This is a genomic window from Paenibacillus sp. EB106-06-01-XG199, assembly GCF_058791575.1.
Map to the genome: position 1 here is coordinate 1 of NZ_JBYTDQ010000002.1, position 461,373 is coordinate 461,373.

Below are 461,373 nucleotides of genomic sequence, written 5' to 3' on the forward strand. Positions count from 1 at the left end.
CAGGTATTTTCGCAGCGTAGCATCGCCCCTTTTAGAAAGCACAATCTGTCCCTTTCGTTTCCCTGAAGTACTTTCGGCTAGGTTTAAGCCTGCCTTTCGCAATAGCTGAACAATACTTGTATATCCTTTTCAATTCTCTCTAGTATCTCTACCATCCGTTCGAACTCTTGTAATAGCCATTGTAAATCCTGTTTCGCTTCATTTAGAGCAGTCGTTTCGCCTATACTGTTCTTAGCTTGAGCGATGAGCTGCGCAGCCTTCTGCATGCCAGTCGAGCCACCAGCTCGTTTCATATGCTCTCTCCATCTCGTGATCACCTCTGATACGGAAAGAGACTCTAAATCCTGCGGAGAAGGGAATTCTTTAAGCGTAGCTATGGAACGTTTGCATGCCCAGTTTTTAAACACCGAGAAATACTCGGGGAACCGAATGTCTAACCAGCGAATGATCCGGTTCTGTAGCCGTACACTATTCGTCACCCAATATTCCCGGTCACTCATAATTGTTCGTAACTTCTGAAAGACGATAGCCTGTAGCGAGTATTCATAGTAGTAGCCTCGACTGATCACATCAGCAATGACAAGCGCATCCTTCGGATCACTTTTGGAGGGAGAATTATCGCGGTTCTCCGCTTGTGCAACATGAGTTTCCTTCGCGATATCTATACCCACAACAAGGTGAGATGTGGAAATTCGTTCAATGCGTTGATTTTAACCGTCTGATTGTTTAAACTTCATAATAAGAGCGCCTCCTTGATGGTGTTGGGTTATAAACCCGTCGACAAACCCATCATACCGAGGCGCTCCTTTTTTGACAAAGACCAAATCTTAGGCCTTACAGGAATGTTTAGTTCAATCAAAAGCAGCCTTTCCTTTTGGACTGAACTGCCGAGTTGGTTTTTTTCAACTATCGTTTCCGGTTAGTGCAAAGATTCTTAAAACACGAGCGCTCGTACAACTAAACAAGCCTTTGAAGTTTGACATTACATTCTGACGTTGTTGCAGTGACGTACTCTATATAATTCACAGAGCCATTATAGTTCAAATAAGTTTCATAACGCATACGGATGGCGGGTAAAGTAATCAAATCCAGAACATTTCCCTTTGGAACCCACCTGCACTCGCTGGTTTCATCAGAAGTAGCTAACTCTCCACCCACAGCTATGCACACAAAATCAAACATGACCTTCGTAGGAACATTAGTCACACCGTCATACCACTTATGGACCGCTGTATTCGAAACAACACTAATTAAATGGCTAACAGTGGCATCTATTCCACTTTCCTCTTTGATTTCACGAAGCACGCCATCAATCAGGTTTTCTCCAACTTCAGTTATTCCACCAGGATACACCCAACCATCGTTATGGGCTTTTACTAATAGGATATTACCATTTCCATCTTCTACAATTCCGCCTGCCGATACAATATGTGTCGGAAACGCCATTTCACGACCTCCCAATACGATAAGTTGTAGTTGTAAATTATTCCACATAGATCCTGTACTTTCCTGCTTCCGTGAATGTATATGCTTTAAGGTACTTACGAAACCGATTGAACTAAACTGCCCGCTACTACAAATAATAACGACTGCCGAAGCAACCGCTATTAAACTATAGTTTTCATTCAGTTTTGTATAAATGATCCATGAACTTATCGTGTAATTGTATTCCATCTCGTAAAGACTGCTTAGTCTCTTGATCGATCAAATCTACTTCAAAGTTCAACCCACCATAACCATCAATCATTTCCATAATGCGATAAATCACTTGCTCAACGAGCTCATTCTGAATTACAGCAAGTGCTTTTAGATCTTCTTCGGAGTTCAGCTTATTTCGAAGAAATTGATATGCCTCATCGGAATCGGTCCATCGAATGTTTGATTGAGGGTGGAAGCTTGCAACTGATAAATCAACATTAGTATCTTTAATTCCTTTTAAGTTTTCGAAAAGTAATCTCTGCTTCTCAGTCAACATATCATAGAACCCCTCCGTCAATATCTAATCTTTGTTCTATTATACACCTGTGTATTATTCAACCATCCTGCCGTTAGTTCAATCAAAGGCAGCCGTTCCTTTTGGATGGCTGCCGAGTTGGTTTGGTTGTTTTTAACTATCGTTTCCCGTTAGCCATACATGCAGCGCAAACGACGCACCACAGATGATGAAAATATATGTATCTGTTATACTGCTACTATGGCTGGGAGATGAAGGTGGATAAGCTATGGTGCCTACGACCTAATTTGAGCTTAATGAAAACAAGGGAGCAGCTCTGCCATGGCAAACTACTCCTTGTTTGATTCAACTATCCTTCATCTTTCACTCAATGATTCACTTTGTTTCTAACGAATCAGATTGTTCACTACGGAGGACTTCATTTATTTGACACCATTCAAAATTTAGGAATAGCTTCCTTTTGTGCATTTGAAATAAAAAGGGAGTATATTGTATTTTTGTCGAATTTGCAGTAATAAACATATGAGAAGTATTGAATACAAACAAGTGTTTCCTGTCACGTCAATATATATAAAGTGAGGAGCATAGACCATGATAATCAAACCAAGAACACGCGGCTTCATATGCACAACTGCACATCCAGAGGGATGCGCCAGCCAAGTTCAACAGCAAATACAAGCGATAACAAAACGGCCGAAGATCCAGGGCCCCCGTAATGTTCTGGTAATTGGAGCCTCAACCGGATATGGTCTTGCTTCCCGCATTACATCTGCTTTCGGTGCGGGCGCAAGCACAGTGGGCGTGTATCGGCAGAGCAGTCCCAACGGAAAACGGACTGCATCCGCTGGCTGGTATAATTCAGCGGCGTTTGAACGGCTTGCCGAAGAAGCTGGCCTGCAGTCATACAGTGTCGCCGGTGACGCTTTCACGCAAGAAACCAAAGAGCGAACTATTGAGCTGATCCGCCAGAAGCTGGGACAGGTCGATCTTGTGGTCTACAGTGTTTCTACTGGACGACGGAGTGATCCGCAGACCGGTGAGGTGTATCAATCTGCGCTGAAGCCCATCGGGCGCACCTACACTAATAAAACGGTAGACTTCCATACCGGTGAAGTAAGCACCATATCTATTGAGCCTGCCACAGAAGAGGAAATCCGCGGCACGGTCAAAGTGATGGGCGGTGAAGATTGGCTGCTGTGGATTAATGCTCTCCGGGAAGCGGGTGTGCTGGCAGACGATGCGACAACGATAGCCTACTCCTATATCGGGCCGGAGCTTACGGATGCAGTCTACCGCTCCGGAACCATCGGCCGGGCTAAGGATCATCTGGAAGCCACCGCCAGAGAGCTTAACGGGCAGATGAAGGTTCATGGCGGTCGCGCATTCGTCGTAGTTAGTAAAGGGCTGGTGACCCAATCGAGTTCCGCCTTGCCGGTTGTTCCTTTATACATCTCAGTCCTGTACAAAGTCATGAAGGAACTGGAGCTGTACGAAGGTTGTATTGAACAGACATACCGACTGTTTGCAGATCGTCTCTATACAGGTGGAGAAGTTCCGCTGGATGAGGAAGGACGTATTCGTATTGATGACTGGGAAATGTCGCCTGCCGTTCAAGCTGAGGTAACCCGCCTCTGGAAACTTTTGTCCACAGAGCATATGAATGAACTTACCGACCTGGAAGGCTACCGCAGAGAGTTCTTCCAGTTGTTTGGCTTTGAGAATGCAGATATCAACTATGAAGCAGACACGAACCCGGAAGTTGCTATACCAAACTTATTCCAATAAGTCTGACAAGTAAGTTAACCAAGTGTTTCCTTCCTCAGATAGCTAGATAGAAAGAAGCGCTGTTCCGGGCCAGGAGCTTTCCATAATAGGCGATAGGTCCTGCGCGAGATCCTCTTTGTACCAGTCCGACTATAGCGTAATATCAGGGTGTTCCAATGCCGTTGCCTTTATTGATTTAACTCCCATTTTTGTTTCATTTGTAGGAGGGTCGATATGCCGATCAAGAAAAAGATCACCCTTAAACAGCTTGCCGATGAGCTGGGATTAACCGTTCATACTGTTTCTAAGGCACTTCGCGGGCTGCCCGGGATGTCGGAGCATACCCGAAATGAGGTTCGTCTGCTGGCCGACAAGCTCGGCTATCATACCAAAGAACAGGAACGCAGCCAGTTGTTCGAAAATACACCACTATATGCGGGTGCGGGACGCCGCTTTATCTTCTTGATTGCAGCGGACCAGGGACTGAAGTCGGAGCTGCACCGCATTCTGCTGGAGAGTGTACAGCAGCGTCTGGCTGAAGCCGGTCATGCGGTTGAAGTTGTTTTTGTGCCAGATGATCTTTGGCAGCCGGGAAGGTTCAAATCCTGGAGAGACAGGAACAACCTGAAGTATGCAGATGGAATATTTATCAGCCCGGTTATCCCTGAAGCTGTGGAAGCCCGACTGATCGGATTGCCCATGCCGCGCATTCTGCCCCCACTGCCTTTGTGTGTGCTTCACAGGACGCTCTGACCCGTACCTATCTGGCCTGTCAAATCACAGGCCATACCATTCCAGGCGACTTCTCCCTGATTGGACTGGAGCCTGAAGCAGTATTGCCTGGCATCCTGCCCGATATCGCCCGGCCCACATTGCCTGTGACGGAAACCGGGTATCGCGCAGTGGACCGGATGTTGTGGCGGATCGCTAACCCGGCCCTCCCCTACGAGCAGATTATGCTTCAGGGCGGTCTTCATGGAGGGACCACCGTCCGCAAAGTTCTCCCTTTCACTTGACGGTAATCCTACTGCAAAAGATTACCCCCGTCCGGGAACAAGGTGCTGCCTGTTGTGAAGGGGTTCGTCATCAGGTAAAGTACTGTATGCGCAATCTCCCCATCATAGCCAACACGTCCCAGTAGCAGACAGTTTCTCGTATTCTTTAAGATGTTCTCCCCGCGCACTGCCCTCCTGTCCATCTCTCCAGATCGTGCCGGGTGAGATCATATTAACACGAGCGGGGGGCTAACTCCACTGCAAGCGCTTTGCCTAAGCTCTCGATTGCACCGTTGCACGCGGCGTAAGAAGCCCCTCCATCCAGCGGCACCCTGTCCAAACAGCTCCGCGAGCTGGAAGAGGCCATGTTAATTGAACGGAAAGTGTTCCCCAGTATCCCCGCAAAGGTTGAATACAGCCTCTCCGCTCACGGTAAAACGCTGAGTACCCTTTTGGACAGCATGTGCGGCTGGGGGCGTTCTTTTGAGGACGGCGAAGCCGTTTCCACTTGTTCAATGACAGTGTTTCATTGAAAAGAGGTCAGCCAGAATACTGGCCGACCTCTTTGTGTTGTTACAGGGAATGTGTAATTCAATAAAAGCCGTCCGCTATTATCTGCCGATGCGTGCGAATGGAGAAATCAATAAATCAATGTCGCTCCACTCTTTAGGGGAGTTGGACTCTGAAACCCCTGGCGTATCGGAAGTCGCTGGATCATTAGGAAGGGTATCCATTGGCGAGAACTCGCCTTGGTGCAGCATTACACCAATACCTGCATTCTCAATATCCGGATTTCCGAGTGCGCTAAGCGGGATTTTCGCTTCATAGAATGTGTCACGATTTGGATCGTGGCCAAGCGCCATGAAGTTTATAAGCTTGCTTGAATCATTAACATCATCAGCATCTTTCACGCCCCACAGGGATGTATAACCTTTGCCTTTAGCAAATTTAACGGTAATACCTGCTGCTGCGCCTGTCTTATAGTTCACTCCAGCATCGTCAACAGGGAACAAACCGTTTACGGCTCTGGAAATGTAACCGGAGTGGAACATATTCGAAGCGATGTTGAACTGATAATCAGGAAGATCCAGTCCGCCCCAGAGCGGCTTATTTCCATTCTTCTTCCACATATCATTTGTTGCACCAGCACCAGGAATTGTATCAATGGCAATCGTCTGCGGCATATCCATGGAGCGGATCGGTGTACCGCCTGCAGAACCAGCATTGGCAGGATCAACGATGTCTGTAACATCTACATACTGCCAAGCCAGATACACGAACTCACTATCCCATGCAGCCCACAGATGGCTAAGATCCATTGGCGTTTCATGTAGAGACCAGTTGCTGCCGAGTGTACGCGGGTCGTCACCGGCCATGTCGATGGCAATCAGCATGTCATCTGTCCATTCACCACTGTTCACTCCATCAATTGTGATCGGAGTGGATACGCGTTTACCGAATGAAGGATTAGTGGAATATGGCTTGTCACCACCAGGAATAACGATCGTTCCTTTCAATGTTACCACTGTAAGTTCAGCGCTTGCTGCTGAGAAGTTATTTGCAGCATCGAAAGCTTTTACCGTGTAGGTATACGATGTTTCTTCAGCCAAACCTGTGTCCGTGAAAGCAGGAGTTGTTGAAGTTCCTACTTTTACTGCATCACGATAGATGTCGTAACCTGCTACAGCCACATTATCTGTTGAAGCTGCCCAGGACAGGCTCACTGTTGAAGTTGTCTTACCGGTCGATATAAGACTGGCTGGGACACTTGGCGCCTCTGTATCGGTTCCGGCTGAAGTTTCAACGGTTACTTCGTTGCTGGCAGCTGAAAGGTTGCCTGCAGCGTCGAAAGCTTTAACTGTGTACTTATACGAAGTTTCTTTAGTTAATCCTGTGTCGGAATAGCTTGGAACTGTTGAAGTACCCACTTTAGCTCCATTACGATATATTTCATAACCCTCTACACCAACGTTATCCGTCGAAGCTGTCCACTGAAGGGCAACACTGGTAGTAGTTGCTGTACCTGTTACATTACTTGGCGCCGAAGGTGCGATGCTATCACCCGCACCCGATACTTGAATGGTTACTTCATTGCTGTTCGCAGAGAAATTATTTGCAGCATCACGAGCGCGGACTTGGTACTTGTAAGTTGTAACATCCGTTACCGTGCTGTCGATGAATGTTGTTGCCTTCACCGTAAATGTCTCCGTGCTTATACCAGCCTTACGGGTTATTTGGTAATCTGCTACCCCGACATTGTCAGTTGAGGCCCCCCAAGTCAAGGTGATCGTCTTAGGCGTTCCACTGCTTAGATTGCCAGCCAGGTTAGACGGGACAGAAGGGGCAATCGTATCAGCTCCCACCGGTTTTTCCCCAAGCTTCACTTGTCCTGGAGCATTGTTGTTGCCAGGAACGTAAATATTGTCGCCTGCGTTGAAGAAGTAGTTCTTCTGACCATTGCTGTCCCAAACATTGCTTCCGTTATTGAAGCAAGCTTCCAGACGACTAGCGGTTCCAATATCAACAGTTATTTTTTTGTAACCGGGATTCAACGAATCATTCTCCATCTTCACGCCAGGAGCAGACGTCCAAGTGCCACCCTCGGCGCGATAATGAATGTTTACATTCGTCCAGCCCTCTTTGTAGTACACGGTAACTTTATTGCCCGGATTTGCAGTTCCCGGTTTACCGGCAGTCACTTTACCTGCGTCATAGGTATTGTCGCCTATGTCGAAGAAATAGTTCTTCTGATTGTTGTTATCCCATTGACCGCTGCCATTGTTGAATGCTACCTCTGCGCGTGTTGCCGGTGAGGTTCCCAGGTCAATCGTGTGCACTGCATATCCCTGAATTTCAGAATCCTCCATCTTCACGCCCGGACTGGCTGTCCAGTTGCCACCTTCAGCGCGGTAGTGAATGTAAGGATTTGTGTATCCCTTTTTGTAGTAAACAGTAACGGTGTTGTCCGTACCTTGTTCAGGCGGATTGGTCTTAACGCTGAGCTCGTTACTCGGATTGGAGGTTCCGCCGGATTGGCTTCTGGCAATAACTTTAAAGGAATACGTTGTTTCTGCAGTCAAGCCTGTATCCTTATAAGTTGCAGTTGTCGACGAACCAACCTTCACATTGTTGCGGTATATGTCGTATCCGGCAATTCCGGAGCTGTCGGTAGATGCATTCCAAGTCAATGTTACTGTCTTGTCTGTCTTTACAGACACAGCCAGGTTCGATGGAGCCGTCGGTTTAGTCACGACACGCGGATCATTATCGGACCAAGCGCTTCCGTCATACCAGCCTGTTGCTGTTCTGGTGAATCCAGCTTGGTTCTGAGCTGGCACTTGTTTGCCTGTGCTGTCTTTAAAGATAATTGTAGCTTGTTCAGCCGTGTCGAAGCTGTAGACATACCAGTCTCCGCCAGCGCTTGTCATAGCTAGAGCTGTAGCCCAGGTTGGGTCATTGTCCTTAGGTGCTGTGTCGTAGTAGTAGATGGAAGGTGTTCCCCATCCAGCCGGTTTCTTGAGATAAACCTCCAGCTTGGCGTTAGGATCGCCCTTCGTAAAATCGTAAGACGCCGTACCTTCGCCATTTTCATTCGTAGCGTACATCTTCAGTGTTTTCGTGTCATTAATGGCCATGCCTGCGCCAATTGTGATTGTTGTTCCATTGGTAAATGCAGTTCCGTTAATCGGATCACTGCCATCCAGCGTGTACTTGCCGCTGTCCGTATTTTTGATCGAAAGCGTTACAGAGGTAGTTTCGGTTTTAAATTTACCGCCTGCTGGTGAAGCCGTCAGAACCGGGAACCTTTTGTTTACGCCAACATTTTCAATCAGAATAACGCCGTTGGCTCCAGCGGTAAATTTAGCCTTGCCTCCGCTTACAATCCCTTCGTTTTGCGTGTAAGTATCGCGTACAGTAGTGCCATCCGGGAAGATGCCGGATACATTCACATCCACAGTTCCGGAGACTCCTGTAGCAACTACTACTTTATCCAGGATATCATCCTTCTCATAGATGCGTGAGAATGTATACGGACTGTCCGCAATTTTCTTATGAGTTCCTGCGCCTACAGCAATGTGATTGTTTCTGAATTGTCCTATCTTCTGCCAGTGTGACAGAACACCTTGGTGAATACCGCTCCAGTTCATAGATGAACGCGCACCCTGATCCGGGTCAGAGCCGGTAGCTCCGAACGGTCTTGCCGTCTCATCTCCATAGAATGTTTGCACTCCGCCCGGAAGAAGCAGCAGCGCGGTGCCTGCTTGAATCAGGTTTCCACGGTTGTACAACCCTTTATCGTGGGAAGAAAGGTAGCTGAGCATATTGTAGTTAGGCAGATCTCCGTTTAATTCACTTGCATACCGGGAGAAGAGCCCTTCCAGGTCGCTCATATTTGCGCTTTGGAAGGAGAAGTTGATTAAGGAATCAAATCCGTTATCGAAATAAGTGCCGGTTCTTCCGAGGCCATGACCCCACACTTCCCCGGTCATCCAGAAGTTATCTGTCCAGTCTGCTCCCGGTTTCGTTGGGTTGTTCTGCCTCCATTTCGCAAGGGAACTGCTTGCGCTTGTCTTGAGCTCTTTCCATCTATCAGCTTGAACATGCTTTGCAGTATCGATACGGAAACCATCCACTCCGAATTCTTCGACCCATGAAGACAGCCATTTGATCATGTAATCCTTAGGGGCGACGTTCAGGTCTTTGCGGTATTGCTTGGCAGCCGGAACGATCCAGTTGTCGTAACCGCTTGTTTCTTTGTTGAACTTCGTCTTCAGTAGCGGCGGCAAACCGGTACCACTAGTGGATTCGGTCTTGATATCAGGCAGGAACCCTACGCACAGCGTCTGATCGTTACCGCTGCATTGATCGTATCCCGCAATAGTGTTGGCACGAATCCAGCTACTTCCCCACCAGGAAGCCCATGCACTGGAATTATTTGTGTTCATAATGTTATTGTGCGTGTGCCAGTTCTGGCCTTGGCTTTTATCCGGAATCCAGTTGCCGGCGAGTCCGCCGCGGTCACCGTATCCGTATTCCGCCATATCCACAAGTGTCGGATAAGCGACATGGTTCATCACCACGTCAAGGACAACACGAATTCCCTTGGTGTGGGCAAGGTCAACGAACTCGCGCATTTCATCAATGGTACCGAAGCTCTTGTCCATCGCAGTGAAATCAAGTCCATAGTAGCCATGGTAGCCATAGTGAGCAAAGTCACCGTCTTTACCGCCTACCCAGCCGTGCATTTGTTCCCAAGGAGCTGTAATCCAAATTGCATTTGTACCCAGATCGGTGAAGTAACCTTCTTCCAGCTTTTTGGTCAAACCTTTAATATCTCCGCCGTGGAATGTACCCACATCCGAGCCCCAGGTATCTGTCTTAGGTCTGCCATAAGCGTTGTCATTGCTGGTATTACCGTTGTTGAAACGGTCTGTCATAACGAAGTAAACGTTTGCATTATCCCAGCTGAATGGGCTTACTTCTTGCTGCTGCCCGCCGTTGCCGATTTTAACGGCAGCAGGAGCACTGAATGCTGATCTCTGTCCAATCGTATCTACAGCTCTGACTGTGTAGGAATACGTTTTGTCATTTGCTACAGTGTTGTCTGAATATGCTGTTCCCGTGGCTTCGCCTTTCAGCATACCGTCACGGAAAATTTCATATTTCACAATACCCTTGTCATCCGTAGAAGGACTCCATATCAGGTTGACTGATATTGTGCCTGATGCGGTTCCCTTCACATTCATTGGCACAGTTGGAAGCTGATCTTGCGTTCCGCCGCCAACGGTAACAGCAGCCGCAGGGCTGAATCCTGATTTCTGACCGACTGTATCTACTGCCTTGACTGTATAGGAATAGGTCTTGTTAGCTGCTACTGTTGAATCGTTGTAAGTAGTGCTGGCGGACTCACCGATGAGAGCGCTGTCACGATAAACCTCGTATTTAGCAATTCCCTTGTCGTCAGTAGAAGCTGTCCAACTCAGATTTACAGAGGTAGTGCCTACTGCTGTTCCTTGTACATTTGTTGGTACTGTAGGGGCTTGATCGGTTGGAGTTGCCACATCTGGTACCCATACCGATACAGAACCGTCTTTAACCTTGAATGTACCATTGCCGCTAGAGCCGATAGTTACTTTATCAGAGAAGTTGCCTGTGATATCTTTCCATTGTTCACCGGCGTGGCTTGTTCCCACATACATAGTTTTCGATCCGCCGGCACGGTCTGTCATGACTGTTGCCAAGCCCGAGTTTGGTTTGGAAGCCAAACCTTCACGAGTCCAGCCGATCATGTCATCACTATCAAGATAGTCGTTTTGTTTACCGTAAGCGTAATCCTTGCGTGCTTTGAGAAGCGGATCAAGCTTGCTCTTCAGCGATTTAATTTTCCCTGTTCCAGGACCAGCAGTGTTGCTGCTTCTGGTTCCATAGTAGTCACCATAGAATACTGAGGGATAACCTTCCTGTCGTGTCAGAGTGTACGCATAAGCTAGCGGTTTAAACCAATCAAGAACCTGTGCGCCATGAGAATCTGAACGGTCAGGCTGCGTATCATGATTCTCAATGAAAGTAACGGATTTACCCGAATTTGTTCCCGTCAATGTTCCGCTGGCCAGGTTGCGCATGCTATAACCTCCGTTGGAACTGGAGGCTGCCGCAAAGTTGTTGCGGAGCGGGAAATCAAATAAGGACATGTTTTGATTCACTTTACCCAGGTAGGAGTTCAATTCAGCTGTACCACCGATAAATTCACCGACAGTGAACAACTCTTTGCCTGTTTTGGTACGGGCATTTTCTACAAATTCCTTCATGAAGCCGTATTTGATATGTTTAACAGCATCTAGTCTGTAACCATCCAGACCCATTTCGTTGACATACCATACGCCCCATTTTTTTATTTCATCTGCAACTGCAGTGTTGTCATAGTCAATGTCGGTACCCATCAGGTAGTCATAGTTACCGTTCTCGGTGCTAACCTCCCAATCCCATGCTTTGCCTGGAAAGCGGTAAATTTTATCGTAGTCCCCTGAACCGTCAAAGTGCGTCCAATTCCATTTGAAATTGGAATAGGCATTGTTGCGGCCATCAAAATTGTATTTTGTCCAAACGTTTGTATTGAACTCGCCGATCGTCTGGTTGCGGTTGTTCCCATGTACTTGCGTCACTTTAATATTCTCGCTTTGATCGCCGCCCATCAAATGATTGACAACGATATCGCCGTAGACTTGAACATTGTTGTTGTGAAGCGATTCGATCGCCGATTTCAGTTCAGCTTTCGTACCATATTTGGTACGTACGGTTCCTTTCTGGTTGAATTCACCCAGATCGTAGAAATCGTAAACGCCATAACCAACATCGTCTGTTCCCACATGGCCTTTATAAGCAGGCGGTATCCAGATTGCCGTGATCCCCACATCGCTCAGATTAGCCGCTTCAGCAGCAAGATGGTTCCAATGTCCACCATCCTTAGGTGTATTCCATTCGAAAAACTGCATCATCGTGTTATTAACCGGCGCGCTGCTGGTTGTTGCAGACGCTTCTATGGACGGTGCTGTCGGGGTCAATGTGGCCGCTGTTGCTTGGCCCGCTGGCAATACTGCAACGCTCCCCAGCATTGAGCAGAGCAGCATCATGCTTAGTAAAACTTTGCAACTCTTTTTCACCATTAGTTTTTTTCTCCTCCTGTACCCTTTGATATGAAACGAGTACGTGATCCGTAAACCAGCAAGCGATCTGCTGCTAAAAATCTGGTTTTTTTCGGACTGCAATCGTTTGCATCCAAGTCCATCTTACCAACTTATGTTAAAGTCTAGTTAAAGTAATGAAATAAGTTTTTAAGCAAAGTCTTTGATTATTCGATAAGCGGTGTTTTAATACTACGCATCCATGGATTCCATCAAAAGTGAAACCGATCCGTTAAATTTATAGCCGGCACCTCTGACAGTATGAATATATAGCGGTTTACTCGGTTTTTTTTCGATTTTTTGCCGCAAGTTATAAATATGAACCATGACGGTTCGTATGTCCCCATGCTTAATGTCTTTCCAAATTAGATCATATAAGGTTTCGGTGTGAAATACGCGATTCGGGTTCTTTGCCAGAACAACAAGGAGTCGGAATTCTTTAGAAGATAAAGAGACTTCCTTGCCATAGACAATTACTGAGTGGGTAGTAGGATCGATCTGCAGGCCTGGAAAAACTATTAAATGACGTTGATTAACAGGGAAAGCCCGTTTATACCTGCGGAGGTGTGCTCTGATCCGGGCGAGCAATACTTCAAAGCTGGAGGGTTTGGCAATAAACTCATCTGCCCCCCGGTTCAAGGCTTCAATCCTAAGATAATCTTCAGTATGATGACTTGTAAAAAGTACTGGTTTATCGCTGAATTTGCGCAATTCCGTGCATAAGTTCAAGCCCCCCGCGCCTGGCATTGACAGGTCAAGAATAATTAAATCAGGATCGTGAGAATGAATGATGCTTACCAATGCTTGTCCGCCGTGAGGATATCCAACAGCATCATATCCATGCTCTAGTAAGGATTGAACCAATATTTTGCGAGGTTCAGTATCATCATCAATGATTATGATTTTTTCCCGCATTCATTTTTCTCCTTTCATAAGATGTGTAAGCGCTTTCCTGATGATGTTAAAGAGACAGCCCTACTTCATTTACAGGGTGGTCGTTTGTTGGCCTATTCCTAATTTAATCAGTAGTAAAAACAATCTCAACCTCTTGTAGATATTAACATTACAAGGTGAACTTTAGAGCGTGTACAAAATCCTGTTATTTTCATACAAAAATATCATATGCTGTGGTATATCGCAACTATATAGACCACAATCTAATCGCCAAATGGGTTACAAGAATGATCAGCAGCGCATCCAGAAAACGAGCCAGGCCATTGAGGGATTTGTGATGTGCCAGTGCATTGCAATGAGACTCTCCAACTGGTGGCCTTGCAATTCTCAGGCCGCACCTCAGGGCTGTTTTTCCGCTACCTGCGAACGCCCTCCCATGCCGTGGTCTCCGAAGCCAGCGTTGCCGCTTATTTACGCAAGTCTATTTTTCGCCTGTTTGCTCATGGTTTCTTAGCTCTGTAGAACTTTTGACTGTCCAGTAAGATTATAAGGCGTTTTTTTCATTCGAATAGGCAGAGAGAAGATCCTGGAGAAATTGTATAAAGGCTTCTGTATCGGTCTTCCTCTCTTACTGGTGATGCATCGTGGTCCATCTCAGCACAACTCATCTATTATATTTACATAATGAAAGCACCTCACAGGGTAAGCCTGATAGAGTTGTTGAACTTATGCAGGTATACCCGTGTTCAACATAAAACCTCCTTAAATTTTGATAGCTGGCAACTAAGGAAATATGTATTTCTTGACAATCGTTGTTAAATAATTCATTTTCTGAATGCTCTAATAATAATCCTCCGTAATTTTCACCTCTGTAGGATGGGAGGATAGCCAGTCTATCAACAATTCCAATCTCTCCATCCCGCCGGGTGCCTATGGTCCCTATTGGTTCATCATTCACAAATAAAATTTTAACCGTTGAATTGTTAATTCTGGTTATTGCCATCCTTTCCGTTTCGAACGCAGCATGATTGGGATATTCTGTTTCTGATACCAGAAGTAATTCGGTTCGTCTTTTAAATGATTCAGTAATAATCTTTGATACGGCTATGCCATCTTTGACGGTGGCTTTTCTTATCTCTGGTTGCTTCATGGATCTTCACCTCAATAGTGGATATTAGGAAGCTATATAGATTGAAACTTTTGCCCTTTTGTGTAGTTATTAAGTTCATTCTAATATTTACATTAGTAACTTATATTAATTAGTGATATAATTTCAGCATGAAACCTAAAAACCATCCTAATGACCTTAATGTCGCCGATTTAACCCTGGTGCTCGAAAATTTGACTAGGATCCTGATTCGGTTGCCGTCCATTGAAAAACTAAGCTTCACAACATTATCTGTCCTGCACACCTTGTCGCGCAAAAGCCCCATGCGGCTGACTGAGCTGACAGCCACTGAGCAGGTTACGCAGTCGGCAATCACACAGCTCGTAACCCGGCTTGAACGGGACGGACTCGTTGAGCGCCGCCCGGATCCGAATGATGGCCGGGTCGTTCAAGTGCACATAACCGGACTTGGCGCAAATGTGATCGATTCACGTCGCTTGGACCGCATGGCACAGCTCTCAACGTTCACCCAAGGACTCAGCCTGGAGGAACAACAGGCCATTACATCCGCAATCCCCGCATTGCAGCATCTGGCCGAACTGGGGAACGAATAGTCCCATAGAGGGATATTTCCTTTCTTCGAAATTAAAATAGTCATGCAGCAGTTAGCAAATATATTTCATACGTATAGGGAGGAACACTAATGACAAAAGCTCCATTTGCGCTTGAACCCACTCCGATCCACGTTTCGGATGAATTGCTTGCTGATCTTCAAACCCGTCTGAAGTCTACGAGATGGCCTTTAGACGCCGGTAATGATGACTGGTTTTACGGGGTAAACAGGAACTATCTTGAGGGACTCGTTGATTACTGGATTCACGAGTTTGACTGGCGCAAAGCCGAGAAAGCGATAAACCTCTATGAACATTATAAAGTAGACATTGAGGGAGTTTCTGTGCACTTTATGCGTAAACCAGGCGTAGGACCAGACCCTACACCCTTAATTTTGTCTCATGGCTGGCCCTGGACATTCTGGCACTGGTCCAAGGTCATTGATCAGCTTGCGGATCCTGGCGCCTTCGGAGGCGATCCAGCCGAAGCCTTTGACGTAATCGTCCCCTCACTTCCCGGTTTCGGATTTTCGGCGCCACTGCCGGACAACCCGGATATGAACTTTTGGAAAATTGCCGATCTCTGGCATACACTCATGACAGATATCCTCGGCTATACTAAATACGCTGCAGGAGGATGCGATGTAGGCGCTCTCGTAACAGGTCAACTGGGACATAAATATCCAGATGAGCTCTATGCGATACACATTGGGTCAGCGCTGAAACTTAACTTCTTCAACGGGGAGCGCGCTTGGGATTTCGCAGGAGGCCGACCTATACCCGGCAATATCCCTGAAGACATCCGAAAGGGGATTCTAAATCTGGATCGCCGTTTCGCCTCGCATCTCGCCGTACATGTCCTTGATCCCGCCACTCTTGCCTTTGGACTAAGCGATTCGCCCGCAGGCATGCTCGCATGGATCTTGGAACGCTGGGCAAGATGGAGTGATAATAAAGGTAACGTTGAGAATGTTTTTTCCAAGGACGACATCCTTACACACGCAACAATCTACTGGGTTAACAACGCCATCGAAACCTCAATACGCGTCTACGCCAACGCCAACCGCTATCCGTGGACGCCTGCTCATGATCGCTGGCCTGTCATTGAGGCACCAACCGGTATTAGCTTCGTGGGCTACGAAAATCCGCCAGGGATCACAACCGAAAACCGCGTACAGAACTTCCTGGACAGCGATCGCGCTCCCTGGTATAACCATGTCAATATCACAGCCCATGCAGAAGGTGGACATTTTATCCCCTGGGAAATCCCGGACAAATGGACTGAGGACTTGCGCCGGACTTTCCGTGGACGCTAGCTTCCCCATTTTCCGCGAACCTTCTCCGCCTCTTGGACCATTCTATTGATCAATTCGGCGACGGTTGGGATATCATGGATCATGCCGGTCACTTGACCTGCCCAACCAAACCCCTCTTCTTCACAATCCTCATAAATCCAGCGTTTGTTGGCTTCACCGCTAATATATTTTTTTAGTGCTTCATAGGTGGGGGTTACACGCTCGATTTCGAGAATTTTCTCCGTGTAGGCACTTCGCAATACCCTGGCCGGTGAATGGATGGAACGTTTGATCACTGTTGTATCCGCCTCGGAACTCTCAATCAAGGCTTTTTTGTAAGAGGCAGAGGCGTCCACACATTCCTGAGTGGCGATAAAGCGTGTCCCCATCTCAATACCTTCAGCACCAAGTGCATGGGCAGCCATCCAGCCCCGGCCATCCCCAATTCCGCCTGAGGCAACAACTGGAATTTGAACAGCATCGACCACTTGCGGGACAAGTACCAGCGTTCCAACATCATCACGCCCTAAGTGCCCGCCGCCTTCCTGCCCGACAACAATCACCGCCGATGCGCCCAGCTGTTCCGCTTTTTGTGCTTGTCTTCGTGAGGAAACGAGCACCAGTGTTTTAATAGCCGTGGGCTGCATCATCTCTAGTATCGGCGTAGGATCTCCACCAGTGATCGTCACAGCGTGGACCTGCTCATCAATAGCGGTCTGGACCCGATCCCTATAATTAATATTGTGGTTGCCAATAGCAAAATTGACACCAAAGGGCTGGTTCGTCAGGGTGCGCGCACGCTCAATTTCCGAGCGCAAGGCATCTGCATCCGGGAGACTCATAGCGGTAATTTGGCCTAATCCCCCTGCATTTGAAACCGCAGCCGCAAGATCTGCATAGGCAAGATAGGCAAGTCCCCCTTGAATAATAGGATACTTTATTTGTAATAATTCAGTTACCCGTGTAGCCCATTTCATCGTTATCTCTCCTTCTATCCACTTAAAATCCCCATATTTTCAACAGCAGCAGGATCACGGTCATTAGAATTACTGCTCCCCCTGTTTGATAATCGACACGCTGAAATGTCAATTGCTTATAGGAAGTTCTCCCTTTCCCATTCCCATAAGCACGCGCATCAATGGCGTGAGTCAATTGTTCGGCACGTTGAATCACCGTTAGAAGCAAAGGCACGAGAATCGGAATATAGGCAAATATACGTTTTGGCAGCTTTAAGGCTGAAATATCATAATCTCTGGCCTTCTGGGCCAGGAGAATCCGATCAAGCTCTTGCATAATCGTCGGGATAAACCGGATCGCAATCACAATCATTAGGGAAAACTGCTCCACCGGCACATTGAGTTTGGATAAAGGGGCCAGTAATTTCTCCAGCCCATGAGTTAAAGTCAGCGGTTTTGTAGTTAACGTTAAAATAGAAGCCAGCAAGATGATTAAGACAATACGCCAAACGAAACGTAACCCGTTCAGCAGACCCTCTTCTGTCATCTCTATAACAGACCAGGACCAAATGATATTCCCCTTCGTGGATAAGGCATTATAGAGAAAAGTAAACATCAAAATAAACAAGACCGGCTTCAAGCCTCTCCAAAAGACCAGTAACGGGATTTTGGATAACCATAAAATGCCGGCCAAGAAAAGGGTTGCGACAACGTAGCTGACGAACGTGTCCAGCATTAGGAAGCTCAGCATGATGATAATCATGCTTACAAGCTTTGTCCGCGGGTCCAGACGGTGAAATATGGAATGGGTCTCCAAATATTGTCCCATTAACAGGGTATTAGACATTTAGAGTCTCCTTGCCTGCCAGATGGGCAGCACTTTTGCGAAAATATCCTGCTCTCTGCAGCTCGCCACTTCAATTATCTCACCGGACATTTCCTCAACTATCTTTAACAGTTGCACAGGCTCCGGCAGGGATAAACCGAGTTGCTCCAGCAATTCTGCTTGTTCCAGAAATAAAGTGCCGGTCTCATAATGCCCCATGAGTTGCCCCTCGTGAAATACCATGACTTCATCCGAGTATTCGGCAACATCGTTCATTTGATGAGATACGAAGAGAACGGTGCGATTACCCTGCTGCTGCCATTTACTCAGCAGCTGAAGTAATGCGGCATGGCTTACTGGATCGAGACCTGCTGTAGGTTCATCCAGAATAAGCAGCTTCGGATCCATCATCAATACGGAAGCGATAGCCACACGGCGCTTTTGCCCCCCGCTTAGCTGAAACGGAACCAATGGCAGGATATCTTCTGTCAGACCTACTTGCGAAAGAATGACTTCTATCGACTTCTTTATCTGCTGAGGCGTATCCCCACGTTGCTTAGGAGCAAAGGCAAGCTCCTTGTACACCGTCGATTCAAATAATTGATGCTCGGGATATTGAAATACGTAGCCTATATCAGGCAGGACTTTTAGTTGTCCTTTACGGTCCTTGGGAATGGGATGATCATTAATCCAATACTCTCCGGCAATGTCCGGAATCAGCCCCTTCAGCACTTTAACAAAGGTAGACTTGCCGGCGCCTGTATGGCCAATGACAGAGATCCACTTGCCGCCTTGAATCGTGCAGCTGACATTTTGCAGAGCTACCCGACCGGCATAACTTACGCTTAGATTGTTTAGCTGGTAGACCATTGTGAGCGGATCATCTCCTTCCAATCTACCATTAGCGGCATGTCTGGATGCAGCATTCGATATACTCGGACCGCAAAAGGAAGTTCTAATTGGTAGTCTTCAACGGGCACCGTTTCAAAAAAGCAAACCGGATCTCCATCAAATACAAGCTGCCCCTTATCCATAAGTAAAACACGCCCCGCAGCCAGCACTTCCTCCATGTGATGGGTGATGTGGATAATGGTCATGCCTTGGCGGTGCAGCTCCTGCATGATCGAAAGCACTTGCTCCCTCCCCTGCGGATCAAGCATAGAGGTAGCTTCGTCAAAAATAATAATCCGGGGCTGCATAGCCAGGATGGCGGCAATAGCTACCCGTTGCTTTTGACCGCCTGAGAGCTGATGGGGCATCGACTCCAAATAATCCTCCATTTGCACAGCCTGTAGGGCTTGATCTAACCGGCTGCGTATTTCTTTCCTTGGCACACGAATATTTTCCAATCCAAATATCACTTCATCCATAACCGTTGTAGTAATGAATTGGTCCTCCGGATTCTGGAACACAAACCCTATTTGCTCATGGATCATCCTAAGGTCCGCGGGTCTGGAGGTGTTTAGATTCTGAAAGGTTACATCCCCTTGTTGTGGAAGCAGCAATCCATCCATTAGCTTGGCAATTGTAGACTTACCGCAGCCATTCGCCCCGACAATTGCCACGAACTCCCCCGTCTCAATCGTAAAGCTTAAATCCTCTAAGACGGGCTGCCCTTTTTTATAATAAAAATGAACGTGATCGAATGTCAGCATTTAATGACTACCCTTCTGCTGCCGCCATGTTGTGAAAAATGCCTCTATGCCGGTTTCGGTAAAGGCAGGCTCCGGCTTTTGCCACTTCGTTATCTTCGAACCATTTACACCAAAGATTTCACCTGTTAACTCAATATCTGGCTGTGCCAGCAATGCGGCTGCGAAGCGGGCAATATCGTCTGTTTCCCCCACCCGCCAGAACTCCGGGAACGGCTCATTGCGGCTGGCGTACTTTTCCTTCATATGCTGGATGACAGGCCGGGTCATATCTGTTAAGGCAGCAGGCGCAATCGCATTTACTCTAATACCGTTGCGCTTTAGTTCGGCTGCGAGCGTCCACATCATACCTAGCATTCCAGCTTTGGCTGCACTGTAATTCACCTGCTTGATCGAACCTGTTAAACCGGCAGTGGAGGTCATCAGAAGAATGTCTCCGCCATGATTTTGCATATGAGGCAGTGCCCGGCGAATGCTATAAAAAGCTCCATTCAGATGCACATCCAGCACCGAATTCCATTCTTCATCCGTCATATGCAGACATTGCTGGTCATGCAAATTACCGGCGTTATGTATCAATACATCTATACGGCCATACTCAGCGATGACAGCATCCACCATCGCAGTGACCTCAAGCGGATCTGCGACATTGGCACAAATGCCCCGCGCCTCGCCGCCTGTCCGGTGAATCTCCTGCACAACCTCGTCGATTAGCGCCTGCTTTGTCCCGTTAACTATTACTTTATAACCGGATTCGCCAAGCTGTAAGGCGATGCTGTGCCCAATCCCTCTGGTGGCTCCTGTAATTACGGCTACTTTATCCATCACTTCATCTCTTTCACTGAAAAGGTACCTGAAGCAATCACATCACCAGATTCTAATGTGACCTTCACTTCGATATGACCGTCGCGAGGCTCAAAGTGAAACACCACATCCGTATCTACTACAAGCGGCTTTTGAAATTTCATGCTATACGTTGTAATCCACTGTGCTGGATGATCGGTTAAATATAACGATTGTGCCAGCCCCATGATATACATACCATGTGCTATAGGCCGCTTATAGCCAGCCTTAACAGCAGCTTCGGCATTCAGATGAATGGCAGCCGTATCATTAGAGACAGCCGCGTATTGCCGGACAGACCCGGCAGTTACACGTTTCTTAATCTTAATCACCTGCCCGGATTAATAGGGTATCTGCCGTCCCTATGAGATTACCGCCACATGTATAAACAAGCGTGTGGTAATAAAAGGTCATCCATTCCTGCCTAACTTTTTTCTTATCCATCCTCGTTAAGAATAATTCACAATCCAGGATCATCCCTGCGGTAATTGGTTCCTGGTAAGTGAATTGCTGTGTGCCGTGAATTAAGGGGGCATCCGTCTTCAACCAGGGAATATCGAAGAACTGCCAGAAAATAATCGGCATTGTGGCAGGTGCGATCAGATCACCTTTTATCATTTGCAAGGGAGCACCGATACTTTGTGCAAAGTCAGAAATCCACTCCGCAGTGATATGAACCTGATGCCGGACTTTGTTCATTGGACCGCCTCCACCAGCGTGGCCAGACCTATCCCGCCACCAATGCCTAGTGTTGCCAGCCCCCGTTTATAAGGTTTATATAACATCTCGGAGCATAACCGTGTGATTAAGATACCGCCTGAAGCACCGTAAGGATGGCCAATGGCAAGTGCTCCGCCTCCACGATTCACCTTTTCCTGCGGAATCTGAAGCTCCTGTAGTGAGGCTAATACTTGTGAGGCAAAAGCTTCGTTAAACTCTACAATATCCAAATCGGCAACACTCAGGTGCTGGCGGTAAAGCACCTTCTGAACAGCTGGAACAGGCCCCATGCCTAAAAAATTGGGATCAACACCTGCCGCTTGGGCATCGACGATACGCAAAATAGGCTTTAGCTGAAGCTCCCGGCATTTCTCACGGGACATCATCAGAACCAGAGCCGCTCCATCATTCAGAGGACATGCATTGCCAGCCGTTACCGTACCCTGTTCCAGAAAGATTGGCGGCAGCTGCTGCAGCTTTTCCAGGCTAGTATTGGCTCTGGGGCATTCATCTAGGGTAACCCATCCGCCATTCGCTTGTACAGGAACGATCTCTTTCAGAAATCGGCCGGTTTGCTGCGAATGAATGGCTTTTTGATGGCTTTTCAAAGCATAACGGTCCTGTTCTTCACGGGAAATCGCGTATTTACGGGCGACATTCTCGGCTGCAATGCCCATATCCGGGTCGCCGTAGGCGCTTGGAGTGAAACGGGCCCGTGTATATAGCTGTGGTGCGCCCGTTAGCGTTTGCGGTTTGGCCATTTTCCATGGGGCACGGCTCGTACTCTCAACTCCACCGGCCAAATAAATCTCACCAGCACCACTTTGAATCAGCCTTGCCGCAAGATTGACTGCCTCCAGACCAGAACCACACTGCCGGTCAACTGTGACACCCGGGACCGTCACTGGCAGTCCTGCTTCCAGAGCAGAAAGCCGTGCGATGTTGCCGCCTGGACCTACTACATTGCCAATGATGACATCATCAATTAATTCCTTCGGCACATTCGTTTCTGCGACAATATGCTGAATAAGCGGTGCTAATAATGCTTCCGGTTCAAGAGCACTTAACACTCCGCCGATCCTGCCAATGGGCGTCCGTTTAGCGATCACAATTACAGCCTCTATCATAACAACCATCTTTTCGCGTAGTCTTTCATTGCCTGCCGGGCAATTTTTCCGCTACTTGTATAAATGAACTGCTCTACCGTGATAAGCTGTTTGGGGGCCTTGTAGTTCGCAATTTGCCGGCAGCAGTAATTCTTGATTTGTTCTACAGATAAACGCGTTTGTCCGCTCCACTTCACTATTGCTGTCACCTGTTCACCCCAATAGGCATCCTGTATTCCCAGTACCATCACTTCTTGAATTTCCGGCATCTGCTGCAGCACAGACTCTACTTCTTCCGGGAAAACATTAAGACCACCGGAAACCATCATGTTTTTTGAGCGGCCAGCCAAATACAAATATCCATCCTGATCCATATACATAAAATCTCCGATGATTAGCCATCCGTCACGAAAAACCGCTGAAGTCTCTTCCGGCAAATGATAATACCCTGTGAACATCATCTCACTCCGAATATAAAGCTGCCCGATGCTCCCTGGGGTTACCTCCTGCAGATGTTCATCACGAATGGATATCTGTACACCGGAAAAGGGTTTGCCTACTGAATCCGGCTTATTGTCGGCATGAACATCCAGGTAGCTGATATAACTAGCTTCAGATGAGCCATAAAATTCATATAGCTTCGCTGCGCCGAATATCTCCCTGCAGCTATTCTTAGACATCTCTGACCATTTCCCGCCTGAGCTGATCAAAGCCTGGATTTGTGTCTGACCAAATTTATCCTTCTGTTGGAGCAGTGCTTCAATCATCGTCGGCACGACGAACAAAATAACATCGGGATTCAGTTTACACAACTGTAGAACCTTGCCGGCATTGAACTCTTTTATGATATGAAAGGTTGCACCGCTGTATAGACTCTGCATTACCGCAAATAAAGACAAGGAATGAACAAAGGGGCCAGGAGCTAACATATGCTCTATGCGGTTTAGCCGGAAAGCCTCTTTGGTCGCCTCGAAGCTCTGTATCCACGACAAGTGGGTGCGCATATACCCCTTAGGTGTACCTGTTGTGCCTGAAGTAAAGCCGATAAACAATAATTCATTCGATTCATCCATTTCAGCTTCCGGCTTGAGAGTGAGCAACCAGCTGTCATAAGAACTTGAACCTGTATCCTGATCAGAAAAAGTTAGAAGTTGAATTGCCGTGTCCTGTATGTCTAGAATCTTTGCCGAATGGGTCTCTGCAAAAATCATTTTCGGCTGACATTGCTGTAGAACAGCGTTCACTTGATTTATGCTCCATTTAGGATCCAAAGGGATAGGAACACACCCGGCATAAATAGCTCCTAAAAACACCTCTACAAATTCAATGCGGTTCGCAGATAAAATGGCAATCTTATCATGGTGAAGGCCATTTTGCCGTATACCCTGTGCAATTGTAGTCATACGCCGTACTAATGACCAATAAGTACGGCTCTCATCACCATCGGTTAAGGCGATATGGTCGGGCTGCTGCTCTGCATAACGCAGTAAGGGTTCAATCAGATTCATCGTTCATCACTTCTCTTCAATTGGACTGACGGCTTTTAATTGTAGCGCTATAATAGCAGCTATGACCGCTTTAATACAATCCCCCGGCAAAAATGCGGTTGCTCCCACAAGTCCGGCCCAAATAGAGGTATGTGTAATCAAAGCCATAACCGGCCCACCGATCAAACTAACAAGCACCACACCAAAAACTAAGTTAATGACGATAACTTTCCATGTTTTGACATTGGACCAGACTTTTTCTGTCGCATATCCGATACAAAATGCTGCTACGGGCCAGCTTAGAATATAACCGGCTGACGGCCCGACTAATGCAGATAAACCTCCACGTCCGCCGGATAATAAAGGTAAACCCAGAGCGACTAACACGATAAATAAAATCAGGCTAAGACTTCCTGTCTTCTTACCTAAAAAACCTCCCGCCAGCATGACACCAAGTGTTTGTGCGGTAATAGGCACCGGGATGAACCCTAGTGGAATCGGTGGAATCATTCCTAATACCCCTATTAGTGCAGCAAATAATGCGGCAAATACCATCTCTTTTGTCTTCAACTTGCGACCTCCGTTAGTGTGATGAAAATATTAATCCCTATGAGATTTGTCATCTATATTTAGCTAAATCATAGTTTGATATGTTAGGATTGTAAACCTTATTCATATAATTTTTGGCTGGTATGTGAATCGAATAATACAATAACAACGGATCATCCGCATTATTCTGTTTTTCCAAAGCAAACACGAGATGAGGCATACCGATAAACAAATCAATTAACCAGGAAATGACGGTACATATCCGATGACTCCCGATAAAATCCATGCTGTCCCTATGCCCACCGCTACAAAACGCTAAAACTAACACTAAGCGAAAGTCATACAAAATAAGCCGGAAATCCTATACGATAAGGAAATCCGGCTTATTTTGTACAGCGCTATGGAAGATCACCTTTTAGTGTATTCGTGGCGAAGCTTTTACCAAGCCTATAATAGACTTTTATTCTTCAATACTATTTGATAAGACGAGCATTTACCCAATCGGCATGGTCACTATTTATACCATCTCCACCATCAGTTACAATAAGCTTTAGCTCATTCTTTCCAGAAAGATTAACGTTTACCTCATTTGGCTCTGTATTATTATGCATTACACCACTAAAGAATACAACTTGATTGTCTACAACAACTTTGAACTCCACAGAACCTACAGAACCTACTTCACCATCTACCCCAACTAGTGCGGCAAAGGACGTGTACTTCCCATCTAGTTTGTAGACAATTTCACTGTTAGCATGTGTGCTCAACCCTTTTGTATAGGTCTTGTTATTTAACTTAAGTGTATTTCCATCAAGACTACGATCTTTTTGAATCGTTCCCCAATCTGTTGTGGCAGAAAACCAATCAATATCGCTGAGATACGTTGTAACAGGTTGTGGTGTTATTGGATCGTTTTCAAAAATTTTAATTTCACTTGCAGATGCAAAACTTTGTTCCACCACCTTGAGGAACTTCAAGTCGAACATATTTAGCAAGAGTAGGTGTGAAAGTTACTGTCTTTTCTGTGTTGTCCTTTGCCCAAGTGCCTGTTGCAAGCTCAGTGAATGTCCCCCCATCAAGACTAGTTAGGATTCTATAATTTGTAATAATTCCATTTTCTCCGGTTTGTCGCGGCAGATAGGTTAGTTTGGAAAATGTTGATGGATTTGCGTACTTTGCTGTAATACTGTAAGGGAATTGATTGGGTTTATTCCATTCACTGTGCCAGATACTATTTGTATTTCCATCAAATGCATTTATTGCGACATCATAATCACTTGAAGTCTCTTGGCTATTTGTTGCTATCTCAATGATACCTCTTACCTTATCCATTCCATCAGTCGGTTTAATGATGTTATACTCTGACCCAAACCAAATCGGTGCAGTTAGAAGAGGTAAATTCAATGATTTAATTTTGTTTCGTGTTTCATCTGTTGCAGACAGACCCCATTTGTCAAAGAAAGGCGTCAAGTCATAGTGCGCTACTTTTGAAGTGCTTAGAATAAAAGCCTGTTTTTTCTGAACATCTGTTGTTGGCAGTTCAGCTTCTGCCATCTCACGATATAATCGATGTAAGTCTGGGTAGAAGTTATCCCCAAAAGCAAGATTAAGTTGCCACAACATTTCTAATTTTGAATTAGAGTCTTTAAAATTCTTGGTTGGCTGCTCTACAAACGAGAAAGCGGTTAAGTACTCACCCTGCGACCTTGCAGGCTCAGTAGGTTTAAGAACCTTCTTAGCAGCCAGAGAATATAGATTTACTGTCACTTCAGACATCTCATCCCATGTCCAAGGTCCTTGTTGTCTCAAATGACCTGCCTCATGATACTGCCCCCAACCCATTCTTGTAAGGTTTAAAGCATCCGCATTGGCTCCAGTATTTGTAGGCATAATCGCTCCATCCCAGGTTGCATATGCATACGCTCCTCCTGTGTATGTTGGTGATTCAATGATGCCAATCAAATGCTTATCTAACCAATGTCTAGGATCAGAATCAGAATTCGATAGTCCAGAAATTTTATCCTGTGCTGCAATAAACTTATCATAAGTCTGTAAAACAGGATCTGGGTCTTGATTCAAGATATGGTCTTTAGCAGAAGCATATGTGAAGACTAAGAGAGCCTTTTCTGATTGAAGAACAACAGAAGGTGCATCAGGATAAGCACTCATCATTGCCTGCCAATCCTCTTTGGTATTCTTACCTAATACAAAAAATGGAACAGGGCTTCCCCCACTCACTACATTTACATTAATACTACCTTCATTGTTGCTGTTATCAAAAGACAACAAACCGCCATTTGGTGAGGAAATTGTGTTTGCACCTGTTTTTAATGGATACCTAATCGCCTACTCTTTATCATGTTGATGCATCCCAATAATCGCTGTAATTGGTTTGTCACCTGAGACCTCAATCTCAATTTGTTCATTGGCTTTTGCATATAGACCAGTTGGCTGAAATAATTTTCGTGCATCTGCATACCCCGCCGCTCTACGCTCCCGCTTGCCTTCTGCCCATATATCTCCAAGGGCTTTCACTTCAAAATTTCGCTGAACAACAAGATTACTTTGCTGTGTAATGGCTACCTCTGAAGATTGAGCTAGTACCTCAGATGGTGAGTCAGCTACTACAACCGCTGTTGCTGTTACCACCATTAGAGATAAAATCTGAAGTGACTTCCTAAGTTTTTTCATCAAATCCTCCTAAAAAATTAATTTCACACTGATAAGACATCCTTGCATTACTTTTTTTACCATATACTAAATAACACCATTTATCTCTATTACTCCAAATCCATCTTTATTCTTCTTTTTATAACACGGATTGTAATATATGGAGTGCCGCAGTTACCTGTAAATAAAAAAATGGCTCATGATTGATCACTTCCATCCCTGCACTGCCGGTAGTCCGATGCCGGAGAGGAGAAAACATATCTGGCCTGGTTACGTAAAATTCCCGGTCCCCATAATGAACGGAATAACAGCTGCTGTAGTATGTAGGACGACAAAAAACCGGCAACCCGTATGGGTGCCGGTAATACTTGATCCTATTCCGTTCCGGGCAGGTTCAGCCGCAGTTCAGCGGTTCCTGTTAACCATATAATTTAATAAATGTTTCAGAAAAGCAATATTCCGCGGCAGCTCGCACAATGCTTCCGAGGCCAGACAGTAGTGTTCCCACAGCTCTTTCCGGGCATTCTCCAGCCCAAGAATGGATACGAAAGTTGAAGTGTTGTTTCCGGTATCCTGTCCAACGGGTTTGCCGAGCAATAGCTGGTCTCCCTCCTGGTCGAGCAAATCATCTTTTATCTGAAAAGCGATCCCCGCATGATAAGCAAATTTCTTCAGCGCCGCAATTTCCGCCTCCTTCACCTGGGCCAGCATAGCCGGCATGACCAGCGCCGCCTCGAAGGCAATCCCGGTTTTGTAAAAGCAGATCTCATTCAGTCGCTCCAGAGTTAACTCTTCGCCTTTAGAATGCAGATCCATCGCCTGCCCCATGCACATATCCCCCGTCTTTTGTGCTGAATACTGCATGAGCGCAAGCACGGTTTTCGGATCGAAATGACGGAGAGATGCTTGTTCCTCCGTGGCCTTCTGGATCAGAAACAATCCGGTTAATTCGGCAGTCGCAGCATCATGTACCTGATGCAAGGTTTCACGCCCTCTGCGGGTTGACGCATTATCCTGGGATGGCAGATCATCGAAGATTAAGGAAGCGGTATGCATATATTCCAAGGATCTCAGCAGCGGCACAATCTCCGCTGGCTCCAGTCCATATTCTCTTACGCCCATAACCCACGTTAAGACTGGGCGTATTCGTTTCCCATCACCTTCGAGACTGTAATTAGCAGCATCTATAAGCAGTTCCTTCATCGGTTGCATTCGCTCAGGCTTTGGGATTAGGAGCTGGCTGTTGATCACTCCGCGCACCGTTTTGATCGTATCGTGAAACTCCTCCTTTTCCTTCCGGTTGTTACGCAATGTGTTAAGCAACTGGTCCCGAAGCAGTTTGTCGAAGAAATCGACATCCACTGCTTTATGAACCATCCGGTTTACCAGTCGTTTGAACTCCGGGCTGCCAGACGCAAATATCTCCATGATTTCGTTGTATTTATCCCTGCCTAAACGTTCTTTAGAGCGTTTCAGACCGTTAATGACCCGGTCCAGAATTACCTCGCAAGTTTTGGGATCAGAATGAAACACGTTATGGAGCAGATGGGAAATGACCGTCCAGTACATTTCAAAGGGATTGATCAAATCGTTGCGCTGCTCGCGGTATTTTAAATAATAGGTATAAGGGGTAACCGCGCCACCCAGCATATCGTCGGACATATCGGCAAAATCATCCGCCAGCTGATTGTATAAGCCATAATAGAAGGTTCGATGATCAAAACCGTCATCTAGAGGCGCACTGATTACAGAGCGGACAATCAAGCGGGAGGAAGATGATTTTAGGATTACAGGAATATAAAGTTCCTCATTGGTATAACCATCATGAGACAGATTCTTTGCCCGGTCTATTTCCTGAGAGTGAAAAAACACATAGGAACGCTCAAAAAACGATTTCTGCGTCTCCATCCGCTGATGGTTCTTAATGTACTCAAAGGCTTCCCGCAGCTCCGAATGCACATACTCCATCAGCGGAATCTTTTCCCCATCCCACTCTCCAAGCTCCGGGACAATCCCGCTGAGAAGCGCTTGACGGATCAACCGGGAATATTGTTCTTTCTCAGAAGTGGTTAAGACCGCAGAATCTAAAAGATCGTCAATGAAAGGATAGGTAAGGCCATAGGAATACCCCAGCCGGATGGCTTCATCAAGTCTTAAGACACGTTCTGCAGGGGCAAGGTTATCTTCCATCTCTTCCATCACATGCATGACAACCCCGATAATAATCTTAATCAGCTTACGTTGGGCTTGCTCGGGATTCATTTCCACCGGCAGATTGGCGGAGACAGTTTTGAGTTTAGTAATCACCCAGATCGTGGCTGTTTCTACCCCTTCTTTCTGGGCCCAGCGGTACAGCTTTGCCAGATTCAGCATGTCCGGCTGTGTTTGCCCGCCTGCTGCGCCTGAGGGGATCAACTGATCTTTGATATCAGCAACCATCCGTTGAATCCTGTTTTGAGTGTCTGGAGAATCCAGCGCTTTGCCCAGATCCCTCATGTAGATATAGGAAATGCTTCGGTCGAGATAATCATTTAATTTTCCCGTGTAGTTCAGCCATTGAATATACCGGTGGTAATCGGCAGACCCGGGGTTCCTTTGGTTTCGCGAAAAAAAGGACAGCCATGAATGATGATGAATATGGCTCTTCTTCCACAAATGAAAGTCTGCAGTTAAGGCAGGCGCATAACTCCTATTCTTGACCTGTGTAAATAGTGATGCAAAATATTGAGCAGCTTTCTGCTCAGCCAGCTTATACGCTGTATCGGCATGCAGTGTAAATTCATTCATAAGATGGATTACCTCAACTTCTTTTAGTTTGGACCTTTAACATTCAATCCCTGCAGCTTCGCCGGATCATAGTTATATCATATACGTGAAAGAACTCATTGGGTTACGAGTTAGGAGTTATTTCGGGAGAGCCGAGAAAGTCTGCAGTGACCGGTCCTGAGAAATTCAGGTAATGGATTACAGATGAATGATTTTTGTAGCAATATTGTTGCAAAATTCACTGTCATGCTCGACAAAAAGAATAGTTGGTGTGTATTCCAGCAGCAGCTCTTCAATCTGCATCCGGGAAATAATATCAATAAAATTAAGCGGCTCATCCCAAATATGCAAATGGACCTTCTCACTTAGGCTTTTCGCAATAAGCACTTTCTTCTTTTGCCCGCCGCTAAACGCAGATATATCCTTTTCAAACTGTACTCTGGAGAAATCAAGTTTTCTTAAAATCGACTTAAACAGGCTTTCATCAATCCCGTTGCTTCTGGCGTAGTCCGTTAAATTGCCCTGTAAATGCGAGGTGTCCTGTGATACGTATGATATTGTAAGCTGACTGTCCTTCCTGAGTGTGCCTGTGTAGTCTAGCTCCTTGCCGCAAATCAGCTTGATAATGCTTGATTTACCGGAGCCATTTATACCGGAAAGCGCAATTCGCTCCCCCTGCTCAATCGAAAAGCTGATATCTGCGCAGACGATCTTCTCCCCGTATTGAATCGAGACATGTTCAAGCTCAACCAGCTCGTTTTTATGATAATCAAGCTGTGAAATCTCCAGGGTGTCGGAGTTTTCAATATTTTTCAGCAGTTTAGATTTTTCAACAATGGCTGATTGCTGTCTTTGCTCAATGGCTTTAGAGCGTTTCATCATTTTAGCAGCCTTGTGGCCAACATAACCTTTATCCAACTTGGAACCGGAATTCCGTGTTCCATTTTTGCTTTTCTCCACCTCATGCGACCAGTTGCCCGTTCGTTTAGAAGAATCCGACAAGCGCTTGATGTCTCTTCTTAGTTTTTCATTCTCTGCCAGTTCAAAATGATCTTGCCGCCTTTTATTCTCCCACCAAGCGGAGAAATTCCCCTTTTGAATTTCTATGTTGGTTTTATTGATTGACAGGATGTGGTCTACACAATGATCCAGAAAGGATCTGTCGTGGGAGACCAGGATAAAGCCGCTCTTGGTATTCAGATAAGCACTGACCAGTTTTCTTGCATTCAGATCCAGATGATTGGTAGGCTCATCAATGAGCAGAAAGCTGTTTTCCTTAATAAATAATGCAGCAAGCAGCACCTTCGTCTGCTCACCGTTGGACAAGGAATCAAAGGGCCGGTATAGCACATCCTCGGACACTTTTAGTAAAGAAAGCTCCCGCATCAGCTTCCAGTGAATATAATCCGGGTAGATATCGCTGATTACGTCAAGGGTATTATTCCCCTTATTCTCGACAGGGAACGGGAAATAGTCGAAATCGACCTTAGCCGAAATCGTTCCGCTATATTCATATTTACCAAGCAACAAGCTTAGGAAGGTCGTTTTCCCTCTTCCGTTTCTTCCTGTAAATCCTAATTTCCAATCGGTATCAATTTGAAAACTTACGTTCTCAAATATATTATCGTAGCTGCCTTCATAGGCAAACGTCAGGTTCGCAACATTGATTAATGACATATATATTCCTCCTGTATATAAAAAAATAAGAGCTACAAGAAAGTTACTTTCTTGTAGCTCAAATAAATACAGCAAATCCAGCCCCAAAGCGGAGTTAGACAAGGATATTCGTCTGAGTGAAAAGAAATGCGTAACTTTCTTGCGTATAAAGAATAAAACACATGCGAAATAAAATCGCAGCTGTCGTTTTATTGTTTAAAAGATTCGCAAGAAAATTTCTACATTATCCTTTTCAACTCCAGTCATTAAAGTAACAGAATTTTACCATACCTTTTTTTTATTTTCAACCCAAGCATGGTTTTGATCAGCAAATCTACGTATGATTTTCTCCGCTGGCTTTTGTTTTTCGTTTGCGCAGACCCTTGACGGAGGCTAGGGTAGTCCCTTCTTGGATAGGGATCAGATGACTTTTCGATACACCGATCTGCTGGGATGTATAAATACCGGTATGTCCTGAGAATAAAAAACTGACTACACAAGCGATAAACATATAAACCGCCCCGGTGGAACCAAATAGTTCAATCCCCATAATGAAACAGGCAATTGGTGTATTGGTGGCTCCGCAGAATACCGCAATAAAGCCAAGTGAGGCCAGGAAAGGAGCATATAAATGAAGCACACCAGCCAGGCTGTTTCCGAGTGTCGCCCCTATAGCGAATAAAGGAGTAACTTCACCGCCCTGGTAGCCTGTGCCTAAAGTAAGTGCAGTGAAAATGAGCTTCCACAGGAACGCAAAAGGCGGCATTTCTGTCTCAAAGGACCCGCTGATGAGTGGAATACCAAGTCCCAAGTAATCCCTGGAACCTATGACATAAACTAAGGCAATAATAATGAGCCCGCCTACCGCACTCTTTAGCATCGGGTTTTTAAAGATGTAGGTGAACGTTCGCTTTAAAAAGTGGGTCAGCTCGCTAAACAACATACTGACTAAACCAAACACTATTGCAGCAGCGATAACTTTTAACAGGACGACTACATCCAGATCTGGAAAAACATCCACCTGATAATGGGTATGATGCACCTTCCATAAGCGGGTAGTCACCAGATCGCCCACAAAACTGGCTGTGAAACAGGGCAGCAGCGCTTTATGGCTGATGAGTCCAATCGCAATCACCTCCAGCCCAAAAATGGTCCCGGCCAAAGGAGTCCCGAAGATTGAGCCGAAACCACCACTTATCCCGCACATCAGCAATATTTTCCGGTCCAGGGCATTGATCTTAATAAGTCTCCCGAATCCTTCGGCCAAGCTGCCCCCCATTTGTACCGCAGTTCCTTCACGCCCGGCTGAACCACCGAAGAGATGAGTGATAAGCGTGCCAAACAGCACCAAAGGAGCCATCCGCAACGGAATCGTTTCATTACCCTCCCGGATTTGCTCCAAAATCAGATTATTTCCCTTGGCACTGTTTTTGCCGTAGCGCATGTATAGAAAGCTTACCAGTGCACCTCCCGCCGGAAGCAGAAAGAGCAGCCATCCATGATTCAGCCGAACCTCAGTAACATAATCTAGACTCTTGAGGAAAAAAGCCGAGGCCGTTCCGGACAATACGCCTATTGTGCCGCCCAGGACAATCCATTTCAGAAAAGTGCTCCACAGCGCCAGATGGCTGCTTCTTTCCGTAAGCGTCGCCCATTTTGCATACATGTTCTTCATTTGCTGTATTCCCCGCTTTTCCGTAATGTATCAGCCCTGATCAGCTCTGCGGTAGTAGCTTACACCCAAACTTCGTGGTGAGGTGCGGGAGAGAAAGCCGCTGATGCTCGAAGTCACAAGCACTTCATCGCATCCCACTTTATTAATCAACGCTTCCCTTAAATATTCGGCTGGCTGCTCTGCCATCGTCTGTGAGATAAGCACAAGCTTCTGGTCAATCTCGTCTTTGTTGTCAAGTGCATTGTACAGCATCTTATCCAGCGCTTTTGTAACGCCGCCTTGTGGCTCATTCATGGAGAAATGCATTCGCCCCGACCTGACCGTTGCCGGACTTTTTAAATTCAAAGGACTTTTTATCCGATTATGCAATCCGTAAACATTCCCACCCTGATTTATAAAGTTAAGCTTATCAAGCAGCATTTCTTCCTCCAGGTTTGTCCGCGAGTGGTGCAGCTCTTTGGTTATAGTTGCGGGATGTCTTCTCTTCCTCGCCGCTGCGACTGCCCGCAGAACCATCATTGCCGTCCCTGAGGAAATGCTTGAGGAATCAATGACAGTAACTCTTCCTTCAGGGAATTGTTGGGCAGCTGCCACTGCATTCTTGTAGGTTGGGGATAACCCCGAGGCCATGCTGATGAATAACACATTGTCTCCGGCAGCAATACAAGGAGCAAAGAGAGTACTTAGGTCATGAGGTGTTGGAGCGGCAATACCGGGAATCGTCCCCTTCTCTCTTACGTAGGTGTATATCTCCTCAGTTGTTATATCGACCGTATGCCGAAATATCAGCTCATTGCTAAAAACAACATATACAGGAGCTATGCCAATCTCATATTGTTCAATTACGGTGGGCGGCAGATCTGAAAGACTATCTGTAAATATCTTTACTTTTGTCATTTGGCAGTCTCCTTAATACACTAGAATCATAGGATTCTAATGGCATTCCAACAGCTTTCTTCGACCCCTTCCAGCAGATCGGGGGTTTCGGTTAACACTCCAGACTTAATCAGTTTGAACAGCATCACGAACGCACCATATACAATGGCAATCAGCGCATCTGTGTTGAACTCTTTGATGACCCCTACTTTTTTACCATTCTCCAAAACTTGGCGAAACGTTCCAAGCAGCTCATCAAACACCTGCTTGCTTCGGTCGTCCAGATAATAAGCGCTATTATGGGATTCGATAAAGAGCAGCGCATTCACATTATTATCGGCAAACTTCACTAAACGCTGAAAAATATAATGAAACTGCTCCCGAATATCTGGCGTGGAATGAATGGCCTCATATTTTAACGTGTCCGAGAACACTTGCACGCAATGTTGAAACAATCCGTTAACAAGCGATTCTTTATTGGCAAAATAGCGATATATCGTACCTGCCCCTACCTTCGCACTTTCAGCAATCATCGGAACGGTTGTGCCGTCATATCCTCTCTCGGCAAACAGCACCAAGGCCGCTTTCATGATATCTTCCCGTTTGTTAGTAGCCAGTGTAATCACCCTTACCTTAGACTGGAATGGTTCCGGATTAAACCGGTATAGATTAGAGCGGAATGAATATTCATTCTCCTATTATAAGACTTTAAAATAAGAATGTAAAAGGAACCGATCTACAGGATCGGTTCCTTCTGTGTTCCTCACTCTACTATTGATCAGCCACAACCAGCATATCCATATGCCGGGCATGACGGAGCAGATAGTGGACGAAGCTTTTTTTGATGAGCGTCCGCCAGAGCGGCTTCCGTACCTGCCCGATGATCAGCTGTGTCGTCTTCACTTCATTGATCCTGATTAATAAATGCTCGTGCAGGTTCTTACGGCTTTCTGCCATAGTCACCTCTAAATTCCCTCCAAGCTGTTCTGTTAGACGACGCAGCGTCTCCAGCCGTTTCTGCTCCTCGGGAGTTTCTTTCGAACTGCAGTGCACATAATGAACATACCACTCGGCTTTCAAGCGATGCGCGATGCGGAATCCGCGGCGAATCAGCCGCTCTGCCCTCGCTCCCAGATCCACACAGACGAAGATCACCTCTTTCCTGCTCCATGGGCCCCGCAAGGAATTGTCCCGGTCCCAGGCCTCCAGCCGTTCGTCTACATCATCCGCAATTTCGCGGAGCGCCAGTTCACGCAGTGCAATGAGATTGCCGATCTTGAAAAACGATTCCAGCGCCTGGTTTACTTTCTCTGAGGCGTATATCTTCCCTTCCCGCATCCGCTCCTGCAGCATTTGTGGCGTTACATCGATCAGTTCGACCTCACTGGCCATTTTAAGAATCGCATCCGGCACGGTCTCCCTGACGCGTACGCCGGTTAATTGGGCTACCGCGTCGTTCAAGCTTTCCAGATGCTGCACATTTATAGTTGTTATGACGGAAATGCCGTTTTCGAGCAGACGGATCACATCTTCATACCGCTTTCTGGTTACACTTCCGGGCACGTTGGTGTGTGCCAGTTCATCCACCAGGACGACCTCCGGGCGGCGGGCAATAATTGCGTCCGTGTCCATTTCTTCCAAATGCGTACTTTGATATAGAATTTTGGCCCGGGGTATCATTATTAATTCGCCTATCTGCTCCTGGGTTTCCTTCCTGCCATGGGTTTCCAGCAGCCCGATGACAACATCGATGCCTCTGCTTTGAAGTATATTTCCCTCCTGAAGCATCTTGTAGGTTTTGCCGACTCCGGGAGCTGCACCGATATATACCTTAAAGGTGCCACGGCGGATCACTTCAATCTTCTTCTCCATCTCTTGACTGGTCAACCGGTGGAAAGGCTCCTTCTTTCCTTGCGGATTACGTTTGATCGGCAGAATCCGTTCTCCTTCCTGCTCGGCCCGGTCGGCCATCAGAAACACATCAATATTGCGTGTCTGGCGCAGCACACGGTCAGCAATCGAGCCCTGCCACCGCTCCTGCCACCGGCTTTTTTGAGAGTGGCCCATAACGATCCGGGTCACATTGTTTTTAATGGCATAACGCACCAGTTCGGAAGGAAGCTGGCGTTGAAGGGTGAGAGGAAGCTCTTCAAACCTGGCACCCACCCGCTCTACCAGCTTTACAATCGAACGCTTAAAGGTCTGCTGGTCCTTCGTCAGCGGCCGGTTAGGAATAGCAAATGTCACCACAATCAGATCACCGCCGAGCCGCTTGGCGATTTGCTGGCCTCTTCTCACATAAAGCGACCCGTTCCAATGGTACTGAGCGGATACCAGTATCCGCTCCATCGCGCCGGAAGGACCAATGAGCCCATGTTCTTCGCGATGTTTCTCTAGAGAATCGTTGACACCTTCGGCCACCAGACGCAGAGACAGCTCACGAAGCACGCCGAGATTGCCGGGCCGGGATAGTGCAGGATGCGTCTCATGGCCTAAAACACCTTCCTCGATCCGCTTCAGAATGGTTTCTGGTGAGACATCAATCAAGCGGACCTCATCCGCCAGCTCCAGAGTATGCAGCGGTACGGTTTCATCTGCACGGATTCCCGTCATTTGAAAGATGGTCTCACCCACTCCGGCCAATTCATACACATTGATGGTCGTAATCACGCTGATGCCGTTGTCCATCAAATAACGGATATCTTCCAGCCGCGTCTGAAAACGGGCTTCTTTGCGGTTCCGGTGCGCCAAGCCATCTACAAGCAGTACCTCGGGATTGCGCTCCAGCAGAGTCTCCAAAGGAAGATCCTTCTGCTCCTTGCCGTCCTTCAGCCAATGAATGCTGGGGACACGCTCCAGATCGGCAAGCTGCTGCATGGTTTCTGCTCTCTGCATCGTTGATACGGCACTGATTACAACATCAATGCCCTGCTTTTTCAATAACTTGCCTTCCTCCAGCATATGATAGGTTTTGCCTGATCCGCTGACGGAGCCGATGATAATCTTCAGCCTGCCCCGGTGCAAACGGTAAATGGAATACAGAATTTCTTCCGGGGTTTTGCGTTTGTAGGGTGCCACTCGTTAACCTCCAATCCTTAAGCGGAAACTACCCCTGTCCGCTGGAAGCGCAGGCAGGGGTGAGCCGGTTCTAATTCGCCGGTGTTTCCATTAAAGCGAGATTCAGCTTCAGCACATTGACACGTTCCTCACCAAACACCCCAAGATCGCGGCCTTCAGTATATTTTGCCACCAATGCTTCTAGCTTATCTGCTGAAATACCGGTCAGATTGCTGATTCTGGGGATCTGTACCGTAGCCGCAGCGGGTGATATATGCGGATCCAGGCCGGAACCGGAGTTCGTGACCAAATCTATAGGCAGCTCACTAACCGGAACGTCAGGGTTATTCGCTTTCCACTCAGCTATAGAATCGCTGGTGCGCTCAAGCAAAACCGGATTGGACGGTCCATAGTTATTCGATCCCGAGGCTTCAGCCTTGTACTCAATACTGGATACACGGCCCTGGAATAACGCCGGATTCTTAAAGTTCTGGCCAATCAGCTCAGACCCAATCACTTGGCCTTCTCCATTCTTTAGCAGGCTCCCGTTCGCCTGGGAAGGCATAAGAACCTGGGCAAGCGCGGTAGAAGCCAGCGGATAGATGATCCCGCATAATACAATGAACACTAGGCTAAGTCTTATCACACTAAATATATAAGAACCTTTAGATACAGGCTTTTGCTCTATTGCGCTTGAATTGACGATTTGCATTATTTATTCATCCTTTCTTCTAGCTAAGTGCAATGATCTTAAATCCATATGCTTACAACCAGGTCAATCAACTTAATGCCGACGAAGGGAACCAGGATCCCGCCAAGCCCATAGATGAAAATATTCCGGCTCAGCAGCTTGGTGGAGCTCATCGGCTTATACGATACGCCTCTCATCGCCAGAGGGATAAGCAATGGAATGATAATTGCATTAAAGATCAATGCCGAGATAATCGCGGAGCTTGGAGAACCTAGTCCCATTACGTTCAGCACTTCCATCTCTGGAATGGCCAGCGTAAACATGGCCGGAATAATCGCAAAATACTTGGCGATATCATTCGCGATACTGAAGGTTGTTAATGCTCCGCGTGTCATCAGCAGCTGCTTGCCGATCGCCACAACCTCAATGATCTTGGACGGGTCGGAGTCCAGATCAACCATATTGGCCGCTTCCTTCGCTGCTGTGGTTCCGCTGTTCATCGCAAGTCCCACGTCCGCCTGTGCCAATGCAGGCGCATCATTCGTGCCGTCCCCTGTCATCGCCACCAGCTTGCCTTCACTTTGTTCCTTGCGGATGACCTCGATCTTATTCTCCGGTGTACTTTCGGCAATGAATCCGTCGACTCCGGCCTCGAAGGCGATAGTAGCGGCAGTCAGCGGATTGTCCCCTGTGCACATTATCGTCTTGATGCCCATTTTGCGCAGTTCATCAAATCGTTCCTTCATCCCCGGCTTAACCGTGTCTTTCAAATAGATGAGTCCGTATATCCGGTTATCAACTGCAACAGCCAGCGGTGTTCCTCCTTTGCCGGCAATGGCATTCGTTTGCTGATCCAAATCATCTGGAATCTGCCCTCCTTGGGAGGACACCCAGCGTTTAATGGAATCTACAGCCCCTTTGCGGACCATCCGGCCGTCCTGCAGATCCATGCCGCTCATCCTCGTTTCGGCGCGGAATTCTATAAATTCGCCTCCAGCCATAAGGCTGCTGTCATAACTGTATCCTTGTTTCTTGGCCAGCTCAATGACGGAGCGTCCTTCCGGTGTCTCATCTTTCAGCGAGCTGACAGCTGCCCACCCGGCCAGATCCTCTACCGTCTCATTACCCACAGGAACAAATTCACTGGCCATGCGGTTGCCAAAGGTAATCGTGCCGGTCTTATCAAGAATCATCGTGTTAATGTCTCCGGCAGCTTCGACCGCTTTACCAGACATGGCAAGCACGTTGAACTGGGTAACCCGATCCATGCCCGCAATCCCGATTGCCGACAATAATCCCCCGATGGTAGTGGGGATCAGACAGACCAGCAGCGCAATCAAGACCGGAATTTCCAGGTTTACTTCCAGATAAGCGGCAATCGGCTGCAGGGTGACTACCACGATCAGGAAGATAATCGTCAAGCTGATCAATAGCGTGTTCAGCGCAATTTCATTCGGTGTTTTCTGCCGTTTGGCTCCTTCCACCAGTGAGATCATCCGGTCAAGGAAAGACTCGCCGGGTTCACTTGTAATCTGTACCTTGATCTGATCACTTACGACTCTCGTGCCGCCTGTCACGGAGCCAAAATCTCCGCCGGCTTCTTTAATAACGGGAGCCGATTCACCTGTTATAGCCGATTCATCCACAGATGCCAGCCCTTCAATGACCTCGCCGTCGCCGGGAATAAGTTCTCCTTGACTGACAACAACGACATCGCCTTTTCGCAGTTCGGAGGAAGCAACTATCTTAATGACGCCTCCTACCAGTCTATTCGCGGAAATATCCTGCTTGGTCTTCTTCAGTGTATCCGCCTGTGCTTTCCCGCGGCCTTCCGCCAGCGCTTCCGCAAAATTGGCAAACAATACGGTAACCAGCAGTATGAAGAAGACCGCTATATTGAAGCCTCTAGCCTCCTCTGCGTCGAAATAACCAGGGGCGAGAATCATCAGCAGAACAATAATCGTTCCAATTTCAACAACAAACATGACCGGATTCTTCATTAGCGTCATCGGATTCAGCTTGATAAAGCTGTCCTTGACTGCACTTCGTATAATAGGCCCACTCAGCAGCTTCTTTTTTTGTACAGTACTCATCTCTATTTCTCCCTCTTTCCTACCGTAGAGTCAAATGTTCAGCAATCGGCCCCAGAACCACGACCGGCAGAAATGTCAGCGCACCAATGATCAGCACCGTACCGATCAAGATGCCGGTAAACAGACCGTTGTCTGTACGGAATGTGCCGATTGTCTCCGGTACAGGCTGCTTGCGGATCAGGGAACCTGCAACGGCGAGCATTGCAATGATTGAGATATAGCGTCCTAGCAGCATTACAATACCAGTCATCACATTCCAGAATGTGCTGTTGTCCGCAAGTCCTTCGAAACCTGAACCGTTGTTGGCAGCAGAGGAAGTGTATTCATATAGTACTTGCGTCAACCCGTGGTACCCGCTATTACTAATAGCGCCTTGCCCCAGATCTGTCAGGAATGAGGCTGCTGTCGGTGCCAGAATGATCAGCGGATGAATCAGTATCGCCACCGCGATCAGCTTCATCTCCCTCGCTTCAATCTTTCGGCCGAGGAATTCCGGCGTCCTCCCCACCATCAGCCCGCACAGGAAGACCGCAAGCACGGCGTACATCAGCATATTGATAAGGCCAACGCCTTTGCCACCGAAGACGTTATTTAGCATCATTAACGCAAGCGGCGTAATACTTCCCAGCGGGGTTTGAGTATCATGCATATTGTTGACGCTACCTGTCGTCGCTGCGGTTGTTACTGCCGTAAACAAGGCGGATTGCGGTACACCGAAGCGGACTTCTTTTCCCTCCATGCTGCCTTGAGAAGTTTCAATGCCCAGGTCTGCCATTGCCGGATTACCTTTGATCTCCGCAGCATAATTGAGCGACAACAGCAATACAAACAAAGTCATCATGGCCGCAAAGATGCCCCAGCCCTGCCGTTTATTCTTAGCGAACAGTCCGTACATATAAGGCAAGGATGCGGGCAGCATCCACATGGACAGGATTTCAATCACATTGGTAAGCGGTGACGGATTCTCAAATGGATGTGAGGAATTCGCCCCGAAGAATCCTCCGCCATTCGTTCCCAGATGCTTGATGGATTCCAGTGAGGCAACCGGCCCGATCGCAATCTGTTGAGCAGCACCCTCCAGCGTAGTTACCTCCAGTGTAGGTTTCAATGTCTGCGGAACATGCAGTGCAACTAAAGCCATTGTTACAAGCAGTGCAAGCGGCAGGAACACCCGAATAATCGCCTTGGTGAAGTCTTCGAAGAAATTCCCCAGTGAATTTTTACCGGTAATCCCTCTCACAAAAGCTGCTGCTACGGAAAAACCGCTGGCTGCCGATGTGAACATCATCATGGTGATAACCGCCATCTGCGAGAAATAGGAAAGACCTGTCTCCCCACTGTAATGCTGCAGATTAGTGTTAGTCATAAAGCTGATTACCGTGTTAAACGTAAGGGTCTGCTCCAGCTCGGTAATTCCATTTGGATTTACAGGCAGTCCGCCCTGCAGGCGGAGAACCAGATAACCGAACACAACCAGCACAATGTTGGTTGAAAGAAAGCTGAGTGCATAGGTCTTCCAGGACATCCCTTCACGGTTTTTCAGGCCGCTTACCTTGTATATGCCTCGCTCGATTCCCCCAAAGATCCGGTCCAACCGGTTTGGTTCATTTGAGAACACATGATATAAATAAGTTCCTACCGGTTTAACCAGTAGCAGCAGTATGGCAATGACTACGACGATTTGTATAATACCCACGAATGCCCCTCCTCCATTTAATGAGCTTCAGCTCAATGCTCTATATGTCTTGCTGTTTTTTTACCGCACTGCCTAAAATTTCTCCGGATGAATCAGGGCATAGACCAAATAGAGAAACAACAGCAGCGTTGCGATCAGGACCACTGTCATTGCTCTTTCCCCCCTTTATCGTCGATAACGTGCCCACACCACTGTGCAAATGCGTAGAACATACCGAAAAACACAGCGAGTGCCACCACCATATACATGTCCATCATATCCTTCGCACTCCTCTCCAACATTCTCTCATCTCTGCTTTTAACTACTGATTCAGCGTAACATCTATGCCATTAGTTCAGGGTTAGGGTTTGCATGAGAGAATAAAGATTACATTAAGATTGTCAGAATTCATCATCTTCATAGTCGCCTGCCCTCTTTAAATCAATGTAGTCGTAAATCTTCTTAATGGTATAAAGCACCACGATCATGATTGCGATCAACCCGGCATTTTTCAAAAATTCATCCATCCTAAGGATCCTTTCCCGAATGTCATATTTAGCTACCGGTTAAGAATAGCACTCACGGCATTAATTCAGGGTCAGGGTTTGTATGAGCGGATAAAGATTGCATTAAGTTGGTCGTATAGACGGCGAGTTCTTCCTTTTTTGGAACGAAAAAAGCCGCCTTCCCCCAAGACGGTTAATTCCGTACTACAGTATCCAGTTAGTCTGTACATTCTTCCATGTACGAAAGTCACCTTACTTAATATATAATTTTTGTTACTAATTTACTATTTACATTAAGCCTAGTTAAAGTTATTGTATTTACAGGAATTGATTTCCATTCAGCAATTTACATTTTGGTTTCGAAGTGTTAAAGGAGGGATGATAGAACAATACCGCGTACAAATGTATGTCTTCCCTGTCGGCTCAGAATCAGATGTGAAAAATTGAAATTAGAGGAGCGAGAACTGTGAAAGCAATGAAAAAACTTTTTGCTGGATTGATGATGTTTACTCTGATTTTTGGTGTATCCTTTACCGGATCGGCATTTGCCAGCGGTAATGAGGTTAAGCTTATTGACTCAGATGTCGGCGTTATTTATAAACCTGGATATGTCGGATTCAGCGGCAATATTGAAGTTGCTAATCTGGGACCCGTGAAGAATGTGACTGTCCACTACACGACAGATAACACAAATTGGTATGATACGAGTGCATCTTATGTTGGGGCGACGGATGTAGACCATGAGAAATGGCATTTTGGCATTTCCAGAACTGATTCTTCAACAGATCATTTAGAGTTGAAGAATCTGGACTTCATTAAATTCGCAATCAAATACGAAGTGAATAACCAGACCTATTGGGATAACAACGGGGGAGCGAATTATTACAATCAAGTGAATCATAACGTACCCCTTAGATCCGTGATTTTGGGAGCCCCCAATGTGCTTAACGCCAATAGTACGTTGAGCAATGGTGAATTCAGCGGAAATATCTATGTGAAGAATCTGAATCCGGCGAAATCAGTAAAAATACTGTACACAACGGACGACTGGGCGACGACTCATGAGGCCTACGCCGTTTATACGGGCTCTTTGAATAATTTCAATAGTGTTGAAAACTGGAATTACAGTATCAATGTTCCAAGTGCTACAAATGTTAAATATTCGATTGAGTATACAACTGGCGGTCAAACGTATTGGGATAATAACTATGGCCATAATTACGAGGTATTCTAATTTATTTTAGTATCATTCAAAAGCAGGATCACAGGCGGTTTTTTATCCGCTCGTGATCCTTTTCTCTGTGGGGACCAAGTATCTCCACTATTTATAACGCTGTTTGGTGGATTGAACTTATAATTCTTCTATTTTGGGATTGGTCGTGACTACAGAGAATGTTTGGACTTCCGGCCGCTGTTACTCCTACAGTTCCAAAATCCTCACAAAGTGAATAAAAAAAATGCCCGTCAGCCGAAGCCGTTGGGCAGATAAATAATATTTTATTAGTGAAAAACTGTAAGCGATCCATCTATTGGGCTATCCATATCATTTAAAATACCAAAGTAATATGTCTTATTTTGATTGAGATTATAGAACATTGCATTTGCAGTTACGCCAACAGTCCCCTTATAGGTTGCAGCAACATTACCAGTTGTAAGTTCATAAGCAACAATTCTATATTTTCCAGTTGCCCCATGATTCACCGGGGTAGTAGTAACATTGATATATATTATTGTCTCACTATTAACAGGAAAATAATTATTCGTAAATTCATCGTCCTCTACATAAGAGAAAGAGCCTGCATAAGAGTTATTTGCCAAGTTCCAAAAGTCAGTTGGAGCATTACTTCCTCTTGCAGCAACGTTTTTCTCTGTCAGAACTTGCACAGGCTCTGCGGATAGAGGGACAGTGATATTAGGGACATCAGTAACTTGAGCAGTAGAATTAGTCTCAGTCTGTGTTGTATTCAAATCATCTACGAAATTGCTACTTGGAACAACCTGAGCAATTCTGGCAGGTGCATCCGAAGCATTTGGTGTAGAACTTGCCGCCGATACAGAAACAGAGATGGAAGTTAGCATAAATGCTGTAGCTAAAACGGTAAACACTTTTTTATTTTTCACCACTCAACCTCCTTTCTATATTATTGTAACATTACCATTTTAACACATAATTATAATAACAAAATAATAGATACACCCTATTAGTGTACTGAATTCTAAGCATTAACTCAGGTCACTTTGTATCGTCGCCAACCTGCAGCATACGGTAACCTACTCCGATATGGGTTTGAATGTACTTTGGCTGAGAAGGTTGCTTCTCTATTTTCTTTCTCAAAGTTGCCATAAATACGCGCAAGGCAGGGATGTCATAGGTATGACTGCCCCAGATTTCATGCAGGATGTAATTATGGGTTAATACTTTTCCCACATTTTTGGCCAGCAGGCAGATTAGCTTGTATTCAATGGGAGTGAGATGGATTTCTTCTTCGTCCAACAATACTATGCCTGCCGAATAATCGATTCTGAGACTTCCGTTAGTAAAAATAGATGCATCCTTCAGCAGCTTGTCACTATCGTAGCGGATACGCCGCAGGCTGACCCTGAGCCTTGCCAGCAGTTCTTCCACGCTGAAGGGTTTGGTCAGATAATCGTCTGCGCCTGCATCCAGCGCGTCGATTTTGTCCCGGTCTTCACTGCGGGCGCTGACCACAATAATCGGGATATTCGACCATGCCCGAACCTTCTTAATAATATCTACGCCATCCATATCGGGAAGTCCAAGGTCCAGTATCATAATATCTGGCTGCTTGGAGACCGCCTCCAGAATCGAGGCCTGGCCTGTTTCAGCTGTATGGTACTTATAGCCCTGCGTTTCCAGTGTTGTAGTAATCAATTTGCGGATGGGCTTGTCATCCTCGACGACAAGAATTAAAGGCTTATTCATGAACAACCACCTCCACGGCCTGCAGGGTAAAGCGGAATACTGTACCTTGCGGAACATTATCTTTCACACTTATTGTGCCTCCATGAGCAGTGACAATAGATTTACACAATGAAAGCCCGAGTCCCAGTCCGCGGCGGCCATCTCCGCGGATATTATCCGCCGTATAGAACATGTCAAACAGCTTGGCCTTCGCTTCTTCCGGAATACCGGGACCATCATCGGAAATCTCTACACTGACCATTTCTTTATCGCGTCTCGCCGAGACTGTAATATGCGACCCGGTCCCGGTATATTTAATTGCGTTGTCGACAATATTGATCAGGACCTGAATAATCAGCCGGGAATCCATTTTAGCCATAAGCAGCTCTTCATCAAGTACGGTGCTGATCATATGATCTATGCTGCTCCGATGAATATGAAGCAAAGCTTCCGCAATAACCTCCTCCAGAAGCTCTCCCTGCATATTCAGATTTAATGACCCATTATCAATCCGGGTGATGGACAGCAGGTTCTCCACCAGATTAATAAGCCACATGGAATCATCATAAATATCGGTGTACAGCCCCTTCTTCTGTTCCTCGCTCAACACCTTGGAATTCCCGATGAGGATTCCTGCATTGCCGGATATACTGGTCAGGGGGGTACGCAAATCGTGGGAGATTCCCCGCAGCAGGTTCGCCCGCAGCTGTTCCTGCTGGATTTGGATCGAGATTTCTTTTTGTTTTTCATTTAGCATTTCTTTTTCCAGCGCCAGCGCACATTCTCCCAGCATGGCAATCATCAGACTTTTCTCAAAAACCTCAAGTGGGTCTTCCTTATCCATGGCAATGGCTGCCACTGCAAATACGCAATCGCCGCCCCGCACCGCATGATACAGGCAACTGGCGGCCGAAAAGGTATCTGTGGTAGCCCCGGCCCGTTTGTTATTCTTATAGACCCAGTCCGCAACCGCTTGTTCATTTCCGCCCGAAAACTCCAGAGGGTCCACAGCTGACTCTTCCTTTAAAAAAACGAGCGGCTCAGATAAGCTGTCTTGCTGCACCGGATAAAAAATAATCGTTCTGTCCAGCAGCTTCACCATTTGCTGTGCCGTCTCATGAATGATTGCCGTGGTGTCTTTGGCCTGCTGCAGTTTACGGCTTGTCTCCAGAAGCACCTCTGTCCGGTAAGCCTTTTGCGCAGATTGCCGGGCCTGCTCTTTTACCCGCATAGTCAGAGTGCTCGTGATAAAGGAAGCCGACAGCATCACCAGGAAGGTAACCGGATAACCCGAACCATACGCCTGTAAAGAAAAATAAGGTTTGGTAAAAAAGTAATTAAACACAAGCACACTGACAACCGAAGACACAGCGCTGTACAGCCGGCCTCCGGTAACCATCGCATTGAGCAGCACACCCAGAATATAGACCGTGATAATATTGGCTTCCCTGAAACCGAGATAATTAAACCACAGTCCGATTAAGGTGCAGACAACCAGAATTCCAGTTGTCTTGGCTGTATCAGCCAGCGACAGCTCGGGATAGCTCACATATTGCGGAAATCTTTTATAGAACGTAGGCTGGGTGTCCGGAATAATATAAATGTCGATATTGGGTGCAGATGCGGTCAGCTTATCAGCCAAATTCGCTTTTGCAAACCACTTCTTTTTGTTATGGGAGCGCCCCACCACGATCTTCGAAACCCGGCTTGCTTTGGCATACTCCGCAATCTGTCCAGGAATATCTTCTCCGTAGACTGTGGCAATTTGTGCGCCAAGCTGCTCTGCGAGCCGAAAGTTTGCCCTAAGTTCCGCCTTGTTTTTTTGGGTTAGCTTTTGCGTCTTCGGTGTCTCCACGAACAATGCGGTGAATTCCCCGTGAAAAGCCTCCGCCATTCTCGCCGCCGTGCGGATTACCTTTTTATTGGTAGCCGCCGAAGAAAGGCAAACTAGGACATGGTCTTTGGCATAATATTCGTTGGTTTTTACCTGAGTACCGATGTGTGAAGCGATTCTGTTCAATTGATTTGCCGTGTACCGCAGTGCAATCTCACGCAAGGCAGTCAGTTTTTCTTTGTTATACAAATGGGCATTTGCCCTTTGTGCTTCTTCATCCGGATAGATGTTTCCCTTGTTCAGGCGGTCGATCAAATCATCGGGTTCAATATCAACCAGTTCAACCTGATCGGCACTATCGAATACACTATCAGGAATACGCTCATCTACAGAAATACCGGTTATTGAAGCAACTACATCCTGCAGGCTTTCAATATGCTGCACATTAATGGTCGTATAGACATGGATTCCAGCGCGTAGCAGCTCGCCTATATCCTGATATCTTTTCTTATGCCTTCTGCCAGCCGCATTGATATGGGCCAGATCATCCAACAGGATAAGATCAGGTCTTCTCCGGATCGCACGGTCCAGATCAAACTCCTTTGTAAGCGTTCCGTTATGGGTGACTTCCAGTAGCGGCATAAGCTCCAGACCCTTGAGCAGAATCAGTGTCTCCGGCCTGTGATGAGACTCAATATAGCCTGCAGCAACATCAATTCCGGCTTTTTGTTCCTCATGGGCGGCACTCAGCATGGCACAAGTCTTGCCGACACCTGCCGCGTAACCGAAGAATATTTTCAGTCTTCCAAGTCTTTTCTCTTCCGGCATATCAGGAATTTGTTCAAATACGGAAGCTGAGCCGGTGCGGTTTGTTGCCATTTGGCTACCCCTTTTACAATATCTTCGCTTTTAGCGCTAGTATATCATGAGCAAAATCTGCATAGTGTTACAACTTTGGCTGTGGTATTAAGATTGTATTAAGATAAAATGGGCTGACCCCCGAGGATTAGATCAACCTGCTCTTTGGCACCTTTCCAGGTGGTAAGCAGCGGAAACGCATATTGCTCCCGGGCCTTCAGGTTCCAAGGATGTGGAATGCAGAGTACTTTCCTTCCCTCCTGCAGTGCTGGCACCAAATTATGTACCCCGTCATCAATGAGCAGATCGTAGTTAATCAGCGACTTCCGCTTACAAGGAAAGAAGTTCTCGATTGGAATAAAGGGCATATGCTTCTGAAGCCAGTTCCACTTCTCTACGACAGTCTTCGGCTGTGCAGCCGTAACGATAATTACATCATAAGCGTTATGCAGCTTCTCCATTTCCCCGACGACATGTTCGTCGAACAGTTCAAGCTCCTCATACAGACCAGGTCGCCCGTAGAAAATTTCCTGAGTACAATCCGGATGACGCAGATGATCGGTATCCCAATCAAGCATATCTTCATAACGCAGCAGATGCGTAGGAAAATCATTGTTGTTATGGTATATCGCCCGCTTGACCAGATGACAAATCGTATCATCCATATCCACGGCAATAATTGGCTTTCTCATATATGTACCCCCATAGGTTGTTTCTAGTTTTTAGTATTGCTTTATTTATATTCGCTTATATTGCTGTTTTAGTCGAGAGCAACTTTATCGCAAGAAAAAATTCAAGGCAGGAAATATAAAAAGCCAAGCGCCTCTAGTAAGGGGTGCTTGACTTCTTTGTTTGGAGCGGCTCATTTGTGAACTATTAGTTCCCTGGATATGCAGTGGTTAGGAATTCATTTACTTCCTCTGCGATCTTCTTGGAATACGTCCAATGCAGATAATGATGTCCTTCCAATACGACGAGCTTGTTTGAAGCTACATTCTTCAGCTGGGTTTCGTAAAAGGTAATGTTGGATTTGCCTTCTTCATTCACTTTGTCAGGCTTGGTAGTAAAAATCATTACAGGTACGTTTGAAGGGAATGACAGGTTCTTTGTTTTTTTGATATTGTTGTTAATTTCGTTTGTTTCATTTACTACATTCTTATTATAGGCATTCCATGCAGTGAGGATCTTGGTCAGCTTTAAATTCTCTTCAGAATAAGTTCCATCAGCAGAAATAGGCAGAATACTCTTGGGATTGACATAAGATGCCAATCTTGCTAACCCGGTTGGTGCCGCCAAGCTCATATATTTTGGCATCGCGGGCGCAGACTCTTTGAAATACTCTATCGCCTGCGGCAAGGCTGGATCAATGCCTATAACTGCCTTTACCTCAGACGGATATTTATTGACATAATACATGCTATAAATTCCGGATATAGAGTGGGACATTAGAACATAAGGACCTTTTACATTAGCCTTTTGCAAAGCGGTCCGCCATTCCTCGACGATGTTTTCCACCGTTCGTTGCTTTGAAGTCTGCTCACTCCAGCCAGATCCGAAAGGCTCCAGGACGACCACTTTGTTGTTTTGAGCTAACGCATTCATCAAAGGTTCGAAATCCAAGACAGGTGCTGCCGTTCCCAGTCCGCTTAATAGAACAATGGTGTTTCCCGTCTCACCTTTGCTGTACACATGCATTTTCTTGCCGGAGACTTCCAAGAGTTGGCCCCATGCAGGGTATTTCTTTTGTTCGTATTTGGTCACAAGCATATTGGCAACCACACCGAGAATCAAGACTACTAATAATAGCAGTCCAATACTTCTAACAATTCTCCAAAATTTAAACTTCTTTTTCTCTTCCATTGGTTTCACTGCTCCCTGTAACAAGTCTTTGAATGTAAACGGATAATTGTCTCTCCCCTACTCTTCTATTGTAAAAGACATAGTTTAAAAGCCGGGTTGGTGAAAGGTTAAATTCCGTTTAAATTAAAATACCATTTACAGGAAACAGCGCCTATTTTTGCGATGAGAACTCTACAGTTTGCGTGTCCATAATCGGATTCCAATACCGCTCAATAGTTAAGGTTAGCGGTTGCGGGTATTCAGCGGCTTCCTTTCCAAAATTATAGAGGTATTGATCTACGGCCGTACTCTCCTTGTTCGAAGAACTTCTACTGATTTGGCCGTTCTCACCAGCCGTTTTGTGAGATTGACCATTAGCATCGGTAAAGGTATCCGACAGCCGCATACTAATGATACTGTTCAATGGGAATTTCTTAAACGTTTGCTGGAACAGGATCTTTCCAGCTTCCGCCCCCTCTTCAAATTCAATAATGGAAAGGTCTGTGTTCGGAGCTTCGATCATCTGCTTTTTGCTTAGATCGACTTTAATTTTCATTTGATCTTTATCCAGAGCGGCAATTCCGAAGGTCTTCAATGTGGCAGCGTCCGGCTGGCCGTCCTGGGTGTTCTTAAAGTAAAGCGTGGACTTGGAGCGGTCCGAATAGACCTCGGAATTATCTGCTGTAATTATCCCGGGGTAGTACGATTTCACCGTCTTTCCTGCGCTTTTAACAATCAGTACAGGCTCAATCAGGCTGAAGACTTGTTTATCATTATTCTTCTCAAATTCCAAATCCACATAGGTGTTCAGCGGAGTATAGAGCACCTGATTCACTTTAATGGTCTGACCATCAACAATCAGATTGCTTTCGGGATGTAGCGTTCGTGTCTGTTCCTTGAACATGTCCGGATCAAGCTCGAAAGGAATTGACAGGTTAGTCTGGAGTCCCTTGCCTGAAGTTTGGTACAGCATCACATTCCATGTCACTTCCTTAGGATAGTCAACCGTGGGTGACAGGTTATTCGTATAGATGAAATAGGAGGTTTGGCCCGCGTTGATTTGACTACTATGAGCAGTTATCTCTAAACTCGCTCCGATAGACGCTGCTTCAAAAGCTCCAAAATCCAATGAGAAATCAGCATGAGATACCGTTTGGTCCGTATTGTTGTGTACACTATACAGAATAAACAGCTTGCGTGTGTCCGCGACGGCGCCCATCACTTCGACCCGCAGGCCGTTTTTTTCCACGCTCTGGTAGACAGGCTTTATAAGATTCCGGTCTAGTATGCTTTGAAAAGACCTATCTCTCATGGAGGCTCTGCTAAACTTCGCGGAATCAGTCCATGATTTAGTGGTAGCCGTGTAGCTCGGCGGAGATTGTTCGGCAACTTCCGTTCCTGGAGCATCATTGATACTAAAAAGAAACAGTGCTGCTGCAGCGGCTGCGATTACTACACCCATTCCGTAGAAATAGCTACGCCGCTTTTCGCGTTTTTTCCCCTGCATGATTCCTCCTCGCATTGCATTATAGAGTTTCATTTCCTCAAGGGATTCAGCCTTATGCTTTACTTCATCCACATTCTGGCGCAGAACGCGTTCTTCTTTGTCAATCATGTTCTTTCACCTCCCGTATCTCTACAGATATTCCCGCAGTTGCTTAAGTCCCTCGCGAAGCCAGGTTTTAACCGTACCCTCCGGTTTTTGCAGCACACTGGCAATTTGGGCAGTGGTCATGTCCTGGTAGTATTTTAGAATCACCACATGCCGGTATTTCGGCTTCAACCGGTCCATCGCCCGTTCCAGGTCAATCCGTTCATTGCTTTTCATTTCCTGCGCCGCTGCTTCTATCAGCGTCTCCGCCGGAAACACACGTTTTTTGCGCCGGAGTTCATCCATGCAGCAGTTGATGGTAATTCGTATCACCCAGGATGTAAAGGCTTGCTCGTCTTTGAGCTTTTTGCGCTTGATCCATGCCCGGCAAGACGCTTCCTGCACCACTTCCAGCGCGTCAGCTTCAGTTCTCAGGTAGCTGAACGCGATCGAGTACAGCTTGCGGTGCTCCACATACAGCCGTTGAAAAAAAGCTTCTTCATCCATCTGTGCAACATCCACCATTCTGACCTCTTTCATAGTATTTTCTACCATCGCCACTCCCCCTCTCTTTCTTTAGTGCTGGCATGTAGAAGAGGCCCTCTGAAAGAGTTCATGTAAGTAAGACGCCGTTCAACGGGAAAACGATTGATTTATTTTTATAAGGTGCAGCATACACGCAACAAACCGCGCTCATATGTTATACCGCAGATCAACCTTCCTTTAATGTTCTCAAAAGGGTATAATTAACTAATAATGAAGCAAGGAGCTGATTTATATGTTTGATGGCAATAGCTCTCCTCCGCCCCGTACAACAGACCATTTAGGCCATAAAGCCAACTTTGATGTAAACGAACAGAAGCTTCACTCCCGGGGCGTTCCCAGTCTGTGGGATGAAATATCCAGCTGGCTGATCATCGCCGGAATCATCGCTGTAATATATCTGCTGTTCAAAATATTTTAGCTCAATAAAATGACCGTATCCTGGCAAAATCGCCTGGGCACGGTCATTTTTCATTTATGCGTTGCATCGGGAGCAACTCCCTGAAACCCAAGCTTTACAAGTTTCTCAATATAGGCATCGTCAAGTGTTTCACCGGTTAATAATAATCTGTAGAAAATAGGCCCGTAAATGAGATCCGTACATATCCCGATATCGAGTTCTGCATGTAGCTCCCCCCGCTTGACGCCTTGCTCCAACAACTGTCTGGCCTCCAGCCTGCGCGGCTTAAAATACCGTGTGCGGTACGCCTCTGCCAGACCCTCATCGAGTTGTCCTTCACCGATAATCTCGGTAATCATTTTGCCTTCCCGGCTAATCAGGAAACGTGCCAGATTCGTGGCGTGGATAAGAATGTCCTTGTACACCGAACCTGTATCAGGCAACGGAAGCCTTTCTGTAGTCGCCGAAAGGAAGCCATCCATTACAACTGCTGCTTTATTGGGCCACCACTTATAGATCGTAGCTTTACTAACCCCGGCACGCTCTGCAATTTTCTCAACGGTTACTGCCGCAAAACCATGCTCAAGAAGCAGTTCATAAGACGATTTCAGGATCGAACTCTGAGTCTCCATGTTACGTGGACGCCCTCGTTTGGTATTCATACTATCAGTCCCTTCGCAAAATAACTTCACAATCCCACAATTATAAATACTATACGTTCATTATACTTAATTGCCAATAAAAAAGAAAATCAAAATCGTCTATTTACAAAACGATACGTTCAGTATATTATTTGATTATAAATTAATGAACTGAACGTTCAGTATATTATTTAAACCAAACTTTTAATGAACGAGGAGGATTACAATGCAAAATGAACAAGAAGTTAAGGATCAGCCTATTCCGGGATGGATTACCTTTCTGCTCGCGGCCTCATGTGGTATCATCGTTGCCAATCTTTATTACGCACAAACGTTAGTGGGTCCGATCAGTGCTGCAACAGGGCTGTCCTCAGCAGCAGCAGGATTAATAGTTACCATTACTCAAATCGGTTATGTTCTGGGTCTGCTGTTCATTGTACCGCTTAGTGATATTATCGAAAACCGGCGTCTTGCCGTGGTTTCGCTGATCGTCGTCATAATTGCTCTAGTGGCCGCGACTTTCGTCCATCATGCAGCCCTGTTCCTGACGGCTTCCTTTTTTATTGGATTAGGTTCTGTTGTCGCTCAAATTCTGGTCCCTTATGCTACTTATTTGGCTTCTGAAGAACAACGTGGACGTGTGGTGGGCAATGTGATGAGCGGACTTCTGCTCGGCATTATGTTCTCCCGTCCATTAGCCAGCTTTACTGCAAGCTTCTGGGGATGGCGGTCTGTATTTGCAATCTCCGCGGTTCTGATTGCTGTACTGTCGGTCTTGCTGTCGCGGATTCTTCCGAAACGTATGCCCTCGCGGGCAATGAACTATGGAGAGTTAACCCTGTCGCTGGTTACTTTATTCAAGCAAACGCCGGTATTGCGGCGCCGCGCCTTTTATCAAGCTTCTCTTTTTGGAGCCTTCAGCCTTTTCTGGACGGCAGTCCCTTTACATTTGGCAGATGAGTTCGGATTGTCCCAGCAAGGAATTGCATGGTTTGCTTTAGCCGGTGTGGGAGGAGCCGTAGCCGCTCCAATCGCCGGACGTCTGGCGGACAAAGGCTGGACCCGCCGTTTAACCGGACTGGCGATGGTTTTGGCTACACTCTCCTTTCTGTTGGCTTTTCTGCTTCAAGGCCATTCTAGAGCAGTCCTTCTCCTGCTTGTACTCGCCGCTATTGCCCTGGATATGGCTGTGTCGGGAAATCTCGTGCTTGGACAGCGTGCAATTTATTCACTCGGGAATGAGGCCAGAGGCCGGCTAAATGGTCTGTTCATGTCCATATTCTTTATGGGCGGGGCTATTGGATCCTCCTTGGGAGGCTGGTCCTATGCTCATGGCGGCTGGAGCTTCACCTCGCTGATCGGAACGGTCTTGCCGCTGCTGGCGTTGCTTTACTTTTTTACGGAGAAAAAAAGCGGAGTGAACAACATTTAACCCTTTGGTGAGACGCGGATGATATTTAGTGCTTTTTTGAAACGGTTCATAGTGGTAAAAAAGGCGTCCCCTCTGCAGAAACTCGGCTGAAGGGGCGCCTTCATTTGCAAATAATCCCCCAATTTTCCGGGGAGTTACATTATAATAAGGCTATACAGGCTTGTTTACATAAATGAACATTATTGGAGTGTGGTAATGATGAAGCTGAAATTTAATTTATTTCCTGGCGGGATGTCCAAAGCACTCACCATGAGTTATGATGACGGGCAAAAACACGATATTCGTCTGGCCGGATTATTTGATCAATATGGGATCAGAGGAACCTTTCATCTCAACAGCGCAATGCTGAACGCTCCCGGATTTCTTACGAATGATGATGTACGGGCCATAGCCCGCAATCATGAAATATCGGCGCATTCTGTAACCCACCCGCATTTGGACCGACTGCCATTACCCATGGTGGTAGAGGAGCTATTGGAAGACCGCAGACGGCTGGAGCAGCTTGTAGACTATCCGATTCGGGGAATGTCTTATCCCTATGGTTCGTATTCGGCAGCTATCATCCCTCCGCTACAAACAGCAGGTATTGAATACAGCCGTACTGTTGTTTCCACCAGGCAGTTTGATGTCCCTCTTGATTTTATGGAATGGCATCCTACTTGTCATCACAAGGACGAGCTTGAGGGGATTTGGGAGCGCTTTACTACCGAAGGACCTTCGCAGAAGTTCAGGCTCTGCTATGTTTGGGGGCACAGCTTTGAGTTCGAGCGTCAGAACAACTGGGAACTGATCGAAGCCTTTTGCCGGAAAGCCGGCGGTCACTCCGATGTATGGTATGCAACAAATGTCGAAATCATGGATTATATTCAAGCTGTCCGTTCCTTGAAGTTTAGTGTCGACCGCAAGATCATCCGCAATCTTTCCTCCGTGGACATTTGGCTATCCATTAATGACAAGCCCGTTTGCATTAAAGGCGGCGGTACCTATATCTCAAAGTAATTCAGTGTACAAGCTGCCGGTTCTCCCGGCATCTTGTTGCGGCTGCTTAACTTCAATCTACATGGGTTTTGCCTGCGGATAATCAGTCAGCCCCTTCATTACAAACTCCGCCATGTAATCCATAATCTGCGGAAAATGCTGAATCCCGATTTCATCTTTATGGGTGTCTATAATAATAATTCCTGTGAAAAAAGCCATGATCAGCTCAACATCCAGGTCATTTCTTATCTTTCCTTCAGCTTGCCAGCGTCTGAACAGTTCTGCAAAACTGTCATATAAGAAATCAACCTGATCGACGCCGTTCTCTTCACGGTATTGCTGCTCAATCTTGACGAAAACGTCTTTGTTAAACCATTCTTTAAGGATCGGGTTTGAATTCATTCCATTAATGTTTAATTCTATTAATTTTTTGATCAGCGCCAGAGGTTCCTCGTTTAAGTCGATGGATTTCATAATGCTTTTTTTCAGCTTCACATTTTCTTCCAGGAATATCTCCAGAAACAGCTTCTCTTTAGAAGAGAAGTAATTATAAAATGTGCCTACTGCAATCCCGGCCGCTTTTGTAATGTCGGAGACATTGGTTTGTTTAAAACCTTTCGTACTGAAGATTGCTTTACCATTGTTAAAAATCTCTGTTCTCTTATCCTCCACTCTATTGCCCTCCGATAGATAGATATATAGTTACTGTTATTTGCTATGAGCGTTTAGCCATTCTTTTTCCCATTCCATCGAAAATGCGACCAGCCATTTTTTTGACAAGCCCTAAGGAAACCGGGTAATAGTACCCCGATTCAAACCAGCCGTTTTCCTTGTAATACCGGTAATCCTTAGACTTATCGTCGAGCATTAGCTGAATGCTGGTACGGGACATACGGAATGTCATCAGCCTGAAAAAAGAAGGAACTGGTGGTGCTGGACGCATAAGGTTCTTGTAAAATCTCGCAGAAGCTTTATTGATTTCCCGGGTTATTTTATTCTGCGCAGCTTCACTTCGGGGCTCAAGCGTCGTCAGGACACAGCCTTTGGAGACCCGAAATCCGAAGTTCCCCCCCATACTGCTAAGATACTTGACGATAGCGTTGCCTCCAAAGATTCCCTGATTAACAATCGCCGTAAAGGTCTTCCCGAAAAAACGCGGTCTATGGAAAGTAAAAGCAAGCCGGTCCAGCAGGTTCTTCATTGGTGCGGATACATGAAATGCGTAATTGGGAGTGGCAAAAATAACTCCGTCTGATTGGATCATCTTTTCCATCAGAATGTCACGATCATCATGCAATGGGCAATATTCCTCCCCTTTATCAAAACATACCTTACAACCCCGGCAATATTCAAGCTGATAATCTTTCAGAAATACGATTTCGAACTCAATATTACCATAAGCTTTGAGATTACGCTCAAATTCACATACTGCCTTGTAAGTCGAATGCTTCTGATGATTTCCGATAAATGCAGTAACTTTTTTCATTGAAGCCCCTCCAGTATCTTCTGTGTTTAAGTCGAATTTCCTAGTGAATTAGCAAATGAATGAATTTATATTTATTCATTCATATCATAACATGAATATTCTACTCTGTCAGGATTGATATCCAGGTTTATACAAAAAGGCCTGCCCGAGATATTCCTTCATGGAATCATTCTCAGGCAGGAGCTTTTAGTTAATCTTATTGAATGGTCAACTTAAACCCATTTTGGATGAAGTATAACGCTGGATAAGCGATATTACTTGTCGTCAGGTTCTTAAACGTTGCAGAACCATTGCCGGTATAAGTGTAGATCGCCGCACCCATATGAGGCCCCGCGAACCGCGAGCTGGTAATCCCGTCAAGTCCAGTACCGTTAATATTGATATTGTTAAACACAATATTCTCAAATCCGCTTCCGTAGCCGAACTGAACTGCATCCCGCTGAGTGTTGATGATATCAATATTGGTGAATGTTACGTTCTTGATCGGATCATTGGAAGCCTCCAGATCTATCGCTCCGCGTTCTCCATCGTACAAGTCTTTACTGGTTCCGCTGTTGATTATGGTTGTATCCGTGAATACAATGCCGGTGTTGTTCTGGAAATGATATCCCGGGAACACCGTGTTCATTCGGATTCCGGAACCTCCAACGGTGTCAATGATGTAGTTGTGATCCGCCTTATGCCCGCTTCCGCCAAAGAAGGCGATAGCCGCTGCACGCCAGTTATTCTCGATTGTATTGTAGGAGAAGACATTGTTTACACCGGCAGGTGCACCATTGGTATTGCTGGTCCACACCGCAAGACCGTCATCTCCGTTATTCCGCACGCTGCTGTTACGTACGGTGGAGTTGCTTGTTCCTTGGGCGAAGTTGATTCCGTCGGCGAGGTTGTTGCGGATGCGGCTGTTCTCGACCACCAGCCCGCTGGCATAGATTGCCGGAGTATGCCCATAGTCCCCTACCCACATGCCGCATTCAAAATGCTCTACCCAGACGTCATGGATGATGGAATTGGTTCCGAAATTGTCCATGAAACCCTTGTAAATCGCATTTTGCCCATATCTGGAACGCAGATTCGAATTAAGATACACATTGCTGAAATCAAGCTTGCCTGTTATTCGGAGCGAAATGCCTCCACCCGCCGCATTTGGATTGGTAAACTGGAGATTTGTATGCCAGTAACCCGCTCCAGTAATTGTTATGTTGCTGATCATTTTACTGATTGAGCCAATCTGCCACATGCTGCTGAGGTTGAAGGTTCCTGCCGGAATGTAAAGTGTTTTCCCGCCTGCAACTGCTGCAGTAACGGCAGAATTGAAAGCAGCAAGATCATCCTTATTGTCATTCGCCATTGCCCCGTAATCCGTTACAGAAACTGCACCTGCCGGACGTGAGACAGCCGCCGGAACGGGCTCAATTTCAATGAAATCCACACCATATTCTAGGCTGTCCCCGTTATTCTTCTGAATGCGTATCGTATCTCCCGGTTGCAGCGCTGTGTCCATTTTCCAATGCACTTCATCAAACCTGAACAGCGGGCGTCCTGCACTAGGAGCATCTCCCGGCATATCGCCCGAGAAATACTGCCAGCTGTAATAGGAGCTCAGTGGAATAGTCTTGGCCTTGACTCCATTTACATATACATCCAGCGAACCGTTAAGTCCCATACCATCTGCCGAATCTGGCATGGTGAATCTCATGGTTACACCCGCACCGCCTTCACCCGGTCTTACTGTCCACTGGGCATAAGAACCGTTCGAGGGCAGTGCCACATAACGCTGGCCGGAAGCCTCCGAAGCAATCAATGCCTGATTGAACGTAGGTGCACTCTTCAGGGCTGCAGCTCCACCTCGGGCAGCGTCATCGGTGTCGTACCGTGTGTAGGGTACACTTGCCCCACGAAGAGAATATACAACCAGATTTGTTGTATTTACATTGTTAGCCTGCTTTGCCGTCACTTCGTTGGCGTCTGCGGCAACGGTAGTAGTTACGGTATAGTTGCCATTAAGCGCTGCCCAAGTCCCCGGAATTGCAACATGAACAGATGCTCCGGCAGCAAGGGTACCACTGTAGGAGCCGTTAAAGGTTTGAATGGTTGAACCTGCAGAATTCTTAAGCACTACAGTGACTCCATGAGCACCATTTGCTGAACCCATGGTTCCCTGATTTTTCAGATTCACAGTAAAGTTGACAGCTTTATTGGCAACCGGGTTGCTTGGTGTCCACGATACTCTACCCACCAGATCTGAGCTAGTCACAGGAGCGACAACAAGCGATGCTGGGTTCGTATAGCTGTTGTTGGTGTCGTTCTGCTCAATAATAAGGTTGCTCTTATCAACTTTGGCGTTTAAGGCGTAGGATGCAGCGGCTTTTGTTCCGATATTCAGCGAAACGTTCGCCGACCCGCCTGCCGCTAATACGCCTACCGGGGAAGTTCCGGCAAGTTCACTGTTCAGGTAAAAATTCACCGTTGAGGCTGCGGAACTTGCATTGCCGTTGTTCTTAACCGTTGCATTTAACGTGATCGCACTGCCCTCAACAGGGGCGGCAGGTGTCCAAGATATGCCGCTAATCAGGAGATCCGGGTTCGGTGCAGGTGTACCGAACACTTGAAATTCAGCAATCTGTCCGGCGGGTGCGCCGGAATTTGCTGTGATGTTAAGCTGTATGCGTTTGACCGTTGCGTTCACCGGAATAGTGACCGTATTGCCGGAGGACGGATTAAACGTATACGATTGTACGGATACCAGACTGCCGAAAGCCGTCGTGTCCTGGTTATGGCCGAGCACTTGAATGGTTTGTGTGCGCTTACCCCATCCAGTGGACGGATTAAGCTTGAGCACGACCGATGTAACGTTGTAATTTGCGCCGAGATCAAGCGTTAATGTACTTGGCTTGCCGCTGCCTTCCCAGTATGTGCTCGTATTATTATCGTTTGCATTAGCAGCCACGTACGATTGTGTGCTTGAGGATGCGCTGATTGGTTTGCCGGTGGCAATGTTGCTGCCCGGAGAAGTCGTTGGAGTTGCTGTCGGGTTGACTGTTGGTGTCGGTGTAACCGTTGGTGAAGCTGTTGGTGTAATTGTTGCTGTAGGAGTCGCTGTTGGTGTCGGTGTTGGCGTAATACTGCCGGTACCATAAATTTCGAATTCAGAGAGTTGTGCAGCTGGCCAGCCGGTATTGGCTGTTACGTTCAGACGGACGTAACGTGTACTGACAGCGGTAAAATGAATGGTAACTGAATTGCCTGCCACCGCCGGATTAAATACGTACTCCTTTGAACCGACAATATCTGTAAACGTGGTGCCGTTCGTGCTGCCTTGGATGGCCAGCGTTTGCGTACGGGTTTCCCAGCCTGCAGGAACTTTGAGTACCATTTGATCCATGCTCGTACTTGCTCCAAGATCGACACTAATCCATTGGGGGAATGCACTGTTTGTGCTTTCCCAGTAGGTTTCCTGCTTGCTGTCTTTGATGTAGTCCGGGCTGTACGTTTGAGATTGTCCACTCGACGTTACGTGCTTTCCCAGCGTCAGGTTCGTTCCGCCAGCCGCAGATACGGGTGCGAAAGGCCCAACGGCCAGGAACCAGCTTGAGATCAGCAGAATGACTACAAGTGAGCCTGCAAGATACTTGCTGCGCATGATACTCCTCCTCCAAAATGTGTAGGTGCCTGATCGTAGCTGTAGCCGATGCTCCTCCTTTCTATGCAATACACCTTCATTATAGAGATTACGCAGAATAACTTATGAGAGGTATTTCTACGGAAAAGATGGCCGATACCATGAATAATCCAGTGCCGATCGTTATCATTGAAGATGAATTATTAAAGCGGGACGCACACCGTAACAAGCTAGATTGACACGTCCATAACTGCGAATACTGCTGCGAGGGCCAATAAAAAACGCGCGCGAAGAATTGCCAAGCTGAGTTCTCAGCCACCACCAGGAGCAGCCCAATTCTTCACCCTCCTCGGTGATATAGTCATTTTTCACTTTTTTATTATACACGTACAAGTGGCATCCATCGTTCTTTTTTATTCTGGCAAATTCTGTTGCTATTGCCCGCCGTTTCGCACTTAAAGAGACTTCATCAAGTTTATAGGTCAGTTCTTTCACCTCCAGAACACTGGGCAAAAAAACCTTGTCCTCCGTGTCTGCACTACCCTCTCCATTGTCAGCGCAATGTGTAGTCTTGATGAATCTCTTCTCGGAGTCATTGAACGCGGCATTATAAAACTCATCGTTCAGCCACCTTCGCAACTCAGAGTCACGCCATGTAATATCGGCATACTCCCCATGATATCGCCTGCAATCCAAAATGTACTCGCTCAAAATGAATAGCTCACTACCCGAATTTTGCAGCACCCGCCACTTAATCGGTGTTCTGTCCCCGCCGCCAACAGTCTGCGGATAAGTGCCGAAAGTAAAGATTTCGCCGGGCTTTGCGCTCAAGTGCAGCGTGAAAGCAAAATTTTCTTCTTCCATTTTAGATTTCCTCCTTTCGTTTCTAATGTAATCGTACAACATTTATGCAAGTGCTAAGCTAAAGCTGGTATACCCTCGATTAGTCGTAATATCAATTTAAAGAAGTTTAGCGCTGTACTTTAATGTTTTCCTCTAAGTTTTGTCTGCAGTTAAGACGTTTGCAGAGAGCGTAAGTGCAAAGATCAAAAAGCATAATTAAGCGAAAAAAACAGCGTCAGGCTCTCACTGTGGAGTAAGAGCCTGACGCTGCCGAGTCTGAACGGCAGCAATTACGGCATTTACGAAGGATACCCGTAAGTAAATAGGTAGCTGCCCGATCCCATTTCTATTTGCACACCAGTTTCTGCAGGCAATGTGCTGTAGATGCCTTCAGCCTGCTCCACCGGAATGCGGCTCTCAAGCAATCCCTGCAGCATTGCTCCCGGAAGTATAACTACCGCACTTGTATTTGCGGGGACCGTAATCTGAACTTCCATGCCGCCATCCTCCAGCCGCCGCCATGACGAAGCCAATGTGCCATACATGGTTTCTAGACTGGCTCTAGCGAAATCCATGCCTTGGCCCGGTCTCGGACGGATGTGAACCTTCTTAAATCCCGGCTCAGCTTCGTCCGGCCCCATTCCGGCAACATAACGGTACAGCCATTCTCCGATTGCTCCGTATGCATAGTGATTAAAGGAGTTCATGTCTGCACTCCAGAAGCTGCCGTCCTCCCGGATCCCGTCCCAATGCTCCCAGATCGTAGTTGCCCCTTTAGTCACTTGATAGAGCCAGGATGGATAATCCTTCTGAAAGAGCAGCTTGTAAGCAAGGGCGTTATGCCCGTTGTCACTAAGCACAGGATTCAAATAAGGTGTGCCGACAAAGCCTGTCGTCAGATGATCTCCGGCTTCGGAGAGCAGCTCTGCCAGTTTCAGGATCGCCTGCTCCTTCGCTACCCCATCTATAAGATCAAAGCGCAGCGCCAACACCTGAGCCGTTTGGGTGGGGACGGATAACTGGCCGTCTGGATTCACATATTCTTCATGGAAGGCTTCAAGTATTCTACGATGTAATTCGCGGTACTCATCTGCATCCTTTGTATTTCCCAGTGCGGCAGCTGCTTTAATTGTCAGTGAAACCGAATAGGCATAAAATGCGGTAGCTACGTAATTGGGATCTGTGGCTCCAACATAGCTGTCCGGCTTTGAATCCAGCGCCAGCCAGTCCCCGAAATGAAATCCGGTATTCCACAAATAAGGATTGTCTCCCTGGGCGCGAATATATCCCACCCAGCTTTTCATACTCTCATACTGTTCTGCTAGAAGCCGCTTGTCGCCGTACATTTCATAGATTGTCCAGGGACAGACTGCAGCTGCATCACCCCAAGCTGCCGACGAGTTGCTTGTCTCTCCCCAGCCGTCAGAGAAAGCTTCTGTCAGGTTGGGAACATAAAACGGAATACCTCCTTCAGGGGTCTGATCCGCCTTCAAATCCCGCAGCCATTTGGTGAAGAACGGCGCAGTGTTCATCAGATACGAAGCTGTACGGACAAACATCTGCGCATCACCGGTCCAGCCGAGCCGTTCATCCCGCTGCGGGCAGTCGGTTGGCACATCCAGAAAGTTCCCCTTCTGCCCCCAAAGAATATTGTGATGCAGCTGGTTCACCAATGGATCCGAACACTGGAAGTCCCCGGTACGCTCCATGTCTGAATGCACCACCACACCTGTGAAATCCTCAAGCTGAACGGTTTCCGGGAAGCCTGTAAGCTTCACATAACGAAACCCCTGGAAGGTGAAATGAGGCTCATAGCTCTCTATTTCACCACCCTTCAGCGTATAGCGGATGAGCTGCGTCGCACTACGGATGTTTTCCCGGTAGAAGTTGCCGTCCCGGTCCAATATTTCAGCATGCTGAAGTTCAACAGTCTCCCCGGCCTTCCCCTGTACCGAAAATTTAAGCCAACCGACCATGTTCTGCCCCATGTCCAGAACTTTATCACCTTGGGGAGTTGTCAGCAGTGCAATAGGCTGCAGATTCTCATTCCGGGTTACAGGAACATTTTCCTGTGCCACAATAATATCTTTGGTATGCCCGATGACAGCAACGGGATGCCATCCTGCTTCCGATGTACTCATGAGATTACGCTCAAGCCGCGCATCGTAAGTCTCACCCATATAGATATCCGACATGCGGATCGCGCTTTCTGCCGCCTCCCAGCCTTGCCCGGTATGGATGCGCTGCGTACTGCCATCCGTATATTTTATATGAAGTTCCAGTAAAAGCGCTGTTGTTGATCCATAGATTTTTTCCTCCTTTTTCCATCCCAAATGTCCCTTGTACCAGCCATTCCCCAGCAGCGCGCCTAGCATATTTGTCCCCCCGGACAGGAGATTGGTTACGTCATACGTTTGATACTGTAAGCGTTTGCCGTAACTCGTCCAACCGGGAGTGAAATAGTGATCTCCGACACGCCGGCCGTTCAACTGCAGCTCGTACAGACCCAGTGCGGTAACATAAATTCTTGCGCTTGCAACCATCCCTTTAAGCTCAACGAATGTACGAAGCTGCGGGCAAACCTCGGAATCTTCAGTGAAATACTCGGTTGGAGCACTGATCCACTCTCCCTCCCATGGCTCACCCATCAACCCGGTTTCAAAAAATGCAGTCTCCGACCAGCCGGAGCACACACCGCCTTGATCCCATGCCCTAATTTGGTAATAGTAACGTGTGCGCGCTTCCGGCTTCACCTGTTCCATCTCGACATGAATGGACTGCGATGACTCCACTCTGCCGGAATCCCAGCGCATTTCACGGTAGCCGTTATCCATAGCAACCTGAATCTGGTAAGCAGCCTGTTTGCAATCTCTGCGATCCGTTACCAGCTGCCAGCTGATTCGCGCTGCAGCGAGATCGATGCCGAGCGGGTTTTGTTTGTACTCACAGCGAAGTTTTTCTATTGCGAACATATCGGTGTGATCCTCCCTCTATAGCTATAATTTAATCATTGCTCTATAATTATAGCTTCGGCACCGCTTTCATTACCCGGCAATACGGTCAATATATCCCTGAAATCATGCCATTTTTTATGGGAGGAGATTACATGCAACGATCGGCACAATTGTTCAAAAGCGAGAGTTTTCTGCAGAATAATCTGCACTTGCTGGTCAACCGCTACGCGGAAAACTTCTTCGCTCCTTATCACTCCCACGACTTTATTGAATATTGCTACGTCGCTGAAGGGCGGGGTTTTCATCACATGGATCAAGCTGTTATTCCGGTCCGCAAAGGCATGCTGTTCGTGATTCCTGTGGGCGTGTCCCACGTATTTCGCCCGGCCACATCTCATCCAGAACAAGACCGTTTGATAGTCTATAACTGTCTTTTTGATGATTATATGGTGGACCGTTTGTCCGTCCTGCTGCAAGAAAAATCACCAATTATAGAACATCTGCAGTCACTCGGCAGCAGCGGATCAGCTTATTTTTCCGTCTCGGATTGGGACGGCTCGATAGAGATACTAATGCTGAATCTACACCGCGAAATGTCTGTGCCTGGCATCGGCTCCGTAACTATGCTGCAAACACTGCTAAGCCAGCTGATAGTCACTGTATACAGGCAACTATATGCGGATCAAGACAGGTCCACAATCGAGGCTTCCGATTTCGCCCAGGTCATTCTATTTATGGAGCAGAAGCTTTCCGAGGGAATCACTCTTGCCCATCTGGCCCAAATATCCCGCTGGAGCAGCCGGCATCTCCAACGTATGTTCCTCAAGCATACCGGCCAGTCCTTTGGCTCCTATCTGCAGCATCTGCGGATTCAAAAAAGCTGCGAACGGCTGCGCACCTCTGATCTCAAAATCAGCATGATTGCCGAGTCGGTAGGATACCGGGATATCGACACTTTTAACTCCGTATTCAAAAAAATTGTCGGTGAGCCGCCAATGGCGTATCGAAAGCGGCATCGAACGTAACCTTTGTTCTGCCAAGTGGAAACGGCTTCGCCGTCCTCAAATAAATTATGTTTTAAAAAAACCGCCCAAAAGGGCGGCTTCAACATTCTTTTATTCTAAGGCGTAGCTTCAAACCGCTTCCCCGCCAAAACCTGCTGCTGTATGCCCTAAGGAATCATGGGTGCTCTGAGCACGAAAGGACCGAGTTGCACTTATTTGGAGCTTTTAGCCTGTTACAGTAGGACAACGGACTCCAGCGCAGTTATTTCTTTCAGCTGGCCGTTTTTAGATCTAATGCAGAGCAGATAAGGCCGCCTGGGTCCGCAAAAGAGAATAAACAGGGGCTTTACTCTCCATAACGTCTCCTGAGTCCTCTACGAGAACGAACCCGCCGTGGGCTTTTAGGGACCCTACTTTCAATACTAAATCCCTGCTTCCCCAGAGCTCTTCCAGTTTGAAGACATCCTCTAGTCACTCGGGCTTTCTGCTGAAACATTGTACCGCCGCATCACCGGATGCGTATTCAGAGGCAATGGCTCTGCAAATTTGACATCCTTAAAGATCTGATCGCTTTGCGACTGCCACCGGGTTCTCTCTTCTGATAGTGGTATGGTAGCGTCTGTAATGATCTTGTCCTCCGCATCACGCTGAGTAATCTTTAATGTATGCCCAGTCCGGTTAATCTCCAGCATGGTATTGGACTCAACCTCTATTCTCGCGATCTCAAAAGGCAAAATATCAATAATTACAGTCAGCCCAATTCCATTAAAGCTGTATTGATAGGTTTGTCCGGAAGCTTCCGCGGAATAGGTCGCATTAATACTGCCGTCACCTACTTTGACCTGATAGTGCAAATCTTTGATCTCTTCAGGGATTCTGGGTGCAAGCGTAAGCGTACGGCGGATCATATCCGGCTGGATGCCAAGAAAATATTGGTACCAGACCCGCAGCTGCTCCGCATTGGACCAGGCCTGCAAATAAGCTCCAGTTAGCTTCGCCCAGTCCTCACCCTCCTGAGGGTAAGCATCCAGATTCTCACTCAGTCCTCCGACCACACCGAGATTCAGCGCTTGCCAGTTCATATTTCGGAACAGCTTGTATGCCGTTTCTGGCTGGCCTGCTTCAATCATCCGCTGCATGGCGATGCCGTTTAACCATGTCCATACCGCGCCGTTGTGATAAGCTTCATCTTTGTGATAAAGCTCCGTTAGGTGAAAGGGATGGAACAACGGATGCTGACGGTCGAGTGAGGCAACTCCCCAAGGATAAGCCAGTTCCTCCCATGCGGTGCGGATAACTTTGCTCTTAAATTCACTGTCTTCGAGCATATCCAGAGCAAACAGCTGGTTCGGACGCAAGGAGAATTCCGCTTCGCCCTCCGCAGTCAAACGGTCTGCCAGATAAGGATGTGCCTGATCACGGAAATCCAGCTCGAAATTGCCCTTTAAATTCTCAGCAATCGCATCCCATTTGGCTGCATTTTCTTGATCGTTCATAACCTCCGCAAAATATACGCCCGCCCGAAGCTGATTGTACCAAAGCGCTTGTATATCATTGGCCCGGGTATCCCTTGGCGAATAAGAATTCAACTCCGCATCACGGGCATCCATCCACGTTTCATTGTCTTTATGTGTAAGATATCCTTTGTCATCCACCCAGTTGCGAATCGACCCTTCTATACTGTTCTGCACCGCCGGGTATAGCTGTGTGATGATTGCAGTGTCACCGGAGTATTTCACATAATCCTGCAGCTGGATAATAAAACGTGGTGTACCATCAGTGGTATGGTAATCAATGTTCTGGGGAGCGAGAATATTCGGCACTCTGCCGAAAGTTCTGGACGACTCCTCCGTATCCTGAAATTCTGCAAAAGATAACAGGATGTGCTTGGCTGTCTCAAATTGTCCGTTTACGAGCGCTGCACCCGGAAGAGCAATAAATTGATCGCGCCCCCAGTACTCATTGAACCAGGGCAGACCAGCATAGATCCCCTCTCCCTGCTGCCTTGTCACCAATTGATCCATCGTGAGATTCAGCCAATTCAGCGCAAGGGTGAGCGACTCCGGGCTGGAATCTACATATACATTATGGTTCAAAAAGTCTTCCATCCGCTTCACACGATCCGCTTTCCAGCGGGCAGCATGTTTCTGGGCATCCTGAATCAAGGCAGTTGCCTCAGCGGCTGATTTGCCAACCGCAATGTAAAAGCCGTCTGAGTTGCCAGAGCTGGTTATAATCCCGTTGTCTATAGACAGCGGCTGGATATTTTTGGAGCTTACAGCAATAATCCAGTCTCCCTCCATGGAGGCAAACAGAGCAATCTGATGATTAAGGCTTATAAATTCAACATCTTCACCGTTTAAAACAATACCGGCAGCCTGCCCGGAGCCGCCTTCCAGACTTACTTCTATTACATTTTTATAATCAAACATCCAGAGCTCTTCGGTCCGTTCCCCGTGTTTGCGAAGCATCTTATAGGGATACACCCAGACATCCGACTTTCGATTATCTAGCTTTTGCTTATCTATAAATAGAGAATATCCGCCGAAAATTCTGTTCTTGGCCACATTGAATCCTTCAAAATGGGCATGCTCCGGATGATTCGTCAGGTGCGATTGAGTGAAGTAAAAGGCCGCTTCCTTATTGGTAAAAGAAATGCCGCGATTGGCGTCTTGTGGAACAAACATTGTCATCGATTCTAGAATAGCTGGTTTGCCCTCTGCATTCATTAACTTTAACCTCCACAATTATTACGTTTTACTTTATTGAACCAGCAACCGGAAGGAGTAAGGTTCCATGCTGATTTCATCTGACAGGCGAACGGATTCTCCGGCAAAAATGTCCTGAAGCACCTGATCCTTCAGATCAACGGGAAGGTTGAGGCTTGCCGCGACCGGTGAATTATGAATCAGCACATACAGAGTGCTGCCTTGTGATTCTTTTGAATAAATCAAGCTTCCGGTCTCATCATCAATGGACAGCCAGGAGATATCAGTTTCCTTGAACACGTTGTATTGCTTTCTTAATTCAATCAACCGGCGAATGGTCTGATAGAGATCCTGGTTTTGCTTCGCAGTATCCCACGGCATACATTGCCGGTTGTGGTGTTCATCCCCGCCCAGACCCACTTCGCCACCATAATAAATGCTTGGGGAACCACCGTACGTAAGCTGGAAGACATAGGCTAGCTTCACCAGTTCTGCATTGTCCCCGCAGATGTGGAGAACTCGTGCGGTATCATGGCTGTCCAGCAGGTTGAACATATTTTGCATCACAGGTTTGGGATAGCTGACGAGCAGCCCGTTAATCGCATATACAAAATCTGCTGCTGTAAACCGTTCCTGATTCTGAAGATGGACCCCGAAGAAACGGGTAACTGCTGCCGTGAACTCATAGTTCATAACCGAATCGAACTGGTCGCCCTGTAGCCAAGGGTTGGAGTAAAACCAGTTTTCTCCGAGAATATAGATCTCTTTGTTAATGCCTTTGATTTTTTTGCGGAATTCCCGCCAGAAATCATGGGGCACTTCATTGGCAACATCCAGCCGCCAGCCGTCTATATTATATCGCTCAGTCCAATACACAGCTACACTCAGCAGGTACTCTCTTGCTTTTGCATTTTCTGTATTCCATTTTGGCATATTTTCGGCAAATCCAAAAGTCCGGTAGTTCAGATGTGCTCCCAAATCATCGTCATCCGCCGTAGCCGCCATAGAATTTGATACCACAGGTTTGCCCGGGTCCATGATATAAAAGTAATCAAAGTAAGGCGAGTCTTGTCCATTCTTCAATACATCCTGCCAGAAGGGATGCTCCTGCCCGCAGTGGTTGAACACGGCATCCAGCATCACTTTAATGCCCCGTTTGTGCGCCTCCTCCACCAGTCGTCCAAAACTCTCATTGTCGCCAAACTGGGGGTCGATCCGGAAATAATCCTTGGTGTCGTATTTATGCGAGCTAGGTGACTCAAAGATAGGCGTAAAGTAAATCCCATCACAACCAAGACCCCGGATATAATCCAGCTTCTCTGTCACGCCCTGCAGATCCCCGCCAAATTTCTTCTCAGGGCCGTCCAGTTCATCGCTGCCCCAAGCGAGCAGATTGTCCTGTTCCCCGGCAGCTCCCCGGTTGAACCGGTCCGGGAAAATCTGATACCACACGGTATCCCTTACCCAAGCGGGTGCCCTATAAAGATCATCTTCTAGAATATAGGGATAGTTGAAATAATTCGTATGGTCGGCAGGCGGCGCCGAGTCTTCCTGCAGCGGGATGAAGCTATGGGATCCTGCAAAACACAGCTCCTGCCCGTCATCCAATATAAAGCCATAGCGGATTCTGCTCCATTTGAACCCCGGCACCTCTGCAAACCAGCAATCATGCAGACGGGTAACATATTCCTTCTTCATCTCCACAGGCTGTATGGTTTTTACTGCAAACTCCCATACATGTGAACCTTTGCTTACAGGCTTCCAGTTGTACGGGTCAATAGGAAGAAGCTTAACGGCTTGAATATCATCTCGTTTGGTCTTAATACGGATATGAAGGGTCTCCTGATTAACCGCATAGGAAAATGCCCCCTTCGGTTCGTGGATAAATGCTGCCAGTTCCATAATAATCGCTCCTTATAAATAAAATTAAAGGTCAACTTATACGTTTAAGTTAATTCATTATAAGATTCTAATGAGCAGGCTGTCAATTGATGTGCGGAATCCAGCCGATACAGAATAAAAGCAGCAATAATCGCCAGGGCAACGCCGGCAGCTCCAAACCATGTAACGGAGGACAAAGCAACTTGATTGATGGCTACACCGCCCAGCCCCGCTCCGGCAGCCATCGCGAGCTGCATCATGGACTGATTCAGACCTAGCATAACCCCAGAGGCTTCAGGCTCAATCGTTGTTAAATAATATTGCTGTGTCGGTCCTGACGACCAGGCAGCAAATGACCATAATACCAATACAGCCAATACTCCGGCCAAAGAGTCCTTAACTACAGCTAACAAGAGCAGCATTACGATATGAAGCGCCATTCCGCTGAATAAGGTACGGTGTACTCCCCAGCGGTCTGTACTGTAGCCGCCTACCTTTGAGCCAATCATACTGGCGATCCCAAAAGCCAGCAAAGCCCCGCTGATGTAGCCGCTGCTTATACCCGATACTTTGAGCAGGAACGGCGACAGATACGTATAAGCGATAGAATAACCGCCAAGCCAGAAGAAAGAAATGGACAATCCGAGTGCTACTTTTGGCTTTTTCAACAGTGCTAATTGGTTACGCAACGGTACAGGTGAATCTCCTTTAATATTCGGTATGGTGAACGAGAGAATGATCATTGCCAAGATGCCCAGCAGAGCAATTCCGCCAAACACAAACTTCCAGCCCAGGAGTTCCGCGGTCATCCGCCCCAGAGGGACTCCGATAATAAGCGATGCCGTAAATCCCATGACGACCGTTGCGATCGAGCTGGCCTGTTTGCCTTCAGGAGCGATTTTGGCAGCAATATTTAATGCCGTAACCACGACTACTCCGGCTCCAAGCGCCATCAGGATGCGTGCAGCCACGAATAGTCCATACCCAGGCAGCACGAAAGCAAGAATGTTGGATACAACAAATACACCGAGTGCAGAGACGATTAATTTGCGGCGGTCCATGCTTGCCGTCAAAGCCATTAGAACAGGTGTGCAGAGCGCATATACCAGTGAGAAAATCGTAATCAGTTGACCTGCAGACGCTATCGATACACCAAACGAAAGTGAAACCTTATCTAAAATCCCGGATAAAATATATTCCGAGGTTCCAACCAAAAAACTGATTATGGCGAGTGTGTATATCTTCCAGTTCGTAGACATATGTAATGTTCAGCTCCTAAGTTGTAATTGTATATAAAGATATATCGCGAATTGTAGATATGAATAATCATAAAAATTCTACATATTACGAAATATCGAATTGTTCACTTAAAACAAAACCGAATTCTTAGATCAAGAACTCAGTTTGTGCCTTACATTTCTTGCTTCATGTATTCAGCCATATTGAGAATCGCTTCTTCATCCCTTTGGTAATACGTAAATTTGCCAATACGTTTGGTTGTAATAAGCCCTGCTCTCTGCAGTATCGAAAGATACTGGGAGGCCGTTGATTGAGTCATATTCAGCTTATCGGTAATTTGACTGACACATACCCCGGTTTCCGTCATATCAATCCCTTCATGGGGTGTAAAATGAATATTAGGTTCCTTGAGCCATTGTAAGATCTGAATCCGCGATTCATTGGACAATGCTTTAAATACATCAATAGGTTTCATGAAATTTATTATATCGATATTTTGCGATATGTCAATTCTCAGTTTTCGAAATCCGGGAGAGCGGTATCCGCATTTCAAAGATTCCATCATGGATGAAGTGGGCAGCGTCTTGCTGAACATATACGACAATCCGTCCATCCAGCAGATACCAGCCTGTACTTGTGGTTTCGATTCCCGGAAACTGAAGTGGTGCGAAAGGGCCTGCTTCCCCGGAAGCAATCTTCAGGTTAATATACTGATTAATCTGTGTCTGGTAATTCGGATTATTCCCGGCAACCTGCTGTAGTGACAGCTCCTCTCCTGTTGCGAGATCGAAAGTCCAGCTGTACCGGATGTTTTTGTCCTGCTTGGATTCGCCCATATATTGATAAGTATCCGCGTACAGACTGAGCAGGCCCTTTTCATTGTAAGCGATCGTCCATTCCACTTGGAGCCCGTAGGGTAAGATATGCGCGTAGTCTATAATTTTGTCCTTGTTGGGATATGCTGCCCAAGCTTGTACAAGCTCTTGTTCGGCCTGTGTTTTCCAGCCTTCTGCCTTGTTCTGGAGGAAGTGATTGATCTTATCAATACCCTCTTTGTGCGCAGAACCGGAAAGAACGGGATAACGGATAGAAAATGAATAAGGCTCTGTAGTTACCGCCAGCTCACCGGAAGCGGAAATCGTCAGCTCATTTTCCGGACGTGAATCGAGGAGATAGCTGTTTTTGCCCTTCAGCACAATATCATAACCTGACATTGTAGCCAGCTGGCGGAGCGGCACATACGTGGAACCCTCTCTGACAAACGGTGTTTTGGCTGAAGAAGTTAGGCCGTTGACACTATAAGAACTATTGTAAAGAGTAAGTTTGATCACGCGCCGCGGTTTGCTGAGCGTTAGATCACCTGTCCCGGCCTGATCTTCCACCGTATATCCCATGGCCCGGGCAATCGGCATCAGCTGGACCAACAGGGTTCCATCCGCACTGTACGCCAGTGCTTTCAGCTGTTTACCCTCAATGTTGAACGTTGTGAGAACCGGTGCATAAGGTGAGACGGTAGCGGCAACCTGAGGTTTGATTGCAGAACCTGAATTTGCCTTAGCTGCTTCCACGCCACTCATTCGGGAAACTGCTCCGACATCGGCAGATACCCGGGCAGGTGTGGCAAGACACATACTCAATAACACGCATACAGCGGTAAGTCTGAAAGTGCGGACTTGCTGCTGTGAATTCTGAATAGGCAGTGACATGGTAAACCCTCCGTTTCCATTACTTACCTATAGACGAAAAATTGCTTGTTTTGTTTCGGTAACTGACCGGAAAGAGGATTTCAATTGTTGAAATCTTCCTCTGTCAGATCCATATTTACGTTTATGCCCATTCGGCTGCCGTCGGCTGCGGCAAAAATCAATTGGGAAGGCGCGAAATACGAAGCATCACCTGCGGCATATACACCGGAGACAGAAGCTTGTCCCTTGTCATCTGTCCGAATCCCTCCAAGCTCCGTTATTTCACAGCCTAATTGCTCTCCTAACGTTGAGCTTTGCACAAGTTTCGGAGCTACAAAGCCGCCAGTTCTGGCCACAATAGTTCCATCTGCAAAACGAATGTGCTCAAGCCGGCCGTTCTGGCCGTGGAAAGCCGCAACCGGTTGTTCAATCACGACGATTCCTTTAGATTCAAGCTGCATTTTTTGCTCCTCGGTCAAGGACGCCTGGCCATGTGTACACACAAGCAAATCCTTGCTCCAATTGAGGAGCAGTTTAGCCATATGGAATACGGTCGGATATTCAGAGACAATGGCCAATGGTTGATCCCTCAGCTCCCATCCGTCACAATAAGGGCAGTTAAACAGGCTTTTACCGTATAAAGGACTTAAGCCTTCGATCTCCGGAAAGATCTCCTTTAGACCCGTAGCCAGGATCAGCCTCCGGGCTTGAACACGGACTCCTCCCAAATCCTCTATCTCAAATCCACCTTGCGCTTGAGAGACCGAGACCACTTCGAACGGCAAATGGTCTACAGACGGATAACGCTGCAGTTCCTCATGCGCCACGCGCCTGAACTCAGCCGGTGTTACTCCATCCCTTGTAATAAAACCGTGAGACGCATGTGTAACAGCATTTCTAGGCCGGTTGTTGTCGATCAGAGCCACACTTCTTCTTGCTCTACCAAGCACTAGGGCTGCATTCAGCCCGGCAGGTCCCCCACCAATAATCGCGCAATCGTAAATCATAAATCTCATCCTCCTTAATGGTTATTAAAGACTTATTATATCTATAATATCTTTATATTTGCGACTGTCAAGTTGAAACTTGATAATCCTATTTAATGAAAATATAATGAATTAGATAAGCACCAAACTAATAAACCTATGGAGGACCTATGAACCTCAACATTCATGAACGGCTGGATCCCGTCTTTGAGACCTTGGGATTGCTCTACGTCAGTTACCATGTGGAGACTTACAAGAAAGGGACGATTGAAGACCTGAACAAATTCGGGCTGGACGGAGAAGCCTTCTACAGCAAACATTTGAAAATAGTAGACAAGTACATACATACCTTTCTTAAATATCGTGTGCTTGATAAGGATGCGGACTTTTTTTTCGGGGATGAAAATGACTCCTTCTTCTCTGTTCTCCATCTGCTGCTCAGTGAAAATAAGGCTTGGCTAAACTCACTTGCAGAAGTGCCGGATGAGGTGCTCCATGAAGAAATATGGAAGACCCTGCTCGGCATGGAAGTCATGCAAAATTACCAACTCCAGAAAAACTCACCATCCGGAATTCTATCTTTGGCTGATATTATCACCTTCCTGAGCGACAGTCCTCTTGAAGAAGGGATGAAATGGAAGATGTTGAGGCTGCTGCAGCAGCCGCGTACACAAATCCTGGCGCTTGCCCGGATCATCAACAATAACTTGTCTGCATTTGAGCAGGTGAGCCGGGAACTGGAGAAGCCGCTGAATAAGCTGATTTCCAAGTATGTTCAATCCGTGCAAAGGCAGGACGATGTACAATTTATTAAACTGGTGGAGATGTTCAGCGATGCACCCTCTGTCCATCCATCCTTAATTGTTCCGCTTGGACAGGTGATGTTCGCCAAGCATTGCTACTATGGCCTGTTCGTCGATCTGCTTCCGGTAGCCAGCAAGGGCCATGCCGATTCTAAAGATTTTCTGCTGCTTCGGATGAAGGCACTCGGGGATAACAGCAAACTGCAAATCCTGGGGTCGCTCAAGGTCAGTCCGAAATACAATCTGGAAATTGCAGATCAGATGGGCTTATCAGCTGCCACCATGTCTCATCATATGAATGTGCTGCTGGCCTGCGGTATGGTCGGAATTGAGAAAAAAAACGGCAAGGTGTATTATCACCTGGACTCAGAAAACTTGCGGCAATTAATTGCTGACCTGGAGCATTTTCTGCTTTAGCATTGACAGACTTCCCGAGAGGTTTTAGCGGGAAGTTTTTTTGCACACGAATAAGATTACCATCTAATGTGTTTGACTTGTTTATTATATATATGATACTGTCATCTTATCAATTTAATGATAATCTAATTCTAGGAGTTGGCTATTTGATGAAACATTCCATCCGCCAAAACAAAATGCTGCTCGCGGTTACCCTGTTGTTCAGCATCATTACCTCGGCAGCAGGCGTACTGGTTGCGATCATTCTGCAAAAGGTAATCAATGCCGCCATGCAGGGTGACATGCTGCTTTTCAAAAGGATTCTGTTCCTGTCGGTTGCTTATTTGCTGCTGCTAAGCTTGTTCGGTTTCATATATGCCATTTGCAGCAAAGCCTTGATCCGCAATCTGACCCTTTCACTGAGGGAGCGGGTATTCCGTGGAGTATTCCGCAGAAATGCAGAAGAATTCACTTCGTCCAATACGGCTGATTATTTGTCGGCACTCACCAATGACATCAAACTGCTGGAGGATAACTATATCCAACCCCTGCTGCTTACCCTGCAGAATGTTGTGGTTTTTGCAGCCTCCCTCATTGCACTCCTCTACCTGAGCCCGCTGGTTACCTTGATTCTGGTGGTATGCATGATTCTGATGTTTGCCGTCCCTTCTCTCTTCGGCAAAGCTCTGCAGGACAAACAAAGCGCCGTATCTGCCCGGATGTCCATTTTCACCACTAGCGTTAAGGATTTATTATCGGGTTATGAAGTGATCAAATCCTATGCCATGGGCAAACACACGGAGCAGAAATTTCAACAGGAGAACAGCGCGGCCGCAAACACCCGTTTTGCCGCTGACCGGCTGTTTGCCGCCAATGAGAGCCTCTCCGAAACGCTGGCCATTCTCACCCAGTTTTCAGTAGTCTTTATTGCCGCTTATCTGATTATTTCCGGAGACTTCTCAGCGGGGAGCCTGGTTGCCCTTGTCCAGCTGAGCGGCGGTTTTGTAGGACCTGTACTGGTCGTGATGCAGAATCTGCCCAAAATTCAAGGTGTCAAACCTGTAGTGCAACGGATCAATGATCTGGCAAGCGAAGAGGCACAGCCGAAGTCAGGTTTGCTCGAACCTGTGTTCAACGAGAATCTGGAGATCAGCCGCTTACACTTTGCCTATCAGCAAGGAAATCAGGTGCTTTCGGACATCAATCTTTCCCTGCAAAAAGGAAAAAAATATGCACTGGTTGGGCGAAGCGGCTGCGGTAAATCTACACTTGTTAAACTGCTTAGCGGGTATTATGACAGGTATGAAGGCTCCATCACCCTGGATGGTATCAACCTCAAACAGCTTAACCCAGAGCGGCTGCAGCAAATGACAGCGACCATCCATCAGAATGTCTATATGTTCGATACAGACATTAAGCAGAATATTTGCTTGCATGAGGAATTCTCCGAGGAAGTTATGGAAACTGCCCTTCATACCAGCGGAGTCCATAAGTTTGTGGAGAAGATGCCCAGTGGACTGCTGACCAACGTTGGTGAGAACGGCTCACAGCTCTCCGGCGGCCAGCGGCAGCGGATTGCCGTTGCCCGGGCGCTGATCCGCAGCAAACCGATCCTGATTCTGGATGAGGGAACTTCCGCAATTGATATGCAGACCGCTTATGAAATCGAAAGCAGACTGCTCACGCTTAAAGAGCTGACCTTAATTACGATAACCCATAATATGAATGAGGAATTGTTGGGATTGTATGATGAAATTATCTATATGGAGAACGGACGAATCGCCGAGGTTGGCAGCTTCCAGGAGCTTCGAGCACGCGGTGGCGGATTTGCAGCCTTTTGCTCAATGCATAAGGAGGATGTTGTGGAGGCGCTTCAAGCATAATCATATGAGATCATAGAAACAGCCAGCTCTCCATAAACCGGAGACTGGCTCTTTTCCTGTTGAGAAATGCAGTTAATTTTAATGGTAGCTATGCCATGCGTATCCAAACTGCTCTTGTCCAAGCCAGTTGAAACCCGGCCCGTTCCATATTGTTCTGGCTTGTAGAACCAAAACCCGCCTGAGCCGTTATGAGCTGACAACCTGCCAAGTGGGCTTCATGCATCCTTTTGTGCAATAATGCAGTCTGGATCCCCCTGTTTCTGTATTCCGGAATTGTTGCGGCGAGTGTGCAGGAGGCGATATCGCCGTTTATATGCATCGCAGCCACTCCTGCCGGAAGCCCTCCCAATAACCTGCGAAAAGCTTCCACCCCGGCCTATTCAGCAATCCTATGTTATTATTCACGAAATGAAACTTATCGGACAACGCCATGCCGGAAGCCAGGCAATGGATTTCTGCATAAGTGTCAAAAGAATTTACGTTATCAATTTCGACAATTGTTATCTTGGATGGAAGTTCAGACGGCGTTTGACGCGGCAGTCCATACAGTACAGCATGAAAACCACTCTGGTAAAGTCCATGATCGGCTAACCCTTTAAAAAGCTTGGAGCTACAGTGAACAGGATCCACATCGATCTGGAAAGCTCTGTCTTTGGCAGCATAAAATCGGATGATCTCCCCCAGCTTGTCCACGTCCTGATCAGAGATCCCCTTAACGGAATTAAACAGGCTCCATGGCATGGTCCTGATATAGAAACCAGTGGTGTGGCCGAAACGGACAATCTCAACACCCTCCGGGTTACCTTCGCGTTCGCGGATGGAGTTAATTCTTGAGGTTAGATAGGCAATTTCTGACTGCTGGATTTGTTCAGCAAGACCTTGGTTCAAGACTGGCAGCTTCATGAAAGATCACTTCCTATGATGGATTTGAGTTTCGCTTCAGTATTTCAATTACTCCCCGTTTTGCATCTACTTGTACTTCATCACCATTCTGGAGAAGACTTGTCGCAGCCTCTACCTGAACAATCGCCGGAATGCCCATCTCCCGGGCAAAAATAGCTCCGTGCGATAAGAAACCGCCCACTTCAGTTACGATAGCTGCACAGGCCAAGATCGCATAAGTCAGATTGGGCGTCAGGATTGGAGCTACGATGACCGCATTCTCCGGAATCTGGTTGTAGCTTTCCCGGTCTAGCGGATTCATTAATTTAAAGACCTTTCCACTTCTGCATCCTTGCGCCACAGCTACCCCCTGCAGTTTTTGGTCTTCGGACACCTTGCGCGCATTTCCGGGCTTCAGAAGTAATGGAGGGTTAATTGCTACTGCGGCGGCAAAGCTTTTTTCCCGTTGAAGGAGTTCCGATTCTTCCACACTTTGGCGGGAACCAGAGATCAGTTCATATATTTCATCGGGATAGAGGAAAAATATAGACTCCCTGCTTTCTATTTTGCCGCAGTCTACTAATCGCTGAGCGATTTCGAGCAAGATTCTTCTAATAGAGGATGCACCTTTCTGGAGCAAATAATCGTCATCTTCTTTCTCGTCATGCTCCATCCGTTGCCCAATCCTGGCAGCAGCCTCTTCCCAGCTCTCCGGACCTTTCTCCTCACGAGATACCTTACGGGTATGGAGTTCAGCAGTGATTCTGGACAACAACGTTTCCGGACTCTCGGCCAGGGTCTTCAGGTGCAGTCCCAAGGGATGCGGAAGCTCGTAGCCGTACTGGGAAATGAAAGCAGCGAATTGGTCTGCCCATGGATGAGGTTCACTGCTACTAACCTTGTTGCACAGTTCTCCAAAGTCAGGATATTTCCGCGCAGAGTTTACCAACTGGTTAAGCTGCAACGTTTTTTGATACGTGATCGTGTTCACTTCTCCAATCAGCGAGGACAATAAAAGCGGTACGTCTGCATTCTCTCCAGCATAGCGGCTGACGAGCTGTTCCAGCTCCTTCCCAATGATGCGTCGTGCCATGAACCAGTCCCGGTTCAAATACTCTCTCACATAAGACCGGTTGATCTCTACCCGAACAGCTGTCTTCTCCCATAAGTCCTCAAGTGAGGCTTGCGTAATATTTTCGTTCAGCTGTTGATCGAAGATCGGCTCGTATCTGTTTCTAAGCGCCTGCCATGTAAGCAGCATGCTTGTCCCGTCGTCCGGTTGTGAAGGCGCAGCGGCACCAACGTTCTTTTTCATACTGATGTAAGGGTAATGCTGAACGAACCGTATATCCCAATAAGGCATTTGAAAATAATTGCCCGGATCCAACTTCTTTACTAACGGAGTAACGGGTTCCGTGCACTGATCAAGAAGAAACCAGTCCTCTTCAAGGAAGGAGTCAGGGATATGTGCAAAATCGTAGTCCCACGAATCGGTATGGACTCCGGTTGTTACAGGACGAACCTGAAGCCAGTAAAGCGATTTGTTCTTGATGCAAAACTCCATATCCACCTGCTGCCGCATTAGCTCTTTTGCTTTCATAATCCATGGTTCCATATGCAGCAGGAGCTGTTCAAACAGTGGGCTGGAATCGCTCCATCTGCCTTCCCGGTAATGGACCATTGGATTGGCGTCCCCGCCCACTAGTGCTTCTCCTCTTCCTTCTACAAGTTCAATGATTATTTCGGATTCTCCCGTAAGCGGGTTGCAGGAAAACAGAACACCAGAATAATCCGGTTCAATAAATGTCTGAATGATCACAGGAATTGACCCCTCATGCACTTCAGCAACTGCAGCCGGCAGCTGAGAGGAATGTTGAATAATTACGGTCTTGTATTGACCAGCCATGGACTTCGTTCCGCCGTCTTCATCGATTGCCGTGGATCGGACGGCCCAGCCGTCAGCGGAAGGAAGCATTCTCTCCAGACGCTCAGACAGTCGATTCAACTTCTGCTGCAGTTCAGCTTCCGAACATGCGAAATAAGTTTGGGAAAGCACTACACCATCGGGCACGCTGAATTGTTCGTTTATTAGCTTGGACAAATTCAAGGCTTTGTTGCCAACTTCCGCTACTTTTAAACCCAGAGATTTCAATGATAACTCCAAGTCGCAATCCTCCTTTTATTAAACTTAATTATACATGAAACTTCCGCGCATCCCCCCGTCTTTTTGCCTGTGGTTGATGACCGATGACTTACATACGATATCCTATGTGCTGAAGGCTGCGGAATGATCCATTCCCGTAAGACAGGCAATAAGCGTGTAAAGCTATACTTCCACTATTAGAACGAGGTGACCTGCTGATGCTGTCCAAGAAAGCCGCGACCACCAAAAAACCAATTACCATTGCAAGCAAATGGTCCAAAACAAAAATGCTGCTTAATCATTCACGGCTCCGCCAATTCGTGCCCGATAGCCGGATCTATTCGTATGAAGCCCTGCAGTCCATGCTTAACAAGCATAAGATGGTATATGTAAAGCCTGTCAAAGGAACCGGAGGAAATGGTGTAATCAAAGTAATAAAGTATAGTGAACATAAATATGCCTATCACGTAGGCGAGACTCCCCGTTATTTTAAAACTTACGGCGCTCTGTTCACTTCGCTCGGCAGCAGTAAATTAAAGCGTGAATATTTGGTTCAGCAAGGAATAAATCTGCTTACTTATCAAAATCGTATCTTTGATGTGCGCATTATGACGCAAATGAACAGCACGAACCATTGGGAATGTACCGGATATATCGGGCGAATGGCACATCCCAAGAAAATCGTTACGAATTTCCACAATAGCGGAAAACCGCTTCCTCTGGAAACGCTGCTTAGCCCTTACCTGCAAGGAGACAAGAAAAAAGACTATATCAAAGGATTAAAAGCTTTAGGAGATCAGGTGGCAAAAGAATTCCATAAAAACCATAGCGGATTTAAGGAAATAGGCCTGGATATTGGATTGGATTCTGCTTTGAAGCCATGGATTATTGAGGTAAATACCCGGCCGGATGCTTATATCTTTAATCAATTGAAGGATAAAACGATGTTCCGCAGAGTGATCTACCTTAAAAAGTGGCATAAATTATTGAATTCTGGCAAGAAAGTTGTCAAATAAGGTGAACACTACCGGGTATAAAAAAGGTTGAACTTGAGCGCCCTCTTTGGCTCTGTTCAACCTTTTTTTGGATTGCAAAAAATGATAGGATATACTGGTTAAGGTGTGAAATGAATCGGGATTTGAGGAGAGCAGATGGATGAATAAACTGGTGTTTTTTCTGGGACCGGCAGGTGCGGGCAAAACGACGCTGGCCAAAGCTGTAGCCTCGCGCCGCAAAGCCGCCTTCTTCGATATGGACATTCTGCTGCGGCCGGCGGCAGACGCCATTATGACCATGCATGGACTGGACCCGACAGACAGAGATTCGGCAGAATATAAAAGACTTTGCCGCGACCTCGGTTACCGCATTACGATGGACGCCGCGCTTGATAATATCGGCCTGAATAGCGATGTATTCGTGGTTGGACCCTTTACTAAGGAAGCCGCCGACCCAGACTGGATTAGCAATGAGCTGTCCCGGATCGGTCTTACGTTGCCCGAGGTTGAGGTCAAGGTTGTCCTGGTCGGACTGGCCAACGAGGATTTGTACCGGGAACGTATTCAAGGCAGGCACTCGTCTTTGGATGACTGGAAATTTCAGCATTGGCAGGAATTCCGCTCTTCGCTTGGCAGCCGCACTGTCGCGTGGCCGCTGCCCGCGTCGAATGTCGCAATGATCGACAACTCAAATCCGGAGATCGAAGATACAGTAAGGACAGTTGAGCATTTTATTTATGCAGCACAATGAGCAGACGAAAGGCAGCCGTGGGCTGCCTTTTTTTGTAATGTAGTATTCATGAAAGGTCCGCTTATATCCCCCCTGTATTCACCTTTAATCCAAACCATGCAATCGTTTAAAATCCTCAGGCTTCATCCCTGTCATCCGTTTAAACACTGCACAAAAGTAGCTGGCATTCTCAAAACCGACATCCCGGGCAATTTCGTAGATTTTTTTACCGCGAACGTTAAACATTAATTGCTTGCTCCGGTTAATCCGCTGTTTATTAATGTACGTTACCGGCCGCTCATGAACCGTGTGCTGAAACAGCCGGCACAAATACTGCGGCGATACCGCTGCTACTTCTGCCAGTTCTTTTAACTGCAGCGGCCGGTGCAGATGGAGTTCTATATGCCGCAGGACGGGCTTAATCCGTTCCATTTCATCTTCCTCATTGGAAGAAGGCAGCAGCTTGCGTTTCAGATCCAGCAGCAATGCGTACAGCAGCTTGGAGCATTCCAGATCATCTTCAAGCGGATGTTCATTAGACAAAAGAAGCATCTCCCGCAAAGGCTCCAAAAGTGCTTCGTCCCTTAATCTCCCGGGTCCAGACTCGCGTATTCCCGCGTACATCAGCATCTGGGCAGCTTCTCTGCCGCTAAATGAAATCCACGCCAGCTTCCATTCTCTGCTAACCGGAGTATAGAAATGCGGAATTTCAGGATATAGAAAAAACACATCCCCGGGGCCTACGATGTAACTTTTGTCATTAATATTTAGTTCACCTTTGCCTTCAAGCACCTGATGCATCTGATAATCCGGAAAACCAGCCGGACGCAAAGTTTCGGCCTGATGCTCCCAATATCCGATGGTTGTGGCATATAAGGGCAGCAGCATCGTCTCATCAGTCTGGCAAAAAATCATTTTGCTTTTCACGAGGATTCTCCGTTCCTAATTGTTGCTTCTATATTAGCCTTCATTTCTAGCGAAAGAAAGCCCAATTTAGTTTCATATTGTGTTATTTGATAAGAATATCATTATATATACCTTGAGCCTTTCTCATTCTATAATATGAATATAACAATATAAGGAGATGTTAAAGTGCGTAAGAAGCTAGTCTATCAGCCACCTGCCAACAGATATCCCGAATGGAATAACAATCCGGAGATTTTTCAATTGAACCGAATGGAAGCGCATGCTTCGATGATGTCTTTCCCGACTGCTGAGCAAGCACTCCAAGGAAATAAACAATCCTCCTCCCGTTATCAATCGTTGAACGGCACTTGGAAATTCGCCTTTGCCGAAACTCCTGAGAAACGCAGCAAGGATTTCTATAAATCAGATTATGACAACAGCAGTTGGGCGGATATTCCTGTTCCTTCCCATTGGCAATTTCAGGGCTATGATTACCCTCAATATACCAATGTGCGGTATCCTTGGGCAGAGTCAGAACCGGATTTGAAGCCCCCTTTTGCCCCTACTTTATATAATCCTGTAGGTTCCTATGTACGTACATTTGATGTACCGCAAGCTTGGGACGGCCAGCCTGTATTCCTCAGCTTCCAAGGTGTGGAGTCTGCTTTTTATGTATGGGTGAACGGAGAACTGGTCGGCTATGGTGAAGATACCTTTACCCCGTCGGACTTCGATATTACAGCTTATCTGCAAGCAGGAGAGAATAAGCTGGCCGTTGAGGTGTACCGCTGGTGTGATGCGAGCTGGCTGGAAGATCAGGATTTCTGGCGGCTTAGCGGCATTTTCCGCGACGTTTATTTGTATACCGCACCTCCCGTACGTGTTGCCGACTTTTGGGCCCGGACCGATCTGGACAACGAGTTTCTGCATGCGGAACTGAACGTGGACATCAAAGTGGAAGATTACTTTAGCCGCAAAGCTGGAGAATACTCGCTGCAAATGCAGCTTTATGACAACAATGGCCAAGGGGTCTGGGCTGCTCCGGTTGCTGCTGCAGTATCTTTTCAGGAAGGAGATTTGCAGCAGCTTAAACTGTCGGCACCTGTAGCTCAGCCTCATAAATGGAGTGCGGAGAAACCATATCTTTACACCCTGGTGATCTCGCTAGTGGATGGTCAGGAGGCCGTTCAAGAGGCGGTCAGCACAAAGGTTGGCTTCCGCTCCTTCGAGATTAGAGACGGCTTAATGAAGATTAACGGGAAACGGATCGTACTGAAAGGCACTAACCGGCATGAGTTCTCTTGTGACACTGGGCGCGCATTGTCTGTAGAGGATATGATCCGCGATATTCATCTGATGAAATCCCATAACATTAATGCGGTACGGACCTCTCATTATCCCAATCAGTCAGTTTGGTATGAGTTGTGTGACGAATACGGTCTCTATGTAATCGACGAAACCAATCTGGAGACACACGGCAGCTGGCAATATGGACAACAAGAGCTGCATGAGGGGAATGTTCCCGCGAGCAAGCCGGAATGGCGCGCCAATGTCATCGACCGCTGTAATTCCATGATGCAACGGGACAAAAATCATCCATCCGTTATCATCTGGTCACTCGGTAATGAGTCCTTTGGCGGCGATAATTTTATTGCCATGCATGACTATCTGCGGGCAGCCGATCCTACCCGTCCTGTTCATTATGAAGGTATTTTTCATTACAGACCTTCGGAAGCGGCGAGCGATATCGAGTCTACGATGTACATTAAGCCTGCCGGCGTTGAACAATATGCGACAAACAATCCGCAGAAGCCTTATATCCTCTGTGAATACAGCCATGCTATGGGCAATTCCTGCGGCGGACTGCATCTCTACACCGATATGTTCGACAAATATGATGTGTTCCAAGGCGCATTCATCTGGGACTGGGTGGATCAGGCCATCCGTACTACAACTCCAGAGGGGATTGAATATCTGGCGTACGGCGGCGATTTCGGTGAATCCCCACATGACGGGAACTTTAGCGGCAACGGCCTGCTGTTTGCGGACCGGACTGTAACTCCTAAGCTGCTTGAGGTCAAAAAATGCTATCAGAATATAAAAGTCACCGCCCAGGATCTTCAGAAAGGTCTTTATCAAATCCGCAATAACTTCTTATTTACGGATATCGAAGAATATGATTTACATTGGAAGATTGAATTGGAAGGCGTAACTTCGCAAGAGGGCTCTCTGCGGATTGCCGCTGCACCGGGGGAGACTGTCGATTGTATCATTCCGTATGAGCTTAGTTCCATAACCAATGATAAAGAAGCAGTGCTGACCTTGTCCTTCATTCAACCTGCTGCAGCAGCATGGGCAGGTGCCAACCATGAGGTTGCATGGGAACAGTTCATTCTAGTTCCAAGAGTTGCAGGAAGTCTTCCCGCTCCAGCAGGAGATCCCCTTCACATCACTGAGCAAGAGGAAGCATTGATCATTGCAGGAGCTGACTTTTCATTTTCTTTCAATACGGCAACCGGAGATTTGTTCTCTTATCAAGTCTTGGGCAAAGAACGCCTAATTGAGCCTGCAAGACCGAATTTCTGGAGAGCCGTCACCGATAATGATCTTGGCAACCATCTGCAGGAACGTTCCGCAGTCTGGAGAAAGGCTTCCTATGAACGTAGCCTTGTTCAATTTACTACCCGGACTCAAGAGAATCTTTGTTTCGTATCGGCAACCTACTTGCTGCCCACAAATCCAGTGTCCACTCTACTGGTCACCTATGAAATCCGTCCTGACGGATCTGTGGAGATTTCGCAGGAACTGAACCCGGGCAGCAGCTCGCTGCCGGAAATCCCAGAGTTCGGAATGCTGTTTGTGCTGGATGGAAGCCTGGACACTGTGTCATGGTACGGACGCGGACCACATGAGAACTATTGGGACCGGCAAACTGGAGCCCGTCTGGGACGCTTTAGCGGCAAAGTCAGTGAACAGTTCACTCCTTACCTCAAGCCGCAGGAATGCGGGAACAAGACAGGTGTCAGATATGCTTCAGTTACAGAAGGCAGCGGTGGATCAGGGATCCATATCGAAAATGCAACCTCGCTGGAAATCAACGTACTCCCTTGGAAACCAGAAGAACTGGAAGCCAGCGATCACGTCTATAAATTGCCGGCTTCGGATAAAACCGTGCTGAGGGTCAATTACAGGCAAATGGGTGTCGGCGGGGACGACAGCTGGGGTGCACCGACGCATGAACAGTTCACTCTGCCTGCAAACCGGCCGTACAGCTTCCGCTTCACGCTCGCTCGAATTTAATCTACTGTTGCACCAACAAACGAGATATCCGCTTAGCGGAATCTCGTTTGTTGGTTTAGGAAAAACGTAAAAACCACCTTCTCTTGCAGCCGTTTGTGAACACATGGGCGGAATCCCCATACTATGGGGATATAAGTATTCAGGGGAGGTTAGATTGTATGTATTCTTATGGGGGCTTTGGCCCCTCCGCAAATAGAACGTCTTACGCATGGCCCAATATGGCTCCTGCAAATGCAGGACAGGTGATCAGCCTGACCAAAGCTCAGATTGAATTCAAAAACCATATGCGCTTATTATGGGAGCAGCATGTGGCTTGGACACGAATGGCTATCACTAGCCTTGTTTTCGGATTGCCCGATACCGATGTGGTACTGGCGCGCCTTCTGCAGAATCCGACGGATATGGGGAACGCGCTTAAGCCCTTTTACGGGGAGAGTATAGCTAATGCTTATGCCAATCTTATCAAGGAACACTTGTTAATCGCCGCTGATCTTGTCAAGGCTGCGAAAGCAGGTGATACTAACGCAGTTGCCGCCGCAGAGAAAAAATGGGTTGCCAATGCGGATCAAATTGTTGAATTCCTTGCCCGTATTAATCCATATTTTCCAAAAGAGGCGTTCAGGCAAATGTTCTATTCGCACCTGGCTTTGGTTAAAGCAGAAGCAGTATCGATGTTGAACAAGGACTACAAGATGAGTGTCCAGCTGTATGACCGTATCGAGCGTGAAGCGTTGATGATGGCGGATATGATAAGCAATGCTATACTCATCCAATTCCCGCAGATGGTATAAACCGGATTATAGCTTTTTAAGCCTAACAAAAGCCCTCAATGCTCGCTTCAAAGCGGAAACCAGAGGGCTTCTTGGTTATACAGACTCTTGCATATTATACTGAAAAAGAGTCCGATACAGCACGTTGCGGCTCCATAATTCGCTGTGGCTTCCACGGTCCGCAATACATCCGTCTTCAAGCAGAATAATCTGGTCTGCCCGTATCACAGAGGAAAGGCGGTGTGCGACGATAATCATCGTCCGCTCGCCAGATAGATTATCAAGCGTGCGGTTAATCTCGGTCTCGGATTCATGGTCCAGCATAGAGGTCGCTTCATCCAATAGGATGATCTCTGCTTTCGATAGTAGAACTCGTGCCATAGCCAACCGCTGCTTCTGTCCGCCGGAGAGCTGGACACCTTTTTCACCGATAACCGTGTCATAATTCTGCGGCAGCTTCGTGATGAATTCGTCCATATTTGCCAGACGGCAGGCAGTCCGTATCTCTTCTACTGTTGCCTTCGGCCGGGCAAGCCTTACATTGTCCTGTATCGACATATTGAATATGGCCGGGTCCTGCATCACTACGCCAAGGGTCCGGTGCAGCACCGTTTCATCCACATCACGAAGCTCTTTGCCTGAGATTTGGATGTTCCCCTGCTCAGGTTCGTACATCCCTAACAATAGCTTCACAATAGTACTTTTCCCCGAACCGCTTCTGCCTACGATTGCTACTTTTGCTCCGGCTTCGATATCAAAGGATACCTCTCGCAGAACCATCTTCGTCATATCACTGTATTTGAAAGATACATTGTTGAAGCTTAGGATATCCGATTTAGCTTGATTAGCTTCCTTTGAACTGGTTGTGCTGGTTCTACTGCGCTTGACAGGCGCTTCTTCCAGAATAGCCTGCACTTTCTCCAGACCCGGCAGTTCGGCAGTAAATTTCATATCAAGATCATTGATGATGCCGAGCTGCGTGAACATTTGCTCATAATACTTCATGAACACTAACAGGCTTCCGATCGTCATCTCGCCGTGCAGGATGAGCAGCCCTCCGATGAAATACAGGTTCATCCGCGTAATGAAAAAATCCTTGAAGGCTTGAAGCGCGCGGTTTCCGAACCAATACATATGCTGCTGGAAAAATGATTTACTGATGGCATGCCAATACTCGGTAAATTTCAGCGACATCCGCTTCTCCATATGATTGGCTTTGATCTCACGCCAGCCCTGAATGGCGGTCTGCAGCCAGCCTTCATACTGCCCATAGATATTCCGGTTGGTTTCAGCAGCTTTCCGGGCACCTTTGCCAAGTTTCCTGGTGATCCAGAAGGAGACCGGAACCATCAGCAGACCGAATAAAGCAAGCTTCCAGCTGAACCAGATCATCAGCCCTGCACCGGCCAGTATCATTGCACAGCTATAAGCGTATTCCAGCGCCTGAACCTTGAACAAACGATTTACGGACTCTACATCCTGATCCATTCGGGCTTTCAGATCTCCCGTATTCATCTGTTCATATTTCCTGAACGGCAAACGCATATAACTGCTCCATACCTCAAGACGTACGGCGAAGGTCAGCCTGTTGGAAAGCTTGTTCCCGATTGCCGTTTGTCTCCCAAGAACAACTGTTTCCGCAATATAAATTGCGGCGTAGCCCCCGCAGACATACCATAGCTTACTAAGGTGCTGGCCGACCATTACCTCATCCACGAGCAGCTTGAACAACAATGGCGTGATCATCCCCAGAGCAAGCAGCAGCACCTTAAAGACGATAAGGGACAGCCATTCCTTACGTTGGTCCACCCATTGAGCTTTAAACGCAAGGACCCACTGCAACCTGATTCTGATATTATGAAAAGACTTGTTCATCCGCTGTCCCCGCCCCGCTTTCCGAATATTGCTCATAAAAAAGCTGACGATACACGGCACTCTCCGCAAGCAGCTTGCGGTGATGATCGAAGCCGACGATGTGTCCATGATCGAGGACCGCCACCTTATCTGCGGTGATAATTGTTGAAAGCCGATGCGCAATAATTATCGTAGTTGTGTGTTCACCAAGATTTCCCCAGCTGGATTTGATGACCTTCTCCGCTTCCCCGTCCAGTGCAGAAGTGGCCTCGTCAAAAACAAAGATGGGCTGCTGCTTCAGAAACGTCCGGGCGAGTGCAATCCGCTGTTTTTGTCCTCCGGACATGAAGATACCTGAACTTCCCCCTATGGTTGTATGCAGTCCCTGCGGAAGCTCACGCACATATTCGGCAATAAATGCTTGCTCACAAGCATCCCATAATTCATTGTCAGTCCGGAATGAGCTTCCCCATAGCAGATTCTCCCGAACGGTCCCTTCAAAGAGAAAGGGCTCTTGAAAAGAAACGCTGACAGCCTTGCGCAGCGATTTCAAATCACAGTCAAGAATGGAGGTGCCGTCAATGAGGATGTCTCCCCCGGAAGGCTTGTATAATCCGAGCAGCAGTGAAATAAGCGTGCTTTTGCCCCCGCCGCTTTTTCCTACAATGGCTACCGTTTGCCCGCCTTCTATCCGCAGATTCACATTTTGCAGCACAGGTGTTTCCGGGCGGTAACCAAACAAAACATCCTTAAATTCAATCAAGCCCTTCGTTACCACAATCTTCGGTCCGCCCGGATTCTGATCCTCTTCCTCCTCTTGCAGCAGCTGGAACACGCGCTCAATCGAAACCTTGTTCTGCTGGATCCGGCTGTTGGCTCCGCTCATATTTTTCAGCAGCCCGCTGCCCTTGGAGAAATATTCAATAATGGCAATAAATGCGCCAATCGTTAAGTGGCCGTTTACGATCATGAAGCTGGCAGTTATGTATAAGGTCAGATCAGAGCCCAGGGTGATTAGACTGACGGCTCGTTCCGAAATGAAATCGATCCGGCTGGATTGATTCTTGAGACGCATATATTTAATTAAATGACTCACAAAAACTCGCGTGCTGTATTTCCCGGCACCAAGCAGCCGCACATCGCGCAGCCCCGCCAGCATCTCGACACACCAGCTCATGAACTGGCCGTACTGTTCACGCTGATTGGTGAGCCGGGATTTCATTGCCCGGCTGAAGCTCATGATGGTAAACACAACGACCGGAATTACAACAAGCATCAATAAACCCAAATACACATTGGCAACCATTACAAAAGCAATTGCCGTCACCATCCGGATGCTGTTGGCCGTCAGGTAAAAAATATTCCAATGAATCAGATTCATGACTTCGTCAGCATCGCGGTTGATGACTGCCATAAGTTCACCGGATTTACTCCGGGTGAAAAAGGCAGGCCGCAACGACATCAGCTTGTCATACAGCTTCTTCCGGATATCGAATGAAAATCTAGTAACCAGATACGACCACACACTGTTTAGAACGGTATGCAGCAGCTGCTCGGACAAAAAGATCATCCCATAACCGATGACAATAAAGATTAAGAATTGAAGATTCCGGTGATAGAAAACCTCATCCACCAGCAATCCAAAGATAAAGGGATATAACATACCGATTACGGAGGTTACCAGGATACAAATAAACAGATTGATAAAACTCCATTTATAAATGCGGATAATCGGCCAGAGAGTCTGCAGCTGGCTGCGCATCGAACGGTTCATTCCACCGCTCCTTTCTTAAACAGCTTGGCGAATACAGTTTTTTGGCCCTGGGGAAGCTCAACATAAACGGGCGGTTCAGCAGACTCCGTATCGGACTCCTTCTTGGCCCGTGTCCAATCTGAAGCAGTCACTTCAATATCAAGCCTGTCTGCATCTGTTGATGAATCAATATTTAGAACGGTTCCTTCGTAACGATCTCCACTTTCCTTTATGTACCAGGTAATCTTGTCTTGCATATGCAGCTGAGTATAATTATTGTTCCCCTGCACAGTAATTAACGTTGACTCCCCCTTCTCCACATGAGCACCAGTAACCGCCCAATAGCTCTGGATACGAATGCTGTTCATCAGAAGATACATCCCCATAGCCAATCCGACAATAATGAAGAGTGCCGCAATTGGCGTTTTGATAAACGTGAATGTATAGAGCTTCCATAGCCGTTTATGCATAATCCACCTTCCAATTTAATTGATATAATGAGAAAATTGTGGCCTAAATCCATATATTAGTGTAATGCTTGACAATCATTTTTGATAGTTATAATTCTGTGAGAGCCTTGTGGACTCGGTAGATTTGGTTGCTTCAACCTAAAAATCCCCGTTCTATCGCCCTTGAGCAATAAAATGGGGATCTTCATATTCGTAGGACACAAGCTCGCAACGCTGGCTTAAGCTATTCCTCGATCACTGCTGGAGCCCGGAAAAACCGGGACAACACGCCGCTTGAAGGAGAACCCAGGAAGCTTGCTATAAATACAAGTCCTGTAGCAAAGGCCATAGAGCCTGAAATCGAGGTGTCCAGCCACACTGCAATATAGTAACCGGCGACTGCAGAGAGGACGCCAAAACCGGCGCTGAGCATCAGCATGACTGAAAGACGGTCTGTCCACAGATAAGCAGACGCAGCCGGAGTAATCAGCATGGCCACGACCATAATTGCGCCGACGGCATCAAATGAGGCCACCGTTGTTACCGATACAAGCGTCATGAATAGATAGTGCATCAATACGACCGGAAGTCCAAGACTGGCCGCAAGCGCCGGGTCAAACGATGTAATCTTCCATTCTTTATACAATGCAAGAATAACAGCAAGCACAATAATGAGTACGATGAACAGCATTAGGGTTGCTTGAGGAACGGCACCTATCCAAGGCAGCTCCACTGTATTCCACGGAACAAATGTAATTTCACCCATCAATGCGTGTTTTACATCCAGATGCGCATTCCCTACCTTTGTTGCAATCAGAACTACACCGACTGCGAACAATGTGGTGAAGACTACACCAATGGAGGCATCCTGGGCTACGCCGCGGGAGTGCAGGAATTGGACCAGCATGGCTGTCAGCAATCCGGCGACGATGGAGCCGATCAGCATATGACCGCCGCTCAGCTGCTTGGTGATCAGGAAGGCAACGACGATCCCCAGCAGCACACTATGGCTGATGGCATCCGCCATCATCGCCATTCGTCTTAGAATGAGGAATGTTCCAATAATTCCGCAGGTTAGGCCGACAAGTGAAGCTGTAAGCAAGATCCAGGCTGTGTAGCTCATACCGCTTTCCCCTCCTCAGGCGTATGCAGATGTGCTGATTCCGCCGATTTTTTCTTTTGCGCCTGCAAGTGAAGAAGCTTCGCCAGCCAGCCCTTCTGAAAGCCAAAGACAAGCGACACAAGGAACAGAGAAGACGAGACCAGTACGATAAAGGGACCTGTCGGCCACCCTTTTCCCAGTGTGCTGACCCATGTTCCCGCGGCCCCGGCACCCCCGCCGAATACAGCGGAAATGATAAGCATCCGCTTGAAGGACTGTGTCCAGTACCGCGCACTTACCGGGGGAATAATCAGGAGAGCCGACATCAGGATGACGCCAACCGCCTGAATCCCGATGACAATAACGAGAATCAGCATGCTCATATACATCCCGTTCATCACCCGCCCGGACAAGCCCAGCCCCTTGGCAAAATCCGCATCGAACAGAAACAGCTTCCACTCCTTGAAACCGATCCATATGAACGCGATCACAATAAATGCCAGCACCAGCATGATCTTAACATCTTTACCGGTCATGGAAGCTGCCTGGCCAAATATGAAGGAATCCAGACCGCTCTGGCCTCCGCCTGCCGTCCGGTTCACAATGGACAACAGCATGATTCCAAGTCCGAAAAAGATCGACAGCACAATTCCCATCGCCGTATCCTCTTTGATTTTGGTGGATGATTGAATCCACTGGATAAAGAGAAACCCGAGCACTGCGCTTAGTGCGGCTCCGGCGATCATTGCCGGAACGCTTTTGACCCCTACGATCGTAAAAGCAATCACAATTCCCGGCAAAGCCGCATGGGAAAGGGCGTCGCTCATCAGGCTTTGGCGTTTCCAGTACGCCAGACAACCAATCAAACCAGAGGCGATCCCAAGAATCAAAGTACTAAATAATACCCAGAGTGTGTTGGGCGAGATGCCGGTTATATCCATTAGGTGCCTCCGATCCAGCGAAGCGAACCTCCATAGGCACGGTACACTTGCTCTTGGGTAAATGCTTCACGGGTACTTCCGTGAGCCACAATTGTACGGTTCAACAGCAGCACATGGTCGAAATACTCCTCTACCGTATGTAGATCATGATGTACGACCATCACAGTTTTCCCCCGCTCCTTCAATAGCTGAAGTGTCGTCATAATCGCCTTCTCTGTCGCAGCATCTACCCCGGCCAAGGGCTCATCCAGAAAATAAAGGTCAGAATCCTGTACCAGCGCCCTGGCCAGAAACACCCGCTGCTGCTGCCCGCCGGACAGCTGACTGATCTGGCGGTGAGCGTAATCAGCCATTCCCATCTGGTCCAAGGCGTGTAATGCCTGCTGCCGGTGACTGGCTTTGGGCCATTTCAACCACCCGACTTTGCCATACAGCCCCATCATGACTACATCCAGCGCATCCGTCGGAAAATCCCAATCCACGGAGCCCCGCTGCGGCACATAACCGATGCGGGATTTCACCTTAGAGAAGGCGGAGCCGTAAAAAGATACGGTGCCCGACAGCTTCGGATGCAGGCCCAGCATCACTTTGAGCAGGGTCGATTTCCCGGCACCGTTCGGGCCGATGATCGCAGTAAGCGTACCTGGCTGCACCTTGAAGGAAACATCGTGCAGTACTTTATTTTGCCGGTAAGAGGCGTTTAAGCCTTCTACTAGAACATCGCTCATCTTATTTCCCTCCCCCGCTGAGTGCAGTATAGATCGTTTCCACATTATGTTTATACATTCCCAGATAAGTACCTTCAGCGGTATCCGCATTGCCCATGGCATCGGAGAATAACTCGCCGCCGAGCTTGACCTCCAGTCCCTTGCTCTTAGCTCCTTCAATCACGGCCTCTATGGATTTCGGGTTAATACTGCTTTCTACGAATACTGCAGGGATTTTGTTCTGAATCAGCAAGTCAATGGTATCGTTAATGTCAGAGACGCCAAATTCATCCTCTGTACTCAGTCCCTGCAAGCCTATTACCTCAATACCATTAGCCCGGCCAAAATAGCTGAATGCATCATGCGCGGTAACGAGTGTCCGCTGGGCTTCGGGAATCTGCGCCAATTTTGCTTTGGAATCCGTGTTCAGCGCATCGAGCTCTGCGAAGTATTTCGCTTTATTGCTCTCAAAGTATTCCGCATGCTCCGGGGCCAGCTTCTTGAGCTCCTCTGCTGCATTGCCAAGTGCCTGCTTCCAGAGGTCAATATCAAACCACACATGGGGGTCCGTGTCTCCCAGTTCATTTTTGAGCAGCTGGTCTTCCGGGATACTCTCAGATATCGCAACAGTCGGCCTCGTTTTGCCGATCTCTTGGAACACCTCATGCATTTGGCCCTCCAGATGCAAGCCACTGTACAGGACCAGATCCGCACCGCCCAGCTTGGCTACATCTCCTTGAGTGGCATTATACAGATGGGGATCCACACCTGGTCCCATAAGACTCTGTACCTGTACTTTATCTCCGCCAATAATCGTTATAGGCTCTGCAATCTGTGAAATGGTCGTAACCACAGCAATGGTGTCTTTGCCTGTCCCTTCTGCTGCGTTCCCGCTCTCCTTCTCATTACAGGCCGTGATTACAAGTACCAAGGACAGCAATGCACCCACACCTAATTTTCTCGTTCTCTCCACCCACAGGTTCCTCATTTGTTTCTCCTCCTGGTTCATAGAATAGTTAAGATTCAATAATGTGCATTAAGGAAAATATGTTTCCCTGATGAAACTTATTTATATATATAAAAATAAAGGTATTTGTTTCTACTGTCAAACTAATTTTTACTAGGGAAAGATTTATGTAATAATAATCCACCCTGTACTCATGCGCTGCGTTACCTGAACACAACAAAAAACAGCGGCTGCCAGGGACGAGATATTGTCCTGGACTGCCACTGTTTTATTGTGATATCCTGTCCCGTCTGCTTAATCTTAGCCAGACCCTTACCCTTTTGTAATACGGTTAGCTTTAACATGTTTTAGTTGGGCCACAATAATAACGCTGATGATGACCAGCAGGAACCACGAGCTGATTTTACTGAAGCTAACCACTTGCCAGGCTTGGTACTGGTCAGGATATTTCCAGGCATTAAAGAATGTAGCTATATTTTCGGCTAACCAGATAAAAAAACCTACGATGAAAAAAGCCAGTGTCAAGGGCATTCGATATGTAACAGTCCGTACCCGGTAGATGATCCAAGTTTTCCAAAAAACAATGAGCACAAGCGCCGTTAGCCACCAGCGAAAATCAGGAATGAAATGGTGTGTGAAAAAGTTCAGATAGATCGCTCCTCCCAGTAATCCCGCAGAAGTAAGCCCCGGCCAGCCGGTCATGTCCATCTTCAGTCTACGCCATACCTGGCACATAAAACTTGCAACACTTGCATACATAAAACCGCTATAGAGCGGTACACCGAATACCTTCGTAAGCCCGGGCTCCGGGTATGACCAAGATCCCATACTCACCTTATATATTTCCAGCAACAGTCCAATACAGTGAAATATACAGATCACTTTAATCTCATCCCATGTTTCTAATCCACTGCGGTACATGAGGTACTGCACAGTAAGCAGTATGAAAAGAATGGCATCATAACGGTAAACGAAAGGCACATCTATTAAACCGGAAAGAGCTAAGGTCCCAAAGATCGCAATCGGAAAAATGCAGCTCATCGCCTGATGGTAGCCAAAATGCAGAAGTTGTGTTATTGGTTTCAATGATGTTATCTCCTCGCCGGGCAGCTTTTAGCCTTTCTTTATTAATGACCGTTTTGAATTTAACATATAATTTATCGTTTTACAATATATTTTGATTGTTTTATGATAGAACAAGCTTTCTTGAAGCTATTATATATTCTTACTTCATCCATATTTCCTTGTAGTTGATTTTGCCCCAGGCATTCATCTCGATCCCGTACAGCGACTTCTCATGCCCGACTGTCTGCACACTATGATACATAAAAAGCACACTGAACTGCCGCTTCAGCTCCGCCTCGATCCCCCGCAAAATCTGCATTCTCTGCTCCGGCTCGGCAGTTTCCAGAGCATCCCGGATTCGTCCATCGACTTTTGCCAACGTGGCAGCATCTAAATGGTTGCGGATATAACCGTTAGGAGACCGGTACATCTCAATTAATGCAATCGGGGGCTGTCCGCCCAGCACTTCGCCAACGAAGATCATATCTGCCTGCACGAGCACCCCCGCTTGCGACAGTTCCAGAATAGGCAGCACATTTATTTCCACCTTAACGCCCAGCTTGCCGCACTCCTGCCGGATCCAGCGCACATCCTCTTCATTGCTGAAGTACTCATAGGTGTATAGCTGCAAGACTTCACCGGCATAAGTAGAGGATCGCAGCAGTTCTTTGGCTGCATCCAAATCAGAGCCATTCCCATATGCGGAGTCATTCCACCCGGGATCAAAGCCTGAAGAAGTCACGGCTCTTCTCCCCTGCAGCTCCCGAATCATTTGCTTCCGGTCCAGCGCAAGATGAATAGCCTCCCGTAACCGCCTGTCCTGCACTACTCCGTCTTTAGACAAATTGAACGTTAGCAATGTACTGCCCAGCTCATATTGGTTCAATGTCCGGTCAGAATCCCCCTTGCTAAGCGCTTCAAAATACAGCAGCTGTGTTTGATCTGAAGACCTCTCCCTGCTACGCAGCTGTTCTTCGTAATTAGGCCATACCCACATTTCAATCCGGTCCAAGAAAGGCCGTCCATTAAAATAACGTTCATTGGCCTCCAGCACCAGGATAGATTCATTATTCTCAGTCATTTGAAAAGGCCCAGTGCCCACAGGCAGCCTGGCGAAGTTATGTCTCGCAGCTATCTGCTCCAAATCATTCGGGATGATCGAAAACCTTTCGGTGGCTATAAAATGCGCAAACAGCGCATTCGGCTCAGCCAGCTGGAAACAAACACTATACGTACCCCTCATCTCCACCTGCAGCACACTTTGTGCCAGGAAATCGCCGGTACTCCAGTTCCTGATACGCTCGAAGGTAAACCGCACATCCTCCGCTGTCAGCCTTTTACCATGATGGAACATCACGCCCTTGCGCAAATAAAAGGTCCAGCGGCTTTTCGTTTCGTCACACTCCCAGTGATGGGCAAGTCCAGGCTTCAAGGTCTGCTGCTGCGGATCGTATTCCACCAATGTATCAAACAACTGGCGGATCATATGTGCTTCCGTTCTCCGGACAACTGTCAGCGGATCAAGATCAGGCACGGGCCTGTAAAAGGGAAACCGCAGCACATCCTCATCACTCCGCTGTTTATGCATGCCAAACTGGTCACCAAGCCAGCTGTGGAACTGCGTATGCAGAGATTCGTCACTACTGGCCTGCAGACATTCGAAGGCTTCACGAATCCGGCCTTGCTGCGCCCGTCTGCGCGCTTTTTCAAGTATCAGCTCTTCTTTGTCCCGGAGAAGTACAAGCTGTGAAGTATTCCCCCTGCCCAGTCCCGATTTCCAGTCAATATAACCATGCTCCTTCAGCTTCTGGACGAGAAATTGCGTATTGCGGCGCGTGCAGTCAAAGATAACCGAAAGCTCATCCATCGACACGGGAAACCAGGTCTTATCCGGCTTTAACTCATATTGTTTATGCAGCGTTAAGTAATGATCTTCAATATCCATCATCGTCACTCCTCTAAAAGGCGAAATCAATAAATTCACTTTTCTATTTTACTGCCACTTTTGTAAAAGTATAATTTGAGTCATTCCATCCGTAAAGAGGAGCGTGTATGAACTAATGTCATCCAACATAACGCAAGCACAGCCGGAGATATCCATTTGGCGCAGTCCGGCTTTTATGATTTTACTTGGGACAGGTGCGATCATGGCGCTGGGGAACAAGATCTATGAGCTTGCCCTACCGCTCATTTTGTATGATCTCACGAAGTCCTCCGTGGTTATGTCGACGATGAGGGGCATTGAATTCCTGCCGAATTTGCTGCTCGCGATGTTCATTGGCGTCCTGGTAGACAGGGTAAATAAGAAAAGGTGGTCTTTAACGGCTATTCTGCTGCAGATCGTAATTCTTGCGGGGTTGTACGCGGCTATCGAACTGGGGATTCATTCTCTTTGGCTGTTGTACATTGCGGGTTTTCTGCTGATGACCTTTGGGTATGCCTATTCCAACGCCCGGGTTGCCATGGTGAAGCAGTCGCTTCCCAAGTCCATGCTCACCCCGGCAAATGCCTCCTACAATTTCGTGACGACCTTTGTCGGGATCGCCGGACCCGTATTAAGCGGCTTATTGCTCATCCTACCCAATCTCCATGTATCTCTGCTGATTACGGCGGTTGCTTTCACCATGGCCTTCATTACACTTTCCTGTATTCGAACCCATGAAGAGACCGCATCGCCTTCTTCGAAGCGAGACGGCTTCTGGAAAGAGCTGTATGCAGGCTGGATTGAATTACGCACCAACCGGTTATTATGGACGATGACGATCGCCGTTATATTTCTGAACAGCACTTCCGGGATGGTGGATACGACAATTATTTTTTTCGCAAAGGATGAACTGAAGCTCGGGAATGCGCTACTTGGCCTCGTTTTCTCGGCCGCTGGAATCGGAGGACTGGCAGGAAGCCTGCTGATCGGTAAATTGCGGGGGTATTTCACAGTTGGTCAGCTGATTACGTTATCCAGTTTATGCGTCGGGTTGACGAGTACCATCTTTTATTGGTCGCATTCTGCTTATGTACTTGCCTTCGGTCTGTTTCTATACGGTTTGTTTGAGACGATAAGCACGGTAAGCATCTGGACGTTCCGCCAGGAGACAACCCCTTATCAGCTAATTGGCCGGGTCAGCGGAATTACGGGATCAATCTTCAAGCTGGGGATGCCCTTCGCCATTATAGCGTCGGGCTGGATCTCTGAGCTTTCGGGTCCACGCACGGTGTTCCTGATTACGACAGGCATAAATATGCTTATATTCGCAGGTTGTCTGTTTAGCCCATTATGGAAACATCGCGGGGCGGTAAAGGGATAAATCAGCATCATTTCACGCAAAAAACAATTTCAGTACCTGTCTCTTTGTTCTTGAATGGTCCGATGTATTCCTTAAATTTTAGTTCCACACCCGAAATATTGTCGGGTAATGGCGGGGAGATCACATAATTATAAGCGGCACGCCCCGTTGAGCTACCGCCATCTGACATTCGGCAGTCATAAGCTTCACCCAACTCAAGCTCAAAATGTTTGTGGTGCTTATAGGAATGTCTGATCAGATCATCTACAGTAACATCCCAATCTATATTGAAGGTAATTACGCTGGCATTGCTATATTGCCGCATGGAAGTGAGTGTGTAGAAATACTCACCCTGCTCAATAGACTGAAGCACGGGAATATGTTGTCTGAATCCGGAAGGCTCAATCAACGGTTTAAAATGCTCTTCACTTAACAAGGATCCGAATATCGCTTTTAAAAAATCCTCGTAGAGTTCGAAGTCCGCCGCCCATTTAGAAATTTGCTCTAAGGGCGGAAACCCCGGATTATTGCCGGAGATATCTTTCCGCTGCTTGATTAGCTCACAGATTTTCTCGTCAATATCCATGATCCGTGTATCATAATGTTCAGTTGGACGTTCAAAGGGCATCCGTTTCATCGTTAGCCTCCTTTTTTTATAGAACAAACACTGACACCGATTCAAAATACAGCAGCCGTTTCTCATCCTCATAAATATCGGGAGGAAGCGACAAATACTCTTCAGTAAGCAGATCCGCTTCGCTAAGGGCATCGGACCGCCATAACGTCAGACCCAGCTGCGGAAAAGTATAGGTGCATCCGGTTTCCGCAGGATTCCGTTCATAGGGAGATAATTGATCCACAATAACTGCCAGCTTCTCAGCCATGGTAGCAAATAGATCAATCCCGGCAAAACTGCAGGTCCACTCTTCCCCAGGATTGGCGATTTCGATGAATACCGCCGATCCGGCGTCGTTATATTCTACTTTATAAAATAACGGAAATTCCGCTGCGGCTTTCGCGATCTCCGCCTCGGTCATTCCAAGTTGCAGCGGGCCAATGGATTGCCCTGGCAGTACAGGGATTAGCCGGGAACCGGACTCCATTGAACCTGCACTCTGCGTGTAAGGAAGTACTGTATGCTCTGCTTGCTCAGCATCACTAATTAGCGGTATAACAGATTCCTGTGGCTCTGGAGCAGACAAACTGTATTTGTCCATCAGGCGAAGTTTATCCTTGCTGCTTATCTCTACCTCGCAGGTTTGATTGCTTTGTTCCAGCGTTATGTATTCTGCGGCTTCTCTGAAGCTCCTTAGGTAACCTGACCCTACCGCTGCGCATAATGCCGCACCCACTGCCGATTCTTCCTGTGAGTCACTCAGACTAAAAGGAATCCTGAACGCCGACCGTACTTTGTCACATAATACTGTGTTGGCACGCAGTGCATTACCGGAGCCAACTATATAATCGAAGGTTTTGCCGGTTTTCATTCCAAGAGCTGTGTAGAATGCATGCAGCTCGTCAACCATCCCCTCCAGAAAGGCATGGGCAAGATTGCCGGGTGCGAAATTGTCCAGAGAAATACCTTCTATGCTGCCGCGTGTCTCAGGCTTCGTTCGGGTTCCGAGAAACTGCGAGTGTACCGTAAGCCCCTGGCTACCCGCCGGATTATCCTGCAACAGCCGATCCATTATACTGTAAACCTCTTCCGCTGGTTCTCCGGAATAAGCTTCGATGATTTGCCGGAAAAAATGCTCCAAAAGAGCGTAGGATTTGCCTCCGCTGAGTGCAGCACCTACCATGAGCACACCACCGCCGGGATAAGGCCGCATTTCCATTCCGTCTACTTGCTCCATACCCTCCGGCAGCAGCACCGACAACTGGCTGCCTGTTCCAATGTTCAGCAGCAGCGATCGGTCGGGAGCCGGAACACTTCCCAGAAAGCTTGCCTGATTATCTCCGAGCGAGGTGTATACAGGAATGCCGTGAGATGTGAGTCCTACTACCGTTCCTGAGGGTACAACCTGAGGCAGCATCTTCGGGTCAATTCCTGCCTCAGCAAGGGCTGTCCGGTCAAAATCATTTAGAAGGAAGCTGTAGCAGCCAATCGCAGCAGCTTGTGTTGCGTCGATTCTTGGCACATTGCAACCTGTTAACCTTAATGCCACATAATCGGCAATCGTACAGAAGCTGGAGGCAGCATTCGGAACAAGATCATGCAGCAGGTTATAATAGTGTGTTGCCAGCCCGTAGCCTGGAGCGACCGGGTAGCCGGTCGATTCACTCAGCTTCTGCGCATAGGAAAGCGAAGCAACGCAAGGAAGACCCCCTCTGCCATCTTGCCAAGTATAAAGCGGACTGACATGTTGCCCTTTTCTATTTATATACAGGATACCATGCATTTGTCCGGTCAGGCCTATCCCGCACACCTCCGGTTCCCAAGATATCAGCTGCTCCAGAATCTCTTCCACTTGCAGGAGAATTTTTTCAGGGTCCTGCAGCCTTTCCCATTCTGCCGTGCCCGTAGGGGGATTTCCTCCCTCATCCGAAATGGTATGAAGCACAGTTCTTTGCTCCAGATCATACACCAATCCAGAAATTGATGTCGTTCCAATATCCAGCCCGATATACTTCACAATCGCTCTCTTCCTTCCCTGTAAACTACCATAATTATTTCCAGAATAACTTGAATCTCCACCACTTAGCTGACGCTTGAAGGGGTGGATTCTTGCGAACAGAGGAGCAGCCTCCTTTTATGGGCAAGCGATCCCTGCGTTCCCGCAGTTCTACGTTTTATTTTTATAGGTAATTGCTATACCGCTACCTCTTTGATATTATGAGCCGCATTTTCATCCCGATCATGGTGTGTTCCGCAAGCTACACATGTCCATTCTCGAATCGAGAGGTTCTTCACTTCGGGATGGATCATGCCGCATACGTGGCACTGCTGACTGGTCGGCTCGAAGGTGTCGGCAACCCGGAGGGTTCGTCCATACCAGGATGCTTTATACGTCAGTTGACGCACCCATTCGCCCCAGGACGCATCAGCGATGGACTTGGAGAGTTTGGGATTTTGAATCATATTCGCCACACGCAGATGTTCGATACTGATCGTTTGGCACTCACGGATCAGCTTCGTTGTCATCTTGTGGAGAAAATCGTTCCGGGAATTTGCAATGTGTTCGTGAATACGAGCAATGTGTTGCTTGGCTTTCTTCCAGTTGGAGCCCCCTGGTGTGCGTCTCGCCAAACGCCGCTGCCACAGCGCAAGCTTTTTCTCGTATTGACGGTAAAACCTGGGGTTGGCAAAATGCTCGCCGCTTGAGCTCACAGCGTATTCCTTAAGCCCCAAGTCAATGCCGATATGTGCTCTGCTTGTGGGAGTGGGGTCTTTTCGACCTCGCAAACCAGGGAGACAAAATACTTATCGCTGGCGTTTTGCCGTACCGTAGCGGACAGTATACGACCCTCCAGCTTCCGGGAGTTGGCGAAACGCATCCAGCCGAGCTTGGGAAGCTTCAACCGGTTGCCTTCAATGGCGATATTTCCGTTCGTGAATTTCGTGGTGTAGCTTTGTACTGGATGCTTCCGGCTTTTGAAGCGAGGCGCTTGATTTTGCTTTTTGAAAAAGCGGTCAAAGCTATCTGCCACATGCCGAACGGCGGACTGTAAAGCAATACTATCGACTTCTTTGAGCCAGCCATATTGTGTTTTTAGGACGGGGAGCTGTGTCGCACAGGTCTGATAGGACAACCCTTTGCCTGTCCCGGCATAGGTTTGGTTCCACTCTTCCAGGAAATGATTGAACACAAAGCGGCAGCAGCCAAACATTCGACGAATGAGTTGCTGTTGCTCGGTATTTGGGTAGATGCGGTATTTATACGCTTGATGAACGATCATGTGCGACACCCCCTTTTGTAGTATTTTCTTACAGTATAGCACATATGTTCGCTGAATAGTTGAAAACCGCCGATTCATCTCCGCCTATAGAGGTCGGAGTCTTTTCGGCTTTTGAAGATAAACCTAAGGAAGTGATCCACAGGTACAGCACAGTGATTCTGCATAAACTGGATACCTTTAAAAGATACTAGCGGTTGGAAGATATTCGCGACACTGGAGGAATTCAGATGAGACTTCAGGACAAAGTAGCTGTGGTTACGGGTGCAGCTTCAGGAATGGGTAAGGCAATCGCCATTCTTTATGCAAAAGAAGGTGCAAAGGTCGTGGTTTCAGACATTCACGAAGAAACTGCCCAAGGAACTGTGGACGAAATCAAGTCAGCCGGAGGCCAGGCTATTGCAGTAAAGGCGAATGTAGCGTCCGAAGCAGATCTTCAGAATTTGATAGATACTACAGTGAATACCTATGGCACATTGGATATTCTGGTGAACAATGCCGGAATTATGGATAATTTCGAACCGGCCGGAGATATTGAAGATGACAAATGGGACCGTGTCTTCGCTATCAATACGAACTCCGTGATGCTCTCAACGCGCAAAGCTCTCCCCTTCTTTCTTGAGAAACAAAAAGGGGTAATCATCAACGTCGCCTCGGCCGGCGGATTAAACGGTGCCCGGGCCGGTGCTACCTATACTGCTTCTAAACATGCCGTTGTTGGTTTCACCAAGAATACAGGCTTCATGTATGCCCAGCAGGGAATCCGCTGCAATGCCATTGCACCGGGCGCAGTTGAGACTAATATTGGCTCTACAATGACAAACATTAATCAATTTGGCATGGGGCGTACCCAGCCGGGACTGGCCCTGAACCCGCGGGTCGGCAAACCGGAAGAAATTGCTCAAGTGGCACTGTTTCTTGCTTCCGATGAATCCAGTTTCGTGAACGGAACCGTCATCGTAGCAGATGGCGGCTGGACGGCTTATTAAACATCGCGAATGAACATGCCAAAAACCCACCTATGCTGAAATGCTGAGATAGGTGGGTTTTTGGCATACAGATGATATTTTACTCCATCTCACTTAGCATCCGCTCGAAGGTTTAGATTTAGGAAAAGATCTTTTCACAATTCATTCAAGGAGTATTCTCTTTCTACTTTACAGATTCTTGTGATGTAATTTTTGTACCAATCCGTTTTTCCTTTTTCCTGTGCCAATCCATGTGCTTCGTTTGCTTTCCAATTTTTAATGGCATCCAAGGATTCCCAGTAAGAGATCGTTACCCCGAAACCAAGCGAATCCCGGACACTTTCCGCACCCAAAAAACCTGGTTGTTTGGACACCAATGTTACCATATTCTCTGCCATGCTATCGTATCCATGATCTCCTTCGGTACGTTGACTTGAGAAGATAACCGCATAATACGGCGGTTGTGGTGTTTTAGCAAAATTACTCATTATTTTCATCTCCTTCTCTTTACGCTACTTAAGTAGGCCGTCTATCATGCTTCCAGCCTTTTCCTGTTGTTTTGCCTACGGATGCCATCAGAACAGAGAGATGACTGCTCCCGTCGATACCCAGATATTCATTCATGTTTTTGTCAAACCAGTGGCCTATGGTGGCTACCCCCAACCCCAACCCGTTCCCGACAGTATGAAGATTCTGTGAGACATGGCCTGCATCCCACCATATGTACCGATATGCCCGTTCGTTGTACTTGTCTTCCGTGCGTCCAACCATAGCGGTCCAAACAAAGTTAACGGCAGCCCGGCGGGTCATCTCCTGCTCCTCCGTAAACAGATAGGCAACCTGCGCTACATCCTCCAGTTTTAACCCTTCCAAGGTCCAGCGCTCTACATCCAGGTGATACAGTCCTTTTTCCAACCCTACCACGTTATTCACCAGCAAATAAGTTTCAATCGGATAAAGTGCTCCTGCGGAAGGCGTTGTCCGAAGTTGATACCCCTCCATATTTGCAGTAATTCCCTGTGTTCCCCAGAGCAATAGGTTTAATTCGTTCAATGAAAGTGGCACGTTGGTGAAATTACGCTTGGTACGGCGGTTGTTCAGCAGTTCCCACAGGGCTGGAGCGTCCGGAAAATCCGGATTTCCCAATGGGATATGCACAATAGCGTCTTCATACCGCAAATACGTAGGCGGAGCTTTAGAAAAGTCGTACTTCGCCGCCCAACCTTTTTCCAAATCGCCGACAGCGTAAGAGGTTGCCTGGATAAAATCATTACAGATGCTTTTCCACTCAGGATGCATGAATATTCCTCCCTTTTTACAGTTAATTCACTGCTCACAAGGTAGATTATACGACGCAGTATACCATTAGTGAAATTATGCTTTATTATATATTTAATAAGTATTTACTAATGTCAAAGGAGAAAACATGACACTTACGCAGCTACAAGTTCTAATTGCAGTATCGGAGCACAAAAATTTTACCAGAGCGGCTGATGCCTTGGGGTTTACGCAGTCGGCGGTATCGCAAATGATCAATAGTCTGGAAAAGGAATTGGGAATCTTGTTGTTTCACCGCAACCGGCGCGGCATCTCCACGAGCTACATCGGTGAACGGATGATTCAGCATGCCCGGGAAATTTTGCGTATTACATCATGTATGAGAGAGGAATCCTCTGCTTCCCTGGGATTGGAAGCGGGAACGCTTCGCATCGGCGTCATTCCCAGCGTATCCGCTAAGGTGCTTCCCGGTATAATCGGTTCGTTCCGGGAGCTGTTTCCTCAGATTGATATTGTCTTGTTTGAGGGGAGTTACGAAGAGATTCACAGCTGGATCTCCGGCTCCGTAGTAGATGTCGGCTTTACCACCACGCCTGACAAAGAGCTACAGACGTTTCCGTTGCTTCAGGATCAAATGAAGGTGTTTGTTTCAAACGATAGTCCGCTGAAAGACGAACCGTTTCTCACTTTCGATCAACTGAGGGGCAAATGCTTTATTATGGTTAAAGACTACGGCATCCAAAAACTGTTACAGGAGCATGGCAATGTACCGAATGTCACCTTCGAGGTGAGGGATCCGGCCACAATCCTCTCCATGGTGCAGGAAAGGGTCGGGGTCACTATCCTGCCCGAACTGTATATGCCCGAGGTATTGCCAAAAGTGACGGCTGTTCCCCTTCGACCAGCTATAATACGCGAGGTCGTACTTGCCGTACGTGACTTTCAGTACGTTTCTCCGGTGACCGCAGAGTTTATTGTACACAGTCAAAATTATATGAAGAAACTGGAAACAACTGGACTCTGAGAGATCAAGTCCTTCCTGGCATCATAAGGAACACACTTTTTACAGAAATTTCAGGAGTACATCACCGGCAAAGGGACCCGTTCTTGTCCGAAGGGAAGGATAATAACCGGGCCCCTTACAATGAAAAACCGCGCAGAGCGCGGATTCTCAAAGGATTATGTTCTTGTCTTGTCTTCTGACAAATTTATTGCCGGCCATCCCTAACTCTGATATTGCTTCCGAATAAAGAGGAATCACTTGTCAGCTTATAGGATGGATAATGTTCGTCGGCCTCCAGCCGCATCACCTCATCAAATAATGATTCCTGCTGGCGGTCGCAGAGAAAGACGAACGGTTGCTGCTGGAAGACGATATCCGTAATATTAGGTTCATTTACGATCAACAAGACCAAAACACCGTTGCAGCCGCAATCTTCCGTGTCATAGAACAATTTGAAGGATCCGGGTTTATCATTAAGACTTTCTCCAAGACGTCCGGAAGTTAAGGGATCCAGTTGAATTTGCATATCCTCCACTCTCCTTTAGAGCAGGTTGCTCCTAAATAGATTATGGAATAAGTATAGATTTTATATTCAACCAAGGCCTGTGACTGCACTCACTTTTATCCAATTTGCGAACGTGCGGCATTCTCCAGAGCCAGCAGCTGTTCCCTTATTTTCACTGCTTCACCGATGATAATAAGTGCCGGATTGCTGATCTTCATAACCGCGGCCAGCTTGTCGATGTTGCCAAGCGTACCGGTCACCCTCCGCTCACGGTCTGTAGTCCCATTCTCGATCAGCGCTACAGGAGTTGCAGCATCCTTCCCATGCTTCAGCAGCTGTTCGCAGATCCCGCTCAAATGGCTTACCCCCATGTAAATGACAAGGGTATCCACGCTGTGAGCAAGCGCATCCCAGCGGACAGGAGCAGCATGATCGTGACAGCGGCTGCCGGTTACGATGGCAAATGAAGCGGCGAGGCCGCGATGAGTCAAAGGAATTCCAGCGGAAGCCGCTGCACCGATGGCCGAAGTAATGCCGGGAATGACCTCGTAGGGAATTCCCGCAGCAGCAGAGGCAAGCGCTTCTTCCCCGCCCCGTCCGAAGACGAAGGGATCACCGCCCTTTAAGCGGACAACATGGCTGCCGGCGGAAGCATGTTTAATCATCAGCCTTTCAATGCCTTCCTGGGGCATAGAATGCTGGCCCGGCGCTTTACCGCAATAGATGCGCAGTGCCTCCTTCCTGCCATAAGCGAGCAATTCTTCATTCACCAGCCGGTCATAGAGAATAACATCCGCAGTCTGAATGCGCCGCAGCGCTTTGACTGTAATCAGCTCCGGGTCCCCCGGTCCTGCTCCAACAATACTTATGCTTCCCTGTTTCATAGGCTTTTCTCCAATGCTGCCGTGCTTGAGATAACAGCATCTCTCCATCCGGACGGCTGCTCCGCTGTGGAAGAAGCTCCGGACTTAAAGCTTTTTTGCGAAAGATAGAACAGCAGGCCCGTAAACAGCCCCCCGCCGAGAAAATTCCCGAGCAGAACGGGGATACCGTTCCAGAGCCACCAGTCTCCAAAGCTGACTTTTGCCCCTAGCAGCATTCCAGCAGGAATCACGAACATATTGACCACCGTATGCTCAAAGCCTTGACCGAAGAACGTTAGGATCGGCAGCCACATCGCCAGTATTTTTCCGGCTGTGGATTTAGAGGTCATTGCCATCACTGCCCCGAGCGTAACCATCCAGTTGCAGAGCATCGCCTTGATTAAGGCGAGCGTCATCCCCTCTGCCCCCATACTCTTATAAGCAGTTGTTTTGCCTTCACTTGTTGTGATTAACGTCTGAATTAGCGGATTTGACATATCGGTCCCCATTTTTGTAATAGTGAGGCCATATAAGGCTGCATATACTGCACAGCCAATTAAGTGCCCGATAATTACCCAGAAGAAATTGTTCAGCATCCGGCCGGGAGACGTCTTTTTCTCCAGCACCGCCAGCGGAATCAAAGCAAAGCTGCCGGTAACGAGCTCCAGTCCAAGCAGTATAATCATTACAAAGCCGACAGGGAATAAAAGTGCTCCGATCATAGGTATCTTAGTTTGAGCTGTTGCTGTAAAAGCTAAGGTAGTCGCACACGCCAGTATCGCTCCCCCGAGGCTGCCGCGTACAATAAGCTGCGTGATGCTCAGCTCCGCTTTGGCCTTGCCGGCTTCGATCATTGCGGATAACACTTCACTAGGCTTCACGTAATCCATGACTATTCCCCCTGTAATCACTAGTTGTACTAGATAGTCAGATAGATGTGCCCGCTGCTGTGATCTACCTCTACCTCATAGGTTGTCACATGACCGGAATCGGGTGCCTGCACAGCACCGCTATGGAGGTCAATCCGCCAGTCGTGGAGCGGACAATGCACCTTTGAACCGCAGACCATACCTTCTGATAAGACGCCGCCTTTGTGCGGGCATTTATTCTCAACGGCCAGCACCTCACCCCCAGTAAGACGGAATAAGGCTATTTCCTTGTCTCCCACCTTGAACTTGCGTGAGCCTCTGATGTCGATATCCGTCAAATTGCCAACAAGCATTTTGGTCATAGTCATAGCAGTGGCCTCCTTATACCGTCTCGGGTTGTGAGAGTTCTTCGAAATTCTTGCGCAGCTCCGGCTCATTAACAATTTGTTTCCACGGATCGGTGGTGAGACTGAGTGTCTTCTGAATTCTTTCCTGGAGCGCCAGCCGTTCTTCCTTAAGCTCTAAGGCCTGCTTAATGCTGTCCAGACCTACACGTTCGACCCACTGGGCTGTCCGTTCGTTCCAGCCGGCATTCTCCCGGTAATATTGCAGAAATGCACTGGCCCACTCCAGCACTTCATCATCGGTCTTCACTACGCAGAGGAGATCCGTTGCCCGTACATGCACACCGCCGTTGCCCCCGATATGCAGCTCCCAGCCGCCATCAATGGCGACAACGCCGAAATCCTTAATCGTCGCTTCCGCACAGTTTCGCGGACAGCCGGAGACTGCAAGCTTCACTTTGCCCGGCGTATTCAGCCGTTCGAAAGCTTTCTCTAAGCGAATGCCCATACCAAGGGCATCTTGCGTACCGAACCGGCAGTAGGTGGAGCCGACACAGGTTTTAACCGTCCGGAGTGTCTTGCCGTAGGCATGCCCGGAAGCCATATCCAGCTCTTCCCACATCTTCGGCAGATCCTCCTTCTTGACGCCGAGCAAATCAAGTCTTTGCCCGCCGGTGAACTTCACCAGTGGAACCTCGAACTTCGCGGCAACCTCTGCGATCTTGATCAGCTCAGCCGGTGAGGTCACGCCTCCATAAATTCGCGGTACCACCGAGTACGTGCCATCTTTCTGGATATTGGCATGGTAGCGTTCATTCGTGTACCGGGACTCCTTCTCATCCACATATTCTTCAGGCCAGAGCATCCCCAGATAGTAATTCAATGAAGGACGGCATTTGGCACAGCCCTCTTCATTATTCCAATCCAGTACATTGATGACTTCCTTGACTGTCTTCAGTTCCATCCGCTTGATCTCGGCGACAATTTCGTCGCGTCCAAGTGTAGTGCAGCCGCAGATGCCTTCCTTGACCGTGACCACATCATCACCGGCATAGAGCTGCAGCAGTCCCTCTACCAGCGGTTTGCAGCCGCCGCAAGAGGCGGAAGCTTTCGTGCAGGCTTTGATCTGGCCTACGCTGGTGCAGCCCCCGGATTGAATAGCCTCGGCTATCGCCCCTTTGGACACACCGTTGCAGCCGCAGATGATCTCGTCATCAGCCATGCCCTCCAGCCGGTTTCCTTTGGGCGAGGCAAGTGCATCGCCGGAAATCCCAAGCAGCAGTTCTTTTTCCTTCCCCTTAATATTCTCGCCTTTCTTAATCATGGAGAATAGCTGTGCCCCGTCATTTGTATCGCCGAACAATACGGCACCGATCAGCTTGTCGTCCTGAATGACCAGCTTTTTGTAGACTCCGTCAATCTCATCCTGATAGCGTAAAGCTCTAGACCCCGGCTGCTCCGTGAACTGCCCTGCGGAGAATACATCGACCCCGGATACTTTCAGCTTGGTCGAGGTAATGGAGCCTGTGTAGCCTTCGGTCGGCACACCCGCCAGTCTCTTGGCGAGCACAGCCCCCTGCTCATATAACGGAGCTACCAGTCCGTAAGCAATACCCCGGTGCTCTGCACATTCTCCGACCGCATAGATTCCGGGAATATTGGTCTCCAGATAATCATTCACAATGATGCCGCGGTTAATCTTAATAGAGCTCTTGCGTGCCAGCTCAATATTCGGCTTGATGCCGACTGCCATCACGATCAGATCGGTTTCAGCCACTTCACCGTCTGTGAACAGCAGACCTTTAACTCTTTTTTTACCGAGAATCGCCTCTGACTGCTTCTTCAGCAGGAACTTCATGCCCTGTTCTTCCAGCTCTTTGCGGAGCATCACCGAAGCCGCTTCATCCAGTTGGCGTTCCATAATATAATCATGGATGTGTACAACCGAAACCTCCATCCCCAGGTGCAGCAGTCCTCTTGCCGCCTCCAGACCAAGCAGTCCTCCGCCGATGACCAGCGCTTTTTTATACTTCTGCGAGGTTTCCTGCATAATCCGGGTGTCCTTAATATCGCGGAATGCGATGACCCCTTCCTTCTCTGCTCCGGGCAGCGGCAACATGAACGGGTTAGAGCCGGTGGCAAGAATCAGTTCATCATAACGGGCTTCTATCCCTTTATCCGTATATACTTTACGCTCCACAGTATCTATGGAAGTGACAGTGTGGCCCGTATACAGCGTAATATTAAAACTGCGGTACCATTCAAGGTCATTGATAATAATCTCATCCATGCTGGCTCCGCCTGCGAGGACAGAAGATAACATAATCCGGTTATAGTTCGGATGCGGCTCGGAACCAAAAATCGTAATCTCGTAAGCCTCAGGAGCCAATTTGAGCAAATGTTCGATCGCCCGTACCCCCGCCATCCCGTTACCGACCAGTATCAGTTTTTTGCGTATTGCTGACATATGTCTCTCTCCTCTCCATGTAGACAACAGAAATAACCCGCTTCACTCCGGCCGGAAACTTACGTTTCCAGGTAACAGATGTGAGAGCAGGCGCCATTGCCGCTTCGACCGAATACATCGTTGTATTCGTAGATTTGATGAATTTGTTAAAATGACTATACTACATGAATTCGTAATACGTCAACAATTATGACATATAAATTTTTATATATTTAATTTATCGACAACAACGCTCAATGTGTGTTATATAATATAACATTATAACTTATATTGTACGTTCAATAGCAGATCAATGACGTCGATCATTACGATGTAAAAGGAGCGTCAAACTATGCATTCCCTGCTCGTCATTCATAATGGTACAACAGAGAACGATACAGAAGCGCTCTCGTCCCGGAGCCCGGACGTCATTCTTCGCTCCTGCGGTTATGTGGTCGAGGTAGCTGATACTCTGGAACAGGCCTTGGCCCTGATCAGCGATGCCGATGCCTCCATTCTTCATTTGCCTATCACCGAAATCAATGAATGGAGCACCCCGCTGATCCAGCACAAAATTGCACCAATAGTCTGGTGGTGCACCTCCCTGACCGCGACATTATCTGTCTCGGCCTGTGAAGACAATATCAGGGTCGACGGGATATTATCCCCCTTCATGCACCCGCAGGAAATTCACTGGATTCTTCATTTCAGCGCCAAGCAGTGCTTCGAACGCCATCAATGGCTAAAGGAGCGGGAGCAGCTGCTGTCCCGGATCGAAGAGCGCAAATGGATTGATATGGCTAAAGGCATCCTCTCCAAGGCGAAGAACATCAGTGAATCCGAAGCCTATGACCTTCTTCGCAAGCAGGCGATGAATGAACGCAAGCGTATAGTTGATGTCGCCACGTCGATAGTTAAAGTATATCAGCTGCTGCAGGATCAAACTTAAGGAGAATCCCATATGATCAATATTCTAAAAGAAGTTGCCAGAGGCAAACGGGGTGCCCGGGATTTAAGCTATGATGAAGCTTATTATGCTGCGGAATCCATTCTGGGCCAGACGGCCTCTCCCGTGCAGATTGGCGCCTTTCTAATTGCGGAGCGTATCAAGCTGGAAAGCATCGAGGAGCTGGAAGCCTTCGTAACGGTCTGCCGCAAGGTTGCCCTCCGGGAGCCGGTTCAGCAGGGCATGGATTGTGCCGGGCCTTATGACGGGAGAACGAATTCTTTTGTCGCCACCTTTCCTACCGCCTTCTTGCTGTCTGCTGCGGGAGTGCCGGTCACACTGCATGGTTCCCCTTCCTTGCCGCCAAAGTGGGGGGTTACGCTACAGGACATCATTCAAGCCTCCGGTATCGAGATTGCCAGGCTGTCCCGGACAGACGCGATCGAAGCTGCACAAGAAAGCGGCGTCCTCTTCGCTAAGGCTGAGCAGTGGTGTCCTCCGCTTGGGGCCATCCGCAGCCTCCGGGAAGACATTGGCATGAGAACGATCCTGAATACAGCCGAGAAATTGATCGACTATTCTTGTTCTCCTTACATCGTATTCGGGATCTATCATAATACTGTATTCGACCGGATTTCCAGACTTATCGTGAAGCTCGGCTATCAAAAGGGATTGGTTGTTCAAGGGGTGGAAGGCTCTGAGGATCTCTATATCGACCGGCCGAACCGCATATACTCCATTGCGAACGGCATAGCGCAGCTGGATATCATTGATCCTGATGCGCTGGGACTTGAAACCGTAGTGCCTGAAATGGACTGGACTCCCCAGCGGCAGCTGCTTACAGCTGAAGCTGTGCTTCAGGGAGGCGGGCATATGGCCTTTTACAATCAGACGCTGTTGAACGGCGCAGCCCGGCTTCACGTGGCCGGAAAGGTCAATTCCATAGAAGAAGGCGTGTATACTTGCAAGCATTTACTGGACAATGGAGACGCCTGGACTGTCTACAGCAAGTGGAAAAACGCACTGCTCGGCAGTAAAGCACTCCACTAGAGCTGTAACAAAAAAAGCGCGCAACCGTAACAATACGGTGCACGCTTTTTGCTGCAAAAAAGACCTAAGACTAAGAATAACTGCTATTAATCGGTATGCAATGCTTGCCGCTGCTTGCGGGATTCGGCAGACTTTTGCGGCTCGCGGCCCCCTCCTAATTTGAAGACCAGAATCCCGCCTACAATCACCAGAACCCCTATGAGCTGATTCAATGTGAACGGAACCTTGGCCAGACCAAGCCAGCCCAGTGAATCCCACAACAGGGCGAAGCCAAGCTGAGACGTCAGTACAATCGAAATCGCATAAGTCGCTCCAAGCAGCCTTGTGGCCTGCACCAGACAGATGACAACACCGACCCCGATCATTCCGCTGATCCAATACCAGGGCTGCATATGCTGAAGAGTAAACATATTTTTGCCTTCAACGATGAGTCCCATTACCAGTGAAGCAATAAAGCCCATCCCTAGTACCAATGTTGTTGTGGACCATGATCCAGTATGTTCATTTACTTTGCTGTTGAATATGTTCTGCAGGCTCACAAGCGCCCCGGCAAACATGGCCAGTAGTAGTCCCAGTATCATTATCTATTACTCCCTTTTCGTCTTCTTTATGTTCATCAGTATGGTGTAGTTGCCTCGTAAATATTACGCTGTGCCAGCCTGCTAAGCCCTTCCCGGTCCTTCACCAGAATGTAGCCTTTGCTGCGCTCGGTCAGCCCCTGCTGGCAGAACTTCTGGATTACCCTGTTCAAATGCCTGTAGCTGGTGCTAATAAAATTCGCCGTATCCACCAGATTAATCGTGCTTAACTGCCCTGTAAATTGAGGATCGGATTCATCATAGGTGATGGATAAAAGATAACTCGCCAGCCGTACCTCAACGGGGTGCATCAGGTTCAAACTGAGGAAATCGGATTTTCTGTAGAATTTCCGAGTAATGATCTCCAGCAAAAATTGCAGCAAGGGCGGATGATTCCGCCCGTATTTTTTCAGCCATCTGTACGGTATGCAAATCATATGAACCTGCGATACGGCTTCAACCGTGTTCAGCAATTCTGTTCCCTGAATGTATTCAACATCCCCGATTAGCTCAAGCGGTGTCTTGAAGCAGATAATCAGCGTCCTGCCCTCGGCCGTCGTCGTATAAATCTTGAGTTTGCCTTTAACCAGCACGTACAGCGACTCGGAAGGATCTCCTTTGAAGCAAATCGTTTCCCCCTGCGTAAAGCTGTACAACGACAGATGCGCCTTCAGCGGTTCAATGAAAATATGCTCAAGCTGATGTTTCTGCAAATAGGTCTGCAGCAGACCTTGATCTTGAATTTCCTTCATGGCCGGCTTCCCTCCAAGGCTAGAACTTAAGAATGACTACACCTAAGATCATCATGCCGATTCCAATAAATTGCGGCAGCCGCATCTTCTGCTTCACCACGCCGAACCATCCGTTGCTATCTATCAGAAATGTAAGGAACAGTTGTGCGATCAGCAGTGCCGATATGGTAAAGGTAACACCGATATTCTGAATTGCGGTCACTTCGCTGAAAATAACAAAAGCGGCGAAGGCACCTCCTGTTAAATACAAAGGTTTGACCAGCTTGAAGCCTTGTTTCTTTCCGTCTCGAACGAACAGCAGGATGATAAAGGCCATAATAAAGCCCGTTAATTGGGTAATGGTCGCTGCCTGCCACGTGCCTATATCCTGGCTGATGCGGGCGTTGGCTACCCCTTGCAGCGTAATGCAGGCCCCGGCCAAGAATGCAAAAATAATTCCTCTCATTGCTTCTCTCTCCTCTATGTGATCTCTGCTTTAATTAAATGACATCTGGCGTTATCCGTGAAGGACATATGTCCTAAGTGGAAGAAAGAGTTGATTTGGAGAAACAGGCCAATAATTCGAAGGCCCGTTTCAAGCCATGGCATTGGCTGAAACGGGCCTGAAGAAAAATATTAGGAGAGTAGCTTCATTTCTTGTAATTGATCAAAAATGATCTGGCTGACAGCGGAAACACGTTCCCTGTCTTTATAGCTAAGCCATGCCAATTCTGCTATTTCCGCTGCCGGAGCAAGCTGCCCTGTGTAAGCTGCGGTGAGACAGGTCATCTGGACAAGCACGCCTTCCTCTTTGCCATGGGCTGCTGCTTCATAAGTGCCAAAAGACTGGATGCTGTCCGGCTCAATCCGGACCGTTAATTCCTCTTCGATCTCCCGGATTAATGTCTCATTGTCGGTTTCACCCGGTTCCCGTTTCCCGCCGGGAAAATAATAGGTATCCTTTCCGTGGGAACGGGCAGCCAATACTTTACCTCCCACGATGTGAATCCAAGCGATCTTGTCTATCGTTACTGTCATGTAAATCCCCCTCAAAATCTTGGCCTATGTTCTTTTAATTAAAAGCGGAATTTCTTGCTACGGAAAGGACATATGTCCTTGTTGCAATCCGGCCAGAGGGTTCTTACCATTGACGCTTCACATGCATATATTCCTCCGCTTCATCCCAAGGAACGGAGAAAGCTTGCCCTTTCGCGCAAAAAATCGAAATGGAGGTGTAAGCCGGATCGGCATTTTTATTGTATTGTTTACTTAGGATAACGGTTTCCGGTTCATGGCAATCCTGATAACCGGCAACCCTTAGCGACAATGAGCCTTTGCCTTGCGTCATTGAGGCCAGTCTGACGGAATAGTTCATAAAGGTGTCGACAGGCACCGTACCCGTGACGACTGCCACTTGATCCGTCATCTCGGGTGCAACAAAGCTCCCGCTAGCCTGCTGGATATCCGCCATTACTTTGCCTACATGATCGATATTTATCCTGATCTTGAGCGCATACACCGGCTCCAGCAAAATATTCTCCGCCTGCTCCAGTCCTTGACGCAAAGCCCGAAATGCGGCTTCCCGGAAATCCCCGCCGTGGGTGTGCTTATTATGCGCTCTTCCACTTAGCAAGGTGATACGCAGATCCGTCAGCGGTGAGCCGGTAAGCAGGCCGCGATGCCCGCTTTCCAGTAAATATTGCTCAATCTGGTGCTGGTAGCCGGCAGCTAAATCGTCGGGGTGGCACTCATTCTGAACAGAGATACCGCTGCCGCGAGCGCCGGGCTCAAGCTTCAGATGCACCTCGGCGTAATGGCCGAGCGGTTCAAAATGGCCACAGCCGTAGACTGTGTTATGGATTGTCTCCATGTACAGAATCTCCGGATCGCCAAATGTCACCGGGATACTGAAGCGTTCGCGCATAATCTGCTCCAGAATTTCCAACTGAATTTGCCCCATCACCTGAATATGCAGTTCCTGCAATTCCTCATCCCAGCTCACATTCAGCGACGGGTCTTCCGCACCCAGCTGCTGGAAGGCATTATGCACTTCCTTAAAGTGCACGGGCGGTTCAAACCGCACCTTTGATTTCAATGTCGGGACAAGCTCGCTGCTGAGGTGATCCTGCAACAACCCCACACCTTCTCCAGGCTTAGCGGATGTTAACCCCGTGACCGCAAACAGCTCACCTGCAGCGCCCCATTCCGCCGCTGTTGTCTTAGCCCCGTAAATTTTGCGGATACTGGTAATCCGTTCCTCTATCCGTTCCTGGGCAGGACCGTAAGCCAGTTCCTCTCTTGATTTAAGCACGCCTTGCAGTGCTTTGATGTAGGTGATCCGTGTTCCCTTTTCATCATGGCGGATCTTATATACTCTTCCTGAAAAAGGCTGCTGGTAATCATATTCAGTATGTACCAAAGCATCCAGGTTGCGGAGAAAGCTGTCGATGCCCTCATCCAGCAAGGCAGAACCAGACATACACGGAAAGATATTGCCGCGCTTGACTAAAGCGATGAGCGCTTCGTGCCAGGAAGAATCACTTTGGCCTCCGTCCAGATAAGCCTCGAACAGCCGCTCATCGCGTTCAGCCATGAACGCCTTCAGTTCTTCGTCTACTCCGGTTTCCTGGATTTCCGGCAGCATGAAGGCATCCCGGCTGAGCTGTTGGCGGATTTCATTTAATACACGCTGCGGGTCAGCGCCCGCCCGGTCGGTTTTATTGATGAAGAAAAAGGCCGGAATTCCATGCCGGCGCAGCAGCTGCCATAAGGTCTCTGTGTGTCCTTCCACACCTTCAACAGCACTTACAATGACTACCGCGTAGTCGAGAATCTGCAGCGCGCGCTCCATCTCCGGCGAGAAATCGACATGCCCGGGCGTGTCCAGCAGAAAGTAGCGCGAATCTCCGATGTTAAATTCCGCCTGGTCGGCAAATACCGTGATTCCACGCGTTTTTTCAATCTCATGTGTATCTAAAAACGTATCTTTATGATCCACTCGGCCCCGGTTGCGGATTGCCTCCGTATGATAGAGCAGCTGCTCGGCGAAGGTCGTTTTCCCGGCATCGACATGGGCGAGCAAACCGATGGTTGTGTTCCTTGTCATAGAGTCGGCTTATACACCCCCACGGATGTGCGGAGCAACCTCGTTGCTGTAAAACTGGCTTAACCGCTGCATCTCTTCTGCCGTAAAGGAAGGAACTTCTCGTGACGCGAGGTTATCAGCTACCTGCGCTTCATTCTTAAATCCTGGAATGATGCAGCTGACGGCAGGATGATCCAGAATCCAGCGCATCGCTGCTCTTGCCATGTTCCCCCGGCCTTCGCTGATCCAATCCAGCTTGCGGGCCAGCTCTACACCTTTGACAAAAGGCAGACCGGCAAAAGTCTCGCCCACATTAAACTGCTCACCGTTGGCATTGAAGCTGCGGTGATCGTCAGGCTGGAAGGTGCTGTCCTCCTTGAACTTCCCTGTGAGCAGACCGCTGGCAAGCGGCAGCCGCACCAGGATTCCCGCACCTTGCGCTTCGGCACGCGGCAGCAGTTCCAGAGCCGGCTGCTGACGGAACAGATTGAAGATGACCTGAAGCGCTTGCACGCCAGGATACTCGAGACATAGAAGTCCCTCTTCAATCGTTTCCACGCTGACTCCGTAATGGCGGATTTTACCCTCAGCTTTTAATTGATCCAGAACGGCAAATACACTACCGTCACGCAAAATCTCAATTGGCGGACAATGGATCTGATACAGATCAATGGCTTCACGCTGTAGGCGGCGCAGGCTTTGTTCCGCGTATTCGCTTACTCTCCGTGCTGAATAATTCTCAGGATCATGAATGTCACCGGCACGGCAAAATTTCGTGGCAATATGTATTTGATCTTCTTTGCCTTTGGTGGCTTTGGCAAGCAGCTCTTCGGCATGTCCGGAACCGTAGACATCAGCGGTGTCGAAGAAATTCACACCTTGCTCAATAGCCAGCGCCAGTCCCTTCAACCCGTCCTCATCCCGGCTTGTTCCCCAGTCGCCGCCAATGGCCCAAGTGCCAAAGCTGACTTCGCTGATCGATAGCCCTGTATTTCCAAGCTTACGGTAATTCATATGATATCCTCCCGGAATATTAGATTGTTAACGTCACTTGCACAGCAAACCATCCATTTCTATTATGAACGGTTCGCTGTGCAAGACACAAGTAGCACCTTACTCCCTCACAAAAGAAAAAACCGGGTAGTGCTCAACAGGGGCAAATCCCAGTTTGGACGCTAGTCTGTGAGAAGGGTGGTTGTCATGCGTGGTTTCCCAAAGCGGAGCCATCCCTCTTGTCAGATAAAAGTCGATTAAAGCAGTTGCAGCTTGTTCTGCATAGCCATTGTTCCGCTCAGCTGCTTCGAAAGTATCCACGTCAATAAAATATTCACGTCCGGCTGTGAACCCGTTATTTTTGCAGATCGAAAGGGTACGTTCTCCAAACTTTACCGCCGCACCGCAGGTTGTCTGCTGAGCAAACTTTGTATGTACATAAGGCAAGTGATGATAAGCATCAGGCAAAACAGGATACTCAGAGAGTTCGATCCGCAGGTTACTGGTTATATCCGGTTTCGTGTATTGTTGTCTCCGATTAAATTGCTCAGGATGGAACACATACACTGACTCGAGATGTTTATCCACGTTCCATTTGTTCAATTTGTCCATTCCGCCCAGAAACAACTTCTCCCACTCCCTGGAATCATCCGTATAAATTTCAAACCAGCTGCGGTTCTGAGCTTTGCAATCGGGAAGTACCACATCCTGCAAAAACAGCTTCATTGCCTCTTTATTCTGCTCCGGGTTGATGTCACCTGCGGCATACATCCATCTGCCGGTCGCCCACACTATTGCAAGGGTCGGTCTCTCCGTTACATCTGCAAATACCCGCCCCGGATAATTCCCCCGCAGCACAGATAACGCCGGAATATGCTGCTTTTTCTGGTTAAACAAAGATTCGAGTATTTCATACTCTTTATAGTTCAGCTCTTTCATCCCAGTTCTCCTGAAGTCCGACATTTAGTATCTAAGTACCAGTACGAAGCACATACCCCGTCCGCTTGCCTCAACGAAAATATCGCCACCCATTTTTTGCAATAGCTGCTTGCAGATAAATAAGCCTAGGCCGTTTCCTTGCTTATCCCCGGCATTCGAGCCGCGCCAGAAGCTTGTGAATATGTAGGGTAGCTCGTTAGCCATTATGGGAACACCTGAATTCTCAATCCGGATAAGCTGGCGGAAATCCTCTTCCTCAAACGTGATCCCTATACGGGTACCATCGCCATATTTAATCGCATTCTCTATAATGTTGTCCAGCACTTCCAGCAATTTATCCGGGTCGCCCAACAGAAGCTTATTCTGATAGCCCCCTATTTCCAGGCGAATCTTCAATAAATCAAGCCGTTCTTTATGGTTATGTACTGCCCTCTGGAGCCAATCACGGATGTAAAACTCAGAGCTCTGAATCTCTACTTCCTGCAGTGATGATACTGAGGTCGTAATAATGCTGGCTATTAAATGTTCAATCTGCTCCGCTTTCTGCCCGATCAACCGGGCGCAATCCCGCTGTTTAGCTTCGCTCTCATACAGTCCATCGCTAAGGGCGCTGGAATACAGTTTGATCGCAGCTACTGGTGTTTTGAGCTCATGCGAAAGCGAAGCAACAAGCGTTTGCCTGTCTTTTTCAAGGCGATGATTGGTTTGTCTCTGGGTATCCAGCGTTTGTCTAAGCAGATCGAGTCCCCAGATGAACTTTCCAAAGAAGCGGCTCTTACTCTCCTTCATTCCAGGATTCAGATGCCCCTTGGCCAGCTCATAGGGCAGTTTCTCGATCTTGTGAAACGGCCGGATAATCTGGGCTCTCACATAGAGGAGCAGACCGGTAACCGCAGCCAATATCAGGAGCAGTATGACAATGAGTACAACATTCCCCCGGATGTAGCTGCTGCCATCTTCATAAGAGAAACGCAGGAATCCGGACAATCTCTCATCAAGATAGATAGGCTTCACAATATATTCTTCACTGTCCTTAACCCCCGATCCGTCAAAAAAACGCTGAATCGCAAGCGGCTCCGCATCCTTGTCCATCCAGCTCATACTGCGGATATAGGAATAGTCCGAAGCGTTGAACATAAGCGGAAACGCTGGCCCTTCCTGCTGACTTGCCTGATGCAAGATACGGTTCACTTCAATCCGGTATGCCTTGCTGTGTTCCGTACGGAGAGGAGACAGCGCATAGCCTGCGAAGGCGGCAATTCCCGCGAGTCCGGACAGAACGACCCATAGAATCAAACGGTTAAACCGCTTCATACTTATAGCCTACCCCCCAAACGGTAATAATCCGTTTCGGCTCTTTGGGTTTCTGCTCAATTTTGTCGCGCAATTTATTGATATGTACGGTCAGGGTCGACGGCTCACTGAAGCTGTCCGCTCCCCATACCTGTTGAAACAGCCAGTCTTTCCGCAAGGCTTTCCCTTTATTGTTCATCAGAAGCACTAGCAATTCGTATTCTTTAGAGGTCATCGGCAGAGGTTGTTCGCCCCTGAAGACTGTCATGGATGTCCGGTTGATCACAATTTCACCATCGGCCAGCAACTGCTTGTCGTCCTTCATATCATAACTGCGGCGCAGGTGCGCTCTTACCTTGGCAATTAATAACTGGACGGTGAAGGGTTTCTCCAGATAATCATCCGCCCCGAGGTCCAGTCCAATAATCTTATTGTCGTCACCATGCCGGGCGCTCATAATCAGGATGGGCAGATTATGCTGCTCTCTGACCATTCTGCATATGGCAAACCCGTCAAGCTCCGGCAGCATTACATCGAGCAGCAGCAGCCTCACCGTATGCCCAGCAAGATAAGCCAGCCCTTCCTCGCCGCTTGCTGTCACTATTACCGAATACCCTTCACCCTGCAAAAAATCCTTAATAATGTCCGCCAGTTCTTTATTATCCTCGATGATCAGAATCTCCGCCACCGGCATCGCCTCCCTGCTGTTCTTCCGCTTGGCCAGCTCAATCGAGAGCGATTTACCAGCCCATGCCCATAAGCCATTCATTCAGCTTGCGTTCCCGTTCTCTTAATCTCTGGTCTTCGGAATAAGAGCCCAGACGAAGCTCCCCCTGTATATTACCATCTACCATGTACAATACTTTATCGGTCTGTGCCGCCACCTTCACATCATGCGTGACGATCATGATTGTGGTTCCCTCCCGGTTGATCCTGCACAGCTCCTCCATCACTTCCTTGGCTGCCTTCGAATTCAAAGCCCCGGTAGGCTCATCGGCGAACAGCATCTTCGGCTCGTTAATCAGCGCCCGGCAGATGCAGGCCCGCTGCAGCTGGCCACCTGATACTTCAGTAATATCATGGCTGGCAGTTTCTATAATGCCCAGTTGCTTCATCAGCTTATCGGCATAAAGATTCACATCACTCCGGCTTCGTGTTTCCTGTCTGTTCTTAAGCGCCTGATAGCCTGATAGAATGATATTATCATAAATAGACAAGTTGCTCAGCATATGCATTTGTTGAAAGATAAATCCCATTTTATGCAGCCTCAGCTCAGCCATTCTCTTCTCGCTCAACTGTGAAAGACTCTGCCCGTCGAATAGAACCTCCCCTGCGGTCAAACGGTCCATCCCGCTCGCTGTATAGAGCAGCGTTGATTTTCCAGAGCCGGACGGGCCCATCACCGAAACAAAATCACCTTCGTGCAGCGTTAAGTCAATATTTCTCAGTACGTTATTCTGTCCTTTGTTCACGATATAGGTTTTGCATAAATTTTTAACTTCCAATACAGCAGCCATATGATTTTCCTCCAGTTATAGATTTCGTATGAATCTGTTATTGTTTATTCCTGGTTCATGTTCCAAACCTGTATTTTCCTAATCTGTCCACAGCTGCTATACACGGCAAGCACCACTACAACCAGAATCAGCAGAGGATATAACCCATAGACCTGCAAGGGCACAATGTTGAAGTTTATTTCAGTCAGCCCAAACATACTAAAGATGAGGCCAATCAGCACTTCACCCAAATGATTAGCCAGCAGAACACCCAGAATAACAGAACCTAACATCAGGATAAGAATGCGCAGCACCTGCCATACACGAATCTCTCCGTTCGTGAACCCAAGGCTTTTCATCAACGCAATTCCTTGCACTTCCTTAGTAATCAGCAGCCTCACAAAGAGACTGGTAATAAAGAATGTAATAAGACACACAACGACAGTAAGCAACGTATTAATATTTTTCAGCTGTCCCATGAAACCGCCCGTAGTTACGCTAAGCAAATCTGAAGCGCTCATGATTTCAAGTCCGCTGAACTGCTGCTTCACCTCATGGATCACCGCTGCTTTTTGATCTTCCGGAAGCTTTATATTACCTGCATACTGATAGGCTGCCACTTGCAAAGGTGTGAAATCATCCGCCAGCCGCACCATATATCCTTCATTTGTAATTGTCTGAAATATGCCGGTAATCAGAAACGTATTTCGGATGCCGTCAATCTCCATCTCTATGTTCTCACCGAGACCCTTCTGGAAGTTCTTGGACATAATACTGGTTATGGCAATTTCATTTTTCAGCTTCGGTGCAACGCCTTTTAGGTACGGACTATCTGTGGATGGCTCCGTTTTAGTTCCGCTGATCCGCCGGTTGCTCAGACCATCATCAGAAATATACTTGGTGTTTATCGTATAATCAGCGCTCAGCGATACGGGAATCCCTTTGTCACGGAAGTCCGCGGTTAGCTGAGCCAGCTCTGATTGAACCTCTGTTACGGGTTTCTCTATGATTTCACTTTTCGTATAAAAGTCTGCTACGGTAGTACCGAAATAACCAATAAACTTTGGCGTTACGATGGTATTCGTGAGGTTAATCGGGATGATGATGATTGCTGTACTTAATATGAAGGTAAGAATCAAGGCAGTGTAGCTCTTCAACCGGTTCAGTACGTCACTGAGGGCAAGGAACATGGCTGTAGGCAAGGCTTTGCTTTTGTGCAGATATATCTTCCGGGAAGCATTGAACCGTTCTCCAGTATGGCCCTGCCGGATCGCATCAATCGGTGACGCCTTATTGATCTTGCGCATGCACATGGAGCAGAACAGAAGTGTTACGGCAACAATAACAACTGCACTAGCTATAGAAACCAGCATTCCGGCGATGCCGCCAGGCACGATGATATATTGCGATATTTTTCGGGACATCAGTTCTGTCAGCGGAAGGCTGATGCAGAACCCTGCAGTACCACCGGCAACAGCCAGCCCTGAATACTTCGCCAGATAAAGTCCCCTGATTCCCGAGCTTTTGAAGCCGATCGCCTTCATCACCCCGATCTCCTTATAATCATCCTGCAAGGTGGAGATAATCGTAAACCGCAAAGTCAAAAAGGCAATGAAGATTAAAAACACACTGATTACAAATAACATGGCGGAAATAATCTGATCTGTCAGAAAAGAGGTTTTCACCAGCGCTTTTTCAATTTCGAAATTTATCGGCAAATCCTCCTTCGAAAAATCCGCTGACAGCATGGCGGAGTTCGTTCCAGGTACAGCTGTAAAGCTCCACTGTCTGGACAATGATTCTCCCGGAAGCACTTTTTGGATATCTGCGAAATCTTCAGCCGCTATCATCATGCGCTTGAGACTTAGCAGATCCGAACCCATAAATGCATCCTTGAAGAACACGGTAACTGTAAAGGTCTTGGTTATGCCCTTTAGCTCAATAGCAACCTTATCCCCCAGTTTTAAACCGGTTGCATTCTGTATACTCATGGGCAAGGCAATTTCCCCTTTCTGCAGGGTAAATCGCTCATCATCAGCTCCGAACACCAGGTTTACCTCAGCGGGTACCTTGGACAGCACCAGACCAATATTCCCGGCTATGCTTTTTCGGCCTTCCGGCATTCTGATTTCCTTGGACAACAGTCCAATCTGCAGATCAGAGTAAGATTTGCTGATGTTCTTGTCGCTTTTGGCCCAAACCTCAATGTCATGATTGTATTCCGGACTGTTGGCCAGCGTAATGTTGAAATCCGCTACCTTGCTGTGTTCGATAAAACTGTTAATCGCCGTTGATGTGGAATACATCAGGCTGCTGCTGCTTGCCACCAGAGTGGAGGCTAAGGTGATAAGCACGAAGAGTACGATATTCATTGCTTTTTTGCGCTTCAGGTCCTTCTTGAGTATGGTTAGAAACACGATTTGAACCCCTTTCTTACAAGCTCTATTGCGATTATAAAGGAGCAGTTATTAAATAATCCTTAAGTGGCTGGGAAAATATTAATTGCAAAACAAGCAACCCCCAACGCCAATAAACCGTATTCGCTTTTTAGCGATACGGCCATTTTTTATTAAGAAGTTTATTTTTGAGAAATACTTCTGTCAGTGATTCAAAGTACGGCTTCGTGAATTCTATGGCATCAGGGGATCTCGTCTAGACAAATTCTTTTTTGGCAAATTCATAAAAGGCAAGTGCATTCTCCCATCCCGGAAAACCGGCCTGCGCCATCTTATCACTGCCCCCGCCTTTACCCTGGAATTCTCCCAGGCTGGCTTTGAAGAAGGCTCCACAGGCATTTTCAGAGCTGCCGCTGTGGGCCAGCACCACCTTGTTCTCCGCAGCCGACAGCAGCAAGACCGGAAGCTCCGTCTGTGCAGTCAGCTTAAGGGCCAGGCTTTGCAAATCCTTGAAAGATCTTTGCTCGAAGATCTCTGAGATCACATGACTGTCCGGTTCCAGGGCTGACAACAGCTCCCGGGCGGTGAAGCTGTCATTCTGGTCCTTCAATGCCGTGAGTTCCAGCTGCAGATCCTTATGCTCCTGCTCCCACTTCTCAATACGGTCAATGATTTCATCCTTGCCCGTATTGTATTTGGCGGACAGTACGCTGAGAATTTGCAGACTCTCATTAAATTCCTCCAGTGCGCGGGTTCCGCATTTGAAAGTAATTCGGATATTGCCCTTCTGCTTCTCTGCTTTCAACAGCTTGATCATACCGATGGCTCCTGTAGAAGAGACATGCGTCCCTCCGCAGGCGTTATATTCTACACCATCGATTTCGACTATCCGGATGTTCTCTATCACTTTGGGCTGCTTCACAAGAGGCAGACGCGCCAATTCTGCTTCATTTACGAAATAGCTTGTAATGCTGTGATTCAGGTATATGTGCCGGTTGACCTCCCGTTCCACAAGCGCCAGCTGAGCGGGAGCCAGCTCCGGCAGTTCAATGTCGATCGAGGCATATTCACTGCCAAGGTGAAAGCTTAATGTCATGGCCTGGCAGAGATCGAGGAATACGGCTGAGAGCAGGTGCTGGCCACTGTGCTGCTGCATATGGTCGAACCGCTTGTCCCAATCAATCCGGCAGCTGAGCTGGTTGTTTGCAGGCAAACGTTCTACCTTGTGCAGTACTTCATCGTCCTCCAGAATAACATCAAGGACTGGAAGTTCATCGATAAACCCCGTATCACAGGGCTGCCCTCCACCGTTAGGATAAAAGGCCGTCTCTTCCAAAATTAAATACAAGCCCTCTTCTTTCTCAACCACACGGCTGATTTTGGTTTGCCATTCCTTTAAAAAGGCAGATTCGTAGTAAAGCTTATTAGTCATAACTGTGTACCACTCCATTTCCGTTTGTATCGAAGAACCGTTCCATTACGATGTATTCTTTGACCGAACTTGCGGTGAAAATCAGCTAAATTTGCGGAATTGCCCCTCTTCTCCGCCATTTCTTCTTGTTAATGCATCGTATCCCAGATTTGCTTGCTGATCAAGATGACCGTCACCGCAATAAATAACGGACGGATATATGCGGCACCCTTGCGGATGGCAATTCTGGACCCGACAATGGCCCCGATCACCATCGGGATTCCCATAATCAGTCCGTAGGAATAACTGACCGACCCTAATGCTACAAAGGTCAATAAGCTTGAAATATTGCTGGCGAAATTGAGCACTTTAGCATTTCCTGCGGCTGTCACGAACTCGAACCCCATCATCAGGAAGGCAAAGATCAGAAAGGAACCGGTTCCCGGACCAAAAAATCCGTCATAGAAACCGATAAGCAGAGCGACTGCAATACCGATTAGACTTGATTTTTTGCTGCTGCCGGCGAATGTGGATACATCTCCCCAAGCTTTTTTGAACAAAGTATAAATTGTGATCACGACCAGCATGACAATAACCAGCGGCTTCAGAAACTCCGAGGGCACCTGCCTGACTGTAAGTGAACCTGCCACTGCACCAATAATGGAAAAAGGAATAAGTACTTTGACCAGTTGAAAATTGATCTTCCCCGAACGCATAAAGGAGGCGGTACTTGTGAAGGAGCACAACGTCCCGGCTAATTTGTTGCTCCCGAGCAGTAAGGGTAATGAGATACCCGCAGATAGCAGTGCCGGAATTGCAATCAGCCCGCCGCCTCCAACTACAGAATCAATCAGTCCGGCCAGAAATCCGCAAATGACCAGAATAGCTATCATACTTATGCTTGCATGCTCCATACTGCGCAAATCCTCCTGCTATGTATTTCAGAGACTGCCCTCCAAACAAACTCCAGCATACACAATTTTGGATGAGTGCACCATAGATTTATTTCCCTGTTTAAGTCTGCTACCTACTGAGACAACCGGCTTATTTTCTTATCTCCGCATCCCTTACCAGAACTCAGATGAACTTCTTCGACCCATCCGTTTCCTTGAAAATACTAAATTTATCGAATAGTGCTCCTTGATGATCGATCGCGCGAATTTCCAATTGTTGCGGTGTTACGGCTACTTGCAGAAAATGCGGCACTGCCAGCGATTGTGATGTGAACCATTCCCGCTTGGGCAGCAGCCATTCTGGCATTGCACCGGCTCCCCCAGCTACGACATATACGATCCCGTCCTTGAAATCCAGCTTGCCGGAGCGCAGCGGATAGCTTCGTTCATACACAATCGTATGGGAACTGAGTACAAGATCCACACTATGCTGCTCCAGCAATGGACAAAGCGCCCGCAGTGCTTCAACCTGATACCCGCCGGACACATAAGGAGAATAGTGAAAGTAGACAATTTTCCATTTGGCAGAAGTATCTTGCAGATCTTGAACCAGAAAGTCATATTGCGCATTTCCTGCCTGAAATTTGCCCGAGCTGTCAGGATAAGTATCATTATTTATGAAATCTGTGCTGTCCAGTGCAATAAAATGAGCGTCTCCATAATCGAAGGAATAATAATTCTTTGGGGCGGCAAAAGCAAAAAAGTCATAATACCATGAGCCTCCGTTCTCATGATTGCCTAAGCAGCTAAAGCTGGGAGTGTCTTGCAGCAGCTCTTTTCCGGGACTAAAAAAATACTGATTCCAATCGGCATAATTTGTTCCATCGTTAACGATATCACCGATAAACAGGCTGAAGTCCGGACGATATCTTTTCATCTGGGCAAAAATGCTGTTGTTGATCTCTCCGCCTGTGATATCAAAACCGCTGTAACCGCCAGTTTCACTGGTTACCGTAAATGAAAAAGGCTCACCCGGCAACATAGCTGTCTTAAAGGGAAATGGCCCTGCTTCTGCCGCCTCCTGCTCATTCTGAGAATACACCTTGTAGAAATAAATCGTTCCAGGCTCCAGTCCGCTGACCGTAAGCATATGGATTTGGGTAAATCCTGAATTTTCAGCGCTGGTAAGGATCTGTTCCGGCTGCTTGTAGTTTCCTTGATAACCGCTATGTATACGTTCTGCCCTCATCACTTCCACTCTGGATGTAGATAGCTTAGAGGTCTCCCACATAAAGGTCATCGACTCTTCGGTCGGCCACTGCAAATAAGGCCCTTTAATCATAGTCAGCATAATTTACTCCTCTCTCATTGCTGGTTCCACCCATGCTCCGAGAACCATACTCCCTGCCTGTATTGGTCCAGCGCCTGACCGGCAACAGGCAGAAGATTAGCTGGCAGGCGGTCTAATGGAAACCAGCGAAGATCATCACATTTGTGGGGTTCAGCGTTGCTTATTTCACCTGACCACTGCTTGGCGATAAAGAAAAAATCAACCCGTTCGTCATGGGAAGTTTTAATATGCATTACTCCTGTCATTTCTAAATCCCCGGGAGCAATTAGAGCGCCGCATTCTTCCTGAACCTCACGAATTGCGGCGGTCATTACCCCTTCACCACGTTCCAGACGTCCCGCCGGGAGCGCGTAATATCCATCATCATGTCCCGTATTAAAGCGCCTGAGGAGCAGCAGCTGCTGGTTTCTAATCATAAAGACATGCACAACACTTAAGAGGCGGAATTCAGACATTCTGAGGTGCACCTTCTCTCTTTAGTTATATTATAGGAACGTACGTTTGTTAAAAGCCATGTGAAAAATATAGCATAAAAAATCCCACTTATCTACTTCATCTATAACTTAGATACGGCTTGCCCGTTGATAAGGGCAGTGTTCTTAGCCTCTAGGTAGTTCTTTAGTTCAACTTTATTTAGAATTAAAAACTCCTTCACAGCAGCAGCCGTGAAGGAGTCTAAGCATTCCATCTATACAAGCGAGTGAGTTATTTAGCAGCTTTGGCTGCGTTCAGAATAGCCGTTAAGTAGCCCTTGGTATCCACCAGCGTAGCCCCGCTGACAGCATCCACCATTTCTTCTTTGCTCTTCTTAGCGAGCGTAGCTTCAAGCGATTTAATCGTCTTGCCGGTCGCAAATTTCTCAACAGCAGCTAAGTTTTTGTCATAAGCAACTGTGGATTTGGCTTCTTCTTTCATATGATCACTGTAATATTTGTTATTGGCCTTCTTGGAGGCCAGAACCATTGCAGGATCTTTATAATTTTGTCCGAAATCGGCATCGGAGTTAGGGACTCCCTTGGCCACCTCTGTGCTAAGGAATTGATAATCATCCAGCGAGGCAGCCACGATTACACCGTTTTGAACAACGGCAACAGCTACTGTGAAGCATTTCGTGCCATGTGCTGCCGCTTCTACCCGGCCTACCTTGAGCGGTGCACTGGCGGCTGAAGATACATCATTCAGCAGGTTGCTGTTGCCTACTCCTACAACTGCCAATGAAATACCGGCTACGAGCAATAACTTTGTTACCTTTTTCACAACCATTCCCCCAGTCATGTTATAAAAACGCTTACAATCTATATTTATCAATTTTTGTCCAGCAAGTCAGTTACAAATGTTACTAATATAATGTAAATAGATGGAATGGTGTGCGTCTTTTACCGAAGCCCGGAAGGCAGTAAGATTATGTATCATGGTCGTAAACTTATACTAAAAATAAGCCGCCTTTGCTATGATGGAGGTATGAATACCAGGAAAGGAGAATATTTTTCATCTATGCAAATTGAAAATCTAATTACAGCAATATCGAGAGAAGCGTTGAGGGGTTGGCTGCAAGTGTATGAGAATTTTATGGCATTTCCAGCTCTTTATCAACGAGTACGGATCGACACGATACAAAGCAATATTAAGCAGCCTGATTTATTTGAGAGTAGATTAGACAAATTTATAATAAACACTAAAGAAAATAAAATGTACGGTCAATGGCATGATAATGGACGCCTTCTGGATTATTAAGATGTGCTAGATCAAATGGTGTATAAATGACAAAAAAAGCGGCAGGATATCTTCTGCCACTTTTCTTGGTGCTACTCAAGTGGAAGGATCACTTATACGTGTTTTGTTCATTTTTCTTATAAGTCGTCCTATCATCCCGGAGCGACTCTTTGCGGTTGTCGAGTTTTTTCTGTTCCCTTTGCTGGGCTTCCTGGCTGTTGACGGGTGCATTCTCCAGTTCTTCCACCGTATTGATCAGGTTTTTATCCGGCGTTGTTTCATGCGGCACATTGTTGCCTCCTTTAAGTTGGATACTTATTAGTGTTCCAGCTTATTTTGGCATTTCCACAGCCAGATTATTCTTTCCAGCATTGAGTCCCTAAAGGCATAATTGCTGTCTCATAAAAAAACGGCCAATGCAGATAAAACATCTGCTGGCCGTCTTCGGATGAAATCAGTGCTGCTATTCTTCGGAATCTACATTATGATATACCTGCTGTACATCATCCAGTTCTTCCAGAGCATCAATCAGCTTCTCAAATTGAGCCTCGGCATCTTCGGCAAGCGCGACATAATTCTGTGGAAGCATGGTTAGTTCTGCCACGGTGAAATCGGTTATACCTGCATTGCGGAACACTTCCTGTACCGCATGGAACTGGTCAGGCGCGGCATAGACAATGACAGCCTCGTCCTCTTCCAGTACATCGCGAACGTCCAGGTCCGCTTCGATCAGCATTTCCATCACTTCATCGGCAGATTTGCCTTCCAGACCGATAACGGCTGTTTGATCGAACATATACGTTACCGAACCACTTACACCCATGTTGCCGCCATTCTTACTGAACGCGGAACGCACCAGGGGAGCTGTACGGTTAACGTTATTCGTGAGCGCATCAATAATGATCATTGAGCCGCTTGGTCCGAAGCCTTCATAACGAAGTTCAACATAATTCTCATCACCGCTGCCTTTAGCTTTTTCCAAAGCACGGTCGATAATGGCTTTCGGCACATTGTACGTTTTGGCTCGTTCCAGAACAACCTTCAACGCCCGGTTTGATTCCGGATCAGGTTCGCCCTTCTTCGCGGCTACATAAATTTCTACCCCAAACTTGGCGTAGACCTTACTTGTATTGGCATCCTTCGATGCTTTCTTTTCTTTAATATTATTCCATTTACGACCCATATAGTTTCCGCTCACTTTCCAACATTAATTATAAACAGTCGACTTCTATTATACCTCTGATCGAACGATCACGTAAAGGGCAGCCCATTTGCTAGAAAAAGTCTAACAAAGCCAGTATTTGTTCCGCTCCCAGCCCTTGAATTAACACGGGAATCCGCGGTCCCTCCTGTTGATTGAGAGTGAATTGATAGAGATTTTAAACAAACGTTTTTGATTGTATTTCATTATTTTTTTGTCCTTATCGTGACAAATTGCGTAAATTTCCGTCATCAGCTCTTGTTCATTCTCCCCTCTGCGGCGCAGCGCTTGAAGGATGGCCGGATTGTAGCGGCTCGACTGATACTACGACTCAATACTGTATGAAGCTCGGATACGTATGTTACGATAGCATTAAGGAGGCTGATGAGATGAAAGAGAGCTGGGAACGGACAGAGCAACCTGTTTCACTGGAGCTTAAGCACATTAAGGAGATTGTCGGGCCTGTATTCTCCGGGAAACGAGTAACTTATGCTGAAGCAATGTCTACTGGATTTCGAAATTCCAACTATAAGATCACTGTGGAGGGAATGGCTGACCCCTTTGTGCTTCGCCTGTACAGAGAGGATGGGAGGATCGCTTACAAAGAACTGGCCATTGCCGGACTTATAAGTCCGACTGTCCCTGTAGCGAATTTCATTCATGTTGATACGAGCTGCACCATTTTTAATCAGCCGTGGGCTGTGCAGGAATGGAAACAAGGAATTCACTTACGTGATGTATTAAAAACCGGAACAGCTGTTGCATCAGCTGCTGCTTCAACCGGCAGAGTTCTAAACGGCATACATAACTACACATTCCCGGAGTTTGGTTTCTTCGGCAAAGACCTGCGGATCTCCGAGCCGTTCAATACTGATGCCGAAGGTTTTCTCGCCTTCGTTGAGGACAGCCTCTTCCATAAACCTTGCGGGAGCTGGCTTGGTAATGAGCTGACACAAGCAGTTTGGTCCTTCTGCCAGTCAAATCTTGCAGCCTTGAAGGAAAGCCGGAGCCATGCCAGCCCCGTCCTCGTCCATTCTGATTTTAACGGATTGAACATTCTGATGCAGCGGGATGCTGCAGACTGCTCAGTGTCAGCTGTACTGGATTGGGAGTTCGCTTTTTCCTGGAACAGATACGTTGATATTGGCAACATCCTGCGTTATGAAGCGGCTGATTCTGTCTTTGAGAAGCATTTTATTGCAGCCTATCAGGAGCACGGTACGGTTCTGGATAAGAACTGGCGGCTTCTCTCCAAGCTGGAGGATCTCATTGCCCTATGTGAACTATTGAATCATTCTTCAAGAGAAACTCCCAACCGGATAAAGGATCTTCAGCAGTTGGTTGCGAACACTGTCCTACTCTTCCGCTGATGTATTTTATCCTGAACAACCTTCCTACAGCATGATTGCGGCACCAATGTAAACAGAAGCAACGCCACAAGTGTTTCTACGATCTTGAAACTGAACGCGGCGATCGGGTTGTAATCTTTGCCACCACCACAACTCCAGGCTTTATAGATCAATTTTCATTTGTTGTCACCACTTCTTTCGAAGCTGCCAGATTCCCGTCTCCTTGCTAACTAACGAATCAGCAATGAGAGACCGCTCCTAATTTCAGGAGCGGTCTCTCAGGGGGTAACTTGTATTCTATTCAGATCCAGACTTCATTAGCGGTTTCAATAACCAGTCGCAGCTTATCCCACTGCTCTTCCTCGGTCAGCATATTGCCTTCCTCCGTGGAAGCAAATCCGCATTGCGGACTCAGACACAGCTGCTCAATATTTACATATTGGGCGGCTTCTTCAATTCGGAGCTTAAGCTGCTCTTTACTCTCAAGGCCTCCATGTTTGGTAGTCACCAACCCCAGTACTACAAATTGTTCACGGATAAACCGTAGCGGGGCGAAATCACCGGATCGTTCATTATCGTATTCAAGGAAAAAGGCATCGACCTCTGCCTGAGCGAACAACACTTCGGCAATCGGCTCATATCCCCCAGCGGCGAACCAGGTGGAGCGGAAGTTGCCCCGGCATACATGCAGGGCAATCGTCATATCCGCCGGACGTAGAGAAATGCTCTCGTTAATCAGCCGCACATAGTCCTGCGCCAGCTGGTCCGGGTCAATTCCCCGGCTGCGCAGATGCGCCCGGTGTTTGCCGCTACATAGAGTTCCCCAAGTCGTATCGTCCAGCTGCAGATAGCGGCAGCCTGCATCATAGAAAGCCTGAATCGCTGCCCGGTACACTGCAATAATATCTGCGTACAGCATTTCACGCTCCGGATAAATTTCATTCCCGTTATAATCCTGCACGAAATGAAACAAGGCAGGCGAAGGAATCGTCATTTTTACCGGCGTATCTCCGGCTAACTGCTGCGTCTTGATAAATTGCCCGATCATAGGATGATCCGTAAAGGCGATTTTACCGGCAATCTTGAAGCTCTCCGCCCGCTGGGCAGTTTCTTTCGAGCTGCCGCCTTGGTTCAGGCTGATTTTCTGTGTGCCGTGGATACCGAAGAAGAAATCAAGATGCCACCAGGAACGCCGGAATTCACCATCTGTGACCGCCTTAAGTCCCAGCACCTTTTGCTGTTCCAGCAGCTTGGAAATCTCTTGGTTCTCTATCTCATAAAGCTGCTCTGCCGTGATTTCACCCTGTTCAAACAGATTACGGCCGGTCTTAATCTCATCTGTTCGCAGGAAGCTGCCGACGATGTCGTAACGAAAGGGAGGAGCATTTCTTTTGGAGCCGATAACTGGACTGATCATACGTCCCTCCTGCTGTTATAGTAAGGATTGATTGAAGTCGAAATATTGTTCAGACACCAGATCATTCAGAATTTCAATGAACCCGGACATGATTTCGCTTGGCTTGCGGTCCTTGTGGGCAATCCAGCCAACCGTGAACACCTCATTGCTGTCAAAAGGAACCGTTACGAGCCCTTCGCCGTTCAGCTCAGAGGCCATAATGCCCGTGCCTATCGTATAGGAGTCACTCCCCAGCAACAAGTGGGTCAACGTGGCCCGGTCGGTCACTTTAACATTTTTCTGAATCTGCGTGAAGCTCAGCATCTCTTCGGAAAAATGCAGCGAATTGTTATCCCCTTGCTCAAAGGTAATATAGGGGAACGGAAGAATCTCGTCCTGTGTAACCCGTTCCTTGGCGGTAAGTGCGTGGCCCGTTCTGACATAAACATGCGGGTTCGTATTAAACAGCGGGGTGAATTTCAGGTTCCCGTCACTGAACAGCTTGTTCATCACTTTATAGTTGCTCTCGTTGATATACAGAATACCGAGATCGCTGCGCAATGTGCGGACATCTTCGATAATTTCATAGGTCTGCGTTTCTCTCAGGCTGAAATTATATTCCGCCACATTGCGCTCGTTCATCAACCTGACAAACGCATCGACGACAAAAGCATAATGCTGGGTCGATACGGAAAAATAAATCGGGCTGCGTTTCTTGCCGGTATACCGGTTCTCCATAAACTCGGTTTGTTCAATGATCTGCCGGGCATAGCCCAGAAATTCCATCCCTTCAGCAGAGATGCTGATCCCTCTGTTGTTTCGTTCAAATATAGTAATTCCCAGTTCGCTCTCCAGTTCCTTAATGGCGTTGGAGAGACTGGGCTGCGACACAAAAAGCCTTTTGGCCGCTTCATTCATCGAGCCGCTGTTGGCAATTTCAATTGCGTAGCGGAGCTGCTGCAATGTCAACCCTGTTCCCCCTCCGGTCCTTAAGCGATAATTCAGCATCACAGAAGATATCGTAGCATAGAACCTTCTAACGTTCCACGTCTGTTCTGTCTTGCGTACCGGCAGTTAATGTGTCCGCTTCTTTCCAGCATCAATTTTGGCAGGGTCCAGGCCTTCCCAGATGTTCGTAATATCCGCCTGCTCCGGGTGTTCAAACACCAGAAAAGCCGTAGGCAAATAACGTTCTCCGTGTTGCGAAGAAGGTTTGTTAACGATCTCGTTGTCCTTAACAAGTACAGTGGATGAACCTCCGTCCAGATTGGCAGCGATCACCGCTCCGTGCTTCAGCATGATTTGCTGCACATCATATAGATTGGCGCCGATGCTGTATCCGGGCTGTCGTCCGTCGATCACCACAAATAGAAGGGCACCGTCATCACGTTGACCCATCGCCGTTCTTGGGGCAATCCCCCAGCCTTCGGCCGCATTCTTAATAAGGCCCTTGCCATTGACGATCAATCTCGGTTGAAAGGACACTGCCTCCTGTACACCAAGATCACTGAGCTCATTCAGCGAATAATTGCCGGCGATCATTTTGCCATGCTTATCGAGGCCGACGATTTGTGTTGATTTTTTTCCGCCCAAGCCATTGTAAAACAATTTCCCTTGCGAAATCACGAGACCTATCGGCTTAAATCCGTTGCCTTTCCAGTTCGGGTCAGCGAAGCCGCCACCGTTCACACCGGCAATCGCTCCGGTTCGTGACACCATACTGGACACTTTCTCGCCCGACCCAATTTTGCCGGGAACACCCAGCCGTACCTTGGTCGGATCATTAACGGTCATGACATAACCGGAATACCCCGTGCCGGACACTTCCTCAATCTCGACCAGAGGTTTCTCTACCTCTACCGGCGGCTGAACAATGGTATGGGTGTCCTTCTCATCTCCCATATGCACAAAGCGTTCATTGTACTCCTTAACCCGGTCTTTCAGTTCTTCTTCACCAATGATATATTTCGCCATATAGCGGTGCTGAGTCGTAATTAGCGTATCTGCGATCAAGTAGCGAAGATTATGCGCGGAAGGCGCAAAATACAGCCAGCTCCCGCCGGCGATTAGTAATAGGATCAAGATTAAAAAAAGTCTGGAGAGTGTGCGTAAAAAGCTTTTTTTCTTGCGCTTGCGGACCGGTTTTTTCTTCTTCTTGCTTACAGCATTGCGCTGTGGTAATGATGATACGCTCACTTCGTAAAGCCTCCCTAATACTTCTATTAATGGTAATAAGCATGAAACCACATATTTTCATCATAGACGATAATGAAAGATTAAAAGTTTCATTTTTTTCAATTATGCTGCTGAAGGTTAGGAAACAGATGTACTATAATGAGGATAATTGTCGTTTGGAGGGGGAGTTTCAATGATTTTTAAAAATTTTGAGATTAGAAAGTTTCGGCTTTCAGATATTGAACAAATTGTTACATTGTTCTACGAGACGGTTCATTCTGTAAATAAAAAGTATTATTCTCAGCTGCAGCTTGATGCCTGGGCAGATAGCGCTGACCGGGAAACCCGGCAGAATGCCTGGAAAGAATCGTTGAGCAGCCACATATCTTATATAGTCCAGTTCAATGACAGCATCATCGGTTTTGCGGATATGTCACCTGAGGGATATCTGGACAGAGTATTTACGCATAAAGACTTTCAGGGACAAGGCATTGCTTCGGAATTGTTAAAAGCACTTGAATCCGAGGCCAGAAGCTTGAGACTGCTCCAGGTAACTGTCGATGCAAGCCTCACGGCAAAGCCTTTTTTCGAACATCACTGCTACAGGTCCGTTCAGATGCAGGCGGTGGAGCGGAAAGGTGTTATCCTGCATAATTTCAAGATGATCAAAGAGTTAGACTAACAAAGTAATATTAAATTTCACATAAAAAAACAATGCCCGTTGACCTTATAGGGTCAATCAGGCATTGGATATGGCCTCTTCCGCCATCATTTCATCCGTGTCTTTCCTTGCGGCTGCCGCTGCTTGAACTGCCGTCTCCGTGATTCGTCAACGCGGAACTTAAATAGCCCGGTTGCCACAAGCTGCTCTGCAACTGATTTGTAGTTCTGCGACGCCGACGATGACTGCGGTTATACCAGCGGCTGCCATAACCGTATAGTGCGATATTTCTGTTCCGCCATACTATCGCAAGGCTAAACAACAGGATAAACACAAGAAACAGACCGCTGACTATTATACCTTTGGATAGAGAACCAGACTGGTTTTCCACCACCATTGCTTTGTCAGCCGGTAATGCAGCCGTACTGGAAACGGCAATAGTCTCTGAACTTGATACTATGGAACTCTGGGGAATATCTGCTCTGGCCAACAAGAATTTGTGCAAAGCATTGACTGTTGCTACCGAACCACCCGCGTAATTTTTTCGGGCAAATTCAGGTTCAAGCACCGTATCCAGAATATTTTGCATCGCCTCATTGGTCAGCATACCGTCGATGTCCTTACCTTGCAGTATATGGTAATTGTCCCCGCCGATGTCCAGCACCAGCATTACATCCTTGGATCCCGCACCAATGGAGGCGAATTTCGAATACGTATATTCCTGCAGGTTTTTGTCTGCGGAATTTTTAACCGTAACCACATAAATGCCGCTTCCGGTCGTTGTCTTGAAACGGTTGCTGGATTGGTTGAGATAAAGCTTGCTGACCTTTTTGAGAACTCCGGCATTATCGGACACATAGGTTTTGGAACCGACCTGCTCCTTCCAGACTCCGCCCAGCTTTTGGATCAGTGACCCGTAAGTTTTGCGTGCCCCGAAGCTGTACTCCTTCCTGGCAAAGTCCGGCGCAAGCGACTGGGAAAGAATTTGCGATAAAACAGCGTCATTAAGCTCGTCCTCCATGCCTCTGCCCCTAACCGCCCAGTACTCGTTATCTTTGATCGAGAAGAGCAGCAGCACACCCTTGTTGTTGTCAGCTGAGCCTACTTCCCAGGCGTTGAACAGCGAGGTTGCATACTCCTCTATCGCAGCTCCATTTGTAGAGTCCACTGTCACCAGCACAACCTGTGAACCGCTCTGCTGATGCAAACGAATTCCATAGTTGACGATGTAATTTTCGGTTTTCACATCAATCACACCAGCGAAATCATTTACGTAAAAAGAGTCCGTGTGCTCAGGCACGGCAGTTTGGGCCAAGCTAAAAGCGGGCAGCAGCATACTCAGCAGCAGTACAATTAAAGCTATAATAAACGTCTTTTGTCTCATCCGAATTTCCATAACCTTCATCTCTCCTTCCATACGAAAATAGTATATTCAAAACATAGCCTGATAGAACAAAAAGAGACTCAGCGTGATGCCGGGTCTCTTACTTTATTTCTATAGTTGCCGTTAGATAGCGCGATTGACTTATGATAGGGTCAGAACAAGGAAGCAGGGATCAGCTTTCGGCCACCCTTAATGAGCGTGGATTCCAGCATTTCTCCTTTATCTCCCCCAAAATACAGCTGCCAGTACACGCCGAAACGGATGCTGACATCATTCTTCACCAGCTCGGGCGGCGTAACGATCAGCCACTGGAATTTGAGTGCTTTGGATATTTCAAATACCGGATCAAGTACGTTGTTCGAAACCATCTCACCAAATGGATTATCGTACAGGAAAACCGTCCAGCCCTTGTTCTCACGGTTGACCCGCTTATGGGTCATGATCATCATAGCAACCAGCAGCTGCACAGACTGGCGTTGCCCGCCGCTGCCAACAGCCTCATCCAGTGCTCCGCGGTTAATAACTTCCCAGTCGGAGTAGTGGTACTCTTCGGGAGCCGCATACAGGAAATAGTTCTCGGTCACCGGCTTGTAGACCTGAAGCACCGGGAAACGGTTCTGCATCGCGGCATATACGATCTTTCCGTCATTGATCATCTCTTTGACAGCGGCTGCCGGCACCTGCTCAATCTTGGCATATTTCTCCAACAGCCCGCTAATGCAGCGGTTGAAATAATCACTGACCAGCGGCTCGATATCATCGCTCGTCTTCGGCACCGTAATGTTCTTGTAATTCAGGCGGACCAATGGAAAAGCATGGCCATTCTCATTAAGAATGATCATCCGGCGTTCCATACGCTTCAGGATATCGACAATCTGCACGACACGTTTGGCGGCGCGGCCAACCCACAGCTTGCGGGACAGCTCCATCCCTTCCTTGTCGCTGCGGATGCTCTCAATCTGATCGCGCGAGCTTTGGAGCATGGAATCAAGCACCTGACGGGCTATCGAGAAGTCATCCCAATGTACGGTGTTGAGCCGTTCCTGGATTTTGGTCTCCAGCTCAGCATTCCAGCCGCTTTTCGCCAATTTGCTGTTTAAAGACGTCTTCTCTTCCTTCACCTTACGGGAGATTTCCGACCGCTCGCTGCGGCTTTCCTTGCTGCGCAGCAGCCAGTCAGATACCAGCGGCTCACAATTATCTTTTACCTGCTGCTGCAGTTCTTCAGGAACATCCCGCAGTTGGACCCGACCCTCAACATGGGTATCCATGATTTTGCTTTGGCTTACCAATGTTTGAATCCATTGATCCATAACGCTCAAGGCTTGTTTGCAGCTGTTCAGCAGCTGTTCATTCTCCCGGAAACGCCTGCTGATTTCTTCTTCCTTTTGATCCAGCGGATCATGCCATATTTCTACAGCACGTTCATGTTTTTCCTTAATCGCTTTTTCGGATTTCCGGAGATCCTTCTGCAGATTCTCAAGAATGGTCTGGGCGCGGATAAACGAATCGTGGACAAGCTGGTAGTCCTCATCCAGATATACGGTCTCGTTCTTCTGTCTCGCTCTGGCCGTCAAAATCACCTCGGCTGTATCCGTTGGAAGAGGAGCATTCCGCCAATCCTGATCCACCTGGACCACTGCAGCTTCGATCTCCGCCAGCTGTTCACCGGCCCGTTTGATATTCCCCGCTCTCGTACGGATCTCCAGTTCATTCTGGGTTAAGGACTGCTGGAGGCTTTCCACCGTGCTGAGCAGCTGCATTAGCGTATCTTGAGCAGCAGGATCAAGTATGGGCTCTTCTTCCAGAGCAGGAGCAGCCGGATATTCGCCGGGGAAGGCAATTTCGGGAAACCAGTTCTGCAGCCTTGGAAAAAGCGCATAGCGGGTATCTCCAATCCACTTCTCCCGCTCCTGCGCGGTACTGCCCAGCTCGGCCTTTACCTGAACCAGCCCCTGATCCTTGCTGGCGATTTCTTTGCTCAATTCTTTTTTGCGTTCTACCGCTTTTTGCTTATCCTTATAATCCTGTTCCTGCTTCTTTGTCCGTTCATCCCACTGGCGCAGCGCCTGTGCTCTTTCTTCATGCTCGGTCCGATCGGCTTCAGATTGTACCAGCTCTCTCTGAATAACCGCAAGGCTGTCTTCATTCCTGCTGATCTCCGTGTTTAAATCTCCGAGCTTTAGATTCAGCTCATTCTGCAGTAATTCAAGTGTATTCAGTTTGGCTTTCAGGGCCAAGGTATGTTCACTCTGGAACAAGCGCTCGAATTCCTGCCGCGCCGATTTCAGCTTGGACAGATAGGCTTCCGCATCCTTAAGCTCCTCCTCCTGTTGCTTAAGACTGGAGGATATTCCGCGTTTCCATTCCTGGAAATGATCCGGCTGCAGAACCATCTGCGGGCCTTGATTGGCTAGCAGCAGGAAAGGACCGGATGCGGCTTCCGCCATCTCTTCCCGGATGAAAACCGGCACCGCTGACTTGAGCAGGACTTCTTTCAGCGTATCCGGCTGGAGCTTGGCAGCTTCGCGCTGCGTCACAATAATTCCGTAAGGAAGAAGCGGATGCCGTTCCATTTCCTCTTCACGGCTCAGGTAAGGCAGGTCATTCAGGTAGGAGCTGCCGATCATGGAACTGATTTTGAGTGAATCCAGTGTGTCCTTCACTCTCAGGATATCCGCATTCGGCAGCCAGAAGGACTCCTGCTGCAGCTCTACATCGATCAGCTGGTTGTAATAATCCCTTCTCAGCCGTTTCGCCTGCTGCTCAGCTTCATCCAGCCTGCGGATGAACCGCTCCTGAATGGCCGGTTTTGCTTCAAATAGCGGCGTAACTCCCAGTTGGTGATGCTCTTCATACATTTCCAGCAGCACGACCAGCTGTGACCAGAGCTGAGACTCCCTGTTCATCTGTGACTCCAGCAGATTCTGAAGCTCTTCGCTTTGGCTCTGCCCGGCATTCAGCTTCACCTTCAGCTCAGTCTGCGTTTGGTGCAGATTGAGCTTACGCTCTTCAGCAGTTTTGCGCTGCTCGTTAAAGCCGCTGATATTGTCTGCGATAGTCTTAGCTGCTATTAACGTGCGCTGCAGCGCAGCTCCTGGCGCCCCGGCTGCTTCATGCCCATGGCGTGAGGCAAAAACGCCCAATTCCTCGGTGTATTGGCGGATAGCCCCTGTAAGTTCATTGATCCGGTTATCCAGACCGCCCAGTTCCAGCAGCAAGCTTTCTCTTTCTTTGCGTAAGCCATTTTCTTCAGCTGTCAGAGAATGCTGGCGGGTTACGAACGACGAGAGCTGTCCCTGCCAGAGCTGAAAAACTTTGTCCCACTGCAGCCGCAGCTCCTCCTTCGCTCCCTGAATAACCTCTTGGCGTTCCTTCATTTCCAGCGAGCCTTCGATAGCTTCAATTTCCTTCTGCCATTGCTCGATCTGGCGGAGCTGCGCGCTGCGTTTGGCCAGATAATAAGCTACTTCAAGCTTTTTCTCTTTCAGCTTCGACTCATCCAGCCGCAACTTGGCCCGTGTCTGGTTGTCTGAAATCCTCGTGAATTCATCCTGCTTAAGATCCTGTTCTTCTTTGCTGCGCAGATATTTCAGATTATCGCCCTCAAAACGCAGCTGGCGCGCCTCCTGGTGATGCTGAACCAATGCATCGGCAGTTTTGCTGCGTTCCGCCTCTGCGTTCTTAAGCTCCTCGTGAATGACCGTGGACATCTGCCGGCCCAGCAGTTCAGTCTCTCTGAAGCTCCGCTCGGCTTCCGTTCCCTGTTCGACCAGCTCATACAGCGGTGCAGCCAGCGTAGTGAATTCGGCAAAAGCCTTTTCCCTCTGCTCCAGCATCGGAAGTCTCTGGGCAATGGTTGCGGTATCGATAAACATCCGCTGAAGCGACCCATCCTCTTCTTTGACACCCTCGTTCAGACTGGAGCCAATCTCCGGAATAATCAGCTTCTCGAACAGATTGTGGTTGGTAAAGGCCTCATTTTTTTGAAAATAGCCCTTGATCCCGCCCTCTTCACCATTGATCCGTTTCATGTTACGCCATTCACCGATATGAATATCGCGTTCAGCAAGGAAGCTGTAGTACTTCTTCAGATCGGAGCTGTGGCTGCCGAAGGCAACAATTTCATTCCGCCGTTCCCGTACAAATTGCTGAATCGTCTCAAAACTTACAGGACCGCCTTCCGCATGATCATACAGCGGCAGCGTTGAAAGGGTCAGCTCAGCCTGCTCTTCATAATCCATCAGCGCGTAGAGCAGATAGTCAACCTTAATCTCCAGCTGATCTATCGAGCTGTGGGCAGTCATGGCAATTCCGGTCGTCATATATTCGTTACGCTCACTGTTGTCCAGCCGCCACTCAATCGCTACGTGGAAGGTATAGGGCTTGAGCTGTTTTTTATGATTATGGAAAAAAGCCTCGACCTGGTTCTCGTTGTCTTTCCCCCAAGCCGCCTTAGGCAGGAGCAGTTGGAAGATGGACTGCAGCAGCACTCCTTTCCCGCCGCCGTTCATTAGGGTAATCAGGGTATTGGCCGGGCCTTCCTCATTGCAAAGATCAAGAATCATATCATCATACTTCTTAAGCATCTTCTCGTATTTCAGTCCGGCGATACGGATTCGTTCAATGCGCGGCATAACCTTCCCCCTCCTTCTCCGTCAAGGTCCGGCCGATCAGAGCTTTCAATTCCTTGTAACGGTCTACATCGTGGTACAGATACCGCATTCTTTCATATAACTCTTCCCGGGGGAAAATCCGCTTCTCGTTCTCGGAAATAAACACCAGATGTTCCTCCTCCAGCAGCTTCATCCCTTCATGAATCAGTCCAATCCGTGAACCGGAGCCTCTCGACAGAGAATCGCCTTCCTCCTGGCTTTTGGTCTGCATATAAAGGCTTGCCCATACTTTATGCATTGCCTGAATATCCAGACGCCACTGCTTGCTGAAGCTGCCTTCCTCATCCAGCTCGATCCATGCTTGTAGAAGCGAGGACACCTGATCGGAGATTTGGATATAGGACATGCTGTCCTGACCGGGCTTAAAGTGCTGCTCATCCTGATCCATTTCGGCCAGAAAAACCAGGATAATGACGTTGATAATATGTAAATGGGTTTTACGTTCAATCCGTGAGTATTTATTCCGCAGCTGTGTGAAGTTAGACGCAAACCCCGATCCCAGCGGATTGACCAGCAGGTGAAGGCGGTGACCGGAATTCATAATCCGGCAGCCTCCCTCTTTGGCCATATACTGCAAGGCGTCATAGGCCCCCGTATCCTGCAGGCATTCCACTGCGGCCGGATCATCCAGGGATATGACTTTCCGCCGAAGCAGATCAAAAAACAGCCGCGAAGCCTGCTGCAATTGTTCCAATGAATAGCTCATGCTGTATTCTCTCACCTCTCTACTATAGTAATGGTATAAGGGCTCATTTCCAGACCGGGCCAACTCACGCTTGTCCCCTGATCCGGTTCAAGTATGGTTGTCCGCAGCACTTTACCCCGCAGCATCTCCAGCTCGGGACAATCCGTAAGCAGCCGCTGAATCAGCTTCTGGCACTCGTCACTTCCGCCCGGGTTGTCTTCGTTATACTCCTGTATGATGACCTCGGTATGAAAGAATTGTACCCACAGGTCAATGGCATCCGGGAGCCGCGCCCATCGGGACTGTTCCTCAGGAGAGAAAGCATCCGCTTTGAACGTAAAACGTCCTTTGCCGGCAAGCTCGGTAAAAATCGGTTTCCACAGCTCCGCAACCTCAGTCCAAGGTATAGACTTAGGCGTATAAGCTGCAAGCTGCTCCTCCCCTTCTTCATCGGGCTCATCCAGATATTCTTCGGGCAGAAAACCGACATCCTGTTCTTCCCAAGCCCAGGCGAGGGGGTAGATAAAGTCCTGGCTCGGTGTGAACAGTCCGCTAATCAAGGTTTCCAGACTGTCCCCGCTCGGCAGGCCTTCAGCTTTCACCCATTCCTCCCATACATTCGTGCGGAAATTAAAACCGGCTGCTCCCCAGAACAGCTCTGGAAAGTTCAGTCTTAAATTGGTTTCGGCTTCAAAAATGCTAAGCACAACCTCCGCGAGCTCGTCATGTACTTTTCTTGACAGCTCCACCCGTTCGGATAACAGGCGCAGCTCGTTAAAGTCGATAACATCCTTCTCGTCATTCGCCAACCGGGCCAGGGAACGGTGGATATTATCAAAATGCTTGCGTTCTTCATCAAACTGCTGGTGAATTTCCTCCAGCCGCTGATGCCGCATAACCCCGTATTCGCTGAACATATGCTTCGGGTTGCGCCGCAGCGCATTGCGGTATTCCTGCTGTTGCTGGGTCATCTTCCGAACCCGCGAGATCAGTTCACCCACATCCTGCATCGCCCGGGTGACGCGTCCATGCTTAATATGCATTTGGATCTCCAGCAGTTTAATGCTAATCTGGAACTCTTCTATAATCTCATGGCTCATGAAGATAAGCTCCATCGCATATTCGGAAAGGCGGTAAACTGTCTTGCCGCTCTCTTCCCAACTGGTGCGGGTCGCATCCTCGTCTACCGTAAAGTATTTGTACTTTTGCAGAGTCATCTGCCGGGTTGAATCTTCATAATAATAGGCTTCGAAATCCCCGCCGCCCCCGCTCCACAACAGCCCGTCTACCAGCCGTTCCACAGATTCGATGGTGCCAAACCTGGCAATATTAAACCGCTCCAATGAGCTCCAGGCCAGCTCAATAATATCCTCTTTGGCTCTTCTTTCATTGGATTCCAGCTCGAGATAATAGACCTGCAGCAACACACTCAGCGCAATCATTTCCTTATAAGGCTGCAGCTCTCCAAGATTCATGCCCGCCCCCAGCGTCCACAGGGGGTTAAGGCGTTTGTTCCGTTCACCAAAATCAGACCAGTTCATCCTTGCGCCAACCTCGCCATCACTTCGTAGTTTAGGAGCATTTTTGCATAGCCCTCACAAAATAACATAAACCCATATCTGCCCCATGAAGGGAGAAATATGGGCTGGGTACCACTGATAACTTACGTTTATTGGGGAATATATGTTTCTATTATACCAATGAATTGAGGATAGTTCTACGAATATTTAACATTCAGCAGGTAATGCAGATTCTCTTTGACCGCAGGCCATTCCTCGTCAATAATGCTATAGAGTACGTTATCAAGAACGGTGCCCTCCGACGTAATTCTGTGCTTGCGCAGAACGCCTTCTTTTACAGCGCCAATACGTTCAATGGCTTTCTGTGATCTCAGATTGTATCCGACTATCGTAAAATTGACCCGGATCAGCCCCAGTTCTTCGAAGCAGTAATGCAGCAAAAGTGACTTGGATTCGGTATTGACTGGCGTTCTCCAATACTCCGGTGAAATCCACGTACAGCCAATCTCCGCATTGCGGTGAATCCGGTCCAGATGCATAATCCGCGAGGTGCCGACGACTTTTCCAGAAGCTTGTTCAATCATGACATAAGGAAGGTCGGCCCCATTCTCCTTATTGCGCAGCGCAGTTTCTATTAGTTGTTCCACTTGTTGGATTGTTGTTATTTTCCGCCAGGTGTATTCCCAGATTTGCGGATTGTGCAGGAGCTTGAGCAGCTCCGCCCTATGATCGGCTTCCATAGGAATAAGCTTGATAAACTTGCCGTTTAGTTGTTTGATGTTGTTTGTAATCACAAAGGACGCCTCCAGTATTGTCTATTCATCAAGCCCGAGATTATTATAAAATACCCGAAACATCCTTGTCTGCCTATTTACGTAAAATGACTGCCCCGTCTATGAAAACGGAGCAGTCACTGGAGTTACATTATAATGTAGAAACACCTATTGCCGGGCGGCAATCTCGCTAACGATACGCTGAATGATCTCCTGAATACTTACAGTGCCGAGATCGCCTACTGCGCGTTGTCTTACCGAGACAGTAGCGGAATTCTGCTCATTTTCTCCAAGGACGAGCATGTATGGCACCTTTTCCAGCTGAGCTTCGCGGATCTTCAGGCCCAGCTTCTCCTTGCGGTGATCAAGCTCAACCCGGATTCCTGCCGCTTCCAGCGCTTGCTTCACCTCATAAGCGTAATCGGCAAAATGCTCGGACACGGGCAGCAATTTGGCCTGCACAGGGGCCAGCCATACCGGAAATGCCCCGCTGTAATGCTCAATGAGAATACCCATGAACCGGTCAATCGAGCCGTAGACCGCACGGTGAATAACGACAGGCCGGTGCTTCTGGCCATCTTCTCCGATATAAGACAGGTCGAACTTCTCCGGCATCTGGAAATCCAGCTGGATAGTTCCGCATTGCCAGCTTCTCTTGAGCGCGTCCAGAATGTGAAAGTCGATCTTCGGCCCGTAAAAAGCTCCGTCTCCCGCATTCACCCGATAAGGGATGCCGCGTTTCTCCAGCACCTTTTGCAGCGCCGACTCGGCCTGATCCCACAGTGACTCGGCTCCCATATAATCTGCCGGCCGTGTGGACAGCTCTACCTTGTACTCAAAGCCGAATACTTTATAGATATGGTCAATCAAGGCGAGTACCCGGCCGATCTCTTCCTCAATTTGTTCTGGCAGAACGAACAAGTGGGCATCATCCTGACAAAAGGTACGGACCCTCATCATTCCGTTCAGCGCGCCGGAGAATTCATGGCGGTGAACCTGGCCGTATTCCGCAATGCGGATCGGCAGCTCCCGGTAGGAATGCAGGCTGTTTTTATAAATCAGCATATGACCCGGGCAGTTCATCGGCTTAAGCGCGAACTTGTTCTCATCTACATCTGTAAAGTACATTTCATCTTTGAAATGATCATAATGTCCGGATTGCTCCCACAGCCGGTTGTTCATCATCAGCGGTGTACGGACTTCACTGTACTCCCTTTCCCGCTGAAGCCCCCGGGAGAATTCCTCCAATGTAGTACGGACGATCATGCCCTTCGGCAGATAGAATGGCATTCCCGGCGCTTCCTCGGAGAACATAAACAGCTCCAGTTCCTTGCCCAGCTTGCGGTGATCGCGTTTCTTCGCTTCCTCCAGCATATACAGATGCTCTTCCAGCTGCGCTTTCTTCGGGAAAGAAGTCCCGTAAATCCGCTGCAGCATCTTATTACTGGAATCTCCCCGCCAATATGCACCTGCTACACTCAGCAGCTTGAAGGCTTTGATCGCACCTGTCGAGGCCAGATGCGGCCCCCGGCACAGATCCGAAAATTCGCCTTGATCATAAATGCTGATTACTGCCTCCTCCGGCAGATCCCGGATCAGTTCCAGCTTCAGCGGCTCTTCAAACGCCTCAAAAGTCTTCAGCGCCTCGCTGCGGCTGATCTCCCGGCGGACTATGGGCAGGTTCTCTTTGATAATGTTGCCCATTTCCGCCTCTATCGCAGCCAGATCGTCTATAGACAAAGGCTTCTCGATGTCCACATCATAATAGAATCCGTCTTCGATGACCGGGCCAATGCCCAGCTTGACGTTCTTATCACCGTATATACGTTTAATGGCTTGAGCCAACAGATGCGCTGTGCTATGTCTGTGGATCATCAGGCCATCTTCACTGTCCAGCACTACGATTTCAACGAGGCTGTCCTGTGTAATCGGTTGATGAAAGTCAACAAGTCTGCCGTCAAGTTTACCGGCTACTGCATTTTTCTTCAGTGTAGGACTTATGGATTCTGCGACTTGTGCAATCGTGGTGTTACGCGAATACCTCCTAATTGTTCCATCCGGCAGTGTTGCTTTGATCTCCATGATTCAGCCTCCATTTCTTCAAGTTTTTTTGTATGTTTGAACGCAAAAAAACGCATCTCATCCCAGAAAGGGACGAGTGCGTTTAGCTCGTGGTTCCACCCTAATTTGATCTGCGCGATAGCAACCCCCTGCTGTTCGGCGGAAGTAAAGCGGCAAGATCCTTATTGGTATCCGATATCGGGGATAAGACGGTGACATTTACAGCCTTCCTAACAGCAGGAGGGGTTCAGTGCCACGGCTGCAAAGGGGTAAATTCCGGCCGGTTCTGTAAGAAGCTCTCACCTTGCACTTCTCTCTCTGGTCAGTCCGTGAAGGAACTCATGTCTTTGGTCATTGCCTTGGTTATGGTGTTTATGGTGTTTATGGTGTTGCTGGTTACATATTACTCAATCAAACACGGAAAAGTCAATACACAGGTGAAAAATAGTTTTTTTGTCCTTGTAAGCTAACCAAACGGGTAAAAGACGCTTTGAGCGACAGATTAACGTCTGCTGCCCCTTGTATTGAGCTAGAGATGTGAGATAATCTCACCAACCTCTTTTACTTGATGTGCGATATAATCGGCCCCTGCGTTCACAAGCTCCTCCTCCGAACCATAGCCAAAGGTTACCCCAAGCGAGGCCACACCGCAGCCTTTTGCCCCAATAATATCATGCTCCCGGTCTCCAATCATCAGTGCCTGGTCCGCGGCAATCTCGCTTTGATCCAGCACATACCGGATTACCTCCTGCTTCTTGGAACGTGTGCCATCCAAATTGCTGCCAACAGTGTGCATAAAGTAGCCATCCAAGCCGTAATGCCGGAGGATTTCCTCAGCAAATACTGTTGGTTTGGAGGTGGCTACATAAAGCTTGTATCCTTTCAGCCGGAGCTCTTCCAGCAATTGCGGAATACCGGAAATCACACTGTTTTCAAACATCCCCAATGTACGGTAACGCTCCCGGTAAAATTCAACAGCCTTTAAGGCATTATCCGCGGTAAAACCCTGGATCTGGATAAAAGAATCATATAACGGCGGCCCTATATAAGGAATAAGCAAATCGAGATGCTCTACCTCTATTTCGAACTTGTTCAGCGCGTACTCCACGCTTTTGGTAATCCCCTCTTTGGGGTCGGTTAACGTACCGTCCAAATCAAATAAAATACTCTTCAGTTCTCCCATTGACGTACGCCTTGCTCCCTCCAAATTCAATTTCTGCAGACTCATTCCCCTCATCCGTTGCAGCTTTTTCAATCATACCTGCCTTTCCCCATACTTTCCACATACTTATCTTTTAACATTACAGGTGAAGTGATTTTAATTCCTGGAGGACTTAACATGAATATGACGCATTACATGTCCCTGCTTGCGGACAACCAGCCTTGGAACTTAATTCTTTTCATGGCGATTCCGGTCATTTTTGCAGAGACGATCACCGTTACAGAATTTATCATCCTGTTTACCAAGAAGCTGAACGGACCGCTCAGAGCGTTTAACCGGATCTGCAGCATTCTTGCCGGACTTTATTTTACCGGCGTTTTTCTCTATTTATTCCCTACCGCGTTTGTCCCGCTCACCGTAAATGGCGAGTGGCATACTTGGGTGGACGTAGTAGCGGTAGGCTTCTATCTGAGCGGCGTGTTCTTCCTGCTGCCGCTGGCCTTGCTTGACCTCGGCCTGATAGGACGCAAATATCCGGAAGAGAGCAAGCTGAAGCTGCATTTCATGCTGATCAGCGGCTTCCTGGTGGTGGCGCATATCGCCATGATCTTTGGCATGATCAACCCGGAAATTATGGGCAGCATGGCCGGGATGAATCATTAATCAATCTTCGAAGGGGCCTCTCCGATATTGGATTGGCCCCTATTTAAGATCACACAGTATAAGTAAGTGCTGCTCAAGCATTTGCTCAAGGCGCTCATCGGACAACCGCCCGGGCTGCATCAGCTGATGCATGGCCAACCCGTCAATCAGCGCATACAATTTCTCCGCTTCCAGATCAATATCGAGCTCCGGCTTCGCCGCCTTCTGTTCCACTAATGTTGTAATGACAAACCTGGAAACCTTGTACACCTCTTCCTGCATCCGGTCGTTCAGTTTCGATAACTCCGGATAGATCAACACCTTGGCATTAAAAGAAAACCAAACCTCGCTTTCCATAATTCTCTCTTCATCCAGCGGAATCAGTTGCAGCAGCAGACGTTTCATATCCTGCAGCAAGTTGCCCTCCGGCTGGAATCCCTCCACCCGCTGTTCAATTCTCGCAAGAAAAAGATTCATGCAAAATGCGAACAATTCCGCTTGGGTAGAGAAATAATGACGCATCGACCCTACCGATAAACCGGATTCCTTTGCGATATTACGGACAGTGGCTTGTTCAAGACCCGAGTTATGTATAATTCTCAGAGCGGCGTCGGCAAGCCGTTTTCTTTGTTTCTCATGATCAACTTTTTTTGGCATATCTCTATTATACCTGCTTATCTTTTTATAATACAATGTGCTATAATGTTTTATATAATACGATTGTATTAAATAAAACATCGAAAGAGGAGCATTATTTTATGACTATTCAACCACAACAACCGGAGAAACGATCCAAAAAAAAGATCTGGAGAAAAGTAACTTTCACCCTGCTCACCTGCATAATTTTACTGCTCGGGTCGGGATTTGCTTATGAATGGCTGGCATCCAAAAATGCAGAACAGAAATACCAGCCTCCCGGCAAGCTGGTTGATGCAGGCGGATACAAGCTGCACATTAACAAATTAGGACAGGGCTCCCCAACCATTATTCTTGAATCCGGAAGCGGTGAAACCAGTTTGTCCTGGAGGGATATTCCTGAGAAGCTGTCCGAATTCGCAACTGTTGTGAGCTACGACCGAGCCGGATATGCTTGGAGTGAGAAGGCACCTACAGCACGCACGGGAGAAAATATCGTTCGTGAGCTGCATACGGCATTAGAACGGGAGGGAATCGACGGGCCTTACCTGCTAGTTGGGCATTCTTTGGGTGGGATGTATGCCCGGCTATTTGCTGATACTTACCGGGATGAGGTTGCTGGAATGGTACTGATTGATGCCAGACCGGAAGATGACGAGCGCGAGACCAAACCTATTCTGACTGCGGAAAAATTCGCAGGCAATCCCCCGGCATCAGTCTTGCAAGTCTTGAAATTATCAGGCGCTATGCGTATATTCCAGGATGTGTTACTGGATGGCCTGGTTGCAAAAGAAGATAGAGGGCAGTTCATAAATGTCATTTCAAAGCCTAGTTACTTCAAAGCTAAAGAACAAGAAGGAAATCTGGCACATACCACAGAGGACGCTATTCGGGGCCAGAACCTCGGGTCTCTTCCGGTAAGAATCCTGTCACGAGGAATTCCTCAGGATTATGCAGGCTTTGGCTTCTCCGAAGCTGCCGGTAAAAAGCTGGAAGATATCTGGCAAAAAGGTCAGCGCAAAATGTTGGACCTTTCCACAGACAGCAAGCAGACTGTCGCAACCCATAGCGGACATATGATTATTCACGACGAACCTGATCTCGTCATTCAGACGATCCGCAGCTTGCTGACACAACTACAGTCACCATCCCCTCAATAATTCACATTATGCTCACGTGCCCGGACCCGGTCTTGTTTATGGACCGGGTTCGGGTCCGTGACCATATAATGAGACGGCCATGAAATCCGGCTATTTATAAAAAACAACCCTACACCGTGTTCCGGCTTCGGCCCTGCTGGTAATCTCAATCTCGCCCCCGAGCAATTCCACCAATTTGTTCACAATGGACAACCCCAGACCGGTGCCTCCGTACTGCCGTGAACGTGATTTCTCTACTCTGTAGAACCGGTCAAAGATATACGGAAGCTCCTCCTCAGGAATGCCAATCCCAGTGTCCTCGACGATAAATATAGCTGAGTCTACGCGAAAATCCAGCTGGACGCTGACCTCTCCTGCATCGGTATAACGGATAGCGTTTTCCAGCAGATTCATTACGATTTGCTCCATCCGTTTGCCATCCCCTTGCAAACCGAACGGTTCACCGGTACAGCTGGAATTTAGCTGCAACCCTTTTTCTTTAGCAGTCAATTCGACTTTGCGGACCGCCTGATCGACGAGCAGCGCCAAATCGACCTCCTCCAGATTCAGCGGTATTTTCCCTTCTTCCATTTTGGCCAATTCGAACAAATCGTCTACCAGATGTTGAATCCGGTGCGCCTCTTGGTCGATGATGTCCAAGTAGAGTGTTTTTTCTTCTTCCGTCTCATACAGGCCTCCCTTGACCACCTTGGCATACCCCTGCAGATAGGTGATCGGCGTCCGCAGCTCATGGGAAATATTAGCGAGAAACTCCTGACGTGTATCCCTGTAGTGCTGCAGATCCATAGCCAAATCGTTGATGGCACCAGCAAGAAAGCCAATCTCATCGTTGCTGCTGATCGTGAGCCGCGTTTCCAGTTCACCAGCCGCAATCTTGCGCGTAGCCTTCTGCATTTGGACAAGCGGTCGCGATAATATGCGGGCGATAAACCAAGTGATGGCTAAAGCAAGCACAAAGGCGCCCAGACCAGACAGCAGCAGTATATCTCTCACCGTAGACAGGGAATGTTCCATATTCTCCGTGGAAGACATCACATAAAGTGCCGAGGTAATAATGTCAACGCTTGAGATGGGTTGTCCAGTAACAAAATAACGGTAGCCGGACGGGTCTTTGTACAAGAAACTTACCCTTTGTCCGGTGAAAATAGCTTGCATATCCTGAGCCCGGATAAAGGAGCGATCTGTAGAATCGTGAAAACCGGAGTGCAGCATCACGTTGCCATCCAAAGAGATGTTAAAGATACTGACATTGGAAAACTCTGCAAAGGACATCATCATTTGACCGTTCGTGGTATCTTTGGATTCGGCCATCGCTGTGAAATGGGAGGCCAGTTCCTCAGCTTCCGTCTGCATTTCCTGGTAATAAAAGCTTGTAAACATCCGGTCTATCACTATCCCGAGTGAGAGCAGAACAATCAGAAACACCGACATAATCACGACACCCAGCTTAAAGCCGATGATGTTGTTTTTCATTCGACATTACCGGGAATCTGGAATTTATAGCCGAGCCCCCAGACGGTTTGCACCGGAACATAGGAAAGACCTGCCTTCAGCAGCTTCTCGCGGATATTCTTAACATGCGTATCAATAACCCGCGTCTCGCCGCCGTAGTCATTGCCCCAGAGCTGTTCCACCAATTCTTCCCGGGTAAACACGCGTTGCCCGCTGCGCGCCAGCAAATACAGCAGATCAAATTCCTTCTGTGTAAAGAGGATTCTCTCACCTTGAACCTGTACTTCTCGTGCCTGCGGATAAATCCTTAACTCCGGGTGCTCCAGCGCCTGCTCCTGTGACGCGGAAACCCGGAACATATTCGAACGCCGCAGGAGAGAATGGATTCGCGCAAGCAATTCTTCCGGTTCAAACGGTTTGGTTAAATAGTCATCCGCACCGATGCCCAGGCCATGTACTTTATCTTTCGTTTCAGACCGTGCGGTAAGCATCAGAATGGGCGTCTGACTGCTCTCCCTTACCGCCTGGCAGACCTGCCAGCCATCCATGTCAGGCATCATTACATCCAGCAGGATCAGGTCGAAGTTATGTTTCTCTATCATGGTCAGGGCTTCGTGCCCGGTGGAGGCTTCCTTAGTAGAAAAACCCTCCTGCAGCAAATAAATGCGCAGCAAATTACGCATGTTCCATTCATCGTCAACGATGAGAACCTGTGCTTTGGACAAGCTGTTCACCCTTTTCGTGGCCAAGTTTCTTTATTCTTTTTTCAATTATACCTAAAAACAAAGAACAAGCCGACCACGGATGTCCCGCAGCCAGCCAGCTTGCTTTAATGCCCCGAATGGGGATTGTCTCCAGAGGCGGAGGTTATTTCGAGCATGTCATCTATTTCGCTCTGTGTACTGCTGGTTATTGTGCCGGTATCGCCGGTTAGCCAGGCATGATTATAGGGACCTTCTGCCGGTGAATCCTTGAACTTGGGCTGAAGCTCCATCATATAATTCATGACCGAATCCGGTAGTCCGTCTTGTTCCGTAAAGATTAACGGTGCATGTTTTCCCAAATGGGAGAATGGCGCAGCGGAGATGGCCAGCATGGTGGAATCCTTCGTCAATAAGGATAGGTTATGGCCCGGAGTCGTGATACCCCAGCCGAAGCCGCTTACCTCATCCTTGAATTTGGCAAAAGCAATCGCATTCGCATAAGGATCATCACCAGAGATGCGGGTTACCGTACCATATGCTCCCAGCTGCTCCTCTACTTTTCCCGAGACAACAGAAGCTGGGCCTAGAAGGTAAATGGCAGCATTGCCTCCGCGCTTTTTGAGCGCCTCTGCCGTGGAGGCCGGGATATCATCCTTCGCTACGTATAACAAAGGCTCAGGCATATGCGCAATCCAGTTGACTGCAGGCAGCGTATATTCGGGGCTGTTCATTGAGCCGATAATTACACTCTGCGGCAGTTCGCCGGATACTTTGGCATAATAAGCATCAATCGCCTGAGCTACAGCAGCAGGATCTTCGCCTTCTATCTTGTCCACCTTTAAATCCAGTGCCTTAAGCTGCTCTTCCACACCGTCCGCGACGGATCCTACCAGAACGACCTGGATGCCCGCATTGCTCTCGGCACCCAGCGGATTCAGCCTCTTAAGCTCTTCTAAGGTAACCTCCGGAATGCCGTCTTTACTCAAGAACAAGACCGGTCCGTTGCTCGGATGGTGGATTAAGTCAGTACTCACTGCAGCAATTTGCCAGTTATCCGCATGGGTTAGGACTACGCTTGCAGGACGGTTGGCCTTGGTTTCTGCCGTCCATAAAGACCGGGACACCAGTACTGCTGCCTGAACCGGGTCCGAGGTATTGATCCGGGTCGTGTTTTTGGTCGCAATCCAGGGCATAGAAATTGCAGCAGAAGAATTCTGTTCACTTTGCGGAGCTGCTGATTCCTTATCCGATTGACAGGCGGTCAGCACCGTACCAAGCAGCAAGGTCACAGCGCTTAATTGTATGATTTTCTTCATGTGTATCCCTCCATTCATAGCTATCACGGATACTTAGAAGTTTACCCATCAAATGTGTAGAAAGAATGTGGAATTCCAACAATTTAAGAATGAGTATTAAGTAGGAATTGGAGCAGCCTGAAAGTGAATGCAAGTGGAAACGGATTCGCCGTCCTCAAAAGGACGGTATCCGTTTCAGCGAGAATTAGAAGGATAATTTATAGCGTGAAGCATATAAGTTCTTATAATTAAAAAAGCTGAACGGAAAGTGCTCCGTCCAGCTGATCCTGATCAGTCTTCTTCTGTACTTACCAGTGCTTCGCGATAAAAGTATCCCGGCCGGACTGTTCCCGGTCTTCCTTATAATGCTTCGGGTTCTTCTTGTGATAATCCTGATGATAGTCTTCTGCCGGGTAAAAGACCGGTGCGGGCAGGATCTCCGTAACGACAGGTCCCTCGAAACGCCCGCTGGCCGCTACCTGCTCTTTGGAAGCCAAAGCTGCCAGTCTTTGCTCTTCATTATAATAAAATACCGCAGTCCGGTACTGCGTTCCCCGGTCCTGGAATTGTCCTCCGTCATCAGTCGGGTCAATCTGCGGCCAGAACAACTCAAGCAGCTTCTCGTACGGGAAAAGTGCCGGATCAAAACTGATCTGCACTACCTCATAGTGTCCTGTAGTGCCTGTCTTGACCTGTTCATAGCTTGGATTCTCGACTGAACCCCCGGCGTAGCCTGATACAATTCCGTGTATACCGGGCAATTCCTCAAAGGGTGTAACCATGCACCAGAAGCAGCCTCCTGCAAACATTGCCTGTTCCATACCTGTAATCCCTCTCCCTATCTATAAAGCTCTACATACTATAACGTATGTTAAGAAGATAAGGTTAAATCTGCATAAAGTCAATTTGAGGGAGCGGTCTGCCAAGAATAAGTCTTTTTTTCAATCTCGGAGGAGCTATAAATGCCTGCGATCAATTCCAGTGTTTTGAGTCCTTCTGATCCGTCAATCCAGAATGGTTTTCCTTCGCGGACATGGTCATAAAAGTCATGAATCAGTCTTTGATGCCCCGTTCCCCAATACGACTTGCCTTGTATACCTGACACCCCCGGCTCACTGAGCAGCGTTTCCCGTCCGTCCTTCCACAGATACAGGCAATCCCTCCGCAGCAGCAGCGTCCCCTGTTCGAATACTATTTCCAGCTCGACGGGTGAGTTAACCAGGTAGGCATTGCTGCCGTAAAAAAGTCCCCTGACCTTATTCCTGAAGTTGATGCAGGCATGTGCCGTATCCTCCACTTCAATAACTCCGTCCAATACATCCGTACTAACGCTTCCCTGCACCGATGAGATGTCACCGCCGAACCATTGCAGTAAATCCAGCGTGTGGATCGTCTGATTGATCAGCACCCCACCGCCCTCTGAGGTCCATTTCCCTCTCCAGTTGCTCTCCTTGTAGTACTCAGGTGATCTATGCCAGGTGACAATCCCCTTCATACATACAAGCGGTCCCAGCACACCGGATTCAATGGTCTCCTTAATCTTGATAGAGGGTTCATTGTAGCGGTTCTGAAATACGATGCCGAGCTGGCCTTTGCTGTGCTCCGCAGCTTTCAGCATGCGCTGGGCAGAAGGCAGGTCAACCGCCACCGGTTTTTCTGTTAAGACATGTTTGCCTGCCTGCAGCAAATCGACCGCCATCTGCGCATGCAGATTATGCGGTGTGCAGAGGTGGACGATATCAATATCAGCTCTGTTCAAAAGCTCCTTATAATCTGTCAGCGCGCCGCAGCCATATTCTTCTCCAAATGCTGCCGCTTTGGCCCCATCAATATCTACGGCCGCCAGCAGTTGTCCCCCTGATTGTGCCGCGATCGCCTTGGCATGCAAGGGAGCTATTGCTCCGCAGCCGATTATGGCTGCTCCAAGTATTGTCATCTTGTGCACCTTCCAATCTTATTTCCGTTCCTATCAAGCCTTTATGAGTGTCTCGGGCGTAAGATTTACCGCTTGGGCCTGAGCTTTCAGGCATAGCTCCGCTGCTTTGAAGACATGCTGCTGTGTCATCGCAAATTCTGTCCGTTGCAAGCAATCCAGTATCAGCTCGCCAAAGAACGGAAAGCCGATTTTGCCGGCAACATGCTCATAATGCTCTCCTTGACGGTCTGCCCAATAGACATGATCCGTTGTGTTGGAGCGGGCAATATCGCTGTATTTGCGCAGCTCGATATACCCTTCCGTTCCCATAATGATCGTTCGGCCGTCACCCCAGGTGCCCAGTCCGTCCGGTGTGAACCAGTCGACACGGAAATATTGCGTCGCTCCGTTGTCGCCGACAAGTGTTGCATCGCCGAAATCCTCCAGCTCAGGGTAAGCAGGATTGTTGTAGTTGGCAACCTTGCTGTGCAGTACCTTGGCATCGCGGCAATCCGCATAATACAGGAATTGTTCAATCTGGTGACTGCCGATGTCGCAGAGGATACCGCCATATTTGTCCCGCTGGAAGAACCAATCCGGACGGCTTGATGCGCTCAAGCGGTGAGGGCCCATTCCGATGATCTGAAGCACACGGCCGATCACTCCCTGCCGAATCAGCTGTCCGGCATACACCGCACTCTCCACATGCAATCTTTCGCTGAAATAAGTCATATACTTCTGCCGCGTGAATGCAGTCTGAGTCCGTGCTGCTTCCAGCTGTTCCATTGCGGTAAATGGCGTTTTGTCAGTGAAATAATCCTTCCCGTGTGCCATCACCTTGAGTCCGAGCGCCCCTCTCTCGGAAGGAACCGCGGCCGCTGCAATGAGCCGGACCTCGGGATCCTCAAGAATTTCTTCGGCGGTGCGTGCGGCTTGAACACCAGGATAAGTGCTGACAAAGGTTTTTACCTTCTCCGGATCGGGATCAAAGACCCATTTCAACCGGGCGCCTGCTTCGACCAGACCATTACACATCCCATAGATATGACCGTGATCCAGCGCCATCGCAGCGATCATAAATTCACCCGGTTTTACAACCGGTCTAGCTTCATGAGTAGGTGCATACATCATTCCATCTTTTCTGCTCATCTTCAACCCTCCCGGTCACAGCTTCGAAATCAGGTATTTGAGGCTGATTTCCAGACTCTCGAAAGGATCGCGGCGGCAGACATCCTGCTCAACAACAAACCATTCCACACCTGTTTCACGGCCGGCCTCAATAATAGCTTCATAATTCATGTTTCCTTCACCGATCTCAGCAAAAACCTGTCCCCTGGAGATGATAGCCATATCCTTTAGATGCATGACCTGCATCCGGCCCTTTACCTTGTGAACCCAGTCCACAGGATTGGCTCCCCCGGCCTGAACCCAATACATATCCAGTTCAAAGCCGAACACCTCGGGATCGGATTCCTGCAGCAGCACTTCCATACCCGTAACCCCGTCAACCCGTTCGAACTCAAAATCATGATTATGATAAACGAATTGCAGGCCATGCTCCTCCTTCAGGGTCCGCGCAATCCCGGAGGCAAGTTTGGCAAATGTCCGATAGCCCTCCTGGCTGCTCTGATATTCTCCCGGCAGTCCGCCAAGGCCGATGTATTTGCAATTCCACAGCTTATGTTCTGCAGCCAATGCGTCCAGGTCATTCACCAGCCGGTTCCACGGCACATGGGTCGCGCAGATGGTCAGCCCAGCTTCATCCGCGTATTGTTTGACCAGCTGCGGATCAATCGGACCAATTCCGGAAATCTGCACAGCTTGATAACCCATCACTTTCAGCTTCTGGAAAGCTGCCCTTAAATCCTCTGCGGTCTTGGTAAAATCACGTAGCGTGTACATTTGTGCGGCTATTGTTGAACGTTGCATGTGAGCAATTCACCCCTTATTAAGTTTGTCTATCCTATAATTACATTAATGAGTGCCTTTTACGTCAAACGCCCGCTGCTCTGCGGCTTCCTTCCGGAAGGTAGAGCTCTCCACCCGTTCCATGAGCTTCTCATGAAACAAATCACTATCAATTGGAAGATCGACCCAATTGTCAGTCCAAGCGGACAAGTACATTGCATTCGAAAGTGTCAGGCCGTGAATCCCCTCTTCCCCGGGAGCAAGCAGCGGTTCGTCATGCAGAATGGCATTGGTGAAGTTGCGCAAGATTCCCTTGTGCTGTTCTCCTCCGCCCTCTGGAACCGGAATCTCACATTTCCAGCATTCGGGTCTTCCGAAGCCTTCGGCAAATTCGGCATTAAACTTCGGTTCTGGGATGCGCAGACGCCAGAAGGTCAACTTGCCGTTCTCCACGACGATTTTTCCGTTATCCCCATTGATTTCAAAGCGGTTGGTTCCCGGCGCCTCCCCGGTAGTGGTGATGAACAGGCCTGTTGCTCCGTTCTCATACTCGACATAAGCGGTTACATCATCTTCTACCTCAATATTGCGGTACTTGCCAAACTGGCAGAATGCACGCACACGCTTCGGCATCATTCCGGTTGTCCATTGCCAAAGATCCAGCTGATGCGGGTCCTGGTTCAGCAGCACACCGCCGCCTTCTCCAGCCCATGTAGCCCGCCAGCCCCCGGAGTTGTAATAGCTCTGCGAACGATACCAGTCAGTAATGATCCAGTTGGTGCGGCGAATCTCACCCAGCTCACCGGACTGAATCAGCTCTCTCAGCTTTTGATAGAGCGGGTTGGTCCGCTGGTTGTACATAATGCCGAATTTGCGGTCACTTTGCACAGCGGCTTCGTTCATCTCCTGCACGGCTTTCGTATATACACCGGCGGGTTTTTCAATTAATACATGATAGCCGTGCTTCAGCGCCTCGATCGCAAGCGGCGGATGATCATAATGCGGAGTGGAGATTAATATGGCATCAATACTTTTGGAGGCAAATAATTGAGCAGGTGTGCTGAACCTGAGCACCGTATCAGGCAAGTGCTCTGCTGCCCACTCCAGGCGTTCGGGGCTTGTATCACAGACAGCCGCCAGCTCAGCTCCTTTTACTTGATGAATCAGATCGAGCGCATGGACCCGGCCCATATTTCCAACTCCAATAATTCCATAACGAACCTTCTTCATCCTATGAATCACTCCTATGTGAGTTATGATATGAGAATAACCCTATTTCCAGACAGTGAACATGACCGGAATTAAGGTTTTTTTGTACATAATTAAGATGTTTTAGTTAAATGAAAGCGGTATACTGGATTTATTACACATTAAAGGAGTTATATGATGAATCAATCCGGCAACCTTACAGGAGCGTTACTGCAGAATCTGACCGTCACCGTTACCCATGCCCACTTAAGCAGCAGATACCCCGGATGGAACCGCTTGAATGAGACGCCATCCTTTAACAGGCTTTATTTCATTGATGGCGGCGAGGGTAAGGTGATCCTGAACGGGCAAGCCCATTATCCGCGCCCCGGCCAATTGATGATCATGCCGGCAGGCTCGACGCAAACTACAGAAACCTCCCCTGACAATCCCTATAAGCGGTATTTTTGTCATTTTGATGCCCATATCGGAGAATGGCCCTTGTTTCATACAGGCAACAAGCTGTACATATGCGATGTTGCGGAGCCGGATGCCATTCGAGAGATTTTCACAGAGATGATAACACGGTTTCCGGAAGAGAACCTGCTCTCCACCATGCGGAATCAAGCCGCACTACTTCATCTGCTGGCACTCTGCCTGGAGGACGGCGGATATTCCGATTTCATGGGTGAGCTGGCTCATACCAATGGTCAAAGACAGCTAGCGAACGTCCTGCAATACATTGAACAGCGCCTAACGCAGCCTATGGAGGTAGAGGAGCTGGCCGAGCTGGTTCATCTGCATCCGAACTATTTCATCCCCTATTTCAAGAAATACATGGGGGTTCCGCCCATGCATTATGTGCAGCTCAAGCGGATGGAGCTGGCCAAACGACAGCTTTCTTACTCCACTTCCAGCATTTCCGATATCGCTGCGCAGGTGGGTATGGAGCTGGCCCATTTCTCGAAATATTTCAAGAAATCTACCGGAGTATCTCCCTCTGCTTACCGGAACAGCACTAGGTAGAGGGGAGAACCGGACTATGCGAGTCCAAGGACATGAACCAGCAGAAATCCAAGTCCCGAGAGCAGTAACGAGCCGATTAAGCCAGCCAGCAGCGGCTTTTGACCCATTAGGGCAAAGGTCTTGATATCCACACCAAGCCCGAGTCCCGCCATCGCCATGGCCAACAGCATATAAGCCAGGATAATCAGATCAGCCGCCCATTGCTCAGGGATGATTCCCAGCGTATTTACGCCGCTCATCAGCAAAAAACCGCCGATAAACCAGGGAACCGGAAGTTTCCTCCACTGAATTTTGGAATGTGCAGGCTGTACAGCCGCCATTTGCCCCCTAAATTCCCTCTCTGTTTTACGCTGTCTATAGGCTTCCCAGACTCCGATAGCCAGTGCTACCGGAACAAGCATCGCTACCCGGGTCAGCTTCACGATCACCGCAAGGTCTGCTGCCTTTTCACCGATGGGAGCGGCAGCGGCGATCACATGCGCTACTTCATGAAGAGTGGCTCCGGCAAATATCCCATATCCTTCTGGACTAAGGGACAACACCGGGTAAATCAACGTATACACCAGCGTAAATATCGTCCCCAGCACAGCTACAATTGCCGCACTTATTGCGGTCTCATTGTCCGAGGCCTTAAGCTCAGGAGAGATTGCCGCGACGGCTGCCGCTCCGCATATGGCAGTTCCGCAAGCGGTCAGCAGTCCAAGTGTCCTATCAATTTTCATCCATTTGCAGAGTCCATAAACGGTGAATAAAGTAAATACAATGTTAATCACGGCAATCGCCAACACCTTGGGACCGGCCTGCACAAGTTGAAACAGGTTCAATCTCATCCCGAGCAGGATGATCCCTGCTCTGAGCAATCTCTTGCTGGAAAAGCTGATGCCCGGCACAGCCTGCTGCGGAACACCTGCTGCTGTGCGAAGCAGAACTCCTAACAGAATGGCAATTACCAGCTGGCCCATGATGCCCAGGTAAGGCAGCAGCGCCAAATATTTGGCCGCTATGGCCAGCAGTCCTGTAAGCAGGATTCCTAGAAAAAATCCGCTGTATTTATCGTTCAAGCGCTGAAGCTGATGTGCATGATTCATCTCAAACCACTCCCTGTTTGTGTTCAATTACGTTGCTAACTTGTAATCTCACTATAAGGGCAGCCAGCAGGGAAGTGAAATACGTCTTTGCTATTTCTATCATTACAAAAACTTATGATTGATGATAATAAATATGTTAAAATGGATAACAAACGGCCATACGTAAAGAATTCCAAGGCTAATAATGAGGTATAATTATGATCGTAGATGCATTGCGTGTATTTGCAACCGTAGCTGAGCAGCGCCATTTCTCCCGTGCAGGGGAGCTGTTGAACCTCTCCCAGCCCGGTGTGAGTCTGCATATCCGCAACCTGGAAAATGAACTGGGAACCAAGCTGCTTCACCGTTCCCCGAAGGAAGTCCGGCTGACAGAAGCAGGAGCTATTCTCTATAAACATGTGAAGCAGATCCTCTCGCATTATGAAGAAGCAGGCAGGGAAATCCAACTGCTGCGCGATGAAGTCACGGGGAGTATTCATATCGGGGCCAGCTTTACGATTGGAGAGTACATCCTGCCTGGCAGAATTGCCGGGTTCGCCAATCAATACCCGCAGGTGAATCTGCAGGTCACGATTCACAATACCGAGGAGATTATTGCCGCCATTAAATCGAACATCCTTGATATCGGGTTCATTGAAGGCGAAACGTCGGACCATGAGCTGTCCGTGATTCCCTATATGAAGGATGAAATGATCATTGTAGCTCCATGTAGCCATCCCCTCTCGGCCGCAAATGCCGTAGATAAAGACATGCTCCAGAATCAGGTATGGGTGCTGCGGGAGCCTGGCTCCGGCACCCGTGCCTTCAGCGATCATTTTCTGCAGCATGCCCAAATTTCCCATAAGCGGTCTTATATATTCAACAGCAGCCAGGGGATTAAGGAAGCCGTTTCTGCTGGATTAGGAATCGCCATGCTCTCGAGATGGATTGTGCGCAAAGAGCTCGCCCGGGGCGAAATCAGCGAGCTGCGGATCAGGCATCAGCTGCTGGAGAGAAATTTCTCAATCATCAGCCGCAAAGAAAACGCTGCTACCATGGCCATAACCGTCTTTATCGAGAAGCTGCTTGCACCGGTTAATCCAGACCGTAAACCGCCAGTCTAATTCTCATAGAAACTTAAGACTCAACCAGTACTCCATCCTCCAGATGCAGCACGCGGTCACACCATTCCAGCATCCGTTCATCGTGGGTTACCATGACTGCCGCTTTCCCCTCACTCTTCACTTCATCAGCAATCATCCGCACCACTTCCTTGCCGCGCTCATAATCAAGGCTTGCAGTAGGCTCATCTGCGAACAGAATCGCCGGCTTGTTCATCCAGGCCCTGGCAATCGCCACCCGCTGCTTCTCTCCGCCGGACAGCTGCTCGGGATAGTGGTTGCGGCGCTCCCAAATGCCTAACCGTTTGAGTAAATACGCAGCCCGCACTTTGGCCTCTTTGGTGCTGAGCTTTGCCAACTTGGCTACATAGAGCAGCTGTTCCTCAACCTTTAAATAAGGCAACAGCTGTGCGCTTTGAAACATAAAGCCGATTTTTTGCAGCCGCAGCTCGGTTAGTTCGCTCTTGCCCTTATTGCCCAGGGGCTCCCCGTCGATAAGGATTTCCCCGCTTGTTGGTGTCAGCAATGCACCGGCCGCCGAGAGAAAGGTGCTTTTTCCGGAGCCCGAAGGACCCAGAACCGCTACAAATTCACCATCATTGACCGTCAGATCAAGATTCTTCAAGACCGACATCGTGCTGTCTCCGTCCCCATACGTTTTGGTCACTTGCTTCATGATTAATTTGGCACTCATGCTCCAGCCCTCCCTATCGCTTCCAATGCATCTACCTTAGCAACTCTTGCTACAGAAATAAGTGATCCCAGCAGAGACATGCCGATAAACAACACGCTGGTTAAAATAATCGTCGAGCTCTCCAACTGAAACGGCATCGAGTCCGGCAGCCCCTTATTTATACCAAAGGTCAGCAGCAGGCTTATTACCAGACTGGCCACGGACAGTATCATTACCTGCCCTACCACACTCCAGGCAAGATAGGACATTTTGGTGCCCATGGCCTTCAGGATACCGAACTGGCTAGTCTTCTGAATCGTGATCACATAGAAGAACACGGCAAGTACAACGCCTGCGATGACAAACAGGAATACAATCATCATCATGAGAGAATTCTGCTCTGCCGAATATCCGGGTACGCTAGAGATCGCCTGTTTTTGCGTGATGACCTCCACATTGTCCAGTTTGGCAGTAATTTCATCAGCTTGTGCAGAAGATGCGCTGAGTGCTACCACATTGTAAGGCATAGACTGTGAATCAGCCTTCTCCTGCCGTGCCCCTTGCTTCATTTCCTGCCAGTCCAGATTATTGATATAGACAACCGGGGTATGACTGTACGAACTATCGTCCACAATTCCGGATACTTTCCAGGACATCCCTGAAGCCTGATCAACGATGGTGCTTCCTAGGGTAATTCCCGACTGCGCAAGCTGGGAGTCCACAACTGCGCTGCCCCCGGCTTCATTCGATATCCCGGTTCCCTGCACCACCTTAGGAGCAAGCATACCATTCATATCTACGGCAAAAAAAGTAATGTCCGCCTTCGCTTCCCCATTGTCCGATGTAACCGTGCTCGTCTGGACCGCAAGCGGTGTTGCTTTATCTTCGCCCACAACTGAACGTGCCGCAATTAGCTCGGCATCACTTAATTGAGAACGTCTGAAGGCATGATCGGCGTCGCCCTGGACGACAAAATAGTTAGCCGGCATATTCTCCACTGCTGAAATATTGGCATAGGCAAGTCCTCTGGCCAGCCCGGTAACGAACAGGACAAGAAAGGAGACCAGCAGCATGATGACCATGATAAGGCTGTAACGTGCTTTGGAATGCCTCATTTCCCTTAAAGCTAAAAACATAAAACCACTCCCTCTGCTCTGTATAAACACAGTGTAGAGGATGAAAATGAACGGAGTATGAATAAACAATTACAGAAGCGGCAGTTTCACGGTGAAGGCAGTGCCTGTACCGACCGTGCTTGATGCTTCAATCGTGCCGCCGTGCGTTTCGATGATTTTCTTCGCGATAGACAGTCCAAGCCCGCTGCTGTTGCTGTCACGGGTACGCGCCTTGTCCACTTTGTAGAAACGGTCGAAAATCATCGGCAGCTCTGCGGCTGATATTCCTTCCCCGGTATCCGCCACTGTAACTTTACAGCTGCCCCCGGTGGCTTCCGCGGATAGGGTGATGGTTCCACCTGAGGGTGTATATTTGATCGCGTTGGACAGCAGGTTCATCCACACCTGATAGAGCAGATTCGTATCCCCCTGAAGTGTTATATCCTCCAAATGCAGACGAACCGCCAGCTCCTTCTCCGTAAGTCTCCACTCCATAATCTGCACGACCTGGCGCAGCTGCGCACGAAGATCGAAGCTCTTCTTCTGCAGTGCATTCTCGTCATAATCCAGAGAAGACAGGGTGAGCAGCTGTTTGCTGAGCATCGAGAGGCGGCGGCTCTCCCCGTCAATAATGGAGAGGTACTCCAGTCGCTGGTTCTCCGGCAATGCAGAATCTTTAAGCGCATGGGCAAAGCCCTGAATGGAGGTCAGCGGCGATTCGATCTCATGCGAGACATTGGCGACAAACTCCTGACGCGCCCGGTTCGTCCGCTCCAGCTCCTGGCTCATGATCATAAAATGGGAGGCCAGCTGGCCGATTTCATCCCGCCGCCGGGTATTGAGCCGGATGTCGTACCTTCCTTTGGAAATCCTTTTCGTAGCGGCAGTCAGCCTCGTAATCGGTTTAACCACATGCAGCACGGTAACGAGGACAAACCACAGGCTGAACAGAATACTAACCCCAAGCAACACGGCAAAAAAGATCCGCAGCTCCCCAAACTGCACCTCGGCATCCGGACGCATAAACAGGGCATAGGTCTGGCCGTTGATATGCACCGGCAATCCTATCGAGTTGCTGAGCTGATTATCAAAAAAACCGGTTACAAACGCCTGGCTCGGAAACTCCGCCACTCCATGGTAGACCTCTCCGGCAAGCACGTTTTGCAGCACATCCTCGCCTAGATCATTTTTGCGGAAAGGCAAGCCATAAAACCTCTCGTCGCCCTGACCATTGGACAAGTATAATTTATACCCCAGGGATGCCGTACTTAGCAGATATTCTCCGACCGCATCGGGATGGTCCTGGACAAACTGCTGCAAACCTATCGCCATTTTCGTGAGTTTGGCATCGTTCTGTGGTTTGATCTTGACCTGATAATAGAAGTTGGATGCGAAAAACCCCATAAAACTGCTTATCAATATAATTGAGCAAAACAGCACACTCATCCGTACATAAAGCGACTTCATGCGTTCACCATCTCCACTTTATAACCGATTCCGCGCACCGTGCGGATCACAAAATCCTCTTGATAGTCAGCAAACCGCTGGCGCAGACGTTTGATATGCACATCCACCGTCCGTTCGTCGCCCTCGTAATCCGCTCCCCATACCAGCTCAATCAGCTCGCTGCGCGAGAACAGACGCCCCGGATACTGCGCTAGCTGCGCCAGCAGCTCAAATTCCTTCACTGGCAGCAGCAGCACATCGTTCCCGCTACTGATTTCATAATTTTTGCGGTCGATCACGAGCGAGTTGAGGCGGATCTTGTCATCGGAGGCTATCGAATAGCGGCGGAACAGCGCTTTGATGCGGAATAGCAGCTCCTCTGGCTCAAACGGCTTGGTCACATAATCATCTGTCCCCCGCAAATAGCCCTGCTCCTTATCGCTGAGCTGCTGCCGCGCCGTCAGGAGAATAATCGGAATGTCGTACGTTTCGCGTATGTATTGGCACAGCTCCAGCCCGTCCATCTGCGGCATCATTACATCCACGACGGCAAGATCCACCGTGCTCTCCTTCATCAGCCCTACTGCTTCCCGGCCATCGCCTGCTTCAACGACCAGATACCCTTCCCGGGTCAATACATGCCGCAGCAGTGTACGGATATTTAGATCATCATCGGCAACCAATATTTTTTTCATCTGAACACCTCTCCCATATCCCTTCTTAGCTGTCACCATAGTAGCAACATTGCTCCGTTAAGACAACCGGGAGTCCGGCAAGCTGGCTTTCATTATGTTCTAAATTACTGAAAATCGTCACACCGCATGTTAATATTAAGGCACTATTAAAACTTTAGGGGCTACATGAATATTTAGCTTGATCATAAGAGGAGGGCTTTTCTTGCATCCAATAACAGCAATGGAAATCACAGCCTCAATTATTTTTGTCATTGTTATATTTGTTATAGCATTGCTTTTACCAGATAAGATTAGGAAGATCAGTTTAATTACTGCAGGTTCGATAACTGTACTATTGCTTGTGTTTTTTGCAGTTCGTCCCTATTGGCTTGATTATCAGGTATCAAAAAAAACAGAACAACTTAACCAATATTTAGAGGTGAAATACCCTAGTGAAGTGTGGGAAATTAGCCGGCAAGCAGGAAGACAATACAACCCTTATCACCTGGAGGTTCGCTTCAGCAACGAAAAAGACTGGATATATATCTATTCCGTAGTAGATGCAGACAATATCCACCAGAGTGTATGGGGAGTTCCAGGAGCCATGGCTCCCAGTGACGGGAAGCATTATGAGATATATCCATTGGAAAAATAATATAGACTAAACAAAAGGCACTAGACTGTCCTCCAGCGAAGTGATGCTCCGCCCCATTAATTGCTCCAGGTCATTCGAGGTCGAGACAGTATCAATCTTCTTCAGAAAAGAATAAATCCAGTGCTGAACGCTGGCATCCTCCCGATGTGTTACCGGCTTGCCTGCCAGCGATGTCAGCGTTGCTGCGAGATCATTGAAGCTCCACGTATGTGGTGCAGCCAGCTCATAAATCCGATTGCTGTGCCCGGAGCCGGCAAGAACAGCGGCTGTAGCCAGGGCCAAATCATCGCGTGAAACGGAGTTGAACCGAAAGTCCCCCGGATGTGTAATCAGCTCACCGCTGCGGATAGCTTCTTTTAAACCAAGCACATTCACGAAATCAATATATAATGCATTGCGGAGAAAGGTGTACTCTAGCCCGGAATCCAGAATCACCCGCTCTGTAAGCGTATGGACATTGCCGGAAGCAACATTACCCCGTTGCTGCGGGAAGGCAAAGCCGGTATAGAGGATATGCGAAACTCCTGCTTTGACTGCTGCTTCAATAACCCGTTTGTGCTGGGCAAGGCGAATGCCGTCATCCGTGTGTGAGCTTGAAATTAGCAGCAGTTGGGATATATCATGGAATGCAGCTTCCAGCCCTTCAGGGACATCATAATCGGCATAACGTATTTCTATTCCTTGACGTTGTATTTCTATAACTTTGTCCGGATGGCGGCCACCTGCAACAATCAGCTCCCGTGGCATTCGTTGCAGCAGATTTTCAATAATCAGGCGTCCTAATTGGCCAGTTGCTCCCGTTATCATAGTCTTCATCGGTTTGCACCCTCTCTATGGTTCATGGAATTTGGTTAAGCTATTAACTATATAAGCAAAAAAAGCTGTTACTTACTTCTCCTATCGGATTGAATGTTAAGATGAGAGTTTCACCGGTGCTTTATACCTCCAAATTTATATAGAGCGGTTCAGTTTGTGCAGCAATGACATCAACTCCAGCAGTTCCTCTTCATCCAGCCGCTTCATGACTTCGGCAACCGCCTGACGGTTCTCCGGAAGATGCTCCTTCAGCAGTGCACGTCCGCTACCTGTGATAGAAATGACCGATTTCCGGCCGTCCGTAGCATGGCTTGCCCGGCTGATCAATCCGTCCTTCTCCAGCGGCAAAAGCAGCAGGCTGATATTGGCTTTGGTCACGCCGATTTTCTCGGCAAGCACCGAAGGCAGTATAATTCCGCCATGCTTGGCGATTTCCACCAGAACACGGATACGCGCTCCGTTCAAACCCTGATTCTGCCAGTATTTCTCGGATACCGCTACGACATTTGAAGTTACTTCAACCAATGTGAAGAATGCCTCCGTATATAGCGGCTGCTCTATTACATATCTTTGTAGATCGTCCATAAATTCCGCTCAGCTCCATATAGTTAATAACTTAACTACTTCAATCTACGTGAATTTACCGCATCTGTCAATCCTATAACAGTTCTAATAGCTGCTGATTCCGATAACTATTTTGATTTTGCTTCTGCTCTTCCTTGCTTTTTTGCAGCCTTCTTTAAGATCGGCAACGAATACAGTCTTCCCTATCCATATCCTCAGGTACAGCGAATGGAAATGGATCGGCCGGATAATCCCCTGCTGCTCCGTCTCCGTTCCATCCTCAAATTCTGTTTCCGTTCTGACTATCCACCGGTTGCCGATTCCAAATTCTATGTATTTCAAGACTAACACTCCTTGGATATGATTAACCCCCGCAGCTAATCCATTGAAGCCACAGGGGTTATTCTATATATGTTGAGCTTTAGCTTTACCGTCCCGCATTAAAATCATGTACAGCTTAAATGAGCACTGTCTGTGAAGACAGCGGTTCCTCACTGTACTGTTTGCTGCCCTCCAGTAAAACTTCCAGCTTGATCAGCTCGGAGCGGCTGGCCAGACGGATCGGCGGCCCCCAGGTGCCATAGCCGGAGGAGACGATTACATGCATTTTCTCCTTAAGCAGATAGCCCCAATCCAGCTCAAAGAGGCGTTTGGTAATCCAGTGATTAGGCGCAATCTGTCCGCGGTGTGTATGTCCGGATAAGAGGATATCCACCCCTGCCTTTGCAGCAAGATCAAAACCGGTAGGCTGATGGTCCATCATGATTACAGGACGGGAGAGATCCAGACCTTCCAGCAACGAAGAGACACTAAGTCTGCCGCCAGCCTCCATAGCTTCCGCGGTTTTATCTTTCCGGCCGACAATATAGACGCCCGCAGTTTCCACGACTTCGTCCTGCAGAACTTTGATACCTATGCTATCCATCAGCTCAGTATACTCTTTGATCGAGCCGCCGTAATATTCATGATTTCCCAATACGGCATATACGCCATGACGGGCTTTAAGCAGCTTTAACTGTTCACTCATTCCATTGCGGATAAACGGCTCGATACTGTCATCCAGCACATCTCCAGCCAGCAGAATGATATCCGGCTTCATGTTGTTGATCTCGGAGACCATTTTGCGCAAATGACGGTTGCCTACAATATTCCCCAGATGCAAATCCGAAGCAACGGCTACCGTAAGGGGTGTACTTGTTCCAATGGATTTTTCAATTTTGATCGGATGAGTGCGTACAATAGTGCTCCAGGCATTCCGTGAACCCCAGATGAGGAAGATGGCCAGCAACAGAACCAGCGTCGCTCCTGCTTCATAAGTAAATGCCGAACGGTTAACCCCCATCAGTCCCAGCACCCAGTAGAGCAGATCTGTCAACGGCAGCACAATTACTGCAAACTCCATGCAGGCCAAATAATAGGACCCGATCACTTTGAAGAATCTGGCTGCCGGTTTCACAGCCTTTGGCCATGGCACCATTCCGATCATATAGGCAAAAGCAATAACCATAAACACCGTCCAGTAGGCACCTGCTGGAATACCCGGCAGCCAATTCTCCAGCAGAACCCAGAGATGAAGACCGATGTAGAAATTAACCAATCCCAATACTAGCAGCACTCCAGCTCCGGAAAACAGCATGCGCAGTATTTTCATTCAACCACTCCTTTAGCGTACAGCTCATATCTATACGTTCTAACTCAAATCATATCATAAAGTATTAGCCGAGTATAAACTGTGCCGGAGCATTGTAATAAATGAGAGGGTCTGCCTCCTGACATCAACTGCTCTCATTGCCAAAATGCCGCACAGAAGTTATTGCAATTTCTCAACATATGATCAATACTTATCTCAGCATTTACAGGTAAATTTGTTCCGAAATCATCAGGGCTCGGCTGGGGGTTAAATCCCAATCACCCGCTGTCCTGGATGGCAACTTTTGGTCTGCTTGTACTGGTAATCTATTTAACGATTACATAGTAGAACGGGTAAACTCCTCGCGAAGATTCGTCAGGATTTCCCCCAGCCAGTTGGTGCCGCGCCAGGTAGTTCTTCTTCGTATCCTCGGATCCTCTTCCGTTAAACCCACACCCCAGATCCGGTCCGTCGGACTGGCCTCTACCAGCGTGGTTCCTTTAGTATCCAGCAGCGCTTGCAGCAGGTCCTCGTTCTGAATAAACTTCTCCCAGTTTCCTTGATAGACAATCTCTTTGCAGTGTTGTTCCCAAATGGTTTTGTCGAAACCTCTCACCTGACGCCCCAATGCCTTCTGCTCTCGGGGAGTTGTGGCCCGCAAGATTCTCAATCCCAGCTCTTCATCCTTAAATAATTGTGCCTTACTGTACATCATGTACTGCTCAGTGCTATTAAAGTGAAGCTCTCCCACCGTGAAACGGCAGGGATACCATTGTGAGAATGGTGAGCCGCTGCGGTAAAAATAGGTGAATTTCTCCATCTTGCTCTCTCCTCATCTCATTGATTGGAACCCCGGTTCATGTTATATCGGTACAGCTTAGAGGGCCGGTGTCCGGCATCTCTGGTGAAATCCTCAGTTTCCATCACACGGTCAGCAATCTTCCGGCGGAAGGCGGCGGCCAGCAGCTCTTTGCCCAGAATGATCTCATAGACACGCTGAAGCTCCGACAAAGTGAACAGGGGCGGCATCAGATTAAAAATAATATCCGTATATTCAACCTTGCCGCGCAGGCGTTCGATCGCATATTGAACCATCATCAAATGGTCAAAAGCTAAGCCTTCACTCTCCACGATCTCACGTTGGATTTTGCTGACATGGCCTTGAACGGATTCGGTAATTTTGACCACTCCTGATAAAGTCGCCTTATCACTTTGCAGAGTGATCTTGATAAATTGGTCCAGCTCATATCCTTGTTCCAGCTCTCTCCGGCTGACTTGGAGGATCTCATGTGCTAGCTCGAACCAGGCAGCATCCGCCGCATCATCCCCCGCCTGCACATTCAGCGCAGTCCGATCAACCAAAGCCATATAGGAACAGCTGATGACCCGCATCCGCGGATCGCGCTGCACCTCGCCCCAGGTATACAGCTGTTCCATATAGATATTGTCTATATTCGTTTCTGTGAACAATTCCCGGCGTGCTGCTTCATCCAGGCTTTCATCTATACCGACAAAACCGCCAGGCAACGCCCATTTTCCCAAATAAGGATGTTCGCCCCGTTGAATCAGCAGCAGCTGCAGTGATTTCTCAGAAAGCTTCCGGTAATTATCCTGTTCCCGTTCCATCACGGTAAAAATCAGCATGTCGACCGTCACGGATGGACGTTCATACATTCCGGCATCATATGTTTTTAGGAATTGTTCCTCGGTTATACCGTTGCGGTCAGTGACCGGTTGTTTTGACATCGCCAAACTCCTTTGCAGCTGCGGATTTAATTATTATCTTTTTGTTAATATCATAATGTTATTATATACATATACAAGACGTATTAGTCAAGCATTAGAGAGTTGATGCAGAAAATTGCAATACGCTAGAATGAGGATCCTGCCCGTAGGCTATATTGCAAAAAAAGCCTGACTGCACAGGCTTTCGCCGGGCATATCAGACTTTGGTATCCATTCTATATTTACAGCGGCTCTATATGTACAAGCACATTGGAAACCTGGTGGCGGTCCTTCAATTGGTCTTCAATTTCTTCCGTAATATCATGACTCTGCACCACGTTCAGCTTCGAGTTCACCAACACTGTTGTATCCACCAGCACATTGTTGCCATGAATACGTGCTTTAATATCTTTTATAGACTCTACGCCATCGATTTGGGCAACGGTTTGCTTCATCAGCTCCAGTTCGCTTGCGTCAAAGCCGTCCGTTAAATCATGGCTAGCCTTGCGGAAAATATCCCAGGCTGTCTTGCAGATCAGAAGCCCGACAATCGTCGCAGTCAGCGGATCCAGCCAGGGAATTCCAAACTGAGAACCGATAATCCCTATAAAAGCGCCTATGCTTACGAGCGCATCCGAACGGTTATCCTGAGCTACCGCTTGCATGGCATTGCTTTTGAGTTCACGGGCAAGCTTGATATTGTACGCGTAAACGGCCAGCATCACCAACGCACAACCCGCAGCCGTCCAGGCAGCGATAAGATCTGGCGTTTCCAGCACCGGTTGGGCAAATTTGTTAACACCCTGATACAGAACCTGCAACCCTACAGCAATCATAATGAATGAAGCAATCAATGCGGCTACCGTCTCCGCTCTGAAATGCCCGTAGCTGTGATTGGAATCAGGAGGTCTCCGGGAAATCTTAAGACCTGTCAGGATGGCGAGTGACGCAATGATGTCCGTACTATTGTTCAATCCGTCTGCAAGCAGAGCTTGGGAACCCGAGACACTTGCGATGAACAATTTGACGGCGGATAAAAGAATGTAGGCAAATAAACTGAGCCAGGCCCCTTTTTCACTTTGTTTAATGTCGCTGTAGTTTTCCAAAAAAAAGAACCTCCAAACAATAGTATTGTTCTATACTACACGCTGACATCCGGGTGGGTCTAGAGAAACAGTGTTGCCGGGCGGCGCATTAGTTAACCCTGCCAAATATAGTTGGGAAGCAGGAAGTGTTTTGCAATGCGCAACATTGTTTGCCCTAGTTCAACATCTGACAGTGATTGGTGTCGGGAACCGGATTTATTCTCTTATACAGAAAGGCTTTGCGGGCTCTCACACCTCACAGGGTAAACACAAAAAAGGACCTGTCCTATAAGACAGATCCCTTTTCTGCTAAACTATGGTAGAGCTGCTACTCTTACAATAAGCATTTATTCTGCCGGCGGAGTAAATGAACGCGCCGCAAACTCGGCGTCCAGCATGTAGAAAGCGTTACTATCGGATTCAATCCGTTTTAGCTTGGCGATAATATTGCTGAACAACGCCTCTTCCTCCACCTGCTCATCAATGAACCACTTGAGGAAGTAGATGGTCGCGTGCTCACGTGCATCCAGTGCCAGGTCGGCCAGATGGTAGAATTTCCGTGTATTCTGCTGTTCATGGGCATAGGCATGCTCAAAGGCATCCAGCATGGATGTATATTCGTTCTTCGGCTCCGGTAAGGCAGCTAGCGTAGCGCGATAGTCGCGGTCATTAAGGAATTTGTAAATTTTCATGGCATGAAACCGCTCTTCTTCGGCCTGTACCAGAAAAAAGTTGGCGAAACCGTCCAGACTTTCACCTGAACAATAAGCAGCCATCGCCAGGTAAACGTGAGCAGAATAAAATTCAAAATTCATCTGCTCATTCAATGTATTCATTAATTCTTCCTTCATGGGTCCCTCACCTCGTCCTTTAGAGTAATTTGCTTGAAACAAGCTTTATGTAAATTCTCCTCCATCTTATCATCCATGCCAGTGAATCGGCAAACGAAAGGAAGATTAATTGCGAATGAAAATGATTTGGCTGAAATACCGGCACTTCACCCCGCGAGACTGGAGCAGACTCTTTCCTGTGACTGCCGTACTTACCGTCTTGCTTGCCATCAGCGGATGCGCAGGAAGCGCCAATATGCAGACAGGAAATATTTCTCCCACGGACTACATAACCGCAGCACCTTCCGCAACAGCGGCTGCAACAGCAACAGCGACACCAATGCAATTAGCGGCCAGCGGCAGCGATACAATTGATGGCAAATTGGCAAATATGACACTGGAGGAGAAAATCGGGCAAATGCTCCTGGTCGGCATTGACGGCACCGAGCTAGATACCCAGGCAAAAAGGATGATTGCCGAAGACAAGGTCGGCGGAATTATCCTGTATAAAGACAACATCAGTAACCTGAAGGGCATGGTCAGCCTGATCAATGACCTGAAGAAGAGCAACGCGGAGAATCCGGTTCCGCTGTTCATGAGCGTAGATCAGGAGGGCGGCAAGGTCAGCCGCATGCCTGATGAATATGCCGCAATTCCGTCAAACGGGAGCGTTGGCGCAGCCAACAATTCCAGTGCTGCCGGAACGATGGGCAAGCTGCTCGCCAGAGAGCTGCTGTCAGCCGGGTTTAATATGGATTTTGCCCCTGTGCTGGATATAAACAGCAATCCCGATAATCCTGTAATCGGCGACCGTTCCTTCGGAAACACTGCGGACCTCGTCAGCAGATTAGGAATTGCTGAGATGAAAGGAATCGCCAGTGAAGGCGTTGTGCCGGTTGTTAAACATTTCCCCGGGCATGGCGACACATCCGTCGACTCCCATCTGGAACTGCCGGTCGTGAACAAAACTGCTGCGGAGCTGGCCAAACTGGAATGGCAGCCGTTCGAGGCAGCCATTCAGGAGAATGCGGATGCGGTAATGGTTGCGCACATTCTTTTTCCAGAGCTTGATGCTGATAAGCCTGCTTCTTTGTCCAGGGCCATTATCGGAGACTTGCTGCGTGAAGAGATGGGCTTTCAGGGAGTGGTTATTACCGATGACCTCACCATGGGCGCCATCACCGGGCACTACACGCTGGCTGCCGCAGCTGTCGATACCGTACAGGCGGGCAGTGATATCCTTCTTGTCGCCCATGAATACGGGAATGAGCAAGCGGTTCGGAAAGCGCTGCTGGACAGTGTTAAAAGCGGCATCCTCGAGGAGTCACGAATTGATGAGAGTGTCTACCGCATTCTTGCACTGAAGGATAAATACCGTCTGACCGACCAGCGGACAGCCGTACCCGATCTGATGAAGCTCAACCAGAATATCACAAGCTGGCGAAGTTCGCTTAACAAGTAACAAAAAGGCTGTTGAGACACTCTCAACAGCCTTCAACAAGCTAAACGGGCAGCCTGTTGTTATATCAACAGACTGCCCGTTATTTGTACTACTGAATTACTACTTTATCCCCGGGCTTTAGACCAGAAAGAACTTCCGTCTTGTCCGTAGTTTCCAATCCGACCTTGATTTCCTGCCGTACATACTGTTCGTTTCCTTTATCCAGCATTACATATGCCAGATCTCCTTCATGCATAACAGCGATGCTGGAGACTACCGTGGCTTTCTCTTTACGCAACGTCTCAATTTCACCGCTAAGGCTGAGGCCGCCGATTAAATGTTCATCCGGCTGGAGAGAAATAACCACCTCAAATTGCGGCAACTGGCTTGCTGCTGAGTTCTGCCCGCTGGTTGTAGTGGCGAATTTCGATACCTCTGTCACTTCACCTTTAAGCGTAAGATTCTTCATTGCAGTCATCTTGACTTTAACCTTCATGCCCTTCTTGATGCGGAAGATGTCCTGTTCCCCGACCTGTGCAATAAATTCAAGCTTGCTGAGATCAACAATCTTGCCGATGTACTGATTGTCCGTCACCATCTGCGGCCGTTCTTTACTGCTGTCATACAGGAAAATGCCAGTTGCAGGCGCATGATAGACCGCCGATTGGAGCTTATTCCTTTTGTCCGCCAGCTCCCGCTCTTGAATGCCTGCGTTGACCTTATTCAATTCCTCATTCATGCGGGCCGTTTCCTGGGCTGCCAGCGCTTTGAGCCGCTCTGCTTCAGTTCCGATTGGAGCTGCAGTTTCCGCGTCCTGTTGGCTGACGAATGAATTCAGTTCCCCCTCCAGCTGCGCTTTGCGAATGGCAGCCTCTGTGGTGGCAATTTCGTTTTGCAATGTGCTTTGGTCCAGAGTGAACAGTACATCTCCCTTTTTCACCTGGCCGGCGTTCTCCACCTTCCACGCTGTAACCTTTGAAGCGTAAGGAGCGTAGACCAGAGTCTCCTCTTGATACTGTGATTTCCCCTTCACCTGAACAGTACTCGTTATGGTCTCCTGAGTAACCGGAAAGCTGATCGCTTGCGTAGGCTCCATCACCATCTGAGGTTCTTCTTTTTTGATCACTTTGGTGAACAGTAAATATCCCCCTACACCCACGATGGCCGCAATAATGACCCATTTCAGAGTCTTTTTAATTATCCTCTTCATTGTTCGGCGTCCTTTCAATTTAAAAATAGCTAGTCCCGCTTAATAGCAGTAAGCGCATCTGTTCTTGAAGCGCTAATCGCCGGATAGATCCCCGACAGCACACCTGTCATAATCGCAAATACAAGTCCGATAGGAAGGTTCGTTTCCGGAATAATGAAATGTATACCATCACCTGCTGTACCCACAAGCCTGTTGAGACCGTATACGATCAAGTAAGAAAAGAGGACACCCAATAGTCCGCCCAAAAGCCCGAGCAGTGCAGCTTCCGTGATAAACATATTGCGGATCTGCCCCATATTCGCGCCCAGCACCTTCATAATCCCTATCTGCCGTCTACGCTGATGGGTGGACATGGTCATGGCAACAATAATGGAAATGGAAGCAATGACTAGAATAAAAACACCTATTCCAAGCGCTGCCATTTTGATTGTATCAAATTGCTCTTTAAGCATATCCATCTGATACAGATTGTTGCTGGTCGTTAAAGACAGCTTCTGAATCATTTGTTCTACCTGCTTTATGTTGTCAACGTCGTCCACCTTAACCGTCACTGAGTTGTAGCTGCCTTCCTCAGGCACATTAATGACCGACATATTGTCAAAAGCAAGCTCTTTCCCGAGTTGAACCGCAGTATCCTGAGAGATATACATAATCTTGTCATAGGAAGCACGTTCATCGCTAGTCCCCGTCGGATTAGCCAGGATGCCCCCTACTTGCAGCGGTGAGCTGAGCTTAATGGCTCCTGACGCGCTGCTATAGTCCTGCGCCTGTATCTGTAGCTGCTGCCTATACATTTCTGAAGGGAGCAGGCTCATACTGGTGTATTGAGCATTTAATTCCTGGTTAAAAGGATCTGCCGAAAGACGCTCATAGAGCTTCATACGGGTTTCATTGTCAATCAGGCCAAGTGTTGCCCCATAATTCAGCACAGTCATACCCGGGAGATTTGAGCCTCCTCCCTGTTTGAAGGTATGGCCGTACTTATTCAGCATCTCTAAGTCTGTTGCAATGACTCTGGCATCGCCTATTTTGTTGTCGACCGTGACAATCTGCATGTAGCCGACATCTTGAAACGGCGCGGCTGCGACTACATGATCCAGACCGCGGATAATCTCAAGCTTCTGCTCCGTCAGCTTACCTGGATTCAGGTTCTCGTTTGTTTCGGCAGGAGCCTTACTGCTGTCTCCGCCGCCATGCGAGGGGATACCGCCGCCTGGAGAGACCATAATTTCATCCATTTTAAAACTGCGATTGACCTCCTCGGTCATATAGTTCTGTGCGGATTGTCCAACACTAAGCGCAACAATGATTGCTGCACAACCGATGGAAAGTCCGGTCATACACAGCCCGGTAACCACCTTGCGCCGTTTGACCTGATCCCAGGCCATACGGGTTATATCTCTGATCTTCACTGCGTCTCCTCCTCTTGAGGTTCCGCTTCTGCTGCCTTTTGCTCTTCGGTAATTAAATAACCGTCCCGCAGGGAAAAGATGCGCTGCATTTGCTCTGCTACCTCATGTTCATGCGTGACAACAATAAAAGTAGTGTTCATCGTCCGGTTGAGCTTGAGCAGGATGTCGATGATTTCTTCCTCAGTCTTGGAGTCCAGATTCCCTGTCGGCTCATCCGCGAAGATGACCGATGGCTCCGTAATCAGCGAGCGGGCAATACTTACCCGCTGCTGCTGGCCACCGGACAGCTGGGAAGGAAATAAATCAGCTTTGTCCGGAATGCCGACCTGCTCCAGCAGCGCAAGCGCCTTTTGCTTACGGATGGATGGCGAGACGGACTGGAACACAAGCGGCAGCTCCACATTCTCGCGCACGGTAAGACTGGTGATAAGCTCATAGGCTTGAAAGATAAATCCGATATGCTTGCGGCGAAACACGGAAAGCTTGTTTTCTCCCATCTTAACAATATCATGATCAGCAATGAAGATATGGCCTTCGGTCGGTTTCATCAGGCCGGCCATCAGGTTTAGCATTGTAGATTTCCCGGAACCGGAACTGCCCAGCAGGGCAACCATTTCACCCTGCTTTACATTGAAGCTGATATCGTGAAGCACGGGGGTCCATTCGTTGCCGGTCTTAAAAGAGTGCTTGATATTTTCTACTCGCAACATAGAAGCTGCTCCTTCTTCCATTGTTATTTAGCGTTGGTATCTTTCGTATTAGTTATCAGCTGGCGGTCGATGAACAGGTTGAAAACCTGGCCCCCAAGCTCCTGCCGCTCGCCTTGGAATTCATCAAACAAAGTTAATTTGTAAGTGCCGCCCTTGAGCTTCGTGTACAGATTTTTACTGAAGGACATCGAGAAGGTATTGCTATTTCCTTCTGTCAGATCCGTGCCAATAGTCAGCACTTTATCCTGTGATACGCCATAGGGATCAGTCATTCTAAGCACAAGCTTATGCTCCAAATCGCCACTGTCGATACTGTTGTCCCGGGTCAGATCATAGGTCATTACGATGTTGATGGTGTCGTTTAGTTCCAAAAGTCTGCCTTCTGAGTTGATGACCGATAAATTATAGGGGAAGAAAGTGATCTTCGTTAAATTGCTTGCCGGCGCAGTGGTTTTAGGTGTGAGCAGCAGGGCGCTTGCATTAATAAAGCCGGTAGCCTCTTGTCCGCTCTCACTTAATTTGTTTCCTGTCACCCCGGAGCCTAATACCAGTGAGATGTCCTCGGCACTTACCGCCTTCGGCAGCTTCGCCCAGAATGAAACCAGCTGCATACCCCCAGGTGTTGCAGCATTGTCGGGTTGATTAGGTTTCGCATCAAAGAACTGCCCGTCCTTCGTTCTGTAATACGCCTGCAGACGGGCCATCTTGCTTTGTCTTTTCTCCTGGCTGCTTATGAGCAGTTCCGTGTACACAATTTTGGAGTTGGTCCCCTCGTAAACCGTCGTACGGCTCTCCTGAACATTGGCATTTTTACCTTTGCCGCTGATTTTGTAGGTGCCTCCGCGGTCAATATTATCTATTGCATTCAGTGAATTACTCATGCTGAGGTCCAGGAACGGCACCTTCTCGGTATTCACGGTACTGAATAAATTGATTCGTACATTTTCGAATTCCTCTGTATACGGAACCTTGGACAAGACTACAATCTCAGCGGACTTGCCCGGAGCCAGTGTTGCCGCCTCTTTATCGATCAGCAGATCCGTGGTCGCCGCTAAATCGTTGGTACCCAGCTTAATCGCTCCCGTAAGTTCGGGAAGCGTAAGGGTTACGGACTGGGTGTTGGTGATGTTCAGCTTGGCCATGACGATATCATCATCCTTCCAAGGATAACGTTGTAAAGACGTCAGGTTGTAAGAGAAGGAGCCAAATTGATTCGTGCGATTATAGACCTCCCCCTTTTGTACATCAGCACGAAGCGCATAAGGAATGGTAAAGTAGGCTACCGGAAAAATTAGTTTGGGAGACGCCGCCGCTACCGTCCCAGGTGTACCAGCGGGTTCGCCAGTGGTTGGGCCGGTGGTTGGGCCGGCCGTTTCTGTGGCACTGACAGCTTCAATCATCTGCAGCTGCAGCCCGGCTTGTTCGACCTCAAGGGGGACCTGCACCGTAAGCGGAACAACCTTTGTTTCCAACGGTTTTAGTGTGAGCCCGCTGAGTGCCTTGGCGTTCACCGGAAATGCTGTACCTTTGGTCGACTTCACGGCAAGCTCGTAACTCGGCAGGGTCACCGCCTTGTTGCCGGCGTTCTTCAGACGTAACTGAAAGGACCATACTCCGTGGGCGTCTTCTGAATAAACCGAAGCATTCACCAGCTGCATTTCCACGGTATTGCTGTTAATACCGACTTTTTTGACAGCACTTGGATTCACAACAAAATTAGGAGTAGACGCAACTGGAAGCTTGAAAGACATTTTGGGAAGCTCAAGCTTCAGGGTCTCATCCTTTTGTGTAAACTGCAGCTTCATGTTGTTGGTATTCAGGGCTGCGGGAATTTCCGCCAAATAGTAAATGCTCTTTTTCTCCTGCGGCTGAATCTTGTAACCTGCCTGTGCGCTGTTCACTGTCAGCTCGAAAGAGGTGCCGCTTGCCGTTTGGAGATATGGCGTGTATCCGGCTTCATTCAGAACCTTACTGCCCTTATTGGTAATGCTCAGTCCTACCTTGGCGTACACTTTTCCGCTAAATTTATAGAGCTGCAGGGAATCCGCACTTGCTGTAACTGGAATGTCATTCATAGTGGTGCTCAGGATCTTGCCGCGTTCAGCGGCTGTGGAATAGCCCGCCGGAATCGCCAGAGAACCCGCATTCTTTAGATACCCCTTGGCTTTGGCGTCCCATACGTACATGGCAATCTTCATTCCCTGCAGCGAAGTCGTTTGACCGACATTGACATAGTAGGTCACGCGCAGGCTGTCCTTGGCTCCGACCTTTTTCTTAAGCGCATCAGCAGTTACTGGATTAGCGGGAATGGCTGAACCTCCCGGAGTGACTACACGCGGAAAATAATGCGTCATATTGGCACTAGAACTGCCGTTGTTAGAGAGCTTAAGCGTATAGGCCAGAATATTGCCGCCGGTTTGCGGCCAAATATTAACATCCTCCAATGCGGCAGTGACTCCTTGGCCTAATTGAATCGGATTGACTTTGACGGTTGCTGTTGTTGCTGCTGCTGGTGTTGTGCCTGCTGCTTCCGAAGAAGGAGCCGCTATCCCTCCGGCCACTTGACCGAGAACGATGGTGCTTAAGAGCAGAGCAACGTATGTATTTTTATGCTTTCTCACTTTCTTTCCCCTCCCAAGTCTATTAACTAGAATTATTATAGTTGTTGGCTGGAAGGTAAATGTAACCAAGTTGTAACTCTATGATGCGAATTTGTAACCTTTTTGTGCCAATGTTGCAAAAAAACAGCGCAACATGCGCTGTTTTCAGAACGGTGACCGTTAATATACCCTAATCGTTTGCGTCACTAAGAGCCGAAAGTCCGGCGGTACTGGCTCGGAGGCATACCTTCTGCCAGCTTGAACATTTTGATGAAGTAGCTGGATTGATGAAATCCGGTCTGATCTGCAATCTGCGCAACAGACAAATCGGAAGACACCAGCAGCAGCTTAGCCCTGGCCAGACGGCAGTCACTCAAATAACGGTTCGGTGTCTTACCCATGATGGACCGGAAGAGCCGCAAAAAGTGATAGCTGCTGTAACCCGCAAGCCTAGACATGCTCTCCAGTGTCCAGGGACGCTGGCAATCCTTATGAATCATGTCGGCTGTACGCCTAATGGAATGTCGGATCTCCAGGGGCACCGATCCATGAAGCGGCTCGGAATTTTGCAACAGTGTAACCAGAATTTCATAAAGTAAAGCCGAGAAACGAGGTTCACTCCGGGTTTCATGGACTGCGCTAAGCTCGAACAGCTCATCAAAAATAGACTCCAGCCCGGCATCTGGATCGAATGTAAAGAAATAACCCCGCGACTGATCTGCTTCCTCCAGTAGCGGCAAGGAAATGGCTGTATTGAAGTGAACCCAGCGCACTTCCCAGGGTCTGCGGGGATCAGAGCCATATTGCTGATATGCCCCTCTAGGGAACAGAAAGCCGCTTCCCCTTCCCATGGGAATCCGTTCTCCCTCCTGAAAAACATAACCCGTCCCTTCAAATACCAGATGGAGATTGTAGCTGTTCAGTACTCCCTCGCTTCTCCGTTCCGCATGCTGCGGAAAATGATTGTAATGCCCGAGAAATTCCGGATAGCATACATAGTGGGCGTAAGCCGGGGCGGGCAAGACCCATTGCTTTTTCATTTCGTCCCCCCTCTATTCTATACTTGGAAAGCAAACACGCAATATAGTCATATAATAGCAATATTATGTTATATCAGTTTTCATGTACCTGATAATACAATGGATTTGTAGAATATTCAAAGCATAATTTTACACTTGGAGGAACCTATGAAGAAACCAGTAGCAGCAGATCGGTTCGAGCTGGGCGTATGTTATTACCCCGAGCATTGGCCGGAAGAGATGTGGGAAGATGATTACCGCCGGATGGTGGAAACAGGCTTCACGATTGTCCGTATGGGTGAATTCGCCTGGTCCATTTTTGAACCGGAAGAAGGCGTGTATCAGTTTGAACTGTTCGACCGCGCCATTGATCTGGCTTACCGCCATGGACTCAAGGTGGTGTTGGGTACACCGACGGCTACGCCTCCTGCCTGGCTTACCGAACGATACCCGGAAGTACTTAATGTGACTTATGAAGGTGTTACGCTCCAGCATGGCATGCGCCGGCATTACAATTACAGCAGCCCCAAATACCGCGAGTTATGCGCCCGGATTGTAGCTCAGCTTGCAGCACATTATGGCAATCACCCTGGAGTAACCGGCTGGCAGATCGACAACGAGCTGAACTGCGAGATCAGTGAATTCTATTCCGAAAGTGATCACAAGTCTTTCCGGAAGTGGCTGCAAGATAAATATGGCTCCTTGGAAAAACTGAATGAGGCTTGGGGTTCAGTCTTCTGGAATCAGAGCTACACTAACTGGTCTCAGGTCTTTTTACCACGCCCTACCCCGGTCCCAAGACAGCCTAATCCGCATCAGGCGCTGGACGAGAAGCGGTTTATCTCTGATAATACGATTTCGTTTGCCAAGAATCAGGCCGACATTATCCGTGCAGCTGCGCCGGATCAATGGGTTACGACGAACGGGTTATTCGGCCATTTGGACAGTCATCAAATGAGTAATGAGCTGCTGGACTTTTTTAGCTATGATTCATACCCTCAGTTCTCCAGCATTCATACTGATCCTGCTGAACGAAATCCTCTGGGTGACCGGAGCTGGAGCCTGTCCCTCAGTGTTGTGCGTTCCATCAGCCCCAACTTCTGCATCATGGAACAACAATCCGGTCCAGGCGGCTGGGTGAACCGCATGGACATGCCCTCACCTAAACCGGGGCAGATGCGGCTTTGGACATACCAATCCATCGCCCATGGCGCAGATATGGTGCTGTACTTCCGCTGGAGAACGGCAACCATGGGCAATGAGATCTATTGGCATGGCCTCAATGATTACCATAATCAGCCCAACCGGAGAGTCCGGGAAGCGGCGCGCATCGGCCAGGAGCTGGCGGCATCCGGCAAAGAGATCATCGGGACACATGCTGAGGCCACAGTAGCCATTCTGCGGGATTATGACAATGAATGGGACGGTGAATATGATGTCTGGCACGGTCCTTTCATGTGGCAGAGCAACAAGGAATGGTTCAAAGCTCTGCAGCGGCAGCATATTCCCAGTGATATAATCTACTTGGGCCGCACTACAACCGTAGAGGAACTAGCCCGTTATCAAGTGCTGGTCTACCCGCATCCGGCCATCATGACAGATGAAACAGCGGCATTGTTGGATGAATATGTGCAGCAAGGCGGGAAACTGATCTTCGGTTGCCGGACCGGATACAAGGATAAGCGCGGACATTGCTATATGCGGCCTTTTCCCGGGGCGGCAAGACAGCTCTGCGGGGTAACAGTGGAAGAATTCACTGTTGTTAAAGGTACACGGCGTCCCACCTTTATCAGTTGGACTGAAGAACCTGAAGCACTGACGGGAGCCGACGCTTTTAACGATATCCTTCACGTGGAAGAAGACAGCGTGGAAGTCATGGCGACGTACGCTTCCGATTATTATAAAGGAAAACCGGCCGTTACCCGAAATCTCCGCGGTAAAGGTGAGGTGTGGTATTACGGAGCTGTATTCAATGAAGAAGCTGCGACAAGAATCATTGGTGCTCTAAATCTACGTTCACCGGCTGAACATTGGCTGGAGCTGCCAAGTGAGGTCGAGCTGCAAATTCGTCAAGGCGAATCCGCCAGCCTCACCTTCCTGCTGAACTACAGCGAAGAGCCTGCAGTGATCTCACTCAAAGAACAGAGAACAGATTTACTGACAGGAGAAAACATTTCGGGAACCTACAGTATGGAAGGGTTCGGTGTGCTGGTGCTCAAATAAGAGGATTAATTCAAGTAGAAAGTCCCGCTGCAGATAGTTTTGCAGCGGGACTTTTTCGTGAAGTTAGTGCACAGATTACATTACTTGAAGCAAACAGATGATCTCTCCATCAATCACTTCTTCGCTGACTTTCTTGTTCCCCAATGCCTCATGTATGCCTCAAGCCGATTCATTATCAGATATTACAGAAAAAATACCCTTGCAAACCACCGTTAATTGTTAGATATTAATATAATCTGTTTTTATTTCATCTTGATGATTCCATTGATAAAAAGGAGGAGCAACCATGAAACTGGAGCCTGTACAGGCGTCAGAAACTATTGACGTACAGGGCAAGGAGGAAAGCTTCCTGCAGGGAGTTAAGGATTGTATCCCCACTTTGCTCGGATATTTAAGTATCGGCTTTGCCGCCGGGGTTGTCGAGAAAACGGCCGGTCTTTCCATCGCTGAAATAGCTATGATTTCCATCATTCTCTACGCCGGTTCCGCCCAATTCATCGCGGCGGGAATGATAGCCGCAGGAAGCACGGGGGCCAGCATCATCATTACGATCCTGCTTGTGAATCTGCGCCACCTGCTGTTAAGTGCTGCGTTGTCCCCTTATTTCCGCCACCTCACACCCATGAGAAACCTGCTGATAGGCGCACTCTTAACCGATGAAACCTTTGGTGTCGCCATTCAGGAGAGTGCGAGAAAAAAACACATCAGCGAGAAATGGATGCATGGACTTAATGTCACCGCCTACCTGAATTGGTTGTTCGCGAACCTCGCAGGTGCTGTTCTGGGACAGTGGATCTCAAGCCCGGAGCAGTGGGGACTGGATTTCGCGCTTCCGGCTATGTTCATCGGACTACTGGTACTGACCATACTTAGTAGAAACAAATATGCACTGGATCTTATTGTAGGAGCTATTGCCGTAGTGGTTACGGTCGGTGTCTCCATCCTGTGGTCGCCTAATTTCGGTGTGATCGCTGCAGCTCTAATTGCACCTACGATAGGGTTGGTAATGCAAAAATGGAAATAAGACTGGATATCTTCTTGATTATCTTCGGAGCCGCATTGGTTACGTTCATTCCGCGGGTACTTCCGATGATGCTGCTAAGCCGGATCACCATTCCCGAATGGGGGATGCGCTGGTTGAGTTATGTACCCATTGCGATTATGTCAGCGCTCGTCGCCCAGGAGCTGTTCATTAAGGAAGGCAAATTCACTTCACTGTCATCGAATGTGGAACTGATCGCCGCCTTGCCCACCTTCTGGGTGGCCATAAAGACGCGCAGTTTGCTGGGAACCGTGCTTACCGGGGTTCTCTCACTCATGCTTCTGCGCTTGTTACTGTAACTCCTCGTGATTGCTGTTATCAGGCAAGTTAGCTGTTTTTTCCCCAGATTCTCCCTGTATGGCTGCCGATGTTCATGATCGCCTGCTGCGCTTCGGGCAGCAGGGCGGCCATGAATTGAAATACACTCCACATGTTCTTCCATACTTCCAGTGTAACCTCTACTCCAGCAGCACGTGCGCGATCGGCCAAACGTTCCGCATCACTGAGCAGCACTTCTTGATCGCCAACCTGAATGTACAGATGGGGCAAACCGTGCAGATTGAGCCGTAACGGAGAGAGTATCGCTGGCTTCTCCCCGGAAGAACCTCCTAAGTAATCCTCCAGAATTCTCTGATTGCCCTCCCGGCTCCCCGTAGGATCTGAATCAGCCAAACTATCATAAGAATATCCGTCCAAATGTACGAGATCACTATGCGGCGAGAGCAGAAACGCCCCTGCAGGCAGCTTCTCCCCTGCATCCCGCACACTGATCATTGTCATCAAAGCCAGAGTGGCCCCTACCGAATCGCCGCCAAGGATAATGTCATCCGGCGAATATCCCTCCGCCAGCATCCAGCGGTATGCATTGAGGCAATCTTCATTTGCGGCCGGATAACGATGCTCCGGGGCAAGCCGATATTCCACTGTAAGTACAGGAACACTGCAGGCTGCAGATAATCTTGCTGCCAGATCACGATAGATCTCACAGTTCCCGGAGATAAACCCTCCTCCGTGAAAATATAGGATTGCTCGTTTTCTTCCTTCCGCTTCAATGCAAGGAGCGATGACCCATTCAGCAGCGAACTGCTGGATCGTTACTCTCTTCACTTGAACATCACCCGGAAGCGCCGGCAATTGCTTGGCAGCTTCGGCCATTTCAGAACGAATTTGCTCTGCCGGCTTTCCTAAACTGCTTCCTGTTTGTTTTAAGAAGCTTTTCATAGCTTGAAGCTGTTCGATCGGTGTCTGCATCCTATTCATTCCTCCTACAAGGTTTTGTCTGGATTGTAAACCCTGTAGTATGGTACGCAGTCAAGAGGCAATCTGTATTCTAGGTTCTTTATGGCTCCATCTTAAGAATATGCAAGGTTTCCTGCACCCCCGGATGTCTCTCGGCAGATTCGAGGTTGCTCTTCAGATCGCCTAACAGCGCCTTCGTCTTTTCCCGCTTTGATATTTCGAGGTCAATGCTAATGACTTTCTGCTCAATAACTGCGATAAAATCAGCGATCCCGATACTTCCGTCTGCCGACTTCACCAGTGCCTTCTTGATCTCTCTCAGCGTAAACCCGCAAGACTTGGCATTCTGGATAAAGACGATTCGATTCAATGTCTCTTGCGTATATTGCCGGTAACCGGATGCCGTCCGCTGTGGTGCCGGAAGCAACCCGTGCTTCTCATAATATCTAAGCGTTTCAATATTCACGTTAGCCTCTTTTGCCAGCTCCCCGCGCAAATATCGGGCCATCCTCTCCACTCCTCTCCGTATCCAACTATATAGACTGAACTTATAATTCTTCTATTTTGGGAATGACCGTGACTACAGAGAATGTTTGGACTTCCGGCCGCTGTTAGGTTTGGATTTCCTGAAATAACCGCGAATCGCGGTAGAAATCCAAACCTAAAGGCGGACGCTGTCGCTCCTGCAGTTCCAAAATTCCCCTCCGCCACTTTTCCCTACATGTAATTCTCAAGTTCAATCTATATATGAGATTTATTTCAGCCGGTCCTTCAAAGCTGAAACTTCAGCTGCCTGCGGCTCCTCCTCTCCGTATCTCGCCTGATTGTAAAGCCTAAGCAAACCTTCAGGAACTGCCGGGGTATTACTGTCTCCATTACGGCGGCGGTTCTTCCCACCAGTCCATTCCTCCACATCCGCTCCCGTCTCTTGTGGAGTAAGAAATCCTTTTACTTCATATCCTTCGTTCCGATTGCCGTTAAGCCAATGGCGATACATCCAGCGTACCCGCTCACGGCCTCCATCCATTCCTTCCCAGCGGTCACTGTGTCTACGCAGCTTCAACCGGCTGCTCCAGTAATCCCGAATGCCTTGCACAGTCTTTCCCCAGGCGAAGATGCTCTCTTCTTCATCCTGAAAGGCATGATGCTCCTGCGGCGTTTCTCTCCGCAGCATGGACAGCAGGGCATCCAGTGCTCTGCGCAGCACTCCGCCTGTATTTCTGTAAAGCCAACGCAAGCCATAATAAAGCAAAGCTAGAATTGCCGCCGCTCCAATGGCATAAAACAAGACTTCGAAGATCATTGCCAGCAAACCCGGTTCATGAGTCTCGGCCGGAGGCAGCTCTAGTGGCTGCGCCGGAGGAGCAGCTTCAGGCTGAATCGGCTCCTCTGTTCCGTTAAACAAGGCGATGATCCAGTTCAAAAACATCCGGACTGTATTCCATAGAAGCATGCCTACAGCTTTGCCCCCGCCTGCCGCAAGCAAGCCGGCCACGACAATAAACAGCAGGACAAACATCCGGTTATGCCGTCTTATCCCTGCAGGCAGGCGCGCAGATTCACCGGCAAAAGAGCTGTAGCGAAGAAAGCTGGTATTCGTATCCAACAGTACTAATACCAGACACAGACTTCCACACCAGGTTAACAAGGACAGGTTGGACTCAAGTACAGGAATCCGGGTATTGATGATTGTAGCTGTAAAATAAACGGCAATTCCGGCAATGTACATTCCATTCCGGTTATTCCGGGAAGCGGCAGTCATCCCCAGATAAGCAAACAACACGCTGCAAGCAATAAAAGGAAGTGCAAAAATGGACAATTCACCGAATAAAAATCCTGACGCCACCCCCAGTAGAAGAGCGGAAAGCAGCTGCTTCCACTTCCGGTTGCATAAATGCCGCAGCAGCACCCCGGCCAGCGCCAGGAGAGGCAGAATGTACATCCATGGAAGGACAGCCTGCCCGGACTGCTGGTAGCTTTGAAGCAGAACCCATACCGGAAGAAATAGAAGCCATTCTATGAGACAGGCCAGCCATAAAGTCATAGACACTTTCATTCGGGGACCTCTAGCAGTGTTCATGCACACTCTCTCCCCTCATTCGGAATGTCGAGCCATTCCACTCCATTTCCCAGCAGTCTTAACTGCTCAGCTGCCAGCTCAAGCTCTGGGCCCCGGTGACAGGTAATAATCAGATAATCATTATCTTTATGCCCTTCTTCAGCTACTAACTCCAGTAGTCTTGACATAGGCAGCGTCCTGTCCAGGTTCAGCCGGGCCAAGAGCCCCAGTACATCCTCAAGTTGGCCCATCGGGTCTGCAGTCACCGGCTCCCGCTCACCTCCACCGTCCATTCTCCCGTTGCTAAGCAGCCCGGTGTCGATCCCGTGCCCTACTGCATATTCTGCTATCGTCGCTGCATAACGGATTCCCAGCTCAATCCGTTCCTTATCTGTAACGGTTCTCCACATGGAGTCACTGATCTCAACATTCAGACAGAGGAACAGCCGGGAATCGGCGGTGTAATCTTTTTGATGCACCTGCATATGCCCGGTTCTGGCCGTTGCCTTCCAGTTAATAGATGCAAGCGAATCCCCTTGACTGTACTCTCGGGTTCCGGCCGTCAGAAAAGGATCTTCAATAATCCATCTTTTGACCGGCAGTTCTCCCAGCCAGCTGTGTATCGGCAGAGGTAGCTCATAAAGGTCTATAATCTCCGGATAAACCAGCAGTTCCAATTGCAGGGAAAACGCCTTGCTGTTCCGGCTCATGCCAAAGAGGTCTCCGGTGGTCATCGTGACGCTTTCCAGCTTGAACAAGCCTCTTTGCTGACAACGGACTTGATGGCGACGTTTGATATGGCGGTAAGACCTCAGAAAAAACATACTTACGTGGTTCTGATAAATCTCCCCGCTGCTGACACCGAGATTCTCCTGGCTGCCGAACTCCAGACCCCGGGCTATGCTGGACTCCAGCCGCAGCCAGGGCAATGGGAGCAGCTTATTGTTGGCTATCTCCTCAACCATCTCCACCTGCTCTCCTTCATAAGCGGTTTTGGCCGAGAAATAGCGGGTGTAGCTGACTTTCTTCAGCGCATGCCGCTGATAGACAGCAGAAATCAACAGCAGCAGCAGGAGCGTGCTGAGGATGAACCAGGGCAGTGCCATTTCTTACTCCACCCTTCCGCCGCTTGTAGCCGGGAGCGGCTCTGCCGGCACCTCCACTTCGCGCAGCTTCTGGAGCACCAGCTCTACCGCTTGCCCCTCCCGGGACCCCGGGCCGCGCTGCAGCACCAGCCGGTGGGCAAGGACGGGAACTGCCACTGCCTTGATATCATCCGGAATCACATAATTCCTGCCTTGAATCATTGCATACCCCTGGGAAGCACGCAGCAAGGCGAAGCCAGCCCGCGGGCTGGCTCCCAGCTTGACCCCCGGTGCAGTGCGGGTCGCTTCGACGATCCGGATCATATAAGCCAGCAAATCGTCACTGACATTCACTGCAGCCGTAAGCTGCTGAATCTCTTGAATCTGCCGGGCGGTTGCTACCGCAGTCGTGTGATCAAGCGGATTGTTCTGGCGGAACCGCTGTAGAATATGAACCCCTTGCTCAAAGGTTGGATAGCCGGTCATGATCCGCATCAGAAATCGGTCAAGCTGCGCTTCAGGCAGCGGGAAAGTCCCCTGACTGTCAACCGGATTCTGTGTTGCAATGACGAGGAACGGCGCTTCCAGCTCATGGGTCACACCATCGATCGTAATCTGCCGCTCCTCCATGCATTCCAGCAGGCTGGACTGGGTCCGCGGCGTGGCCCGGTTGATCTCATCAGCCAAGAGAATGCCGGCGAATACCGGGCCCGGACGGAATTGAAACTCACCGGTCTTCTGATTATAGTAATTGATTCCGCTTAAGTCAGAGGGCAATAAGTCCGGAGTGAACTGAATCCGCTTAAACGTGCAGTCCAGCGAGCGGGCCAGTGTTTTGGCGAGCAGTGTTTTACCTGTGCCGGGAACATCCTCCAGCAGCACATGTCCATTGGCGAGCAATGCTGTCAGCAGAAGGTTCACACCTTCCTCTTTGCCGACAATAACTTTAGCCAGATTGACTCTTATCGATTCTATTAATTGAGTTGCTTCTTGAAGATTCATAAATCAGGCACCATCCCATCGCTTTAGTGGTATGTATTAATTCCTAATCATACCAGAAAGCGCCTCCAATTTATAATAGATAAGTCTCCTGCGGTTATGTGGACGCCGTACTTATCTTGGAGCGGATGAAAGCAACAATGAAGTAATACACGGGGATGCATTCCACAATCAGCCAAATAATCACAGTGCCAAAGGCATTGTAATTCTTGTTGAATTGAGTGACATTGAGCGAATACAGATAGGCAATTGTGATCGAACCGATCGTCAGGAAAGGGATCATCACTTTTTTTGCTTTCTGCTTGGTCAAGTACAAAGCACATTTATGCGCTACATATATCAAAAAAGCGCTGTGTATAAACATCGAAGCAGACCAAAGCCCGATGAGCAGCGGGTCCGAATTGCCCTTTAAATCATCATGTGAAGTACTGCGGATCAATTGCAAATAAGGAAATTGAAGCTCCTTGCCAAAATGCGGGCCAAAATTCAGTATGGTCATCACCCAGATAATGAGTACGGTCAACATCACCGCAATTCCCGCAGCAATCAACCGTTTCAGCATTTTGTTGCTGATTTGGATATCCGGGGCAATAAACAATAACACCACCCATTCTCCGTACCAGGACGTTGTCATAATTGAATCCTTGAAGGCAACGCCTGGATCAGGGTAATGAAACAAAGCAGGAAGCATCGAGAAATCAGCGTTGGACAGAAACAAATAATAGCTAAAAGCGGTGGATAAAAGAAAGATCAGAAATATCCCGTCGGTCATGTAGGCCATCGTCGAAAAACCTAGGTATGCCGTATACATAATCACCAGCCCAATTACAATCTGAATAAACAGCGGTGGTGTCCCGCGCAAATAATTTGCACCGAAGAACAATACGAAATTCTCAATATCAAAGGAGACATAATAAACACACCAGATCAGCAGCAGAAGAACCATTACCCCATGCAGCCATTTGCCCATAATCTCCTTGCCAAAATCGACCCACACCTCTCCGGGTTTAAGCATCCCCACCTGAACCGTACAAAAAAGCGGAATGATTCCGAGCCCACAGCCTGCAATAATCGGAATCCAGCCCTGGAAGCCTGAGGTTGAGAGTAAACCCGGAATCAAAAACATCGAGCTCTGTGAGCCTAGAAAGACAACTGTAAAGCGGAACATCTGCCATTTGGATGTAGTCATAACGTCTCCTTGGAAATTCATTTATCTCTCCGAACCAAAATCTTCGATTGTGAAGTCAGCCGTTACCTTAATCTCAGCATTAGCGTAATAATCAGTCCAGCGTTCACGGAGCTTATTCCACGCCTTCGGATATTTCCATTCCACCACCATTCCAAGCTGTAGAACGTCAACCTGTGCCTCTTGAACAGACCGGACCGAATTCGAAATTTCTTTTACAATCCACTCCTGCAGTTTTCTTTTTATTAAGGGACTAAGATCATTAGCACTACGCCCCTCGGAGTCTTCAAGAAAAGTAATACTTGCTCTCCCTTTCACCTTTATTTGAAAGACAGGGCCTTCGCTTGTCATTTTCACAGTTCTTGAGGCGGAGTTGCTTTGGAATATAGCACTGGCGGAACCCTTACCTTCTTCATCCCAGGTTATCGTATATTCAGGCAGCTCCAATCTTCCGGCCAGACGTCCCGCCCCCCATGCCAAAGCCCTGCTCTGCTTTACATCCAGAATCCCCTTCATTTTAGCGTCCTGGAACAGCATAACCCCTTGCACCCCTGCCCAATACTCCGTTTTCCCTTGCTCGCTTGATTCTTCTTTCTTACCGAATGACAGATAACTCATCGCATACCCCATATCTGAGGCTTCAGCTAACAGGCAATCCTTAACGCTTGTACTGAACAGGATATTCTCATTCGCAATATTCATCAGCACCTGGTCGGGATTCTGTTCGAACACAGGAGTTAACTTAAAAATATCTTTGGCTTTCCCGGGAGCAGCCATGATATATGTGTCCAGGGGAAATTCAGGTTTTCTTTCGAACCATTCCAGCACCTTCCCGATTCCCTGCTGGGCATATTCCTTTCCCAACACGACAATTTTGATATGGGAGATCTCCAAATGGCGTGAAAGATCTTTTTGAATCATGATAGTCGCATCCTGAATGGTACGCGCGGTCTTTGAGACCAAAGTGTAGGCTTTGCCGTCTCCGGTTCCGCTCCCTGCTTGCGTACCTGACATCAGCCTATTGGGTAGAGGTGAGCTGATGGATACCTCAACTGTTCCGGGTTCTTTGCCAACATCAATATATAATCCATAAATAAAAGTCAATTCATCGAGCTCCACCTTAGACCAGCAGCCGGTCAGATTCAGCAGCATTAGGATAATGACGGCTTGCTTTATAAGTTTCATTGCCGCTTCTGTCTCCTTTGATTCTTCCTGTCTGTAAAGGAGGTGCTGCGCTTATTCATGAACGGGGTTGGAACACGAAGCAGTGTATCCTTCCAATCCTGTAATACAAGTGGAGCGACCGGCTGCAAATAAGGAGTTCCAAAGGATTTAAGGTTGGCCAAATGGCCGTAAATCATAAAAGCAGCCACAAATACGCCCAATAACCCCATCGTTCCACCCAGGATCAGGAGCACAAAACGCAGTAATCTGAAAGTCAAACCCAGCTCCAAATGGGGAATGATATAAGAAGCAATCCCGGTAATGGAAACGACAATAACCATCGGTGCAGAAACAATACCCGCTTGAACCGCAGCCTGCCCAATTACGATACCGCCAATGATGGATACCGTCTGCCCTACTGGCTTAGGAATCCGGGTTCCTGCTTCTCTAAGTGCTTCAAAGGTCAGCTCCATGATCAGCGCTTCGGTCAAGGCAGAGAAAGGGATGTTTTCTCTTGCCGCGGCAATGGTTATCAAAAGATCAGAAGGAATGATCTGCGAATGAAAGGTTGTAATCGCAACATACAACGCAGGCAGCAGCATGGATATAATAGAAAAAAAGAAGCGGACCAGCCGGATCCAGCTGCCAGCATAAAAGCTTTGGTAATAATCCTCGGAGGATTGCAGCAGTGAGAACAAAGTTACCGGTGTCAGCAGAGCGGATGGAGTCCCATCCTGCAGCAGTCCCACCCGCCCTTCCATTAAAGAGGCTGCCACTGAGTCAGGGCGTTCTGTATACTGGAACACGGGAAAAGGCGAGAAGCTCCCCTGTTTCATATGCTCTGCCAAATAACTGATGCCAAGTACACCGTCGATCGACATTTTGCGTAACGTATCTTCTATTGAAGCCAGAAGCTCAGGCTTATACAGGCCTTCGATATACACCACATACACATCGGTTTTTGTATATTTGCCGATAGAGAAATGTTTGGTCTTTAGATCGGCATGTTTAATCTTGTGGCGCAGCAGCGATAAATTGGTGTCAATATCTTCGATGAAGGCCTCCTGGGGGCCGATGACAACCAGCTCGTTCTGTGATTCCGATACGGAACGTTTCTGATAGTGGGCAATCTCGAAATAATATAAATAGGGCAGCCCTTCGATACAGAGGACCGGATTGCCGCTGACTATCAGCTCTACCGCCCGATCGGAGTCAAATACCTTAATATAAGGAATGGCAAAAGCAGATCCCCGGTCGAGCCGTTCCAGAAAATTCGGCCAATCCGGTTCGGAATTCGCTTCGGATTTGAGCGGTGATGACACAAACTCCTGCAGGCTCAGTGTATCTACAATGGACGGAATATAGACCAGCATGCAGGTATGACCATATACGATAATAGACTGGTATACGGCATCGCTGCATCCTGTAAGCTGCTCTTTTATATTCTCCAGTATGCTGGCTGTCATCTCGCTTCACCTCCTCTGATCTTTAGAGAATCATACTTAGTTTTCCAATAGTTCATGAAGTTATGCATCTATTCCCTTTCCGCTCGCAGCACAAAGAGCCTGCTCACCAGCAGGCTCTTAAGGTTAATGCATCATGGGTAAAGATTCAGTTCAATCCCCCGATTACCGGATGCGGGATATACGGTTCTTCCAGTCTGCGGACTTCTTCCGGGGTCAGACGAAGGGACACCGCTGCTGCAGCATCCTCCAGGTGCGCCATCTTGGTGGCTCCGACAATCGGAGCGGCCACAGGTTTCTTCTGGAGCACCCAAGCCAAGGCCACCTGAGCACGCGGGACAGCCCGTTCCTCGGCGATTTCCTTCACCCGAAGTGCGACAATCCGGTCCGCCTCTTCCATTTGTGAATAAAGCTGCTTGGCGAATTCATCGCGCTCGGAGCGGGGGCTCGATTCTTCCCAGTCCCTTGTAAGGCGGCCGCGGGCCAACGGACTCCAGGGAATCACGCCGATGCCTTCCGCTTCACAAAGCGGCAGCATTTCCCGTTCCTCCTCACGGTACAGCAAATTCACATAATTCTGCATGCTGACAAAACGGGTCCAGCCATGCTGCTCTGCAACGTGCAGCGCCTTGAGAAACTGCCAGGCATACATGGAGGAAGCTCCGATATACCGGGCTTTCCCCGCCTTCACAACATCATGCAGGGCCTCCATCGTCTCTTCGATAGGCGTCTGGTTATCCCAGCGGTGGATTTGATACAAGTCCACATAATCCGTTCCCAGCCGCTTAAGACTGTGGTCAATTTCACTAAGTATCGCTTTGCGTGACAACCCCCCGCCATTGGGTCCCGGCCGCATTCTGCCGTGCACCTTGGTGGCAATGACCACTTCATCGCGGGAGGCAAAATCCTTCAGCGCCCGCCCAAGTATCTCCTCACTGGTTCCGTCCGAATATACATTGGCTGTATCAAAGAAATTAATGCCCAGCTCCAGCGCCTTTTGGATAAACGGACGACTCTCCTGCTCATTCAGTGTCCAGGCATGCGACCCGCGTTCAGGAATGCCATAACTCATGCAGCCGAGGCAAACCCGCGAGACATCCAGACCGGTAGATCCCAGTTTCACATATTCCAAGATCAACAACTTCCTCTCTATACCAAATGTAATAATAGCCATTCCAATATAGTATAGCGCCGTTAACCGAGAAATAAAAACGCTCTTCCACCCAGTCCGGTTTACCCTCCCTACTATAACGATTACTGCAGCGTAGCTCCGATATTCGTGCCGCTTGGTGTGCCCGAGCCAATGAGATCACTGCCGCTGGCCAGTTTCAGGAAGTTGCCGAGTGTGAAGGAACCATCCGCATTTCTGACGACTGAAGGAGTCAAGCTGGCGAAATCGGCACTGCTCGCGGCCAGTCCCTTGGCATTCGTGCTGGCATTGCTCTTCCACCAGACATTGGTGCTGAGAACATCTGTACCGCTGGTTTTGTCACTGGAGCCGCCGGCAAAGCTCAGATTATTGGTAAACTGGTGTGTCCCTGTATCAAAAGCAAAATTGCTTTGCCCATTGCTCCAAGAGGTATTGCCTGTAAGCTGAATGGAGCCCGGATTGCTATTGTAGGTGAAACCATGTTTTTTATTCTGGAAGGCGATGCTGTTCTGCACAATATGATTCACAGAAATCTTCTCCCCGCCCAGCTTGAATCCGTTACCGTCACTGTTTGCCGTGCTGCTTCCATCTGAGGTTTGGCCATTTTTGTAGGCAATGCTGTTCTTGATCGTAACTACGCCAATCGGGCCTGTTTCCGATTTGGTATATAAATCCCAGCCGTCATCTGTATTCCATGCGGCAATACACTTGTCAAAAACGTTGCCCGGTCCAATCGTCAGCTTGGCGGCAAAACCATCAGCATCCTCCCCGTTGTCCGGGTCGAAATTGTCGTGGGAGTATACTCCGATGATCTGGTTATAGCTGGGCCAGTCGCTCATATTGGAGAGTGAGGAGGAATAGCGGCTAATCTGCAGCCCTGAATCCCGGTTATGGTGCGTTTCTACATTCTCAATGATATTATAATTGCCGCCAATGAAGATCCCGTTATCTCCGGCACCTTTGATCTCAAGCCCCTTTACCTTCCAATAATGGCCATAAATCTGCAGTCCGCGTTCAGTAGACCCAAAGGATTCGGCGAAGAAATCAAGCACTGGTTTTTCGTTTCCGTAAGCCACAATATTTTTGCGCAAACTGGTGCTTCCGCTGTTCTCCCGTTCAATTGTCACTGGAGCGGAAAAAGTATAGGTTCCCCCGCGCAGATAGATAGTCTCTCCCGGGGCTACTCTGGTAATAGCTGAAGCCAGGGTCGTAGGACTGCCGATGGTTCCGGCATTTCCGGCCGCTCCATTCGGTGAGACATACAGTGAACCCGTTGCCGGAGTGGGTGCCGTTGTTGGCGCCACGGTTGGTGTTGGTGTAACGGTTGGTGTTGGTGTAACGGTTGCTGTTGCTGTGGGTACAACTGTCGGAGTAGCCGATGGTGCTGGAGTAGGACTGGCCGTAGCCGTCGGTGCCACGGTTGCAGTTGCGGTAGGTGAAGGAGTTGGTGTCGTGGAATCCATAGTAGAAACAACTACATTGTCGAACTTGGCTGCTGTTTTATAAGCGACCAGTCCGATACCGCCGGAAGTCAAGTTGTTATCGTGTGCATTCAGTTGCAAGACATTATTCACATAAAAGTTGATCGTGCTTTCGCTTAGCTCTAGCTTAACCGTGTACACTGTACCGGCAGTGACAGGAAAGTCCGTTTTAGTGGCAAGTGTAGTGCTGGAGCCGCCGACCTTCTTTCGGATTTCCAGCGTACCTCCATTGCTGTTGGATAGCGAAGCCGCATAATAATTATTGCCATCTGTATAACGGCCGCAGAGATAAGTGCGGTTTGTGCCGTTAAAGTTGTCAATTTTAACATCTGCCTGCACGCTGTAGTCAGTCCAGCTACTGTTTCCCGCCGAGGAGCGCCCTTCCGTATTGCCCGATTGATAATAGACATGAGAGCTTCCTTCCTGCACCACTGTCCATGAGCCTGACGTATGGGTCCAGCTGCCGGCATTGCCGGATTCAAAATCATCACTGAAGATGCTTGCCGCTTGAACAGATGGAATACTTCCACCCACCCCTGCGAGAACCAGCATAGCCGAAAGCGCAATCACTGCAGAGAATGCAAATCGTTTTTTTATTTTCACGTTAACATTTACCTCCAATAGGGTATATTCTTTCAGTACCTGTTGCGGTATTTACGAATTCATCCCTGTTTCCGCTTCTTCAAATCAGCACAGTATCTATCCCGGCATCGCATCACCCCTGATTATTACAGTTATGTGATATATTGAACACCGGGATAATCATCCACGGTGTATATTGCTGAGCATATGAAAAGCCAACAAAAAACATTCGTTTTTGTTGGCCTGCTCGTCTTTTAGGGCTATATGGACTTAAACTATTCAGCTTTGGATATAGGGTTTCAAACTTTGCAGAAGTGTCTGCAGCTTGCCGGAGCACTCTTCGTACATCTGTTTGGCTTCCTTATTGTTGGTGGAAAGGCTGAACAGTTCCAGATCGGCTTCACATTTCTTCAGCAGTGCGTATAGCTGGGGTTTATCCTGCGGCTTGGGCACCTGTACCTTGTCCGCATATAGATCCACGGTAAGTTCGCCATAGGAATCCACCTGGCCGAGGTATACATTTTCAGCGGTTAAACCCTGCTTTTCAAGCTGGCCCTGCAGCCAGCCACGGGACAGATTCAACGTGTCCAAAGGTTCATCCAAGATCTTGCCGTCCATAATGACGGCTTGTGATTCCTTTTCAGGAGCCACTTTAATGCCCATATCTTTTGGTGTCAGCGCCTGATTCTCCCGGGTAAGCAGGACGTTAATTGCTCCATCCGATTCCATGATCGCAAATTCAACATCTGCCAATTTGAAGACATCCTTCTTCCGTAGCTCCTCCAGCAATTCGTCAGTTGTTAAACGCTCTTTTTTCATATTTCCTTCCAGAATTTTGCCGTCTTTGATTAGCACAGTTGACTTGAAGTCAATGAAATCCCTGGCCTTCTTGCTCTTGATTTGCAGAAACTCGATACCAAGGGAGAATGCCACCCAGACGATCAGCGCAATTAATCCCAAATGCCATGTTTTATCGGTATCGAGGGATATGTAAGCCGCCAAGCTACCAACTGTAATTCCAGTGATATATTCGAAAAAAGACAGCTGCGAAACTTGTCTCTTCCCCAGCAGCTTTGTCAAAAAGAAGAGCACAACCACCGCGAAAATTGTCCGCCAAATCACCTCAAGCCATTCCGGCATGATTACTACCTCCTAAGTTTAGAATCACCGCACGCTCATTATTTGTTAAAAGGCGCAGACCTAACCAAGAAATAATTTCTTATTTAATCCAAAAGACCAATGCTTTAAATTACTATTTTTTTCCTGTATTTCTGCACCTTAACCTGTGGATACTATGACTCGTTCAGTTTGCTAACTACCTAAGAGGAGGCAATATCTAATGACTGTATCTTCACAAGTGAAGACTTGCCTGTCATCGCTGAAAAGCGCGCAAGCGAGTCTGGAGCAATTCGCGATGGAGACTCAAAACGAGCAGGCTAAAACTTTGTTCACAAGTGCGGCGGAACAGACGCAGCAAATTGTGCAGCAGGTTGAAGGACGAGTAACCGAATTGGAACAAGAGGAGCCTCAATACAAAGGCTTCTAGGATGTAATCTTTACTCAATAAACAAAAAGCAGCCGTATTTGCAGACATGTCTGCGGATACGGCTGCTTTATTTCCTTGAACACTTGTGCGACAACAGCAGGCGTGTTCAGCGTTCGCACAACTTTGCCACCTGCTTCTACCCAAGCTGCATTTGCTACGCAGAACGGTTCATGACCTCAGCAATTTCAAGCTTGCGGCCGGTCTTGGCACTCTCAAGGGCGCCGAATACCATCGCCATGCTGTAGCGGTTATCTCTGCAGTCTGTTTCAGCAGGACGCTGCTCGGAGAGCGAAAGGAACATCTCTTCCAGACAGCCATGATGGAAGGTCTCATCCATCGAAACGGCCTGTGCTTCTACCTGCTCATAGTCACGGATGAACTTGCCGGACTGGTCACCACCTGCGATTACTTCAGCATAAGGCATGCCTGCACCATCCCAGAGAATAACCCCTTTCTCCCCCTGAATCCGCCACGACGCTTCCCAAGAGGTGGGTGCACCTTCCGCACACCAGGACCCTTGGTAGCAAAATACAGAGCCATCCGACATTTCGAAGATGCAAATAGCGGCAGCTTGGCCTTCATACCAGGAGCCGGGTGGATTAAATTCCTGGCAGTACACTGTAACCGGATCAGCTCCGCTGATGAAACGGGCCTGATCGAAGGTGTGGATGGCCATGTCCAGCAGGAGCGGACTGCTCATCACCTCGCGGAAACCGCCGAAATGGGGTGCGAGAAAGAAACTCGCTCCGATATAACCCGGCCGGCCGACCGTACCTGCTTCGATTAGCCCGCGCAGCGAGCGGATGCGCGGATCGTACCTGCGGTTCTGCATGACAGCATGTGTTCGTCCGGTACGTTCCGACAACGCGACAATCTCATTACACTCCTCTATCGTTTCAGCCAAGGGCTTCTCGCTGAACACGTCACATTCCAGTTCAAGTGATGTACTTGCGATAGAATAATGACTGGACGGAACTGTGACGTCAAACACAAGGTTGGCACCCGTTTCTATAATGGCCTGCCGTATCTCCGTAAAGGCCGGAGTGGAAAGCCCATATTTCCCGGCCATAGCCTGTGCCGACTCCAGCCGGATATCTACTAGGGCAACGATTTCGACCTCCGGGCGTTTCAACGCATAGCTGATCCATTCATTGGCCATTCCTCCGCAACCGGCAATCGCTACACGGTATTTTGCTCTCATTGGTAGTTCCCTGCTTTCTGTATTAGACCGGATTGGGTACAAAGCTACCGCCGCGGCAGTGTTTCAAATAGTTCAGAGCATGAACTTGTCCGGTCATCTCCAGCTCATCACGATATACCGGGTCATGCCAGCCTTCAATGTCGATGGTACCTTTGTAACCGGCTTGGCGCAATATCGTGATCACATCAGCCCAGTTCGTGTCTCCAAAACCCGGGGTCCGGTGCCATACATAAGGCTTCGGACCATGAATGCCGTATTCCTTGACAATGTCCCAGGCGATTGTAGCATCCTTCCCATGGACATGGAATATTTTATCCGTCCACTTGCGCAGCTGCGGGAGCGGATCAATCAGGGCGACCATCTGGTGGCAGGGCTCCCACTCCAAACCGAGGTTATCTGCCGGAACCGCGTTGAACATCTTTTCCCAGGCTGTAGGATTATGCGCAATATTCCAGTCTCCGGAGTCCCAATTGCCGCCCATCGAGCAGTTCTCAAATGCTATTCGAACCCCCCGGTCAGCCGCTCTCTTGGAAAGTTCCCCGAAGACCTGCGTGAATTTAGGTATTGATTCATCTATTGACTGCCCTGTCAGACGTCCTGTGAACCCGGATACCATACCGGTGCCGAACAGATGGGCATGATCAATCAAACGTTCCCAGCTGGCCAGGGTATCCGCATTATCGCCGGAACCGGTTAGCGGGTTGCCGAATATGCCGACTGAGGAGATGACAAAATCATGCTCAGCAGCCAGTTCCCGCACACGCGCCGCGGTTTCTGTCAGATTCGTCTCTCCGGTGGTCTGCCAAAAGGTAAGACTGAAGGATTCAAATCCGTGTCTAATAATTTGTGGAATTACTCTTACAGCATCTCCCCCACCAACCAGTGTTCCAATTCTCATAGTATCTTCCATCTTGTGTACCACTCCAATATTGGTTTATATTAAGTTCAGCAAATCAAGTATATAGCTCATTTGGTGTGAATTCTCGTCTTATCTTGTGTTAATATAGCTCAATATTGGGGGAGTTGAAAGAAGTCATGACTTATCCGAAGGAGCTTAAGGAATACCCGCAGCTCGAAGAGAAAACCTATCCGTTCCGCCTTTTTTTTAATGAGTGCCGGGAGGCTATAGTGGAACAGAATATCCTTTTCTTGCATTGGCATGAGCATTTCGAAATCATTGTGATGCAGGAAGGCCATGCGATCTTTCATGTGGACAGCAAACCTTATGAAGCCGGGCCGGGTGATGTGATTATTGTGCCTTCAGGCGGTTTGCATGTCGGTTACAGTTTATACAGCGGAGATATTTCTTACGTATCCATCGTGTTCCATGCTTCACTGTTCAAAGACAGAAACCAGGACTCCCAGCATGAGCAATTCGTAGCACCCTATTTGAATAACCGGTTTCAGTTTCCGGTCAAACCCGCCGATCTGAACCCGGCTTGCTCCTGTTATTATCCCCTGCTGCAAGCCATCATTGCCGAGGTGCGCAGTAAAGGCCCTGCTTTTCAACTGGTCGTGAAGAACCAATTGCATTTGTTCTTTACCCTGCTGTCCCGCAGCTTTCCGCCGCAGCAATTGTCAGAGAGGCATCAGAGCGAGCGCAATTCCATTAACCGCGAACGTTTCAAACCGCTACTGGAGTATCTGGAAGCTCATTTTGAAGAGAAGATCTCGATTGAATGGGCTGCAAAGTTTGTCAATCTGAATCCTTATCACTTCTGCAAAACCTTCAAAAAGCTGACCGGACGCACCTTTATCGACTATGTGAACTTAAGCCGGATCCATGAAGCTGAACGTCTGCTGCTGGATTCGGATTTGAGTGTGACAGAAATTGCCGGGAGAGTGGGCTGCGACAACCCCAATTATTTCACCAAACTCTACAAGCAATACAAAGGGATTACTCCTTCCGGGGCGCGCAAATAGTTCTCTCCTCCATCTATAATGATGTTTTATTGATAATTACATTTCGGATATTTCCACCCAGCGTCTCTGTTCAATAGAACGTTCAACAGCTTCCAGAACAGCCTGACATTTTACTCCGTCATGGAAGTTTGGCTCCGGCTGGCGTCCTTCCGCAATGGCGGTGGAGAGCTCCAGCATCTCGTGGATAAACGTATGCTCGAACCCGATGGTATGGCCCGGCGGCCACCAGGCTTCGGCATAATCATGGGCCGGATCGGTGGCAAGCACACGCCGGAAGCCCTGTACATCCTCGTCGTCCGAGGTTAAGTACACCTCCAGCTCATTCATCCGTTCGAAATCGAATTTCACGCTGCCCAGACTGCCGTTAATCTCAAAGGAATTGGTCGAGCGGTGACCCGCAGCAAAACGGGTAGCTTCAAAGCTGCCCAAAGCACCACTTACAAACCGGGCCAGAAACAGTGTCGCATCGTCAACGGTCACTTCTCCTTTGGGGGCATCTTTGCTTGCCTTCGCACTTAGGCCGGTCATCTCAGCGGCTAGCGGACGCTCTTTGATAAAGGTCTCGCTCATTCCGATTACTTCCTGCATATCGCCGACCAGGAAATGGGCAAGATCAATTAAGTGTGCTCCAAGATCGCCATGCGAGCCGGAACCGGCAATCTCCTTCTGCAGTCTCCACACCAGCGGGAAATCCGGATCTATAATCCAGTCCTGCAGAAACCAGGCACGGAAATGATAGATCTTCCCGAGTCTTCCGCTCTCTATCAGCCGCTTCGCCAGCCTGACTGCCGGTGAGAACCGGTAATTGAAGCCCACCATATGAATGATGCCCGCATCCGTCGCAGCCTCCAGCATTTCACGGGAATCCGCAAGATTCAGCGCCAGCGGCTTTTCGCAGAAAATATGCTTGCCTGCTTTGGCTGCCGCCAGAGCAATTTCCTTATGGGCATTGCTGGGCGCGTTGATATCAATGAGATCAATATCCTCGCGGGAGATGAGCTCTTTCCAGTCGGTCACACTATCAGACCAGCCGAGCTGTAAAGCTGCTTCTTGCACCGCAGCGGTATTCCTCCCGCATATCATAGACATCTCAGGTCTCAGTGTCTGCGGAAAAAACATGGGAAGGCTGCGGTAGGCGTTGCTGTGGGCTTTGCCCATAAACTTGTAGCCAATCATTCCGATGCGAAGCTGTTTCATCTTATTCCTCCTTAGGTTCACTTTTCTTTGATGAAGCACGAACGACGAATTCCGTGGCAAATGACTTTGTAACCGCTTAATGTACACGCGTACATTCTTTCATGCCGTTTCACATTCGTCAACCTGAAATTCCTTTCGCCCTTTAATACTTCCCCCAAATCAGTTCGCCGCTTCGGGCATCAATGTATCTCAATTTACGGTTGACGAATCCAGAAGAAGGCTCAGACCGTGAAATAGTAACAAGTTCGTAAATCAGCCGGTATACCGGCCGCTCCGCATTAGAATCCTTAATCCATCTAAGCTTGACATCTATATAACGCTTATAGATTTCTAAGGCTACCTCGGGTGTTAGAAGCGGGGCAAGTCTGTGCTCATCCAACGGTTGGAGCATCCCGCGTTGGCGTGCTGTCTTCCATCACCAAACGGTAATGCTGGGGAATTGCGACAATGTTCATTGCTTGCGTGCGCAGTCTATCAAAGTTTGCTTCCATTTCAACCTCCAGCCAATTGAGTTACTCCGGATAATCTTTCAGCCAAACCTGTACATGCTTCAAAAAACGCCGGGTTGCCGGTGATGCATACTTCATAGAATGAACGGCAATACCAAGCGAACGAAAACTGCGCTCCTCCAGCTCCAGCATAGCTACATTATGATTCTGGCGCGAGATGACCATTTCAGGGAGAACACTGATGCCGAGACCATTTTCCACCATTGCAATGATGGCATAATCATCTCCGGCCGTGAATTTGATATTCGGCTGGATTCCCGCCCGCTCAAATACACGTCTGGCATCATAATCCGATCCGGCCTTCTGGATAATGAAATCCTCATAGGCCATTTGCGCAAGCGGCATATATGGTGCTTTGCTCAAGGGATGTTCTTGGGAGAGAATGGCCAGCATCCGGTCCTGTTTCAGGGGAAACACCTCATATTTATCCCGGGTGGGGAGTGAAATAAAACCGCAGTCGACGACTCCAGCCTCAATCCACTGCTCAATCTCCAGATAGCCGCCCTCCATCAGCTTGAATTCAATATACGGGTATTCCTTGCGGAACTCTTTAATCATCCCCGGCAGCCAATGCACAGACACACTGGTAAACGTGCCAATCGTAATCGTCCCCGTTTCCAGCCCGTGAATGTCGGCAACCTGCTGCTTCAACTGCTCATTCCATTTCAGAATTTCACGGATAGGCTGCACTACCTGCTCACCGTTGACCGTTAATTTGACCCCCGAGCGGTTTCTTACCAGCAGCGAAAAGCCGAATTCCATCTCTAGACTGCTGATGGTATGACTGATCCCGGACTGGGTAAAGCCCAGAACATCAGCAGCTTTAGTCAGGCTGCCCAGCTCCACAACCTTCAGAAACACCTCATATTTAGTGATGCTCAAGGACTCCGTCCCCCTTCTTAACTTTCATGAATTTTTCTCATGCTTCCTATGATAAACATTCAGTTACCTTATGTAATAAGCCATATTATACTATAATCACTTGACGTAAAGAAGGATGATGACGAGATGAAGCCGCTTAAGGCTGAGCTAATGCTCATTGTAGTAACGATGTTCTGGGGTTCCTCCTACATCTTCATGAAGATGGGACTGGATACACTGGGGGAGTTTAATCTGATTGCACTGCGTTTCGGCCTTGCTTTTGTGCTGGCGGCCATTTTGTTTCACAAGCGTCTACGCAGAATAGACCTTAGAACCCTGAAATATGGAGCACTGCTCGGATTCCTGCTGCTGGTCGTATTCACCTGCATCACCTTCGGACTGAAGACGACTACTACCTCCAATGCCGGATTTCTGGTCGCTTTGACCGTTATTTTTGTTCCACTGATTGATGTACTTGTTTTCAGAAAAAGAGTCGCTCCCCCGCAGATCTTTGGCGCTGTGCTGGCCATTTCGGGGATCGGGCTCCTGACCTTAAATTCCTCGCTGCATGTGCAGCCGGGTGACCTGCTGTGCATCCTGTCAGCAGTATTTTATGCTGTACAGATCCTGGTCACAGGCAAAGCGGTAAAAACCTGCGACTCCTTGAATATCGGCATTTTGCAGTTAGGTTTTGCCGGTGGGTACGCCCTTGTGCTGTCTGCTGTCTTCGAGACACCGTCATTGCCGTCTTCCATGCCAGGCTGGATTGCCATTCTTGCGCTTGGCATTCTCTGCAGCGCCTGCGGCTTTATCTTACAGCCGGTAGCCCAGAAGTACACTACCCCGACACGTACCGGCCTGATCTTCTCCCTCGAGCCTGTGTTTGCTGCCTTTTTCGGCTTCTGGTTTGCCGGGGAACAGCTGTCCATGCAAGGTTACACCGGGGCAGCGCTAGTGCTGCTGGGGATCGTCGCCTCCGAACTGCTGGGAAAAATGCCGCTGAACGCCAGCATGAACCGAATGCCGGGAAAACGCAGGGCGGATTTGTGAAACAGTCATGGCTATGGAGGCTTTGCGTAGCATGCTTGTTATTCTACATTAAAGGTAAAGTACTGTTTCGGAAAAGGCTCTTTAATCAGCGTAAAATGCCACCACTCTTTGCTGTACGGCTTAAACCCATGCTTCACCATAGCATCTTTCAAAAGCTTGCGGTTGGCATGCTGCTCGGCGCTGACCAGTGAAGTATTATAATAGGAGATCTCGCCGAAAAAATCATACGGGCTGCCCATATCGACCAGGGCACCCGTTTTTTTGACGGCGAGAGACAGATCAACCGTGCTGCCTCTGGAATGTCCCGACTTTTTGGCGATAAAACCAAGCTTGAAGAGATTTTGTTTGTCCAGCTTCGGATAATACTGCAGCTTCATCTTAATGTCTCCGGCATCCTGCGACCAGCGGACAAAATGATTAACTGCTTTTTGCGGGCGGTAAGCGTCATATATTCTAAGAATGTATCCTTTTCGCTCCAAATCGTCACTAACCTTCTTCAATGCCGTCGCCGCCGTTTTCGAGAAGATCGCCAGAGGAGCTTTGTACCCGTCAATCCGTGTACCGGTAAAATTATTACCGCTATAATAACGAATTTCATATTGTGCGGTTGGAATGATCTCATCCAGATAAACAAAACCATTGGGCAGGTTCTTCTTCTGGGTGCTAACTTGCTGTGCTGATGCGCCTGCCTTCTGTCCGGGTTCACCTGCCGCTGTTGCAGAGCTTTCGGTGTTGCCTGAGGTCATCCCCAAGATCAGCAAGAGCATGATCACCGTCAGCCTTTTGCCTGTCCTATGCTGCTTCATAATTAAGATAGAGCTCCTTCCTTCCCCTAGTTCGGGTCCAAGTACGTATTGATAAACTTTTGAACATCAGGAGTAAACTCATTGTTATTGCGGTCGAGCAGTGCAAGCAGCTCCTCTATGGTTCTGAGAAGTTCGCTGTCTCCGCTGCCGGTCAGAATTGCAGCTTCATAAGCTTGCCGGAGTTCAGAGTTAATAATAACCGGCCCCCCCTCCTCGATATAATCATACGCAGGTGAATTGCCGGAGCCAATGAACAGATTTACTTTTTTACTCCACAGTGCAAGTTTGACCGCTTCAAGCCTGTCAGAGAGCGGATACCTGCTAACGAATTCTTCCATTACAAGTGTCCTCGCCAAAAGCTCATTCCAGCTAATTATGATTGCAGCCTCCTTGAAACTAGGCCTGTTCGATTCTGCTGCCATCATATCTAAATATGTTCCTATGTCAGTCTTTATATAAGGCTTAAATGCCTTATAGCTTTCATAATTCATTGCCGGATAGTACATGCCTTCACTGGTTCTGATTATATACCCGTTATCTCGTCCTTCAATTAGTACTGCACGTATCTTGGGATCTTTAATGTTGTTTAGCAAGGAGGCATAGGTAAGTCCATTTTTCCGAACTGCTGCGTCAATCGCCTGCCGAACGGCCTCCGCTTCTAACTTCCCCCTATATTTTGGCAATTCTGCTTTCTGCGCATTTTCTAACTGCAAAGTCATTTGGGTAGCATACCAAAGCCCGGCTTCGTCAATATGATTGATGAGATAGCTGCGCGCCTTAGCGAGTGTGGAAGACTGCTGTACATACGTCTGGAATTGTTTGTAAACGGCTGCGGATTGCTGTGTACCAGCGGCGTAAGCAGGCTGAGCTACGAATGCTGAGTATCCTGCCGCCGCACCCAGAAGAATGGATAAGCTGAGCAGGATCTTTCTATTCCAATGTGAACCGAATTGGCTCTTCTGTGTCATAATGCCCCCCGTATAGTACGTGATTCATGTTCAGCAGGAGTGATATCCTTGCGCCGGTAGATGCCCATAAGCAGTCCAAGCGCCGCATATTCAATGAGAACATGGCCGCCATAGCTCATGAACGGAAATGGAATGCTGGTCAGAATTATTTTGCCGCTTAGCACCAGCAGACCGTAGAACAGTCCCATAGCAAGTATGAGTGATAGAGCAATAATAACACTCTTGCCATAATCATCTTTCACTGCCTGAATTGAAGAGAAGAGCTTGATTAAAAACCAAAGAGTTATACCCAGCAGCACCAGCCCGCCGCCCCAGCCGAAGCAGTATACCAGATAAGCAGGAAGCATATCTGAATATGCATAGGACAGCCTCTCGAATTCAGCACCGAAGCCATGTCCGCTCCAGCCTGCTGATGCAATTACCTCATTCAGGGTCTGATAGACAAAACCACTGGACTCCGGATTGATATTGTAATTGATTGCACCCAGAATCCGGTCTCTCATCTGTTGATTATTCCACGCATACCGGAGGCCCGCCGCTAGAAAAAAACCACCGATCAACGTCGAACGCAACCAGGCCCCGGAAAGCCAAGTATACAATATCAGAGAACAGGCCAAATACAGCAACAACACTGGTATGGGGCCAGCAATGATGTAGGCCGCCGCCGGTCCAAGGAGAATAACTAACTCCGGGAGCAAATTCCGCTTAGTTCCCAGCTTGCCATCCGCTTTAAATTTTGAGAAGATGCCTGCCAGCGCAACCAGCACAATATATGGACTATAGGAGACCAGGTTGAGCACGATTCCCCCAAAAACCAAAAAATAAGTCCGGCTCCCGTTCACATAGAGGCCCCATTTCAAACTTGCGATTATCCCTGCTATTGAAAAGATGTACAGCAGCCAGGACAGCTTTTGAAGCCTGCGGAAATTGATGAAATAGCAGGCAGTCATTAAAGCAATCCCGATCAACATAAAGCTAAATTGCTTCGGCAGAAAGCTTGCAGGAACTCTCGGGTTGTTCATAAAGCTTGCTTCCAATGAGCTCATCCCCAGCAATCCAATCACAGAGAACAACAGCAAAGCTCCCAGCAAACCCCATGGAGTTTTTGGTTTATGAATATGATGAAGATCCTTTCCCACAGCTTTTGGATCACCCATTTGCGCAATCGCCAAAACTTCTGCTTCTGCTTGGGATGCACCAAGACTTTCCTGCTCAAGCATCAGATCCTCCAAATGACCGCTAAGCTCGCTGCGGATCTCGGCATGCATTTTCTTGGCTTTGACTTCACCGCATACGTTGTCCAAATACTGCTCCAGCCCACTTTTCGACTCCACTATGCTCCACCCTCCCCAAGTACAGTATCCACCGCTTTTTTAAATAAGCGCCACTCGGACTGTTTCTCCTTCAGCTCCTCCGCGCCTTCCTTCAATATCCGGTAATATTTGCGCTTCCGCCCCTCAACCTCCACCCAGTAAGACTCTACCCAGCGCTCACTTTCCATCGCATGGAGAATGGGATACAGTGTGCCTTCTTTTAAAGAAAACACACCTTCCGAACGTTGCTCCAGCTCCCTGATCAGTTCATATCCGTACTGCGGCTTGTCCAGCAGCAGCGTTAGTATCAATGTCCCTGTGCTGCCCTTCAGCATTTCTTTGCTGACTTTCATTTTGTTAACACTCCCTTCAGGATTCAAATAGACCAAAGTCTGACACCGTTTCTCAATACATCGTTATTCTATGTATACTATACTTTATTTTACAAATAACGTCCAGCATATGGAAAAAGCACACCCGCGCTGCGGATGTGCTTCTAAAACTGCAAATGTTCTTATTAGTGCATCATGCCTTGTGCTTTGTGCTGTACAATGACACGTTTCAGGAAGAAGGCGACAACCAGTCCAACAATAGCCATAATCATTCCGAAGATAAAGGCGTTCTGAACCCCATGTGTAAATGCCGGAACAATATTGATAGGATCGGCTGGATTAGTTACGGTCTTCATGAAGCTCTTCGAGCCAGCGGTCATGATGCTGACTGCCAAGGCAGTACCGATTGCACCGGCTACCTGCTGAAGTGTATTCATAATGGCAGTTCCATCGGGATAATATTGCAGCGGCAGCTGGTTAATCCCGTTCGTCTGGGCAGGCATCATAATCATCGAAATCCCGATCATCAGCGCACTATGAAGCACGATAACGAACACAACGGTGGATGTTGGAGTGATACTGGAGAAGAACCACAGGGATACCGCTACAAGGACCAACCCTGGAATCACGAGCCACTTAGGTCCATATTTATCGAACAAGCGTCCCATGATCGGCGACATCAGACCATTAATAATTCCGCCAGGAAGCAGGAGCAGGCCGGCTTTAAAGGCAGTATAACCTTGGCCTTGCTGCAGATACATCGGAAGAATCAGCATGGATGAAAGGATAACCATCATACAGATGAAGACCATAAGCACGCCGACTGTAAACATAGGATATTTGAATGCACGCAGATTAATCATCGGCTGCTTCATCGTTAATTGGCGAACAGCGAACAGCACGAGTGCTACTACACCGATAGCGATGGCAATAATAACTTTCGGGCTTCCCCAGCCCGCTTCTTCACCGGCACTGCTGAATCCGTAGACAATGCCTCCAAAACCTAACGAAGACAGCAGAATGGAAAGTGCATCAATTTTCGGCTTCGTCACTTCAGAAACGTTCTGCATAAACAGAATTCCGAAGATCAGTGCAGCAACCAGGAACGGCAGCGACAGCCAGAAAATCCAGTGCCAGCTTAAGCTCTCAATCAATAGTCCGGCAATGGTTGGGCCGATTGCTGGAGCAACCATGATCACGAGTCCTATCAATCCCATCGCGCCCCCTCTTTTCTCGGCAGGGATGATGAGCAGAATCGTATTGAACATCAGCGGCAGGAGCAGTGCAGTTCCCATCGCTTGAACGACGCGTGCCGTAAGCAGAAACTCAAAACTTGGCGAAATGGCAGCCAGGAAGGTTCCCAGAATTGAGAAGCTTACTGCAGCGATAAACAACTGTCTTGTTGTGAACCATTGCAGCAGCAGGCCTGAAATCGGAACGAGAATTCCGAGTGTCAGCAAGTAAGCTGTTGTCAGCCATTGAGCCGTTGTAGGTGTGATATTCAGAACCTGCATTAAATCCGTCAACGCCACGTTCAACGCAGTCTCACTGAACATGCCGATAAATCCGGCGAGCAATAAGGACACGAGGATCGGAATTGTCTTGAACTTTCTTTCTGGGGTTTGCTTCTTTCCTTGCATCGTTGCTTCCACTCTTGTATCCTCCTGAAAATGTATAGTTTTCTCTCTATATGCTTTCTTGTCAATCCAGTATGGCTGGTATAGCTCTAGCAGCAGCAAGCAGCGGCTGTGTATTGCGGTGTGTCAACGTCTGGTGCAGTGCACCTTCAAACAATGAGATCACAACGGAAGCTTTATCGGCTGCCATTTGTTGATCTTTACCCTCAGCAAGCAGCCGTTGCATGACGACGTCCTGCCAGTCGTTAAATACGGCTTGGCATGCCGTCCGCAGCTCCTCGCTGACGCAGGAGGTTTCTACAGATAGCCAGAAGCTGAACGGAACAACACCTTTAAAGGTTGAGCTCTCAGCAGCAGCAGCCATTTCCAGAATAAAATCTTGAATCGCGATTGCCGCACTTTTGCCATTCTCCACATAATGACGCAGCTGCTTAGCAACGATCTCACTGGTCCGGTTAATGCAGGTCAAGGCCAGCTCCTCTTTGCCATGGGGAAAATAATAATATAGCGATCCCTTCGGCGATTCGCTGTCTTTAATGATCTGACTTAGCCCGGTGGCATGATAGCCTTGGGTGAAAAACAACCTTGAAGCGGTGTTCACAATCGCCTCTCGTGCATTGTGCTTGTTCGACAAGCTCTACACTTCCTTTTACTTTTATAACAATCGGTCTACATAATAAAACCACGGAAGAGGCCTAAATGTCAACGCGAAATTATTTTAAAATTAAACTTTACGGTGCCTCCACTCTCTCATGTTGATAAATATCTTTTTAATAACAAGACTGCTTTAGCCCGGTCATTGGTACCGATCTTGGAATAAATGTCACTTAAATAGTTCTTTACCGTTCCTTGAGTCAAAAATAATTTTCCGGCAATTTCCTTTGAGTTATACCCTTCAATAAGCAGCCTTGCAAGGTCAAGTTCTTTTTGCGTTAGCTCAAGTTCCTTACCTGCTTTTTCAAACCCCCTGTTCTTATTGCGGATCGTGAGAGCAAGCTTTTTTGCCACTTTACCAGTAAGCAGCACATTTCCGGAAAGCGCTTCATCGATGGATTGAACAAGCTTTTCTCCATCAATGTCTTTAAGCAAATAACCGGAAGCTCCATTGCATAAAGCCTCTATAATATACTCATCATCGTCGAAGGTCGTTAAGATGAGTATGATCACATGCGGGTGAAGCTCCTTAATGGCTTCGGTTGCCTTTACGCCTCCCATACCCGGCATACGGATGTCCATCAGGATGACATCCGGAACAACCGAGTGAAGCCGTTCAAGCGCTTCTTCGCCGGTTTGAGCCGTCCCAACGATCTCTATCTCCGATCTTATCGAAAGCAAAGTTTCCAGACCTTCAAGCATAATTTTATGATCATCCACAAGCATGACGCTGATTTTGCGATCGCTATCCATTAACCGTCCCCCCTTGCAACAGGCATCCGGACATGGAGTGCAAATCCCTTCATAGGCTCACTTTGCACAGTTAATTGACCTCCAATGGCCTCAATTCTTTCTTCCATCGTTTTCAGACCAAACCCATATATGAATGAATCGCTGCCGATTCCATTGTCCTTTACCCTAATATGAATCGTATCTTGCTGCTCAAGGACAGAGATCTCCATTGCACTTGCTTTGCCATGTTTTAGCGCATTGGTGATCGATTCCTTTATGAAGTTGATCATAACATACTTCTGAATAGAGATTAGATGGGTGACCTCCTCGTAATGCAAAATAAATTGAACGCCCGTCTGCTTCTCCGTATCGGTCATGATCTTCTGTATTCCTTCCTTAAGCCCCAAGTCGCCAATAGTCCCTTCCTTTGCTTTTAATGTTTTGACAACCTGACGGATATTACCGAGCCCTTGCTTCAGCTGCTCGCGTGCGATGAGGATCTTCCGAAGAGATTCCTCCGGTTTTCTATCGAAGAGCAGTTGGGCTCCCTCAAGGGCGACGATCGCTGTAGTTAACGTGTGTCCCACCGTATCATGAACCTCTTCCGCAATCCTCGTTCTCTCTTTTAATGCGGCCACCTCTTCTCTCGTTTTAGCTTCCTGGATCAACGATTCGTTTAATCGAAGGTTCATATCCCTTTGATTGAGCAGCAGCTTGGTGCTCCAGATTGGTATTACCAAAAACGAATAGCTCAATATATGGAACATATTCCGCCATAAATCTTCTCCGCCTGGTGACCACAAAAAAATGTAGGCTAAATATCCGCCATAGGCAAACGGAAAAGCGTACCACGACTTGTAGTTCAAGAGAAGATCCGCAATAAAGAGAACAAATACGATACTCTCGATTTCTGTTCTGCTTCCCAGGAATAGAAGAAAGAGGAGAACGATTTCGACAATCGGGGATATGGCTACAATGGGATGATACTCGGGATGATTTAACACTCGTTTCGAGTGTCTTAAGAAATAAAGCGCGATCAGGATCGTAACCACCGCAAAGCCTTTATATAGAGATAAAACAAAGTAAAGCAATAGCAGGACCACGTAAGAGCATGCCAGTCCATAGAAAAATAATCTCGATACTTTCGTATTGCTTAGGGTATGAACTGTTGAAATATTCATGAAACCACACATCCTTTAGAAATCGCTCACTTCACAGCATGATTCCTAGAATGGCCGCAATAACGCCTACAAGCACTGGTATGGCTTCCACCCCATGAATAATGACGGATGGCCAAAAGCTGCGATATCTGACATTTAAAAAGCCGAAAAAAATCGATCCGATGAGAATCATAGGGATATCTGTTATTTTATGCAGGTGGTAAAAAGCGAACAAAACGCCGTTCATGGCCCAATCCCATCTTCCAAAGGCTCCCTTCATCTGCGGCAGCAGAATGCCACGGAAGAACAACTCTTCTCCCAGTAAATAATTAAACAAACAACTGACAAGCGCAATACCGAGCAGATACCAGGCACCGACAAATTCAGGAGCCATCAGATTTTGTATCTTTGTATACTCCTGAGGAGCCATAAACGGGAAAATCCGGTTGAGCGCTTCTCCTACAAACTGGAACATACCTGAGTTTTCAAAGAAAAAAGCGTATAGGATGATTGGAAGCGTAAATGTATAAGCGACTTTGTAAACTTTAAATTTTTTCGGATGAACCGGATGATTCAGCCACAGTCTTTTTTTCAGCTTCTCCCAGCTTAAACTGCCCAGTTCTTTTTTCAAGATGATGACAGATAGTACAAACTGCCAGATCATGCCGACAATCATAAGCATCCAAAAGACAATAAGCGGATGAAAACTGACGATTGGCACCAGAAACGGCATCAGTCCGAATCGAATAAAGAACATTGGCAACGTGACTAAAGCCCATAAACCCAATATTTTTCCAACACTATACTGCTTGATTTCTATTTCGTTATTCAACCTTCCCGCTCCTTCTTGACTAATTTATTTCCCGTAGTAAATATATTTAAGAAGACCGTCATATGATAAGTGACGATCGTCATAAACCATCCGAAAGAAGGAAGTTCTCCCCACAATTGGACGGTGCTTTCGTCGTTCAGTTATTAGCAAAAAAAAACCTCAATCCCGAAGGAAAGAGGGTCTTAAAATGATGTGCTTACTGTGCGATTTTAACTGTAATGCATCTACTATAGATGTTTTCCCAGAACTCGTAACACCGTTTAAAAATACGATTCTACCTTTGCTCATCCTGTTTATACCCCTTATTAGTTGCAATGTACTTACTTACGCCTCTTAGGGCTAGTCCTTCTCAATAACTTCCCTATATAATAAACAACTATTCCAAGTAGCATCAAAACAGTGACTTCTATCATTCTCCACATTGGACTATATGCATTTCCAAATGCGATTTCACGTTGTAGATAATCAAGCGATTTGTACTTATCTACAATATCTGGAACAGAGTTCATTGTAAGATACACCCCTTGAATAAATTGAATAGCATAATAAACAAATACAAATATTAGTCCTACAATTAGTGCTCGAAATAATGGTTTTTTCATAGTGACCTCCTTGTTATCAGTACCTCTTTTCACCCATTTGTAGCATGCATTATTTATGTCGACTTTCCATATAATCTCAATTTCCAATCTCTCTTTATTTCCATTTTAAATTAAAACAGCCTTTTTCAAGAATATACTCTTGATTGGAATTTTTTAAAACTACATCAAATTTTTGATGATACGGGTGCATAAATAAATCATATTGAATTCTACGCTCTTCATGCGATTTTCTTAAATAATTAATATCTGTTCCTCTTTCAGAAACATCACGTATACTCCTTCTCATCAACTCGGTTTCTCCATCCGTATATAAGTAAACTTTCAGGTCATACAAATTTGGGTCTGTAAAGGCTACACTCATGCCTTCCACTATATTTATTTTGTTGTGTGAAGATATTAACGTACTCTTTGTATAATTCGTGCCTATCGTATAAAAATCTAAACCATCTCTTAACATATGAATGTCTCTCTCTAAAGCGAATATATTATGAGCAGCAGGGTGACAAGCAGTCATTTTTTCATGATGATGTTCATTGTTATATTCATAGTCGATAAAAGTGTATTTCCTAAGCTGAGAGCTGATAATATAGGGGTCAGTATTAATATAATTCACATCATCATGTTCCAGAAGCTTTAAAAAATTATGGGCAAACGTTGTCTTTCCAGATGCACCATGACCCGAAATCCCAATGATGACTCTTTTAACCTCACCGTTAATCAAATTGGCTATCTTATGTAATACCTGATCCATATTTACCCCCATTTTATTCTATTAATTGATGTTCATTATTTTTTAATTATAAGGCAGTTTCCATACAAAAGTAGGTAATTTGCACAAAAAAAGCGCAGAGTTGTTGGTTTCAACACTACGCTTTTTTGGGTTATGCGGTCATCTTTTTTTCAACTTTCCGAGCTAGTTTTAATGCACCCTGATCGATATATTTCATATAATAATGCGACATAATGCGACGAATTGAATCTCCACCACTTAGCTGACGCTTGGAGGGGTGGATGGGTTCGTCCATACCAGGATGCTTTATACGTCAGCTGACGCATCCATTCGCCCCAGGACGCATCTGCGATGGACTTGGAGAGTTTGGGATTTTGAATCATTTTCGCCACACGCAGATGTTCGATGCTGATCGTTTGGCACTCACGGATCAGCTTCGTTGTCATCTTGTGGAGAAAATCGTTCCGGGAATTTGCAGTGTGTTCGTGAATACGGGCAATGTGTTGCTTGGCTTTCTTCCAGTTGGAGCCCCCTGGTGTGCGTCTCGTCAAACGCCGCTGCCACAGCGCAAGCTTTTTCTCGTATTGACGGTAAAACCTGGGGTTGGCAAAATGCTCCCCGCTTGAGCACACAGCGTATTCCTTAAGCCCCAAGTCAATGCCGATATGTGCATCTGCTTGACAAAATACTTATCGCTGGCGTTTTGCCGTACCGTAGCGGACAGTATGCGACCCTCCAGCTTCCGGGAGTTGGCGAAACGCATCCAGCCGAGCTTAGGAAGCTTCAATCGGTTGCCTTCAATGGCGATATTTCCGTTCGTGAATTTCGTGGTGTAGCTTTGTACTGGATGCTTCCGGCTTTTGAAGCGAGGCGCTTGATTTTGCTTTTTGAAAAAGCGGTCAAAGCTATCTGCCACATGCCGAACGGCAGACTGTAAAGCAATGCTATCGACTTCTTTGAGCCAGTCATATTGTGTTTTTAGGACGGGGAGCTGTGTCGCACAGGTCTGATAGGACAAGCCTTTGCCTGTCTCGGCATAGGTTTGGTTCCACTCTTCCAGGAAATGATTGAATACAAAGCGGCAACAGCCAAACATTCGACGAATGAGTTGCTGTTGCTCGGTATTCGGGTAGATGCGGTATTTATAGGCTTGATGAACGATCATGTGCGACACCCCCTTTTGTAGTATTTTCTCACAATATAGCACATATGTTCGCTGAATAGTTGAAAACCGCCGATTCATCTCCGCCTAGAGGTCGGAGTCTTTTCGGCTTTTGAAGATAAAACTATTATAACATGCGACGCTGCGCGCTTAAATGCACACCGTGAACCATATTTTATAATACCAATTGTTCCATGCATCAATTATGGTTAAATTTCCTGATTCCCTTTCCATCAAAGTGTTATATGCCCTCTTGTCTTTTTGAGTTATCGTTTCCCGATAGTTCAATGACTAATTACTTAGTAAAAGTTTCATACCCTCATGGCTAGCAACAAATCCAAGTCGTTCATAGAACCGATGGGCATCTTTACGTTTTTTATCAGTTGTCAGTTGAATTATCCCGCAACCCATTGCTCTAGCCTCATTAATAGCATAACGAAATAAGGACTCTCCAACTCCTGTTCCACGATAATCACTGTCAATACGAACACCTTCAATTTGACCGCGTGTCGTTCCTAATCTTGCAATCCCCGGAATAATTGTAAGCTGAAGACAACCAATAACTTCGTTGTTATCCAAAGCAACGATTATGGAGTTACCAATCTGCTGTTCAATCTTTGCAAAAGCATCACTGTATGCTTTGGGCAGTGGGTGTTCAAAACGCTCACGGGTAGCCCCCAATTCATCATCTGCTAATAAACGGACAATTGCAGGAAGATGGTTTACATTTGCAGTTTTGAATTCCATAAGGACCTCCAATATCTCACTGTTAAATTACTATATTACAATGGTATACCTTATTCAACAATCCCCCCAACGTTGCAGCTTCTTTCACTGTAGCCCCCGTCAGATGAGCAACTATTCCGCTCCCCCCTTAGAAGCTATTACATCTATGTTTGCTTCTAAAGGGAGGTTTTAATCTACTAACCTGCGTAAGCTTTCGTTCCCTGTTAACGGAAAAGTTATTATTAACTTTCTTTTTATAGACTATAAAGATTTTAACTTTAGTGAATAGTTGTTTCGAGAGTTCTGTCCAGATCATGTGATGCTTCTATTATGGCTGGCTCCAAATTACTCAGCCATTCGGAATACTCTAGACATGTTACCATGGATGGATCCTTCCTTAGCTTCTTACATCGCTTCAAATTCTCTTTCCATCCGCCACTAAGATGTAATAGCCCCCAATCTGCTGCCTGGCTTTTAGACAGGATGACACCTTCCTGCCACCAAGCTATAAATTTGGAAGCTAACAGGAGCCAGTCAACGGAATGTAGGCTATTTCCCTTGCCAAACTTCCGCATGCACTTGGCATATTCTTTAAAAAAGCTAATGAACTCTTCCTTCGAGTACGATGGCACATTGTCTAGATGGGACTTACCATACAACAAGATACTCTGCTCCTTGATCGTGTACAGGGTGAACAGGTCTAATTGATTTTCCGTCCAGACGGATTCACGCTTTGTTCCCCACCACAAGCCGCTGCCCTTTTCCCCACTCAGCATACTAATCGTAAGAAAGGCACCCTCAAGCATATCGGTGTAGAGGTTGGGGACCTGTCTATCGACGGATCTTCTAAGAAGGGATGATCTGTAAATGGATCTTTGTTTGTTTAAAAGTTCGATTTCATTTTGGCTAAGGTCCTCACCAATTACAACGAGAAAATCCAAATCCCCGTATCCCGGGGATAAATCATTGTGAATGGCCGAACCGTAAAGGTAAATGCTTCGCAACTTTCTATTAAGAATGGCTCGGATATCATCGACAAATATGGACAAGGTTCGCTCAAGTGTTTCGTCTTCAAAAGATTGGATCAACATTAAGATCGCTCCATTTTGAATTTCTATTTTTAGTTTTTGCCAATACTATAATACCACCATATTGGAACCCTATCTTCTGTTCTATAGTTAGCAAAGGCTGCCGTATGGATCCGCGGCAGCCTGTTCTTGGAATTATGATGGTATAATTTCTACGTTAGTTCAACAATCAATTTATCCACGTGTTCCTAAGCCACCGAATGAATACCTCAGGTTCGTTTGGGTCAATATCCCGTCGTCTTTTATAGTCCGACTTTTAATCAAATCATCAATGAGCCGATCGGTTACATCGCTGCTCGTTGTTCACTGAACTATCGTTCGCGGCTAGCTCAACCGGTCATACCCATAGATACCTTTATTGCTACTTCAGCCATCTCTTATAGTTTAACAGTAGCTAATCCTTTATGTTTAGAAATGGTTTCAGGTTTTTGTGTAATTCTATATAAAACTCTATTTTCTTCTGACACCCGGAACACGAATAATGCCCTTCCGGCTTCCTGCAGGGAAGCGAAAGGGCTGAAAAGTTTACTTTCTGTTATTTGGATCTTTGTACTCGTTTTTTTTGAAACGTTGTCTGCTTAATCGGCCTTCTCCGCAGCGTCATAGATAAGGCAGCGCAGGGACTGATTCGGATAGCGGAATTCCGCTGTATAGCTGCTTCCGTCTTCCAACAACAGTTTCACTGCCACCATCCCGCGTTTGTTGTTAACCTCGGTATCGGTCAGATAAGCTTTGACAATGTTTCTTGTTTCCCCCTGCTTGTCCGTAAGAATCTGGGTGGCTTTCTGAATCCAGCTGGCATCCTTTTGAATGGCACTGGCGGCGGCTTTGTCGATGGGAGTTCTTTTCAGCGCCACATTAATTGCAGTCGTATCCAGCACGACCCCGGTTTTCGCATCAATTATAACGTGATATTGCCAAAATTCCTTGCCTTGCCCTCGCAGGGTTTGCCACTTATAAGGAGACCAATGAACGCTCCAGGTTGGATGTTTGTCCAGTCTTAGTTCATCTAGAATAACTGTCGTTTGCAGCTTGGAAATATCGGCATCAAACAGCTTGCGCACACTTTCAGCCGCCAGCGCCTGCGCTTCAGCCTTGCTGAATTCCTGCGGCAGGGGGGGCGCCGTCACAGTTCGTTTGGACGAGATGTAATTGACCCGATAGGCCCAGTCAATCAGCTGCAGCAGCTCTTCATCGGTCAAACTCCGCTCCGGGTATGTGTATGTATTGGTCTCCAAATCCAGATACATTTCTGCCTGCCCCGGCTTTAACGGCAGCTGCTGTTTGGGGCGGAGCCCATCATACACATACTGGTCATCCAGAACCAGTCTGCGTTTCCCTTCTGATTCGGTCATTTCCCGGCCTGAAGTATGAGGATCGCCCGGCTTGTCTATGAAGTCATAGATCTGCTGGATTTGCGCCTCAGTCATCTGCTTAAGCAGGTCTTCTTTCACAGTGGACACCGGCGCCGGTGCCTCCACTTTCAGCACAGGGACGGTGCTTCCGGTTAAAGCCAGCTGGGCACTACCCTGAATTTCCGGACTGTTCTTGGCGACGACTGCGGAGTTCACAAAGCTTGGGACGAGAGTCGCACTAACTGCGAGCACGGCTGCTGAGAATAGGATAACAGCTAACGTAGCGGACACTTTGTTCTTGCTCAATTGTATTACCTCCATTGGGATCAAAGATGTTAAATCTGTCTATACCTTAATCCCAAGATGTTATGGAGTAGGAGGACAGTTGTTATGGAGTTGTAAAAAGATGCGGATGCTTGTCCCTTCACCAAGAACAGACTGCAGCTCAACTCTGGCTTGATGCGCCTCGGCAATTTGGCGGCACAAGGAGAGCCCGAGACCGGCATTGCCATAGGTCCGTGAACGTGCCGGGTCTGCCCGATAGAACGGCTCGAAGGCACGCTTGCTCTGTTCCGCCGTCATCCCGCTTCCGCTGTCACGCACTTCCAGCACAGCTTCCCCGTTCTGATTATAGGCTAGCAAGCGGATCTGGCAGCCTGGCTTTGAAGCATGCATGGCATTTTCGATCAAATTCACCAGAAAGGATGCCAGCAGATCCGCATCTCCCCACACGGTGGGGATGGAGCTGTCAATCTGTAACAGTATTCCGTTCTCTGTTAATTTTTGCTGTTCCGTCTGCACTACCGCCTCGAACAGTCCGGAAACATCCACCTCTGACTGCACCAGAGGCTGGTGCCGGAGGACTGACAAATCAAGCAGCTTAAAGGCAAGGTTCTTCAGCCTGACCGTTTCACTCCAAATATAGCGGCCGGCCTTTATCTGTTCTTCCTGGCCAATGTTCGCCGAAGTGAGAAATTCAGCGAATCCCTGCATACTGGTCAGCGGTGTACGCAGTTCATGGGCAAGATTATCGACCATCCGCTGTTTATCCTCGGCCATGTCGGAGAGATCAGTCATCCGCTGCTCCACCACCGAAGCCATCCGGTTGAAATTGAAGGCCAGTTCCCCGAATTCATCTCTGCTATGCAGCTCCACACGGTTTGAATAATCACCTTCGGCAATCGTCTTGGTCGTCTCCGACAGCTGCTTGAGCGGCTTGGTCAGTTGGCGGATAAGGAGATAGAGCAGCAGCGCCAGCACCGGACCTACAATCCAGTTAATCATTACAAAGAAGCGGTTCAGCTCCTGCTGCTGGGCATACAGCCCGCTGATGTCGCGCTTATAGGCAAGCTCCAAATGCTGGTAAGGAGCAGGCAGCGGCATGGATAACCGGATGGTATGTTCATCCTGCATACCGTCCTTTCTGCCCGTATTCGGGTAGATTAGCCGTCCGTTCTCCCGCAGCTCCAAGCCAATTCCTTGTGTACGGTAGTGTTCACCATATGACTCAGCCACACTGAGCAGCAAGACAGGGGTGAGGGTGATGCCCCGTGCCAGGATAGAATCAAGATTCTCGTATATATTATTGGCAATCAGCAGTTGCTCGCTGGCCGCCCGCTTGGTCTCGCTGGCCATGTTCAGCTGCCAGCTTTTTTTCATCACCATAATTACACTTACATCGAGGGCTGCTATGAAGAGCACGAGGACGGAGAGGAGAATCTTATGCCAGAACCGCATGGCTAGACCTGAACTTCCAGGCGGTAGCCCAGCTTGAATACGGTTTTGATTCGTTCTTCCCAGCCTAGTTTTTTGCGCAGCTGACGGATATGGACATCCACGGTGCGGGTGTCGCCGGCAAAATCATAACCCCAGGCCAATTCAAGCAGTTTTTCCCTCGAGAGGGCTATATTCCGGTTGCGGATCAATACTTCGAGCAGCTCAAATTCCCGGGTGGTCAAATCCACCGGCAACTGGTCTACCCGGACCTGACGTTCCGGAAACCGGACCTCCACCTCATCGCAAATAAAAGCAGAGGCAGTTTGTTCATTCCTGCGCAGAACGACATTGATACGGGCCAGCAGCTCAAGGATTTCAAAGGGTTTAATAATATAATCATCCGCACCTAACTCGAACCCTTTGATGCGGTCTGCCAATGCATTTTTGGCCGTAATCAGAATTACCGGAATCCGCAAGTGGGCAATCTGCTGCATCACTTCAAACCCGTCCATACCGGGAAGCATCACATCAAGCAGAATAAGATCCGTTCGCTCCTGTTCTAGAATTCCTGAAACCTCTGAACCGGTATAAACTTTGGAATATGTGTGTCCGACCAGCTTAAGGTTCATGGAAATCAAATCGCTGATCGGCTGTTCATCTTCAACCACTAGTATATGGGCCATCCACTGAATATCCTCCTGATTCCTAAAATAGCGAAAATTTCTGTTCGCATAGACTTCATCCGCTAGCATCAGCTTACAAATTTAGCGCGAATTCTTTACAATCCGTATCGATAAAGCCTCAGTCGACCAGCACAATATAGATCATATTCAACCCTTCTTTCCTGTGTTGTTAACTATTTACACTTTAACATACCAGATTTCAGAATTCTTCATGACTCTTTCGGTTTGGCGCTGGAAGTCACGTTTAAGTCTTTTTTTTGCAGAAGGTAACTGGCAGACAAAAAAAACTAAAGGATGGAAATTTTGAGATTAAAAAAGTCTTTTCTGATTGCTAGTGGCAGAGGGATCCGCTATAATTTAATAAATTCCAATGCGAAAGGTGTGAATTAGATGGGCAAAGATATCAAATCCAAAGGAATCCCCAGACCATTGGTCAAAACCAACCAGGCAGTTATCGTGATCTCCGTACTATTAACCTGGCTTACAGGACAACATTGGATACTTGCGATTCCCCTAGCCGCCGGCTTGTCCGGTTTACTGTTCGGATACAATCCCGTGATGAAGGTTGGGGTAAATTTCCTCAAGAAAGAACGCTCTGCTTATGTGCACGAAGATTGGGAGCAGCAGCAATTTAATCAAAGTATAGCCGTCTTCTGTCTTGCCGCTGGTCTGATCAGCTTCCTGGCAGGCTGGAATATTGCCGCATATAGCTTCACCGCATTGGTAGCGGTCGCAGCAACTGTCGCTATTCTTGGATTCTGCATTGGCTGCTTTATCCATTACCAGTGGAGAATGTACAACTACAGACGCAAACAGGGAAGCACTCAATAACGCTGTATAGCGTGTAATGACAGCAGCCGCAGCAGACATTGTTACCGGCAACAACAAAACAAGCAGCAATGAGACCTGGGTCTTCACTGCTGCTTGAGACTGGCATTGAATGTGCTGGCCAACTCCTGCCACAGGTTATTTCCTCTCTTCGTCGCCCGCATCATCCCAGCGATGGCGAAATTTCTCAAGCCTTGGATGAACAGTAGATGGAGTTTCGCTCAGAATAAGCCGAAGCTTCACGATCCACTCCTCAAAGGAGGAATAAGAAGCAAACAAATTAGCCATCTCTGGTGTCAGATACAGGAAATACGGCGAAGGATACACGTCGCTAATATGACGGAGCGCAGAATCGAGCGGCGTATATTTCTTCCGTTTTCCCTCCAGTGTTTCCACAGTGATAAATGAAAGTCCCTGTTCTCTTCTCCACTCATGCAAACGGTCTTCCCGCTTATAATAAGCCTGTACAGGCTCCTTCGTCATCCGCCTTACTGTTTCTTCATGCAACGGATACAGCACCAGCTTGGTGAATTTGCGCTCCGTAGCCGTCCGGGCTGCCTCAGCCAGCTCCTGATCACTTATATGCTCAAAGGAATCATAGAAAACTAGCGTTCCTTTGCGTTCGCTGGCCGGTGGTTCATAGCCATAGGGTACATGCTGGATCTCTCGTTTCATTTTCGCCCTCCTGCTTGTTCTGTCCGCTCTATATAGCATAGCATGCGCTATTTTGATCGGAATTAAATGTTTTATGATTTGGTTTTGATTAAAAAGAGCGTCAGGTCATCGTCCACACAAATTTGGCTTCCTGGAACTACGGGCATATCGTTATACATTATCCCTCTGCCGTCGGGGACAAAGCCGCGCTTGATGTACATTCTTTGTGCAGTGCCATAGTCAGCATACAACCCGAAGCCTATACCTATCGTGTCCGACTGCATAAATGCCTCTTTTTCCAGCGCCTCGATAAGCAGACTTCCTATGCCCAGCTTGCGGAGCGGGGGGATAATGTCAAAGTTCTGGATTTCAGGGATTCCGTGCTCTCTAAAGTATGGGTACTGCGGGTGAAGCACCACATGGCCCCAGCCTGCAAGCTTACTCTCAAGAAACACCAGGAGCGTCACTCTTTCTTTACTACGGTTTTCTTCCCAGCAGCTTTTGATATACTCTAGTGGTTTACTGATATCGTGATCAAATAAACCTTCATAGATCATCTCTATGTCTTCTTGGGTCATAGGACGGATCTGTACAGGTAAACTCATGGCATGTCTTCCTCCATTCAAGCAGAATGCTGCTTTTTTTCAGTGTTTGCTATTCACTCTGCTGTCCATTAATCTGTTTATAGATATGAGTATCGGGAATAGATGTATAAACAGACGAGATGGGCTGTTCCGTTTCGATCTTCACTTTCCGGCAGTGCTTGGGCAAACTTAACAGGCTCCTCAAATCGGATTACATAGTCCATTTCTGGAGCGGAAAGCGGCTGTTCGATATCATTTTCGATTTTATCAATACTCCAGTGTGATAGATTTAAGCTTCATTCCTGAACCTTCTTATACGCGTAGTATGCAGCCCCCAGCGTTCCGGCCCTGCTGCCAAGCTGAGCCTGAACAATCCTGCATTTGCCGCCCGCCAGTTTCAGTGCATGCGCATTTACCGTTTCCCGGGCGCTGCGCAGCAGCCTGTCCCCTGCCGCCGCCATTCCCCCGCCGATAATGACCACGTCCGGGTTCAGCAGATTAATGACATTGGCCAGTCCAAACCCAAGCAAAACCCCTGTCTCATGCATCACCTCGACAGCCAGGCTGTCCTCAAGATCATACGCCTCAGAGATCATCAGAGCGGTTATGGCATCATTATTACCGGTTGTCCACGTCTGAATGATGCTGGTTCTGCCTTCACCCAGCTTTTCCTTAAAAGTGTTGACCATGCCTACAGCGGACACGTACCTCCCAAGACAGCCGGAGCTTCCGCAGCGGCAAGGGCGACCGTTCCTGTACATGTTCATATGCCCGATTTCCCCGGCACTGAAGGTAGTACCGTAAAGCACCGTGTCCTGAGCGATGATTCCTGAACCTAGTCCCGTTCCTAGCGTAAGCAACACCTGATTTCTATACCCTCTGCCTGCGCCAAACTGCCATTCACCATACAGGTTGGCTCGCACATCGTTATCGATAAATACAGGAAAGCTGAAGAACTTTTTCATTTCATTTACAATATGTATGTTTTCCCAATCCGTAAAATTGGGAGAGAAGATGGACAGTCCCTCTTCCGGATCAAGCAAACCGGGGACACCCATTCCCATGCATTGGATCTGCTCCAAAGCAACTCCATGCTCCTCCGTCAGCAGATGAACCGCATTTCGGATCCGTTCGAGCACAAATGCCGGTCCTTTCGCGGCTTCAGTAGCCGTTGACAATTCCCGGATTACTGTAAAATCGGTATCAAACAGTCCTGCTTTGATATTCGTTCCACCCAAATCTACCCCAAGGATATATGATTTCATCCAGTACCTCCTCAATTCCGCCAATTTCATTTTTATGTTAGTGATGATCTTTCAACTTTTTCAAAACCCTACAAGTGCCATATCAGTGCAAGCCCATTGTCTTCGCATCGGCTTCCGCCCTGCGGATCGCCTGCACCCCGCTCTCCAGCTGGCTTTCCGTAAGATTGGAGTAGCCCAGCAGAAATACGGGCTTCTGCGGCTTGGAGCCCACGAAGTATGAAGAGGCTGGATAGATACGTACGCCATACCGAAGCGCAGCTGCCGCTATATCATTTTCATTTGCCGGTGAATCCAGCTCAACCAGCACATGCAGGCCTGCCTCTTCACCAAACGTACACACCCGCGGGCCAAACTCCTTCTTCAGACTGTGAAGCAAACAACTTCTGCGCCCGGCGTAGAGCTTATTCATTCGGGCAACATGACGGGCATATTGTCCAGACTTCAAAAATTCAGCCAGCGCTTCCTGATCCAGAGCAGGAGACATCCGGTCGGCAAGCCATTTGACCGCCAGAAATCCCGGGATCATGGATGGGGGCAGGATAATATAGCCTATGCGGAGCGCCGGAAACAGGATTTTGCTGAAGCTTCCGATGTAGGCCACCCTGCTGCCGGAATCCAGACCGGCAAGTGCTGACAGCTTCGGACCATCGTATCTGTATTCGCTGTCGTAATCATCTTCAATAATTAATGCGTCATGCGACTTTGCCCATCTCAGAAGCTGAATCCTGCGGCTTAATGACATCGTTGCCCCGAGCGGGAACTGATGGGATGGCGTGACATAAATCAGCTTTGGAACCTTGCCCTGACCTGTTTCAGCCGCTTGAAGAACACGTTTGTCGAAGTCTTCAACGGTTATGCCTTCCTCATCCACCGTTACCGGTATAATCTCAGCGCCGGAGAACCTGAATATTTCGCGTATCGTATGGTGGGTGGGATCTTCCATAATCACGCCGTCGCCTTTGCTCAAACATAACCTCGCCAAAATATCCAAAGCCTGCGTTGCCCCCGCTGTAATCACAATTTGCTCAGCAGTCACGGGAATGGAACGTGTTGAACGCAGCAGCCGGGCAATTTCCTGGCGCAAGGAAAATGAGCCTTCCGCAGGTCCATAGCCCAGTGTCTGAGGGGTGGCGCTGCGGCAGGCGTTCATGAGCGCTTTCTGCCAGCTGTCCATGGGAAAGGCATCCCAGGCAGGCACACCATGGCGGAAATCACAAAACACGGCACCAGGGCCTGCATGATCCATGATTGGATCAGGTATAAGCAAAGAGAGGTCCAGTTCATTCTTTAAGTGAACTTGAGGGTCCTCCTGCACTGTCATTTCCATGACAGGGTCATCGCCTGATGAACCGTGCTCAGACTGCAGACCCGTAACGAACGTTCCCGCACCTTTGCGCATTTCCAGGTAGCCTTCCGCTTGAAGCAGCTCATATGCCTGCAGAACCACGCTTCGTGAGAGGGATAACTGCTTAGCCAGCATTCTCGTTGGCGGCAAAGGATCGCCTCCACTTAAAGCTCCGGAATGGATAGCTGTCCGAATCTGCTCATAGATCTGCCGGTTTAAAGGTACTGCCCTATCTCTGTCCAGCGTGATCAGCAGCTCATGCTTCATCGGTCACCCCTCCACATTTTCATCATTTATCAGAAATTTAATGATATCACCTTTACTATAACTGCCGCTGTTACCGCACCCAGAACAACAAGCAGCAGCGGTATTTTACGGACTAAGACCAGTATAACAGCGGCAGCGCCGGAAGCGATACCGATCAGCGGAGCTTTAGGATCTACCTGGAAGATTCCCGGCACCGTTAAGGCACTCAGTACAGCCAGCGGCAAATGATCCAGCATCATCTTGATTTTACCGGTTTTCGGAAGGAAATCACGGGTAAGCAGCAGCGGCGTGAATCGCAGCAAAAAGGTGATCAGCGCCATGCCAACAATCACGGCAATGTTCATGCGGCCTCCTCCACAGCCCTGTTAACCCGAACTGGAATGAGAAGGCCGGCAGCCATTCCTGCCAGCATGGCGGCAAGCACAGCGGAACTCCCAAGGTAGGGCTGCAGAAGCCAGGAGAACAACGCCGAGCACAGGCAAATCACCAGATTGCGCCTGTTGCCCCGCAGCTGAGGAACAATTAATGCAATCAATAAAGCATATAGCGAGGTGTTCAGCGCGGGTAAAAAAGCGGCCGGAATATAGGCTGCAAGGGATATACCAGCCGCTGTGGACACAAGATTCGCAGCATATGGAGGAATTTGCAGGCCAAGAAGATAATGCAGCGGCAACTCCGGTGTTTGCCCGTCCGCTGCTTCCTGCCCTAAACTCTGCTTATCGCTTAGCATACTTACCGCATAGACCTCTTCTGTTAGACTGAAGCCGATCCACGCCTTCACCGCAGTACTGAGGTTTCGTCTGACCGACCCTGAAAAGGACAAACTGATCATCAGGTATCTTAAATTAATAACCAAGGTCAGCAGCAATATAAGAGGCGCCGCCGTCCCTGCCGCAAGCAGCTTGACGCCAGCAAATTGGCTTGTGCCCGCATACATCAGTGCCGACATCAGAAAAACCTCCAGACTTCCAAGACCAAGTCCCTTGCCGACCAGCCCAAAAGTAAAACAGGCAGGAATAAAACCGGCGACAATCGGCAAAGAATCCAAACACCCTTTTTTAAACTCGGCTCCAACGACACCCATGTTTGATCACTCCCTTAGCGCATTTAAACCACACAGCCAGCTTACCTGTTCGGTCTGTACCGGGAAATAACCACTTTGCATTCTATCCACCATACCAATTCTATTGAGGCAAAAAAAGGGCAGACAGGGTGTCTTTCCTCCTGTCTGCCTTGCTGATACTATTTTATAGCTGATAAGCTGCTTTAGGAGCCTGCTCCCTTATACCGTTTAACCCCGTAGTTCCAAGAAACAAGGCCAAGGCAAAGGAATACCGCACCGACTACAGGAGTCAGCAGCGCCATTCCTCGCATCTCATCCCGTTCCAGAAAGAGCGCCGCCGGATAAATACCGACGAAGGCGAACGGAATTACCCAGGTGAGCAGTACCTGAATAGCCCGGTTGTAGATTGTGACCGGATAACGGCCATAGCTCTGAATATTGTACATCAGCGGCAGAATGCCGGTCGGGGCATCGGAATAGAATGACAATGAAGTCAGCGTGGTGTAAATCCCCGTATAGATGGCTACCGCACTAAGCGTAAGGAGGATCATTGCCGGTATCGTCCACCACTCGAACGGCAGTCCGAGGTTCGCGCCGCTGATTGCCATAATAATCAGTCCAATGATCGAACCAAACAGGGCTGGCGGGTCTACATTCTCCAGAAAGATCTGAAATAGGTTATGCGCCGGCCGGGTCAGAATCCGGTCCATTTCGCCTTTGACAATATAGCGCTCACTGAAGCCCCACATGTTCACGAAGCAGCTGAAGACGCCGTACGGGACCATAAAGAAGCCGTATACGAACACCACTTCATTTTGATTCCAGCCGCCCAGGCTGTCGGTATGCATAAAGATCACAAGGATAAAAATAAAATTAGTCGCTTGAAACAGCAGATCCGAAATGACCTCCACCCAGAAATCGGCGCGGTAGGTCAACCGGGTCTTCATATAATTTTTCAAATATTCGATTAACAATCCCAGATAATACAAACCTTCCTCACCCTCCCTGCACGAACAGCCGCTGACGAGCCGCGTGGTATAGCCAGACAATTGGAATCAGCAGCACCAGGAACCAGAACACCTGGACACCGAGCACATTCCATATGCCCACACCCTGTACCCGGCCCGTAAATACGGAACCCGGAAGGTAGGTAATGGCTTGGAAGGGCAGAACCTTCAGCACACCGGACAGCCAGTCCGGGAACAAGCTGATCGGGATAATCAGGCCGGAGAACAGGTCTACAATGACCCGCTTCATGCGCATCATGCCTTCATTGTTCTCCACGAAGAAAGCGGACAGCCCTGTGATAACGTTAATCTGTGAACTGATCAGGAAGCTGAAGAAGAGCATGACCAGAAAGCCGGCCCAGGCCGAAGGCTCTGTCGGCAATTGCACCGGAAATAACAGAATGGCGATGACCATCCCCGGAATCATCAGCATCATGAAGCGGAATAACCCTTCGCCGAGTCCCTGCATCATTTTGACCAATACGTAGTTATAAGGACGAATGAACTGGATGGCGATGCTGCCGTCACGGATATCCGTGGAGATCTCCCGGTCCAGGTTGTTGAAATAAAAGGCGCGCGCCATCCACGAGACGGCCACATAGGTGGTCATCTGCGCTCCTGTAAACCCGCCAAGTGACTCCCCGTTCCCATAAATGGCCTTCCAGGTGAAATAGTTCACCCCAATATTAAGCGTATAGATTAGAATCCCTGAATAATAGTTAACACGGTAAGCGAGCATGGTTAGAAAGCGGATGCGGATAAAATCAAAATAAGCGCCCAGCAGAAGTCTGCGTCCATTTTCCGGCTGTCCTCCAGAGGAAGAGGAGCCACCCGCGGAGCTGGAAACAGCGGCGTTAAGCTTGTCCGACATGTATGACCTCTTTCTCTTCCTGCAAAGCCGCGATCATCTCTTCCGGTTTCTCCGCCGATCCGGACTGATAAATGCTGCGGACAATATCGTCCGTGTTGGTTTCGATAATCTTGATGTCTGTTATGTCCGCCTGGCCTACCACGCGTCCCAGCACATCCGATACATTCAGCTCCAGCGGAATCCAGACTTTGGCGGCGAGGTCGTTCTCGGCCGTCCAGGTCACCGGCATGCCTTCCGTCCATTGCATAATCCGGCTGAGCTTTGTAGCTGTGCCAAATTGGAATACCACCTCACGCCCGGTTCCCCAGCGCTGTTTCAAGTCCTCCAGACCGCCGTCATAAATAATCCGCCCATCATCGAGCATAATGACCCGTGAACAGAGCGCTTCAATGTCCTGCAGATCATGAGTAGTCAGCAGAATGGTTGTTCCATGCTCCCGGTTCATGTCCTTCAGAAACTCGCGGATCTCCGATTTCACGACAATGTCGAGACCAATGGTCGGTTCATCCAGGAACAGAATCGAGGGGTTATGGAGCAATGCTGCCACAAGCTCGCAGCGCATCCGCTGGCCGAGACTAAGCTTGCGGACCGGCCGGTTCAGCAGATCCTGCAGCTCCAGACGCTCCACTAGCTCATCGAGCCGCTTTTTGAAATCTTGTTCGGAGACCCGGTATACCTTGCGCAGCAGCTGAAAAGACTCGATCACGCCGATATCCCACCACAACTGGCTACGCTGCCCGAAGACTACCCCGATGTTCTGCACAAATTTCTCACGTTCAGCATACGGAACAAACCCGCCTACAGTCAGGCTGCCAGCGGTCGGAACGAGAATGCCGGTGAGCATTTTAATCGTGGTCGATTTGCCTGCACCGTTCTCACCGATATATCCGCAGATTTCACCTTGAGGAATCGTGAACGAAATGTCCTTCACTGCCGTCACTTCGGAGTATTCCCTCTTAAACAAATCAGCGAAGGCCCCTTTGAGGCCCTCGCGGTTCTTTTGGACTTTAAACGTTTTGCGTAAGTCCTGCACTTGAATGGCGTTCATATTGTACCTCGCTAAGCTAAAGATTGGGTTCAGTACCCCATTATAATGCACGGATTACAAAAGCACTACCCGTTTATCGTAAAATAAGCAGAAACGGTTATACCGTCCATTTACAAACGGCATCCGTTTCTGCGGGGAAATCAGGAATGTAGCTGGATAACAGCATTATTTGGCGACTCTGCCTTCAAAGAAATCGTTACTTTTCACAGCTTCCAAGTGGCCGGACCGCGTTACCTTTGTGCGCAGGTACTTCTCATTGAATACGGAAACGTCACCCCATAGCGGAATTCTTTTCACCGTGTTCATGCCGGCAGCCTTCAAGGCGTCCATCTTCTTAGGGTTGTTCGTAATCAGTGTCACCGGTTTGCTGCGCAGATGCTGCAGTACGCTGATGGCATCCTTATAGTCTCTGGAATCATCGGCAAAGCCAAGCTCCAGATTGGCTTCCACAGTATCATAACCTTCTTCCTGAAGAATATAGGCCATTGCCTTGCTGAACAGACCAATGCCTCGTCCTTCATGATTGGCCAGGTAGAACAACGCACCGGAGCCGTGCTGGGCAATCATCTTCATCGACTGGCGCAGCTGGAAGCCGCAATCACAGCGCTTGCTGCCGAAAATATCGCCGGTATGGCAGATGCTGTGCATGCGGATCAAAGCTTCGTCCGAGTCTTCGAAATCACCGTAAACGAGTACACTGGACTGCTGACTATCAGCAAGATTCATGGAAGACAAACGGGAAATCAATAATTCAGTTGCTTCTATAGAATCCCCGCCCTGCAATTCAACGTCATCCGATTTCAACCAGCTGTACCATTTAAAAGTGACTGTTTCTCCATCGAGATTCACCGGCAGCGTAATCGGTCCGACCAGTATATTAGTGGAATCATCCATCGTTATCCGTTTGATCTTATTCTGCAATATAGAAAGGATATCAGGTTTAATCATAAGTGCACCGTCCTAAAGTTTTAAATATTTTTAATTTTAACTTCGAGTAACTATTTGTAAGTTAGTTTATCATTGTAATATAACTTCGTCAAGTTATAATATATATTTAAATAATTATGATTACTTATTGTAAGTTTATGATATAATGAATGCAGAGGTGATCTTAATGAATGACTTCGAGATGTGTCCACGCTTTGAAAAAGCAGTAGATGTGCTTAGCAAACGTTGGGTTGCACTGATCGTATTTGTATTAATGAATGGCCCTCGCCGGTTTGGTGAAATCGAGAGCTGCTTGTCCAATCTCAGCGGAAAGGTTTTGTCTGACCGCTTGAAGGAAATGGAAAATGAGGGCATTATCACGCGTACAGTTTATCCTGAAATGCCTGTACGCATTGAATATTCGCTGACGGACAAAGGCACTGCCCTGGCTCCTATTCTTGGAGAAATCAGCAACTGGTCTACAGAGTGGATTGAGATCGGCGCAACCAAATGATATGGGGTCCGCAGCATCAATAGCGCCCTTTTTTGTTCCGGCAGCCGGAATAAAAAGGGCGCTTATTGTTGTTCATATTTTCTGGAACACCGTATTTATAAATCTTTCCGCTGAAACCGCAGCAAGCCGATTGTGAAAAGAGCAGCAGTATAAACCGCAGCGTAGACCACAAATGAATTCGAGGGAACTGAGTTCAAATTAAGAAGTGAAAAAGCGCTGCCACTGAACGAGACCATACCGCCAAGATCGTCCAGACTGAACAGCACTGCCGTCATTTTGCGCTGCAAACCATCAACCGGCATGAGCATTGACATGAAGCCTGTCATATTGTTTAGCATATGAAGCGCATCGCCTTCCAGGCCCAGCGATGAGCTCACCTTATCAATCATGCCTCCCAGAAAGCCCGCACCGTAAAGCATCGTCATAAATACCCCGTTCCCGAGCGCGGAAAAAAATCCCGAGCCCAGCATCGACAATGTGATCAACAGCGGAACACTTGAAGCAAAAATCAGGAAGGCTTTAACCAAGGCTGTCATATCTCTAGGTATTGCGGCATGGGCATTCGTAATGAATAGAATAGCCGCGAAAAGTATCAGTGCGTAGAGTAATCCCAGCGTGACATAGCCAAGCCAGCGGCCGAGATACCATTTCCAGCGTGGAATCGGTCTGGGCAGCATCGCCTGCATCACTCCCTGCTCCGCTTCCCCGGCAATGGCCGAGAAGGAGCTGAAGATCGCCAGAAAAGCGATGACAAACGATCCGAAGAAAAACCCTAACGTCAGTATAAATGCCCCATTCGTAAACCGTTCAATAAGAATACTGCCATTCATGATCCCGGACCCGCCGCCAAAACGTCGATCTCCTCCGATAGTGCCGGCCACAAACCAGAAAGCAAACAGGAAGATCACTGTCATCACCAGGGTCAGCATCATCACCCTTTTGCGGAGCATTTCCTTCCAGGTCATCCCGAGTATAATTCTCATTCCCGCTCCCCCCTGTGACTCAGTCCGGATACCGCATCCATAAACCATTCCTCCAGACGCTCTTTTTTACGTTTCACTTCATATAAAGTCAAACCCTGTTCTATAAAAACCGCATTCAGCCAGCCCACCTGCTCTTCACTTTCCAGCTCTGCTTCCAGCCATACAATTCCACTGTCAGGAGCCGTTCCCTGCAAGGAGTCCCGTTCCTGCTTGTCTTCACCCGAAGAGATGTTGATGGACAGTCCGGTAAAATCATTCAGCCAGGACAGCAAAAAAGGCGAAAAGCCGCCCACTTTAAAATGCCAGCTCGTTCGCTTATTTAATATTTCTGATACTGTGCCGTGCCGCAGGATAAGACCGTTATTCAGCAGTGCCATCCGGTCGCACAGCACCTCAACATCCTCAAGCAGATGAGAGTTGAGAAAAATAGTGATCCCGCGCTCCTTCAAGCGCTCCAAAATACCCCTGACTTCCATGCGTCCAATCGGGTCGAGCGCAGATGAAGGTTCATCCAGGAAAACGATCTCCGGCTCGTTCACCAGCGCGCAAGCCAGTCCCAGCCGCTGCTGCATTCCCTTGGAGTAATGCTTGACCCTGTCCCGTCCGCGTTGTCCAATCCCCACCTCATTAAGCAGCTGAGGAATTCTTTGATCGGCCACAGTTTTATCAATCCGGCATAATCTGGCATGGAGCCGCACGACCTCTTCCCCGGTCAGCCATTCCTGATAGCGGTACAGCTCCGGCAGATAACCGATCTTCATCTTGGCTTCCATCGTACCAATTTTATGTCCTAACAAAGAGGCGCTTCCGCCTGTAGGATGGATAAGTCCAACCAGCATCTTCACAAAGGTGCTTTTCCCGGCACCGTTGGGGCCGAGGAAGCCAAAGGCTTCCCCTTTCCCCACACGAATCGTTACATCCCGGCATCCGCGCCCGTTGCTGTATTCTTTGGTCAACGAGTTGGCTTCTATTGCGGGAAAGCTCATGAAGTGATCAGCTCCTGCAGTTTCGTCATAAACTTATCTTTGTCCGAATACACTTCTCCTCCAGAGAGTTCGAACAACTGGCCGTTCTTCACCCAAGTCGCACTATATTGCGCTCCACTGCTATATTCGTTTTTATTAAAAATAACCGTTGTCCCGTCAATAGTGATTTCTTCTGAGAACTGCCCCTTAATCAGCGGCAATGGAATATCGCCGGATAGAATCCGGCTGTGCTGCAAACTGGATTTCAGATGATCCGGGAGAAGCGGAAAGTCAAGGACAGCCTTAACGGCTTCTTCTACGTCTATAGACGGATCTACCGTCACTATTGGCGTATTCATCTGAGTAAAGCTCGCCCAATGCTGATTGTCCGTGGATAAGTCGTAGTGGACGATCTCAGGAATAGCCAGAGTTATCGGCTTGCCATCTATAGATTCCGGTAGCAATTGATCTGATCCCAGGCGCAGCAACGCTTCGTTAACTGCGTCGACGTTCAGCGTAAGGGTCATCTCCTGGGAAGGACTAATCCAAGCAGACTTGACTTGGTCAAAGCCTTCCCCGCTGACTGCGCTGTACCCCAGCGTTTTCTGCAAATCATTAATAGGTACCGCTCCATCGATGGTTCCGGATGAACTCGAAACCGCTCCGAATTTACTGGCAGCTTCGCCGACAGTTCCCCCCTCGGCAATCTGATTGAAGATATTCCGCAGATCGCTTTCATTCACAACTGTTGGTTCCTGCATCCGGAATTGGTTCAGGATTGCTGCCATAGCCGTGCTTCCTACCGGAGTGGCGAGAATAGCAGCGAAGATAGCTACACTGGCCGCTGTTGCCGCCCACTTCCGCCGGCGGTTCATCTGAGGCCGCCGGGTCCGTCTTCCCGTTTTCTTGCCTTCCGTAGCAGAATCAGCCTGCCCTGTTATCTGCGTCATTGCATCCCTACTGCCGGCTGTACCTGCTGTAGAAGCAGCATTTATTAAGGGATCATTGTGTGTTGTTGATTGTTGGCCCCATGCTGCCCATACCGGATTTACCGGTTCCTGCGCAATGCTATCTTGCAGCCTGGCCCAAGCTTCATCCATGTTCAGCTGATCTGATTCATGTTTTATAGGATTAGTCATTGTTCGTTCCTCCTAAGTAATATATGAAGCAAAATTCCAAACGCCGCTGTCCTCACGGTCTAGTCGTCTGTGGGAGCGTCTCTACCGCGTGCTGCCTTAGCTTCGTTGTGGCCCTGCTTAGCAGTGTTCCGACAACCGGCGGCTTTACACCGAGTTCTCCGGCGATCTCTGCGTAGCTGTAACCCGAATACCTCAGCAACAGCGCCTGTCTGTCTCTGTCCGGCAGGCTGTCCAGCCAGGTCCTGACATCCTCCTGGTCCAGCTTGGCGAGCACCACCTCTTCACCTGTAGGAGGCGAGGCCCCAATATCGAAGAGGAGCTCCTGCTTATTTTGCAGCCGCCGTTCTCTGGCTACTTTATTCAAATAATCATATCCGATCCGGGTAAGCACTCTATGCAGCCAGGCACCGAGCGCTCCGGGGTCATCCGGCGGATTGCGGTAAAGTCTTAAAAATACATCCTGGGCTAAATCGTCCGCTGCCGTCTCATCACGTACCAAAGCAGCAAGTTTGCGCCGTACCACAGGATAGTGTTCATAAAATAGAGCTTTGAATATATCAGATTCCGGAATATCCATTGTTTTAATCCTCCTTATCAGCTGCAGCTATAAGTAAGACGAAGCCTGGAGCTTTTTTGTATCAGAGAACGTCAAAAACATCTTACCACAAACAAAAAAAGCAGCCCCTTTTTATGAAAAAAGGAACTGCTGCTATCTTCAAATAATTAACGAATTTTGAGGGTTGCTCCCTTCCCTTTAGGCGGCGCCTCCAAAGTTATATCAATGGGCTTTTTATAATCATACATTGCTTTGCAGCATAAAGGCATACTATGACTTGATCCAGGATAACCACCAAGTTCTCGGTACATATCTCCAGAAACAATATTTGCATACTCCGCACCGGCATTACGCGCTTCATCTATTCGCCGTTTAACTTCCCTTCTAAAATCCTCAACCTTCCACATTATGTATGTGACGATAGGGGAAATTTTCCTGAACACAAATAAATACCCTGCCATTGCTGGCCGGTAGGGAACCGGCCGAAACTCACTCCCCGATTTTGGAGAGTGAGTCGCGGGAACCCGCTACGAGTCGGTCGTGCATGGCTGGCCTTTATATATAATGTCCTTTGTAATATACATAGTAAATATTACCCATTTCTGATAGACTATTTTTGTAATTTATTATCAGAATTAGGGGGAACAACATGAAAAAGCCGATTTATAAAAAATGGTGGTTTTGGGTTGTAATGATTCTTGTGATTGGAGTTATTGGGAGTATGGGTGACGATAAAGACTCTGCTGATCCATCGCCCTCAGCTACTGTAGAACCCGCTAAAGCAGCTGTAGCCGAGGCTACGACGGAACCTACAAGTCAACCATCTGCCTCGAGTGAAGAAGAAAAGAAAGCCGCTGAGGAAAAGGCTAAGAAGGCTGAAGAGGAGAAAAAGGCCGAGGAAGCAAAAAAAGCTGCTGATGCTGAAGCCAAGGCAAAAGAGAAAAGTATCCCTAGGGAATACAAGGCGGCATTAAAGAAAGCGGAAATGTATGCAGAAAATATGAATATGTCAAAGACAGGCGTTTATGATCAGTTGACTTCTGAATATGGAGAGAATTTTGATAAAAAGGCCGCTAAATATGCCATTGATAACATTGTATTTGATTGGAAAGAAAATGCATTGAAAAAGGCACAATTATATGCAGAAGAAATGAGTATGTCAGATTCGGCTATTTACGATCAATTGATTTCAGAATACGGAGAAAAATTTACCAAAGAAGAAGCAAAATACGCAATAGATAATTTAAAATAAGATAAAATAAGCAAAAAAGCCCGCCGACCAGTTTGAAGTGCACCCCTTAGAATAGACATTGGAATAAACCCCTGTTTTATTTGATGAAATCTAAGTGGTGCATTTTTTAATGGTGAAAAAAGGACAGAAGTTAACAACGTATAATATGAGACGAAGCCTGAAGCTATACGCTTGCACGTTAAAGTCTTTTTAGGATAGCCAGCATCATCAAGCACAGCGCGCCGATTACGGTAATCAATCATATAAGTCCATTTGTTGGCGGAGACAACAGATTCCATAAGCTCGACCTCGCCAAGGTCCGCAAGGTCCAGATCAGGAAACAAACTATCATCCGCCATTGCCGCCCACATCCTTTCCGTGTACGTAATAACGTTGTCCGGTTAATCGGGAGAATGAGCCGGTCACCTGCCTGCAAGGGACTGGGGAGAACCAGAATGCCTGTAAGCGTAGAGACCGCTGGCTGCTTGACCTCAAATACTGTATCGATGCGGCGCTCCTGCAGATACCATTTATATTTGCTATTTCAGCAAATATTTCATTAGAAAAAATTATCGATACTGCAATTGAGCTTATTTGCTAAAATCGGCAAGTGGTTTGCTTAAAAAGCGTATGAGCCCTCTTCATACTTCATATAGGTTAAAGCATTCTTAAAACCCAGCGTTTCCGCCATTTCTTGCAATGAAAGTTCTAACTCCTGTCGACGTTTCTTTATATATTCCAAATCAAGCAATCCCATCTCGCACCTCCAATCTTTGCTGATTTAGCAAAAATTGTTGAGATAAATATACAATGCTGTTTTAGCGAAGTCAGCTACTTTTTTGCCATTTTAGCAAACTTCTTTTTTCTATTTTAGAAAAATGCTAAAATCATATTGCTGAAACAGAAAGAAGGGCGGTATGAGAATTTGTATTATTTCAGGTGATCGAATTAAGAAACTTAGAGAAGCTCGAGGAATAAGCCAAATTGAGCTTGCCGATAGGATCGGAATAAATAACAGTGTTCTCTCTAGAATCGGATCTGGAAAGAGACCTGTTGAAGATACTGAAATTAATGCATTTGCAGATTTTTTTGAAGTTTCAGGAGACAATATTCTGGGACGTCGGACAAAAAAACTTCTATTGAGACAAACATGTCCTTTTATGGTGGACCAGAAAATACTCTCAAGCTGAAATCCAAGTAATGGAAGATGCTTTGAAGCAGTATAGAAAGAATAAAGAAAGAATGCTTAAGGAAATAGAAGACACAAAAAAATAAGCAAATCCCTCAGCCGATGAGGATAATTTAAGGAAGATTTTTATGGAACAACCCAACGAACCCGTTTTATTACAGAAACAACAACCACGCCAAGTTACTAATGGAACAAAGATTTTTCTCATTTCAACGCTTCTTCTAATAACTGTAGCTTCTGTCACCTTTTCGATTTTCTCTTTTATGAAAAGTCGTTCTATAGAAGAAAAATTTAATGAACTATCAAACAAGTTTGAATTAGCCGATAGTGAATTTAAGACCCAAAATCAAGCTTTTCAATCACAAGATATAACAAATAAACAATTTATTAATGCGCTAGTTTTTAACGCTCTCCAACATGCTATGGAAGATGGTGTCGTTACTGATAATTTTGTAATCAATAAAATAACTTTCCGGAAGACTCTTTCAGCTATGGGTACCAGCGGATCTGATATTGACTTATCAACCCAACCATTAATTGATGCGAAGTATGAAGGGCAAGGGCATTTTGATTTAACGGATAGAGAATTAAAAGTAATGATTGAGGATTTATTGAAGGATACAGAAACTTATTTTGAATCAATTCGTGAAATTTATATAGATTACCTACCTGAATGGAAAAGCCTTTCCCATACCGTCAGCATACAAAATTACGAATTAGGTACATATTCAGATGGTGTATTCAAACTAAAGGGCGAATGAAAAATATTAATAAAGCCAGCAATGGCTTTTATCTTTACCTCAAAATAGAACATACGTACTCATCCGAGGTAATTACATGATTTTTCCAACTACTTCAAAACTCCTCTGGAACAATGGATCGAGGAACACTACAGGTCAAATGGTGTATGTGCACCTATCGATCTTGATATAGACAAGATTGCCGCGATCTTCGAAGTGACATCATTTATTACGACAATAGCCCATTTAGCGAGAATGAGAATAGGGTTATTTTTATCGACAGACGAGACAACTACATAGAACAGCGAAAAACATTCTTTCATGAGCTTTGCCACGTCATCCGTTACTCCGGTGATCAACGATGGATGCCGGAAATGTTTCGCGAAGCCCAAGAAAATGATTTATGATGTATGCTATTATCCCATTCTTCATGCTTGAGCAGATGCCAATACCTACGCGTAAAAGTGAAGCTGTTGAAGGGAACTTTGTGTTGACCGATGATGACGGCTTACGCTTCACCCTTAATAAACTCAATTATCGGATGCAGCGAATATGTCATTTTTTTATTATTTTGCATGACCAACTAATGGTGTCAATTCATCTGTTATCTAATCTTGATATATCTCTCCTGTATTTGCTTAGCCAGTGTAATCCGCTCCATCTTCAACTCCCAAATCTTTTCTTTCCACCGGTAACTGTCCTCAGCATCCTCATGTTCCCTCAACTTGGCGAACAATTCCATCAGCATCAGGTTTATATGATCAAACCGGTTCCAGAGTTCCTGGACATGCTCCACTCTTTCCCGTTCTTCGGAAGCTTCCTTGAAGTTCTTTAATTTCTCAATGATGTCTGCCTGCCACTGTCCATCGTTAATTGCTTTGGCGTAGTTATATAGATCCAGATAATCATTGACTGACATGTGTACCGACTCCTTACTTCTTTTATACCAAGTATTATACTCGGTATTATATATATTACAAGAGGCGCCTCACAAAAAAAATGCGGACATCAGAGATGCCCGCACATGATAGTTATTACATAAGCTTCTTTATATCATCCTTAATCTGTTCTGATTTTGGACCAAATACGATTTGCACCGCACCTTGACCAAGTCTCATAACCCCTGAAGCGCCAAGCTGTTTAAGTGCAGCATCTTTTACCGCCTTATCATCGTTTACGATTAACCGCAGCCGTGTAATGCAGGCATCAATATTCCGAATGTTGGACGGTCCGCCGATGTTTTCCAGAATTTTTGCGGCTTGGGAAGAAACGGCTGCCGAAGCCCCGCCAACGGACACTTCCACAATTTCATCCTCGGTCTCATCTTCCCGCCCAGGCGTCTTCAGCTTAAATTTCACAATAATGAAGCGGAAGAGCACATAATAGAAGGCGAAGAACGCAAGTCCGATCGGGATTAGCATCCATGCATTAGTAGTAAGCTTTAGGTGCAGCAAGGAATCAATCAAACCGGCGGAGAACCCGAAGCCCATCTTAACATCAAGGATGTACATCAGGGCCATTGATAATCCTGTCAAAATGGCATGCACCAGATATAAAAGCGGAGCAACAAACATAAAGGAAAACTCAAGCGGTTCGGTAATACCTGTTAAAAAGGAAGCAATGGCGGAACCAATGAAGATTGAGGCTACCAGTTTACGTTTCTCCGGTTTTGCGGTATGGATAAAAGCAAAGGCTGCACCAGGCAGAGCAAACATCATAATCGGGAAGAACCCGGTCATGAACATACCTGCAGTTTTGTCTCCGGCGAAGAAACGTGTCAAGTCCCCGTGTACCAGTTCACCGGCTGCATTGGTAAAGTCACCAATTTGAAACCAGGCTATGGTGTTGAGTACGTGGTGTAATCCGATAGGGATCAGCAAGCGGTTGGCTGTACCGAAGATAAATGCGCCCACCGCGCCGAGACCCACAACCCAGTTCCCGAAATCGCTGATTACATCCTGTATAGGACTCCAGATCATACCTACGAATATGGCAAGCACCATCATGGAACCGGCAGTCACAATCGGCACAAAACGTTTGCCTGCGAAGAATCCCAGCCAGTCCGGCATCTTGATATTGTGGTACTTTTTATAGAGGAAGGCCGCCCATGCACCGGCGAAGATCCCTCCAAGCACTCCCATATTCAGCACAACGTTGTCGTTGATAAATGAGAACTGCAAGGGTACTATTTCCAGAACTTTGGTGAGAACCAGATATGAAATAAGTGCAGACAATGCCGCTACAGCGTCTCCGGCGAACCCTATAGCCACACCGATGGCAAATATTAAAGCGAGATTGCTGAATATGGCGCCCGCGCCAGCATTCAGGAATGGAGCAACATATTGATTCAGGAATCCGCCTACATTAGCCCCCAGATGCCAATCTTTTTCGTAATTAATCAAAGCTAACCCTTGCAGAATCCCTGCTGCCGGCAATGTTGCGACCGGAAGCATCAGAGACTTACCTAACTTTTGTAAAAAAGCTAACATAATATCATCCCCTTGGTTTCATGATTGGTTCTGCTCAAGTATGCCAGTGCTTTGAAGCCACCCGTAGAACGATATTCGTACCCGCTGTGACTGCACCATAGAGGCACTCTACTTCCGGTAGATGTTCCTCCATACTCGTTACGATTACCGGCGAGATTGTTGCAAGTCCTGCCGCCTGTATAGCGTTAAGATCAAATTCAATCAAGGTCTGCCCTGCCTTTACGCTGTCTCCGGTAACAACATGGCTGACAAATCCGTTGCCTTTCAGGCTGACCGTGTCGATTCCGATATGTAACAGCAGCTGTAATCCGGACGGATGCTCAAGAATCAATGCGTGATTCGATTTCACGATATGGGCAATCTTACCGTCAAACGGAGCCTTCAGCCTCCCCTCAGCAGGTTCAATTGCAATTCCGCTGCCCATGTGTCCGCCGGCAAAGGTATCATCAGGGACCTGGATCAAAGGAACCGCTTGCCCGCTAATAGGAGCTGTAATTTCTATGATCTGTTCAGCATGCTGCTCATCTTTTTTGGATTTCCATTTGGGAAACATCCGCGCCACTCCTCACAAGCTGCTATTTGTTCTTCTCTAAAGTTTGGAATAGCCGGTTCAAGTGCATCGCCAGGAAACATAATTCTTCATCAGGAACTTCCACTTCCAGTGAACTTTGCATTACTTTCCCGAGTTTCTGCGCCAGCTTATATTCCGCTTTATACTCCTTCTTAATGTGCTTCACGAAGGGATTATCTATTAAGGATCCCTGCAGTATCCGTTCCAGCGAAAAACGCAGATGAATCATCAACCGGACATGGTTCATACTGCCGTGCTCAAAGGTAATCTTCCGCTCCTCCCGGATCATCTCAATCAATTCATTCACGATATTGGAGGCTTTCACCAGCTGTCCAACCGGAACATTGCTCACAGCAGAGTATACATGATAGGTGAGGAACCCTACTTCGTCCTCAGGAATCTGTATTTTAAACTCTTCACTGATTTTTTCTGCCGCTTTGAAAGCGATCTCAAATTCCTTCGGGAAAGTCATTTTGGTTTCCTGTAAAAAAGGATTAATAATATCCATCCCGCCCCTCAGACGGTAGATGGTAAACTGGATGTGACTCGGGAGCGCCAAATAAATCTTGTCGTTTAACTTGCCGGGAAACTGACAGGTGATATCTCCGATAATCTCATCGGTGATTTTCATTATTTTAGGATCAATGTCCTCAAGCAGTATTTGATACTGGCTCCATTCTTCCCGGTCTTCCAGGCGAAACAGCTTTTCGATCCGGTGATCGTTGCTTTCAATCACACCGGCATCCTTCACCGCAAAGCCGATGCCTTTGCCAATAATGACATACTCCTTGCCATTCTTTTCTCCCTGGACCATTACAACGTTATTCCCAATCACACGCTGCACTTGAAATTGTTCGATTTCCCGTGACAAGTTCTCCCCTCCTCCCCCTAATATTCAAGCTACAGGCAACAAAAAAAGCCAAGAACCGTCTCAAATGAATGAAGACAATCCTTGGCTCATGCCCTTTACGGTAACACGCCAACTACATATAAATGATCATTTATGAGCCTATCATAAATCATAGTTCATATCGCCGTCAATGGTAATTTTTCAAAAGTCAAGCAAACTCATAAGCCTAAGCTTATTCAACTGTAATCCATCGGCACATTCGGGTAATCACGTCTTTCATTACTACGGGTTTACTTATGAAATCAGTTGCGCCCGCCGCCAGGCACTTCTCACGGTCCTCTTTCATAGTTTTAGCTGAAATTGCAATAATCGGCAGATCCGGAAGCAGGAGTTCTTCACGGATGATAGACAGAGTATCATAACCATCCAGATTCGGCATCATAATATCGAGCAGTACGATATCCACATTTGCCTGTTCCCTGACAATCTGTAAACACTCAAAGCCTGACTGTGCCGTCAGGATATTCATCTGATAAGGCTCCAGCCCTTGCTTAAGAGCATAAATATTACGAAGATCATCATCAACAATCAGCACAGTCCTGCCTTGAAGCATCTCATATTGTTTCTCAAACAAACTTGTGTCCACAGTTATAGTGGCCTTCTCAGGCTTTTGAGTGACTTCCCGCTCCCGTGCCGCCGCAACGGATGACCAGGAGCCCGGAGGCTGAAGTCCATCCTCCATGTCAGCTTCAAGGCAACGGCAAGGAAGAAATAGTGTAAAGGTGCTGCCTTGGCCCAGCTCGCTTTGCAGTGAAATATACCCGCCCAGTAATCTGGCCAGCTGCAGGGAGATTGACAGACCCAATCCGGTTCCCCCAAATTTGCGTACAGTTGAACCGTCTGCCTGCATGAAAGCTTCAAAAATCAGCTCACGATGCTCTTCCGAAATCCCGATTCCCGTATCCTTGACGGAGAAAGCCAAAACTGGCTCAGTTGGGTTATACTGCGGGTCAGAATAAGCTTCGATCCGGGTAATGTCAACTTGCACGGAACCTTCCTCCGTAAACTTAAAGGCATTGGAGAGCAGATTGCGCAGAATTTGATGCAGCCGCATTTCGTCGGTATAAAAAAGATCTGGTACCTCTCCACCGATGTTCACAGAAAACTCCAATCTCTGTTGTTCGGCGGTTTTACCAAAATACCCCTTTAGCAATGTAGGCAGCTCCGTAAGATTAACCGCATCCATTTCCACCATCATTTTGCCGGCTTCAACCTTGGACAGATCGAGAATATCGTTGATCATGACCAGCAAATCAGTGCCGGAATTGTGAATGACCGAAGCATAGCCTTGTTCTTCCTCGTTTAAGTTATTATTGCGGTTCTCGGCCAGCAGTTGGGATAGGATAAGCATACTATTCAGCGGAGTACGCAGCTCATGCGACATATTCGCCAGAAATTCCGATTTATAGCGGGAGCTTAACTCCAGCTGCTCATTATATCTTTCCAGTTCCACTGCGGCATTCTCTGCAACGGCCTTCTGATTCTCCAGTTCCCGGTTGACCGTGAGCAATTCATTCGTTTGATTTTGCAATTCTTCGGTCTGCACCTGCAATTCCTCAGATTGCACCTGCAATTCTTCCGATTGAACTTGCAGCTCTTCATTCATAACCTGAGAATCATGGTACAGCTTCTGGATTTCCATACGGGTCATCACTGAATTCACAGAAACCGCCATCATGTCCAGAAGCTTGGACAAAAGCTCATGGTGATACGATGCCCATTGGGTCAATGAGGCTACTTCTAAAACAGCCACAGTTTTATTCTCAAATATAATCGGTGCAATGACTGCGAAGCGGGGAGCCGTTCTGCCCAGGGCAGAATTAATGCTGATATAATTCTCCGGCAAATCTTCAACTATTTTAATACGTTTATCTACTGCACATTGTCCCACAAGACCCACACCGGGTAAGATCGAATCTTCTGCAAACGGGAATTCTGTTTTCTCAGCACCGGCATAGGAATACATACATTTATAACGTTCCTTATGATCCATAACATAAATGGCACCGTATTGCATCTCAAGGGTTGTTGCCAGTTTATTCATAAAAGACCTGCATAACAAATAAATATCTGTAGCTTCCTGCAGAATTACGGACATGGCAGTCTGCTGCTCACTGCTCCACTGTTCCAGCTGCACAGTATCCAGCAGACTATTTGTAGCTTCACCAAGATCATAGATTTCATCCATGGTCTTTACCTTTATCCGCTCAGACATACTGCCGCCTCCAGCGATCCCATTAATCGCCCGGATCACATGCTGCAGCGGATTAACAATACTTGCAGAGATTAAATACGTAATCAAGAGCGTTAGCAGCGCAACCAGTGTCCATAGAATATACATGGTTATCAGAAGTCTGCTATTGCTCTCCTTCAAATTCGAAATCCGTTCATTGGTTAGCTTCCGCTCGTTATCCCGGAAATAGTCGGACTGCGAGCGGATCGAGTCAATAACCGATTTGCCGGTATCATTACGAAAAAACTTAGCTATGGCTTGATCCTCACCATTCCGCTTTAGATCTACTACTGGCTGTCCGGCCAGATCAATCCATAATTGAATATTTTCTTTAATAACGCCTAAATTCCGCAGCTGGTCCGGATTGTCTGCAATCAGACCATTCAGCTTGGCAAGATTGATCTGCCAAGCTGCAAGGCCGCTATTAAATGGAACCAGGTAGGAATTGTCTCCGGTGAGCGCATATCCCCTTTGTCCGGTCTCCATATCCAAGACATTTTTTTCAATTTGATATGTAAGCTCGTGCACTTCTATATCATGGTCACTCAGGAAAACTGTTTCCTTCTCAAGATCGGTAATTCTACTGGATACGATCAGCAGAAAAAGGCCTAGCATTAATAAAATCAAGACATAGCCTACCGCAATTTTGCCACGGATCTTTAAGCTCCAAGTTTGCTTCTTGGGCAAAGGTTTCAACCTCCATCTTGCATCCCGATATATACTTTTATTGTCACAAGTAGCCTTCACTTTGTGGCAGTCTATCTTTTAATTGACGGATATTGTTTTCAAGTTTGATGATAACATCCTCCAACTCTCTCGGATCAATTCCTCTAACGATCGGAGGAGCAACTGGAATCGCCTTGGTCTCAGCTTTCATTTCGCGTAATTCAATCTGCTGTTCTTGCCACTTATCCATCAAATCGGCAATCGTCGCATAAAATCGTTCGTAATCCTTGATTACGCTGTCCAGAAAAGTGTCTACTTCCTCCGCATCATAACCACGAAGCTTCATACCAAATTCCTTCTCATGAATCGTCAGTGCATCAAGTGTAATGCCGAGCTGGCTGAACAGCTTTCTCTGCTTGTCCAATCGGCGTTTCATATGTTCATCCATTTAAGTGACCTCCAAGTTATCTGTGTTCTCCGGCAGTAACCATTATAACAGGCTGAGTGCAACCTGAAAATATCACTAAAGTTGCAGTTCTGATTTCATAGCTTCATTGATTGCCCTCCCCGCGAAAAGGGTAAGGTAAGAATACATCAGCAATACTACTCTTTTCGCAGAAAGGAAGATCACATAATGGGCCACTTAAGTAACTCGCAGCTGGCCACACTTAAAGCTGCTTTAGAAGAGCGCAAGGAAGAATTAGAACAACATTTCTCCAGTAATGGTGAAGAAAACAGCCTGCTCGGTGATTCGCTCAAAATCTCAACCGGTGAACTCTCCTCCGTCGACAACCATCCGGCTGACACAGGCACAGAGACCTTCGAAAGAAGCAGAGATTTGGGTATTAACAAAGCTCTTACAGAAGAATTAGAAGAGATAGAAGCAGCGCTGCAGCGAATGAAGGATGGGACCTACGGTGTCTGCACCGCCAGCAAACAAAACATCCCTTATGAACGTTTAGAGGCCATTCCTTACACAGCCTATGCCGTAGAATACTCTCCCGGCAGAGAGCTCTCAAGCGACCGTCCCGTAGAAGAACAGGTAATGACACCTCCTCCTGCCGGGGCAGGCGAGGGACGACAGGAGCATAGCGGAAGATTTGATGATGCCGGGGCCTGGGATTCCGTTGAGGACTACGGCAGCGCCAGCTCTCCGGTCACACCTCCCGGGCAGGATGCAGAAAAAGAGGATTCCTGACTTTAGAAATTATCCGCTACCGCCTTGTTTAATATACCGAGGCAGCGGTCAAGATCTGTCTTCACCTGCTTCTTATAGAGCCTGGCTTTTTCCTCCCCATCGGCCGTGAAATGATATAAGACAATTTCCTGGAAATCGACCTTAGGATCATTCCCCTTCAACTGTTTAGTGCGGTAAAGTATTCCTTGCTGCACCAGTTCATGGAGCGCACGGTAGATTTCACTTTGGGGAGGAGAATAGCCATGAGCTTTGAAATCTCTCCGCAAATCCTCCAGCATTTGATAACCGTATCCCTTGTGCTGTTCTACCATCGTAATCAGATATACTTTAATAAAAGCCCGCTGGGCAATCATAAATGCCATCGGCAACCCCTCCTTGTAGTGGAATGACTTTACTTGTATTTTTACAAACCTCTTCAGGAAACTCTATTAAACACTCTATCGTATATAACTCTAGTAAAGCACTATTTACCAATTTTCACAACCTGAAGCCCCTGCTTGCTTGGGGTTTACTTTTTCCTTGTTTAATGACATAAGTGAAGACAAAATGGTGGTTATTCTCGCTGAAATGTGGGTGAGTGATTTTTATGGTTTTTCTATTGTGAATTTTTCATATGTTGAAATTAGGGTTATAGTAGTTGCTGTGATGGATGGTGCGCTGCCGCCGTGTTCAAGAACCCTTAGGCGAAGAGAAGAAAACAGCTAGGGAATAGAGTTGCGACAAGGTGGAACAGATTGGGAAGTAGGTGGAACAAAATGAAAATCACACTAACCTCAAATGGGCATGCTTATTTGAGGTTAGTGTGAAATGGTTGACTTAAATAGGTGTACTAGATTGAACTATATTGTTGTGTAACTTCTGGATTCCGCATTAGCGAGTGTGTGGCGAATTCAAAAGCAGTTTATGCCTCTCATTCCGTCATTTAGCCCATGTGCGGCAAATTCAGATGCATATATGCCTCTAATTCCGCCATTTAGCCCATGTGCAGCAAATTCAGATGCATATGTGCCTCTCATTTCATCCATAACTGTCGCACCGATTTCTAATGTGCTTTCTGTGCAGCATACTGACAAAGTTTCGACGCTTTTATGCGATCAAGTAGCCGCGCATGTGGCTCATCAAATTTTCGAGTGATCCACAACTTTCACAATGCATGATCTTCTATACAATAAAAAAACGGTTCTTCCGGCTTGTCAGCGGAAGAACCGTTTTTGTTAGTTCAAATATGGGGTCAAGAAGACTGATAAAGCCCCTTGCAATCTAACTTTATTTACAATCTGTTACGGTTATAAGTATCGGTTGTATCCCTGTTGTTCAAGGTGCCATCCACTGTAGGATCGCTGTAGACGTTATTGTATCGACTGGAATTCAGAGATTGGCTGCCGCTGAATACCTGGTGGATATCCCGGCCCCTGCCGTTGTCATCTACGAGAACAAGAATTTTGCCGCTGTCGACATATCCTTCATATTCCTTAGCTTCATCCTCAGGAATACCGAGACCAATCAATCCGCCTACCAGACCACCGGCACCTGCACCAATAGCTGCTCCAGTGAGTGTTGCTACAATAGGTCCAGCCGCCAGAATGGGACCAATCCCCGGAATGGCCAATGCCCCGATTCCTGCGAGCAACCCGGTAATTCCGCCTACCACACCACCTGTAGCCGCGCCTGTCGCTACCCCTTCGGGAGCCATCGTGCCTGTATCATCAGAAATACTTCTTAATTCATCGCGGTCTCTTGTGATTACTGAGATCTCGTCATTGCTGACTCCTCGACTTTGAAGCCCTTCAATTGCTCTGGTCGCTTCTTGTTCCGTATCGAAAACTCCTACAATTTTGTTAGTCACTTGAAGCCCTCCTTCGTAATTGTGGTTCGCTACATTATTACCCTTTAGCGGCTGAACCAAACAGTTTACAGGAGCAAGACTTCACAATTCCCTGAAAATTCATAGTTTTGTTATTCTGCGTACAATAGGCGTCCCTAATCAACAAGCTGCATCCGTGCAGGTCGATTCATCGTTCTTATTTGACAGGGTGTATCCGTGTGAGACGATACATCGTCCCTATTTAACCGGGTGTATCCGTGTGGGACGATTCATCGTCCCTATTTAACCGGACGGGTCCGGTTTGTAGGCGCCGCCTGCAGCGGATCATCCGGCCAATAATGCTTGGGATATCTGCCTTTGAGATCCTTCTTAACCTCGAAATAGGTACTGCGCCAAAAGCTCGCCAGATCGGAGGTGACCTGCATCGGCCGTCTCGCCGGTGACAGCAGGTGCAGCAGTACAGGAACTTGCCCCATGCCGATTCTCGGTGTATCTACCTGCCCGAACATCTCCTGAAGCCTTACTGCCAGTACAGGCGCGCCAGGATTGCTGTAATCCAGTGGTATCCGAGATCCGCTGGGCACCGAGATATGTGTCGGAGCTTCCTTGTCAAGCTTCTGTCTGCTGTTCCAGTCCAGCATTCCTTCAAGCGCCCGGCTTAAGGGAAGACGCTGAAGATCACGCAGGTTGCGCATGCCTTGGATGAAGGGCCTCAGCCATTCATCCAGCGAGCCAAGCAAGGCTTCATCCGCCACATCAGGCCAATCCGTCCGCAGTCCATGCATGAAAGCCATCCGCTGCCGCAACTGCACTGTTCCTTTATCCCAAGGCAATAGCTCCAGACCTTCTGCGGATATCACCCCCAGCAGGACATCCTCCGTCTCTTCTGCCGTAGGCCGCTCATGCGAGGTCTCTTTCAATACCAGAGCGCCCAGCAGCGTACGCCGGCGCGCCTTGACGCTTCCGCTCTCTTTGTCCCAGTAAACCTCCCGTTCCTCAGTAAAACTGCCCGCATGATGACGGAACAGCTCTTCTTCAGGCAGATCTGCGGCCAGCATGATCCGCCCCTGTCCGGCGCGGTCGTCCACGCCGGCTGCAACAATATAGGGCGAACGCGACAGGGGCTGCCCTTCCCGCATCGCCGCCCCCCGGCCGCCGGCCAGCAGAAACGCGCCATCGCCGCGTTTCTGCCCGACCCGGTCGGGATAGGCGAACGACAGCAGCAGCCCTGTGGCGCTGCTGTCTCGGGGCACTTCCGGCGCGGCTTGCAGCTGCGCCAGGAGATTCCGGCTCTCGCGCTGCACCGCGCGCAAGATCGCCGGGTCCGCTCCGCCCGTCTCGGCGGAGCGCTCGAACCTAAGCAGCGCCTCCACGCGCAGCGTGAGGTCGCTGTCCGCAGCGGCGGGACCCTTGAAGAGGTCCCGCTCCTGCAGCAGCGCCGCCAGCCGGCAGGCGAGCGGCGCGGCGCCAAGCTCTGCCGCGCGCAGCAGCATATGCGCGGCACGCGGGTGCGCGCCAAGCGCGGCCATGCTGCGGCCGTGCGGCGTGATGGCGCCGCTGGCATCCAGCGCGCCGAGCTGGCGCAGCAGCGCAGCGCCCTGCGCGTAAGGCGCGGCGGGCGGCGCGTCCAGCCAGGGCAGCGCGGCAGGATCGCGTACGCCCCACAGCGCCAGCTCCAGCGCGAGCTGCGCCAGGTCGGTTTCCATGATTTCCGGTACGTTGTCGTCCGGAAGACGTAGATGCTCCTCGCTGCTCCACAGCCGGTAGCAGACTCCCGGAGCAGTCCGCCCGGCACGGCCACGGCGTTGGTCAGCCGATGCCTTCGAGACCGGCACTGTTGTCAACCGCGGCATGCCGGTGCGCGGAGAGAATACCTGCGTACGTCGCTGTCCGGTGTCAATCACCGTGCGCACCCCTTCGATGGTCAAGCTTGTTTCGGCGATGGAAGTCGCCAATACAACCTTGCGCTCACCCGGCACGGCTGGAGCCACTGCCGCATCCTGCATGGCCTGTGGGAGCTGGCCATAAAGCAGCCGCAGCACCGTCCCTTGGGGAAGCGCCCCGCTCTGCAGCTCACGTTCCGTACGGCGGATCTCCCGTTCGCCGGGCAGGAACACCAGTACATCACCGGGCTGCTCATCCAGGGCCCGGCGGACTGCCGCAGCCGCAGCAAGCTCCAGTTGCGTGGTGCCTGATCCCGGAACATAAATCGTCTCCACCGGATAGGTGCGGCCGGGACAATCCACTACCGGCGCTCCGCCAAGCAGCGCCGACACCCGTTCTCCATCCAGTGTAGCCGACATTATGAGAATACGCAGATCTTCACGCAGCACAGACTGGGCCTCCAGCGTCAGTGCCAGCCCGAGGTCAGCATGTAAACTGCGCTCATGAAATTCATCAAAAATAATAAGTCCAACATCGCCAAGCGAAGGATCGCTTTGCAGCATTCTAGTCAGCACACCTTCGGTCACAACAACAATCCGTGTGTTTTTGCCAACCTTGCTGTCCATACGCATCCGGTAGCCTACCGTCTGTCCCACACTCTCTCCAAGGCAGGCTGCCATATAGACAGCCGCTGAACGGGCTGCAAGCCTTCTGGGCTCCAGCATTAGAATACTCTTGCCAGACATCCAAGGCTCCTCCAAAAAAGCCGGAGGGGTTCCGGTCGTCTTCCCCGCACCGGGTTCGGCAATAAGTACAGCTGCTTTTTTCTTATTCAGTATCAATTTCAGGTCAGGAAGCACCTGCATAATAGGAAGCTGTTTCATCTTTTCTCTCCATAATCTGTGATTAACTTGGTATAATTGGCAGCGCATATTGCATCTATCCTGCCTAATCATCATGGGCGAAACGATCTTAAATTTCAAGATGCTTCATAAAGTTGCATTCGAACTCTCCCAACCGGATACAGATATGCCGAAAGACAACAAAATAAGCCTGCGCCCCTCCGGGCGCAGACTTATTCTTCTTCACTCAGCAGCTTCTGACGAATTTTATCGCCGTATTCCAGAATGGAGCTGCTGCTCTCCAGCCCCCGCTGCCTCAGCAGTTCCTGCAGCCGAAGTCTCTTTATGGAGAGCTTGTTCTCCAGCGTTTTCTGCTCACCGGAACCAGTATCCCCGCTATTGCGGCATGCTGCCAGCAGTTCCTCAAGGGTTACACATTCCTTACGCAGTGTGACCTCTTCCGGCAGCAGTCCGGCATTTTTCATAATCTTGAATGACATCCGCAGTTCCTCAGGAACCCCCGACAAGTCCTCCAGCTCCAGCGGCTTTCCAGACCCGGGAAGATCCTTGAATTCCCCGCTCCGCATCGCTTCCTGAATCCGCTGCTCCGCCAGCCATGACAGCATGCCCATATCGTACCGCTCCTTGTGTTCACAACCCGTTTTGCTTCTTATTTTAACACAGGCGCTACGTCATTTCATTTCTGCTTCGGTTTATGATAACCACGGTCTCCGTAGGGAGACAGCTGATCCATCCATTTGCTCTCCAGCTCAGGAAGCTGCTTTCTGTATTTGGCCAGCTCGGACACGGATGCCACAAAATCCTCCTCCGGTTTGATTTGTTCCAGAATCTCAAAACGGAAGGACTCTTCCCCGTACGCTACCCAGTCGGCCATCAGCGATTTATTGTCATGGCTGTTAATATCGAGCATAAATTTATGCTTATTCCATACGCCTTCCAGGTTAAGGCTGCTGCCTACAAAAGACTTATCGTTCTTCGTATTCACAATCCGGTATACACCCATCGGCCGATGAGAGTGGGCATAATCATAGGCCAGTTCTTTGCGTCTTGCTTTTTCCATTATTCCTGATCTCTCCTTCAATAATAAGCTCTGTCCCGGGGCACAGGCTCTATAATTTAACCCAGTAGCTGCTGCCGTCATCCTCGCGGTCCAGCAGGCCATAATCAATCAGATAGCGCCGCAGTGTGACATGATCGGGGAAGGCTTCACCCAGAATGGCGTTAACCTCTTTCTCACTGTATTTGCGGCCGGCGGCAAACCTCTTAATCAGCTGGCGAAGAATGGCGGCTTTCCGCTTCTGCTTCTTGGGAAATTCGGATAACGGGCCATCCAGTCCCTCCTTAAAATAAGTCCCAAGGATCTCAGCATTCTCCTCTTCCGTAATAGCAAAACGTTCATCGACCATGGAAGTCGAGCGCGGGATACTTACAAATGGTGAAGAAACACCCGGTTTCTCCTCAGCCAGCTCCATGACGGCAAGAAACAATTTGGCTTGCTTGACCTTCTCACGCAGTGTGAACCGGTGATTCCGCACCGTGGAAGTACTGCCGATTCCAAGCTCCTTGGCGACCTCTCCGTCACTTAGGCTCTGATGAAATGCAAGCAGCAGCCCTTTCTGCAGATCCGTCAGCCCTATAAGCTTCTTATCCATTCCGAGCAGCCAATTAAACATGGTGCCATGAACATTGGCCACATGAAGCGCAGCATACTTCTCTGCCTCATAGTAATGGTTGTCAACCTTATAGATAATACCCTTCTCATATTCTTCACCGCATACCAGACAGGTATAGATTCCCGAACGGTCTCGCGTCTCATAAATATAACCTTGCTTTAGCTCCTCAATCGAGGCATTCCAGAATTTTTCCGAAATACTGACTGAACCCTTTCCTTCCGGCAACTCAATCACCCAATCCACTTTATATAATATAGACATATTATCATTTTGTTTGTTATTTTACAACCATCTAATTAGATTGTTTAGTTTTTATTCTTGTGAAAAAATAAAAAACACCACCTTTCGGCAGTGCTTCATTCCTCTTATTGATCAGCATCCGATTCTATGAAATACCCTAGAGTGTAGCCGAGGCTTGTTTCAGCAATGCACCCAGCAGCTCATAATCAACCGTATAGCATAATATTACTTATGAGTCCGGGTCAATCCAGGCATGGACCATAACCTGTAAGTTTTACAACAAGAAAAATACAGCAAACAGCCTCAACCCTGATCATTGATCTGATCACCGTTTAAGGCTGTTTGCTGGGAAGCAGATGATTTATCACCCGCTGCGTTATGGGTTAGGACAACAGGGATTCTGCACCGTCGATCACAATCTGCGCACCCGTTATATGAATGGATTCATCCGAGGCCAGGAAAGCAACCAGATCCGCTACATTTTCCGGCTTGCCCGGTCCATCTGCGAGTGGCTGTGCCCCTTCCGGAAATTCAATTGGAATCACGATAGCTTCCATATCCTCATTAAATTCCGTGCTCTCATCAATATTGGTGGAGATCGCCCCCGGACAGATTACATTGACCCGGATTTTGAATTTGGCCAGCTCCAGTGCCGCCATCTTGGCAAAGGCTACCTGACCGGCTTTAGTTGTGCTGTATGGGGACCAGCCGAAGCTGGCGAATCTGCTGTTGCCGTTAATCGAGCTGGTGATAATGATGCTGCCTTTCCCTTTATCCTTCAGATGGGGAATACTGTACTTCAGCGTCAGGAAGGTTCCGGTCAGATTGACCGATATAGTACGTTCCCAATCACTAAGGCTGAGTTCCTCAATCGGACCCACTGCTCCGTTGATTCCAGCATTGGCGAACACAACATCAAGACCTCCGAAATGCTCAACAGTCCTGCGCACTGCTTCTTTCATCCGTTCCTCATCCGAGGTGTCTACGTCAATGGCCAGTGCACAATCCTTGCGGAGCTTGTTCAGCTTCTGCTCCAGGATCGAAGTACGCTCATTCACCAGATCAAACAAGGCTACATTTGCCCCTTCGCGCGCCATTTGAATCGCCGTCGCTCTGCCGATTCCCGAGCCCGCACCTGTGATTATGGCTGTTTTTCCAAGAAAACGCTGCTTTTTAGCTATATTTGGGCTCATATGTACACTCTCCTTCCGATTCGTCCATCTAAGTGGCTCTGTTTCAAGATTACCCAAATCGGCCTTGATTATAATCAGGTTATGCAAAATTTGTGCAAACCAGCAGCAAGTTGCACTAAAAATGCACAAAACAAGAGGATATGACCCGGTTGTCTCAATTAGATATAAAACTAAGCCCCACAATGTGGGGCCTGGATTCTGCACATTTAGTTTCCCAGCTGACGGACATCCACCTTCACGGTGAGCGTGCCCGATACTCCGCGGTAGACACCTTTGACCGGTACAATATCCTTGTAATCACGGCCATGCCCAAGTTTGATATAACGCCAGCTTACTTCCGCATTATTGGTGGGATCAAAACCAAGCCAGCCCGTGCCGGGAATATGCGTCTCTACCCAGGCATGCGAAGCCTGCTCGAAATTGGCATTGGCTCCCTGCAAATCACCGACAAAATGATACCCGCTAACATATCTGGAAGGCAGACCGACACTGCGGCAGACTGCAATCATCAAGTGTGCGTAATCCTGGCAGACGCCGCGCTTCAGCTTTAATGCTTTTTTCACAGTCGTGTTCACACTGGTTGCCTCGGGATCATACGTAAATTGCTCGTAGATGGTCGAAGACAGCTTTTTGGTCCACTCGTACATATCATCGGCTTCGTCAAAGGGATGCTGTGAAGCAAATTCAACCAGCTCAGGAGTCACTTCCGTATAACGTGTCGGCAAGATGAACTCAACATAGCGGTTCTGGAATTTCTCATCATTGAGCAGTCTCACCTGCTCTTCCAGCGGAAGATGCGGCAGATCGTTACCCTGTGCTTTATCTAAAGTCACTACGGTCGCCTTTGTATGGATGACCATCTCCGTATGCGGCTTATTCACGGAATAAGCATGAACCCGGTTGCCGAAGAAATCCTCGTAAGTCAGCAAATTGGCGGGGGGAAACACCTCAACCTCATGATGGTAGCAGGACTGGCGGTAATTCGTGCGCGGCGTCAGCCTGATTTCATTGACACTGTCCGTAACCGGCTCGGGATAGCTGTAGGTGGTCGTATGATGGATCTGAATTTTCATATCCGCACTCCTTCGCGGCGAAAAAAGGCGCCTTCCATCGTTTTCCCCAGTCTCTGGCATGATAACATCAGCGAATGCCGTACATCCTCGACGAGATCACCGGACATTTCTTCTTTTTCCATATAATCCAGCTCTGCTTTGATCTTTCCGGCCTGGCGAATGACTTTCTCATGCCCGGAGCCCTTCTCAGAAGTATCCAGCTCGAGTTTAGCTAAATGCTCCTCTAATTTATGGAATGAAAAGCGGATCGAACGGGGAAAAGAGGCATTCACAATGAGGAACTCCAGAATACTCTCCGGTGACATGGCATCTGCATAATACCTTCGGAAGGATTGATATCCGCTCACGGATTTCAGCACCGCCTGAAGCTGGGTATAAATCGCGTTAATATCCTTAGACTTGCACTGTACAGTGACCGCCTGCAGAATCCGCGTCGTGTTCTCTGCCCGTTCCAGAAAGCGGCCGCTCTCAATAAAATGCCATTCATTCCCCCTCAGCATGACAGACATCTCTGCCCCGAGGAACATCGCCGCCCGCTCTTTGACCTGCTGATAGAAATGATGCGGACCCCGCATAATATCCGCTACCGACTGCTCTGCGAGCCACAGATTAAAACCGTTGGCTATATCCCACAGCTCGCTTGGCAAATGCTGACGCAGAGTGCGCAAATTGTTGCGCGCTTGATGAACACAAGAGAATAACGAATTGGAATTGCCCAGATCCAGCGTAATGAAGGACAACACATCCTGTTCCGAAAAGCTGTCAAATTGCCGCAGGTATTCATTTCTGACACCGAGCGCATCAATCAGCCTTGACCATTTATTCCCTTCCGCCTGGAAGTCCGCTTCCTGTTGAATATGATAATGCACATCGATAAGCCGCGCATGATTCTCTGCCCGTTCAATATACCGGCCAATCCAAAACAAAGCCTCCGCATTACGGTTCAGCATCTTCGCCACTCCCTCATCTAACATAGTGATTCGGCATTTTATGCTCCAGAAGCCATATGCATTTCCCTCAGGCCATTACCCAGGTATCCTTGACCCCACCGCCTTGTGAAGAATTCACGACCAGCGAGCCTTCCTTCATGGCAACCCGGGTTAACCCTCCGGGAATCACATGCGGTTTGCGGTCCGCACCCATGAGCACGAATGCACGGAGATCAACATGACGCGGAGCCATTGTCCCTCCTGACAATACCGGCGCTCTCGAGAGCGACATAATCGGCTGAGCGATGTAACGGGCAGGGTCAGCGAGAATCTTGAGCCGGAAATCAACCAGTTCCTCCTTGGTAGCTTCACTTCCAATCAGCATGCCATAGCCGCCGGAGAGTGAGGTCTCCTTCACGACCATCTCCGCAAGATTATCGAGCACATACTGGCGTTCCTGCGGACGTGATAACAGGTAGGTGAGGACATTGCCCAGAATCGGCTCTTCATTGAGATAATACCGGATCATATCTGGAACATAGACATATATGGCTTTGTCATCGGCTACTCCGGTTCCCGGTGCATTGGCGATGGCAATGTTGCCTGCCCTGTAGGCATTCATCAGTCCGGCGACACCAAGCAGGGAGCTGGGCTGGAACGCCAGCGGATCGATATAGTCATCATCCAAACGCCGGTACAACACATCTACACGGCGCAGCCCATTCATTTCTTTCAGATAAATTTTGAGGTCCTGGGTCACCAGATCACGGCCTTCTACAAGATGAATGCCCATCTGTTGTGCCAGGAAAGCATGTTCATAATAAGCGGAGTTATATTCTCCCGGGGTCAGAAGCGCAATAACCGGATCTTTGGTCCTCGACGGAGATAAACTCCGCAGCACAGACAGAAAACGGTTTAAGCTATGATCCACATCCCGGATGGAGCTGGCGAAAGACAATTCGGGGAAAAGCTGATTCATGAGTGATCTGCCTTTAAACAGGTAGGAAAAGCCGGAAGGAGTACGCAGGTTGTCTTCGAGCACATAATACTCTCCGTCATGATGGCGGATCAGGTCAATGCCGGAGGTAGTGACATAAGCACCGCCGGGAACTCGCAGTCCCGCCATCTCCGGCCGGAAATAACAGTTGGAGATAATCATGCGGCGCGGGACAATCCCGTCCTTTACAATGTATTGCTCGTGGTAAATATCATGGATAAACAGGTTCAAAGCCGAGATCCGCTGGACAATGCCAGCCTCAAGCCTCTCCCATTCCCCCTTGGGGATAATCCGCGGAATCATATCGAAAGGAATCGTTCGTTCCATCGGATGATCCTGTGCCGGGTTGTACAGCGTAAAGGTTATACCTTCTTCCATCATCCGGCGCTGCAGCAGCTTCTGCTTACCTTGCAGCTCTTCAGGGCTCATCCCGGAAAACATGCGGTTCACATGTTTGTAATGAGGACGGATGCTTCGTTCACCGGCATACATTTCATCATAGAAATGCTGTAGCGGATACGGAGACAGACCGGGCAAAGGATCAAGTTTGGACATGAGCCCGACTCCTTTCGAATCATTATAATGTGTGATGTTTGTTGACAAGCTGGTTCGTAATTTGAGAATTAAGTATGAAAATATTAAATACTACTCTCATAATACGTAAATAATATTGTTCATGTCAATATATATAACAACAAAATGGAGTTTATACCCCATCTATAATCGTGGAATCGCTTCCTTTTTCATGAGTTTAGTTTTCGGGAGCACGAAAGTGAATTATACTTTGAATTGTATGCAGGTGAGCTGACAAGCAGTACTATTATGAATTTTTCATATAATGTTTTTTTAGTATAGGTATCCAAATGTAAAAGCATCCGTTCCTTCTATTTAAAAAGGGCCAGCTTTTTCACAAAAAAACCTGGGGGCAGTTGTTTTTTCACACAATCAGTCATGATAAAAGCCCTGCAGAACGTGACCGTTCTGCAGGGCTTTTATGGTAATCACAGTTCATCCTCGTTTGAAGCGCCTGCGGCGAGTTACTCCTGCGCTTCCTTCTGATCTTCGTCAGAGATCATCCCGGCGAACAGGGCATGGACGAACTGTCCGGAATCAAATGGCTGCAAATCCTCCATTTTCTCGCCCAGCCCAACCAGCTTCACCGGCAGATTCATTTCCTGGCGGATCGCCACAACAATTCCGCCTTTGGCGGTCCCGTCCAGCTTGGTCAACACCAGGCCGGTAACTCCACTTTTTTCACCAAAAAGCTTCGCCTGCGTCAAGGCATTCTGACCGGTAGTCGCATCCAGCACCATCAGCACCTCATGCGGGGCGCTGGGAATTTCACGCTGAATGACCCGGAAGATCTTGTTCAGCTCTTCCATCAGGTTGCTCTTGTTCTGCAGTCTTCCCGCCGTATCGCAAATCAGCACATCCACATTCCGCTGTTTGGCTGCCTGCACGGCATCGAACATTACTGCAGCCGGGTCAGAGCCCGCCTGCTGCTTAATGACGTCCACACCGGCCCGTTGGCCCCAGACCTCAAGCTGCTCAATCGCTCCGGCCCGGAAGGTATCGCCTGCGGCAAGAAGAACCTTTTTACCCTCCTGTTTGTAGCGGTGTGCCAGCTTGCCGATTGTTGTTGTCTTGCCGACACCGTTTACGCCGACGAACAGAATAACGGTGATTCCGTCCGGATTCTCTTTCAGACTGTTGTCGTCATCACCGCGCAGCAGCTCCATCAGTTTGCGGGAGAGGATCGGCTGCAGCTCCGACGCATCCTCAATCCGTTTCTGCTTCACTTCAGCCCGAAGCTCTTCAACAAGTGACATTACCGTATTTACCCCGACATCGGCACCGATCAGAATCTCTTCCAGTTCCTCATAAAACTCTTCATCTATTTTTTTACGGCGGGTGATGAGGTCGGATACCTTCTCAACGAAACCCTTGCGGGTCTTCTCCAGACCGTCGCGGAACTGTTTGGTAACCGTTTCGGTTTTACCGGAAATACTTTCTTTCAGTTTCTTAAAAAAACTCATGCTCTTCCTCCTCTTATCGTTAAGACACCAGATTCCCCGGTTCATTTCCGAAATACAATGCTTCCATTCAGGCAATCTCCGCTTCCTCATCCTCCAGCTTCACCGAGACAAGCTTCGATACGCCGCCTTCTTCCATCGTTACACCATACAGCACATCCGCTTCCTCCATCGTTCCTTTGCGGTGGGTAACCACGATAAACTGTGTCTGCTCCGAGAACTCGCGCAGATACTGGGCAAAGCGGACTACGTTCGCTTCATCCAGTGCCGCTTCCACCTCATCCAGCACACAGAAAGGCACCGGTTTGACCTGCAGGATGGCGAACAGCAGTGCCATAGCGGTCAATGCACGTTCACCGCCTGACAACAGCTGCAGATTTTGCAGTTTTTTGCCGGGAGGCTGGGCGACAATATCTATGCCTGTGTCGAGCATATGCTCGGGATCAAGCAGCATCAGGTCCGCCCGTCCGCCGCCGAACAACTTCGAGAAAACCGTGCCGAATTCACGGCGGATGGCATCAAAGGTCTGCTTGAAGCGTTTGGACATCTCTTCTTCCATCTCATGAATGACATGGTAAAGTGTTGTCTTGGCCTCGACCAGATCATCCTTCTGGCCGCTGAGGAAAGTATAACGTTCATGCACGCGCTGATACTCCTCGATGGCCCCCAGGTTCACTTCGCCAAGCGAAGATATACTGCGCTTCAGACGCTGCACCTCCATCTGTGCAGCCGGCACATCCTCGGGAACCGGATAACGCTGCTTCGCCAATTCATAACTCAGCTCATAATCATCGCTCAGTTTACGGAGAATGTTGTCCAGCTCAACATCAAGCCGTCCTACAGCTACCTCGGTGGAACGCAGCTTGTCCTCCACGGCCTTTAAAGCCTGCCGCTGGTCTTTGGTTTCACCTTCGGCGAGCTCCAGCTTACGGGTTAACGCCGCGCGTTCAGCGCGCGCCAAGTCAAGCGTACCCGCCGTCTCTTCTTTCTTCAGGCGGTAGTTGTTCAGATCTTCCTTCTGTTTAACCGCTTCGCGTGAATTCTCTTCGAGATCCTTCTCAATGGTCATAAGCAGACTGCGGCTCTGGCGTAGCTCTTTATCCTGTGATCCGGCATCTTGCCTCATGCGTCTAAGCTGTTCCTCCAGTGAGAATATCTCCTGGTCCAGCTTACCCTCACTTACCTTCATGCCGGTCAGCTTACCCTGGAGCTCTTCCTTAGCCGTTTCACTCGCCTTACGCTCCGATTCGGCATTGCGGATGGCCTCATGGGAATCCTTCTCTTCTTTCTCCAGCCGTGCAAGCTCGGCAACCGCCTGATTCCGGCTCTCGTCCAGACTGCGGACTTCACTCTCAAATCCGCTGCGCTCGGCACCCGCACCATCCACCTGCTCCTGAACATGGCGCAATTCCTGTTCGAGCTGCTTCAAATCACCGGAGACCCGTTGCTCCTCCAGACGTTTCTCGTCACCGTCATGGCGCAGCTGCTCCAGCTTCTTCGCAGCATTCTCCTGCTCCTCGCGAAGTTTGGCCATGCCTTGCTTCAGCTTGACAATCTGACGTTCGCTTTCTTCAATTTCACCGAACAGCTGGTCGAGCTGGCGTTTACGGCTCAGCAGGCTGTTGTTCTTCTTATGCTGGCTGCCCCCGGTCATCGAACCGCCGGCATTGACAACATCGCCTTCCAGCGTAACTACACGGTAACGGTATTGGCATTTGGCGGCGATCCGGTTAGCCTGTTCCAGACTTTCTGCAATCACGACATTTCCGAGCAAGCTGCCGACAATGCTTGCGTATTTGTCCTCATAACCGACCAGCTCACTGCCGATGCCAACGAAACCTTCGGCACCTTCCACCATACTGCGGTCGCTGCCGGTAATCTGCCGGGGCCGGATAACATCCAGCGGCAGAAATGTAGCCCGTCCCAGCTGGCGCTGCTTCAGGAAGGCAATCGCTTGACGGGAGACGGCTTCATTATCCATAACCACATGCTGAAGCGATGCGCCTAGCGCTGTTTCCACAGCCAGCTCCAGCCGTTCCGGCACGGAGATCAGCTCCGCTACTGCACCGTGCACACCGCTTAGCTGGCCTTTGCGCGCTCCCTTAAGGACCTCTTTGACTCCAAGCATAAATCCGTCAAAATCGTCCTGCATTTCCTTCATCGTCTCATGCCGGGAAACCTGGGCTTCACGCTTCTGTTCCCATTTACGGAGTCCGCTCTGCGTTTCCTCCAGCAGCTTCTGGCGTTTACTGGTCTGCTCGCTCTCCGTGATATAGGCGCCGCGCAGCGTTCCAATCTCTTTGCCGAGAGTGGCAATGGTATCCTTCAGACCCTTCTGCGAAGCAGACAGCTCCGCGAGCCGCGCAACCCATTTGCCGCTTTCCTCAACGCTGCGGCTCATCCGCCGCTCCAAGGCTTCCTTCTGCTGATCCGCGTAACGAATTTCGTTGCGGGCCTGGGCCATCAGGTTCATCAGCTCAAGCAAGGCGCTTTTCAGCTTCTCTTCCTTGCTCTGGCTAATCCCGCCGGCCACTCCTTCCAGCCGGGCTTCCTCATCTGCCAGTTGAGCGCGCAGCTCCTCCAGAGCCTGTCTTGACTGCTGCAGCTTATGCTCCAGCTCTGCCAGCTCGCGCTGTCTACCCTCTGAGCGTTCACCTACCGAGCCGAGTGTAAGCATCAATTGCTCGCGGTTGTTCTCCAGGTTGCGCTTGCGCTCCTTCAGCACTTCGCCGTAACCTTCACTTTTCTCGTTGGCTTCACTGTAACGAAGCAGCTGTTCCTGCAGCTGTTCTACCTGCGCCTCCAGCGTCCGAAGCTCAGAACGCCCGCTCTCCAGCTTAGCGTCATGGGCCGAAACGACAGTGGACAGCTCAAGCTGTTCTACCTGCAGCGTTTCAAGCCGGGCATTGCCTTCCTTCCAGGCGGTATGAATGCCTTCTATCTGGTGCACGTACACGGAGATTTCCAGCTGCTTCAGCTGCTCGCGCAGCTCCTTATAGCGGATAGCCTTCTCTGATTGATCCTTGAGCGGGCCTACCTGATCCTCCAGCTCGCTGATCAAATCATGAATCCGGAGCAGATTCTGCTCAGTTTCGTCCAGCTTCCGCCCCGCATCTTTTTTGCGAGATTTATACTTAACAATACCTGAGGCCTCTTCAAAAATACCGCGGCGATCCTCGGAACGCGTACTCAGAATTTCTTCAATCCGGCCTTGTCCGATAATCGAATAAGCCTCGCGTCCGATGCCGGTATCCATAAACAGCTCTGTGATATCCTTCAGCCTGCAGGCCTGCTTATTGATTAAATATTCACTTTCACCGCTGCGGTGCACACGGCGCGTTACTGTAACTTCGCTGAAATCGAGCGGCAGGACATGATCCTCATTGTCCAGCGTGAGCGACACCTCACCGTAATTCACGGCTTTGCGTGCATCACTTCCGGCAAAGATAATATCCTCCATCTTGCCGCCGCGCAGCGATTTGGCGCTCTGCTCACCGAGCACCCAGCGGATGCCGTCGGAAATATTGCTTTTACCGCTGCCGTTCGGGCCAACGACGGCCGTTATGCCGCGTACAAATTCCATTTCCGTTTTGTCGGCAAATGATTTAAAGCCCGCTAATTCAATCCGTTTCAAAAACATAACTCGCCTATCACCTCTGACCCATTATACCATAGCGTTCAACTCCTAAAATAGCTCTGATTCATGATGAACGCAAAGGCAGTGTGTGAGATATTAAATTGACACTTTTTAGAAAAAGTGATGTAGTAAGGGTGTGTTTTTAGATGGTATTATTTATCATTTGAGGTATTTTTGAGATATTCAAATTTCTAACGAAAAAGGGTGATTGCATTGGAACTGGGATCCGAGCGGCATGGGGAAATTATACGTTACCGCAGTGGCCATATCACGATAGAGGAAGATCTTATCGTTACGGAACATCCGGTCACAATCAAAATAAACGGTGATGAATTCGTTACTCTGGTATGCACGCCTGAATATATCGAGGACATGGTTATCGGTTATTTGGCATCCGAAGGAATCATTAGAGGGTTCCAGGATATCAAGGCGATTTGGAGTCAGGAAGAAGAAGGTTTCGTCCACGTAACTATAGACCACTTAAGCCCATTACACCGTCAGCTATTCGCCAAGCGATATGTAACTTCCTGTTGCGGGTCTAGCCGGCATGGCTTCGTCTACATTAATGATGCCAGAACGGCCAAAATTGCGGACGGGGTACATGTGTCACTTTCTTTCGGCGATTGTTTCCGCTTAATGGAAGAGGTGCAAACCGGATCAGAGCTGTTCCACCGCACCGGTGGCGTTCATTCTGCTGCAATTTGCGATACCGGCGGGGTGCTGCTGGCCCGCAGTGACATTGGGCGTCATAATGCACTAGACAAAATTTACGGCTACTGCCTGAAGCAACATTTGAAGCTCAATGACAAAATTGTTGTTTTCAGCGGACGGATCTCTTCGGAAATCTTATTGAAAGTAGCCAAAATAGGCTGTGAAATGATTTTGTCCAAATCTGCCCCCACCGGACTAGCACTTGAGCTGGCGGAACAGCTGGGAATCACCACCGTTGGTTTTATTCGTCAGAATTCATGTAATGTGTATACCCGTCCGGATCGTATCTCTGGCTGTCCCACTTTCCCTCCTCCATGAACCTCAAATTTCAAGCACAAAACTCACTGTTCTCTATTTTTACTTTTGTTACAATTTTTTCTAGGGGTTCGCAATTGTTATTTTTTGGTTATATGATTAATCCCCTCCAGGATAGGGAGTGATGTCAACGGAACAATTGCTGGATCGATTATATGAAGAAGAATCACTGGAAGCTCAAGAGATCATTGCTGTGCTGAGGAACCCGGACCAAAATCTAAAAAAGCGGCTTCATCACCTGGCCCATCTGAAAAGAATGGAACGTTATGGCGACCGTGTATTTTTGCGTGGGCTGATCGAGTTCTCCAATATTTGCAAACAAAACTGCCTGTATTGCGGCATACGCTCCGGCAATAAGACAGTCAGCCGCTATCGGCTCCAACCTGAAGAAATCTTGGAATGCTGCCGGGAAGGGTATGAACTGGGCTATCGTACCTTTGTTCTGCAGAGCGGAGAAGACGACTGGTACACCACTGAGAAGCTGGCCGAGCTCATTACACGCATCAAAACGCTCTATCCGGATACCGCGGTAACCCTGTCGATTGGTGAACGGGATGATGAGACGTACGCTACACTGCTCGCGGCCGGAGCTGACCGTTACTTACTGCGCCATGAGACGGCCTCCCGTAAGCTGTACCAAGCCCTGCACCCGACCATGACCTTTGACAGCCGCCGGAATCGGTTGGAGGCGCTCAAGTCCCTCGGCTATCAGGTGGGTGCAGGCTTCATGGTTGGTTTACCAGGCCAAACGCCCGGAGATTTAGCTGAAGACCTGCTGTATCTTAAGGCGCTTCAACCGGATATGATCGGCATTGGCCCTTTTTTGCCGCATCAGGCCACACCCTTAAAGGACGAGCCGGCCGGAACAGTAATAAATACACTGGATATGATTGCTCTTGCCCGGCTCTTCGTGCCGAATGCCCTAATCCCTGCTACAACAGCCATGGGAACCGCTCACCCGAACGGGCGGGAGCTGGCGTTGCAAGCAGGCGCAAATGTGGTCATGCCTAATCTCTCTCCATTGACTGTACGAGCCCAATATACGCTCTACAATAACAAAATCTGTATGGGCGACGAATCCGCCCAATGCAGATTCTGTCTTGAACAGCGGATTGAAGCTGCCGGATTCCATGTGGATATGGGCCGGGGAGATAGTCTGAATCATCTATCCCGTTCTTCTGCACAGCATGTTCCATTGTAAGGAAGCCACCGAATCAGCCTGTTGTCATCTCGAAATCGAGTTGGAAGAGTCCAAGTCTGCTTGTCAATCTATTAATGAACCCAGAAAGAAGTGGATGTTCGTGAGCCGAGTTAATGAAAGTCGTCCGGCGGATTTCATTCAGGACGAAGAGATCAAAGAAGCGCTGCGCTTTGGAGAAAATGCCGGATCAGATCGGGCCAAGGTGTCCGCAATTCTTGAGAAAGCCAGACAATGTAAAGGACTGACCTCACAAGAAGCAGCTGTCCTCTTAAATGTGGAAGATCAGGAAACACTCAATGAGATTTATCAGGTATCCAGAGCTATCAAGGAGCAGATCTACGGCAACCGGATTGTATTGTTCGCACCGCTCTATGTCAGCAACTACTGTGTCAATAATTGCGTATACTGCGGTTACAAACATTCCAATTCTGAATTCACACGCAGCCGCTTAACCTCAGATGAAATTGCCCAGGAAGTTACCGTTCTGCAGTCTCTGGGACACAAACGGCTTGTGCTGGAAGCGGGTGAGGATCCCCGCAATTGTTCCATCGAGTATATTCTCGACTGCATAAAGACCATTTACGATACGAAGCTGGACAATGGCAGTATCCGCCGGATCAATGTCAACATCGCTGCAACCACATTCGATGACTATATCAAGCTGGCTGAGGCGGGAATTGGAACTTATATTTTATTTCAGGAGACTTATCATAGACCTAGTTACAAGCAATACCATCCGCAAGGACCCAAAAGTGATTATGATTGGCATACGACCGCCATGGACAGGGCCATGAAAGCCGGTATCGAGGATGTTGGTATTGGTGTTCTGTATGGGCTCTATGATTATAAATATGAAACGATAGCTATGTTAAAACATGCCGAGCATCTGGAACAGGCCTATGGCTGCGGACCGCATACGATTTCCGTCCCCCGCCTGCGCGAAGCAGAGAATGTGAACCTGGACAATTACCCGTACTTAGTCAGCGATCCGGATTTCGCCAAAATCGTCGCCGTTCTGCGAATAGCCGTTCCCTATACAGGTATGATACTCTCTACACGCGAAGACGCTGAATTTCGGGATCAGATCATCAAACTCGGCATTTCCCAGATCAGCGCAGGCTCCGCCACAGGTGTTGGCGCATACAGTGTGAACAAAGATAAAGATGACAAACCGCAATTCATGGTCGGCGATCACCGCTCCCCTATGGAAATTATCAAAAATCTCTGCCAGGACGGGTATGTGCCGAGTTACTGCACCGCCTGTTACCGGGAAGGCCGAACGGGAGACCGTTTCATGCAGCTGGCCAAATCCGGCCAAATCCATAATGTCTGCCAGCCGAACTCCCTGATGACGTTTCAGGAATACCTGCTGGATTACGCCGATGAGGAGATGCGGGCCATTGGAGAGCAGACGATTCATGACAATCTGGAGCGCATTCCCAAGGAATCGGTCAAAAAAGCGACCTTAAAGCAACTTCAGCGTATCCATAACGGCGAACGAGATCTACGGTTTTAGGCCGCACCCAATGTACGCTGTCACAAAAAGGGGGTGTTCCAGCAGCCATCCAGATGGCTTTTGGAGCACCCCCGCTTTAATATATGCATTAATGGTTATATACCCCCTCCTCCCAGGCCAGCATTGCGGACGGAAACATTTCGATGGCTCTTGGGAATACCCCCTGCACGTAGGCAATAAATACACCATAATTCACAATCGGAACACCCGCATGTTCCGCCTCTTCAAGCCTCCCCAGCATCGCCCTGCGGTTCAACATACACGCTCCGCAGTGAATGATCAGTGAATAACCGCCGAGTCCTGCGGGGAAATCGCTGCCTGCGGCATGTTCAATTTGAAGCTGCCTGCCTGTCAGTTCCCGCAGCCAGCGGGGAATCTTCACGGAAGCAATATCATCGGATTGCCGGTGATGCGTGCAGGCTTCCGCAATGAGCACCCGGTCTCCATCCTGCAAACGACCAATAGCGCGAACCCCGCGTACAAGCTGAGGAAGATCCCCCTTGTAGCGGGCAAACAATATGGAAAAGGACGTGAGCGGGATATCCTTTGGGGTATCTGCCTGAACCTTAAGAAATGCCTGTGAATCCGTGATGACCACATTTGGCTTGCGCCCCAGCGTCTTGAGTGTGTGTCCAAGCTCCTGTTCCTTGGTGACAACAGCAACCGCATCACATTCCATGATGTCACGAATGGTCTGCTGCTGGGGCAGAATCAGTCTTCCTTTGGGTGCTGCCTTATCAATCGGCACTACCAGAACAGCCAAGTCTCCGGGATTCAGCAGGTCTCCCACTAGCCGGAACCGGTCTTCGTCCCTCGGCAGCTCCCTGACGATTGCGGCTTTTAAATCCGTGATCCCAGTATTGCTGAGAGCACTGAATAGTACCGGCTTCAAATGAAGCTGCTCTTCTACCTTTGCCTTTGCCGCCACTACAGTGTGTTCCTCACCGTTACCATGCTCTTCGAGTAAGTCTATTTTGTTCAATAGTAGAATGACCGGAATCTTCTTCACGGACAGGGTCTGTAAAAGGTTGTGCTCAAATCCGGCTACTCCGTGGACAGCATCTATCACCAGCAACGCCAGATCGGTTTTGCTCAGAACCTGATTTGTTTTGCGAATCCGCTGTTCGCCCAAACTTCCGCTATCATCCAATCCGGCGGTATCAATGAGCACTACCGGTCCCACCGGCAGCAGCTCCATCGGTTGATAGACCGGATCTGTCGTTGTCCCGCTTACGGGAGAAACAATGGATGTCTCCTGACCGCCTAAAGCGTTAATCACACTGGACTTGCCGGCATTCCGCCGTCCAAAGACTGCAATGTGCATTCGTTCTCCACGCGGGGTATTATTTAAGCTCATAACATGCGCTCCTTCGTTATCCTAGAACCTTTATAAATCTCCTAATCTTCCAGGGATGCCTGGTTTGGTAACCTCCAGCGGGTGCAGAATGGCATCGATCTGCTTTTTCGTCATCAGTCCGCGTTCCAGCAATATCTCTTTTAACGGCCGGCCCGAGGCCGCCGCAGACGTAGCCAGTTCAGCCGCGGCGTCATAACCCAGATACGTCACCGCTGCGGCAGCCATGACGCCGGAGCGTTCCAAATGCTCGAGACAATGCGCAGTATCGACTTTCAACCCACGCACGCATCGCTCATGAAAGAGCCGTACAGCCCCAGTAAGAATTTCAAGAGATTCAAGCAGAGATTCTGCGATTAAAGGGGCAAAGGCATTCAGCTCCAGCTGTCCGCTGGCCGCCGCCAAAGTGACTGCTGTATCATTGGAGATCACCTTCATAGCGACTGACCCGGCCATCTCTGCGATGACCGGGTTCATTTTACCGGGCAGGATCGAAGAACCTACCTGCATAGGCGGCAGGATGTATTCTGCAATTCCGCCGGAGGGCCCGGAATTAAGCAGCCGGAAATCGCCGGATATCTTCAGCAAGTTCACCGCAGCGGCTTTGAGCAAACCTGAGACTTCCACAAACACATCCATATTCTGTGTGCCATCCATCGGAAAATCGCTGCGGCACAGCCCCATTCCGGTTAGTTCCCGCAGCTCTTCCGCAATGGCATAAATATAAGCAAGGGAGGCATTCATTCCTGTGCCCACTGCCGTTCCTCCAAGGTTAATCTCCCGCAGCCGTTCCTCCGCCTTGTACAGCCGCCACCTGTCCCGTGCAACCGCTTTGGCATAAGCACCAAAGCTTTGTCCGGCCATGATGGGCAGTGCGTCCATGAGTTGAGTCCGTCCTAACCTTAACACATCGGCGTATTCCCGCTCCTTCTCCTGCAATGCCTCCTGAAGAGAGGCGAACTCTTCACTAAGCGAGCGAAGCAGCGGAATCATCGCAATTCGCATGGCAGTGGGATACACGTCATTGGTAGATTGATAGAGATTCACATGATCTATCGGATGGATCAGCCGGTAATCCCCTTTATGCCCACCAAGTTTCTCGATGGCCAGATTGGCTATAACCTCGTTAACGTTCATGTTCGTACTCGTTCCCGCTCCGCCCTGATACGCATCCACAATAAAGTATTTATCCATCTGGCCTTGCAGAATTTCATCGCAAGCGGATAGAATACCCGCAGCCGCCTGCTCGGAAATCCCCCCTTGCCTGCCATTCACTTTGGCTGCCGCTTTCTTCACCATTACAATGGCCCGCGTGATCCGCGGATTCACCTGCCGGCCGCTGACCGCAAAATTATCCCGCGCCCTTACCGCGTGAATTCCATAATAAGCCCCACTGGGAACCGCTTCACTCCCTAAAGCATCCGATTCCACCCGAAACGTTGGATCGTCGTCCAATTGTTTTTCACCCCCCAATTTGCGACATCAGACGCATTGTGGCCTTCTGGGGTGGCTTGGTGCCCGGTTGGTCCATCATAATATGCTGGCCAGGTTTGGCTTCCAAGGCGCGCAGGAACAATTGCTTCAGCAGCTCTGATTGAGCGATGTAAGGCCGGATGTACAGCTCTTCGTTCCAGAAGAGGCACGGCTTAACGTGGCCATTTGCTGTAATACGCAGCCGGTTACACGAATTACAGAAATGCTGGCTGACCGGATGAATCAAGCCAAATTGCCCTGGCGCACCTTGGATGCGAAAATAACGGGCAGGGCCGGAATCTGCTGCTTTTTCAGCCGGCTCATCAGTTGTCCTACCCGAGTCCGGGCCTGCTTCAAGACTAAAACCAGCCTTGGCACAACGCTCCAGTATTCCATCCAAAGGCATATATCCCGCTTTCCATCCGTTGATATCATGACCCATGGGCATATACTCAATAAAGCGTACGTGCAGCGGATATTTCTGAGTCAGCTGCAGAAAGGATTCAATTTCATCATCGTTTACACCTTTCATCAAGACCATATTCAGCTTGAGTACCTCGAAGCCAGCCTTAAAACCAGCTGCTAAAGCATGCAACACCTTGCTGACATCGCCGCCCCCAGTGATTCTGGAATAGCGTTCTGGAATTAGAGAATCCAGGCTGACGTTGAGATCTGTAAGCCCGGCATCACGCAGCTTCTGCACTTTGGGGGCGAGCAGCAGTCCATTCGTGGTCAGACCGACACGTTCGATCCCTGAGATGGCCCTTAACCTGGCCACCAGTTCTTCCAGGTTCGGACGCATCAACGGTTCTCCTCCGGTAAGACGCACCTTGGTTACCCCCATCTCAGCGAGTACCCTTACGATCCGTTCAATTTCGTCAAAGGTAAGCGGGTTACTCTCCACAGCCTTTTCTACTCTGCCCGGATTGCAATACTGACAGCCCAAGTTGCAGCGCTCAGTAACGGAGATACGTACATAATTATGTAAACGACCAAAGTGATCGACCAAGATATCGGACAAACGCTCCACCTTGCTTTCTGCGTAATAGTGACTGAATTAGAGGCGCGAAAAACCGCCGAACTGCTGCAATGACTGCGCACTGGCCAGTCTTTTCCGGGAAATGGAATCCTCAATCTGGCTTGGAACGATAAATTGGAGAGCATTTGTGGGGCATACCCGCACACATTCCGGGCCCTTGCCGCTGTCTTCACACAAATCACATTTGTTCGCAACGATTCTCTCCTTGCAGCTCCATGCACCCGAAGTATTGGAACGAAGCCCGGATTGAAGTTGCTTTTGGCCACTTTTATGTGCCGGAACCATCGTAATCGCCCCATAAGGACATACCAGCATACAGGTCTTGCAACCAATGCAGCTATCCTGATTGATGAAAATGCTGTTGTCTTTGCTCGTAATGGACCCATTAGGGCACACATTAGCACAAGGAGCATCCTCGCAATGTCTGCACTGCACCGGTGCCGTAACTTCGTCGGTCTCGACGACAGTCAACCGTGGATAGAAGTCAGCACCGCTCTCTTCCTGAAGGAACATATTATTCCCGGAATGTGCAACTACGCAGGCCACTTCACAAGTATGGCAACCTATACATTTATCGGGATCGGCAATGACAAACCCGTTCATGACATCTCCTCCTTAAGACTTCTGTCAACAAATTTGGTATGCAGCAAATGATGTGAAGTATGGCCTAACGGTTCACCTAAGAAGTCCTTATATAATTTGATAATATCTGGATTCTCATGGGATTTGCGGACCTTCTGATGAGAGTCGTGGCGGTAGACGGCACTCTTTCTGGCCTGATAAGCAATTTTCCGCTGCGTTTCCAACAGGAGCTTGGGCTGTCCGCCGCCGCTGACACAGCCTTCGGGACAAGCCATCACTTCAATGAAATGATACGGGCAGGTGCCATCTGCAACTTTTGCCAAAACAGCATCCACATATTTCAGTCCTGCAACTACTGCCACTTTGAGCTCCAAATCGCCAATCTGAACTTCTGCCGTCCGGATGCCTTCCTCTCCCCTGACAAAATCCAATTGCAGATTGGGTATCTGCTCATGGGTGATCAGTTCATACCCCGTTCGTATCGCAGCTTCCATCACACCGCCTGTGACGCCGAAGATCGAGCCTGCTCCAGAGTATTTGCCCAGCGGTGAATCAAATGGCTCGTCGGGAAGATGAATGAAATCGATGCCTTGATCCTTGATTAAGCTGGCCAGTTCCCTTGTAGTAATAACAAGATCCACTTCCCGGCAACCATCCACACTCATTTCTTCTCTGCTGCATTCAAATTTCTTACAGGTACAGGGCATAACCGCGACGCTGAAAATATCCGAAGGTGCAATTCCATCCAGCTCCGCTCCGTAGGTCTTGAACAAGGCTCCACCCATTTGCATCGGGGACTTGCAGCTGGACAAATGCTCCAGCAGCTCCGGTGCTGCCGTCTCCGCATGCTTCACCCAGGCTGGACAGCAGGAGGTGAACATTGGCAGCCGCTCTCCTGACATCACTCTGCTAATCAGCTCTGAGCCCTCTTCCATAATCGTCACGTCCGCAGCAAAATTTGTATCATAAATCCGGTCAAACTTCAGCCGTCTCAGCGCAGCCGCCATTTTCCCCGGGGTTAAAGTGCCGAAGGGCAGCCCAAACTCCTCCGCCAGAGATACTCGGATCGCAGGAGCGCACTGCACCACCTTGAACCGTTTCGGATCAGCCAGAACAGCTTTTACCTTCTGGATATCCCCTGACGAATAAGCAGCGAACAAAGGCTCACGCACGTTGGGGAGCTGTCCTCTTTCCTGTAACTTTACCGCTCGTGAGGCTGCCGTCGACTCGTTGTCCGCAGCATAAGCGGTACAAATCTGCACACACTGTCCACAAACGACGCAGCGATGAGCATCAATAGTCTGCGGGTGGCCCGGTTCGCCAATAATGGCATCTACAGGACATACAGCCGCGCAACGTCTGCAGCCGGTACATAATTGTTCGTCAATATGAATGATTGGATCCTTATACGGCATAGTGCAACCTTCTTTTCTGAATTGAAGTGGTATTACAGTCGCATAGCTGCTGCTGTCCGCGACCTGGATACACTGTTATCCGGATGAACCAGTGACAGTGCCTCTACCGGACAGACCTCTACACAAGCCGGAATGTTCCCCATAGCTCCGTCCTTATGGTCCCTGGTCTGGCATAAATCACATTTATAGGCGATCACTTTGGCGCTACGTACCATCGCACTATGCTGCCGCTCCTTTAGTTGAATCTGCGGGACTACCTTGCCGTTGCTGTATGCTTTATACAGACTGATGGCACCAAACGGACAAGCCATGGCACAGCCTTTGCAGCCTATGCAACTCTCTTCATGAATAACTATTATCCCCTCCTCCTGCCGGATCACCTGAACCGGACAGGCTTCTGCACAAGGCGCATTCTCGCACTGACGGCATTGGACCGGCAGTGTGAAGCTCTCTGTTCGAATGACATGCAGGCGGGGAATCACCGGTACCGTAACGGTACCCACAGCCGCCCCAACCCCATTGTGATCGTTATGAACTGCGAAACATGCCAGTTCACACGCCTTGCAGCCTATGCATTTGCCCGCTTCGGCAATGACAAACGGATTCGGCTGTACATTATTCATACCGGTCTCGCCTCCACATGCATCTGCGCTCTGAGCGCCTCATATTCCTGCTGAACCTGTTGTTCTGCGCGCAGTTGATCTGCAATTTTCTCAATGCGGATCGCACAATACTTGTATTCCGGGGTTTTGGATACCGGGTCCAGATAATCACCCGTCAGCTCATTGCAGGCCCCAATCCAGAAATGGTAGGTCATATAGGTGGCCCCGGTTTTAACACGGTTGCTGATCTGTGCCCGGGCTAACACTCTGCCACGGCGGGATACAACATGTACAAGCTGGCCGTCTTCAATCCCTAAGCTTGATCCGTCCGCCGGGCTCATCTGGATGAAACCAGGCTCATCCGACAGTTGACTGAGGGCACGGCAGTTGCCGGTCATCGTCCGAACCGAATAATGCCCTACCTCACGCACTGTGGACAAGGACAACGGATATTCTTGATCCGGCTGTTCCAGCGGTGCCCTCCATTCACAGGCAAACAGCTGTCCTTTGCCGCTGGAAGTGGTAAACCGGTTCCCTTCATATAAATACGGTGTGCCCGGATGATCTTCTGACGGACAAGGCCACTGAACACTGCCCTGTTCTTCCATCTTCCGATAACTGGCTCCGGCAAACGACGGGGAGAGCCCCCTCATTTCATCCCATATTTCTTCCGTGTTCCGGTAGGACATCGGGTATCCCATCGCCGTGGCAAGCTCGCTGATAATTTGCCAATCGGGCTTTACTTCACCGGGAGGCTCGATGGCCTTTCTGATCCGTTGGAATCCACGGTCGGCTGAAGAGTAGACCCCATCATGCTCACCCCAGGAGGTGGCCGGCAAAATCACATCGGCATGCAGGGCTGTCTTGTTCATGAAGATGTCCTGGACTATTACAAATTCTAATTTATCCAGCGTCTCTCTCACTTCTGAGGCATTCGGATCGCTCTGCACCGGATCTTCGCCAAAAATATAATAGGCCTTCACCTTGTCTTCCTTTAGAACGAGATGAGGAATTTCGGTAATCCGATACCCGACTTTGCGAGGCAAAGCCACTCCCCAGGCCTTTTCAAATTTTTTACGGATCTTGTCATCCGTAACAGACTGGTATCCCGGATAGACATTTGGCAATGCCCCCATATCGCAGGAACCCTGTACATTATTTTGGCCGCGGACCGGACCAATCCCGACGGCAGGTCTGCCAAAGTTGCCGGTCAGAAGCGCCAGTGAGGCCAGACCCTTTACAACGTCCACGGCTTGGGCAAATTGACATACCCCCATACCGTACAGGATCATCGCCTTGTTCGCACTCGCATATTGCCGCATTACTTTGCGGATCTCAGCCGCTTGCACACCTGTAATGCTCTCCGCATATTCAGGTGTATATTTCTGTACACTGGCTTTATATTCCGCAAAACCTTCTACATATTTCTCAACATACTGCTTGTCGTATAACTCCTCAGCAATTAACACATGACCAAAGGCATTGACAAGCGCCATGTTCGTTCCGCCTTTAAGGGGCAGCCAAGTATCTGCAATGCGGGCCGACTCCGTCTTGCGGGGATCGGTTACGATGATCGTTGCGCCCTTCTGCTTCGCACTAACAATTCTTCTCGCCACAATGGGATGGGTAACCGCTGCATTGTATCCAAAAATAAACAACAGATCCGTGTCCTCAATTTCAGGAATTGAATTGGACATTGCGCCATCCCCTAGCGAATAGGTAAGCCCAGCTACGGACGGCCCGTGACATACCCTAGCGCAATGGTCAACATTATTGGTTCCGATAACAGCGCGCATAAATTTTTGCATGACATAATTGGCTTCATTTCCCGGGCCACGGGCTGAACCGGTTCCCATGATTGCATCCGGTCCATACTTTTCCTTGATTGCTGTTAGTTTCTCGGCTGTATACTGAATGGCTTCTTCCCAGGATACCTCTGCCAGTGTCCCTGCTTTACGAATCATCGGCTTGCGGATACGGGCGGTAAGAATCTGCGGATCATTCAGAAAATCCCATCCATAATGACCCTTAAGGCACAGATTCCCTTCGTTCGTTCTTCCATCCGCTGGTTCAGCGCCTACGATTTTCCCCTCCTCAACAAGTAAATTCATCTGACAACCACTTCCGCAATACGGACATACAGTCAGCACTTTATTCTCCATAGTTCCTCACCACTCCTTGTGATTTTTTGCACAATTATAGCAACACAAAAATAAGCCAATACAAGGTATAATCAGAAATACACAATGTACTGGCTTATTAAAAAGCTAAGGAGCAAAAGTCCATTCTCTCTAATCAAACCGATTTATTCAATTGAATAATGATTGCCCTATCCCCTTGATTTGGGTCTTCGATCTTCCATGTATATGTAAAGGGGCTGCCAAGCGTTTCTACGATCTCTGCCATAAACTCTCTCTCCAAATAAGGCTTCAGCACTTTCCAGTATTCTGTAACTAAATGTACCGCACCTTCTTTGAGCAAAATTTCAGATAAACTAGAGAGAATTCCACGAATCTCAATAATGATTAAGGACTCATACTCCATCCTAACCTTTACATTCTCCGGACCTTTGCCGCGATAATGCTTCACAATCTTAACTGCAAGTCTTCGCATCTTCTCCTGACATTCAAATACAGTCTCAGGCATCACTACATCCCAGCCTCAACATCCCTATTATGGTAATTTATTTAATTAATTACATGTTAAACCTATCCAATAAAGATTGTCAAACCACAAAAAAGGGCAAATCCTTTCATTTCAACGTGAATTCATCCACTTCTTACATGATATCCATTAATTCCTAAAAAGCTTGTTCAATCTAACTATATTTAAAAAAGAGCAGCAAAGGTCTAAATTCCGCTTTTCCTGCCGGATTCAGACCTTTACCGCTCTTTGCTAGCTACCTTATCTAAGTTCCACATCACTCAGGCGCCGTCTTCCTTCAGACGCAAAAGTGCTGCAGCCGCAGCCTGTTGTTCCGCTTCCTTCTTGGATCGGCCGCTGCCCTTGCCGAGTGACTGGCTGGACATATATACTTCAGAGACGAATTCGCGCTCATGCGCCGGTCCCCGTTCTTCAATAATCCGATATTCCAGCGTACCCAATCCGTGATGCTGTATCAGCTCCTGAAGCTCCGTCTTGAAATCGCTCATCTGCATTTGCAGCTTGCCGTCCGTCTCCACCAGTGGAAATACATGATGATCAAGAAACCGCCGCGCCGTTTCCAGCCCTTGGTCGAGATAAAGCGCTCCCACGAAGGATTCAAACACATCGGCCAGCAAGGCCGGGCGAGTACGTCCGCCCGTAAGTTCTTCCCCTTTGCCCAGCAATACATATTTGCCGAAACCCAAGCTCTCAGCGAACTTGACCAGTGAAGGCTCGCATACAATAGCGGCCCGCAGCTTAGTCAATTCCCCCTCCGGTCTGTCCGGCAGCAACTTATACAAATATTCAGAAACCGTAAGCTCCAGAACAGCGTCTCCGAGAAACTCTAGACGCTCATTGTCCTGATGCTGATTGAAACGGTGTTCATTCACATAAGAGGCATGGGTAAAGGCCTGCTTCAGAAGTACAGCATCGTGAAATTGGATTTGAAGTTGACTTTGTAGCTGCTTCAGGTCTCCTTTCACTGCACTGTCCCCTTACTGATTATATTTTTTGAGAATTACGGTTGCGTTATGTCCTCCGAATCCGAACGAATTCGACATAACAATATTCAGATCAGCTTTGCGCGGTTCATTCGGAACATAATCCAGATCACATTCCGGATCAGGATTGTCCAGATTGATGGTTGGCGCAATGATGTTATTTTGCAGGGAAAGACCACAAATGATTGCTTCCACACCGCCGGCAGCACCAAGCAAATGACCTGTCATTGATTTCGTGGAGCTGATTGCAACCTTGTAAGCATGATCTCCAAGCGCCTTCTTCACGGCAGCCGTTTCCGATCTGTCGCCTACTGGCGTAGAAGTGCCATGCGCATTGATGTAATCAATCTCTTCCGGTGCGATACCGGCATCTCGGATCGCCATCTTCATACAGCGTGCTGCGCCGTCAGGATCCGGCTCCGTCATATGATGGGCATCCGCACTCAGACCGTAGCCGATCACTTCGGCATAGATCTTCGCCCCGCGTTTCTCGGCATGCTCCAGCGATTCCAGAATCAGAATCCCGGCACCCTCACCCATTACAAAACCGTCACGGCCGCTGTCAAATGGACGGCTGGCCTTCTCCGGCTCGTCGTTACGGGTGGACATCGCCCGCATGGCACAGAACCCTGCCATCCCTGTCGGGCGGATGGTAGCTTCGGAACCGCCGCAGATCATCGCATCCGCGTCACCGCGCTGGATCAGGCGGAAGGATTCCCCTATGGAGTGGCTTCCTGTTGCACAGGCTGTCACAGTTGTTGTATTGGGACCTTTTGCACCAAGATTGATCGACAGCTGGCCGGAGCCCATATTGGCAATCATCATGGGAATAAAGAACGGGCTGACCCGTTTTGGTCCCTTTTCCAGCAGGAGATTATGATTGTCTTCCCAAGTACCCAGACCTCCGATACCTGATCCGACGGACACACCAATTCTCTCCGCATCAATATCTTCACCAATCTTAAGTCCGCTGTCCTTCAGCGCATCTTCTCCGGCTGCTACCGCGAACTGAACGAAACGGTCCATCTTACGGGCTTCCTTGCGGCCAAAACGCTCTTCCGCATCAAAGTCTTTAACCGAAGCTGCTATTTGCGTAGTGTATTCACTGACATCAAAGGCTTCAACCTTGGAAACACCGGATTTCCCGCTCATGAGGCTATCCCAGAACGTATCCAAATCTTTACCCAGTGACGTCATCACGCCCATACCGGTAATAACCACTCTATGACTCAAACGCAATCACCCCATCTGTAGGCTGTATACTTCAACATAATTGAACATACATGCTCTCTGAATAGTCTATATAAACTGCAGTCGCCGCAAAAATCAACCCCTCTGCGGTTCTGTTATTTTCCCCGTAAAGGTGCAAATATGCATCCTTTTGCATTTCATTTGTGCTGTAAAATGAGGAGAAGTCCCGCCCTAGCAGGGACGGGACCCTCAATCATATGACTCTAGGTATGAGATTGTATGTACTTCACAACTTCACCCACGGTCGTAATCTTCTCTGCATCTTCATCAGAGATTTCCATATCGAATTCATCTTCCAATTCCATAACCAATTCTACTACATCAAGAGAATCAGCACCTAAATCATCTTTGAAAGACGCTTCTAATGTTACCTCAGCTTCATCGGCACCTAAGCGGTCGATGACAATGCGTTTTACACGCTCCAATACATCGGACATCCGGTTCACCTCCTCTTTTGGTATTATACGAGATATGAAGTCAAAATACCATAGAGCGTAAAAAACGCTTTCCGGGCGCTTCTTCCCGCTTCTCCCTTAATCCCTATACGCTGGTTTGGTCTTACATGTACATACCGCCGTCCACATGAAGTGTCTGACCGGTCATGTAAGCAGCCCCTTCCGAGGCCAAAAATACCGCCGCCATAGCAATGTCCTCCGGCCGCCCAAGCTCAGCAAGGGGAATTCCCTTAATCAGCTCACTGCGGACTTCATCGGACAACTCACGGGTCATATCAGTGTCAATAAAACCGGGAGCGATACAGTTCACGGTGATTCCCCGTGAAGACAGCTCGCGGGCCGCAGCTTTCGTCATGCCGATTACCCCTGCTTTTGCAGCAGTATAGTTAATCTGCCCAGGATTCCCCGTCACACCCACAACCGAAGAAATATTTATGATCCGCCCGTAACGCTGCTTCATCATCGGACGTGTGACTGCTTTTAGACAGTTGAACACGCCTTTGAGATTCGTTTCGATGACCTGATCAAATTCCTCTTCCTTCATGCGCATAATCAGGTTGTCCCTGGTGATGCCGGCATTATTAACGAGGATGTCAATCTTGCCCCAAGTGTTCAAGACCTCTTTGACGAGATTCTCCGCCTCATCGCTTTTGCCTACATTCCCCTTCAGGGCAATCCCCTCGGAGCCTAGCTCTGCTATCCGGGCTACTGTTTCCTGCGCTGCAGCTTCACTTCCGGAATAGTTCACGGCCACTTTTACGCCATGCTCTGCAAGTGCAAGCGCTATGCTGCGGCCGATGCCGCGGGAGCCACCGGTTACAAGGGCTGTCTGGCCTCTTAATGCTGAGAACATTCTGTATTCCCCCTCCCTTTATCCTTCGCTGTGGTTAAGCTAAGCCATTGACTGTCTGGATGCTTTCCAGACTGTTGATATTGATCACCTTGACATTCTTGTCAATTTTGCGGATCAGTCCTGCCAACACACTGCCAGAGCCAATCTCAACAAAGGTGTCCACACCGGCTGCAATCAGCCACTCTATACTGTCCTGCCAGAGTACTGGCGAGAACACCTGGCGTACCAGCAGCCTCCGGATTTCCTCGGGATCGGTAACCGGCGAGGCAGTAACATTGGCAATTACAGGAACTGAAGGCGCATTGAAGTTTACACCTTTCAGTTCAGCTGCCAGACGCTCGGCAGCTTCCTTCATCAAAGAAGAGTGGAACGGTCCGCTGACTTCGAGCGGAATCGCCCGCTTGCCTCCGGCTTCTTTCACACGCTGAACGACAGCATTCACACCTTCGAGCGATCCGGACACTACAATCTGACCCGGACAGTTGACGTTTGCCAATTCAACCGGGTTGCCCTCTGCGGAAATATTGTTGCACAGCTCAGCCAAAGCTTCGCGTTCTGCACCCAATACAGCCGCCATAGCGCCCTGTCCGCCAGGAACCGCCTCTTCCATGAAACGTCCGCGGAGACGTACGAGACTGACTGCATCCTCATAAGACAGTACGCCTGAAGCCACAAGAGCGCTGTATTCACCCAGACTGTGACCCGCAACGTAGTCTGGCTTCAGTCCATGCTTATTCAGTGCTTCCAGATAAGCTACACTGGTTGTTACAAGCGCAGGCTGAGTGTTTACCGTCTGCTTGAGTTCGCTGTCCGGACCTTCAAATACAAGTTTACTCAGCGGAAACCCAAGCACTTCATCGCCCTTCTCGAACACCGCACGGCTATCCGGCAGAGCGTCATATACATCCTTACCCATCCCAACTGCCTGTGCACCCTGGCCGGGAAAGACAAATGCGATTTTACCCATAAGTTCGAAATCCTTCCCGTAAACGGTGCAGCTGCCGGGCTTGCAAATCAAGCGGCAGGCACACCGAGTTCTTTGAATTCATTGCTCGTTTATATGTTTACCATTTCAGTACCGAGGCACCCCAAGTTAGGCCGCCGCCGAAGCCAACCATCAGCACGGTGTCGCCTTCCTTCATCCGGCCCTCTTCCGCTGCTTCAACCAGCGCAAGCGGAATCGAAGCCGCAGACGTATTGGCGTATCTGTCCACGTTGATTACGCATTTGTCTTCCGGCAGATCCAAACGCTGCATAGCCGATTGAATGATGCGGATATTCGCCTGGTGCGGCACGAACAGATCAATGTCTTCCTTCGTGAGACCTGCTTTGGTAAGCACACGCTCGGTAGCAGTACCCATCACCCGAACGGCGAACTTGAACACCTCACGGCCGTTCATGTAGATGAAATGCTTCTTGTCGTCTATCGTCTGCTGGGAAGCCGGCATACGCGAACCGCCCGCTTCCATCTTCAGCAGACTGCCTCCGGAGCCTTCGGCACCGAGATCAAAGGATTGGAACCCCCTGCCTTCCGGAACTTCGCCGAGAATAACCGCTCCTGCACCGTCTCCGAACAACACGCAAGTGTTGCGGTCCGTGTAATCCGTAATCCGCGACAAGGTATCCGCTCCGATGATCAAAGCATTGTTATACATCCCGTTCTGGATAAATCCGGTTGCTGTTGCCAGACTGTAAACGAAGCCGGAACAGGCTGCGGACAAGTCAAAGGCCGCTGCTCCTTTGGCCCCCAGTTTGTCCTGCAGAATGCAGGCTGTTGACGGAAACGAGCTGTCAGGTGTGACTGTTGCTATAATAATCAGATCCAGATCCTCCGCCTTCATGCCTGCTGATTCCAGCGCCTTCAGCGCAGCTTCATAAGCAAGATCCGAGGTCGCCTCATGCGGAGCGGCAATATGCCGTTCACGGATCCCTGTCCGGCTGACAATCCATTCATCATTCGTTTCGACTATCTTTTCCAAATCACTGTTGGTTAATATTTTTTCGGGCACATATTTTCCTGTACCAATTATTCCTACCGGACGCAACTGTTTCATATCGTCACTCACTTCCCGCTAATTTCCTTGGATATGCTGGACACGAGACCCGCCTGCAGCGCAATCCGCGCTTGTCTCACTGCATTCTTGACCGCATTGCCGTCAGATGAACCGTGCCCCTTCACTACCAGACCGCTTAGACCGAGCAGCGGCGCTCCGCCGTGCTCCTTGTAATCCATCTTACCTTTAAGGCTTCTGAGCTCCGGCATTAGTATAGCCGCACCCAGCTTGGTTTTGAGCGAACGGCTGAACTGTTCCTTCAGCAGAGAGAACATAGCGCCCGCCGTACCTTCAAGTGTCTTCAAAAGAATGTTACCCGCAAACCCGTCACAAACAAGCACATCACAATTGCCCGTCAGCACATCACGTGCTTCAACATTGCCGACAAAGTGAATCCCCGGCAAAGCAGCTAGCAGAGGATACGCTTCTTTGGTCAATTCATTCCCTTTACCCGGCTCAGTCCCCACATTCAGCAGCCCTACGCGCGGCTTAGCAATTCCGTGCACTTTGCTGCGGTAGATGCTGCCCATCAGCGCGTATTGTGCAAGGTGCTGGGGCTTGGCATCCATATTGGCCCCCAGATCAAGGGCAAGTACGCCAACATCATCGAGCGTCGGAATCATCGGAGCAAGCGCCGGGCGCTCTATTCCATCCATTCTCCCCACCACAAGCAGTCCCGTGGTCATCAGTGCGCCTGTGTTCCCGGAAGAGATCATAGCATCGGCTTCCCCTTCACGCACCATGCGTCCAGCCACAACCATGGATGAATCCTTCTTGCGGCGGACTGCTTTGACCGGCTCTTCATCGGAGCCAATCACTTCCCCCGCATGACGCACCATCACATTGGACGGCTTATTCTTCAGCAGCGGCTCAAGTCTGGCTTCGTCACCGACGAGCACAATCTGCGTATCGCTCCATTCCGCGGCCGCGGACAATGCCCCTTCCACATTGCATTCAGGAGCATTATCGCCTCCCATGGCATCAATGGCGATCAGCACTGCGGTTTCCCCCTTCGCTGTATTCTTCAATTGCGGACCGGTACACTACAAAATGGCCCTGAAACACGAGTTCTTCTCCGACATACGTAAATACGTCCACCTCAGCTTTGCCGTTCCGGCCAGCAAGCGAACGCACCTGCGCTTTGGCAATACATTTCTCGCCTAACCGGACCATGCGCACAAACCGGATGTCGGCTGAAGCGGTCAGGGCAATTTCGTCATTAATCACGGCAACCGCCAGCGAATTGGCCTGTCCGAACACGTAGTGGCCGCGAGCGATCCCGTTCCTGGAGAAGACATGCTCCTCACGAATTTCAAATATGGAAATGCCGCTCTTGTCCAGCTGCAGATCGACAATATCACCGACCACTTCATCCGCAGGCAAGGAGCGCACCTGATCATAAGAATGTTCAGCCATTTGCTTCATCCGTTCACGCAGCTCCGGAATCCCCAGCTCCAGCCGGTCCAGACGGATGGTCTGAATACTCACCTTGAGCTGCCGGGTCAACTCCCGGTCGGTCACAAATGGATTGCCATCGATAATACCCAGCAGCTGCTGCTGGCGCTCTTTCTTGGACATCCGCTCTATGGCGGCTCACCTCCTGGCACATGCTGAACTTAGCATCCGGCCGCGAGAAGGCCGCTATCAATCCATATAAAGGTCATAAACTTCATTTAGAACCTGGTACTAATATGTAGTATAAAGCATGCTGCGGCAAAAATAAAGCTTTGCCTGAAAAGCGGCATAACCACGCGGCTTCAGCCACACAGGTAACGGAGGGGATTTTTACCCATCCCCAAAAAAATAGCACCCCACCATTAGATGAAGTGCTACTCTTATTAGAAACTATTGTTTGATGATCTCTCTTGCTTTGTAAGTTCCGCAAACTTTGCATACGTGGTGAGCCAGTTTCAGCTCTCCGCATTGTTCGCATTTCACCATGCCCGGCACAACCAGTTTGAAGTGGGTGCGGCGTTTGTCACGGCGTGTTTTGGACGTTCTCCGTTGAGGTACTGCCATTGTGTTACACCTCCTAATTCGGTTTTAACCCGCCTATCGCGGGATTTGGTCTTAGTCATACTTCATTTGAAAAAGTCTTTCAACCCAGCGAGTCGAGGATCGATCACTGTGTTGTCGCAACTGCAGGTGCCTTCGTTCAAGTTTTGTCCGCATTTCTGACAAAGACCAAGACAGTCTGCCTTGCACAATACCGAATCCGGCAAGTGCAGTACGAAGTTTTCTTCCACGAACGGGACAAGCTCCACAGTCTCATCTTTGATGTAAATGAGTTCATCATCTTCATCTTCGGGAAGAATTGGCTCCTTAAGCCACTTGAAAGTCTCCGCAAAAGGAATGTTCAGCTTACTGTTGACCTCGGTGAGACAACGTGAACATAACATGTCCACCTCTCCACTCAGTCTTCCCACCACGTTCACACAATCGGTATCCGCGGGCAGCGCTTTAAGGTCCACCAAGAGCGGTGCAACAGCAAGTATATCCTTTCGCCCTTTGACAAGCTCGCTGACATCCATAGTTTCATGAATATTCAGTGGCTCATCGGCATTTGCCATTTTGCGAAAGTGAATCTTCATAATCATCACTCCAAACAAACAAAATTTATTATACCTATTATTACCGAACTTTGTCAACCACTTTCCCTTTATATTGTTTCAGGAAGAGGGACAATTATGATATAACTATTAAATCACCATATTTCTCAGAATACGGAGTGAAGCAGCTTTGACAACCGTCGGCATAATTGCAGAATACAACCCTTTACATAACGGGCATGTCCATCATTTCAACGAAGCCAAAAAAATCTCCGGCGCGGACAGCGTAATCGTCGTCATGAGCGGCCCGTTCACCCAGCGCGGCGAGCCGGCTGCGGTCAGTAAACGGGCCCGTACGGAGATGGCGCTGCATATGGGCGCCGATCTCGTGATTGAACTGCCGGTCGCTTATGCGCTTCAACCGGCAGAGTGGTTCGCCTTCGGAGCTGTATCCCTGCTGGAAGCGACCGGGGTCGTGGACAGCCTGTGCTTCGGCTCCGAAGCCGGCACTTTGGGTGAGCTGCTGCCGCTGGCCGGATTTCTGGCCGAAGAAAGCAGCGAGCTTCAGAGCGAGATCCGCCGCCTCATGGCGCTAGGCACGAGTTTCCCCGCCGCATATAGCGCAGCAGCGGCGGCAGTCTGGGAAGGGTCTCTCCTTGGAGAGGAGAAACCCTTCGATGCCGAAGAACTGCTGCGGCAGCCAAACAACAGTCTCGGCCTGCATTACCTGATCGCCCTGCGGCGTCTCGGCAGTGTCATCAGACCTCTTACTGTGCCGCGCACTGGCGCAGGCTTCCATGACCCGCTGCAGGCGGGGTCTTCGATTGCCAGCGCCACAGCGATCCGCCAGCTTCTTAATGAAGGCGGCTCACCTGCAGAATTCATGCCAGAATATAGCGTGTCCATCCTGGAAAGAGAGCATGCAGCCGGCAGAGGTCCTTTGAACCTGGAAGACTTCCGCATCCAGCTCCGTCATGTGCTGACTACGCATACTGCCGCAGAGCTGAGGTCCCTGCAGGATATGAATGAAGGGCTTGAGAACCGGCTGCTGAGAGTCATGCCGCAGCTTGAACAATTCTCGGTCAGCGCACTGCTACAACTATTAAAGAGCAGACGCTACACGCATACACGGCTGCAGAGATTGCTGCTGCATGCCCTGCTGAATCACAGCAGGGAGGAAACGCCCCCTTCCCGTCTGGCCCAAGGCCCCGGTTACATTCGGGTTCTGGGGTTCAGCGAGAGCGGCAGAAAGCTGCTCAAGAACATGAAGAGAAGTGCCTCACTTCCCGTTGTCCTGAGTCCTGCCCATTTCTCACACCCCATGCTTGAACGCGATCTCCAAGCCTCCGCCGCGTATGCCGGAGCTTTCACCAATCCTCAGCGTGCTGATTTGTACAGCGATTTCTTACTGCCGCCGGTTAGGGTTTGACCGGCAGCTCTTCCATATATTTCAGTGCCTCATCCAGAGTGGATACAGGCACCAGCTTCATAGATGTGCCTATTTTATCCGCTCTGGCTTTGGCTTCATCATAATTCTTAACCGGCACGAAAAAAATCTCCGCATCCTCCCGGTCTGCAGCAACAATCTTATGCTTCACTCCGCCAATGGCTCCTACCTTGCCTTCAGCGTCAATAGTTCCTGTTCCCGCTACCCGATAACCTTTGGTTAAATCGCCTTTGGTAAGCTGGTTATAAATTTCCATCGTAAACATAAGGCCTGCCGAGGGTCCTCCAACACTGGTATCCACAAAGCTGACCGCTTTTCCTGCTTCCTTCGGCTGTACCTTCTGCACCGCGCCAATCACAACCCCAAATCCAGGACGGCCCGCTGCAGTCTCCTTGTCTTTAACCTCCACCAGTGTTACCTGTTCCTTGACTTCCTTACCGTCCCGCTGCAGCACGACTTCTACCTGATCGCCAACCTTGCTTGAGGAGAGCAGTTTAGAGAGCGCAGTGGGATCAGGCACAGATTGCCCCTGAACACGGATGATTTTGTCGCCTATTTGAAATTGCTCCTGGCTGCTTTCCTCCGGAATCGAGAATACATACAGATAGTCTACAACATCCTCATAAGGAATGCCCGCAGCATGATAGGCCGCCTGAACGGAAGAAGACTGGGAGCTGCTCATATAATATACCTGCTCAGCCGCATATTCCTGCTCACTCTTATCCCCTAGCCTTGCCTCTTTCAATACGACTTCCGCATTGGAATTAAACGCAGAAGCCACTAATAGGGCAACATTGGCGTAGCTCGCAGATACGGTCGTCATCATGAATGTGCCCTGCTCCTGCGGATCAGCATTCTCCACCTTGATCATCGGCGCCACCTCTGAGGCACTGCCCGGCTGATACACGAGATATGGAGTATTCATAAATACTGCCACATAGAGTATAACCACAAAAGTAAACAAGTAGGCTATGGCGCGAACGCCTACCCGGCGTTTCAGTTGCCTCAATGCAATTCCCTTCTTTCCCCGCGGCTCTATGCTTATGTCTCCAAATAAACTTCGGAGCTGTATCCTCTCCGCTGTGGCATGATGGTTGTCTGCCCTGCATAAATTGATAACAGTCTCAGCCCATGTCCTAAGTTATGAAGAGGTGATGCTCATAATGAATAACTTTAAAATACGCCGGTTCACTTCAGCCTCGGTTCCCTTTCTGTCCGGGGCCGTTGCCATTGTGCTCGCCATTGCGATTATCTTATCGCCGGAGTCCTCCTTCCAGGCTTCCCTTCAGGGTCTGAAGCTCTGGTGGACACTTGTCTTCCCGGCGCTTCTACCCTTTCTGATGTTATCAGAAATGCTCACAGCCACGGGATTCGTGCATGGACTCGGAGTACTGCTGGAGCCGGTGATGACCAGGATTTTCCGCCTTCCGGGGTCCGGAGGCTGGACACTCGCACTCGGAATGACCGCCGGTTTCCCGGCTGGAGCAGGCGGTGTGCAATTGCTGCATAAGCAGGGCAGCATTACGGACAAGGAGGCCGGACGCCTGGCTTCCATCGCCCACTTCGCCAGTCCGGTTACACTGCTCATTGTAGTCGGCGTTGCTTTTCTGCACAGTCCTGCCGCCGGATATACCCTGCTGGCCATCCACTGGATTTCGGGACTTGCCGCAGGCGTAACCGCGACCCTGCTCACAGGTCAGCCGAAAACCGAAGCTCCGACGGTAGTTCCATCACAGCGCAAAACGGCTTCATTGCCCAGACGGATTCATCAGGCTGTATCAGAAGCCCGGGCAAGAGATGGCCGCGGATTTGGCAGGCTGCTCGGGGAATCCGTCTCAACTGCCGTTCAGAACCTGATGGTCATCGGCGGGTACATGATTATGTTTGCTGTTGTCATAAATATTGCTATTTCTCTAATACCGCAGCTGCCTCCTGCTTTGGCGGCAAGTTTTCTGGAGATTCATCTCGGAGCAAATGCTCTGACCTCAGAACTGACAGCACCTCACGACTTTAGTTCCATGGGGATCACAGGCCTGGCCCTGCTATCAGCCGCTCTCGGCTGGAGCGGAATTTGCGGCCAGCTCCAAGCACTTACCTTGCTAAAAAGGGCGAAAATCTCTTTCCTGCCTTATGCCGCCGTCCGCTTGCTGCATGGAGTATTTGCCTTTGCTTTTACCCTATTATTATGGAACCCGCTGATGAATCTCCGTGAAACCGTACTGCCGGCAGTGGCGGTTCCCGAGGTTGCCGAATCGACCGCAACACTGGGAGCATTGAACGTATGGAGCGTTGTCCCCCAGCTGCTTGGCCTGCAATCGCTGCTGCTGATGATGATCATCGCTCTGTCTGCCGCTGTATCTGCTGTTACTTGGCTCCGCCGTCTAAACGGCTGAATTTAAGCTTCATTGCCTGTTCTACCTCAGGGGTCACAAAATCCGACACATTCCCGCCAAAGTGGGCGATTTCCTTGACCACACTTGAGCTAAGGTAGGAATATTTCGGATTGGTCATCATAAAGATCGTTTCCGCTTCAGGGTCCAAATTATGATTAATGGATGCATTCTGCAATTCATATTCAAAGTCGGTAACCGTGCGGATGCCGCGGACAATGACCTGAGCATCCTTTTGGCGAAGATAATTTACCAGCAGATCGCGGAAACTGTCAACCTCCACATTCGGAATATCCGCAGTGGCCTGCCGCAGCAGCTCCGTACGCTCTTCTACCGAAAACATCGGATTCTTACTTAGGTTGTTAAGCACGGTAACAATCAGTCTGTCGAATTGTTTGGCTGCACGCCGGATAATATCCATATGTCCCATCGTAACCGGATCAAAGCTCCCGGGATAAATGGCAACACGTTCTTTTCTAATTTGCAGACTCATCATTCCCCTCCTTACCACTCACAGCCTCTTCACGCAGAGCGGATTCATACTGATAAATTGAAATTGTCGTCTCGCCGTATACGGCCTGTCTGGTTCTATAGAACCCCGGAATATCCTCCGGATAGGCATAGCTTGATTCATGCTCCAGCACGATGACCGCGTCTGATCTGAGCAGACCTTTTTGCACCATCGCCATCATCAGCTCATCCCCATACTTCAGCCTGTACGGCGGGTCCAGGAACACAAGATCAAACGAACGTCCCCGCTTCTCCAGCGCGCTAAGGGCTCTGCCGGCATCATTGCGGTAAACCTCAGCTTGCGCTTCCAGCTTAGCCGCCTTCAGATTGGCACGCACTGTGTCGATGCTTTTCTGCTCCATATCCACAAATACCGCACTGTCCATCCCTCTGCTCAAGGCTTCAATACCTAGACCGCCAGTACCTGCAAACAAATCAAGCGCTGCTCCACCCTCGAAATAAGGACCGATCATACTGAACAACGCTTCTTTTACCTTGTCGGTTGTAGGCCGCGTTCCGCTGCCCGGAACACTCTTCAGGGGCCTCCCCTTTGCACTTCCCGATACAACTCTCACCGATTATCCACCTGCTCTATGTCTCTATTTATTATGCCGATTGAGGCACAAGTCCAAGCCTATAGTACCACAATTGTCTATTGAAATAAAAAGATTGTCTACCGTTGTCACATGAGGCCGGCAGATTTTTTTAACGTACACAGGTATAAGACTGGAGCAACCGGGACATCATGTAACTATCGACATCACAAAATGTCGTAGACAACCGCGGAGCAGGCTTACGTTTCCCCATAAGCTCTTCGTCCGGTTTCTCCTCTCCCATGAAAGAGGCTCCCGAAAGGGAGCCTCGATTTTTGTTTTATGAACCCCATACCTACGCGATTTAATTGAATATCATGAGAAATACCACCCTCAAAAATACTTAAAGGTGGCAAAAAAGGTGGCATATCATTAATCTCTCTGTAATGAGGTGGCATTTTGTATCATACTGTTTTCTTCTATAATTGAATCCGATATTACGCCACCTTTCGGTCAATAAATAAACCCCTGCTGGCCATTACGGCCAGTAGGGGCTTTTTGCTCATATCATCTGCTCTTTTAAGACATCGCCGAGATCAGCTGTGTATCGAGTGAGCCTTAAGCTGATCTCAGTACGCATTACGTCACGAGTCATGCCAAAACGCTCTTGATAGCCGCGAAAGTAGATCATACTATATGTAATGAAATCATCCTGGGTATCCTCGATCACTTTGATGTTCCGGCGTTTAAGTTCTTGCCTCAGTCGGTAGACATCCTGCACAACTCGCTTCTGAACATAGCGGCCAGCCAATAGGTATGATCGGCTAAGGATGTTACCCGAGTGTTGAATTTCTTTCATGCTCTTGCTGACCATCGTATCTATGTAAGGGAGCAATATTAAGTCCCGAACCATTTCCCTCTCTTCATTCGTGAGCATCTTTTCGCCAGTGTTCACGCCCATAACTATCGCCTCCATGAGCTTATTTTATGCGAACACACGTTCTTTTATCCACAAAAAAAGCCCGCCGACAAGTTTTAGATTGACGGGCTTTTGAAACTCAATCGATACTCCAGAATAGGTAACAGGACCAAATTACGTGGAGTACGCAGAGTTATAGATCGCCTTTAGTCTCTTTGCTCTTGTTTTTTCAGTACATTTATCCAAGTCAACGAAAATTGAACTATAATTAAGATAGGAATAGCCATCACTAGATGTGTAAACAATTCTAGTACTACGCCAGCGCCAACTCCGACACCAGAACAACCAGGTGATCGAGCTATACTGGTGATTACGATGACAAATGGAGTAGAAAAGGAATACGATCTCCCGATCGCTGAAGTAGATGCATTCTTAACCTGGTATGATGCCCGTGATGCAGGTAGAGGCCCTGGGATGTATGCAATTGATAAACATACCAACAACAAAGGCCCCTTCAAAAAGCGTAAAGATTATGTCGTATTTGATAAAATACTTACCTATGAAGTAAGTGAATATACAGCATCAGAATAATCCTTACCATCACTTACCTCCTCTTTCCCTTATAGCCAAGCGCTATAATTGGATAGAGGAGGTTTTTTATGTTTATTTCCCCTATGTTATTACAAACTGCTGCTGGTCCTTTTAGCCACAGTGAATATATATTCGAACCAAAGATAGACGGGCATCGGCTGATCTATTCCCAACAAGGCGACAAAGTACGGCTATACACTAGACATGATAACGACTGCACCCGGCAGTACCCGGAACTGCAGCTTCCGTTTGATGACGATATAATCTTAGACGGTGAAGTCGCCTGCATAGATCCGGCAACCGGCGTATCTGATTTTGAGTCCGTCATGAGTCGATTTCAGTCACGGCGGGCAGACAAGATTCAGCAACTCACGGCCACGCTTCCGGCTTATTACGCTATCTTTGATATCCTGCAATACAAAGGTAAGGATCTGCGCGGACTACCGCTGCTGCACCGCAAGGAGATACTAACAAGCTTATCCCTCCCCTCTGGGAGTTACGGCGTTGTGCCGCATATAAACGGTGCTGGCGAGGCTCTGTTTAAGGAGATCAAGGCACGAGGTATGGAGGGTGTGGTGGGCAAGCGAAAGAACAGCACCTATGAGGCTGGACGCCGATCCCACGCATGGCAGAAGGTCATTAACTGGACCTATGCAGAGGTTTATATCACTGGCTACCGCAAACAGGAGTTTGGCTGGCTTGCTGCGGTCCCGTCCGGCACGTCCGGTAAACTGCGCCCGGCGGGGATTATTGAGTTCGGAGCATCCCCGCTTCACAAGCAAGCATTTCGTGGAGTAGCCCAGCAGCTTGTGAAAGGCGAAGACAAAGAGTTTATTCATCTGGAACCGCGACTGCGGGCAAAAGTTAGAATGAGGAACTGGACCAAATCAGGAATGTTGCGAAGTCCAGTATTTACGGAGTTTATCATATAAGCAAAGACACACTGACCTTAAGCCCTTTTTTCTTTCCTCCTGTCGCTTATTAGTTTGTTTCATCATAACGTGATGATAAGACACACCGAAACTAGGAGGAATGCTGGGTGCCAAGGATATCTGTAATTATGCCTGTCTACAATAGCGCTATGTATTTACAAGAAGCAGTTACCACAATCTTATTGCAAACGCTAAACGACCTAGAATTGATAATAATCGATGACGGATCGACAGATGGATCAGCGGGAATTATACATGAAATAATGGACACTAGAGTAAAAAAGATATTTCATAGTGAAAATATGGGGATTGTCACTTCGCTGAATCAAGGACTCGATCTGGCCCAAGGTGAGTACATCGCCCGTATGGACAGTGATGACATTGCCGCACTAAATCGCTTGGAAGTGCAGGCTTATTTTATGGACACTAATCCCACCATAGATATTTGCGGAACAGGATATACAACGAACTACCTCGGGCCCGTCAAGTTAAATCCTATGCATCACGAAGAAATTAAGGTCTGGCTTTTATTTTACAGTTGCATTCTACATCCTTCTGTTATGATGCGCCGAAGTTCTATAGATCAACTCGGGATTCGTTATGATTATAATTACCCTCATGCAGAGGATTACGAATTGTGGAACAGGCTTTCCTCAAGCGTGAAATTCGCAAATCTCCCTCACAATTTAATGTACTATCGGCCTCATGAAGGACAAGTGTCCAATAAACACCGGGTAATACAAGATGATTCTGCACGAAGAATCCGTCAGAGACAACTTTCTCAACTAGGCATTCAATTATCTGATGAGGAATACGCAATAATGATTAAATTAGCTGAATATGGGGTTAATTCTGAAGATTTCGCTAACTATCGAACAGCCGCAGGTTTTGCGAATTGGCTGCTTGATCAAAATCGACAATACCAAGTATTCGACCACGATATATTCAGAATGGCTCTATCCAGATTGATATCAGGAGTTCCATACTAATATGTTGCCAACTTCGTCAAATAGTTGATGCCTTCAAAAAAGGTGATGGCAAAAAAGAAAATCCCGCCGGCCCGGCGGGTTATTTTATGTATGCTCTAAATTCAAATCGTTCCCTAACGAAGTAAGCTCCGGCAATTTTAACAGACTCTGGTGAGTATCCCTCAACGATGCCGCCATAATCCATCAAATGGCCCGTTTGTCGCAACTTCCTTTTGCCAGTCCCTTTGTGTCATTGGGCTTCCTCCCCTACCCTAGTCTCCTCTTTGCTTAAAAAAGCTAAATTATGCCTATACACTGCAACTTGTGGCAATAATTAATCTGAGGTGATTTTGGTGTTATTAAATATACTTTTGGGATTCATTCTTCCTTGGTTGTTTGGGCTACATTTGCTTAAAAGGAATCAGCCTTTTGTAATACAAGCTAGCATAATTGGTGCACTACTCGCCTTCCTCTTCAATGATGTTGGATTCCATATGAATTGGTGGTACGTTACACCTAAAGATTACAGCACTATATCCTTTATTCCTTACAATTTCGGGATTTTCGCAGTGTTTTCTGTCTTCACGCTACACTTGACAAATAAAGTTGGAAGAGCCTGGATTGTTATCCCTGTAGTAACATTCGTAAAAACTGTCCTTGAAAGCGCTCTTGTTTTTACAGGGAAAGTTGTTTATCAAAATGACTGGAACATAGGCTTTACCTACGTTTCGTACCTCATTGCCTGTACAGCTAGTTATGTGATTTATTCATTCTTGAAAAACAGGACAACTTGATTATATTGATTCGCTAAATGCGTCTACTCTCCGGTACTCTCGTTCTACGCAATAACTGAATGTCGGAGCAATGACGCTATTGTTTTTAGCTTGGTCGGAGGTAATCGCAAAATCATCCACAATGCTATCATCTTCATCAAGCAAATCAACTACTCAATCAGGCTCTCCCTGGTTCTCTGCAAGCTCCGCTTTGATCTGGTTAAATACCTTTCCGAGCCTTGGCTTCGGAACCATTGTTCAAAGCCAGTAATGTTTTAAATTCATTTTCTTCAGTATCGATTTTCACGAATTGTAATCCCCATGTGTTTTGGGTCATTTCATTCATCCCTTTCTTCGCTATATGAGTCTACCGCCAGTGTTTTCGCACTGCGCAACAATCACTATGTCTCTCCATGAAAAAGCTTCTTTAAGCTAGCGGGCAGGATAATATGGTAGCCACCTTGAAATAATTTTAGAGATAAATTTATGACAGGGGCTGAATAGTATGGTAAATGGGAGAATCTTAGGAATCGCCTACAATGTAATTCCGGTTAAAAATGCAAAAAAATCTGCAGAGTGGTTTGTCAGACACTTTGGTTTTAACATCAGAAACGATAGAGGGAATTATATAAGTTTATTTAGGGATAACCGTCCAATAATTGATTTAATTGAATCTGATAATGATACAAGAGCAGTTTTTGAAGTAAACGGACGGTCACGGTGGGTTGTAACATTTTTTACAGATGACATTGAATCATTACACATGAAACTAACATCTGAGGAGGTTACGACTAGACCTATTAGCAATGAAGGCATTTACGGCAAGTTTTTTGTTTTTGAGGACCTAGATGGAAACTTATTTGATGTATGGGAGCATAAGGATTGTCAGTTAATCTTTTAAAAAAACAATCTAAGCTAACGTGAAACGTTAGTTCAACAACACAAATGAGGAATTCAGCCCAAGGGGAGCGAAATGATAAACTTTCCGGAATGATGAACGAGGGCATAATCAAATGTTCCGACAAATGTACTGGGAATTAACAGGACATGAAATGACAGGAGTTAGCAGCGAAGTTCCTGAACATGTTAATTTGTATATTGCCGGGTTGCAAAAAGCCTTCCAAGGTGAATTGTCTGCTGTTGAAAAATATCGAAAGATATGATTCGGCCTTCCATACGGCGTTTATAAGGATGCTTTGTATTGAATTAACCTCGATGAGCAGAAGCATGCAGCGAAGTATAATAATCTATTACTACTAAATTCAGTCGCAACTCCGTACTAATTTTGATAGCCGTTTGCCAATACCGATCCATTCCCCCTCCTGTTGTTGTGCCTTTTCTAGAGCAGCCAGCAGGCACTATAGTGACTGCGGCGGCGACAAACAGGGCATTGTGGGCTCCAACAACCCCTTAAAATAACTGTAGCTGTAACCACCGCCATTTGTGTATCTCTCTATAATCGTATTAATTAAAGTTAGGAGGGATATTTATGAACAAACCAGAATTTATCTTACTCGATTACAATATGGTCTTGCTATAGCCGGATTGTTTTTCATACCTTTTGACTCCAACTTTTGACCATCGATTATTCTATTTGGCTTATCTACACTTGTTAGCACTTCCTGTTTTTTGTTAAAGATAAAAAAGAATAAATTAATAGTTGTCCAGATATTTTTTTGTTTGTACGGCTTTGATTCTTATATTCTATCCAGCTCTTTTATCGTTGTTATATGTAAAGGCCCTGGATATAGGGCCTCGATTTTTGTTCTACTTGGGAAAATTGGGTCGTCCGAGTTACGTCCTGCAGAAGAATTTATTCCTCGCCATCAAAAAGTGGTGTGGACAAGTAGCGTTCTCCCGTATCCGGCAGGATAATAACAATGTTCTTCCCTTGATTCCCGGGGCGTTTAGCTATTTGCGATGCGGCATAAACAGCTGCTCCGGAGGAAATCCCTACAAGAAGGCCTTCTGTTCTGGCCAGACTGCGCGCCGTTTCGTATGCCTCCTCGTTCTTAACCTGAAAAATTTCGTCCACCACGTCTTGGTCAAAATTATCGGGCACAAAATTGGCTCCAATGCCCTGGATCTGATGCCCTTTTGGCTTACCACCAGAAAGGACCGGCGAATCTGCCGGCTCAACAGCAATTACTTGCACGCCCGGTTTTCTTGCTTTTAATACTGCTCCGACACCAGAAATGGTTCCCCCAGTACCTACCCCAGCCACAAAAATGTCCACTTCCCCGCCGGTATCCTTCCAAATTTCTTCTGCAGTTGTGTCGCGGTGAATTTGTGGATTGGCCGGATTGCTGAACTGCTGCGGAATGAAAGAATTCGGGATTGTTGCAGCCAGCTCTTCCGCCTTGGTAACCGCGCCTAACATCCCATCAGCCGCCGGGGTCAAAATAAGCTCAGCTCCAAGTGCCTTCAGCAGTTTGCGGCGTTCCACGCTGAACGATTCAGGCAGCACGATCATCAGCCTGTAACCAAGTGCAGCAGCCGCAAAAGCCAGACCAATCCCAGTGTTGCCGCTGGTAGGTTCAATTAATACCGAATCCTTTTGGATCAGCCCTCTGGTTTCAGCATCTTTGATCATTGCAAAGCCGATACGGTCCTTTACACTACCAGCGGGGTTAAAGTACTCCAGTTTCCCGATAAGCTTAGCTTCAACCCCATGGGAACTGCTGTAATTTGCCAGCTCCAGCAGGGGTGTATTGCCAATCAGATCGGTTAGATTCTTATAAATAGTTGTCACAACAATTCCTCCAATAAATTAATGATACAGCGAATTGTACAAGAATGGGCATCTCACATCCCCATCATACATCTCGGGATAACCGTAGCATATCTCTGCACTGTATGCCATTCTCATAGATCTCTTCAGGATAATGTTTTGTAAAAAAATCCATATCCACGGCTACTATTCTGAAGCCGCATTTCTGGTACAGCGCAAGCTGCCCTATACTTGAATTACCGGTGCCCACTTCCATCACACTGTACCCGTCCCGTCTGGCAGTCTGTATGGCGTGCATCACCATTTGTTTACCTATTCCTCTGCCCTGCTGCTCTTCAGCAACCGCAATATTTACCAGTTCAACCGTAACAGGTCTTGTCGGCAGCAGCACATACACTCCCACAACGTCCTCTTTGTTAACTGCGAGATAACAAACACCTCTTTTTACATAATCCTCCACTTTCGGCAGAGAAGGATCAGCTGACAGCAGCAGCTCCAGCGGCAGACTTTCACCGTTTTTTATTTTCCTGAAATCCATAATGATCTCCTTGTTTCGCCATTATCCTCAAATATAAATGTTTTGGTGCTTTATGTAAATCGGACTAGACCAGAAAAAAGCGCGTCCCCGGCAAAAAGCCCGGGAACACGCCGATGTGCTATCCAGCTTAGATGAAACAGGCACTCAAAATAATGACCAACAGGATATAAAGAACAAGAATTGCACCTGTTGATGTAAAAGGACTTACCGGACAATGTTGAACGCCACCAACATTACCACCGTATCCGCAATCTGCACCCATGAGATTACCTCCTTCATAATGATTACTACAAGGTAGAATATGTATTGACTGGCTTAACAGATTGGGCGAAACGGTCTAAATTTAGGCCATAACAAAAAATAATGTTGAGGCATAGCTTCATCCATATATGGTGTGGCTCCCACCGGTTCTTTTGATATGCACTTCAAACAAAATCTACATCTTGTCATGCCCAATATTACAGGCATGACAAGACACAGTAACCTTAAATTAATCGGAGACCAGAATGCCGTCAAAACTCTCCGGACCGACACGAATCGTGCCGAGCAGGTTGGAACTAACGAAAGCAGTGTACGTCAATTGAGGAGTAATCGGCGGGTTAAAGTCTGCAGCTGAAAACGTGATGACTTGTGGCGCCAAGACGCTAAGGCTAAACGTAGAGGTAGCAGAATATACAACCGGATCGGTACTAAGTGTTCCTCTCACTATTGTAATTGTAATACCAGCAAGCGCCAGCGGAAGCGTCAAAGAGATGGTTCCTTTTAACAATACTCGCGGATTCGTTGTTGCACCTTCGGTGACTAAGCCAATTTGTCCGAACAGCTGCGGAGTATTCAGCAACAAAATCGGAATCGCAATTGAGTTCGCTATGCTCGCATTCTGCGAGGTTCGAGCATCAAGATAAGTTCCCATGATGAGCACCCCCTTTCCTTTCTTGCATACCACATCATATTAAGAGAGCTTACCGATTGCTTGTACTTATCACCATTAGGTTCAATAATTAATAGTAAATCTTAAATAGATTCGGAAGAATCGTCAGGCAAAGATATTAATCTTTAGTTGTTCCATCTCTTTTGTTAAAAGCCAGTTCAAACAGGCCCGTGGCAGACAATCCTGCCAGTCCGCCTGCCCACAGACGCAGCACCAGATTCATATCTGTAAAAGGATAGGCAATGGCCCCGACTAATAATCCTATTGCCAGGCCAACCGCCGGTACAAGGTTGCGCGGAAGCTTCACGCTATTCTTCACAAGCTGAACAAGAGCCATTACAAACACGGCTAATACCGATGCGAAAGCAAGCACATTGTTAAGCGCATCGTTATACATGATGTTCATCCCTCCTTCAAGGATAACAGCAAACCCGCCGGATGCAGTACTGTTAGAACCCGGTAGAAATCCAAGCTGCCTCCGGTGGGCGTATCCAACAGCCCCGCCGTCACTGCAGCACTGAAAGCCGGCACTGCACATGCCGGTACATTCATCACCATCTGGCCTTCGATTAGGGAAAGGCGGTCAATCACACCTGTGATCGCCCGCCCCTGCTCCTGTACATCTGTCTTCAGCATATCTCTGCTGGCAGTAAGATCGGACAACAAAATCCGCAGCTCTTTCAGCTCTTTTTCCAGACTTGCAAGCTTTTGCTTATCTTCCGCCGACATCTCATCCTCCTCCTTAATTTCATCATATGCGTACAAGTTATAGGTATTCATTATCTGAAACAGCTTTGCCGCATACTTGGGATCAGTCGCATATCCCGCTGCCGCAATATGGCTGCGCTTCATATCTTCGGTTGCTAGGGTATAATTCTGGAAATGAATCCGGTCTCCGTCCTCTCATCACTTCCTCTCCTTATATTAAATGCGCATTCTGCCAAATAGCTTGTGCTTATTCCTATGAATTCAGGATAGCTGTTTAGCTATATGAATAAAGGGGTAATGAATTATCAATTGTTGATCCTACACCATACATAGAGTAACCAGTTTAAAGATAAACGGCCCTGATTTTACCAAAACTTTACCTGAAATTGATAGAAAAGCTATTGTTAGTTACTAAAAATTGGGGTAGTATATAGTGAAAATTAACTATTAAGGAGGGTCTATTGGACTATGCCATCATATTATTTTAAAGAGTTGTGGACACCCCTTAGATGGTTTGGCATTAAATTATTTCATGATGATGAAGGGAGCCTTTGGATCAAATGGTGGGCTTCCCCCCGAAAAAAATTGCGCTGAGGGTTTTACTTACAACTAAGAATCTCATTTGAATAGCAACACAAAAAAAACCTTTCTTAGGATACAGCGGCAGGTTAACCGCTATATCTACACAGAAAGGTTTTTTGGGCGTACAGCGCCTATTAGCAAGCGGCTTCAAATGTAATCCGATTTTTGCCGCTGCGTTTAGAAATATATAAAGCCTCGTCTGCCAGCCGCAGAGTTTCGGCCGTGTCCAGACATTCTGGAGTCCATACGGCTGCTCCGACACTGCATCCGACCTGTATGGTATCGCCTCCAATGACGACCGGCAGATTGACTTTGCTGATGATGCGCGCTGCAACAACCTCCGATTCCTGCATGGGTTTGCTTGCAGAAGTATTCAGAATGATCACAAATTCATCTCCGCCCAGACGGGCAACGATTTCATTGTCACGGGTGCACTCCCGCAGCCGCACAGCCACCTGCTGGAGTAGAACATCTCCGGTAGCATGGCCGAAAGTATCATTCACTTTTTTGAATCCGTCCAGATCCATGTATAGAAAACTGAGGGTTGTCCGGTTCAATTTGGCCTTGTTCACCGCGTGAACCAAAAATTCGTTCAATCCGGCACGGTTCGGCAGCCCTGTTAGCACATCGTGCAGAGCCATATCCGACATATAGCTTAGCTTATTCTCTGTTTTGGTCAGATTGCTGACCAGATTCCGCAGTGAGGTTGACAAGATGGCCACATCCTTAAAGCGGGACAAGGCGGGGATTTCCACATTGGCACCCGAGCTGAGCAAATCTGCCGTTTTGGCAATTTGACTCAAGGGACGGGCAATCCACCCGGCAAGCAGCCAGCCCAGAATTCCGAAAATCACGGCAGCTGCCAATCCACTTAATATGATAAATCTTTCGAGCTGGTGTACCGTTGCGAAAGCAACATCTGTTGGCTGACGAACCAGAACTGACCAGCCCAAACCCGGATAATTCAAATAACCGTCCCCGTAAGCGTATCCGGTCAGATAAGCATCTTTTCCGCTGCCGCTGTCCACGATCCATGAATTCCCGCCGTTCCGGGCTTTCTGCAGCGTTTCATTCGGCATTTTCTTTCCCGCCAGCCCAGAAGGCCCAAGCAGTATAGTATCATCCTTCTGGCTGACTACGAAGATTTCCACATCTTTCATCCGTTCTTTGAGCGGGTCTAGAATAGAATTCTCTACCTCACGCGACCACTCCCAGCTCAAATGTGCTGCCAGTACACCATTAAGCATTCCTAACTTGTCGTAGACCGGGACACTCACGTCCACGAATTGCAAGGCTTCTCCGGTTGGATTAGGCAAGAGCTTTGCCAATAACACGGCATCATGCACATCACCCGTGAACAAACCCTTCCGGCCTTCCTGAAATACGGGTCTTTGGCTGATATCCTTTCCAAGGAGAATGTTGTCCGTTGCGGATAGCACAGTTCCCTTCGGGTCAAGGTAACCGACCCAGGTGAACACCGGCAAACTGCTCTTCAATTGATTCAGCAATCCGCTGATTTCTTGAGTGTCCAGCGGCTTCTGGAAAGCGTTAAGCTTGCTCAGCACTTCCACTTCCCCGGAACGCGACCACATGAAATGATCCAGCTTCTCCGACATCTGATATGCCTCTGCAGCAAGCGATCCCCCGATACTTACCTCCACAGATTTCGTAGCTTGATTCCCGATTACATAAATAAGCAGTGCAGTCAGCAAGATAATAATTACCGCAAAGGCACTGGCAAAAAAAGTCCGCAGGTTAAACGTCATGCACATTCTCCCCATATCTTTCGCAGAATAGTGTCGTTAATTTTTTTATCGGATAAAGCCGCAGAAATTATAAATCTTCAATCTTAAAAGCAGCGTAGTAGACAGAGAAACAGCTCCGCCCTTATCTTACAGAGTGGAGCTGTTCGCGTATCCAATATCAGCCGACTTTAGCCCCCAGCGAGCGTGCCAGCAGCACCGCCTGCTCCACATCGAGCCTAACTCCCTTTAAGTCCAGGCTTTTCAGATCAATCCCTTCGAGTTTAGCATCCCTTAGATCCGCTCCCGCAAGCTTGCACTGGGCCAGCTGTACCCGGCTTAAATCTGCACCGCGCAGATCGCTTTTTTGCAAATTGCAGCCAAGCATGTCCGCCTCAGCAAACCGGATGCCGCGCAGGTCCTGCCTGCTGAGGTTAATATGCCGCAAATTGGTGTAAGACCAATCCCCGCTGATCAGCGTAATGCCGTCCATATATGCATTGGAGAAATCGGAGCCGACCATTTTGCAATCCTCGAATTTAGACACAAACAGATTTGCTCCCGAGAACTTGCAATTGGTGAACGCCGCTCCTTTATGGAGCGAGGCATTCAGCAAAGCGCCGGTAAAATCACAATCCACAAAACGGCAGCCGCTGGAAGTCATTTCTTCCATAGAAGCTCCCTTGAAAGAACACCTATCAAAGGTACAGCTGTTCAGTTCTCCATCACGCAATTCGGCGTAATCAAAATTATGCCCGGTAAAATTTTCATTGTCATATTGATACACGGGGTATCTGCTCCTCTCTCGTTTCAACAAATAAGTAAAACTTTTCTTTTTTAAAAATAGCACTTTAGGAGATTGTTCAAATGATACCATTTCGTTATAATAGCAAATAAACTAGCGGAGGTGAACAATGGACGACTCCAGCAGAAAAGAACCGTTCCGATATGTAATGAACCAGCCCATCGAATGCTGGCTTGAACTTCCTGCTGGTAACAACGGTCCCGGGGCAGGCAAGCTTACGGAGGGCGTACTGCTTGACCTTAGCCATTCAGGGTGCAAAATCCGGACTTCGCTGAATCTCCGCTTCACTGCAGGCGATACGAAGATAATTATCCACTTTCAGCTGGCAGAAGACAAACTTCAGTTCGTAGGAAGTGTACGCTGGGGCTGGATGTTCGGACTTGGCCAATATCAATATGGGGTAAGACTGGATTTGCAGGAGGATGAAGAAGAGCAACTCCTCCGGGAGCTGGAAAGCTGGACTAACACGCGCAGCGCCCAGCAAAATGGATAATACGGCACAACCGAATGTCCTCTTTCAAGGACGTCTTTTGGTGTGCAAACACGAAAAGCAGGGCTAATAGCCCTGCTTTTGTTCAGCCAAATGCAGCATGATAAGTTAGTATCCTCTGCCTCCCTCACAAATGGAGTGGCGCTTTAAGCCTCAACCCTTTTCTTCAGCAGCACATTCATCGCATAGATTAGAATAACTGCAATTACCGCTTCAAATAACATCGGCCAGTAATTAAGATGTGGATAGGAGAATGTAATCCCGCTGCGAACCGAGTCCATTTCAAGAATATCAAACTCGAACATGCTCTCCACACTCGCGAGGGAGCTTTTAAACAATAGCTGTTCAAGATAAGATAGCCCATTCTGGAATACCACCAATACAGCAATAATAATCCATATCTTGCCCTTGACCCGCAGACTATTGGCCAACGTGATGGCAAACATAATGGAGATCAGCGTTAAACCGGAGAACCAGATAAGCTGCAGCATGCAGTTTAGGAATACCGGCCAGAAATTTCCCGGGAGGAAATCCGCCGAATATACGAGAATATAGATCCCAAGATGCAGGGTTGCGATGATAACAACGGATAATAGCAGCGCCCAGAGAAGCAGCAGCGGTGACAAGATAGTATACAGGGAACTCACTGGCAGAAGCCGGCGGTGATAGGATTTCAAATTGCGGCCATAGGTAATCGCGCTAGTGAGCAGGAGGCTGATTCCCACTACGACATAGGTGGTCAGATTGATTGCTACCAATTGAACCCCCATGTTTCTGTTCCAATACCATGTGGCGGCATGCACCAGAACTGCGATTACAAAGTACGCAAGAATCCGGTCACGGCTCCGTCTAAAATCGTATTTTATCAGCTTCAGCATTCCGCATACACCTCTCTGAACAACTCGTCAATGCTTTTTCCCCGTTGCAGCCTTAACTCCTCCACATCACTTTGCAGGACGATTTCTCCTTCTTTTATAAAAATAACTTCGTCAAAGATCCGTTCGATGTCTGTGACCAGATGCGTCGAGAGCAAAATGCTGCTGTCTTCCTCGTAAAATTCCATCAGCGCATTGAGAATTTTCGTCCGCGCCACAGGGTCCACTCCGCCAATAGGTTCATCCAGCATGTATAAACTCGCCCGCCGCGAGAGGACCATGGTCAGCTGCAGCCGTTCGTTCATCCCTTTGGAGAGCGTCTGCACCTTATCCCGTTCACTAAGCTTCATAAACTCCAGCATACGTTTGGCTTTGACCGGGTCAAAATCCGGATAGAAGTCGCGCTGGAATTTTATTGCATCTCCCACACTCATCCAAGGATCTGTCAGGGGCCGGTCCGGCATAAACGAAACCAATGCTTTGCTCTGTTCCCCTACCGGAACACCGAGCACAGACATACTGCCTGAGGTTGGCTGTGCCAGCCCGGCAATCAGCTTCATGAGTGTGCTTTTCCCGCTGCCGTTGCTGCCGAGCAGTCCGGTGATTCTTCCTGCACCGAGTTCAAAAGAAACCCCGCGCAGCGCCTGTTTCGAGCCGTATTTTTTAGTAACCTGATGTACTTGAAGTATACTGTCCACCCTGGCAATCCCCCTATTTACTATTCCTTTGCGCAATATTCTCCGCCACGACCGTCAAGATCTCTTCCCCCTGGAAACCCAGCTCCTCCATGCCGCGGATAAAACGGTCCAAGACGTCCTGGGCCATCTCTTTTTTTATGGTCATAATGGTCTCTTCCCTCCCCGTAACATATCTGCCCATTCCCCGCCGTGTTTCCACAATCTCTTCACGCTCCAATTCTTGAAAGGTTCTTTGCACCGTGTTTGGATTTATCTGCAATTCTGCGGCCAGTTCCCGCACCGAGGGGATTTTATCGCCGGGTTTCAGCTTGCCTGTGATAATCTCGCCTTTGATATAATTCATAATCTGAATATATATGGGCTGGTTGTTGTCAAATTCAATGGTCATCAAGCAACGTCCCTTCGTCTGAACACCACAAACCCCGCCAGCAGGAACGCAATTAGATAGACCGCCAGCATAACAATGGAAAAGCCAAGAGTCATTCCCGGCAACGGCGCTGCGTTGTTGTGGTAGACACTAAGATTTATATTCGGAAACAGAAAGTATTTGTAAAAATCACGGTAAATTACTACTTTATCCAAGGTCAGTGCAAACATCGTAATCCCGATGGTCACTCCCGTGGAGGTCGTCAGCACCCCGATCATAAACGCCAGCGTTACATATACGACCGTGTACACGCAGCCGTACAGCAGCGAAAGTAGTATATCTCTTATTCCCGACTCTCCCCCGCCAACGTCAAACCAAATGACACCCGAGAGATAGACAGCCACGGCGGCAACTGCAGTCAGACTCAGCGCGAACAGCAGCACCGTTACATACTTGGAGGCTAGAATAGCCATACGGCTGCGTGCGCGGATAAGCAGAAACTTGATCGTTCCTTGACTATACTCCTTGGATACAATCCCTGCTGTTCCAATGATGGCAAGTATTGCGACGACCTGGCCTATTCCGGTTGGCTGCAGCATCACCGCCGTAAACTCGGAAGCAGAGGCGAATGAAGCTTCGGAAAAAGCTTTGATCATGTAGCCTAACAGAAGCGGCAGCAGAATGAGCAGTACATGCGGCACGAAAAAAGAACGTTTCTTCGACAGCTTCAGCCACTCATTCAGCACCAGATAATTAAATTTACGCAATGCGGTTGCCCCCCGTCCATTTCAAGAAATCTTCCTCAAGGCTTTGTTTGTTCTCCGTAATCCGGTACACGCCAACATTGGCTCTTCCCAATGCCTCAACAAGCTCAGGCACCCTGATGTCCTGCAGCCGTATGTTTAGTTCAGAACGGGCCTCATCCACGCTGCCCAGCCCCACTCCCTGCATCTCTTGTATAACTCGTTGTGCGGCTTCCATCCCGCCTACCCGAACAGTGAGTGACACTTCTCCTTCCGTCTCATCCCTTGCACCCAGCCTGGTTACTGTCACCAGCTTCCCGTTCTGAATGACAACGGCCCGATGGCAGATTTGTTCAATCTCCGCCAGCATGTGGCTGGAAATGAGAATGGATATCCCTTCAACTTCAGCGATTGTCCGCATATAATCACGCATTTCGCGTATTCCCGCAGGGTCCAGACCATTCGTCGGCTCATCCAGAATCAGCAGCTTCGGCGAATGGAGCAGTGCCTGGGCAATACCTAGCCGCTGCCGCATCCCAAGCGAATAGGCTTTTACCCTCTTGCTCATCGCTTCCTGCAGTCCAACCAACTGCACAACCTCTTCAATCCGCGATTCCGGAACATCATCACTCATCCGTACATACTGCTTCAAATTATCCAGCCCGGTCATATGCGGGTAAAACTCAGGGTTCTCAATAATCGCTCCGATATGGGCTATTGCCCGGTTGAAATCATTACGGATGCTATGTCCTTGAACCAGCACATCCCCTTCGCTCATCTTGATCAAGCCGGTCATCATGCGGATCGTCGTTGTCTTTCCGGCACCGTTAGGTCCGAGCAGCCCGACAATTTCTCCTTTGCGGATGTCAAAAGACAGCTGATCTACTATCGCCTTTCCCTTGATAACCTTACTCACCTGATTCATCTGCAGCACAATGGAATCTTTCCCTTGTGTTGTAAGTCCCTGTGTATTCATTGACTGTTTCATAGCAACCTCCCTGAAAAAGTGAAAATATTGGAGAAAGAAATACTGTATCGGTGTGTTAGTTACATAGTACACTAGTATCACTGTGATGTAAAGCCATTTTTTAGGAATTGGGTTCCATTAAAAGGCGGCCCTATAGCCCCTCGTCCAAGACTTCCTCTCAAGCAAACATAGAATAGTAGTGGAATGAGCTTCAACACACGCTGATTTCACAGAGCTTAAACCCATGCTTCCGAAATCAGTTTTGTACGCTGAAGATTCTGGAAGCAATGCTCACAAAACTTTTAGGAGGAATGAAAATGAAACGAGAGGTTCATATTTCGCAGACTTACCCGCGGCTCACTGTATACTCGGAGGAGAACTACAGAGGACGGAGCAGAATTTATACCGGCAATCTCGGGATCCGTAATACAGACAACATTCTCGACGGGATCGAAAGCCTGCGCTTCTTCTCCACCAGCAGCAATGCTACGCTTGTATTGTTCAGCAGAACCCGCTTCAGAGGCATTTTCCGTGTACTGCGTGGAAATCACAGTATCCGTGATCTGGATGATTACATCAACGGCAACGACGTGGAATCAATCATCTCCACCAATCAAAGGCTGACGTTAGCGCAAATCCGCAATATCCGCGACAGCGGAGAGCTGCCTTCCGGATATCGTCTGATCTAGAGTTTATGGGCTGCCGTTATATCAAAAAGAGGGTACACCCCGGCCTAAGGTGTACCCTCTTTTACATGAATCAGCTATTCCCCTTCAACTAACTGCAGCAGCTCTTCAACCACCCGCTGAGGCTGATAGCTGTGAATATAATGGGAGCTGTCAGGCACGATGATTTGTTTGCCCTTAACGGACCATGCAGGAAGAACAGCTTGGCTGTCCATCCAGGCGGCATCATCGTCAAGCTTGCCGAAATAGTCTGCAGTTAAGACAGTGACGGGAACCGGAAGCGGTTTGCTGCCAGCCAGCACAACGCGGGCATTCTCTTGACTCTGGCGAATTTCATCGGTCATATTCCGGTTGCCCGCCAGCAGCAGTACCGCCTTGCGGTTTATTTCCTTTAGCTTCCCGGGCAGCAGCTTATCCCCATTGCTGTCACTCGCTACCCATTCTGCGAATCCATTCACATGATATAATGCCCGTAATATACCGGTCGCCCGAAGCCCCTTGTATATTCCGGACACAAGTTTAAGCTCCGGACTAGACTCATAGTATTCAGGACTTCCCCCGTCAATCAGCAGAATCCCCTTCACTTCTTCAGGGTACCGCTGGGCATAACGGATGGTTTCCAGCGCGCCTAGCGAATGGCCAACAAAAAGATAAGGCGGCTTCTGACCGGAAACTTGCAGCAGCTCGTGAACTTCGTCGGTGATGGAGTCAATATCCCGCTTTCTGCCGGTTAAGTCACTATATCCGTAACCAAAGCGGTCATAGACCGCAATTTTCGCATGCTGCCTCAGCCCCTCGTACAATGGAGAAAAATCGGCGTAAGGATTTGCTGTTCCCCACCCGGCTGCAAACACCACAGTCGTTGATCCCGCACCCTCAGTATATAGGTGCATTTTACCTCCTTTTACCTGATATAGACCTCCGGCGGGTGAATAATTCTTCCTGTCCTGTGTGGAACCATACCATTGATATGCGGCTCCTAACCCGGCCAATACAATCAGTGCAACCAGCAGGCAGAGTGTAATTTTCACACCTCTTCTTTTTAACATACACTCCTCCAACTCCATGTTAGAAGCTGCTCTTCTCCTCGACAACGATATATTCAGACGTTTCTCACTCCTAAGCCTTGAGCGATATTCGTAATTTTTTGATGGCATCCCACAAATCAAAGGTCCAACAATACACTAATTCAAAGGGGATACCGGTTTTTCTATTATTTCAGTTTTCTGAATTGGCTTGTTACAACCTCGGCCCAAGGGGCTTTTCATGTTAACGGTTATATGACCAGCCTGATTCTGGCCCACGAGTCCAAAGTAACTGCCTTACGTTACCTTCCGTCTTCCAGAAAAATCGTCAACCTCCGTACAGCGGAAAGCTGGCAGTAATTCTATATGGAGTTGAAGCTCGACGATTAAGATAATGCGCTTAACCGGGGGTGCTGGCTGTGGAGCGCAGACCCATGATCCATACCGGGAGACAGCTGCATCAAGCTCCGCCTTGCTCTTCCAGCAGAATTTCTTGAATTTGTACAGCTCCAACTGACAGCTGGGTTACCTCTGCGGATAACTGTTTCACTTGTTCATGAAGCACATGTGCTTCATCCGTGCCCTCCAGATAGCGGGTGACAAAGTGCAGGAACACATCAACTTTCCTAAGCAGCATCAGCACGGGAACGGCCTTGATTTCGGCTTCGGTAAGAAGGACCCTTGTGCTGAACCCCCGGCAAAAATCCCGGACCGCTGCTCTTTCCTCCGCATGACCCAATAGCCCCGACAGAATTACCGCAGGCTCCATCGCCCTCACATCAAAGGTGCAAAATTCAAAATCAAGCAGCGCAGCTACTTGCCGGTGATCGCTTGTCTCCACCAGCAGATTGGAAGCATTCAAATCTCCGTGCACCAGCTGATGCGGCAACCCCTTAAGTTCAGCCAGCGAACCCGCGATATTTTCATAAGCGCTGTAAAGGATCTCCAATCCCTTGGCAAGTTCAGTAAAGGGAACTGGCGGTTGCAGACACAGCTCACGGATTACTTCTCCGGTACATAGCGGATAAGCCTGCCGCAGCTCATAATAAGGCCGGTAGACCGGAGCAAGTCCGGGACTTATCTCTGCCAGCACTACAGACAATGTACCTGCCGCCTCCCCGAAGGATTCGTAATAGCCAAACTCCTGCTCAGTGGGCGAATCTCCGTCTATGTATTCGAACAAGCAGCTAAATTTACCAGCCCCGTCCTCCAGCTGAACCAAAGTTTCTCCGGCCGGTGTCCCGATAGGAACAGGCACTTTGAAGGGTAAAGACAACATCCCCAGCTTTTGCAGTACGGCATGCTCGAATTCGATTTTCTCTCTATCTTTATGTGTATCATAGATTCGCAGCACGGCGCGGCGTGTGCTATTTTCTACAAAATAGGTTGTATTATTCCAACCCCCGCTCCGCTTCCTCAACGTTCCACTCCACTCCGGCCAAACTTGGCTTACAATAGTATCCGTAGGCTTATGCCCCTCTCTTAATTGTTTTGTAACGAATCTCCCGTGAGCGGGTCTTATATGTAAGGTGGTGAACATGTGACCGATGTAGAACAAATCTACGAGCAATATTTTCAGGACGTATACTTGTTTGCGCTATCCTTAAGCAGAAGTAAGCAGATTGCTGAGGAGATTACGCAAGAAACGTTTGTAAAAGCAGTGAAAAATATTAACCAGTTCAAAGGCAATTGTAAAATTAGTGTCTGGCTGTGTCAAATCGCCAAAAACACCTATTTCACTTATATGGACAAACAAAAGCGCTACGAACCGGGCGATCCGCAGGAAAAAATACACAAGAACAGTTTCACGATTGAACAAAAGCTGATCGACAAGACCGAAGCCCTGCGAATCCACAAGCTACTGCACAGTCTGAAAGAACCTTATAAGGAAGTCTTTACACTGAGGGTGTTTGGAGAGTTATCCTTTGACCATATCAGTCAGGTTTTTGGCAGAACGGAAAGCTGGGCCAGGGTTACATTTCACCGCGCTAGAAACATCATACAAGACTTATTAATGGAGGAAAATTGATGAACAAACTGTCCTGCGGAGTCGTCGGGGATTTGCTGCCGCTCTACTATGATGAGGTGTGCAGCGCAGATACCAGGGAATCGATTGAGGCTCACTTAGCTACCTGCGAGCAATGTACAACCGCGTTGCACAAGCTGCAAGAGAGTAGCCATCTGCCGTTTGAGGTCATAGTGAAGAACAAACAGGAAAGCACCGGTCTGGTCAGCTTCAAAGGCTACTGGCACCGCTCCAAAGCTGCGGCATTTCTCAAAGGTCTGCTTCTGGCCACAGCCCTGTGCGGTGTTATCATTCTAGGGTATGTTGGCTTATTCCGCTGGAATATTGCCGAAGTCCCCTCCAGTGTCATCGAGATCACTGATGTTAGCCGGCTCAAAGACGGAAAAATCGCTTATCATGTGAGAATGACCGATGGCTACCTGGTAAATCAGGTTATGGGTTTTTTGGAGGGGGACGGAATCTACTATATAACTCCAATGCGGCCTGTCATCAAAACCAAAAAGTCTGCTGCGATTGGGCTTGGCAACGGGTACGACTTTGTAAATTTCGAACAATTAAACGCTAACCGTACAGACCCTTCCACTCAGATTCAAGCCATCTATTATGGACCCAAGGATGACAACCCCATATTGATCTGGAAGCAAGGAATGCAGCTACCGCCAGCAAGCGATACCGTTGAAGCGCAGTTTATGGAGCGGGATTAGTATATTTGGAGCATATCTTGAGCACCCTCTGATTTTTTCCGCTATAATAAATTTCATATTGATATATGCAAAGGATGGGATTCATATGGACGCAACTGTTTCCAAACGATGGCTGCTGGCAAGGCTCTATGAGCCGGAGCAGACCATAGTAGACTGCCGGTTTACGCTCGGTAAACCTCAGGCTGGCCGGGAAAGCTATGAACAAGAGCATATTCCGGGTGCGGTCTATCTCGATTTGGAGCTGGATCTGTCAGGCCCTGTGGGAGAACATGGCGGACGCCACCCCCTCCCCGACCCGCAGGTACTTGCAGCACGCCTCTCGAAGCTGGGAATCGGAAATGATTCACGCATTGTCGCCTATGATGACGAAAGTGGCATGAATGCTGCGCGGCTCTGGTGGCTGCTGCGTTACCTGGGGCATGAACAGGTATTCATTCTGGAAGGCGGCTTCAGCGCATGGAAGGCAGAGAAATTCCCTGTAACGGAGCATCAGCCGGTGCGGGTGCCAAGCTCGTTTCAGGCAAATGTGCAGCTGCAGATGCTGGTTGACGTGAACAAAGTACATCAGGTATCTGCTAATATGGAGCCTTCGGCTTCTCCGGCCGGCCTCACTCCGGTCCTGATCGATTCCCGCGCCCGGGAACGCTTCCTGGGTCTGGAAGAAACCTTGGACAATAAAGCCGGACATATCCCTGGTGCGTTTAACTTCTTCTGGAAAGAAACGCAGAATGCTGATGGAAGCTACAAAAGTGCCGAGGAGCTGCAGGAGCATTTCTCCGAGCTGGACAAAGACGCTGAGATCATCGTCTACTGCGGCTCCGGCGTCACCGCCTGCCCGAATGTACTGGCACTGGAGCGTGCGGGATTCAATAATGTGAGGTTGTATCCCGGGAGCTGGAGTGATTGGATTTCGTATCAGGAGAATGCGGTGGCTACCGGGGAAGAGTAAAATTAGCACGATATATGTATAAGGAATTTGGAGGACTGAACCAGCAGTCTCACAGGTCTCTGGTTCAGTCCAATCATAGCATTAGATTGCCTTCTCTGGTTTCTTTACCTCTACTCCATTGAGGATTAAATGCAAGCGGATCTCTGCCTTGAGTGAATCAGAGACGGCACAATACTTCTCCTCAGCCATCAGGATGGCTTTCCAGAGCCGGTAATCGGGGACATCCCCATCGATATGAAAGAACAGATCAATTGCTGTGAATCCGGAAGGGTTCACTTCCTTGCGTGTTCCATCTGCTTCAATTTCAAGACGTGTGATCCCAGATAGGAATCGATCCAGAATCATCGTGATATCGATGCCCATACAGCCTCCCAAACCAGCCAGCAGCAATTCCATGGGAGTCATGCCTTCGCCGTTCCCGCCGTATTTGGGAGTTGCATCCATCTCTACAGAATAACCTGAAGGTCCTATAGAATTAAACATCCGTTTACCCTTCCAAATTGTCGAAACTTTCACTATATTTTTACCTTCTTCCTTAAATTTCGTTGATCTGGCGCAAGAATCTCCGCGTCCTTTCCTCTTTTGGATCTTCAAAAAACCGCTGCGGAGCCGCTTCTTCGATGATGTTCCCATCTGCCATCAAAATGATTTTGGTCGCCACTTCACGGGCAAACTTCATCTCATGCGACACGACCAGCATCGTCATGCCCTCCTGAGCTAGCTCACGCATCACACTCAGCACCTCACCCACAAGCTCGGGATCAAGCGCAGAAGTAGGTTCATCAAATAACATTACAGCGGGTTCCATAGCCAGAGAACGGGCAATCGCCACTCTTTGTTGTTGTCCGCCAGAGAGCCGGGAAGGATAATATGCTTCACGGTCCGCCAGTCCAACGCGATCCAGAAGCTTTCGCCCTATAGCTACAGCTTGATCCTTCGGCAGCTTCTTCACGGTGATCAGACCTTCGATCACATTGCCGAGCGCTGTTTTGTGCGGATATAGATTAAATTGCTGGAACACCATCCCGCTCTGCTTGCGGATATTCCTGGTGGCCTGCTGACGCAAACGTCTGGAAGCTGTGGCATCCACTACAATACCATTTACTTCAAAGCTGCCACCCGAGATGTCCTCCAGACCATTTAAGCAGCGAAGCAATGTGCTTTTTCCTGAACCGCTCGGTCCCAGGACGACGACAATATCTTGTGCTGCCACCTCTATATTAATGCTCTTCAGCACTTCATGATCCTGAAAATGCTTGGATAAGCCTGTAGTCGTTATCATGTTAACGTCATCTCCATGTTTAGTAAGCTTTGGCTAATCTCCGTTCGAACCGTTCCAGGATGAAGGCCAGCCCTGTACTCATAATCCAATACATCACTCCGATCCCCAGATAAAAAGGCATATATTGATAATATTGGGCAATGAGCAGCTGTGCTTGGCGCAGCAGTTCGCTGACCGTGATAACTGAAACGAGTGAGGTCTCCTTCAGCATACCAATAAACGTATTCCCCATAGGCGGAATGGCAATACGCATGGCCTGGGGCAGCACAATTCTGCGCATTGCCTGCCATGGCGTCATCCCGGTTGAATAAGCAGCCTCCAATTGTCCCTTCGGAACAGACAGAATGGCCCCGCGAAACGTCTCAGACAAGTAAGCCCCGGCATTCACACTAAGCGCAATATAGGCTGCTGTAAGGGAACCGAGTGTAATTCCATAATCCACAAGCCCATAATAAATGATTACAATCTGTACCAGGAGCGGTGTACCGCGAATGATAGACACATAGAAACGGGCGATCCACCGAATCGGCAGATTCCCTTTGAGGCGGGCGATAGCCACCACTAGTCCGATGATCAGACCGAAGAACATGGAGACAAGCGTCAGCAGTAAGGTAAAACCGGCTCCCTTCAACAAGAAGGGCAGGTTGTCGAACACGAGTTGCATAGATACTATCCCCTTCCCGCCATAGGGCGCGCGCTCCAACATTTATTTTGCGGGTGTCTCATTGAACCATTTTTGAAAAAGAGTATCGTAGGTGCCATCTGCCTTCATATCCGCCAAAGCTTTATTCATTGCATCCCGCAGTTCTGTATTCTCCTTGCGAAGAGCTACACCCGCCATATCGGATTTGATCGCTTCACCAACCGCTTTAATCTGAAAGCCATTCTCATCCACAACCGGTTTCAAGGCATACAGATTATTAATGGTAGCATCAATCCGTCCTGCATCCAGATCTTTCAGTGAGGTAATGACGTCATCATACGTCTTGATCTCGAAATCACCTACTTTTGGCAGCACTTCGGTACGCAGGTAGGTTTCATCGTTCGTTCCGAGTCCAACCCCAATCGTCTTCCCTTTGAAGTCTTCCAGCTTCGTGATATCTGTATTTTTAGTATTGACGATGATTTTGACATTGTTCGTGATGTAAGAATCCGTGAAATCAATTTGCTTCTTACGTTCATCTGTTATCGTAACCTGGCTAATCACGATGTCGAATTTCTTCGCTTGCAGACTTGGGATCAGCCCGGAGAAATCCTGAGTCGTGAATTCTGCTGTCACTCCAAGACGTTTGGCAATTTCCTTGGCGATATCAGGGTCAAAGCCATCTACTTCTTTCTTTTCATTCAAAAAGGTATACGGTGGATAGGTCCCCATTGTACCGACCTTGATCACACCCGCTTCTTTAATTTGTTCCAGTTCATTTGCAGCTTTAATTCCCGAGTCCGAGTTCCCCCCGCAAGCGCTTAAAACCAGGCCGAACACTGCTAGAGCTGTTATTGTAACCACAGCTAATTTACGTTTTATCATATCGTTTCTCTCCCTTTATCTATATTCTTCCCAACAATCCGTAAAATTCGAAATTGGCCAATTCAGTAGCTAATTGCTGTGCAGAGGCTTGCGCAACCTTTGTATGAATTTCTTCGGAGCCAAATAACCAGCGTGAAAGCAAACCGTCACACATACTCATCAACAAAGCAGCGCGAAGCTCAACCTCTATTCCCTCAGGTAGCATTTGAAGCTCTATCGCTCTTTCTATATTGTGGCGAAAAGCTTGCTCCATCGCATTTCGGGTAGCCGAAATACGGTTCCTTATTGTTTGGTCGGCCCCATTTCCCATCAGGAGGATCTCCATAAGATGGCGGTTATCTGCGGCGAAACTGAACAACCGGTGGAACAGAACTTCTGAAGCTTTTACCATATCTGTAATATCTCCGGGATCTTGACGATAACCTTGGGATATCACTTGCAGCAGCTGTTCCTTGCCTGTTTCGATAATCTCCAGTGCAATGGCTTCCTTACTCTTAAAGTGCCAGTAAAAGGTTCCTTGGGCTACGCCCGCTCCCTGAACGATGTCAGATATTTTCGTCTGATGATATCCGTGTCGGGCAAACTTTTCTAGCGCTATCTTCATCAGTTGAGTTCTACGATCTATGTTTCCGTTGTTTTCATCAATAGGCAATCCATCTCCTCCTCCCGATTGATTAGTCAGTCAGTTGTCTTTTTTAAATCCTATAGGATAACTTTGTTATTGTCAATGGATTGTTTATATTTCGTCCTACTACACGACATATTTTGCTACGGTGGACTAATTTACTAACCAACTTACGGTTCAATTGAATCTGGGGCTGCTTTGACAGTTAAGGATACAGTTCGAGCTGTTCCACAAGCATCACGATAACCAGCAAGGCTGCCGGTATAGGCAGGCGTTTTTTCTTTACACTCTCCCCTTTGGTTATGAAAATAATGGTTTTTACAGCTGTGAAGTCTGCTGAAGTTCCGGATTAAGAAATAGTATAATATATGGATAGAAAATAAACGTCCCGTTTTTTGTTTCAAATTTGAATGGAAAGTAGTGTGAAGCATGAAGCTCTCACCAGTAAACAGCAGCTATTCTGTTCAGCCAATCACTGGCTTCAACCGGGAAAAGGCTGCCTTATCCCGGTTGCTTGCGGCCTCAGATTCCGGGATCGGCCCGTTGATGCATAGCGGAAGGTGGTGCTAAGAATGAACAGTAAGGATGGCGTCCCGCCTGAAGGAACATTCGAACAGCTTGATCAGTTGTGGTTCAGACTTCGAAGCATCGCACAGAACAACAGACCCAATGGAGAGTGGTCACTTCGGCTGCAATTTCTTGAATCGCATATGCTCCTGATTCCAATAGTTGGCCGGGGTTGGATAACGGTAGATGGCAAGTATAGTGAACTCAGGGCGGGATTTGTATTTGTATGCCTGCCAGGGCAATTGATCGAAGCCCGTCTAGAGGGTACAGGAGACCAGAGATTATACATTCTGCGGTTTGATGTATTTGGTCAGCGTGATCTGCCTGAACTTCAGGAACAGACAAGCTCATCGGAGCTTCATATCCCCTTCCCCTTGGAAGGAGAAACAGCAATTGCTTCAACTATTACTTACAGCAAACACTGTGAGTCCATCGCCGCTTCCATGGGAAGCATAAACCCCTTGCAATGGCTGCATGCACAGAGCGGATTCTATGAGCTACTGTATAGTCTGCTGAACGATGCCAGCCAGCTGCATCTGAGCGATACTGATGCTGTTATGGAGCGGGTCAAGACATATATAGAGCAACACTACCGCGAAGATATCTCCATTCGTCTGCTGGCTGGCGAGGCAGGCACTAGCGAAAGGCATTTCATCAGACTGTTCAAGCAGAAATATGGTCTCAGCGCGATTGAATACCTGACCGAATACCGGATCAGACAAGCAAGGAGCCTTATGCTGCCGCAAACGAATTATGAATTGAAGGATATTGCCGCTTACGTCGGTTACAAGGACATTCCTTATTTCCGGCGCAAATTCAAGCAAATTACCGGTGTAGCTCCGGCAACATTCATGCGAAATGCCAAGCTGAAAATTGTTGCATACCACGGCAGCCTGATTGGGGCACTGCTTACCCTGAATATTATTCCCTGCGCAGCTCCGGCTGACCATCCTTGGACTGAATATTACCGCCGTAAATATGAGCCTGGTGCGGTACTGCCTCTTGCCCAAGATGACGATACCAGAATACAGCAACTCACCTCCCTCCATCCTGATTTTATTCTGGGGCTGGAGCAATCGCTAAGTCCGGACATACTGAAGCAGCTTCAAGAGCTTGCACCCACTTATTTCGTATCCTGGCTCCGAATGGATTGGCGGACGCAATTAAGATTCATCGGAAAATGTCTTAACAAGTCAAAGGAAACAGAGGCATGGTTAGACAAATATGAGCGCAAAGCCGAGGCTGTCCGGGCGGACTTAGATCATGAACTCGCCAAGGACAAGCTCCTTATTGCCCGAATATCCGGTCAGAAGATTACCGTGTTGTCTAATCGAAGCTTGGGTGAAGTACTCTACGATGATCTGCATTTACTCCCGGCGTCCGTTGTTAACCGCAAGCTTAGCTATCAGACATTGACGCTGGAAGAGCTGGGGTCTGCGGATGCGGACAGGCTCCTGTTGATTGTGGATGAGGATGTCCACTCGCAGGCCGTCTGGTCTGAGCTCCGGGACAAGAAGTCGTGGAAGCAGCCTGATCCCGCCGGATATTCGCGTATTGACCATCTCCCTCCCTTTCCCTGGACAGAGTATACATCGTTCACACAGGAGCTGATTCTCGACCTAGCGTTGTCTCTTTGGCGTAATCGAACATAAAATATTGGCGTGATTGTCAATAGTCGAATCTAAAAGATTGTTTTATACTCCTAACAGTGATATTGATTCTCACTCGCAAGTGAGATTTAAGGTATCGAAAATCAGGAGGTTACATAATAAATGATACAGTTAAGAACAGGAATGGCGTTCTGTATGACTATTGTGCTGGTATTGGTAATGGCAGCTTGCTCAAATAACAGTGGACAGGCCGAGATTGCCGCCTCAGCTGAAGCGGACACTCGTGTAGTGAAAAGTGAAAAGGGCGAGACTACGATCCCTGCCAATCCAACCAAAGTCATCGGACTCTCCGTAGTCTATCCGGAGTTTCTGCAAGCATTGGGCGTTACACCCATAGCAGTACAGAACTACCAAACGGATCTACCAACCTATCTGAGAGAACCGCTCAAGGATACCCTTAAAATGGGCATTGCAGAAACCCCAAATTTTGAAATGATATTGGCCTCTGAACCAGATCTTATCCTTGCTCCCGTCTGGTGGTCTGACAAGGACTATGACCAGTTATCCGGGATCGCACCGACGGTTCTGCTGCCACAGCGCGATGACTGGCGTGATGAACTGAAGGATATAGGCGAGGTCCTGGGCAAGAAGGACATTGCAGAGAAGGTCATTCAAGATCTGGCAGCCCAAGAAGCTGAAGCCAAGCGGAAGCTTGATGATCTGGTTGGCAATGAAACCGTGTTGTATATGATGGTTATGCCTAACAGCCTCATTCTCTATGGGGATCAGATCGATCGCGGAAAGTTTATTCATACCACGCTTGGGCTGGAGATGATTCCGAACTTCCCCGATAAAGATCTGTCATTATCCATATCACTTGAGAAATTGCCGGAGTATAATCCCGACCACCTCATTATTCAGCTGAATAATGAAGACAGTGCTGAGGTTAAGCAAACCTATGAAGACATGCTGGATAGTCCTCTGTGGAAGAACATGAACGCGGTCAAGAAGAATCAGGTGTATACGATGGCGGGCAAGGATTGGTTTAACGTGGGCATGTCTCCGCTGGCGAACCGCTATGCGATTGATTCGGTTCTCCAAGCCTTTGAAGGCAACACGGAATAAAGGGGATTTAAGGATGTGCGAAACCGAAAAATTGCAATTGGGAGAACGTTTTTTCATCCATTCGGAAGCTGCGGAGAATGCAGTGGTTACTTTATCGCTTACCGAATTAAGCCAGCCAGCAAATGCTGAGCATCTGCTCATAACTTATGCTTCCATGCTCGGAACAGATGACAAGCGTCTGGCAGCTGCTATCTTTTGCAGCTGGTATGCCGGAATTTGCGGAGCCAAATATGCACTGCTCACGGCTTCACCCCCGATGGCTCGTGCCTTGTGCCTGAGCAACATGTCTGTACAGCTCATCCGCACTGAGGGATTCCCCATATTCTCCTTTCCTGTCCATGAAAATCGGGACGATCTCTGCCAAAAACATAGTTCTGGGGAAGAATTACTAGATGAGCTTGGTTTGTTCTATAAGAATGATGTTAGACCGATTATTCTTGCTCTTGCCGAAGCCGCACAGACCAAGGCAGTGATGCTATGGAAGCATATTTATAATCAGCTATATACCTATATGGAAGAGGAAGCCCGGGACGCAGCAGGTGAGAGCCAACGCAACCTTATCATCGAGCAATTCAAATCTGTGACCTGGGAACTCGAACCGGAGGTATTCGGACTTCCCGTCAATCCGTTCCGCATCATGCCCAAATTCAGAACGGACCCCAACCCTCCGCACCGCATTATATCTATTAAGGCGACCTGCTGTCTGGCCTATCAGCTCAGAGCGGATCATGGATACTGCAGTAGCTGTCCTATACTGCCACCGGAGCAGCCAGAGATAACAAATTGAAGGGGTTGTCCCATAAGTAGAATTTCTATGACTTAGACACAGCTTTCTTCATTCTTAAGACCACAAAAAGTGAGCAAAGCAGCGATTCTCCCGTTATTGGAGGATCGCTGCTTTGCGTTTTTGGTCATGGGTGGCTTGCCTTAGCAGATTATGGGCAAGGGAAAGCCACCCGACTTCAATCGTCACTTTTTCGATGCCGCATCGGCAAAATCGCCGGATGCCCCGGTTATTCTCCAGTTGTCCAAACACACTCTCCGGTTCCGTCATCCGGCGCACGGCCAAGGCGCAACCTTCTTCACCCGTAGAATCTCACGAGCCTGGTTCTGGTACCGTATTCGTTCCAGACTAACGACGATTTCACGGTTTCCGGCGGCTTTTGTACAACGCTCCTTCAATGGGCAACCCTTGCAGCTTCTAGTCACAACATCAAGCACACCCTGCCTGCTTAACTGTAGAATTGCCAGAGTACAAGCTCCCCCACCAGAACTACCATCATCGCCACAGGCAGAATGGCCAACCACTTGACACGGGCAGTCGAAGCAAACCGATTCTTCATCCAGGATAGCAGCAGCGCCGCTAAGAACAATACAGCCAATCCGGTCAGAGCATAATTTACCAAAATCTGAGGATAGACTTCGTCATAGGCACGCTCATTGTTACTGAGCATCCGCAAGGCCAGAACCAGATTGTTCACCACAATTCCGGTTCCCGTTAAAGTCAGGCCAGCCTCCAGTTTGCGGCTGAACGCTCGAGGTGCAGGGCGTGTTCTGGTTCTTCGCTTATTCAAAATCGCCTTCACCAGCAATACTAACGGGGCGATAATGAAGTAGACGATGACCAGCACCGCCAACGCGGCACTCAAGAGCAGCACCGGCATTGATTTACTTGCAGGCAGCGGCAAATAATCAGTGGTATATACCGAGATCGCCTCTACCTTACCATTACTGACCTTGGCATGCAGCATTGGCCAGGCATCGAGTGCCGAGTCTCCGCTCACTTTCTCATAGAGGTAAGGTTGAACCTGCTTATAGCTTCCAGTCATGCCTGCAAGTGATACCTGGAGCTGGTCCACTCCCTGCGGCTCAAGCTTCATCAGCGTAAGATAGGGGAATAGAGTCATGAAGCCATGTCCAGGGCGGCGCGCAGCCATGAACTCACCTTGAACCTCAGACGTATCCGGCAGATCAACAGCATCCGCCTGCTCACGTGTGCCCACTATCGCTTTGGCTAGACCATGTACAATTTTAGATTCACTGGCCTGATTAGTCATAATTACGAGCGCAAACCGGTCTTCAGGCACGATCTGCAGATTGGTGGCAAAAGCAATCGTATTCCCGCCATGTCCCAACGTCCGGTGCATTCCGGGATATTCCCAGAATCCATGTGCAATGCCCGGCATTCCTTCAGCTGAGGCATAACTCTGGGTCAGCATCGTGCCCAGCGTCTCCGGCTTCTCGAACAGAGGGGATTGTTCCCCGGCTGCAGGCATGAATGCCCTTGCAAACTTAGCCAAATCTTCCGCAGTGCCGTTATTACCACCGTTGGGGTACATGGACATATAATTCCATGATCCCAGCGTAAAGGACCCTTCTCCATCGAAGAAATAACCTTTAGCTTTATGCTCCAGCAGCTCCGGGCGGTCCTCTACGACGGAATGAGCAATAGAATCCCTCATGCCCAGTGTGTCAAAAATATGCTGCTGAACGTATTCATGATAAGGCTGACCACTGATTCTCTCCACAATATATGCAGCCAGTGAGTTGCCATAGTTCGAATAGGCTACAACCTCACCTGGTCTGTAAATCTGTGACGGCTGGGCTAGCTGCAGCCCCTCTTCCAGCGAACGCACTTCCTCAGGGGACTGATAGGCCATATCGAACATATACTCTTCGAATCCGGCATTATGGTTCATCAGATTGAGCATCGTTATGGGATCATCATACTTTAGTTTGGTTAGGAAATTCTCCGGCAAATAGCTGCGGATATCTACATTCAGGTCAATTTCCCCTTGTTCTTCCAGCTGCATCACAGATGTCCAAACTGCAAGCTTGCTGATCGAACCCCACTCCATTACTGTATCCGGTGAGACAGGGATCTGCTGCTCCACATCGGCGTAGCCGTAACCCTTGGACAGTACCACCTGGCCATTCTTCACCATAACAATAGACGCACCTACGGATTGTTGCCCTATGTACTCTTTTACATAATCATCGACAAAAGCTTCCAAACCTGCCAGCGGAATCCCGGAAGGGGTTGCTCCCCCTGCTCCGCCGCTACCTATCTCCGCAGCAAATGCTGTAATACTACCGGATAGTAACAATAGTATTGAGAACACAAGTGTAAATCCTCTTCTTAACAATAAGACCTCTCCTTTAGTCAAGTAAACTCCTGCAGTTCTCCTATTCTAACAAATATCTTCACACATAACCGCATAATATTGTAAAAGTAAACTAAGGCCGGGTATAGGATGGTGAAGTTATATGCGGGGAGCTGGAGTGACTGGATTAGTTATGAGGGGAACCCGATAGCTGTCGGAGATGAAGAACAACCGGACAAGGCATAGCAGTATGCGTATCTTGAATACATCGCCATATGGGCAACTTGCTTTAGGCGATGTATTTTTTATGCTCGAAGTCAACACGAAATTAACATGCGCGCTCTGTAAATATTTTCAGGAAACCACGCGCTGAGCGCTTGTTGGTATGCTCCTTCATGTACCTTTTAGACCCCTCGCACACGTACGTCCTCGCCGCTGTACACACATAATGAAGACCGATCAGCCCCGCCCCATGGGAAAGGCTAATCGGCCCTTAACTACTCGTTGTTTACTTTACGGCTCCTTTTGAATGAACACTAAGTCAACAACGAATTCAACTTGTAATACGATCAACGGAAAAAGAGCGATCCGTACGGCTTGACCCAACTACGTTGTATACTTCGCCTTAGCTCAAACCGTATTATTTAGTCAGACCCGTCCTCCACGGGCTTCTTGCTCCACAAGTCCTCTCAAGTGTAGCCAAGGGAGATCGTTGCACAATCTCTTATGAGGCGAATCCGATTGCAACGGGAGAAGAGTAAGATCTGAAAGGTCGCGGTGGTCGCGGGTTTGGGGGCTGTGGCAGGTTGCCACAGCCCTTTCGGTCTTCTCTGCAAACAGCTTGCCAACAAGCAGTTGCAGCAGCTACTCAAAAACTAGCTATAGCTAGGTTGTCGAGTCAGAAGGCTGTTGAACAATAGCCGGTTTTTCTGGCTCTCCTCGGTGAGCGGCGCTGTTCATAATCGCTGTAGAATCTGATAAGCAGTGTACTCACATCAGGGATGCCAGATCGATAGACAGCCGGTGAATCGGCTGCTGAACAGGCTGTCCCAGCCGGTACAGGAAGGAAGGTCGCGGTTCTTCGGACACTTGCTTGTGAATAAGACCGGCGTCATGAAAATCATGCAGACGCAAGGATAGTTGGCGCGGCGTTATGCCGGTGAGCGACTGGCGGATATCCTGGAACCGCTCGTGATTATAGTTCAGCGTTAGCAGAACAGACAAGCCCCAGGCCTTGTCTGATAGTCTGCCATGTCCAATCTGCTCTTCGCTGAGTTGGACGGCACGGGCTGCTTCGCGGTGGAGCCGTCCTTTGTCGGTCAGCACATACTCGGGGAGGAGCGGATGCCGCCGTTCTTGCGGAGATAGATGAATGAGCAAACCATCCGCTATCATCTTCTTCAAATTAGCGGTTAGCCGGGAAGGCGCGATACCGAGCTTGTTCTGCAGCGGGGTGAAGCGACCGCCACGTTCGTCAAGCGAAAGCAGGATGGGCAATGTCCATTGCCCGGTTAGCTCCCGACTCAGCTTTAGCACTTCTTCTTTCTTGCTCAAGACTCTGTAAGCGGTTCGGATAACATCAGATTATGCCCGTCGGGGTCCACGAAAGTGGCCAGCTTGGTCAACTCAGGAATATGTTCGACTTCACCAATAAAAGTTACCCCTTTACTCTCGAGCTGCTGTATCGCTTCCTCGATATTCCATACTTCAAATACGGTCGAAGAAGTAGCTGGTTCTACGGTCTCTGCCACTGAAAAACCAATTACGCAGTCCTTGGTGTTGGTATTCACCATGGCCATGCCACTCTCCGCATCATGAAAGATAACTTCGAAACCAAGCTTGCCTGAGTAAAACGCTATTGTTTGCTCTAAGTTGGATACGCTGTACCATACGGTTAGCCCTGATCTGTACATAAATTAGCCTCCTATGATAAATATGAATTTTACTACCGATAATATACCACGTATAATAACGGTAGTAAAGTGATCAAGGTTCCTCGTTCATACTCCAGAATGAAATTATATATGGGGGTAATGCGAGCGAATCTATTAGTTATGAGGGGAATTCAATTGCGGTGGGGGACGAGGAGAAGGAGTAATCAGCATAATAGTATGTAATCTGGAGTACATCGCTCGAACAGCGATGTACTTCTTTACGTTGTGCTCAGGCGTTCAAGAATATGCAATGACGTTGATGATCGGTTTTGATGCGTTTATCCCACTATTGCATCGTATTTGGCGGCCTCGACCGCGGAAAAAATTCGCGCTAAAGTGGTGGATCTCGCGGAACACAGCGATTGTCATCGGCCACGATCGGCTACTTTCTGGCCGAATGCAAGTGGGACGAAGAAGTGCTTTAAACCAAAGTCGTGCAGATGTCTGAAAGGATTGAGGAGCCGTTGTTCGTTATCGATGATAATAGGATCACCCGGAAGACAAAGCCATCGTCACAGGCACAGTCTCAAATAGAACCTACCGGTTTTTATCATTTTCATCCCGCTTGCCCCTCACCAGCAGGACATTCCACTGTCAACTTCTAAGCATTATTTATTAGCAGCAGCATACGGCTTGATTCATACAGGAAGTCTTAACTTGACATGTATTTGTCAAGTTTTATAGTTATACTGAAACCAAGAGGTAAGCGGATGCAAAGCAGCAGATTATTTCAAATGATTTATATTTTATTGGAAAAGGCGACTGTTACGGCACCCGAGTTGGCTGAGCGGTTCGCTCCGTTCTCTCCGAGCCAATGGCGCTGGCGTACCACAAACCAGGCTCTTGGTCTTGGCGGTGGAAGCAACGACCCTCGATCATCGTGGGCGGCAATGCAATGACGCTGGCGGATCACAAGTCTCTGTACATGCCCAACGTTCCTGATCTGAAACCATTTTCAGCGTATATCCGACAGCTGGAGTGACTGGATTAGTTATGAGGGGAATGCCAGATTTAACGTGTTGCCGTCTTCTTTTGGCTTTTATATGACTAAGATGGCTTCCAAAATGCAATATAGTGTTTACATTTTACAATACATAAGTTACAATCACTCCCAACCAATAACTGGAAAGGAACTCTCGTGTGCTTGTTAACAACGTTCGTGAACTGAGGGCCCGCTTCAGATAGTTGCAGCAGGACCTAGCGGATGACATCAGAGCCACTCGCCAGACAGTAGGGTTAATCGAGAAAGGAGATTGCTCCCCTTCGATTACGCTCTCTCTTAAAATTGCCGCAGCTTTCAAGTTACCCGTCGGGGAAGTATTTTATAAAAGATGTTAAAACGGATTATGTGTTCGCCATTACTTTCAACCCCATTGTTTCCCGGCATCATCGTAAATATTGTACAGAAATAAGCGTATTTCTACCGAGGGGAGAGCAAAATAATATGAATATAGCCGTCAAGTTGATGCAAAAATTCAAAGACCTCGATAACCAGAAAAAGCTGAAAGTTTACCAGGGCAAAGCGGAGCTTATCAGGAAACGGAATTTGGAAGCATGGGACGATGGGCAGTTTCAAGCGGAATCCCTCCGGCTGCAAGAAGAAGCAAAATCAGGTACGCCTTTGGACGAGCTGCTTGTCGATGCCTATGCACTAGTTTGTGAGGCAGCGAAGAGAACGCTCGGATTACAGCCTTACGATGTCCAGATCATGGCTGCCATAGCTCTACATGAGAGATTTCTGATCGAGCAGCATACCGGTGAAGGAAAAACACTCTCTGCTGTTATGCCTGCATATCTAAATGCACTGACCGGCAAAGGCGTTCATGTACTGACTTTTAACGATTATTTGGCCAAGCGGGATGCGGAGTGGATGGGCCCGATCTATCGTTTCCTCGGGTTAACGGTATACTCGGTTCAAGCGGGCATGAAATTGCCTGAGAAACGGGAAGCGTACGCCGCGGATATAACTTACGTTACGGCTAAAGAGGCCGGATTCGATTATTTGCGCGACACAATCGCACTAAGCGAAGCCGATACCGTGCATCGTCCCTTCCACTACGTTATCGTGGACGAAGCGGATTCGCTGCTGCTCGACGAGGCGCGGGTGCCGCTGGTCATCAGCGGCGATTCGGCCTCTTCCAGAAGCGACAGCTTTCGTTTCGCAGAAGTGGCTCGGCAGCTCAAGCAAGCAGAGCATTACGACTTTGACGAGTTCCAGCGGAACGTTTACTTAAATGAAGCAGGCGCTGCAAAAGCGGAATCACTGCTGGGATGCGGCAATTTGTACGATAGCCATAACGGTCACTTGCTAACGTCATTAAATTGCGCGCTGCATGTGGAATCGTTATTAAAAAAAGACGTCGATTACATCGTCCGGGACGGCAAAATCGAGCTGATCGAAGAATATACCGGCCGCGTGGCGGAGAACCGGTATTTGCCGGACGGGCTGCAAGCCGCGCTTACGGCCAAAGAAGGGCTGTACTCCATAGCCAGCGGGAAAATTCTCGGGACGATCACCATTCAACACTTCATCAGCCTGTATCCGCAGATTTGTGGGATGACGGCTACCGCGCATGCTTCTGCAATAGAATTCGAAGATATTTATGCAATGCAGGTCATGCAAATCCCGCCGAACCGGCCAAACATCCGGATCGACCACCGACACCGGATTTATACCCATAAAGAAGCCAAGCTTAAGGCACTGGTACAAGAGATCTCATCAGTCCATGAGACGGGACGTCCAATTCTCATTGGTACATCAAGCGTCGAAGAGTCTGCTATGCTGGCAGAGGCGTTAGCCGTTACCGGCGTACCTTGCCATGTTCTGAATGCGAAAAATGACGCTGAAGAAGCTGGCATCATCGCCAAAGCTGGAGAACCCGGCGCAGTGACGGTGTCTACAAATATGGCGGGACGCGGCGTCGACATCCGGCTCGGCGGCGGCGCCCCCGCACAAGCAGAGGTAGTCGCCAAGCTTGGCGGGTTGTACGTGATTGGCACCCATGTGAACGAAAGCGTGCGGATCGACGACCAGTTACGCGGGCGTTCCGGCCGCCAAGGCGACCCGGGAGCTTCCGTTTTTTATGTAAGCTTGGAGGACGAGTTGCTGCTTCGCTTCGGCATCCATAAAGCGGTTCGCGCTCCCAGGCAGGATGAGGCTCTTGAAGCACCGGGGCTCAGCAGCAAGATCACCAGTATTCAGCGTATTGTTATGGGCCAAAACTTCGATATCCACAAGGAACTGAACTGTTATTCGGATATGGTGGAGGATCAGAGGCGGCTTTTATACGAGGAGCGGCTCCGAATTTTGAGAGGTGAGAAGCCGATGAGTCCTTCGGAGCAGCGAGTCAGGCTTTATTATATCGACGAGTTCTGGGCTGAACATCTTGCATATGTGTCTTACCTTCGCGAAGGGATTCACCTGGAGAGCCTTGCCAGCCGCAATCCGATCGACGAATTTCATGCGCAAATCACCGAAGCCTACGAGCAAATTCCTTCTAAAATAAATAGCGCGTCGGAGAATATGCTTGAAAGGCTCGGAGGTTCAAATGACCCTGCTGAGTGGGAAAAGTTCGGTCTTAAGAGCCCGGCTTCCACCCGGACTTATATTATCAATGATCAATACCTACAGAATAAGCGAACCTCATGGACAGGAACGACTGTATTTGCTTATTGGATTCGCATGATTATTAGGCCGATATTCAAGCTCTCAAAATATTGATGCAGCGTAGCTTTCAAGGATAATCGCGTTGCCGCCCATTTGCTGCACGAAATAACGGCTGATCTGCTAAGAGCGAACGCTCGATACATCCTACACTGAAAATGTTTTCCGAAGCGAAGCGTAGACTCTCCCCTTCATAGATATAAATCGCAGCAGCCGGCATTGTCTCAGCAGTTATCCATTCATTGCAGACTCGCAGCGGTGAACAGCAGCACCCTTCCGTCCGTGTTTAGAATCTGGGTGCCATTCTCAAGCTCCGCCAGGGGCTGGTCCCAATGGACATGCCCGCAAAACAATAAGAGTTCGGGCCCGGATTCCAGTTGTTCACGGATACCTGAATGGACCGGAAGCCGGGCTTCGGGAACCTCGGGGCCTTGGTGCAGCAGAAGCACATCCGGGTCACGATGCAGCAGGTTCCGCAGCGCTTCCAGATATTCACCTTCAGGCTTCCGGTTCGGTTTATCCCCTCTTCCGGTCACACCTCCAAGACCTGCTATATGTAGCCCCTTCTGCCGTATAATATCAGGTTCAGAGAACAGATCCGGTATGAGACGCAAGCTCGGCTTGCCCTTCACGGGACAACAAATCATGATTGCCGTTAACGCCCAGCACCGTGCCGAACTTGTTGCGGAATGCCTTCCATACCGGAAGCGGGTCACCGCTTGAACCTCTTTTGGCGGGATCACCGTATAAATCACCGCATAAACAGACTAGCACCTTCTCGGGATCTACGGCCGGCATGTGGATTTGGAGCAAAACCTCCAGCGATTCAGGAAGTACCTCACCCAGCAGTGAGTCGCCATATTCACCGGTTGTGCTATGAATGGCCATACCTTGAAGATCCGATGCCACTATCAGCGCATCCACATCCTGAGGGAGTCCCAGAATTTCTCCCCAATATACAGGAAGCCATTCATATGAGATCCCTTGGCCGCCCGCCGCAGCACTGACATAAGGAATTTGCTCAAGCGGCTCTTCGGCAATACTTACGATCTTAAGCGCTGCTCTGCCTGTTTTTCCTGCCTTTCTCTTGCTCACGCTTTACCTTCACTCCTCGCCTCTTGCCAAGCCTCCAGTATAGGAATTGGCGCTTTGCGGCTAAATTGGCCGCTGCCTTCTTTAGCCCACAGCGGAGGATAATAGCCAAAGACCTGACCAGGTTGAAGCTTCAGGGCCGCCTCTTCCCACCCTTCCCAGCGGAATGTCTCATAGAACAGATCAAGATCCCCTTCCGCCAGCCAGCCGATGAACCCGGAATAGGCCAATTGGGTCGACTCCCATTCCAGCGTATCCGGGGCAAAGTAATATACATGCCCGCTCTGCCCGAACCGTCCCACATCAAGTCCAAAAAAACCGCCTGCAGCATCATAAGCCACAATCAGCAGGCCGGGCAATGCAGGAATATCTTGTGAGGCTGCAAGACCATTCCAGGAAGTAAGACTCCCATAGATGCCTTCGCCGCCAGAGCCAAGAAGTGTAATCCAGCCATGCTCAAAAACGATCCCTCCGGTCTCGTAAGCAATCGCTCCCAGATAAGACTTGGTGCTCACCTGTAAGCGAACGAGCGTCTGTGCTGCTGTTTCCGGTTCCGCTGCTGTCAGCCGATAGGTGCGAGTACCTTGACTCAGCAGCTCTCTGACTTCTTCCCAAGCATGATTCTCCAAATCCACCAATTCTGCTACAGATAATGAGTGCATATTCTTCCGCCTCTCTCATTTATAATGTATCTCGTGATCGCGCCAATAATGCGGCTATATGTACTTCTACCAATATATACCCAAATCTAACACACCAATAATGCCAAATGGATTTGTCCTCGATATGAGCCTACGAGGTCGATACGGCTTTACTTACATATTGAATCACATCATAAAGCGTCCGGTTATGCCCTTTCCCGTTGATCTCCTCATCCAGTTCGAGCCGTGTGATGAAGCTATGGTCTGATTGCTGAAAATAAATACCTGCTACGGGGAATGGAGTTACACCCTCAGTGCCGTCCCCTGTAATGTACTCACCGATGATCGCAATGTCAGTGTATCCATCCAGATTCACATCCTTGAAAGATACTCCCTTGATCGCCTTCAGCGTTCCTCTGCTGTTTCCATTAAATACAGGAAACGAATACAAAATATGCTCTTCACTATCCAACAGGAAAAAATATGCCTGATCCATACCATTTGTGTTCCTTACGGTGGATACAAACTTCACTTTCCCCCAGCCTTTTAGATTGGTAGTAAAGGATTGGTCTTTGTCTACGGTGTATTGATTGATGTCTATTTTTTGCGGTTCTGCCCCATCAACATTAAATGATTTCAGTGCTTGCCGTACCTCAACACCTTTTCCAGAAAATTGTACGGTTACACTTGCATCTTTATCACTTGTAATTACAAATCCATTTGTATGCTCTGAGATCTCTATATTCATTCCTATATACTGCTGGTTTTCAACAATAAGTGTGTTATCTACAATACTCAGGTCCCAAAAATCATTAGAGCTAATTGTGTTAGTGAAACTATGTTTCTTCTCAGTCCATTTCTGATTGTCCAGCTCCCACGACGATACAAATACGGGCGTAGGTGAATACAAAGAAAGGTAACCTCCTAATAAAAGCTCTATCTTATCGTTATAAGTACGAATCACAAAATCTCTAACTATCTCTGAATCTTCATTCACAACTAATTGGGCATGTACATGCTGCTCATCATTCCACCACTGAATAACTGTATATTTATCCTCGAGCTTACCCTTTAGACCTAGAGGCGCCTGGAAATTAACAACTTTGATATTAAATTTTCCGCCTTCATGTACTACCGCTTTAGTCGATGCAAAAACTACTTCATCAAACTTGTTACTAAGTTCACTATCCTTTATTTTAATACTGTCCTGCATGTTTAATAGAGCAACTAACCCCGAAATAAACTGATCCAGATTACTTTGTCTTATCTCATTCTTTAAATCTTGATTTTTACTGTTACTTAGTTTAATTTTCAATTGTTCCAATTCACGTTGATAGGAACCGCTTGAGTCCGACTCGTTAATACGGGGCAAACCTATATCCGGTTTTGATTGGAAGTTAGTACATCCGTTCAACGTAATACACAACAGTAACAGTAGAAAAACATGTAATGTTCTCATTTAATCTATAGCCCCATTTTCACATAAATGTTCATTTGTCAGATCGAAAAAGCCGGCCCCTTTACGGGAGCCAGCCCTTATTTTTACTCAGGGTATCTTGTGATAATATAATCGCCTACAGCTTTTATATGTTCCAAAGTAAACATACGTCCCCAGTGAATAGATGAATTATAGTTCCCTTCCGCAAGGGTAATATTTGTGTCATCTATGCTGAGAATAATCACTGAATGGGTATCATTATTAATCCTCACAATATCTCCAACTTGAATATTGTTAAAATCCGTATGCTTGCGAGCGGGTAAGTTACCAAATGCCGCATCACTTAATATAAAAGCAAACCCCACACAGCCATAACCTCTACTATAAATGCCACCATTCCACGCGTAAACATTACCGTTTGTCCATGCCATTCCCTCAGGATATTGTTCCTTTAGGGCAATCATTTTTTCATAAGCAGCCTCTTCTGTAGGTACAGGTGTTGTTGTGTTAATTGAAGTATTTATTGAAGTATCTATTGATGTGTCTTCTATTAAATTGTCTTCTTTTGAAGTGTCAACAGGCTCAATAATAACCGTCCGTGAATCTGATCTATAACTTACGGCTCTGCCTAATGACTCTGCGATAACACGAACGGGCACTAATGTACGCCCATTTATCGATACTGGCGGGGAATCAATAGTCACTTTTCTATCATTTTTATAAATATATTCATTTCCTATTGAGAGCTTAACCACATCACCGTTTTTAGATAAGGCTGTAATCGATAGTGTAGCATCATCCCATTTAACAGTAGCATTTAATGCTTCAAAAATAACTCGCATCGGTATCATAACACGATTATTTATTACTTGGGGCGGAACATCAAATTGCAAATTCGTACCATCGAGCCTCACAGTAACTTCGTTACTTGCAGCATTTACACTTGTCACACTTACAAAACACATGAATATCATTAAAAGAATTGATAATTTAATTGTAATTGTCTTAAATATGTTGGTATTCCCCTTTATATATATTCTATGTAAACCGCAAAAGACAGAAAGAAATCCGTTCATCAAATATGGACGGGGGGATTCATATATAGAGTTTAATTCTTCGCAGCAACTTTATAATACGAATCCAGACCTTTTTTAATTCCTTGAACAATCTTGTCCTGATATTCATCCTCACTTAACTTCATGTCTTCTTTACGATTCGTCATGAATCCCATTTCGATAAGCACAACCGGTACGGTTGACCAGTTGAACCCGGTAAGATCACTCCTAGGAATTAATCCGCGCGATGCCGCCTGCGTTTCTTTCAGCACCGCTTTAGACAGAACCTTGGTGATCTCCAAACTTTGCGATGCAATCTTCTTCGTAGATGGGATCTCAGTAGAAGGATAGAGAAAGGACATGCCTTGAATCTCGCGATTAACGCTCCCATCTGCGTGTAGTCTAAGGGTCATATCGGCACCTGCCTGATTACATCTAATGGCACGCTCGCTGTTTGATATATCCACATTATTAGTGCGGCGAATCATTACCACCTTGTAATCCTTCTGAAGGGCTTGCTCCAATTTCAACGCCACTTCCAGTGTAAGTTTGTATTCGGTTTTACCAGTAGCTATGCCCTGCGTACCGCTTGACACCTTTGGTTTAACCGTTTTGCTTCCTGGCGCTACGGGCTCTTTAGAGTTATTACCTTTACTCTGGTGTCCCGCATCTATGCAGATAACCGTCTTTCCCATTGTACTGGCTAATGATGTTACATCTGCTGTTTTCGCCTCTACTGTATTTGGAAGGCTGCCTGACGTTAATAAAATCATAATAGCTAAGAGGATTGCATTCAATTTCGCGCGCATTTTTAACTCCTATCAGTTAGGCCAAGGATCACCACTATATAATTTGTTGACTCCGTAATGGAACATCCGCAACAGGTGGGACTTAGTACCTCCTTTCCTTATTCTCCCATTTTAATCTAAACTTAGTGGTATTATTATTTAATAGTTATACCGTAATACATAATTCGACATCATACAAAATATCCCTTCATATTCTGCACAAATGTAAATTTTCAATGAAGTCAAAACTACTTATGAACAAGAAAAATGGTTTCTAATCTGACGTTTGATAAATCCTTGATCATGCGTATATCCATAAATAAACTGTGCTTCAATTCAAAAAAATGAGAATTATTCTCTCCCCGAATCCGACTCTATCACCGGGAACACTAAAGTAGGTTTCTTTCAAATATTCACTTTCAGGGATTAGCAGCCGAAGAATATATTATGTTTAATACATAATATTAACTGTTTTGAGAGATTTGGAGGATAATAATCGTGAAGTCCCATGTTACACTGATTGCATCTTTAGTACTTATTAGCACCCTAATGACTTCCTGTTCAATGAGCAAGTCCGAACATGAAACAGGTGCGAATGGCAACAACTCCAAGGCAGCCGTGGAAACCGCGCAAGCTTCAAGCTCAGCGCCTGCCCCCACTGAGGCCATCGACGAGAAAGCCGCCAAGTTAGAACTCGAGGCCCAGGAATTGGCCAAATACAATGCCTATGTAGACCTGAACAACGCAATGACAGGACGGCTCCAGGATGTGCTGAATGATTATTTTGAAGAGTTCGGTTATGAGGCCAAGCCGGTGATTGACAAGTATTTCAGCGCCACAATGCTCTCTCTAAGCGAATCCGGTGAGAAGGCCATGCAGACTGCGTTCGCCGCCGCTACCGACAAGCCAAGCTTCGGGAAACTGGACGCCCAGGTCAGCCTGCTGGAGCCAATCCTGACAGAACTGCTTGCCGCACTGGCTGAAGCGCATGAGTATTACGAGATCAAAGGCTATGTCGATGATCAGTTTGCCGGAAGCAAGACGATGCATACCCGAATTGTCAAGGCAGAGGCTGCCTATGAAGAAGCTTCGAGCGAGTTTTTCTCGCTGCTTGGCGAGATGGAGGATGAACGCACAAGAAACAGTCTTCAAGAATACAAGGATAACGGTCAGGATCTGAATTACACCGTGATGCTCTTTTTACTGGATGCGGAAGGCCTGGCAACGGAGATGGATGACCAGGGAATTCTGGCGGACAACATTCTGAAGCTGGATATGGCGAAATTCAAAGCGAAATACGCTGTTCTGACGGAAGATCTCAAGCTGCTGATGGAATATGCGGCAGACGAGACAAGAGTCGTATCGGAAGGATTCTCTAGCCACTCGCTCGAAAGATATGTTGATGCAGCCAAGAAAGTCAAAGTTTCAGGTGCTGAAATTATCGAACGTGTCAACAAGAAGCAGCGTGTAGAAGATTTTTATTTGAAAAGCTCTTTCTTCCGCGAAAATCAGTCAGGCACACCCGAGAAATTCAGCAAGTCTTTAAGTGAATTAATCGCAGAATACAACCAATTGCAGTAAGCTACTCTATGCAGGGGCTGACCCAAAGCCATGAAATGGCTACTTGGATCAGCCCTTATGTTAGTAGGATCAACGTTAGGCTTGATGAAGAAGACACTCCGTGAACGGACAGTTGTTCCATTTGCTGTGCTTTCGCGCTCTCTGTTTCATTCACCCTTTAATCCCCCTATCTATTTGGTGTTATAATGATCTCCAAGTAATTTATCCCTTGAGTTCGAGTACGGAGGCATACAGAATGAATATTGAATTTTGGATTACAGCTTCGATCAGCGATTTGGTGTTTTATCCCGATGAGTGGGATGATAACTATGTGACACACCCGAATTTCCAGGCGATCTTGAATGAACTTGGTATAACCGTTCCTGTGGAGGAGATTCATGAACACTACTTCAGCAATCCTGTACATACTGGCGATATGCTGGTATTCCGCAATCAGGAACAACCCTCGGAATGCATTGTCCTGAATACCTATCGAGACCCGTTGGACCAACTTGATATGATACAGTTTGGCTGGAGCACCGTGAACAGAGGGGAGACTATACGGCAGTTGTCCAGGCACTTCTATGATGAATGCGAATATGCCGTTCGCTACGAGGAAGGTCAGAGTGTACTCTACCATATACTGAGAAAAGGCCCATATTCGCGAACTTTCCACTACAATACCGTCTTTGAACAGCAACTCAAATCCTACGACCTGTGACACTGGCTACCAGTGTTATTTAGCCATAATCAGCCAGAAGACACTCCACGCCGATATTCCGCACGGCAGAGCCGTTCGGCTCTGCGTCACAGCGCTGGTTACACGAGTTGATTGAGACTGATGTGACTTCACTCGCCACCAAAACTCACAAGGCCCCCTCCCTTCATTAGCTACGTTATCCTACAAGCATCAACCCGATAATTATTTATTAAGCTACAGCTTCTGGAAGCAAGGAGACTTACTTCGGGACCACTTAAACTTACACCTTCCTACACAGGGAATATTTACAAAAGCAAGCAGATCAGTTATATTGTACTGGTACATTAAGTACACTGTTCGCGGAAAGGAGGACTTTTTTGGAAATTATTATTAGCAGTAATAGGAATAAGCCCATTTATGAACAGATAACCTCGCAAATAAAAACAATGATTATGAGTGGAGAACTGCAAGCGGGAGACCCTATTCCCTCCATGCGGTCGTTAGCAAAATCTATTCAAGTCAGTGTCATTACTGTCCAAAAGGCGTATGAAGATTTGCTGCGGGATGGATTCATTGAAACAACTGTTGGACGTGGAAGTTTCGTATCTGCCTCCAATAAAGATGTCTTTCAAGAAGAGCAACAGAAGAAAATTGAAGAGCACTTAACTATTGCAGCTGAAATTGCCCGAACGAGCGGAATTAAATTGGAAAAGATGGTAGAAATGCTGACTGTCTTTTATGCGGAGGATAAAAAATGAATCATAGTCTAGAAATAGCAGGACTAACTAAAACCTATTCTAATTCTGATTTTCATTTAGATAATGTTTCGTTCTCTATTCCTTGTGGAACAATTATGGGATTTGTTGGTGAAAATGGAGCTGGAAAAACAACGACCATTAAATCCATATTGAACACAGTTAAAAAAGATAGTGGAACTATTAAAATTCTGGGTCAGGTTATGACAGACAAAGACATAGGAATTCGTGAAGACATAGGAGTTGTCTTTGATGCTGCGAGTTTTTCAGGTGTTGTGACACCCAATAAACTTGCAAAGGTTATGGGCGGAATTTACAAACAATGGAATCAGGGTTTCTTTTTAAATATCACGAGTAAGTTTGACCTTCCTATGGATAGAAAGATCAAGGAATTTTCACGAGGAATGACAATGAAGCTTGCTATTGCAGTCGCATTATCACATCATCCCAAGTTACTTATTTTAGATGAGGCAACTTCCGGTTTAGACCCCATTACCAGAGAAGAAATTTTGGAGGTTTTTCTGGAGTTCGTGGAGGATGAAAGCCATTCAATCCTTATGTCTTCCCATATCACAAGTGACTTGGAAAAAATCGCTGATTTTATAACCTTTATTCATCAAGGAAAAATTATCCTTACTGCGAAGAAAGATGATTTGATTTATGGATACGGAGTGGCCCGCTGCAAAATAGATCAGTTCAATCGTATTGATAAAGCCGATAGACTTGCGTACAGAGTAAAGAATTTTCAAACAGACGTTCTTGTAAAAGATAAAAAAGAGTTCGAGCGAAAATATGACGGTATTATTGTTGATAATGTATCTATTGATGAAATTATGCTGCTCCTGGTAAAGGGGGAGGAATAACGTGCAAGGGTTACTGTTGAACAATTTTTATTCCATGCAGAACAACATAAAGACATCCTTTGGAATAGCTTTATGTTTGTTGTTTGTTTCTTTTGTGGCAGGCGATACGTCTGTACTTAATGCGGTCATTGCTGCACAGATTATGGTTTTCCCTGTGAATGTAGGTTCTTCTCTGCAGATCGATGAAGCATCTAAATGGAGTAGGATAGAAATTACCTTGCCAATAAAAAGGAAAACTATTATCAATGCCAAATACATTTCATTTATCATGTTGATATTAATGGGTACTGCAATCAGCTTGTTTACTCCGGTTCTTTTCTATTTAAGAGATTTAGATACTACTAGTTATTTGAATTTGTCATCTGGGTATACTATGGGCCTGTCACTCTCTATTTCAACAATTTCCATTTTATATCCGGTTATTTTAAGATTCGGAGTTGAGAAAAGTGAGATGATGATTTTTGTGTCGTCAGGCTTGTCAGTGGTTATCCGAATTGTGGTGTGGGTTCTTCTAAGAATGGTATGGGATAATGTAAATTTTAATGGCAGCGAGGTAGGAATTGCCTCTTTAATTGTTGCGGTTGTAATGTTTGTGGCATCTTATCTCCTATCGGTACAGATACATAGGAATAAGGAATTTTAATTCTTTCGATAAGCTTGTTTGCTGGAATTTATATAAGTTTTTTAACCATTATATTTATCGGTATAACGAGCTCGCGTAGTACGCGGGCTCGTTGTGATGGAAATAAAACCGCACTTCAACTAAAATCGCGGAAATACGGTCTTATGCTGCTTTAGTACCGATAATACTCCGGCAACAGATTCCGGCCTTCTTTCACACTTTTGTTCACTATATCGATTAACTCTTCCGTCGTTCCGTAGATTTCCTCTGTAGGAATACCCTCACCAAAGTTTTCTTTGTATAGGGTATTCAGATCTCGAAACTCTTTCGTAGCCAAACTCATTAAGGCGTTGGTCCAGCCATAATACTTGGGTAACAGATTATAACCCTCAGTAATGCTTTCTCGTACCTTGTATCGGTATCCTCCAAGAGTTTCAGTTTTGGGAATGTCTATCTCATGCATGTAACCGTAATGTTTATTATATTCTTCTAGAATCTCCTTGTATTCTTTCGAATCCAGCATATCCCACACCAATTGATCTTCCGATGTCTGTATCAATTCATTCACTTTACGAAAATAAAAATCTATCTGTTTGTCCTTCGCTCTTAATGATTCCTCCAGTTCCTTACGTTCAGCCGCTTCCCCAGATAAACGAACTTCCTGCCTGGAGTGGCTATACCATAACCAACCGCTGCTTGTAATTAATACAATGAACACAATTATTCCACAATACTTCCATTTCCTCTTGGTCATGAGCTCCCTCCAGTAACTCTTCAAATCTCTTATAGAAGAATAAAAATAAAACCACACTTCCAGCAAAAATCACGGAAATATGGTCATGCGCTGCTTTAATATCGATAATACTCTGGCAGCAGATCCCTGCCTTCTTTCACACTTCTATTCACTATATCGATTAACTCTTCCATCGTTCCGGAGATCACCGCTGTAGGAATAACATCACCAAAATGTTCATTGTATAGGGTGTTCAAATCTCGAAACTCTTTCGTATCTATATTCATCACTGCTCTAGACCAACCATAATACTTGGGTAACAAATCATATCCATAATCAATACTTTCCTTAACTTTATAGCGCAGCCCTTCTATTGTCTCTGTCTCAGGGATATTCAATTCATCTAGAACGCCATAATACTCACTATACTCTTCCAAAATATTCTTGTATTCCTCTGATTCCAACATATCCCATACCAATTGGTCGTCTATGCTCATGTCTTTTCCTTTTGTAAGATCATCTCTTAATTTTTTCTGATTCAACTCGTGTATCAATTCATTCACTTCATGAAAATAAAAATCGATCTGTTTATCTTTCGCTCTTAACGATTCCTCCAGTTCCTTACGTTCAGCCGCTTCTCCAGATAAACGAACTTCCTGCCTGGAGTGGCTATACCATAACCAACCGCTAGTTGTTATTAAGACGATGAACACAATTATTCCACAATACTTCCATTTCCTCTTGGTCATGCACGCCCTCCAGCAACTCTTTCAATCTCTTATAGAATAAAATAAAACCGTATTTCCAGCTAAAGTTACGGAAATACGGTCTTACCTGCTTTTTAGAGTCCATAATACTCCGGCAGTAAATTCCGGCCTTCTTTTACACTTTTATTCACTATATCGATTAACTCTTCCATCGTTCCGTATATCTGCTCGGTAGGTATACCCTCTCCAAAATGTTCATCATATAGGGTGTTCAGATCTCGAAACTCTTTCGTATCCAAACTCATCAAGACGTTGGTCCAGCCATAATACTTGGGTAACAGATTATAACCCTCAGCAATGCTTTCTCGTACCTTGTATCGGTATCCTCCAAGAGTTTCAGTTTTGGGTATGCCGTCCTCGTCCATGTAGCCGTACTGTTTATTATATTCTTCTAGAATCTCCTTGTATTCTTCCGTATCCAGCATATCCCACACCAATTGATCTTTCGACGTATGTATCAATTCATTCACTTTACGAAAATAAAAATCTATCTGTTTATCCTTCGCTCTTAATGATTCCTCCAGTTCCTTACGTTCAGCCGCTTCCCCAGATAAACGAACTTCCTGCCTGGAGTGGCTATACCATAACCAACCGCTGGTTGTTATTAAGACGATGAACACAATTATTCCACAATACTTCCATTTTCTCTTAGTCATGAGCTCCCTCCAGTAACTCTCCGAATCTCTTGTAGAATAATAATAAGACCGTATCTCCAGCTAAAGTTACGGAAATACGGTCTCATCCTACTTTAGTACCGATAATACTCTGGCAGCAAATCCCTGCCTTCTTTCACACTTCTATTCACTATATCGATTAACTCTTCCATAGTTCCGAAGATCATCTCGGTAGGAATACCATCATCAAAATGTTCATTGTAAAGGGTGTTTAAATCTCGAAACTCTTTCGTATCTATATTATTCACAGCTTCAGTCCAGCCATAATACTTGGGTAACAAATTATAGCCATAATCACTACTTTCCTTAACCTTATAGTGCAGACCTTCTATTGTCTCTGTCTTAGGGATCTTATGTTCACTTAGAACACCATAATGTTCACTATATTCTTCCAAAATATTCTTATATTCCTCTGATTCCAACATATCCCATACCAATCGCCCGTCTATGCTCATTTCTTCTCCTCCTTTTGTAAGATCATCTCTTAATTTATCCTGATTCAATTCGTGTATCAATTCATTCACTTCATGAAAATAAAAATCCACCTGCTTTTCCTTCGCTCTTAGCGATTCCTCTAATTTCTTACGTTCTGCCGCTTCCCCAGATAAACGAACTTCCGGCCTGGAGTGGCTATACCATAACCAACCGCCAGTTGTAATTAAGACGATGAATACAATTACTCCACAAAGCTTCCATTTTCTCTTAGTCATGAGCTCCCTCCAGTAATTCTTCGAATCTCTTATAGGCAGTTGGGAAATACTTCCTAAAATTAGCGCGCCTAGTTGGATCAAATTGAGCTTCATAACAATGAGCAAGAGCTTCTATATATATTTTATCAGGATTTTCTGTCCAATATTTCACAGGATGCTGCCATTTCCCCAGGATTCTCTTGGTATTCTTATTTACCTTTACTATACTTAATCCACTATAAAGATCGGATACCGCAGAAAGGCTATTGGGCATTAATTCCTTACTTATTTTCTCGTATAATTTCTTGTAATCAATTAATGATTTCTCCTTCCCATTCCAATAATCCGGATTCATAATGTCTTCGAGTCTTATTTTTGTATTGCCTAGCTTCGATATTAGTTTAGGATCCAGCTCGCTTAAATACATTGCATTCGCACGAGATTCCATTATATTTTTAAAATCAGCTCTTAAATTCTCCCGGAAGGTCTTATCATCGGATAAATCGCCCGCAGCATGATCAATGTAATGGCCATACTCATGAAAGAAAACTACACCTGTACCTTTATCAGTAAAATCACCTCTAATATTCAGAAAAACTTTCTCCTTGGAATCACGATAATAAGAACCATCATCAACACCCGTGAGTTCTTTCATTGAGTCATCTTCCACATACTTCAAAAATACTTCCTGCGCAATAGGTGTGCCCTTCATATATCGTTTAATCACTTCTTTAAGATATGTATCATGATCTGCCATCCCGGAAAAGGTCCCCATCTTCTTAATGAACAAGGCTTCAATAAGCTCTTTTCTCGTAGGTGCGGCTCCCGAGGTTGCATCCACAGGTTCGGGTATCCTTATCTTCAGGAGATCATAATAAGCCGGGGGCTTCGGAGGAAATGCGTTAGGTAATAGTGGAGTAAACACTTTTGCAGCGTCTGCCTGTTCTTGCTCACCAAAATTGATCTTGCCCTGTTCACCCCGTTTTTGCCCTAAGGTTAAGTGGAAGCTGCCTGTACCGGTGTGGTTGTCATAATTCTCTTCATAATTAAGTACATAAGCTTTGGTAAAGTTTAATTCACGTACAATCTGTTCTCCTTTCTCATAGACAATAGACACCTTCCGGTAAAAGTCCGCTTCGGGAGCATAGGGTAAATACGCCCATTTGGTGAGTTCCAAAATACTTTTTTGAGTAGTCCGCTGTTCACTCTTAAGGGAAGGTTCTATTCTTCCGACTATTCTTAGGACATACCCCGTATCCCCGGTCCTTGCCATCGCATTCCCAATAGTATTGTGTAGATATTCGGTAGATACTAACGATTCTTCATACAATTCAATGATGTTGTCTTCCGTATCCAGCCCTTCAATTCTCATGGAAAGTCCCATCCATCCACCTCGATTCGCCAGTTTTCCAATTATATCCTCAAGACATAAGAACCATTTTTTCCTTTATTATGTATATCGGTTATAAAATATTTTTTCATTATATTCCATATAAACAATAAAATTCTTCCACAGCAATGGGAAAGCCCCCCGTTTGTGAGACTGGGATCAAAACACCTTACAAGTCAAAGAAGCCAGTCGCCGGAAGTGGCGACTGGCTATTTAGTTTCGCTTGAATCGCTTGATAAACTCTACCTCTCACTCGAAAAACCCCAAAAATTCTTCAATCGAATCCGCTAGAACACCGTTTGGATTTTCGTCATAAGTGTCAAAATAACCGTAACCGCAATCAATCCACTCAACCTTGCCTGTGTCATTATTAAGGAGGATACAAATATCGCCGATGTTGACAAACAAGGAACCGATCATCATCCGTTTGCCAAAATCATTGCCGCCGGTCCATTCACGAAACCCGTATGCAATAAAATCCGCAAGCTCTTTTTCCGAGCCGGGCATACTCAACATGACCTCGCAGTTTCCTTCACAATTGTTGAACGAAAACCAAGTATCCCAGCGAGTTCCTTGCGGTTTGATATGGACTTTCTCTCTGAGATTTAAAACACTGCTGTCCATCTCCCCAAATGAGCGAGTATACAAGCTTTTTATGCCCTCGCATAATGGAAATCCAACCTTCTGCTCGGCCTCCGTAAAGTCAATCGCCAGGCTCCCGCGTTCTTTTTTTGACAAATTAGTTAGGTTCATCATATTTCCTCCCCTGAGTAATTAATGCCTCTGCAGTACGCCCCCTCCCTTTACAAGCAAACCTTGTTCTCTTACACTTGAAGGTACTATGAAATAAAAGGAGGAAGCAGCTTGGAGCAACAATTTTTAATAATGGCACCTTTATCTGAACTGGCTTATTGGCCGGATGAAGATGCGGCAGAATATTTGGTACATCCTAACTTTCAGAACATCATGGACGCTCTGGACATTACAATCCCTTTCCATGACATCTATGAATATGCTCTGGAACAGCCTGTCCATACTGGTCATGTGCTTAAATATGTCCATAAGGATCAACCTGGAACTTACATTATCCTGGACACCTATCAAGATCCGATAGACCAGCTGGGCATGGTACAGTTCGGATGGCGTGCTACCCATAATCATAAGCTGATTCAGCAGTTGTCCCGAAAACTGTATGATGAGTGCGAACACAAAGTCTTTTACCATGAAGGCCAGTCTGTACTTTATAAGCTGACAAGACCTGAGCAATATCCCCTTACCCTCCGTTATGGAGACAGAATATTTCAACAGGAGCTTAAAATCTACCAGGTATAGACTACAGCCTCACAATCCGCCGGTAATGCAGCTGATCGAGCCAATCCATCCATTCCTGTTCGTCTTCATGATGGTCATGGTAATATACAGCCGTTGTCAAATAACTGAAAAACTCGCCCGGACCGCCGCTGTGAATAACCATACCGTCGCCTCCTTTGCCAATCGACCCACCGTCTCCAGTCCTGGTCAGCTCCTTCTGATATGGATCTCCCAGAAAGTAAAGCCCGAAAGCATTCGGCAGCTCAAGATGCATGGAATCGTTCATTCCGTCTCCCCATGGGAACAAGGTCCGGCAGCCAGCGCCATACAAATACTCCCATTCGTCTTCAGTCGGAATGTCAAATTCCCGCTTCAATGTGTAATCGGCCCAATCCTCGAAATCCTCACTTTCATTGAACAGATAGATGCGGATCTGTTCACCATCACGATCCAGACGATAGGAAGGATAGTATTCGCGGTTTCCGTTAGAATTGTTCTTGAACGTATCCAACCGCTCGAACAGCTCGGCGTGTTTCTCTGCATCCAGCTCCCGGGCAGTCACTTCTGTCCAGCCAACAGACTGGGTATTACGTTCTACCAACATCGGCTGGATGACAGCGTTTCTGACTGGAGTCATTATTCCGCGCAGCCTCTCCTCCACCTTCTCGGACGCCACCCTGATTAGCGCAAAACTTTCTTCCATAACCCTGGAGGCTGTACTGTCCGGCTCCCCGGACCATCCGTCCCAGCCCAAGGTTACCTCGTTGCCGGGAACAAATACAAATTCGACCCCTTCATAGGCGCACACTCCCGTTTCCAAACTCTGCCCATAACGTTCAAAGCGCTCCAGCCGACAGAACGAGAAGCCTTTCGGCAGCCGTTCCTGCAGCATTTGTTGTTTTTCAGGCCCGGATAACCGGCTCCACGCCGCATGATTCAATGTAACCATCTGATTGTCCCCTCTCATAATAAATGCCAATCTGCTCTCAGGAAAACCCAGTTTATATACGTCGTCCAAATTTTTTCAAGTATTCCTCCACGTCATTATAGCAGCTCTCTCGCCAATAAAGAGATGTCATTCCCTCCATTTCAAGCCGCTAATGACCCAAAAAACACAGAGCAGCAGTTCTCCGGTAACAGGAGAATCGCTGCTCTGTGTTTTATTACAGTTTGGACTTATAGGCCAGCCTATTATTTAAACGAAACAGATTCCAAAATCTTATCCGTTTCAGCCTTCGACGCATCATCTACGTATGTAAGAATAAAGTTGAATGAATAGCCTTCAATTAATGTGCTGTAATATTCTTGTGTGACTACTCCCAAGTCTCCGTTATCAATGGTACCTTTCAACATGTCCATATCTTTGCCACCGACTTTTACCGTCGTGATTTCTGCAAATTCATACGGCAGCTGGCTTGCCTTCGCCTGCTTTATATAAGCTTCCAGATAGTCCTTACCGTCCTTAATACCTTGGAGCATGCTTAACTTCTCGGCAACAGAGACAATGGAAGGTCCGACTTTACCTGAGTCTAACGAAAATTTGGAAGCCATCAACAGGTTAAGTGTTTTGGTTTTTGCCAGATCCAACTTTTTCTTCTTGTCTGCATTATCACCGGCAACAATTTCCAAGCCAGCCTCCATAGTCTCTATCATCTCATCTTTGTTCTGGAAAACCCATTCTTTTGGGAAGTTAAGGGACACACCAAAGTAATCATTCTTATATGTACCACTTTCAGTCACACCTAAGCTTACTTCTTTATCTTTCCCCCCGCATGCCGTAACCATCATCAGCATTAAAACCATTACCATTGATAATAATCCAACTTTTTTCTTCATTATACCCTCCTGATGTCTCTCTCTTTTTTAAACACCAGATAATTTTAGCATGTTGCCCCATCATTTCCCACTATATAAAACTATAGGGAAGTGCTAAAACAATGACATCCGGGTCGCGACAGAAACAGCTTCTGAGCTGGATCGAACATCCAATTTATCAAAAATAATTTTCTTATGATGATTCACTGTACACTCTTTGATTTTTAATTCTGAAGCAATCGCTTTTCCTGTCAGTCCTTGAGAAATCAGTTCAAGTACGTTTAATTGACGTTCACTTAGTTGTGCTGAAAGCTGTTCAGCGGCCTGATTTACAAGCTGGTCCTGGTAATTGATCAACATATCTGCCGGAATCAGCTTGGCAATCGCGATCAATTCACTTTTCATATCCGAATTAATCGTGGAGACATCGAGATAACCAACAATTTCTTCATTAACAATTAAAGGAATCGAAAAACAATGCCAATCTTTAAAAAAAGGGTTCTCATGATCTTCAGGCGGTAAATACACAGGACAGCCTTGGGCAATGGCCTCTGATATTGCATTTACACCACAATGATCCTCTGTAAAAAGCATTCCTAAGTGAATAGGCGACCTGCTCACTGTTCTCTCCAAGTTAGGGCTGTAATCCATCGCGAGCAGAACTCCCTCTTCATCCGTAAGAAGAAATAAAAAAGTGCCGGAAAGATGTTCTTTAATATTGAATATACAGTCCTGGAAAACTTCAATTAATAGTTGATTCGGTGCACTTTTCCGGATAAATTGCTGCGTATTCGATAGCAAGCAGCCTTCTTTCCCAAGTCTGCAAGATGTATCGATGATATTAATCATTACTATATTTCTCCTTCCGTTTATGCTCATCCAGATTGTGGATATTCCTTTTATACATATCGGAATAACTGCAGGAGAACTTAAATTTTATGAATAACTCTCTTTAAATTTTAATCTTCCGTTCCTCCTTTCCTTATCTCAAGTTTTTAAGTTCAATCTATATAGAAGTATTTTTCGCGGAGAATGCAAAAAAACCGCCAAGGTTCTGGCGGCGTAAAGCTATACGTTAACGAAATAATAAAAGCGGAACAATTATGTGGGGGGTAGCCAACACTGCCAAATAAGACGATATCTAAAAAAGCCATGGATACATATTAGTCTATAAAAAAATACAATATAAGTCTATTACTTTTTTTGTATAAATTGTATGTTATATAAGCGGCCGCGGCGCAAAACGAAAAATGAAGGGAGACACATTACATGATTACGCTCAGAAAAATCACGCTGGAAAACCGGCGTGCCATCTTTAATCTGGAGGTTTCAGAAGACCAACGCCGTTATGTTGCGTCCAATCTGTCAAGTATGGCTTCATGTTATGTTCTGACCACCAATGGGGGTCATCCGTTTCCATTTGCTATTTATGCGGATGAACAGCCTGTCGGTTTTGTAATGCTGACTTATGGAATCACCGGATACGATCTCCCGTCAGTAGCAGACGGTAATTATTGCATCCTGCGGCTAATGATTGACAAGCAATTCCAGAATCGGGGCTATGGCCGGGCAGCTATGACAAAGATTTTGGAATTTATCCGCACCTTTCCAGCCGGGCCTGCAAATTACTGCTGGATCCCTTATGCAGGCGAAAATTCCTTCGCCCAAAAGCTTTATGAAAGTTTCGGCTTCCGTGACAACGGCGAAATCTGTAACAACGAGTTAGTAACCGTATTGCAAATCTGAAATGCGGCTTAACTATTTATACGGATCAGGAATTTCTTCCCACTGGCTGGTAAAGACATCGGCTTTAATCGTGAATTCCCTGCCCTCTTTCCTGACTTCACCGAACAAATAACCATCCCCGGTAAAGCCGGAAATCCAGTCCTTGCTGACCGGCTCGAAGCCTTCGGTATCCAGAATGGGCTGGAGCAGCTTATACAGCTCCTTCTGGTATTTGCTGCCGTCAGAGATCTCCCACAAATCTATCGCTTCCCTGTTTACAAGGCTTCTCAAGGGATTGCCGGAGATAGCGTCATAAACCGTTCCGGTAAACGGATTGATTTTATAGGTGTTACCTTGCCCTTCGCCGTTCGGCGGATCAGTGAAATCCACAGTGTATTGGTCGCCGTCTTTGCCAAAGGTCCAGCCGGTTGCAGGAAGCCTTTGTTCCATCATGGACTTGATCTCTTGTTCGCTGAGCGGCGGAGCAACGAACGAGCCATAGTACATCTGTACGCTGTCAAGGGTCAGGTCCTTGCCGTAAACAACAACAACATCGAGCGGAAACTCAGTCATAGACGCAGCGCCGGACAAGCGGGCCACGATACGGCCGCCTGTCAGCTCATACGAAACTATAGCACCAAATCCGACCTTCTCCCCCCATGCTGCCTCAGTGTAATCATAAACTTTGCTCATATGCTTTCCATCCAGTTCAGCAGAGACATAGGTATGGTTATCGCGGTGTGTAATGGAGGATTTCAGCCTCTGATTCAGCGCTTCGACCGGATCCTCCACCACAAGCTCTTCCAGGGTAACAGGCTGCAGAACATGAATGTCATTCATATAAAGTCCTGTGCCGGTGCCGGTCGTAATACGAATGAAGATTTCTTTAGTACCGTCCCCGTTCAGGTCAGCTTCATCAATGATCGGAGGCCGCGTCTCGTCTTTACCGGCATCCCACAAGAACGTGCGGCTCACTTCACCCCGTACATTAACTGTGACTTCATGCAAAAGCGTATTCTCCCCTGTGGGCTTAGCGGTCACAGTGATCCCGTTTTTTTCTCCCAACAGAGTCCCTTTGACACCGGATGCAGTGGTATCTTTATCCTGTGAAGCTGCCGGGGAAGCAGCAGGAGTACTCTTCTCCGGGACCGGCGCAGAATTCAGCTTGGCCCCGGTCAGGCTACAGCCGCTTAAGAGCATAATTACGGCCAGGCCCAACAGCGTGTTCTTTGCTGTGATTTTCTTATGCCTTGTGATCATGATTATCCTTCTTTCCATTTCCTTTTTATTGCTTGAAATGCCAGCTGCTCCGGCCAGACTGATCGGGCCAGGTAATGTTTCCAACAGTTTGAGAAGAGTCAGCGCGTAGCTTCTGTGGCATTCCGGTTCAAGATGTGTCAAGACCAGTGCATCACACGCGACCTCCTGATCCGCTTTCATTTGGCGTACGGCATACCACAGCAGCGGGTTGAACCAATGCAGGGCCAGCAGCAAGCTTGTCAGCAGATTCAGTGGAATGTCGCGGCGTTTCAAATGCGCCAGTTCATGGAGAAATACATGGCGGAGCCCGCTTGCCTCCAGAGTATGCAGCGTGGATGCCGGCAGCAGCAGCCTGGGCCAAATAACACCGAGCAGCGCCGGGACGGGAATCTGCCTCGTCTCGATCAGCTTCACCGGACGACGCACCTGCAGTTCGCAAAGACAGGTTTCGAACAACATTCGGATGTCCGGAGAAATGACCTCCGGTTCCCGCCGAACCCTCGCCGTGAAGCGCATTTGCGCCCGGACCAACAGGCCCAGTACCACTGCAGCTCCACCAAGCCATACCAGTCCCAGCAAATATAGCGGCGTCCAGCCTGCATCTGCAGCCAGAGCATTCCCTGTCCCCGGCTGAATAACACTAACCGGCGAGGTCGGATTATCCGGTATTAGACCCGGTATCGTCGTTAGCGGTGAAAGTCCGGCACCTGCTGTTCCAGCGTCAGGCGGGGAGCCTGATTCTCCACCGGTCCACCCGGCCTCAAGCTTAATGCCGACCATCGGCTGCATTGACGGAATGGAGGTAGTCTGCGCCAGTTCTTTCTCCAGCGGCAGCAGATTAAAAATGCTGAACGCGCTCTCCGGTGCCCAAGGAATGGCCAACCTCACAATCAGCGGTATCCATAGTAGATACGTCCAGGCCGGTTTTAAACGATCCTTGAACAGAAACCGGGCAGCCAGGATCAGCAGCGTCAGCACGCTCGCCATAGCGGACAGCGACACTACCTTGACGAACAGATTGTATGCAGCTTCCAGCAAGCAGCTCAGTCCTTTCGTTCATCCAAAATTCTCTTCAATTCATCAATATCTTCCCGGGACAACTTCTCATCCTGCAAAAAGTTGACCAACATCGGACGCAGAGTTCCGCCGTAGATCCGTTTCAGAAACGATTGGGTCTCCGATTGAACGCATTCCTCTTCCCGTACAAGCGGGTAATATGAATACACCCTTCCTGTCTGGTTGTACCCGACGGCCCGCTTCTCGGTCAGACGCTTAATCAGTGTCCGTACCGTCTTCGGGTTCCAGTCCCGGCTGCCTTCCAGCACTTCAATAATTTCACCTGCAGTGCGAGGGGCCTCTGCCCACAGCACCTTCATTACTTCCCACTCGGCATCCGAGATTCTTGGAGTTTCCGTAGACATATTCTTTCCGCCCTTCTACCCGTTTCCATGACTACAATTGTAATCCAATTCCAATAATATACAAGTATATCTCATTTATGTCAACCAGAAGCAGCTCTTATCTGCGAGGTTTCATGCATGTTCAGAGTTTTCCGGCGAAACTGGGCCGTTCCCCAAATTAACTCTATTGACGTTATAATCCACTAGTGTTATATTACACTCATGTAATATAAGGAGGAAGAAAATGTATAGTCTCTCCAACGTGGAATTCATCTTATTGCAAATTATTGCGGAATCCAAGCAAGCGTCAGGTTACCAGATTAATAAGCTGATCGAGCAGCGGGGTTACCGGGAATGGGCGAACATAGGCACTACTTCTATTTACAATGGTTTGCAGAAATTGAAAGACAAAGGCCTGATCCGATCCGAACAATCCGGCCACAAGTCTGGTAAAGGTCCTCTCCCGTCCACTTTTGTCATGCTGGAAGACGGTATGCACACTTTGAGAAATGAAATCATCCTTAGCCTAACTACCTCACGGGAACGGGATAACCGTTTCGATCTCGGGCTGGCGGCTCTCCCTTTTATCGGTATAAATGAAGCTGTAGAAGCATTGCAGACACGGCAGATTTTTCTGGAGGAGTCATTGAGGAACATCGCGCAAAAATATGAATCACAAGGCGGCTACCGGTTGCCGTTGCACGTCAGGGCTCTTTTTCTTCACCCGATGAGTCTCATCGAGAATGAAAAAATTTTTGTCGCCAATCTGATCAACGAACTAATAGGGGAATTGGAGGGTCAAAATCATGAGGATTGAAAACTTTGCTCCTTATCAGGGAGAACACTGCGAGACCACAGCTATGGGTAATCTGCTTCAACATGCAGGCGTTCAATTATCGGAGCCGATGTTATTCGGAATTGGACAAGGATTAGGATTTATATATTGGGATTCGAAGGGAATGGACTTTCCTTTTATTGGAGGCAGAGCGAAGCCTGATGAACTGTCTGCATGCCTGGCATCCCGGCTCCAGTTAAACATGAAGGTGAAGGAAACTTCCTCTGTCACAAAAGCATGGCAGAATGTGCAAAGCTGCATAGAGCAAGGTGTTCCCGTAGGCCTTAAATTAGATTCATATTATTTAGATTACTTTACGAATAAAATACACTTTGCCGCCCACTATGCCGTGATCTACGGTATGGATGACGAATACGCCTATATGTCAGACACAGGCCAACAAGGCGGGCTCGTAGCCACACGGTTATCCAGTTTGGCCATGGCAAGGAACGCAAAGGGATCCATGAGTTCCAGGAACCGTTCCTTTACGCTTGAACTGACAGGTGACCTTCCACCGCTTCTGCCTGCAATACGATCCTCTATTCTTAATAATGCGCACGACTATTTGAATCCGCCGATCCGCAATATGGGCAATAAAGGCATCCAAAAAATGAGCAATGAAATTCTGAAATGGCCTGCTCGCAGTAAGGACTTGGAGAAAGATTTATGTTTGACTGCTATGTTAATGGAAAAGGCCGGAACCGGCGGTGCCTTATTTCGCAACCTATACAGAGATTTCCTCAAAGAATGTGTGGACTTGCTCAGTAATTCAAAAATAGAAAAGGCTTATCTGCTGTTTACGGAAATCGCCCTCTTGTGGAATAATGTATCAGCGTCAATTGACAATGCGGGAAGAACCGGAAATCAGCAGGAGCTAAGACGGGGATCCGAGCTTTTAAGCGATATTGCCCAGAGAGAACGCTCCGCCATGGAGCTTTTGTTGACCATATAAATTCATGGTTGAACCACAGTCAGCCCATCTCCTTCCACCTGTCTGGAAACCCATCCAGAATAAGGACAGCATATATCGCACTTAACGAATTTAAGTTCCCAAATCCTTATTTTTTAAAATTAAATTTCGTTCATTTAGATAAAAGCTATATTAAAAGGGTTACAATCTTCCGACATATTCTTATGAGCTTTTAGCTCAGAAAAGATTCGGGGGAGATGGTAATATGTTGCAGCAAATAAAGAAATGGCGATTCGGTTCACCAAGCATAGCAAATACTTTGTCCATTGTACTTTTAGTTATTATTGTTGTCGTCTTCTCGATCTTGGGAACATTTATGTTTTCCAGCACTCGAAGCATACTTGTGAAACAACAAGAATCTATGCTGCAGACCAAGACACAGGCACTCGTAAGTCAATTCGATGCTCTATTTAAGGAAAAGGGCTCACAAGTTAAACAAATGGCAACGAATGATATATTTAAACAATACATTGAAACCACTGAATCTCCGGAAATGGCTATAACTTCCCCGCATGCCAATGAAGTAGTGAAGACTCTGGCAGCCATTGTAAAAGCAGAACCCTCTTTTGCAGATGCTTGGATTGCAAGTATTGACGGCAAAGGTTTTTACCTTTTGAATGACGGCAAGGCATCCGATGCAGCCTTTAATATTAAGGAACGGCCATATTACAAACCGGTAGCCGCAGCAGACGGACTGTACTATTCCGATCCTTATATTGACATCACTTCGGGCGATACGCTGATGGGTATCTTTTATCCGATTAAGGATGATAACAATGCATTAATCGGTTTTGCAGCGGTTGATATAGCCTTTAAAGACATCCCTGCCATAATGGAAAGCTACAAGCTTGGCAGCACAGGTTATTCCATTCTGGTCTCCAAAACAGGTGATATCCTGTATCACCCTGACCAGACTAAGGTATCCAAGGAAAAGATTAATGAGTTCCCGGGCGATCTTGGAGGAATCGGAAAGAAAATGATAGCTGGCGAATCCGGGGTACAACTGATTGATGACAACGGAGAAAGCCGGTACATTGGCTATGCTATCAGTAAAGATACCGGATGGTCCGTAGGTTTGACCATTACGGAGCGTGAAGTGCTCTCAGAATTAAAAAAGTTCACCTGGGTTACGCTTGGCGGGTTTACTGCAGCTGCGATCCTGCTCGTTCTATTTTCTTATCTCACGCTCCGTTACCTGCTCAGATCAATCCCCATACTGCTCACTAAAATCAAGCGGGTGGAAAACGGGGATTTGACAGTTCAGTTTGATGCCCATTCCAACAACGAAATCGGACAAATTTCAAACGGAATCTTCAATATGGTCCAGAAAATTCAAGGTATGCTCCAGATGGTCGGCACCTCCGCTGAGGTATTGAACCAGTCTTCCAAGGATCTGCAATCCATTTCTTCCAGAACGGCTATAACCATGAACGATACAGCGACGGCCATTAATGAGATTGCCAATGCGACCAACTATCAGTCGATCGAAACAGATACTATATTGCAAAAAACCGGATCTCTGTCGGGCCAAATTGACGAAATCGCCAGTGATGCCATAGCCATAGAAACGATGGTGCAAGCTTCTGCTGACCAAAGCGAGCTGGGGTTGGGTGTATTGGATCAGTTATCCAAGTGGGCGGAAGAAAATCACAACTCCACCCAGTCGATATCGTCAGCTATTCATGATATTGATCTAAGCCGCCATGAAATTTCAAGCATTGTGGATACAGTACATCAAATTGCCACACAAACCAATCTGCTGGCGCTCAATGCTTCCATTGAAGCCGCCCGTGCGGGAGAACAGGGCCGCGGGTTTGCCGTTGTTGCCGGAGAGGTTCGCAAGCTGGCGGAGCAGACCGCACAGGCCACACAGGAGATTGGCAGAAAGGTACATGAAATCGAGGAAAAAACTGTTGCATCCGTTAAATACACAGCACAGGGTCTTGAAATTGCTGAAGAAAATGCAAAATCCGTGGAGGCTACGAAGCAGGTATTCTTTAGCATTAACAAGGATTTGGAGGCCTTGAAATTACGCATGATTCAGATCAGCAGCAACACTTCCAAGGTCCATAAACATAAAGATGAAATTCTCCAGGCACTGGAAATCATCTCTTCCACTACAGAAGAGAATTCCGCTTCAACGGAAGAGGTTAGTGCAAGCACGCAGGAACAACTGGACAGCATTGAACAGGTCGCTGAACTATCCCAGCAACTCAGTCATTTGTCCAAAAAACTTCAGGATGAGTTGAACCAGTTCCAGGTCGAATAGTGCTCAAGTTATCCCCTGTTAACTCAATAACAGAATCATGCTAAGCAGGCAGCGCGCACCGATATTCCATCGGCGCGCGCTGTTTGTGTTAATTTATCTTTTTGATCCGCAGCACCAAAATTTCAACAGGTATTCGTTTCAATACTGTTGTTGTCTCTATTTCCTCTGCGCAGCTTACCCTTGAATATCGGCATAACCAGCATATATTGCAGCATAATAAGCGCCAGCGGAAGAATCAGCATCCATATATTCAGGTTAAACGGTATATAATCACCAGTCTGAAGAGATAGAATCCGTAAAATCCGTTCTGTAATAAACACCGCAAACGGAAGAGTAATAACATAGAGCAATACCAGCAGCGGTCTGTACACGTCAATCAGCAAACGGCTGATTTCGGCTGATTTGTAACCAAGCAGCCGGAGTATTTTCATATCCCGGGTACTGTCCTGAAAATTAAGCAGGAGAATCAGGTATATCAGTAAAACGCCAATTACAACGCCAATCATTTGATTAATGACAGCACTTGAACGACTTGAAACAGCGCTGCTTTCCAGCGCAGCTCTTTTATCCGCAGCAGTTACCACTTTAACGTTGGCGGAAGAATTCATTTCATCACTTAACTCCCCCGAATGCAGTGAACGCTCCACCTTCATCCAACCAGCGAGGTTATCTTTGGAAGTATATATCGTATCCGTATCCCCGTTTTGACTGATCGACTGAACGACAACCTCCACATTTTGCCGATCCAGTATAAGGTTGAGAGTATCCCCCTTCTTGATGCCATATAACCAGCTGAATGAGCGGCTGACAATGACTCCTTTCAGGTTATCCATCCTGAGGCCGTTATTATTGGCATCGAGCAGCGTGAACAGCGTCCCCCCGCTATCGAGTCCCAGCATTTGCGCTGAGATGATACTGCCTTTCTTTTGCTTTAGTTGCACTTGTTGCTGGAGATAATACATCCGGGAGGATCTGGCATTCGCATCATCATTCTGAAATTCCGGATAGGTAATGTCATAGGTATAATCAATGCCAGCCATTTGGGCATTCAAGGCTGTACCGCTGGATTGATATAAGGAATAACTTAGCAAGAACAACAAGGTAGTCAGCAGAATCGCACAAGCACTAAGGATTAAGGCATTCCATTTTCGCAGTGCAACACGGAACGGCAACCGCCACTTCTCCGGCAATAGATTAACTACCCGGTTGGCAGCCCGCAAGACACCCTTGACCGGCCGCGGCTGCGCTGAAATGTTTAACAAAGCATGGGTTTCTTGCTTCAAAAACGGAACCGCTGCATAACACGTTATAAGAACTGCTCCCCCGACTGGAAATAAGATGCCTTTAACGGCTGACCCGAAATGAATCCCCCGTTCAAAAAACGGGAAGGAATAAGTGCTTTCCAGCATGCCCATGAGCACGTTGGATCCAAGATATCCTAACCCCATCCCCAAGAGGCAACCTATGCCTGCAATTCCGAAGGTAAACCTTATCAGGACAAAAGTTATTTGCCTCCCGGTAAAGCCAAGTGCTTTTAAACAGCCCAAATCTTGCTTGTGCAGCGACATGAATCGTTTAAAAAACATATAAAAGATGAAAAAAGATATTAAACCGAGCACAATCAAAAAAGACTGCGCCAGTCCATTATTTGATTCCAGCGCCTTTTGCAGTTCTGTATCGCTGTCTATCTCAGCGGCCGATGCTAAATAAGAAAAAGCTGGTTCTGCCAGCAGGCTTTCCTTTGATAGGTGATCAACGCCCTCTCGCAAGGCTCCGGCATAATATTGACTCTCCTGCCCCTCTAGTCTGTCATAGACTTCCGGTAAGACAAGAACGAACGTAGCATCGGAATAATTTTGCTGAACCTCACCAAAGGGTATAAACGATAAGTAATCCGGCAAATACATTGAACCAGTAATCGTAAAGCTTACTTCTCCGATTCTCCATGAATCGCCAACTTGCAGGTTATTCTGTTGCAGAAATTGCGGCAAGACCGCAATTTCATCTGCTTGCTCCGGCAGCCTGCCCTTCACGATATAAGGCATATTCAGCCGCTGAGGTTCACTAAGCAGAAAATAAGTCTTGTTCTCCCCCTTCACTTTCTTAATGCTGCGTTCCTCGGTAATCAGTTTATTCTCTAACCCCTTCAATACCCTGTTCTTGTCTGCTGTGCCGGTGAACTGGAATCTGACATCTTCCTGGTTTTGATTTCTCAAGTAGTACTCCATATTCGTTACATTCCGGTCAACTGAAAATTGCACGAAAAAATACATAAAAGAGGTTAACAAAATAATCAACAGCAGCACTGCTCCATAAGCACGGTTTTGCTTCAACAGGCTAACTATTTGCTTTTTTAAATAGTGCAATCCAATTCCGCCCCATTCCCCTTCAGTCTGCACGCGCTATACCCAGCTCATTTGTTCCACAGGAATAGGATTCTTCTGATGTATATCTTTAATCATCGATCCATCCTTAATCGTAATCACACGATCTGCGGTTCTCGCGATTTCGTAATTGTGGGTGATGAAAAGTACAGTTACACCATATTTAACACAAATCTGATGCAGCAAAGAAATAACCTTTCTGCTGTTTGTTTCATCCAGAGCCCCAGTAGCCTCATCGCAAAACAGCATACGCGGCTTCTTGATCAAAGCTCTGGCAATGGCTACCCGCTGTTGCTGGCCTCCCGACAATTCGCCTGGATATTGGTCCAAAACACCAGATATATCCAGCATCTCCGCCAATTCTTGCACAGAATACGCTCCACCCGATGCAGGCGCACCAATCCTGATGTTCTCTTCTGCCGTGAGATGGGAGAGCAGCAAATATTGCTGGAAAATCTGACCGATATCTTGTCTGCGAAAATCAGCAAGCTCATGTTCGCTGAATTGTGTAATGTCTTTGTCTCCGAAGAATACAGTTCCGCTGCTCGGCTTTTGTAATCCGGACATGATGTTGAGCAAGGTGGATTTTCCTGACCCGCTTGGCCCAATGATAACCGTGAAGCTTCCTTCCTCTATTTCCAGTGAAACCTCTTTGAGAATGAGTTCATTGTTCCTGTATTGCTTCGTTACCTCGTTAACTGTAAGGATTGTTTTCATAAGGGGGATGGCCTCCGAACAGATTATTTTGAAACCACTTGAACTGCTCCTCCAGAAATTCATCTGTAAGATCAACGGATAAACCCAGCACCCTCAGGCCCTCTAAAAATATCAGCAACTGATTGGCAACTATATCCGGGGAGGCTAACTCCGTCTCTTTCCGTTCATTGCCGTACTGGATCAGCCTGCTGAGAAAAGCCGCTGATTGTATGTACTGCTGCTGTAAGAACTCCCTGTCTGATTTGCTTTTGTGTGAGAGGAAAAACTCATAGGCTGCAGTCATCATGCTGTTATTAATCTGGCGTAGCTCCGCTCTTTGCCCGGACAAAAACAGCTCCATGATTTCACGATAGGGCTTGCCTGCCCCCATCATAGATTCAAAGATTTCCTCTGTATGTATGGCATTTGCACGCAACAGTTCGCGGAAGATATCATCTGTAGAGCTGTAATAACGGTACAAACCACCTCGGCTAATCTGGCACTCCTCTACAATATCGCTCATCGTCACAGCATGAAATCCTTTGCGAACGAATAACTCTAGTGCTTTACTCAGAATCAATTGTCTCTTTTCCACTGATTTTTTGGCCATCCTCATTCCTCCAATCGCTAAAAGAACTTCCACTCAAAAATGTGACACGACTGTCGCTTTTTGATTTTATGACACCACTGTCGCTTTTGTCAATATACGTTTGTCTGTCCACAACTGGATGAGCGCTACATTGTGTTGAACTTCACAGTTACTCAATCCGTCCATCCTCCTGGCCAAAAACTGTGCTAAAATCACATATAAGCCAATACAGAAATAAATCCAAGAGGTGCGTAAAATGGGACAAGGCTACAAACTGACCTGTGATCACTGTACATATACTGAAGATATATATATTGGAATTGGTTTCTATTATTTCAGCTTGGAGTCCATTGCCTCATTTGTAAAAGACCTTGCGCTCAAACAACAGATTGAACATTTTCAAAAAGATCCTGCCACGACCTTCGACGCTTATAAGGCTTTATATGTCTGCCCATCCTGTAATGCTGTCCGAAATGAATTATTTATGAAAATGTGCTCGGACACATCTCAGTTTGTAACGATCTATACTTGTAAAAGATGCATGGATACCCTGAGGCTTACACCCTTGGAACACTTGGTGCCTGTTCATTTGAGTTGCCCGGAGTGTGAACACGGACAGTTGGAGTCCACATTTTTTATGGACTGGGATTAGTATTTGTGGGGGATTCTTTAAAGCAGTAAAATGAGGAGTTGTAAAATGAATAGATTTTTTGAGGCACTATCCTATGTAAAAGAAATTTTGTATGAACCTAATCAATTAACGATAGCATCCGTCCGGGAAGAACCCCAAAATTCTGATTATGGGGCTGGTGTATTCCAGCTGAATTCTAAATCGGTCAGATTCAGAGTTGCCAAAATAACACCAACCAAAACAGGACAATTTGTCGCAATATGGGAAAAAGATTGTCATCATAAAAACCAAGCCTTTTCATATGAAAAGGCCACAGACTTATTGGTTATTAATACTTTTGATGCACCTAATAATCGCTTTGGACAATTCGTTTTCCCAAAAGATGTTCTTGTGAAACATAATATCCTTACAACAACTAAGGCAAATGGAAAAATGGCCATTAGAGTCTACCCTAGTTGGGATACCCCCACCAGCAAACAAGCTATAGCTACACAAAGCTGGCAATTACCCTATTTTGCTATTGTAAATAACAAAGATTGTTTACAGACACAGAAATTAATAGAATTATACTCCAGCTGATCCCATGTGCAGTTTGTAGGGCTGCAATCTAGCCTTCCAGAATTCTGGTCATATACAGGGCCGGATCGGCCATGAACTCCGCGAATTTAGCCAAAGGAGCATATTCCTGATGCTCTACATCGTAGTAGCCGATCTTTTGTGAGCCCGGATGCCACACGATAAGGATATCCGTGTAATCGTCTACTTCTGCCGACAGGCGCAGCAGCTTTTGCCGGCCGGACTTCATTTCAATCGTGCTGTAATGGTGTATGCACGTTCTCCGTCTTTTTCGGCGAGAGTTACATCCGCACCGCGTTCAATTAGTGAGTTAAGTTAGTTTATTTCTATAAATCACTTTATTTACCTCATGTCTCACCGTCCGATGCCCTGCTTTAATCCCTTTACCGATAGCAATAAGCATTACATCCAGATATCTTTCGGAAATATCCAAAGTTTCCTTTAGCTGCCTGGAATCATAACCTGACATTGTAATTGTGTCCAGTCCGGCTTCATTCGCCAGCAACACCAATGACATAGCTGCAAGACTTACATCTCTGGTTAATTCCATCCGGAGGTCCTCGTCTGATTTACTGGCATAATATCCGATGGCCGCATTTGCCAGGTAGTCTCTTAAAGATTCATCGAAATAACCAGCTTGAAACCCTTCCTCGTGAATCTGAATAATGTTGTCGTCCTGGAACGCTTTATAATCACCAAGCATCACCAATACAGCGGAGGCGTCTACCACTTGCTGCTGATTGTATGCTATAGGTAATAATGATTTTTGAATTTGAGGATCATCAATAATCAGGTACCGGACAGCCTGTACATTATTTCCATTGGGTGATTTGCTTGCACTTTCAATGAATGAAGCCAGCAGTTCCGGGCTGATTTTATAATCCGGATCATAATGCCGGACTGAATTCCGATGTTCTAAAATATTTTTCACACTCATGTTATTCACTCCCACCTTTATTTATCTTGCTTTTCAAATTATAGTAGTAAAGATTACACAGGAAAATAACGCACAAAATTGTGGTTTACCCACTTTTAAGTGCCTATTGGGGAGGAACGGGACTTGGTCCAATATAATTCAGGGATAAATATATTTATGAATATTGTGGGCGGAAAGTGGAAGTGTTTAATTCTTTTCTTTTTGAGCCGGAATCCGGTCAGAACCAAGGAGTTTTATGAGTACATTCCGGGGATCACACAAAAAGTATTAACCGATCAATTGCGTCAGCTGGAAAAAGACGGACTTGTAAAAAGAGAGATCTTTCAGGAGGTTCCACCAAAAGTAGAATATAGTCTAACGGAGTTGGGCCAATCTTTTGTGCCCGTGTTAAATACAATGTGTGACTGGGGCCATGAATATGCAGTGTTGAAGGAGATAGAGCGAGACGGACAATTTTACTGCACGCACCAAAATAATCCTCAATAGCAGGACATAAGGAGGTTTATCGTGGGGGCATTCCAGTTGTGCCGGATTGCCCCCGATCATTAACTAGAGCTAAACAGCTTCCTTCTCAAGGGGGCTTACAAGCTCTCTTTGTCTTTTAATTGCATGGTTGCAATACAGGTGTCGTCGTTCTCAAAAGTAGAGATGGCGGATTCCGCGGTTTTCCCGTCATGCTCCACCGTTATATGGTATGTTTTGTCACGCGGCAGCCACAGATCAATAAATCCATTGTCTTGTGATTTCATTGTAGTTTTGTCCATTACGGAGTTCCCCTCTGAATCCTCAATCCCTACACTGAACTCTTCATCCGTCATTTCGCCCTGACAGCCAGTGAGGCTATGGATTGCGCAAGGGTGTGTTTTATCTATGTAAGGCGCGATGGACAGAAAAAACTCATCCTCAGGCAGATTGTAGGTGATTTCTTTTGAATTGTCACCAGTCACGATAAGCTGCCCGGAAGTGATAGAAGCCGATTGGGCCGTTGTGTTGCCTGTACTGAAATCATGTACCATTTGTTTAATATTAGGTGCTATGTCATGTTCAGGTTTTTGTTTTTCGGTGTTTCCCGCAAATAGGTATGTCCCCAGCGCGATAGCAACTACTCCAGCAGCCGCCAGCGTTTTTTTGTTCATCTTGAATTCATCTCCTTGTCCGTTTATTTTATTGTAACCGAGATCGTACAATTGTGCGCGTGGCACAGATGATATTCGCAAAAGAGTAACAATATCAAAGAAGGCCGGTTGTCCAACTCCTCCTGAGTGGATACCGGCCTTTGACAAAGGAACAATAAGATTATGACGTTATTACGCGTGTATTTTTCCAGCGCAGCTTATACAGTTCAGGAAGCACAACTCCGATCAGCACTATAATGACGCCAGTCCACTGCAGCCAGCTTACATGCTCATGCAGTACAAATGAGGACAGCAGAACTGCAACCGGCAGCTCGGCGGCACCAAGAATCCCTGCCATTCCGCCGCCAATATGGGGAACACCGATTGCAAACAGCACAGGCGGAATAAAGGCGCCGAACAAACCCAGCAGGAAACCATACAGCAGCAATTGTCCCCACAGCAAACCGTTGAAGATGAAGGTTGGCGGGAATAAAATGCATAATAATATAAATCCGCCGGTAATCATCCAGGCGCTCCGGTAGGCCGGGTGTGCGGCAGGAACGGCTTTGCCGCTGAATATAATGAACATCGAATAGCTTACCGCAGACAGCAGGCCTAAAGTGAGCCCCAAGATATTGAAATGGGCGGCACCTTGATCCAAAATCCCCGCGGCCAGCAATGTTCCTCCGAACAGCAGCAGCAAAGTCAGCAGTGTAATTTTATCGGGACGCTGGCGTTTGCTTACAGCTTGAATCAGCACACTGATCCATGTGAACTGGAACAACAGGATGATCGCCAGCGATGCCGGAATATAACGGAGCGACTGATAATACAGCAGACCAGTCAACACCGTCGGAGCTCCGGCGAGCATGAGCAGCAGTCTATGCTTCCAGGTCAGTGCTGTTGACACACGCTGCGTTGCTGCGGCTGGAATGCCGTGGCTCTTTTGTTTGCGGTTTTCTTTGACTTTTGTATAGATAGCCAGCAGCCAAGCGAGTATGCAGCCGGTCAATAACTGTGTACCGACCACTTCCCCGAGCTGATATCCTTTTCCGTAAGCCAGCACAACAATTGTTGATAGGATACCATAGCTCATGGCCCCCACTAAGACGGATATGAGGTATTTCAAATCTTTCATGTTTATTAATCCTCCTGAATCTTCTGAATCGGCCGCTGCACACAAAAAATCCTAACTCCGGGGACAAGGATCATAACATTAGATCCTTGTCATCGTAGTTAGGAAGAATAGGCTTCCTGTAGAAACCCTCGCCCTGTATGTAGCAAATGGCTGCGAGGTTATACGAGAACAGTATGTAGTTTTCTGTGTTTCGACTGTTCATATGTTACACGGCAAGTGAGCAGACGTCAACACTAATTTCTTTAAATTTGTGGTTTTGTCTTAGGAACCCCTATGGAACTGAAGTGTTACTCTTCATCACAGGACGTTTCCTGACGATGATAGATATATGCTGATATTGCCAGGAAAATTATGGAGGTACCGATGAAGATCAACCACAGAAAAGAACCTTTCCGATACACCTTTAAGGAGCCGGTCTCCTTCAACTTGTTTATTGTAAGCATAAATGGAATACCCGCTCCCGCCAAACCCGTACAGGCGCTCATGTATGACATCAGCCGTTCAGGTTGTGGTCTTAAGATGCCGCTTGCGCTTAGAGTAGACAGCAATCAAATCCGGGTCAGCTTAAACCTCGTCCTGCATGAAGAACCATTGCAGTTGGAGGGCACGCTGCGCTGGGGCCGTGAGGAAGCAGATAATCATTATTACGGCGTCCAGCTGGACATCCCCGAACATGAACGCGACCGGCTTCCGCGTGAACTCCGGCTGCTGGCCGGGCAAAGCAAAATCATTGTCAAATAGAAGAGTTGCGGTGTCAGCTTCTTGACAGCCTATGCCGCAACTGATTGACATCCCTGATGGGCGGCTGCCCGAAGAGGCGGGCATATTCCCGGCTGAATTGCGACGGGCTTTCGTATCCCACCTGAAATGCTGCCTCAGCGGCTTCTGTGGTCTCTGACAACAGGAGCCGCCGGGCTTCCTGCAACCGGACCTGCTTCAGATACTGCAGGGGACTCATCGCAGTAACTTCTTTAAAATAATAGTGGAGTGAAGATACACTCATGTTGACCATTTTGGCCAGATCATGCACTTGAAGTCGCTGCCTGTAGTCACGGTTAATCCGGTCTATAACGGCTGCGATTCGCTGGGCATGGCTGCCGCTGACAACAAAAGACTTGATAGTCGCTCCCTGTTCCCCTTGAATGACCCGATACAAAATCTCCCGGATCATCAATGGCGCCAGACCTTCAATATCCTCCGGGTTATCCAGCAACCGGATCAGCCGAATGACGGCGTCCAGCAGAGTGGAGCTGAGGGAACCCACCGCCAGCCCCCGGCTGGAATGGTTCCCGGCTTCCCCGCCAGAACGCGGCATCTGCAGCATATCGACAATTTGATCCGGTTGAAAATTTAACTGCAGGCCCAGATACGGCCGAATTGACGTCGCCTCCAGGATTTGACCTTTGACAGGGAGATGTACGGATGCCAGCAAATACGACCTCGAGTCATAACGGTAGCTCTCCTTGGCCAGCATTACCATTTTGCTTCCCTGGGCAATCATACAAAGAGCCGGCTCATAGATCGCGAACTGCGGTTCCTGCCCGCAGGAAGCGCGGAATAAATGCAGCGAAGGTATTGCGCTCTGGTGCTTTCCATCGGTTCTTGTATGCCGTTCAATCAAGGAAGCCAGTTCCCTCTGCCCTTCTAAGGACAGTTCTTCTTCCGGTTGTGTCTGGTTCATCTTAGCCCCCTCCTCTCTCTTTACTGTAATCCAGCTTGGAGAATTAGGCAATAATCCGCGACAAATGCTATACCTCCAGCACTCTGCTTCCCCGCATAATGATAAGCAGAGTCACCAGTAACCCTATGAGGAGTGTAACGGAAATGAACAAGAAGAATATCTCAGGAAAATGTTGTCCGTCCCTCTTAGTATATCTGTGGCAGAGCAGCAGCCTATTGCTGCTCTGCCTTAAACTGCCTCCGGCTTGTACGGCGTACTTGCGGAGGTTCACAGCCCGCAGTTGCCACAGCGAAATACACCGCTAGGCAATACCGCAGCCTTTCCCCTATTGCTCAGCACGGAGGACAATTTTACCAGCTGCATGATGCGTTTCACTTTTTTTATGCGCCTGCCTGATTCCTTCTTCGTTCATCCAGAAGGTACTGTCGATAACCGCCCGCAGTTTGCCTAGATCGGCTAGCTCTGCAAGCTTCTCCAGCTGACTGCCGCTGGGCTCCATCATGAATTGAACGCCGGTGACCTGGTATTTCTCCTGCAGCTGCTTATCGGGTTTCTCAACAAGAGAGACCAGCCTGCCACCGGGTTTTAAGATCTCAAAGCTTTTACGCTGGATATCCCCGCCCATCGTGTCCAGCACGAGGTCATAGTCTGAGAGGACCTTCGAAAAATCTTCTTCTTTATAATCAATAAAACGATCGACACCGAGCGATTCCAGCAGTTCCTGATTGGGTTCAATCACCGGCTTGGGAATTTCTTTGCCCACCAATACTTCAGGTCCGCCAAATTGTTCAATCACAACTGCCTTCATGCTTCGGATCACGCCTCTCTTCAAGAGAATATATTCCTGAACCAAATCCAGGTTCCTTATTGATTACCCTCCAGACCTGATTCTGTCACAATTTATTGTAAATCTGTATAATGTATCAAAGTGTAGATTTGGAGAATTAGGCAATAATCCGCTAACAGTGAAATATTCCTTTGGAAAATAGATACAAAATGTGTATCCTAATGAGTATACAAGCGGAAACGGCTTCACCGTCGGACAAAAGGACGGAATCCGTTTCAGTGAGAAATAGAAGGATAATTTAGCGTGAAGCATATAAATCCTTCTATTTGAATAGCCAAACCAGTTTAAAAGTCTTCTATGCCAACTAAAATCTGAAGGTTCGGAGGAGAATTTATTGTTATTTGAACATAATTTGAACGGGTGGGATTCCTGGAGCAGCGTTTTCCAATCGAAGGAAGCCTTTTTCCCTTTAGCCAAGGCGATCTTCGATAAAGAAGGATTACCTTTGGTAAAATCCTTAGAGACTCTTCCTCCAGGCACCAACGCAGTCTTCAAAGCCAATGAGCTAATCATTAAAATCTACGCCCCTATACAAACTAACTTGGATACGCAACAAGACTACGCTACTGAACTGGCAGTAATGGAATTTGCTATGAATCACAATATTTCCATCCCCAAGATCATCGGGCACGGTGAGTTTATGGACAAGTATTTGTTTCGTTATCTTATTATGGATTATGTACCTGCCGCATTTTCCATTCAGGAACTTTTATTAGCTTCTTCATCCGAGAAGAAAGAATTTGTAAATCATATCAAACAGATCTCTGTTAAACTCCATCAGCCGGCGCAAAACTTGCTGCCCCGTATTGACCTCAGAATTCAAGACAACCGAATGAACCGCATGGATGGGTTGAATCCGAATCTCATCAAAGAGCTGGCAAGATGCGCTGAGAACCTGGATTATGATGAAGTGGTTTTGGTACACGGTGATATCACGAGAGATAATCTGATCATTGGTACTGATCGCTCCGTTACGCTAATCGACTTTGCAGACTGCATCATGGCTCCAGCCTATTACGAGCTGCCTGCAATCATATTTGAATTGTTCTTATGCGATCAAGAGCTGGTGGCGGTATATATCGGGGAAGAAGACCGCGAATTGTTTCTGGATGCACTAATTAAAGGCCTTTCTATTCATCTTTTCTGTGGTTTCATCTTGAAGGATTATTTCGAAAGAAGTGACATCCCAAGAGATCGTGTAGCAAGCATAGACGAATTAAGGCTGTTGTTGCAAAAACAGTTGTTTCCACATTAACAAGGAGGTTTGCAGAAAAATGAGTGAAGTAGAAAACGCTTCGGGTTGGGACGCTATAGACGCGGCTTTACAGAACATCTATGGAGACCAAGAGCCCAAACACTACGGAACTATAATTCCGTATACGCTGGGAGGCCCTGATCCTCTGAATGGCATCAGTGTGTATGAAGTGAAAGAGCCTGTAGCCCATTGGCATTTTGTTACCTACGGCTTCTCAGAGCTTTACGATAAAGAGAGCAGCGATCCTGAATACAGCGGTTATGGATTTGAATTGACCTTCCGGCTGTCCAAATCAGACAACGAAGATGAGCCCCCGGCCTGGGCATTGAATCTCCTTCAGAATATGGGGAGATATGTGTTTGGCAGCGGCAATATCTTCCGGCCTGGTGATTACATGGACGCGAATGGACCTATTTGTCAGGGAGCAGATACGCTTCTGACTGCCCTCTCCTTCATTGCTGATCCCCAGCTACCGGAGATCGAGACTCCTAACGGGCGGGTGGAGTTTCTGCAAATGATCGGCATTACGCAAGAAGAGCTGCTGGCTATGCAGGTCTGGAATACGCTTGGCGTTCTTTCGGCAATCTCTGAGCATATACCGCTCTACACAACTAATCTGCTGAGAGATTCGCTGCTGAGCCTCCCTGCGGTTTCTGAAGCCGTTCGGATTGGCAGTGAGACAGAGGGTTCAAATACCGGAATTCTCTATGTTGATCAGTTGTCCTGGAATCCTTCACCTGCCGGGGGCATGTCCAAGACATTGACCATCGGCGCAAAGCAGGCTGAGGTTGTTGGTAAATTGCTGCGGGGAAGAATCTTAAAAAAGCGTAACTTGACCTTATCCGGCCCGGAGACCCGGATCGTCTTCGAGCCGGGTGAGGCCAGAGAAGTACAGGAACAGGAGGATTCAGTCACAATTAAGCTTGATCCTGCTTCGGCGGCAGCAATTGCCCTGCTGCTTACCCCGGTAGCCGGATCTTTCGCGGTTCCAGCTTGGCCGGAACTCATTGTGAGTATCGTACCTACCCATATCAAAGACAGTGAAGGAAATATCGTCGAAAGTATCGGATAAGCCCGTTAAAGATTTGAAGCGCTAATAGGCTTTAATGCTGTTTTGAGAAAGGCTTCAATTTCAGGAGTAAGCTTGTTGCCCGTGGCATCCAGCATGGGCAGCAGCTGTTCCAGGATGACCACACTTTGTTGTTTCCCGTTCCCTCCAGCAGAACGTCATCGTAGGCTTTTCTATAAATTATAAGCCCCATTTTGAATTGCAAGTGATCCATTGATTCATCAAATAACCTCCTGGAAGTTCTTTTCCTCTCAAACATCCTTCAATAGAATTACACTTGACCCTTTGGCTCTACTTCATAGGTGGATTGCCGTGTATAATCACTACACTTTCACCCGCATTTCCCGCTGTAATCGTCTTCTCCCTGCCGGATCACACGTATATTTATACTGCGGCGGGTGCAGAATAAATGCTGTCCAATGCATAAATATAACACCTTTTGTCAGTTTCATAGAAATTATTGATAGGCCATCAAAAAAGAATTGATTGGCAAAAGGATGTCAGGTTTTAGTAAAATTCTTTTAAATTCTTAGTAAATGATGGGTTTATCCATATCCACTATACAGACAAGGAGTGTTCATCAAGTGTCTACCCTTACACCGGAAGCCTCAGCTTCGGCCGAAAGTTATGTACGGCGTATCTATGAAGAGGTCAAACGCCGCGATCCTCAGGAACGCGAGTTCCATCAGGCTGTCAAAGAAATTCTGGATAGCCTAGTACCCGTGCTGGCCCGCCACCCCCATTACATGGAGCATGCCATTCTGGAACGGCTGGTTGAGCCGGAACGCAGCATTTCCTTCCGTGTTCCCTGGAGCGATGACTCCGGTCAGATCCGCGTCAACCGCGGCTACCGGATCCAGTTCAACAGTGCTATCGGACCATATAAAGGCGGCATTCGTTTCCATCCATCCGTCTATTCGGGAATTGTCAAATTTCTGGGCTTCGAGCAGATATTCAAAAATGCTCTGACCGGCCTGCCGATCGGGGGAGGCAAAGGCGGTGCCGATTTCGATCCCAAGGGTAAGTCGGACCGGGAAATCATGGCCTTCGCCCAGAGCTTCATGACTGAGCTATACCGCCATATCGGTCCTGATACGGATATCCCCGCCGGTGATATTGGTGTCGGCGCGAGGGAGATCGGTTATATGTTCGGGCAATATAAACGGATCCGCGGAGGCCATGAAGCAGGTGTGCTTACCGGCAAAGGTTTGTTATACGGCGGAAGCCTGGCGAGAAAAGAAGCTACAGGCTACGGTCTCGTTTATTTCGTGCAGGAAATGCTGGCCGCGCAAGGACTAGACTTCCATGGGCAATCCGTCGTTGTTTCCGGTTCAGGCAACGTTTCGATTTATGCCATGGAAAAAGCACAGCAGCTTGGTGCACTCGTTGTCGCCTGCAGCGATTCCGCAGGGTACATCTATGATCCGAAAGGCATCAATGTCGATACGGTCAAGCGATTAAAAGAGCAAGAACGGCTGCGGATCAGCGAATATGTCAAAGAGCATCCCCATGCAGTATATACGGAAGGCAGCACAGCCATCTGGACTATCCCTTGCCAGATAGCCTTGCCTTGTGCCACGCAGAACGAGCTGGATGAAGAGGCAGCGCGGACGCTTGTAGCAGGTGGGGTGAAGGCTGTCGGCGAAGGCGCCAACATGCCGTCTACACTGCCGGCCATTGATTACTTTCTGGAGCATGGAATCCTGTTCGCACCGGCCAAGGCAGCCAATGCCGGCGGTGTAGCCGTATCAGGTCTGGAAATGAGCCAGAACGGAATGCGGCTGTCCTGGGCCTTTGAAGAGGTGGATGAACGGCTGCGGCAGATTATGAAGAACATTTACCGCAGCGCCGTCCGGGCAGCAGATGAATACGAAGTGCCCGGCAACTTGGTGGCCGGTGCCAACATCGCCGGCTTCCTGAAGGTAGCCGACACTATGCTGGCCCAAGGAGTCGTCTAAGACTGACAGGCTGCCAGACTACTGCTTAAAGAACATTCTTAAAATCAGCTAACAAAAAGACGTGCCGCAAACCGGCACGTCTTTTTGTTATGATATTTTCAGCTGTCGATAAGTGCATCGCGTCTGATCTGTCTGTGCTGCTGTTACAGCAATTCGCGGCGCAGGACTTCCGCAGCTTTCGGAGAAAGATAGCCCAGTGGAATATCGAATACCGTCTTCGCCCCAACAGCCCCTTCATTGCTCAGCCGGTAAGCGGCTCTGGCATAGGCTATAAGTACGCTGGCCGTAAATTCTGGATTGCTGTCGAGCTTCAGACCGAATTCAGCAATTTGTTTGCTGCCGTTGCCCGTGACTGCGCTGCGGATGACAAATCCGCCGTGCGGCATGCCGGAATGTTCTGCGGCAAGCTCTTCTTCTGTAATAAACGTCACCGTCGTATCATAGTCGGCAAAATAATCAGGCATGTCTGTAATGGTACGCCGTACGGCTTCCTGATCTGCCCCCTCTTGCGCTACGACGAAGCAGTCGCGGCGGTGCTTTTCGCGGGTGGACAACTGCGGCGTCTCACCGGAGCGAATACGTTCAATTACTGCCTGCACCGGTACAGTATACTGGACTCCAGCCTTGACGCCCGGCACACGGCGGATCGCATCGGAATGCCCCTGGCTGACTCCGGTACCCCAGAAGGTATAATCCTGTCCTTCCGGCAGCACGGCCTGCATTAACAGGCGGTTCATGGAGAAGAGTCCAGGGTCCCAGCCAGTGGAAATCACACCGACTTTTCCGCCCTCTTGTGCAGCGGCGTTTACCTTTTCATAGAAATCCGGAATCTTGGCATGGGTATCAAAGCTATCCACCGTATTAAACAGCTTCACCAGCTGCGGCGTCTGATCCGGCAGATCCGTCGCCGATCCTCCGCATAAAATCATTACATCGATTCGGCCTATGTACTTTTCAGCATCGGAAAGGCGTTCTGTCAGGACACCTGTTTCCTCCGCCAACGGGCCGGGATCGCGGCGTGTAAAGATGGCGACCAGCTCCATATCCGGATTTTGTTGAATCGCCTGCTGTACCCCTCTTCCCAGATTGCCGTATCCTACAATACCTATTCTAATGTTGCTGCTCATGATGATCCTCCCCTGCCGGATAATTCCGGGTAATTTAATAACTTTAATTACAAGTATATATACATCACATGAAATGTAAACATTTTTCAAGAAATAGGCTCGGATAATACGTATACTTCCTTCTTTTATTTTTCCGCAAATTCATATACGATTAAAGCTTAAATCCATTAATTATAACAATCCGGAGGAACCATCATGGCACGACCGTTTTTCGCCCGTCTGCAGGGGAACAGCCGGGGCTGTCTCGCATTTGAGCCTTTTTTCCTGATCCCGTTCAGCATGTTCTCTACCTACGCAACCTTATATATGTACGAGCTTGGCGTTACGGAGATGAATATCGGCTGGATCACAACAATTGGACTTATCGTTCAAGTTTTGTCTTCTTTTATCAGCGGCTATTTAACCGACAGGCTGGGCCGCAAGCGGGCGATTTTATATTTTGACCTGATTAGCTGGAGCTTGGCTACGCTGTTGTGGGCATTTTCGCAGAACCTGTGGTTTTTTGTGGCTGCTGCCTTCATCAACGGTTTTCAGCGTGTGCCGCATGTTGCTTTCTACTGCCTGATTGTTGAAGATACCCGGCCAGCCGACCGTACCTACGTGTTCACACTGCTGCAGATCATCAGTGTCATCGGCGGCCTGTTCGCACCGCTCGGCGGTCTGCTCGTCGCCCAGTACGGAATGGTGCAAGGTGTAAGGATTATGTACGTTCTCGCTTTTGTCCTGATGACGTTCCAGTTTGTCGGCCGTCATCTGACCACCCGCGAAACCGCAGCCGGAATCCAAAAAAGACAGGAGACGCGCGAGCTTGGGCTAAAGCAGAGCCTGATCGAGTACAGCGGCGCTTTCCGCGAGTTATGGGCTGACAGCAATCTGTTGCTGATCTTCGCCGTGTACATTCTGTTCAACTTCCAGGCCACATTGAAGACGACATATCTGTCTCTTTATCTGGCAGACTATTTGCAGCTGGACAACGGCATTCTGTCGCTCTTTCCGGCTGTGTCCTCCATCATTATGCTGCTGACACTCTGGCTGATTATGCCTAAAATTCCGGAGCAGGGGGCGAACCGCTCCATGATGGCGGGGTTCGCATTGTCCGCTTTATCAAGCGTCATGCTTGTGCTTTACCCGTCATCCAGCCTGCTCTGGATCGGCCTTAGTACCATCCTGTCGGCAGTGGGGCTAATGATCAGTTCGCCTTATCTGGAGACCGCTGTCCAGAATGCCATCGACGATGATAAACGCGCCAAGGTCTTTTCCATGCTGTCCGTGCTGATTCTTCTCTTCACCTCGCCTGCGGGCATTATCGGCGGATGGGCTTACAAGCTGGACCCGCGGATTCCGCTGTGGCTGGTTACCGCCGCCTTTGTCCTCTCCTATGCTCTGCTGCATCTATACCGCAAACGGGTCAGCAAGCAGGCTATAGGCCCGGCGTCTTAATCAAGTAAAAGAACAACCCAAAGAAGCCGTGTTCAGCCCGGCTTCTTTGGGTTTACCTATGCAGATGTATGTTACATTTACTTTTTCTGCAGCATTCCCGCGGTAAACTCGGCCCACTGCGGACTGTTGAACGCCGAACATAATCCCTCTTTTTGAAACCAGGAAATATCGTCGGCCAACCGTTGCGGAGTAATTTCCACTCCACTTGCAGTGAGTTCCCGAATGAAGGTCATTGTCTTTTCAACTTCATTAGCTTTGATATAACAATACAGACAATCCATAGCCAGCTTAGGCTCTTCCTTGGACGCCCTCTCCAGATAAGTCCCCCAATCATACCAGCCCTCTTCACTTAAGTCTCTCTGGTTCTCAATTGGCGGGTAGGAGGAAAAGGAGGCGTATTCGTTCTCCTTCTTAAATCCAAGTCCCTCCGCGATGGCCCGGGAGCCGGCATTGGATGAGACGCACAACCATTCAACCCTGTTATACCCTTTGTCAAAACAAAGCTGGACGACACCGGCAACAACCTTCTTGGCCAATCCCAGCTTTCGAAAAAGCGCATCTGTATGAATTCCCACTGCGATGACATCTCCTGCAGAGCAGTCGCTTAAGGACCAGCTGACAATTTGATTCTCCTTACGGATGTAGCAGCCGCAGCCACCTTCCTCAAACCGTTCTTCACTTCCCCAGGCTTGGGCCCACTCCAAGATCCGGTCTGCATTGCCGTAATTTTGTTGCTTCAGGTCTTTCAGGTTAACGGGCTCCATGACATAACCTTCAGGAAGCGACAACTCCGGGTGTATGAACTCCCTGCTGCTGAGGCTGTATTTATATCTTGTATACTCTCTAATGAATCTATTAGGGTGAATGGCTGGGATCTTGTCCCGCCATTCGGCCGAATCGGGGGTTACGTTATTCCAAAAATCCAGCTCTCCTGTAATTTCCTTATTAAAATCGGTGTCGCCTGCATTGCCGGCAAGCAAAATAGTCTCACTCGTCTCAATAAGGACGGCATCCGGATGTTCTGCAGAATTCACTTTTACCTCTCCCGGCATTTCTCCGTTCAGCACCGAAAATACGGATAACTCGTTCTGACTTTCCACAAGATGTCTTACCTTACCATATTCCTCTTTGTTCAAAACAATCATAGGTTAATCCTCCAGATCTGCTGTCAACTGCAATGATTACACAATATACATTTTCAGACCTCCATCCATATTTTACAAGGGATTGTTTGGTTATAACCAATAAATCCAGCCCACGGTGAAAGATATCAGTCTGCTTTCTGCTGAGTGACAAACCCGGAGATCGAGTTTAAATACTCGGTATTGGTCAATTTCCCGGGTGCAAAAAGAGCAGTTATCACGGTCAGCAGCTGTGAATCCGCTAGTGGCTCATTCATCATGGAGTGGTCGGCTTCCGGGATTTTGACTACTGTCAGCAGTCCTGCTGAAATCTCTTTCCGGTAAACTTGCTCTGTTTCTTCCACATCCACGTTGATGTCCTTGCCTCCCAGAACAAGCAGTACCGGTGAATTAAAATAGGTTAATTCTGCCGTAGCATCAGACTTAACGTTTTTGCTGATAAAGGTCCATCTCTCTTCCGTGATGACATGTTCAGGATCGGCTATGCTCAAATATTCCTTGTAAGCTGCCCCGGCCTTTAGCAGGTTCAGCACTTGCTGATTGTATTTTTCTTTCCGCATGATTTCCTGAGCACTTATGCCGGCCTGCTTCATTTCCTCCTTAGTATTGAATTGACCCTGAGTGATCCAGTTTACAGCCGGTGAGACAAGAATGCTGAAAGCAATATGGCGGTTCTCTCTCACTACCTTGGGTATGACCCATCCGGCTTGACTGGCCCCCCATAAACCGATGTTGTCAGCATCGATCATAGACAACGTTTGTGCCCATTCTATTGCTGATTGAATCTCCTGCGCCCGGTCCTCCATACTCTGATCCAGCCAATTGCCCGGAGCACCCCCGATGCCAGGCTTGTTCAGAGACAAGGAAGCATATCCGTTAGTTGCCAACACCTCCCATAGAGGTCTGTACCCTTCTTCATGGTCGGCATTAATCGGGCCGTCTCCATGGACAAAAACAACAAGCCCAACCTTTCCGGAGTACTCCTCCGGCAGCACCAAAGTTCCCGTTAAGATGTCTTGCGGCGTTTCAATCCGCACGCTCTTTTCAGTCATTTCGTAGTCATTCTGATAGAGGATAAACAGAACAGCGGCAGCCATCAGGCTGCCCATGATCCATAATGTGATTTTCATCGCTTTCTTCAAGTAAGTTCACTCCCTGCATGTTATTTCACTCGTTTCCCAGGTCATTAGATGCCAGGCTGGTTCCCGGAAGATTAGATGCCTGAGCACATTGTAACGGGTCCTCCTGATGTCGAATGACAGCTTGCGATAAAGCTGGATCGCTTGGGAATTGCTGCATGATACATGCAGAGAAAGCACTTTGCACCGGGATTGTACAGCCATGTTCTTTGCATAATTCAACAGTTGTTGTCCGGCCCCCTGATTCCGCTCCTTGGAACTGACAGCAAGATGTTCAATGTAGCATTCAGTTTCATGCGGAGCATAGCCCAGCGCACCCAGTCCTGTCAGCAGCTTCAGAACCTTTACAGGGCCATACTGTCGGATAAACCGGATTATATTCACTTGGCTCTGCGGATTACTCCGGGGTTCTGAAGGCTTCCATTTTAAACAGAGCACACCGGCGATCTTCCCGTCTTTTCGGGCAACAAATTGTTTAACAGATACATCTCTGCTGTCAAAGGTCCAAAGCTTCATTAATAATTCAGTCATCTCTCGATCACTCAAATGAACAAGGGCTTGAAATTTGCTTCGAAAAGAGTCAACCAGCAGCTCGCACACCTGCTCATGATCATCCTCATGAAATGGCTCAATCTGAAACTGGGGTAGATGCATAGTTTTCAGTCTCCCTTTCCGATATGCCCACTTTGGCTTGGATTTGATAATGCAGCTGCTCGTTGCTGAACATGGACAAATAAGACTTTTCGATCACCACAATTTGACCTTGGCGAGTATACCCATGCTCTTGTATATATTGCTCCAGCTGCAAAACCTCTTGTTCGAGCTCTTCCACTCGATGCACAGAAAAATTCTTCAGCAGATAGTCACCTTCTTCAAGCACGTAATCGGCTGGTTCCATGGTCTCATAACATATCTTGATCACTCCGCTATCTGTTAAGTAATGCAGATCCTGTTCATACAAATCCGGCGGAGCTGGACGGTGCTCATACAATGTTCCGGCAGTAAGCACTTGATGCTCATCAAGAGACAGCCAGTGTCTCAAATACCGGGGCCTCAAAGAAACCATCACAACTTCCTGATCACGTCCCTCCATGTCCGCCTGTTCCTTCAATACCTTGTGAATGAATTGTTCCAGCTTAACCAATCTGTTGATTTCTTCCTGAACTTTGGTCAGCGACTGTTCAAAAACCTGCTTGTACTGACTGCCGGAGTATGAAGTGAGACATTGCTCGATCTGACTAACCGGAATATTCAGTTTGCGCAGCAGCAAAACATGGGATAGCTGATAAATCTCATCGATCCCATACATCCGGTATTGATTGTCTTCCGTAAATGCCGGGTATAGCACCCCCTTTTCTTCAAAATAACGCAGCTGATGAACAGAAACGTTCATTAATTGTGATAATTGGCTAATCGTAAGGGTATCTCTCATATGCGAGGCTCCTTTGTCTCTTTTGGATATCTCTACTATAAACCTTAGGTCTGACCTAAGGTCAACCGAAACATGCAAAGATCTCAGCCAACTCTGCGCTATATGCTCAATCAACAGCAACAGACCCTCTCCCTAACTGGAAGACGGTCTGTTTTAGAATCTTATATTGAAGGTTTAGATTAGATTATGGCAGATAGACTTCCGAAATGCCGGTAACAACGTTGTCCTTGTAATTAACTTTGCATAAGGGCGAATAATCAGAGTATTGATTGAGAAATTCAATGAATTCCTGCTTAGTTACGTCTTTATAAGAGCCCCAGTTCTCCTGGTCAAGGAGGCTATACTTCGTTTCACCGGTTACTTTCATGGGGTCTGTAAACGTATATTTGTTAAGAATATAAAATCCGCCCGGCAAATCTTCCTCCGTAATGTTCAAATCCTTAAACCGTGCAGAATCCGCCTCAGTCAGCCACTCAACATTGTCAAAATCAAAGGATTCACTGTCCAAGCTGAAGTTCAGAACATAACCTAAAGTAGTGCTTTCCGGAGAGACGGCAAACTCTGCTGCTGTTGCATTATAAATCACCTCAAGCTTATCCTTGGCAACCGTTGGCCCGATAAAAGTTTTGATATACCGGATGGCCACCTGCTGAGGATCAAGGAGCCAGGACTCTTCCCCCTGATCCGCTTGTGCCTGCAAACGGTCATAATATTCTGCGGGCGGGAGATCACTTTGCGGCGTATGATAGTACTCATTGCCACGGGTATCCTTCCAGCGCTCAACGGCCCAAATTCCTTTATCTCCTGCTTTCGCGGGCTGTGATAATAACAGTTGGCTGGTCTCACCCAGTGTCAGTGGAAATTTGACCAGAATATGCTTCCCGCTATAGGTCTCATGAGGCAATAGCTGTTTGCCTTCGAGGAACATACGAAGTGCAGTCTCTTGGCCGGCAATTGTACTTAAATCATATTCTGCGCTCCGGAATGAGCCCAAATAATTCGGAGTATCCTGTTCATAGGAAAAAACCATTATCGGGTCGCCCATGCTGCCCTCTTCGATAAGCATTCCGTCTTTCAGATCAAATGCCCCACTTACTTTAGCCGGATCATCAGGCTTCAGGCGATACTCCAGGTGCCAGATTTGCAAAGAAGCAGGCATCAGATTATCAAACTCTGCCAGCTTTTCAAACTTCGTGATGCTGCTGTCTACAATTTTGAACTTATTCGCCTCATTGCTGGTAAAACCCGCAATTTCTTCTTGAATGAACTGTTCAGCATAATCCCGTTCAGTTAATGTGGTTTGTCTCGGATTACTCATAAGACCCACACTGACAGCAGCAATGGCAATAATAACAAGGATCACTACCCAGAACGCGGGTTTCCTGTAGTTCAGGATGTTGAGAATGCGTCCTTTCGTATTATTCTCACCGAAGGCAAGTGGTGAACCGCCTATGAACCGTCTGCCCGCCGAAAGTGCTAAAAGTGAAGTGGAATAATCCTTTTTGATGCCGCTGCCTAACTGCCGGATAACACTTTCATCACAAGACAGCTCCATATCCTCACTCATTAGAACAAAAGCTATCCAGACCAGCGGATTAAACCAATGTATGCATAATACAGCAAATGCTAAAGGTTTGATCAGATGGTCAAGTCTTTTGATATGCACCTGTTCATGTTTCAGAATATACCCCCGCTCATGTTCACCAAGCTCTGCCGGAAGATAAATCTTGGGCCTGATTGCCCCGAACACAAATGGGGTTGCGAGTCCTTTCATCTCATAGATATTTCCGCTCATCTGCTGTGCAGGCTTCAAGCTCCGAACTAACCGCACCGTTGCCCTAATGCTGTAGAGGAGCAGCACCACAATCCCAAACAGCCATACATATTGGCCCACAAGCAGCCAGATATTCGTATCGGCAGCAGTACTTGTATCCACCACAGATGCAGCGGCAGGTTCAGCCAGCAGGTTATTTAATGCTTGCCCGCCTCCGGCTAATCCGCTAGGTATCTGGGGCGGCTGTATGGCGATCCGCTGAAGCGGAATCTCCTGCGCTTTGGCAGGAATCAGACTGAATACACTTTCGAAGGAGAACGGGCATACGAGCCGGAACAACACCACTGACCACAGGGCATACGAGAAAATCTTGGGAACTTTTCTAAGCAGCAGCCGGGCCACAATCACAAATACGATGACATAGCTGCCGGTAAGGCTCATACTCAATAGTTGCGAAAACAGCGATTCCACCGTTATTCCTCCTTATGATCTTGAATGAGTTTAAGAAACTCGTCAATCTCGGTGTCGCTCAGCTTACGGCTCCTCGTAAATGCGGCCAGAAACTTCGGCAACGATCCCTGAAAGGTCTCCTCTACAAACTGCTTGCTCTGCTGGGCAGAGAAATCATCTTTGGAGATGAGCGCTGCCACCACACCCTCATTGTTTTTAAAAATCCCTTTGCTCTCCAGACGTTTCAGCATCGTATAGGTCGTCGATTTTTTCCAGTTCAGTTCAGATTCGCACAGCTTCACGAGGTCGCCCGACGGGACTGGCTCATGGCTCCAGATGAGGTCCGCAAATTTAGTTTCCATCTCCGTCAGTCTGATTTTATCCATTCTGCAGAACTCCTTTGGGTCTACAATCCGTAGACTAATGTAGTCACAGTTTACAACTTGTAGACCGCTTTGTCTACCATAAGTTCCACTTTTTAACACACGCTGCATTTGGGACAGTTATAGCCGCACAGCTTGAAACCATGAATTTCTGGATAGGGCTGCCTGATGCCAAGGATTGGCTGCAGGAGCATATTCAAAGACTGGCCTCCAGAGAGTTTAAGCATTATGTTAACAAAGAACAGTTCCTGTTCACATGCACACCCTACTGGGAGTAATTACACGAATAAAGGAAACATACGTTCCCTTTATTTAGTTCACATGGTATAATTCATCCAAATACATTAGATTCACTTGGAGGTTAAATATGCGGGATTCAATCTTAGAGGAAAAGCTGGAGCATCCAAAAATCTACAGAAAGCTGGCTAAGCTGAACAGTCTGGAAATGTTTTATCTGGATACACGTACGGAAGGTCCGGTCATTCTTTGTCTCCACGGCAGATGGGGCAGAGCAGAAACGTGGGTTGATTTCATGCGGCATTACGGCAAACAGTACAGAATTATCGCCCCCGATCAAAGAGGTCACGGACTAAGCAGCAAACCTGTATCCAAGTATACAGGTGAAGAAATGGCCGGGGACATTATTGAACTATTGGATCATCTGAAGATCGATTCGATCATTCTGGTAGGCCATTCTATGGGCGGGAGGGTAGCCGGATATCTGACAGCCATGTACCCAAATTACATACAAGCCTTAGCGATATTGGATAAATCCCCAGCCGGGCCTGCCACGCCAAGCCAGCTGCCATTGGATCAGCTACCATGTGTTGAGCCTGTAACCAAGGATTGGCCGCTGCCCTTCTCCAGCCTAAACGAAGCGATGGATTATATCCGGCAGGCCATGGAATCGGAGCTTAGCTATCAATATTTCATGAACAGTCTGATCGAAACCGTCGATGGATACCAGATGATGTTCAGTCCCCAGGCGATGGCTGCCAACATTCATTACAATGCAGATTGGTATCACCTGCTGCCGGAGATCAAGTGTCCCGTTTTACTGATTAGAGCTAAGAACAGTGAGGGCGTACCGGACGAGGATTATAACAAAATGCAGTCCCTGCTAGCGAATGGTCATGCCTATGAAATGTCCCATCCCGACCATAATGTACATCTCAGCAATAAGGAAGAGTTTTATGCCTATATGGATGGATTTTTAGGTCAGCTTTAAGCAACCGGAATCGTAAGGAGGATCAGGAATATCCGCCGTCGGCGATCTTCTCTGATCCTTTTTTCAAACGATTATATAAGTTAAACTTTAGTTTTACCGAGCCGGCATAGAACGCAACTGCGGTGAATATTTGGACTTCCGGCCGCTGTTGTCCCCAGATTTCTTGATTTATACCGCCATTTGCGGTTGAAATCCGGAGACAAAGGCGGTCGCTATCGCTCCTACAGTTCCAAAATTCCCCTCCATTGCTTTAGCCTCTTGGTAGTTCTTTAGTTCAACTCATATAGCGTATCTAAACAAACCTTACCCCTGTGTCATCCACTGTATCAATGTTTGATTAAACAGCTCCGGTTGTTCGAACATCGGATTATGTCCGCTGTGCTCGAAGATTATCTTCTTCACATGTGGGTATGTCTCGTCGTCGATAGCATCCCATAAGGAAACAGGTCCAACCAGATAATCATATCTTCCCAGCCCGATAAAAACCGGCATTCTGACATCCTTCAGCATCTGCAGCAGATTCATCCCGGCGAATACCTCGCCCCACAAATAATCCATAACCGGCATATTCGTTTGTACCTGTTCCCACATATAGGCTGCATCAAAGGAATAGTAGTAGAAGCTCTGTGCACCCATTCGAATACACATGTGAACGAAGCGGCGTTCCGGGTCTAGTCGGATGTCGCCTTCTAGCAGAGCCAAATCCTGTTCGAACCCCGTCTTTCTCTCCAGACTTGCAGTCTCATTGAAAAATGCAGCGCTCTGAATTTGCCTTTCCCGGCTGTTGCTTGGCGCTGAATTCAGCAGAATTACTTTGTGAACCTGCTCCGGATATTTCCTGGCATACGCCAGCGCCATAAAAGCATGCCCTGAATGCCCCATTATGACCACATCACTCAGGCCAAGCTGCTGCCTTGCAAGCTCGAGGTCATCCAGCACCCGGTCCAGCTGGTACTGCTCCGGCTTCAAGGCTGCAGACGGACTGGCAAAACCTATATGATCAAGGAATATAAACTGAAATTGTGCAAATAAATCTGCCGAGAAGAGTTGCGGATAATAGACGCTGCTGCCTATAACCAATATCTTTGGCCCGGTTCCTTGTACAAAATAATTCAGTTTTACACCGTCATTGCTCATCACTTGTCCTCTGTTCATCTCAAAATCATCCTCATTTCATTTGTTTTTTTTCGCATCCCTCCTTTCCTTTCCTGAACCCATGATATTTTCCATTGAGCGTTCCAGCACTCTGCTCCCCCCTATACCAAATCGTAGGCGCACATTTATGCGCACTTGTATTATTATACCATCTCCAGTTAAAACAGTTGCCACCAAGAGAAACCCGGTGTTATGTATTCTGGAAATGCAGCTGCACACCGGTAACTACAAGGTTATGCCGGATCAGACGGTCAAGCTGTACGATTATTTAAATGAAAAGGAACGGGTGGCACGCACTCTCTTTGACAATGGAATCGTGGTCAGTAGCCTGAGTATCGAGGGAGATACCCTCCGCTGCTCTGTTTTTTTGTGCCGATGAGATAGCTTGTAAGGGTTGAAATTATAAGATCAACGCTGTATGATATATCTAATAGATACATTATAGTCAGGAGTGAGGGTTATGGCCAAATCGGGAAATACAATGTTCGCAGTTCTGGGTGTTTTAACGAAAGGAGTCTATTCCGGATATGACATCAAGAAGCATTTCAGCGGCTCACTTCATCATTTCTGGAGTGAAAGCTACGGGCAGATTTATCCTGCTTTGAAGCAGCTTGTTGCCCAAGGATATGCGGTGGAAGCCAGCACACCCAATCAAACACGCGGGCAGAAAAAGTATCAGATTACGCCTGAAGGCATGGAGCATTTCCGGGAATGGCTGTCCGCCCCCATTGGCGCCCTAAACTACCGGGATGAATTGCTGCTGAAGGTTTTTTTTGCAACCCCTCAGGATAGAGAAGTCATTAGAGATTTGTTCGAGCATGAGCTGGGTGAGCTCACAAATGCCATGGAGGTTTACCGCGAACAACAAAGTGCATTAATTACACAGAAGCAATCACCGGAGGATTTACCGATGTGGATGTTAACCTTGAACTATGGGATCCTGTCAACCGAAGCTAGACTGCAGTGGTGCAAAGAATCAATTGAATGGTTAAATCAACAGCGTTAACGAGGGAGTGAAAAAAGTGAATCAGAGTGAACTGCATAACATCCATGGTGTAAACTTTAACATCGAAGTACAAGGAACAGGTGAACCGCTTGTGCTGCTGCATGGCGGCTACTCCAACCTCAAGGTGTGGGATCTCCATGTGGAAAGACTGGCTCAAGCTTATCAGGTGATCCGGTATGATCAAAGAGGATATGGACAAAGCGAAGCTATCACCACTCCCTTCTCCTATTATCAGGATCTGAAATCCGTTCTGGATCATCTTGGGATTACCCGTGCCAGTGTTGTCGCCTCTTCCTTTGGAGGAAGTGCTGCGATTGACTTCGCTCTGGCCTATCCGGATCGTGTCAGCAAGCTAATCCTTGTTGCCCCTTCAGTTAACGGCGCCAAGTATCCCTTGCGGCTGTCCTGGGAGGGCATGAAGGATTTCCTGAGAGTCCGCCGGGTTGGAATCGGCAAGGCTGCAGAGCATTTTATGAAGAACAGCTTCTGGCACTACCTCGTTCCACAAGATCAGACGCTTCGCACCCAATTCCAAGAGCTTTATGTCAGTAATGAAGTCTTTTATCAAGGTAAGCCTAATTTGCATCGTCCTTTAATGCCTCCGGCCTACAGTCGCTTAAATGAAATCAGTCATCCAACACTTGTTATGGAAGCCGGGCTGGATTTACCCTTCAATAAGCAGATCTGCAGTTACGTACATAAGAATATTCCAGCTTCAGAACTCGTCCAGCTGCGTCAATGCGGCCATTATCCGCATCTTGAGCAGCCTGCTGAATTTATAGAGTTGATTCTTGAATTCTTAAATAAAGACCATATAAGTTGAACTTTAGACTTACCGAGCCGGCATAGAACGCAACTGCGGTGAATGTTTGGACTTCCGGCCGCTGTTGTCTTCAGATTTCTTGATTTTAACCGCTATTGGCGGTAGAAATCCGAAGACAAAGGCGGACACTACCGTTCCTCCAGTTCCAAAATCCCCCTCCGCTGCTTTTGCCTCTAGGTAGTTCTTTAGTTCAACTTATATAGATGGCTCGCCCCGGCGAAAACACACAAAAAAGCCTGCGGCAAAGCGCAGGCTTTCGTTGTTTTTCTATCGCGTTCCATTACTGTAATAGTGATGTTAGAGTCTCCACAAGGTAGCACAACTCGTAATACCCGCGCCTACCGACCACATAAAGAACAAGTCGCCGGGGACCAGCGTACCGTCCTTAATCGCATGGTGAAGGGTGATAAATGGACTGCTTGTGCCTGTGTAGCCATAAATATCCCCAATGTAAGGGAATTTAACGAGCTCCTCGTCCAGCTTGCCCGCGATATCTTTAATGACGCTCAAGTTTAACTGACTAAGGATATAGTGCTTCACATCACTTTTAGTATAGCCATGTTCCTGAAGCAGCTGCTCAATATTGGATACCGCTGTCGGGAAAGCCACATTGACATTGTACTCCGGATGAAGATAGATTTTTTTCTCTTCAAGCGACAGATGTTCTCCGTACATTTGTGTCATGCCTCCGGCAGGGAACTGCATATCCTCCGCCTTCTGCGTATTGGTGTAGTACGCCGAATCTATCAGGCCGGAGTCCGTATCCTCCACTCTCTCCAGCAGAACCGCACAGGCTGCATCTCCGCACAGGCCCTTGGACGCCAGGTCACCTTCTTTGTAGAAACGGGCAATCTGCTCCGACCCTACAATGAGTGCGTATCTAACTCTGGGAGTGGATATCATGGATCGGGCTGCTTGGTCAGCAGCGACAACCATACCTACACAGTTGGCATTGCTGTCATAGATAATGCAGGAATCTTTACCCTCCAGCGCCTGATGCACAAATGCAGCATCTGTCGGAGCGCTGAAATCATGTGTTCCTGAGGAGAATACGATCATATCCAAATCGCTTCCGCTGAGCCCGCAGCTCTTCAATAGCCTTTTGGATGCTTCAATAGCCATATAAAGCGTGCTCTCTTCATAGTCCGCCGCGTAATAACGATTCTTACGGCCAAAGAACTCCCAAATGCCGATAAGCTTGTCCGCTGAAGATCCGGCCTGCAGAGCCAATTCCTCATTGCTGATCTTATAGGCAGGATGGTACACTTCGGTGCTTATTATTTTGACATTAGCCATGGTCGACCACCCTCTGCTTAGATTTAGGATATACGATTTAGGATTTAGGATTTAACGATTGCCCATGCCTCTTCCACCGTGTCCACAAAATGTCCTTTAAATCCGGCGCTTGGAGCTACTCTCTGTAATTGAGATTTGGCTACCACTTTCTTCGGATTCACCAGAACCGCATGTTTAAATCCGTTATACAGCACATAGCAGCGTTCCAGAACCGGCAATATCTCCGGCTTGAAGGGCGCCATATCATTGCAGTCAATAATCAGAGACATCTCGTGAATCGGCAAGGTCGGCATGGACGCCTCGAATATTTCCACTTCTTTTACCGTTTCAGCCAATTCGGCAAATCCATGTAAGCTGATGAAGATGGTGTTGAATTCCGGGTACATTTTAGTTTCTGCGATCATTTTTTAACGCACTCCTCTAGTTGTTTTTTTCAATTTGTGATTGCGGGATTCATTGGAAATAGGTTAATACCCAAGATTTACCGCTTTACTGCTATCATCAAATTGCACTTTTTTTTGATAGTTTCTAAAAATTTATTTATGGTGTTCTGACTATTGTACGAAGCACAATATAGTCATTCGCGTCGCGTGAGATCAAAGTGTCTTTATTAAAATACACAAAATTGTCCGCACTGCGGTTTCGTTCCCCAAGCAAAAAGAGTTCCCCGTTTCGGAGGTTCACTCCGCGGGCTAACAGTTTATTGTTCATCATTTCCGAGAACACCGCATAATTGTCACCCACGATTAATAGATCATTCCGGTCGCCAATAACCCATTCACGTTTAAGCAATACTTTTACCGGGGCTCCGGCTTTACTGCGGTCCATCGTCATATAAATGAAGTAATTTTTGGTCTTGCCGGCAGTATCCACTTCTTTGGAGTCAATCATCCAGACAATATCTTTACCATTCGAAGCTACGAGGTTGAAGGATTCATTTTCTTTCAGCTTATAAATCTCAGTTGTTTTTGAACTTGGCAGATCATACAGATACAACGTGCCGGTGTCCCATTTGCTATAGATGAACTTGTCATCTACAAACTGGTAGACCTGATCAAAACCGAGATCATTAATGGTCTGGGTTTCCAGCGTCGTTTTGTTAGTGAAGTAAAAATATGAGCTACTGCTGTGTGCATAATATTTATCACCCACACCGAGTAATTCCGGATTATTCACTTCCAGCGGAAGCTCGCTTGTTTTTTTGGTTTTCAAATTGTACTGTACCAGCTTCTTCGGGTAGATATTAATTTGCTTAGTCACTTCAATTGTGGACTCATAATAATAAACACTGTCTCCCAGGAGCTGCAAGTTCGTTTTGAACGTGTTAGTTGAAGTGACCTTCTCCGTCGTCTTCTTCTTCCAGTTATGTAAGTACAGCTGATAAGCCCCTTTGCTATCCTTCTCCAGTGAAGCGATCGTGTCACCTGTGAACTTGTAGTTGTAGTCAAGCGGCATGTTATATGCAGTTTTGACATCCGTAAAAGTGTACTTCGCAGCTGCGTGGACCGGAGTGGCAATCAGGGGGCCTGCAGCCAAGACCGCAGCCAGAATAAACGTTAAGCCTGGCCTCAATTTGTGGCGAATCTTCAAAAACATGTTTTTTTATTCTCCTTTTGTTGTATTTAGACAACAAAAAACCAAACTACATGAGCGTCCCCGCTGTCATGCCGCTTTCGTGAGCGGTTTAGACCGGTGGCTTTGCGTCTTCCGCCTTTCGGCGGAGTTGCCTTTGTTCATCAGCTGGCGCTTCCGAATCACAAACATATTTTGGTATTTATTATCTATCTAAATTTATAATTCGACAATAGCAGTCATTATCCTCCTTTTTTCTCACATTCAAATATTGTTCGCTGTATCTGTTTGGCTACGATAGTGCATAGATCCGTTTGACCAGAATATCAGTGGTTTATAGCTCTCCATATGGGATATTCTGCGCGCTAAAAAATCTGTCAAGCCCTCGCTGTGGACCAAACAGTACAAATCAACATCCGAGTAAGCATCCTGCTCTCCTCTGGCATGTGCGCCTTTCAGAAATACCGCCCTGACTGCCGGATCACCCTTTACGGCCAGGCCTACCTGACGGATTGCTTCGTCTTGTTTCATTCTCTCTTCCCCCTGCAATGTGTAGTATGATCTGAACATAATCTTTCTTTTTTATTAAAAGTGAGAAATATTGTGGCGCTGGTGCGTCTTATATACAAATAAATCAATTGGAGGCACTGGATGAAGGCACAGGAAAACGACGAACAAATCATTGCCGAAGTGCTGCAGGGCAACCGGGAGGCCTTTGCGGTACTTGTAGACAAATACAAGTCAAGCTTGTATCGTCTGCTGCTCGGTATGGGCGCCAGTCACCAGGATGCACAGGATTTGGCCCAGGAAACATTTATTAAGGCATACCAGAAACTCCGCGGGCATCATAGCCAATCAAGCTTTGCGGCTTGGCTGTACGCCATTGCGATCAACCACTTCAGGTCACTGAAAAGGCGGAAATCCCCAGGCCTAACAAGCAGTAACTTACTGGAGGAGAAGGATCGCGGGCCAACCCCTGAAGAGCAGTATATGCGTAAGGAAGACGAGCTTGAAATGCACCGGAAATTGTCCAAGCTTCCAGAACGATACCGGATTGTACTGCTGCTTCGCTATACCAATGAATTATCCTATGAGGAAATCTCAGCGATAACGGGAATGCCTATGCATCAGGTCAAAAATTGTCTCCACCGCGCCCGTCAAAAGCTGAAGAAACAATGGTCGAAATCCAGGGAGGGTTCCAATGAAAAAATGGGCTTACACCAATCACAATGACTTGTCCGGCACTGATAACGATCTATTGACGGATTCACAATTGTATACAAGCTCTAATCTAGCTGATGATTTCACAGAGCGCGTTATGGAACAAGTTCGCAATACAGAGATACTGCCTGCCTCCGGGCAACAATTATCCGAGATATCCGGAATGCAAACGGGCCGCACCCTAAAAGGAGGTTTAAAGTGGGGCAGCACTGTTGCTGCAGTGATAGGAATTGCTTCATTACTGTTCTTTATAGGCAAATCAGGTACAGTGTCAGAGACGCTGTCCAACCCTCCACAGAAGCCGTTCCTCCTTGCCAACCAGTGGGCAGAGCTTGGTCTTCTGGACGCCAAAATACTCGGAGTGGTGCAGCAGCCTGGCATAGAGAAAACCGATAAAGGCTATACCTTTGTCCTGCAGGACGTAGTGGCTGATCCTACCCGTTTGGTGCTTAACATTAGCATTACGGATAAAACCGGACATGCTGCCAACGACGCAATGTCCAAATTTAATACCAGCCAATTGGAAATCCATGATGAACAAGGACACAACATCGGAGAACTGAAAGAGATCATGCCCTTGGCCAGTGACATTTATGGAAACTCTGGTCAAGCCTCTCTGCTGTTGACTTACGTATTCCCTGATGAAGGCCCAGGAAGCACCGTAGTTATTCAAGGCAATATTCATGAACTGGCTTCAAACAGTGAAACAGAAAAGGTAGTCGCCGGAGACTGGAGTTTTAGCTATGAAGCAGATATGACCGCAGCACAGGCATTATCGGTAACCACAGATTTGAAGGACCATGTCTATAAAACTCCGGATGGGATGAAGCTGGAGATGGATCAAGTAATGCATACACCTGCAGGTGTCACACTGAAATTCAACACCTCGCTTACTGGAGAGGCAGCCAGCCTTATTTCTGCCAATCTTAATAACGCTCTTGGGCTCATGTTCCATTTTGAGGATGAGAAAGGTGAAGAAGTTTCAAGAATCAACCGTTACAAGTCCGGATATATTACCGACACTTCCTTCGGCTACACTGTCAGATCAACAGAACAAGCCGGCAAGCTGCACTGGACCTACTATTTCAAGAGCCTTCCATATGACAGCCGGCAAGTACGGTTCATCCTGGATGGTTACAACAGTCCCGTCAAGTCTAACGATTCAGTGACGTTCCATCCTCATGAGCTTAATGAGAAACCCGCAGTATTTAGTGCTCAAGGTGATGTGCTGAAGGTGAACAAGATGGAGATCAAAGAAATTAAGGATGAACCGGGAATATCCGGCTGGATGTCGGTCAGCGGCGAATTCACCAACAGATTTGCCAATGACAAGTGGGTCGCCCTCGATGGTAAAGGAAAGGAATACAAAGTTATCTTTAGAGGTGGTTTCACTATGGATGAGACAGTCACATTCGGTGAGACGGGCAATCATGTGAATGAAGCCTATCTTATTGCCAAAGGCATGACTGAACTGCCCGAGGAGCTGACGCTCCGCCGGGTCATAACGGATAAAAGGTTTACCGATGTGAACTGGAGCTTTGCTCTGCCAAAAATCGAAGTGAAAAAACCTTGAGTTTGCTGATGTAGTCATCTTTCAGGATGCTGTACACTTCAAGATCGACGATTCCTTTGCCTGACCATACATTGGCTTGTCTCAAAGTCCCTTCTTTCATGAAGCCGTTGTTCAGCAGTACCTTTTTGGAAGCCCTATTGGGAGGCATTACTTCAGCTTGAATTCCACCCCACCCCAATGGGCTTGCTCCAAAAAATAGCCGACCGATACCATATTTACTTTCTGATTAAAATCAAATGCCTCGATAATACCAAGCAATTTGTCATTATCATTACAACCGAATATTTATGTAATTGCATCCCTCTTCATTTATTGTCTTTGAACACTCCCGCCACCTGTAGAGGTGGGGGATTCTTGGGTCATTGCTTCCTTGAAGCAAAATGCATCGATTTTCTCAAATGTGAAAAATCGTACACCAAGCGATCCCTGTGGTTCCCACAGTTCTTTGCAAGACGGTTAAACCGCCATCATTATAATATTCTGTGCGGCATTTTCATCACGATCATGCGTTGTATCACAACCTGGGCAGACCCATTGCCGCACTGAAAGGTTCTTCACTTCGGGGTTGATGAAGCCACATACAGAACAGGTTTGGCTGGTCGGGGCAAAGGTATCCGAAATCTTAACCGTGCGTCCGTACCATTTCGCCTTGTAGGAGATTTGACGTTCGAGCTCACTCCAGGACGCATCGGCGATAGACTTTGCCAGTTTGTGATTTTTGAGCATATTCGCCACGCGAAGGTTTTCTATACTGATCGTTTGGTTTTCGCGAATCAGTTTGATTGTGAGCTGATGCAGAAAATCATAGCGGCAATTGGCGATCTTCTCATGAATGGAAGCGACCTTTTGCTTGGCTTTGTGCCAATTAGAGCCGCCTTTGCTACGGCGAGCCATACGGCGTTGCCAATAGGCTAACTTCTTTTCGAAATGGCGATACCACTTGGGATTTTGAACCCGAAATCCATCGGAACAGACGGCAAACTCTTTAAGGCCAAGGTCAACACCAATCTCTTTGCTGGCTTGAGGCAGGGGCTTAACGTCAACTTCACAGACGATGGATACGAAATATTTCCCAGACGCATTCCGGCGAACGGTTGCAGACAGGATGCGTCCCTCTAAAGCTCTGGAATTGGCAAAGGGCATCCATCCCAGCTTGGGAAGCTTGAGTAGACGTTCTTCCACAGCAATGTTGCCGTTGGTATATTTCGTTGTGTAGCTTTGGACAGGGTGTTTACGGTTTTTGAAACGTGGAGCTTGATTCTGTTTTTTGAAGAACCGATCAAAACTATCTGCCACGTTTCGAACCGATGATTGCAAAGCAATGCTATCCACGGTTTTCAACCATTCGAACTGTTGTTTGAGTGCAGGAAGTTGTGTGGCACAACGATTGTAGGATAAGCCTTTGCCTTTCGTCTTATAGGAATCATTCCATAGGCCTAAAAAATGATTGAACACAAAACGGCAACACCCGAACATCTGATGAATGAGTTGCTGTTGTTCATTTGTAGGAAAGATGCGATACTTATAGGCTTTATGAATGAGCATGCCAACACAACCTCCTTTCGACGAAGTATATAGGGATATTATAGCACATACGTTCGTTTTCTTTGCAAAAAACACCGATTCATCCCCAACCTATAGAAGGTTGGGTGTTCTCGGCTTTCTTTGATAAATAACTTATCACAATTGATACTTTCTCCTGCCCCAATCTAATAAAGCATTGACCAATCTCCATGGATCAGGTAATAATATACATATATAACAACAACACAGAAGAAGAGTAAGTAGACATATGTGAGAGGACTTGCAGAGAGCCGGTGGTAGCTGCGAACCGGTGTCCGGCATATGATCGAATGGACTTTGGAGTTGCTTTCCCGAACCGTCGGCTACAATGTTGTAGGGAAATGCCGGGCATCCCGCCGTTATCAAGGGAGCGGTCTCGAGATCATGTATTTAGCGATCTCCGCACCGTATAGCGAAGACTGTAACGCTTGCAATTCATGCAGCGGGACGGTCATTTAAGGTGGTACAACGACAACTTCGTCCTTATGGGACGGAGTTTTTTTGTATTGATAAGGGGGTGATGGCCATGGAGGATGGCTGGTGGTGGCGATTTATAATTTCTACACAACAACATTATACCAGGAGGTTTTTTAACGATGAAAGAACGTGTACTCACAGGAGATCGGGTTACCGGCAAACTTCACCTTGGCCATTACGCCGGCAGCCTGCAGAACCGGGTTATTTTGCAGGATCAATATGAATCCTATGTATTTCTGGCGGATGTTCAGGCACTGACGACCCATTTCGATAGACCCGAATTGATCCGCAGCCATATCCGCGAGATTATGCTCGATTATTTGTCTGTAGGCATTGACCCCGGTAAGACAACCCTTTATGTACAGTCCATGATTCCGGAAATCGCCGAGCTGACGATCTTCTTCTCTATGTTTGTTACGGTGAATAACCTGCGGCACAATCCAACGGTAAAAGCAGAATCGAAAAACAGCAGTCTGGATGAAATGTATTATGGGTTCCTCGGTTATCCGGTAAGCCAAGCGGCCGATATTGCCTTTTGCAAAGCCACCATCATTCCCGTTGGTGAGGATCAGCTGCCGCATCTGGAGCTGGCCCGTAAAGTTGTGCGCCGGTTTAACGAGCTGTATAAGCCTATATTTGTGGAACCTCAGGCGTTGATTAGTGAAACACCCCGGCTGATTGGCACAGACGGCAACGCGAAAATGAGCAAAAGCCTCGGCAACGCCATAACGCTCGATGCTTCAACGGAAGACCTTGCCCACAAAATAAAAAGAGCAGTGACAGATCCTGCCCGCGTTCATAAAAATGATCCCGGGCATCCGGATATCTGTCCAATTTATGCTTATCACCGGGCCTTTCTTCCGCAAGACGCCGCTGAAATCCGCGAAGGCTGCGAACGCGGGACCATCGGATGTTCGGCCTGCAAAGAACGGATCACCTCCGCGCTGGAAATGCTTATGGCACCGATGCGGGAACGCCGGGCTTATTATGCGGCCAGACCGAAGCTTGTCGATGACATTCTAATGGCCGGCACCCGCCATACCCGGTCTCTGGCCCAGGAAACGATGAACGAAGTCCGCGAGGCCATGAGCCTTGATTATTTTAAATGAACTCGAGATGCTTTCAACAAAGGTTCTGGAATTGATGACTTAACAGATGAATAATTGTGAATAGCAAAGAGGCCGCTTAATCAGCGGCCCCTTCTTGTTGTTACATATAAATATCGACTACAGTACCTTCTGCTGTGCGCAGATTTTCAAAGTCTGCCTGTTTGATCCGCAATCCTCCAAGACGATAAGGGTTGGCAAGCCGTTCGGCCTGAACCTCCTTGCCGCCCACGTTTACAGAGCGGAGACTGCCTTCTGCACAGTGGTAGATGAACGATACCGGCGAACCGCCATATTCGAAGGCAAAGCGGGTTCCATCCAGTTCATCCGGCAGTACAGGATCAATGATGAGGTCACCGCCGTCCTCACGGATACCGAGCACGTTTGTGATCAGCTGATTCATGTAGATTCCGGGACCGCTGGAATAAATTCTCCAGCCGCCTTTAACGGCTACCGAACCATTCCGCAGCTCATTGAACCGCTCCTGCGCTTCGTAACGGTTAGCAAATTTCCCGTCCGAGCTGCTGAAGTAGGCATTGCTCTGACGCAGTTCAGCATTCGGCACGGCATCGCGGATCCCAATCGGATTAATGACCGCCAGTCCGTTCCATACCTGATCCCGCTTGCCGATCTTCGCCATAGCTTCTACGAACCGGATATGCGCATGCACATATTGAAGTCCGATTTCGCGTCCGAAATTAGCCGCCTGCTCCGCCCGTTTAAAATGTGTGCTGACTCCGCCGGCATATTGCGCCGGATGATTCATCAGCCGCACACCATCCGGGCAGAGGAATTGCTCCAGGATCAGCTTATAATGCGACTCCATTTGCTCTGGTGTGAGCAGCTCACCGATCATGCTGCGGGTCATCGGCAACAGCCGGTATTGAATACCGGTCTCCTGATCTTCTGGATGAAGCAATGGCTTGGCATCCTGCGGATCTTCGAAATACAGGAAGCCTGGAATCACTTCCGTTCCCAGCATGTAACGGTTGAAATCACTTTTGATCCCTTCCGCCATCTGCTTCAGCTCATTTGACCAAGCTTCATCATTGCTCTGCAGCACTCCGGATAAACCGAGCACTGTCTGATAGGTAAGTGCAACTGTCCAGCTGCTGACCATATACTGCTTCAGCTGTGCGTTCGCCGGCTGGAGCGTATCATCCCAATCCCCGTCGCCGTAAGAAGACAGGAACGTATCATGCAGGAAGTGAGATTTAATGTAATCCAGCTCTTTGTTGGCATGTTCCCGCAGCGAAGCTGTCGTTTCTGTAAAGTCAAAGCTGTGCTTGCGTGTATATGGAATCTGTTCATCCAGCACAGCAAAATCAAGGGTTGCCCGCAAATAATCCCCCAGCACTTTAAGCGGCCAGACAATAATATCGCCGTGGCTTTCTTCCTGCTGAATGGATGTGTATTTGTCGAACATGAACCACTGTGGCCAGCTGCCATCATCTTCATACTGATGGGCAAACACGGTCAGCAGAATCTCGCGCACCTGCTCATATTTGTGTGTGGCGAGGAAATATTCCACCGGTCCCTGGCACACATCACGTGTCCCCCATGCTGCGCCGCCATACTGCTCCAGACCATGAGGCACTGAGTAATGGACCAGCATATTGTGAGTGTACCACCAGGCCAGCGCATTCACTTTGAATAGTCCGCCTTCGACTCCGCTTTCCTGTGTCAGCTTGAACCCATTCATGACACCGGAGAAAAACTCACGGTAACGGGTGATTTCTTCTGTGACGGGTTTATTGGAGAGCGGACGTTCCTTGCCGTCCAGCAAGCCCTGTAGTGTCAGCGTCCACTCTGCGCTCTCCTCCAGTTCAAGCACCGCAAGCGAAGCACTGCCCTGAACCGGTCCGTCCGCCAGCAGACTTTCATCTCCCAGACGGTAAGAAGCACCCTCCAGGAACATCTTGTAAGTGAGCTCAGGATATACCTCAGCACTCGTTCCGGACTTCTCGCCGCGGAAGCTGATCACTCCGTTCGGATCCTGAGCCATTTGGTAAGGCACCTCATACTCGGCCACATTCATCGTAATCTGGTTGCTGACGAGGAAACGGTAGGCTTGGCCGCTTACAGATCGTACATGCAGCTTTACTTCCGGTGAATCAACTGTTGTATAGTTGGTAATCACAAGCGTATCGGATAGAGTTTTATAGTACCAGCGCACGTAGTTAAAGCCGATTTCAAATAACGACGGCATCGTAAGCATACGGTATTGTCCATCCATTTCCACATAAATACGCTGTCCTGAAGTCTTGTACACATTCAGCGCATTACGGGGGTTGGACATCATTTTATTGAAATTCGTATTACCGACTACCACCTGGGAGTTGAAAATCCCATACATATACGAGGTTGTGGTCATGACCTCAGCACCCAGATGAGCATTGTCCCCGCTCATCAGAATATGCCCGTGCGGACGTTCGACCAGCAATTCCTTACGCTTGAGCACAATATGCTCATAGGTGCCGGTAAAGAAGGCTAGCAGCTGGCCGCCATCACGTTCTTCCTCAAATCTCTGCGGGAACAATGAGTTCAGCTCTTCCTCCAGCATGTCTACAGTTTGCAGCGGCGTTCCAAAACGTGAAGATAAGGAGGCCTGATTCAGCCAATGACCTGTTTCCTGAACGTCTCCCAGGGCTTCAGCCTCATCCCACGCTTGACGCAGTGCCGAATTAAATTCCAGCTCTGTAATGGCTGCGGGATGATCTTCACGGAACAGTCCGTAAAAAGTAAAACGTGCGGCTCCATCCAGTTGAACTTTCTCGGATTTCAGCGCTGTATAGGCAAATTCATATTGATAAATCTCATTGGCCAGCTGTTCCTGGTACAATGCTTCCGGTTTGTCGGTTTCCTTGTAGGATAATCCGAAGAACTGGAAGCCATCGGTGGAATACCCGGCAGCTCCGGTGAGAGTACCTTGCTGCAGGTACGGGAACTTGCCGCCTTGCGGCTGATTTTGCCGGGAGCAGACCACATATCCATACTTCTCATCCTCAAATACCGCATGATCAATATATTGCGATAAATAGGCTTCATTACTGGTGACAGCTGCAGGGGAAGCAATTCCCACGTCTTGACTATAAATGACGTCCAGCAGCACATTGCTGCCTTCAACTTTCACATCCCAGAACCACACCCCACGGCTGGACAAAGTAAATAGCACTTGATAACGGATATCCGTCAATAGCCCTGGCACATCCGGACCCGCAGTAATTTCACCTTGCCACACCAGGCGTTTGCCATCCTGACGGAAACGGCTGCTCGATTTCACACCTAGCAGCGGAAAGGCCTGAATGCCATCCTGCAGGTGCAAACGCGCATAAAGATTTCCGGGCGCACCGTCTACGCTATTAGACAGCAGCTGATTGATCATCATCGTCCCGCCGACAGCCTGGTACAGGTCGCCGCTTTCCAGGAAAGTAAAAGTCAACCCATCCTCGTGAAGCGACAGCTTGGAGCCAGTTCCTGTTATAGTTGTCATTTCTACTCACTTCCTTATCTGCTGCGGCAGATTGCCGCTATTCGTCAGTATTTGTGTTTTACATTTCGCATTATTTAAGCAAACGGAAAGATGCTGCCTGAACATCCTTGCTGCTAGCGCCGATGAACAGGCGGAATTGGCCGCGGTCACTGCTTACGGACAGGTCACTGTGATGATAGCGGAGCATACTTTCGTCAATCTGGAAGACGACCTCGCTGCTTTCTCCCGGAGCCAGCTCGACCTGCTTGAAGCCTTTCAGCTCTTTAACCGGGCGGACTACCTCTGCCGATACATCACGGATATAAAGTTGAACCGTTTCTGTTCCAGCCATCTTCCCGGTATTTGTGACAGTCACCTTCGCCTCAATCGGCTGATCACCCTTCATTGTCTCCGCTGAAAGTGTAAGTCGCTCATAGGTGAAATCCGTATAACTTAGACCGAAGCCAAATGGCAGCAACGGTTCGTTAGGAATATCAAGGTACTGGGAAATATAACGGTTGCCTGTCTCTTCTTCCGGTTTGGGACGGCCGGTACTGAAGGAGTTATAATAAACAGGAATCTGGCCAACGGAATAAGGAACGGACATACTAAGCTTTCCGGATGGATTAACCTTTCCGTATAACAGATCCGCCAGCGCAGCACCGCCTTCACTTCCCGGGAACCATGCTTCAAGTACAGCATCAGCAAGATCATACACACCATGCAGATCAAGCGGGCGGCCGTTAAACAGGACAACAGCTAAAGGTTTGCCCAGCCCTCTCATCAGCTCAATCAGTTCCAGCTGCGCCTGCGGCAATTTGATATTGCTGCGGCTGCCGCCTTCACCGCTCATCTCTGAAGATTCACCGACCGCAAGCACGATTACATCAGCATCTGCAGCTGCTTTCAAGGCCTCATTACGCTGAAACTCGCTGATCGTGTCGATGCCGCTTCCCTCAGCAATAATCACATTGCCCGGATTTTTGCTGAGTATACGCATGGATGCACCAAGCTTGACTGCCGTCTCTTTAGAACCGGTCCAAGACCACCAGCCCAGAATATCTCCGCTATTCGCAAACGGACCGATCAATGCAACCCGTTGCTCAGGCGCCAGCGGCAGCACACCTTCGTTCTTAAGCAGTACACTGGATTTCTCGGCAAGCTTGCGGGAAACCAGGCGATGCTCGCCGGAGAACACAAGCTCGCGTTCAAGAACCGGATCCGCACCACGCATTGGATTCTCGAACAAGCCCAGCTTTTCCTTAAGCTTCAGTATCCGCAGCACAGCTTCATCAATCAGCTCTTCATCCACAAGGCCTTCTGCCACCAGTTCGGGCAGATGATTCACATAGCTTGTGGTCATCATATCGATGTCGACGCCACTCCAGATTGCCTTAAAGGCGGCTTCTTTTTCGTCTTCGGCAGCGCCATGGGCAATGATTTCTTTAATAGCCGCCCAGTCTGAAATGACGATCCCCTCAAAACCCCATTCTTCACGCAAGAGGCTGCGCAGCAGCTTGCTGTTTCCGGTAGCCGGAATCCCGTCCACAATATTAAAGGAAGTCATCACCATCTCGACTCCTGCGTCTACCGCTGCTTTATAGGCCGGCAAGTAGTATTCGCGCAACTGGCGTTCCGACAAGTCGACTGAATTGTAATCACGTCCGCCTTCAGACAGTCCATAAGCTGCAAAATGCTTCACGCAGGCTGCAACACGGAATACATCATTTCTCAGGTCATCCCCTTGGAAGCCCTGTACAAATGCCTTGGCAAATACTGAGTTCAAATAGGGATCTTCACCCGTTGATTCCATCACACGGCCCCAGCGGGCATCTCGGACCAAATCCACCATCGGCGCAAAAGTTACATGTAGTCCTGATACTGCGGCTTCACGCGCGGCGATTTCTGCACTCTGTTTAGCGAGTTCCGGGTTCCAGGAGCAGCCGATCGCCAGGGGAATCGGAAATATCGTCTTGAATCCATGTACAATGTCCGCCATAAACAGCAATGGAATGCCAAGTCTGTTATTCTTCAGATGTTCTTTCTGCACAGCCATCATTTTCTCCGCACCGGCTATTCCAAGTACGGAACCAGCCGCAAGTTTGGTCTCGCTGCCGATACCGAGCTCCTCCATAGGTCCGGTGATTTCTGAATGATCGCCCGGTTCGTCATAAAAGGGGGCTGCGAGCTGCAGCAGCTGGGCTATCTTTTCTTCAAGTGTCATGTGCTTAACATATTTGTGATAGAGATGTTCAGTCATGGTTGTGTTCCCTCCACCGAAACGAAACGTTTCTATTCTATTATCTCTTTATTTATATGGTCTCTTACAGTATGAGTTGTATATATTTCATAAACGTTTCTATTAATTTCGACAGCAATACAGAGCAGTAGGAGTACCAGAATCTACTCTTGCCCGATAAATAACCGGAAGCTTGCCGCCGCGCTGGCCAAAAACAAAGCGTTCGGCGGGATTATCGCATCCAGCTCCGGTTAACTGTTGATTTTAACCGAGTTCCGTTCAATCAGTTCGATCTTGAGCTTGTAGAAATCGTTGACCTCATCTCCGTTCAACCTTTGGAACAGCAGATGTCCGGCCAGCGAACCGGATTCGTACATCGGTTGACGGATGGTGGTCAGCCTTGGCTGAAGGTATTCAGCTAACTGGATATCGTCAAATCCAATGACCGAAAGATCATCCGGCACGGAAACTCCGGCTTCCTCCAGCGCCTTCATTCCCCCGACTGCCATTTCGTCATTGGCATAAAACACCGCCGAAGGCAGCTCACCCTGCACCAGCATCATCTTCGTTGCTTTATAACCGCCCTCACGGACAAAGTTGCCGCTTAGCTTCCACTTCGTTTTTTCATTCAGACCCGCCTCATGCATGGCACGCAAATACCCCTGATAACGCAGTGCATTGTCATAAGAGTTAGCAGGTCCGCTAATATAAGCAATAGAATGATGCCCTTTTTCAATCAGATGACGGGTCGCACTATACCCACCCTGTTCGCTGTCTACCACCACATTGATAAGGCCTTCACCGGAAATCAGTCGATCCATCACGACGATTGGAAAACGCGCACCCGCAGCAGCATGAAGAAGATCTACTGTAATATTATGAGCCAGCACAATAGCGCCATCTACTCTTTTTTCGAGTAAATAACGTACAGCCGTCGAATCTTTTCCACCCATCGAGCTGCAGGCAATCAGGTCATAGGAGTTGGATAGCGTGACATCCTGAATGCTGCGGATGAGCTCCGAATAATAAGGACCGGATAAATCCGTTAATATGAGTGCAATCGTATTGGTCCGGCTCCGCTTCAAATCCATGGCAAAGCCGTTTTTTTGATAATTCAGCTGTCTTGCTGCTGCCAGAACTTTTTCTCTCGTTTTTGCGCTAACCTTGCTGTCCCCGCTCATCGCATACGAAGCTGTGGACAGGGCTACACCCGCCAGCTTGGCCACATCCTTGATTGTTGCCATCCATTTCAACCCTTCCTGAACCCTGCATTATTTCTCTATATACTATTTTATCCCAGAGATCGTATATCCTTCTATGATATGCTTCTGGAAGAAGATAAATATGATAATAATTGGAATGACCATAAAGGCCGCACCAGCCATTTGCAGTCCAAACGCTGTACCATATTGGCCTTTGAGCAAGGACAAACCTACTGAAAGTGTATATAGTTTCTCGTCATTGGCAATAATCAGCGGCCACAGGAAGCTGTTCCAGGCCCCGATAAACGTCAAAATCCCTTGCACCGCAAATACCGGCTTCACGATCGGCACCATCAGCTGGAAAAAGATCCGCAGCTCGCCCGCTCCATCCAGCCTTGCCGCTTCCAGCAGATCCATTGGAATGGTAGTCATAAACTGACGGAACAAGAATATCGCAAATGCCCCTACTAAGCCGGGCAGAACGATACCCGCCATCGTATTTACGAGATGCATTTGATTAATAATCAGATACGTCGGGATCATGGTTACTTGTGATGGAATCATCATCGTACCCAGGATAATAAAGAAGAACTTATTTTTGCCCGGAAAATCAAATTTCGCAAAAGCATATCCGGCCATCGCATTCAGAAACAGTCCGGCAAAAGAACATAACACGATAATCAGTGTATTTTTCAAGTAAATTAAGAAATCCATCTTCACGAACAAATCCCGGTAGTTGTTAAACGTTGGGTGCGCCGGGAAAAGCGACGGTGGAATCACCGTAAATTCATTCTCTGGTTTAAAGGATGAACCGATCATCCAAATAAACGGCACCATCATCAGAAGTCCTCCGACAACGAGCAGGGTAATCATAATTCCTTTTTCCATCTTCTTCATCTTCAGTGCCATGCTAGTTCCCTCCTTCTTAAGCCTGCAGCATCACGCTGAAGCTTAGTATTCCACTTCTTTCTTTTTGACCGCGAATTGGATAAGTGTCGCAATAATAATGATGATGAACAGTATGAATGAACCCGAAGCCGCATAACCGAATTTGCTCAGCTGGAACCCGTTATTGTAAATAAAGAGCGCCATTGACATCGTTGCATTTAGCGGTCCACCTTTTGTCATCACGAGCGGCTCTTCGAAGAACTGAATCCAGCCGATCAGGGTCGTAATGGTTACAAAGAAAGTAGCGAATCCAAGCAAAGGAACGGTGATGTAGCGCAGCTTCTTCCAGCCGGTTGCACCGTCGATTTCCGCAGCTTCATAATACGAACGTGGAATTCCCTGAAGGGCCGCCAGGAAGATGATCATATTGAGACCAATTGATTTCCAGAATGCCAGCAGGATAAGTGAAAATTTCGCCAGCACAGGATCTTGAAGCCATTGCTGCGCAGGCAGGTCAAACCAGGAAAGAACATAGTTAAACAAACCGTACGAACCATTGTATAAATAACCCCATACTACGGCTACGGCCACAATGTTGGTAATGGAAGGCATATAATAAATCACCCGGAAGCTTTTAAACAGCCAGCCTGTTCCGTAATTCAGCAGCAATGCAACCCCCATGGAAGCAATAACCACGCAGGGAACCCCGACAACAACATAAATAAGTGTGTTATACATCGACTTTAAGAAAATAGGATCTTTGAAAATATTAAAATAGTTATCAAAACCAATAGCACTTATATTCGAATAATCCGCAAGCCCCACCAAATCCATATCCGTAAAACTGATGACCAGTGCGATAATTATCGGGATAATCGAAAAAAGGGTCAGCAGGATTACCGCGGGCGCGATAAACAAATATGGATACTTATGCTTGTTCCACTGCTTGACAAATGAACTCACAACATCACACCCCTTCGCATTCTTTCACTTTCTTCCGTGTGGAAGGATATACAGGCATAATGCCGGAACCTCCGTAAAAAGGAGATCCCGGCAGTCCGCCTGACACAATACTTCAATAATTATTTGTTGCCCAGCAATTCATTCGCTTTGGCGTTCAGCTTGTCCAGCTCGGTTTGTGTATCCGCTCCGCCCATGGTAATCTGCTCGAAAGCAGCCATTGCAGCCTGTGCAATTTCTTCATATTCTCTGACCGTTGGAGCCGGGCGGGAATTTTCAAGCTGTTTACCGAACGCTGCAATCATTGGATCCTGAAGCGCTTCGTTCTTCCAAGCTGCTTTGAGTGCCGGCATGGAGTTAGAGGTTTCGAAATACTTCAGCTGTGCATCCTGTTCGGCCATGAAAGCAATGAATTTTGCAGCTTCATCCGGATTCTTGCTGTAGTTGAAGATGGACAGATCTGCACCGCCAATGGAAGAGGTGTTGGTTACTTTAGCAGGCAATGTCGTTACAGCCCATTTTCCGTCAATTTCAGGGTTTTTCTCTTTTACGGTCTGGATCATCCAAGGACCGCTGATGAACATAGCCATCGTTCCGTCTTTGAATGCTGCTACAGTATCAAGGTCAGTGCCTTTAGGCGACAATCCTTCATCATAGAAGCTTTTCAGAAAATTAACAGTCTCCACATAGGCCGGTTGATTGAACTGCGGCTTACGGTTGCTATCAATAATTTCGCTGCCGTTCTGCCAAGCAAAAATTACAGGGTAGATAGAGTCTTTACCTTCAATCGGCAAGGCATAATGTCCGGCTCCGCCTTTTGCCACCAGCTTCTTGCTTGCATCCTTCAGCTCGTCCCAAGTTTTTGGACCTTCAGGGTAACCAACATCACCAAGCATATCGGTGCGGTAGAACAGCGCCCGTGTCTCAACATAGAATGGGATACCGACCGTCTGGTCTTGATATTTGGTCGTTTCAACGGCTCCGTCAAAGAAGTTCTCCGGTTTCATGCTTGGATACTTTTCGATGTATGGAGTCATATCTTTCAAAGCTCCGGCAGCAGCAAATTCAGGAATCCATGTGGTACCCATCTGAACAACGTCCGGGCCGTTTTTGGAAGCGACTGCGGTCAGCAGCTTATCATGTGCGGTATCCCATGGGATCGCTTGCACATCCACTTTGATACCAGGATTTTTTTCTTCATACATTTTAGCAATAGGTTCTACGGTATCAGATGTACCCATGAACCATACTTTAAGCGTCTTGTTGTCTCCCGAAGCAGCATTGTTGGAATTATTACCGCAACCCGCCGCAACTAATGAGAAACTCATCAACATTGCCATCATCGTAACTCCAGTTTTTTTCTTCATTTCTCTTTCACCCCTGTTTTAGTATGAGCAAAACTTAAAAAACTATGATAAAAGCCCTTACATCGAAACGTTTCGATTATTATCGAAAAAAAATTCGAATATTATCATTCTTTTTCTTATTCCCCGAGGTAGTCACAGGTAATATTAACCAAAAAATGTAGAATGAAACGAATATTTAGACATTTTTCGAGTTGAATGAGCATTTTCGTGAACATATTGCTAATTCATCTGATGGTTGATTCGAATCGTTTCGATAGCCCTATTATAAATCCATGTGTTAGCGATTTCAAGTGGCTTATTAAAAAAACAGCTTTTCACAGCCAACTCAAGGACGCAGTGTTAATATATGGATTAATCTCAGTTTCGAAAAAGTAAATTATGGAATCTGCTGTATAAATGTTTACAAAAAAGGACGCCCTGTACAAAACTCAGCGCGTCCTAACTGTATTGCTGTTCGGTGAAAATAAAGTATTGACTAGCGCAAGCGCAGCACCACAGATGATGAAAATACGCCGAATTTCAGTCTTCCTTGCAACAGCCAAGATGCTTATTGCGAAGTTACTGAGCGGAAATCTCGAACTTCGTGCCGGCATCACCGGCGAAAACAATGGATCCTTCCAAGGGCAGTACGACCGGATCCTTGCCTCCGATGACACTGAAATAGATACATTTTCCCTTGGCATCATAAACGGCGAATGAAGCGTTCGGGGACATGCTCACCTTAATAGTCTTACCCCCGTCTTTGTCGCTTATCGTATACCACTTGGCGTAGCCGTCGGGCTGAATCGTAACGGTTGACTTCTTAGCGACGTACATAGGCTTCACGGCGTCCTCGTTCACTAAGATGATTCCACCCATACTCAGGTACTCAACGCCGTCATGTGTAAAGAACATAAGATCTGAGAGATCCCGCCCGTTCAATCCCGGAATTTGCAATTCGGAGACAGCTGAATTCGGGCCGGTTATTCGCTTATCCAACACATACCCCGGCAATTGTTTCGACACATTCAAGTTGGTGATTACCTTTTTCAAATAAGAAATCGACGTATACTTCTCAGTCAGCAGATAATACTTCTTCCCGTCGCGCTGCATCCATGCTTCCTTGGTCTCAGCCGGAATATCTTGGGGCTGGAGCTTCTCGGCATTATATACAGACATAGCAATCTGCCCAAGACCCGGCACTAAAGTGTATTGACGAAGCCATAAGTAGATACGGCCGTTCTCCTCCGTCACGAAGCTGATCAGCGAATTTCCATCCGAACTATGGAACATGCCGTCCGCCGAATATTCGAAGGTTTGGACCGGATTATCAGGTGACAGCTCCGAAGTGATGGACATTACGCCGTCTTCGGATATTTTGATGTTCATCGTTGTACCGGTTGCGCCATAGATTCCCGAATACTGCAGCATGGACTCCGGCATATCAGATTTTACCGGCGCGCCGTATGACTTTTCAGGCTTGAATTCAGTAATTGTCCCTTTCTCTTTCAGCACCTGAAGCAGGATTTCATTCGCCAGAAGCTGATCATACGTGCCGTTCCCGCCGGAAGTGACAACAGCTGCCGCCATGTACTGTTCGGGAAGCACAACGAGCGACGCGTGATAGAAAGACGTGTCCCCGCCTTTGGTCAGCGCCTTCATCCCGTATTCGCTGAAGGGATACAGATTGACGCTGTCTCAGCCGAGACCGTATTCGAATGAGTTGTCCGCATCGTCAGGCCACAATGGCATCTTGTACTCGTCTTGCGCCATGGCCGCAGCCGATTTACCGGACAAGACTTCTTCCGCTTCCCCCGTGAAAACTTGCGAGAATCGAGCCAAATCTTCCGCCGTGGAATAAATGCCCCCAGCTCCGATCACGTTGATCGTCTCGCCCGGAAGTTGTTCTGCATATGTAGGATAATAGAGTCCCGCCATCTTCGCTTCGTCCGGAGAATCGAGCGGTGTCACTGTACTCGTCATACCCAGAGGTTCCGTAATATACCGGTGGATATAAGCGGTAAAGTCCATGCCGCTAACCCGCTCAACCAGAATCTCGGCCAGCGTAAATCCGTCATTGCAATAAACCGAATAAGCGCCCGGGGCCGCCTTTAAGGTCTGACCGGCCAGTTGCTTAAGCAGTGTGTCGTGGGCATAGGTGTCGTTATCTTCGAATAAACCGGCGTTCGTAAACGAGGATCCCTTCAGCCCGGAAGAATGATTGAGCAGCATGCGCGGAGTAATCTGTTTGTAGCGTTCATCCTTCATCGTAAACTCTGGGATATACTGGACGATCGGCGTATCCAGATCGATTTTCCCTTGATCGACGAACTGCATAACGGCAACCGTGGTAAACATTTTACTCGTCGAACCGATCCCATACATCGTGTCTTTCGTGAGCGGCCTCTGTCCTTTCTCATCATTCTTGCCGGATTGGCCGGATACAACGATGTTGCCATGATCAATAATGGCGTATTGCACGCTGTTAGTATCGTAAGTTTTCGTGAGGAGATCTGCCTTTTCCTTTGCATCTTTCCGGGTTACTTCGTAGGTGAGCCCAGCTTCGTTAGATGGCGAGTCCATTTCCGCCATCGGCACGGTTATCGGAGCAGCACTTGACTCGACCACCTCAGATGTATCTAGTGCCCCTGCTGTGTTCTGCATCTCAGCTACTGGTGTGTTGTCGCTGCAGGCGGTTAACAGCAAAAGTAGACACAAAAATAGCACAGCTACAGTTATCCATCGACTTTTCATCATTCAAACTCTCCGTTCCGTTTTTTTTGGAATAGATGTCAAAATTAGTTTTTACGAAAAGTTTCTGTTAGCTTATGAAACGCCTGCCAGTCTAATACTTTATTTTCTCAGTCTGCAACTTTATTTTCTCTGAACAATTAGCAGACTTGAGATGACCTCACTGCCCTTCTATTCAATTCATTAATCCGTTGAAATTCGGTTAGCATTAACCGATTCCCGGCGGATCAATTCCGGGACTAACTTCAATGTTCTGCCGGCTCCGCCGTTCATCACTTCAAGCAGCATTTCAGCAGCGAGTGTCCCCATGCGTTCGTACTGATGCCGCACTGTAGACAGCGGCGGGTTATTATATGCGGTAAAAAATGCTCCATCATAGCCCATTACTGAGATATCCTGAGGCACGGAGATGCCTTTGCGGGCAAGCTCCATAACCGCACCCATTGCCATTAAGTCATTTGCGCAGCAAACCGCCGTCAGCTCAGGTGCCCTTGCCAGCAGTTTCAGGACTGCCACCGCTCCGCTCTCCCCGCCAAAATCTCCATATTCCAGCTGGGCGGAATCATGGAGAGTCCCTGTTTCGGATAAAAATATCTCGCTGAAGCCCTTATAGCGTTCCTCGCATATGCTTACATCCGGGGGGCCAGTAATATAGCCGATTCTCCGATGTCCTAGCCCAATCAAATAGGCGGCTGCCATTTTCCCGCCTTCCCGGTCGTCAGAGGCAACCAGCGAGCAACGTGGCCCTACAGCTGAGCCAAGATTTACAGAGGGAATCTGCAGCTTTACCGCTTCCTTAATAAGCGGGTGATTCTTGGCAAAGGGTGGCATGAATACACAGCCTTCCAGATTTCTCATCCGCACCCATTCGGTTAAGCTGTTGGGCTTATACTCCGTAAAGGGCACTGAGAAAATTAGAATCTCCTTCTGGTAGAGCCGTAAAGCCTTTCTTAAGGTGGTAAAAATATCGTCGAACTCACGAATTGACTCCTTTTCCATCTCCGGCATGAATACACCAACCAGGTTGCTTTTACGGGTGACCAGTTGCTTGGCACCCAAATTGGGGACGTATCCAAGGGACTGGGCCGCTTCTTGCACGCGGGCTATGGTTCTCGGATGTACACCGTAACTGCCGTTCAACGCTCTGGATACGGTACTGACCGATAAGCCCAGCTTTTTCGCAATATGCTGTATCGTCACTTCCAACCTGATCTCATCCTTTTGCGGCTTCCGCCAAAATTTTACCCGCCTCCACCTTCAAGAGCGTTTCCACATGATAGTCCTTTCCGGTATCCTGCTCAAGCTTGCGCAGAGCTTGACGCTGAGTTTTGGTTGCGGGTTGATCCTGTATGAGCGCGGCCAGATTGTCATGAGCGATTTTCCGCGCAAGGACAGGATCCTCCATCAGCTCAAGCATTTGGTACATCGCTGCTATTGCCTGTTCTTCACCCGCTATTCCATACCCGGAGTCTGTGCTTAGCATAAAGCGGTCGGGGAACTTTTTCATGACAGGAATGAATTGTTCCGGCGCACCCCCAGCTGGATTATAAATAGAGAACCCGGCAAAAAAGTCAGCATATAAATTGGGGTGTGCGGAAAGCAGCCGCTCAATCTCTTTCGGTGTATTGTAGGCATTCATATGCGCAAAAATCATCATCGTGTCCGGATGCTCTTCCAGTGCCTGCTCCAGCTTCTCAACCGGCATACCGCTAGGCGGATCAATGTGCAGCAGCACCGGCACCTTGTATTCAGCGGCCAAATCATAGATTTGCGGGAGATAGCCATCGAGAGGATGATTGGCCTTCCAGGCCACCCGGGATACAACCGGTGACATCGTGGAGGCAGCAACGATTTCGCCAATGCCCATATATCCCTGCTCCAGATTATTTCTTACTACCGTCAGGCTCTCTGCGCGATGCAGGTCAAATCCGCAGAAATACGGAATAATAGTCTCCGGGTGCTCCTGATAAGCCTTCCATGCAAATATATCGGAAATAACGGCACTTGGTTCAGACACATCACCAAACAGTACTACTTGCTGCACCCCATGATCTTTCCAAGTCTTTAGCATAAGAATATACTTCATTAGACTGGCATCATGATTATGGGCGTCGATAAGACCCAGGTCCTTATACTTGGCAACTAAATCTGTCAGCGGATTGTCTGCCTGATCGGGAGCAATGCTGGCTTCTGCAGCGGCAGGTTCCGCTGTATTGGGCATAGAGGACTGTATTGTCTGTTCTAACACAGGGTCTGCTATATCTTTGGCTTGCTCATTCCGCAGATACAAACCAGCCAGTGCTGCGAGTACAATAATAGTGCCGAGCAGCCACACCACATTTCTGCGCATCATGATCAGATACCTCCTTATTTTCGGAAACGTTCCCGATATTAACGATAATTATAATTCTTTATCTATATTATGTAAATGTCGTTTTCGGGAACGTTTCCGACATAGTTGTCAAACCAGCCGTCGGCGGTTCTTTTGCAAACCACCGTGGCCGTCTGTATCCTACACTTGTTTTCCGTAGGCCTTGCCTTCTTTTATCTTCTGTACTTCATACATATTTACCGTTGTGCTGATGATAAAAGCCGGCTTCTCTTGGCCCCTGCTGTTGCGGTGACCCTGGATATGAGCATCACTTTTCTCCCAATTCTTCCACGCTTCCTCTGATTCCCAGCGGATCAGGAGCAAGACCTCCTCAGTATCCTTGCTCTTCTTGTTCAGCGTAATGCTGATATCAATGAGCCCTTCCATTTCCTCCAGCGCCCCCGGTGCACTGAACTTTTCAATCACTTTATCGCTGTTCCCCTTCTCAATGACGATGGATCTGGTCTGAATAAACATCAATGATTCCTCCTATGATGCCATAAGCGCCTCTAGCTCTGCTGCTTTTGCTTGGCATATTCTCTTGTTTCAACTCACTGTTTTATTCTAATTGATAATCGTTATCATTTCTAGTCGGATAGAAAACAGTCTTTCTCTATTGAATAGGTGCATACTTCTTTTTTAACTGAACTCTCTCTTGTACGAGGTTTCAGGCAAATATATACTCGGTATAATTACAACCATCCTTTACTGGAGAAAGCTGGCCTGTTATGAATGTTCAGATCAAACTTGCGGACAAAGGCAAGTATGAAGAGAAGCTTGAAACGACTGTAGATGGGCCTAAGATGGTATTTCGATTTAATAATGGAGACAGACAGGAGCAATAGAGAATGGAAATTATAGGCGAGCGAATACAGCTAAGGGATTTTACCGGCAGCGACCGTACTTTTTTCGGGGAATTGGAGGGTCATGAGCTGACCACCCGTTTCGAGAACCACAAACCGGATGCCGCACAAATTCAAAAGGATTTTGAAGCAGCTTTATCACATGCACAGTGCAAACCCCGTGAACATTTCAATTTGATCATTTGCAGAACTGCAGATAACATACCCTTAGGTGGCGTCAGCCTTAAGCTGAACTGGTCAGAAATCAGGGAATGGGAAATCGGCTGGGCGCTGCATCCGGATTATTGGCGGCAGGGTTATGCTGCGGAAGCGGTCAGGCTGATGACCTGCTATGCCTTTGAGTCGCTTCAGGCCCATCGAATCGTAGCGTATGCCAACGCCGATAACATCCGCTCTGAGAACCTGATGATCCGGGTGGGCATGATCAAGGATGGCGTACTCCGGGAGACAAGATATTGCAATCAAACCTGGTGTGATGAGCTAATCTATTCGATGCTTGAAAGAGACTGGGTCCAGCTTAATCTATAAGGCTAGCAGCACTCCCTACAAGTATTTAATGATACCTCTCATCTACAGGGATAAAAGAGACTGGGTCAGCACGACCATGCTGACCCAGTTTATTACTATATAGATTGAACTTAAAAATTTGAGAAAAGGGAAAGGAGCAACGGAGGGGAATTTTGGAACTGGAGGAACGGTAGTGTCCGCCTGAAAGCTTTCCGAAGGAAAGCTAGCATCATTGAAGGCATAAGCAGTCTTCGGATTTCTACCGCTATAGCGGTTAAAATCAAGAAATTTGAAGACAACAGCGGCCGGAAGTCCAAATATTCACTGTAGTTGCGACTGGTCCTAAAATCTAAAACCACAAGTTCAATCTATATAGTTTCAGTGTGTACAAGGCAAAGGTTATTGATTAACTACAGGAATCTTAAGCTTGATCTCCGATAGTCCCTCTTCCTCTGATCCAGTCTTAATTAACAGCTCCATAGACCTTGGGTTATCCAAAAGATTGCTGCTGAGCAGATAACTAAAACCCTCATCCGTCCCGCCCCCGGAGTACGAGAGAAGCTGATCTACATCCTTTTTCGTCTCAGAGGCAATTTCCGTTCCTCTGATCGCCACAAACAATTTGTCTCTTATCTGCCATTGATCACGCTCGTTCTCCTTCATCGCCATATTCACCCTGGTCATTAACGGAGAGAATTCAACCTGGGTCAGCGTTATCTCATGCCCTTCAAGTGTAAAAGTCTTGTCGGGATATATGGTTTGGGTTGGATGCTCCTTAAACTTGGAAGCTAAAGTAAAACTGATTTTAAGACTGGGAGAATATTGTACATCTTCATAAGCAATTTCCGAATTGGGGTCCTCCATCATGCCAGGATCTACCAAAGCAATTTTAAAATCCGCTTCCAGCTGTTCAGGGAATGGCTTGTTACGGTCGAGGTCGAATGTGCTCCGCCCGATGAATTTACTGTAACTCTTCACACCCGGTCCCCTAAAATGGCTGGCCACCCGCATCGTATCTTTCAAATAACTGTTCGTTGCCTTGTCTTCAAGTTTTGCACTATTTATACTGTGAATCTCCTTAGCGTTATCTGTGGTAGCCGTGTATAGCATAATAAGCTTATTCTCGTCCGCAGTAACGGCGTTCAAGGTCACCGTAAAGCCTTCGCTGCTCACCGATTTGTTGATCTTTTGAATATATCCGTTTCTAAGTGCGGAATATACGGTTTCGTCGTCGACATCAAATGAAGAAAGATCTTTGAAATCCTCCAGCCCTGTCCAGTCGATTCTTTGCAACAGCCGGGCCGTTTGCGGCTCTGACTGGATATAGGGAAGAACAAACAGCAGAATGGCGACCGCAGCAGCTGCGGCAAATCCCATGAATGTGCTTCTGGAGAATAAAGCCATCTTGCTTTTTCGCTTACCCCTCTCAAGCCCCTTTTGAACCGCAAATCTTATCGCGCTGCTCTGCTGCTCCAATTCCACTTCTACCTGCTGGTGCATCTGAACCGCGTTTGACAGCAATTCCTCTTCTTCCTTGTTACTGATCATTCCAGTCACCCCGATTCCTGATAATCGTCCTAAGCTGCTTAAGCCCTTTATGCTGCCAGGTTTTGATTGTCCCTTCCGGCTTATTCAACAATTCCGCAATCTCGGTCAACGTCATGTCATTGTAGTATTTAAGCAGCAGCACATGACGGTACTTGGGTTTCACTTGTTCAAGTGCCCAGAGCATTTCCATCCTGCTGGTATTATGCATTGTAACGGGCTCCTGCATTTGTTCGTCCGCTGTCGGAACACTGCGCTTGCGTCTTCTCTGCTCATCTATGCAGACATATATCAGAATCCGGATGATCCAAGATTTAAATGCCTTGGGATCTTTCAGCGTTTTCCGCTTGATCCAGGCCCGGCAGGTCATTTCCTGTACCGCTTCCAGCGCATCGTTCCGGTTGCCCAAATAACTGTAAGCTAGGCGATACAGCTGCTCACTATGCTCCATCACAGTGTCATAGAACACAGATTCTTCCCGCGACACTGTGCTGCTAACCCTCTTCATCTCTACCCCGGACATCGTCATCTTTCCTCCTCCTTCCCCCTTCCTTACATAGTTAAGACGGGGAGAGCACGTAAACAGTTTTCTTAAATTGTAATTTATCCTTTTCTTCACTCCGCAAAGTGAAAATTGACAAAAAAAAAGCCGTAACCCAGCCTTTCAGCGGTCTACGACTTTAAGATAAATGTATTTTACAGCACCCAGTTTCCTTTGCGGAATACGGGTTCAATGGTACCATCCGCCAGTTCACCGTCGATATCAAGCTCAGCTGAGCCGACCATGAAATCAACATGCGTTAAACTTACATTGGCGCCTTTCGCCAGCAATTCTTGGCTGCTAAGTCCAACGCCGCCTTCAATATTGACAGGGTAGGCACTGCCCAGCGCAAAATGGCAGGAAGCATTCTCATCGATGCCTGTATTATAGAATACCCGGCTCATACGGGAAATTGGCGAGTCGTGCTGCACCAGGGCCACTTCGCCCAGATAGGAAGCACCTTCATCCGTTTCCAGAAGTGAAGTCAGATGCTCACGCCCGGACTCGGCATCGTATGCGGTAACCTTGCCGTTTGTAAAAGTAACGGTGATGCCATCCACTAGACGCCCGTTCAAATTCAAAGGAAGGGTACTGGCCACTGTGCCGTTGACGCCTGTGCGACGCGGCATCGTATAGATTTCTTCCGTAGGCATGTTCGCTACGAAGTATACTCCGCTGCCATTCTCCCCGCCGCCGCCGCGCCACAAATGGCCTTCAGGCAGCTCCAAATGCAGGTCCGTGCCGGGGGCGCGGTAATGCAGGCTTTTGTAGCGCTTGGCATTCATCCGGTCCTGGCTTTGCTTCAGCTGGGCAATATGCTCCCGCCAGGCAGCAACAGGGTCCTCACTGCCTACGCGGTTCATCTGGAATACCGCTTTCCACATCGCTTCCACTCGTTTTTCTGCTGGAAGATCGGCAAATACCTTATCCGCCCATGCACGCGTCGGCGCTTTGATGAGGGACCAGCTGATTTTATTGTTCCGGGTATAGTTCTGATATTTCTTCCGCGCCACTGCAGCAGCCTTGACGGCTGTTGATACTTTCGAGGAATCAATGCCGCGGAACAGCTCCGGATCGGGTACTTTAATATGTAAGATTGCTCCACCCTCTTCGGCAAAACCCTCCAGCATATCCGCATGCCATTGCGGGTAATAACCAAAAGAGTCTTCGGGAGCCTTTTCGTAACGGATGCGCGTAACCGCCTCATCATCCCAGTCAACCATGACGTATTTAGCACCGGCCTCATAGGCTTTGCCTACGATCAGGCGCGTAAGCTCGGCTGTCTCCAGGGGAGAATGGATCATCAGCACTTGTCCAGGCTGTACATTTACTCCGACCTTCACAACGAGGTCCGCATATTTCTCCAGCATTACTTCAAAATCCTTCATGACTTCTTTTCCTCCATATCTAAGATTGCTGTAGTTCTACAAATCCAAACGAACTGCTCTTGTTATTTTAACGCAAAATGATCCTCGTTGCGATTCTTTATGATTTGACCTCTACTGTTGCTCATTTCCCACCAGTTTACCAGAGTAAGTACCGGATTCGTCAGACTGTATCCTAATAAGCGCCCTGCCAATTTCAGTATGATTGCTGTAGGCAGTAAGGGTCAGTTCACACTCCCTATTCTTGCTGGGTAATGGCGACCAATAAATCGTATCTCCGGATGCAATGGCCGTCTTTGTTCCGAGCTCATGCACCATATAATCCGGCGGAGTCCAGCGAAGAAAACTGCCCTCTGTTGTCTGCAGCCTGATTTCATCCGCGCCGTCAGCCGTAATCTGTATCGGAAATCCCGGCGACCTGCTGTTGGTCACACGATAGTCCCCGATGGGGAACTTAATTTCCGGCTGTACCTGTTGCGGCTCACCGTTTGCGGCATACACCGTTACCGCGAAGATGTCTGACAGGAAGGGGCGTTGACCCGGCTGGCGCTGGCCGTTACTCTGGATCAGAAACAAACTAAGCAGTGAAAGAAGAACCAGCGCTGCGGTGATGATGGATACGGCAGGTTGTAGTCTATAACGGCGGGTTAGCACAGGCTTACCTGTATCCGATTCAGCTTTTTCCTGAACGGCTTTCTTCACTATCCTCTCTGCAAGCTCTGTTGAAGCCGTAATTTTCCTCATCCCAGTCACATATTTATTCATCCTCCATCCCTCCCATTACGGCTTTCAGCCGCTCTCTTGCACGCTTCAGCTGTGTGCGGACTGTACCTTCTTTATACTGCAGCATTGCGGCGATCTCTGCCGTGCTGTAATTTTCGAAATAATAGAGATGAATGACTATCCGGTATTTGACGGGAAGCTTCAGCACTGCTGATACCAACTCCCGCTCCTCCGCTTCAGGTATGGGCAATTCCGGTCTTTCCAGAGCAGAGATGTACCTTTTCCATGGGCTTCGCAGCATGTCCTTACACCGGTTAATAGTGACTCTTATCATCCATGCCCGTTCATGATCCTGATCTGCAAACTCAGGATGATGCTGGAACAGTCTGATAAAAACATCCTGGCAAATATCCTGCGCATCAGCCATATTCCTGACATAAGCTAAGGCAAGCCGCAGTACCATGTCTGAATGTTTCCGGACCATTTCAGTTATGTATTTCTCAGTGCAGGGCAATTGTTTCTCCAATCCGTCTCCCCCCTTCACTGATAACACGCCGGAACCAGCGAATATGTTTCACTTCTTCACAAAAAAACGGCCCCATGCAGGAGCCGCTGTCTGTTTCTCATAGATAGGGCAAAGGGTTCTTTTAACCCGTGCAACATCAGTGCCTATTGTTTATCCACCTGCAACAAGGTCACGGTCTTCACAGCGTAAGTATGCTGAATCTTTTCTTCTGCGATGATATTCAGTTTGGTCAGACTGGCCACCTTTGCCGGATCAGTCTTTGAGAGCAGACGCCAAACCTCCGGGTCGGACAACGTGTTGTACAGCTTTTCATCATCATATTCCTTGCGGTTCTGCGTGACAAGCTTAACCTTGTAGCTGCCAATCACTGCCTCCGTCTCCCCGAGTTCACTGCAGTAAGACAAAATATCCTGCCGCAGCTCGGCCAATTCCTTCTCAAGCTCCTTTTGTTTTGTTTTGAGTTTATAATACTGCTGAACCTTCTTCTCCATGATTGCTCACGCTCCTCTCCAAACATATGTATGCCGGATGAGGCCAATAAATAAGTTGAGCCCTATTCCATAAACTTCTATAATGAAATAGATTCTGCTGCAGTGATTCCGCCAGTAAGCAACGTCTAACAGCAAGGGTATCTTCCTGTGCGGGTAAGCTCAGTAAACTAACAAAATGGCAGGTGAACCATGTTTCAATCGTATCTATTTCCGATCTCATACGCCTTTATGACCTTTCCTGTAGCGGCGCTGTTCTTCACGCTGCCTTTTCTCATTGTTCAATACCGGAAGCATGGATATATCAACAAGATCAGGGCAGTTGTTCTTTATTTGCTGCTGCTCTATCTGCTGAACGCCTTATATCTCATCATGCTGCCGATGCCGGCGTCCCGGCACAACCTGCCCCCTTCGGGCAATACAATTCAGCATATCCCACTGCAATTTATTCAGGAGATTCTGAAAGAAGGCAATTTTTCCGTTCAGCAACCCTCAAGTTATCTGGCATTACTGCGCGAGCCTGCATTTCTTCAGACCATGTTCAACATCGTCTTGACGATTCCCTTCGGCTTGTTCCTGGGCTACTACTTCCGCACCAGGTGGGTGGTGTGCATTCTGCTGTCCTTTTCGCTCTCATTGCTGTTCGAGGTCACACAGATCACCGGCATTTACGGTATCTTTGATTATCCTTACCGTATCTTTGATGTCGACGACCTGATCACCAATACGCTTGGCGGGATGATCGGATTCAGAATTGCCTTGTGGATTTCAGGATTGCTCCCAAAGATCGAACAGCTCGACAACCACGAGGATCTGGCGGCCAAAAGAGTCACCTTCACCCGACGCAGCATCGCATTTATGCTGGATGCCTTCGTATGGCTGACCGGGCTCACTCTGCTGAATGCTTTGTCTGTATCAGGAGCATTCTGGATATCAACCAGTGTCTTCTGTCTGCTGGTGCCCTGTCTGGCCGGAGGAAGAACACTTGGCAAATGGATTGTGCGCATCCGCATAAGCACTCAAGGGGAACGGCTCCGGCTATGGATGCTGATCACCAGATACTTGCTGCTGTATGGGCTCCTGATTGGAATGAACCGCCTAATTCTTGTTTCTTCTCAGCTCGACGGTCTGACTCCTGCCCTAGCAACAGTTGTTCGTATTGCTGTATTTCTAGGGGATATGGCCTTCATTGTTCATCTATTTATCGGAATCTTTAAGAAAAAACGAGTGTTGTTCTATGAGAACATAAGCCAGACCTGCAATGTAATTACATGGCCGGAGAAGCCGCAGGAATCCGCTAAGGATGTTACAGATTCAGTTGTCAATTAAGAGAGTTGTTCATGAATAGCTAAAGAGGCCATGTTCCCCTTACCGGGGACGCACGGCCTCTTTGCCTTTTGAAAGTATAATATAATTAGGAATCCAGTTCCTTAATCGTCAGCACCACCGGACAATGGTCGCTGCCGAGGACATTACACTCGATACCGGCCTCCACCAGCTGCGGAGCCATCCGTGATGAAGCCAGGAAATAATCAATCCGCCAGCCGACATTGCGCTCTCTGATCTTCGGCATATAGGACCACCAGCTATACGCCCCTTCTGTGTCAGGGTAAAAATATCTAAAGGTATCCACAAAACCCGAGTCAAGCAACGTCGTCATTTTACCGCGCTCTTCATCGGTAAATCCTGAATTCCCCCGGTTGGATTTCGCATTTTTCAAATCAATATCCTGATGGGCGACGTTGAGGTCACCGCAGACTACAACCGGTTTATGCTGATCCAGCGCCAGCAGATAATTGCGGAATCGGTCCTCCCATTCCATTCTATATTCCAGACGGGTCAAATCCCGTTTGGCATTCGGAGTATATACATTTACGAGATAGAAACCGGCAAATTCCAAAGTAATAATCCGGCCTTCCGGCTCTGTATCCTCCTCTATTCCATATCGTACGGAGAGCGGTTTGATTCTGGTAAAGACCGCCGTTCCCGAATACCCCTTCTTAAGGGCATAATTCCAATATTGCATATATTCCTCACCCTGCTCCAGGACAATTTGCCCCTCCTGCAGCTTTGTTTCCTGCACACAGAAGATGTCTGCGCCGCTTTCCTTAAAGAAATCGTTAAAGCCTTTGTTCACACAAGCTCTCAGACCATTTACATTCCAGGACACCAGCTTTATCATCGTCATTCTCCTTACATTTCACTAGAATTATCCCCAGTGTAACATATTATAAGCTGTTTAGAGTTGCTAGGCATGATACAATAACTGGGCTTGCTTCTTCCAATCTACTAAAATACGCGGGGGTTCATATAAGTGATGAATATACCAAAACTGCTACGCAGCTTTAACTTTTTATATTTTGCCCTGCTCGCCATGTTCATTCCCTTTCTTCCGGTCTACCTGGATAATCAGGGTCTGAGTCCGGCACAAATCGGATTCGTTGTCGGCACCGGCGGTTTCATAACGATAGTCGCCCAGCCGCTATGGGGAATGATCAGTGACCGGACCAAAACAATCCGCAAAGTACTGCTGTTCCTGCTGCTGTGCTCCGCCATTGTCGGCTACCTGCTGTATATCTCAAGCAGTTACAGCCAACTGATTCTGTTCGCTATGCTGCTCTACTTTTTCCTAATGCCGATTGATCCGTTGACAGAAAGCCTCAATTTCCGTATCGCCGAGTCTTCCGGGATCAGCTACGGCTCGATCCGCACCTATGGAGCGCTCGGTTATGGTATCATGGCGCTGCTGACCGGATATGTAATGTATTATTTTGGCGCACAAGGTCTAGGACTGCTGTTTGCCGGCAGCAGTCTGCTAGGCTTCCTGGTCAGCTGGAACATGCCGGATGCCCCGGTTACCGGGAAACCGGTCACCCTGGACAGTCTCAAGCATTTCCTCTCCAACAAAGAAACGCTGTTATTTCTGCTGCTGGTCTTTGTCAGCTCTGTACCGGCAAGAATGAACGATACTTTTCTGGGGGTATATATTATTGATCTGGGCGGAGGATCGGCGTTGGTGGGACAGTCATTTTTCCTTGCGGCAATAAGCGAAATCCTTGTCTTTGCCTTGAGCTTCTGGTGGCTGCGCAAAGGCAAAGAGCTGATTATCATCGCTTTTGCGGGAGCCTTCTATTTCCTTCGTTTCTTTATTTCTGCCTGGGTTACCGATCCGCAGCTGCTCACTTACCTGCAGGTTCTGCAGTTGCTCACATTTCCCGTCTTCTACTCGGCGGCTATCCAGTACTTGTACAGCATTGTACCGGAGGAATGGCGGGCTACGGGCCAGACAGTGCTGGCACTTCTGTTCTTTGGGGTGTCGGGCATCCTGGCCTCATATGCGGGAGGTGCCATTTATGACAGGTTCGGGGGAAAAACGTTCTTTTTATGCGTATCAGCAATGTCCTTTACCGGCATGATCTTTGGCCTCATTCTTTACCGGATTTATGGTAGAAATAGCCGTAAGGGAGAACATGCAGCAACTCTATAAGACCGGATGCCGCGTCAGCGCTAAGGAGTATCAATATAATCTGGAGAGCACAATGATTGGAATAATGATCCGTTCGCGGAACGTTCTAAATTGTGCTAATCTCTTAAGTCATTCGCTGCTGCATTAATAGAAACGGAGAATATAATGTTCTATCATTGGAAAGCAGAGCTGCCTCTGATTTCTAATGTAATGCCAGAGTATCCCGCCCATGCTCTCTCATTTCACTCCCCCTGCTAACATCCCTGGACGTTCAACGGCCAGGGATGTTTTGCGCGCTATAAGATAAACAGATTACATACTGCTTGTTCTTAGAACTCCCCTTCAGGCATAGGTCCCGTATATATGGATTGCGGACGAAAAATACGGTTGTTGGCAGCTTGCTCCAGAATATGCGAGGTCCAACCCACAATTCTGCCGGACGTAAACGTAGGGGTGAAGATCTCCGGGTCCAGTTCCAGTGCCTGCAGGATCGCGGCAGCATAGAACTCAACGTTAGTGAACAACCGGCGTCCCGGTTTGAATTCCTCAAGCAGGCGGATCGCCGTATGCTCGACATGAATCGCCACATCAAAGGAAGGATCCTTGCCGATCATTTCCTCGGTAGCAATCTTGAGCGCTTCGGCGCGGGGATCTTTGGTCTTGTAAATGCGATGACCGAAGCCCATAATCTTGCCACCTTTATCCAGAACCTCACGGATCCATGGCTCAGCCCGCTCCTTCGTTCCAATATCCGCCAGCATCGAGATGACTTCGGAGGGTGCTCCGCCATGCAGCGGACCTTTCATCGCCCCAATGGCACCACATACGGCTGCACACATATCAGATTCAGTGGAGAGAACCACGCGTCCGGCAAAAGTCGAGGCATTCATTCCATGCTCCATGCAAAGAATCAAATACGCACTTAGTGCCTGCACATGGGCTTCCTCCGGAATTTGTCCATTCAGCATATACAAATAATTAGCGGCATGCCCAAGCTCTGGAAGCGGCTCCACAATAGGCAGTCCTTTTAACCTGCGGTATCTGTAAGCAATAATCGTTGGCAATAGCGCAGTTAACCGCACGGCTTGCCGGAGCGTCGGCGGCCATGTTGCATTCCCCTGCTCCCCTAAAGCAGCTACTGTGCTTTGCAGAACCAGCATCATCGGAACCGAAGCCGGGAGCAGATCAACAATTCTGCACAGATACTCCGGCATCGCTCTGGCCGCTGCCATTTCCAGCTTCAACATCTCCAGTTCCTCCGAACTTGGCAGCTGGCCATTCCACAGCAAATAAGCTACTTCTTCGTAACTTCGGCTTATTGCAAGTTCTTTCGCCCAATATCCGCGGTAAACCAAATAACCCTTTTCTCCGTCTACCAAACCAATTTCTGTTTCTCCAGCCACTACGCCTTCCAACCCGCTTACTGTTGCCATTGCACTTAACCCCTTTTCCGATCCAATAGGAATTGAACACTATATTAGGAGTATATGCTGTAAACCCCATATTGCATATTTATAGTTTTTTATGAATACATAAAAATAATTTATCAGGTTAATGGATCGCAGGCTGCCCGATAAGCTGCTTCAGCTTGGATTCTGTATTTGAAGCTCCTGCGGGGGTATAGATGCTGCAGCGCAGATCCGTGCTTCCGTGAACCTGAAGTGAGGTTAGATGAAACAGCATCTTACCGGCTTTGGCATGGCGGAATTCGAGCACCACATCGGGAGCTGAGCTAACTTGGCTCTCCTCCCAAAGTGCTTGAAACGCAGGATGTTTGCCCTTCATCTCCGCAATAAAATCATCATACCAGTGATCCTCAACATACTGCCCGTAGTACGCCCGGAAAATAGCCAGATAACCCCTGACGAATTGTTCCCAGTTCACGGCAAGCCGCTGAAATTCCTTGCGTTCGAACAAGAGGCGGATCATGTTCCGTTCTTCTTGCGGCAACGACGCAAAATCCAGAAAAACATGCGCCGCCGCTTCATTCCAGCCGACGATGCCGCAGCGCCGGTCCGAAATAAGGGTCGGGCAGGTGGTAAGCTCCTGCAGAATTTTCTGTAGTGGCGGGCTGATGACGGAAACCTCCACCTGCTCAAATGGCATACTTCCGGGACCATTCTCAAGGGCCAACGCGAATAAATAGCTTCGCTCATCCTTGGTCAGCTGCAGTGCGGAGGCAATGCAATCCAGCACAGAGGCCGATACTTTGATATCACGTCCCTGTTCCAGCCAGGTATACCATGTGCTGCTGACTCCGGCAAGTTGCGCTACCTCCTCTCTGCGGAGCCCGGGTGTTCGTCTGCGCGTCCCTTCCGGCAAGCCTGCGTCAGCGGGAGAGATCGCCGCCCGGCGTGATTTTAAGAAATCTGATAATGCCTGAAGCCTCGTCTGATTGGACAATATCTGTTCCTGCCTTTCTGAAACCGTCCTATAAATAGTAGTAATTATACTAGTATAAACTACAACTTGTAATAGGATAAGTAAAGTGGAAAAATACTAGTATAACCCCTATATACAAGGATGGAGGAAGACAATTATGGAACGCGTTGTAATTACCGGGATGGGCTTGATCTCACCGCTCGGCAACACTGTAGAGCAATTCTGGAGCCGCCTGACTGCAGGCGAATCGGGAGTTTCCGAAATAACTTCATTTGATCCCTCACATTTCAAATCCAAAATTGCCGCTGAGGTGCGGGACTTCGATCCTGAGGGCAGATTCGGCCGCAAGGAAACCCGCCGGATGGACCGGTTCACCCAATTCGCACTGGCTGCCGCCGAAGATGCGTGGGCGCATTCCGGTCTTCAGCGGGATCAGATTGACAGAGAACGGCTTGCTGTATATGTAGGTTCCGGGGTAGGCGGCATTCATACCTTGATGGAGCAAGGGGATATACTGCGGACACGGGGACCGGAACGAGTCAGTCCCACCTTGATACCCATGCTGATCTCTAACATGGCGGCTGCGACGATCAGCATTAAGCTGGGAGCGTTGGGTCCTACTCTCTCCCCGGTCACCGCCTGTTCAATCGGCAATACGGCGATCGGAGAAGCGTTCCGGTTAATCCGTTACGGCGGGGCTGATTGTGTAATTGCCGGAGGCTCCGAGGCGGCGGTCAGCGAGATTTCGTTAGCCAGCTTCGGAAACGCCACTTCCTTATCTACCTGCAACGATGAGCCCGCGAGAGCCAGCCGCCCGTTTGACGGCAAGCGTGACGGGTTCGTTATCGGCGAAGGCGGCGCGATTATCATTCTGGAATCACTCTCCCACGCCTTGCGCAGAAATGCCGTGATTCATGGAGAAGTCATCGGTTATGGCGCCAGCTCTGATGCTTATCACATGGTAGCCACCCATCCGGAAGGCATCGGTGCTTATCAGGCGATGAAGCTTGCACTCCGCGAAGCGGGAATCAAGCCGGAGGAAGTGGATGTTATCAGCGCCCATGCAACCAGCACCATTATCGGGGACCGCTCGGAAACATTGGCGATTAAGAAGCTGTTCGGGGAAGCGGCTTACCGCATTCCGGTTACCGCCAACAAGTCGATGACCGGCCACACGCTTGGAGCTGCCGGCGGGCTGGAAGCCATCGCTCTGATTCAAAGCCTGAGTAGCGGCATCATTCCGCCTACCATCAATCAGGAAACCCCTGATGAAGTATGCGACCTGGATTATGTGCCTAATATTGCCCGCAAAGGCGAGCTCAAGATTGGAATCTCCAATTCTTTTGGTTTTGGCGGCCATAATGCCGTTATTGCCCTAAGCAAGTACGACAATGGATAACGTAATCCGACCTGCAAGTGGAAACGGCTTCGCCGCCCTCCGCCCTCATAAGGACGGTGTCCGTTTCAGAGAGAGATTGAAGGATAATATATTGCATGAAGCAAATAAATGCTTATATTTTCAAAAAAAGGCTCCAGCTCACCGTTCTTTACAGTGGGCTGGAGCTTTTGGTCAAATCCATAGTAATAGATCTATTTGCTCTCTGCTGCTGGCGAGACATGACTTCCCCAGATAGCAATCCCCCCGGCAGAAAGTGCGCTGAACGTCATGACTTGGCTCTCAACGGCTTCATTCCATTCTTGCAGGAAGACACCACTGTACACAGTCCCGTCTATTGTCAGCTCAGCATTGTGTTCTCCGCTTATCGTCCATGTTCCCGTTACCGCTCCCGATATCTTACCGTCGCCGCCCAGCTGAATCAGTTCCGACTGAATTGTAGTTGCAGTAATGTCTTTGCCATGATTCACATATTTGTAATCTCCGGCGACTTCCGCTGCAGTATAAGTCCCGATCTTCTCACCGCTGTAACGATGAGGAGCGACAACCGGCCAGCCGTCCTTGTTCATGAACATCTGATGTACGCGGACTTCGTGTTCTTCTCCCCGGTTAGGGAAACGCGTATGGAAGATCAGATAATATTCTTTCTTCTTCGCATCATAATAAGCCGAATTATGTCCCGGTGACAAGTAGCCCACCTCGCTTACAGCATTCTCAGTTGAACTATTGATGAACTTAAAGTTGCCCATCAGCTTCACCCCGTAAGGTGAATAAGCCGGATCATCGAACAGCTTGCCGGCCGTGCCCTTGGCGTCAATCATCGCTTTGCCTTCGGAATCTTCAAAGGGACCATCAGGATTCTTGGAACGCGCTACGCGGATATTATAGCCGCCTTTGGTGTCCAGTCCCCCGTAGGAGAGAAACAGATAATAGTAATCGGTTTCAGGACTGTACAGCATATAAGGGCCTTCAATCCGGGCGTGATTTGCTCCCAGCAGCTTTTTGCCATAGCCTTGATCCGGTAACGGGAAGCCGGTAGCTGCATCCAGCTCCATAATGAAGATCCCGCCGGAATAGGAGCCGTACACCATCCACAGCTTACCCTCTTTATCAATAAACACATCAGGGTCAACCACATTCGGTTTGACAGCAGCATCATAAATTTCACCGTCATTGCCTACACCAGCCATGCCGGATTTCAGGATAATCCCCTGATCCTTATACGGTCCTTCAATCTTGTCGGCTACCGCAATACCCATTGCAGACAACGGAGAATCCCCACGGCAGGCGTTATAGTACATATAGAACTTCCCGTCTGCCAGCTGAATCACATCCGGTGCCCACAGTGTGTCCGACTGGGCCCAACTCAGGGTCTGGCTTAATTCCTCGGTGACGTTGGGAATCAGCACGTTGCCGTCTGCTACGCCGGAGGAAATTTGTTTCCATGATATCAGGTCCTTGGATTTGGCCGAAGCCAAATGGGAACCGAATACATAATATGTATTGTTCACCTTAATAACAGAAGGATCATGTACTGAAACATTATCGAACTTCGGCGTACCGCCATCACCGCTGCAGCCTGCCAATAATGTTAACGAAATCAATGTGGTCAATGTGTATTTTTTCATTATCTTACCTCCTATGTATACCCTTACATTTTGCTGCGAAAATAACAATTAGTCAATACTTTTATTTATACATATTAGTTTCGTTTTAAATATATATGAAATATATATTTCTGCTCCCACGCAAAAAAGCGCCAAGCCTTACGAAGGCCTGACGCTAAGCTCAATAGTATACCATTACTTGATCTAACTAATTCACGCTGAAGCTTTCCACCAGAACCGGCTCTGGATAAGCATTTTTCAGTACGCGTTGTCTCTTCTTCACAACTTCAGGCGGCTCTACAGCCGGAGCCATCGGATGCATCAGCCAGGATTTCACCAAATGGGAGTCCGAAACCTTATACATTGGCGGCTCTTTCTCCATATCGATTTGCATCGCATAGGTGCTGCGCAAGGCAAAGGCGTCGCCCTTAGGCGGTTTGATCAGATCGGGAGGGGTTCCTGGAATGGCTGTAAGCTTGGTGCCTTTGCTTTCCAGACTCGGCATGGAAGCGAGCAATCCCCAGGTATATGGATGTCTTGGGTCATAGAAAATTTCTTCCGCTGTGCCCATCTCGACAATTTGTCCGGCATACATAACAGCTACACGGTCGGCCATTCGGGCCACGACACCGAGATCATGGGTGATAAAGATGATTGCTGTATCAATTTTCTTCTGGATATCCTTCATCAGGTCAAGAATTTGCGCCTGAATCGTTACGTCGAGCGCTGTTGTCGGCTCATCGGCAATCAGCAGCTTAGGGTTGGCTGCAAGTGCCATAGCAATAACGACACGCTGGCGCATCCCGCCGCTGAACTCATGCGGGTACTGCTGGAAACGACGCTCAGGTGAAGGAATTCCCACCAAATTGAGCAATTCGACACCCCGTTTGTATGCAGCGTCTTTGGACATTTTCTCATGTTTGAACAGAACCTCGGTAATTTGCTTACCGACCTTCATCATCGGATTCAGCGAGGTCATCGGATCTTGAAAGATCATACCGATTTCCTTACCGCGAATCTTCTGCATTTGCTTCTCACTCTTCTTAATCAGGTCTTGACCATCGAACAAAATCTGTCCACGTTTATAAATGCCCTGCGGCTCAGGAACAAGCTTCATGACCGCTTGGGAAGTTACGCTTTTACCGGAACCGGATTCGCCTACAATCGCCAGTGTTTCCCCTTTATTTACATGGAAGTTGACGCCACGGATTGCTTGCACTTCTCCGCCGCGTGTTTTGAAAGATATTGCTAGGTCCTTTACCTCTAAAAGGCGCTCCATCCTGTCACCCTCTCTGCTCTTTTCAAGATATGATAATGATTCTCAGTATATAGAAAGGCAATAAGTATTATTTTATCTATCTTTATAGTCTTACGTCAAGTGCTTTCTGAAAATGTGTCTTTAGAGATTCAAGCGGTTTCACCCTTGATTGCGGCGCATTCTGCTCTTCATCAGGCCCCAGACAGCCGGTGGAGCCAGGCATAGCAACAGCAATAGCGACCAGCCTATATCCGCAAAGCTAACGGTCTCTGTCTCCAGCAGCCTGTAAAAAGCATAAAGTGAATAAGGCAATGCTACTAACAACGCGGTTACTACGCCGGGAGTATACAGTTTCAAAAAGACACTTTGCCCCAGATGTGTAAAAACATGCAGCAGGAAAACGGCAAGAACCGCCAGATATAACAAGTAAAAAGAAAAGAATACTGCAAGTACGGTCACTGTTACTATCAGAATATACACGAACAGCACATCCATAGCAAAAGCCCGCGTCGTCATGCGCATGGTACTCCTATACATTGTGCTCATGTACTTAGGAAGAGTCTCTTCCACGCGGCTGCCGTATTTGCCTGCCCAAGACTCAACAGTAAGAATTTCTTCAAAATCATGAAACATGAAGCATACAGGCAGCAACCACAACAAGCTTATCGTATCGATATGAAGATTCAGCCAACTCAGCATTTGTAAACCATCCCCACAAAACATGTGTTTCCGGTTAATCAGAGCAGCAAGAAGACCGGTCTCCCTTCAGAGGACCGGCCTTCCGCGTTCTATTTTATGGCCTCACCGCTGCCGGTGAATGTTCTCCAGCTCTCCGCCAGGTTATCCAAGGTCCAGCTTACATGATTCTCATCCTTATACTGCCGTGAATAACACTCAATCACAAGGATGAGGTCGAGATACAGGTCATAGAGTTTCTTGCGCCGCAGCTCGTTCGGGCTGTCGAAGGTGAGACCATAGCCTTTGTGGAAGGCTGCTGAGTCCTCGAAGTGCCGGAAATAATACTCCTGCAGCACATCGCCCCACAGCGCTCTCTCCCAATCAATAATGGAGACAATAACTCCATCCTTCACAAACAGATTGCCATTCCACAAATCCCAATGCACAAGCCGGGGTTCCGTCACCTCATCAAGGGCAGGATAATATTGCTCCAGCACCCGTTTAATTTCATCGTGGGACGCCGGTAATTTGGCTTCCAGTCTGGCGGCATCAGCAAGCAGGTTATTCATCAGCGAAGTGAAGCTCTCCCGCCATGAGGCTACCGTTCCTTCCGGCATCTGTCCAAACAGGCCAAACCGCGGTCCCTTAATCTCGTTAATCAACCGCTGGTACCGTCCCAGCTCCTGCTCGATGGAGGCTCTTTGCTCGACGGACAAAGTATCTTTCACTTCACTGTAGGGCTGCCCTTCAATCTTCTCCATGAAAAAATAGGGAGATGGGATCAGTTGGAGGCTTTCGTCATAACTGTATACGGCTGGCACAGGAATATCACCGGCTGCCTTGACCAGCTGCAGGGCTTCTACTTCTGCCCGCATAATATCCTTCTCATAGCTTAACGTTTCGGTCTCATCTGCAGGAGCAATCTTCAGAATCACAGTCTGGCCATTGCTTAATTCAAGATCGTAAGCCGTATTAAAAAAACCTCCGGTCAGCTCCGAGCAAGAGACAATCCCCGCTTCTTTGCCGAAAGCCGTCTCAACCAGCAGTGCCAGCTGCCCGTCATCCAATTTGACTTTAGTGAAGCTATCCATAGAACTTATACCCACCACATATCAGCAAGCGGCTCTTCAATCAGCACTTGACGAAGATTGTCTACCGCTTTGGAGAACCCTTCTTCAATGGACATCAGTCCATCTTCATGTTCGATACTGACTACATAATCATAACCTACCAATCGAAGGGCACTGATGATATCTGCCCAGACCTTCACGTCATGTCCATAACCGACTGAACGGAATTGCCAGGCACGGTCAAGCATATTGGTATACGACTGCATATCGGTCAATCCGTACATATTCACATTAACCGGATCAATCACTGTATCCTTAGCGTGGAAGTGATGAATCGCGCCCTGGCGGCCGAGAATATGTATGGCCTGCACCGGATCAATGCCTTGCCACCACATATGGCTGGGATCAAGGTTGGCCCCGATAGCTTCACCTGCAGCTTCTCGCAGGCGCAGCAATGTCGCTGGCGTATGCACGGAAAACCCTCCGTGCAGCTCTAAGCCAATCTTGACGTCATGCTGTGTTGCGAATAAGCCCATTTCCTTCCAGTAAGGAATAACCTTATTCTCCCACTGCCAAGCCAGAATTTCCTGGTAATCGTTCGGCCATGGAGCAACCGGCCAGTTGGGGTATTTGGCATCCTCATGGTCACCCGGGCAGCCCGAGAAGGTGTTTACAACCTGAACCCCGAGTTTTTGCGCCAGTTTAACAGAGTTCACGAAATCTTCGTGGTCCTTGCGGGCCAGCTCTTTCTGCGGATGCAGCGGATTGCCGTGGCAGCTTAGCGCACTGATCATCAGGCCGCGTGACTCCACCGCATGCTTAAATTCCTTCAGCGCCGTTTCATTCTCAAGCAGCAGCTTCGGATCACAATGGCTGTTGCCCGGGTTGCCGCCGGTACCGATCTCCACTGCCTTAAGTCCTTTGGAAACCACATAATCCAACGCATCCTCAAGCTTACGACCGCCGAAAAGCACCATAAATACACCAAGTTTCATTGCCCTGCCGCCTCTCACATTGTAATATTCCGCTGCTCTTTAAGCTTCGTAAGTATCAAAATCCTTAATGACTTGATTGCTCTCAGCAGCCTCAAAAATCGCTTCAATCAGATTCTGCACACGCAGCACTTCCGCATTCTTGACGATCGGCTCAGCCGTACCTTCAATTACAGCGACAAAATTGTTGTAGAAACCATCCGCAAGCTCTGCTGCCGGCGGCAGTGCTTCGGTAATGGTCGAGCCTTCCGAAGGCGGTGCCATCGTCTTGGTCAAGCCGACACCGGCACGGATCGGTGTGGGCTCCCGGTGTTCACTTTCACTATTGCGGGTAACAATTCTTCCGGTCAGCGACCAGTCTTCGATTACTGCTGAACCTTCAATCCCTTTCACATACCATCTTGGCAATGTGATGAAGTTGGTCGTGCCGACCTCAACGATCGCCTTGATGCCATTTGCGAATTGCAGCACCGCTTCAAATCCGTCATCGACATCATTGCCGAGAATATAGCTCAGAGTGCTGGTTACGCTGATCACTTTACTGTCGATCATAAACAGCAACTGGTCCAGCAGATGTACGCCCCAATCGAGCAACATACCTCCACCCTGCTCCTTCACATGGCGCCAGTCGCCGGGAATGCCATTGGCACCATGTACGCGGGACTCAATCTGGAACAGTGCTCCAATCGTTTCCGTCTCGTACATTTGCTTGATCACGCGAAAATCCTCATCCCAGCGTCTGTTCTGATGAACCATCAGGACGCGTCCGGCTCCATCGGCCGCTGCAGTCATCTCCTTAAACTCAGCAGAGGACATGGCTACCGGCTTCTCACAGACGACATGCTTGCCGGCTTGGAGCGCACGGATGGCTATTTCTTTATGGACATCGTTCGGGGTTGCAATCAGCACCACCTCGACAACCGGGTCAGCAAGCACTTCCTCATAGCTGGCATAAGCTTTATAACCTGCTTCTACTGACGCTTCGCGCCGCACTTCCAGTAAATCGAACGTACCTGCGACTTCCAGGCGCTCATTCTCACCGATTAATTGTGCATGATAACTTCCCATTCCACCATAGCCGACGATGACCACCGAATGTTTGTTTGAACTCATGGATTCCACTCCTGCTTTTCTTATAGTATCCGTGTTAAATTCTCTTAGTTGTCAGAACTTCCGTCAAAATAGACTGCACGGCCAGTGCGTGCGGATTCATAAACAGCTTCCAGAATCTGCGTCACAACAAACGCTTGTTCAGGCTTGACGACCGGGTCCTTGTCTTCAATAACCGCCTCAAGCCACAAGCGGGCTTCGCGGTCAGCCTCGGTCTCTGCAGACCCGCTGTAGAAAGCAACGCCGCCGGAAGACAGGTCCACCTTCGTTTCATACAGGCGTCCGGCACGCTCTCCGTTAATGCGCAGGCCGTCTTTCATATCCGCACCGCCTTCGGTGCCTGCTAGCAGCGTCTTCGCTTCACCGAATTCAGCCACATTCAGTGCCCAGCTTGATTCCAGCACGATGGTTGCCCCGTTCTCCATTGTAATAAAACCGAAAGCGGAGTCTTCAACCTTAAATTGTTCAGGATCCCATGGACCGAACGCATTTGCGGCATTTTTACGCTGCCCCAGCTTGTGGAAGGTAGAACCGACCACTACACGAGGTTTATAATTGTCCATCAGCCAGAGTGTCAAATCCAGAGCATGCGTTCCGATATCGATCAGCGGACCTCCGCCCTGCTTCTCTTCATCCAGAAATACCCCCCAGGTCGGAACGGCGCGGCGTCGCAGCGCGATGGCACGGCCATAATAAATATCGCCCAGCTCCCCGCTTTCGCACATTCCCTTCAGATATTCACTATCTGCACGGAACCGGTTCTGATACGCGATTGACAGCTTCTTGCCAGTGCGGCGGGCAGCATCCAGCATGTCCTGAGCCTGCGCCGTTGTCTTGGCCATCGGCTTTTCGCACATCACATGGTTACCGGCTTCAAGCGCCGCAACCGTAATTTCGGAGTGACTGTCATTGGGTGTACATACATGCACAATATCAAATCCGCCCGCTGCTAGCAACTCACGGAAATCCGTATAGACTACTGCACCTTCGGCGCCATAGATTTTGGCAGCCTCCTGGGCACGTTCTTCCACGATATCGCAAAATGCTACCATTTCAGCATTCTGTTGACGGGATAGGCTTGGCATATGTTTGCCGTTTGCGATACCACCGCAACCGATAATAGCAATTTTAAGTTTATCAGACATGAACTTTTCCCCCTTGATTGGCATAGCCTTTAACCCATTTCATACTGTCCGCAACACTTTCCAGCGCCGGACGGCTGCAATAATCCTGTTCCACTACCGCCCACTCCACTCCAGCCGCATCAGCAGCCTCCAGAATCGCGGTAAGATTCACTTCACCTTCACCTAGTACAACAGTCTCTGCCGAGCCATCTTCGAGCTTCTTCATATCCTTTAAGTGGATAAGCGGCAAACGGCCGGCATATTTGTGGATATACTCAACAGGGTCATAACCGCCGTAGTACACCCAGCAGGTGTCCATTTCTACCTGAAGCAGCTCAGCAGAAACCTCTTCGAAGATACCGTCAAATGCGGTGCGCTCTCCAAAATGCTCCGTGAATTCAAAATCATGATTATGATAAGCGAAAACTGCTCCCCTTGCTCTGCATTTCTTTCCTATTATGCGGAAATTAGCAACAACCTCTTCCCAGTTACGCTGTTCCTCAGTCAAATAAGGCACAATCAGGTTCCGGTTGCCGATCTCAAGATTATAGCTGATTTCCTGCTCTGTATCGTTTAGCATGACATCATATGGACGATGTGCACCGAGAGCAACCAATCCCGTTTCCTGAAGCAGTCCCTTTACTTCCTCTGCTGTCCGGCCGAAAAAATCGTAAAATTCCACTCCCGCATATCCCAGCTCAGCCACCTTGCGCAGCGTTCCTTCGAAATCCTGCTCCAGCTCTGCTCTCAGCGTATACAACTGTAATCCAATCTTCAGCATCAATTCCTCACTCCTAGTCGTTGTAGAGTTAACTTGCGTTTATTCAAAACGGCGTACCTGCTTCGGCCACACTATGGAAATCACCTGAACAAAAGGGCTGTTATTCAAAAATGTCCTTTATATCTATTTCCTGCGACTTTGAAGCCCACGCCTGCTTATGTAGCTTCCAGAGCCGCCATACAGCCTCCTTCGCATCTTTTATATGTTTTTGCTTAGCTACATGGTAATATGAAAGCGTATATAATAAAATGAATAATATGATTAAAACATGAACAATCTGCTTATCATTTCAATAATCCAGGAGGACTCATGACATCTGCTGCTGCCTGCCACGTATTTTCTGCGGGATTCTCTTTTCACCGCAAGCCTTTCCATTCGTCGCTCAATGAAGGCCTCCAGAATTATCTCCTGCGATTGCAGACGGAGGGGCGCAGCCGGACGCGGATTGACGGTGTCATCTCCACAGTGGAGACCGGCGACCTTATGCTCTTCGCCCCGGATGATCCTTACTATTTAAGCATCGACAAAGAGAACTACCCTGTAGGCAAACCGCGGATTGAAAGCGGGGATTACCATATTTTTTGCGGCGGCCCATGGATCGAGGAATGGTGGACACGCAAACAGCGTCCTGCCCTTCTCCGCCTGCCGCGCAGCGATTATTTTCTCGGCTTATTCCGCCAGCTTGTGCTGGAGCAGCGCAGGCTCTCCGACTCTTCACCAGAGATTTCAGCGTGTTATCTGCAGATTTTATGTATGGAGATTGATAGACTGATGACCGAACAGCCTGTGATCTCACCTAAAGGTTATCTCTCCTACCGGATGAAGCAATATGTGGAAGAACATGCCGCTATTTCTTTCCGGCTCGAGGATGTGGCCAGCCACGTCGACATTTCTGTCTCCCGCGCGGTACATCTCTTTAAAGAAGCTTTTGGCACCAGCATAGTGAAATATGTAAATGACGTCCGGCTGGAAATGGCGCGGGAACGGATCACCTTCAGTCCGATGCCGCTGGAGCATGTCTCCGAAACCTGCGGTTTTGCCAACTATACTTACTTTCACCGCGTGTTCCGCAGCCGGTTTGGCATGTCGCCAAAACAGTACCGCATACACAGCAGGGCGCAGACTTAGTTATGAGGCCCCGTATAAATGCAAAGGAGCACCATCCCGAAAGATCCGCTCCTTGTGTTTGATCTTATTCAATTGTTGTTGTTTGCTGGGAGTAAGACGTACATGCTGGGAGATTGCGCTGTAGTCATCATTTGATCTCCTGTTTCTTGCGGCGCACCATGTTCCGGCGCGTTCTGCCTTGAGCAGAGCTTTTTGTGTTTTCGTGCGTGCCATTGCAGCAACACTCCTTTTGTATCGTTATGACCGGCAAGCCGTCTGCCGATACTTTAATTTTAACATATTCGCGACCTGATTTCCCGGTATAGTTAATTATAAAAATCTGGTACCCGCTTAAATCTAGAAGCTTGCAGACCAGAAAATGGTATAATATAGTATCCTTGTTTTACAGGAATTCCGTTATAAAAGCTAGGCAGAATCGGAGGAGAAATCAATGAAATACGATGTATTATATGATGGCGCTTTTGCCATGCTCAAGGTGCATTTGAACCCGGGTGAAAGTGTCAAGGCGGAAATGGGCGCGATGGTCGCCATGTCGCCGAATGTTGAGATCAGAGGTACGGTAGACGGCGGTTTAATGCGTGGACTTGGCCGGATGCTGAGCGGTGAGAAGTTTTTCTTCCAAGAGCTTACTGCCACACGGGGTCAAAGCGAAGTGCTGCTCTCCCCAGGAGCCATCGGCGATATCCAGGCGATTGAGCTTGACGGGTCGTACAAGCTGTATGTTCAGAAGGACGGCTTCCTCGCGGGAACCCATGGGATCCAGGTCAACACCAAAATGCAGAACCTGACCCGCGGCCTGTTCTCCGGCGAAGGATTCTTCATCATAGAAATCAGCGGCAGCGGAACGGTGTTCCTCTCCTCCTTCGGGGCAATCCATGCGATTAACCTCGCCCCTGGCGAGGAAATAATTATCGACAACGGGCACCTGGTGGCTTGGCCGGATTATATGGACTACAAGGTGGAAAAAGCCGCCTCCGGCTGGCTGAACAGCTTGACCAGCGGTGAAGCTCTGGTCTGCAGATTCCGCGGCGAAGGCGTGGTGCTGGTGCAGACCCGCAATCCGGGAAGCTTCGGAACATGGATCAAATCGTTTGTGCCAAACCGGCCTTAAGCCTGAGAAATAATAACACAAACAAGCTGCCATAATTCCAGGGCAGCTTGTTTGTGTTATTGAAGCAGACCCCGCAAATGGTAGGTTACAAGCGCGCTGAGGTCTTTCCGGGTTACTTGCTCCGGCTGGCTGATATGATGGAGCACCAGCCCGTCCACCAAGGCATGCAGCGCCATGGCTTCGGCCCTCAGGTCCAATCCCTCCTTAAGCAATCCCCGGGCCGCGAGATATTCAATGGCTTGGCTAAAGCCATCATACATAGCGTTATGTACCTCCTGTTTCAGCACCTGCAGCTCAGGGTCTGTAACAGCCTTTACGGAAAATGCCAGCCAGACCTCGGCCTCCACACTCCGTTCTTCATCCAGCGGCATCAGCTCATGGATAAACCGCTCGATGTCCTGCATTGGATGATCCGTAAATTCCATAGCTTCCATACGCGCGTTGACCCGATCCGACACCATTTTCATGGAGAAGGCAAGCAATTCTGATTGGGTGGCAAAATAATGGCGCAGCGATCCCAATGACATGTCGGCCTCGCTCGCTACACTTCTGACGGAGACTGCCTCCATCCCTTCCCGGCGGATAATTCGCCAGGCGGCCTCGGCTAACTGTTGGCGCCGTTCCTCATGATTCACTATTTTTGGCATAAGGCAATTATATCACAGTTGAATTTATAAGGTCATCCATGCTAAACTTACAGCAATTGATTTAATACACTTGTATTATTTAGGAGGAAAATACGAAGATGGCGTTATTTATTATTGGCTGTGAGATCGCCTTTTGGGTGTTTGTCCTGGCGGGGCTGACCTTCCGTTATATCCTCCGCAAGAAGCAGCTAGGAGCCATATTGCTGTTCTGCACTCCGCTGATTGATCTGGTGCTTATCGCCGTTGCGGTAATTGACCTGAGAAATGGCGCGGAAGCCACATTCATGCATAGTCTATCCGCCATTTATATCGGCGTATCTATTGCATGGGGCCACCGGATGATCAAATGGGCGGATGAACGGTTTGCTTACCGTTTTGCCGGAGGTCCAAAACCTGCTCCCAAGCCAAAACACGGCACAGCACATGCACACAATGAAAGAATCGGCTGGCTGCTTCATCTGCTCGCTTTTGCCATTGGTGCACTTGTGATGTACGGTATGATTGTTGTGACTGGTGATTCTTCCCGAACAGAGAATCTGTTCGAAACATTAAAAGTCTGGGCAATTATTGTAGGGATTGATGCGCTTATAAGTTTTAGCTACACTTTCTGGCCCAAACAAGCTAAAGGCAATGTGCAGAAATAACTAAATTAAGTATTTATTCCCAAAATATGATACACCTAAAGACGCAGGCTGCCAGAGCTCTGCGTCTTTTTTAAGCCCAATATAAATCTTCAGAAACCTTAGGATACCGCCTGTTTTTGCTTGTCCACCTTGCAGCCGTTCTGCTTGCATGTCTTGTAAGTGCCTTTGAAATCGAGCCTGTGATCGGTGACTTTAAATCCGTACTCCACTTCCAGCCGTCTTTCCAGCTCCAGCAGCCAGTCCTCCTTGATTTCTTCCAGCCTTCCGCACACATTGCAGATCAGATGATGATGCATGTGGGCATGATCATCCCGCAGATCATAACGGGCCACGCCATCGCCAAAGTTCATCTTTTCTACAATATGCAGCTCACATAGCAGCTCCAAGGTCCGGTATACCGTTGCCAGCCCCAAATGAGGATAACTGGTTTTCACACGCATGTAGACCTCTTCCACACTTAAATGCTCTTCCTCATTATCAAGCAGCACCTTCACGATAGCCTCACGCTGGGGCGTCAATTTATAGTTTTGCGCAGCAAACTGTTGGCTGATATTCGCAATTGGGTTCATGGCTTCTCCCGCCTTTCCGCAAGAATTTCCTTATATCTTGAACTTATAATTAGTAATCGTTACGATATAAGCATAACAAAATTGACCATAAATGAAAAGTCTATGACATGATTATAACATCACCCGCTGAATTTCCGCACAATGAATCAAAAAACATTTCAACATATCCCGCATAATTAAAGCTGTAATCAACGCGCAAAGGAATGACGCCGATGGACTATTACTTCAGAATCCAGCAGTCGCTCGACTACATTGAAGAACATTTGCAGGAGGAACTGCGGATTGCAGAGATTGCCGCCCGGGCTTATTTCTCGGCATTTCATTTCCAGCGGATGTTCCTGGCAATCTCCGGCTTCACTGTCAACGAGTACATCCGCAAACGAAGATTGTCCGAGGCGGCTAACCGCCTGCGTGGAAGCAACGAAAGCGTACTGCAAATCGCCCTGTGTTTTCAGTACCAGTCCCAGGAAGCGTTTACCCGTGCTTTTCAAAGCTTTACCGGCCTGACGCCTGGTAAATACCGCAAAACTGCAGACGTTATCCAAGGACAGCCTGTCATCAATTTTCTGGAACTCCAAAAAACAACCAAAGGAGATGTACACGAAATGGACAAACCAACACTGATCCACTGGGAAGGAACGAAGATTATCGGCGTAGAGTACAAAACGAATCTAAATGAAGACGCGCATTACAAGGATATTCCCGGATTCTATGAGGACTTTGGAAGAAACGGGCGGTTCATGGCTATTCCGGAAAAACAGTCACCGGGGATGTCCTATGGCATCGCCTGCCACTATCAGGATAACGGAGACTTCTCATTTATCATCGGTGAAGCGGTAGCGGATACAGCGGAAGTTCCAGCAGAAGCTTATGTCCAGTTCGATATCCCGGCAGGAAACTATGCCATGTTCAAGGCCCATGGCCCAGCCGGGTTGAGCCAGTCAACCCGAGACTATATCTACGGAACCTGGCTGCCGAACACCAATTATGAACGGCGGGAGGGGCCCGACTTTGAAATTACGGATGTGTTGAACTCAACGTATCCCGATTATATGCGAATAACTATTTATATTCCTGTAGACTAAACATCTGCCCAATCCGAAATAGGCCCGGCTTCCATATCTTATATAATGGGATTATTTTATGGATATGAGGAGGGACCGGATGGCAAATATAATCGCACCTACAGCAAGACCCCTTGTGACTGGCTCCATTCTGCGCAAAGTTGCTGCGGCCATGCTGCCGTTCTACCGGAAGATAGCCGGAAGCGGCAGCTTTGCCGCGAAATGGTCCAGCGCCATCGTTAACGCAGACCTTAGTCTTATGGGCAAACTGCTCGCAAAGATTCCTACTCTCGCTTCTGTAGAAAATTACGGCACAAACGGCATCGGCTACTTTATCTCCTTCCCCTTTCCGCTGCCGGTATCCTTCTATACAAACGGGACGACTATCCCGCCGGGAACCGTACAATTTACTTTTAATGCAAGGATGCACCGCAGGATTGCCTCAGCTGTTCTCCCGTTTTACCGGAAGCTGGCCAGAAGCCGCAGCTACGCCGAAAGCTTTGCCGCTGCAATCCGGCGCAACGACAGGACCGCCGTTAACAAGCTGGTTCGCAGATTCGTTAAGGCAAGTTCACTGAAATCCGTCACGATAGAGGAGTATGGTGCCGCTCTATTGTTCAAGAGCAGCCTCAGCAAGTATCCTTACCGAAACCTGATGTTTCAGGAAGTGATGTAGAAAACGCAGACATAGCCATTTATAATTAATTTGTTCTGCAACTTTCTCCTCAACAATAACGTCAAAGGAGTTGATAATGGCCAAGCGGCCTACCCTACTATAGAGGTGGAATCTACATGAAACTGAAAAAAAGCGCTTTTGCAGTGATAACAACCGTATCACTTCTCTCCTTCTCACTGGGAGGACAGATGTTTGCTGCTGGCGGCAGCTTTAAAGATATTGACAATGTAGCCGGAAAGTCCAAGATCAACTCCCTGAAGGAACAAGGTCTCATTAAAGGCATCTCCGATACCCAGTTTCTGCCCGGTGCCAAAGTGACCACAGCACAAGGCGTGCAGTTTATCACTGGTGGGCTGCAACTCAGTCTGGCTGCCATTGATTTCAACAAGGCCCCTCTGGCCAGCGCTATATTCTCCAAGGTAAAAGACAAAGCCTGGTATGCGGAAGCTTTCGTCAACGCCCATTACAACCAGGTTGATATTCCTGCAGATATCGATCCTTCCAAGCTATTTACTAAGGAGATGTTCACCAACCTGCTCGTTCAGGGCGTGGAGAAGGTTGGCAATCTGCCACTGATCAACATTGTTCCTGCAGATATTGCTGACGAAGCTGCACTGGAGCCTTCCTACCAAGGCAGCATACAGCGTTCACTGAAATACAAGATCAACACGCTTGATGCAAATGGCAAGTTTAATCCGAAAAGTGAGCTTACCCGGGCCGAAGCGGCTATTATGCTGTACAATGCGCTGGAGTATCTGAATTCAGTCAATAATGCATCCACGCAGAACTAAATACTATTAACCGCGTCTCAGGCGCTCCCCTGCGCATCATGAGATGAACTAAATACAAGCAAAGGCAGTCCGTGTCCCCCCTGGACTGCCTTTGCTTGTTCCACGCAGCTTGGATACACTGCGACTCATAAAACCTCACCGCTCAGCCGGTTCAGAAACTGCAGAGCTCGCGGATTCTCCGTCTGCTCCAGTACCTGCTGCGGAGTTCCCTGTTCCAGGATCACACCGTTGTCCATCAGGATGATCCGGTCGGCCACATCGGCGGCAAACTTCATCTCATGGGTGACGATTACCATTGTCATGCCTTCAGCCGCAAGCTGTTTGATAACCTTCAGCACCTCGCCCACCAGCTCAGGGTCCAGCGCTGAAGTCGGCTCATCGAACAGCAGCACTTCGGGATCGACCGCCATCGCCCGGGCAATGGCCACACGCTGCTGCTGGCCGCCGGACAGCTGATGGGGATAAGCATCCGCTTTATCACTGAGGCCTACCTTGGCTAGCAGTTCTATTCCCCGCTTCCTGGCTTCCTCCTTGCTGCGTTTCTGTACAGTAACCTGCGCCTCCATTACATTGCCAAGCGCAGTCATATGCGGAAACAGGTTGTAGGACTGAAAAACCATCCCTGTTTTTTGACGGATGGCCATCAGTGTCTTATGAGGAATTTTCCTGTTTTGCGTAAATTCCAGGCTTAATTCCCCCAGCGACAGGCTACCCTGATCCGGTATTTCCAGCAGATTAAAACAGCGAAGGAGCGTTGTTTTGCCGGAGCCGGAGGGCCCGATAATCACCAGAACCTTGCCATGCTCCATGCTGAGCTCGATACCTTTTAACACCTGTAGCGAACCGAAGAATTTGTGCAGGCCGCGAATTTCAATCAAGTGATTTCCTCCTTATCTCGCCGAATAACGGTCAAACCGCTGTTCCAGGGCATTTTGCAGCGCGGACAGCACGGAGCAGAACAGCAGGTAGAATAATGCAGCCTCACTATAGAGCAGCAGCGGTTCGTAGGTGGTCGCCGTGATCTGCTGCGCTGTTTTGAACATCTCTACATACGTAATGCTTGCTGCCAGGGAGGTATCCTTTACGAGACTGATAAAAGAGTTCGACAAGGGCGGAACCGATACACGCGCCGCTTGAGGCAGAATAATCCGCCGCAGTGCCTGCCCCCGGCTCATTCCGACGGAAAAGGCAGCTTCCCATTGGCCTTTATGTATGGACAGGATGGCTGCCCGGACAATTTCCGAAGAATAGGCTCCAACACTGAGTGTAAAACCGATTACAGCGGCTATAAAAGGATCCAGCACAATCCCTGCCGCCGGAAGTCCATAAAAGATAATAAAGAGCTGCACCAGCAGCGGTGTCCCGCGGATTACCCAAACGTAGAACCGGGCGATCAGCTTCGGGATTCTCCATGAGGAGAGACGGAACAGCGCGGTAAAAACAGCTAGCAGCAATCCAAGAGCGAAGGAAACAAGCGCCAGCGGAAGGGTATAAGCCACCCCCGCTTTAAACAGGGGCAGCAGTGAATCCATGAAAATTCCAATTTTCCGGTCATCCATCGTTCAGACATCCTTTTTGGACACTCGGCTGCATCTTCGCACCAGTTCCATTTGTTATTTGGACACATCCGCCCCAAAGTAATTCTCCGATATTTTCAGATAGGTTCCATCGCTCTTCATTTCAGCCAGCGCATCGCTGACAGCATTAACCAGCTCTTCGTTTCCTTTGAGGAAAACTGCCGCACTCTGCGATCCCTCGGCCGTTTCATCCACCTGCTTGATCTTCGCATCGGGTTTTTGCTTCTTTAAGTCAAGATAGGACAAACCGTCATTTACAGTCGCATCAATCCGGCCCGAGGTCAGCAGGTCTATGGCCTGGTTGAAGCCATCCACAGCGACGATCTCCGCACCGTTCTCCCGGGCGATATCGGACAGGTTACTGGTCAGCGATTGACCTGCCTTCTTGCCTTTAAGGTCCGCGAAGGCTGTAATATCCTTGTTATCCTCGCGCACGATCAGCACACCCTTGGAGACGATATACGGCTCAGAGAAATCATATTTCACCTTGCGTTCATCCGTGATCGAAACCTCGTTGAATATCGTATCAAAACGTTTGGCATCCATGCCGGCAAACAGGCCATCCCATTGGGTCTCTACAAATTCGGGTTCCACCCCCAGCCGTTTCGTAATCTCCTTGGCAATCTCCACATCAAAACCGGTAAGCTTGCCCTCTGCATCATGAAAAGTAAACGGAGCATATGTCCCTTCCGTACCAATACGCAGCTTGCCACTCGCTTTAACAGCTTCCAGTGAGTTCTCCCCGGCCGGAGCCGCCGCTCCTTCTGTGGGCGCGGCAGTAGCCGCAGGCGCTGTATTGTTATTATTGCCGCATGCCCCTGCCGCAAGCAGGGTTAGCAGCAGCAGGATAGTCAGACTAAGCTTCTTCATCACATGATCCCCTTTCAAAATCCCTATATTTTCACTGCATGGACACTTGCTTATCTTGCCCAAAAGTACTGCCGCTTCATCAATTTTTTTACATCTTCAGTCCGGATATGGTATATTAATTAGCAATTGCAAATTCAATATTGACCTGTTATTTCACTAGGGGAGTCGGCCGACTGAGACGGAGCTTTAAGCTCCGGACCCTTGGAACCTGATCTGGATCATACCAGCGGAGGGAAGTGGAGCAGAATTGTTCAGCGGAGCCGCACTAAGCTAACTGACTGTGACGTTCAGACCCATTTATTTCCTCCGGAAATGAATGGGTCTTTCTTGTGTTTGCTGTTGCCGCCGATCAGACAAGTATCGTCAAACAAACTACGCCCGTAGGAGGTTTCCACATTCCAATATGCTCACTATAACCAACCTGGCTTATTCGTTTGCAGCGACTAGGAATCCGGTATTCTCCGGTCTTTCAATGACCGTCCGCCAAGGCGAATTCATTTCCGTTGTTGGAGCCAGCGGCTGCGGGAAAAGCACACTGTTCAAAATCATTGCCGGCCTGCTAGAGCCATCCGGGGGTGAAATAACCGTACATGGACGCTGCTCTCCTTCGACACGCCCGCGGCTTGGACAGATCGCTTATATGCCGCAGCAGGATCTGCTGCTGCCTTGGAGGACCGTGCTGGACAATTGCCTGCTTCCCTGGGAGCTGAAGCAGGACTCCAGCCGGCATGAGGCACTCGCCCGGATCCGCGGAATGCTGGACCGCTTTGGCCTTTCCGGCAAGGAAAATGCTTATCCGCAGGAGCTGTCCGGCGGGATGCGCCAGCGGGTCGCCCTGCTGCGCACACTAGCTGCAGGCAACGAACTGCTGCTGCTTGACGAGCCGTTTGGAGCGCTGGACGCGATCACCAAACGGGAGATGCACCGCTGGCTGCTGGAGCTGTGGGGCGGGCTCGATAAGTCCGTTCTGTTCATCACTCATGATCTTGAAGAAGCACTGCTGCTCAGCGACCGGATTTATTTGATGACCGGCGGCTCTGGCGGCGGACTGCAGGAGCTGATCGTCACTTTGCCAAGACCCAGACATTACAAAATGAATTATGAACCGCAGTTTGTTGCCCTGCGGGAGGATTTGGAGCGTAGATTGCATGAGAGCTCTATGGTATAAGAAACAGCTGCGGACTTATGGCCCCTTTCTACTGCTTGTGGGGCTGCTTATTGCGGCATGGGAGATCACAGCACAGCTGAACATGATCCCTTCATTTATTCTCCCGGCGCCAAGTGCAATCTGGACAGCGCTGATTGAAAAGCGGGGGCTGCTGTTCGGAGAGCATTTACCCGCCACGTTGCAGGAGACACTGACCGGGTTTGCCCTCTCGGTTGTTTGCGGAACACTGCTGGGTACCGGCATGCATATGTTCGCTCCGCTCGCCAAAGCACTTTATCCCATGCTGATTATCAGCCAGACCATTCCGCTGATCGCGCTCTCACCTATTTTTATTATGTGGTTCGGCTATACCCTGTGGGGCAAGGTTGCTGTCGTCTTTCTGACTGCCTTTTTCCCGGTTGTGGTAGCCGTCTATGACGGCCTGCGGCAAAGCGGCAGCCTGTACAGAGACCTGCTCCTGACGCTTGGGGCAAACCGCTGGCAGATTCTGCGCAAGACACAAATTCCGCTGGCGCTGCCCTCCTTTTTCTCCGGACTTAAGCTGTCCATCGTCTACTGTGTGATCGGAGCGACGATCGGGGAATGGCTGGGCGGCAGCCGGGGGCTTGGTTATTTCAGCCGCCGGATGGCCGGCAATCTGCAAAGTGCAGAAATGTTCGCCGCCGTTTTGCTGCTGTCCGCTTTGGGTGTAGCCTTGTTTCTCAGTATCGCTGTGCTCGAAAAACTCATTTTGCAGAAAAGAGGATTTTACCGATGACCCATCCTAAGCTGTATCGCAATCATTCCACACATAAGAAAATACACCGCCTTATTCCATACTTCTTCTTGTTATTGTGCCTGCTTACCCTCTTAAGCGGCTGCACCAGCGCAAAAGACCCGGATACCTCCGCCGCTTCTTCAGAGAATTCCAGCGACAAACCACACAAGCTGACTATAATGCTCGACTGGTATCCGAACGCTGTTCATTCCTTCCTGTATGCTGCTCAGCAGAATGGCTATTTTGCCGAAGAAGGGCTTGAGGTGGACATTCAAATGCCGGCGGACAGCAATGATGCTTTGAAGCTTGTCGCCGCAGGCAAAGTCGATCTGGCTCTCAGCTACCAACCACAGGTACTAATGGCGCGGGGTGAAGGAATACCTGTAAAATCTGTCGCAGCGCTCGTAAGGCATCCGCTCAATCATCTTCTGGTCCCCGCAGAGAGCGGGATAACCGGCCCGAAAGAGCTCACAGGCAAAAATGCCGGATACTCCTCCATTCCCTTGTATGAAGCGATGCTCCGGACAATGGTCAAATACGACGGAGGCGATCCAGCTTCACTGAACCTGATTGATGTTGGATTCGATCTTATTCCTGCCCTTTCTACCGGACGCGCAGACGGCATTATCGGCGGATTTATAAATCATGAGGCATTGATATTGGAAAAAGAAGGACACCCCGTCACTTCATTCGATCCGACGGACTACGGAGTACCGGACTATTATGAGCTTGTGCTTGTTGCCAGTGAACAGGGCTTGTTGGATTCTGAGGAGGACTACCGGAGGTTCATGAATGCGGCACGCAAAGGACAGCAATTCGTACAGGAACAGCCTCAGCAGGCACTTGAAATATTGTTTGCACACGAAGACGCTACCGCCCCGCTCGACCAAGCAATCGAGAGAAAAAGTCTGGAAATCCTTCTGCCGCTGATGGATGCAGGAAAACTGCCTTTTGGACAGCAGGAGGAGAAATCCTGGGAGAACGTGCACACGTGGCTGTCCGAGAACGGACTGTTGACCGGAGAAATGGACAGCAAGGAAGCTTTTATTAATCTGTAGGAGCTATATTCTAAGGGCCGAAGTTTAGAGATTCATGTATGGGGACTTTTGTAGGGGACATATATCGTGGACCATTCGTTACGGGAACTAATCCAGAGGTACTTTGAGGAGGACTACTAATGAGTTATTTAGCTAAATTACGTGAAGTCAATCCGCTGGTGCACAACATCACCAACATTGTGGTGGCCAACTTTACCGCCAACGGGCTGCTGGCCCTGGGGGCTTCACCCTTCATGGCTGATGCCCATGAGGAGGTGGCGGACATCGCCGCGATGTCGGGAGCTGTCGTGCTTAACATCGGCACGCTGAACGAGCATGCCATCACCTCGATGGTGCTGGCCGGGCAAGCGGCTGGGCGCCATAAGGTACCGCTGGTGCTGGACCCGGTTGGAGCCGGTGCTACCGCCTACCGCACCGAGGTCACGCATAAGCTGGTCCAGCAGCTGCACATTACCGCCCTGCGCGGCAATGTTGCTGAGGTAGCCCATGTTGCCGGGGAAAGCTGGGCCATCAAGGGCGTTGATGCCGGTGCGGGCGATGGCGATGTCATCGCTTTGGCGAATAAAGCAGCTCGAAAGCTGGAATGTGTGGTCATCATTACCGGGAAAGATGACATAATTACCGACGGTATCAGCACCTACGTCGTCAGCAACGGTGATCCCATCCTGACCAAAGTCACCGGTACGGGCTGCTTGCTCAGCGCCGTAGTCGGAGCTTTTCTGGCGGTCAGCGGCGGGTCATGGCTGGAAGCGGCTGCCGAGGCGCTCTCCTTCTATGGTGTCGCGGCCGAGCTCGCAGCCGAACGGACAGCTCTTAAAGGCCCCGGCGCCTTCCAAATTGAATTCCTCAACCAGCTGTCCCTGGTCACACCGGACACCTACAAGGAGAGATCACGGGTACAGCTGCTCACACTATAATTCTTGCGGCAAAGGAGTGGACTACATGACAAAAGTATTCAAAGCGCTGACAATCGCCGGCTCCGACAGCGGCGGCGGCGCAGGCATCCAGGCCGATCTGAAAACATTCCAGGAGCTTGGCGTGTACGGCATGTCGGCACTTACCGCTGTGACTGCACAGAACACTCTCGGAGTACAGGGCGTATACCCGCTCGGAGCAGAAGCTGTCACTGCACAGCTTGACTCGGTCGGAAGTGATCTGCAGCCGGATGCGGTCAAGACCGGCATGCTTTTTAGCGGTGAAATCATCCGCGCCGTTGCCGGGAAGGTACACCAGTATGGCTGGGATAAGCTGGTGGTTGACCCGGTTATGATCGCCAAAGGCGGCTCACCGCTGCTGCAGCAGGAAGCCGTGCAGGCGCTGATTACCGAATTGCTGCCGCTCTCACTGGTGGCAACACCTAATATACCGGAAGCGGAAAGTTTGACCGGGATGAAGATTTCCGGCTTGGCGGACCGTGAACAGGCAGCGGTGCTCATCCATTCCATGGGCGCCCGCGTTGTTGTTCTAAAGGGCGGCCATGATGACGGAACGACAGGAGTTCTCGATCTGTTGTATGACGGAAACGAGTTTATCTATCTGGAAAGCCCGCGCATCTCCACGCGGCATACCCATGGAACGGGCTGTACCTTCTCGGCGGCAGCGGCGGCCGGATTGGCACAGGGCAACACCGTTAAGGAAGCAATCCATACCGCGAAAGCTTTTATCCAGGCGGCCATCGAAGACAGTCTTGGCATTGGTGCAGGGCATGGGCCGACAAATCATTTTGCTTATGGCAACAGAAGAATGCGGGGAAATGTGAGATGAAGAGAATCGACAGCGAAGACATGCGGAAGGTCCTAAAGTTGTACTTTATAATGGGCAGTGTCAACTGCCGGATTTCACCAGCTGACACATTGACACAGGCCATTGAAGGCGGAATTACGCTGTTTCAGTTCCGGGAAAAAGGCCACGGGGCGCTGAACGGAACAGCAGCATTCAACCTGGCCAAACAACTTCAGCAGATATGCCGCGAGCATCGTGTCCCCTTCATCGTGAACGATGATATTGAGCTGGCAATCGCGCTTGATGCCGACGGTGTCCATGTCGGACAAGAGGATGAGCCGGCCCGCTCCATCCGTCAGCGGCTCGGCGATCACAAGATTATCGGCGTCTCCGCCCATACACAGCCTGAAGCCCGGCAGGCCATCGCCGATGGTGCAGACTACCTCGGAGTTGGCCCGGTCTATCCGACCTCCTCCAAAGACGATGCCGAGGCCGTGCAAGGCACCCGGGTCATTGAAGAGCTGCGGCGCTGCGGCCTTACCATCCCGCTGGTCGGCATTGGCGGAATTACGCCGGGTAATGCCCAGCCGGTTATCGGAGCCGGAGCCGATGGAGTATCCGTCATCTCAGCCATTGCCCGGGCGGATGACATTAGCGCAGCTGCAAAAAATTTGTTGCAGATTATCCGGTATACATGACTTCAGAGCTGCCCATTATAAAAAAACGCAGAGACCGTAACAGACGGTCCTGCGTTTTTTATTGGGGATACTTATAGCTTAAACCTTCCCATAACTATCGTGTTATAGTAGTTGCCGTCAGAAAGAATCCGGTCCTTCGTGATGACCCCTTCGATTTCAAATCCGAACCTTTTATACAGCTGCACAGCTTTTTCGTTTGTTTCCAATACATACAATACGATCTTAGTGATTCCGTTCGCGTCTGCCCAAGCCAGCGACTGTTCCAAAAGATGTTTACCGATGCCAAACCCCCAATACTCCCGCGCTGTACAGATTCCGAATTCCACTTTATGCGAGAATCTTGTAAGATGATTCCCCTCACATCTCGAAAATGCCACAATTTTGCCCTCAGCTTCCGCCACTAAAAATAAGTTTCTGTCATCTTCCGTATCCCGGGCGATCAATTGTTCAAAGCCGGAAGTGTCGATAACTCCCTCACCCTGAACTCTGTCCATGTTTTCGGTTTCTCCATCAATCTGCAGCCTTAATTGCGATAAATTCGCTGCATCTGCTGGGTCGGCGGATCTGATGATGTAGCTTAAGCCTTTTACTTCAAAACCTTTTTGGTCAATATTCATGCTTTACTCCTTTATACAATGGTAGGTAAATTATAGCATTTACATCCCGCTGTTTCAGGTGTATTATTAGTTTACTTTGTAAACTGTTCACAAACGTAACTATATTCAGTGAAGGGGGTCCGCACAAATGATCGATCCGCAGCAGACGAGTGAGGTTTATCATTCCTTTTTCGCGGTGTCCCGGCAGCTCAAGAAGCTTGCACACCAAAGTGCAGCAAAGCTGGGGCTGACGGTGCATCAGATCGGCATCCTGAACTCCATTCAAGACAACCCGGGCCAAACACAGAAGGAAGTTACTGAACGGCTGGTTTTTGCCAAGAGCCGGGTAAGCACTCACATTGATGCTCTGGCAGAGAAAAATTTGGTCACCCGGGTCATTTCGGAACAGGACCGCAGAGAAACCAAACTACATATTACTCCTGCCGGAGAAGAGCTGTGCAAGCGGTACAACGAGGAGGCTTTTTCCTATAAAGTACTGGGATCGGCACTGGAGCAGTTTTCCGGGGAAGAGATTGAAACCCTCCTGCGGATGAACAGACAACTGCTCGGCAAGCTGGCGCAGGCACAGGAGCAAGAGACTTAATAACAAAATTCCATACAAAGCTGGTGATGTGTAATGTCAAGAGGTTTTGGTGCAGCAGGATTTGTTGGCGGGCCTGGGCATGGCAAGCTAAAATTTGATGATGATGAGCTGCATCCGAAGATTTCCAAGCAGCTTCTGCTGCGGATTTCCAAGTATTTTCTTCCCTACTGGAAGCAAACGCTGCTGGTTATGATCGTTTTATGTGTTTCTGCAGTTCTGGGGCTATTGCCGCCCATCCTGATCCAGCATATTATCGACCAGGCGCTGCCGGACAAAAATCTGCATCTGCTGTTGTTGCTGGTTCTGGCTTCATTAGGCGCAACCGTTGTCTCGGGACTGCTGGGAGTGCTGCAAAATTATTTGAATTCTTTTATATCACAAAATATCGTCCATGATATGAAAAACCAGATGTATAGTCATCTCCAGCGGATGCCGCTGCAATTCTATTCCAGTGTCAAACAGGGGGAAGTCATCACCCGGATGACTAGCGATATCTCGGGAATTCAAGGTGTGTTCAGCAACACGATTGTTAATTTTGCCAGTAATTTATTTATTCTTGCCACCACTGCGGTGACGCTCTTTATTATGAATTGGAAGCTGGCGCTGCTTGGAATATTTGTTATTCCTCTATTCATATTGCCTACCCGTAAAATGGGCAATTTGAGCTGGAAGCTGGCTAAAAAAACACAGGAGAAATTCTCCGAACAGAATGAAGTCATTGAGGAAACGTTAAGTATCAGCGGCTATTTGTTAATGAAGCTGTTCACCAAAGAAGAAGCGGAATATTCAAATTTTAAAACGATTAATGCAGAAGCTACACACCTGCAAATCCGCCAATCAATGGCCGGGCGCTGGTTCATGATGGTCCTCTCCACTTTTACCAGCATTGGACCGCTGCTGATCTACTTGTATGGCGGATATCTGTTCATCCAAGGTGAGCTAACAGTCGGAACGATCATCACTTTTGTCGCCTTACTCGGCAGACTGTACGGGCCGGTCTTGCAAATGACGAATTTGTATGTCGATATTAAACGCTCCGCGGCGCTTTTTGAGCGGATCTTTGATTATTTTGACATGGACCCACAGATTGTCGATTCTCCGCTTGCCCTGCACATCAACGCTTCCGGGAAGGACATCGAATTCCGTGACGTAAACTTCGCTTATCTGCAGGATAAACCGGCGCTCCGCCATATTTCCTTCACGGCTGCTGCCGGAACCCTAACCGCCCTCGTCGGGCCCAGCGGGGCCGGCAAAACAACGATCACGAACCTCATCCCGCGCCTCTACGAGCTTGATTCCGGTGCGATCACCATCGGCGGCAAGGATATCCGCGATTTCACACTGGACTCGCTTCGCTCCCAGATTGGCCTGGTGACGCAGGATACCTATCTGTTCAACGGAACGATCAAGGAAAATTTGCTGTACGCAAATCCAGAGGCCAGCGAAGCAGAGATCATGGATGCCTGCAGATCCGCTTATATTCATGATTTTATTATGGAATTGCCTGAAGGTTATGATACGGTTGTGGGTAACCGGGGCATCAAACTGTCCGGCGGTGAAAAGCAGCGAATCTCCATTGCCCGGGTGCTGCTCAAGAATCCGCCGATTATCATCATGGATGAGGCCACCTCCTCGCTCGATACGGTGTCGGAATACTATATCCAGCAGGCCATGCATGTGCTGCTCCTGAACAAGACCAGCCTCGTTATCGCTCATCGGCTGTCCACGATTATGGCTGCTGATACGATTCTGGTGGTTAAGGCCGGTGCGATCGTCGAAGAAGGCACACATGACTCGCTGCTGAAGAATGACGGGGTCTACAGGGATTTGTATAACAAGCAATTTGAACCGAAGATACTGTCGTGAGGATCCATGATACAAGTGGATACGGCTTCGCGTCCTCAAACGGACGGTAACTGTTTCAGCGAGAAATAGAAGGTTAATTTATAGCGTGAAGCGTATAAATGCTTATAAATATAAGAATCCGCACAGCCCGCTGAGAGTAGCGTTCTGATGCGGATTATTTTGGCTGCATTCAGCTGTTGCTTATCTATTCAACCGGGAAAAAAGCTCCTCCCGCTCTTCCTCGCCCAAATGTCTCCAATGTCCCCGTTCCAGTCCGATCAGACTAATATTCATAATTCGTATCCGCTCCAGTCTAAGCACTCTGTAGCCCAGCTCTTTGCACATGCGGCGAATTTGCAGGTTCAGCCCTTGGGTCAAAATGATTCCGAACTCATATTCACTAACCGCATAGGTCACGCAAGGTTTGGTCACCGTACCCAGAATCGCGACACCGGAGGACATGTCCTGCAGGAAGGTTTCACTCACCGGCTTATCCACAGTTACCCTGTATTCCTTCTCATGTCCATTCTCCGAACGCATCATCGTATTCACGATTTCTCCGTCATTGGTCATCAGGATCAGACCTTCAGAATATTTGTCCAGTCGGCCAACAGCAAAGATCCGTGAGGGATAGCCGACAAAATCTATAATATTGCCCTCCACCTGCCGCGCAGCGGTACAAGTGATCCCAACAGGCTTATTGAGTGCCAGATATACGGGTTTCTCCTTGCTGGGGGTTACGGTCTGTCCGTCAATCGCTACAACATCCCCCGGCTCTACGGTGGTACCCGGTTCACAAACCTCTCCGTTGACAGAAATCCGCCCGGCGGTGATCATCCGGTTCGTCTCTCTGCGCGAATAAAGCCCCGTTTCGCTGATATACTTATTAATTCTCATACTGCTCCCGCTTCCGTCCCGGAAATGAAAAACATCTGATTTCAGCGTACAAAATCAGATGCTTCAGTTCACATAATCTATGAGCACTACGCTCTGTTATTTGCTGCGACCGGATGGAGTTCCCCCGCTGCTCTTGGCAGATGCATTTCCTTTGCTTCCTTGGCTGCCGGGAGCTACGCCTTTCGGTTTCACCGGCTTTGCCGTTTTGTTCCAGCGCGTCCAGCCCTTACTGCCTGTTCCTCTGCCTGTGCCGCCGCCTTTGCTTTTTGCCACAATATCACTCCGTCAGTATTCAGTTTTCGCCTTGCATTTCTCTATCTTACCATTACTATAGGCAATGTGTCAGGAAAATACACAAACAACCCGCCGGTACGAGTCCGGCGGGTTGTTATTCAGCGGAAGAAATTCGGTAATTAAGGCGGTTTATTTCGGCTGAATATAACCTTCAGCCTTCAGCAGCTCGGCAATCAGCACGGCTCCTCCGGCAGCGCCTCTCACAGTGTTGTGAGACAGGCCGACGAATTTATAGTCGTACAGCGAATCCTCGCGGAGTCTGCCGGCAGAAATACCCATGCCGTTCTCGATATCTCTGTCGAGCTGAGTCTGAGGACGGTTTTCCTCTTCGAAATAGGTGATGAATTGTTTGGGTGCGCTTGGCAGTTCCAGTTCCTGCGGACGTCCTTTGTAGCTATTCCAGCGTTCAAGAATTTCTTCCTTGGACGGCTTCTGCTCAAAGGAAGCAAATACTGCAGCCATATGGCCGTCAGCAACAGGCACACGGATACATTGTGAAGTGATCACTGGCTGCTCGCTTTTGACAATCCCTCCGTCAGTAACGGTTCCCCAGATCCGCAGCGGCTCCAGCTCACTCTTCTCTTCTTCGCCGCCGATGAACGGAATCACGTTATCCACCATATCCGGCCAATCGGCAAACGTTTTGCCAGCGCCGGAAATTGCCTGATAAGTTGTTACGACAACCTTCGAAGGCTTGAACTCGTTTAATGCATGGAGAATGGGCATGTAGCTCTGAATCGAGCAGTTCGGTTTCACGGCAATGAACCCGGTTTCCGTACCCAGACGTTTGCGCTGCTGTGCAATGACCTCAAGATGCTCCGGGTTGATTTCCGGAATCACCATTGGAACATCCGGAGTCCAGCGGTGCGCAGAGTTGTTAGAGATTACCGGCGTACCGGTACGCGCATAAGCTTCTTCCAGCGCTTTGATCTCTTCCTTCTTCATATCCACGGCGCAGAAGATCAAATCCACATCCGCAGCCACTTCCTCTACCTTGGAAGCATCCTGTACCATGATGCTCTTCACTGCTTCAGGCATAGGTGTAGACAGCTTCCATCTGCCTTTGACCGATTGTTCATACGTTTTGCCTGCTGAATTCGCACTGGCCGCAATAGCTGTCACCTGAAACCAGGGGTGATTCTCAAGGAGTGCAATAAACCGTTGACCCACCATGCCAGTACCGCCGACGATACCCGCTCTTAACTTACTTGACATAAGAAATTCATTTCCTTTCAAGCAGCTCCTATTGATAGGTGCTTTTTAATAACCGATTATAAATGATATACGCAGCTTACACAATATGTGAACGAAAAGTAAGTATTTCCTTTAATAAATATAGCCCAATTCATCCAGGAATTTCACGATCTCCTGAAGAGTCCGCTGGTACGGAATATTATCATAATTACCATAATTAAAGAATCCATGACCTAGCCCTTCAAACCGAACCAGACGTGAGTCATTGCCGGCTTTTCTCATGGCATCTACGAATTCCTCCACGGTTGCATAAGGAATATTCTCGTCCTGTGTTCCATGAAAGAAAAGACTTGGAGGCAAGAGTCGGGAATTTGAACAGTTTCGTCACCTTCCGGTACACCGATATTGACTCAGTTTCAACTAACAGTTGCCCCCAAACTGCTCTAGGATTATGAAGCTCCCAGACGTTTGGCCAGCTCGCCCAAATCCTGCCCCTTCAGTGCGCCTTCTACCAGTGCCGGCAGCAGCGCAGGTGTGCAGGCAAAACACGGGGTTCCATCCCGTGACAGCTGCGCCGCCAGACGTTCATCATAGGAAGGTTTCCCTTCATCCGACAGAGCCAGCAGGGTCATCGTCCGGACTCCCGCCTCGCGCAGCTCGCGCATCCGCCGCACCAGCCCGGCCTGATTGCCGTTCTCATACAGATCCGAGACGATGATAAAGAGTGTCTTCTTAGGCTCTTCAATGAACTGCTCACAGTACTTCACCGATTTATGGATATCCGTGCCGCCGCCCAGCTGAATGCCGAATAGCATGTCTACGGGATCATTGGCGCATTGTTCAGTAAGATCGACAACCTCTGTATCAAAAGCTACTACACGGGTGTTAAGCGCCGGGATGCTGGCGAAGATCGAGCCAATGACCGAAGCCCAGATAATGGAGTCGGCCATGGAACCGCTCTGGTCAATGTCAACAATTACCGTCCACTCTTTGCTGCGGCGCGCCCGGTCAAAATAATAAAACCGCTCGGGGATAATGATCCGTCGTTCTGTGTCATAATGTTTCAGGTTCCGCTGTATGGTCAGCTTCCAGTCCAGCCCGCTGAGCGATGGCAGAGGAGAGTGCTGCCGCTTATTCAAAGCCCCTGTCACTGCCCGGCGGATATCCGTCTCCAGCAGCTTGACCAGTTCGTCGACCAGCGCCTGAACCAGCATTCTTGCTGTGTCTTTGGTCTTCTCCGGGATCTTGCCCTTTAGCGATAAAAGGGTACCAATCAGCTTGATATCCGGCTTCACGGCAGCCAGCAGCTCCGGCTCGAACAGCAGCTGCTTCCAGCCCTTACGCTCCATCGCATCGCTCTGAATAATCGAAACTACATCTTCCGGGAAAAAATTGCGCACATCCCCGAGCCATTTCGAGAGGTGGACTGCGCTCCGCCCCGTTCCGGCACCTTTGCCCTTAGCGGTGCCGGCATTCCCGGAGCTGCTCCCGGCACCGGTCTCATCATAGATGGCGGCAAGCGCTGCATCCATAATCAATTCCTCTTCTGTCAGCGCAAGCCGGCCGCCTTCGCCATAGCCTGACAACGCTTCTTCCGCTTCCTGACCCAGAATCAGCCGCCAGCGGGATACCGTATTCTCCTGCCTGTTCTCCGCCGTCATCTAAAAGTCACCGAAGTCAAAATCATTCAGCTCATCCAGCATTTTGGCCTCTTCCTCCTTCAGCTCCCCGGTGAGAATCTCTGCGGCCTGCTCCACATTCACACCCCACAGCTCGCCCAGCAGCTCGGAAATCATCGTCTTCTCCCGTGGAGAGAAGGTGCTGAATGCCCGGCGCAGAAAGACGAGTGCACGCTTGAATTCATCATCCGCAAGAGCATTGATATAGTTGTTCAGCTGTTCCCACAGGCTCATGCGCGACAGCAGTCCGTACCGGTTGCGCATGGAGAGCCCTTCAAACCAGCCGGCTCCAAGATCGGCGGGTATCCCCGGAGATAATCTGCGCGATACTTCCGCTGCAACTTCCTCCGCAGAAATTGCAGCCCGCTCCATCAGAATGGCGCAGGCGAAGCCGGACAGCCGCGGATTGCGGTCATCCCGCTCCGCTAATTGCTGCAGCTCCTGCAGCCATAAACCTTCATCCAGCGTTTCGCCATGCTCAAGTGAAATTCCGTTCAGCTCATTGATGGCAGTCAGCATGCTGCCGGCCGCTTCGTCGTTGCAGCCGCTGGCATCCAGCAGGAACAGGCAGCCGCGCCGGAACAACTCCTCCATCAGCGGTACCAGCGGCGCGGTATCCACCTTGCGGATGTCACCAAAGCTGATAATCGTCGACAGCTCGCTGGCGGCCGCTGCGATGCCCACCACATCCCGGCTGAGGGCAGCCAGATTCTGCAGTACTCTGCTGGCCTCCTCCATCTGGGCAGTCATGCCGCACTGACAGGCAATACGGATGAGTGCCGAAGCTTCGGCGATAGAGCGGCATTCCTGCAGCCGTTCACGCAGCACATAGGCTCCGGCCACTTCCACCGTCTCTCCCAGCAGGGTGGATTCTACAACCTGTATCTCCACCTCCGGCGACCACTGGATCACCCAATGCTCAGCCCAGGTAGCTCCCTCCTGACCGCTTGGCCGGTTCTTGGCAAATGAAATGCCGAGCAGAGTGAGACGGTGGAACAGCACAGAACGGTGCAGGTCCAGATAGGCTGCCTCAACGCTTGACACCCTGCGGTTCTCCCTGAGATCGAGCGACAGTTCACTGGCTACCGTTGATTTGTATTTCTCCAGTTTATAACGCTTGAGCAGCCTGTTCAGATCATCCTGAATCGGAGTCTGACTGACCCCTTCGGCAAGGCTGCCAATGGCGGTGCCAACGTCTACTCTGGCCAGAGCTTCGGCTACAACCGACAGCTCACCGTGGCCGAGAAGCGTCTGTGCGGCATCGCGCAGATCCCGCAGCGTGGGTGCACTGCCGCCGTGCAGCGACGCCAGCGACTCCGCCAGCCGGACCGCTTCAATAACCTCTGCGGTTGAGCGGTGTGTGCCGGAGCCGCGCACACGGCGTGCCACCGAAGACAGGTACAGATGCGGCAGCTCCTCCGGCCGCCCGGCTGCCATGGCTTCCCACATCATTTGGAAATAATGGGGAGCCCCGTTCCCCGCGCCATAGCCGGACATCGTGGACAGCTTGTAATACGAATAAGGCATCAGCGTCAGCTTCGTACTGCGTGAAGGCAGCGCAGCCAGTTCTTCATCACTCATGCTCTCCGAAAGATCGGCTAGAGCCGAAGCATGGTAGGCACCACAGATGACAACGATCTTCTGCGGCTCATGCCCGGCGGCAATCATCTTCTTGATCTGCCGCCTCATATAAGACTCACGCAGCGCATTGTAGGCATATTCGGACGGCTGCTCCTGCAGCTCCTTCTCTTCCGCCAGTTCACGCATTTGTGCGGAGAAGGATAGGACCGCTGCACGGTATGCCCCGGCATTCGCATTATGCTCGTAATTCCGCTCCCAGTACATGTCATAATCATACTCGCCTGCCAGCCGGGCAATCCGGCTGTAGAGCGATTCTTCGTCCTGCATTTCTGCTGTAGAAGGTTCTTCGGCTTCAACAGCAGCGGGCTTAGCTTCCTGCCCGTTGCCCCGTTGCTGTCTCTTCATATCCTGCAAGCCTAGCGTTACCGAAGAAGGCAAGTCAATAAATAACGCCTCCGCTCCATTCTCCTTAGCCCACTTCATGCCCTGATATTCCGGGGAATAGACGGCAAAAGGCCAGAGAACGGTACGCACCGGCAGCTCATCGGTAAAGGCCAAAATCGCCACCGGGGGTTTCGTAACTTTATGTGTCAGATGGCGGATTTCATCGGAAGCATCGCTAGGCCCTTCGATCAGCACCGCTGTCGGCTGAAGCTGATCCAGGTATTCCAGCAGATGCTTTGCGCCGCCCGGTGACAGATGCCGCACCCCGAAAATATGCACTCCAGCTTCAGCAGCCTTAATCACTCGTTCATCTCCTTACAAGCCTGGTACAGGCCGCGCCACTCTGCTCCTTTTTTCTTCATCACATTGTCCAGGTATTCCTTCCAGACCAGCTTATCCTTGTCATCATCTTTGACAATTGCTCCCTGAAGTCCGGCGGCCAGATCATCGTCAGTCAGCTCTCCGCTACCGAAGCTTGCTGCCAGCGCCATACTGTTGGTCAGCAGAGAAATGGCTTCTGCCGTAGAGATAACCCCAGCCGGTGACTTCACCTTCTCCTTCTTGTCTAACGTCATGCCGCTGCGCAGCTCCCGGAAGATGGTAACCACCTTCAGCAGTGCCTCATCCGCCGGAACGGAAGCTTGCAGCTCATACGAAGAAGCAATTTCCGCAACCCGCTTCTTCACGATGGCCAGCTCCGTCTCAAGATCGGAAGGTGCCGGCAGCACAATAATATTGAACCGCCGTTTGAGTGCGGCGGACATTTCGTTGACTCCGCGGTCCCGCGTGTTGGCTGTGGCAATAATGGAGAAGCCCTTGCGGGCCCCCGCCTCCTTGCCCAGTTCCGGTACAGAGATCGTCTTCTCCGACAGAATGGAGATCAGTGCATCCTGCACCTCGGAAGCACAGCGGGAGATTTCCTCGAAGCGGGCGATTCCGCCGTCCTCCATGGCGCGCATGATCGGACTCTTGACCAGCGCTTCCGGAGTAGGACCGTTCGCCAGAAGCATCGCGTAATTCCAGGAATAACGCACATGCTCTTCACTGGTTCCGGCGGTCCCTTGTACAACAAGCCCAGAGTTGCCGTAGATCGCCGCCGCCAGATTCTCAGACAGCCAGGATTTGGCTGTTCCCGGCTCACCGATCAGAAGCAGCGCCCGGTCAGTGACCAGGGTGGCAACCGCCATTTCAATCAACCTTGAGTTGCCGATATATTTCGGTGTAATGATCGTTTTCCCGGCCTTGCCGCCAGTTATGAAGGTCAGCACCGCCCGGGGAGACATCTGCCAGCCGGCAGGAATCTTCCCTTTGTCCTCCTTGCGCAGCGCTTCCAGCTCCTCACGATATAATACCTCCGCAGGCAGCCGCATGTAATCCTGAAGCTGCTCTTGTCCCGTTGACATATACTCATCTCCCTCTAATGACTTTACTCTTGGCTCCGTAAATGGTTAAGCAAATACTCAAGCTGCTGTACGCATTCGTACCTGTATACCGGAACAATAGCTTCAATACGGCTGATATAGCTGACCGGGAAACGGAGCATCATTTGGAATACGTAATAATCAAAGATATAAGGATTATATAGCCGATCGTTCTCCAGCATAGACATCAGGAGCTCCTGGCGTTCCTCCTCTTGCAAATCCGCACGCTCCAGACCCATAAAGATATTCGTCATAAATTCTTGCATCCTGCGTTTCTTCTGCCCCTGGAGCTTCTCCAGGAGGTAGCTGCGGGCACGCTCATGCCCCGGCCGGGCAAAGGCGCATACCAGCTCCAGTGCGTCACGGTCAATGAACCAGTCCAGCCAGCGCGGGTCCCACTCTGCGGCAATTCTCTCCGCAGGCATCATCTCTCTTGAGTATTGGAGCCTGTCTCTGGAAGAACTCCAAGGTGTTTCGTAAGCCACCCGTTCCACATTCATAATCTGCCGCTCCAGCGTTTCCAGAATCTGCTGGTCACGCTGCACCGCCTCCTTCGAGACGATTGATTTCAACTTGTTCATCATCGTGCCGCCGAACTGGTTGTACAATTCCTCCGGGTTCAACTGCTGCTGAGCCGCACGGAAAACATTCGGCAGATAGCGCATGTTTTGTTTCGCCAGCCCCTTCAGCAGCTCCAGCGATTCCGCAGAATCCGACTTTTCTGTGTACCAGGCCGCCTGATCGATAAGCGGCAGCCAGCCAAACGAGACAAAACGGGTGTATTCTCCGATCACATAGCTGTATGCTTCATCGAGCTGCGGATTCCGCTCGCTATGGAGAGCGGTTAGATAGGGTTCTATCCCATTCCAGTATGTTTCCGACTTCTTCTTGTCCTCGTTATCCCGGGGAGCTTCACGCAGCTCCTCTATAAATCGAACCGACAGCTGGTATACAACCCCCGCAGAAGGCCACTTGGAGAGCGCCTCCGCCACCAGCGCCCGGTCCTTCTTCAGCGAAAATGCTTCCAGCAGACGTTCCCCGCCCTGCAGGGAACCGCCTGCGGCCAAAGCGGCAAACGCAGCTTCCCGGATGGTCTTCTTCTTGTCCGCCGTCCATTCCAGCAGTGCCGGGATATAGGCTTCATGCCCGGCAAGACATCCGATCGCCGCCACCCGGACATCGTCGCTGCCGCTCTCTGCGGCTGCGTAGATCTGCTCAAGCACGCCGGCTCCCCCTACTTTGCCAATCACCTGCAGCTTGCGGACCTCGCCTCTGCCGCCGGCCGGATTAAAGTGCTCCATCAAATAATCGGCGATAGCCGGGCCGTAAGACGGAAGTATCTCTGCCGCCGCAAACTCGGCAAGCTCCGCATACGGATCTTTCAAAGCGGCAATAGCCAGCGGAAGCAGGCGGATATCCTGAAATACGCCTTCCTTAAAAGCTTCGATTACGATCTCATATCTGCCGCTTCCCGTCGTGGTCAATGCCTGTCTCACAGCGGCCAGCCTGCGGTAAGGCAGCCGGGTCTCAGCCGGGAAATAAAACACCCGCAAGGGACCCGGAGTTCCGTCGGGTGCCGTAACCCCCTGGGTGTAGAGTACCGATTCCAGCAGCAGCGTCAGCTCCTGCAGCTTTGCAGCGGATACCGGTTCCGCTGTACTGCCGGGTTCTATCAGAGCCGTTATACCCTCACCCAGTCTCTTGAAGACTGGAGCACGCTCACCGAGTTGCTGAAACTGCGGAAGCAGACGCTTCAGCCGGAAATCTCCGGCTGCCAGATCACTTCCGGCGATATAAAGTCTTCTCACCTCTTGGTGAAGCTCTTGCAATAATGCTGTACTCATGGGCTGTCCCCCTATAGATATATAAATCATGTTTATGATCTCAATGATTGGTCAGTACAATAGCCGGGTTACCGCCTCATCCTTGATTATCGTCAGCGGTTGGGCAGTCAGCCGTCCTGAATCCAAATGATGCTCGAACATCACAAGTATGGCACAGTCCGTCAGTAAGGAAGCTGGCAGAAACGGCAGTAAATCCACCGTCCCCTGAAGCAACGACGGGATATCCTCCAGCACCAGTCTGCTGCCGGATTCATCCGTGATGACATACTGGCCGCTTTCGGTTACCCCAAGACTTGCTGCATGCAGAAGCATCACAGGCGATTTATCACTCAGCGGATTCTTGAGCTGATTCTTTACTTGCTTGAGCACCTCCGCGTAAGAGCGGTGAGCCTTGCTGTAGACCTGCTGCACATCAGCCTCAGTAACAGGTCTCGCTGTTATTTCTTCATATCGGACCCGGGCATTCATCTCCCCGGGGTATTTGTAGAGCAAGGGGATCCGGCCAACTTCAAAGAAGCTGTCTTCTTCCCGCATCAGTTTAGCTGCCTTATAAGGACGATAATATACCGTCCGGTGAATCTCTCCGCTGTTCGTTTCCAGCCAGTAGCCTAGATCGACATATTCCTGACGGGCAAGATCATCGTAGCTGTAGAAAGCTAATTGCAGAAGCTCGACCTCTTCCTTCACCAGCCCGTATTCCTTCAGTTCAGACAACTGCCAGGCATGTCCAAGCCATTCATCAATAGTAGATTCATGATCCAGGGCAAGCTCGGGATCCTCACTCCTCGCGGTCAGATAAGCCCGGCCTTTCTTAATAAAAGCATGAAGCCGTGTCAACTGCTCCATCGCATATGTATAACTCTCTTCACGGTCACGGCCTTCATCCAGCAGCAGCGCGAACCGGCGCAGCTCAATCTGTGCTCCTGACAAATAATAATTGCCAAGCTGCTTCACATGTTCTTTAATCGTCTTCAGCGTTTTGCTGTCAATGGTCGACAATCCGCTGCGGATAAGCGACAGGACCAGCTTCTCCAGCAGATCAAGCCCTTCAAGCTGAGCGTTGATCTTTTTCTTCAGCGCAGATTTATTAACTTTCTTAGGCTTAGCTTCCCCGCCCTCGGCAGCTTGCTTCACCTTGTTCTCTTCACGTTTCTCGGCTTTCTCGCGTTTGGCAGAGATGTCCTCGGGTACATCAGCTATTGTAAAAGGCTGACCCTCGGCATAGGCATACAGCAGGCCCAGCGCATGTTTGCAGGGGAACTGCCGGCTGGGGCAGGTGCAGCGGAACACCGGCTTATCCGGCACAATGAAGTCCGCAGAGCACTCATAAGGCGTTTTGCCACTTCCCGAGCACTGCCCGAACAGCAATTCCCCGTTCTCCGAACGGTTCAACTGCACGAAGCTTTTCTTCTTCACCAGCCCCTGGCCATTCTTCATGGCAGCGGCGTTGGGTGCAAGCGAATCTACATACGATGATGTCAGTTCAGGCAAATCAGTTTCCTCCCCAAATGAGATAACATAATAAATCGAAAGATATCAAGCAAACAATTGGATATATCCTCTATTAACCAACTAACACGGATAAGATCACATGTTTGCATTTATCTTAACAAAAATGGTTTGCTGTTCCAATGGCAATCCCTCATCCGTGGCAAAAATAGTAAAATCGTCCCACCTCTGCAGATGAAATCCCGGAAAATGAGCAAAAAAATAGGGTGACTCCGATAGTCCCCCAGTGATCCTCATTTGAACCAGCCTTTTTCCTTGAACCTAGTAATCGCTTCAATCCGGTTGCCCACATCGAGCTTGTCGAGAATAACCGAAATATAATTGCGGACCGTACCGGTCGTAATGTACAGCTGGCTGGCGATTTCCTTCGTATTTTTGCCATCGGCAATCAGCCCCAGGACTTCCTTCTCCCGTTGGGTCAGAGGATTGGCTTCGCTGCTGTAAGCTTCGTCCATAAGCTCCGGCGCATACATCCGTTTGCCAGCCATAACGCTGCGGATCGAGAGAGCCAGCTCTTCACTGGGGCTGTCTTTCAGCAAATAGGCATTTACGCCAGATTTAACGGCGCGCTCGAAATATCCGGCCCGGGCAAAGGTGGTCAGAATCATGATTTTGCAGCCGGATTGCTTCAACGCCTCTGCCGCCTCAAGTCCGGTCATTGCCGGCATTTCGATATCCATGATGCAGATATCCGGTTTGAGCTGCTGGACCAGCTTTACAGCCTCTTCACCATTAGCTGCCCGGCCCACCACTTTCATATCCTCTTCCAGGTCCAGCAATGAAGCCAGGGCGCCAAGCAGCATGCGCTGATCTTCAGCAATTACAATTTTGATCATCAGTGATTCGCCTCCCGTTCCGTCTGCTGGATGACTGTGGGCACTTTAATGACAATTGTTGTCCCTCCGTCCTTCACAATGTCCAACAAACCGTTTACAAATTCAAGCCTCTCTTGAATTCCCTGCATTCCATGGCCCTTATAAAATAAAGAAGTCCCTTCAATTCCCTTGCCGTTATCCTGTATCTTAACAACCAAATCTAGGCGCGAGGGTTCAATGAGAATTTTGCAAACCGTGGCACCGCTGTGCTTTACCACATTCGTTACAGCTTCCTTAATACACATGCTCAGCACATTTTCCGTAATTAGCGAAGTATTCTTCAGCTTGGGACTGCCTTCCAGCTCGAACTCGATTTCCGCAGCCTGCAGGAGCTGCCGGATCCGCACCAGCTCGTCTTCTAGCCGGATGCCCCTCATCTGTGTAATCATCTCACGGACTTCTTTGAGCGCTGTTCGCGCTGTCTGGCGGACATCGTTAATTTCGACGATAGCCTGCGCCGGATTTTTATTGATCAGCTTGCCGGCCAGATCACTTTTGAGTCCGATGAGCGACAGCTTTTGTCCCAGTGTATCATGCAGATCACGGGAGATCCGCTGGCGTTCCTCCATGATGACGAGTTCAGAGATCCGTTTATGGGCATCCTCCAGCTGGACCTCCAGCTTATCCTGATTGTTGCGGTTATACGTTGTAGCAGGCAGCAGGACCACTGCAATCATACTCACAAGCACAAAGGGGAGCTGGGAGAGGAATACCGGATTGCGTGTAATCAGTTCATAGTTGATGGCGATAATCGTGGTCAGCAGATGAATTGAATACAGCGTAAAGAATCCGACCCGCTTCTGGATATTCCCGATAAAAAAAGCCAGAAACAACGCAAAATACATATAACCGAACAGCAAGGTCATCGTTATCGAAACAATAATCTGCACACTTGTCCAGAAGTAGACCACCCAGCCCGTTGATTTGAAGGCCAGGACATAACAGGCAAAAAATACAATGATCATGAGAATTCCGTATACCCACCGGTCCACGGAGGACGAGCGAAAGATAAAATAGAAGGGAAGAATGTAAAAAATGACCCATACATAAGGGCTCAGACCTGTACTTTTATGGAATATATGGTGCCACTTCTGCATGTTAGCCATCCTTTTTGCCAGCAATATTGTACCTCCATTTTAGCATAAACTTTGCAGTAACCGGCAACCCACAACAAAAAAGAGAAAGCTCAGCACCGGTCAGCGTTCAGCGGTTCTGGCTTCCTCTCCTGTTACAGTGTCATTTTTAAGATATGGATGGCGCTATTCGCCTTGAAGTCCGGGTTTGCGTACCTTTAACGCTTCCACTGCCGGCTTCGGCTCCCGCAGTCTTGCTTTGATCTCCTTAAAGCCTACAAATCTTCTATTCTCTTCGTCCCACAGACGGAAATGAAGAGCCTTCAAACTGCTGCCAATTGTGATCGTTGTCGCTTTTTGCAGCGGCGGAGTGGCATTATGGGCCAGCTCCAGATTATAATTCGGCACCTTCGGACTTAAATGATGGACATGGTGAAACCCGATATTTCCGGTGATCCACTGTAAAAGTCTCGGCAGTTTGTAGTAAGAGCTGCCTTCTACTGCGGCACTTACATAACTCCATTCGTCCTCATGCTCAAAATACGAATCCTCGAACTGGTGCTGTACATAAAATAACCAGATGCCGAGGAAGCCGGAGACAAATACGATCGGCAGCTGTACCAGCAGAAATGCCTGCCAGCCGATGGCCAAAATCAAACCACTATAAAGCGCTGCGATCAAAATGTTAGTCAGGTAAGTATTCAGCCGTTCCTTGCGTCTTGCCCCTTTGGCATTAAAACGGTATTGGATCAGGAAAACGACGATAGGTCCAGCTACAAACATCACCAGCGGGTTGCGGTAAATCCGGTAATATAAACGTTTCAAAGGCTTGGCAGCCTCATATTCTTCAACTGTCATAATCCAGATATCGCCGATGCCTCTTTTCTCAAGATTGCTGCTTCCGGCGTGATGGATGGAATGACTGTGTTTCCACTGGCGATAAGGCACCAGGGTTAATACTCCCGTGATCGTGCCTATGATATCGTTGGCTTTACGGCTTTTGAAGAACGAACCGTGGCAGCAGTCATGAAAAATAATAAAGGTCCGGATCACAAACCCCGCTGCCGGAATCGCAAACAGGAGGGTAAGCCAGTAGGAGACAGACAGGCTGAAATATGCAGCCGCCCATAACAGGACAAGCGGTCCAAGTGTATTAATAAGCTGCCTTACGCTTGTTTTGCGGTCTGTTTTCTCGTAGGGAGCCACACTTTTTTTCAAACTGGAAAGCTGGGACGTCTGTTTCGTAGTCATCGTGTTTGTTTCCTCCTCGGATGTGTCCGGTTCCGGTCACATTCATCTAACTTCATTATAGAGAAGGAAGTGTCATCCCCGTAAGTCATAAATATCAAGGAGGGAGTATGACAAATGTCATACCCTCCTCAAATTAAGCTAACTTTCTAATCCGTAGCAGCGGGAGCAAAATCAGCGTACCCATCAAGAACAGCACACCGCTCCCAGTGAAAACAGCGAACAGCGAGAATACTCCCTTCAGATATCCGGCCATGGACATGCCGATGACCATAAATCCCATAAACATCGGTCCCATAATTCCGCCTACCCGGCCCATATAGGCAGTCTCCGTATTTTGCAGAATCAGTGTGTTGATGCCGATATGAACACAAGGATAAAAGAAGCCAGTCAACGCTTGAAGCAATATTGCGAGCAACACATTATGCGCCGATCCCATACCGATGGTCCCTGCGGCACTCATGAGCAGCCCTGCTGCCAGCAGTATTTGCGGCTTTACTTTTTTGCCGATTCCTATAACAAGCGTCCCGCCCAGCATCATTGCGGCTCCGTTAACCACCATCATCCATTGCAGGAAGCTGCTGTCCTTACCCAGATTCTCAATCATCACAAATACACCCAGAGGCTGAACAAGCCCTGCTCCCAGCCCGGCAAATGCAAACGAGATTCCCAAATTTCTCAAAACCGCGCTGGAGCGCACATAATGCAGGCCTGCTTTTATTTCCGTGGCAATCCCCTTACGCTCACTGGCTGTCTCATCCGGCATATCCTTAGGCAGCAGCCCCAGAACCAGCGCCGAACCGATAAACATGACTCCCATGATCGCAAGTGAAGTTTCAATACCATAGTGTTCATATATAAAAGCACCGATCATTGGGCCAATCACCATAAAAAAAGCGGTCAGCGACTGGAAGACGGCCATCACACCCTGTAGCTGTTCTTCGGGAACATGCTGCTTAAACAGCTTCATTGCGGAAGGCTGAGAGAATTGTGACAGCACCGCCGAGACAAAGGTAGCCAGCAGCAAGGCTCTCCATGATCCCATTAAGACTACAAGAAGCACTGCAAACACCGATAATGCGGATAACCCGTCGCTCAGAATCATCGTTTTCTTCGGACGCCACCGGTCCGCAAACGTACCACCGATCAATGCAAATAAAAAAATAGGTGCAAATTCAGCTACAGAAATCAGCGATACGTAAAACGGATCATTGCCCGTTATCTCCGTCACATACAAGAGTATCGCGAAATTGCGCACCCACACTCCAAGCTGAAGCAGCACTCTGGATGCAATAATTGTTCGTACAACCTTATTACCTAACACTAGGTTCCCCTCCATAAAAATAAACATAAAATTATAAACGCCGAGAGCTCTCGTTTATAAATATATAGACGTTTTGTATTTTTGTCTATATTTAATTAGATATTTATCTAATCTATCTATTAAAGGCGCAAAAAAAGCGCACAGAGAGATCTGTGCACTTTCCGGAAACTACCTCCAAGCTACTATGCCTGCTTCGTATAATCCTCGCGGTACTCTGTCGGCGTCTTGCCGGTCGCTTTCTTAAACACCTGCGTAAAATAACGGGGGTCCTGATAGCCGACGAGCGGAGCTACCTGGTAGACCTTCACATTGCTGTTCTGCAAAATATATTTGGCCTTTTCCATCCGGCAGCTGGTAACGAATTCAAGAAAGGTGTAACCGGATATTTGCTTAAATAAAGTGCAGAAATGGCTAATGCTTAAACCGGCTACCTCCGACAGCTCTTCAATACTGAGATCTTTATGATAATTGTCTTCAATATAACGTTTGGCTTTCTCAACAACGCTGCGTCCGTCTTCACGGGCCATCACTTTGTTGCTCTCCAGCATCCACTCACGGAATTCCTGCTTCAGCACGTTAATCATTGCCGTCAGGGTTCCCAGGCCGTGCAGCTTGCCAAGCAGCCTCTCCAGCGACCAGTCCGGCTGCATGTTCAGGTTCTCAAATTGCCTGTACAGCACAACAACCATCTCGATGATCATCCGTTCGGCCAGCTCCTTGGAAAGCGCCTGTGCTTCAATAAAGATGGCCATTTCATCGAACAGAACCAGCATCCGCTCCACGTTCAGCGTGCGGATGCTTTCGATCAGCGAAACCTCAAGCTCCTTCGGATACTTGACGTCCCTGCCGCCTATATCCGGTGTCTCCTCTTCAATAAACACGCCTGCCTGACCGGAATAGAAGCGCTGGAACAGCGCCTTGGCTGCAAGCGGATATACGGTGCTCAATTGATCGATCCCCTGCGTGCTGCGGCTAATCCCTACCGAGCAGGCCAGCTTGGAGTACCTTTTAATATCAGCAACCAACTTCTCGCCAAGCTCTCTTTTGCCTTCCCCGAGCCTTCCCGGAAAGAGCAGCACCCATTCTCCATTGTAGAACGGGAACACAGAAAGCGCGCCATTGTCCATTGACCACTCTTCAAGGATATTGCGGATTGCGAACAGCCAGAGATGTTTCTCCTCCGCGCTCCATCTTGCAGCAAGGGCCGCATAGTCGTCAAGCCTGACGACAGCCATG

Annotated in this window: 430 protein-coding genes, 10 pseudogenes and 3 riboswitches (1 of these 443 only partly in view); of the genes and pseudogenes, 106 read left to right on the forward strand and 334 right to left on the reverse strand. The window is 48.2% G+C overall.

Features of this window, described 5'->3' with window-relative positions; translation table 11 throughout:
* The 4 genes from AC3WT9_RS05800 to AC3WT9_RS05815 form a co-directional block, all read right to left on the reverse strand.
* Positions 1–102 (reverse strand): hypothetical protein (locus tag AC3WT9_RS05800; protein ID WP_492407576.1); only part of this gene is annotated, 102 nt, incomplete at its 3' end.
* Positions 84–671 carry an IS110 family transposase gene (locus AC3WT9_RS05805; protein WP_492407489.1) on the reverse strand — a complete coding sequence of 196 codons (588 nt, stop codon included), beginning with the start codon at positions 669–671 and terminating at the stop codon, positions 84–86. The genes AC3WT9_RS05805 and AC3WT9_RS05800, both read right to left, overlap by 19 nt.
* Positions 672–957: 286 nt before the next feature.
* The gene (locus AC3WT9_RS05810) at positions 958–1,446 is read right to left on the reverse strand and encodes an NUDIX hydrolase (protein WP_341378590.1); all 489 of its coding nucleotides are present in this window, start codon (positions 1,444–1,446) and stop codon (positions 958–960) included.
* 175 nt (positions 1,447–1,621) lie between these two features.
* Positions 1,622–1,975, reverse strand: coding sequence for a hypothetical protein (locus tag AC3WT9_RS05815; protein ID WP_341093114.1), 354 nt, complete (start codon positions 1,973–1,975; stop codon positions 1,622–1,624).
* A gap of 570 nt (positions 1,976–2,545) precedes the next feature.
* Between AC3WT9_RS05815 and fabV the strand changes: the two genes are divergently transcribed.
* From fabV to AC3WT9_RS05830, 3 genes are all read left to right on the forward strand, one after another.
* The gene (gene fabV, locus AC3WT9_RS05820) at positions 2,546–3,739 is read left to right on the forward strand and encodes an enoyl-ACP reductase FabV (protein ID WP_341378589.1); all 1,194 of its coding nucleotides are present in this window, start codon (positions 2,546–2,548) and stop codon (positions 3,737–3,739) included.
* Between the two features lie 213 nt (positions 3,740–3,952).
* Entirely contained in the window at positions 3,953–4,471 is a 519-nt protein-coding gene (locus AC3WT9_RS05825) for a LacI family DNA-binding transcriptional regulator (protein ID WP_341378588.1), read from the forward strand.
* The gene (locus tag AC3WT9_RS05830) at positions 4,447–4,734 is read left to right on the forward strand and encodes a type 1 periplasmic-binding domain-containing protein (protein WP_341378587.1); all 288 of its coding nucleotides are present in this window, start codon (positions 4,447–4,449) and stop codon (positions 4,732–4,734) included. Before AC3WT9_RS05825 ends, AC3WT9_RS05830 begins: the two co-directional genes overlap by 25 nt.
* Positions 4,735–4,742: 8 nt before the next feature.
* Here the strand turns inward: AC3WT9_RS05830 and AC3WT9_RS05835 are convergent.
* Positions 4,743–5,041: pseudogene (locus AC3WT9_RS05835) on the reverse strand (SDR family oxidoreductase); the annotation flags it as partial.
* On the opposite strand from AC3WT9_RS05835, the pseudogene AC3WT9_RS05840 reads away from it, so the two are divergent.
* A pseudogene (locus tag AC3WT9_RS05840) lies at positions 5,034–5,246 on the forward strand (winged helix-turn-helix transcriptional regulator); the annotation flags it as partial. The pseudogenes AC3WT9_RS05835 and AC3WT9_RS05840 sit on opposite strands and share 8 nt — an antisense overlap.
* A gap of 78 nt (positions 5,247–5,324) precedes the next feature.
* On the opposite strand, the gene AC3WT9_RS05845 reads toward AC3WT9_RS05840, so the two are convergent.
* The 4 genes and pseudogenes from AC3WT9_RS05845 to AC3WT9_RS05860 form a co-directional block, all read right to left on the reverse strand.
* Entirely contained in the window at positions 5,325–10,460 is a 5,136-nt protein-coding gene (locus tag AC3WT9_RS05845; RefSeq protein ID WP_492407577.1) for a carbohydrate binding domain-containing protein, read from the reverse strand.
* Between the two features lie 321 nt (positions 10,461–10,781).
* A pseudogene (locus tag AC3WT9_RS05850) lies at positions 10,782–12,341 on the reverse strand (alpha-amylase); the annotation flags it as partial.
* Between the two features lie 246 nt (positions 12,342–12,587).
* Positions 12,588–13,310, reverse strand: coding sequence for a response regulator transcription factor (locus AC3WT9_RS05855; RefSeq protein WP_341378585.1), 723 nt, complete (start codon positions 13,308–13,310; stop codon positions 12,588–12,590).
* A 643-nt stretch (positions 13,311–13,953) separates the two neighbouring features.
* A complete protein-coding gene (locus AC3WT9_RS05860) occupies positions 13,954–14,439 on the reverse strand; it encodes a GNAT family N-acetyltransferase (protein WP_341093109.1) in 486 nt (161 codons plus the stop codon).
* Between the two features lie 128 nt (positions 14,440–14,567).
* Between AC3WT9_RS05860 and AC3WT9_RS05865 the strand changes: the two genes are divergently transcribed.
* Together AC3WT9_RS05865 and AC3WT9_RS05870 are read left to right on the forward strand one after the other, a co-directional pair.
* Positions 14,568–15,011 carry a MarR family winged helix-turn-helix transcriptional regulator gene (locus AC3WT9_RS05865; protein ID WP_341093107.1) on the forward strand — a complete coding sequence of 148 codons (444 nt, stop codon included), beginning with the start codon at positions 14,568–14,570 and terminating at the stop codon, positions 15,009–15,011.
* An 89-nt stretch (positions 15,012–15,100) separates the two neighbouring features.
* Positions 15,101–16,324, forward strand: a complete 1,224-nt coding sequence (locus tag AC3WT9_RS05870; RefSeq protein ID WP_341378584.1) for an epoxide hydrolase family protein — start codon at positions 15,101–15,103, stop codon at positions 16,322–16,324.
* On the opposite strand, the gene AC3WT9_RS05875 is transcribed toward AC3WT9_RS05870, so the two are convergent.
* The 25 genes from AC3WT9_RS05875 to AC3WT9_RS05995 all read right to left on the reverse strand — a co-directional run bounded on the left by AC3WT9_RS05875 (position 16,321) and on the right by AC3WT9_RS05995 (position 42,128).
* A complete protein-coding gene (locus tag AC3WT9_RS05875; RefSeq protein WP_341093105.1) occupies positions 16,321–17,280 on the reverse strand; it encodes an NAD(P)H-dependent flavin oxidoreductase in 960 nt (319 codons plus the stop codon). The genes AC3WT9_RS05870 and AC3WT9_RS05875 overlap by 4 nt on opposite strands.
* 22 nt (positions 17,281–17,302) lie before the next feature.
* Positions 17,303–18,106, reverse strand: coding sequence for an energy-coupling factor transporter transmembrane component T family protein (locus tag AC3WT9_RS05880; protein WP_341378583.1), 804 nt, complete (start codon positions 18,104–18,106; stop codon positions 17,303–17,305).
* Positions 18,107–18,955: an ATP-binding cassette domain-containing protein gene (locus AC3WT9_RS05885; RefSeq protein ID WP_341378582.1), complete on the reverse strand. Its 849-nt coding sequence runs from the start codon at positions 18,953–18,955 to the stop codon at positions 18,107–18,109. It abuts the gene before it with no gap.
* The gene (locus tag AC3WT9_RS05890; protein WP_341378581.1) at positions 18,940–19,740 is read right to left on the reverse strand and encodes an energy-coupling factor transporter ATPase; all 801 of its coding nucleotides are present in this window, start codon (positions 19,738–19,740) and stop codon (positions 18,940–18,942) included. The genes AC3WT9_RS05885 and AC3WT9_RS05890 overlap by 16 nt, the downstream gene beginning before the upstream one ends.
* The gene (locus tag AC3WT9_RS05895) at positions 19,741–20,562 is read right to left on the reverse strand and encodes an SDR family NAD(P)-dependent oxidoreductase (protein WP_341378579.1); all 822 of its coding nucleotides are present in this window, start codon (positions 20,560–20,562) and stop codon (positions 19,741–19,743) included.
* Positions 20,562–20,912 (reverse strand): MaoC family dehydratase, encoded by a 351-nt coding sequence (locus tag AC3WT9_RS05900; protein ID WP_341378578.1) that lies wholly within the window; start codon positions 20,910–20,912, stop codon positions 20,562–20,564. The genes AC3WT9_RS05895 and AC3WT9_RS05900 overlap by 1 nt, the downstream gene beginning before the upstream one ends.
* Positions 20,905–21,279, reverse strand: coding sequence for an FAS1-like dehydratase domain-containing protein (locus tag AC3WT9_RS05905; RefSeq protein WP_341093095.1), 375 nt, complete (start codon positions 21,277–21,279; stop codon positions 20,905–20,907). Before AC3WT9_RS05905 ends, AC3WT9_RS05900 begins: the two co-directional genes overlap by 8 nt.
* Positions 21,276–22,427, reverse strand: a complete 1,152-nt coding sequence (locus tag AC3WT9_RS05910; RefSeq protein WP_341380370.1) for a thiolase family protein — start codon at positions 22,425–22,427, stop codon at positions 21,276–21,278. The genes AC3WT9_RS05905 and AC3WT9_RS05910 overlap by 4 nt, the downstream gene beginning before the upstream one ends.
* Positions 22,424–23,914, reverse strand: a complete 1,491-nt coding sequence (locus AC3WT9_RS05915) for an AMP-binding protein (RefSeq protein WP_341378577.1) — start codon at positions 23,912–23,914, stop codon at positions 22,424–22,426. The genes AC3WT9_RS05910 and AC3WT9_RS05915 overlap by 4 nt, the downstream gene beginning before the upstream one ends.
* A 6-nt stretch (positions 23,915–23,920) precedes the next feature.
* Positions 23,921–24,463, reverse strand: a complete 543-nt coding sequence (locus tag AC3WT9_RS05920) for a biotin transporter BioY (protein ID WP_341378576.1) — start codon at positions 24,461–24,463, stop codon at positions 23,921–23,923.
* A gap of 452 nt (positions 24,464–24,915) precedes the next feature.
* Positions 24,916–25,404, reverse strand: a complete 489-nt coding sequence (locus AC3WT9_RS05925) for an NPCBM/NEW2 domain-containing protein (RefSeq protein ID WP_492407490.1) — start codon at positions 25,402–25,404, stop codon at positions 24,916–24,918.
* Complete coding sequence (locus AC3WT9_RS05930) at positions 25,373–26,728, reverse strand: M60 family metallopeptidase (RefSeq protein ID WP_492407491.1); 1,356 nt, start codon at positions 26,726–26,728, stop codon at positions 25,373–25,375. The genes AC3WT9_RS05925 and AC3WT9_RS05930 overlap by 32 nt, the downstream gene beginning before the upstream one ends.
* A 60-nt stretch (positions 26,729–26,788) precedes the next feature.
* Positions 26,789–27,133 (reverse strand): M60 family peptidase N-terminal accessory domain-containing protein, encoded by a 345-nt coding sequence (locus AC3WT9_RS05935; protein ID WP_492407492.1) that lies wholly within the window; start codon positions 27,131–27,133, stop codon positions 26,789–26,791.
* A 384-nt stretch (positions 27,134–27,517) separates the two neighbouring features.
* Positions 27,518–29,899, reverse strand: coding sequence for a polyprenyl synthetase family protein (locus AC3WT9_RS05940; protein ID WP_341378572.1), 2,382 nt, complete (start codon positions 29,897–29,899; stop codon positions 27,518–27,520).
* Positions 29,900–30,076: 177 nt separating this feature from the next.
* Complete coding sequence (locus AC3WT9_RS05945) at positions 30,077–31,555, reverse strand: Lsa family ABC-F type ribosomal protection protein (RefSeq protein ID WP_492407493.1); 1,479 nt, start codon at positions 31,553–31,555, stop codon at positions 30,077–30,079.
* Between the two features lie 313 nt (positions 31,556–31,868).
* Positions 31,869–33,200 (reverse strand): voltage-gated chloride channel family protein, encoded by a 1,332-nt coding sequence (locus tag AC3WT9_RS05950; RefSeq protein ID WP_341097666.1) that lies wholly within the window; start codon positions 33,198–33,200, stop codon positions 31,869–31,871.
* Positions 33,201–33,239: 39 nt separating this feature from the next.
* The gene (locus AC3WT9_RS05955) at positions 33,240–34,106 is read right to left on the reverse strand and encodes a DegV family protein (protein WP_341093085.1); all 867 of its coding nucleotides are present in this window, start codon (positions 34,104–34,106) and stop codon (positions 33,240–33,242) included.
* Between the two features lie 26 nt (positions 34,107–34,132).
* Positions 34,133–34,675 (reverse strand): TetR/AcrR family transcriptional regulator, encoded by a 543-nt coding sequence (locus AC3WT9_RS05960; protein ID WP_341378569.1) that lies wholly within the window; start codon positions 34,673–34,675, stop codon positions 34,133–34,135.
* A gap of 181 nt (positions 34,676–34,856) precedes the next feature.
* On the reverse strand, positions 34,857–37,163 hold the full coding sequence (locus AC3WT9_RS05965) for a histidine kinase (protein ID WP_341093083.1): 2,307 nt from the start codon (positions 37,161–37,163) through the stop codon (positions 34,857–34,859).
* A gap of 70 nt (positions 37,164–37,233) precedes the next feature.
* Entirely contained in the window at positions 37,234–37,854 is a 621-nt protein-coding gene (kdpC, locus tag AC3WT9_RS05970; protein ID WP_341093082.1) for a potassium-transporting ATPase subunit KdpC, read from the reverse strand.
* Between the two features lie 38 nt (positions 37,855–37,892).
* Positions 37,893–39,926 carry a potassium-transporting ATPase subunit KdpB gene (kdpB, locus tag AC3WT9_RS05975; RefSeq protein ID WP_341093081.1) on the reverse strand — a complete coding sequence of 678 codons (2,034 nt, stop codon included), beginning with the start codon at positions 39,924–39,926 and terminating at the stop codon, positions 37,893–37,895.
* A gap of 19 nt (positions 39,927–39,945) precedes the next feature.
* On the reverse strand, positions 39,946–41,622 hold the full coding sequence (gene kdpA, locus AC3WT9_RS05980) for a potassium-transporting ATPase subunit KdpA (protein ID WP_341378567.1): 1,677 nt from the start codon (positions 41,620–41,622) through the stop codon (positions 39,946–39,948).
* Positions 41,623–41,694: 72 nt separating this feature from the next.
* On the reverse strand, positions 41,695–41,772 hold the full coding sequence (kdpF, locus tag AC3WT9_RS05985; RefSeq protein WP_076112028.1) for a K(+)-transporting ATPase subunit F: 78 nt from the start codon (positions 41,770–41,772) through the stop codon (positions 41,695–41,697).
* Positions 41,769–41,903, reverse strand: coding sequence for a hypothetical protein (locus tag AC3WT9_RS05990; protein ID WP_341378565.1), 135 nt, complete (start codon positions 41,901–41,903; stop codon positions 41,769–41,771). Before AC3WT9_RS05990 ends, kdpF begins: the two co-directional genes overlap by 4 nt.
* Positions 41,904–42,002: 99 nt before the next feature.
* Positions 42,003–42,128, reverse strand: a complete 126-nt coding sequence (locus tag AC3WT9_RS05995) for a hypothetical protein (protein ID WP_341093078.1) — start codon at positions 42,126–42,128, stop codon at positions 42,003–42,005.
* A 454-nt stretch (positions 42,129–42,582) separates the two neighbouring features.
* Here AC3WT9_RS05995 and AC3WT9_RS06000 point away from each other — a divergent pair, with 454 nt between their 5' ends.
* Positions 42,583–43,341 carry a hypothetical protein gene (locus AC3WT9_RS06000; protein ID WP_341380368.1) on the forward strand — a complete coding sequence of 253 codons (759 nt, stop codon included), beginning with the start codon at positions 42,583–42,585 and terminating at the stop codon, positions 43,339–43,341.
* Positions 43,342–43,607: 266 nt separating this feature from the next.
* On the opposite strand, the gene AC3WT9_RS06005 is transcribed toward AC3WT9_RS06000, so the two are convergent.
* The 7 genes from AC3WT9_RS06005 to AC3WT9_RS06035 all read right to left on the reverse strand — a co-directional run bounded on the left by AC3WT9_RS06005 (position 43,608) and on the right by AC3WT9_RS06035 (position 51,707).
* Entirely contained in the window at positions 43,608–44,228 is a 621-nt protein-coding gene (locus tag AC3WT9_RS06005) for a hypothetical protein (protein WP_341093077.1), read from the reverse strand.
* Between the two features lie 112 nt (positions 44,229–44,340).
* Positions 44,341–45,051, reverse strand: coding sequence for a response regulator (locus tag AC3WT9_RS06010; protein WP_341093076.1), 711 nt, complete (start codon positions 45,049–45,051; stop codon positions 44,341–44,343).
* Positions 45,044–47,743, reverse strand: coding sequence for an ATP-binding protein (locus AC3WT9_RS06015; RefSeq protein ID WP_341093075.1), 2,700 nt, complete (start codon positions 47,741–47,743; stop codon positions 45,044–45,046). Before AC3WT9_RS06015 ends, AC3WT9_RS06010 begins: the two co-directional genes overlap by 8 nt.
* Before the next feature lie 98 nt (positions 47,744–47,841).
* On the reverse strand, positions 47,842–48,414 hold the full coding sequence (locus AC3WT9_RS06020) for a 5' nucleotidase, NT5C type (RefSeq protein WP_341093074.1): 573 nt from the start codon (positions 48,412–48,414) through the stop codon (positions 47,842–47,844).
* A gap of 184 nt (positions 48,415–48,598) precedes the next feature.
* Positions 48,599–49,582 (reverse strand): alpha/beta fold hydrolase, encoded by a 984-nt coding sequence (locus AC3WT9_RS06025; protein ID WP_341378564.1) that lies wholly within the window; start codon positions 49,580–49,582, stop codon positions 48,599–48,601.
* Between the two features lie 151 nt (positions 49,583–49,733).
* Positions 49,734–51,176 (reverse strand): hypothetical protein, encoded by a 1,443-nt coding sequence (locus AC3WT9_RS06030; protein ID WP_341378563.1) that lies wholly within the window; start codon positions 51,174–51,176, stop codon positions 49,734–49,736.
* Positions 51,177–51,197: 21 nt separating this feature from the next.
* On the reverse strand, positions 51,198–51,707 hold the full coding sequence (locus AC3WT9_RS06035; protein ID WP_341378562.1) for a sigma-70 family RNA polymerase sigma factor: 510 nt from the start codon (positions 51,705–51,707) through the stop codon (positions 51,198–51,200).
* A 223-nt stretch (positions 51,708–51,930) separates the two neighbouring features.
* On the opposite strand from AC3WT9_RS06035, the gene AC3WT9_RS06040 reads away from it, so the two are divergent.
* Positions 51,931–52,116 carry a hypothetical protein gene (locus AC3WT9_RS06040; RefSeq protein WP_341093070.1) on the forward strand — a complete coding sequence of 62 codons (186 nt, stop codon included), beginning with the start codon at positions 51,931–51,933 and terminating at the stop codon, positions 52,114–52,116.
* A gap of 50 nt (positions 52,117–52,166) precedes the next feature.
* Here AC3WT9_RS06040 and AC3WT9_RS06045 read toward each other — a convergent pair whose 3' ends face one another.
* The gene (locus AC3WT9_RS06045; protein WP_341378561.1) at positions 52,167–52,757 is read right to left on the reverse strand and encodes a TetR/AcrR family transcriptional regulator; all 591 of its coding nucleotides are present in this window, start codon (positions 52,755–52,757) and stop codon (positions 52,167–52,169) included.
* Between the two features lie 205 nt (positions 52,758–52,962).
* Between AC3WT9_RS06045 and AC3WT9_RS06050 the strand changes: the two genes are divergently transcribed.
* A complete protein-coding gene (locus AC3WT9_RS06050; protein ID WP_341378560.1) occupies positions 52,963–54,168 on the forward strand; it encodes an MFS transporter in 1,206 nt (401 codons plus the stop codon).
* A gap of 195 nt (positions 54,169–54,363) precedes the next feature.
* Positions 54,364–55,167 (forward strand): polysaccharide deacetylase family protein, encoded by an 804-nt coding sequence (locus tag AC3WT9_RS06055; RefSeq protein ID WP_341093066.1) that lies wholly within the window; start codon positions 54,364–54,366, stop codon positions 55,165–55,167.
* Positions 55,168–55,224: 57 nt separating this feature from the next.
* Here the strand turns inward: AC3WT9_RS06055 and AC3WT9_RS06060 are convergent, their stop codons facing one another.
* From AC3WT9_RS06060 to AC3WT9_RS06080, 5 genes are all read right to left on the reverse strand, one after another.
* Positions 55,225–55,818, reverse strand: a complete 594-nt coding sequence (locus tag AC3WT9_RS06060) for a TetR/AcrR family transcriptional regulator (protein WP_341093065.1) — start codon at positions 55,816–55,818, stop codon at positions 55,225–55,227.
* A 43-nt stretch (positions 55,819–55,861) separates the two neighbouring features.
* A complete protein-coding gene (locus AC3WT9_RS06065; RefSeq protein WP_341378559.1) occupies positions 55,862–56,632 on the reverse strand; it encodes a flavodoxin family protein in 771 nt (256 codons plus the stop codon).
* 196 nt (positions 56,633–56,828) lie between these two features.
* The gene (locus AC3WT9_RS06070; RefSeq protein ID WP_341378558.1) at positions 56,829–60,275 is read right to left on the reverse strand and encodes a discoidin domain-containing protein; all 3,447 of its coding nucleotides are present in this window, start codon (positions 60,273–60,275) and stop codon (positions 56,829–56,831) included.
* 165 nt (positions 60,276–60,440) lie between these two features.
* Entirely contained in the window at positions 60,441–61,118 is a 678-nt protein-coding gene (locus tag AC3WT9_RS06075) for a DUF6273 domain-containing protein (protein ID WP_341378557.1), read from the reverse strand.
* Positions 61,119–61,396: 278 nt separating this feature from the next.
* Positions 61,397–64,069 carry a family 78 glycoside hydrolase catalytic domain gene (locus tag AC3WT9_RS06080; RefSeq protein ID WP_341378556.1) on the reverse strand — a complete coding sequence of 891 codons (2,673 nt, stop codon included), beginning with the start codon at positions 64,067–64,069 and terminating at the stop codon, positions 61,397–61,399.
* A gap of 134 nt (positions 64,070–64,203) precedes the next feature.
* Between AC3WT9_RS06080 and AC3WT9_RS06085 the strand changes: the two genes are divergently transcribed.
* Positions 64,204–65,076, forward strand: coding sequence for a helix-turn-helix domain-containing protein (locus AC3WT9_RS06085; protein ID WP_341378555.1), 873 nt, complete (start codon positions 64,204–64,206; stop codon positions 65,074–65,076).
* Positions 65,077–65,522: 446 nt separating this feature from the next.
* Here AC3WT9_RS06085 and AC3WT9_RS06090 read toward each other — a convergent pair whose 3' ends face one another.
* The 6 genes from AC3WT9_RS06090 to AC3WT9_RS06115 form a co-directional block, all read right to left on the reverse strand.
* On the reverse strand, positions 65,523–67,784 hold the full coding sequence (locus AC3WT9_RS06090; protein ID WP_341378554.1) for an amylo-alpha-1,6-glucosidase: 2,262 nt from the start codon (positions 67,782–67,784) through the stop codon (positions 65,523–65,525).
* Between the two features lie 33 nt (positions 67,785–67,817).
* Positions 67,818–69,665 carry a glycoside hydrolase family 13 protein gene (locus tag AC3WT9_RS06095; protein ID WP_341378553.1) on the reverse strand — a complete coding sequence of 616 codons (1,848 nt, stop codon included), beginning with the start codon at positions 69,663–69,665 and terminating at the stop codon, positions 67,818–67,820.
* Positions 69,666–69,709: 44 nt separating this feature from the next.
* Entirely contained in the window at positions 69,710–70,903 is a 1,194-nt protein-coding gene (locus AC3WT9_RS06100) for an MFS transporter (RefSeq protein ID WP_341093056.1), read from the reverse strand.
* 152 nt (positions 70,904–71,055) lie between these two features.
* The gene (locus AC3WT9_RS06105) at positions 71,056–71,358 is read right to left on the reverse strand and encodes an ArsR/SmtB family transcription factor (protein WP_341093054.1); all 303 of its coding nucleotides are present in this window, start codon (positions 71,356–71,358) and stop codon (positions 71,056–71,058) included.
* A 31-nt stretch (positions 71,359–71,389) separates the two neighbouring features.
* On the reverse strand, positions 71,390–72,589 hold the full coding sequence (locus AC3WT9_RS06110; RefSeq protein WP_341378551.1) for a GNAT family N-acetyltransferase: 1,200 nt from the start codon (positions 72,587–72,589) through the stop codon (positions 71,390–71,392).
* A gap of 80 nt (positions 72,590–72,669) precedes the next feature.
* Positions 72,670–73,575 carry an NAD(P)/FAD-dependent oxidoreductase gene (locus AC3WT9_RS06115; protein WP_341378549.1) on the reverse strand — a complete coding sequence of 302 codons (906 nt, stop codon included), beginning with the start codon at positions 73,573–73,575 and terminating at the stop codon, positions 72,670–72,672.
* Positions 73,576–73,724: 149 nt separating this feature from the next.
* Here AC3WT9_RS06115 and AC3WT9_RS06120 point away from each other — a divergent pair, with 149 nt between their 5' ends.
* Together AC3WT9_RS06120 and AC3WT9_RS06125 are read left to right on the forward strand one after the other, a co-directional pair.
* On the forward strand, positions 73,725–74,774 hold the full coding sequence (locus tag AC3WT9_RS06120) for an ArsR/SmtB family transcription factor (RefSeq protein ID WP_341378547.1): 1,050 nt from the start codon (positions 73,725–73,727) through the stop codon (positions 74,772–74,774).
* A gap of 149 nt (positions 74,775–74,923) precedes the next feature.
* A complete protein-coding gene (locus AC3WT9_RS06125; protein ID WP_492407494.1) occupies positions 74,924–76,636 on the forward strand; it encodes an ABC transporter ATP-binding protein in 1,713 nt (570 codons plus the stop codon).
* Between the two features lie 309 nt (positions 76,637–76,945).
* Here AC3WT9_RS06125 and AC3WT9_RS06130 read toward each other — a convergent pair whose 3' ends face one another.
* On the reverse strand, positions 76,946–77,539 hold the full coding sequence (locus AC3WT9_RS06130) for a hypothetical protein (RefSeq protein WP_492407495.1): 594 nt from the start codon (positions 77,537–77,539) through the stop codon (positions 76,946–76,948).
* 13 nt (positions 77,540–77,552) lie between these two features.
* Positions 77,553–79,682: a PEP/pyruvate-binding domain-containing protein gene (locus AC3WT9_RS06135; RefSeq protein WP_492407496.1), complete on the reverse strand. Its 2,130-nt coding sequence runs from the start codon at positions 79,680–79,682 to the stop codon at positions 77,553–77,555.
* Between the two features lie 197 nt (positions 79,683–79,879).
* Here AC3WT9_RS06135 and AC3WT9_RS06140 point away from each other — a divergent pair, with 197 nt between their 5' ends.
* Together AC3WT9_RS06140 and AC3WT9_RS06145 are read left to right on the forward strand one after the other, a co-directional pair.
* Positions 79,880–80,677 (forward strand): YheC/YheD family protein, encoded by a 798-nt coding sequence (locus tag AC3WT9_RS06140; protein WP_341093042.1) that lies wholly within the window; start codon positions 79,880–79,882, stop codon positions 80,675–80,677.
* A gap of 139 nt (positions 80,678–80,816) precedes the next feature.
* On the forward strand, positions 80,817–81,407 hold the full coding sequence (locus tag AC3WT9_RS06145) for a P-loop nucleotide/nucleoside kinase family protein (protein ID WP_341378542.1): 591 nt from the start codon (positions 80,817–80,819) through the stop codon (positions 81,405–81,407).
* Positions 81,408–81,491: 84 nt separating this feature from the next.
* Here the strand turns inward: AC3WT9_RS06145 and AC3WT9_RS06150 are convergent, their stop codons facing one another.
* Entirely contained in the window at positions 81,492–82,313 is an 822-nt protein-coding gene (locus AC3WT9_RS06150; RefSeq protein ID WP_341093040.1) for an AraC family transcriptional regulator, read from the reverse strand.
* A gap of 165 nt (positions 82,314–82,478) precedes the next feature.
* Between AC3WT9_RS06150 and lacZ the strand changes: the two genes are divergently transcribed.
* Positions 82,479–85,592, forward strand: a complete 3,114-nt coding sequence (gene lacZ, locus AC3WT9_RS06155) for a beta-galactosidase, LacZ type (protein ID WP_492407497.1) — start codon at positions 82,479–82,481, stop codon at positions 85,590–85,592.
* A 218-nt stretch (positions 85,593–85,810) separates the two neighbouring features.
* On the forward strand, positions 85,811–86,383 hold the full coding sequence (locus AC3WT9_RS06160) for an acetylglutamate kinase (protein ID WP_492407578.1): 573 nt from the start codon (positions 85,811–85,813) through the stop codon (positions 86,381–86,383).
* A gap of 75 nt (positions 86,384–86,458) precedes the next feature.
* Here the strand turns inward: AC3WT9_RS06160 and AC3WT9_RS06165 are convergent, their stop codons facing one another.
* The 9 genes from AC3WT9_RS06165 to AC3WT9_RS06205 form a co-directional block, all read right to left on the reverse strand.
* Positions 86,459–88,273: an ABC transporter ATP-binding protein gene (locus AC3WT9_RS06165; RefSeq protein ID WP_341378539.1), complete on the reverse strand. Its 1,815-nt coding sequence runs from the start codon at positions 88,271–88,273 to the stop codon at positions 86,459–86,461.
* Positions 88,218–89,990, reverse strand: a complete 1,773-nt coding sequence (locus tag AC3WT9_RS06170) for an ABC transporter ATP-binding protein (RefSeq protein WP_341093036.1) — start codon at positions 89,988–89,990, stop codon at positions 88,218–88,220. The genes AC3WT9_RS06165 and AC3WT9_RS06170 overlap by 56 nt, the downstream gene beginning before the upstream one ends.
* Positions 89,987–90,439, reverse strand: a complete 453-nt coding sequence (locus AC3WT9_RS06175; RefSeq protein WP_341378537.1) for a hypothetical protein — start codon at positions 90,437–90,439, stop codon at positions 89,987–89,989. Before AC3WT9_RS06175 ends, AC3WT9_RS06170 begins: the two co-directional genes overlap by 4 nt.
* Before the next feature lie 223 nt (positions 90,440–90,662).
* Positions 90,663–91,541 carry a metal ABC transporter permease gene (locus tag AC3WT9_RS06180; protein WP_341378536.1) on the reverse strand — a complete coding sequence of 293 codons (879 nt, stop codon included), beginning with the start codon at positions 91,539–91,541 and terminating at the stop codon, positions 90,663–90,665.
* Positions 91,538–92,461, reverse strand: coding sequence for a metal ABC transporter permease (locus AC3WT9_RS06185; RefSeq protein WP_492407498.1), 924 nt, complete (start codon positions 92,459–92,461; stop codon positions 91,538–91,540). The genes AC3WT9_RS06180 and AC3WT9_RS06185 overlap by 4 nt, the downstream gene beginning before the upstream one ends.
* The gene (locus AC3WT9_RS06190) at positions 92,461–93,189 is read right to left on the reverse strand and encodes a metal ABC transporter ATP-binding protein (RefSeq protein WP_492407499.1); all 729 of its coding nucleotides are present in this window, start codon (positions 93,187–93,189) and stop codon (positions 92,461–92,463) included. Before AC3WT9_RS06190 ends, AC3WT9_RS06185 begins: the two co-directional genes overlap by 1 nt.
* A gap of 1 nt (position 93,190) precedes the next feature.
* Positions 93,191–94,156 (reverse strand): metal ABC transporter solute-binding protein, Zn/Mn family, encoded by a 966-nt coding sequence (locus AC3WT9_RS06195; RefSeq protein ID WP_492407500.1) that lies wholly within the window; start codon positions 94,154–94,156, stop codon positions 93,191–93,193.
* A gap of 291 nt (positions 94,157–94,447) precedes the next feature.
* The gene (locus AC3WT9_RS06200; RefSeq protein ID WP_341093026.1) at positions 94,448–95,221 is read right to left on the reverse strand and encodes a DUF817 domain-containing protein; all 774 of its coding nucleotides are present in this window, start codon (positions 95,219–95,221) and stop codon (positions 94,448–94,450) included.
* Between the two features lie 139 nt (positions 95,222–95,360).
* Positions 95,361–97,148 carry an SgrR family transcriptional regulator gene (locus tag AC3WT9_RS06205; protein WP_492407501.1) on the reverse strand — a complete coding sequence of 596 codons (1,788 nt, stop codon included), beginning with the start codon at positions 97,146–97,148 and terminating at the stop codon, positions 95,361–95,363.
* Positions 97,149–97,260: 112 nt separating this feature from the next.
* Here AC3WT9_RS06205 and AC3WT9_RS06210 point away from each other — a divergent pair, with 112 nt between their 5' ends.
* Positions 97,261–98,505 (forward strand): MFS transporter, encoded by a 1,245-nt coding sequence (locus AC3WT9_RS06210; protein WP_341093023.1) that lies wholly within the window; start codon positions 97,261–97,263, stop codon positions 98,503–98,505.
* A gap of 7 nt (positions 98,506–98,512) precedes the next feature.
* On the opposite strand, the gene AC3WT9_RS06215 is transcribed toward AC3WT9_RS06210, so the two are convergent.
* From AC3WT9_RS06215 to tnpB (AC3WT9_RS06225), 3 genes and pseudogenes are all read right to left on the reverse strand, one after another.
* Positions 98,513–99,121: a hypothetical protein gene (locus AC3WT9_RS06215; protein ID WP_341093022.1), complete on the reverse strand. Its 609-nt coding sequence runs from the start codon at positions 99,119–99,121 to the stop codon at positions 98,513–98,515.
* Between the two features lie 16 nt (positions 99,122–99,137).
* Positions 99,138–101,117: a sedoheptulokinase gene (locus AC3WT9_RS06220; protein WP_492407502.1), complete on the reverse strand. Its 1,980-nt coding sequence runs from the start codon at positions 101,115–101,117 to the stop codon at positions 99,138–99,140.
* Between the two features lie 176 nt (positions 101,118–101,293).
* Positions 101,294–102,459 (reverse strand): annotated as a pseudogene (gene tnpB, locus AC3WT9_RS06225) (IS200/IS605 family element RNA-guided endonuclease TnpB).
* 149 nt (positions 102,460–102,608) lie between these two features.
* Here tnpB (AC3WT9_RS06225) and AC3WT9_RS06230 point away from each other — a divergent pair.
* Positions 102,609–103,367, forward strand: a complete 759-nt coding sequence (locus AC3WT9_RS06230; RefSeq protein WP_341378527.1) for an SDR family oxidoreductase — start codon at positions 102,609–102,611, stop codon at positions 103,365–103,367.
* A 134-nt stretch (positions 103,368–103,501) separates the two neighbouring features.
* Here AC3WT9_RS06230 and AC3WT9_RS06235 read toward each other — a convergent pair whose 3' ends face one another.
* Positions 103,502–103,834: an antibiotic biosynthesis monooxygenase family protein gene (locus AC3WT9_RS06235; protein WP_341093014.1), complete on the reverse strand. Its 333-nt coding sequence runs from the start codon at positions 103,832–103,834 to the stop codon at positions 103,502–103,504.
* A gap of 28 nt (positions 103,835–103,862) precedes the next feature.
* The gene (locus tag AC3WT9_RS06240; RefSeq protein WP_341093012.1) at positions 103,863–104,645 is read right to left on the reverse strand and encodes a SagB/ThcOx family dehydrogenase; all 783 of its coding nucleotides are present in this window, start codon (positions 104,643–104,645) and stop codon (positions 103,863–103,865) included.
* A gap of 127 nt (positions 104,646–104,772) precedes the next feature.
* On the opposite strand from AC3WT9_RS06240, the gene AC3WT9_RS06245 reads away from it, so the two are divergent.
* Positions 104,773–105,648: a LysR family transcriptional regulator gene (locus AC3WT9_RS06245; RefSeq protein WP_341093009.1), complete on the forward strand. Its 876-nt coding sequence runs from the start codon at positions 104,773–104,775 to the stop codon at positions 105,646–105,648.
* A gap of 184 nt (positions 105,649–105,832) precedes the next feature.
* Here the strand turns inward: AC3WT9_RS06245 and AC3WT9_RS06250 are convergent, their stop codons facing one another.
* The 5 genes from AC3WT9_RS06250 to nirB form a co-directional block, all read right to left on the reverse strand.
* Positions 105,833–106,153 carry an iron-sulfur cluster biosynthesis family protein gene (locus AC3WT9_RS06250; protein ID WP_341378526.1) on the reverse strand — a complete coding sequence of 107 codons (321 nt, stop codon included), beginning with the start codon at positions 106,151–106,153 and terminating at the stop codon, positions 105,833–105,835.
* Positions 106,154–106,248: 95 nt separating this feature from the next.
* The gene (cobA, locus tag AC3WT9_RS06255) at positions 106,249–107,016 is read right to left on the reverse strand and encodes a uroporphyrinogen-III C-methyltransferase (protein ID WP_492407503.1); all 768 of its coding nucleotides are present in this window, start codon (positions 107,014–107,016) and stop codon (positions 106,249–106,251) included.
* Positions 107,013–107,885 (reverse strand): formate/nitrite transporter family protein, encoded by an 873-nt coding sequence (locus AC3WT9_RS06260; RefSeq protein WP_492407504.1) that lies wholly within the window; start codon positions 107,883–107,885, stop codon positions 107,013–107,015. Before AC3WT9_RS06260 ends, cobA begins: the two co-directional genes overlap by 4 nt.
* A gap of 29 nt (positions 107,886–107,914) precedes the next feature.
* On the reverse strand, positions 107,915–108,226 hold the full coding sequence (gene nirD / locus AC3WT9_RS06265; RefSeq protein WP_341097662.1) for a nitrite reductase small subunit NirD: 312 nt from the start codon (positions 108,224–108,226) through the stop codon (positions 107,915–107,917).
* A 19-nt stretch (positions 108,227–108,245) separates the two neighbouring features.
* On the reverse strand, positions 108,246–110,675 hold the full coding sequence (gene nirB, locus AC3WT9_RS06270) for a nitrite reductase large subunit NirB (RefSeq protein ID WP_341093001.1): 2,430 nt from the start codon (positions 110,673–110,675) through the stop codon (positions 108,246–108,248).
* Between the two features lie 331 nt (positions 110,676–111,006).
* Here nirB and AC3WT9_RS06275 point away from each other — a divergent pair, with 331 nt between their 5' ends.
* Both AC3WT9_RS06275 and AC3WT9_RS06280 read left to right on the forward strand, forming a co-directional pair.
* Positions 111,007–111,603 (forward strand): ANTAR domain-containing response regulator, encoded by a 597-nt coding sequence (locus tag AC3WT9_RS06275; protein ID WP_341092999.1) that lies wholly within the window; start codon positions 111,007–111,009, stop codon positions 111,601–111,603.
* 12 nt (positions 111,604–111,615) lie between these two features.
* A complete protein-coding gene (locus AC3WT9_RS06280) occupies positions 111,616–112,650 on the forward strand; it encodes an anthranilate phosphoribosyltransferase (protein ID WP_341092996.1) in 1,035 nt (344 codons plus the stop codon).
* Positions 112,651–112,736: 86 nt separating this feature from the next.
* On the opposite strand, the gene AC3WT9_RS06285 is transcribed toward AC3WT9_RS06280, so the two are convergent.
* The 16 genes from AC3WT9_RS06285 to AC3WT9_RS06360 form a co-directional block, all read right to left on the reverse strand.
* Entirely contained in the window at positions 112,737–113,231 is a 495-nt protein-coding gene (locus tag AC3WT9_RS06285) for a DMT family transporter (RefSeq protein WP_341092995.1), read from the reverse strand.
* A gap of 35 nt (positions 113,232–113,266) precedes the next feature.
* Entirely contained in the window at positions 113,267–113,980 is a 714-nt protein-coding gene (locus AC3WT9_RS06290; RefSeq protein ID WP_492407505.1) for a Crp/Fnr family transcriptional regulator, read from the reverse strand.
* 19 nt (positions 113,981–113,999) lie between these two features.
* The gene (locus tag AC3WT9_RS06295; protein ID WP_341092992.1) at positions 114,000–114,425 is read right to left on the reverse strand and encodes a DMT family transporter; all 426 of its coding nucleotides are present in this window, start codon (positions 114,423–114,425) and stop codon (positions 114,000–114,002) included.
* 170 nt (positions 114,426–114,595) lie between these two features.
* Positions 114,596–114,997, reverse strand: coding sequence for an NUDIX hydrolase (locus tag AC3WT9_RS06300; RefSeq protein ID WP_341092991.1), 402 nt, complete (start codon positions 114,995–114,997; stop codon positions 114,596–114,598).
* Between the two features lie 103 nt (positions 114,998–115,100).
* Entirely contained in the window at positions 115,101–117,065 is a 1,965-nt protein-coding gene (locus tag AC3WT9_RS06305; RefSeq protein WP_492407506.1) for a GTP-binding protein, read from the reverse strand.
* A 9-nt stretch (positions 117,066–117,074) separates the two neighbouring features.
* The gene (locus AC3WT9_RS06310) at positions 117,075–118,058 is read right to left on the reverse strand and encodes an aldo/keto reductase (RefSeq protein WP_342481855.1); all 984 of its coding nucleotides are present in this window, start codon (positions 118,056–118,058) and stop codon (positions 117,075–117,077) included.
* Positions 118,059–118,157: 99 nt separating this feature from the next.
* A complete protein-coding gene (locus AC3WT9_RS06315; RefSeq protein WP_341092987.1) occupies positions 118,158–118,976 on the reverse strand; it encodes a GNAT family N-acetyltransferase in 819 nt (272 codons plus the stop codon).
* Positions 118,977–119,000: 24 nt separating this feature from the next.
* Positions 119,001–120,290, reverse strand: coding sequence for a sensor histidine kinase (locus tag AC3WT9_RS06320; protein ID WP_341092986.1), 1,290 nt, complete (start codon positions 120,288–120,290; stop codon positions 119,001–119,003).
* Entirely contained in the window at positions 120,277–121,038 is a 762-nt protein-coding gene (locus AC3WT9_RS06325) for a response regulator transcription factor (protein WP_492407507.1), read from the reverse strand. The genes AC3WT9_RS06320 and AC3WT9_RS06325 overlap by 14 nt, the downstream gene beginning before the upstream one ends.
* Positions 121,010–121,786: an ABC transporter ATP-binding protein gene (locus tag AC3WT9_RS06330; protein ID WP_341092983.1), complete on the reverse strand. Its 777-nt coding sequence runs from the start codon at positions 121,784–121,786 to the stop codon at positions 121,010–121,012. Before AC3WT9_RS06330 ends, AC3WT9_RS06325 begins: the two co-directional genes overlap by 29 nt.
* 44 nt (positions 121,787–121,830) lie before the next feature.
* Positions 121,831–124,182: an ABC transporter permease gene (locus AC3WT9_RS06335; protein WP_341092981.1), complete on the reverse strand. Its 2,352-nt coding sequence runs from the start codon at positions 124,180–124,182 to the stop codon at positions 121,831–121,833.
* Positions 124,183–124,417: 235 nt separating this feature from the next.
* The gene (locus AC3WT9_RS06340) at positions 124,418–125,593 is read right to left on the reverse strand and encodes an alanyl-tRNA editing protein (RefSeq protein WP_492407508.1); all 1,176 of its coding nucleotides are present in this window, start codon (positions 125,591–125,593) and stop codon (positions 124,418–124,420) included.
* A 128-nt stretch (positions 125,594–125,721) separates the two neighbouring features.
* Complete coding sequence (locus AC3WT9_RS06345) at positions 125,722–126,486, reverse strand: TSUP family transporter (RefSeq protein ID WP_492407509.1); 765 nt, start codon at positions 126,484–126,486, stop codon at positions 125,722–125,724.
* Between the two features lie 163 nt (positions 126,487–126,649).
* Positions 126,650–127,816, reverse strand: a complete 1,167-nt coding sequence (locus AC3WT9_RS06350) for a purple acid phosphatase family protein (RefSeq protein ID WP_492407510.1) — start codon at positions 127,814–127,816, stop codon at positions 126,650–126,652.
* 14 nt (positions 127,817–127,830) lie between these two features.
* A complete protein-coding gene (locus tag AC3WT9_RS06355; protein ID WP_492407511.1) occupies positions 127,831–128,271 on the reverse strand; it encodes an NUDIX hydrolase in 441 nt (146 codons plus the stop codon).
* 250 nt (positions 128,272–128,521) lie between these two features.
* Complete coding sequence (locus AC3WT9_RS06360; RefSeq protein WP_341092971.1) at positions 128,522–129,073, reverse strand: FMN-binding protein; 552 nt, start codon at positions 129,071–129,073, stop codon at positions 128,522–128,524.
* A gap of 237 nt (positions 129,074–129,310) precedes the next feature.
* Between AC3WT9_RS06360 and AC3WT9_RS06365 the strand changes: the two genes are divergently transcribed.
* Positions 129,311–129,550, forward strand: coding sequence for a YdeI/OmpD-associated family protein (locus AC3WT9_RS06365; protein ID WP_445745032.1), 240 nt, complete (start codon positions 129,311–129,313; stop codon positions 129,548–129,550).
* An 88-nt stretch (positions 129,551–129,638) separates the two neighbouring features.
* Here AC3WT9_RS06365 and AC3WT9_RS06370 read toward each other — a convergent pair whose 3' ends face one another.
* Both AC3WT9_RS06370 and AC3WT9_RS06375 read right to left on the reverse strand, forming a co-directional pair.
* Positions 129,639–129,818 (reverse strand): hypothetical protein, encoded by a 180-nt coding sequence (locus AC3WT9_RS06370; RefSeq protein ID WP_038591548.1) that lies wholly within the window; start codon positions 129,816–129,818, stop codon positions 129,639–129,641.
* Positions 129,819–129,992: 174 nt separating this feature from the next.
* A complete protein-coding gene (locus AC3WT9_RS06375; protein WP_038591545.1) occupies positions 129,993–130,712 on the reverse strand; it encodes a YebC/PmpR family DNA-binding transcriptional regulator in 720 nt (239 codons plus the stop codon).
* 407 nt (positions 130,713–131,119) lie between these two features.
* Here AC3WT9_RS06375 and AC3WT9_RS06380 point away from each other — a divergent pair, with 407 nt between their 5' ends.
* Positions 131,120–132,100 carry a phosphotransferase family protein gene (locus tag AC3WT9_RS06380; protein ID WP_341378509.1) on the forward strand — a complete coding sequence of 327 codons (981 nt, stop codon included), beginning with the start codon at positions 131,120–131,122 and terminating at the stop codon, positions 132,098–132,100.
* A 280-nt stretch (positions 132,101–132,380) separates the two neighbouring features.
* Here AC3WT9_RS06380 and AC3WT9_RS06385 read toward each other — a convergent pair whose 3' ends face one another.
* From AC3WT9_RS06385 to AC3WT9_RS06395, 3 genes are all read right to left on the reverse strand, one after another.
* Positions 132,381–133,496, reverse strand: coding sequence for a 5-methyltetrahydropteroyltriglutamate--homocysteine S-methyltransferase (locus tag AC3WT9_RS06385; RefSeq protein WP_341378508.1), 1,116 nt, complete (start codon positions 133,494–133,496; stop codon positions 132,381–132,383).
* Between the two features lie 15 nt (positions 133,497–133,511).
* On the reverse strand, positions 133,512–134,444 hold the full coding sequence (locus tag AC3WT9_RS06390; protein WP_341092967.1) for a LysR family transcriptional regulator: 933 nt from the start codon (positions 134,442–134,444) through the stop codon (positions 133,512–133,514).
* Between the two features lie 105 nt (positions 134,445–134,549).
* Positions 134,550–135,671, reverse strand: coding sequence for a phosphodiester glycosidase family protein (locus AC3WT9_RS06395; RefSeq protein WP_341092965.1), 1,122 nt, complete (start codon positions 135,669–135,671; stop codon positions 134,550–134,552).
* 172 nt (positions 135,672–135,843) lie between these two features.
* Between AC3WT9_RS06395 and AC3WT9_RS06400 the strand changes: the two genes are divergently transcribed.
* Positions 135,844–136,332: a GNAT family N-acetyltransferase gene (locus tag AC3WT9_RS06400; RefSeq protein ID WP_341378507.1), complete on the forward strand. Its 489-nt coding sequence runs from the start codon at positions 135,844–135,846 to the stop codon at positions 136,330–136,332.
* Between the two features lie 91 nt (positions 136,333–136,423).
* Here AC3WT9_RS06400 and AC3WT9_RS06405 read toward each other — a convergent pair whose 3' ends face one another.
* The 7 genes from AC3WT9_RS06405 to AC3WT9_RS06435 all read right to left on the reverse strand — a co-directional run bounded on the left by AC3WT9_RS06405 (position 136,424) and on the right by AC3WT9_RS06435 (position 148,638).
* Positions 136,424–137,707 (reverse strand): TPM domain-containing protein, encoded by a 1,284-nt coding sequence (locus tag AC3WT9_RS06405; RefSeq protein WP_341378506.1) that lies wholly within the window; start codon positions 137,705–137,707, stop codon positions 136,424–136,426.
* Between the two features lie 140 nt (positions 137,708–137,847).
* Entirely contained in the window at positions 137,848–142,332 is a 4,485-nt protein-coding gene (locus AC3WT9_RS06410; protein WP_492407512.1) for a coiled-coil domain-containing protein, read from the reverse strand.
* Positions 142,319–143,077: a DUF6063 family protein gene (locus tag AC3WT9_RS06415; protein WP_038591513.1), complete on the reverse strand. Its 759-nt coding sequence runs from the start codon at positions 143,075–143,077 to the stop codon at positions 142,319–142,321. Before AC3WT9_RS06415 ends, AC3WT9_RS06410 begins: the two co-directional genes overlap by 14 nt.
* A gap of 11 nt (positions 143,078–143,088) precedes the next feature.
* Positions 143,089–144,597: a hypothetical protein gene (locus AC3WT9_RS06420; protein ID WP_341092956.1), complete on the reverse strand. Its 1,509-nt coding sequence runs from the start codon at positions 144,595–144,597 to the stop codon at positions 143,089–143,091.
* Positions 144,598–144,773: 176 nt separating this feature from the next.
* Positions 144,774–145,370, reverse strand: coding sequence for a GNAT family N-acetyltransferase (locus AC3WT9_RS06425; protein WP_341378504.1), 597 nt, complete (start codon positions 145,368–145,370; stop codon positions 144,774–144,776).
* Positions 145,371–145,517: 147 nt separating this feature from the next.
* The gene (gene thrS, locus AC3WT9_RS06430) at positions 145,518–147,431 is read right to left on the reverse strand and encodes a threonine--tRNA ligase (RefSeq protein WP_341378503.1); all 1,914 of its coding nucleotides are present in this window, start codon (positions 147,429–147,431) and stop codon (positions 145,518–145,520) included.
* A gap of 508 nt (positions 147,432–147,939) precedes the next feature.
* Complete coding sequence (locus AC3WT9_RS06435) at positions 147,940–148,638, reverse strand: HAD family hydrolase (protein ID WP_341378502.1); 699 nt, start codon at positions 148,636–148,638, stop codon at positions 147,940–147,942.
* A gap of 111 nt (positions 148,639–148,749) precedes the next feature.
* Between AC3WT9_RS06435 and AC3WT9_RS06440 the strand changes: the two genes are divergently transcribed.
* Positions 148,750–149,235, forward strand: coding sequence for a DUF6803 family protein (locus AC3WT9_RS06440; RefSeq protein WP_341092949.1), 486 nt, complete (start codon positions 148,750–148,752; stop codon positions 149,233–149,235).
* A gap of 39 nt (positions 149,236–149,274) precedes the next feature.
* On the opposite strand, the gene AC3WT9_RS06445 is transcribed toward AC3WT9_RS06440, so the two are convergent.
* Positions 149,275–149,871 carry a TetR/AcrR family transcriptional regulator gene (locus tag AC3WT9_RS06445; protein WP_341092948.1) on the reverse strand — a complete coding sequence of 199 codons (597 nt, stop codon included), beginning with the start codon at positions 149,869–149,871 and terminating at the stop codon, positions 149,275–149,277.
* Between the two features lie 101 nt (positions 149,872–149,972).
* Here AC3WT9_RS06445 and AC3WT9_RS06450 point away from each other — a divergent pair, with 101 nt between their 5' ends.
* On the forward strand, positions 149,973–151,010 hold the full coding sequence (locus tag AC3WT9_RS06450; protein ID WP_341092947.1) for an alpha/beta fold hydrolase: 1,038 nt from the start codon (positions 149,973–149,975) through the stop codon (positions 151,008–151,010).
* Between the two features lie 90 nt (positions 151,011–151,100).
* On the opposite strand, the gene AC3WT9_RS06455 is transcribed toward AC3WT9_RS06450, so the two are convergent.
* The 8 genes from AC3WT9_RS06455 to AC3WT9_RS06490 form a co-directional block, all read right to left on the reverse strand.
* Entirely contained in the window at positions 151,101–152,483 is a 1,383-nt protein-coding gene (locus AC3WT9_RS06455) for a sensor histidine kinase (protein WP_341378501.1), read from the reverse strand.
* A complete protein-coding gene (locus tag AC3WT9_RS06460; RefSeq protein WP_341092944.1) occupies positions 152,480–153,187 on the reverse strand; it encodes a response regulator transcription factor in 708 nt (235 codons plus the stop codon). Before AC3WT9_RS06460 ends, AC3WT9_RS06455 begins: the two co-directional genes overlap by 4 nt.
* A gap of 104 nt (positions 153,188–153,291) precedes the next feature.
* Entirely contained in the window at positions 153,292–154,482 is a 1,191-nt protein-coding gene (locus AC3WT9_RS06465; RefSeq protein WP_341378499.1) for a cell wall-binding repeat-containing protein, read from the reverse strand.
* 287 nt (positions 154,483–154,769) lie between these two features.
* On the reverse strand, positions 154,770–155,282 hold the full coding sequence (gene msrA, locus AC3WT9_RS06470) for a peptide-methionine (S)-S-oxide reductase MsrA (protein ID WP_341092940.1): 513 nt from the start codon (positions 155,280–155,282) through the stop codon (positions 154,770–154,772).
* 80 nt (positions 155,283–155,362) lie between these two features.
* On the reverse strand, positions 155,363–156,397 hold the full coding sequence (locus AC3WT9_RS06475; RefSeq protein WP_341378497.1) for a Gfo/Idh/MocA family protein: 1,035 nt from the start codon (positions 156,395–156,397) through the stop codon (positions 155,363–155,365).
* A 33-nt stretch (positions 156,398–156,430) separates the two neighbouring features.
* On the reverse strand, positions 156,431–157,525 hold the full coding sequence (locus tag AC3WT9_RS06480) for a Gfo/Idh/MocA family protein (protein WP_492407513.1): 1,095 nt from the start codon (positions 157,523–157,525) through the stop codon (positions 156,431–156,433).
* 15 nt (positions 157,526–157,540) lie between these two features.
* On the reverse strand, positions 157,541–158,305 hold the full coding sequence (locus tag AC3WT9_RS06485; protein WP_341092935.1) for a sugar phosphate isomerase/epimerase family protein: 765 nt from the start codon (positions 158,303–158,305) through the stop codon (positions 157,541–157,543).
* 45 nt (positions 158,306–158,350) lie between these two features.
* Positions 158,351–159,514: a Gfo/Idh/MocA family protein gene (locus tag AC3WT9_RS06490; RefSeq protein WP_492407514.1), complete on the reverse strand. Its 1,164-nt coding sequence runs from the start codon at positions 159,512–159,514 to the stop codon at positions 158,351–158,353.
* Between the two features lie 156 nt (positions 159,515–159,670).
* On the opposite strand from AC3WT9_RS06490, the gene AC3WT9_RS06495 reads away from it, so the two are divergent.
* On the forward strand, positions 159,671–160,498 hold the full coding sequence (locus AC3WT9_RS06495; protein ID WP_341092931.1) for a helix-turn-helix domain-containing protein: 828 nt from the start codon (positions 159,671–159,673) through the stop codon (positions 160,496–160,498).
* Positions 160,499–160,512: 14 nt separating this feature from the next.
* On the opposite strand, the gene AC3WT9_RS06500 is transcribed toward AC3WT9_RS06495, so the two are convergent.
* Positions 160,513–161,586 (reverse strand): YeiH family protein, encoded by a 1,074-nt coding sequence (locus tag AC3WT9_RS06500; protein ID WP_492407515.1) that lies wholly within the window; start codon positions 161,584–161,586, stop codon positions 160,513–160,515.
* A 197-nt stretch (positions 161,587–161,783) separates the two neighbouring features.
* Between AC3WT9_RS06500 and AC3WT9_RS06505 the strand changes: the two genes are divergently transcribed.
* A complete protein-coding gene (locus AC3WT9_RS06505) occupies positions 161,784–162,689 on the forward strand; it encodes a LysR family transcriptional regulator (protein WP_341092927.1) in 906 nt (301 codons plus the stop codon).
* Between the two features lie 13 nt (positions 162,690–162,702).
* Here the strand turns inward: AC3WT9_RS06505 and AC3WT9_RS06510 are convergent, their stop codons facing one another.
* The 4 genes from AC3WT9_RS06510 to AC3WT9_RS06525 form a co-directional block, all read right to left on the reverse strand.
* Entirely contained in the window at positions 162,703–163,380 is a 678-nt protein-coding gene (locus AC3WT9_RS06510; protein ID WP_341092925.1) for an ABC transporter ATP-binding protein, read from the reverse strand.
* Positions 163,377–164,495, reverse strand: coding sequence for an ABC transporter permease (locus AC3WT9_RS06515; protein ID WP_492407516.1), 1,119 nt, complete (start codon positions 164,493–164,495; stop codon positions 163,377–163,379). The genes AC3WT9_RS06510 and AC3WT9_RS06515 overlap by 4 nt, the downstream gene beginning before the upstream one ends.
* Before the next feature lie 69 nt (positions 164,496–164,564).
* Positions 164,565–165,941 carry a sensor histidine kinase gene (locus AC3WT9_RS06520; RefSeq protein WP_492407517.1) on the reverse strand — a complete coding sequence of 459 codons (1,377 nt, stop codon included), beginning with the start codon at positions 165,939–165,941 and terminating at the stop codon, positions 164,565–164,567.
* The gene (locus AC3WT9_RS06525; protein WP_341092920.1) at positions 165,938–166,615 is read right to left on the reverse strand and encodes a response regulator transcription factor; all 678 of its coding nucleotides are present in this window, start codon (positions 166,613–166,615) and stop codon (positions 165,938–165,940) included. The genes AC3WT9_RS06520 and AC3WT9_RS06525 overlap by 4 nt, the downstream gene beginning before the upstream one ends.
* A 202-nt stretch (positions 166,616–166,817) precedes the next feature.
* On the opposite strand from AC3WT9_RS06525, the gene AC3WT9_RS06530 reads away from it, so the two are divergent.
* Positions 166,818–167,249, forward strand: a complete 432-nt coding sequence (locus AC3WT9_RS06530; RefSeq protein ID WP_341092919.1) for a hypothetical protein — start codon at positions 166,818–166,820, stop codon at positions 167,247–167,249.
* Between the two features lie 6 nt (positions 167,250–167,255).
* Here the strand turns inward: AC3WT9_RS06530 and AC3WT9_RS06535 are convergent, their stop codons facing one another.
* The 8 genes from AC3WT9_RS06535 to AC3WT9_RS06570 all read right to left on the reverse strand — a co-directional run bounded on the left by AC3WT9_RS06535 (position 167,256) and on the right by AC3WT9_RS06570 (position 173,920).
* A complete protein-coding gene (locus AC3WT9_RS06535; RefSeq protein ID WP_341092918.1) occupies positions 167,256–168,065 on the reverse strand; it encodes an NAD(P)H-binding protein in 810 nt (269 codons plus the stop codon).
* A gap of 135 nt (positions 168,066–168,200) precedes the next feature.
* Positions 168,201–168,650: a MarR family winged helix-turn-helix transcriptional regulator gene (locus AC3WT9_RS06540; protein ID WP_341092916.1), complete on the reverse strand. Its 450-nt coding sequence runs from the start codon at positions 168,648–168,650 to the stop codon at positions 168,201–168,203.
* An 84-nt stretch (positions 168,651–168,734) separates the two neighbouring features.
* Positions 168,735–168,971: a DUF3977 family protein gene (locus AC3WT9_RS06545; protein ID WP_341092915.1), complete on the reverse strand. Its 237-nt coding sequence runs from the start codon at positions 168,969–168,971 to the stop codon at positions 168,735–168,737.
* A gap of 115 nt (positions 168,972–169,086) precedes the next feature.
* Positions 169,087–170,280 (reverse strand): metallophosphoesterase, encoded by a 1,194-nt coding sequence (locus tag AC3WT9_RS06550; protein ID WP_341092913.1) that lies wholly within the window; start codon positions 170,278–170,280, stop codon positions 169,087–169,089.
* 316 nt (positions 170,281–170,596) lie between these two features.
* Positions 170,597–171,079, reverse strand: a complete 483-nt coding sequence (gene ybiA / locus AC3WT9_RS06555) for a riboflavin biosynthesis intermediates N-glycosidase (RefSeq protein WP_341092911.1) — start codon at positions 171,077–171,079, stop codon at positions 170,597–170,599.
* A 17-nt stretch (positions 171,080–171,096) separates the two neighbouring features.
* Complete coding sequence (locus AC3WT9_RS06560; protein WP_341092910.1) at positions 171,097–172,005, reverse strand: NUDIX hydrolase; 909 nt, start codon at positions 172,003–172,005, stop codon at positions 171,097–171,099.
* 221 nt (positions 172,006–172,226) lie between these two features.
* Positions 172,227–173,090, reverse strand: a complete 864-nt coding sequence (locus AC3WT9_RS06565) for a cation diffusion facilitator family transporter (protein WP_341378491.1) — start codon at positions 173,088–173,090, stop codon at positions 172,227–172,229.
* A 326-nt stretch (positions 173,091–173,416) separates the two neighbouring features.
* Positions 173,417–173,920, reverse strand: coding sequence for a ferritin (locus tag AC3WT9_RS06570; protein ID WP_038591439.1), 504 nt, complete (start codon positions 173,918–173,920; stop codon positions 173,417–173,419).
* A 115-nt stretch (positions 173,921–174,035) separates the two neighbouring features.
* Here AC3WT9_RS06570 and nagZ point away from each other — a divergent pair, with 115 nt between their 5' ends.
* Positions 174,036–175,361 (forward strand): beta-N-acetylhexosaminidase, encoded by a 1,326-nt coding sequence (gene nagZ / locus AC3WT9_RS06575; protein WP_341378489.1) that lies wholly within the window; start codon positions 174,036–174,038, stop codon positions 175,359–175,361.
* A gap of 88 nt (positions 175,362–175,449) precedes the next feature.
* On the opposite strand, the gene AC3WT9_RS06580 is transcribed toward nagZ, so the two are convergent.
* The 5 genes from AC3WT9_RS06580 to AC3WT9_RS06600 all read right to left on the reverse strand — a co-directional run bounded on the left by AC3WT9_RS06580 (position 175,450) and on the right by AC3WT9_RS06600 (position 182,312).
* Positions 175,450–176,550: an efflux RND transporter periplasmic adaptor subunit gene (locus tag AC3WT9_RS06580; protein ID WP_341378488.1), complete on the reverse strand. Its 1,101-nt coding sequence runs from the start codon at positions 176,548–176,550 to the stop codon at positions 175,450–175,452.
* A gap of 29 nt (positions 176,551–176,579) precedes the next feature.
* Positions 176,580–177,962 carry an ABC transporter permease gene (locus AC3WT9_RS06585; protein WP_492407518.1) on the reverse strand — a complete coding sequence of 461 codons (1,383 nt, stop codon included), beginning with the start codon at positions 177,960–177,962 and terminating at the stop codon, positions 176,580–176,582.
* Positions 177,959–178,672: an ABC transporter ATP-binding protein gene (locus tag AC3WT9_RS06590; RefSeq protein ID WP_341378486.1), complete on the reverse strand. Its 714-nt coding sequence runs from the start codon at positions 178,670–178,672 to the stop codon at positions 177,959–177,961. The genes AC3WT9_RS06585 and AC3WT9_RS06590 overlap by 4 nt, the downstream gene beginning before the upstream one ends.
* Before the next feature lie 23 nt (positions 178,673–178,695).
* A complete protein-coding gene (locus AC3WT9_RS06595; RefSeq protein ID WP_341378485.1) occupies positions 178,696–181,293 on the reverse strand; it encodes a hypothetical protein in 2,598 nt (865 codons plus the stop codon).
* 185 nt (positions 181,294–181,478) lie between these two features.
* Positions 181,479–182,312 (reverse strand): helix-turn-helix transcriptional regulator, encoded by an 834-nt coding sequence (locus AC3WT9_RS06600; RefSeq protein ID WP_341092900.1) that lies wholly within the window; start codon positions 182,310–182,312, stop codon positions 181,479–181,481.
* Between the two features lie 147 nt (positions 182,313–182,459).
* On the opposite strand from AC3WT9_RS06600, the gene AC3WT9_RS06605 reads away from it, so the two are divergent.
* The 3 genes from AC3WT9_RS06605 (at position 182,460) to AC3WT9_RS06615 (ending at position 185,855) form a co-directional block, all read left to right on the forward strand.
* Positions 182,460–184,514, forward strand: a complete 2,055-nt coding sequence (locus tag AC3WT9_RS06605) for a beta-galactosidase (RefSeq protein WP_341092899.1) — start codon at positions 182,460–182,462, stop codon at positions 184,512–184,514.
* A gap of 286 nt (positions 184,515–184,800) precedes the next feature.
* Positions 184,801–185,538, forward strand: a complete 738-nt coding sequence (locus AC3WT9_RS06610; RefSeq protein WP_341092898.1) for an AzlC family ABC transporter permease — start codon at positions 184,801–184,803, stop codon at positions 185,536–185,538.
* Positions 185,529–185,855 carry an AzlD domain-containing protein gene (locus AC3WT9_RS06615; RefSeq protein ID WP_341092896.1) on the forward strand — a complete coding sequence of 109 codons (327 nt, stop codon included), beginning with the start codon at positions 185,529–185,531 and terminating at the stop codon, positions 185,853–185,855. The genes AC3WT9_RS06610 and AC3WT9_RS06615 overlap by 10 nt, the downstream gene beginning before the upstream one ends.
* Before the next feature lie 28 nt (positions 185,856–185,883).
* Here the strand turns inward: AC3WT9_RS06615 and AC3WT9_RS06620 are convergent, their stop codons facing one another.
* The 11 genes and pseudogenes from AC3WT9_RS06620 to AC3WT9_RS06670 form a co-directional block, all read right to left on the reverse strand.
* The gene (locus AC3WT9_RS06620; RefSeq protein WP_341378483.1) at positions 185,884–186,807 is read right to left on the reverse strand and encodes an alpha/beta hydrolase; all 924 of its coding nucleotides are present in this window, start codon (positions 186,805–186,807) and stop codon (positions 185,884–185,886) included.
* 88 nt (positions 186,808–186,895) lie between these two features.
* Positions 186,896–187,303, reverse strand: a complete 408-nt coding sequence (locus AC3WT9_RS06625; protein ID WP_341092892.1) for a MerR family transcriptional regulator — start codon at positions 187,301–187,303, stop codon at positions 186,896–186,898.
* Positions 187,304–187,549: 246 nt separating this feature from the next.
* Complete coding sequence (locus AC3WT9_RS06630; protein WP_341378482.1) at positions 187,550–188,875, reverse strand: hypothetical protein; 1,326 nt, start codon at positions 188,873–188,875, stop codon at positions 187,550–187,552.
* Complete coding sequence (locus AC3WT9_RS06635) at positions 188,872–189,960, reverse strand: DUF58 domain-containing protein (RefSeq protein WP_341378481.1); 1,089 nt, start codon at positions 189,958–189,960, stop codon at positions 188,872–188,874. The genes AC3WT9_RS06630 and AC3WT9_RS06635 overlap by 4 nt, the downstream gene beginning before the upstream one ends.
* Before the next feature lie 3 nt (positions 189,961–189,963).
* The gene (locus AC3WT9_RS06640; RefSeq protein WP_341378480.1) at positions 189,964–190,941 is read right to left on the reverse strand and encodes an AAA family ATPase; all 978 of its coding nucleotides are present in this window, start codon (positions 190,939–190,941) and stop codon (positions 189,964–189,966) included.
* A gap of 94 nt (positions 190,942–191,035) precedes the next feature.
* Entirely contained in the window at positions 191,036–192,127 is a 1,092-nt protein-coding gene (locus tag AC3WT9_RS06645; RefSeq protein ID WP_341092886.1) for a GerAB/ArcD/ProY family transporter, read from the reverse strand.
* 21 nt (positions 192,128–192,148) lie between these two features.
* Positions 192,149–193,309 (reverse strand): Ger(x)C family spore germination protein, encoded by a 1,161-nt coding sequence (locus tag AC3WT9_RS06650; RefSeq protein WP_341378479.1) that lies wholly within the window; start codon positions 193,307–193,309, stop codon positions 192,149–192,151.
* On the reverse strand, positions 193,306–194,754 hold the full coding sequence (locus AC3WT9_RS06655; protein ID WP_341092883.1) for a spore germination protein: 1,449 nt from the start codon (positions 194,752–194,754) through the stop codon (positions 193,306–193,308). Before AC3WT9_RS06655 ends, AC3WT9_RS06650 begins: the two co-directional genes overlap by 4 nt.
* A gap of 145 nt (positions 194,755–194,899) precedes the next feature.
* A complete protein-coding gene (locus AC3WT9_RS06660; RefSeq protein ID WP_341378477.1) occupies positions 194,900–195,883 on the reverse strand; it encodes an aldo/keto reductase in 984 nt (327 codons plus the stop codon).
* A 122-nt stretch (positions 195,884–196,005) separates the two neighbouring features.
* Positions 196,006–197,184, reverse strand: a pseudogene (locus AC3WT9_RS06665) (right-handed parallel beta-helix repeat-containing protein); the annotation flags it as partial.
* 1,059 nt (positions 197,185–198,243) lie between these two features.
* Positions 198,244–199,104, reverse strand: a complete 861-nt coding sequence (locus AC3WT9_RS06670) for a DUF421 domain-containing protein (protein ID WP_341092880.1) — start codon at positions 199,102–199,104, stop codon at positions 198,244–198,246.
* Between the two features lie 199 nt (positions 199,105–199,303).
* On the opposite strand from AC3WT9_RS06670, the gene AC3WT9_RS06675 reads away from it, so the two are divergent.
* Positions 199,304–199,510, forward strand: a complete 207-nt coding sequence (locus AC3WT9_RS06675; protein WP_341092879.1) for a DUF1657 domain-containing protein — start codon at positions 199,304–199,306, stop codon at positions 199,508–199,510.
* A 154-nt stretch (positions 199,511–199,664) separates the two neighbouring features.
* On the opposite strand, the gene AC3WT9_RS06680 is transcribed toward AC3WT9_RS06675, so the two are convergent.
* Positions 199,665–200,711 carry a Gfo/Idh/MocA family protein gene (locus AC3WT9_RS06680; RefSeq protein WP_341378476.1) on the reverse strand — a complete coding sequence of 349 codons (1,047 nt, stop codon included), beginning with the start codon at positions 200,709–200,711 and terminating at the stop codon, positions 199,665–199,667.
* Positions 200,712–200,733: 22 nt separating this feature from the next.
* Positions 200,734–201,621 (reverse strand): sugar phosphate isomerase/epimerase family protein, encoded by an 888-nt coding sequence (locus AC3WT9_RS06685; protein ID WP_341378475.1) that lies wholly within the window; start codon positions 201,619–201,621, stop codon positions 200,734–200,736.
* A 125-nt stretch (positions 201,622–201,746) separates the two neighbouring features.
* On the opposite strand from AC3WT9_RS06685, the gene AC3WT9_RS06690 reads away from it, so the two are divergent.
* Positions 201,747–202,634: a helix-turn-helix transcriptional regulator gene (locus AC3WT9_RS06690; RefSeq protein ID WP_341378474.1), complete on the forward strand. Its 888-nt coding sequence runs from the start codon at positions 201,747–201,749 to the stop codon at positions 202,632–202,634.
* Between the two features lie 36 nt (positions 202,635–202,670).
* Here the strand turns inward: AC3WT9_RS06690 and AC3WT9_RS06695 are convergent, their stop codons facing one another.
* From AC3WT9_RS06695 to AC3WT9_RS06705, 3 genes are all read right to left on the reverse strand, one after another.
* Positions 202,671–203,831, reverse strand: coding sequence for a Gfo/Idh/MocA family protein (locus AC3WT9_RS06695; protein WP_341092875.1), 1,161 nt, complete (start codon positions 203,829–203,831; stop codon positions 202,671–202,673).
* A gap of 142 nt (positions 203,832–203,973) precedes the next feature.
* On the reverse strand, positions 203,974–204,210 hold the full coding sequence (locus AC3WT9_RS06700) for a hypothetical protein (RefSeq protein WP_492407519.1): 237 nt from the start codon (positions 204,208–204,210) through the stop codon (positions 203,974–203,976).
* Between the two features lie 133 nt (positions 204,211–204,343).
* Complete coding sequence (locus tag AC3WT9_RS06705) at positions 204,344–205,222, reverse strand: LysR family transcriptional regulator (RefSeq protein ID WP_341378470.1); 879 nt, start codon at positions 205,220–205,222, stop codon at positions 204,344–204,346.
* A gap of 126 nt (positions 205,223–205,348) precedes the next feature.
* On the opposite strand from AC3WT9_RS06705, the gene AC3WT9_RS06710 reads away from it, so the two are divergent.
* Positions 205,349–206,251 (forward strand): DMT family transporter, encoded by a 903-nt coding sequence (locus AC3WT9_RS06710; protein WP_341378469.1) that lies wholly within the window; start codon positions 205,349–205,351, stop codon positions 206,249–206,251.
* 38 nt (positions 206,252–206,289) lie between these two features.
* Here the strand turns inward: AC3WT9_RS06710 and AC3WT9_RS06715 are convergent, their stop codons facing one another.
* From AC3WT9_RS06715 to AC3WT9_RS06805, 19 genes and pseudogenes are all read right to left on the reverse strand, one after another.
* Complete coding sequence (locus AC3WT9_RS06715) at positions 206,290–207,057, reverse strand: M15 family metallopeptidase (RefSeq protein ID WP_341378468.1); 768 nt, start codon at positions 207,055–207,057, stop codon at positions 206,290–206,292.
* A 26-nt stretch (positions 207,058–207,083) separates the two neighbouring features.
* A complete protein-coding gene (locus AC3WT9_RS06720; protein ID WP_492407520.1) occupies positions 207,084–208,025 on the reverse strand; it encodes a hypothetical protein in 942 nt (313 codons plus the stop codon).
* The gene (locus tag AC3WT9_RS06725) at positions 208,022–209,359 is read right to left on the reverse strand and encodes an FtsW/RodA/SpoVE family cell cycle protein (protein ID WP_341378466.1); all 1,338 of its coding nucleotides are present in this window, start codon (positions 209,357–209,359) and stop codon (positions 208,022–208,024) included. The genes AC3WT9_RS06720 and AC3WT9_RS06725 overlap by 4 nt, the downstream gene beginning before the upstream one ends.
* Entirely contained in the window at positions 209,359–209,691 is a 333-nt protein-coding gene (locus AC3WT9_RS06730; protein ID WP_341092864.1) for a PadR family transcriptional regulator, read from the reverse strand. The genes AC3WT9_RS06725 and AC3WT9_RS06730 overlap by 1 nt, the downstream gene beginning before the upstream one ends.
* Before the next feature lie 164 nt (positions 209,692–209,855).
* Positions 209,856–211,310 (reverse strand): DHA2 family efflux MFS transporter permease subunit, encoded by a 1,455-nt coding sequence (locus AC3WT9_RS06735; protein WP_341380367.1) that lies wholly within the window; start codon positions 211,308–211,310, stop codon positions 209,856–209,858.
* A gap of 61 nt (positions 211,311–211,371) precedes the next feature.
* A complete protein-coding gene (locus AC3WT9_RS06740) occupies positions 211,372–211,941 on the reverse strand; it encodes a TetR/AcrR family transcriptional regulator (protein ID WP_341092863.1) in 570 nt (189 codons plus the stop codon).
* Positions 211,942–212,057: 116 nt separating this feature from the next.
* A complete protein-coding gene (locus AC3WT9_RS06745; RefSeq protein ID WP_341092862.1) occupies positions 212,058–212,714 on the reverse strand; it encodes a response regulator in 657 nt (218 codons plus the stop codon).
* The gene (locus AC3WT9_RS06750; RefSeq protein WP_341092861.1) at positions 212,714–213,874 is read right to left on the reverse strand and encodes a sensor histidine kinase; all 1,161 of its coding nucleotides are present in this window, start codon (positions 213,872–213,874) and stop codon (positions 212,714–212,716) included. Before AC3WT9_RS06750 ends, AC3WT9_RS06745 begins: the two co-directional genes overlap by 1 nt.
* Before the next feature lie 31 nt (positions 213,875–213,905).
* Positions 213,906–214,685 (reverse strand): CPBP family intramembrane glutamic endopeptidase, encoded by a 780-nt coding sequence (locus tag AC3WT9_RS06755; protein WP_341092860.1) that lies wholly within the window; start codon positions 214,683–214,685, stop codon positions 213,906–213,908.
* 209 nt (positions 214,686–214,894) lie between these two features.
* A pseudogene (locus AC3WT9_RS06760) lies at positions 214,895–214,973 on the reverse strand (phosphotransferase-like protein); the annotation flags it as partial.
* 32 nt (positions 214,974–215,005) lie between these two features.
* Positions 215,006–215,287 (reverse strand): hypothetical protein, encoded by a 282-nt coding sequence (locus tag AC3WT9_RS06765; RefSeq protein ID WP_341092858.1) that lies wholly within the window; start codon positions 215,285–215,287, stop codon positions 215,006–215,008.
* 94 nt (positions 215,288–215,381) lie between these two features.
* On the reverse strand, positions 215,382–216,038 hold the full coding sequence (locus AC3WT9_RS06770) for a uridine kinase family protein (RefSeq protein ID WP_341378465.1): 657 nt from the start codon (positions 216,036–216,038) through the stop codon (positions 215,382–215,384).
* 149 nt (positions 216,039–216,187) lie between these two features.
* Positions 216,188–216,649: an RNA-guided endonuclease TnpB family protein gene (locus AC3WT9_RS06775; RefSeq protein WP_341378464.1), complete on the reverse strand. Its 462-nt coding sequence runs from the start codon at positions 216,647–216,649 to the stop codon at positions 216,188–216,190.
* Positions 216,565–217,182 carry an RNA-guided endonuclease TnpB family protein gene (locus AC3WT9_RS06780; RefSeq protein ID WP_341378463.1) on the reverse strand — a complete coding sequence of 206 codons (618 nt, stop codon included), beginning with the start codon at positions 217,180–217,182 and terminating at the stop codon, positions 216,565–216,567. Before AC3WT9_RS06780 ends, AC3WT9_RS06775 begins: the two co-directional genes overlap by 85 nt.
* Positions 217,183–217,470: 288 nt before the next feature.
* A complete protein-coding gene (locus AC3WT9_RS06785) occupies positions 217,471–217,926 on the reverse strand; it encodes a GNAT family N-acetyltransferase (RefSeq protein WP_341378462.1) in 456 nt (151 codons plus the stop codon).
* Positions 217,927–218,183: 257 nt separating this feature from the next.
* Positions 218,184–218,996, reverse strand: coding sequence for a nucleotidyltransferase domain-containing protein (locus tag AC3WT9_RS06790; RefSeq protein ID WP_341378461.1), 813 nt, complete (start codon positions 218,994–218,996; stop codon positions 218,184–218,186).
* A gap of 575 nt (positions 218,997–219,571) precedes the next feature.
* A complete protein-coding gene (locus tag AC3WT9_RS06795) occupies positions 219,572–220,654 on the reverse strand; it encodes a hypothetical protein (protein WP_341378460.1) in 1,083 nt (360 codons plus the stop codon).
* A gap of 60 nt (positions 220,655–220,714) precedes the next feature.
* Complete coding sequence (locus tag AC3WT9_RS06800) at positions 220,715–222,007, reverse strand: sensor histidine kinase (protein ID WP_341378459.1); 1,293 nt, start codon at positions 222,005–222,007, stop codon at positions 220,715–220,717.
* Positions 222,008–222,087: 80 nt separating this feature from the next.
* Positions 222,088–222,747, reverse strand: coding sequence for a response regulator transcription factor (locus AC3WT9_RS06805; protein WP_341092852.1), 660 nt, complete (start codon positions 222,745–222,747; stop codon positions 222,088–222,090).
* A 390-nt stretch (positions 222,748–223,137) separates the two neighbouring features.
* Between AC3WT9_RS06805 and AC3WT9_RS06810 the strand changes: the two genes are divergently transcribed.
* Positions 223,138–223,578, forward strand: coding sequence for a DUF4395 domain-containing protein (locus tag AC3WT9_RS06810; RefSeq protein ID WP_341092851.1), 441 nt, complete (start codon positions 223,138–223,140; stop codon positions 223,576–223,578).
* Positions 223,579–223,713: 135 nt separating this feature from the next.
* On the opposite strand, the gene AC3WT9_RS06815 is transcribed toward AC3WT9_RS06810, so the two are convergent.
* The 10 genes from AC3WT9_RS06815 to AC3WT9_RS06860 all read right to left on the reverse strand — a co-directional run bounded on the left by AC3WT9_RS06815 (position 223,714) and on the right by AC3WT9_RS06860 (position 232,627).
* Positions 223,714–224,250, reverse strand: coding sequence for a hypothetical protein (locus tag AC3WT9_RS06815; RefSeq protein ID WP_341092850.1), 537 nt, complete (start codon positions 224,248–224,250; stop codon positions 223,714–223,716).
* Between the two features lie 71 nt (positions 224,251–224,321).
* On the reverse strand, positions 224,322–224,834 hold the full coding sequence (locus AC3WT9_RS06820) for a GNAT family N-acetyltransferase (RefSeq protein WP_341092849.1): 513 nt from the start codon (positions 224,832–224,834) through the stop codon (positions 224,322–224,324).
* Between the two features lie 275 nt (positions 224,835–225,109).
* A complete protein-coding gene (locus AC3WT9_RS06825) occupies positions 225,110–226,078 on the reverse strand; it encodes an ROK family protein (RefSeq protein WP_341378457.1) in 969 nt (322 codons plus the stop codon).
* Between the two features lie 82 nt (positions 226,079–226,160).
* A complete protein-coding gene (gene pdxR, locus AC3WT9_RS06830; RefSeq protein ID WP_341378456.1) occupies positions 226,161–227,690 on the reverse strand; it encodes a MocR-like pyridoxine biosynthesis transcription factor PdxR in 1,530 nt (509 codons plus the stop codon).
* Positions 227,691–227,719: 29 nt separating this feature from the next.
* Positions 227,720–228,034 carry an AzlD domain-containing protein gene (locus tag AC3WT9_RS06835; protein ID WP_341092842.1) on the reverse strand — a complete coding sequence of 105 codons (315 nt, stop codon included), beginning with the start codon at positions 228,032–228,034 and terminating at the stop codon, positions 227,720–227,722.
* The gene (locus tag AC3WT9_RS06840) at positions 228,031–228,774 is read right to left on the reverse strand and encodes an AzlC family ABC transporter permease (RefSeq protein WP_341092841.1); all 744 of its coding nucleotides are present in this window, start codon (positions 228,772–228,774) and stop codon (positions 228,031–228,033) included. The genes AC3WT9_RS06835 and AC3WT9_RS06840 overlap by 4 nt, the downstream gene beginning before the upstream one ends.
* A 182-nt stretch (positions 228,775–228,956) precedes the next feature.
* Positions 228,957–229,700, reverse strand: a complete 744-nt coding sequence (locus AC3WT9_RS06845; RefSeq protein ID WP_341097660.1) for an ABC transporter permease — start codon at positions 229,698–229,700, stop codon at positions 228,957–228,959.
* Positions 229,701–229,749: 49 nt separating this feature from the next.
* Positions 229,750–230,544: an ABC transporter permease gene (locus tag AC3WT9_RS06850; protein WP_341097659.1), complete on the reverse strand. Its 795-nt coding sequence runs from the start codon at positions 230,542–230,544 to the stop codon at positions 229,750–229,752.
* Between the two features lie 70 nt (positions 230,545–230,614).
* A complete protein-coding gene (locus AC3WT9_RS06855; protein WP_340898532.1) occupies positions 230,615–231,679 on the reverse strand; it encodes an ABC transporter ATP-binding protein in 1,065 nt (354 codons plus the stop codon).
* 165 nt (positions 231,680–231,844) lie between these two features.
* Positions 231,845–232,627, reverse strand: a complete 783-nt coding sequence (locus AC3WT9_RS06860) for a GTP cyclohydrolase II (protein ID WP_076109261.1) — start codon at positions 232,625–232,627, stop codon at positions 231,845–231,847.
* A gap of 166 nt (positions 232,628–232,793) precedes the next feature.
* Here AC3WT9_RS06860 and catR point away from each other — a divergent pair, with 166 nt between their 5' ends.
* Complete coding sequence (catR, locus tag AC3WT9_RS06865) at positions 232,794–233,120, forward strand: catDE operon transcriptional regulator CatR (protein ID WP_038591312.1); 327 nt, start codon at positions 232,794–232,796, stop codon at positions 233,118–233,120.
* Between the two features lie 95 nt (positions 233,121–233,215).
* Here catR and AC3WT9_RS06870 read toward each other — a convergent pair whose 3' ends face one another.
* The 5 genes from AC3WT9_RS06870 to AC3WT9_RS06890 all read right to left on the reverse strand — a co-directional run bounded on the left by AC3WT9_RS06870 (position 233,216) and on the right by AC3WT9_RS06890 (position 237,206).
* Positions 233,216–234,103: an ABC transporter permease gene (locus tag AC3WT9_RS06870; RefSeq protein ID WP_341378455.1), complete on the reverse strand. Its 888-nt coding sequence runs from the start codon at positions 234,101–234,103 to the stop codon at positions 233,216–233,218.
* Positions 234,100–235,089 carry an ABC transporter ATP-binding protein gene (locus AC3WT9_RS06875; RefSeq protein ID WP_341378454.1) on the reverse strand — a complete coding sequence of 330 codons (990 nt, stop codon included), beginning with the start codon at positions 235,087–235,089 and terminating at the stop codon, positions 234,100–234,102. Before AC3WT9_RS06875 ends, AC3WT9_RS06870 begins: the two co-directional genes overlap by 4 nt.
* The gene (locus AC3WT9_RS06880; RefSeq protein ID WP_341378453.1) at positions 235,086–236,207 is read right to left on the reverse strand and encodes a hypothetical protein; all 1,122 of its coding nucleotides are present in this window, start codon (positions 236,205–236,207) and stop codon (positions 235,086–235,088) included. The genes AC3WT9_RS06875 and AC3WT9_RS06880 overlap by 4 nt, the downstream gene beginning before the upstream one ends.
* A 52-nt stretch (positions 236,208–236,259) precedes the next feature.
* Positions 236,260–236,784 (reverse strand): sigma-70 family RNA polymerase sigma factor, encoded by a 525-nt coding sequence (locus AC3WT9_RS06885; RefSeq protein WP_341378452.1) that lies wholly within the window; start codon positions 236,782–236,784, stop codon positions 236,260–236,262.
* Positions 236,785–236,930: 146 nt separating this feature from the next.
* A complete protein-coding gene (locus AC3WT9_RS06890; protein ID WP_492407521.1) occupies positions 236,931–237,206 on the reverse strand; it encodes a hypothetical protein in 276 nt (91 codons plus the stop codon).
* Positions 237,207–237,412: 206 nt separating this feature from the next.
* Between AC3WT9_RS06890 and AC3WT9_RS06895 the strand changes: the two genes are divergently transcribed.
* On the forward strand, positions 237,413–238,015 hold the full coding sequence (locus AC3WT9_RS06895) for an Ltp family lipoprotein (protein ID WP_341378449.1): 603 nt from the start codon (positions 237,413–237,415) through the stop codon (positions 238,013–238,015).
* Between the two features lie 598 nt (positions 238,016–238,613).
* Here AC3WT9_RS06895 and AC3WT9_RS06900 read toward each other — a convergent pair.
* Positions 238,614–238,751, reverse strand: coding sequence for a hypothetical protein (locus tag AC3WT9_RS06900; protein ID WP_445935334.1), 138 nt, complete (start codon positions 238,749–238,751; stop codon positions 238,614–238,616).
* Positions 238,752–238,911: 160 nt separating this feature from the next.
* Here AC3WT9_RS06900 and AC3WT9_RS06905 point away from each other — a divergent pair, with 160 nt between their 5' ends.
* From AC3WT9_RS06905 to AC3WT9_RS06915, 3 genes are all read left to right on the forward strand, one after another.
* Positions 238,912–239,184, forward strand: coding sequence for a helix-turn-helix domain-containing protein (locus AC3WT9_RS06905; protein ID WP_341378448.1), 273 nt, complete (start codon positions 238,912–238,914; stop codon positions 239,182–239,184).
* A gap of 127 nt (positions 239,185–239,311) precedes the next feature.
* Entirely contained in the window at positions 239,312–239,944 is a 633-nt protein-coding gene (locus AC3WT9_RS06910) for a hypothetical protein (protein ID WP_341092832.1), read from the forward strand.
* A gap of 203 nt (positions 239,945–240,147) precedes the next feature.
* Complete coding sequence (locus tag AC3WT9_RS06915) at positions 240,148–240,330, forward strand: ImmA/IrrE family metallo-endopeptidase (protein ID WP_492407579.1); 183 nt, start codon at positions 240,148–240,150, stop codon at positions 240,328–240,330.
* A gap of 197 nt (positions 240,331–240,527) precedes the next feature.
* Here AC3WT9_RS06915 and AC3WT9_RS06920 read toward each other — a convergent pair whose 3' ends face one another.
* The 6 genes from AC3WT9_RS06920 to AC3WT9_RS06945 all read right to left on the reverse strand — a co-directional run bounded on the left by AC3WT9_RS06920 (position 240,528) and on the right by AC3WT9_RS06945 (position 247,240).
* A complete protein-coding gene (locus tag AC3WT9_RS06920) occupies positions 240,528–240,842 on the reverse strand; it encodes a hypothetical protein (RefSeq protein ID WP_341092831.1) in 315 nt (104 codons plus the stop codon).
* Positions 240,843–240,957: 115 nt separating this feature from the next.
* A complete protein-coding gene (gene nagE, locus AC3WT9_RS06925; RefSeq protein WP_341092830.1) occupies positions 240,958–242,412 on the reverse strand; it encodes an N-acetylglucosamine-specific PTS transporter subunit IIBC in 1,455 nt (484 codons plus the stop codon).
* Positions 242,413–242,446: 34 nt separating this feature from the next.
* Entirely contained in the window at positions 242,447–242,965 is a 519-nt protein-coding gene (locus tag AC3WT9_RS06930; protein ID WP_341378446.1) for a PTS sugar transporter subunit IIA, read from the reverse strand.
* 22 nt (positions 242,966–242,987) lie between these two features.
* A complete protein-coding gene (locus AC3WT9_RS06935) occupies positions 242,988–243,854 on the reverse strand; it encodes a PRD domain-containing protein (protein ID WP_341378445.1) in 867 nt (288 codons plus the stop codon).
* Positions 243,855–244,065: 211 nt separating this feature from the next.
* Entirely contained in the window at positions 244,066–246,813 is a 2,748-nt protein-coding gene (locus AC3WT9_RS06940) for a CHASE3 domain-containing protein (protein WP_341092826.1), read from the reverse strand.
* 43 nt (positions 246,814–246,856) lie between these two features.
* On the reverse strand, positions 246,857–247,240 hold the full coding sequence (locus tag AC3WT9_RS06945) for a DivIVA domain-containing protein (protein WP_038591281.1): 384 nt from the start codon (positions 247,238–247,240) through the stop codon (positions 246,857–246,859).
* 186 nt (positions 247,241–247,426) lie between these two features.
* Here AC3WT9_RS06945 and AC3WT9_RS06950 point away from each other — a divergent pair, with 186 nt between their 5' ends.
* A complete protein-coding gene (locus tag AC3WT9_RS06950) occupies positions 247,427–247,990 on the forward strand; it encodes a TraR/DksA C4-type zinc finger protein (protein WP_341092823.1) in 564 nt (187 codons plus the stop codon).
* 2 nt (positions 247,991–247,992) lie between these two features.
* On the opposite strand, the gene AC3WT9_RS06955 is transcribed toward AC3WT9_RS06950, so the two are convergent.
* The 12 genes from AC3WT9_RS06955 to smc form a co-directional block, all read right to left on the reverse strand.
* Positions 247,993–248,352, reverse strand: coding sequence for a replication termination protein (locus tag AC3WT9_RS06955; protein WP_020432045.1), 360 nt, complete (start codon positions 248,350–248,352; stop codon positions 247,993–247,995).
* A 908-nt stretch (positions 248,353–249,260) separates the two neighbouring features.
* Positions 249,261–249,836, reverse strand: coding sequence for a general stress protein (locus AC3WT9_RS06960; RefSeq protein ID WP_341092820.1), 576 nt, complete (start codon positions 249,834–249,836; stop codon positions 249,261–249,263).
* Positions 249,837–250,093: 257 nt separating this feature from the next.
* Complete coding sequence (gene hrpB, locus AC3WT9_RS06965; protein WP_341092819.1) at positions 250,094–252,583, reverse strand: ATP-dependent helicase HrpB; 2,490 nt, start codon at positions 252,581–252,583, stop codon at positions 250,094–250,096.
* Positions 252,584–252,774: 191 nt separating this feature from the next.
* Positions 252,775–253,167, reverse strand: coding sequence for a DnaJ family domain-containing protein (locus tag AC3WT9_RS06970; RefSeq protein WP_445745030.1), 393 nt, complete (start codon positions 253,165–253,167; stop codon positions 252,775–252,777).
* A 71-nt stretch (positions 253,168–253,238) separates the two neighbouring features.
* Positions 253,239–253,622: a GIY-YIG nuclease family protein gene (locus AC3WT9_RS06975; protein ID WP_341092817.1), complete on the reverse strand. Its 384-nt coding sequence runs from the start codon at positions 253,620–253,622 to the stop codon at positions 253,239–253,241.
* Between the two features lie 49 nt (positions 253,623–253,671).
* On the reverse strand, positions 253,672–254,460 hold the full coding sequence (locus AC3WT9_RS06980) for a DUF2087 domain-containing protein (RefSeq protein WP_492407580.1): 789 nt from the start codon (positions 254,458–254,460) through the stop codon (positions 253,672–253,674).
* Positions 254,461–254,858: 398 nt separating this feature from the next.
* Positions 254,859–255,668, reverse strand: a complete 810-nt coding sequence (locus AC3WT9_RS06985; protein ID WP_038591254.1) for an SDR family oxidoreductase — start codon at positions 255,666–255,668, stop codon at positions 254,859–254,861.
* A 206-nt stretch (positions 255,669–255,874) separates the two neighbouring features.
* A complete protein-coding gene (locus AC3WT9_RS06990) occupies positions 255,875–256,741 on the reverse strand; it encodes a transglutaminase family protein (protein WP_341092814.1) in 867 nt (288 codons plus the stop codon).
* Complete coding sequence (locus AC3WT9_RS06995) at positions 256,738–257,691, reverse strand: alpha-E domain-containing protein (RefSeq protein ID WP_492407522.1); 954 nt, start codon at positions 257,689–257,691, stop codon at positions 256,738–256,740. Before AC3WT9_RS06995 ends, AC3WT9_RS06990 begins: the two co-directional genes overlap by 4 nt.
* Positions 257,692–257,758: 67 nt before the next feature.
* Positions 257,759–259,222, reverse strand: a complete 1,464-nt coding sequence (locus AC3WT9_RS07000) for a circularly permuted type 2 ATP-grasp protein (RefSeq protein WP_341378442.1) — start codon at positions 259,220–259,222, stop codon at positions 257,759–257,761.
* Between the two features lie 482 nt (positions 259,223–259,704).
* Positions 259,705–260,703, reverse strand: a complete 999-nt coding sequence (gene ftsY, locus AC3WT9_RS07005) for a signal recognition particle-docking protein FtsY (RefSeq protein WP_341092808.1) — start codon at positions 260,701–260,703, stop codon at positions 259,705–259,707.
* Between the two features lie 67 nt (positions 260,704–260,770).
* Entirely contained in the window at positions 260,771–264,340 is a 3,570-nt protein-coding gene (gene smc, locus AC3WT9_RS07010; RefSeq protein ID WP_341378441.1) for a chromosome segregation protein SMC, read from the reverse strand.
* A 216-nt stretch (positions 264,341–264,556) separates the two neighbouring features.
* Between smc and fdhD the strand changes: the two genes are divergently transcribed.
* From fdhD to hydG, 3 genes are all read left to right on the forward strand, one after another.
* Positions 264,557–265,366, forward strand: coding sequence for a formate dehydrogenase accessory sulfurtransferase FdhD (fdhD, locus tag AC3WT9_RS07015; protein ID WP_341380366.1), 810 nt, complete (start codon positions 264,557–264,559; stop codon positions 265,364–265,366).
* Between the two features lie 121 nt (positions 265,367–265,487).
* On the forward strand, positions 265,488–266,564 hold the full coding sequence (gene hydE, locus AC3WT9_RS07020; protein WP_341378439.1) for a [FeFe] hydrogenase H-cluster radical SAM maturase HydE: 1,077 nt from the start codon (positions 265,488–265,490) through the stop codon (positions 266,562–266,564).
* 100 nt (positions 266,565–266,664) lie between these two features.
* Positions 266,665–268,080, forward strand: a complete 1,416-nt coding sequence (gene hydG, locus AC3WT9_RS07025; protein WP_341378438.1) for a [FeFe] hydrogenase H-cluster radical SAM maturase HydG — start codon at positions 266,665–266,667, stop codon at positions 268,078–268,080.
* 88 nt (positions 268,081–268,168) lie between these two features.
* Here the strand turns inward: hydG and hydF are convergent, their stop codons facing one another.
* The 18 genes from hydF to AC3WT9_RS07115 all read right to left on the reverse strand — a co-directional run bounded on the left by hydF (position 268,169) and on the right by AC3WT9_RS07115 (position 285,396).
* Positions 268,169–269,437: a [FeFe] hydrogenase H-cluster maturation GTPase HydF gene (hydF, locus tag AC3WT9_RS07030; protein ID WP_341092802.1), complete on the reverse strand. Its 1,269-nt coding sequence runs from the start codon at positions 269,435–269,437 to the stop codon at positions 268,169–268,171.
* A 30-nt stretch (positions 269,438–269,467) separates the two neighbouring features.
* The gene (locus tag AC3WT9_RS07035) at positions 269,468–270,889 is read right to left on the reverse strand and encodes an aspartate ammonia-lyase (protein WP_341378437.1); all 1,422 of its coding nucleotides are present in this window, start codon (positions 270,887–270,889) and stop codon (positions 269,468–269,470) included.
* Positions 270,890–270,896: 7 nt separating this feature from the next.
* Positions 270,897–271,928, reverse strand: a complete 1,032-nt coding sequence (gene moaA / locus AC3WT9_RS07040; protein WP_341378436.1) for a GTP 3',8-cyclase MoaA — start codon at positions 271,926–271,928, stop codon at positions 270,897–270,899.
* A 36-nt stretch (positions 271,929–271,964) separates the two neighbouring features.
* Positions 271,965–272,549, reverse strand: a complete 585-nt coding sequence (locus AC3WT9_RS07045) for a 4Fe-4S dicluster domain-containing protein (RefSeq protein WP_341378435.1) — start codon at positions 272,547–272,549, stop codon at positions 271,965–271,967.
* Positions 272,546–273,943, reverse strand: a complete 1,398-nt coding sequence (locus tag AC3WT9_RS07050) for a [FeFe] hydrogenase, group A (RefSeq protein WP_341378434.1) — start codon at positions 273,941–273,943, stop codon at positions 272,546–272,548. The genes AC3WT9_RS07045 and AC3WT9_RS07050 overlap by 4 nt, the downstream gene beginning before the upstream one ends.
* Positions 273,944–273,975: 32 nt before the next feature.
* Positions 273,976–274,566 carry a 4Fe-4S dicluster domain-containing protein gene (locus AC3WT9_RS07055; protein ID WP_341092794.1) on the reverse strand — a complete coding sequence of 197 codons (591 nt, stop codon included), beginning with the start codon at positions 274,564–274,566 and terminating at the stop codon, positions 273,976–273,978.
* The gene (gene fdhF, locus AC3WT9_RS07060; RefSeq protein ID WP_341092793.1) at positions 274,563–276,707 is read right to left on the reverse strand and encodes a formate dehydrogenase subunit alpha; all 2,145 of its coding nucleotides are present in this window, start codon (positions 276,705–276,707) and stop codon (positions 274,563–274,565) included. The genes AC3WT9_RS07055 and fdhF overlap by 4 nt, the downstream gene beginning before the upstream one ends.
* Positions 276,708–276,840: 133 nt before the next feature.
* Complete coding sequence (locus tag AC3WT9_RS07065; RefSeq protein ID WP_341378433.1) at positions 276,841–277,191, reverse strand: Na-translocating system protein MpsC family protein; 351 nt, start codon at positions 277,189–277,191, stop codon at positions 276,841–276,843.
* A gap of 278 nt (positions 277,192–277,469) precedes the next feature.
* Entirely contained in the window at positions 277,470–278,174 is a 705-nt protein-coding gene (gene rnc / locus AC3WT9_RS07070; RefSeq protein WP_038591210.1) for a ribonuclease III, read from the reverse strand.
* Between the two features lie 12 nt (positions 278,175–278,186).
* On the reverse strand, positions 278,187–279,425 hold the full coding sequence (gene fabF, locus AC3WT9_RS07075) for a beta-ketoacyl-ACP synthase II (RefSeq protein ID WP_076109231.1): 1,239 nt from the start codon (positions 279,423–279,425) through the stop codon (positions 278,187–278,189).
* Between the two features lie 221 nt (positions 279,426–279,646).
* The gene (locus AC3WT9_RS07080; RefSeq protein ID WP_019911228.1) at positions 279,647–279,880 is read right to left on the reverse strand and encodes an acyl carrier protein; all 234 of its coding nucleotides are present in this window, start codon (positions 279,878–279,880) and stop codon (positions 279,647–279,649) included.
* A 121-nt stretch (positions 279,881–280,001) separates the two neighbouring features.
* Positions 280,002–280,751, reverse strand: coding sequence for a 3-oxoacyl-ACP reductase FabG (fabG, locus tag AC3WT9_RS07085; RefSeq protein WP_341092791.1), 750 nt, complete (start codon positions 280,749–280,751; stop codon positions 280,002–280,004).
* A 34-nt stretch (positions 280,752–280,785) separates the two neighbouring features.
* Positions 280,786–281,718, reverse strand: a complete 933-nt coding sequence (gene fabD, locus AC3WT9_RS07090) for an ACP S-malonyltransferase (protein WP_341378432.1) — start codon at positions 281,716–281,718, stop codon at positions 280,786–280,788.
* A 97-nt stretch (positions 281,719–281,815) separates the two neighbouring features.
* On the reverse strand, positions 281,816–282,805 hold the full coding sequence (locus AC3WT9_RS07095; protein WP_341092788.1) for a beta-ketoacyl-ACP synthase III: 990 nt from the start codon (positions 282,803–282,805) through the stop codon (positions 281,816–281,818).
* Positions 282,806–282,813: 8 nt separating this feature from the next.
* A complete protein-coding gene (plsX, locus tag AC3WT9_RS07100) occupies positions 282,814–283,803 on the reverse strand; it encodes a phosphate acyltransferase PlsX (protein ID WP_341097657.1) in 990 nt (329 codons plus the stop codon).
* Complete coding sequence (gene fapR / locus AC3WT9_RS07105) at positions 283,787–284,383, reverse strand: transcription factor FapR (RefSeq protein ID WP_076109228.1); 597 nt, start codon at positions 284,381–284,383, stop codon at positions 283,787–283,789. Before fapR ends, plsX begins: the two co-directional genes overlap by 17 nt.
* Positions 284,384–284,650: 267 nt before the next feature.
* Positions 284,651–284,824, reverse strand: coding sequence for a 50S ribosomal protein L32 (gene rpmF, locus AC3WT9_RS07110; protein WP_019911234.1), 174 nt, complete (start codon positions 284,822–284,824; stop codon positions 284,651–284,653).
* 62 nt (positions 284,825–284,886) lie between these two features.
* Entirely contained in the window at positions 284,887–285,396 is a 510-nt protein-coding gene (locus tag AC3WT9_RS07115; protein WP_341092786.1) for a YceD family protein, read from the reverse strand.
* A 148-nt stretch (positions 285,397–285,544) separates the two neighbouring features.
* Between AC3WT9_RS07115 and AC3WT9_RS07120 the strand changes: the two genes are divergently transcribed.
* On the forward strand, positions 285,545–286,783 hold the full coding sequence (locus AC3WT9_RS07120) for a nucleotidyltransferase (RefSeq protein WP_341378429.1): 1,239 nt from the start codon (positions 285,545–285,547) through the stop codon (positions 286,781–286,783).
* Here the strand turns inward: AC3WT9_RS07120 and AC3WT9_RS07125 are convergent.
* On the reverse strand, positions 286,773–287,810 hold the full coding sequence (locus AC3WT9_RS07125; protein WP_341378428.1) for a SepM family pheromone-processing serine protease: 1,038 nt from the start codon (positions 287,808–287,810) through the stop codon (positions 286,773–286,775). The genes AC3WT9_RS07120 and AC3WT9_RS07125 overlap by 11 nt on opposite strands.
* Before the next feature lie 154 nt (positions 287,811–287,964).
* Between AC3WT9_RS07125 and AC3WT9_RS07130 the strand changes: the two genes are divergently transcribed.
* On the forward strand, positions 287,965–289,194 hold the full coding sequence (locus AC3WT9_RS07130; protein ID WP_341092783.1) for a nucleoside recognition domain-containing protein: 1,230 nt from the start codon (positions 287,965–287,967) through the stop codon (positions 289,192–289,194).
* Here AC3WT9_RS07130 and coaD read toward each other — a convergent pair.
* The 4 genes from coaD to AC3WT9_RS07150 form a co-directional block, all read right to left on the reverse strand.
* The gene (gene coaD / locus AC3WT9_RS07135) at positions 289,166–289,684 is read right to left on the reverse strand and encodes a pantetheine-phosphate adenylyltransferase (RefSeq protein WP_144024236.1); all 519 of its coding nucleotides are present in this window, start codon (positions 289,682–289,684) and stop codon (positions 289,166–289,168) included. The two genes, AC3WT9_RS07130 and coaD, sit on opposite strands and share 29 nt — an antisense overlap.
* On the reverse strand, positions 289,668–290,276 hold the full coding sequence (gene rsmD / locus AC3WT9_RS07140) for a 16S rRNA (guanine(966)-N(2))-methyltransferase RsmD (protein ID WP_341378427.1): 609 nt from the start codon (positions 290,274–290,276) through the stop codon (positions 289,668–289,670). Before rsmD ends, coaD begins: the two co-directional genes overlap by 17 nt.
* 130 nt (positions 290,277–290,406) lie before the next feature.
* Positions 290,407–290,538, reverse strand: coding sequence for a hypothetical protein (locus AC3WT9_RS07145; protein ID WP_341092781.1), 132 nt, complete (start codon positions 290,536–290,538; stop codon positions 290,407–290,409).
* A 258-nt stretch (positions 290,539–290,796) separates the two neighbouring features.
* A complete protein-coding gene (locus tag AC3WT9_RS07150; RefSeq protein ID WP_341092780.1) occupies positions 290,797–291,195 on the reverse strand; it encodes a YhjD family protein in 399 nt (132 codons plus the stop codon).
* Positions 291,196–291,528: 333 nt separating this feature from the next.
* Between AC3WT9_RS07150 and AC3WT9_RS07155 the strand changes: the two genes are divergently transcribed.
* From AC3WT9_RS07155 to AC3WT9_RS07175, 5 genes are all read left to right on the forward strand, one after another.
* Complete coding sequence (locus AC3WT9_RS07155; RefSeq protein ID WP_341097656.1) at positions 291,529–291,744, forward strand: galactose oxidase; 216 nt, start codon at positions 291,529–291,531, stop codon at positions 291,742–291,744.
* 68 nt (positions 291,745–291,812) lie between these two features.
* Positions 291,813–292,676 carry an ATP-dependent DNA ligase gene (locus tag AC3WT9_RS07160; protein ID WP_341092779.1) on the forward strand — a complete coding sequence of 288 codons (864 nt, stop codon included), beginning with the start codon at positions 291,813–291,815 and terminating at the stop codon, positions 292,674–292,676.
* Positions 292,677–292,783: 107 nt separating this feature from the next.
* A complete protein-coding gene (locus AC3WT9_RS07165; RefSeq protein ID WP_341092777.1) occupies positions 292,784–293,665 on the forward strand; it encodes a glycosyltransferase family 2 protein in 882 nt (293 codons plus the stop codon).
* Positions 293,666–294,922: 1,257 nt separating this feature from the next.
* The gene (locus tag AC3WT9_RS07170; protein ID WP_341092775.1) at positions 294,923–295,318 is read left to right on the forward strand and encodes a VOC family protein; all 396 of its coding nucleotides are present in this window, start codon (positions 294,923–294,925) and stop codon (positions 295,316–295,318) included.
* Between the two features lie 112 nt (positions 295,319–295,430).
* Positions 295,431–295,580, forward strand: a complete 150-nt coding sequence (locus tag AC3WT9_RS07175) for a hypothetical protein (protein ID WP_341378426.1) — start codon at positions 295,431–295,433, stop codon at positions 295,578–295,580.
* 650 nt (positions 295,581–296,230) lie between these two features.
* Here AC3WT9_RS07175 and cysK read toward each other — a convergent pair.
* The 8 genes from cysK to AC3WT9_RS07215 form a co-directional block, all read right to left on the reverse strand.
* Complete coding sequence (gene cysK, locus AC3WT9_RS07180) at positions 296,231–297,169, reverse strand: cysteine synthase A (RefSeq protein WP_341092772.1); 939 nt, start codon at positions 297,167–297,169, stop codon at positions 296,231–296,233.
* Between the two features lie 64 nt (positions 297,170–297,233).
* Positions 297,234–297,686, reverse strand: a complete 453-nt coding sequence (locus tag AC3WT9_RS07185) for a GNAT family N-acetyltransferase (RefSeq protein WP_341092771.1) — start codon at positions 297,684–297,686, stop codon at positions 297,234–297,236.
* Between the two features lie 127 nt (positions 297,687–297,813).
* Positions 297,814–297,948, reverse strand: a complete 135-nt coding sequence (locus AC3WT9_RS07190) for a YjcZ family sporulation protein (protein WP_341092770.1) — start codon at positions 297,946–297,948, stop codon at positions 297,814–297,816.
* Between the two features lie 228 nt (positions 297,949–298,176).
* Positions 298,177–298,599 (reverse strand): hypothetical protein, encoded by a 423-nt coding sequence (locus AC3WT9_RS07195; RefSeq protein ID WP_341092769.1) that lies wholly within the window; start codon positions 298,597–298,599, stop codon positions 298,177–298,179.
* 136 nt (positions 298,600–298,735) lie between these two features.
* Positions 298,736–299,014 carry a holin gene (locus AC3WT9_RS07200; protein WP_341097655.1) on the reverse strand — a complete coding sequence of 93 codons (279 nt, stop codon included), beginning with the start codon at positions 299,012–299,014 and terminating at the stop codon, positions 298,736–298,738.
* A gap of 5 nt (positions 299,015–299,019) precedes the next feature.
* Positions 299,020–299,469 carry a hypothetical protein gene (locus AC3WT9_RS07205; RefSeq protein WP_341092767.1) on the reverse strand — a complete coding sequence of 150 codons (450 nt, stop codon included), beginning with the start codon at positions 299,467–299,469 and terminating at the stop codon, positions 299,020–299,022.
* Between the two features lie 572 nt (positions 299,470–300,041).
* Positions 300,042–301,673 carry a sensor domain-containing diguanylate cyclase gene (locus AC3WT9_RS07210; RefSeq protein ID WP_492407523.1) on the reverse strand — a complete coding sequence of 544 codons (1,632 nt, stop codon included), beginning with the start codon at positions 301,671–301,673 and terminating at the stop codon, positions 300,042–300,044.
* Positions 301,674–301,830: 157 nt separating this feature from the next.
* Complete coding sequence (locus AC3WT9_RS07215) at positions 301,831–302,436, reverse strand: pentapeptide repeat-containing protein (RefSeq protein ID WP_341092764.1); 606 nt, start codon at positions 302,434–302,436, stop codon at positions 301,831–301,833.
* 127 nt (positions 302,437–302,563) lie between these two features.
* On the opposite strand from AC3WT9_RS07215, the gene AC3WT9_RS07220 reads away from it, so the two are divergent.
* A complete protein-coding gene (locus tag AC3WT9_RS07220; protein WP_341092762.1) occupies positions 302,564–302,947 on the forward strand; it encodes a PilZ domain-containing protein in 384 nt (127 codons plus the stop codon).
* A 143-nt stretch (positions 302,948–303,090) separates the two neighbouring features.
* Here the strand turns inward: AC3WT9_RS07220 and AC3WT9_RS07225 are convergent, their stop codons facing one another.
* Genes AC3WT9_RS07225 through AC3WT9_RS07245 form a run of 5 tightly spaced genes read right to left on the reverse strand, consistent with a single transcriptional unit; the run spans position 303,091 to position 306,615 of the window.
* Complete coding sequence (locus AC3WT9_RS07225) at positions 303,091–303,822, reverse strand: hypothetical protein (RefSeq protein WP_341378424.1); 732 nt, start codon at positions 303,820–303,822, stop codon at positions 303,091–303,093.
* Positions 303,816–304,517 (reverse strand): ABC transporter ATP-binding protein, encoded by a 702-nt coding sequence (locus AC3WT9_RS07230; RefSeq protein WP_341092759.1) that lies wholly within the window; start codon positions 304,515–304,517, stop codon positions 303,816–303,818. The genes AC3WT9_RS07225 and AC3WT9_RS07230 overlap by 7 nt, the downstream gene beginning before the upstream one ends.
* Positions 304,518–304,530: 13 nt before the next feature.
* On the reverse strand, positions 304,531–304,905 hold the full coding sequence (locus AC3WT9_RS07235) for a GntR family transcriptional regulator (RefSeq protein ID WP_341092758.1): 375 nt from the start codon (positions 304,903–304,905) through the stop codon (positions 304,531–304,533).
* The gene (locus tag AC3WT9_RS07240; protein WP_341092756.1) at positions 304,905–305,651 is read right to left on the reverse strand and encodes an ABC transporter permease; all 747 of its coding nucleotides are present in this window, start codon (positions 305,649–305,651) and stop codon (positions 304,905–304,907) included. The genes AC3WT9_RS07235 and AC3WT9_RS07240 overlap by 1 nt, the downstream gene beginning before the upstream one ends.
* The gene (locus AC3WT9_RS07245; RefSeq protein ID WP_341092754.1) at positions 305,644–306,615 is read right to left on the reverse strand and encodes an ABC transporter ATP-binding protein; all 972 of its coding nucleotides are present in this window, start codon (positions 306,613–306,615) and stop codon (positions 305,644–305,646) included. Before AC3WT9_RS07245 ends, AC3WT9_RS07240 begins: the two co-directional genes overlap by 8 nt.
* 296 nt (positions 306,616–306,911) lie before the next feature.
* Here AC3WT9_RS07245 and AC3WT9_RS07250 point away from each other — a divergent pair, with 296 nt between their 5' ends.
* On the forward strand, positions 306,912–307,283 hold the full coding sequence (locus AC3WT9_RS07250) for a hypothetical protein (RefSeq protein ID WP_341092752.1): 372 nt from the start codon (positions 306,912–306,914) through the stop codon (positions 307,281–307,283).
* A gap of 74 nt (positions 307,284–307,357) precedes the next feature.
* Here the strand turns inward: AC3WT9_RS07250 and AC3WT9_RS07255 are convergent, their stop codons facing one another.
* Positions 307,358–308,329: an alpha/beta fold hydrolase gene (locus AC3WT9_RS07255; RefSeq protein WP_341092751.1), complete on the reverse strand. Its 972-nt coding sequence runs from the start codon at positions 308,327–308,329 to the stop codon at positions 307,358–307,360.
* Between the two features lie 436 nt (positions 308,330–308,765).
* Positions 308,766–309,725 carry a phosphotransferase gene (locus tag AC3WT9_RS07260; protein ID WP_341378421.1) on the reverse strand — a complete coding sequence of 320 codons (960 nt, stop codon included), beginning with the start codon at positions 309,723–309,725 and terminating at the stop codon, positions 308,766–308,768.
* Between the two features lie 120 nt (positions 309,726–309,845).
* On the opposite strand from AC3WT9_RS07260, the gene AC3WT9_RS07265 reads away from it, so the two are divergent.
* The 3 genes from AC3WT9_RS07265 (at position 309,846) to AC3WT9_RS07275 (ending at position 311,984) form a co-directional block, all read left to right on the forward strand.
* Entirely contained in the window at positions 309,846–310,334 is a 489-nt protein-coding gene (locus AC3WT9_RS07265) for an RNA polymerase sigma factor (RefSeq protein WP_341092748.1), read from the forward strand.
* On the forward strand, positions 310,334–311,035 hold the full coding sequence (locus AC3WT9_RS07270; protein WP_341092746.1) for a zf-HC2 domain-containing protein: 702 nt from the start codon (positions 310,334–310,336) through the stop codon (positions 311,033–311,035). Before AC3WT9_RS07265 ends, AC3WT9_RS07270 begins: the two co-directional genes overlap by 1 nt.
* Positions 311,036–311,120: 85 nt before the next feature.
* Positions 311,121–311,984, forward strand: coding sequence for a sulfurtransferase (locus AC3WT9_RS07275; RefSeq protein WP_341092744.1), 864 nt, complete (start codon positions 311,121–311,123; stop codon positions 311,982–311,984).
* 81 nt (positions 311,985–312,065) lie between these two features.
* Here AC3WT9_RS07275 and AC3WT9_RS07280 read toward each other — a convergent pair whose 3' ends face one another.
* Genes AC3WT9_RS07280 through AC3WT9_RS07300 form a run of 5 tightly spaced genes read right to left on the reverse strand, consistent with a single transcriptional unit; the run spans position 312,066 to position 315,398 of the window.
* Positions 312,066–312,500 (reverse strand): OsmC family protein, encoded by a 435-nt coding sequence (locus AC3WT9_RS07280; protein WP_215184439.1) that lies wholly within the window; start codon positions 312,498–312,500, stop codon positions 312,066–312,068.
* A gap of 19 nt (positions 312,501–312,519) precedes the next feature.
* The gene (locus tag AC3WT9_RS07285) at positions 312,520–313,266 is read right to left on the reverse strand and encodes an amino acid ABC transporter ATP-binding protein (RefSeq protein WP_341092740.1); all 747 of its coding nucleotides are present in this window, start codon (positions 313,264–313,266) and stop codon (positions 312,520–312,522) included.
* A gap of 19 nt (positions 313,267–313,285) precedes the next feature.
* A complete protein-coding gene (locus AC3WT9_RS07290) occupies positions 313,286–313,930 on the reverse strand; it encodes an amino acid ABC transporter permease (protein ID WP_189022729.1) in 645 nt (214 codons plus the stop codon).
* Between the two features lie 42 nt (positions 313,931–313,972).
* A complete protein-coding gene (locus AC3WT9_RS07295; RefSeq protein ID WP_341092735.1) occupies positions 313,973–314,794 on the reverse strand; it encodes a substrate-binding periplasmic protein in 822 nt (273 codons plus the stop codon).
* 19 nt (positions 314,795–314,813) lie between these two features.
* Positions 314,814–315,398 (reverse strand): TetR/AcrR family transcriptional regulator, encoded by a 585-nt coding sequence (locus tag AC3WT9_RS07300; RefSeq protein ID WP_341097654.1) that lies wholly within the window; start codon positions 315,396–315,398, stop codon positions 314,814–314,816.
* Between the two features lie 593 nt (positions 315,399–315,991).
* Here AC3WT9_RS07300 and AC3WT9_RS07305 point away from each other — a divergent pair.
* The 3 genes from AC3WT9_RS07305 to AC3WT9_RS07315 all read left to right on the forward strand — a co-directional run bounded on the left by AC3WT9_RS07305 (position 315,992) and on the right by AC3WT9_RS07315 (position 319,508).
* On the forward strand, positions 315,992–317,638 hold the full coding sequence (locus AC3WT9_RS07305) for a helix-turn-helix domain-containing protein (protein ID WP_341092734.1): 1,647 nt from the start codon (positions 315,992–315,994) through the stop codon (positions 317,636–317,638).
* 120 nt (positions 317,639–317,758) lie between these two features.
* Positions 317,759–318,721: an ABC transporter substrate-binding protein gene (locus AC3WT9_RS07310; protein WP_341092733.1), complete on the forward strand. Its 963-nt coding sequence runs from the start codon at positions 317,759–317,761 to the stop codon at positions 318,719–318,721.
* A gap of 13 nt (positions 318,722–318,734) precedes the next feature.
* Entirely contained in the window at positions 318,735–319,508 is a 774-nt protein-coding gene (locus tag AC3WT9_RS07315) for a (2Fe-2S)-binding protein (protein ID WP_341092732.1), read from the forward strand.
* A 93-nt stretch (positions 319,509–319,601) separates the two neighbouring features.
* Here the strand turns inward: AC3WT9_RS07315 and AC3WT9_RS07320 are convergent.
* The 4 genes and pseudogenes from AC3WT9_RS07320 to AC3WT9_RS07335 all read right to left on the reverse strand — a co-directional run.
* Positions 319,602–319,927: pseudogene (locus tag AC3WT9_RS07320) on the reverse strand (transposase); the annotation flags it as partial.
* A gap of 26 nt (positions 319,928–319,953) precedes the next feature.
* Positions 319,954–321,867, reverse strand: coding sequence for a serine hydrolase domain-containing protein (locus AC3WT9_RS07325; RefSeq protein ID WP_341092729.1), 1,914 nt, complete (start codon positions 321,865–321,867; stop codon positions 319,954–319,956).
* A 948-nt stretch (positions 321,868–322,815) separates the two neighbouring features.
* Entirely contained in the window at positions 322,816–323,361 is a 546-nt protein-coding gene (locus AC3WT9_RS07330; protein ID WP_341378415.1) for a winged helix-turn-helix transcriptional regulator, read from the reverse strand.
* Positions 323,362–323,375: 14 nt separating this feature from the next.
* Positions 323,376–323,738 (reverse strand): VOC family protein, encoded by a 363-nt coding sequence (locus AC3WT9_RS07335; protein ID WP_341092727.1) that lies wholly within the window; start codon positions 323,736–323,738, stop codon positions 323,376–323,378.
* Between the two features lie 1,206 nt (positions 323,739–324,944).
* Between AC3WT9_RS07335 and AC3WT9_RS07340 the strand changes: the two genes are divergently transcribed.
* Together AC3WT9_RS07340 and AC3WT9_RS07345 are read left to right on the forward strand one after the other, a co-directional pair.
* Positions 324,945–325,097, forward strand: coding sequence for a helix-turn-helix transcriptional regulator (locus AC3WT9_RS07340; RefSeq protein ID WP_341092726.1), 153 nt, complete (start codon positions 324,945–324,947; stop codon positions 325,095–325,097).
* 106 nt (positions 325,098–325,203) lie between these two features.
* On the forward strand, positions 325,204–327,480 hold the full coding sequence (locus AC3WT9_RS07345) for a preprotein translocase subunit SecA (RefSeq protein WP_341378414.1): 2,277 nt from the start codon (positions 325,204–325,206) through the stop codon (positions 327,478–327,480).
* A 182-nt stretch (positions 327,481–327,662) separates the two neighbouring features.
* Here AC3WT9_RS07345 and AC3WT9_RS07350 read toward each other — a convergent pair whose 3' ends face one another.
* The 6 genes from AC3WT9_RS07350 to AC3WT9_RS07375 form a co-directional block, all read right to left on the reverse strand.
* Entirely contained in the window at positions 327,663–327,959 is a 297-nt protein-coding gene (locus AC3WT9_RS07350; RefSeq protein WP_341378413.1) for a metallophosphoesterase family protein, read from the reverse strand.
* Positions 327,960–328,008: 49 nt separating this feature from the next.
* Positions 328,009–328,518 carry a hypothetical protein gene (locus AC3WT9_RS07355; protein WP_341378412.1) on the reverse strand — a complete coding sequence of 170 codons (510 nt, stop codon included), beginning with the start codon at positions 328,516–328,518 and terminating at the stop codon, positions 328,009–328,011.
* Positions 328,515–329,177 (reverse strand): DUF2625 family protein, encoded by a 663-nt coding sequence (locus tag AC3WT9_RS07360; protein ID WP_341378411.1) that lies wholly within the window; start codon positions 329,175–329,177, stop codon positions 328,515–328,517. The genes AC3WT9_RS07355 and AC3WT9_RS07360 overlap by 4 nt, the downstream gene beginning before the upstream one ends.
* 130 nt (positions 329,178–329,307) lie before the next feature.
* Positions 329,308–330,615 carry a hypothetical protein gene (locus AC3WT9_RS07365; RefSeq protein WP_341378410.1) on the reverse strand — a complete coding sequence of 436 codons (1,308 nt, stop codon included), beginning with the start codon at positions 330,613–330,615 and terminating at the stop codon, positions 329,308–329,310.
* A gap of 83 nt (positions 330,616–330,698) precedes the next feature.
* Positions 330,699–331,670 carry a copper amine oxidase N-terminal domain-containing protein gene (locus tag AC3WT9_RS07370; RefSeq protein ID WP_341092721.1) on the reverse strand — a complete coding sequence of 324 codons (972 nt, stop codon included), beginning with the start codon at positions 331,668–331,670 and terminating at the stop codon, positions 330,699–330,701.
* A 32-nt stretch (positions 331,671–331,702) separates the two neighbouring features.
* The gene (locus tag AC3WT9_RS07375; protein ID WP_341092719.1) at positions 331,703–332,458 is read right to left on the reverse strand and encodes an N-acetylmuramoyl-L-alanine amidase; all 756 of its coding nucleotides are present in this window, start codon (positions 332,456–332,458) and stop codon (positions 331,703–331,705) included.
* 477 nt (positions 332,459–332,935) lie between these two features.
* Here AC3WT9_RS07375 and AC3WT9_RS07380 point away from each other — a divergent pair, with 477 nt between their 5' ends.
* The 5 genes from AC3WT9_RS07380 (at position 332,936) to AC3WT9_RS07400 (ending at position 336,958) form a co-directional block, all read left to right on the forward strand.
* Positions 332,936–334,018 (forward strand): YiiG family protein, encoded by a 1,083-nt coding sequence (locus AC3WT9_RS07380; RefSeq protein ID WP_342481811.1) that lies wholly within the window; start codon positions 332,936–332,938, stop codon positions 334,016–334,018.
* 235 nt (positions 334,019–334,253) lie between these two features.
* A complete protein-coding gene (locus tag AC3WT9_RS07385; protein WP_341092717.1) occupies positions 334,254–334,718 on the forward strand; it encodes a hypothetical protein in 465 nt (154 codons plus the stop codon).
* A gap of 356 nt (positions 334,719–335,074) precedes the next feature.
* Positions 335,075–335,455 (forward strand): GntR family transcriptional regulator, encoded by a 381-nt coding sequence (locus tag AC3WT9_RS07390; protein ID WP_341092715.1) that lies wholly within the window; start codon positions 335,075–335,077, stop codon positions 335,453–335,455.
* A complete protein-coding gene (locus AC3WT9_RS07395) occupies positions 335,452–336,315 on the forward strand; it encodes an ABC transporter ATP-binding protein (protein ID WP_341092712.1) in 864 nt (287 codons plus the stop codon). Before AC3WT9_RS07390 ends, AC3WT9_RS07395 begins: the two co-directional genes overlap by 4 nt.
* A gap of 1 nt (position 336,316) precedes the next feature.
* Positions 336,317–336,958, forward strand: coding sequence for an ABC-2 transporter permease (locus tag AC3WT9_RS07400; protein WP_341092711.1), 642 nt, complete (start codon positions 336,317–336,319; stop codon positions 336,956–336,958).
* A gap of 151 nt (positions 336,959–337,109) precedes the next feature.
* On the opposite strand, the gene AC3WT9_RS07405 is transcribed toward AC3WT9_RS07400, so the two are convergent.
* The 6 genes from AC3WT9_RS07405 to AC3WT9_RS07430 all read right to left on the reverse strand — a co-directional run bounded on the left by AC3WT9_RS07405 (position 337,110) and on the right by AC3WT9_RS07430 (position 341,928).
* Entirely contained in the window at positions 337,110–337,691 is a 582-nt protein-coding gene (locus tag AC3WT9_RS07405; RefSeq protein ID WP_341092709.1) for a hypothetical protein, read from the reverse strand.
* 95 nt (positions 337,692–337,786) lie between these two features.
* Positions 337,787–338,419, reverse strand: a complete 633-nt coding sequence (locus AC3WT9_RS07410) for a hypothetical protein (RefSeq protein WP_341092708.1) — start codon at positions 338,417–338,419, stop codon at positions 337,787–337,789.
* Between the two features lie 92 nt (positions 338,420–338,511).
* The gene (locus AC3WT9_RS07415; protein WP_341092706.1) at positions 338,512–339,093 is read right to left on the reverse strand and encodes a hypothetical protein; all 582 of its coding nucleotides are present in this window, start codon (positions 339,091–339,093) and stop codon (positions 338,512–338,514) included.
* Between the two features lie 92 nt (positions 339,094–339,185).
* Positions 339,186–339,821 carry a hypothetical protein gene (locus tag AC3WT9_RS07420; RefSeq protein ID WP_341092705.1) on the reverse strand — a complete coding sequence of 212 codons (636 nt, stop codon included), beginning with the start codon at positions 339,819–339,821 and terminating at the stop codon, positions 339,186–339,188.
* On the reverse strand, positions 339,814–341,172 hold the full coding sequence (locus AC3WT9_RS07425; protein WP_341092704.1) for a hypothetical protein: 1,359 nt from the start codon (positions 341,170–341,172) through the stop codon (positions 339,814–339,816). The genes AC3WT9_RS07420 and AC3WT9_RS07425 overlap by 8 nt, the downstream gene beginning before the upstream one ends.
* 267 nt (positions 341,173–341,439) lie before the next feature.
* Complete coding sequence (locus AC3WT9_RS07430; RefSeq protein WP_492407524.1) at positions 341,440–341,928, reverse strand: hypothetical protein; 489 nt, start codon at positions 341,926–341,928, stop codon at positions 341,440–341,442.
* Positions 341,929–342,054: 126 nt separating this feature from the next.
* Between AC3WT9_RS07430 and AC3WT9_RS07435 the strand changes: the two genes are divergently transcribed.
* A complete protein-coding gene (locus AC3WT9_RS07435; RefSeq protein WP_341092700.1) occupies positions 342,055–342,522 on the forward strand; it encodes a hypothetical protein in 468 nt (155 codons plus the stop codon).
* A gap of 1 nt (position 342,523) precedes the next feature.
* Here AC3WT9_RS07435 and AC3WT9_RS07440 read toward each other — a convergent pair whose 3' ends face one another.
* From AC3WT9_RS07440 to AC3WT9_RS07450, 3 genes are all read right to left on the reverse strand, one after another.
* The gene (locus AC3WT9_RS07440) at positions 342,524–343,450 is read right to left on the reverse strand and encodes a hypothetical protein (protein WP_341092699.1); all 927 of its coding nucleotides are present in this window, start codon (positions 343,448–343,450) and stop codon (positions 342,524–342,526) included.
* A gap of 242 nt (positions 343,451–343,692) precedes the next feature.
* Entirely contained in the window at positions 343,693–344,337 is a 645-nt protein-coding gene (locus AC3WT9_RS07445; RefSeq protein WP_341092697.1) for a hypothetical protein, read from the reverse strand.
* Between the two features lie 93 nt (positions 344,338–344,430).
* Positions 344,431–345,165, reverse strand: a complete 735-nt coding sequence (locus tag AC3WT9_RS07450) for a helix-turn-helix transcriptional regulator (protein ID WP_341092694.1) — start codon at positions 345,163–345,165, stop codon at positions 344,431–344,433.
* Positions 345,166–345,585: 420 nt separating this feature from the next.
* On the opposite strand from AC3WT9_RS07450, the gene AC3WT9_RS07455 reads away from it, so the two are divergent.
* Positions 345,586–346,062 (forward strand): GNAT family N-acetyltransferase, encoded by a 477-nt coding sequence (locus AC3WT9_RS07455; protein WP_341092693.1) that lies wholly within the window; start codon positions 345,586–345,588, stop codon positions 346,060–346,062.
* Between the two features lie 12 nt (positions 346,063–346,074).
* Here AC3WT9_RS07455 and AC3WT9_RS07460 read toward each other — a convergent pair whose 3' ends face one another.
* Both AC3WT9_RS07460 and AC3WT9_RS07465 read right to left on the reverse strand, forming a co-directional pair.
* Complete coding sequence (locus tag AC3WT9_RS07460; RefSeq protein WP_492407525.1) at positions 346,075–348,339, reverse strand: M56 family metallopeptidase; 2,265 nt, start codon at positions 348,337–348,339, stop codon at positions 346,075–346,077.
* A 5-nt stretch (positions 348,340–348,344) separates the two neighbouring features.
* Positions 348,345–348,722 (reverse strand): BlaI/MecI/CopY family transcriptional regulator, encoded by a 378-nt coding sequence (locus AC3WT9_RS07465; protein ID WP_341092689.1) that lies wholly within the window; start codon positions 348,720–348,722, stop codon positions 348,345–348,347.
* A gap of 223 nt (positions 348,723–348,945) precedes the next feature.
* Here AC3WT9_RS07465 and AC3WT9_RS07470 point away from each other — a divergent pair, with 223 nt between their 5' ends.
* From AC3WT9_RS07470 to AC3WT9_RS07480, 3 genes are all read left to right on the forward strand, one after another.
* Positions 348,946–349,518: a helix-turn-helix transcriptional regulator gene (locus tag AC3WT9_RS07470; protein WP_341092688.1), complete on the forward strand. Its 573-nt coding sequence runs from the start codon at positions 348,946–348,948 to the stop codon at positions 349,516–349,518.
* On the forward strand, positions 349,508–350,488 hold the full coding sequence (locus AC3WT9_RS07475) for a BtrH N-terminal domain-containing protein (RefSeq protein ID WP_341378404.1): 981 nt from the start codon (positions 349,508–349,510) through the stop codon (positions 350,486–350,488). Before AC3WT9_RS07470 ends, AC3WT9_RS07475 begins: the two co-directional genes overlap by 11 nt.
* Before the next feature lie 223 nt (positions 350,489–350,711).
* Positions 350,712–352,775 (forward strand): methyl-accepting chemotaxis protein, encoded by a 2,064-nt coding sequence (locus AC3WT9_RS07480; protein ID WP_341378403.1) that lies wholly within the window; start codon positions 350,712–350,714, stop codon positions 352,773–352,775.
* A gap of 122 nt (positions 352,776–352,897) precedes the next feature.
* Here AC3WT9_RS07480 and AC3WT9_RS07485 read toward each other — a convergent pair whose 3' ends face one another.
* The 3 genes from AC3WT9_RS07485 to AC3WT9_RS07495 are packed head-to-tail and all read right to left on the reverse strand — an operon-like array spanning position 352,898 to position 356,465.
* On the reverse strand, positions 352,898–355,141 hold the full coding sequence (locus AC3WT9_RS07485) for an FtsX-like permease family protein (protein WP_492407526.1): 2,244 nt from the start codon (positions 355,139–355,141) through the stop codon (positions 352,898–352,900).
* Between the two features lie 36 nt (positions 355,142–355,177).
* The gene (locus AC3WT9_RS07490; protein ID WP_341092680.1) at positions 355,178–355,876 is read right to left on the reverse strand and encodes an ABC transporter ATP-binding protein; all 699 of its coding nucleotides are present in this window, start codon (positions 355,874–355,876) and stop codon (positions 355,178–355,180) included.
* The gene (locus AC3WT9_RS07495; RefSeq protein ID WP_341092679.1) at positions 355,854–356,465 is read right to left on the reverse strand and encodes a TetR/AcrR family transcriptional regulator; all 612 of its coding nucleotides are present in this window, start codon (positions 356,463–356,465) and stop codon (positions 355,854–355,856) included. The genes AC3WT9_RS07490 and AC3WT9_RS07495 overlap by 23 nt, the downstream gene beginning before the upstream one ends.
* A 676-nt stretch (positions 356,466–357,141) precedes the next feature.
* On the opposite strand from AC3WT9_RS07495, the gene AC3WT9_RS07500 reads away from it, so the two are divergent.
* A complete protein-coding gene (locus AC3WT9_RS07500; protein ID WP_341092677.1) occupies positions 357,142–357,654 on the forward strand; it encodes a MepB family protein in 513 nt (170 codons plus the stop codon).
* 28 nt (positions 357,655–357,682) lie between these two features.
* Here the strand turns inward: AC3WT9_RS07500 and AC3WT9_RS07505 are convergent, their stop codons facing one another.
* Both AC3WT9_RS07505 and AC3WT9_RS07510 read right to left on the reverse strand, forming a co-directional pair.
* On the reverse strand, positions 357,683–357,880 hold the full coding sequence (locus AC3WT9_RS07505; protein ID WP_445935332.1) for a hypothetical protein: 198 nt from the start codon (positions 357,878–357,880) through the stop codon (positions 357,683–357,685).
* Positions 357,881–357,961: 81 nt separating this feature from the next.
* The gene (locus tag AC3WT9_RS07510; protein ID WP_341092674.1) at positions 357,962–358,588 is read right to left on the reverse strand and encodes a nitroreductase family protein; all 627 of its coding nucleotides are present in this window, start codon (positions 358,586–358,588) and stop codon (positions 357,962–357,964) included.
* Positions 358,589–358,711: 123 nt separating this feature from the next.
* Between AC3WT9_RS07510 and AC3WT9_RS07515 the strand changes: the two genes are divergently transcribed.
* The gene (locus AC3WT9_RS07515) at positions 358,712–359,074 is read left to right on the forward strand and encodes a winged helix-turn-helix transcriptional regulator (protein WP_038591044.1); all 363 of its coding nucleotides are present in this window, start codon (positions 358,712–358,714) and stop codon (positions 359,072–359,074) included.
* Positions 359,075–359,169: 95 nt separating this feature from the next.
* On the opposite strand, the gene AC3WT9_RS07520 is transcribed toward AC3WT9_RS07515, so the two are convergent.
* Together AC3WT9_RS07520 and AC3WT9_RS07525 are read right to left on the reverse strand one after the other, a co-directional pair.
* Positions 359,170–359,724 carry a CueP family metal-binding protein gene (locus AC3WT9_RS07520; RefSeq protein WP_341092669.1) on the reverse strand — a complete coding sequence of 185 codons (555 nt, stop codon included), beginning with the start codon at positions 359,722–359,724 and terminating at the stop codon, positions 359,170–359,172.
* A 160-nt stretch (positions 359,725–359,884) separates the two neighbouring features.
* The gene (locus tag AC3WT9_RS07525; protein WP_341092668.1) at positions 359,885–360,841 is read right to left on the reverse strand and encodes an EamA family transporter; all 957 of its coding nucleotides are present in this window, start codon (positions 360,839–360,841) and stop codon (positions 359,885–359,887) included.
* 75 nt (positions 360,842–360,916) lie between these two features.
* A riboswitch (purine riboswitch) is annotated at positions 360,917–361,027 on the reverse strand.
* A gap of 177 nt (positions 361,028–361,204) precedes the next feature.
* On the opposite strand from AC3WT9_RS07525, the gene AC3WT9_RS07530 reads away from it, so the two are divergent.
* Positions 361,205–361,582, forward strand: a complete 378-nt coding sequence (locus AC3WT9_RS07530; RefSeq protein WP_341092667.1) for a PilZ domain-containing protein — start codon at positions 361,205–361,207, stop codon at positions 361,580–361,582.
* 13 nt (positions 361,583–361,595) lie between these two features.
* Here AC3WT9_RS07530 and AC3WT9_RS07535 read toward each other — a convergent pair whose 3' ends face one another.
* Both AC3WT9_RS07535 and AC3WT9_RS07540 read right to left on the reverse strand, forming a co-directional pair.
* Entirely contained in the window at positions 361,596–362,522 is a 927-nt protein-coding gene (locus AC3WT9_RS07535) for an AraC family transcriptional regulator N-terminal domain-containing protein (protein ID WP_341378401.1), read from the reverse strand.
* A gap of 325 nt (positions 362,523–362,847) precedes the next feature.
* Positions 362,848–363,354, reverse strand: a complete 507-nt coding sequence (locus AC3WT9_RS07540) for a zinc-binding dehydrogenase (RefSeq protein WP_492407527.1) — start codon at positions 363,352–363,354, stop codon at positions 362,848–362,850.
* Between the two features lie 349 nt (positions 363,355–363,703).
* Here AC3WT9_RS07540 and AC3WT9_RS07545 point away from each other — a divergent pair, with 349 nt between their 5' ends.
* From AC3WT9_RS07545 to gdhA, 3 genes are all read left to right on the forward strand, one after another.
* A complete protein-coding gene (locus tag AC3WT9_RS07545) occupies positions 363,704–364,624 on the forward strand; it encodes an aminoglycoside phosphotransferase family protein (RefSeq protein ID WP_341378399.1) in 921 nt (306 codons plus the stop codon).
* Positions 364,625–364,643: 19 nt separating this feature from the next.
* The gene (locus AC3WT9_RS07550; RefSeq protein ID WP_341378398.1) at positions 364,644–365,696 is read left to right on the forward strand and encodes a suppressor of fused domain protein; all 1,053 of its coding nucleotides are present in this window, start codon (positions 364,644–364,646) and stop codon (positions 365,694–365,696) included.
* Positions 365,697–366,277: 581 nt separating this feature from the next.
* A complete protein-coding gene (gdhA, locus tag AC3WT9_RS07555; protein ID WP_341378397.1) occupies positions 366,278–367,651 on the forward strand; it encodes an NADP-specific glutamate dehydrogenase in 1,374 nt (457 codons plus the stop codon).
* A gap of 143 nt (positions 367,652–367,794) precedes the next feature.
* Here gdhA and AC3WT9_RS07560 read toward each other — a convergent pair whose 3' ends face one another.
* Complete coding sequence (locus AC3WT9_RS07560) at positions 367,795–368,778, reverse strand: diaminopimelate dehydrogenase (protein ID WP_341092657.1); 984 nt, start codon at positions 368,776–368,778, stop codon at positions 367,795–367,797.
* A 195-nt stretch (positions 368,779–368,973) separates the two neighbouring features.
* Here AC3WT9_RS07560 and AC3WT9_RS07565 point away from each other — a divergent pair, with 195 nt between their 5' ends.
* Complete coding sequence (locus AC3WT9_RS07565) at positions 368,974–370,218, forward strand: MFS transporter (RefSeq protein ID WP_341092656.1); 1,245 nt, start codon at positions 368,974–368,976, stop codon at positions 370,216–370,218.
* Positions 370,219–370,295: 77 nt separating this feature from the next.
* On the opposite strand, the gene AC3WT9_RS07570 is transcribed toward AC3WT9_RS07565, so the two are convergent.
* The 6 genes from AC3WT9_RS07570 to AC3WT9_RS07595 form a co-directional block, all read right to left on the reverse strand.
* Positions 370,296–371,363, reverse strand: a complete 1,068-nt coding sequence (locus tag AC3WT9_RS07570) for a GNAT family N-acetyltransferase (protein WP_341378396.1) — start codon at positions 371,361–371,363, stop codon at positions 370,296–370,298.
* Between the two features lie 125 nt (positions 371,364–371,488).
* A complete protein-coding gene (locus tag AC3WT9_RS07575; protein ID WP_341378395.1) occupies positions 371,489–372,502 on the reverse strand; it encodes an alpha/beta hydrolase family protein in 1,014 nt (337 codons plus the stop codon).
* Between the two features lie 6 nt (positions 372,503–372,508).
* Complete coding sequence (locus AC3WT9_RS07580; protein WP_341092653.1) at positions 372,509–373,153, reverse strand: GNAT family N-acetyltransferase; 645 nt, start codon at positions 373,151–373,153, stop codon at positions 372,509–372,511.
* Positions 373,128–373,931 carry a MerR family transcriptional regulator gene (locus AC3WT9_RS07585; RefSeq protein ID WP_341092652.1) on the reverse strand — a complete coding sequence of 268 codons (804 nt, stop codon included), beginning with the start codon at positions 373,929–373,931 and terminating at the stop codon, positions 373,128–373,130. Before AC3WT9_RS07585 ends, AC3WT9_RS07580 begins: the two co-directional genes overlap by 26 nt.
* A 184-nt stretch (positions 373,932–374,115) precedes the next feature.
* Complete coding sequence (locus AC3WT9_RS07590; RefSeq protein ID WP_341378394.1) at positions 374,116–376,176, reverse strand: M56 family metallopeptidase; 2,061 nt, start codon at positions 376,174–376,176, stop codon at positions 374,116–374,118.
* 2 nt (positions 376,177–376,178) lie between these two features.
* Positions 376,179–376,541: a BlaI/MecI/CopY family transcriptional regulator gene (locus AC3WT9_RS07595; protein WP_341092649.1), complete on the reverse strand. Its 363-nt coding sequence runs from the start codon at positions 376,539–376,541 to the stop codon at positions 376,179–376,181.
* A 364-nt stretch (positions 376,542–376,905) separates the two neighbouring features.
* Between AC3WT9_RS07595 and AC3WT9_RS07600 the strand changes: the two genes are divergently transcribed.
* A complete protein-coding gene (locus tag AC3WT9_RS07600; RefSeq protein ID WP_341378393.1) occupies positions 376,906–377,766 on the forward strand; it encodes an alpha/beta fold hydrolase in 861 nt (286 codons plus the stop codon).
* A 303-nt stretch (positions 377,767–378,069) separates the two neighbouring features.
* Here AC3WT9_RS07600 and AC3WT9_RS07605 read toward each other — a convergent pair whose 3' ends face one another.
* A complete protein-coding gene (locus tag AC3WT9_RS07605; protein ID WP_341378392.1) occupies positions 378,070–378,921 on the reverse strand; it encodes an alpha/beta fold hydrolase in 852 nt (283 codons plus the stop codon).
* A 187-nt stretch (positions 378,922–379,108) separates the two neighbouring features.
* Here AC3WT9_RS07605 and AC3WT9_RS07610 point away from each other — a divergent pair, with 187 nt between their 5' ends.
* From AC3WT9_RS07610 to AC3WT9_RS07620, 3 genes are all read left to right on the forward strand, one after another.
* The gene (locus AC3WT9_RS07610; protein ID WP_341092643.1) at positions 379,109–379,300 is read left to right on the forward strand and encodes a hypothetical protein; all 192 of its coding nucleotides are present in this window, start codon (positions 379,109–379,111) and stop codon (positions 379,298–379,300) included.
* Between the two features lie 81 nt (positions 379,301–379,381).
* Positions 379,382–379,927, forward strand: coding sequence for a PadR family transcriptional regulator (locus AC3WT9_RS07615; RefSeq protein ID WP_341092642.1), 546 nt, complete (start codon positions 379,382–379,384; stop codon positions 379,925–379,927).
* A 16-nt stretch (positions 379,928–379,943) separates the two neighbouring features.
* On the forward strand, positions 379,944–380,750 hold the full coding sequence (locus tag AC3WT9_RS07620; RefSeq protein WP_341378390.1) for an alpha/beta fold hydrolase: 807 nt from the start codon (positions 379,944–379,946) through the stop codon (positions 380,748–380,750).
* 297 nt (positions 380,751–381,047) lie between these two features.
* On the opposite strand, the gene AC3WT9_RS07625 is transcribed toward AC3WT9_RS07620, so the two are convergent.
* The 4 genes from AC3WT9_RS07625 to AC3WT9_RS07640 form a co-directional block, all read right to left on the reverse strand.
* Positions 381,048–382,046: a ketoacyl-ACP synthase III gene (locus AC3WT9_RS07625; protein ID WP_341092640.1), complete on the reverse strand. Its 999-nt coding sequence runs from the start codon at positions 382,044–382,046 to the stop codon at positions 381,048–381,050.
* 44 nt (positions 382,047–382,090) lie between these two features.
* Positions 382,091–382,450, reverse strand: a complete 360-nt coding sequence (locus tag AC3WT9_RS07630; protein ID WP_038590982.1) for a hypothetical protein — start codon at positions 382,448–382,450, stop codon at positions 382,091–382,093.
* Positions 382,451–382,586: 136 nt separating this feature from the next.
* Positions 382,587–383,642, reverse strand: a complete 1,056-nt coding sequence (locus AC3WT9_RS07635) for a hypothetical protein (RefSeq protein ID WP_492407528.1) — start codon at positions 383,640–383,642, stop codon at positions 382,587–382,589.
* Positions 383,643–383,692: 50 nt separating this feature from the next.
* Positions 383,693–383,784: riboswitch (cyclic di-GMP riboswitch) on the reverse strand.
* A gap of 98 nt (positions 383,785–383,882) precedes the next feature.
* Entirely contained in the window at positions 383,883–384,149 is a 267-nt protein-coding gene (locus AC3WT9_RS07640) for a hypothetical protein (RefSeq protein WP_341378387.1), read from the reverse strand.
* Between the two features lie 120 nt (positions 384,150–384,269).
* Here AC3WT9_RS07640 and AC3WT9_RS07645 point away from each other — a divergent pair, with 120 nt between their 5' ends.
* Together AC3WT9_RS07645 and AC3WT9_RS07650 are read left to right on the forward strand one after the other, a co-directional pair.
* On the forward strand, positions 384,270–384,851 hold the full coding sequence (locus AC3WT9_RS07645) for an RNA polymerase sigma factor (protein WP_341378386.1): 582 nt from the start codon (positions 384,270–384,272) through the stop codon (positions 384,849–384,851).
* Entirely contained in the window at positions 384,820–386,412 is a 1,593-nt protein-coding gene (locus tag AC3WT9_RS07650; protein WP_341378385.1) for a DUF4179 domain-containing protein, read from the forward strand. The genes AC3WT9_RS07645 and AC3WT9_RS07650 overlap by 32 nt, the downstream gene beginning before the upstream one ends.
* Here AC3WT9_RS07650 and AC3WT9_RS07655 read toward each other — a convergent pair.
* Together AC3WT9_RS07655 and tnpB (AC3WT9_RS07660) are read right to left on the reverse strand one after the other, a co-directional pair.
* Positions 386,357–386,697: pseudogene (locus AC3WT9_RS07655) on the reverse strand (GNAT family N-acetyltransferase); the annotation flags it as partial. The gene AC3WT9_RS07650 and the pseudogene AC3WT9_RS07655 overlap by 56 nt on opposite strands.
* Positions 386,698–386,868: 171 nt before the next feature.
* Complete coding sequence (gene tnpB / locus AC3WT9_RS07660; protein WP_341092635.1) at positions 386,869–387,957, reverse strand: IS200/IS605 family element RNA-guided endonuclease TnpB; 1,089 nt, start codon at positions 387,955–387,957, stop codon at positions 386,869–386,871.
* Positions 387,958–388,571: 614 nt separating this feature from the next.
* On the opposite strand from tnpB (AC3WT9_RS07660), the gene trpS reads away from it, so the two are divergent.
* A complete protein-coding gene (trpS, locus tag AC3WT9_RS07665) occupies positions 388,572–389,561 on the forward strand; it encodes a tryptophan--tRNA ligase (RefSeq protein ID WP_341378384.1) in 990 nt (329 codons plus the stop codon).
* 100 nt (positions 389,562–389,661) lie between these two features.
* On the opposite strand, the gene AC3WT9_RS07670 is transcribed toward trpS, so the two are convergent.
* The 10 genes and pseudogenes from AC3WT9_RS07670 to AC3WT9_RS07715 all read right to left on the reverse strand — a co-directional run bounded on the left by AC3WT9_RS07670 (position 389,662) and on the right by AC3WT9_RS07715 (position 405,264).
* Positions 389,662–393,051 carry a GH36-type glycosyl hydrolase domain-containing protein gene (locus tag AC3WT9_RS07670; RefSeq protein ID WP_341378383.1) on the reverse strand — a complete coding sequence of 1,130 codons (3,390 nt, stop codon included), beginning with the start codon at positions 393,049–393,051 and terminating at the stop codon, positions 389,662–389,664.
* Between the two features lie 70 nt (positions 393,052–393,121).
* A complete protein-coding gene (locus tag AC3WT9_RS07675; protein ID WP_341092632.1) occupies positions 393,122–395,290 on the reverse strand; it encodes a glycoside hydrolase family 3 N-terminal domain-containing protein in 2,169 nt (722 codons plus the stop codon).
* 230 nt (positions 395,291–395,520) lie between these two features.
* Positions 395,521–396,513, reverse strand: a complete 993-nt coding sequence (locus tag AC3WT9_RS07680; RefSeq protein ID WP_341092629.1) for a LacI family DNA-binding transcriptional regulator — start codon at positions 396,511–396,513, stop codon at positions 395,521–395,523.
* A 42-nt stretch (positions 396,514–396,555) separates the two neighbouring features.
* On the reverse strand, positions 396,556–397,380 hold the full coding sequence (locus AC3WT9_RS07685; RefSeq protein ID WP_038590959.1) for a carbohydrate ABC transporter permease: 825 nt from the start codon (positions 397,378–397,380) through the stop codon (positions 396,556–396,558).
* A 42-nt stretch (positions 397,381–397,422) separates the two neighbouring features.
* The gene (locus AC3WT9_RS07690) at positions 397,423–398,322 is read right to left on the reverse strand and encodes a carbohydrate ABC transporter permease (RefSeq protein ID WP_076112720.1); all 900 of its coding nucleotides are present in this window, start codon (positions 398,320–398,322) and stop codon (positions 397,423–397,425) included.
* Positions 398,323–398,441: 119 nt separating this feature from the next.
* The gene (locus AC3WT9_RS07695) at positions 398,442–399,686 is read right to left on the reverse strand and encodes an extracellular solute-binding protein (RefSeq protein ID WP_341092627.1); all 1,245 of its coding nucleotides are present in this window, start codon (positions 399,684–399,686) and stop codon (positions 398,442–398,444) included.
* A gap of 558 nt (positions 399,687–400,244) precedes the next feature.
* Positions 400,245–402,257: pseudogene (locus AC3WT9_RS07700) on the reverse strand (serine hydrolase domain-containing protein).
* Between the two features lie 342 nt (positions 402,258–402,599).
* A complete protein-coding gene (locus tag AC3WT9_RS07705; RefSeq protein ID WP_341380364.1) occupies positions 402,600–403,616 on the reverse strand; it encodes a LacI family DNA-binding transcriptional regulator in 1,017 nt (338 codons plus the stop codon).
* 13 nt (positions 403,617–403,629) lie between these two features.
* Positions 403,630–404,769, reverse strand: coding sequence for an amidohydrolase family protein (locus AC3WT9_RS07710; protein ID WP_341378382.1), 1,140 nt, complete (start codon positions 404,767–404,769; stop codon positions 403,630–403,632).
* A 159-nt stretch (positions 404,770–404,928) separates the two neighbouring features.
* Positions 404,929–405,264, reverse strand: coding sequence for an antibiotic biosynthesis monooxygenase (locus AC3WT9_RS07715; RefSeq protein ID WP_341378381.1), 336 nt, complete (start codon positions 405,262–405,264; stop codon positions 404,929–404,931).
* 371 nt (positions 405,265–405,635) lie between these two features.
* Between AC3WT9_RS07715 and AC3WT9_RS07720 the strand changes: the two genes are divergently transcribed.
* Entirely contained in the window at positions 405,636–406,178 is a 543-nt protein-coding gene (locus tag AC3WT9_RS07720; protein ID WP_341378380.1) for a GNAT family N-acetyltransferase, read from the forward strand.
* A gap of 378 nt (positions 406,179–406,556) precedes the next feature.
* On the opposite strand, the gene AC3WT9_RS07725 is transcribed toward AC3WT9_RS07720, so the two are convergent.
* From AC3WT9_RS07725 to AC3WT9_RS07750, 6 genes are all read right to left on the reverse strand, one after another.
* Positions 406,557–407,705, reverse strand: coding sequence for a DUF4179 domain-containing protein (locus tag AC3WT9_RS07725; RefSeq protein ID WP_341378379.1), 1,149 nt, complete (start codon positions 407,703–407,705; stop codon positions 406,557–406,559).
* Complete coding sequence (locus tag AC3WT9_RS07730; protein ID WP_341378378.1) at positions 407,695–408,231, reverse strand: sigma-70 family RNA polymerase sigma factor; 537 nt, start codon at positions 408,229–408,231, stop codon at positions 407,695–407,697. Before AC3WT9_RS07730 ends, AC3WT9_RS07725 begins: the two co-directional genes overlap by 11 nt.
* Before the next feature lie 167 nt (positions 408,232–408,398).
* Positions 408,399–409,631, reverse strand: coding sequence for an aminopeptidase (locus tag AC3WT9_RS07735; RefSeq protein ID WP_341378377.1), 1,233 nt, complete (start codon positions 409,629–409,631; stop codon positions 408,399–408,401).
* Positions 409,632–409,742: 111 nt separating this feature from the next.
* Positions 409,743–410,393 (reverse strand): hypothetical protein, encoded by a 651-nt coding sequence (locus tag AC3WT9_RS07740; protein ID WP_341378376.1) that lies wholly within the window; start codon positions 410,391–410,393, stop codon positions 409,743–409,745.
* Positions 410,386–410,877, reverse strand: a complete 492-nt coding sequence (locus AC3WT9_RS07745) for a sigma-70 family RNA polymerase sigma factor (RefSeq protein WP_341092610.1) — start codon at positions 410,875–410,877, stop codon at positions 410,386–410,388. The genes AC3WT9_RS07740 and AC3WT9_RS07745 overlap by 8 nt, the downstream gene beginning before the upstream one ends.
* 143 nt (positions 410,878–411,020) lie before the next feature.
* A complete protein-coding gene (locus AC3WT9_RS07750; RefSeq protein ID WP_341092609.1) occupies positions 411,021–411,368 on the reverse strand; it encodes a hypothetical protein in 348 nt (115 codons plus the stop codon).
* 189 nt (positions 411,369–411,557) lie between these two features.
* Between AC3WT9_RS07750 and AC3WT9_RS07755 the strand changes: the two genes are divergently transcribed.
* Positions 411,558–412,694 carry a VanZ family protein gene (locus tag AC3WT9_RS07755; protein ID WP_341092607.1) on the forward strand — a complete coding sequence of 379 codons (1,137 nt, stop codon included), beginning with the start codon at positions 411,558–411,560 and terminating at the stop codon, positions 412,692–412,694.
* Positions 412,695–412,779: 85 nt separating this feature from the next.
* On the opposite strand, the gene AC3WT9_RS07760 is transcribed toward AC3WT9_RS07755, so the two are convergent.
* Positions 412,780–413,544, reverse strand: a complete 765-nt coding sequence (locus tag AC3WT9_RS07760) for an exodeoxyribonuclease III (RefSeq protein WP_340899846.1) — start codon at positions 413,542–413,544, stop codon at positions 412,780–412,782.
* Positions 413,545–413,682: 138 nt separating this feature from the next.
* On the opposite strand from AC3WT9_RS07760, the gene AC3WT9_RS07765 reads away from it, so the two are divergent.
* On the forward strand, positions 413,683–414,852 hold the full coding sequence (locus AC3WT9_RS07765) for an MFS transporter (RefSeq protein ID WP_341092606.1): 1,170 nt from the start codon (positions 413,683–413,685) through the stop codon (positions 414,850–414,852).
* A gap of 308 nt (positions 414,853–415,160) precedes the next feature.
* Here the strand turns inward: AC3WT9_RS07765 and AC3WT9_RS07770 are convergent, their stop codons facing one another.
* Entirely contained in the window at positions 415,161–416,264 is a 1,104-nt protein-coding gene (locus AC3WT9_RS07770) for a citrate synthase (RefSeq protein WP_341092604.1), read from the reverse strand.
* Positions 416,265–416,382: 118 nt separating this feature from the next.
* The gene (locus tag AC3WT9_RS07775) at positions 416,383–417,234 is read right to left on the reverse strand and encodes a helix-turn-helix transcriptional regulator (RefSeq protein WP_341092602.1); all 852 of its coding nucleotides are present in this window, start codon (positions 417,232–417,234) and stop codon (positions 416,383–416,385) included.
* Between the two features lie 136 nt (positions 417,235–417,370).
* Here AC3WT9_RS07775 and fabF (AC3WT9_RS07780) point away from each other — a divergent pair, with 136 nt between their 5' ends.
* Positions 417,371–418,612, forward strand: coding sequence for a beta-ketoacyl-ACP synthase II (gene fabF, locus AC3WT9_RS07780; RefSeq protein WP_341092600.1), 1,242 nt, complete (start codon positions 417,371–417,373; stop codon positions 418,610–418,612).
* 191 nt (positions 418,613–418,803) lie between these two features.
* Here fabF (AC3WT9_RS07780) and abnB read toward each other — a convergent pair whose 3' ends face one another.
* The 8 genes from abnB to AC3WT9_RS07820 all read right to left on the reverse strand — a co-directional run bounded on the left by abnB (position 418,804) and on the right by AC3WT9_RS07820 (position 427,229).
* Entirely contained in the window at positions 418,804–420,237 is a 1,434-nt protein-coding gene (abnB, locus tag AC3WT9_RS07785) for an arabinan endo-1,5-alpha-L-arabinosidase AbnB (protein ID WP_341378374.1), read from the reverse strand.
* Between the two features lie 187 nt (positions 420,238–420,424).
* Complete coding sequence (locus AC3WT9_RS07790) at positions 420,425–421,495, reverse strand: ABC transporter ATP-binding protein (RefSeq protein ID WP_038590915.1); 1,071 nt, start codon at positions 421,493–421,495, stop codon at positions 420,425–420,427.
* 138 nt (positions 421,496–421,633) lie between these two features.
* On the reverse strand, positions 421,634–422,173 hold the full coding sequence (locus tag AC3WT9_RS07795) for an HXXEE domain-containing protein (RefSeq protein WP_341378372.1): 540 nt from the start codon (positions 422,171–422,173) through the stop codon (positions 421,634–421,636).
* 89 nt (positions 422,174–422,262) lie between these two features.
* Complete coding sequence (locus tag AC3WT9_RS07800) at positions 422,263–423,243, reverse strand: phosphotransferase family protein (protein ID WP_341092593.1); 981 nt, start codon at positions 423,241–423,243, stop codon at positions 422,263–422,265.
* A 5-nt stretch (positions 423,244–423,248) separates the two neighbouring features.
* Complete coding sequence (locus AC3WT9_RS07805) at positions 423,249–424,217, reverse strand: sugar phosphate isomerase/epimerase family protein (RefSeq protein ID WP_341092591.1); 969 nt, start codon at positions 424,215–424,217, stop codon at positions 423,249–423,251.
* Between the two features lie 39 nt (positions 424,218–424,256).
* Complete coding sequence (locus AC3WT9_RS07810) at positions 424,257–425,327, reverse strand: Gfo/Idh/MocA family protein (RefSeq protein ID WP_341092589.1); 1,071 nt, start codon at positions 425,325–425,327, stop codon at positions 424,257–424,259.
* 44 nt (positions 425,328–425,371) lie between these two features.
* Positions 425,372–426,469, reverse strand: coding sequence for a Gfo/Idh/MocA family protein (locus AC3WT9_RS07815; RefSeq protein WP_341092588.1), 1,098 nt, complete (start codon positions 426,467–426,469; stop codon positions 425,372–425,374).
* The gene (locus tag AC3WT9_RS07820) at positions 426,462–427,229 is read right to left on the reverse strand and encodes a sugar phosphate isomerase/epimerase family protein (protein ID WP_341378371.1); all 768 of its coding nucleotides are present in this window, start codon (positions 427,227–427,229) and stop codon (positions 426,462–426,464) included. The genes AC3WT9_RS07815 and AC3WT9_RS07820 overlap by 8 nt, the downstream gene beginning before the upstream one ends.
* 309 nt (positions 427,230–427,538) lie before the next feature.
* On the opposite strand from AC3WT9_RS07820, the gene AC3WT9_RS07825 reads away from it, so the two are divergent.
* Positions 427,539–428,357 (forward strand): helix-turn-helix domain-containing protein, encoded by an 819-nt coding sequence (locus tag AC3WT9_RS07825; protein ID WP_492407530.1) that lies wholly within the window; start codon positions 427,539–427,541, stop codon positions 428,355–428,357.
* Here the strand turns inward: AC3WT9_RS07825 and brfA are convergent, their stop codons facing one another.
* On the reverse strand, positions 428,358–428,570 hold the full coding sequence (brfA, locus tag AC3WT9_RS07830; RefSeq protein ID WP_341092582.1) for a ribosome rescue factor BrfA: 213 nt from the start codon (positions 428,568–428,570) through the stop codon (positions 428,358–428,360).
* Between the two features lie 217 nt (positions 428,571–428,787).
* Here brfA and AC3WT9_RS07835 point away from each other — a divergent pair, with 217 nt between their 5' ends.
* Positions 428,788–429,468 carry a TIGR00266 family protein gene (locus AC3WT9_RS07835; protein ID WP_341378370.1) on the forward strand — a complete coding sequence of 227 codons (681 nt, stop codon included), beginning with the start codon at positions 428,788–428,790 and terminating at the stop codon, positions 429,466–429,468.
* 56 nt (positions 429,469–429,524) lie between these two features.
* Here the strand turns inward: AC3WT9_RS07835 and AC3WT9_RS07840 are convergent, their stop codons facing one another.
* Complete coding sequence (locus tag AC3WT9_RS07840) at positions 429,525–430,115, reverse strand: TetR/AcrR family transcriptional regulator (RefSeq protein ID WP_492407531.1); 591 nt, start codon at positions 430,113–430,115, stop codon at positions 429,525–429,527.
* 98 nt (positions 430,116–430,213) lie between these two features.
* On the opposite strand from AC3WT9_RS07840, the gene AC3WT9_RS07845 reads away from it, so the two are divergent.
* On the forward strand, positions 430,214–430,759 hold the full coding sequence (locus AC3WT9_RS07845) for a hypothetical protein (protein WP_341378368.1): 546 nt from the start codon (positions 430,214–430,216) through the stop codon (positions 430,757–430,759).
* A 98-nt stretch (positions 430,760–430,857) separates the two neighbouring features.
* Here AC3WT9_RS07845 and AC3WT9_RS07850 read toward each other — a convergent pair whose 3' ends face one another.
* On the reverse strand, positions 430,858–431,328 hold the full coding sequence (locus AC3WT9_RS07850) for a Fur family transcriptional regulator (RefSeq protein ID WP_341092578.1): 471 nt from the start codon (positions 431,326–431,328) through the stop codon (positions 430,858–430,860).
* Between the two features lie 212 nt (positions 431,329–431,540).
* Here AC3WT9_RS07850 and AC3WT9_RS07855 point away from each other — a divergent pair, with 212 nt between their 5' ends.
* The 3 genes from AC3WT9_RS07855 to AC3WT9_RS07865 all read left to right on the forward strand — a co-directional run bounded on the left by AC3WT9_RS07855 (position 431,541) and on the right by AC3WT9_RS07865 (position 433,859).
* Complete coding sequence (locus tag AC3WT9_RS07855) at positions 431,541–432,413, forward strand: AraC family transcriptional regulator (protein WP_341097653.1); 873 nt, start codon at positions 431,541–431,543, stop codon at positions 432,411–432,413.
* Between the two features lie 79 nt (positions 432,414–432,492).
* Positions 432,493–433,068 (forward strand): hypothetical protein, encoded by a 576-nt coding sequence (locus AC3WT9_RS07860; RefSeq protein WP_341092577.1) that lies wholly within the window; start codon positions 432,493–432,495, stop codon positions 433,066–433,068.
* A 116-nt stretch (positions 433,069–433,184) separates the two neighbouring features.
* A complete protein-coding gene (locus tag AC3WT9_RS07865; protein ID WP_341378367.1) occupies positions 433,185–433,859 on the forward strand; it encodes an S-layer homology domain-containing protein in 675 nt (224 codons plus the stop codon).
* Between the two features lie 125 nt (positions 433,860–433,984).
* On the opposite strand, the gene AC3WT9_RS07870 is transcribed toward AC3WT9_RS07865, so the two are convergent.
* From AC3WT9_RS07870 to AC3WT9_RS07880, 3 genes are read right to left on the reverse strand one after another with little or no spacing between them, the layout of a single operon-like run.
* On the reverse strand, positions 433,985–434,737 hold the full coding sequence (locus AC3WT9_RS07870; protein WP_341092575.1) for an amino acid ABC transporter ATP-binding protein: 753 nt from the start codon (positions 434,735–434,737) through the stop codon (positions 433,985–433,987).
* A gap of 12 nt (positions 434,738–434,749) precedes the next feature.
* Entirely contained in the window at positions 434,750–435,418 is a 669-nt protein-coding gene (locus tag AC3WT9_RS07875) for an amino acid ABC transporter permease (protein WP_341092574.1), read from the reverse strand.
* Positions 435,419–435,472: 54 nt separating this feature from the next.
* The gene (locus tag AC3WT9_RS07880; protein WP_341378366.1) at positions 435,473–436,306 is read right to left on the reverse strand and encodes an amino acid ABC transporter substrate-binding protein; all 834 of its coding nucleotides are present in this window, start codon (positions 436,304–436,306) and stop codon (positions 435,473–435,475) included.
* A gap of 148 nt (positions 436,307–436,454) precedes the next feature.
* A riboswitch (TPP riboswitch) is annotated at positions 436,455–436,558 on the forward strand.
* Between the two features lie 151 nt (positions 436,559–436,709).
* On the opposite strand from AC3WT9_RS07880, the gene AC3WT9_RS07885 reads away from it, so the two are divergent.
* The 6 genes from AC3WT9_RS07885 (at position 436,710) to thiE (ending at position 441,709) form a co-directional block, all read left to right on the forward strand.
* Positions 436,710–437,474 (forward strand): ABC transporter ATP-binding protein, encoded by a 765-nt coding sequence (locus AC3WT9_RS07885; protein WP_341092572.1) that lies wholly within the window; start codon positions 436,710–436,712, stop codon positions 437,472–437,474.
* Entirely contained in the window at positions 437,455–438,231 is a 777-nt protein-coding gene (locus AC3WT9_RS07890; RefSeq protein ID WP_341092571.1) for an ABC transporter permease, read from the forward strand. Before AC3WT9_RS07885 ends, AC3WT9_RS07890 begins: the two co-directional genes overlap by 20 nt.
* A complete protein-coding gene (locus AC3WT9_RS07895) occupies positions 438,228–439,289 on the forward strand; it encodes an ABC transporter substrate-binding protein (protein ID WP_341378365.1) in 1,062 nt (353 codons plus the stop codon). The genes AC3WT9_RS07890 and AC3WT9_RS07895 overlap by 4 nt, the downstream gene beginning before the upstream one ends.
* Before the next feature lie 119 nt (positions 439,290–439,408).
* The gene (thiM, locus tag AC3WT9_RS07900; RefSeq protein WP_341092569.1) at positions 439,409–440,206 is read left to right on the forward strand and encodes a hydroxyethylthiazole kinase; all 798 of its coding nucleotides are present in this window, start codon (positions 439,409–439,411) and stop codon (positions 440,204–440,206) included.
* A gap of 25 nt (positions 440,207–440,231) precedes the next feature.
* Positions 440,232–441,053 carry a bifunctional hydroxymethylpyrimidine kinase/phosphomethylpyrimidine kinase gene (gene thiD, locus AC3WT9_RS07905; RefSeq protein WP_341092568.1) on the forward strand — a complete coding sequence of 274 codons (822 nt, stop codon included), beginning with the start codon at positions 440,232–440,234 and terminating at the stop codon, positions 441,051–441,053.
* Entirely contained in the window at positions 441,050–441,709 is a 660-nt protein-coding gene (gene thiE, locus AC3WT9_RS07910) for a thiamine phosphate synthase (protein ID WP_341092567.1), read from the forward strand. The genes thiD and thiE overlap by 4 nt, the downstream gene beginning before the upstream one ends.
* Positions 441,710–441,780: 71 nt before the next feature.
* Here the strand turns inward: thiE and AC3WT9_RS07915 are convergent, their stop codons facing one another.
* Positions 441,781–442,326 carry a GNAT family N-acetyltransferase gene (locus AC3WT9_RS07915; protein WP_341092564.1) on the reverse strand — a complete coding sequence of 182 codons (546 nt, stop codon included), beginning with the start codon at positions 442,324–442,326 and terminating at the stop codon, positions 441,781–441,783.
* A 127-nt stretch (positions 442,327–442,453) separates the two neighbouring features.
* On the opposite strand from AC3WT9_RS07915, the gene AC3WT9_RS07920 reads away from it, so the two are divergent.
* Together AC3WT9_RS07920 and AC3WT9_RS07925 are read left to right on the forward strand one after the other, a co-directional pair.
* Entirely contained in the window at positions 442,454–442,909 is a 456-nt protein-coding gene (locus AC3WT9_RS07920) for a MarR family winged helix-turn-helix transcriptional regulator (protein WP_341092563.1), read from the forward strand.
* Between the two features lie 33 nt (positions 442,910–442,942).
* Positions 442,943–444,775, forward strand: coding sequence for an ABC transporter ATP-binding protein (locus AC3WT9_RS07925; protein ID WP_341378363.1), 1,833 nt, complete (start codon positions 442,943–442,945; stop codon positions 444,773–444,775).
* A gap of 180 nt (positions 444,776–444,955) precedes the next feature.
* On the opposite strand, the gene AC3WT9_RS07930 is transcribed toward AC3WT9_RS07925, so the two are convergent.
* The 14 genes and pseudogenes from AC3WT9_RS07930 to AC3WT9_RS07995 form a co-directional block, all read right to left on the reverse strand.
* Complete coding sequence (locus tag AC3WT9_RS07930) at positions 444,956–445,651, reverse strand: pseudouridine synthase (RefSeq protein ID WP_341378362.1); 696 nt, start codon at positions 445,649–445,651, stop codon at positions 444,956–444,958.
* Between the two features lie 96 nt (positions 445,652–445,747).
* A complete protein-coding gene (locus tag AC3WT9_RS07935) occupies positions 445,748–445,927 on the reverse strand; it encodes a DUF3934 domain-containing protein (protein WP_341097652.1) in 180 nt (59 codons plus the stop codon).
* A 147-nt stretch (positions 445,928–446,074) separates the two neighbouring features.
* Complete coding sequence (gene asd / locus AC3WT9_RS07940) at positions 446,075–447,160, reverse strand: aspartate-semialdehyde dehydrogenase (RefSeq protein ID WP_341378361.1); 1,086 nt, start codon at positions 447,158–447,160, stop codon at positions 446,075–446,077.
* A gap of 111 nt (positions 447,161–447,271) precedes the next feature.
* Positions 447,272–447,502 (reverse strand): annotated as a pseudogene (locus AC3WT9_RS07945) (dienelactone hydrolase family protein); the annotation flags it as partial.
* An 86-nt stretch (positions 447,503–447,588) separates the two neighbouring features.
* Positions 447,589–448,800, reverse strand: coding sequence for a VWA domain-containing protein (locus AC3WT9_RS07950; RefSeq protein WP_341092558.1), 1,212 nt, complete (start codon positions 448,798–448,800; stop codon positions 447,589–447,591).
* On the reverse strand, positions 448,801–451,143 hold the full coding sequence (locus AC3WT9_RS07955; RefSeq protein ID WP_445935386.1) for a DUF5682 family protein: 2,343 nt from the start codon (positions 451,141–451,143) through the stop codon (positions 448,801–448,803).
* Complete coding sequence (locus AC3WT9_RS07960; protein ID WP_076111361.1) at positions 451,143–452,246, reverse strand: AAA family ATPase; 1,104 nt, start codon at positions 452,244–452,246, stop codon at positions 451,143–451,145. The genes AC3WT9_RS07955 and AC3WT9_RS07960 overlap by 1 nt, the downstream gene beginning before the upstream one ends.
* Before the next feature lie 23 nt (positions 452,247–452,269).
* A complete protein-coding gene (locus AC3WT9_RS07965) occupies positions 452,270–454,108 on the reverse strand; it encodes a HEAT repeat domain-containing protein (protein ID WP_341092554.1) in 1,839 nt (612 codons plus the stop codon).
* A gap of 51 nt (positions 454,109–454,159) precedes the next feature.
* Positions 454,160–455,599 carry an SWIM zinc finger family protein gene (locus AC3WT9_RS07970; RefSeq protein WP_341092553.1) on the reverse strand — a complete coding sequence of 480 codons (1,440 nt, stop codon included), beginning with the start codon at positions 455,597–455,599 and terminating at the stop codon, positions 454,160–454,162.
* 251 nt (positions 455,600–455,850) lie between these two features.
* Positions 455,851–456,453, reverse strand: coding sequence for a response regulator (locus AC3WT9_RS07975; RefSeq protein WP_341092552.1), 603 nt, complete (start codon positions 456,451–456,453; stop codon positions 455,851–455,853).
* Positions 456,453–457,589: a sensor histidine kinase gene (locus tag AC3WT9_RS07980; protein ID WP_341097651.1), complete on the reverse strand. Its 1,137-nt coding sequence runs from the start codon at positions 457,587–457,589 to the stop codon at positions 456,453–456,455. Before AC3WT9_RS07980 ends, AC3WT9_RS07975 begins: the two co-directional genes overlap by 1 nt.
* 162 nt (positions 457,590–457,751) lie before the next feature.
* Positions 457,752–458,816, reverse strand: a complete 1,065-nt coding sequence (gene desA / locus AC3WT9_RS07985) for a Delta(5) desaturase DesA (RefSeq protein WP_341092550.1) — start codon at positions 458,814–458,816, stop codon at positions 457,752–457,754.
* Between the two features lie 133 nt (positions 458,817–458,949).
* The gene (locus AC3WT9_RS07990; RefSeq protein WP_341092549.1) at positions 458,950–460,137 is read right to left on the reverse strand and encodes an MFS transporter; all 1,188 of its coding nucleotides are present in this window, start codon (positions 460,135–460,137) and stop codon (positions 458,950–458,952) included.
* 182 nt (positions 460,138–460,319) lie between these two features.
* Positions 460,320–461,373, reverse strand: partial view of a response regulator gene (locus tag AC3WT9_RS07995; protein ID WP_341378358.1) — the 3' portion only. The gene runs 542 nt beyond the window's last position; 1,054 of the gene's 1,596 nt are visible here — the last part of the coding sequence; its start codon lies off the right edge, out of view; it ends in the stop codon at positions 460,320–460,322.

Coding starts and splice junctions, on each gene's coding strand:
- AC3WT9_RS07670 (WP_341378383.1), bottom strand. CDS start 393,051: ATGACAACTATAACAGGAACTGGCTCCAAGCTGTCGCTTCACGAGGAT.
- AC3WT9_RS05940 (WP_341378572.1), bottom strand. CDS start 29,899: ATGAATGAATTTACACTGCATGCCGATACAGCGTATAAGCTGGCTGAG.
- AC3WT9_RS06675 (WP_341092879.1), top strand. CDS start 199,304: ATGACTGTATCTTCACAAGTGAAGACTTGCCTGTCATCGCTGAAAAGC.
- AC3WT9_RS06315 (WP_341092987.1), bottom strand. CDS start 118,976: ATGAAAGAGCTGAACTATAAAGAGTATGAAATACTCGAATCTTTGTTT.
- AC3WT9_RS07725 (WP_341378379.1), bottom strand. CDS start 407,705: ATGATCAGTAACAAGGAAGAAGAGGAATTGCTGTCAAACGCGGTTCAG.
- AC3WT9_RS06025 (WP_341378564.1), bottom strand. CDS start 49,582: ATGGAAGAGAAAAAGAAGTTTAAATTTTGGAGAATTGTTAGAAGTATT.
- AC3WT9_RS06100 (WP_341093056.1), bottom strand. CDS start 70,903: ATGTCTACGAACTGGAAGATATACACACTCGCCATAATCAGTTTTTTG.
- AC3WT9_RS07605 (WP_341378392.1), bottom strand. CDS start 378,921: ATGAACAGAGGACAAGTGATGAGCAATGACGGTGTAAAACTGAATTAT.
- AC3WT9_RS06505 (WP_341092927.1), top strand. CDS start 161,784: ATGATCGTAGATGCATTGCGTGTATTTGCAACCGTAGCTGAGCAGCGC.
- AC3WT9_RS06375 (WP_038591545.1), bottom strand. CDS start 130,712: ATGGGTCGTAAATGGAATAATATTAAAGAAAAGAAAGCATCGAAGGAT.
- AC3WT9_RS06990 (WP_341092814.1), bottom strand. CDS start 256,741: ATGAAAATTCAGATCCATCATACGACCACCTACAGCTATCCCGAGCCG.
- AC3WT9_RS07720 (WP_341378380.1), top strand. CDS start 405,636: ATGGAAATTATAGGCGAGCGAATACAGCTAAGGGATTTTACCGGCAGC.
- AC3WT9_RS06085 (WP_341378555.1), top strand. CDS start 64,204: ATGCAACGATCGGCACAATTGTTCAAAAGCGAGAGTTTTCTGCAGAAT.
- AC3WT9_RS07805 (WP_341092591.1), bottom strand. CDS start 424,217: ATGAAACTTGGTGTATTTATGGTGCTTTTCGGCGGTCGTAAGCTTGAG.
- AC3WT9_RS06730 (WP_341092864.1), bottom strand. CDS start 209,691: ATGAAAGTCAGCAAAGAAATGCTGAAGGGCAGCACAGGGACATTGATA.
- nirD (WP_341097662.1), bottom strand. CDS start 108,226: ATGACCAAAATGCTTGTTGGCAATTTGACGGATATCGACATCAGAGGC.
- AC3WT9_RS07770 (WP_341092604.1), bottom strand. CDS start 416,264: ATGGCAACAGTAAGCGGGTTGGAAGGCGTAGTGGCTGGAGAAACAGAA.
- fabD (WP_341378432.1), bottom strand. CDS start 281,718: ATGGGTAAAATCGCATTTGTCTTTCCCGGCCAGGGTGCACAGGCAGTT.
- AC3WT9_RS07615 (WP_341092642.1), top strand. CDS start 379,382: ATGGCCAAATCGGGAAATACAATGTTCGCAGTTCTGGGTGTTTTAACG.
- AC3WT9_RS06140 (WP_341093042.1), top strand. CDS start 79,880: ATGCTGTCCAAGAAAGCCGCGACCACCAAAAAACCAATTACCATTGCA.
- AC3WT9_RS07750 (WP_341092609.1), bottom strand. CDS start 411,368: ATGGAGAAGAAGGTTCAGCAGTATTATAAACTCAAAACAAAACAAAAG.
- AC3WT9_RS07095 (WP_341092788.1), bottom strand. CDS start 282,805: ATGAAACAGTTGCGTCCGGTAGGAATAATTGGTACAGGAAAATATGTG.
- AC3WT9_RS06570 (WP_038591439.1), bottom strand. CDS start 173,920: ATGAAGGAAGAATTAATGAATACATTGAATGAGCAGATGAATTTTGAA.
- AC3WT9_RS06110 (WP_341378551.1), bottom strand. CDS start 72,589: ATGTCACTGCCTATTCAGAATTCACAGCAGCAAGTCCGCACTTTCAGA.
- AC3WT9_RS06400 (WP_341378507.1), top strand. CDS start 135,844: ATGATTTTTAAAAATTTTGAGATTAGAAAGTTTCGGCTTTCAGATATT.
- brfA (WP_341092582.1), bottom strand. CDS start 428,570: ATGGCACGCACGAAAACACAAAAAGCTCTGCTCAAGGCAGAACGCGCC.
- AC3WT9_RS05915 (WP_341378577.1), bottom strand. CDS start 23,914: ATGAATCTGATTGAACCCTTACTGCGTTATGCAGAGCAGCAGCCCGAC.
- AC3WT9_RS07405 (WP_341092709.1), bottom strand. CDS start 337,691: ATGACCAAGAGGAAATGGAAGTATTGTGGAATAATTGTGTTCATTGTA.
- AC3WT9_RS06840 (WP_341092841.1), bottom strand. CDS start 228,774: ATGGGTGTCGTTGGAGCCGAGTTTAAAAAAGGGTGTTTGGATTCTTTG.
- AC3WT9_RS07820 (WP_341378371.1), bottom strand. CDS start 427,229: ATGCTGAAGATTGGATTACAGTTGTATACGCTGAGAGCAGAGCTGGAG.
- AC3WT9_RS05995 (WP_341093078.1), bottom strand. CDS start 42,128: ATGGATGAATTTTTGAAAAATGCCGGGTTGATCGCAATCATGATCGTG.
- AC3WT9_RS07150 (WP_341092780.1), bottom strand. CDS start 291,195: ATGGGCGTGAACACTGGCGAAAAGATGCTCACGAATGAAGAGAGGGAA.
- AC3WT9_RS06835 (WP_341092842.1), bottom strand. CDS start 228,034: ATGAACATTGCCGTGATTGTTGGCATGGCGCTGATCACCTTTTTGCTG.
- AC3WT9_RS07530 (WP_341092667.1), top strand. CDS start 361,205: ATGAAGATCAACCACAGAAAAGAACCTTTCCGATACACCTTTAAGGAG.
- AC3WT9_RS06475 (WP_341378497.1), bottom strand. CDS start 156,397: ATGACAATACTTGGAGCAGCCATAATCGGCTGCGGAGCAATAGCTCCC.
- AC3WT9_RS06070 (WP_341378558.1), bottom strand. CDS start 60,275: ATGCGCAGCAAGTATCTTGCAGGCTCACTTGTAGTCATTCTGCTGATC.
- AC3WT9_RS07915 (WP_341092564.1), bottom strand. CDS start 442,326: ATGAATATTGACCAAAAAGGTTTTGAAGTAAAAGGCTTAAGCTACATC.
- AC3WT9_RS07295 (WP_341092735.1), bottom strand. CDS start 314,794: ATGATAAAACGTAAATTAGCTGTGGTTACAATAACAGCTCTAGCAGTG.
- AC3WT9_RS07815 (WP_341092588.1), bottom strand. CDS start 426,469: ATGTCTGATAAACTTAAAATTGCTATTATCGGTTGCGGTGGTATCGCA.
- AC3WT9_RS07050 (WP_341378434.1), bottom strand. CDS start 273,943: ATGCCGTATAAGGATCCAATCATTCATATTGACGAACAATTATGTACC.
- AC3WT9_RS07525 (WP_341092668.1), bottom strand. CDS start 360,841: ATGAAAGATTTGAAATACCTCATATCCGTCTTAGTGGGGGCCATGAGC.
- AC3WT9_RS06785 (WP_341378462.1), bottom strand. CDS start 217,926: ATGGAATTCAAAACTGCAAATGTAAACCATCTTCCTGCAATTGTCCGT.
- AC3WT9_RS07975 (WP_341092552.1), bottom strand. CDS start 456,453: ATGATCAAAATTGTAATTGCTGAAGATCAGCGCATGCTGCTTGGCGCC.
- AC3WT9_RS06160 (WP_492407578.1), top strand. CDS start 85,811: ATGGCTCCTGCAAATGCAGGACAGGTGATCAGCCTGACCAAAGCTCAG.
- nagZ (WP_341378489.1), top strand. CDS start 174,036: ATGAAAATGATTTGGCTGAAATACCGGCACTTCACCCCGCGAGACTGG.
- AC3WT9_RS07255 (WP_341092751.1), bottom strand. CDS start 308,329: ATGTTAAAAAGAAGAGGTGTGAAAATTACACTCTGCCTGCTGGTTGCA.
- AC3WT9_RS07345 (WP_341378414.1), top strand. CDS start 325,204: ATGAATATAGCCGTCAAGTTGATGCAAAAATTCAAAGACCTCGATAAC.
- AC3WT9_RS05955 (WP_341093085.1), bottom strand. CDS start 34,106: ATGACAAAAGTAAAGATATTTACAGATAGTCTTTCAGATCTGCCGCCC.
- AC3WT9_RS07195 (WP_341092769.1), bottom strand. CDS start 298,599: ATGGGAACTTATCTTGATGCTCGAACCTCGCAGAATGCGAGCATAGCG.
- AC3WT9_RS06280 (WP_341092996.1), top strand. CDS start 111,616: ATGATCAATATTCTAAAAGAAGTTGCCAGAGGCAAACGGGGTGCCCGG.
- AC3WT9_RS06015 (WP_341093075.1), bottom strand. CDS start 47,743: ATGGCAACAAACCGCACCGGCTCAGCTTCCGTATTTGAACAAATTCCT.
- AC3WT9_RS06580 (WP_341378488.1), bottom strand. CDS start 176,550: ATGAAGAGGATAATTAAAAAGACTCTGAAATGGGTCATTATTGCGGCC.
- fabF (WP_341092600.1), top strand. CDS start 417,371: ATGGAACGCGTTGTAATTACCGGGATGGGCTTGATCTCACCGCTCGGC.
- AC3WT9_RS06615 (WP_341092896.1), top strand. CDS start 185,529: ATGGAAATAAGACTGGATATCTTCTTGATTATCTTCGGAGCCGCATTG.
- AC3WT9_RS07145 (WP_341092781.1), bottom strand. CDS start 290,538: ATGGGAGAGGAGAAACCGGACGAAGAGCTTATGGGGAAACGTAAGCCT.
- AC3WT9_RS07920 (WP_341092563.1), top strand. CDS start 442,454: ATGATCGATCCGCAGCAGACGAGTGAGGTTTATCATTCCTTTTTCGCG.
- pdxR (WP_341378456.1), bottom strand. CDS start 227,690: ATGAAGCATGAGCTGCTGATCACGCTGGACAGAGATAGGGCAGTACCT.
- AC3WT9_RS06145 (WP_341378542.1), top strand. CDS start 80,817: ATGAATAAACTGGTGTTTTTTCTGGGACCGGCAGGTGCGGGCAAAACG.
- AC3WT9_RS06710 (WP_341378469.1), top strand. CDS start 205,349: ATGAAGCCGCTTAAGGCTGAGCTAATGCTCATTGTAGTAACGATGTTC.
- AC3WT9_RS06205 (WP_492407501.1), bottom strand. CDS start 97,148: ATGATGGATATTGAAGATCATTACTTAACGCTGCATAAACAATATGAG.
- AC3WT9_RS05890 (WP_341378581.1), bottom strand. CDS start 19,740: ATGCTGACATTCGATCACGTTCATTTTTATTATAAAAAAGGGCAGCCC.
- AC3WT9_RS07585 (WP_341092652.1), bottom strand. CDS start 373,931: ATGAGAGATACCCTTACGATTAGCCAATTATCACAATTAATGAACGTT.
- AC3WT9_RS06195 (WP_492407500.1), bottom strand. CDS start 94,156: ATGAGGAACCTGTGGGTGGAGAGAACGAGAAAATTAGGTGTGGGTGCA.
- AC3WT9_RS07450 (WP_341092694.1), bottom strand. CDS start 345,165: ATGATTAATATCATCGATACATCTTGCAGACTTGGGAAAGAAGGCTGC.
- AC3WT9_RS07595 (WP_341092649.1), bottom strand. CDS start 376,541: ATGGATAAAATCAGACTGACGGAGATGGAAACTAAATTTGCGGACCTC.
- AC3WT9_RS07685 (WP_038590959.1), bottom strand. CDS start 397,380: ATGGCACTGAAGATGAAGAAGATGGAAAAAGGAATTATGATTACCCTG.
- AC3WT9_RS06610 (WP_341092898.1), top strand. CDS start 184,801: ATGAAACTGGAGCCTGTACAGGCGTCAGAAACTATTGACGTACAGGGC.
- AC3WT9_RS07225 (WP_341378424.1), bottom strand. CDS start 303,822: ATGCTGAAGCTGATAAAATACGATTTTAGACGGAGCCGTGACCGGATT.
- AC3WT9_RS07865 (WP_341378367.1), top strand. CDS start 433,185: ATGAAACTGAAAAAAAGCGCTTTTGCAGTGATAACAACCGTATCACTT.
- AC3WT9_RS07210 (WP_492407523.1), bottom strand. CDS start 301,673: ATGACGTTTAACCTGCGGACTTTTTTTGCCAGTGCCTTTGCGGTAATT.
- AC3WT9_RS06330 (WP_341092983.1), bottom strand. CDS start 121,786: ATGGCTGCTGTATTGGAAGTTAAAAATTTATGCAAAACCTATATCGTG.
- AC3WT9_RS06365 (WP_445745032.1), top strand. CDS start 129,311: ATGCAAATTGAAAATCTAATTACAGCAATATCGAGAGAAGCGTTGAGG.
- AC3WT9_RS06170 (WP_341093036.1), bottom strand. CDS start 89,990: ATGAACCGTTCGATGCGCAGCCAGCTGCAGACTCTCTGGCCGATTATC.
- AC3WT9_RS06590 (WP_341378486.1), bottom strand. CDS start 178,672: ATGTTGCGAGTAGAAAATATCAAGCACTCTTTTAAGACCGGCAACGAA.
- kdpB (WP_341093081.1), bottom strand. CDS start 39,926: ATGAGTACTGTACAAAAAAAGAAGCTGCTGAGTGGGCCTATTATACGA.
- AC3WT9_RS07560 (WP_341092657.1), bottom strand. CDS start 368,778: ATGAGCAGCAACATTAGAATAGGTATTGTAGGATACGGCAATCTGGGA.
- trpS (WP_341378384.1), top strand. CDS start 388,572: ATGAAAGAACGTGTACTCACAGGAGATCGGGTTACCGGCAAACTTCAC.
- AC3WT9_RS07800 (WP_341092593.1), bottom strand. CDS start 423,243: ATGGATAGCTTCACTAAAGTCAAATTGGATGACGGGCAGCTGGCACTG.
- AC3WT9_RS06535 (WP_341092918.1), bottom strand. CDS start 168,065: ATGAAGACTATGATAACGGGAGCAACTGGCCAATTAGGACGCCTGATT.
- AC3WT9_RS07235 (WP_341092758.1), bottom strand. CDS start 304,905: ATGACCATTGAATTTGACAACAACCAGCCCATATATATTCAGATTATG.
- AC3WT9_RS06880 (WP_341378453.1), bottom strand. CDS start 236,207: ATGACTAATCCTATAAAACATGAATCAGATCAGCTGAACATGGATGAA.
- AC3WT9_RS06325 (WP_492407507.1), bottom strand. CDS start 121,038: ATGAATGGCTTATGGGCATGGGCTGGTAAATCGCTCTCGATTGAGCTG.
- AC3WT9_RS07490 (WP_341092680.1), bottom strand. CDS start 355,876: ATGAAAACAATCCTTACAGTTAACGAGGTAACGAAGCAATACAGGAAC.
- AC3WT9_RS07565 (WP_341092656.1), top strand. CDS start 368,974: ATGGCACGACCGTTTTTCGCCCGTCTGCAGGGGAACAGCCGGGGCTGT.
- AC3WT9_RS06645 (WP_341092886.1), bottom strand. CDS start 192,127: ATGACTACATCCAAATGGCAGATGTTCCGCTTTACAGTTGTCTTTCTA.
- AC3WT9_RS07630 (WP_038590982.1), bottom strand. CDS start 382,450: ATGATCGCAGAAACTAAAATGTACCCGGAATTCAACACCATCTTCATC.
- AC3WT9_RS07715 (WP_341378381.1), bottom strand. CDS start 405,264: ATGTTTATTCAGACCAGATCCATCGTCATTGAGAAGGGGAACAGCGAT.
- AC3WT9_RS06600 (WP_341092900.1), bottom strand. CDS start 182,312: ATGAAAAAGCAATGGGTCTTGCCCGCCCCGGCTTACGCCCACTATGTA.
- AC3WT9_RS07360 (WP_341378411.1), bottom strand. CDS start 329,177: ATGCACTCATTATCTGTAGCAGAATTGGTGGATTTGGAGAATCATGCT.
- AC3WT9_RS06945 (WP_038591281.1), bottom strand. CDS start 247,240: ATGGATGAACATATGAAACGCCGATTGGACAAGCAGAGAAAGCTGTTC.
- AC3WT9_RS07930 (WP_341378362.1), bottom strand. CDS start 445,651: ATGAGAATTAATAAGTATATCAGCGAAACGGGGCTTTATTCGCGCAGA.
- AC3WT9_RS06215 (WP_341093022.1), bottom strand. CDS start 99,121: ATGAAACGGATGCCCTTTGAACGTCCAACTGAACATTATGATACACGG.
- AC3WT9_RS07245 (WP_341092754.1), bottom strand. CDS start 306,615: ATGAAACAGTCAATGAATACACAGGGACTTACAACACAAGGGAAAGAT.
- AC3WT9_RS07510 (WP_341092674.1), bottom strand. CDS start 358,588: ATGAGTGTGAAAAATATTTTAGAACATCGGAATTCAGTCCGGCATTAT.
- AC3WT9_RS06355 (WP_492407511.1), bottom strand. CDS start 128,271: ATGTCTGAATTCCGCCTCTTAAGTGTTGTGCATGTCTTTATGATTAGA.
- AC3WT9_RS06180 (WP_341378536.1), bottom strand. CDS start 91,541: ATGAGCTACACAGCCTGGATCTTGCTTACAGCTTCACTTGTCGGCCTA.
- AC3WT9_RS07300 (WP_341097654.1), bottom strand. CDS start 315,398: ATGAAGATAGCGCTAGAAAAGTTTGCCCGACACGGATATCATCAGACG.
- AC3WT9_RS07520 (WP_341092669.1), bottom strand. CDS start 359,724: ATGAACAAAAAAACGCTGGCGGCTGCTGGAGTAGTTGCTATCGCGCTG.
- AC3WT9_RS07335 (WP_341092727.1), bottom strand. CDS start 323,738: ATGTACAGATCAGGGCTAACCGTATGGTACAGCGTATCCAACTTAGAG.
- AC3WT9_RS06690 (WP_341378474.1), top strand. CDS start 201,747: ATGACTTATCCGAAGGAGCTTAAGGAATACCCGCAGCTCGAAGAGAAA.
- AC3WT9_RS06635 (WP_341378481.1), bottom strand. CDS start 189,960: ATGGCACTGCCCTGGTTCATCCTCAGCACGCTCCTGCTGCTGCTGTTG.
- AC3WT9_RS07735 (WP_341378377.1), bottom strand. CDS start 409,631: ATGAAGGATTTTGAAGTAATGCTGGAGAAATATGCGGACCTCGTTGTG.
- AC3WT9_RS06770 (WP_341378465.1), bottom strand. CDS start 216,038: ATGGATCAGGTATTACATAAGATAGCCAATTTGATTAACGGTGAGGTT.
- AC3WT9_RS07625 (WP_341092640.1), bottom strand. CDS start 382,046: ATGGCTAATGTCAAAATAATAAGCACCGAAGTGTACCATCCTGCCTAT.
- AC3WT9_RS06540 (WP_341092916.1), bottom strand. CDS start 168,650: ATGGACGATCTACAAAGATATGTAATAGAGCAGCCGCTATATACGGAG.
- AC3WT9_RS06190 (WP_492407499.1), bottom strand. CDS start 93,189: ATGAGCGATGTTCTAGTAGAAGGCTTAAACGCCTCTTACCGGCAAAAT.
- AC3WT9_RS05885 (WP_341378582.1), bottom strand. CDS start 18,955: ATGGTCTACCAGCTAAACAATCTAAGCGTAAGTTATGCCGGTCGGGTA.
- AC3WT9_RS07845 (WP_341378368.1), top strand. CDS start 430,214: ATGGCGTTATTTATTATTGGCTGTGAGATCGCCTTTTGGGTGTTTGTC.
- cobA (WP_492407503.1), bottom strand. CDS start 107,016: ATGAAACAGGGAAGCATAAGTATTGTTGGAGCAGGACCGGGGGACCCG.
- AC3WT9_RS05910 (WP_341380370.1), bottom strand. CDS start 22,427: ATGATAGAGGCTGTAATTGTGATCGCTAAACGGACGCCCATTGGCAGG.
- AC3WT9_RS07730 (WP_341378378.1), bottom strand. CDS start 408,231: ATGACGATGTCCGGGGTAGAGATGAAGAGGGTTAGCAGCACAGTGTCG.
- AC3WT9_RS06095 (WP_341378553.1), bottom strand. CDS start 69,665: ATGGAACTGGCAGCATTTATCCACGAACCGAAGGGGGCATTTTCCTAT.
- AC3WT9_RS06510 (WP_341092925.1), bottom strand. CDS start 163,380: ATGAGTGCCAAATTAATCATGAAGCAAGTGACCAAAACGTATGGGGAC.
- AC3WT9_RS06260 (WP_492407504.1), bottom strand. CDS start 107,885: ATGGATTACGTGAAGCCTAGTGAAGTGTTATCCGCAATGATCGAAGCC.
- AC3WT9_RS06955 (WP_020432045.1), bottom strand. CDS start 248,352: ATGGCATTTATGATTGCCCAGCGGGCTTTTATTAAAGTATATCTGATT.
- AC3WT9_RS06295 (WP_341092992.1), bottom strand. CDS start 114,425: ATGAGAGGAATTATTTTTGCATTCTTGGCCGGGGCCTGCATTACGCTG.
- AC3WT9_RS06500 (WP_492407515.1), bottom strand. CDS start 161,586: ATGAATCATGCACATCAGCTTCAGCGCTTGAACGATAAATACAGCGGA.
- AC3WT9_RS07680 (WP_341092629.1), bottom strand. CDS start 396,513: ATGGCAACAATCAAGGATGTGGCCAAGCTGGCGGGTGTAGCCCTGTCC.
- AC3WT9_RS06065 (WP_341378559.1), bottom strand. CDS start 56,632: ATGAAAAAAGTTACTGCATTTATCGGAAATCATCAGAAGCATTCGACT.
- AC3WT9_RS06455 (WP_341378501.1), bottom strand. CDS start 152,483: ATGAAAAACAACATCATCGGCTTTAAGCTGGGTGTCGTGATTATGTCG.
- AC3WT9_RS07440 (WP_341092699.1), bottom strand. CDS start 343,450: ATGGTTACATTGAATCATGCGGCGTGGAGCCGGTTATCCGGGCCTGAA.
- AC3WT9_RS06920 (WP_341092831.1), bottom strand. CDS start 240,842: ATGTCAGTCAATGATTATCTGGATCTATATAACTACGCCAAAGCAATT.
- AC3WT9_RS06050 (WP_341378560.1), top strand. CDS start 52,963: ATGCAAAATGAACAAGAAGTTAAGGATCAGCCTATTCCGGGATGGATT.
- AC3WT9_RS05865 (WP_341093107.1), top strand. CDS start 14,568: ATGAAACCTAAAAACCATCCTAATGACCTTAATGTCGCCGATTTAACC.
- msrA (WP_341092940.1), bottom strand. CDS start 155,282: ATGGAACAGGCAATGTTTGCAGGAGGCTGCTTCTGGTGCATGGTTACA.
- AC3WT9_RS07695 (WP_341092627.1), bottom strand. CDS start 399,686: ATGAAGAAAAAAACTGGAGTTACGATGATGGCAATGTTGATGAGTTTC.
- AC3WT9_RS07410 (WP_341092708.1), bottom strand. CDS start 338,419: ATGACCAAGAGGAAATGGAAGTATTGTGGAATAATTGTGTTCATCGTC.
- AC3WT9_RS06520 (WP_492407517.1), bottom strand. CDS start 165,941: ATGAAGTCGCTTTATGTACGGATGAGTGTGCTGTTTTGCTCAATTATA.
- AC3WT9_RS06800 (WP_341378459.1), bottom strand. CDS start 222,007: ATGAAAAAAAGCTGGCAGCTGAACATGGCCAGCGAGACCAAGCGGGCG.
- AC3WT9_RS07130 (WP_341092783.1), top strand. CDS start 287,965: ATGAATAACTTTAAAATACGCCGGTTCACTTCAGCCTCGGTTCCCTTT.
- AC3WT9_RS06995 (WP_492407522.1), bottom strand. CDS start 257,691: ATGCTGAACCGTAATGCGGAGGCTTTGTTTTGGATTGGCCGGTATATT.
- AC3WT9_RS07895 (WP_341378365.1), top strand. CDS start 438,228: ATGACCCATCCTAAGCTGTATCGCAATCATTCCACACATAAGAAAATA.
- AC3WT9_RS07465 (WP_341092689.1), bottom strand. CDS start 348,722: ATGTCTACGGAAACTCCAAGAATCTCGGATGCCGAGTGGGAAGTAATG.
- hydF (WP_341092802.1), bottom strand. CDS start 269,437: ATGAGCTTAAATAATACCCCGCGTGGAGAACGAATGCACATTGCAGTC.
- AC3WT9_RS06820 (WP_341092849.1), bottom strand. CDS start 224,834: ATGAGTTTACCTGTACAGATCCGTCCTATGACCCAAGAAGACATAGAG.
- AC3WT9_RS06415 (WP_038591513.1), bottom strand. CDS start 143,077: ATGAGCTATTCATTGGAACAATTGCAGCAGGCTTCGCGGCTGTTTTTT.
- AC3WT9_RS06175 (WP_341378537.1), bottom strand. CDS start 90,439: ATGCATAAACGGCTATGGAAGCTCTATACATTCACGTTTATCAAAACG.
- AC3WT9_RS07250 (WP_341092752.1), top strand. CDS start 306,912: ATGAAACGAGAGGTTCATATTTCGCAGACTTACCCGCGGCTCACTGTA.
- AC3WT9_RS06405 (WP_341378506.1), bottom strand. CDS start 137,707: ATGGAAATTCGGATGAGACAAAAGACGTTTATTATAGCTTTAATTGTA.
- AC3WT9_RS06885 (WP_341378452.1), bottom strand. CDS start 236,784: ATGGATATTCCGGAATCTGATATATTCAAAGCTCTATTTTATGAACAC.
- kdpC (WP_341093082.1), bottom strand. CDS start 37,854: ATGCAAATCGTCAATTCAAGCGCAATAGAGCAAAAGCCTGTATCTAAA.
- AC3WT9_RS06735 (WP_341380367.1), bottom strand. CDS start 211,310: ATGCAAGGAAAGAAGCAAACCCCAGAAAGAAAGTTCAAGACAATTCCG.
- tnpB (WP_341092635.1), bottom strand. CDS start 387,957: ATGCTCATTCATAAAGCCTATAAGTATCGCATCTTTCCTACAAATGAA.
- AC3WT9_RS07600 (WP_341378393.1), top strand. CDS start 376,906: ATGCGGGATTCAATCTTAGAGGAAAAGCTGGAGCATCCAAAAATCTAC.
- AC3WT9_RS06380 (WP_341378509.1), top strand. CDS start 131,120: ATGAAAGAGAGCTGGGAACGGACAGAGCAACCTGTTTCACTGGAGCTT.
- AC3WT9_RS06420 (WP_341092956.1), bottom strand. CDS start 144,597: ATGAACTGGTCTGATTTTGGTGAACGGAACAAACGCCTTAACCCCCTG.
- AC3WT9_RS06930 (WP_341378446.1), bottom strand. CDS start 242,965: ATGTTTCCCAAATGGAAATCCAAAAAAGATGAGCAGCATGCTGAACAG.
- nagE (WP_341092830.1), bottom strand. CDS start 242,412: ATGTTAGCTTTTTTACAAAAGTTAGGTAAGTCTCTGATGCTTCCGGTC.
- AC3WT9_RS07275 (WP_341092744.1), top strand. CDS start 311,121: ATGGACGCAACTGTTTCCAAACGATGGCTGCTGGCAAGGCTCTATGAG.
- asd (WP_341378361.1), bottom strand. CDS start 447,160: ATGTCAAGTAAGTTAAGAGCGGGTATCGTCGGCGGTACTGGCATGGTG.
- AC3WT9_RS05855 (WP_341378585.1), bottom strand. CDS start 13,310: ATGCGGGAAAAAATCATAATCATTGATGATGATACTGAACCTCGCAAA.
- AC3WT9_RS06240 (WP_341093012.1), bottom strand. CDS start 104,645: ATGCATCCTGAGTGGAAAAGCATCTGTAATGATTTTATCCAGGCAACC.
- AC3WT9_RS06905 (WP_341378448.1), top strand. CDS start 238,912: ATGAGAATTTGTATTATTTCAGGTGATCGAATTAAGAAACTTAGAGAA.
- AC3WT9_RS07825 (WP_492407530.1), top strand. CDS start 427,539: ATGACATCTGCTGCTGCCTGCCACGTATTTTCTGCGGGATTCTCTTTT.
- AC3WT9_RS06630 (WP_341378482.1), bottom strand. CDS start 188,875: ATGAACACTGCTAGAGGTCCCCGAATGAAAGTGTCTATGACTTTATGG.
- AC3WT9_RS05935 (WP_492407492.1), bottom strand. CDS start 27,133: ATGAAAAAACTTAGGAAGTCACTTCAGATTTTATCTCTAATGGTGGTA.
- AC3WT9_RS06120 (WP_341378547.1), top strand. CDS start 73,725: ATGAACCTCAACATTCATGAACGGCTGGATCCCGTCTTTGAGACCTTG.
- AC3WT9_RS07305 (WP_341092734.1), top strand. CDS start 315,992: ATGAACAGTAAGGATGGCGTCCCGCCTGAAGGAACATTCGAACAGCTT.
- AC3WT9_RS07425 (WP_341092704.1), bottom strand. CDS start 341,172: ATGAGAATTGAAGGGCTGGATACGGAAGACAACATCATTGAATTGTAT.
- AC3WT9_RS07365 (WP_341378410.1), bottom strand. CDS start 330,615: ATGAGAACATTACATGTTTTTCTACTGTTACTGTTGTGTATTACGTTG.
- AC3WT9_RS06275 (WP_341092999.1), top strand. CDS start 111,007: ATGCATTCCCTGCTCGTCATTCATAATGGTACAACAGAGAACGATACA.
- AC3WT9_RS07675 (WP_341092632.1), bottom strand. CDS start 395,290: ATGACTGAACATCTCTATCACAAATATGTTAAGCACATGACACTTGAA.
- AC3WT9_RS07950 (WP_341092558.1), bottom strand. CDS start 448,800: ATGACGGCGGAGAACAGGCAGGAGAATACGGTATCCCGCTGGCGGCTG.
- ybiA (WP_341092911.1), bottom strand. CDS start 171,079: ATGGAGAAATTCACCTATTTTTACCGCAGCGGCTCACCATTCTCACAA.
- AC3WT9_RS07765 (WP_341092606.1), top strand. CDS start 413,683: ATGAATATACCAAAACTGCTACGCAGCTTTAACTTTTTATATTTTGCC.
- AC3WT9_RS06045 (WP_341378561.1), bottom strand. CDS start 52,757: ATGAATACCAAACGAGGGCGTCCACGTAACATGGAGACTCAGAGTTCG.
- AC3WT9_RS07635 (WP_492407528.1), bottom strand. CDS start 383,642: ATGTTTTTGAAGATTCGCCACAAATTGAGGCCAGGCTTAACGTTTATT.
- AC3WT9_RS07835 (WP_341378370.1), top strand. CDS start 428,788: ATGAAATACGATGTATTATATGATGGCGCTTTTGCCATGCTCAAGGTG.
- AC3WT9_RS07855 (WP_341097653.1), top strand. CDS start 431,541: ATGGACTATTACTTCAGAATCCAGCAGTCGCTCGACTACATTGAAGAA.
- AC3WT9_RS07710 (WP_341378382.1), bottom strand. CDS start 404,769: ATGATGCGCAGAAATGTGGTGTGGCTGCTCGGCACTATTATTGTACTC.
- AC3WT9_RS06895 (WP_341378449.1), top strand. CDS start 237,413: ATGAAAAAGCCGATTTATAAAAAATGGTGGTTTTGGGTTGTAATGATT.
- AC3WT9_RS06350 (WP_492407510.1), bottom strand. CDS start 127,816: ATGCTGACTATGATTAAAGGGCCTTATTTGCAGTGGCCGACCGAAGAG.
- AC3WT9_RS05960 (WP_341378569.1), bottom strand. CDS start 34,675: ATGAAAGCGGCCTTGGTGCTGTTTGCCGAGAGAGGATATGACGGCACA.
- AC3WT9_RS07475 (WP_341378404.1), top strand. CDS start 349,508: ATGAGGATTGAAAACTTTGCTCCTTATCAGGGAGAACACTGCGAGACC.
- AC3WT9_RS06765 (WP_341092858.1), bottom strand. CDS start 215,287: ATGAAAAAACCATTATTTCGAGCACTAATTGTAGGACTAATATTTGTA.
- AC3WT9_RS06410 (WP_492407512.1), bottom strand. CDS start 142,332: ATGCCGCGCATTGAACGAATCCGTATCGCCGGACTGAAATACGAGAAG.
- AC3WT9_RS06550 (WP_341092913.1), bottom strand. CDS start 170,280: ATGAAAATACTGCGCATGCTGTTTTCCGGAGCTGGAGTGCTGCTAGTA.
- AC3WT9_RS06720 (WP_492407520.1), bottom strand. CDS start 208,025: ATGACACAGAAGAGCCAATTCGGTTCACATTGGAATAGAAAGATCCTG.
- AC3WT9_RS06780 (WP_341378463.1), bottom strand. CDS start 217,182: ATGATCGTTCATCAAGCCTATAAATACCGCATCTACCCGAATACCGAG.
- AC3WT9_RS07290 (WP_189022729.1), bottom strand. CDS start 313,930: ATGCAACTCGTGTTCGACAACCTGCCCTTCTTGTTGAAGGGAGCCGGT.
- hrpB (WP_341092819.1), bottom strand. CDS start 252,583: ATGAAACAGCTTCCTATTATGCAGGTGCTTCCTGACCTGAAATTGATA.
- AC3WT9_RS06445 (WP_341092948.1), bottom strand. CDS start 149,871: ATGCCAAAAAAAGTTGATCATGAGAAACAAAGAAAACGGCTTGCCGAC.
- AC3WT9_RS07650 (WP_341378385.1), top strand. CDS start 384,820: ATGAAAAAATGGGCTTACACCAATCACAATGACTTGTCCGGCACTGAT.
- AC3WT9_RS06185 (WP_492407498.1), bottom strand. CDS start 92,461: ATGGATATAACCGGCATCTCGCCCAACACACTCTGGGTATTATTTAGT.
- AC3WT9_RS06970 (WP_445745030.1), bottom strand. CDS start 253,167: ATGCTGTCATGGCTGGCGGAGCAGCGGATTCAGGAAGCGATGCGGAGC.
- AC3WT9_RS06900 (WP_445935334.1), bottom strand. CDS start 238,751: ATGGGATTGCTTGATTTGGAATATATAAAGAAACGTCGACAGGAGTTA.
- AC3WT9_RS06310 (WP_342481855.1), bottom strand. CDS start 118,058: ATGAATTACCGTAAGCTTGGAAATACAGGGCTATCGATCAGCGAAGTC.
- AC3WT9_RS06105 (WP_341093054.1), bottom strand. CDS start 71,358: ATGAAACCTATTGATGTATTTAAAGCATTGTCCAATGAATCGCGGATT.
- AC3WT9_RS07045 (WP_341378435.1), bottom strand. CDS start 272,549: ATGAACGGGTTTGTCATTGCCGATCCCGATAAATGTATAGGTTGCCAT.
- AC3WT9_RS06010 (WP_341093076.1), bottom strand. CDS start 45,051: ATGAATAAGCCTTTAATTCTTGTCGTCGAGGATGACAAGCCCATCCGC.
- AC3WT9_RS07790 (WP_038590915.1), bottom strand. CDS start 421,495: ATGGAGCGCCTTTTAGAGGTAAAGGACCTAGCAATATCTTTCAAAACA.
- AC3WT9_RS07415 (WP_341092706.1), bottom strand. CDS start 339,093: ATGACTAAGAGAAAATGGAAGTATTGTGGAATAATTGTGTTCATCGTC.
- AC3WT9_RS06040 (WP_341093070.1), top strand. CDS start 51,931: ATGTTTGATGGCAATAGCTCTCCTCCGCCCCGTACAACAGACCATTTA.
- AC3WT9_RS07580 (WP_341092653.1), bottom strand. CDS start 373,153: ATGCATCTACCCCAGTTTCAGATTGAGCCATTTCATGAGGATGATCAT.
- AC3WT9_RS07190 (WP_341092770.1), bottom strand. CDS start 297,948: ATGGGTGCAGATTGCGGATACGGTGGTAATGTTGGTGGCGTTCAACAT.
- AC3WT9_RS06450 (WP_341092947.1), top strand. CDS start 149,973: ATGACTATTCAACCACAACAACCGGAGAAACGATCCAAAAAAAAGATC.
- AC3WT9_RS07170 (WP_341092775.1), top strand. CDS start 294,923: ATGGTAAATGGGAGAATCTTAGGAATCGCCTACAATGTAATTCCGGTT.
- AC3WT9_RS06115 (WP_341378549.1), bottom strand. CDS start 73,575: ATGATTTACGATTGCGCGATTATTGGTGGGGGACCTGCCGGGCTGAAT.
- AC3WT9_RS06210 (WP_341093023.1), top strand. CDS start 97,261: ATGTCATCCAACATAACGCAAGCACAGCCGGAGATATCCATTTGGCGC.
- AC3WT9_RS06485 (WP_341092935.1), bottom strand. CDS start 158,305: ATGCAACGTTCAACAATAGCCGCACAAATGTACACGCTACGTGATTTT.
- AC3WT9_RS07860 (WP_341092577.1), top strand. CDS start 432,493: ATGGCAAATATAATCGCACCTACAGCAAGACCCCTTGTGACTGGCTCC.
- AC3WT9_RS06950 (WP_341092823.1), top strand. CDS start 247,427: ATGGGCCACTTAAGTAACTCGCAGCTGGCCACACTTAAAGCTGCTTTA.
- AC3WT9_RS07220 (WP_341092762.1), top strand. CDS start 302,564: ATGGACGACTCCAGCAGAAAAGAACCGTTCCGATATGTAATGAACCAG.
- AC3WT9_RS06805 (WP_341092852.1), bottom strand. CDS start 222,747: ATGGCCCATATACTAGTGGTTGAAGATGAACAGCCGATCAGCGATTTG.
- AC3WT9_RS06020 (WP_341093074.1), bottom strand. CDS start 48,414: ATGAGAAAGCCAATTATTGCCGTGGATATGGATGATACGATTTGTCAT.
- AC3WT9_RS05815 (WP_341093114.1), bottom strand. CDS start 1,975: ATGTTGACTGAGAAGCAGAGATTACTTTTCGAAAACTTAAAAGGAATT.
- AC3WT9_RS06860 (WP_076109261.1), bottom strand. CDS start 232,627: ATGATTAAACCTGATATCCTTTCTATATTGCAGAATAAGATCAAACGG.
- AC3WT9_RS07395 (WP_341092712.1), top strand. CDS start 335,452: ATGAATCATAGTCTAGAAATAGCAGGACTAACTAAAACCTATTCTAAT.
- AC3WT9_RS06525 (WP_341092920.1), bottom strand. CDS start 166,615: ATGAAAAAAATATTGGTTGCCGATGATGATCTAAATATCCGTACACTG.
- AC3WT9_RS07810 (WP_341092589.1), bottom strand. CDS start 425,327: ATGAGTTCAAACAAACATTCGGTGGTCATCGTCGGCTATGGTGGAATG.
- AC3WT9_RS05845 (WP_492407577.1), bottom strand. CDS start 10,460: ATGAATGTGAAGGGAACCGCATCAGGCACAATATCAGTCAACCTGATA.
- AC3WT9_RS07470 (WP_341092688.1), top strand. CDS start 348,946: ATGTATAGTCTCTCCAACGTGGAATTCATCTTATTGCAAATTATTGCG.
- AC3WT9_RS06910 (WP_341092832.1), top strand. CDS start 239,312: ATGGAACAACCCAACGAACCCGTTTTATTACAGAAACAACAACCACGC.
- AC3WT9_RS06845 (WP_341097660.1), bottom strand. CDS start 229,700: ATGAAGACCCGGTTGACCTACCGCGCCGATTTCTGGGTGGAGGTCATT.
- AC3WT9_RS07055 (WP_341092794.1), bottom strand. CDS start 274,566: ATGAATAATGTACAGCCGAATCCGTTTGTCATTGCCGAAGCGGGCAAA.
- AC3WT9_RS07925 (WP_341378363.1), top strand. CDS start 442,943: ATGTCAAGAGGTTTTGGTGCAGCAGGATTTGTTGGCGGGCCTGGGCAT.
- AC3WT9_RS06670 (WP_341092880.1), bottom strand. CDS start 199,104: ATGCCGGAATGGCTTGAGGTGATTTGGCGGACAATTTTCGCGGTGGTT.
- AC3WT9_RS05825 (WP_341378588.1), top strand. CDS start 3,953: ATGCCGATCAAGAAAAAGATCACCCTTAAACAGCTTGCCGATGAGCTG.
- AC3WT9_RS05875 (WP_341093105.1), bottom strand. CDS start 17,280: ATGAAATGGGCTACACGGGTAACTGAATTATTACAAATAAAGTATCCT.
- AC3WT9_RS05945 (WP_492407493.1), bottom strand. CDS start 31,555: ATGTCATTAATCAATGTTGCGAACCTGACGTTTGCCTATGAAGGCAGC.
- AC3WT9_RS07080 (WP_019911228.1), bottom strand. CDS start 279,880: ATGTCCGATGTATTGGAGCGTGTAAAACGCATTGTCATCGACCGCTTA.
- AC3WT9_RS07840 (WP_492407531.1), bottom strand. CDS start 430,115: ATGCCAAAAATAGTGAATCATGAGGAACGGCGCCAACAGTTAGCCGAG.
- AC3WT9_RS06075 (WP_341378557.1), bottom strand. CDS start 61,118: ATGGAAGAAGAAAATTTTGCTTTCACGCTGCACTTGAGCGCAAAGCCC.
- AC3WT9_RS07505 (WP_445935332.1), bottom strand. CDS start 357,880: ATGAAGTCCGGCCGGCAAAAGCTGCTGCGCCTGTCGGCAGAAGTAGAC.
- AC3WT9_RS07315 (WP_341092732.1), top strand. CDS start 318,735: ATGTGCGAAACCGAAAAATTGCAATTGGGAGAACGTTTTTTCATCCAT.
- AC3WT9_RS07880 (WP_341378366.1), bottom strand. CDS start 436,306: ATGAAGAAGCTTAGTCTGACTATCCTGCTGCTGCTAACCCTGCTTGCG.
- AC3WT9_RS07115 (WP_341092786.1), bottom strand. CDS start 285,396: ATGAAGATTCACTTTCGCAAAATGGCAAATGCCGATGAGCCACTGAAT.
- AC3WT9_RS06465 (WP_341378499.1), bottom strand. CDS start 154,482: ATGAAGAAAATCATACAATTAAGCGCTGTGACCTTGCTGCTTGGTACG.
- thrS (WP_341378503.1), bottom strand. CDS start 147,431: ATGGAGATCAAAGCAACACTGCCGGATGGAACAATTAGGAGGTATTCG.
- fapR (WP_076109228.1), bottom strand. CDS start 284,383: ATGTCCAAGAAAGAGCGCCAGCAGCAGCTGCTGGGTATTATCGATGGC.
- AC3WT9_RS06695 (WP_341092875.1), bottom strand. CDS start 203,831: ATGAAACAGCTTCGCATCGGAATGATTGGCTACAAGTTTATGGGCAAA.
- AC3WT9_RS06030 (WP_341378563.1), bottom strand. CDS start 51,176: ATGATTGACAAAGAAGAACGCGTTCTGCGCCAGAATGTGGATGAAGTA.
- AC3WT9_RS06080 (WP_341378556.1), bottom strand. CDS start 64,069: ATGTTCGCAATAGAAAAACTTCGCTGTGAGTACAAACAAAACCCGCTC.
- AC3WT9_RS07445 (WP_341092697.1), bottom strand. CDS start 344,337: ATGAAGAAAAAAGTTGGATTATTATCAATGGTAATGGTTTTAATGCTG.
- AC3WT9_RS06130 (WP_492407495.1), bottom strand. CDS start 77,539: ATGAAGCTGCCAGTCTTGAACCAAGGTCTTGCTGAACAAATCCAGCAG.
- AC3WT9_RS07480 (WP_341378403.1), top strand. CDS start 350,712: ATGTTGCAGCAAATAAAGAAATGGCGATTCGGTTCACCAAGCATAGCA.
- AC3WT9_RS07980 (WP_341097651.1), bottom strand. CDS start 457,589: ATGCAGAAGTGGCACCATATATTCCATAAAAGTACAGGTCTGAGCCCT.
- AC3WT9_RS06605 (WP_341092899.1), top strand. CDS start 182,460: ATGAAGAAACCAGTAGCAGCAGATCGGTTCGAGCTGGGCGTATGTTAT.
- AC3WT9_RS07200 (WP_341097655.1), bottom strand. CDS start 299,014: ATGTATAACGATGCGCTTAACAATGTGCTTGCTTTCGCATCGGTATTA.
- AC3WT9_RS06640 (WP_341378480.1), bottom strand. CDS start 190,941: ATGAATCTTCAAGAAGCAACTCAATTAATAGAATCGATAAGAGTCAAT.
- AC3WT9_RS05990 (WP_341378565.1), bottom strand. CDS start 41,903: ATGTTGGAGAGGAGTGCGAAGGATATGATGGACATGTATATGGTGGTG.
- AC3WT9_RS07285 (WP_341092740.1), bottom strand. CDS start 313,266: ATGATAACGACTACAGGCTTATCCAAGCATTTTCAGGATCATGAAGTG.
- AC3WT9_RS06090 (WP_341378554.1), bottom strand. CDS start 67,784: ATGAATGCAGAGGGCAAACCAGCTATTCTAGAATCGATGACAATGTTT.
- AC3WT9_RS06790 (WP_341378461.1), bottom strand. CDS start 218,996: ATGTTGATCCAATCTTTTGAAGACGAAACACTTGAGCGAACCTTGTCC.
- AC3WT9_RS07645 (WP_341378386.1), top strand. CDS start 384,270: ATGAAGGCACAGGAAAACGACGAACAAATCATTGCCGAAGTGCTGCAG.
- AC3WT9_RS07535 (WP_341378401.1), bottom strand. CDS start 362,522: ATGAACCAGACACAACCGGAAGAAGAACTGTCCTTAGAAGGGCAGAGG.
- AC3WT9_RS06385 (WP_341378508.1), bottom strand. CDS start 133,496: ATGATCAGTCCAGTTATCGGCTCCAAAAGAAATGCTCCTCCCTTTCGT.
- AC3WT9_RS06300 (WP_341092991.1), bottom strand. CDS start 114,997: ATGACAGTAACGATAGACAAGATCGCTTGGATTCACATCGTGGGAGGT.
- AC3WT9_RS06560 (WP_341092910.1), bottom strand. CDS start 172,005: ATGTCAAAACAACCGGTCACTGACCGCAACGGTATAACCGAGGAACAA.
- smc (WP_341378441.1), bottom strand. CDS start 264,340: ATGTTTTTGAAACGGATTGAATTAGCGGGCTTTAAATCATTTGCCGAC.
- desA (WP_341092550.1), bottom strand. CDS start 458,816: ATGACTACGAAACAGACGTCCCAGCTTTCCAGTTTGAAAAAAAGTGTG.
- AC3WT9_RS07185 (WP_341092771.1), bottom strand. CDS start 297,686: ATGGATTTCAGGAAAATAAAAAACGGTGAAAGTCTGCCGCTGGAGCTG.
- AC3WT9_RS05870 (WP_341378584.1), top strand. CDS start 15,101: ATGACAAAAGCTCCATTTGCGCTTGAACCCACTCCGATCCACGTTTCG.
- AC3WT9_RS07385 (WP_341092717.1), top strand. CDS start 334,254: ATGAATATTGAATTTTGGATTACAGCTTCGATCAGCGATTTGGTGTTT.
- abnB (WP_341378374.1), bottom strand. CDS start 420,237: ATGAAAAAATACACATTGACCACATTGATTTCGTTAACATTATTGGCA.
- AC3WT9_RS07065 (WP_341378433.1), bottom strand. CDS start 277,191: ATGCCTGAGACTGTATTTGAATGTCAGGAGAAGATGCGAAGACTTGCA.
- AC3WT9_RS06125 (WP_492407494.1), top strand. CDS start 74,924: ATGAAACATTCCATCCGCCAAAACAAAATGCTGCTCGCGGTTACCCTG.
- thiE (WP_341092567.1), top strand. CDS start 441,050: ATGAAGAGAATCGACAGCGAAGACATGCGGAAGGTCCTAAAGTTGTAC.
- AC3WT9_RS07795 (WP_341378372.1), bottom strand. CDS start 422,173: ATGCTGAGTTGGCTGAATCTTCATATCGATACGATAAGCTTGTTGTGG.
- fabG (WP_341092791.1), bottom strand. CDS start 280,751: ATGTTCTCAGCATTAAGAGGCCAGACAGCCCTTGTAACCGGTGGCTCC.
- AC3WT9_RS06715 (WP_341378468.1), bottom strand. CDS start 207,057: ATGAAGCAGCATAGGACAGGCAAAAGGCTGACGGTGATCATGCTCTTG.
- AC3WT9_RS07740 (WP_341378376.1), bottom strand. CDS start 410,393: ATGAATAAATATGTGACTGGGATGAGGAAAATTACGGCTTCAACAGAG.
- AC3WT9_RS07890 (WP_341092571.1), top strand. CDS start 437,455: ATGAGAGCTCTATGGTATAAGAAACAGCTGCGGACTTATGGCCCCTTT.
- AC3WT9_RS06245 (WP_341093009.1), top strand. CDS start 104,773: ATGACACTTACGCAGCTACAAGTTCTAATTGCAGTATCGGAGCACAAA.
- AC3WT9_RS06435 (WP_341378502.1), bottom strand. CDS start 148,638: ATGAGTCTGCAGAAATTGAATTTGGAGGGAGCAAGGCGTACGTCAATG.
- AC3WT9_RS06870 (WP_341378455.1), bottom strand. CDS start 234,103: ATGAGAATTATACTCGGGATGACCTGGAAGGAAATGCTCCGCAAAAGG.
- AC3WT9_RS06650 (WP_341378479.1), bottom strand. CDS start 193,309: ATGAAACTTATAAAGCAAGCCGTCATTATCCTAATGCTGCTGAATCTG.
- AC3WT9_RS07550 (WP_341378398.1), top strand. CDS start 364,644: ATGAGTGAAGTAGAAAACGCTTCGGGTTGGGACGCTATAGACGCGGCT.
- AC3WT9_RS06620 (WP_341378483.1), bottom strand. CDS start 186,807: ATGCAGACACCGATCGAACAGCTTCAAGCTATGAAAAGCTTCTTAAAA.
- AC3WT9_RS05810 (WP_341378590.1), bottom strand. CDS start 1,446: ATGGCGTTTCCGACACATATTGTATCGGCAGGCGGAATTGTAGAAGAT.
- AC3WT9_RS07640 (WP_341378387.1), bottom strand. CDS start 384,149: ATGAAACAAGACGAAGCAATCCGTCAGGTAGGCCTGGCCGTAAAGGGT.
- AC3WT9_RS07310 (WP_341092733.1), top strand. CDS start 317,759: ATGATACAGTTAAGAACAGGAATGGCGTTCTGTATGACTATTGTGCTG.
- AC3WT9_RS06340 (WP_492407508.1), bottom strand. CDS start 125,593: ATGACTAATAAGCTTTACTACGAATCTGCCTTTTTAAAGGAATGGCAA.
- AC3WT9_RS07420 (WP_341092705.1), bottom strand. CDS start 339,821: ATGACTAAGAGAAAATGGAAGCTTTGTGGAGTAATTGTATTCATCGTC.
- AC3WT9_RS06250 (WP_341378526.1), bottom strand. CDS start 106,153: ATGCAAATTCAACTGGATCCCTTAACTTCCGGACGTCTTGGAGAAAGT.
- AC3WT9_RS07375 (WP_341092719.1), bottom strand. CDS start 332,458: ATGCGCGCGAAATTGAATGCAATCCTCTTAGCTATTATGATTTTATTA.
- AC3WT9_RS06490 (WP_492407514.1), bottom strand. CDS start 159,514: ATGAAGAAGGTTCGTTATGGAATTATTGGAGTTGGAAATATGGGCCGG.
- AC3WT9_RS06855 (WP_340898532.1), bottom strand. CDS start 231,679: ATGAACGCCATTCAAGTGCAGGACTTACGCAAAACGTTTAAAGTCCAA.
- hydE (WP_341378439.1), top strand. CDS start 265,488: ATGTCAACGGAACAATTGCTGGATCGATTATATGAAGAAGAATCACTG.
- AC3WT9_RS07155 (WP_341097656.1), top strand. CDS start 291,529: ATGACAAATGGAGTAGAAAAGGAATACGATCTCCCGATCGCTGAAGTA.
- rpmF (WP_019911234.1), bottom strand. CDS start 284,824: ATGGCAGTACCTCAACGGAGAACGTCCAAAACACGCCGTGACAAACGC.
- AC3WT9_RS06235 (WP_341093014.1), bottom strand. CDS start 103,834: ATGAGTAATTTTGCTAAAACACCACAACCGCCGTATTATGCGGTTATC.
- AC3WT9_RS06680 (WP_341378476.1), bottom strand. CDS start 200,711: ATGAGAGCAAAATACCGTGTAGCGATTGCCGGTTGCGGAGGAATGGCC.
- nirB (WP_341093001.1), bottom strand. CDS start 110,675: ATGTCAGCAATACGCAAAAAACTGATACTGGTCGGTAACGGGATGGCG.
- AC3WT9_RS07370 (WP_341092721.1), bottom strand. CDS start 331,670: ATGAACGGATTTCTTTCTGTCTTTTGCGGTTTACATAGAATATATATA.
- AC3WT9_RS06000 (WP_341380368.1), top strand. CDS start 42,583: ATGAAAAAACTTTTTGCTGGATTGATGATGTTTACTCTGATTTTTGGT.
- AC3WT9_RS06165 (WP_341378539.1), bottom strand. CDS start 88,273: ATGAGCAATATTCGGAAAGCGGGGCGGGGACAGCGGATGAACAAGTCT.
- thiM (WP_341092569.1), top strand. CDS start 439,409: ATGAGTTATTTAGCTAAATTACGTGAAGTCAATCCGCTGGTGCACAAC.
- AC3WT9_RS07500 (WP_341092677.1), top strand. CDS start 357,142: ATGAATAGATTTTTTGAGGCACTATCCTATGTAAAAGAAATTTTGTAT.
- AC3WT9_RS05860 (WP_341093109.1), bottom strand. CDS start 14,439: ATGAAGCAACCAGAGATAAGAAAAGCCACCGTCAAAGATGGCATAGCC.
- AC3WT9_RS06035 (WP_341378562.1), bottom strand. CDS start 51,707: ATGGTAGAAAATACTATGAAAGAGGTCAGAATGGTGGATGTTGCACAG.
- AC3WT9_RS06875 (WP_341378454.1), bottom strand. CDS start 235,089: ATGAGCTTTCCCGCAATAGAAGCCAACTCGTTGACCAAAGAATACAGC.
- AC3WT9_RS06745 (WP_341092862.1), bottom strand. CDS start 212,714: ATGGATAGCGATCGCAAAATCAGCGTCATGCTTGTGGATGATCATAAA.
- AC3WT9_RS06055 (WP_341093066.1), top strand. CDS start 54,364: ATGATGAAGCTGAAATTTAATTTATTTCCTGGCGGGATGTCCAAAGCA.
- AC3WT9_RS07000 (WP_341378442.1), bottom strand. CDS start 259,222: ATGTCCAAACTTGATCCTTTGCCCGGTCTGTCTCCGTATCCGCTACAG.
- ftsY (WP_341092808.1), bottom strand. CDS start 260,703: ATGAGTTTTTTTAAGAAACTGAAAGAAAGTATTTCCGGTAAAACCGAA.
- AC3WT9_RS07885 (WP_341092572.1), top strand. CDS start 436,710: ATGCTCACTATAACCAACCTGGCTTATTCGTTTGCAGCGACTAGGAAT.
- AC3WT9_RS06655 (WP_341092883.1), bottom strand. CDS start 194,754: ATGACAGCCAGCATACTGGAGAATATAAAAGAGCAGCTTACAGGATGC.
- AC3WT9_RS06495 (WP_341092931.1), top strand. CDS start 159,671: ATGAATCAATCCGGCAACCTTACAGGAGCGTTACTGCAGAATCTGACC.
- AC3WT9_RS06305 (WP_492407506.1), bottom strand. CDS start 117,065: ATGACAAGGAACACAACCATCGGTTTGCTCGCCCATGTCGATGCCGGG.
- AC3WT9_RS07875 (WP_341092574.1), bottom strand. CDS start 435,418: ATGGATGACCGGAAAATTGGAATTTTCATGGATTCACTGCTGCCCCTG.
- AC3WT9_RS05895 (WP_341378579.1), bottom strand. CDS start 20,562: ATGGATAAAGTAGCCGTAATTACAGGAGCCACCAGAGGGATTGGGCAC.
- AC3WT9_RS06975 (WP_341092817.1), bottom strand. CDS start 253,622: ATGGAAAAAGCAAGACGCAAAGAACTGGCCTATGATTATGCCCACTCT.
- AC3WT9_RS07455 (WP_341092693.1), top strand. CDS start 345,586: ATGATTACGCTCAGAAAAATCACGCTGGAAAACCGGCGTGCCATCTTT.
- AC3WT9_RS06230 (WP_341378527.1), top strand. CDS start 102,609: ATGAGACTTCAGGACAAAGTAGCTGTGGTTACGGGTGCAGCTTCAGGA.
- AC3WT9_RS06480 (WP_492407513.1), bottom strand. CDS start 157,525: ATGAGCAGAAAAGATGGAATGATGTATGCACCTACTCATGAAGCTAGA.
- AC3WT9_RS06825 (WP_341378457.1), bottom strand. CDS start 226,078: ATGAAATCATATATCCTTGGGGTAGATTTGGGTGGAACGAATATCAAA.
- AC3WT9_RS06320 (WP_341092986.1), bottom strand. CDS start 120,290: ATGAAGCGGTTTAACCGTTTGATTCTATGGGTCGTTCTGTCCGGACTC.
- AC3WT9_RS06345 (WP_492407509.1), bottom strand. CDS start 126,486: ATGGAGCATGCAAGCATAAGTATGATAGCTATTCTGGTCATTTGCGGA.
- AC3WT9_RS06625 (WP_341092892.1), bottom strand. CDS start 187,303: ATGGCCCGATATTTGCGCGGGGAGCTGGCAAAAGAGGCTAACGTGAAT.
- AC3WT9_RS07755 (WP_341092607.1), top strand. CDS start 411,558: ATGTTTCAATCGTATCTATTTCCGATCTCATACGCCTTTATGACCTTT.
- AC3WT9_RS05905 (WP_341093095.1), bottom strand. CDS start 21,279: ATGAACAAAGTCCGGCATCAGGTTCATATCACTGCGGAGTGGATTTCT.
- catR (WP_038591312.1), top strand. CDS start 232,794: ATGAATGACTTCGAGATGTGTCCACGCTTTGAAAAAGCAGTAGATGTG.
- AC3WT9_RS06985 (WP_038591254.1), bottom strand. CDS start 255,668: ATGAGCCCAAATATAGCTAAAAAGCAGCGTTTTCTTGGAAAAACAGCC.
- AC3WT9_RS07270 (WP_341092746.1), top strand. CDS start 310,334: ATGAACAAACTGTCCTGCGGAGTCGTCGGGGATTTGCTGCCGCTCTAC.
- thiD (WP_341092568.1), top strand. CDS start 440,232: ATGACAAAAGTATTCAAAGCGCTGACAATCGCCGGCTCCGACAGCGGC.
- AC3WT9_RS07160 (WP_341092779.1), top strand. CDS start 291,813: ATGTTTATTTCCCCTATGTTATTACAAACTGCTGCTGGTCCTTTTAGC.
- AC3WT9_RS05880 (WP_341378583.1), bottom strand. CDS start 18,106: ATGTCTAATACCCTGTTAATGGGACAATATTTGGAGACCCATTCCATA.
- AC3WT9_RS06515 (WP_492407516.1), bottom strand. CDS start 164,495: ATGTTTTTAGCTTTAAGGGAAATGAGGCATTCCAAAGCACGTTACAGC.
- AC3WT9_RS07175 (WP_341378426.1), top strand. CDS start 295,431: ATGTTCCGACAAATGTACTGGGAATTAACAGGACATGAAATGACAGGA.
- AC3WT9_RS06285 (WP_341092995.1), bottom strand. CDS start 113,231: ATGATACTGGGACTACTACTGGCCATGTTTGCCGGGGCGCTTGTGAGC.
- fabV (WP_341378589.1), top strand. CDS start 2,546: ATGATAATCAAACCAAGAACACGCGGCTTCATATGCACAACTGCACAT.
- AC3WT9_RS07850 (WP_341092578.1), bottom strand. CDS start 431,328: ATGAACCCAATTGCGAATATCAGCCAACAGTTTGCTGCGCAAAACTAT.
- AC3WT9_RS07570 (WP_341378396.1), bottom strand. CDS start 371,363: ATGATTGTTTTGAACAAAGAGGAATATGGTAAGGTAAGACATCTTGTG.
- AC3WT9_RS07495 (WP_341092679.1), bottom strand. CDS start 356,465: ATGGCCAAAAAATCAGTGGAAAAGAGACAATTGATTCTGAGTAAAGCA.
- AC3WT9_RS07965 (WP_341092554.1), bottom strand. CDS start 454,108: ATGAGTACAGCATTATTGCAAGAGCTTCACCAAGAGGTGAGAAGACTT.
- AC3WT9_RS07960 (WP_076111361.1), bottom strand. CDS start 452,246: ATGTCAACGGGACAAGAGCAGCTTCAGGATTACATGCGGCTGCCTGCG.
- fdhF (WP_341092793.1), bottom strand. CDS start 276,707: ATGGAGAATAAAGTGCTGACTGTATGTCCGTATTGCGGAAGTGGTTGT.
- AC3WT9_RS06815 (WP_341092850.1), bottom strand. CDS start 224,250: ATGAAACGAGAGATCCAGCATGTACCCTATGGCTATGAACCACCGGCC.
- AC3WT9_RS06440 (WP_341092949.1), top strand. CDS start 148,750: ATGAATATGACGCATTACATGTCCCTGCTTGCGGACAACCAGCCTTGG.
- coaD (WP_144024236.1), bottom strand. CDS start 289,684: ATGAGTCTGCAAATTAGAAAAGAACGTGTTGCCATTTATCCCGGGAGC.
- kdpF (WP_076112028.1), bottom strand. CDS start 41,772: ATGACAGTGGTCCTGATCGCAACGCTGCTGTTGTTTCTCTATTTGGTC.
- AC3WT9_RS05950 (WP_341097666.1), bottom strand. CDS start 33,200: ATGTATGCAAAATGGGCGACGCTTACGGAAAGAAGCAGCCATCTGGCG.
- AC3WT9_RS07205 (WP_341092767.1), bottom strand. CDS start 299,469: ATGAAGCGCAGCCATATTGCGGCAGCGGGATATGCGACTGATCCCAAG.
- AC3WT9_RS06290 (WP_492407505.1), bottom strand. CDS start 113,980: ATGAAGGAAATTCAAGATCAAGGTCTGCTGCAGACCTATTTGCAGAAA.
- AC3WT9_RS06685 (WP_341378475.1), bottom strand. CDS start 201,621: ATGGAAGATACTATGAGAATTGGAACACTGGTTGGTGGGGGAGATGCT.
- AC3WT9_RS06750 (WP_341092861.1), bottom strand. CDS start 213,874: ATGAATATTTCAACAGTTCATACCCTAAGCAATACGAAAGTATCGAGA.
- AC3WT9_RS06810 (WP_341092851.1), top strand. CDS start 223,138: ATGGGCAAAGATATCAAATCCAAAGGAATCCCCAGACCATTGGTCAAA.